Annotated in this window: 452 protein-coding genes, 2 tRNA genes and 3 pseudogenes (2 of these 457 only partly in view); 260 read left to right on the forward strand and 197 right to left on the reverse strand. The window is 71.6% G+C overall.

Annotated elements, in window-relative coordinates; genetic code table 11:
- Positions 1-835: the 3' portion of an amidase gene (locus OG738_RS18780; RefSeq protein WP_329055589.1), read on the forward strand. The gene continues 548 nt to the left of window position 1, outside the view; the window shows 835 of its 1,383 coding nt (coding positions 549-1,383); its start codon lies beyond the left edge, outside the window; it ends in the stop codon at positions 833-835.
- Positions 836-893: 58 nt separating this feature from the next.
- Complete coding sequence (locus OG738_RS18785) at positions 894-1,151, forward strand: hypothetical protein (RefSeq protein ID WP_329055590.1); 258 nt, start codon at positions 894-896, stop codon at positions 1,149-1,151.
- Between the two features lie 100 nt (positions 1,152-1,251).
- Here the strand turns inward: OG738_RS18785 and OG738_RS18790 are convergent, their stop codons facing one another.
- Both OG738_RS18790 and OG738_RS18795 read right to left on the reverse strand, forming a co-directional pair.
- Complete coding sequence (locus tag OG738_RS18790) at positions 1,252-2,496, reverse strand: MFS transporter (protein WP_329055592.1); 1,245 nt, start codon at positions 2,494-2,496, stop codon at positions 1,252-1,254.
- Between the two features lie 152 nt (positions 2,497-2,648).
- Positions 2,649-3,173 carry an ArsR/SmtB family transcription factor gene (locus OG738_RS18795; RefSeq protein WP_329055594.1) on the reverse strand — a complete coding sequence of 175 codons (525 nt, stop codon included), beginning with the start codon at positions 3,171-3,173 and terminating at the stop codon, positions 2,649-2,651.
- Positions 3,174-3,382: 209 nt separating this feature from the next.
- Between OG738_RS18795 and OG738_RS18800 the strand changes: the two genes are divergently transcribed.
- Complete coding sequence (locus OG738_RS18800; RefSeq protein WP_442875945.1) at positions 3,383-4,219, forward strand: aldo/keto reductase; 837 nt, start codon at positions 3,383-3,385, stop codon at positions 4,217-4,219.
- On the opposite strand, the gene pqqB is transcribed toward OG738_RS18800, so the two are convergent.
- The 6 genes from pqqB to OG738_RS18830 all read right to left on the reverse strand — a co-directional run bounded on the left by pqqB (position 4,216) and on the right by OG738_RS18830 (position 8,613).
- Positions 4,216-5,043, reverse strand: a complete 828-nt coding sequence (pqqB, locus tag OG738_RS18805) for a pyrroloquinoline quinone biosynthesis protein PqqB (RefSeq protein ID WP_329055595.1) — start codon at positions 5,041-5,043, stop codon at positions 4,216-4,218. The genes OG738_RS18800 and pqqB overlap by 4 nt on opposite strands.
- Complete coding sequence (gene pqqE, locus OG738_RS18810; RefSeq protein WP_329055597.1) at positions 5,040-6,104, reverse strand: pyrroloquinoline quinone biosynthesis protein PqqE; 1,065 nt, start codon at positions 6,102-6,104, stop codon at positions 5,040-5,042. Before pqqE ends, pqqB begins: the two co-directional genes overlap by 4 nt.
- Positions 6,095-6,361 carry a pyrroloquinoline quinone biosynthesis peptide chaperone PqqD gene (gene pqqD / locus OG738_RS18815; protein WP_329055599.1) on the reverse strand — a complete coding sequence of 89 codons (267 nt, stop codon included), beginning with the start codon at positions 6,359-6,361 and terminating at the stop codon, positions 6,095-6,097. The genes pqqE and pqqD overlap by 10 nt, the downstream gene beginning before the upstream one ends.
- Positions 6,358-7,041: a pyrroloquinoline-quinone synthase PqqC gene (pqqC, locus tag OG738_RS18820; protein WP_329055601.1), complete on the reverse strand. Its 684-nt coding sequence runs from the start codon at positions 7,039-7,041 to the stop codon at positions 6,358-6,360. The genes pqqD and pqqC overlap by 4 nt, the downstream gene beginning before the upstream one ends.
- Positions 7,042-7,044: 3 nt before the next feature.
- On the reverse strand, positions 7,045-7,131 hold the full coding sequence (gene pqqA / locus OG738_RS18825; RefSeq protein WP_086864059.1) for a pyrroloquinoline quinone precursor peptide PqqA: 87 nt from the start codon (positions 7,129-7,131) through the stop codon (positions 7,045-7,047).
- Between the two features lie 117 nt (positions 7,132-7,248).
- Positions 7,249-8,613, reverse strand: coding sequence for a WS/DGAT/MGAT family O-acyltransferase (locus OG738_RS18830; protein ID WP_329055603.1), 1,365 nt, complete (start codon positions 8,611-8,613; stop codon positions 7,249-7,251).
- 80 nt (positions 8,614-8,693) lie between these two features.
- Between OG738_RS18830 and OG738_RS18835 the strand changes: the two genes are divergently transcribed.
- The 7 genes from OG738_RS18835 (at position 8,694) to OG738_RS18865 (ending at position 17,937) form a co-directional block, all read left to right on the forward strand.
- Positions 8,694-9,872 (forward strand): NAD(P)/FAD-dependent oxidoreductase, encoded by a 1,179-nt coding sequence (locus OG738_RS18835; RefSeq protein WP_329055604.1) that lies wholly within the window; start codon positions 8,694-8,696, stop codon positions 9,870-9,872.
- A 71-nt stretch (positions 9,873-9,943) separates the two neighbouring features.
- On the forward strand, positions 9,944-11,539 hold the full coding sequence (locus tag OG738_RS18840; RefSeq protein WP_442875946.1) for a thiamine pyrophosphate-binding protein: 1,596 nt from the start codon (positions 9,944-9,946) through the stop codon (positions 11,537-11,539).
- Entirely contained in the window at positions 11,536-13,557 is a 2,022-nt protein-coding gene (locus OG738_RS18845; protein WP_329055608.1) for a hydantoinase/oxoprolinase family protein, read from the forward strand. Before OG738_RS18840 ends, OG738_RS18845 begins: the two co-directional genes overlap by 4 nt.
- Entirely contained in the window at positions 13,554-15,254 is a 1,701-nt protein-coding gene (locus tag OG738_RS18850) for a hydantoinase B/oxoprolinase family protein (protein ID WP_329055610.1), read from the forward strand. The genes OG738_RS18845 and OG738_RS18850 overlap by 4 nt, the downstream gene beginning before the upstream one ends.
- A gap of 1 nt (position 15,255) precedes the next feature.
- The gene (locus OG738_RS18855; protein WP_329055612.1) at positions 15,256-16,041 is read left to right on the forward strand and encodes an SDR family NAD(P)-dependent oxidoreductase; all 786 of its coding nucleotides are present in this window, start codon (positions 15,256-15,258) and stop codon (positions 16,039-16,041) included.
- Between the two features lie 4 nt (positions 16,042-16,045).
- Positions 16,046-16,738 (forward strand): GntR family transcriptional regulator, encoded by a 693-nt coding sequence (locus OG738_RS18860; protein ID WP_329055613.1) that lies wholly within the window; start codon positions 16,046-16,048, stop codon positions 16,736-16,738.
- Positions 16,739-16,743: 5 nt separating this feature from the next.
- Positions 16,744-17,937 (forward strand): CaiB/BaiF CoA transferase family protein, encoded by a 1,194-nt coding sequence (locus OG738_RS18865; RefSeq protein WP_329055614.1) that lies wholly within the window; start codon positions 16,744-16,746, stop codon positions 17,935-17,937.
- A gap of 3 nt (positions 17,938-17,940) precedes the next feature.
- Here the strand turns inward: OG738_RS18865 and OG738_RS18870 are convergent, their stop codons facing one another.
- Complete coding sequence (locus OG738_RS18870; RefSeq protein ID WP_329055615.1) at positions 17,941-18,549, reverse strand: hypothetical protein; 609 nt, start codon at positions 18,547-18,549, stop codon at positions 17,941-17,943.
- Positions 18,550-18,691: 142 nt separating this feature from the next.
- On the opposite strand from OG738_RS18870, the gene OG738_RS18875 reads away from it, so the two are divergent.
- On the forward strand, positions 18,692-19,960 hold the full coding sequence (locus OG738_RS18875; protein WP_329055616.1) for an aminotransferase family protein: 1,269 nt from the start codon (positions 18,692-18,694) through the stop codon (positions 19,958-19,960).
- A 190-nt stretch (positions 19,961-20,150) separates the two neighbouring features.
- Here the strand turns inward: OG738_RS18875 and OG738_RS18880 are convergent, their stop codons facing one another.
- From OG738_RS18880 to OG738_RS18910, 7 genes are all read right to left on the reverse strand, one after another.
- The gene (locus OG738_RS18880) at positions 20,151-20,588 is read right to left on the reverse strand and encodes a VOC family protein (protein WP_329055617.1); all 438 of its coding nucleotides are present in this window, start codon (positions 20,586-20,588) and stop codon (positions 20,151-20,153) included.
- On the reverse strand, positions 20,567-20,764 hold the full coding sequence (locus OG738_RS18885) for a hypothetical protein (RefSeq protein ID WP_004561810.1): 198 nt from the start codon (positions 20,762-20,764) through the stop codon (positions 20,567-20,569). The genes OG738_RS18880 and OG738_RS18885 overlap by 22 nt, the downstream gene beginning before the upstream one ends.
- 132 nt (positions 20,765-20,896) lie before the next feature.
- Positions 20,897-21,397 carry a GNAT family N-acetyltransferase gene (locus OG738_RS18890; RefSeq protein WP_329055626.1) on the reverse strand — a complete coding sequence of 167 codons (501 nt, stop codon included), beginning with the start codon at positions 21,395-21,397 and terminating at the stop codon, positions 20,897-20,899.
- A gap of 31 nt (positions 21,398-21,428) precedes the next feature.
- The gene (locus tag OG738_RS18895) at positions 21,429-22,214 is read right to left on the reverse strand and encodes an IclR family transcriptional regulator (protein ID WP_329056754.1); all 786 of its coding nucleotides are present in this window, start codon (positions 22,212-22,214) and stop codon (positions 21,429-21,431) included.
- A 132-nt stretch (positions 22,215-22,346) separates the two neighbouring features.
- On the reverse strand, positions 22,347-23,042 hold the full coding sequence (locus OG738_RS18900) for a family 16 glycoside hydrolase (protein WP_329055628.1): 696 nt from the start codon (positions 23,040-23,042) through the stop codon (positions 22,347-22,349).
- 81 nt (positions 23,043-23,123) lie between these two features.
- The gene (locus OG738_RS18905; RefSeq protein ID WP_329056755.1) at positions 23,124-24,581 is read right to left on the reverse strand and encodes a PH domain-containing protein; all 1,458 of its coding nucleotides are present in this window, start codon (positions 24,579-24,581) and stop codon (positions 23,124-23,126) included.
- Between the two features lie 110 nt (positions 24,582-24,691).
- Positions 24,692-25,204 (reverse strand): PH domain-containing protein, encoded by a 513-nt coding sequence (locus OG738_RS18910; protein ID WP_329055629.1) that lies wholly within the window; start codon positions 25,202-25,204, stop codon positions 24,692-24,694.
- Positions 25,205-25,437: 233 nt separating this feature from the next.
- On the opposite strand from OG738_RS18910, the gene OG738_RS18915 reads away from it, so the two are divergent.
- The 3 genes from OG738_RS18915 to OG738_RS18925 all read left to right on the forward strand — a co-directional run bounded on the left by OG738_RS18915 (position 25,438) and on the right by OG738_RS18925 (position 27,927).
- Positions 25,438-26,358: a proteasome assembly chaperone family protein gene (locus OG738_RS18915; RefSeq protein WP_329055631.1), complete on the forward strand. Its 921-nt coding sequence runs from the start codon at positions 25,438-25,440 to the stop codon at positions 26,356-26,358.
- Positions 26,355-27,086: a class I SAM-dependent methyltransferase gene (locus tag OG738_RS18920; protein WP_329055633.1), complete on the forward strand. Its 732-nt coding sequence runs from the start codon at positions 26,355-26,357 to the stop codon at positions 27,084-27,086. Before OG738_RS18915 ends, OG738_RS18920 begins: the two co-directional genes overlap by 4 nt.
- Positions 27,087-27,177: 91 nt before the next feature.
- Positions 27,178-27,927 (forward strand): class I SAM-dependent methyltransferase, encoded by a 750-nt coding sequence (locus OG738_RS18925; RefSeq protein WP_329055635.1) that lies wholly within the window; start codon positions 27,178-27,180, stop codon positions 27,925-27,927.
- Here OG738_RS18925 and OG738_RS18930 read toward each other — a convergent pair.
- From OG738_RS18930 to OG738_RS18940, 3 genes are all read right to left on the reverse strand, one after another.
- Entirely contained in the window at positions 27,914-28,264 is a 351-nt protein-coding gene (locus tag OG738_RS18930) for a YciI family protein (RefSeq protein WP_329055637.1), read from the reverse strand. The two genes, OG738_RS18925 and OG738_RS18930, sit on opposite strands and share 14 nt — an antisense overlap.
- 22 nt (positions 28,265-28,286) lie before the next feature.
- Positions 28,287-29,273: an MCE family protein gene (locus OG738_RS18935; RefSeq protein WP_329055639.1), complete on the reverse strand. Its 987-nt coding sequence runs from the start codon at positions 29,271-29,273 to the stop codon at positions 28,287-28,289.
- A gap of 69 nt (positions 29,274-29,342) precedes the next feature.
- A complete protein-coding gene (locus OG738_RS18940; RefSeq protein ID WP_329055641.1) occupies positions 29,343-30,533 on the reverse strand; it encodes an FAD-dependent monooxygenase in 1,191 nt (396 codons plus the stop codon).
- Positions 30,534-31,035: 502 nt separating this feature from the next.
- Here OG738_RS18940 and OG738_RS18945 point away from each other — a divergent pair.
- Positions 31,036-33,132 carry a tetratricopeptide repeat protein gene (locus OG738_RS18945; protein WP_329055643.1) on the forward strand — a complete coding sequence of 699 codons (2,097 nt, stop codon included), beginning with the start codon at positions 31,036-31,038 and terminating at the stop codon, positions 33,130-33,132.
- A 3-nt stretch (positions 33,133-33,135) separates the two neighbouring features.
- On the opposite strand, the gene OG738_RS18950 is transcribed toward OG738_RS18945, so the two are convergent.
- Positions 33,136-34,686 carry a hypothetical protein gene (locus OG738_RS18950; RefSeq protein ID WP_329055645.1) on the reverse strand — a complete coding sequence of 517 codons (1,551 nt, stop codon included), beginning with the start codon at positions 34,684-34,686 and terminating at the stop codon, positions 33,136-33,138.
- 252 nt (positions 34,687-34,938) lie between these two features.
- Here OG738_RS18950 and OG738_RS18955 point away from each other — a divergent pair, with 252 nt between their 5' ends.
- The 3 genes from OG738_RS18955 to OG738_RS18965 all read left to right on the forward strand — a co-directional run bounded on the left by OG738_RS18955 (position 34,939) and on the right by OG738_RS18965 (position 36,933).
- On the forward strand, positions 34,939-35,775 hold the full coding sequence (locus OG738_RS18955) for a helix-turn-helix domain-containing protein (protein ID WP_329055647.1): 837 nt from the start codon (positions 34,939-34,941) through the stop codon (positions 35,773-35,775).
- Between the two features lie 186 nt (positions 35,776-35,961).
- On the forward strand, positions 35,962-36,150 hold the full coding sequence (locus tag OG738_RS18960; protein WP_329056756.1) for a DUF397 domain-containing protein: 189 nt from the start codon (positions 35,962-35,964) through the stop codon (positions 36,148-36,150).
- A gap of 120 nt (positions 36,151-36,270) precedes the next feature.
- Complete coding sequence (locus tag OG738_RS18965) at positions 36,271-36,933, forward strand: TetR/AcrR family transcriptional regulator (RefSeq protein WP_329055648.1); 663 nt, start codon at positions 36,271-36,273, stop codon at positions 36,931-36,933.
- Here OG738_RS18965 and OG738_RS18970 read toward each other — a convergent pair.
- Both OG738_RS18970 and OG738_RS18975 read right to left on the reverse strand, forming a co-directional pair.
- The gene (locus tag OG738_RS18970; RefSeq protein WP_329055650.1) at positions 36,930-37,205 is read right to left on the reverse strand and encodes a YggT family protein; all 276 of its coding nucleotides are present in this window, start codon (positions 37,203-37,205) and stop codon (positions 36,930-36,932) included. The genes OG738_RS18965 and OG738_RS18970 overlap by 4 nt on opposite strands.
- Before the next feature lie 62 nt (positions 37,206-37,267).
- Complete coding sequence (locus OG738_RS18975; RefSeq protein ID WP_329055652.1) at positions 37,268-38,179, reverse strand: MBL fold metallo-hydrolase; 912 nt, start codon at positions 38,177-38,179, stop codon at positions 37,268-37,270.
- An 88-nt stretch (positions 38,180-38,267) separates the two neighbouring features.
- Between OG738_RS18975 and OG738_RS18980 the strand changes: the two genes are divergently transcribed.
- The 4 genes from OG738_RS18980 to fxsT all read left to right on the forward strand — a co-directional run bounded on the left by OG738_RS18980 (position 38,268) and on the right by fxsT (position 46,243).
- Positions 38,268-39,146, forward strand: a complete 879-nt coding sequence (locus OG738_RS18980; protein WP_329055654.1) for an AraC family transcriptional regulator — start codon at positions 38,268-38,270, stop codon at positions 39,144-39,146.
- Between the two features lie 109 nt (positions 39,147-39,255).
- A complete protein-coding gene (locus OG738_RS18985; protein WP_329055655.1) occupies positions 39,256-40,821 on the forward strand; it encodes a VMAP-C domain-containing protein in 1,566 nt (521 codons plus the stop codon).
- A gap of 218 nt (positions 40,822-41,039) precedes the next feature.
- Positions 41,040-41,855: an AAA family ATPase gene (locus tag OG738_RS18990; protein ID WP_329055657.1), complete on the forward strand. Its 816-nt coding sequence runs from the start codon at positions 41,040-41,042 to the stop codon at positions 41,853-41,855.
- The gene (gene fxsT / locus OG738_RS18995; RefSeq protein WP_329055659.1) at positions 41,852-46,243 is read left to right on the forward strand and encodes an FxSxx-COOH system tetratricopeptide repeat protein; all 4,392 of its coding nucleotides are present in this window, start codon (positions 41,852-41,854) and stop codon (positions 46,241-46,243) included. Before OG738_RS18990 ends, fxsT begins: the two co-directional genes overlap by 4 nt.
- 24 nt (positions 46,244-46,267) lie before the next feature.
- Here fxsT and OG738_RS19000 read toward each other — a convergent pair whose 3' ends face one another.
- On the reverse strand, positions 46,268-48,031 hold the full coding sequence (locus tag OG738_RS19000) for an HEXXH motif domain-containing protein (protein ID WP_329055661.1): 1,764 nt from the start codon (positions 48,029-48,031) through the stop codon (positions 46,268-46,270).
- Positions 48,032-48,503: 472 nt separating this feature from the next.
- A tRNA-Arg gene (locus OG738_RS19005) sits at positions 48,504-48,576 on the reverse strand.
- A 149-nt stretch (positions 48,577-48,725) separates the two neighbouring features.
- Here OG738_RS19005 and OG738_RS19010 point away from each other — a divergent pair.
- The gene (locus OG738_RS19010; protein WP_329055662.1) at positions 48,726-49,826 is read left to right on the forward strand and encodes an epoxide hydrolase family protein; all 1,101 of its coding nucleotides are present in this window, start codon (positions 48,726-48,728) and stop codon (positions 49,824-49,826) included.
- On the opposite strand, the gene OG738_RS19015 is transcribed toward OG738_RS19010, so the two are convergent.
- Positions 49,823-50,653, reverse strand: a complete 831-nt coding sequence (locus OG738_RS19015; RefSeq protein WP_329055664.1) for an SDR family oxidoreductase — start codon at positions 50,651-50,653, stop codon at positions 49,823-49,825. The two genes, OG738_RS19010 and OG738_RS19015, sit on opposite strands and share 4 nt — an antisense overlap.
- A gap of 105 nt (positions 50,654-50,758) precedes the next feature.
- Between OG738_RS19015 and OG738_RS19020 the strand changes: the two genes are divergently transcribed.
- Together OG738_RS19020 and OG738_RS19025 are read left to right on the forward strand one after the other, a co-directional pair.
- On the forward strand, positions 50,759-51,178 hold the full coding sequence (locus OG738_RS19020; RefSeq protein WP_329055665.1) for a MarR family winged helix-turn-helix transcriptional regulator: 420 nt from the start codon (positions 50,759-50,761) through the stop codon (positions 51,176-51,178).
- A 152-nt stretch (positions 51,179-51,330) separates the two neighbouring features.
- Positions 51,331-52,251 (forward strand): cation diffusion facilitator family transporter, encoded by a 921-nt coding sequence (locus tag OG738_RS19025; RefSeq protein WP_329055667.1) that lies wholly within the window; start codon positions 51,331-51,333, stop codon positions 52,249-52,251.
- Between the two features lie 45 nt (positions 52,252-52,296).
- Here the strand turns inward: OG738_RS19025 and OG738_RS19030 are convergent, their stop codons facing one another.
- Both OG738_RS19030 and OG738_RS19035 read right to left on the reverse strand, forming a co-directional pair.
- Positions 52,297-53,013: a DUF305 domain-containing protein gene (locus tag OG738_RS19030; RefSeq protein WP_329055668.1), complete on the reverse strand. Its 717-nt coding sequence runs from the start codon at positions 53,011-53,013 to the stop codon at positions 52,297-52,299.
- Positions 53,010-53,825 (reverse strand): DUF3105 domain-containing protein, encoded by an 816-nt coding sequence (locus tag OG738_RS19035; RefSeq protein WP_329055669.1) that lies wholly within the window; start codon positions 53,823-53,825, stop codon positions 53,010-53,012. Before OG738_RS19035 ends, OG738_RS19030 begins: the two co-directional genes overlap by 4 nt.
- A gap of 195 nt (positions 53,826-54,020) precedes the next feature.
- On the opposite strand from OG738_RS19035, the gene argS reads away from it, so the two are divergent.
- From argS to prfA, 8 genes are all read left to right on the forward strand, one after another.
- On the forward strand, positions 54,021-55,676 hold the full coding sequence (gene argS, locus OG738_RS19040; protein WP_329055670.1) for an arginine--tRNA ligase: 1,656 nt from the start codon (positions 54,021-54,023) through the stop codon (positions 55,674-55,676).
- Positions 55,677-55,679: 3 nt separating this feature from the next.
- Positions 55,680-57,110 carry a diaminopimelate decarboxylase gene (gene lysA / locus OG738_RS19045; RefSeq protein WP_329055671.1) on the forward strand — a complete coding sequence of 477 codons (1,431 nt, stop codon included), beginning with the start codon at positions 55,680-55,682 and terminating at the stop codon, positions 57,108-57,110.
- Positions 57,111-57,115: 5 nt separating this feature from the next.
- Complete coding sequence (locus OG738_RS19050) at positions 57,116-58,429, forward strand: homoserine dehydrogenase (protein ID WP_442875909.1); 1,314 nt, start codon at positions 57,116-57,118, stop codon at positions 58,427-58,429.
- Entirely contained in the window at positions 58,426-59,487 is a 1,062-nt protein-coding gene (gene thrC / locus OG738_RS19055; RefSeq protein WP_329055673.1) for a threonine synthase, read from the forward strand. The genes OG738_RS19050 and thrC overlap by 4 nt, the downstream gene beginning before the upstream one ends.
- Positions 59,484-60,371, forward strand: coding sequence for a homoserine kinase (gene thrB / locus OG738_RS19060; RefSeq protein ID WP_329055675.1), 888 nt, complete (start codon positions 59,484-59,486; stop codon positions 60,369-60,371). The genes thrC and thrB overlap by 4 nt, the downstream gene beginning before the upstream one ends.
- Before the next feature lie 401 nt (positions 60,372-60,772).
- The gene (rho, locus tag OG738_RS19065) at positions 60,773-62,782 is read left to right on the forward strand and encodes a transcription termination factor Rho (RefSeq protein WP_329055677.1); all 2,010 of its coding nucleotides are present in this window, start codon (positions 60,773-60,775) and stop codon (positions 62,780-62,782) included.
- 181 nt (positions 62,783-62,963) lie between these two features.
- Positions 62,964-63,194, forward strand: a complete 231-nt coding sequence (rpmE, locus tag OG738_RS19070; RefSeq protein WP_284744227.1) for a 50S ribosomal protein L31 — start codon at positions 62,964-62,966, stop codon at positions 63,192-63,194.
- A 76-nt stretch (positions 63,195-63,270) separates the two neighbouring features.
- A complete protein-coding gene (gene prfA, locus OG738_RS19075; RefSeq protein WP_329055681.1) occupies positions 63,271-64,341 on the forward strand; it encodes a peptide chain release factor 1 in 1,071 nt (356 codons plus the stop codon).
- Between the two features lie 32 nt (positions 64,342-64,373).
- On the opposite strand, the gene OG738_RS19080 is transcribed toward prfA, so the two are convergent.
- From OG738_RS19080 to OG738_RS19100, 5 genes are all read right to left on the reverse strand, one after another.
- On the reverse strand, positions 64,374-64,814 hold the full coding sequence (locus OG738_RS19080; protein WP_329055682.1) for a hypothetical protein: 441 nt from the start codon (positions 64,812-64,814) through the stop codon (positions 64,374-64,376).
- 85 nt (positions 64,815-64,899) lie between these two features.
- Complete coding sequence (gene wsfD / locus OG738_RS19085; protein ID WP_329055683.1) at positions 64,900-66,357, reverse strand: glycan biosynthesis hexose transferase WsfD; 1,458 nt, start codon at positions 66,355-66,357, stop codon at positions 64,900-64,902.
- 18 nt (positions 66,358-66,375) lie between these two features.
- Complete coding sequence (locus tag OG738_RS19090; protein ID WP_329055684.1) at positions 66,376-66,807, reverse strand: GtrA family protein; 432 nt, start codon at positions 66,805-66,807, stop codon at positions 66,376-66,378.
- Entirely contained in the window at positions 66,804-67,796 is a 993-nt protein-coding gene (locus tag OG738_RS19095) for a glycosyltransferase family 2 protein (protein ID WP_329055685.1), read from the reverse strand. The genes OG738_RS19090 and OG738_RS19095 overlap by 4 nt, the downstream gene beginning before the upstream one ends.
- Positions 67,797-67,828: 32 nt before the next feature.
- Positions 67,829-68,626, reverse strand: a complete 798-nt coding sequence (locus OG738_RS19100; RefSeq protein ID WP_329055686.1) for a TIGR03619 family F420-dependent LLM class oxidoreductase — start codon at positions 68,624-68,626, stop codon at positions 67,829-67,831.
- A gap of 55 nt (positions 68,627-68,681) precedes the next feature.
- Between OG738_RS19100 and OG738_RS19105 the strand changes: the two genes are divergently transcribed.
- From OG738_RS19105 to OG738_RS19115, 3 genes are all read left to right on the forward strand, one after another.
- On the forward strand, positions 68,682-69,029 hold the full coding sequence (locus OG738_RS19105) for a MerR family transcriptional regulator (protein ID WP_329055687.1): 348 nt from the start codon (positions 68,682-68,684) through the stop codon (positions 69,027-69,029).
- Positions 69,030-69,125: 96 nt separating this feature from the next.
- Positions 69,126-69,992 carry a peptide chain release factor N(5)-glutamine methyltransferase gene (gene prmC, locus OG738_RS19110; protein WP_329055688.1) on the forward strand — a complete coding sequence of 289 codons (867 nt, stop codon included), beginning with the start codon at positions 69,126-69,128 and terminating at the stop codon, positions 69,990-69,992.
- A 245-nt stretch (positions 69,993-70,237) separates the two neighbouring features.
- Complete coding sequence (locus OG738_RS19115) at positions 70,238-72,211, forward strand: M6 family metalloprotease domain-containing protein (RefSeq protein WP_329055689.1); 1,974 nt, start codon at positions 70,238-70,240, stop codon at positions 72,209-72,211.
- 38 nt (positions 72,212-72,249) lie between these two features.
- On the opposite strand, the gene OG738_RS19120 is transcribed toward OG738_RS19115, so the two are convergent.
- Positions 72,250-74,751: a hypothetical protein gene (locus OG738_RS19120; RefSeq protein WP_329055690.1), complete on the reverse strand. Its 2,502-nt coding sequence runs from the start codon at positions 74,749-74,751 to the stop codon at positions 72,250-72,252.
- Positions 74,752-74,898: 147 nt separating this feature from the next.
- Here OG738_RS19120 and OG738_RS19125 point away from each other — a divergent pair, with 147 nt between their 5' ends.
- From OG738_RS19125 to aroA, 14 genes are all read left to right on the forward strand, one after another.
- Complete coding sequence (locus tag OG738_RS19125; protein WP_329055692.1) at positions 74,899-75,549, forward strand: L-threonylcarbamoyladenylate synthase; 651 nt, start codon at positions 74,899-74,901, stop codon at positions 75,547-75,549.
- Between the two features lie 74 nt (positions 75,550-75,623).
- Positions 75,624-76,781, forward strand: a complete 1,158-nt coding sequence (locus tag OG738_RS19130; protein ID WP_329055694.1) for a glycosyltransferase family 4 protein — start codon at positions 75,624-75,626, stop codon at positions 76,779-76,781.
- Between the two features lie 49 nt (positions 76,782-76,830).
- Positions 76,831-77,274, forward strand: a complete 444-nt coding sequence (locus OG738_RS19135; RefSeq protein ID WP_329055695.1) for a hypothetical protein — start codon at positions 76,831-76,833, stop codon at positions 77,272-77,274.
- A 543-nt stretch (positions 77,275-77,817) separates the two neighbouring features.
- On the forward strand, positions 77,818-78,618 hold the full coding sequence (gene atpB / locus OG738_RS19140; protein WP_329055697.1) for a F0F1 ATP synthase subunit A: 801 nt from the start codon (positions 77,818-77,820) through the stop codon (positions 78,616-78,618).
- A 56-nt stretch (positions 78,619-78,674) separates the two neighbouring features.
- A complete protein-coding gene (locus tag OG738_RS19145; protein WP_329055699.1) occupies positions 78,675-78,932 on the forward strand; it encodes an ATP F0F1 synthase subunit C in 258 nt (85 codons plus the stop codon).
- Positions 78,933-78,963: 31 nt separating this feature from the next.
- Positions 78,964-79,521, forward strand: coding sequence for a F0F1 ATP synthase subunit B (locus OG738_RS19150; protein WP_329055700.1), 558 nt, complete (start codon positions 78,964-78,966; stop codon positions 79,519-79,521).
- A 6-nt stretch (positions 79,522-79,527) separates the two neighbouring features.
- Complete coding sequence (locus OG738_RS19155; RefSeq protein ID WP_329055702.1) at positions 79,528-80,355, forward strand: F0F1 ATP synthase subunit delta; 828 nt, start codon at positions 79,528-79,530, stop codon at positions 80,353-80,355.
- 57 nt (positions 80,356-80,412) lie between these two features.
- Positions 80,413-82,053: a F0F1 ATP synthase subunit alpha gene (gene atpA, locus OG738_RS19160; protein ID WP_329055704.1), complete on the forward strand. Its 1,641-nt coding sequence runs from the start codon at positions 80,413-80,415 to the stop codon at positions 82,051-82,053.
- Positions 82,054-82,064: 11 nt separating this feature from the next.
- Positions 82,065-83,009 (forward strand): F0F1 ATP synthase subunit gamma, encoded by a 945-nt coding sequence (locus OG738_RS19165; RefSeq protein WP_329055705.1) that lies wholly within the window; start codon positions 82,065-82,067, stop codon positions 83,007-83,009.
- The gene (gene atpD, locus OG738_RS19170; protein WP_329055707.1) at positions 83,009-84,436 is read left to right on the forward strand and encodes a F0F1 ATP synthase subunit beta; all 1,428 of its coding nucleotides are present in this window, start codon (positions 83,009-83,011) and stop codon (positions 84,434-84,436) included. Before OG738_RS19165 ends, atpD begins: the two co-directional genes overlap by 1 nt.
- A gap of 114 nt (positions 84,437-84,550) precedes the next feature.
- Positions 84,551-84,916 carry a F0F1 ATP synthase subunit epsilon gene (locus OG738_RS19175; protein WP_329055708.1) on the forward strand — a complete coding sequence of 122 codons (366 nt, stop codon included), beginning with the start codon at positions 84,551-84,553 and terminating at the stop codon, positions 84,914-84,916.
- A 25-nt stretch (positions 84,917-84,941) separates the two neighbouring features.
- Positions 84,942-85,376 (forward strand): DUF2550 domain-containing protein, encoded by a 435-nt coding sequence (locus OG738_RS19180; RefSeq protein WP_329055709.1) that lies wholly within the window; start codon positions 84,942-84,944, stop codon positions 85,374-85,376.
- A 55-nt stretch (positions 85,377-85,431) separates the two neighbouring features.
- A complete protein-coding gene (locus tag OG738_RS19185) occupies positions 85,432-85,752 on the forward strand; it encodes a putative quinol monooxygenase (RefSeq protein ID WP_329055710.1) in 321 nt (106 codons plus the stop codon).
- Positions 85,753-85,762: 10 nt separating this feature from the next.
- Complete coding sequence (aroA, locus tag OG738_RS19190) at positions 85,763-87,001, forward strand: 3-phosphoshikimate 1-carboxyvinyltransferase (protein WP_329055711.1); 1,239 nt, start codon at positions 85,763-85,765, stop codon at positions 86,999-87,001.
- On the opposite strand, the gene OG738_RS19195 is transcribed toward aroA, so the two are convergent.
- On the reverse strand, positions 86,998-87,573 hold the full coding sequence (locus OG738_RS19195) for a cob(I)yrinic acid a,c-diamide adenosyltransferase (RefSeq protein ID WP_329055713.1): 576 nt from the start codon (positions 87,571-87,573) through the stop codon (positions 86,998-87,000). The two genes, aroA and OG738_RS19195, sit on opposite strands and share 4 nt — an antisense overlap.
- Before the next feature lie 61 nt (positions 87,574-87,634).
- Between OG738_RS19195 and murA the strand changes: the two genes are divergently transcribed.
- On the forward strand, positions 87,635-88,909 hold the full coding sequence (gene murA / locus OG738_RS19200; protein ID WP_329055715.1) for a UDP-N-acetylglucosamine 1-carboxyvinyltransferase: 1,275 nt from the start codon (positions 87,635-87,637) through the stop codon (positions 88,907-88,909).
- Position 88,910: 1 nt separating this feature from the next.
- Here murA and OG738_RS19205 read toward each other — a convergent pair whose 3' ends face one another.
- Positions 88,911-89,504 carry a TetR/AcrR family transcriptional regulator gene (locus tag OG738_RS19205; protein WP_329055716.1) on the reverse strand — a complete coding sequence of 198 codons (594 nt, stop codon included), beginning with the start codon at positions 89,502-89,504 and terminating at the stop codon, positions 88,911-88,913.
- Between the two features lie 93 nt (positions 89,505-89,597).
- Between OG738_RS19205 and OG738_RS19210 the strand changes: the two genes are divergently transcribed.
- Genes OG738_RS19210 through OG738_RS19220 form a run of 3 tightly spaced genes read left to right on the forward strand, consistent with a single transcriptional unit; the run spans position 89,598 to position 92,021 of the window.
- Entirely contained in the window at positions 89,598-90,023 is a 426-nt protein-coding gene (locus tag OG738_RS19210) for a nuclear transport factor 2 family protein (protein WP_442875910.1), read from the forward strand.
- Positions 90,016-90,834, forward strand: a complete 819-nt coding sequence (locus tag OG738_RS19215) for an NmrA family NAD(P)-binding protein (protein WP_329055717.1) — start codon at positions 90,016-90,018, stop codon at positions 90,832-90,834. Before OG738_RS19210 ends, OG738_RS19215 begins: the two co-directional genes overlap by 8 nt.
- A complete protein-coding gene (locus OG738_RS19220) occupies positions 90,831-92,021 on the forward strand; it encodes an alpha/beta hydrolase family protein (protein ID WP_329055719.1) in 1,191 nt (396 codons plus the stop codon). Before OG738_RS19215 ends, OG738_RS19220 begins: the two co-directional genes overlap by 4 nt.
- On the opposite strand, the gene OG738_RS19225 is transcribed toward OG738_RS19220, so the two are convergent.
- Genes OG738_RS19225 through OG738_RS19235 form a run of 3 tightly spaced genes read right to left on the reverse strand, consistent with a single transcriptional unit; the run spans position 92,018 to position 93,933 of the window.
- Entirely contained in the window at positions 92,018-92,632 is a 615-nt protein-coding gene (locus tag OG738_RS19225; protein ID WP_329055721.1) for a LysE family translocator, read from the reverse strand. The two genes, OG738_RS19220 and OG738_RS19225, sit on opposite strands and share 4 nt — an antisense overlap.
- Before the next feature lie 54 nt (positions 92,633-92,686).
- A complete protein-coding gene (locus tag OG738_RS19230) occupies positions 92,687-93,310 on the reverse strand; it encodes a LysE family translocator (protein ID WP_329055722.1) in 624 nt (207 codons plus the stop codon).
- Positions 93,310-93,933, reverse strand: a complete 624-nt coding sequence (locus OG738_RS19235) for a LysE family translocator (protein WP_329055723.1) — start codon at positions 93,931-93,933, stop codon at positions 93,310-93,312. Before OG738_RS19235 ends, OG738_RS19230 begins: the two co-directional genes overlap by 1 nt.
- Before the next feature lie 169 nt (positions 93,934-94,102).
- Between OG738_RS19235 and OG738_RS19240 the strand changes: the two genes are divergently transcribed.
- Together OG738_RS19240 and OG738_RS19245 are read left to right on the forward strand one after the other, a co-directional pair.
- On the forward strand, positions 94,103-94,624 hold the full coding sequence (locus tag OG738_RS19240) for a PH domain-containing protein (RefSeq protein WP_329055724.1): 522 nt from the start codon (positions 94,103-94,105) through the stop codon (positions 94,622-94,624).
- A gap of 92 nt (positions 94,625-94,716) precedes the next feature.
- Positions 94,717-96,732, forward strand: a complete 2,016-nt coding sequence (locus tag OG738_RS19245; protein ID WP_329055726.1) for a protein meaA — start codon at positions 94,717-94,719, stop codon at positions 96,730-96,732.
- On the opposite strand, the gene OG738_RS19250 is transcribed toward OG738_RS19245, so the two are convergent.
- Positions 96,725-97,267, reverse strand: coding sequence for a cysteine hydrolase family protein (locus OG738_RS19250; protein WP_329055727.1), 543 nt, complete (start codon positions 97,265-97,267; stop codon positions 96,725-96,727). The genes OG738_RS19245 and OG738_RS19250 overlap by 8 nt on opposite strands.
- Before the next feature lie 71 nt (positions 97,268-97,338).
- Here OG738_RS19250 and OG738_RS19255 point away from each other — a divergent pair, with 71 nt between their 5' ends.
- The 4 genes from OG738_RS19255 (at position 97,339) to OG738_RS19270 (ending at position 100,095) form a co-directional block, all read left to right on the forward strand.
- Positions 97,339-98,301, forward strand: coding sequence for a GlxA family transcriptional regulator (locus tag OG738_RS19255; RefSeq protein WP_329055729.1), 963 nt, complete (start codon positions 97,339-97,341; stop codon positions 98,299-98,301).
- Positions 98,298-99,071, forward strand: coding sequence for an enoyl-CoA hydratase-related protein (locus OG738_RS19260; RefSeq protein ID WP_329055730.1), 774 nt, complete (start codon positions 98,298-98,300; stop codon positions 99,069-99,071). Before OG738_RS19255 ends, OG738_RS19260 begins: the two co-directional genes overlap by 4 nt.
- A 62-nt stretch (positions 99,072-99,133) precedes the next feature.
- Complete coding sequence (locus tag OG738_RS19265; protein ID WP_329055731.1) at positions 99,134-99,634, forward strand: TetR/AcrR family transcriptional regulator; 501 nt, start codon at positions 99,134-99,136, stop codon at positions 99,632-99,634.
- Complete coding sequence (locus OG738_RS19270; protein WP_329055732.1) at positions 99,631-100,095, forward strand: DUF2867 domain-containing protein; 465 nt, start codon at positions 99,631-99,633, stop codon at positions 100,093-100,095. Before OG738_RS19265 ends, OG738_RS19270 begins: the two co-directional genes overlap by 4 nt.
- Here OG738_RS19270 and OG738_RS19275 read toward each other — a convergent pair.
- The gene (locus OG738_RS19275; RefSeq protein ID WP_329055733.1) at positions 100,067-100,612 is read right to left on the reverse strand and encodes an NUDIX hydrolase; all 546 of its coding nucleotides are present in this window, start codon (positions 100,610-100,612) and stop codon (positions 100,067-100,069) included. The genes OG738_RS19270 and OG738_RS19275 overlap by 29 nt on opposite strands.
- 37 nt (positions 100,613-100,649) lie before the next feature.
- Here OG738_RS19275 and nucS point away from each other — a divergent pair, with 37 nt between their 5' ends.
- The 9 genes from nucS (at position 100,650) to OG738_RS19320 (ending at position 110,038) form a co-directional block, all read left to right on the forward strand.
- Positions 100,650-101,309, forward strand: coding sequence for an endonuclease NucS (nucS, locus tag OG738_RS19280; protein WP_014467679.1), 660 nt, complete (start codon positions 100,650-100,652; stop codon positions 101,307-101,309).
- A 452-nt stretch (positions 101,310-101,761) separates the two neighbouring features.
- Complete coding sequence (locus OG738_RS19285; RefSeq protein ID WP_329055736.1) at positions 101,762-102,538, forward strand: hypothetical protein; 777 nt, start codon at positions 101,762-101,764, stop codon at positions 102,536-102,538.
- A gap of 198 nt (positions 102,539-102,736) precedes the next feature.
- Entirely contained in the window at positions 102,737-104,434 is a 1,698-nt protein-coding gene (locus tag OG738_RS19290) for a sodium:solute symporter family protein (protein WP_329055738.1), read from the forward strand.
- Between the two features lie 9 nt (positions 104,435-104,443).
- Positions 104,444-104,728, forward strand: a complete 285-nt coding sequence (locus OG738_RS19295) for a hypothetical protein (protein ID WP_329055739.1) — start codon at positions 104,444-104,446, stop codon at positions 104,726-104,728.
- 47 nt (positions 104,729-104,775) lie between these two features.
- On the forward strand, positions 104,776-105,780 hold the full coding sequence (locus OG738_RS19300) for a DUF3558 domain-containing protein (RefSeq protein ID WP_329055740.1): 1,005 nt from the start codon (positions 104,776-104,778) through the stop codon (positions 105,778-105,780).
- A gap of 67 nt (positions 105,781-105,847) precedes the next feature.
- Positions 105,848-106,849 (forward strand): dihydroxyacetone kinase subunit DhaK, encoded by a 1,002-nt coding sequence (gene dhaK / locus OG738_RS19305; protein WP_329055742.1) that lies wholly within the window; start codon positions 105,848-105,850, stop codon positions 106,847-106,849.
- A complete protein-coding gene (gene dhaL / locus OG738_RS19310; RefSeq protein ID WP_329055743.1) occupies positions 106,849-107,478 on the forward strand; it encodes a dihydroxyacetone kinase subunit DhaL in 630 nt (209 codons plus the stop codon). Before dhaK ends, dhaL begins: the two co-directional genes overlap by 1 nt.
- A complete protein-coding gene (dhaM, locus tag OG738_RS19315; RefSeq protein WP_329055744.1) occupies positions 107,475-108,149 on the forward strand; it encodes a dihydroxyacetone kinase phosphoryl donor subunit DhaM in 675 nt (224 codons plus the stop codon). The genes dhaL and dhaM overlap by 4 nt, the downstream gene beginning before the upstream one ends.
- A gap of 119 nt (positions 108,150-108,268) precedes the next feature.
- Positions 108,269-110,038 carry a 3-hydroxyacyl-CoA dehydrogenase family protein gene (locus OG738_RS19320; protein WP_329055745.1) on the forward strand — a complete coding sequence of 590 codons (1,770 nt, stop codon included), beginning with the start codon at positions 108,269-108,271 and terminating at the stop codon, positions 110,036-110,038.
- A 141-nt stretch (positions 110,039-110,179) separates the two neighbouring features.
- Here OG738_RS19320 and tsaA read toward each other — a convergent pair whose 3' ends face one another.
- From tsaA to OG738_RS19335, 3 genes are read right to left on the reverse strand one after another with little or no spacing between them, the layout of a single operon-like run.
- Positions 110,180-110,590, reverse strand: coding sequence for a tRNA (N6-threonylcarbamoyladenosine(37)-N6)-methyltransferase TrmO (gene tsaA, locus OG738_RS19325; RefSeq protein ID WP_329055746.1), 411 nt, complete (start codon positions 110,588-110,590; stop codon positions 110,180-110,182).
- Positions 110,587-111,015: a nucleoside deaminase gene (locus tag OG738_RS19330; RefSeq protein ID WP_329055747.1), complete on the reverse strand. Its 429-nt coding sequence runs from the start codon at positions 111,013-111,015 to the stop codon at positions 110,587-110,589. The genes tsaA and OG738_RS19330 overlap by 4 nt, the downstream gene beginning before the upstream one ends.
- A complete protein-coding gene (locus OG738_RS19335; RefSeq protein ID WP_329055749.1) occupies positions 111,012-111,851 on the reverse strand; it encodes an LLM class flavin-dependent oxidoreductase in 840 nt (279 codons plus the stop codon). Before OG738_RS19335 ends, OG738_RS19330 begins: the two co-directional genes overlap by 4 nt.
- Before the next feature lie 93 nt (positions 111,852-111,944).
- On the opposite strand from OG738_RS19335, the gene OG738_RS19340 reads away from it, so the two are divergent.
- Both OG738_RS19340 and OG738_RS19345 read left to right on the forward strand, forming a co-directional pair.
- A complete protein-coding gene (locus tag OG738_RS19340; RefSeq protein WP_329055750.1) occupies positions 111,945-112,409 on the forward strand; it encodes an Lrp/AsnC family transcriptional regulator in 465 nt (154 codons plus the stop codon).
- Entirely contained in the window at positions 112,393-112,917 is a 525-nt protein-coding gene (locus tag OG738_RS19345; RefSeq protein ID WP_329055751.1) for an adenylate kinase, read from the forward strand. Before OG738_RS19340 ends, OG738_RS19345 begins: the two co-directional genes overlap by 17 nt.
- An 18-nt stretch (positions 112,918-112,935) precedes the next feature.
- On the opposite strand, the gene OG738_RS19350 is transcribed toward OG738_RS19345, so the two are convergent.
- Complete coding sequence (locus tag OG738_RS19350; RefSeq protein ID WP_329055752.1) at positions 112,936-113,412, reverse strand: Lrp/AsnC family transcriptional regulator; 477 nt, start codon at positions 113,410-113,412, stop codon at positions 112,936-112,938.
- A 58-nt stretch (positions 113,413-113,470) separates the two neighbouring features.
- Here OG738_RS19350 and OG738_RS19355 point away from each other — a divergent pair, with 58 nt between their 5' ends.
- A complete protein-coding gene (locus OG738_RS19355) occupies positions 113,471-114,589 on the forward strand; it encodes a trans-sulfuration enzyme family protein (protein ID WP_329055754.1) in 1,119 nt (372 codons plus the stop codon).
- On the opposite strand, the gene OG738_RS19360 is transcribed toward OG738_RS19355, so the two are convergent.
- Positions 114,586-114,798: an FmdB family zinc ribbon protein gene (locus OG738_RS19360; protein WP_329055756.1), complete on the reverse strand. Its 213-nt coding sequence runs from the start codon at positions 114,796-114,798 to the stop codon at positions 114,586-114,588. The genes OG738_RS19355 and OG738_RS19360 overlap by 4 nt on opposite strands.
- Positions 114,799-114,843: 45 nt before the next feature.
- Between OG738_RS19360 and OG738_RS19365 the strand changes: the two genes are divergently transcribed.
- Both OG738_RS19365 and OG738_RS19370 read left to right on the forward strand, forming a co-directional pair.
- Entirely contained in the window at positions 114,844-115,968 is a 1,125-nt protein-coding gene (locus OG738_RS19365; RefSeq protein WP_329055757.1) for an alkaline phosphatase family protein, read from the forward strand.
- A gap of 289 nt (positions 115,969-116,257) precedes the next feature.
- Positions 116,258-116,566 (forward strand): hypothetical protein, encoded by a 309-nt coding sequence (locus OG738_RS19370; protein WP_329055759.1) that lies wholly within the window; start codon positions 116,258-116,260, stop codon positions 116,564-116,566.
- A 34-nt stretch (positions 116,567-116,600) separates the two neighbouring features.
- Here the strand turns inward: OG738_RS19370 and OG738_RS19375 are convergent, their stop codons facing one another.
- A complete protein-coding gene (locus OG738_RS19375) occupies positions 116,601-117,140 on the reverse strand; it encodes a GNAT family N-acetyltransferase (protein WP_329055761.1) in 540 nt (179 codons plus the stop codon).
- Here OG738_RS19375 and OG738_RS19380 point away from each other — a divergent pair.
- Positions 117,139-117,912, forward strand: coding sequence for an alpha/beta fold hydrolase (locus tag OG738_RS19380; RefSeq protein WP_329055762.1), 774 nt, complete (start codon positions 117,139-117,141; stop codon positions 117,910-117,912). The genes OG738_RS19375 and OG738_RS19380 overlap by 2 nt on opposite strands.
- Here OG738_RS19380 and OG738_RS19385 read toward each other — a convergent pair.
- Entirely contained in the window at positions 117,900-118,712 is an 813-nt protein-coding gene (locus OG738_RS19385) for a phosphotransferase (protein ID WP_329055764.1), read from the reverse strand. The genes OG738_RS19380 and OG738_RS19385 overlap by 13 nt on opposite strands.
- Positions 118,713-118,847: 135 nt before the next feature.
- On the opposite strand from OG738_RS19385, the gene ctaD reads away from it, so the two are divergent.
- From ctaD to OG738_RS19405, 4 genes are all read left to right on the forward strand, one after another.
- On the forward strand, positions 118,848-120,635 hold the full coding sequence (gene ctaD, locus OG738_RS19390) for an aa3-type cytochrome oxidase subunit I (RefSeq protein ID WP_329055765.1): 1,788 nt from the start codon (positions 118,848-118,850) through the stop codon (positions 120,633-120,635).
- A 116-nt stretch (positions 120,636-120,751) separates the two neighbouring features.
- Positions 120,752-121,981: a phosphoserine phosphatase SerB gene (gene serB / locus OG738_RS19395; RefSeq protein ID WP_329055767.1), complete on the forward strand. Its 1,230-nt coding sequence runs from the start codon at positions 120,752-120,754 to the stop codon at positions 121,979-121,981.
- Positions 121,978-122,757: a peptidyl-tRNA hydrolase gene (locus OG738_RS19400; protein ID WP_329055769.1), complete on the forward strand. Its 780-nt coding sequence runs from the start codon at positions 121,978-121,980 to the stop codon at positions 122,755-122,757. The genes serB and OG738_RS19400 overlap by 4 nt, the downstream gene beginning before the upstream one ends.
- A gap of 16 nt (positions 122,758-122,773) precedes the next feature.
- Complete coding sequence (locus OG738_RS19405; protein ID WP_329055770.1) at positions 122,774-123,175, forward strand: OsmC family protein; 402 nt, start codon at positions 122,774-122,776, stop codon at positions 123,173-123,175.
- On the opposite strand, the gene OG738_RS19410 is transcribed toward OG738_RS19405, so the two are convergent.
- The 3 genes from OG738_RS19410 to OG738_RS19420 form a co-directional block, all read right to left on the reverse strand.
- Complete coding sequence (locus OG738_RS19410; protein ID WP_329055772.1) at positions 123,172-123,513, reverse strand: hypothetical protein; 342 nt, start codon at positions 123,511-123,513, stop codon at positions 123,172-123,174. The genes OG738_RS19405 and OG738_RS19410 overlap by 4 nt on opposite strands.
- Positions 123,514-123,571: 58 nt before the next feature.
- Positions 123,572-125,623: an ATP-dependent DNA helicase gene (locus tag OG738_RS19415; protein ID WP_329055773.1), complete on the reverse strand. Its 2,052-nt coding sequence runs from the start codon at positions 125,621-125,623 to the stop codon at positions 123,572-123,574.
- Positions 125,624-125,744: 121 nt separating this feature from the next.
- Entirely contained in the window at positions 125,745-126,335 is a 591-nt protein-coding gene (locus OG738_RS19420; protein WP_329055774.1) for a biotin transporter BioY, read from the reverse strand.
- 211 nt (positions 126,336-126,546) lie between these two features.
- Between OG738_RS19420 and OG738_RS19425 the strand changes: the two genes are divergently transcribed.
- Complete coding sequence (locus OG738_RS19425) at positions 126,547-127,164, forward strand: choice-of-anchor P family protein (RefSeq protein WP_329056759.1); 618 nt, start codon at positions 126,547-126,549, stop codon at positions 127,162-127,164.
- On the opposite strand, the gene OG738_RS19430 is transcribed toward OG738_RS19425, so the two are convergent.
- From OG738_RS19430 to OG738_RS19440, 3 genes are read right to left on the reverse strand one after another with little or no spacing between them, the layout of a single operon-like run.
- Positions 127,165-127,809: a bifunctional 4-hydroxy-2-oxoglutarate aldolase/2-dehydro-3-deoxy-phosphogluconate aldolase gene (locus tag OG738_RS19430; RefSeq protein WP_329055775.1), complete on the reverse strand. Its 645-nt coding sequence runs from the start codon at positions 127,807-127,809 to the stop codon at positions 127,165-127,167.
- Positions 127,806-128,384: an isochorismatase family protein gene (locus OG738_RS19435; protein WP_329055776.1), complete on the reverse strand. Its 579-nt coding sequence runs from the start codon at positions 128,382-128,384 to the stop codon at positions 127,806-127,808. The genes OG738_RS19430 and OG738_RS19435 overlap by 4 nt, the downstream gene beginning before the upstream one ends.
- Positions 128,385-128,413: 29 nt before the next feature.
- Positions 128,414-129,715, reverse strand: a complete 1,302-nt coding sequence (locus tag OG738_RS19440; protein WP_329055778.1) for a nicotinate phosphoribosyltransferase — start codon at positions 129,713-129,715, stop codon at positions 128,414-128,416.
- 74 nt (positions 129,716-129,789) lie between these two features.
- Here OG738_RS19440 and clpS point away from each other — a divergent pair, with 74 nt between their 5' ends.
- The 6 genes from clpS (at position 129,790) to OG738_RS19470 (ending at position 133,388) form a co-directional block, all read left to right on the forward strand.
- Positions 129,790-130,089, forward strand: a complete 300-nt coding sequence (gene clpS / locus OG738_RS19445; RefSeq protein WP_329055780.1) for an ATP-dependent Clp protease adapter ClpS — start codon at positions 129,790-129,792, stop codon at positions 130,087-130,089.
- Positions 130,086-130,643, forward strand: a complete 558-nt coding sequence (locus OG738_RS19450) for a DUF2017 domain-containing protein (RefSeq protein WP_329055782.1) — start codon at positions 130,086-130,088, stop codon at positions 130,641-130,643. The genes clpS and OG738_RS19450 overlap by 4 nt, the downstream gene beginning before the upstream one ends.
- The gene (locus OG738_RS19455) at positions 130,640-131,623 is read left to right on the forward strand and encodes a P1 family peptidase (RefSeq protein WP_329055784.1); all 984 of its coding nucleotides are present in this window, start codon (positions 130,640-130,642) and stop codon (positions 131,621-131,623) included. The genes OG738_RS19450 and OG738_RS19455 overlap by 4 nt, the downstream gene beginning before the upstream one ends.
- 64 nt (positions 131,624-131,687) lie before the next feature.
- Positions 131,688-132,095 (forward strand): Mov34/MPN/PAD-1 family protein, encoded by a 408-nt coding sequence (locus tag OG738_RS19460; RefSeq protein WP_093948156.1) that lies wholly within the window; start codon positions 131,688-131,690, stop codon positions 132,093-132,095.
- Positions 132,096-132,161: 66 nt separating this feature from the next.
- Positions 132,162-132,434: a MoaD/ThiS family protein gene (locus tag OG738_RS19465; protein ID WP_176175260.1), complete on the forward strand. Its 273-nt coding sequence runs from the start codon at positions 132,162-132,164 to the stop codon at positions 132,432-132,434.
- Between the two features lie 3 nt (positions 132,435-132,437).
- Entirely contained in the window at positions 132,438-133,388 is a 951-nt protein-coding gene (locus OG738_RS19470; protein ID WP_329055789.1) for a PLP-dependent cysteine synthase family protein, read from the forward strand.
- Between the two features lies 1 nt (position 133,389).
- Here OG738_RS19470 and OG738_RS19475 read toward each other — a convergent pair whose 3' ends face one another.
- Positions 133,390-134,217, reverse strand: a complete 828-nt coding sequence (locus OG738_RS19475) for an MBL fold metallo-hydrolase (protein WP_329055791.1) — start codon at positions 134,215-134,217, stop codon at positions 133,390-133,392.
- 9 nt (positions 134,218-134,226) lie between these two features.
- Here OG738_RS19475 and OG738_RS19480 point away from each other — a divergent pair, with 9 nt between their 5' ends.
- Positions 134,227-134,943, forward strand: a complete 717-nt coding sequence (locus OG738_RS19480; protein ID WP_329055792.1) for an aspartate/glutamate racemase family protein — start codon at positions 134,227-134,229, stop codon at positions 134,941-134,943.
- Position 134,944: 1 nt separating this feature from the next.
- On the opposite strand, the gene OG738_RS19485 is transcribed toward OG738_RS19480, so the two are convergent.
- Positions 134,945-135,796: an arylamine N-acetyltransferase family protein gene (locus tag OG738_RS19485; protein WP_329055794.1), complete on the reverse strand. Its 852-nt coding sequence runs from the start codon at positions 135,794-135,796 to the stop codon at positions 134,945-134,947.
- Between the two features lie 92 nt (positions 135,797-135,888).
- On the opposite strand from OG738_RS19485, the gene OG738_RS19490 reads away from it, so the two are divergent.
- From OG738_RS19490 to rdgB, 5 genes are read left to right on the forward strand one after another with little or no spacing between them, the layout of a single operon-like run.
- Positions 135,889-136,533, forward strand: coding sequence for a rhomboid family intramembrane serine protease (locus OG738_RS19490; RefSeq protein WP_329055795.1), 645 nt, complete (start codon positions 135,889-135,891; stop codon positions 136,531-136,533).
- Positions 136,530-137,336, forward strand: coding sequence for a glutamate racemase (murI, locus tag OG738_RS19495; protein WP_329055797.1), 807 nt, complete (start codon positions 136,530-136,532; stop codon positions 137,334-137,336). Before OG738_RS19490 ends, murI begins: the two co-directional genes overlap by 4 nt.
- Before the next feature lie 29 nt (positions 137,337-137,365).
- The gene (locus OG738_RS19500; protein WP_329055798.1) at positions 137,366-138,133 is read left to right on the forward strand and encodes an MBL fold metallo-hydrolase; all 768 of its coding nucleotides are present in this window, start codon (positions 137,366-137,368) and stop codon (positions 138,131-138,133) included.
- Positions 138,134-138,158: 25 nt separating this feature from the next.
- Positions 138,159-138,935, forward strand: coding sequence for a ribonuclease PH (gene rph / locus OG738_RS19505; protein ID WP_329055800.1), 777 nt, complete (start codon positions 138,159-138,161; stop codon positions 138,933-138,935).
- On the forward strand, positions 138,932-139,540 hold the full coding sequence (gene rdgB, locus OG738_RS19510) for an RdgB/HAM1 family non-canonical purine NTP pyrophosphatase (RefSeq protein ID WP_329055802.1): 609 nt from the start codon (positions 138,932-138,934) through the stop codon (positions 139,538-139,540). The genes rph and rdgB overlap by 4 nt, the downstream gene beginning before the upstream one ends.
- Before the next feature lie 4 nt (positions 139,541-139,544).
- Here the strand turns inward: rdgB and bcp are convergent, their stop codons facing one another.
- From bcp to OG738_RS19540, 6 genes are all read right to left on the reverse strand, one after another.
- Positions 139,545-140,018 carry a thioredoxin-dependent thiol peroxidase gene (gene bcp, locus OG738_RS19515; protein WP_329055803.1) on the reverse strand — a complete coding sequence of 158 codons (474 nt, stop codon included), beginning with the start codon at positions 140,016-140,018 and terminating at the stop codon, positions 139,545-139,547.
- 44 nt (positions 140,019-140,062) lie between these two features.
- Positions 140,063-140,602, reverse strand: coding sequence for a hypothetical protein (locus tag OG738_RS19520; protein ID WP_329055805.1), 540 nt, complete (start codon positions 140,600-140,602; stop codon positions 140,063-140,065).
- 190 nt (positions 140,603-140,792) lie between these two features.
- The gene (locus OG738_RS19525) at positions 140,793-140,975 is read right to left on the reverse strand and encodes a hypothetical protein (RefSeq protein ID WP_329055806.1); all 183 of its coding nucleotides are present in this window, start codon (positions 140,973-140,975) and stop codon (positions 140,793-140,795) included.
- A 134-nt stretch (positions 140,976-141,109) separates the two neighbouring features.
- Positions 141,110-141,997, reverse strand: coding sequence for a hypothetical protein (locus tag OG738_RS19530; RefSeq protein WP_329055807.1), 888 nt, complete (start codon positions 141,995-141,997; stop codon positions 141,110-141,112).
- Between the two features lie 141 nt (positions 141,998-142,138).
- Positions 142,139-142,309 (reverse strand): helix-turn-helix domain-containing protein, encoded by a 171-nt coding sequence (locus OG738_RS19535; protein WP_329055809.1) that lies wholly within the window; start codon positions 142,307-142,309, stop codon positions 142,139-142,141.
- Positions 142,310-142,409: 100 nt separating this feature from the next.
- Complete coding sequence (locus OG738_RS19540) at positions 142,410-143,330, reverse strand: helix-turn-helix domain-containing protein (RefSeq protein ID WP_329055811.1); 921 nt, start codon at positions 143,328-143,330, stop codon at positions 142,410-142,412.
- A gap of 70 nt (positions 143,331-143,400) precedes the next feature.
- Between OG738_RS19540 and OG738_RS19545 the strand changes: the two genes are divergently transcribed.
- A complete protein-coding gene (locus OG738_RS19545; protein ID WP_329055813.1) occupies positions 143,401-144,348 on the forward strand; it encodes a saccharopine dehydrogenase NADP-binding domain-containing protein in 948 nt (315 codons plus the stop codon).
- On the opposite strand, the gene OG738_RS19550 is transcribed toward OG738_RS19545, so the two are convergent.
- Positions 144,341-145,267, reverse strand: a complete 927-nt coding sequence (locus OG738_RS19550; RefSeq protein WP_329055814.1) for an AraC family transcriptional regulator — start codon at positions 145,265-145,267, stop codon at positions 144,341-144,343. The two genes, OG738_RS19545 and OG738_RS19550, sit on opposite strands and share 8 nt — an antisense overlap.
- Positions 145,268-145,351: 84 nt before the next feature.
- Between OG738_RS19550 and OG738_RS19555 the strand changes: the two genes are divergently transcribed.
- Entirely contained in the window at positions 145,352-146,203 is an 852-nt protein-coding gene (locus OG738_RS19555; RefSeq protein ID WP_329055816.1) for an NAD(P)H-binding protein, read from the forward strand.
- Between the two features lie 116 nt (positions 146,204-146,319).
- On the opposite strand, the gene OG738_RS19560 is transcribed toward OG738_RS19555, so the two are convergent.
- Positions 146,320-146,393, reverse strand: a tRNA-Leu gene (locus tag OG738_RS19560).
- 98 nt (positions 146,394-146,491) lie between these two features.
- Between OG738_RS19560 and OG738_RS19565 the strand changes: the two genes are divergently transcribed.
- The gene (locus OG738_RS19565; RefSeq protein WP_329055818.1) at positions 146,492-146,713 is read left to right on the forward strand and encodes a DUF3618 domain-containing protein; all 222 of its coding nucleotides are present in this window, start codon (positions 146,492-146,494) and stop codon (positions 146,711-146,713) included.
- A 3-nt stretch (positions 146,714-146,716) separates the two neighbouring features.
- Here the strand turns inward: OG738_RS19565 and OG738_RS19570 are convergent, their stop codons facing one another.
- Together OG738_RS19570 and OG738_RS19575 are read right to left on the reverse strand one after the other, a co-directional pair.
- Positions 146,717-147,172, reverse strand: a complete 456-nt coding sequence (locus OG738_RS19570) for a hypothetical protein (protein ID WP_329056760.1) — start codon at positions 147,170-147,172, stop codon at positions 146,717-146,719.
- Between the two features lie 219 nt (positions 147,173-147,391).
- Positions 147,392-147,991 (reverse strand): TetR/AcrR family transcriptional regulator, encoded by a 600-nt coding sequence (locus OG738_RS19575; RefSeq protein ID WP_329055819.1) that lies wholly within the window; start codon positions 147,989-147,991, stop codon positions 147,392-147,394.
- A gap of 72 nt (positions 147,992-148,063) precedes the next feature.
- On the opposite strand from OG738_RS19575, the gene OG738_RS19580 reads away from it, so the two are divergent.
- Positions 148,064-149,521, forward strand: coding sequence for a flavin-containing monooxygenase (locus OG738_RS19580; RefSeq protein ID WP_329055821.1), 1,458 nt, complete (start codon positions 148,064-148,066; stop codon positions 149,519-149,521).
- A gap of 61 nt (positions 149,522-149,582) precedes the next feature.
- Here OG738_RS19580 and OG738_RS19585 read toward each other — a convergent pair whose 3' ends face one another.
- The 3 genes from OG738_RS19585 to OG738_RS19595 all read right to left on the reverse strand — a co-directional run bounded on the left by OG738_RS19585 (position 149,583) and on the right by OG738_RS19595 (position 154,241).
- Positions 149,583-150,053, reverse strand: a complete 471-nt coding sequence (locus OG738_RS19585) for a helix-turn-helix domain-containing protein (RefSeq protein ID WP_329055823.1) — start codon at positions 150,051-150,053, stop codon at positions 149,583-149,585.
- A 241-nt stretch (positions 150,054-150,294) separates the two neighbouring features.
- Entirely contained in the window at positions 150,295-151,944 is a 1,650-nt protein-coding gene (locus OG738_RS19590; RefSeq protein ID WP_329055825.1) for an LCP family protein, read from the reverse strand.
- A gap of 143 nt (positions 151,945-152,087) precedes the next feature.
- Positions 152,088-154,241 carry a phospholipase A2 gene (locus OG738_RS19595; RefSeq protein WP_329055827.1) on the reverse strand — a complete coding sequence of 718 codons (2,154 nt, stop codon included), beginning with the start codon at positions 154,239-154,241 and terminating at the stop codon, positions 152,088-152,090.
- 162 nt (positions 154,242-154,403) lie between these two features.
- On the opposite strand from OG738_RS19595, the gene OG738_RS19600 reads away from it, so the two are divergent.
- Positions 154,404-155,324, forward strand: coding sequence for a hypothetical protein (locus OG738_RS19600; RefSeq protein WP_329055828.1), 921 nt, complete (start codon positions 154,404-154,406; stop codon positions 155,322-155,324).
- A 152-nt stretch (positions 155,325-155,476) separates the two neighbouring features.
- Here the strand turns inward: OG738_RS19600 and OG738_RS19605 are convergent, their stop codons facing one another.
- Both OG738_RS19605 and OG738_RS19610 read right to left on the reverse strand, forming a co-directional pair.
- The gene (locus OG738_RS19605) at positions 155,477-156,907 is read right to left on the reverse strand and encodes a sensor domain-containing diguanylate cyclase (protein ID WP_329055829.1); all 1,431 of its coding nucleotides are present in this window, start codon (positions 156,905-156,907) and stop codon (positions 155,477-155,479) included.
- Between the two features lie 347 nt (positions 156,908-157,254).
- Positions 157,255-158,469, reverse strand: a complete 1,215-nt coding sequence (locus OG738_RS19610) for an MFS transporter (protein ID WP_329055830.1) — start codon at positions 158,467-158,469, stop codon at positions 157,255-157,257.
- A 372-nt stretch (positions 158,470-158,841) separates the two neighbouring features.
- Here OG738_RS19610 and OG738_RS19615 point away from each other — a divergent pair, with 372 nt between their 5' ends.
- Entirely contained in the window at positions 158,842-159,741 is a 900-nt protein-coding gene (locus tag OG738_RS19615; RefSeq protein WP_329055832.1) for an SDR family NAD(P)-dependent oxidoreductase, read from the forward strand.
- Here OG738_RS19615 and OG738_RS19620 read toward each other — a convergent pair.
- The gene (locus OG738_RS19620) at positions 159,738-161,594 is read right to left on the reverse strand and encodes an AMP-dependent synthetase/ligase (RefSeq protein WP_329055834.1); all 1,857 of its coding nucleotides are present in this window, start codon (positions 161,592-161,594) and stop codon (positions 159,738-159,740) included. The genes OG738_RS19615 and OG738_RS19620 overlap by 4 nt on opposite strands.
- A 193-nt stretch (positions 161,595-161,787) precedes the next feature.
- On the opposite strand from OG738_RS19620, the gene OG738_RS19625 reads away from it, so the two are divergent.
- From OG738_RS19625 to OG738_RS19645, 5 genes are all read left to right on the forward strand, one after another.
- Positions 161,788-162,444, forward strand: coding sequence for a transcriptional regulator (locus tag OG738_RS19625; RefSeq protein ID WP_329055835.1), 657 nt, complete (start codon positions 161,788-161,790; stop codon positions 162,442-162,444).
- A 585-nt stretch (positions 162,445-163,029) separates the two neighbouring features.
- Positions 163,030-165,534: a sensor histidine kinase gene (locus OG738_RS19630; RefSeq protein WP_329055837.1), complete on the forward strand. Its 2,505-nt coding sequence runs from the start codon at positions 163,030-163,032 to the stop codon at positions 165,532-165,534.
- On the forward strand, positions 165,534-165,953 hold the full coding sequence (locus OG738_RS19635; protein WP_284745731.1) for a roadblock/LC7 domain-containing protein: 420 nt from the start codon (positions 165,534-165,536) through the stop codon (positions 165,951-165,953). Before OG738_RS19630 ends, OG738_RS19635 begins: the two co-directional genes overlap by 1 nt.
- On the forward strand, positions 165,950-166,321 hold the full coding sequence (locus OG738_RS19640) for a DUF742 domain-containing protein (RefSeq protein WP_155541361.1): 372 nt from the start codon (positions 165,950-165,952) through the stop codon (positions 166,319-166,321). Before OG738_RS19635 ends, OG738_RS19640 begins: the two co-directional genes overlap by 4 nt.
- Entirely contained in the window at positions 166,302-166,904 is a 603-nt protein-coding gene (locus OG738_RS19645) for a GTP-binding protein (protein ID WP_004561734.1), read from the forward strand. The genes OG738_RS19640 and OG738_RS19645 overlap by 20 nt, the downstream gene beginning before the upstream one ends.
- Positions 166,905-166,932: 28 nt before the next feature.
- On the opposite strand, the gene OG738_RS19650 is transcribed toward OG738_RS19645, so the two are convergent.
- A complete protein-coding gene (locus tag OG738_RS19650) occupies positions 166,933-167,382 on the reverse strand; it encodes a DoxX family protein (RefSeq protein WP_329055850.1) in 450 nt (149 codons plus the stop codon).
- A gap of 112 nt (positions 167,383-167,494) precedes the next feature.
- On the opposite strand from OG738_RS19650, the gene OG738_RS19655 reads away from it, so the two are divergent.
- Positions 167,495-167,962 carry an NUDIX domain-containing protein gene (locus OG738_RS19655; RefSeq protein WP_329055852.1) on the forward strand — a complete coding sequence of 156 codons (468 nt, stop codon included), beginning with the start codon at positions 167,495-167,497 and terminating at the stop codon, positions 167,960-167,962.
- On the opposite strand, the gene OG738_RS19660 is transcribed toward OG738_RS19655, so the two are convergent.
- The 4 genes from OG738_RS19660 to OG738_RS19675 form a co-directional block, all read right to left on the reverse strand.
- Positions 167,952-168,599: an HAD family hydrolase gene (locus OG738_RS19660; RefSeq protein ID WP_329055853.1), complete on the reverse strand. Its 648-nt coding sequence runs from the start codon at positions 168,597-168,599 to the stop codon at positions 167,952-167,954. The genes OG738_RS19655 and OG738_RS19660 overlap by 11 nt on opposite strands.
- A complete protein-coding gene (locus OG738_RS19665) occupies positions 168,485-169,459 on the reverse strand; it encodes an alpha/beta fold hydrolase (RefSeq protein WP_442875911.1) in 975 nt (324 codons plus the stop codon). Before OG738_RS19665 ends, OG738_RS19660 begins: the two co-directional genes overlap by 115 nt.
- On the reverse strand, positions 169,456-170,106 hold the full coding sequence (locus OG738_RS19670) for a DUF998 domain-containing protein (RefSeq protein WP_329055854.1): 651 nt from the start codon (positions 170,104-170,106) through the stop codon (positions 169,456-169,458). The genes OG738_RS19665 and OG738_RS19670 overlap by 4 nt, the downstream gene beginning before the upstream one ends.
- A 120-nt stretch (positions 170,107-170,226) precedes the next feature.
- Entirely contained in the window at positions 170,227-171,348 is a 1,122-nt protein-coding gene (locus OG738_RS19675) for a metallophosphoesterase (protein ID WP_329055855.1), read from the reverse strand.
- A 74-nt stretch (positions 171,349-171,422) separates the two neighbouring features.
- On the opposite strand from OG738_RS19675, the gene OG738_RS19680 reads away from it, so the two are divergent.
- Positions 171,423-171,695, forward strand: coding sequence for a DUF6412 domain-containing protein (locus OG738_RS19680; RefSeq protein ID WP_329055856.1), 273 nt, complete (start codon positions 171,423-171,425; stop codon positions 171,693-171,695).
- A 63-nt stretch (positions 171,696-171,758) separates the two neighbouring features.
- A complete protein-coding gene (locus OG738_RS19685) occupies positions 171,759-172,409 on the forward strand; it encodes a YidC/Oxa1 family membrane protein insertase (protein WP_329055857.1) in 651 nt (216 codons plus the stop codon).
- Here the strand turns inward: OG738_RS19685 and OG738_RS19690 are convergent.
- Positions 172,392-172,805, reverse strand: a complete 414-nt coding sequence (locus tag OG738_RS19690; protein ID WP_329055858.1) for a J-domain-containing protein — start codon at positions 172,803-172,805, stop codon at positions 172,392-172,394. The two genes, OG738_RS19685 and OG738_RS19690, sit on opposite strands and share 18 nt — an antisense overlap.
- Positions 172,806-172,872: 67 nt before the next feature.
- Here OG738_RS19690 and OG738_RS19695 point away from each other — a divergent pair, with 67 nt between their 5' ends.
- The gene (locus tag OG738_RS19695) at positions 172,873-173,661 is read left to right on the forward strand and encodes a TetR/AcrR family transcriptional regulator (RefSeq protein ID WP_329055859.1); all 789 of its coding nucleotides are present in this window, start codon (positions 172,873-172,875) and stop codon (positions 173,659-173,661) included.
- Between the two features lie 307 nt (positions 173,662-173,968).
- On the opposite strand, the gene OG738_RS19700 is transcribed toward OG738_RS19695, so the two are convergent.
- A complete protein-coding gene (locus OG738_RS19700) occupies positions 173,969-174,235 on the reverse strand; it encodes a hypothetical protein (protein WP_329055860.1) in 267 nt (88 codons plus the stop codon).
- Positions 174,232-175,395, reverse strand: a complete 1,164-nt coding sequence (locus tag OG738_RS19705; RefSeq protein WP_329055861.1) for a lytic transglycosylase domain-containing protein — start codon at positions 175,393-175,395, stop codon at positions 174,232-174,234. The genes OG738_RS19700 and OG738_RS19705 overlap by 4 nt, the downstream gene beginning before the upstream one ends.
- Positions 175,396-175,931: 536 nt before the next feature.
- On the opposite strand from OG738_RS19705, the gene OG738_RS19710 reads away from it, so the two are divergent.
- On the forward strand, positions 175,932-176,558 hold the full coding sequence (locus OG738_RS19710; RefSeq protein ID WP_329055862.1) for a hypothetical protein: 627 nt from the start codon (positions 175,932-175,934) through the stop codon (positions 176,556-176,558).
- A gap of 2 nt (positions 176,559-176,560) precedes the next feature.
- Here the strand turns inward: OG738_RS19710 and OG738_RS19715 are convergent, their stop codons facing one another.
- Positions 176,561-177,001 carry a GNAT family N-acetyltransferase gene (locus OG738_RS19715; protein WP_329055863.1) on the reverse strand — a complete coding sequence of 147 codons (441 nt, stop codon included), beginning with the start codon at positions 176,999-177,001 and terminating at the stop codon, positions 176,561-176,563.
- 139 nt (positions 177,002-177,140) lie between these two features.
- On the opposite strand from OG738_RS19715, the gene OG738_RS19720 reads away from it, so the two are divergent.
- The 5 genes from OG738_RS19720 (at position 177,141) to OG738_RS19740 (ending at position 180,394) form a co-directional block, all read left to right on the forward strand.
- Positions 177,141-177,362 carry a hypothetical protein gene (locus OG738_RS19720; RefSeq protein ID WP_329055864.1) on the forward strand — a complete coding sequence of 74 codons (222 nt, stop codon included), beginning with the start codon at positions 177,141-177,143 and terminating at the stop codon, positions 177,360-177,362.
- A 173-nt stretch (positions 177,363-177,535) separates the two neighbouring features.
- The gene (locus tag OG738_RS19725) at positions 177,536-178,417 is read left to right on the forward strand and encodes an SIS domain-containing protein (protein ID WP_329055865.1); all 882 of its coding nucleotides are present in this window, start codon (positions 177,536-177,538) and stop codon (positions 178,415-178,417) included.
- Between the two features lie 7 nt (positions 178,418-178,424).
- Positions 178,425-179,333 (forward strand): 1-phosphofructokinase family hexose kinase, encoded by a 909-nt coding sequence (locus tag OG738_RS19730; protein WP_329055866.1) that lies wholly within the window; start codon positions 178,425-178,427, stop codon positions 179,331-179,333.
- The gene (locus OG738_RS19735; RefSeq protein ID WP_329055867.1) at positions 179,333-180,175 is read left to right on the forward strand and encodes a class II fructose-bisphosphate aldolase; all 843 of its coding nucleotides are present in this window, start codon (positions 179,333-179,335) and stop codon (positions 180,173-180,175) included. The genes OG738_RS19730 and OG738_RS19735 overlap by 1 nt, the downstream gene beginning before the upstream one ends.
- Before the next feature lie 63 nt (positions 180,176-180,238).
- Positions 180,239-180,394: a hypothetical protein gene (locus OG738_RS19740; RefSeq protein WP_329055868.1), complete on the forward strand. Its 156-nt coding sequence runs from the start codon at positions 180,239-180,241 to the stop codon at positions 180,392-180,394.
- Between the two features lie 8 nt (positions 180,395-180,402).
- Here the strand turns inward: OG738_RS19740 and OG738_RS19745 are convergent, their stop codons facing one another.
- The gene (locus OG738_RS19745; protein WP_329055869.1) at positions 180,403-180,969 is read right to left on the reverse strand and encodes a CGNR zinc finger domain-containing protein; all 567 of its coding nucleotides are present in this window, start codon (positions 180,967-180,969) and stop codon (positions 180,403-180,405) included.
- Between the two features lie 81 nt (positions 180,970-181,050).
- Between OG738_RS19745 and OG738_RS19750 the strand changes: the two genes are divergently transcribed.
- Together OG738_RS19750 and OG738_RS19755 are read left to right on the forward strand one after the other, a co-directional pair.
- A complete protein-coding gene (locus OG738_RS19750; protein ID WP_329055870.1) occupies positions 181,051-182,220 on the forward strand; it encodes an epoxide hydrolase family protein in 1,170 nt (389 codons plus the stop codon).
- A 131-nt stretch (positions 182,221-182,351) separates the two neighbouring features.
- On the forward strand, positions 182,352-183,137 hold the full coding sequence (locus tag OG738_RS19755; RefSeq protein ID WP_329055871.1) for a DeoR/GlpR family DNA-binding transcription regulator: 786 nt from the start codon (positions 182,352-182,354) through the stop codon (positions 183,135-183,137).
- A gap of 1 nt (position 183,138) precedes the next feature.
- Here OG738_RS19755 and OG738_RS19760 read toward each other — a convergent pair whose 3' ends face one another.
- The 8 genes from OG738_RS19760 to OG738_RS19795 all read right to left on the reverse strand — a co-directional run bounded on the left by OG738_RS19760 (position 183,139) and on the right by OG738_RS19795 (position 193,145).
- On the reverse strand, positions 183,139-183,951 hold the full coding sequence (locus tag OG738_RS19760; RefSeq protein WP_329055872.1) for an SGNH/GDSL hydrolase family protein: 813 nt from the start codon (positions 183,949-183,951) through the stop codon (positions 183,139-183,141).
- A gap of 72 nt (positions 183,952-184,023) precedes the next feature.
- Positions 184,024-185,520: an alpha/beta hydrolase gene (locus OG738_RS19765; protein WP_329055873.1), complete on the reverse strand. Its 1,497-nt coding sequence runs from the start codon at positions 185,518-185,520 to the stop codon at positions 184,024-184,026.
- 83 nt (positions 185,521-185,603) lie between these two features.
- Positions 185,604-186,965 carry an MDR family MFS transporter gene (locus OG738_RS19770; RefSeq protein ID WP_329055874.1) on the reverse strand — a complete coding sequence of 454 codons (1,362 nt, stop codon included), beginning with the start codon at positions 186,963-186,965 and terminating at the stop codon, positions 185,604-185,606.
- Positions 186,966-187,055: 90 nt separating this feature from the next.
- Positions 187,056-188,462, reverse strand: coding sequence for an L-fucose/L-arabinose isomerase family protein (locus tag OG738_RS19775; RefSeq protein WP_329055875.1), 1,407 nt, complete (start codon positions 188,460-188,462; stop codon positions 187,056-187,058).
- Positions 188,462-189,448: a substrate-binding domain-containing protein gene (locus OG738_RS19780; RefSeq protein ID WP_329055876.1), complete on the reverse strand. Its 987-nt coding sequence runs from the start codon at positions 189,446-189,448 to the stop codon at positions 188,462-188,464. Before OG738_RS19780 ends, OG738_RS19775 begins: the two co-directional genes overlap by 1 nt.
- Positions 189,449-189,461: 13 nt before the next feature.
- Positions 189,462-190,475, reverse strand: a complete 1,014-nt coding sequence (locus OG738_RS19785) for an ABC transporter permease (RefSeq protein WP_329055877.1) — start codon at positions 190,473-190,475, stop codon at positions 189,462-189,464.
- Entirely contained in the window at positions 190,472-192,001 is a 1,530-nt protein-coding gene (locus OG738_RS19790; protein WP_329055878.1) for a sugar ABC transporter ATP-binding protein, read from the reverse strand. The genes OG738_RS19785 and OG738_RS19790 overlap by 4 nt, the downstream gene beginning before the upstream one ends.
- A gap of 148 nt (positions 192,002-192,149) precedes the next feature.
- Complete coding sequence (locus OG738_RS19795) at positions 192,150-193,145, reverse strand: LacI family DNA-binding transcriptional regulator (RefSeq protein WP_329055879.1); 996 nt, start codon at positions 193,143-193,145, stop codon at positions 192,150-192,152.
- A gap of 98 nt (positions 193,146-193,243) precedes the next feature.
- Between OG738_RS19795 and OG738_RS19800 the strand changes: the two genes are divergently transcribed.
- A complete protein-coding gene (locus OG738_RS19800) occupies positions 193,244-194,728 on the forward strand; it encodes an FGGY-family carbohydrate kinase (protein WP_329055880.1) in 1,485 nt (494 codons plus the stop codon).
- Between the two features lie 152 nt (positions 194,729-194,880).
- Here the strand turns inward: OG738_RS19800 and OG738_RS19805 are convergent, their stop codons facing one another.
- Positions 194,881-195,207: a hypothetical protein gene (locus tag OG738_RS19805; RefSeq protein WP_329055881.1), complete on the reverse strand. Its 327-nt coding sequence runs from the start codon at positions 195,205-195,207 to the stop codon at positions 194,881-194,883.
- A gap of 488 nt (positions 195,208-195,695) precedes the next feature.
- On the opposite strand from OG738_RS19805, the gene OG738_RS19810 reads away from it, so the two are divergent.
- On the forward strand, positions 195,696-196,430 hold the full coding sequence (locus OG738_RS19810) for a DUF4968 domain-containing protein (protein WP_329055882.1): 735 nt from the start codon (positions 195,696-195,698) through the stop codon (positions 196,428-196,430).
- A gap of 1,025 nt (positions 196,431-197,455) precedes the next feature.
- Here OG738_RS19810 and OG738_RS19815 read toward each other — a convergent pair.
- A complete protein-coding gene (locus OG738_RS19815; protein ID WP_329055883.1) occupies positions 197,456-198,421 on the reverse strand; it encodes a helix-turn-helix domain-containing protein in 966 nt (321 codons plus the stop codon).
- A 43-nt stretch (positions 198,422-198,464) separates the two neighbouring features.
- Between OG738_RS19815 and OG738_RS19820 the strand changes: the two genes are divergently transcribed.
- The 7 genes from OG738_RS19820 (at position 198,465) to OG738_RS19850 (ending at position 204,471) form a co-directional block, all read left to right on the forward strand.
- A complete protein-coding gene (locus OG738_RS19820) occupies positions 198,465-198,854 on the forward strand; it encodes a cupin domain-containing protein (protein WP_329055884.1) in 390 nt (129 codons plus the stop codon).
- 9 nt (positions 198,855-198,863) lie between these two features.
- The gene (locus OG738_RS19825; protein ID WP_329055885.1) at positions 198,864-199,439 is read left to right on the forward strand and encodes a GNAT family N-acetyltransferase; all 576 of its coding nucleotides are present in this window, start codon (positions 198,864-198,866) and stop codon (positions 199,437-199,439) included.
- Between the two features lie 32 nt (positions 199,440-199,471).
- Complete coding sequence (locus OG738_RS19830; RefSeq protein WP_329055886.1) at positions 199,472-199,975, forward strand: winged helix-turn-helix transcriptional regulator; 504 nt, start codon at positions 199,472-199,474, stop codon at positions 199,973-199,975.
- A gap of 69 nt (positions 199,976-200,044) precedes the next feature.
- Positions 200,045-200,536 (forward strand): SRPBCC family protein, encoded by a 492-nt coding sequence (locus tag OG738_RS19835; protein ID WP_329055887.1) that lies wholly within the window; start codon positions 200,045-200,047, stop codon positions 200,534-200,536.
- Positions 200,533-201,558, forward strand: a complete 1,026-nt coding sequence (locus OG738_RS19840; protein ID WP_329055888.1) for an LLM class flavin-dependent oxidoreductase — start codon at positions 200,533-200,535, stop codon at positions 201,556-201,558. The genes OG738_RS19835 and OG738_RS19840 overlap by 4 nt, the downstream gene beginning before the upstream one ends.
- Positions 201,559-201,626: 68 nt before the next feature.
- Complete coding sequence (locus tag OG738_RS19845; RefSeq protein WP_329055889.1) at positions 201,627-203,897, forward strand: molybdopterin-dependent oxidoreductase; 2,271 nt, start codon at positions 201,627-201,629, stop codon at positions 203,895-203,897.
- A gap of 28 nt (positions 203,898-203,925) precedes the next feature.
- Positions 203,926-204,471 (forward strand): dihydrofolate reductase family protein, encoded by a 546-nt coding sequence (locus tag OG738_RS19850; protein ID WP_329055890.1) that lies wholly within the window; start codon positions 203,926-203,928, stop codon positions 204,469-204,471.
- A 120-nt stretch (positions 204,472-204,591) separates the two neighbouring features.
- On the opposite strand, the gene OG738_RS19855 is transcribed toward OG738_RS19850, so the two are convergent.
- Entirely contained in the window at positions 204,592-206,115 is a 1,524-nt protein-coding gene (locus OG738_RS19855; RefSeq protein WP_329055891.1) for an AMP-binding protein, read from the reverse strand.
- A 61-nt stretch (positions 206,116-206,176) separates the two neighbouring features.
- Between OG738_RS19855 and OG738_RS19860 the strand changes: the two genes are divergently transcribed.
- Positions 206,177-207,013, forward strand: coding sequence for a hypothetical protein (locus tag OG738_RS19860; protein ID WP_329055892.1), 837 nt, complete (start codon positions 206,177-206,179; stop codon positions 207,011-207,013).
- Between the two features lie 166 nt (positions 207,014-207,179).
- The gene (locus OG738_RS19865) at positions 207,180-207,497 is read left to right on the forward strand and encodes a nitroreductase/quinone reductase family protein (protein WP_329055893.1); all 318 of its coding nucleotides are present in this window, start codon (positions 207,180-207,182) and stop codon (positions 207,495-207,497) included.
- Here the strand turns inward: OG738_RS19865 and OG738_RS19870 are convergent, their stop codons facing one another.
- The 4 genes from OG738_RS19870 to OG738_RS19885 form a co-directional block, all read right to left on the reverse strand.
- The gene (locus OG738_RS19870; RefSeq protein ID WP_329055894.1) at positions 207,498-208,349 is read right to left on the reverse strand and encodes a TIGR03620 family F420-dependent LLM class oxidoreductase; all 852 of its coding nucleotides are present in this window, start codon (positions 208,347-208,349) and stop codon (positions 207,498-207,500) included. It abuts the gene before it with no gap.
- A gap of 28 nt (positions 208,350-208,377) precedes the next feature.
- A complete protein-coding gene (locus OG738_RS19875; RefSeq protein WP_329055895.1) occupies positions 208,378-209,067 on the reverse strand; it encodes a TetR/AcrR family transcriptional regulator in 690 nt (229 codons plus the stop codon).
- A 28-nt stretch (positions 209,068-209,095) separates the two neighbouring features.
- On the reverse strand, positions 209,096-210,025 hold the full coding sequence (locus tag OG738_RS19880; RefSeq protein ID WP_329055896.1) for a phosphotransferase enzyme family protein: 930 nt from the start codon (positions 210,023-210,025) through the stop codon (positions 209,096-209,098).
- Between the two features lie 146 nt (positions 210,026-210,171).
- On the reverse strand, positions 210,172-211,080 hold the full coding sequence (locus OG738_RS19885) for a hypothetical protein (RefSeq protein WP_329055897.1): 909 nt from the start codon (positions 211,078-211,080) through the stop codon (positions 210,172-210,174).
- A 213-nt stretch (positions 211,081-211,293) separates the two neighbouring features.
- Between OG738_RS19885 and OG738_RS19890 the strand changes: the two genes are divergently transcribed.
- The 3 genes from OG738_RS19890 (at position 211,294) to OG738_RS19900 (ending at position 213,040) form a co-directional block, all read left to right on the forward strand.
- Positions 211,294-211,593, forward strand: coding sequence for a YciI family protein (locus tag OG738_RS19890; protein WP_329056761.1), 300 nt, complete (start codon positions 211,294-211,296; stop codon positions 211,591-211,593).
- Positions 211,594-211,712: 119 nt separating this feature from the next.
- Positions 211,713-212,306: a dihydropteroate synthase gene (locus OG738_RS19895; RefSeq protein WP_329055898.1), complete on the forward strand. Its 594-nt coding sequence runs from the start codon at positions 211,713-211,715 to the stop codon at positions 212,304-212,306.
- The gene (locus OG738_RS19900; protein WP_329056762.1) at positions 212,303-213,040 is read left to right on the forward strand and encodes a dihydrofolate reductase family protein; all 738 of its coding nucleotides are present in this window, start codon (positions 212,303-212,305) and stop codon (positions 213,038-213,040) included. The genes OG738_RS19895 and OG738_RS19900 overlap by 4 nt, the downstream gene beginning before the upstream one ends.
- A gap of 249 nt (positions 213,041-213,289) precedes the next feature.
- Here OG738_RS19900 and OG738_RS19905 read toward each other — a convergent pair whose 3' ends face one another.
- From OG738_RS19905 to OG738_RS19920, 4 genes are all read right to left on the reverse strand, one after another.
- Complete coding sequence (locus tag OG738_RS19905; protein WP_329055899.1) at positions 213,290-213,679, reverse strand: NUDIX hydrolase; 390 nt, start codon at positions 213,677-213,679, stop codon at positions 213,290-213,292.
- Positions 213,680-213,694: 15 nt separating this feature from the next.
- Positions 213,695-215,365: a hypothetical protein gene (locus OG738_RS19910; RefSeq protein ID WP_329055900.1), complete on the reverse strand. Its 1,671-nt coding sequence runs from the start codon at positions 215,363-215,365 to the stop codon at positions 213,695-213,697.
- Positions 215,366-215,446: 81 nt separating this feature from the next.
- On the reverse strand, positions 215,447-215,809 hold the full coding sequence (locus OG738_RS19915) for a VOC family protein (protein ID WP_329055901.1): 363 nt from the start codon (positions 215,807-215,809) through the stop codon (positions 215,447-215,449).
- 30 nt (positions 215,810-215,839) lie between these two features.
- Complete coding sequence (locus tag OG738_RS19920) at positions 215,840-216,262, reverse strand: hypothetical protein (protein ID WP_329055902.1); 423 nt, start codon at positions 216,260-216,262, stop codon at positions 215,840-215,842.
- A gap of 101 nt (positions 216,263-216,363) precedes the next feature.
- Between OG738_RS19920 and OG738_RS19925 the strand changes: the two genes are divergently transcribed.
- The 3 genes from OG738_RS19925 (at position 216,364) to OG738_RS19935 (ending at position 221,263) form a co-directional block, all read left to right on the forward strand.
- Positions 216,364-217,512 (forward strand): serine hydrolase domain-containing protein, encoded by a 1,149-nt coding sequence (locus tag OG738_RS19925; RefSeq protein ID WP_329055903.1) that lies wholly within the window; start codon positions 216,364-216,366, stop codon positions 217,510-217,512.
- 855 nt (positions 217,513-218,367) lie between these two features.
- Positions 218,368-218,562 (forward strand): hypothetical protein, encoded by a 195-nt coding sequence (locus tag OG738_RS19930; protein WP_329055904.1) that lies wholly within the window; start codon positions 218,368-218,370, stop codon positions 218,560-218,562.
- 91 nt (positions 218,563-218,653) lie between these two features.
- Positions 218,654-221,263, forward strand: coding sequence for a CHAT domain-containing protein (locus OG738_RS19935; protein ID WP_329055905.1), 2,610 nt, complete (start codon positions 218,654-218,656; stop codon positions 221,261-221,263).
- Here the strand turns inward: OG738_RS19935 and OG738_RS19940 are convergent.
- Positions 221,255-221,683 (reverse strand): aldo/keto reductase, encoded by a 429-nt coding sequence (locus tag OG738_RS19940; protein WP_442875912.1) that lies wholly within the window; start codon positions 221,681-221,683, stop codon positions 221,255-221,257. The genes OG738_RS19935 and OG738_RS19940 overlap by 9 nt on opposite strands.
- Positions 221,684-221,783: 100 nt before the next feature.
- On the opposite strand from OG738_RS19940, the pseudogene OG738_RS19945 reads away from it, so the two are divergent.
- A pseudogene (locus OG738_RS19945) lies at positions 221,784-223,940 on the forward strand (beta-ketoacyl synthase N-terminal-like domain-containing protein); the annotation flags it as partial.
- A gap of 192 nt (positions 223,941-224,132) precedes the next feature.
- Complete coding sequence (locus OG738_RS44685) at positions 224,133-224,720, forward strand: helix-turn-helix domain-containing protein (protein WP_442875913.1); 588 nt, start codon at positions 224,133-224,135, stop codon at positions 224,718-224,720.
- 15 nt (positions 224,721-224,735) lie between these two features.
- On the opposite strand, the gene OG738_RS19955 is transcribed toward OG738_RS44685, so the two are convergent.
- Positions 224,736-225,260, reverse strand: coding sequence for a GtrA family protein (locus OG738_RS19955; protein WP_329055906.1), 525 nt, complete (start codon positions 225,258-225,260; stop codon positions 224,736-224,738).
- Between the two features lie 39 nt (positions 225,261-225,299).
- On the opposite strand from OG738_RS19955, the gene OG738_RS19960 reads away from it, so the two are divergent.
- The gene (locus OG738_RS19960) at positions 225,300-225,887 is read left to right on the forward strand and encodes a hypothetical protein (protein WP_329055907.1); all 588 of its coding nucleotides are present in this window, start codon (positions 225,300-225,302) and stop codon (positions 225,885-225,887) included.
- On the opposite strand, the pseudogene OG738_RS19965 reads toward OG738_RS19960, so the two are convergent.
- Positions 225,888-226,238, reverse strand: a pseudogene (locus tag OG738_RS19965) (lipase family protein); the annotation flags it as partial.
- Positions 226,239-226,407: 169 nt separating this feature from the next.
- Here OG738_RS19965 and OG738_RS19970 point away from each other — a divergent pair.
- The 4 genes from OG738_RS19970 (at position 226,408) to OG738_RS19985 (ending at position 228,852) form a co-directional block, all read left to right on the forward strand.
- On the forward strand, positions 226,408-226,959 hold the full coding sequence (locus tag OG738_RS19970; RefSeq protein ID WP_329055908.1) for a DUF6801 domain-containing protein: 552 nt from the start codon (positions 226,408-226,410) through the stop codon (positions 226,957-226,959).
- A complete protein-coding gene (locus tag OG738_RS19975; RefSeq protein ID WP_329055909.1) occupies positions 226,956-227,180 on the forward strand; it encodes a hypothetical protein in 225 nt (74 codons plus the stop codon). Before OG738_RS19970 ends, OG738_RS19975 begins: the two co-directional genes overlap by 4 nt.
- 113 nt (positions 227,181-227,293) lie before the next feature.
- Entirely contained in the window at positions 227,294-227,632 is a 339-nt protein-coding gene (locus tag OG738_RS19980) for a YciI family protein (RefSeq protein ID WP_329055910.1), read from the forward strand.
- Complete coding sequence (locus OG738_RS19985; protein ID WP_329056764.1) at positions 227,629-228,852, forward strand: RNA polymerase sigma factor; 1,224 nt, start codon at positions 227,629-227,631, stop codon at positions 228,850-228,852. The genes OG738_RS19980 and OG738_RS19985 overlap by 4 nt, the downstream gene beginning before the upstream one ends.
- Here the strand turns inward: OG738_RS19985 and OG738_RS19990 are convergent.
- Positions 228,839-229,186: a hypothetical protein gene (locus OG738_RS19990; protein WP_329055911.1), complete on the reverse strand. Its 348-nt coding sequence runs from the start codon at positions 229,184-229,186 to the stop codon at positions 228,839-228,841. The genes OG738_RS19985 and OG738_RS19990 overlap by 14 nt on opposite strands.
- A gap of 196 nt (positions 229,187-229,382) precedes the next feature.
- Here OG738_RS19990 and OG738_RS19995 point away from each other — a divergent pair, with 196 nt between their 5' ends.
- From OG738_RS19995 to OG738_RS20015, 5 genes are read left to right on the forward strand one after another with little or no spacing between them, the layout of a single operon-like run.
- Positions 229,383-230,585 (forward strand): PP2C family protein-serine/threonine phosphatase, encoded by a 1,203-nt coding sequence (locus tag OG738_RS19995; RefSeq protein WP_329055912.1) that lies wholly within the window; start codon positions 229,383-229,385, stop codon positions 230,583-230,585.
- On the forward strand, positions 230,575-232,095 hold the full coding sequence (locus tag OG738_RS20000) for a sensor histidine kinase (protein ID WP_329055913.1): 1,521 nt from the start codon (positions 230,575-230,577) through the stop codon (positions 232,093-232,095). Before OG738_RS19995 ends, OG738_RS20000 begins: the two co-directional genes overlap by 11 nt.
- Entirely contained in the window at positions 232,092-232,532 is a 441-nt protein-coding gene (locus OG738_RS20005) for a response regulator (protein WP_329055914.1), read from the forward strand. Before OG738_RS20000 ends, OG738_RS20005 begins: the two co-directional genes overlap by 4 nt.
- Positions 232,533-232,566: 34 nt before the next feature.
- Positions 232,567-232,926: an STAS domain-containing protein gene (locus OG738_RS20010; protein WP_329055915.1), complete on the forward strand. Its 360-nt coding sequence runs from the start codon at positions 232,567-232,569 to the stop codon at positions 232,924-232,926.
- A gap of 23 nt (positions 232,927-232,949) precedes the next feature.
- On the forward strand, positions 232,950-233,366 hold the full coding sequence (locus OG738_RS20015; protein WP_329055916.1) for an ATP-binding protein: 417 nt from the start codon (positions 232,950-232,952) through the stop codon (positions 233,364-233,366).
- A 175-nt stretch (positions 233,367-233,541) separates the two neighbouring features.
- Here the strand turns inward: OG738_RS20015 and OG738_RS20020 are convergent, their stop codons facing one another.
- The 6 genes from OG738_RS20020 to OG738_RS20045 all read right to left on the reverse strand — a co-directional run bounded on the left by OG738_RS20020 (position 233,542) and on the right by OG738_RS20045 (position 239,321).
- On the reverse strand, positions 233,542-235,164 hold the full coding sequence (locus tag OG738_RS20020) for a phospholipase C (protein WP_329055917.1): 1,623 nt from the start codon (positions 235,162-235,164) through the stop codon (positions 233,542-233,544).
- Between the two features lie 27 nt (positions 235,165-235,191).
- Complete coding sequence (locus OG738_RS20025) at positions 235,192-236,349, reverse strand: Dyp-type peroxidase (RefSeq protein WP_329055918.1); 1,158 nt, start codon at positions 236,347-236,349, stop codon at positions 235,192-235,194.
- An 86-nt stretch (positions 236,350-236,435) separates the two neighbouring features.
- Positions 236,436-236,777, reverse strand: a complete 342-nt coding sequence (locus tag OG738_RS20030; protein WP_329055919.1) for a hypothetical protein — start codon at positions 236,775-236,777, stop codon at positions 236,436-236,438.
- Complete coding sequence (locus OG738_RS20035; RefSeq protein ID WP_329056765.1) at positions 236,774-237,931, reverse strand: EfeM/EfeO family lipoprotein; 1,158 nt, start codon at positions 237,929-237,931, stop codon at positions 236,774-236,776. The genes OG738_RS20030 and OG738_RS20035 overlap by 4 nt, the downstream gene beginning before the upstream one ends.
- Before the next feature lie 204 nt (positions 237,932-238,135).
- Positions 238,136-238,921, reverse strand: a complete 786-nt coding sequence (locus tag OG738_RS20040) for an ArsR/SmtB family transcription factor (RefSeq protein ID WP_329055920.1) — start codon at positions 238,919-238,921, stop codon at positions 238,136-238,138.
- Positions 238,922-239,000: 79 nt separating this feature from the next.
- The gene (locus tag OG738_RS20045; RefSeq protein ID WP_329055921.1) at positions 239,001-239,321 is read right to left on the reverse strand and encodes a hypothetical protein; all 321 of its coding nucleotides are present in this window, start codon (positions 239,319-239,321) and stop codon (positions 239,001-239,003) included.
- A 31-nt stretch (positions 239,322-239,352) separates the two neighbouring features.
- Between OG738_RS20045 and OG738_RS20050 the strand changes: the two genes are divergently transcribed.
- The 4 genes from OG738_RS20050 (at position 239,353) to OG738_RS20065 (ending at position 242,706) form a co-directional block, all read left to right on the forward strand.
- Positions 239,353-239,607, forward strand: a complete 255-nt coding sequence (locus tag OG738_RS20050) for a hypothetical protein (protein WP_329055922.1) — start codon at positions 239,353-239,355, stop codon at positions 239,605-239,607.
- A complete protein-coding gene (locus tag OG738_RS20055; RefSeq protein WP_329055923.1) occupies positions 239,608-239,733 on the forward strand; it encodes a hypothetical protein in 126 nt (41 codons plus the stop codon).
- A gap of 229 nt (positions 239,734-239,962) precedes the next feature.
- Entirely contained in the window at positions 239,963-240,793 is an 831-nt protein-coding gene (locus OG738_RS20060; RefSeq protein WP_329055924.1) for a hypothetical protein, read from the forward strand.
- Positions 240,790-242,706: a serine/threonine-protein kinase gene (locus OG738_RS20065; RefSeq protein WP_329055925.1), complete on the forward strand. Its 1,917-nt coding sequence runs from the start codon at positions 240,790-240,792 to the stop codon at positions 242,704-242,706. The genes OG738_RS20060 and OG738_RS20065 overlap by 4 nt, the downstream gene beginning before the upstream one ends.
- Here the strand turns inward: OG738_RS20065 and OG738_RS20070 are convergent.
- A complete protein-coding gene (locus tag OG738_RS20070; RefSeq protein WP_329055926.1) occupies positions 242,684-243,106 on the reverse strand; it encodes a hypothetical protein in 423 nt (140 codons plus the stop codon). The two genes, OG738_RS20065 and OG738_RS20070, sit on opposite strands and share 23 nt — an antisense overlap.
- A gap of 330 nt (positions 243,107-243,436) precedes the next feature.
- Between OG738_RS20070 and OG738_RS20075 the strand changes: the two genes are divergently transcribed.
- From OG738_RS20075 to OG738_RS20085, 3 genes are all read left to right on the forward strand, one after another.
- Complete coding sequence (locus OG738_RS20075) at positions 243,437-245,203, forward strand: chitinase (RefSeq protein WP_329055927.1); 1,767 nt, start codon at positions 243,437-243,439, stop codon at positions 245,201-245,203.
- 60 nt (positions 245,204-245,263) lie between these two features.
- On the forward strand, positions 245,264-246,007 hold the full coding sequence (locus OG738_RS20080; protein WP_329055928.1) for an IclR family transcriptional regulator: 744 nt from the start codon (positions 245,264-245,266) through the stop codon (positions 246,005-246,007).
- 69 nt (positions 246,008-246,076) lie between these two features.
- Positions 246,077-247,228 (forward strand): 4-hydroxybenzoate 3-monooxygenase, encoded by a 1,152-nt coding sequence (locus tag OG738_RS20085; RefSeq protein WP_329055929.1) that lies wholly within the window; start codon positions 246,077-246,079, stop codon positions 247,226-247,228.
- A 119-nt stretch (positions 247,229-247,347) separates the two neighbouring features.
- Here the strand turns inward: OG738_RS20085 and OG738_RS20090 are convergent, their stop codons facing one another.
- A complete protein-coding gene (locus tag OG738_RS20090; RefSeq protein WP_329055930.1) occupies positions 247,348-249,189 on the reverse strand; it encodes a sensor histidine kinase in 1,842 nt (613 codons plus the stop codon).
- Positions 249,179-249,874 carry a response regulator transcription factor gene (locus OG738_RS20095; protein ID WP_329055931.1) on the reverse strand — a complete coding sequence of 232 codons (696 nt, stop codon included), beginning with the start codon at positions 249,872-249,874 and terminating at the stop codon, positions 249,179-249,181. The genes OG738_RS20090 and OG738_RS20095 overlap by 11 nt, the downstream gene beginning before the upstream one ends.
- A 155-nt stretch (positions 249,875-250,029) precedes the next feature.
- On the opposite strand from OG738_RS20095, the gene OG738_RS20100 reads away from it, so the two are divergent.
- A complete protein-coding gene (locus tag OG738_RS20100; RefSeq protein ID WP_329055932.1) occupies positions 250,030-253,164 on the forward strand; it encodes a GH92 family glycosyl hydrolase in 3,135 nt (1,044 codons plus the stop codon).
- A 120-nt stretch (positions 253,165-253,284) separates the two neighbouring features.
- Here the strand turns inward: OG738_RS20100 and OG738_RS20105 are convergent, their stop codons facing one another.
- On the reverse strand, positions 253,285-254,151 hold the full coding sequence (locus OG738_RS20105; RefSeq protein ID WP_329055933.1) for an esterase/lipase family protein: 867 nt from the start codon (positions 254,149-254,151) through the stop codon (positions 253,285-253,287).
- 114 nt (positions 254,152-254,265) lie between these two features.
- Here OG738_RS20105 and OG738_RS20110 point away from each other — a divergent pair, with 114 nt between their 5' ends.
- The 3 genes from OG738_RS20110 (at position 254,266) to OG738_RS20120 (ending at position 256,407) form a co-directional block, all read left to right on the forward strand.
- A complete protein-coding gene (locus tag OG738_RS20110; protein WP_329055934.1) occupies positions 254,266-255,378 on the forward strand; it encodes a PucR family transcriptional regulator in 1,113 nt (370 codons plus the stop codon).
- Positions 255,379-255,477: 99 nt separating this feature from the next.
- Entirely contained in the window at positions 255,478-255,966 is a 489-nt protein-coding gene (locus OG738_RS20115) for a hypothetical protein (RefSeq protein WP_329055935.1), read from the forward strand.
- Between the two features lie 9 nt (positions 255,967-255,975).
- Entirely contained in the window at positions 255,976-256,407 is a 432-nt protein-coding gene (locus OG738_RS20120; RefSeq protein WP_329055936.1) for a hypothetical protein, read from the forward strand.
- Here the strand turns inward: OG738_RS20120 and OG738_RS20125 are convergent.
- From OG738_RS20125 to OG738_RS20140, 4 genes are all read right to left on the reverse strand, one after another.
- Entirely contained in the window at positions 256,404-256,958 is a 555-nt protein-coding gene (locus OG738_RS20125) for a DUF1062 domain-containing protein (protein WP_329055937.1), read from the reverse strand. The two genes, OG738_RS20120 and OG738_RS20125, sit on opposite strands and share 4 nt — an antisense overlap.
- A gap of 170 nt (positions 256,959-257,128) precedes the next feature.
- A complete protein-coding gene (locus tag OG738_RS20130) occupies positions 257,129-258,754 on the reverse strand; it encodes a DUF885 domain-containing protein (protein ID WP_329055938.1) in 1,626 nt (541 codons plus the stop codon).
- A gap of 111 nt (positions 258,755-258,865) precedes the next feature.
- Entirely contained in the window at positions 258,866-261,457 is a 2,592-nt protein-coding gene (locus OG738_RS20135; protein ID WP_329056766.1) for a glycoside hydrolase family 3 protein, read from the reverse strand.
- A 564-nt stretch (positions 261,458-262,021) separates the two neighbouring features.
- The gene (locus OG738_RS20140; protein ID WP_329056767.1) at positions 262,022-262,498 is read right to left on the reverse strand and encodes an Lrp/AsnC family transcriptional regulator; all 477 of its coding nucleotides are present in this window, start codon (positions 262,496-262,498) and stop codon (positions 262,022-262,024) included.
- A 125-nt stretch (positions 262,499-262,623) separates the two neighbouring features.
- Between OG738_RS20140 and pdhA the strand changes: the two genes are divergently transcribed.
- From pdhA to OG738_RS20165, 5 genes are read left to right on the forward strand one after another with little or no spacing between them, the layout of a single operon-like run.
- Entirely contained in the window at positions 262,624-263,694 is a 1,071-nt protein-coding gene (gene pdhA, locus OG738_RS20145; protein WP_329055939.1) for a pyruvate dehydrogenase (acetyl-transferring) E1 component subunit alpha, read from the forward strand.
- Positions 263,694-264,689: an alpha-ketoacid dehydrogenase subunit beta gene (locus tag OG738_RS20150; protein WP_329055940.1), complete on the forward strand. Its 996-nt coding sequence runs from the start codon at positions 263,694-263,696 to the stop codon at positions 264,687-264,689. The genes pdhA and OG738_RS20150 overlap by 1 nt, the downstream gene beginning before the upstream one ends.
- Complete coding sequence (locus OG738_RS20155) at positions 264,682-265,872, forward strand: dihydrolipoamide acetyltransferase family protein (RefSeq protein WP_329055941.1); 1,191 nt, start codon at positions 264,682-264,684, stop codon at positions 265,870-265,872. The genes OG738_RS20150 and OG738_RS20155 overlap by 8 nt, the downstream gene beginning before the upstream one ends.
- A 55-nt stretch (positions 265,873-265,927) precedes the next feature.
- Positions 265,928-266,476 carry a hypothetical protein gene (locus OG738_RS20160; RefSeq protein ID WP_329055942.1) on the forward strand — a complete coding sequence of 183 codons (549 nt, stop codon included), beginning with the start codon at positions 265,928-265,930 and terminating at the stop codon, positions 266,474-266,476.
- Positions 266,473-267,468: a hypothetical protein gene (locus OG738_RS20165; RefSeq protein WP_329055943.1), complete on the forward strand. Its 996-nt coding sequence runs from the start codon at positions 266,473-266,475 to the stop codon at positions 267,466-267,468. Before OG738_RS20160 ends, OG738_RS20165 begins: the two co-directional genes overlap by 4 nt.
- Positions 267,469-267,631: 163 nt before the next feature.
- Here OG738_RS20165 and OG738_RS20170 read toward each other — a convergent pair whose 3' ends face one another.
- From OG738_RS20170 to OG738_RS20195, 6 genes are all read right to left on the reverse strand, one after another.
- A complete protein-coding gene (locus tag OG738_RS20170) occupies positions 267,632-268,141 on the reverse strand; it encodes a putative immunity protein (RefSeq protein WP_329055944.1) in 510 nt (169 codons plus the stop codon).
- Between the two features lie 38 nt (positions 268,142-268,179).
- Positions 268,180-269,322 carry an NAD(P)/FAD-dependent oxidoreductase gene (locus OG738_RS20175; protein ID WP_329055945.1) on the reverse strand — a complete coding sequence of 381 codons (1,143 nt, stop codon included), beginning with the start codon at positions 269,320-269,322 and terminating at the stop codon, positions 268,180-268,182.
- A complete protein-coding gene (locus tag OG738_RS20180; protein ID WP_329055946.1) occupies positions 269,319-269,639 on the reverse strand; it encodes a bifunctional 3-phenylpropionate/cinnamic acid dioxygenase ferredoxin subunit in 321 nt (106 codons plus the stop codon). Before OG738_RS20180 ends, OG738_RS20175 begins: the two co-directional genes overlap by 4 nt.
- Positions 269,640-269,824: 185 nt before the next feature.
- Entirely contained in the window at positions 269,825-271,477 is a 1,653-nt protein-coding gene (gene betA / locus OG738_RS20185; RefSeq protein ID WP_329055947.1) for a choline dehydrogenase, read from the reverse strand.
- Positions 271,478-271,486: 9 nt separating this feature from the next.
- A complete protein-coding gene (locus tag OG738_RS20190; protein ID WP_329055948.1) occupies positions 271,487-273,055 on the reverse strand; it encodes an amino acid permease in 1,569 nt (522 codons plus the stop codon).
- Between the two features lie 35 nt (positions 273,056-273,090).
- Positions 273,091-274,557: an aldehyde dehydrogenase family protein gene (locus tag OG738_RS20195; protein WP_329055949.1), complete on the reverse strand. Its 1,467-nt coding sequence runs from the start codon at positions 274,555-274,557 to the stop codon at positions 273,091-273,093.
- Between the two features lie 91 nt (positions 274,558-274,648).
- On the opposite strand from OG738_RS20195, the gene OG738_RS20200 reads away from it, so the two are divergent.
- Positions 274,649-275,230, forward strand: coding sequence for a TetR/AcrR family transcriptional regulator (locus OG738_RS20200; RefSeq protein WP_329055950.1), 582 nt, complete (start codon positions 274,649-274,651; stop codon positions 275,228-275,230).
- Between the two features lie 261 nt (positions 275,231-275,491).
- The gene (locus OG738_RS20205) at positions 275,492-276,613 is read left to right on the forward strand and encodes an aromatic ring-hydroxylating oxygenase subunit alpha (RefSeq protein WP_329055951.1); all 1,122 of its coding nucleotides are present in this window, start codon (positions 275,492-275,494) and stop codon (positions 276,611-276,613) included.
- On the opposite strand, the gene OG738_RS20210 is transcribed toward OG738_RS20205, so the two are convergent.
- The gene (locus OG738_RS20210) at positions 276,610-277,257 is read right to left on the reverse strand and encodes a GntR family transcriptional regulator (RefSeq protein WP_329055952.1); all 648 of its coding nucleotides are present in this window, start codon (positions 277,255-277,257) and stop codon (positions 276,610-276,612) included. The two genes, OG738_RS20205 and OG738_RS20210, sit on opposite strands and share 4 nt — an antisense overlap.
- A gap of 57 nt (positions 277,258-277,314) precedes the next feature.
- Between OG738_RS20210 and glyA the strand changes: the two genes are divergently transcribed.
- The 9 genes from glyA to OG738_RS20255 all read left to right on the forward strand — a co-directional run bounded on the left by glyA (position 277,315) and on the right by OG738_RS20255 (position 288,479).
- The gene (gene glyA / locus OG738_RS20215; RefSeq protein ID WP_329055953.1) at positions 277,315-278,586 is read left to right on the forward strand and encodes a serine hydroxymethyltransferase; all 1,272 of its coding nucleotides are present in this window, start codon (positions 277,315-277,317) and stop codon (positions 278,584-278,586) included.
- Positions 278,583-279,812 (forward strand): sarcosine oxidase subunit beta family protein, encoded by a 1,230-nt coding sequence (locus OG738_RS20220; protein ID WP_329055954.1) that lies wholly within the window; start codon positions 278,583-278,585, stop codon positions 279,810-279,812. Before glyA ends, OG738_RS20220 begins: the two co-directional genes overlap by 4 nt.
- A gap of 10 nt (positions 279,813-279,822) precedes the next feature.
- Positions 279,823-280,101, forward strand: a complete 279-nt coding sequence (locus OG738_RS20225; RefSeq protein WP_329055955.1) for a sarcosine oxidase subunit delta — start codon at positions 279,823-279,825, stop codon at positions 280,099-280,101.
- Positions 280,098-282,635 (forward strand): 2Fe-2S iron-sulfur cluster-binding protein, encoded by a 2,538-nt coding sequence (locus tag OG738_RS20230; protein WP_329055956.1) that lies wholly within the window; start codon positions 280,098-280,100, stop codon positions 282,633-282,635. The genes OG738_RS20225 and OG738_RS20230 overlap by 4 nt, the downstream gene beginning before the upstream one ends.
- Entirely contained in the window at positions 282,625-283,095 is a 471-nt protein-coding gene (locus tag OG738_RS20235) for a sarcosine oxidase subunit gamma (RefSeq protein WP_329055957.1), read from the forward strand. The genes OG738_RS20230 and OG738_RS20235 overlap by 11 nt, the downstream gene beginning before the upstream one ends.
- Positions 283,092-283,934, forward strand: a complete 843-nt coding sequence (gene purU / locus OG738_RS20240) for a formyltetrahydrofolate deformylase (protein ID WP_329055958.1) — start codon at positions 283,092-283,094, stop codon at positions 283,932-283,934. The genes OG738_RS20235 and purU overlap by 4 nt, the downstream gene beginning before the upstream one ends.
- A 24-nt stretch (positions 283,935-283,958) precedes the next feature.
- Positions 283,959-286,394: a GcvT family protein gene (locus OG738_RS20245; RefSeq protein ID WP_329055959.1), complete on the forward strand. Its 2,436-nt coding sequence runs from the start codon at positions 283,959-283,961 to the stop codon at positions 286,392-286,394.
- A gap of 3 nt (positions 286,395-286,397) precedes the next feature.
- Positions 286,398-286,916: a formimidoyltetrahydrofolate cyclodeaminase gene (locus OG738_RS20250; protein WP_329055960.1), complete on the forward strand. Its 519-nt coding sequence runs from the start codon at positions 286,398-286,400 to the stop codon at positions 286,914-286,916.
- 189 nt (positions 286,917-287,105) lie between these two features.
- Positions 287,106-288,479, forward strand: coding sequence for a trypsin-like peptidase domain-containing protein (locus OG738_RS20255; protein ID WP_329055961.1), 1,374 nt, complete (start codon positions 287,106-287,108; stop codon positions 288,477-288,479).
- On the opposite strand, the gene OG738_RS20260 is transcribed toward OG738_RS20255, so the two are convergent.
- The gene (locus OG738_RS20260; RefSeq protein WP_329055962.1) at positions 288,480-288,854 is read right to left on the reverse strand and encodes a MarR family winged helix-turn-helix transcriptional regulator; all 375 of its coding nucleotides are present in this window, start codon (positions 288,852-288,854) and stop codon (positions 288,480-288,482) included.
- 86 nt (positions 288,855-288,940) lie between these two features.
- Between OG738_RS20260 and OG738_RS20265 the strand changes: the two genes are divergently transcribed.
- Positions 288,941-290,398: an MFS transporter gene (locus tag OG738_RS20265; RefSeq protein ID WP_329055963.1), complete on the forward strand. Its 1,458-nt coding sequence runs from the start codon at positions 288,941-288,943 to the stop codon at positions 290,396-290,398.
- A 176-nt stretch (positions 290,399-290,574) separates the two neighbouring features.
- Here the strand turns inward: OG738_RS20265 and OG738_RS20270 are convergent, their stop codons facing one another.
- Together OG738_RS20270 and OG738_RS20275 are read right to left on the reverse strand one after the other, a co-directional pair.
- Entirely contained in the window at positions 290,575-290,928 is a 354-nt protein-coding gene (locus OG738_RS20270) for a VOC family protein (protein WP_329055964.1), read from the reverse strand.
- A gap of 18 nt (positions 290,929-290,946) precedes the next feature.
- Positions 290,947-291,747 (reverse strand): hypothetical protein, encoded by an 801-nt coding sequence (locus OG738_RS20275; protein ID WP_329055965.1) that lies wholly within the window; start codon positions 291,745-291,747, stop codon positions 290,947-290,949.
- 260 nt (positions 291,748-292,007) lie between these two features.
- Here OG738_RS20275 and OG738_RS20280 point away from each other — a divergent pair, with 260 nt between their 5' ends.
- Both OG738_RS20280 and OG738_RS20285 read left to right on the forward strand, forming a co-directional pair.
- Positions 292,008-293,582, forward strand: a complete 1,575-nt coding sequence (locus OG738_RS20280; RefSeq protein WP_329055966.1) for a substrate-binding domain-containing protein — start codon at positions 292,008-292,010, stop codon at positions 293,580-293,582.
- An 11-nt stretch (positions 293,583-293,593) separates the two neighbouring features.
- Positions 293,594-295,336, forward strand: coding sequence for a hypothetical protein (locus tag OG738_RS20285; RefSeq protein WP_329056768.1), 1,743 nt, complete (start codon positions 293,594-293,596; stop codon positions 295,334-295,336).
- Here the strand turns inward: OG738_RS20285 and OG738_RS20290 are convergent.
- Positions 295,330-295,980 carry a class I SAM-dependent methyltransferase gene (locus OG738_RS20290; RefSeq protein WP_329055967.1) on the reverse strand — a complete coding sequence of 217 codons (651 nt, stop codon included), beginning with the start codon at positions 295,978-295,980 and terminating at the stop codon, positions 295,330-295,332. The genes OG738_RS20285 and OG738_RS20290 overlap by 7 nt on opposite strands.
- Positions 295,981-296,124: 144 nt before the next feature.
- Here OG738_RS20290 and OG738_RS20295 point away from each other — a divergent pair, with 144 nt between their 5' ends.
- Positions 296,125-300,132 carry an alpha-(1->3)-arabinofuranosyltransferase gene (locus tag OG738_RS20295; protein ID WP_329055968.1) on the forward strand — a complete coding sequence of 1,336 codons (4,008 nt, stop codon included), beginning with the start codon at positions 296,125-296,127 and terminating at the stop codon, positions 300,130-300,132.
- A gap of 141 nt (positions 300,133-300,273) precedes the next feature.
- Here the strand turns inward: OG738_RS20295 and OG738_RS20300 are convergent, their stop codons facing one another.
- Positions 300,274-301,485, reverse strand: coding sequence for a lipopolysaccharide biosynthesis protein (locus OG738_RS20300; RefSeq protein WP_329055969.1), 1,212 nt, complete (start codon positions 301,483-301,485; stop codon positions 300,274-300,276).
- A 70-nt stretch (positions 301,486-301,555) separates the two neighbouring features.
- Here OG738_RS20300 and OG738_RS20305 point away from each other — a divergent pair, with 70 nt between their 5' ends.
- A complete protein-coding gene (locus tag OG738_RS20305; RefSeq protein WP_329055970.1) occupies positions 301,556-303,238 on the forward strand; it encodes a hypothetical protein in 1,683 nt (560 codons plus the stop codon).
- A 3-nt stretch (positions 303,239-303,241) separates the two neighbouring features.
- A complete protein-coding gene (locus tag OG738_RS20310) occupies positions 303,242-303,424 on the forward strand; it encodes a hypothetical protein (protein WP_329055971.1) in 183 nt (60 codons plus the stop codon).
- Between the two features lie 907 nt (positions 303,425-304,331).
- On the opposite strand, the gene OG738_RS20315 is transcribed toward OG738_RS20310, so the two are convergent.
- Positions 304,332-305,564 (reverse strand): glycosyltransferase family 4 protein, encoded by a 1,233-nt coding sequence (locus OG738_RS20315; RefSeq protein ID WP_329056769.1) that lies wholly within the window; start codon positions 305,562-305,564, stop codon positions 304,332-304,334.
- A gap of 151 nt (positions 305,565-305,715) precedes the next feature.
- Between OG738_RS20315 and OG738_RS20320 the strand changes: the two genes are divergently transcribed.
- Positions 305,716-306,411: a class I SAM-dependent methyltransferase gene (locus OG738_RS20320; protein WP_329055972.1), complete on the forward strand. Its 696-nt coding sequence runs from the start codon at positions 305,716-305,718 to the stop codon at positions 306,409-306,411.
- A 44-nt stretch (positions 306,412-306,455) separates the two neighbouring features.
- Here the strand turns inward: OG738_RS20320 and OG738_RS20325 are convergent, their stop codons facing one another.
- On the reverse strand, positions 306,456-307,529 hold the full coding sequence (locus OG738_RS20325) for a DUF3068 domain-containing protein (RefSeq protein WP_329055973.1): 1,074 nt from the start codon (positions 307,527-307,529) through the stop codon (positions 306,456-306,458).
- A gap of 274 nt (positions 307,530-307,803) precedes the next feature.
- Between OG738_RS20325 and OG738_RS20330 the strand changes: the two genes are divergently transcribed.
- Complete coding sequence (locus OG738_RS20330; RefSeq protein ID WP_329055974.1) at positions 307,804-308,319, forward strand: hypothetical protein; 516 nt, start codon at positions 307,804-307,806, stop codon at positions 308,317-308,319.
- A 146-nt stretch (positions 308,320-308,465) separates the two neighbouring features.
- Here the strand turns inward: OG738_RS20330 and OG738_RS20335 are convergent, their stop codons facing one another.
- From OG738_RS20335 to OG738_RS20350, 4 genes are all read right to left on the reverse strand, one after another.
- Complete coding sequence (locus OG738_RS20335; protein WP_155541518.1) at positions 308,466-308,672, reverse strand: helix-turn-helix domain-containing protein; 207 nt, start codon at positions 308,670-308,672, stop codon at positions 308,466-308,468.
- Complete coding sequence (locus tag OG738_RS20340; protein ID WP_329055975.1) at positions 308,672-309,148, reverse strand: DUF2975 domain-containing protein; 477 nt, start codon at positions 309,146-309,148, stop codon at positions 308,672-308,674. Before OG738_RS20340 ends, OG738_RS20335 begins: the two co-directional genes overlap by 1 nt.
- Before the next feature lie 50 nt (positions 309,149-309,198).
- A complete protein-coding gene (locus tag OG738_RS20345) occupies positions 309,199-310,377 on the reverse strand; it encodes a PucR family transcriptional regulator (protein WP_329055976.1) in 1,179 nt (392 codons plus the stop codon).
- 105 nt (positions 310,378-310,482) lie between these two features.
- Positions 310,483-311,112, reverse strand: a complete 630-nt coding sequence (locus OG738_RS20350; RefSeq protein ID WP_329055977.1) for a class I SAM-dependent DNA methyltransferase — start codon at positions 311,110-311,112, stop codon at positions 310,483-310,485.
- Positions 311,113-311,256: 144 nt separating this feature from the next.
- Here OG738_RS20350 and OG738_RS20355 point away from each other — a divergent pair, with 144 nt between their 5' ends.
- Entirely contained in the window at positions 311,257-313,212 is a 1,956-nt protein-coding gene (locus OG738_RS20355; protein ID WP_329055978.1) for a glycosyl hydrolase family 28-related protein, read from the forward strand.
- Between the two features lie 29 nt (positions 313,213-313,241).
- On the forward strand, positions 313,242-313,709 hold the full coding sequence (locus OG738_RS20360) for a nitroreductase family deazaflavin-dependent oxidoreductase (RefSeq protein ID WP_329056770.1): 468 nt from the start codon (positions 313,242-313,244) through the stop codon (positions 313,707-313,709).
- Here the strand turns inward: OG738_RS20360 and OG738_RS20365 are convergent.
- Positions 313,699-314,232, reverse strand: coding sequence for a GNAT family N-acetyltransferase (locus OG738_RS20365; protein ID WP_329055979.1), 534 nt, complete (start codon positions 314,230-314,232; stop codon positions 313,699-313,701). The genes OG738_RS20360 and OG738_RS20365 overlap by 11 nt on opposite strands.
- A gap of 84 nt (positions 314,233-314,316) precedes the next feature.
- On the opposite strand from OG738_RS20365, the gene OG738_RS20370 reads away from it, so the two are divergent.
- Positions 314,317-315,663, forward strand: a complete 1,347-nt coding sequence (locus OG738_RS20370; protein WP_329056771.1) for a pyridoxal phosphate-dependent decarboxylase family protein — start codon at positions 314,317-314,319, stop codon at positions 315,661-315,663.
- Here the strand turns inward: OG738_RS20370 and OG738_RS20375 are convergent.
- Positions 315,657-316,049: a hypothetical protein gene (locus OG738_RS20375; RefSeq protein ID WP_329055980.1), complete on the reverse strand. Its 393-nt coding sequence runs from the start codon at positions 316,047-316,049 to the stop codon at positions 315,657-315,659. The genes OG738_RS20370 and OG738_RS20375 overlap by 7 nt on opposite strands.
- 162 nt (positions 316,050-316,211) lie before the next feature.
- Between OG738_RS20375 and OG738_RS20380 the strand changes: the two genes are divergently transcribed.
- On the forward strand, positions 316,212-317,414 hold the full coding sequence (locus tag OG738_RS20380; protein WP_329055981.1) for a glycoside hydrolase family 18 protein: 1,203 nt from the start codon (positions 316,212-316,214) through the stop codon (positions 317,412-317,414).
- 50 nt (positions 317,415-317,464) lie between these two features.
- Here the strand turns inward: OG738_RS20380 and OG738_RS20385 are convergent, their stop codons facing one another.
- Positions 317,465-318,625 carry an MFS transporter gene (locus OG738_RS20385; protein WP_329055982.1) on the reverse strand — a complete coding sequence of 387 codons (1,161 nt, stop codon included), beginning with the start codon at positions 318,623-318,625 and terminating at the stop codon, positions 317,465-317,467.
- Between the two features lie 54 nt (positions 318,626-318,679).
- Here OG738_RS20385 and OG738_RS20390 point away from each other — a divergent pair, with 54 nt between their 5' ends.
- Positions 318,680-319,048, forward strand: coding sequence for a MerR family transcriptional regulator (locus OG738_RS20390; RefSeq protein ID WP_329055983.1), 369 nt, complete (start codon positions 318,680-318,682; stop codon positions 319,046-319,048).
- On the opposite strand, the gene OG738_RS20395 is transcribed toward OG738_RS20390, so the two are convergent.
- The gene (locus OG738_RS20395) at positions 319,045-319,170 is read right to left on the reverse strand and encodes a hypothetical protein (protein WP_329055984.1); all 126 of its coding nucleotides are present in this window, start codon (positions 319,168-319,170) and stop codon (positions 319,045-319,047) included. The genes OG738_RS20390 and OG738_RS20395 overlap by 4 nt on opposite strands.
- A 215-nt stretch (positions 319,171-319,385) precedes the next feature.
- On the opposite strand from OG738_RS20395, the gene OG738_RS20400 reads away from it, so the two are divergent.
- Positions 319,386-319,553 (forward strand): hypothetical protein, encoded by a 168-nt coding sequence (locus tag OG738_RS20400; RefSeq protein ID WP_329055985.1) that lies wholly within the window; start codon positions 319,386-319,388, stop codon positions 319,551-319,553.
- Between the two features lie 278 nt (positions 319,554-319,831).
- On the opposite strand, the gene OG738_RS20405 is transcribed toward OG738_RS20400, so the two are convergent.
- Together OG738_RS20405 and OG738_RS20410 are read right to left on the reverse strand one after the other, a co-directional pair.
- A complete protein-coding gene (locus OG738_RS20405; protein ID WP_329055986.1) occupies positions 319,832-320,779 on the reverse strand; it encodes a LuxR C-terminal-related transcriptional regulator in 948 nt (315 codons plus the stop codon).
- A 146-nt stretch (positions 320,780-320,925) separates the two neighbouring features.
- Positions 320,926-321,348 carry a DUF5709 domain-containing protein gene (locus OG738_RS20410; RefSeq protein ID WP_329055987.1) on the reverse strand — a complete coding sequence of 141 codons (423 nt, stop codon included), beginning with the start codon at positions 321,346-321,348 and terminating at the stop codon, positions 320,926-320,928.
- A gap of 96 nt (positions 321,349-321,444) precedes the next feature.
- Between OG738_RS20410 and OG738_RS20415 the strand changes: the two genes are divergently transcribed.
- A complete protein-coding gene (locus tag OG738_RS20415; protein WP_329055988.1) occupies positions 321,445-322,263 on the forward strand; it encodes a cyclase family protein in 819 nt (272 codons plus the stop codon).
- Between the two features lie 65 nt (positions 322,264-322,328).
- On the opposite strand, the gene OG738_RS20420 is transcribed toward OG738_RS20415, so the two are convergent.
- The gene (locus OG738_RS20420) at positions 322,329-324,623 is read right to left on the reverse strand and encodes a putative bifunctional diguanylate cyclase/phosphodiesterase (protein WP_329055989.1); all 2,295 of its coding nucleotides are present in this window, start codon (positions 324,621-324,623) and stop codon (positions 322,329-322,331) included.
- A gap of 205 nt (positions 324,624-324,828) precedes the next feature.
- Here OG738_RS20420 and sigJ point away from each other — a divergent pair, with 205 nt between their 5' ends.
- Complete coding sequence (gene sigJ / locus OG738_RS20425; protein WP_329055990.1) at positions 324,829-325,689, forward strand: RNA polymerase sigma factor SigJ; 861 nt, start codon at positions 324,829-324,831, stop codon at positions 325,687-325,689.
- Between the two features lie 3 nt (positions 325,690-325,692).
- Here the strand turns inward: sigJ and OG738_RS20430 are convergent, their stop codons facing one another.
- The gene (locus OG738_RS20430) at positions 325,693-326,445 is read right to left on the reverse strand and encodes an SDR family NAD(P)-dependent oxidoreductase (protein ID WP_329055991.1); all 753 of its coding nucleotides are present in this window, start codon (positions 326,443-326,445) and stop codon (positions 325,693-325,695) included.
- A gap of 77 nt (positions 326,446-326,522) precedes the next feature.
- Between OG738_RS20430 and OG738_RS20435 the strand changes: the two genes are divergently transcribed.
- Positions 326,523-326,879, forward strand: a complete 357-nt coding sequence (locus tag OG738_RS20435; RefSeq protein ID WP_329055992.1) for a hypothetical protein — start codon at positions 326,523-326,525, stop codon at positions 326,877-326,879.
- Here OG738_RS20435 and OG738_RS20440 read toward each other — a convergent pair.
- Entirely contained in the window at positions 326,876-327,043 is a 168-nt protein-coding gene (locus OG738_RS20440; RefSeq protein ID WP_329055993.1) for a hypothetical protein, read from the reverse strand. The two genes, OG738_RS20435 and OG738_RS20440, sit on opposite strands and share 4 nt — an antisense overlap.
- 263 nt (positions 327,044-327,306) lie before the next feature.
- Here OG738_RS20440 and OG738_RS20445 point away from each other — a divergent pair, with 263 nt between their 5' ends.
- Complete coding sequence (locus OG738_RS20445) at positions 327,307-327,987, forward strand: hypothetical protein (protein ID WP_329055994.1); 681 nt, start codon at positions 327,307-327,309, stop codon at positions 327,985-327,987.
- Positions 327,974-328,267 (forward strand): hypothetical protein, encoded by a 294-nt coding sequence (locus OG738_RS20450; RefSeq protein WP_329055995.1) that lies wholly within the window; start codon positions 327,974-327,976, stop codon positions 328,265-328,267. The genes OG738_RS20445 and OG738_RS20450 overlap by 14 nt, the downstream gene beginning before the upstream one ends.
- Before the next feature lie 3 nt (positions 328,268-328,270).
- On the opposite strand, the gene OG738_RS20455 is transcribed toward OG738_RS20450, so the two are convergent.
- Positions 328,271-328,645 carry a hypothetical protein gene (locus OG738_RS20455; protein ID WP_329055996.1) on the reverse strand — a complete coding sequence of 125 codons (375 nt, stop codon included), beginning with the start codon at positions 328,643-328,645 and terminating at the stop codon, positions 328,271-328,273.
- On the opposite strand from OG738_RS20455, the gene OG738_RS20460 reads away from it, so the two are divergent.
- Positions 328,628-328,861 carry a hypothetical protein gene (locus tag OG738_RS20460; RefSeq protein ID WP_329055997.1) on the forward strand — a complete coding sequence of 78 codons (234 nt, stop codon included), beginning with the start codon at positions 328,628-328,630 and terminating at the stop codon, positions 328,859-328,861. The two genes, OG738_RS20455 and OG738_RS20460, sit on opposite strands and share 18 nt — an antisense overlap.
- Positions 328,862-328,905: 44 nt before the next feature.
- Here the strand turns inward: OG738_RS20460 and OG738_RS20465 are convergent, their stop codons facing one another.
- Positions 328,906-330,723, reverse strand: a complete 1,818-nt coding sequence (locus OG738_RS20465; protein WP_329055998.1) for an ATP-binding protein — start codon at positions 330,721-330,723, stop codon at positions 328,906-328,908.
- Positions 330,724-331,085: 362 nt separating this feature from the next.
- On the opposite strand from OG738_RS20465, the gene shbA reads away from it, so the two are divergent.
- The gene (gene shbA / locus OG738_RS20470) at positions 331,086-331,715 is read left to right on the forward strand and encodes an RNA polymerase sigma factor ShbA (protein ID WP_329056772.1); all 630 of its coding nucleotides are present in this window, start codon (positions 331,086-331,088) and stop codon (positions 331,713-331,715) included.
- Between the two features lie 3 nt (positions 331,716-331,718).
- Here the strand turns inward: shbA and OG738_RS20475 are convergent, their stop codons facing one another.
- The gene (locus OG738_RS20475) at positions 331,719-332,021 is read right to left on the reverse strand and encodes a cupin domain-containing protein (protein WP_329055999.1); all 303 of its coding nucleotides are present in this window, start codon (positions 332,019-332,021) and stop codon (positions 331,719-331,721) included.
- Positions 332,022-332,043: 22 nt separating this feature from the next.
- Positions 332,044-332,541, reverse strand: a complete 498-nt coding sequence (locus OG738_RS20480) for a sigma-70 family RNA polymerase sigma factor (RefSeq protein WP_329056000.1) — start codon at positions 332,539-332,541, stop codon at positions 332,044-332,046.
- 160 nt (positions 332,542-332,701) lie between these two features.
- Here OG738_RS20480 and OG738_RS20485 point away from each other — a divergent pair, with 160 nt between their 5' ends.
- Positions 332,702-333,064 carry a VOC family protein gene (locus OG738_RS20485; protein WP_329056001.1) on the forward strand — a complete coding sequence of 121 codons (363 nt, stop codon included), beginning with the start codon at positions 332,702-332,704 and terminating at the stop codon, positions 333,062-333,064.
- 102 nt (positions 333,065-333,166) lie between these two features.
- On the opposite strand, the gene OG738_RS20490 is transcribed toward OG738_RS20485, so the two are convergent.
- Positions 333,167-333,532, reverse strand: coding sequence for an RNA-binding S4 domain-containing protein (locus tag OG738_RS20490; protein WP_329056002.1), 366 nt, complete (start codon positions 333,530-333,532; stop codon positions 333,167-333,169).
- 209 nt (positions 333,533-333,741) lie between these two features.
- Here OG738_RS20490 and OG738_RS20495 point away from each other — a divergent pair, with 209 nt between their 5' ends.
- The gene (locus OG738_RS20495) at positions 333,742-335,292 is read left to right on the forward strand and encodes a GMC oxidoreductase (protein ID WP_329056003.1); all 1,551 of its coding nucleotides are present in this window, start codon (positions 333,742-333,744) and stop codon (positions 335,290-335,292) included.
- A gap of 54 nt (positions 335,293-335,346) precedes the next feature.
- On the opposite strand, the gene OG738_RS20500 is transcribed toward OG738_RS20495, so the two are convergent.
- Complete coding sequence (locus tag OG738_RS20500; protein ID WP_329056004.1) at positions 335,347-335,832, reverse strand: carboxymuconolactone decarboxylase family protein; 486 nt, start codon at positions 335,830-335,832, stop codon at positions 335,347-335,349.
- The gene (locus OG738_RS20505) at positions 335,829-336,905 is read right to left on the reverse strand and encodes an NAD(P)H-dependent amine dehydrogenase family protein (protein ID WP_329056005.1); all 1,077 of its coding nucleotides are present in this window, start codon (positions 336,903-336,905) and stop codon (positions 335,829-335,831) included. The genes OG738_RS20500 and OG738_RS20505 overlap by 4 nt, the downstream gene beginning before the upstream one ends.
- 115 nt (positions 336,906-337,020) lie before the next feature.
- Between OG738_RS20505 and ilvD the strand changes: the two genes are divergently transcribed.
- The gene (ilvD, locus tag OG738_RS20510; protein WP_329056006.1) at positions 337,021-338,712 is read left to right on the forward strand and encodes a dihydroxy-acid dehydratase; all 1,692 of its coding nucleotides are present in this window, start codon (positions 337,021-337,023) and stop codon (positions 338,710-338,712) included.
- Here ilvD and OG738_RS20515 read toward each other — a convergent pair.
- Together OG738_RS20515 and OG738_RS20520 are read right to left on the reverse strand one after the other, a co-directional pair.
- The gene (locus OG738_RS20515) at positions 338,691-340,067 is read right to left on the reverse strand and encodes a class I adenylate-forming enzyme family protein (RefSeq protein ID WP_329056007.1); all 1,377 of its coding nucleotides are present in this window, start codon (positions 340,065-340,067) and stop codon (positions 338,691-338,693) included. The genes ilvD and OG738_RS20515 overlap by 22 nt on opposite strands.
- Before the next feature lie 49 nt (positions 340,068-340,116).
- Complete coding sequence (locus OG738_RS20520) at positions 340,117-340,530, reverse strand: SsgA family sporulation/cell division regulator (RefSeq protein ID WP_329056008.1); 414 nt, start codon at positions 340,528-340,530, stop codon at positions 340,117-340,119.
- A gap of 616 nt (positions 340,531-341,146) precedes the next feature.
- Between OG738_RS20520 and sigK the strand changes: the two genes are divergently transcribed.
- The 4 genes from sigK to OG738_RS20540 all read left to right on the forward strand — a co-directional run bounded on the left by sigK (position 341,147) and on the right by OG738_RS20540 (position 344,773).
- On the forward strand, positions 341,147-341,743 hold the full coding sequence (sigK, locus tag OG738_RS20525) for an ECF RNA polymerase sigma factor SigK (RefSeq protein ID WP_329056009.1): 597 nt from the start codon (positions 341,147-341,149) through the stop codon (positions 341,741-341,743).
- Positions 341,740-342,423: an anti-sigma factor gene (locus OG738_RS20530; protein WP_329056010.1), complete on the forward strand. Its 684-nt coding sequence runs from the start codon at positions 341,740-341,742 to the stop codon at positions 342,421-342,423. Before sigK ends, OG738_RS20530 begins: the two co-directional genes overlap by 4 nt.
- Before the next feature lie 18 nt (positions 342,424-342,441).
- Positions 342,442-344,004, forward strand: a complete 1,563-nt coding sequence (locus OG738_RS20535) for a molybdopterin-dependent oxidoreductase (RefSeq protein ID WP_329056011.1) — start codon at positions 342,442-342,444, stop codon at positions 344,002-344,004.
- A 94-nt stretch (positions 344,005-344,098) separates the two neighbouring features.
- The gene (locus OG738_RS20540; RefSeq protein ID WP_329056012.1) at positions 344,099-344,773 is read left to right on the forward strand and encodes a fasciclin domain-containing protein; all 675 of its coding nucleotides are present in this window, start codon (positions 344,099-344,101) and stop codon (positions 344,771-344,773) included.
- Position 344,774: 1 nt separating this feature from the next.
- Here OG738_RS20540 and OG738_RS20545 read toward each other — a convergent pair whose 3' ends face one another.
- Both OG738_RS20545 and OG738_RS20550 read right to left on the reverse strand, forming a co-directional pair.
- Entirely contained in the window at positions 344,775-345,773 is a 999-nt protein-coding gene (locus tag OG738_RS20545; protein ID WP_329056013.1) for an LLM class flavin-dependent oxidoreductase, read from the reverse strand.
- Positions 345,774-345,827: 54 nt separating this feature from the next.
- On the reverse strand, positions 345,828-346,490 hold the full coding sequence (locus OG738_RS20550) for a TetR/AcrR family transcriptional regulator (RefSeq protein ID WP_329056014.1): 663 nt from the start codon (positions 346,488-346,490) through the stop codon (positions 345,828-345,830).
- A 98-nt stretch (positions 346,491-346,588) separates the two neighbouring features.
- Here OG738_RS20550 and OG738_RS20555 point away from each other — a divergent pair, with 98 nt between their 5' ends.
- The 3 genes from OG738_RS20555 to OG738_RS20565 all read left to right on the forward strand — a co-directional run bounded on the left by OG738_RS20555 (position 346,589) and on the right by OG738_RS20565 (position 348,654).
- Positions 346,589-347,557 (forward strand): NAD(P)-dependent alcohol dehydrogenase, encoded by a 969-nt coding sequence (locus tag OG738_RS20555; protein WP_329056015.1) that lies wholly within the window; start codon positions 346,589-346,591, stop codon positions 347,555-347,557.
- A gap of 231 nt (positions 347,558-347,788) precedes the next feature.
- A complete protein-coding gene (locus OG738_RS20560; protein ID WP_329056016.1) occupies positions 347,789-348,028 on the forward strand; it encodes a hypothetical protein in 240 nt (79 codons plus the stop codon).
- A gap of 2 nt (positions 348,029-348,030) precedes the next feature.
- Entirely contained in the window at positions 348,031-348,654 is a 624-nt protein-coding gene (locus OG738_RS20565) for a DsbA family oxidoreductase (protein WP_329056773.1), read from the forward strand.
- On the opposite strand, the gene OG738_RS20570 is transcribed toward OG738_RS20565, so the two are convergent.
- Together OG738_RS20570 and OG738_RS20575 are read right to left on the reverse strand one after the other, a co-directional pair.
- Entirely contained in the window at positions 348,651-348,836 is a 186-nt protein-coding gene (locus OG738_RS20570; protein ID WP_020640735.1) for a hypothetical protein, read from the reverse strand. The genes OG738_RS20565 and OG738_RS20570 overlap by 4 nt on opposite strands.
- Positions 348,837-349,199: 363 nt before the next feature.
- Positions 349,200-350,189: a LacI family DNA-binding transcriptional regulator gene (locus OG738_RS20575; protein WP_329056017.1), complete on the reverse strand. Its 990-nt coding sequence runs from the start codon at positions 350,187-350,189 to the stop codon at positions 349,200-349,202.
- 130 nt (positions 350,190-350,319) lie between these two features.
- Between OG738_RS20575 and OG738_RS20580 the strand changes: the two genes are divergently transcribed.
- Genes OG738_RS20580 through OG738_RS20605 form a run of 6 tightly spaced genes read left to right on the forward strand, consistent with a single transcriptional unit; the run spans position 350,320 to position 358,759 of the window.
- A complete protein-coding gene (locus OG738_RS20580; RefSeq protein ID WP_329056018.1) occupies positions 350,320-351,249 on the forward strand; it encodes a carbohydrate ABC transporter permease in 930 nt (309 codons plus the stop codon).
- Between the two features lie 16 nt (positions 351,250-351,265).
- Complete coding sequence (locus OG738_RS20585) at positions 351,266-352,129, forward strand: carbohydrate ABC transporter permease (protein ID WP_329056775.1); 864 nt, start codon at positions 351,266-351,268, stop codon at positions 352,127-352,129.
- 31 nt (positions 352,130-352,160) lie between these two features.
- The gene (locus OG738_RS20590; RefSeq protein ID WP_329056019.1) at positions 352,161-353,498 is read left to right on the forward strand and encodes an ABC transporter substrate-binding protein; all 1,338 of its coding nucleotides are present in this window, start codon (positions 352,161-352,163) and stop codon (positions 353,496-353,498) included.
- Positions 353,495-355,030: an alpha-N-arabinofuranosidase gene (locus OG738_RS20595; protein WP_329056020.1), complete on the forward strand. Its 1,536-nt coding sequence runs from the start codon at positions 353,495-353,497 to the stop codon at positions 355,028-355,030. Before OG738_RS20590 ends, OG738_RS20595 begins: the two co-directional genes overlap by 4 nt.
- A complete protein-coding gene (locus tag OG738_RS20600; protein ID WP_329056021.1) occupies positions 355,023-356,771 on the forward strand; it encodes a glycoside hydrolase family 35 protein in 1,749 nt (582 codons plus the stop codon). The genes OG738_RS20595 and OG738_RS20600 overlap by 8 nt, the downstream gene beginning before the upstream one ends.
- A 32-nt stretch (positions 356,772-356,803) precedes the next feature.
- Positions 356,804-358,759: an RICIN domain-containing protein gene (locus tag OG738_RS20605; protein WP_329056022.1), complete on the forward strand. Its 1,956-nt coding sequence runs from the start codon at positions 356,804-356,806 to the stop codon at positions 358,757-358,759.
- A 441-nt stretch (positions 358,760-359,200) separates the two neighbouring features.
- Here the strand turns inward: OG738_RS20605 and OG738_RS20610 are convergent, their stop codons facing one another.
- Complete coding sequence (locus tag OG738_RS20610) at positions 359,201-359,479, reverse strand: hypothetical protein (protein ID WP_329056023.1); 279 nt, start codon at positions 359,477-359,479, stop codon at positions 359,201-359,203.
- Between the two features lie 268 nt (positions 359,480-359,747).
- Between OG738_RS20610 and OG738_RS20615 the strand changes: the two genes are divergently transcribed.
- Positions 359,748-360,464, forward strand: a complete 717-nt coding sequence (locus tag OG738_RS20615) for an ANTAR domain-containing response regulator (protein WP_329056776.1) — start codon at positions 359,748-359,750, stop codon at positions 360,462-360,464.
- A gap of 20 nt (positions 360,465-360,484) precedes the next feature.
- Here OG738_RS20615 and OG738_RS20620 read toward each other — a convergent pair whose 3' ends face one another.
- The 3 genes from OG738_RS20620 to OG738_RS20630 form a co-directional block, all read right to left on the reverse strand.
- Positions 360,485-361,438 carry an RNA polymerase subunit sigma-70 gene (locus OG738_RS20620; RefSeq protein ID WP_329056024.1) on the reverse strand — a complete coding sequence of 318 codons (954 nt, stop codon included), beginning with the start codon at positions 361,436-361,438 and terminating at the stop codon, positions 360,485-360,487.
- Positions 361,439-361,443: 5 nt separating this feature from the next.
- Positions 361,444-362,166: an SDR family oxidoreductase gene (locus OG738_RS20625; RefSeq protein ID WP_329056025.1), complete on the reverse strand. Its 723-nt coding sequence runs from the start codon at positions 362,164-362,166 to the stop codon at positions 361,444-361,446.
- 144 nt (positions 362,167-362,310) lie between these two features.
- Positions 362,311-363,186 (reverse strand): MurR/RpiR family transcriptional regulator, encoded by an 876-nt coding sequence (locus OG738_RS20630; protein ID WP_329056026.1) that lies wholly within the window; start codon positions 363,184-363,186, stop codon positions 362,311-362,313.
- Between the two features lie 129 nt (positions 363,187-363,315).
- Between OG738_RS20630 and OG738_RS20635 the strand changes: the two genes are divergently transcribed.
- Genes OG738_RS20635 through OG738_RS20645 form a run of 3 tightly spaced genes read left to right on the forward strand, consistent with a single transcriptional unit; the run spans position 363,316 to position 366,349 of the window.
- On the forward strand, positions 363,316-364,707 hold the full coding sequence (locus tag OG738_RS20635) for an MFS transporter (protein ID WP_329056027.1): 1,392 nt from the start codon (positions 363,316-363,318) through the stop codon (positions 364,705-364,707).
- On the forward strand, positions 364,704-365,138 hold the full coding sequence (locus tag OG738_RS20640; protein ID WP_329056028.1) for a GAF domain-containing protein: 435 nt from the start codon (positions 364,704-364,706) through the stop codon (positions 365,136-365,138). The genes OG738_RS20635 and OG738_RS20640 overlap by 4 nt, the downstream gene beginning before the upstream one ends.
- A complete protein-coding gene (locus tag OG738_RS20645; protein WP_329056029.1) occupies positions 365,135-366,349 on the forward strand; it encodes a metal-dependent hydrolase family protein in 1,215 nt (404 codons plus the stop codon). The genes OG738_RS20640 and OG738_RS20645 overlap by 4 nt, the downstream gene beginning before the upstream one ends.
- A 3-nt stretch (positions 366,350-366,352) precedes the next feature.
- Here the strand turns inward: OG738_RS20645 and OG738_RS20650 are convergent, their stop codons facing one another.
- Together OG738_RS20650 and OG738_RS20655 are read right to left on the reverse strand one after the other, a co-directional pair.
- Positions 366,353-367,420: an aldo/keto reductase gene (locus tag OG738_RS20650; RefSeq protein WP_329056030.1), complete on the reverse strand. Its 1,068-nt coding sequence runs from the start codon at positions 367,418-367,420 to the stop codon at positions 366,353-366,355.
- Positions 367,421-367,504: 84 nt separating this feature from the next.
- A complete protein-coding gene (locus tag OG738_RS20655; RefSeq protein WP_329056031.1) occupies positions 367,505-369,025 on the reverse strand; it encodes a tannase/feruloyl esterase family alpha/beta hydrolase in 1,521 nt (506 codons plus the stop codon).
- 148 nt (positions 369,026-369,173) lie between these two features.
- On the opposite strand from OG738_RS20655, the gene OG738_RS20660 reads away from it, so the two are divergent.
- Both OG738_RS20660 and OG738_RS20665 read left to right on the forward strand, forming a co-directional pair.
- Positions 369,174-372,008 (forward strand): AAA family ATPase, encoded by a 2,835-nt coding sequence (locus OG738_RS20660; RefSeq protein ID WP_329056032.1) that lies wholly within the window; start codon positions 369,174-369,176, stop codon positions 372,006-372,008.
- A 92-nt stretch (positions 372,009-372,100) separates the two neighbouring features.
- Positions 372,101-373,129: an alpha/beta fold hydrolase gene (locus OG738_RS20665; protein WP_329056033.1), complete on the forward strand. Its 1,029-nt coding sequence runs from the start codon at positions 372,101-372,103 to the stop codon at positions 373,127-373,129.
- Between the two features lie 100 nt (positions 373,130-373,229).
- Here OG738_RS20665 and OG738_RS20670 read toward each other — a convergent pair whose 3' ends face one another.
- The 3 genes from OG738_RS20670 to larB are packed head-to-tail and all read right to left on the reverse strand — an operon-like array spanning position 373,230 to position 375,630.
- Positions 373,230-373,700: a DUF4383 domain-containing protein gene (locus tag OG738_RS20670; protein ID WP_329056034.1), complete on the reverse strand. Its 471-nt coding sequence runs from the start codon at positions 373,698-373,700 to the stop codon at positions 373,230-373,232.
- Between the two features lie 56 nt (positions 373,701-373,756).
- Entirely contained in the window at positions 373,757-374,941 is a 1,185-nt protein-coding gene (gene larC / locus OG738_RS20675; RefSeq protein ID WP_329056035.1) for a nickel pincer cofactor biosynthesis protein LarC, read from the reverse strand.
- The gene (gene larB, locus OG738_RS20680; protein ID WP_329056036.1) at positions 374,938-375,630 is read right to left on the reverse strand and encodes a nickel pincer cofactor biosynthesis protein LarB; all 693 of its coding nucleotides are present in this window, start codon (positions 375,628-375,630) and stop codon (positions 374,938-374,940) included. Before larB ends, larC begins: the two co-directional genes overlap by 4 nt.
- A gap of 185 nt (positions 375,631-375,815) precedes the next feature.
- Here larB and OG738_RS20685 point away from each other — a divergent pair, with 185 nt between their 5' ends.
- Together OG738_RS20685 and OG738_RS20690 are read left to right on the forward strand one after the other, a co-directional pair.
- On the forward strand, positions 375,816-376,670 hold the full coding sequence (locus OG738_RS20685) for an asparagine synthase-related protein (RefSeq protein ID WP_329056037.1): 855 nt from the start codon (positions 375,816-375,818) through the stop codon (positions 376,668-376,670).
- A gap of 193 nt (positions 376,671-376,863) precedes the next feature.
- Positions 376,864-378,678 (forward strand): AfsR/SARP family transcriptional regulator, encoded by a 1,815-nt coding sequence (locus tag OG738_RS20690; protein WP_329056038.1) that lies wholly within the window; start codon positions 376,864-376,866, stop codon positions 378,676-378,678.
- A gap of 43 nt (positions 378,679-378,721) precedes the next feature.
- Here OG738_RS20690 and OG738_RS20695 read toward each other — a convergent pair whose 3' ends face one another.
- Complete coding sequence (locus tag OG738_RS20695) at positions 378,722-379,168, reverse strand: MarR family winged helix-turn-helix transcriptional regulator (RefSeq protein WP_329056039.1); 447 nt, start codon at positions 379,166-379,168, stop codon at positions 378,722-378,724.
- Positions 379,169-379,418: 250 nt separating this feature from the next.
- On the opposite strand from OG738_RS20695, the gene OG738_RS20700 reads away from it, so the two are divergent.
- The 16 genes from OG738_RS20700 (at position 379,419) to OG738_RS20775 (ending at position 398,039) form a co-directional block, all read left to right on the forward strand.
- A complete protein-coding gene (locus OG738_RS20700) occupies positions 379,419-380,681 on the forward strand; it encodes an IS110 family transposase (protein ID WP_329056577.1) in 1,263 nt (420 codons plus the stop codon).
- 114 nt (positions 380,682-380,795) lie between these two features.
- On the forward strand, positions 380,796-381,164 hold the full coding sequence (locus OG738_RS20705) for a VOC family protein (protein WP_329056040.1): 369 nt from the start codon (positions 380,796-380,798) through the stop codon (positions 381,162-381,164).
- A 205-nt stretch (positions 381,165-381,369) separates the two neighbouring features.
- Complete coding sequence (locus tag OG738_RS20710; protein ID WP_329056041.1) at positions 381,370-383,034, forward strand: class I adenylate-forming enzyme family protein; 1,665 nt, start codon at positions 381,370-381,372, stop codon at positions 383,032-383,034.
- Entirely contained in the window at positions 383,031-384,095 is a 1,065-nt protein-coding gene (gene aroF, locus OG738_RS20715) for a 3-deoxy-7-phosphoheptulonate synthase (protein WP_329056042.1), read from the forward strand. The genes OG738_RS20710 and aroF overlap by 4 nt, the downstream gene beginning before the upstream one ends.
- A gap of 68 nt (positions 384,096-384,163) precedes the next feature.
- Complete coding sequence (locus OG738_RS20720; protein WP_329056043.1) at positions 384,164-386,095, forward strand: FAD/NAD(P)-binding protein; 1,932 nt, start codon at positions 384,164-384,166, stop codon at positions 386,093-386,095.
- Entirely contained in the window at positions 386,092-387,402 is a 1,311-nt protein-coding gene (locus OG738_RS20725) for a class-II fumarase/aspartase family protein (protein ID WP_329056044.1), read from the forward strand. Before OG738_RS20720 ends, OG738_RS20725 begins: the two co-directional genes overlap by 4 nt.
- Positions 387,399-388,490 carry a branched-chain amino acid aminotransferase gene (locus OG738_RS20730; protein ID WP_329056045.1) on the forward strand — a complete coding sequence of 364 codons (1,092 nt, stop codon included), beginning with the start codon at positions 387,399-387,401 and terminating at the stop codon, positions 388,488-388,490. Before OG738_RS20725 ends, OG738_RS20730 begins: the two co-directional genes overlap by 4 nt.
- A 54-nt stretch (positions 388,491-388,544) precedes the next feature.
- Positions 388,545-389,141, forward strand: a complete 597-nt coding sequence (locus tag OG738_RS20735) for a mycothiol-dependent nitroreductase Rv2466c family protein (protein WP_329056046.1) — start codon at positions 388,545-388,547, stop codon at positions 389,139-389,141.
- A gap of 10 nt (positions 389,142-389,151) precedes the next feature.
- Positions 389,152-390,420, forward strand: a complete 1,269-nt coding sequence (locus tag OG738_RS20740; protein WP_329056047.1) for an ATP-grasp domain-containing protein — start codon at positions 389,152-389,154, stop codon at positions 390,418-390,420.
- A gap of 52 nt (positions 390,421-390,472) precedes the next feature.
- Positions 390,473-391,690, forward strand: coding sequence for an ATP-grasp domain-containing protein (locus OG738_RS20745; protein WP_329056048.1), 1,218 nt, complete (start codon positions 390,473-390,475; stop codon positions 391,688-391,690).
- The gene (locus OG738_RS20750) at positions 391,687-392,928 is read left to right on the forward strand and encodes an MFS transporter (protein ID WP_329056049.1); all 1,242 of its coding nucleotides are present in this window, start codon (positions 391,687-391,689) and stop codon (positions 392,926-392,928) included. The genes OG738_RS20745 and OG738_RS20750 overlap by 4 nt, the downstream gene beginning before the upstream one ends.
- An 18-nt stretch (positions 392,929-392,946) precedes the next feature.
- Positions 392,947-394,281, forward strand: coding sequence for a hypothetical protein (locus OG738_RS20755; protein WP_329056050.1), 1,335 nt, complete (start codon positions 392,947-392,949; stop codon positions 394,279-394,281).
- 15 nt (positions 394,282-394,296) lie between these two features.
- Positions 394,297-394,971, forward strand: a complete 675-nt coding sequence (locus tag OG738_RS20760) for a cyclase family protein (protein WP_329056051.1) — start codon at positions 394,297-394,299, stop codon at positions 394,969-394,971.
- Positions 394,964-396,121 carry a DUF362 domain-containing protein gene (locus tag OG738_RS20765; protein ID WP_329056052.1) on the forward strand — a complete coding sequence of 386 codons (1,158 nt, stop codon included), beginning with the start codon at positions 394,964-394,966 and terminating at the stop codon, positions 396,119-396,121. The genes OG738_RS20760 and OG738_RS20765 overlap by 8 nt, the downstream gene beginning before the upstream one ends.
- On the forward strand, positions 396,118-397,458 hold the full coding sequence (locus tag OG738_RS20770; RefSeq protein WP_329056053.1) for an anthranilate synthase component I family protein: 1,341 nt from the start codon (positions 396,118-396,120) through the stop codon (positions 397,456-397,458). The genes OG738_RS20765 and OG738_RS20770 overlap by 4 nt, the downstream gene beginning before the upstream one ends.
- On the forward strand, positions 397,455-398,039 hold the full coding sequence (locus OG738_RS20775; protein ID WP_329056054.1) for an anthranilate synthase component II: 585 nt from the start codon (positions 397,455-397,457) through the stop codon (positions 398,037-398,039). Before OG738_RS20770 ends, OG738_RS20775 begins: the two co-directional genes overlap by 4 nt.
- Positions 398,040-398,048: 9 nt before the next feature.
- On the opposite strand, the gene OG738_RS20780 is transcribed toward OG738_RS20775, so the two are convergent.
- On the reverse strand, positions 398,049-398,318 hold the full coding sequence (locus OG738_RS20780) for a hypothetical protein (protein ID WP_329056055.1): 270 nt from the start codon (positions 398,316-398,318) through the stop codon (positions 398,049-398,051).
- A 241-nt stretch (positions 398,319-398,559) separates the two neighbouring features.
- Complete coding sequence (locus tag OG738_RS20785) at positions 398,560-399,519, reverse strand: ArsR/SmtB family transcription factor (protein ID WP_329056056.1); 960 nt, start codon at positions 399,517-399,519, stop codon at positions 398,560-398,562.
- 519 nt (positions 399,520-400,038) lie between these two features.
- Between OG738_RS20785 and OG738_RS20790 the strand changes: the two genes are divergently transcribed.
- The 5 genes from OG738_RS20790 to OG738_RS20810 are packed head-to-tail and all read left to right on the forward strand — an operon-like array spanning position 400,039 to position 404,481.
- Entirely contained in the window at positions 400,039-402,255 is a 2,217-nt protein-coding gene (locus OG738_RS20790) for a HAMP domain-containing sensor histidine kinase (protein WP_329056057.1), read from the forward strand.
- Complete coding sequence (locus OG738_RS20795; RefSeq protein ID WP_329056058.1) at positions 402,252-402,698, forward strand: roadblock/LC7 domain-containing protein; 447 nt, start codon at positions 402,252-402,254, stop codon at positions 402,696-402,698. Before OG738_RS20790 ends, OG738_RS20795 begins: the two co-directional genes overlap by 4 nt.
- Positions 402,695-403,072, forward strand: coding sequence for a DUF742 domain-containing protein (locus OG738_RS20800; protein ID WP_329056059.1), 378 nt, complete (start codon positions 402,695-402,697; stop codon positions 403,070-403,072). The genes OG738_RS20795 and OG738_RS20800 overlap by 4 nt, the downstream gene beginning before the upstream one ends.
- Positions 403,053-403,679 (forward strand): GTP-binding protein, encoded by a 627-nt coding sequence (locus tag OG738_RS20805; RefSeq protein WP_329056060.1) that lies wholly within the window; start codon positions 403,053-403,055, stop codon positions 403,677-403,679. Before OG738_RS20800 ends, OG738_RS20805 begins: the two co-directional genes overlap by 20 nt.
- Positions 403,680-403,722: 43 nt before the next feature.
- On the forward strand, positions 403,723-404,481 hold the full coding sequence (locus tag OG738_RS20810; RefSeq protein ID WP_329056777.1) for an MHYT domain-containing protein: 759 nt from the start codon (positions 403,723-403,725) through the stop codon (positions 404,479-404,481).
- A gap of 41 nt (positions 404,482-404,522) precedes the next feature.
- Here the strand turns inward: OG738_RS20810 and OG738_RS20815 are convergent, their stop codons facing one another.
- Together OG738_RS20815 and OG738_RS20820 are read right to left on the reverse strand one after the other, a co-directional pair.
- On the reverse strand, positions 404,523-405,158 hold the full coding sequence (locus OG738_RS20815; protein ID WP_329056061.1) for a PaaI family thioesterase: 636 nt from the start codon (positions 405,156-405,158) through the stop codon (positions 404,523-404,525).
- Between the two features lie 38 nt (positions 405,159-405,196).
- Positions 405,197-405,946, reverse strand: coding sequence for an SDR family NAD(P)-dependent oxidoreductase (locus tag OG738_RS20820; protein WP_329056778.1), 750 nt, complete (start codon positions 405,944-405,946; stop codon positions 405,197-405,199).
- A gap of 57 nt (positions 405,947-406,003) precedes the next feature.
- Between OG738_RS20820 and OG738_RS20825 the strand changes: the two genes are divergently transcribed.
- Positions 406,004-406,546 (forward strand): ferritin, encoded by a 543-nt coding sequence (locus OG738_RS20825; RefSeq protein WP_329056062.1) that lies wholly within the window; start codon positions 406,004-406,006, stop codon positions 406,544-406,546.
- 186 nt (positions 406,547-406,732) lie between these two features.
- Here the strand turns inward: OG738_RS20825 and OG738_RS20830 are convergent, their stop codons facing one another.
- From OG738_RS20830 to OG738_RS20845, 4 genes are read right to left on the reverse strand one after another with little or no spacing between them, the layout of a single operon-like run.
- Positions 406,733-407,845, reverse strand: a complete 1,113-nt coding sequence (locus OG738_RS20830; protein ID WP_329056063.1) for an alpha/beta hydrolase family protein — start codon at positions 407,843-407,845, stop codon at positions 406,733-406,735.
- A gap of 19 nt (positions 407,846-407,864) precedes the next feature.
- Positions 407,865-408,848, reverse strand: coding sequence for a transporter (locus OG738_RS20835; RefSeq protein ID WP_329056064.1), 984 nt, complete (start codon positions 408,846-408,848; stop codon positions 407,865-407,867).
- Positions 408,845-409,726 carry an ABC transporter ATP-binding protein gene (locus OG738_RS20840; protein ID WP_329056065.1) on the reverse strand — a complete coding sequence of 294 codons (882 nt, stop codon included), beginning with the start codon at positions 409,724-409,726 and terminating at the stop codon, positions 408,845-408,847. Before OG738_RS20840 ends, OG738_RS20835 begins: the two co-directional genes overlap by 4 nt.
- Positions 409,723-410,118, reverse strand: a complete 396-nt coding sequence (locus OG738_RS20845) for a GntR family transcriptional regulator (protein ID WP_329056066.1) — start codon at positions 410,116-410,118, stop codon at positions 409,723-409,725. The genes OG738_RS20840 and OG738_RS20845 overlap by 4 nt, the downstream gene beginning before the upstream one ends.
- Positions 410,119-410,313: 195 nt before the next feature.
- Between OG738_RS20845 and OG738_RS20850 the strand changes: the two genes are divergently transcribed.
- From OG738_RS20850 to OG738_RS20870, 5 genes are all read left to right on the forward strand, one after another.
- Positions 410,314-411,819 (forward strand): alpha/beta hydrolase, encoded by a 1,506-nt coding sequence (locus tag OG738_RS20850; protein WP_329056067.1) that lies wholly within the window; start codon positions 410,314-410,316, stop codon positions 411,817-411,819.
- A gap of 403 nt (positions 411,820-412,222) precedes the next feature.
- Positions 412,223-412,894: a hypothetical protein gene (locus tag OG738_RS20855; RefSeq protein WP_329056068.1), complete on the forward strand. Its 672-nt coding sequence runs from the start codon at positions 412,223-412,225 to the stop codon at positions 412,892-412,894.
- Positions 412,895-413,233: 339 nt separating this feature from the next.
- On the forward strand, positions 413,234-414,799 hold the full coding sequence (locus OG738_RS20860) for a DNA polymerase Y family protein (RefSeq protein WP_329056069.1): 1,566 nt from the start codon (positions 413,234-413,236) through the stop codon (positions 414,797-414,799).
- A gap of 137 nt (positions 414,800-414,936) precedes the next feature.
- Positions 414,937-418,248 (forward strand): error-prone DNA polymerase, encoded by a 3,312-nt coding sequence (locus tag OG738_RS20865; RefSeq protein WP_329056070.1) that lies wholly within the window; start codon positions 414,937-414,939, stop codon positions 418,246-418,248.
- Positions 418,249-418,328: 80 nt separating this feature from the next.
- The gene (locus OG738_RS20870; RefSeq protein WP_329056071.1) at positions 418,329-420,302 is read left to right on the forward strand and encodes a cellulose binding domain-containing protein; all 1,974 of its coding nucleotides are present in this window, start codon (positions 418,329-418,331) and stop codon (positions 420,300-420,302) included.
- 50 nt (positions 420,303-420,352) lie between these two features.
- Here OG738_RS20870 and OG738_RS20875 read toward each other — a convergent pair whose 3' ends face one another.
- Positions 420,353-420,763, reverse strand: coding sequence for a MarR family winged helix-turn-helix transcriptional regulator (locus tag OG738_RS20875; RefSeq protein ID WP_329056072.1), 411 nt, complete (start codon positions 420,761-420,763; stop codon positions 420,353-420,355).
- A 53-nt stretch (positions 420,764-420,816) separates the two neighbouring features.
- Between OG738_RS20875 and OG738_RS20880 the strand changes: the two genes are divergently transcribed.
- Together OG738_RS20880 and OG738_RS20885 are read left to right on the forward strand one after the other, a co-directional pair.
- Positions 420,817-421,221 (forward strand): SRPBCC family protein, encoded by a 405-nt coding sequence (locus OG738_RS20880; protein ID WP_329056073.1) that lies wholly within the window; start codon positions 420,817-420,819, stop codon positions 421,219-421,221.
- The gene (locus OG738_RS20885; protein ID WP_329056074.1) at positions 421,218-421,463 is read left to right on the forward strand and encodes a class I SAM-dependent methyltransferase; all 246 of its coding nucleotides are present in this window, start codon (positions 421,218-421,220) and stop codon (positions 421,461-421,463) included. The genes OG738_RS20880 and OG738_RS20885 overlap by 4 nt, the downstream gene beginning before the upstream one ends.
- On the opposite strand, the gene OG738_RS20890 is transcribed toward OG738_RS20885, so the two are convergent.
- Positions 421,434-423,461 (reverse strand): glycogen debranching N-terminal domain-containing protein, encoded by a 2,028-nt coding sequence (locus OG738_RS20890; protein WP_329056075.1) that lies wholly within the window; start codon positions 423,459-423,461, stop codon positions 421,434-421,436. The genes OG738_RS20885 and OG738_RS20890 overlap by 30 nt on opposite strands.
- Before the next feature lie 128 nt (positions 423,462-423,589).
- On the opposite strand from OG738_RS20890, the gene OG738_RS20895 reads away from it, so the two are divergent.
- The 4 genes from OG738_RS20895 to OG738_RS20910 are packed head-to-tail and all read left to right on the forward strand — an operon-like array spanning position 423,590 to position 427,835.
- Positions 423,590-424,702, forward strand: coding sequence for a LacI family DNA-binding transcriptional regulator (locus OG738_RS20895; RefSeq protein WP_329056076.1), 1,113 nt, complete (start codon positions 423,590-423,592; stop codon positions 424,700-424,702).
- A gap of 25 nt (positions 424,703-424,727) precedes the next feature.
- A complete protein-coding gene (locus tag OG738_RS20900) occupies positions 424,728-425,963 on the forward strand; it encodes a sugar ABC transporter substrate-binding protein (RefSeq protein WP_329056077.1) in 1,236 nt (411 codons plus the stop codon).
- 4 nt (positions 425,964-425,967) lie between these two features.
- Entirely contained in the window at positions 425,968-427,023 is a 1,056-nt protein-coding gene (locus OG738_RS20905) for a carbohydrate ABC transporter permease (RefSeq protein ID WP_329056078.1), read from the forward strand.
- Positions 427,020-427,835 (forward strand): carbohydrate ABC transporter permease, encoded by an 816-nt coding sequence (locus OG738_RS20910; protein WP_329056079.1) that lies wholly within the window; start codon positions 427,020-427,022, stop codon positions 427,833-427,835. Before OG738_RS20905 ends, OG738_RS20910 begins: the two co-directional genes overlap by 4 nt.
- A gap of 1 nt (position 427,836) precedes the next feature.
- Here the strand turns inward: OG738_RS20910 and OG738_RS20915 are convergent, their stop codons facing one another.
- Both OG738_RS20915 and OG738_RS20920 read right to left on the reverse strand, forming a co-directional pair.
- Positions 427,837-428,691 (reverse strand): LLM class flavin-dependent oxidoreductase, encoded by an 855-nt coding sequence (locus tag OG738_RS20915; RefSeq protein ID WP_329056080.1) that lies wholly within the window; start codon positions 428,689-428,691, stop codon positions 427,837-427,839.
- Positions 428,691-429,710 (reverse strand): aldo/keto reductase, encoded by a 1,020-nt coding sequence (locus tag OG738_RS20920; protein WP_329056081.1) that lies wholly within the window; start codon positions 429,708-429,710, stop codon positions 428,691-428,693. The genes OG738_RS20915 and OG738_RS20920 overlap by 1 nt, the downstream gene beginning before the upstream one ends.
- A 92-nt stretch (positions 429,711-429,802) precedes the next feature.
- On the opposite strand from OG738_RS20920, the gene OG738_RS20925 reads away from it, so the two are divergent.
- From OG738_RS20925 to OG738_RS20955, 7 genes are all read left to right on the forward strand, one after another.
- Positions 429,803-430,342, forward strand: coding sequence for a TetR/AcrR family transcriptional regulator (locus OG738_RS20925; protein ID WP_329056082.1), 540 nt, complete (start codon positions 429,803-429,805; stop codon positions 430,340-430,342).
- Positions 430,339-431,481 (forward strand): cytochrome P450, encoded by a 1,143-nt coding sequence (locus tag OG738_RS20930; RefSeq protein WP_329056083.1) that lies wholly within the window; start codon positions 430,339-430,341, stop codon positions 431,479-431,481. Before OG738_RS20925 ends, OG738_RS20930 begins: the two co-directional genes overlap by 4 nt.
- Positions 431,465-431,896, forward strand: a complete 432-nt coding sequence (locus OG738_RS20935) for a pyridoxamine 5'-phosphate oxidase family protein (RefSeq protein ID WP_329056084.1) — start codon at positions 431,465-431,467, stop codon at positions 431,894-431,896. Before OG738_RS20930 ends, OG738_RS20935 begins: the two co-directional genes overlap by 17 nt.
- A 119-nt stretch (positions 431,897-432,015) precedes the next feature.
- Positions 432,016-433,215: a cytochrome P450 gene (locus OG738_RS20940; RefSeq protein WP_329056085.1), complete on the forward strand. Its 1,200-nt coding sequence runs from the start codon at positions 432,016-432,018 to the stop codon at positions 433,213-433,215.
- Positions 433,209-433,862: a TetR/AcrR family transcriptional regulator gene (locus OG738_RS20945; RefSeq protein ID WP_442875947.1), complete on the forward strand. Its 654-nt coding sequence runs from the start codon at positions 433,209-433,211 to the stop codon at positions 433,860-433,862. The genes OG738_RS20940 and OG738_RS20945 overlap by 7 nt, the downstream gene beginning before the upstream one ends.
- Entirely contained in the window at positions 433,859-434,059 is a 201-nt protein-coding gene (locus tag OG738_RS20950; protein ID WP_329056087.1) for a ferredoxin, read from the forward strand. Before OG738_RS20945 ends, OG738_RS20950 begins: the two co-directional genes overlap by 4 nt.
- Entirely contained in the window at positions 434,056-435,231 is a 1,176-nt protein-coding gene (locus OG738_RS20955; protein WP_329056088.1) for an NAD(P)/FAD-dependent oxidoreductase, read from the forward strand. The genes OG738_RS20950 and OG738_RS20955 overlap by 4 nt, the downstream gene beginning before the upstream one ends.
- Here OG738_RS20955 and glmS read toward each other — a convergent pair.
- The 3 genes from glmS to dapA are packed head-to-tail and all read right to left on the reverse strand — an operon-like array spanning position 435,180 to position 438,184.
- On the reverse strand, positions 435,180-437,003 hold the full coding sequence (gene glmS, locus OG738_RS20960; protein ID WP_329056089.1) for a glutamine--fructose-6-phosphate transaminase (isomerizing): 1,824 nt from the start codon (positions 437,001-437,003) through the stop codon (positions 435,180-435,182). The two genes, OG738_RS20955 and glmS, sit on opposite strands and share 52 nt — an antisense overlap.
- Before the next feature lie 24 nt (positions 437,004-437,027).
- The gene (locus OG738_RS20965; protein ID WP_329056090.1) at positions 437,028-437,300 is read right to left on the reverse strand and encodes a hypothetical protein; all 273 of its coding nucleotides are present in this window, start codon (positions 437,298-437,300) and stop codon (positions 437,028-437,030) included.
- Positions 437,297-438,184, reverse strand: coding sequence for a 4-hydroxy-tetrahydrodipicolinate synthase (gene dapA / locus OG738_RS20970; protein ID WP_329056091.1), 888 nt, complete (start codon positions 438,182-438,184; stop codon positions 437,297-437,299). Before dapA ends, OG738_RS20965 begins: the two co-directional genes overlap by 4 nt.
- A gap of 73 nt (positions 438,185-438,257) precedes the next feature.
- Here dapA and OG738_RS20975 point away from each other — a divergent pair, with 73 nt between their 5' ends.
- Complete coding sequence (locus OG738_RS20975; protein WP_329056092.1) at positions 438,258-439,145, forward strand: LysR family transcriptional regulator; 888 nt, start codon at positions 438,258-438,260, stop codon at positions 439,143-439,145.
- A 68-nt stretch (positions 439,146-439,213) separates the two neighbouring features.
- Here OG738_RS20975 and infA read toward each other — a convergent pair whose 3' ends face one another.
- The 3 genes from infA to OG738_RS20990 form a co-directional block, all read right to left on the reverse strand.
- Entirely contained in the window at positions 439,214-439,438 is a 225-nt protein-coding gene (gene infA / locus OG738_RS20980) for a translation initiation factor IF-1 (protein ID WP_329056093.1), read from the reverse strand.
- Positions 439,428-440,222, reverse strand: coding sequence for a GNAT family N-acetyltransferase (locus OG738_RS20985; protein ID WP_329056094.1), 795 nt, complete (start codon positions 440,220-440,222; stop codon positions 439,428-439,430). The genes infA and OG738_RS20985 overlap by 11 nt, the downstream gene beginning before the upstream one ends.
- A 171-nt stretch (positions 440,223-440,393) precedes the next feature.
- Positions 440,394-441,008 carry a TMEM175 family protein gene (locus OG738_RS20990; RefSeq protein ID WP_329056095.1) on the reverse strand — a complete coding sequence of 205 codons (615 nt, stop codon included), beginning with the start codon at positions 441,006-441,008 and terminating at the stop codon, positions 440,394-440,396.
- Positions 441,009-441,038: 30 nt separating this feature from the next.
- On the opposite strand from OG738_RS20990, the gene OG738_RS20995 reads away from it, so the two are divergent.
- Positions 441,039-441,449, forward strand: a complete 411-nt coding sequence (locus tag OG738_RS20995) for a hypothetical protein (protein WP_329056096.1) — start codon at positions 441,039-441,041, stop codon at positions 441,447-441,449.
- A gap of 1 nt (position 441,450) precedes the next feature.
- On the opposite strand, the gene OG738_RS21000 is transcribed toward OG738_RS20995, so the two are convergent.
- The 7 genes and pseudogenes from OG738_RS21000 to OG738_RS21030 form a co-directional block, all read right to left on the reverse strand.
- Positions 441,451-442,953: a phosphodiester glycosidase family protein gene (locus tag OG738_RS21000; protein ID WP_329056097.1), complete on the reverse strand. Its 1,503-nt coding sequence runs from the start codon at positions 442,951-442,953 to the stop codon at positions 441,451-441,453.
- A 98-nt stretch (positions 442,954-443,051) separates the two neighbouring features.
- Positions 443,052-443,660 carry a DUF3618 domain-containing protein gene (locus tag OG738_RS21005; protein WP_329056098.1) on the reverse strand — a complete coding sequence of 203 codons (609 nt, stop codon included), beginning with the start codon at positions 443,658-443,660 and terminating at the stop codon, positions 443,052-443,054.
- Positions 443,657-444,085: a phage holin family protein gene (locus tag OG738_RS21010; RefSeq protein WP_329056099.1), complete on the reverse strand. Its 429-nt coding sequence runs from the start codon at positions 444,083-444,085 to the stop codon at positions 443,657-443,659. Before OG738_RS21010 ends, OG738_RS21005 begins: the two co-directional genes overlap by 4 nt.
- Positions 444,085-444,867, reverse strand: a complete 783-nt coding sequence (locus tag OG738_RS21015; RefSeq protein WP_329056100.1) for a hypothetical protein — start codon at positions 444,865-444,867, stop codon at positions 444,085-444,087. Before OG738_RS21015 ends, OG738_RS21010 begins: the two co-directional genes overlap by 1 nt.
- 146 nt (positions 444,868-445,013) lie before the next feature.
- Positions 445,014-446,996, reverse strand: coding sequence for an amino acid transporter (locus tag OG738_RS21020; protein WP_329056101.1), 1,983 nt, complete (start codon positions 446,994-446,996; stop codon positions 445,014-445,016).
- 31 nt (positions 446,997-447,027) lie between these two features.
- A complete protein-coding gene (locus OG738_RS21025) occupies positions 447,028-447,870 on the reverse strand; it encodes a MerR family transcriptional regulator (RefSeq protein WP_329056102.1) in 843 nt (280 codons plus the stop codon).
- A 3-nt stretch (positions 447,871-447,873) separates the two neighbouring features.
- Positions 447,874-448,107, reverse strand: a pseudogene (locus OG738_RS21030) (hypothetical protein); the annotation flags it as partial.
- A gap of 116 nt (positions 448,108-448,223) precedes the next feature.
- On the opposite strand from OG738_RS21030, the gene OG738_RS21035 reads away from it, so the two are divergent.
- The gene (locus OG738_RS21035; RefSeq protein WP_329056103.1) at positions 448,224-448,595 is read left to right on the forward strand and encodes an STAS domain-containing protein; all 372 of its coding nucleotides are present in this window, start codon (positions 448,224-448,226) and stop codon (positions 448,593-448,595) included.
- Positions 448,596-448,639: 44 nt separating this feature from the next.
- On the opposite strand, the gene OG738_RS21040 is transcribed toward OG738_RS21035, so the two are convergent.
- From OG738_RS21040 to OG738_RS21055, 4 genes are all read right to left on the reverse strand, one after another.
- Positions 448,640-448,918 (reverse strand): hypothetical protein, encoded by a 279-nt coding sequence (locus OG738_RS21040; protein WP_329056104.1) that lies wholly within the window; start codon positions 448,916-448,918, stop codon positions 448,640-448,642.
- A gap of 67 nt (positions 448,919-448,985) precedes the next feature.
- Positions 448,986-449,423 (reverse strand): Hsp20/alpha crystallin family protein, encoded by a 438-nt coding sequence (locus tag OG738_RS21045; protein WP_329056105.1) that lies wholly within the window; start codon positions 449,421-449,423, stop codon positions 448,986-448,988.
- A gap of 96 nt (positions 449,424-449,519) precedes the next feature.
- Positions 449,520-450,302, reverse strand: a complete 783-nt coding sequence (locus OG738_RS21050; protein ID WP_329056106.1) for a GAF and ANTAR domain-containing protein — start codon at positions 450,300-450,302, stop codon at positions 449,520-449,522.
- The gene (locus OG738_RS21055; RefSeq protein WP_329056107.1) at positions 450,292-450,681 is read right to left on the reverse strand and encodes an STAS domain-containing protein; all 390 of its coding nucleotides are present in this window, start codon (positions 450,679-450,681) and stop codon (positions 450,292-450,294) included. Before OG738_RS21055 ends, OG738_RS21050 begins: the two co-directional genes overlap by 11 nt.
- Before the next feature lie 167 nt (positions 450,682-450,848).
- On the opposite strand from OG738_RS21055, the gene OG738_RS21060 reads away from it, so the two are divergent.
- Positions 450,849-451,248 carry the 5' portion of a class I SAM-dependent methyltransferase gene (locus OG738_RS21060; protein WP_329056108.1) on the forward strand. The gene runs 371 nt beyond the window's last position, so 400 of the gene's 771 nt are visible here — the first part of the coding sequence; its start codon is at positions 450,849-450,851; its stop codon lies off the right edge, out of view.

Consider the following 451,248-nt stretch of genomic DNA (forward strand, 5'->3'; position numbering starts at 1 on the left):
GGCGTCGTTCTGCGGGATCGTCGGGCTGAAGCCGACCCACGGCCGGATCCCGCTGTTCCCGGCGAGCCCGTTCGGCCCGCTCTCGCACGCCGGCCCGATGGCGCGTTCGGTGGACGACACCGCACTGCTGCTGGACGTCCTGTCGATGCCCGACCACCGCGACCCGGCCGCCCTGGCGCCGCCGGTGGGGTCGTTCCGCGAGGCCGTCCGCCGGGACGTCCGCGGCCTGATCGCGGCGTTCTCGCCGACGCTCGGCTACGTCGACGTCGACCCGGAGATCGCGGCGATCGTCGCGGCGGCGGTGCGCGCACTCGGTGACGCGGGCCTGCACATCGAGGAGACCGACCCGGGGTTCGCCGATCCCAAGCCGGCGTTCGACATCCTGTGGTCGTCGGGGGCGGCGAAGCTGCTCGACACGTTCCCGCCGGGCTCCGAGGAGCGGACGGACCCGGGCCTGCGCAAGGTGTGGGAGCTCGGCAAGACGTGGAGCGCGAGCGACTACCTCGACGCGACGGCCGAGCGCGCCGCGCTGGGCATCCTGATGGGCGAGTTCCACACGCGCTACGACGTGCTGATCACCCCGACCGTCCCGATCGCGGCGTTCGAGGCGGGGCACGACGTGCCGCCGGGCAGCGGGCTGAGCGAGTGGCCGGAGTGGACGCCGTTCACGTACCCGTTCAACATGACCCAGCAGCCGGCGATCAGCGTCCCGGCCGGCCGGACGTCGGCGGGGTTGCCGGTGGGCCTGCAGATCGTCGGGCCGCGGCACTCGGACGACCTCGTGCTGGCGGTGGCGAAGCTCCTGGAGGAAGTCCGGCCGTGGACGCCGGCCTGACCACACGTGAGGGTGAACCCGGGGCCGAGGTGGCGGAAGCTGTGCCACTGTCGGCCCCGTGAACGCTGAAGGCTGGCGGTACGAGCGCGCCATTCCGACCGTCGACGACGCGGGCGAGCCGACCCGGGTGGTGGTGGGCTTGGTCGAGCAGGGCGACCGCTTGACCGCGGCACTCCGCGTGGACGACGGCAAGGCAGCGCTGGTCTCCCTGGAGACGGGCGGTGAGCTGCTGAAGGCGCTCCGGGAGACGCTGGAGAGCTGGTGGCGGCTGGACGGCCACCGCGACCGGACCCCGGAACCCCGCGCGGGTCGCTAGCTGTACTGGGGGACGCGGCTGCGGAGGGTCCACATGCGACCGAGGGCGGGGACGACTGCGCCGCACCAGGCGGCTTGCCTGGGTCAGGAGGGCAAGGTCGTCAGCGTGGGCCTGCCGGATCTGCTCCTGGCGTGACCGGTGCGCGGCGGACCAGTCCGCGCACCTGCGGGTTGAGCAGCACGACCGCTGTCGCGCCGATGACCAGGGCCGCGCCGCCGAAGAGCGTTGCCGGACGGCCGGCGTGCTCGGCCAGGGGGCCCGCGGCGATCTGGCCGAGCGGCATCGCGACGAACGAGCCGAGCATGTCGTAGGAATACACGCGCGCGAGCTTCTCGGGCGGGATGTTCTCCTGCAGTGACACGTCCCAGGCGACCCCGAACTGCTCGATCGCGACTCCGGAAAGGAACATCGCGAGCAGCAGCGGCAGCAGGGAGGGGGTCTTGCCGAGGGCGAGCATCGGCAGCGCGTCGACCGCCACGAGGGCGACCCCGATCAGCAGCATCCGCCGTGGCTGCCAGTGCGCGGCGAGGACCCCGCCGAGCAGCGCGCCGGTGGTCTGCACCGCCAGCGCGAGGCCCCAGCCGGTGCGGCCGAAGGTGTCGTCGGCGACCAGGGGGCCGATCACGAGCAGCGCGCCCGCGTTCACCGCGTTGACGATCATGAACTGCAGCACCACCAGCCACACCCACGACCGCGCGCGGAACTCCCGCCAGCCTTCGGCGAGCTCCGCAATCGGACGGCTGCCGGGAATGCGTTCGCCGCCGGGCAGCTTGATCCGGCGGTAGGAGAAGGCGGCGGCGAGGAACAGGACGGCGTTCCCGGCGAGTGCCCACCCGGACCCGGCGAACGCGACGAGGATCCCCGCGAGGCCGGCCCCGGCGATGCGGCCGGCGTTGGAGAGCAGCCGGACCAGCGCGTTCGCCTGGGCGAGCAGCGGCGTGGGCACGGTCAACGGGGTGAGCGACGCGGCCGCGGGCAGCGAGATGGCGGAGACGGCGCCGTTGACCAGGCTGAGCCCGACCAGCAGCGGGACCGAGGCGAACCCGCAGAGGACGCTCGCGGCGATGGCGGCCTGCGTGAGCGCGGCGGCGGTCTCGGTGCCCTGCAGGATCACCGACCGCGGCAGCCGGTCGGCCAGCATCCCGCCGAAGAGCACGAGCAGCACGTTGGCGATCGACCGAGCCCCGACGACGATCCCGAGATCCACCGCCGACCCGGTCAGGTCGACGACGGCGAAGGCCAGCGCGAAGGGCGCGACGGCGTTGGCGAAGTCGGCGAAGGTCCGCCCGGTGACGAGAGCCCGGAAGCGAGGTTCACGCAGCGGCGCGAGGAGCGGAGTGGTCATGGGAGCGGCTCCGGCGGAGTAGGCAAGGCGGGGACCATGGGTTCAGCGGGCGGCCGCGGTGCGGAAGCCGGGCGCACCTCGTGGGGCGATCCGGGCTGGGATGGCGGGGAAGTTTGCGCGGCGGGGCGAGCCGAGCGTTCGGCTGATCTTCCTCACGGAGTCTCCTCCGAACCAGCCTCCAACAGCTCGAACAGCGCCACGCTCGCGCTGACCCGCACCGTCCCCGGGGTGCGTGGTGGCTGGGCCGCCGCGTGCAGGTCGTGGCTCAGTTCCGATGCCTGCTCCAGCACGCGCGCCCAGAGTGCGGGGTCCACCCACAGCTCCGCGTCCGTCAGGGACGCTCGACGGCCCGGGGCTCGCTGGGACGCGCGCCGGAGGAGTTCGCCTGCTATCGCCTTGGTCAGCAGCTGCTCCTCCGCCGGGTCGCGGGTTGTCAGGCGGCGGCCTGAGTCCGGGTCGTGGCGATAGCGCTTCGCGCGGCCGCCGCGGATCGTGACTTCCTCTGCGACCTCCAACAGGCCCGCCTCGTGCAGGCGGCGCAGGTGGTAGCTGATGTTCGCCTGCGTGTCGCCCAGCTCGCGCGCCGCCTCGGCGGCGCTCATCGCCGTTCCCGTCAGGAGGGACAGGATCCGCATGCGAAGCGGGTGCGCCAGGACGCGCAGGTTGTCGTGCGGCATAGCGCCAGTCTGGCACTACCGTCAAAGAGTTATTTGGGGGTTTCGTTGGACGGGAAGATCGCCCCAGTGGTCCGACGTCTGTGCTGTGCTGAAGTCATGCGTATGACGATCTTGGGCCGCAGCGGCCTGGAAGTGTCGAAGATCGCCTTCGGCACTGGCAGCTCGGCGGCGACTGGGGCACGTTCGACGAGGACACCGCCATCGCGGCCATCCACCACGCCCGCGACCTCGGCGTGAACTTCTTCGACACCGCGCAGGCCTACGGCCGCGGCCGGTCCGAGGTGCTGCTGGGGCGCGCCCTCAAGAACCGCCAGGACGTCGTCATCGCCACCAAGGGTGGCATCAACCCGCGTGCCGAACGGCCGCGCGACTCCCGCCGCGCCTGGCTCACCCAGGGGCTCGAGCAGAGCCTGCGCAACCTGGACGTCGACCACATCGACCTCTACCAGGTGCACTGGCCCGACCCGGACACGCCGGCCGCCGACGTCGCCGGGCTGCTGCGGGAGTTCGTCGACGCCGGGAAGGTCCGGCACGTCGGCGTCTCGAACTACACCGCGCGACAGCTGGCGGACCTCGGCGTGGCGGAGACGCTCCAGCCGCCCTACCACCTCTTCCGCCGCGGCATCGAGACCGACCCGCTGCCCTACGCCCGCGAGCACGACATCGGCGTCTTCGTCTACAGCCCGCTCGGCAGCGGCCTGCTCACCGGCGCGCTCACCCCGGACACGACGTTCGAACCCGCCGACTGGCGCTCGAAGTCGAGCGCCTTCCAAGGCGACAACCTGCGCCGGAACCTCAAGATCGTCGACGAGCTCAAGGCGTTCGCCGCCCGCCGCGGCCTCGAGGTCGGCCAGCTCGCCATCGCCTGGACGCTCGCCCGGCCCGGGGTGCACGCCGCCATCGTCGGCGCGCGCCGGCCGAAGCACATCGAAGCGAGCATCGCCGCCGCCGATGTCGAGCTGACATCCGATGACTTGGCCGAAATCGACCGCATCACCGCCGACGCCGTCCAGGTCGCCGGGGCTGCGCCGGAAGGGATCGCCTAGAGCGAAAACTCAGCGCCGTCCGCCGGGAGCAGAGTACCGGCGGACAGGACCATCGCGTGCTCGGACGACGCCGGGTCCAGCACCGGGTTCGTGTTGTTGAGGTGCGTGAACGCCCAGCGTCCGGGCCGACCGGCGAGCCGGGCCAGGCTCGCGGTGATCGGCAGGTGTCCCATCGCGAGCTGGTCCGGGCCGCCGACGCCGGCCATCTCGTCCGGCGCGTAGAACGTTCCGTCCAGGAGCACCAGAGAGGCACCCTCCACGAAGGAGTCGAACCCCGAAGGCCAGCTCTTCAAGCACGGCGCGTACACCAGCACGCCGCCGGTCGACAGATCTATGATCCGGTAGGCGACCACCCACGGTCCGTCCTCCGTGGACGAAACGTACTTCGGCTTCTTGTCGCTCACCGGAAGCAGGTCGACCCGCAGTCCGGGAAGGTCCACAAGGGACGTCCAGCCGCCGTAGCCGTCGACGATCGCGCGAAACGGAGACAGCGCGCTCAGCACCGCGTCCGGCGCGGACACCGGGAGCCCACCGGCCTCGCGCAGCATCAGCAGGCCCAGCGAGTGGTCGAGTTCCGCGTCGGTCAGCAGCACTCCGCGCAGCGGGCTCTCGCGCGGTCCGGGCCCTGCCCGCAGCGCAGGCGTGGAAAGGATCTGGACGCGGATGTCCGGCGAGCAGTTGAGCAGGTACCAGCCGACGCCGTCCGCGCTGACCGCGACGCAGTCCTGCGTGCGCGGCGGCAGTCCGGCCGTGCACAGGCGGCACGCGCAGTTCCACTGTGGACATCCGCCGCCCGCCGCGGTGCCGAGCAGGATCACCTTCACCGGCGCATGACCAGGTCGGAAGCCGGAGGCCGGGCGAGAACGAGATCGACGACGGACCGCTGCGGCGACCGCGAGCACACCGGGTCGGTGGCCGCGGCGTCGCCGGTGAGCAGGAACGCCTGGCAGCGGCAGCCGCCGAAGTCGACGCCGCGGCGGTCGCACGTCCGGCAGGGTTCGGACATCCAGTCTTCGCCGCGGTAGGCGTTGAACGACGAGGAGCGGTACCAGATGTCGGCGAGCGGTGTGTCGCGGACGTTGGACAGCGAGAGCGTCGAAATCGCCGACGCCGCCGGGCACGGCAGCACCGTCCCGTCCGGCGCGACAGTCAGCTGCCGCGCGCCCCACCCGTACATGCACGGCTTCGGGTACGGCTCGTAGTAGTCGGCGACGACGTAGACGATCTCCATCGTGTCCCGCAAACGGGACACGGCCGCGCGCACCACCGGCTCGGCGGCGGCGAGCTGCGCCGGAGTCGGCATCAGCGCCTCCCGGTTGCGCAACGCCCAGCCGTAGTACTGCGTGTTGGCCAGTTCGAGGCGGTCGGCGCCCATCCGCTCCGCCAGCTCGATGATCCCGGCCAGCTGGTCGTGGTTCCGGCGGTGCAGCACCACGTTCAGCGACAGCGGCAGCCCGGACTCCTTCACCAGAGCGGCCGCGGCGAGCTTGTGGTCGAACGCTCGTGCGCCGGCCAGCAGGTCGGACCGTTCCCGCGTCGCGCCCTGCGCCGACAGCTGGACGTGCGCGAGCCCGCGCGAGAGCAGGTCGTCGAGCCGCGCGGACGTCAAGCCGAGCCCGGAGGTGACGAGGTTGACGTAGCACCCGAGCGAACTCGCGTGCGCCACCAGCTCGGGCAGGTCCGGTCGCGCCAGGGGCTCACCGCCCGATAGGTGCACCTGCAGCACGCCCAGCTCACGCGCTTGCGAAAGCACGGACGTCCAGTCCGAAGTGGACAGCTGGGCGGCGCGCGAGACGAGTTCGACCGGGTTCGAGCAGTAAGGACAGTGCAGCGGGCAGCGGTGGGTCAGCTCGGCCAGCAGGCCGAGCGGCGGGGTCACGTCCACGCGACGACCCGCCGTTCGCCCAGCCGGGACAGCACGTCGAGGACGTCCTGCTCCCGGACGCCGGTGAAGCGCTTTCCCAAGACCGCCGTGATGTCGGTGACGGTCCGGGTGCCGTCGCAGAGTTCGAGCACCGCGGCCGCGGTGGTGTTCGGGACGAGCACGCCTTCGGGGAACAGCAGGACGTGCGTCTCCCGGACGTGGTCGAAGGACAGCCGCACTCCGCGGCGCAGCTCGGGAACGGAGTCGACGGCGATCATGCGCGCTCGATCGCGTCGAGCATCGACCACAGGACGTCGCACTTGAACGACAGCGCGGCGATCGCGCGGTCCTGCTGCTCCCGCGTGACGCAGTGGCGGACCACGATGTCGAGCGTGTCCTTGCCCTCGCCGGAGACCTTGTCGATGCGGTTGGTGAAGTAGGCGAGGTCTTCGCGCGCGATCCACGAATAGTGCGCGAGCATGTCCGCGACGCGCTGCTGCATCAGATGTCCGGCGAACATCTCCGTGAGTCCCGAAGCGACGGCCTCCCACCAGGGCTTCGTCCGCGCGAAAGTCACGTAGGCGTCGACGGCGAACCGGACGCCCGGAGCGACGTGCCGCTCGTCGAGAACCTCGTCCCGGTCCAGGCCGACCGCCTCGCAGAGCCGCAGCCAGCGCTCGATCCCGCCGGTGCCGGCGTGCGGGCCGTCGTGGTAGACGATCCGGTCGAGCCACTGGCGCCGGATCTCCGGCAGCGGGCAGTTGCTGATGATCGCGGCGTCCTTCTGCGGCAGCCGGCACTGGTAGTACCAGCGGTTGGCCGCCCAGATCCGCAGCCGGTGCTCGTCGAGCTCACCCGCGTGCAGCCGGCGGTGGAACGGGTGCGTGCCCCAGTACCGGTGCGAAAGACCGCGCAGGGCCTCGATGAATGCGCTTTCCGCGAGTGGCTCGACGGGCATCGGTCAGTCCGCCATGCGGGCCGCGTAAGCGGTGACCTCCATGGGCGTTTCGTACTCGACGAAGTCGGGGGTCGTCCACACCTCGGTCATGTCCTCCTCCTCTCCGGGGAACTGATCGCCGTCACGGTAAGAGCGAGACGAGCAGCCTGGCCAGAGCAGTTCGGAAAGTTTCCTTCCGATGGCGCAGTGGGGTGCCGGTCAGCGGGGCTACCTGACCGCGGCTTCCAGCTCCACCAACGCCGTGTCGAGGTGGGTCAGGATCCGCTGCAGGTGCGGCACGCTGCGGCGGCAGCCCGTGACACCGAAGTCGAGGTGGTCGCCGTTGCTGGTCAGCGTGATGTTCACGGCTTGGCCGTCGAGCAGCACCGACGCCGGGTAGATGCCGTCGAGCTGCGCGCCGTTCCAGTACATCTGCTTGCGCGGCCCCGGCACGTTCGAGATCACCAGGTTGAACGGCGGCCGCGTGTTGTTGACGACGCCCGGGATCGGCGAGACGCCCAGCTGCGCGACGTTAACCGCGGATAACAACAGCGTCTGCAACGGCGTCAGCTCCGAGAACAGCCGCTTGCCGTTGCGCATCGACTGGTGGATGGTGACGAGCCGCTTGCCCGCGTCGGGCAGGTCGGTGGCCAGGTTGCACAGCAGCGCGCCGATGTTGTTGCCCGCCGCCTCACCCGGGTCGTTCTGGCGGCGCAGCGACACCGGCACCATCGCGACCAGCGGCGCGTCCGGGAGCGCGCGCTGCTCGATGAGGTAGTCCCGCAGCGCGCCCGAGCACATCGCGAGCACGACGTCGTTGCGCGACACCCCGGCCGCCGTGGCCACCTGACGGACTCGGTCCAGCGACCACGACTGCGCCGCGAACCGCCGCGCGCCGCCGATGGGCACGTTGAACATCGTCCGCGGCGCCTGCCCCGGCAGGGTCACGGTGTGCTCGCCGAACGCCTCGCGCGCCACCTTCACCGCGGCCGGCGCCAGCCCGGCGAGCTGGTTGACCGTCTTGCCCGCGGTCTCCAGGAACGACCGCGGGCTCTTGACGCGGCCTTCGCTCGGTTTACGCCGGCTGCCCCACCACGGCGGGCACTCGAGGTCCGCGGGGTCGTCCGACAGCGTGCCCTGCAGCTGGCGCAGCGCCGAGACGCCGTCCATCAACGCGTGGTGCACCTTGGTGTAGACGGCGAACCGGCCGTCGGCAAGACCCTCGACGAGGTGCGTCTCCCACAGCGGGCGGTGCCTGTCGAGCAGGGTGCTGTGCCAGCGTGACGTCAGCTCCAGCAGTTCGCGGACGCGGCCCGGCTGCGGCAGCGCGGAGTGCCGGAAGTGGTAGTCCAGCTCGAGCTCGGCGTCGGTCGTCCAGGCCACGTGCCCGAGCGTGTTCACCGGCCGGGCCGGGCGGCGCCGGAACACCGAGCGCATGTTGTCGGACTCCAGCAGCGATCGGCGGATGTCGCGCAGGTACTCCGGCCCGGCGCCGTCCGGCTTCTTGAACAACTGCAGGCCGCCCACGTGCATCGGATGCTCGCGCGTTTCGACGAGGAGGAACATCGAGTCGGTCACGGGCATCATCGCCATGGGACATCACCTTCCGCACTCGGCACGCCGACTCTACGCGCTCGGCGGCCGCGGGTGGATCACGTTCTACTCTGGCGAGTATGACCGTCCGCGGCGCACGGGAAACGTCGGTGCCACCGATGGCCGAGTGCGTGGTGATCGGCGGCGGTGTGATCGGCGTGAGCTGCGCGTTCCACTTGGCGGAGGCCGGCGTCGACGTCCTGCTGCTGGAGCGCGGCGGCCTTGGCGGGGGCTCGACGGCGAGGGCCGCGGGCGGCATCCGGTCGTCGTTCACCAGCCGCGTCAACGTCGAGCTGGGCCTGCGCGGGCTCGCGGCGTACAGCACTTTCTCGGAGCGCTTCGGCGTCGAGATCGACTTCCGCCGCGACGGCTACCTGTACCTGCTCACCGACCCCGCGGAGGTGACTGCAATCGGACATTGCGCGGAGCTGCAGCGGGCGTACGGAGTGCGCAGCCACCTGCTGACTCCCGCGGAAGCGAAGGGTGTCCTCCCGGTGCTCGAGATGGACGGGATCGTCGCCGCGCTGTGGTCGCCGGACGACGCGAAGGCGACTCCGGACGCGGTAGTCCAGGGTTATGCGAAGGCGGCGAGAGCATGCGGCGCGACGCTCCGGACCGGCGTCGAGGTCACCGGGATCCAGCGTGACGGCGACAGGTTAACCGGCGTTAACACGGCGGCGGGGTTCGTTCGGGCCGGCGCGGTGGTGTGCGCGGCGGGCGCGTGGTCGGGACGGGTCGGCGAGCTGGCCGGCCTCGATCTCCCGGTGCGCCCGTTCCGGCGCCAGGTCGTGTTCACCGGGCCGGTGCCCGGGCTCCCGGACAAGGTGCCGCTGACCATCGAGATGCCGTCGGCGTTCTACTTCCACCGCGAGGGTCCTGGCCTGGCCATGTCGTTCAGCGAGGACGACGGCTTCCCGGGGTTCGGCACCCACTACGAAGCGGGCGAGTGGCTGCCGCGGCTGGCCGAGCTGGCGGGCCGTCGCGTCCCGGCCGTGCTCGACGCCGGGATCCGCACGGCCTGGGCCGGGTTGTACGAAGTGACGCCCGACCGCAACCAGATCGTGGGGGAAAGCGTCCTGCTGTCGCGGTTCTTCTACGCGACCGGCTTCTCCGGGCACGGGTTCCAGATGGGCCCGGCGACCGGCGAGCTGATCCGGGACCTCTACCTGGGCAGACCGCCGGTCGTGGACATCGCGGAACTGGACGTCCGGCGCTTCGAAAGCGCCGATACCGCACCGGCGGAGCACAACATCGTCTAGGGGCCGATTGCCAGATCGTTGAACGATCTGGCAGTATCCGCGCCGTGGCTGTGAGTGGTGCTCGGGAGTTGGTGGACGCGCTCGAAGGGCTGGGGACGGAGATCGTTTTCGGCCTTCCGGGGGTGCACAACCTGCCGTTGTGGGAGGCGCTCGCCGAGACCCGCATCAAGCTCGTCGGGGTCCGTCACGAACAGACCGCCGGGTACGCGGCCGACGGCTACGCGCGTGCGACCGGCAAGCTCGGCGTCGCCCTCGTCACCACCGGGCCGGGCGCGGCGAACACCCTCGGCGCGGTCGGCGAAGCCATGGCGTCCGCGGCTCCGGTGCTGGTCATCGCCACCGACATCCCCTCGACACTGCGGCGCCCCGGCGTCGTGCGCGGAGTGCTGCACGAGACGTCCGACCAGCAGGCGATGTTCGCGCCGGTGACCAAGGGCGGCTTCACCGTGCGGGCCGCCGACCAGATCGGCACCACCGTGCACCGCGCGGCCCGGCTCGCGGTGCAGCCGCAGAGCGGGCCGGTCTACCTCGGCGTCCCGACCGACTACCTGCGCGAGACCGTGCCGCACCGGCGCCCGCCCGCGCCGCACCGCAAGCCCGACGGCGACGTCCCGGACCTCGCGCGGGCCGAGGCGATGCTCTCCGACGCGGAGCACCCGCTGATCTGGGCCGGCGGCGGCGCGCTGCGGTCGGGCGCGGGTGACGCCATCGGCGCGCTCGCCGAGAAGATCGCCGCGCCGGTCATCACGACGTTCGGCGCCCGCGGCCTGCTCCCGCTCGACCACCCGTGCCTCGCGCCCAACCCCGTGCACACGCCCGAGGTCGGCGAGCTGTGGGACGAGGCCGACGTCGTGCTCGCCATCGGCACCGACTTCGACGGCCTGATGACGCAGAACTGGCGGATGCCGAAGCCGCGGAAGCTCGTCGCGGTCAACGTCGACGCCGACGACGCCGCCAAGAACTACCCGCCCGACCTGACGCTGGTCGGCGACGCACGCGCGATCGTCGAACGGCTGCTGCCAAAAGAACGGCCGGGCCTGGACGACATCACGCTGCGGCTGGCCGGCATCGGCCGGCGCGTGCGCCAGCGGATCCGCGACGAAGAGCCGCAGGCCTACGACTTCCTGTCCACTTTGGACGAAGTACTGCCGACGGACGCCGTGCTGGTGTCCGACATGTGCGTCGCCGGTTACTGGGTCGGTGGCTTCCACCGGGTGCGGGCGCCGCGCAAGCTCGCCTACCCGATGGGCTGGGGCACCCTCGGCTACGGCTTCCCCGCGTCGCTCGGCGCCGCCGCGGCGGGTGTCGGGCGCGCCATCTGCATCACCGGCGACGGCGGGTTCCTCTACGGCTGCGGCGATCTGGCGACGCTCGCGCAGGAACAGCTGCCGGTGACGGTCGTCCTGGTCGACGACGGCGGCTACGGGATGCTGCGCTACGACCAGGACCGCGAGGGCCTGCCGCACCGCGGCGTCGACTGGGACAGCCCGGACTTCGTCGGTTTGGCCCGCTCCTTCGGCGTGCACGCGGACCGCGTGTCCGGCTTCGGGCGCGCGTTCCGGCGGCTGCTCGGCGAGTTCGTCGAATCGGACGAGCCGAACGTCCTGGTCGTGAAGGCCAGGCTGAAGCCACCGCTGAACACTTCGCCCCGGTGGTACCGCACATGAGGATCGGCGTCGACATCGGTGGCACGTTCACCGACCTCTGCGCGGTGGACGAGACCGGGATCGTCGCGGTCGGCAAGGTCCTGACCACCCACGACGAGCCCGCGCGGGCGGTCGAGGAGGGCCTGGCCGCGCTGCTCACGGACCCGGGGGTCGTCGAGCAGGTCGTGCACGGGACGACGCTGGTGACGAACGCGCTGATCGAGCGCAAGGGGTCGCGGACGGCGCTGCTCGCGACGGCGGGCTTCCGCGACGTCCTGGAGATGCGCCGCGAGCACCGGTACGAGCTGTACGACCTGCACCTCGAGCTGCCCGCGCCGCTGGTCCCACGGCACCTGCGCTTCGACGTCCCCGAGCGGATCCTCGCCGACGGCTCCGTCCACATCGGACTCGACGAGGAGTACGTCGCCCGGCTCGGTCGTGAGCTGGCGGGACGCGGCGTCGAAGCCGTCGCGGTCTGCTTCCTGCACGCGTTCACCAACCCGGCGCACGAGTGGCGCGTCGCCGAGATCCTGGCCGAGGTGGCACCCGGGCTGCGCGTCGCGCTGTCCTCCGACGTCGTCCCCGAGATCCGCGAATTCGAACGCGCGTCGACCACGGTCGCGAACGTCTACGTCCAGGACCTGACCGAACGCTACCTGCGCGACCTCGAACACCGGCTGCGACGGCTCGGCATCACCGGCGCGCCGCACATCATGCTGTCCAACGGCGGTCTGGCCACTGTGGACACCGCGGCCCGGCACCCGATCCGCATCCTCGAGTCCGGGCCGGCCGGTGGCGCGCTGGCCGCCGCGTCGATCGGGCCGCCGGACCTGCTGGCCTTCGACATGGGCGGTACCACGGCGAAGCTGTGCCTGATCGCCGGCGGCGCGCCGCTCGTCACGCACCAGTTCGAAGTGGACCGCAAGTACCGCCTGCTGCCCGGCTCCGGGCTGCCGGTGCAGGTGCCCGTGACGGACATGATCGAGATCGGCGTCGGCGGCGGGTCGATCGCCCGGATCGACGCGCTCGGCCTGCTGACCGTCGGGCCCGACTCGGCCGGATCCGAGCCCGGGCCGGTCTGCTACGGCCGCGGCGGCACCGAGCCGACGGTGACCGACGCCGACCTCGTGCTCGGCTACCTGGACCCGGCCTACTTCCTCGGCGGGGGAATGAAACTCGATGCCGAGGCCGCGAGGGCCGTCCTGCGCGAAAAGATCGCCGAGCCGCTCGGCATGAGCGTCGAAGAGGCCGCGTGGGGCATCCACACGAGCGTCAACGAGGACATGGCCAACGCCGCCCGCGTGCACGCCGTCGAGCGTGGGCAGGATCCCGCGAAGCTGCCGATGTACACGTTCGGCGGCGCGGGCCCGGTGCACGGCGTCGGCGTCGCGCGGGCGCTCGGAGCGCCGTCGGTCGTCGCGCCGCCCGCCGCGGGAGTGCTGAGCGCGGCGGGGTTCCTCACCGCGCCGTTGGCGTTCGACTTCGTCCGGTCGGCCCGCGCGGCCGTGCACGACCTCGCCTGGGAGCAGGTCGACGCGTTGTTCGCCGAGATGGAAGCCGAGGGCGCGGCGCTGCTCGCGAAGTCCGGAGTGGACAAAGTGACGCACCGGCGCATCGCCGAGATGCGCTACGCCGGGCAGGGCTACGAGATCCGCGTCCCGGTCCGCGGCGGCCGCTGGCCGGACACCCTGATCGACGAGTTCACCCGCACCTACCGGACGCTCTACCGGCGGAGCGGTCCCGAGGTCGGCGTCGAGGTCTTGAATTGGCGCGTCGTCTCCAGCGGGCCGGCGCCGGACGTCACGTTGCGGCTGAAACCGCAGGTCACCGGCGGTGCCGCGCGCAAGGGAATGCGCAGGGCCTACTTCCCGTCGGCCGGTGGATTCGTCGACACGGCGGTCTTCGACCGGTACCTCCTCACCCCGGGTGAGCGCGTCGACGGGCCGTCCATCGTGGAGGAACGCGAGTCCACAGTGGTCGTCCCGCCGGGTGCGCACTGCGTCGTCCGCGACGACGCCGCGCTGGAGGTGACGGTGTGAGCGTCGACCCGATCCTCGTCGGCCTGTTCGGCAACCGGCTGCACTCGATCCTCGCCGAGCAGCAGAACGCGCTGGTCAACACGGCCTTCTCCGCGGTCGTCCGCGAATCGCTCGACCTGGCCTGCGCGGTGTTCGACTCGCGTGGGGAGATGATCGGCCAGTCCGTCGGCGGCACACCCGGCCACATCAACGCGATGGCCACCGGCATGCACCACTTCGCCGCCGCGTACCCGCCGGAGCGGCTCGAACCCGGGGACGTCCTGCTCACCAACGACCCGTGGCAGACCGCCGGGCAGATCAACGACATCACCGTCGCGACGCCGGTGTTCCTGCGCGGCAAGCTCGTCGCGTGGTTCGCGTCCTGCTGCCACGCGCCGGACATCGGCGGCCGGCTCGTCTCCGCCGAGGCGCACGAGGTCTTCGAAGAAGGCCTGCGGCTGCCCATCCTGAAGTTCCTGCGCGCGGGGGAAGTCAACGCCGAGCTGGAACGGCTGGTCCGGGCCAACGTGCGGACGCCGGAGGAGACCATCGGCGACCTGTACGCGCAGGTCACCGGCAACGAGGTCGGCGCGGCGAGCCTGCTGCGCCTCCTGGACGAGTTCGGGCTCGACTCCCTCGACGACGTCGCCGCCGAGATCATGAACCGTTCCGAGAAGGCCCTGCGCGACGCGCTGCGGGAACTGCCCGACGGCGTCTACACCAACGAAATCGTCACCGACGGCTTCGACGACGAAGAGATCGTGCTGCGCGTCACGGCCACTGTGGACGGTGACGAAATCCACCTCGACTTCGCGGGTTCGTCGCCGCAGAGCCGTCGCGGCATCAACGTCGTGCTCAACTACACGCGGGCGTACGCGTCGTTCGCGGTCAAGGCGGCGATCTCGCCGGAGGTGCCGCACAACGCGGGGTCGTTCCGGCCGGTGCACGTCACCGCGCCCGAAGGCTCGGTGCTGAACTGCCTGCCACCCGCGCCGGTCGCGTCCCGGCACCTGATCGGCCACTTCCTGCCGTCGCTGCTGATCGGCGCGTTGCCGGGCGTCGCGATCGCGCCGAGCGCGGACGCGCTGTGGATGACCATCTGGCGCGGCCCCGGGTTCATGCTCAACGTCTTCCAGACCGGCGGCATGGGCGCGCGGTCGGACCAGGACGGGCTGAACACCACGGGATTCCCGAGTGGACTGCGATCCACGCCGACCGAGGTCATCGAGACGATGGCACCGCTGGTCCAGCGTTCCCGCGAGTTGCGAGTGGACTCCGGCGGCGCCGGACGGTGGCGCGGCGGTCTCGGACAGGTGACCACGATGGCGGCTCGCGACGTGAGTTCGTGGAGCGTCAACGGGAACGTCGACCGCGTGCGCGCCGCAGCGTCCGGTGTGGACGGTGGCGGGCCCGGTGCGGCCGGTCGTTTCGGGCTGCGCGACGGAGACGACCTGCCCGCGAAGAGCCGGGTGCCGCTGGCGCGTGAGTCCGTTGTGGACGTCACCCTTCCCGGTGGCGGGGGCTACGGGCCGCCGTTCGCACGGCCGGTGGCGGCGGTGCTCACCGACGTCGTCGAGGGGTACGTCTCGGTGGAAGCGGCGCGCGCGATCTACGGCGTCGAGGTGCGGTACCTCGGTGACCCGGCCGCGCTCGTCCGGCTTCCGGAGGACTACGCGGTGGACGAAGAGCAGACAGCACGACTGAGAGCGGGTAAGTGACATGAGTCGGTTGGCCGGCAAGGTGGCGGTCGTCTTCGGCGGCGCGCGGGGCATCGGCCTCGCGACGGTGAAGGAGTTCCTCGCCGAGGGCGCGACGGTGTTCGCTTCCGACATCCGCGAGCCCGCGGAGTCCGTCGACGGCTACCGGCACTCCATAGTGGACGCCACCGACGAAGACGCCGTGGCGGCGTTCGTCGACGGCGTGCTCGCCGAGGCCGGCCACATCGACGTCCTGGTCAACAACGTCGGCATCCACCTCGGCAAGCCTCTCGCGGACACGACGCTGGCCGAGTTCGACAACATCTTCGCGCTCAACGTGCGCGCCGCCTTCCTCGGCACGCGCGCCGTGCTGCCGCACATGATCGAGCGCAAGGCCGGCAGCATCGTGACGACGTCGTCGAACGGCGGCGTGATGGGCCGTCCCGGCGATCCGGTCTACAACGCCACCAAGCACGCGCTGGTCGGGCTGACGAAGTCGATCGCCGTCGCGCACGCGCACCAGGGCATCCGCGCCAACACGGTGAACCCCGGCGCGATCGACACGGACATGCTGCGCAGCACGCTGAACTCGCCCGAGGAGTTCGAGACCAAGCAGCACCAGCTGGTCGCGAGCACCCCCGCGGCGCGCGTCGGCGAGGCGTGGGAGGTCGCGAAGGCCATCGTGTTCCTGGCCAGCGACGAGTCGCGGTTCGTCAACGGCGTCGTGCTGCCGATCGACGGCGCGAAGGCCGCGGGTGCGATGCCGGGCAACCGCTACAGCCTCGACTTCGAGCTCGGCGTCAGGTAGCGCCATGTCCGTCGATGCCTCGGGGCTGGAGAGCGAGCGGCACCTGCTCGAGCGCAGCGGCACCGCCGAGCGGGTCGCCGCGATCCTGCGCCAGTACATCACCGACGGCGTCTTCGCCCCCGGTGAGCGGCTTTCCGAGCCGGTGATCAGCTCGGCGCTCGGCGTCTCGCGCAACACACTGCGCGAGTCGTTCCAGCTGCTGGCGCACGAGCGGCTGGCGGTGCACGAGCTGAACCGCGGCGTGTTCGTCCGCGAACTGACCACAGAGGACATCGAAGACCTCTACGTCGTCCGCCGTGCCACCGAATGCGGCGCCCTGCGGCGCGCGGCCGAGTTGTCCACTGTGGACCTGATGCCGGTCGAGCAGGCCCTGCGCGACGGCCGCACGGCGACGGCCGCCGAGGACTGGCCGGCGGTCGGCACCGCCAACATCCACTTCCACCAGGCCCTCGTGGACCTCGCGGGCAGCGAGCGCATCTCCGCGACGATGCGCCAGGTGCTCGCCGAGACGCGGTTGTTCTTCGTCCTCAACGAGAACACGCGCGAGTTCTACGAGCCGTTCCTGGACTGCCACGAGCAGATCCTGCGTGACCTGCGTGGCGGCCGGTTCGACGTCGCGGAAGCCGCGCTGGACCGCTACCTCCGCGACGCCGAGGCGTTGCTGCTGGCGCTCAGCGGCCGTGCGGAAGGCCGGTGACTCCGATGCCCGCTGACCACGCCGGATTCCGCCCGCTGGACGGGATCAAGGTCGTCGACCTGTCCCGCATCCTCGCCGGGCCGTACTGCACGCAGTACCTCGGCGAGATGGGCGCGGACGTGGTGAAGGTCGAGCCGCCCGGGCACGGCGACGACACCCGCGGCTGGGGACCGCCGTTCGTCGGCGAGACCGACGAAGCCGTGTACTACCTGGCGGCGAATCGGAACAAGCGCGGCATCGTGCTCGACCTCAAGAGCGACCGCGGCCGCGAAGCCCTTCGCCGTCTGGTGGCCGATGCGGACGTGCTCGTCGAGAACTTCCGTCCGGGGACGCTGGAGAAGTGGGGGCTCGGGTACGCGGCTTTGGCGGAGCTGAACCCACGCCTGATCCACGTGTCGATCACCGGGTTCGGGCAGACGGGCCCCTACCGCGATCGCGCGGGCTACGACCTGGTGGCGCAGGCGCTCGGCGGCGTGATGTCGCTGACCGGCGAGCCCGACGGCGCGCCGGCGAAGGTCGGGCTGCCGGTGGCGGACCTGAACGCGGGGACGTGGGCGATCATCGCGGTGCTGATGGCGCTGCAGGCCCGCCACACGACCGGTCGCGGCCAGTACCTCGACGTGTCCCTTTTGGACAGTCAGCTGGCCTGGCACGTGTACGCCGCGGGCGCGCACTTCTACGACGCGCCCCGGCCGCGCCGGATGGGGTCGGCGCACCCGAGCATCGTCCCGTACCAGGCCTACCACGTCGCGGACGGCTGGCTGATCATCGCGGTCGGCAGCGAAAAGCTGTGGCACGCGTTCTGCGGCGTGCTCGGCCTGGACATCGCCGCGGACCCGCGGTTTTCGTCGAACGCTCTTCGCGCCGCCCACCGCGACGAGCTGAACGCGGTGCTCGAGCCGGTGCTGCTGACGCGCACGGCGGCGGACTGGCTGAAGTCCTTCGACGAGGCGGGCATCCCGGCGGCCCCGATCAACGAGATCGATGACGTCTACGCGGACCCGTGGACCGCCGCCCGCGACCAGGTGGTCCGGCTGCCGCACCCGACGGTGGGAACGTACCTGGGGACGGGGTTCCCGGTGAAGGCGTCGGACACGCCGGCGCGTCCGACGTCGGCGCCGCCCACCCTGGGGCAGCACACGGCGGAGGTGCTGGCGGAGCTGGGCTACTCGGCGGAGGAGATCGCGGAGTTCCTCTGAGGCTCAGCCCGCCGCGGGTTTCCAGTGCAGGTAGTCGGTGACCGTCCGCCGTTTCGCGGCGAGCCGGATCAGGCGGAGGCTCAACAGCGTCAGGACGACGCCCGCTGCCCAGGCCGCCAGCCCTGGCGCGACCGCTGGGTCGGACCACGCGCGGCCGGAGAGCAGGAACCACCACGCGACGGTGCCGAGAGCGAGCGTCGCGAGCGCCGGGAAGGCGAGCACCGTCGGGCTGGTCTGTGCCTGGCGGAGCATCCGGCGCACGCCCGGCGGTTCGGGGGTGGTCTTGCGGAGCCACTTCTCGTAGCCGATCCCGCCCGGGACGTGGGGGTCGAACTCGGAGCGGATGTACAGCGAGACCCGCTCGACGAGGTGCTGGCAGAGGACCCAGCGGGCGGCGAGGATGTTGCTGCTGAACGGGACGATCAGCAGCAGGGGCATCCGCCCGGCCGAGGTGAACGCGAAGCCGAACACGGCGCCGCTCGTGGTGATCAGGAAGGCGGTCACCTTCCACTGCTGGTCCATCAGGTGGATGATCTCGGCGCGCAGCGCGGTGTACTCCGCGAGCGGGCCGAGGTGGTGGTCGTCGTTTCGCCGGCCGCGGGTGATGCGCACCCCCAGGAGGTCGGCCGGGCGCCGCCGGTGTTACAGGTTGCGGCGCCGTTCCGGCCAGTCCGGCGCCGTCAAGTGTGCACGATGGAGTGTTCGCGCTCGCGGCTTCGCCCTGGTAGGGATGGGGGAGGACTGAGGAGGACCGATGTCAGCACAGCACGCCCTTTGGCACCCGTTCGCCGACATGGGCGCGGTCGACGGCGACCGGATGGTCATCACGCGCGGTGAGGGCTCCTACGTCTGGGACGACGCCGGCCGCCGCTACTTCGACGCCACCGCGTCGCTCTGGTACGCGAACTTCGGCCACGGGCGCCCCGAGATCACCGAGGCCGTCACCAAGCAACTCCAGACGCTCGACTCGTACAACCTGTTCGGCTACAACGCCAACGAACCGGCGATCGAGCTGGCCGACCGCGTCGCCGCGCTGGCGCCGACGCCGGGGTCGAAGGTCTTCTTCGGCTCGGGCGGTGGGGACGTCATCGACACTGCCGTGAAGCTCGCGCGGGCGTACTTCGCGCAGACCGGGCGGCCGGAGAAGGCGCACGTCATCGGCCGCGCGCAGGGCTACCACGGCACGCACGGCTTCGGCACGGCCGTCGGCGGCATCCCGGCCAACGCGGCCGGCGTCGGGCCGCAGCCGCCGGAGTTCTCGCACGTCCCGTTCGACAGCGCTCCGGCGCTGGAAGCCGAGATCGAGCGGGTGGGCGCTTCGCGGGTGGCGGCCTTCTTCTGCGAGCCGGTGATCGGCGCGGGCGGCGTACTGCTGCCGCCGGACGGCTACCTCGAGGAAGTGGCCGCGATCTGCCGCCGCCACGACGTGCTGTTCGTCGCGGACTGCGTGATCGCCGCGTGGGGCCGGCTCGGGACGTGGTTCGGCATCGACCGCTGGGCGGTGCGACCGGACATGATCACGACGGCCAAGGGCATCACCGGCGGCACGATCCCGCTGGGCGCGCTGGTCGTGGCGCCGCGGGTGGCGGAGCCGTTCTTCACGGGCGCGCCGGGCGCGCCGATCTTCCGCCACGGCGCGACGTACGCGGGCCACCCGGTGGCGTGCGCGGCGGGCTTGGCGACGCTGGACATCTACGAGCGCGACGGTCTCATTCCCCGCGGCCGCGAGCTGGAGAAACCCCTGGCCGACGCGGTGTCCGGGGTGACCGGGCACCCGCTGGTGGCGGAGGTCCGGGCGGGGCTGGGCTTCCTCGCGGCGGTCGAGCTGACGGCAGAGGTCATGGACGCCGACCCGGGCGCACCGGTGAAGCTGCAGCGCGCGTGCCGGGACGAGGGCGTGATCGTGCGGAACCTCGGGCGCGGTGTCGCGGTGTCGCCGCCGCTGGTCGCGGGGGAGCCGGAGCTGGACCTGCTGGCCTCGGCACTGCCGAAGGCGCTGGACCGGCTGGCGGCGCAGAGCTGAGACCTGCTGTCGTTTGCCCGGCTCACGCCGAGGTCGTGAACGACTCTTTCCTGTCCTCCGACGGCAGGAAAGAGTCGTTCACCACGTTCGAGCGCCCCGGCTCGCGTGACCGAGCCCGGAACTCGCGTGATCGAAACCGGAACTCGCGTGATCAGCGGCGGAACTCGCGGCTGAGCAATCTCGCCCGTCCTCACGAGACGCAGAACTCGTTGCCCTCCGGGTCCGCCATCGTCACCCAGCTGTGCGGTCCCTGACGCCCGCGCCACAGGAACTTCGCCCCGCGCGCCGTCAGCTTCTCCAGCGTCGCTTCAACGTTATCCGCGCCGACCCAGACGTCGATGTGGAGGCGGTTCTTCACGGTCTTCGGTTCCGGAACCTCCTGGAACAAGATCCGCCGGGGTGGACCTTCGGGTGGGGAGTCCGGGTGGCGGATCGCCGCGCCCGTCCGCCAGACCAGGGCGCCGCGGTAGGTCCGGGTTTCCTCCTCCTTCGCGTACCCCTTCGCGATCATCTCGCGGACGAAGTCCTCGTCGGTCGGTTCCACCGGCCAGCCGAGCGTCTCGGCCCACCAGTCGGCGAGCACGTGCGGGTCGGCCGTATCCACCACTACCTGGAAGTCATGCGCCATACCGGCACGTTAACGACCGAGTCCGACATTTTCCGGAGCATCGGGTCCTCGGGCACGACCGTGAAGCGCCACTTGTCGACGCCGCCGCCCATGATCTCGGCGTAGCGGCGGGCGCCGTCGGCGTTGGCGAACCGCACCTGCTGGCCGTTCGTCAGGTGGGTGATCTTGACCGCCATGACAACCTCCCGAAGTCTGTGGGCCGGCCCAGGAGCTTCCCCCTCCGAGGCCGGCGAGCACAGTAGAACACATGTTCGACCGGTCGCGCCAGTGCATCCCCCAGCCAGGGGAGGAAAAGGCAAAGCCGCAGGTCAGAGTGGTCGGATCATCGCCACGCGCGGCCAGGCGTCCAAGCCGCGCGCCGCTTCCGCGCGGCGGATCGCCCGCAGCTCGTCGCCGATTTCCGCGTCGGCCAGGACGCGGAACCGCAGCCGCTCGTAGTACGGCGCGTTCCACGGCACGGCGGCGAACGTCGTGAGCGTGAGTGCAGGCAACCCGCGAGAAACGGCCCACTCGGCGAGCGTCTCGATCAACGCGCTGCCGAGCCCGCGCCGTGCGTGCGAGGGCCGCACGGAGACCTGCTCGACGTGGGCGCACCCGTCGACGACCTCGGCGATGAGGTACGCCACGGGCCGGTCGTCGGCCACGCTCACCCAGGCGCGGCCGTCGGCCTGGTACACCGCCAGTTCCGCCACCGAACCCGGGTCGTCGTCGGCGATCGCGGCCATGTCGAGCGCGCGGAACAAGTCGCCTGCCTCGCGTTCGATGTCGACCAACGCGGGCAGGTCGCCGGGGTGCGCGAGGCGGATCACGAAGCCCTTCGTACGCGCCGGTCCGGGATTTTCACAGCGAATAAGACGAAATCGTGCGCTGGATGCGGGTCGCGTACCCGCGCAGGGCGGTGATCGCCGTGTGCCGGGCTTCTTCGGTAATCCGCGCGGCCGGGCCGGCCATGGTCAGCACCGTCGGCCGCCGCCCGTAGGTGGGCACCGGCACCGAACACGCCCAAACGCCTTCGTCGATTTCGCCGGAGCTGACCGAATACTGGTTCTCCAGCGCGTGCTTGAGCTCGTCGCGCACGGCCGTGCCGCGCAGCTCGGCGATCGGCGCCAGCCGCCGGTCGCGCTCGATCTCGGGCAGCAGCGCGAGCAGCATCTTGCCGGACGCGCCGACGCCGAGCGGCAGCGAATGCCCCGGCTCGAACGTGAACCGCATGGCCCGGTCGCACTCGACGCGGTCCGTGCACACGGCGGCGTCGCCGAACTGCTGGAAGAGCATCACCGTCTCGCCGAGCTCCCGCGCGGCTTCTTCCATGGACGGCTTCGCCAGCCGCACGAGGTCGTTCGCCAGCTGCGCGGCGCGCGCGAGCGGCATCACCTGGCTGGTGAGGTGGTAGTGCCCCGCCCTGCCCTCTTCGAGCAGTTGCAGCTCCTTCAGCAGCGCCACGTAGCGGTACGTCGTCGCGACCGGGGTGCCGATCGTCGCGGCGAGCTCGGCGACGCTGGCCTCCCAGCGTCTTTCGGAAAAGGCGAGGAGCAGCTGCAGGACCTTCCGGGAACTGCTGGCGCCGGGGGTGCGGCGCGGGGCGGTGGTGGCGGAACCGTCGACGGCACTGACGGCAGGCGTCATCATGACCTCTCGGTAAGACAAAAACGACCTTCGCTATCACCCGGGGTGAACAAATTAGCACGTTGTGTTAAACGAAGGCCAGCATTCCGGCGGCGGCTCACCAATGGGGGAAAGCCGCCGCCGGAGACGGCGTCACATGGTGAGGAACTCGCCCGGTTTCGTCACCACCGGTGACTCGACGTAGAGCCCGCGGTACTCGTCCTGGATCCCGGAGTTGTGCACCTGCAGCGCGAGCGGGCCGACGCGCCCGGCGGTCTTGTCGGTGAACCGCAGCACTTCGACGCCCTTGCAGGTCACGGCCGTCCCGGTGAGCGGGCAGCACGCCATCCGGGCCACGCCGGTCGTCAGGTCGCCGATCAGCTCGCACTGCGCCCACTTCTTGATGTCGATCGTCGTGTGCGCCAGCTGCTGGAACAGCTTGCCGCCGCCGTCGTTGTGGCCGGGCCGGTAGTCCCAGTGCCCGCCGTTCGGCGGCTGGAACTGGATGGCGCTCAGCGCGTCGCGGATCGGGTCGGTGGTGCCCCAGATCAGCACGGTCGGTTTGTGGTTGCCCTTGACCTGCCGGACATTGAATATCCACCGAAACGTGCCGACCTGCTGTTTGTTGTAGTACAACCAGCCGCGCGCGGTGCCATTGCCGTGGACGACGCCGTTCTTCACCGACCACAGGCCGGCTTTCGACGACGTCCAGGCGCTCAGGTCACTGCCGTCGAACATCGAGATCAGGTTCGGGTCGCCGTAAGGGTTTTCGGCGGCCGCCGCGACCGGCGCCAGTGCCGAACCCACGACGATCCCCGCGGCCAGCACGCCAAGGAGCTTGCGGAACATCCTGCCGTCCTCTCGTGAACGCGAACTGCGGTCGAGTTGTCGGACGGCGGATTTCACGCTACGAGCCGCGCGGGTGGAGCGTCAACCTCGGTCCCGCTGACCGGTCAGGAACGGCGTCAGCAAGCCGGGGACGGCCTGGTCGGCCAGCGCGAGCCCGGCGGCCTCGCCGACGTCGAGCACGCGGTAGTGCCCCTTGCCCGCGGCGACCGGCGCGATCACCGTGACCAGCCCGGCCCGGCGCTGGAAGTACGAGCGCTCGACGACGACGCCGGTCATGCCGTCGCAGCGGACCGCCGCGGTGCCGCGGTCCAGCGAACCCGAGCGCGTCACCAGGTAGCGGCCGGTGAGCGCGTGCCCGAGGCCGCGGTAGCGGTCCCAGCCGACGAGCGCGGCGAACGGCACGAGCACGAGCGCGACCTGCCACGGCCAGTCCGGCCAGTCGCCCAGCCACGCCAGGGCGTAGAGCGCCGCCGCGAGCAGCAGCACGCCGAAGACGGCCCGGGAGAGCCGCCGGTACAGCGCCCGGCGCGGGTGGCGTGTCAGCGGCGTCGCGGCCGGGTCCTCGCCGAGCACCTCCGCGACGACTTCGTGCGCTTTCGCAAGCGGTGCGGGCGGGAGCAGCAGGCCGCCGCTCTTGTCCGCGCCCTTCCCTTCGCGCAGGCCGCCGGCGATGGCGACGCACCGGGCGCCGCCGGCCAGCCGCAGCGGCAGCGGCTCGCGGATCTCCACGCCGCGCAGGCGGTCCTCCTCGATCGACACCGAGCGCGTCGTGATCAGCCCGCGCCGGATGTGCAGCGTGCCGGCGGGTTCGCGGGTGAGCCGGAAGTTCCAGAACGACAGCACGTACCCGCCGATCGACAGCAGCGAGACGAGCACCAGCAGCCCGGCGGCGGCGAGCACCAGGCTCACCCAGGTCGGCGTGTCCGCGAAGTGTCCGACCACGGTCTGGACCAGCGAAAACCGGACCGGATCGAAGTGCAGCTCGTGCGCGAAGTGGTAGACGGTGCCGACGGCGGCGCCGACCACCGCGATGCCCGACAGCGTGAACGGCGCGTACCGCAGCCACTTCTTGTCGACGACGGCGATCACCTGCTCGGGCGGCGCGGCCTCCGCCGCCGTCTCGACGGCCTTGCGGTGCAGGAGGAGCGTCCGCAGCCGCTGGGCTTCGGCGACCGTGACGGCGTCGAGGACGAGCTCGTCCTTGCCCGGCCCCTTGCCGTGCGAGTGCCGCCCGGTGCCGATCCGCGCGGCCGCCAGCGAGAACAGCCGGTGCTTCGGTTCGGAAGTGACGTCGACCGTGCGGATCCGGTCGCGGGGGATGGCTCGCTGCTTGCGCAGCAGCAGCCCGGTGTGCCACTCGACCTGCGTCTCGGTGATCCGGTAGCGCGAGGTCAGCACGTGCGAGACGCCGGTGCACACGGCCACCGCGGTGAAGGCGAGGCCGACCCACTGCCACGGCTCGCCGTGGCCGACGAGCAGCGCGCCCAGCAGCACCGGCAGGGACCGCGCCAGGTCCAGCACCGGCCGGATGAGCAGCATGCGCCGGTCGAGCCGGTGCCACGGCGCGTCCTGGGTGCCTTCGGCCGGGAGCGTCACGACGGCTTCGGTGCTCGCTGCCGCCTCCGCGGGGGAGAGCGCGTCGGCGGGGCTCACGTCGCGTCCCCTCGGAGCGCCTGGGTCGTCTTGGTCAGCTCGTCGGCCAGCGCGAGCGCGCGGTCGTGCGCCAGGCCCGAGATGCGCAGCGGGCCCGCCGCGGACGCCGTCGTCACGGTGATCTTGGCCAGCCCGAACAGCTGCTCACCGGGATCGCGCTCGATGTCGACGGTCTGGATCCGGGAGATCGGCGCGATCCGCCACTCCTGCTTCAGCCAGCCGGACTGCGTGTAGACGGCCTCGTCGGTGACCTCCCAGCGGTGCACGCGGTAGCGCCACTGCGGCATCACGATCAGGTGCAGCGGACCCACCACGCAGGCGACCACGAGTGCCACCGTGAGGAACGCCGGCGGATCGTCGCTGGTCACCACGATGGCCGTCAGGATCCCGATGACGACGATCCAGGAGATCGACGCCATCGCGGTCCAGTAGCCGATGGCCCGCCGGCTGACCCGGTGCGCCGGCGGTCGTAGCCGCAACGCCGCTGTGTTCGTGGTGTGTTCGGTCACGGGTCAAGCGTGCCCGATCGGCGCCTTGCGTGCCCACGACATGTGTCACGATGCCGATCCGGTCCGGCTTCGATCGCGTGGCGTTACGATCGGCCACACCGTCGGAGGAATGGATTCGCCGTCGGGGTGTGTTGTGCTGGAAGGATTGACGGTGACAACCGGGGCCTCCGCCCCGGGCTGGGGGCTCCGCCACCCGGAACCCCCGAAAGAAGAAGAGGCGAGCAGGAGGACCCGTGGGACTCGATCCCGACGACCTGTACGAGGTGGACTCGGACGTCCCCGACCTGACCGGGGCGGTGCTGATGCACCACTTCGAAGGGTTCATGGACGCCGGTTCGGCGGGCCGCCTGCTGGCCGAGCACCTGCTCGGCGGCGAGCACCGGGTGGTCGCGCGCTTCGACGTCGACCGGCTCATCGACTACCGCTCGCGCCGCCCGACGATGACCTACGCCGTGGACCACTGGGAGGACTACGACGCGCCGGAGCTGGTCGTCCACCTGCTGCACGACACCGACGGGACGCCGTTCCTGCTGCTGTCCGGCCCCGAACCCGACCACGACTGGGAGCGGTTCTGCGCCGCGGTCCGCAACCTCGTCGAGCGCTGGGGCGTCCGGCTGACCGCGGGCTTCCACGGCATCCCGATGGGCGCGCCGCACACCCGCCCGCTCGGCGTCACCGCGCACGCGACCCGCAAGGACCTGGTCGGCGAGCACCAGCCGCTGCCGAACCGGCTGCAGGTGCCGGGCAGCCTGGCCGCGCTGCTGGAGTACCGCCTCGGCGAGTGGGGCCACGACGCCATCGGCTTCGCCGCGCACGTGCCGCACTACCTGGCGCAGTCGACGTACCCGGCGTCGTCTCTCATCGTGCTCGACGCGCTGGGCCGCTCGACCGGGCTGAACCTGGCCGAGGGCGAGCTGCGCGCGGCGGCGGAGCTCGCCGACGCCGAGATCAACCGCCAGGTCGCGGAGTCCGACGAAGTCGCCGAGGTCGTCCGCGCGCTGGAGCGGCAGTACGACACGTTCGTCGAGGCTTCCGAGCGCGGATCGCTGCTCGCGGAATCGGTCGAGCACATGCCGACCGCGGAGGAGCTGGGCTCCCAGTTCGAGCGGTTCCTGGCCGAGCAGAACGGTGGCGACGGCCCCGAGCGCGGATGACCCGCTACGACGAGATCGGCGTCGGCTACGCGCTGGGGAGGCGGACCGACCCGCGGTGGCTCGCGCCGGTGCTCGCCGCGGTGGGCTCCGCGGTCACCATGCTCGACGTCGGTTCGGGAACCGGGTCGTACGAGCCGCCGTCCCGGCGCGTCGTCGCGGTCGAGCCGTCGGCGGAGATGATCCGGCAACGCCCGCCCGGCGCCGCGCCCGTCGTGCGCGCGATCGCGGAGGCGCTGCCGTTCCCCGACCGTGCGTTCGACGCGGCCTTGGCGGTGCTGACCGTGCACCACTGGGGTGACTGGCGCCGCGGTCTCGACGAGCTGCGCCGGGTGTCGTCTCGTCAGGTCGTCTTGGCCTACGACACCGCGCTGCACAACGACTTCTGGCTCGTGCGCGAGTACGTGCCGGAGGTCGCCGAGCTTGAACGGTCGCGTCCTTCGGCGCCGGAGATCGCGGATTTCCTGGACGCGTCTTCGGTGATTTCACTGCCCGTGCCGTGGGACTTCGCCGACGGCGTCTTCCCGGCACACTGGCGCCGTCCGGAGGCCTATCTGGACCCGGCCGTCCGGCGGTCTTGCTCGGCGCTCGCGCAGACGTCGCCCGCGGCGGTCGAGCGGGGGATGACGCGGCTGCGGGAGGACCTGGAGTCGGGCCGGTGGCACGAGGAGCACGCGGACCTGCTGGACCTGCCCGAGTGGGACGCGGGGTTCCGGCTCGTCGTGAACTGAGCCGGGGTACCGTCCCGGGATGAACGACACGGAAAACCGGTCGCCCGCAACGAAAACCCTGAGGCGCACCCTGGGCAGACTGTTGTTCCGGATGGCCTCGAAAGTGCACGACCCGTACACCGATCAGCTGAACCGGATGGCCGCGGAACTGCGCGAGGAGGTCGTCCGTCAGGGTGACCGGGTCCTCGATCGAGTGGTGGAGTTCGAGATCCGCAGCCGCCGGGACATCGTCTACGCCGGCGATCAGGACGCCGCGCTGGAGAGCAACGTCTTCGCCCGCGAGAACCTGGTCGGCGCCCGGCACTTCGGCCGTCCGAAGGAGACACTCGAATACGCGCTTTCCCTGGCGCCGCAAGGAGGGATGGCGCTGGAGTTCGGCGTCGCGTCCGGCAACACGCTGCGGACGATCGCCCGCGCCCGCGGTGGGCGCGAGGTCTACGGCTTCGACTCCTTCGACGGGCTGCCCGAGGCGTGGCTCAACGGCATGCCCGCCGGCGCCTTCGCCCGCGACGACCTGCCGGACGTCCCCGGCGCCGAGCTGGTCGTCGGCCTGTTCGCCGACAGCCTCCCCGGCTTCCTCGAAAACCACCCGGGCCACATCGACTTCCTGCACGTCGACGGCGACCTCTACAGCTCCGCCAAGACCGTGCTCGACCTGTGCGGGCCACGGCTGCGCGCGGGCAGCATCGTGCACTTCGACGAGTTCTTCAACTTCCCCGGCTGGCAGCGGCACGAGTACCGCGCCTGGACGGAGTACGTCGAGCGCACCGGCGTCGAGTTCGAGTACGTCGCCTACACCTACAGCGACAACCAGGTGACGGTGAAGATCACGAAGCCGTAGGCGGCCCGTCGAGGATTTCGCGCAGCTCGAGCGTGCCGACCTCGGCCCACGGGTGCCGGGACGCCACGTCGATCGCCGTCGACCGGTCGTCGCACTCGAGGATGTTGTAGCCGCCGACCTGCTCCTTGGTCTCGGCGAACGGGCCGTCGGTCAGCAGCACTTCGCCGTCGCGCACCCGGATCGTCTTCGCCTCGGCCGGCGGGCGGAGACCCGTGCCGGCCTGCCGGACACCGCGTCGTTCGGCGTCGGCGGCCCATGCGTGGCAGCGCCGCGCCATCTCCGGGCCGGCGGCCGCGCTCGCGGACTCGTCACCGCACAGCAGGAGCAGATATCGCACGGCGTCAGCATGCCACGCGGGCTCAGCCGTGGCAGCCCTCCTCGTTGAGCGGGCCCATCGACGGCAGGACGAGCCCGCACAGGTAGCCGTCGATGAACCGGCCGCTCCCGGAGATGTTGGTCCCGAGCCGGACCAGGGGCGCGAAACCCCTGATGCCGGCGGCGAGCGAGTCCTGGTTGCGCTGCAGCATCGACGTCAGCTGGTCGAGCTGGGTGAGCAGCGGGTCGACTTGCTTGTCGTTGTCGTCGATCAGCCCGGAGAGCTGGGTGGCGAGCTGCCGCGAGCCGTCGAGCAGGGAGCTGATCGCCTGCTCGCGGTCGCTCACCTCGGAAAGCAGCTGGTTCCCGTCGGCCAAGAGTCGTTGTACGGCGGCGTCGCGATCGACGAGCGTCTGGGACACAACCCGCGTGTTGCCCAGCAGGGTGGCGAGCTGCTGGTCGCGCGAGGCGAGCGTGTCCGAAAGCCGCGACAGCCCGGTGAGCGCGGCGCGGACGCTCTGCGGCGTGTTCGCCAGCGTCGCCGACAGCGTGTCGAAGCTCTTCGCCAGCTGGACGGTGTCGATATTGTCCACAGTGGACGACAGCTTCCCGAACGCCGCGAGGACGTCGTAGGGAACGCTGGTGCGCGACCGCGGGATCGGCTTCGCGGGATCGAGCGTCCCTTCGCCCTGCGGGTCGAGCGCGAGGTACTTCTGCCCGAGCACGGTCTTCAGCCGGATCGACGCGCCCGTCGCGTCGCCCAGCCACGCGCCCTTCACCCGGAACGAGATGAGCACGTGGTCGCCGCGCAGCTCGACGTCCGAAACCCGGCCGACCTCGACGCCGGCGACGCGGACGTCGTTGCCCTGGAACACGCCGGCCGCTTCGCTGAACTCGGCGGCGTACGTCGTGCCGTCACCGATCACGGGCAGGGAGCGCGCGTTGAGCGCCGTGAGCACGCCCAGTGCCAGCGCGGCCAGCCCGGCGAGCGCCGTCCGGACCGGGGTGTCGGCGGCCCGGCGTATTGACATGGCGTCAAGAGTGACGCACGCCACGCCGAGCCGCCAGCCGAGTCCCCCGATGAGACGAAGATCGTCGCTTCAGGCGGACGTCAGCTCGGGGTACTCGCGATATTCGACCGCGTTGGCCGCCCGATCGGTCATCCAGGTGAACACCTTGCCGAACAACCGCGTGCTCAGCATCCGGTAGGCGCGGTTGCGGCTGCGGATCTTCGCGGCGGTGCGCGGCGCGAGGAAGTTGCCCGAGCCCTTGCCGTTCTTCTGCCCGACGGTGGCCGGCTTGCGGAGGCGCTCCTCGTACTTCGCGAACGCCGTCCCGTGGTCGCCGCCGGCCGCCGCCAGTTCGCCGGCCAGCACCTGGGCACCCATCATGGCGAGCCCGGTGCCGGAGCCGCCCGGCCCGGCGCACCAGGCGGCGTCGCCGAGCAGCACGACCCGGCCCTTCGACCAGCGGTCGAGGTGGATCTGGCTGATCGAGTCGACGTACAGGTCGTCCGCCCCGGGCAGCGCCTGGAGCAGCCGTGGCGTCTCCCAGCCGGTGTCGGCGAAGAGCTGCGCGACCAGGGCGCGCTGCTCGTCCGGAGTCCGGCGGCGGAACTCGACGCCGTCGGCGGCGAAGACCAGGCTGACGTGCAGCCGGCCCGGCAGCCGGTGGCTCCCCACGGTCAGGCCGCGGCCGGGCTCGTTGTACATGACGCTGGCGTGGTCGAGGCCGAGGTGGTTGGGCGCGGTGAACCCGGCGATCCCGAAGCCGAGGTCGCGCCGGAAGTCCTGCTCGGGCCCGAACGCGGCGGTCCGCACCCCGGAGTGCACGCCGTCGGCCCCGACGACGAGGTCGAACGTCCGCGGCGCGCCGTGGCGGAAGGTGACGTCGACGCCGCCGGCGGTCTCGGTGAGGCTGGTGACGCGGTCGCCGAAGACGTATTCGGTGTAGTCCTTGGTGTGCTCGTACAGGATCCGCGCGAGGTCACCACGCAGGATCTCGACCTCCCCGCTCCAGGCGGCGCCGGGCACGGTCAGCTGCGGCCGCGCGTCGAGGCCGAGCACGGTCTGGTCGCCCATCGCGGTCTCGAGCCGCCGGACGTCGTCGAGGATGCCCATGGCCTTCAGCAGCTTCACCTGCTCGCCCCGGAAGTCGACGGCCTGCCCGCCGGGCCGCAGCGCGGGCGCGGCCTCGACGACGGTCACGCGGTAGCCGTGGCGGCGCAGCCAGTAGGCCGCGGACGGGCCGGCGATGCTGGCCCCGGACACGAGCACGGTCTTGGCAGTCATCGGAGGTTCCTCTCGGGTCGGTTGTCGATGACCCGAGACTGCGCGGACGCGCTGACGGTCCGCGCACGATCCGCTGACCGTTCGGCCGGAACACCGTGCTCACGGATTGCTCCGGTGGGAATTCCTCGATTCAGCGTCACCCGTTGGAGATTCGCTGTCCCGACTTTGCGACACCCATGATGACACCCGATCGGGATGAGTCATAAGGTGCACGCACACTTACGGCGCGTGCCAATGCAGATGCGTCGGCACGTGCATGTAACAGCGGTGTGTGCTGGTTCGAACCCCATAGGGACGTGTCAATGCGAAAGTCGGGTAGTTGTCCGAAAGGCGGGTTCGATGCCGGGTGGGCTGGCATAGTTGCCGTGCACCCAAGGGGTGACTACCTCCTCAGCGGCTTCGGATGTCGCTCCGGGATGGAATACTTGCGGGGATTGCGACGGTCTGTGGATGTCGGTGCCGTATTCGACGGTCTCGGATCCACAAGCCGGGGAGCGAGCTGATGAGCGCTGACGGGAGACAGGACGCCGCGCTGGCCACCGGCAGTTCTGGCGCCACGTGGTTCCCGGCCGACGATGTCGATTCCGCGGCGCTCGGTCCGGACGTACCCCGGCAATTGCCACCGCCGCCCCCGGTGTTCGTCAACCGGTTGCGGGAACTCGAGCACCTGACCGAACGGCTGCGAGATCCGGCCAGCCGGACGAGGGCGCCGATCGTGGTCTTCAGCGGCCTCGCCGGCGTCGGCAAGAGCGCGATTGCGCTGACCTGGGCCCATCGCCATCGCGATCTCTTCCCGGACGGTCAGCTGTACGCCGACCTGACCGCGTACCGCCGGCCCGGCGGCGTGGAAATGACCGAGGTGCTCGGAGCCTTCCTCCGCGCACTTGGTGTGCGTGAGGAATTCATCCCCCTTTCGTATCCGGAGCGCTCCGCACTGTTCCGCAGCCGCACACGCGGCCGGAAAGTGTTGGTGATGCTGGACAACTCGGACGCGGCGGCCCAGGTGCGACCGGTGATCCCGGGTTCCCCGGACAGCGCGCTCCTCGTGACGAGCAGGCGCCGGCTGGGTGGTCTAGTCATGGACGGGGCGGACTTCGTGGAACTGCCGCCCTTGTCGATCGCGGACGGCACTTCACTCGTGCGGACGATCCTCCCCGGCGTACCCGACGCGGACGACGAAAAAGCGATCGGCGCGCTCACGGAATTGTGCGGCGGTCTGCCGATCGCGTTGTGCATAGCCGGCGCCCGCCTGGCCGAACGACGAAGCTGGACGGTGGCCCGCCTGGTGCGGTACCTGTCCGACGACCGGCTCGGTCGCCTTACGGTGGAAGGGGACGGCGCTGTGGGTCGGGTTTTCGATGCCGCGTACGAAGATCTTCCCGAGCCGGCGCGCCGGCTCTACCGCAGGCTCGGTCTGTTGCCGGGCGCCGAGTTCGAGCTGGGTGCGGCGGCCGCCGTCGCCTCGCTGACGCTTCCGGAAGCCGACGACCTGACGGGAACACTGGCCACTTCGTCGCTGCTGGAGGAACTCGAGCCGGAGCGCTTCCGGTTCCATGAACTCGTCCGGTTGCACGCCAGGAAAATGGCGGAGAAGGACGACAGCGCGGCCGAACGTGACAAGGCGACCCGGGCTTTCGCCGACTGGTATCTGCTGGGCGCGGCGGCGGCGGATCACGCGGTATTGGGCGAAGGTCGCTGGCGGATCGCGCGCCTGCCCGTGGAACGGTGGTCCCGGCCGTTCGATTCCGCGTCGGCCCTGCGCTGGCTGGAACGAGAGCGGACGAACCTGCTCGTCGTGGTGCGCACCGCGTGGCAGGCCGAATGGTACGAAACCGTTTGGCAGTTGTGCGAAGCGTTGTGGGCGCTCTACCACAGCCACAAGAATCACGTGGACTGGCTGGCCGCGCACCAACTCGGCCGCGCTGCCGCGCAGAGGTGCGGGGATCGTCAGGCCGAAGTGCGGATGTGCAACCAAAGTGCGCGGGCACACATCGAGCTGGGGGAATTCGCCGCCGCGGCAGATCTCTTGGAATCCGCGGCGGAGATCGCGGAGGGTGACGCCCGGTCCGAGGCGGTGCTCGCCGAGTCCTTCGGTCTGCTGCACCGGGAACAACGTCGCTACGCCGAGGCGGAGCAGATGCTGCGGCGGGCGCGCGACCTCAACCGGGCGGCGGGCAGTGCCCGCGGCGTCGCGCTCCAGAGCTACCAGCTCGGGGATGTCCTCGTGCTGGCGGGACGGACCGAGGACGGGCTCAAGGAACTGACCGGCGCGCTGGCCGCGGCGGGGGAGATCGACGACGAACTCACCGCCGCGCGGGTGCGCATCGCGCTCGGTCGGGCCTACGACGAGCTGCGCCGCGATCGGGACGCGATCGACGTGCTCGACGCGGCGGTCGAGATCACGCGACGGCGTGGTCAGCCGGTCAAAGAGGCGCAGGCACTGGAAGTCCTCGTCCGGATAGCCCGGCGGGACAACGATGTCGAGCGGTTCCGGGTATCGGCGGGCCGGCTGGCGCGGCTCTACGACGAGGCGGGCAGCCCGCGCGGCACGACGATCCGCGACTGGCTGAACGGCCGCACGGACGCCGCGGACGACTGACGGTCAGCCTCGTCGCCGGATCAGGATCCGCTCGCTGAGCCGGCCGCCGACGTCGGTCCTGAGCCGGAGTGCACCGGGCACTGGCTGTTGTGCGCGCCGCCACGCGAAAGCGGCGATCGACGTGGTCGACACGTCTTCGTCCGCTGTGGACAGCTCAACGCCGTCGTGGAACCGCAGGATGCAGCCGTCCGAAGTCCGGACGGCGACCAGCGCGGCACCCGGGGAGTACGCGTTGACGTCGGCGAACCAAGCGCCGAGGTCTTCGGGGACCTCCTCGCCGATCACGATTTCAGCGTCGCTGTAGGTGTCCGGGTCCACCTCGAGGTCCGTGACGACGTAGAACAGCGGGTCCGTGCTCCGCCGGTCCGTCGGCAGGAGCGGGTACCGCCGGACGGCGACCGTGCCGCAGGTCGTCTCCGCCTCGACCAGGTCGGCCGAGACAGCGAACGCCGTCGGCGGCGTCCCGGGGAGCGGCCGCGGACTGTCGATCGCCCTCAAGCGGGGAGCCGCGTCGGGCGGTCGGCGGCCCATCGCCTCGTAGAGTACGCGTTGCAGAGTTTTGCGCGCCTGGCCGCGGTTGGCGAACATCAGGTCGACCACGGGCCGCAGCAGCGCGGGATCGTAGTGCTCGATTGCGCGCACCACCTGCGGCTCCATGGGGGCGTCCAGGTCCAGGGGGACAGCCTTCGCGCACAGTTCGGCGGTCGGCGACCCCGGGATGAGCTCTTGCCGGCCGTCGGCGGCGAGCAGGAACGGGACATCGAGCGTGGCGCCGTAGAACGACACCGAGCCATGGTCGCCGAGCACGACGTCGGCGGCCATGATGACCGCCTCCCAGCTGCTCTGGTGCGGGACCAGGAGGAGCCCGCTGCCGAGTTCGTCGCGTAGGCAGTGCTCAACGGCGAAGGGGCTTTCGCCGCGCCAGATGTTCGGGTGCAGCACCAACGCGACGCGGTACTCGTCCATAGGCAGGGAGCCGAGCAGCCGGCGGGCGAGGCCGCCGTGCCGGCCCCAAAGCGAGTACGGGCCCCAGGTCGAGGAAACGACGACCAGGCGCTGACCGCAGGACAGGCCGAGCTCCCGCCGGAACTTCTCGCGCCAACGCCGGCCGCCGCACATCCGGTCGAGCACCGGATCGCCGAGCACCACGCCCAGGTGAGCGACCTCCGGGCACGTCCGGCGGAGCCACTCCAACTGCGCCGGGTGGGACAGCAGGACCCGGGCGACGGCCGGCCGTCCGTCGGCTCCCAGCAGCTGGCTCCGCGCCAGCCCGGTGGGGACCGAGTCCCCGACCCCGGTGATCCGGTGCAAGTCCCGGTTGTGCCCGGCGCCGTGAGGCATCACGACCGCGGGGCCACGCAGCTCCGCGAACCGCGCGCTGGCATGCGCAGCGAGGATCACGTCGAACTCGATCTCGAGGGCTTCGTCCCAGCCGATCACTGTCGCGCCGCGGTCGGTGAGGTCCTCGATCAGCCCGTCGGCCCACTGCGAGCCGGGCTCCATCACGAACACGATCTCCACCGTGTCGGTGCCGAGGTCCTGGAGGACCCTCAACAGCCGGTTTGCCGCCGCGAAGCTGCGCACCGGCGCGCCGAGCCGGAAATCCGCACGTCTCGTGCGTTTGGGTGGCACTTCACCCGACCAGGGCGGCTCACGCCTACGTTCTGTCACTCTTGTGGCTGCCGATCCTGCCTGCCTGCCGTTTGATACCGAGCAGTAGGTGCGGTATCAATAGTCAGTGGCAGAACGCCACGTGGCAGATCGTACCTCGCTGATCGGGACATGGCGAGGAGTGAGGACGGCGTCATGGCCACCGAGCAGAACCCGCTCGCCCAGCAGAGACGGTTGCGCGGCGAGCTACGCCAGGCGCGGGCGCACGCCGGCCTCACCCAGCGGAGTGTCGCCGAGCAACTCGACTGGTCGACGTCGAAGGTGATCAGGATCGAGACCGGCGCTGTCGGAGTGTCCACCACAGACCTGCGCGCGCTGCTCCAGCTGTACGGGGTGATCGATCCGGGCCGGGTCGCGGAGCTGGTCGAAGTGGCCAAGGCCGCGCGTCGGAAAGCCTGGTGGGACGACTACCGCGACGAGTTCAACGCCAAGCTCGTCAACTTTGTCGCCAGCGAGGCCGGTGCGTCCGGCATCCGGCACTTCCAGTCACTGATCGTTCCCGGTGCGCTCCAGATCGCCGACTACGCCAGGGCAGTCCTGACGGCATTCCGGTCCGATCCCGACCGCATCGACCGGGCCGTCCGGATGCGGCTGACGCGGCAGGAGGGGATCGTCGCCGACGGCGGTCCGTCGGCTACGTTCCTGCTCGACGAATCGGTCCTCCGCCGCCAGGTGGGCACCCCGCAGATCATGCGGGCCCAGCTCGAGCACCTCCGGGACCTGGACCGGCTGGGTCACGTCTCGATCAAGGTGGTGCCCTTCGCCGCGGGCGTCCGCGACGGGATGCAGGTGTCGTTCACGATCTTCGAGTTCGACGACGGTCCGGAGCACATCGTCTACCTGAACCAGCCGGGTGAGCTGGTCATCGTCAAAAACGACCCCGACGAGGTCTGCCACTACATCGAATTGTTCGCCGAACTCGACGAACGTGCATCTGCACTGGCAGAATTCCCGGGAGCTGAACCACAATGAGCTGGTAAGAGGTTGTCATCTTCTCGTCCCGTCATCTTGTCGGCCCAATGACGGGCTACTCTGTGTGTTGTTGACCGGAAATTGTCCACTTTTCTTCGCCGGAGCCGGGTGCGCGGGTCCGCTATCCTCGATCTGTTCGCGGAACCTGAGGGGGTTGCGGTGCAACGAAGCACGGCTCGGCCTGCGGTGGTCGACGATCATGGTCGCGGGTGGCGGAAGAGTTCGCGGTGCGATGACCAGCACATCGACTGTGTGGAACTGGCGGTCGGCGAAGAATCGGTGCACCTCCGGGAAACGGGAAATCGAACCGGGGGTGAGCTGATCATTTCCGGTCGTTCCTGGTGTGCCTTTGTCGCCCAGCAGAAGGAACTTTAATTCCTTGGGCGCGAGAATGGTGTAGAAAAGGCATCGACGATGGGGGCCGGCCGGCGGCGGTCGTCGCTCGGCAGGCCGTTTTCACCGCTCGGCCGGTGGTGTCCGGTTCGAGTGGCTAGCATGACGCGCGTGGACCGCTCCACCGCAGACCGGATCCCGCAAGACGGCGAAGACGCCGCCGTCGAGGCGCGCATCCTCAACGCCGCCGCGCACCTCATCGCCGACGAGGGGTTCGGCAGGCTGAAGATCGGGGCCGTCTGCGCCCGGTCCGGCTACGCGCGGTCCGTCGTCTTCCAGCACTTCGGCGACAAGGACGGGCTCGGGCAGCGGCTGGTCGAGTACGCCGTCGAGGAGTTCACCACCGCCTACAGCGAGGCCGTCGCGGCCCGGACCGGCGGGGCCACCGCGACGCCGATGGACATGCTGCGCGCGCTGCTCGACATCATCTTCGAGCTGATCCGCACGATGCCGACGCTCAACCACGCCTTCCTGGCGCTCTGGGGCGACGCCGCGGCGGAGTACTCGGCGCTGCGCGGCGCGCTGACCGAGGCCGACCGCCGGTTCCGGTTCGCCATCGCCCAGACCCTGGCCAGCGGCGTCGCGGACGGCTCGATCACCGGCGTCCGTGACGCGGACGCGTACGCGGGGGCGTTGCTGGCGCAGCTGCGCGGGATCTCGATGCAGGCCCTGATCGACCCCGACGGCGTCGACCTGCGCGGGATCCGCACGGAGCTGGAGCGCGGCATCGACCGGCTCTCGTCGAGCTTCCGCGGCGGCCTTTAGAGTGCGTAGACGATTCCGCGCAGGACGATCACCCCGATGAAGACCAGCGTGAAGGCGAGATCGAGCGAAATCCCGCCGATCCGCACCGGCCGCACGACCCGCCGCACCGGTCCGATCACCGGCTCGGTGGCCGCGTAGGCCAGGCCCCGCGCCCGCCGCGCCCACGGCGGGCTGTCGGCCAGCATGCCGACCCAGTCCAGCACCATCCGCGCGATCAGCACGAGCAGGTACAGGCTCAGCGCGAAGCCGAGCAGCGTCCCCAAGGCACCCATGGTTCCTCCTCCGTCCCCCTGAGAACGCGCCGGTGGGGCGGGAAGTGCCAGTTCTGTCCGGTTCACAGGATTTCGACAGGATCGGCCCAGCGGCGGATGGCGAACCGGCTGCCGTCGCGCTGGACTTCGACGGCGCCGGGGCCGCCGAAGTGCGCGGGCACGAAGAGTTCGTGTTCGTCCGCGGCGCGCTCGAGCACGCGGCGCCGGGTGACGGCGGCCTGCTTCTCGTCTTCGCAGAAACAGCTGCTGTGCTGCGGTGCGAGGATCTGGACCGGACTGTGCAGCAGGTCCCCGACGAACACGGCGCGGTCGCCGCCGGAGGCCAGGCGGACGACGGACGAGCCGGGGGTGTGGCCGGGAGCGGGCTCCAGGGTCAGGTTACGGTCGATGCGGTGGCTGCCCTCCCACAGCACGGCCTTCCCCAGCACGGGCGCGATGCTGTCGGCGTAGACGAGCAGGCTGCCTTCCCGGCGCAGCTGGTCGTGCTCGGTGCGCGGAGTGGGTCGCCGGTGGGCGTTGCGCGGGTCGAAGTACGTCTGGTCGGCGCGGGGGATCAGGTAGGTGGCGTTGGGGAACGTCGGCACCCATTCACCGTTGCGCAGCACGGTGTTCCAGCCGACGTGGTCGTAGTGGACGTGGGTGTTGACGACGACGTCGACGTCTTCGGGCCGCACGCCGGCGTCGGCGAGCCGGTCGAGGAAGCTCGTGGACAGGTGGTCGAACAGCGGGATCTGCGGACGGTCCCGGTCGTTGCCGACCCCGGTGTCGACGAGGACGACCCGGCCTTCGCTGCGGAGCACCCAGGTCTGGACCGTGCCGCGGTAGCCGCCGGTCTCGGGGTTCCAGTGGTCGGGCGCGAGCCAGCCGGCGTTGTCCTGCCAGACCTCGGGCGGGCTGGGGACGATGGTCCGCGCGGGAGCGATCTCACCCTGCCACTCGAGGACCTTCACGACTTCGACGTCACCGATGTGCATGCCTCCACTCTGACGGTCACAGCTGAGCATTTCCATGCGCGAAGTTCTCTTTCCGATGCGTGAGCGTCTCATTGTCTACAGTCGTGGTGTGGACCTGCTGAGTGACGCGATCGCCGCGGTGCGGATCGGGCAGCCGACGTCGAACCGGCTGCGCGCGGGCGCGGAGTGGTGCTACCGCTTCGCGCCGTACGAGGGCGCCGGCTTCCACGTGCTGTTGAGAGGCACCGGCTGGCTGATCCCGTCCGCGGGCGAGCCGGTACCCCTGGGCGCGGGCGACGCGGTCCTGGTCCCGCACGGCAGCGCGCACACGCTGTCGTCCCGGCCGGACGCGTCCGGCGCGGTGCCGTTCGAGACGGCGACAGCCGACCCGGACGGCCGCACGGAGTTCCTGTGCGGCAAGTACCGCCTGTCCCGGGCGCGTCGCCACCCGGTGCTGGCGAGCCTCCCGGAGGTGGTGCACATTCCCGCCCAGGTCGGCGGCGCATCGGAACTCCGGTCGGCGATCGACCTCCTGGGCACGGAGGTGACCACGCGCCGCCCGGGCTCGTCGACGGTCCTCACCGGATTGCTGGACTTGCTGCTGGTGTACCTGCTCCGGGCGTGGCTGGCGGGAAACCCGGGCACGGGCTGGCCCGAGGCGTTGCGCGACCCGCCGATCGCGGCGGCGCTGGAGGCTCTGCACGCGAACCCCGAGGCACCGTGGCGCATCGAGGACCTGGCCTCCCGGGTGGGCTTGTCCCGGGCCACGCTGTCCCGCAGGTTCACGGCATTGACCGGCCACTCACCGATGGCGTACCTGACGTGGTGGCGCCTGACGACGGCGGCGAGGTTGCTGCAGGACACCGACCTCCCACTGCCCGCGATCGCCACCAAGGTCGGTTACGGCTCACCGTTCGCGTTCTCCCACGCGTTCAAGCGCCAGTTCGCCGTCGCCCCGGGCACCTACCGCGGCGGCGGTCCTCGCTGACACGATCCGTTTTCGCAGCTTGCCGACTTGTCCGCAGCCGAAGAAATGATCTACGTGGTTGCTTCTATCGTGCGCAAACAACTGTTCTAGTGATTCGACTGGAAGGTTAGTGCGACTTCGTGACCTGACATCGCTACCATGGTCGGTCTGTCCCCATAGTGAGGCGGAGGGGCTTGCCATGGCGGGTGAGACACCGGACGGTGGCGTCCTGTGGCCACTCGTCGAGGCTTTGCGCCGGGTGTCGTGCCTGGTCGATCTGAACAGCAGGCAGCTGGTGCTCCAGGGTCTTTCCGACAAACTGGGTTATTCGTTGTCCGTTACCGAATACCCGCAGACGAACATGCATTTGTTCGCCATCGTCGAGGCTTGCCGTCAGCGGCCGGGCGGGCTCAACGCCCTGCTGGACGTGCTGGAACAGTTCGAGCCGGGAACCATCGCGATGACCGCGGTCCGCGGGATCATCGTCGACATGACGACCTTGGACACCTGGTCGCCCGAAGAACGGCGGCAGCTGTTCGGCCTGCTGTCCGGGGTGACCGTTCCGAACGTCGCCGAGATCTACGGCCTGGTCGGCGGCGACGGTGCGCCGCGACTGCCGCCCGAAGCCTCGCTGGAGGACGCTTTCCTCTTGCTGGACACGATGAACTCGGGTTCGGACGGTCTGCCCAAGAGCCTGATGTTCGTCGAGCGCGTCGCGGCCCGGCTGCGGTTCGACCTGGCGGCGGAGGTCCGCAAGTGGGTCAAGGACATGGCCGCCCGGATGAACCTGACCGCGGAGATGGAAGCTTTCTGCGACCGGATCAAGGGTGTAGCCCGACCGGTCGAATCGCCGGCGCTGCGGTCCGAGGCCTACCTCGTGTTCCTCTTGCAGCCCGAGGGGCCGACCGGCGACCGGTACCGCTTGTCCCACTGGCGCCAGCTCGACGTTTCCGAAGGCTGGTACCCGGAACACGGGCAGGACTACGTCGGCGGTTTCGAAGAGATCAAGTACGAGGTGGCCGTGCTGGCCGAGAAGGTGGAAAGCGACTGGGCGCCTTACGAGCCCGACATCCGCCTCGACTTCATCCTCAGCCGTGACCTGCTCCACCTGGACGTCGACCAGTGGCAGTGGGAAGTGGAGACACCGGTGCCGGAGCCACTCGGCTGTCACTTCCCCCTGGGGGTACGCAGCCTCGAGCGGATGAAGCTGCGGAAGTGGCATCGCGCCTGGTTCGTCCGCTGGAAGGAACTGAAGGCCCAGGCCGGCGACGGTGGCCCCATCGCGCCGGAATCCGGGTTCTGGAGCATCGACGACGAGACGCGGAGCCTCCGCGAGCTGACGTCCCGGTTCGAAGCCCGGCCGGAACTCGTGGCCTTCGTGCTGAGCGCGCCTCCCCACGCGTTCACGGCGGAAAGCGACGAGATCGCGGTCGGCCTCCGCGCGGGATTCCCGATCATGGTCTGGCACCGAGAAAACTGTCGTTCGGAGGAATTTTCCCACACCGTGAAAGAACTACTGCACGCCGAGGACTCGCACCACCTGCTGGAGCGCCTGCGGCTCATCAGGCTGTCCGCTTTCGCCGAGGGACCGGAAGGAACGCACGTCGGCAGCCGGCTCGCGTTGCTGTACGACGATCCGGAACGGATCGTCCTGCCGCAGCGCCCGGGAGCCCCGGAGGCGGTGCCCACCGCATGACGGACACCGGATCGGGCAACCACACCCCGGACTGGCGGGTCTACCGCGGAACGGGGATTCCCGACGACGCCCCGGACGCTCTGCCGAGCCCGCCGCCCTGGCGGCAGTTCAACGGCGAAGGCACGGCCCGGTACCCGAAGGACGACGACGGCGAAGGGAGCCGCAGGATCGGTCGGCTGCGCTCGCAGCCGCGGGTTCCCGGCCCGCGCGAAGTGGCCATGGTCAACGCGGCCATCTACCTGCGCCGTCCGCTGCTGGTGACCGGTCGCCCGGGCACGGGAAAATCGAGCCTGGCCTATCTGGTGGCGACCGAGCTCGGTCTCGGCCCGGTGCTGAAATGGCCGGTTTCCAGCCGGACGACCCTCAAGGACGGGCTTTATCTCTACGACGCCATCGGCCGCGTGCAAGCGGCGCGCGCGAACGGCGAAGAACAGCCCGACATCGGCGACTACATCCGGCTCGGCCCGCTCGGAACCGCATTGCTGCCATTCGAAAAACCGCGCGTGCTGCTCATCGACGAGCTCGACAAGAGCGACATCGACCTGCCGAACGACCTGCTCAACGTCTTCGAGGACGGCGATTACGAAATCGACGAGCTCGTCCGGATCGCCCAGCAACGGCCGGAAGTGCCGGTGCTCACGAACGACCGCGGCGGGTCGGCCGTCGTCAAGGACGGCCGGGTCCGGCCGCGGGCTTTCCCGATCGTCATCATCACGAGCAATGGTGAACGAGAATTCCCGCCCGCATTCCTGCGAAGGTGCTTGCTGCTGGAAATGCGACCGCCGACTTCCGAACAGCTCGGGCAGATGGTGGCGGCGCAGTTCGGGGAAACCGACCAGGTGGACGTTCAGCGGCTCATCCGTCAGTTCCTCGAGACCAGCGGACGCGTCGGCGGCCTGGCCGCCGACCAGTTGCTCAACGCCGTGCACCTCGCCGCGGAACTCGCGACGTCCGGCGCTTACCAGACTGACGCCGAGTGGAAGGAACTCCGCGAGGCGATCTGGCACCCGCTGTCGTCCCTGGAGGCGGAATGACCGCCGACGAGACGCCGCCCCCGGACACCCCGCCGCCGTCCCTGAAACGCGGGGAGCTGACCTGGCGGGAAGTCCGCGACGCCGTCTGGCTGGCCAGGCGGTTCGGTGCGGAGTGGTTGCCGGGAGAGCCCGGTCGGCCGGTCGAGCCGGAACCGGTACGCCCGGCGGAAACCGCGGAACGGACGTCGCCTGAGCCGGAAGATCCTCTTCCGCCGGCCGAGGAACCGGAGGGGGTCCCGTCGCGGCGGGAACGGAAACCGGCGGGCCTCGACCAGCCGGCTCCGTGGGCCCAGGAGATCTTCGAACCCGGTGAGCGCGGGTTCCTCCGCGCCACCGGCGTCATCGCCGACGACGGCCAGGAAACCGCGCCGCTGCTCACGTCGATCGGTCCGGCACTGGACACCCGGGGCGTCTCCCGGGCTCTGCGTCCGCTCATGCGTGCTTCGCCATCGCCGTGGGCCACGGTCCTGGACGAGGAGGCCACGGCGACCCGGGCCGCCGACGACGGGATGTGGCTGCCGGTGTGGCAGCCCGGCCTGTGGCACAAGTTCGAGCTGTCGCTCGTGGTGGACACCGCTCCCTCGATGGAGATCTGGCAGAACACGGTCCGGGAGTTCCGGAACCTGGCCCGCCGTCAGGGAGCGTTCCGCGACGTGCGGGTGCACCTGATGGACAGCTCCGAACCGTCGCCCGGCGATCCGGTGCTGCGTGCGGAAGGGCCCGGCGGAGCGCGCTACCGCGCCCGGGACCTCGCCGACCCCACCGGACGCCGGCTCATCCTGGTGGTGACGGACGCGATCGGCTCCACCTGGCACGACGGCGTGGCGCACGAGATGCTGGCCCGGTGGTCCGAGCAGATGCCGGTGGCCGTCGCACACGTGCTGCCCCAACGGCTTTGGACGTGGGGCGGCCTTTCGCCGAGCCGGCTCCGCCTGTCCGCGGCGGCTCCCGGGGTGCCCAACCGGCGGCTGCGGGTGCGGCCCCGCGAACCGGTGCCCGGCGACGCGCCGGCGGCGGCCAAGGGCGCGGTCGCCGTGCCGGTGCTCAACCTGTCCGAGGCGTGGCTGGGCGATTGGGCGAAGCTGGTCTCGACGGCGACCACGATCGAAACGACGGCCGTCCTCGCACACCGCGACCACCGCAAGCGGCTGGCCGCCGGTCCGCCCGCCGAGCCACCGGAAGAGCTGACGCCGCGCACTCGCGTCCTCCGTTTCCGGACCTACGCTTCCGCGCAGGCTTTCCAGCTCGCCGGCCTCCTGGCCGCGGCGCCGTTGAACCTGCCGTTGATGCGGCTGGTCCAACGCGTACTGCTGCCGAGTTCGGGGTTGCCGGCCCTGGCCGAAGTGCTTCTCGGGGATTTGATCCAGCGGATCTCCCGCTCCGCCACGCCGTCGGATCCGTCGGAAGTGACGTTCGAATTCCGCGACGGAGTGCGCGCGGAGCTTCTATCGGGTGAAAGGCGCGATACGACCGTCCGGGTAGCCCGCGTGCTGGGGCAGTACGCAGGGGCGCGGATCGCGGCACTGCGCAACTACCGCGACGCCGTGGACGACCCCGACAAGACGTCACGACTCGAAGCGTCCCCGGAGAATGTCCCGTACCTGCGCGTTCAAGAAGCGGTCTTCCGCGCTTTGTCCGGAAGGTACGCCCGCCGTGCGAAGAAACTGAGCGAGGAGCTGCTACCTCGGACCGGTGAGCTGGTGGGCGGCCCGGCGCCCGGATCCCCTACTGTGGGGCGTAACACCGATTCTGTATCAATTCAGAAGGATCTGATCTTGACCACGACCGACACCCTGGAGTCCGCGGGTGCCACCACCCCTTCCGGAGGAGACGACGCCGTGACCACTCCCGCATCGACCGTCTCGGGCGCAGGTTCGCGGGCAACCCGGACAGGCCCGCACATCTGGGGGACCGTCCCGCTGCGCAACCCCGACTTCGTCGGCCGAGCCGAGTTGCTGGACCAGCTCAGGGAGCGGCTCTTCCAAGCCGGCGGGGCGACCGCGGTTCTCCCCGAGGCACTGCACGGCATGGGTGGTGTGGGCAAGTCCCAGACGGTGGTCGAATACATTTATCGACATGCCAATGAATATGACGTGATTTGGTGGATACCCGCCGAGCAGCCGTCGCAGATCTCAAGGAGTCTCGTCGAGCTCGCCAAACGCCTCGGCTTGCAAGTACCGGGTACGGCGGACGCGGCGGTGCCGGGCGTGCTGGAAGCACTGCGGCGAGGCGAACCGTATTCACGCTGGTTGCTGGTGTTCGACAATGCAGATCGGCCCGACGTGGTCAGTCCGTTCTTCCCGGCGATTTCTGGTGACACCGGGCACATTGTCGTCACTTCTCGCAACTCGCAATGGTCAGGCGTGGCTCGCACCGTCGAGGTCGACCTCTTCACCCGGAAAGAAAGCAAGGAGCTGCTCCGAAAAGCCGGCGGAGAGATCACGGACGCGGACGCCGACGTGCTCGCGGAAGCGCTGGGCGACCTGCCCCTGGCCGTCGAGCAAGCGGCGGCGTGGCGGGCGCAGACCGGCATGCCGGTCGGGGAATACCTGCAGCTGCTGGACCAGAACCTCGCCGAGCTGACGACGGAGTTCGAGACCGGTGACTACCAGCGTTCCGTCGCCGCGGCCTGGAACGTCCCGCTGGCGAAGCTCCGAGCGTCGCACCCGGCCGCTTTGCAGCTACTCCAGGTGTGCGCCTTCTTCGGCCCGGAACCGATTTCCCGTAACCTCTTCACCGCGGTGCGGAACGCGCCGGTACCCGACGCGCTTGGTGACGCCCTCAGTCAGCCGATCAAGCTCAACCTGGCGATCCGAGAGATCAGCCGCTACAGCCTGGCGCGACTGGATCATCGCAACAACACCCTCCAGCTGCACCGGTTGGTGCAGACGGTGCTGAAGAATCAGCTGTCTGAAGCCGACCGGGACGAGATGCGGCACGCGGTGCACGTGTTGCTGGTGCATGGCGACCCCAACGATCCGGAGAACTCGGCCAATTGGAAAACCTATTCCGAGCTCCTTCCGCATGCAATGGTGTCGCGGATGATGGAGTGCCGGTCCGACGCCTGGGTGCGCCGGATGATGGTCAACCTGGTTCGCTACCTCGTCAGTTACGGAGACTACGAAGGTGCGCGCGAGACATCTCGTGAGGCGCTCGAGAAGTGGCGGGAAATGTTCGGCGAGAGCGACCCCGACACGCTGTCGATGGCCCGGCTCCAAGGGGTCTCGCTGTGGCGGCTCGGCCGCATGGAAGAGGCTCGAAACCTCAACAGCCGCACTTATGAACTGGTGAAGGAGACGATGGGGGAGGAGAACGAGCTCTTTCTCAGTGTCGCCAACACGGTGCGGCAGGACATGCGGTCGCTGGGGCGCTTCGACCGAGAGCTGGGAATGGGCGAGGAGATCTTCGAACAGTCCAGGCGCGTTCTCGGCGAAGACGACCCGGGAACACTGGCCGCGGGCAACAACCTCGCCGGCACACTTCGCCTCATGGGAAAGTTCTTCGAAGCGCGCGATCTCGACGAATACGTCTGGCGGCGCAAGAAGATCGTGCTCGGGGAGGAGCACGTCGACACGTTCTTGACGCTGAACGCGTTCGCCATGGACCTACGGGAATGCGGCAGGTACGTCGAGGCGTGCGAACTCCAGGAACAAACGCTGAACCGGCAGCGGGAGGTCGTCGGCGTCGACCACCCGCGGACGATCGGTGCGATGCGCAATCTCGCCGTTGCCCGGCGCAAGGCGGGTGATCACGATGGCGCTTATGAGTTGTCGAAGGAGTGCGTGCAGCGCTATCGACGCCGGCTCGGTGATCGGCATCTCGACACCATCACATCCGAGATGTGCATGGCCGCCGACCTGCGGCACCGGGGTGACTTGGCGGGGGCGCTGGACCTCGGTGAGTCGAGCCATCAGCTGTTCATCGAAACCTATGGTTCGGAACACCCCTTCACCCTGGTTGCGGCCATAAATCTCGGCGTCACCCTTCGGTTGATCGGCAGTCTCGAACGCGCCCACCGGCTCGATGAACAGACGGCCACGTCGTTGCGGCAGGTCTTCGGGGACGACCACCCCTCGACGTTGGTCTGCGTCACCAATTTGGCGAGTGACCTGGCGGCGCTGGGCCGGATCCAGGAAGCGCACGACCTCGACGTCGCCAACCTGGAGCGATCGGCCCGCGTACTCGGTCCGGACCACCCCGCAACATTGGCGATTGCGGTCAACCTGTCGATCGACCTGCGCGCCATGGGCCGCGACGACGAAGCCACCATCCTGCACGGGAACACTCTCGAACGGCTCCGGACCGCGCTCGGCGAGGGGCACCCGGCCGTCGCCGCCGCGGTCAAGTCCGAGCGGGCCAACTGCGACACCGATACCATGCAACTCTGAACCGGGCGTGGCCACACCCGCCGGTCAACCGGCGGGTGCGGCCGTGATCAGCCACTCAACCAGCTCGACTGGCAGGTCACCCGGGTCTTCGCGGCTGAGCAGCCGATCCCGGATCCCGAGTACCAGGTGGGGTGCGGTGAGCAACGCGGTCCGCTGGCCGGCCGCTGCCATGGTGAGACCAAGGCCGAGCCACGCTTGGTCGTCTTGGGGAGTCGTCCGGATCGTCGCCGCGTAAGTACTTCGCGCTGTGCTGAGATCGCCGTTCACGTAGGCCAGATCCGCCGCCGAAAGGTTTCGGCGACGCGCGGTTTGCCCAAGGAAGTGCAGCCTGAGCAGGTCCATGCGCGGTGACCGGGGCACGGACCGGTGCCACGGCGTCACTTCGCCGGGGCCGACCGGTGGCCGTGGTGGCTCGGTGCGTGCTGCCCAGGCGTCGGTAGCCTCGATTACCCAGCTTTCGTCGGGGCGGAGATGGCGAAGGCGCCAGGTGGCCTGCTCCTCGTTTGCCACGCGAGTCACTGTTTCATCGAGTTCGCTCGGGACGGCGGCAGGGTCGACCGAGTCCAGCCGGTCGGACAGGGACGCCACGAACTGCCGACCGAGCTCAGTCAGGGCATCGGAAGCCAACAGCACATCGATCGTCTGTCGCACCTGGTGCCTTCGGTAGGCGTAGCTGAACCAGGCATGCCGTCCGGCGGTTTCGTCTTGCCTGAGCTGCACTCGCCAGAACTCCACGGCGGTCAGGAACGCGAAGATCCCGTGCAGAAGTCCGCTCGCGGGGCGGGGATCGTCACGCCACGGCGCGTACAGGAGCTTGCCGAAATCCGGGTCGACCAGGTCGACGAGTTCCAGGAGCGCGTTCATCTTGGAATGCTGGAGTTCGTGGACGAGCGTTTCGGCCAAATCGACAGCGGAATACTTCGCTGTCATGGCGATCGCGCCGAAGGCGTTTGAGGAAGAGGCGCCGGTGAAGAAGTTTTCGCTTTCAAGCGGAACGAGAGTGGACATTCCGTGGGCCAACTCATCCGCGAATCCAGCGTAGTGCGAGGTGAGGATCTGCCACGCCTCACCGAGAAGCTTGGTCCATTCGGAGTATTCCGGCGGGTCCAGTGGGTCGGGCGGGACCGGCGCCGAAAAGACCCGGTACGGGCCGCGGTCGTCGATCTCCACGGAAAGTCGGGCTCCGTGCGATTCGACCGTGTGGCGACGAGCCGGGAAGAAACCGGGACCGGGCAGCGGGGGGTCGAATTCGACGGAGACGCCGGTGAGTGTGCGCAGGGAGCCCGAGCCGTCCGCGGCTGTCTCGAGAATCGCCTTACCAGCCGGGAACGCCAACGGAAGCTCGAGCTGACCGACTGTCGGCAGCGTAACGACACCGTGCACGACCGGGACATCGATGGTGCAGGGGATGCCGCATCGCAGTGCCGCGGCACCGGCGAGTGACGCGAGGTAGTCCAGATCTGTCCGGAGCGGTGTGCTGTCGAGGGGCGCTCCGGAAAGCTTCCGAAGCGATCGGGTGAGCCAGACGCCGACAGACGGGTGCAGCAACAGCTCGTCGACGATTTCGGAATTGCGGCGTTCCGCAGCGACGAGGATGGGCCACGCATATGTCGATACGGCGCGCTTTTCCGTGGCTTCGAGCAGCTCGATCAGCGCCCTCAGCTGGAGTTTTCGCCGGCTGAGCTGACTGGCTCGCAGCTGGTTAATGACGAGCTTTCCCGCCGGTCCGGCGGAAAGCTGGGTGAACGACGACCGCGGCAGCTGGTGCCGTGGCAGCTCGACCGGCATCCGGTTTGTCTCCTTTTCGCCGGTTCACCTGAAGTGAATCGCGGAGCTCCCAGGTGCGGATCAGAGCTTGATCTGTCCTTGCTCCTGAATCTCGTCGACGTCGACGTGTTTCGCGTTCTCGAAGACCTTCCTGATCGCCGAGTCGAGCGACGGCGTGCGGATGGTGCGCAGTTCCACGAGGGAAACCCTGGTGAGATCGAGCAATTCCGTGCGTACGTCCGAATCGGTTGACCCCACGCCGACCAGCCTCCCTATCGCGACCGCGTTGTCCCATTATGCCTGACGGACGGGTCGGCGGAAACCGTCCGACAGTCGGATCCGCGCAAGCCGTGTCTGGGTTCCCGCCCGAACCGGCACACGGTGGGGGTCCGGGGGCTCGCCCCCGGCGGGGGCCTGGGGGCTCGGCCCCCAGAAAACACAAAACCCGAGACAAGGTCCGCGAGTTCCGCGGACACAGCTCGGGCATCTCGGGTGCCCTCGGCAGGATTCGAACCTGCGACACCTGCCTCCGGAGGGCAGTGCTCTATCCCCTGAGCTACGAGGGCCCATCGCTGGGCGACTCCGAAAGCTTAGCGTATCCCGCCGACCCCTTGCGCGCAGGTGGGCTCATGGGCGAAGTGGCTGGTCAGCGTCGCAAAGTTGATCCACTGACCCGGACGTCGCTAGCGTGGGAAGCCCACCTGAAGGAGACGAGATGGTCAAGCCGTTCCAGGTGTCTCTCGATGAAGCCGATGTCGCCGACCTGCGGGAGCGGCTGCGGCGGACTCGGTGGCCCGAGGCCGAGACCGTCGGGGACTGGTCGCAGGGTGTTCCGCTGTCCTATGTCCGGGAGCTCTGCCGGGACTGGGGTGAGGAGTACGACTTCGGGTTCGCCTCGCGGCTCAACGCCTTTCCGCAGTTCCGGGCCGACGTCGATGGCGTCGGCCTGCACTTCGTGCACCTGCGGTCGCCTGAGCCCGATGCCTTGCCGCTCGTGCTGACCCATGGGTGGCCCGGGTCCGTCGTCGAGTTCCTCGATGTCTTCGGGCCGCTCAGCGATCCCGCGAAGTACGGCGGCGATCCCGGGGACGCCTTCCACGTCGTCGCGCCGTCGCTGCCCGGGTTCGGGTGGAGTGACAAGCCCGCGCTGAAGATCCCGCGGGTCGCGGAACTCTTCGACCGGCTCATGCGCGAACTCGGCTACGACCGCTACGGCGCCCAGGGCGGCGACTGGGGTGCCGCCATCAGCAACGCTCTCGCGCAGTCGGGGCGGGTCGCCGGGGTGCACGTCAACTTCGCGCTCGTGCAGATGACCCAGGACGATCCGACGCCGCAGGAGCGCCGGGCGCTCGCCGACCTGCAGGAGTTCCGGCGGACCGGCAGCGGGTACTCCGGCCAGCAGGGCACCCGGCCGCAGACGCTCGGCTACGGCCTGACCGATTCGCCCGCCGGCCAGGCCGCCTGGATCGCCGAGAAGTTCTGGGCCTGGACCGACAACAAGGGGCACCCGGAGGACGCCGTCGACCGGCAGAAGATGCTCGACGACATCTCCGTCTACTGGTTCACCGCGACGGCGGCGTCGTCGGCGCGGATGTACTGGGAGAACAACGAACGGGACCTGTCCACAGTGGACGTTCCGGCCGGGGTTTCGGTGTTCCCCAAGGAGATCGTGCGGCCGTCGCGGCGGCAGGCCGAGCAGCGCTACACCGACCTGCGGTGGTTCGAAGAGCTGCCCGTCGGTGGGCACTTCGCCGCGCTGGAGCAGCCCGAACTGTTCGTCGAGCAGGTCCGGGGCTTCTTCCGGCTGGTGCGCTAGGCGAGCCAGCCGGTCGTCAGGCGCTGGACGGCCGAGCCGTCGCGGTCGGCGAACTTGAGGCCGGTGAACTCCTCGGCCTGCTTCGACGTCTGGATGCGGAACGCCGGTGCGTCGGCCGTCATCGCGTCCAGGATCACCTCGGCGACCTCGTCGGCCGGCTGGGCACCGTCGAACGACCGCGTCACGTTGGCGATGTACTTCTGCAGGGACTCGGCGTACGGGCCGGCCTCGGCGAAGAGCCGCTCGTCGACGCCGATGTTGTTGACGAACTCCGTCGCGACCGCGCCCGGCTCGACGACGCACACCGTGACGCCCTGGGCCGCCGCGACCGGCGCGAGCGACTCCATCAAGCCTTCGACGGCGAACTTCGCCGCGCAGTACGCCTCGTTGAACGGCTGGCCGACCGCGCCGCCGATGCTGGTCACCGTGATCACGCGGCCGCCGCTCGCGCGCAACGCCGGCATCGCGGCCTTCGTCGCTTCGACGACGCCGAAGAAGTTGACCTCCATGGTCTCGCGCACCGCCGAGACCGGCTCCTGCTCGATCGTGCCGACGTGCCCCGCGCCGGCGTTGTTCACCAGCACGTCGAGCCGGCCGTAGTCGGCGAGGACGCCGTCGAACGCCGCGCGGACGGATGCCGCGTCGGTGACGTCGAGCGCGCGGATGTCCAGCTCGGCGTCGCCGGCCGCTTCCCGCAGCCGATCGGCGCGGGCGGGGTCGCGCAGGGTGGCGACCGTCCGGAAGCCCGCCCGGGCCGCCCGGACCGCTGTGGCGAGGCCGATCCCGGTGGACGTGCCGGTGATCAGGGCGACGCGGTCGTTGCTCATCTCGAACCTCGATGTGCTTCAGGAGGATGATGGTTAATGTAGTGAACTAAAACGACTATAGGCATGGATGGTTCACGTAGTCAACTATCGGCCTACACTCGCCTGATGAGCGCTGACCCGATCACCGACGACGTCGTGGCCCTGCTCGCGCGGATCGTCGACCGGTTCGTCGGCTCCTACGAATCCGCGGCGGCCGCGCAGGGACTGACGACGGTGCAGGCCAAGGTGCTCGGCGCGCTCGGGGAGCCGCTGCCGATGCACCGGATCGCCGAGAAGCTGAACTCCGAGCGTTCCAACGTGACGGGGATCATCGACCGGCTCGAGGCGCGGGGCCTGGTCGAGCGCCGTCCCGACGACCGCGACCGGCGGATCAAGAACATCGTGGCGACGCCCGCGGGAGCCGTCCTGGCGCGCAACTTCCGGCGTTCGCTGGGCTTCGCGGCCGAACCGCTGGCCGCGCTCGACCCCGAGGACCGTGTCCGATTGCGCGACCTGCTGCGGCGGATGGTCGACGTCGAAGCGTGACGAGTCCGCCCGGCGGGAACCCCGCCTGGTGGATTGGTCGCCGCGGGCCTGCGGGGTAGCTTTCGGATGGGTGAACTTAGGCTGCCCTCCGTTGCATATATGCGCATTCGACTATATGTTTGCCCCGACGAGGAACCGGGAACGGAGGCGGAATGGGACACGGCCACGGCCACGGGCAGTCGGTCGCGCCGGCGAGCGCGTCGGGCCGGTACGTGCGGAGCCTGACCATCGCCCTGTGCGTCGGCGCCGGCTTCATGGTGCTCGAGTTCGTCGTCGGCTTCACCACCGGCTCGCTGGCCCTGATCTCCGACGCGGCGCACATGTTCACCGACGTCCTCGGGGTCGGCATGGCGCTCACGGCGATCATCCTGGCGCGCCGCACCGGCCCCACGGTCAGCCGCACGTTCGGGCTGTACCGCGCGGAGGTGCTGGCCGCGCTGGCCAACGCCGTCCTGCTCTTCGGCGTCGCGGGCTACGTCCTCGTCGAGGCGATCGGCCGGATCGGCGACCCGCCCGCGGTGCCCGGCCTGCCGGTGCTGCTGGCCGCGACGGCCGGTCTCGCGGCCAACCTCGTGTCGTTCGCCGTGCTGCGTTCGGGTGCGAAGGAAAGCCTCAACGTCCGCGGCGCGTACCTCGAGGTGCTGGCTGACCTGATCGGCTCGGTCGGCGTGCTGGTCAGCGGCGCGCTGACGCTGCTGACGGGCTGGCGCTACGCCGACCCGATCATCGGCGTCGCGATCGGGCTGTTCGTGCTGCCGCGCACGTGGACGCTGGCCCGCCGCGCGTTGCGCATCCTCTTCCAGCACGCGCCCCAGGGCGTCGACGTCGGCGCGATCAACGCCGAGCTGGCCGCGCTGCCGGGCGTCGCGGACGTGCACGACCTGCACGTCTGGACGCTGACGTCGGGCATGGAGGTGGCGTCGGCGCACCTGACGCTCGCACCGCCCGCGCAGCAATCGGACGTGCTGACCGAGGCGCAGAACCTGCTGGCTTCGCGCTATGCGATCGAGCACGCGACACTGCAGGTCGAGGGGCCGCAGTGCGCGCGGCGGTGCCAGGAACTCTCCTGGTAGCCGGCCGAAGAGCGGCAGGAAAAAGGGTGGCCAGGAAAAGGGTGGCTAGGAGAAGGGCAGCGGCTGGGCGCCCCGGCCGGAGAGCATCAGCTTCATCTGGTCCACTTCCGCGCCCTGCGACGTGAGGATGCTGTTCACCAGGGCCTTCAACGCCGGCAGGGACGAATGCGCCGCCGCGTACTGGGCCATCGCCGCGCCGCCCTGGTGGTGGCGGAGCATCAGCTGCAGGAAGTAGACGTCGAACGCGCGGCCGGACAACGAGCGCAGCTTGGTCAGCTCGGTGTCGGTCGCCATGCCCGGCATCAGCGCGCCGCCGGCCGGGTTGACCGACGACGGCGCCATCGACATGCCGTCGTGCCCCGACATCGGTTCCGTCATCCACTGCATCGGCGCGCCGATCGCCTGCTCGGGCTGGTCCCAGAGCATGAGCCAGCCCTTCATCCGGCCGACCTGCTCGAGCTGCGTGCGTTCGATGTCGAACGCGAGCTGCTTGATCTCCGGGTCGGTCGTGCGGTCGCGGGCGATGCCCGCCATCGTGACCGCCTGCAGGTGGTGCGTCGACATGTCCTGGGCGAAGCCGACCTCGACCGAGCCGGCGGCCGGCGTGGCGGCCGCCGGCTCGTCGACCGCTCGGGTCACGAACATGCCCGCGACCCCGCCGATCAGCAGGACCGCGAGCAGCGTGCCGCCGATGATCACCCAGCGCGACCAGGTCGGCTGCTCGGTGACCTCGTCGGGTTCGAGGTCGGCTTCGGTGCTCACTTGGTCGTCGTCGGCGAGGCGGGAGCGGACGGGACCGGGGCGGACGGCTGGTTCATGCCGCCCTGCTCGGGCTGCGCGGCCGTGCTGCCCTTGTAGTTCATGGGCTTCGCGTCGGGGCCCGGCTTCGACGGGTCGAACGGCGGCGGGTTGTCCGGGTCGAACTGGCCCGGGACCGCGTCGCAGGACGCGCCGACCTCGGGGTAGACGCCGTTGGGGTTGCTCCGCAGGGCCGCGATGAACTCGTCGATCCGCGCGTCGTTGGCGTCGTCCAGCTTCAGCTGGTGGCCCCACGACTGCAGCGAGATCGGCTTGTCGAGGCCGGGGTAGGGCGACAGCATCGTGAACGGCTTGTCCTTGACGCGGACGCTCAGCAGGTTCAGCGCGTCGCCGCTGATTTGCTGCGGGTTGTAGGCGATCCAGACCGAGCCGTGCTCCAGCGCGTGCACCATGTTCTCGGTGCGGACCGCGGTCGGGTACACGATGCCGGTGCAGGTGGCCCACGTCTGGTCGTGCGGGCCGCCGAACGGCGGGGAGTGGTCGTAGGCGACGCGCTCGGTCGGGAGGACGTGCACGCTGCCGGTGTAGGTGGCCGTCACCACGCCCGGGATGCGCTTCGAGGGATCCGGGTCCTGCGCGCTCGGCGCGAACGCAGCGGCGGCGGCCTCGCGGTCGGCCTGCTCGCGCTTCGGCGCGGACTTCACCATGTAGTACGTGATCACGGCACCGAGCAGGGCGACGATCGCCACGACGGCGATGATCGTGCCCCAGGGCGTGCCCTTCTTGCTCACGACGGAACCGCGGGCCGCCTTCACCGCCGACCCCTTTTTCCGAGTTGTCCCGTTCGCCATGGCTCCCGCGTTCTCCCTCTGTGGCTGCGGACGGATTCCCGCCCGGGCCAGTGTAGAGACCGGCCGTCTGATCACCGTTAACGCCTCACGCACCCACGGGCCGTGATGTGGCCGAGACCGATGCGAGCGTCCCACCAGGGCACACCTAGAATTCGCGGAGTGACTCCCGCCGCTCTCGCCGACCTGGTCCGCAGCTCCGCCGTGCAGGTGCTCGCCGCACGCGGCATCGACGACGCCGTCCTGCCGGAGCAGGTGACCATCGAACGCCCGCGCAACCCCGACCACGGCGACTACGCGACGAACCTGGCCCTCCAGGTGGCCAAGAAGGCCGGCCTGAAGCCCCGCGAATTCGCCGAGGCGCTCGCCGAAGCCGTCTCGGCGGACGACGGCGTCTCCTCGGCCGAGGTCGCGGGTCCCGGTTTCCTCAACTTCCGGCTCGCGGCGGCCGCGCAGGGCGACATCGTGCGCCAGGTGCTCGACGCCGGCGCCGCGTTCGGCCGCGGGGACGCGCTGGCCGGGACCAAGATCAACCTCGAGTTCGTCTCGGCGAACCCGACCGGCCCGATCCACCTCGGCGGCACCCGCTGGGCCGCGGTCGGCGACGCGCTCGGCCGGGTCCTGGCCGCGCAGGGCGGCGACGTCACCCGCGAGTACTACTTCAACGACGCCGGCGCCCAGATCGACCGGTTCGTCCGGTCCCTGATCGCCGCCGCGAAGGGCGAGCCCGCGCCGGAGGACGGCTACGCGGGCGGCTACATCAACGACATCGCCGCCGAGGTCATCAAGGCCGAGCCGAGCGCGCTGTCGCTGCCCGAGGCCGAGCGGCACGAGACGTTCCGCCGGATCGGCATCAACCTGATGTTCTCCGAGATCAGGCAGAGCCTGCACGAGTTCGGCACCGACTTCGACGTCTACTTCCACGAGAACTCGCTGCACGAGTCGGGCGCGGTCGAGGCCGCCGTCCAGCAGCTGAAGGACTCCGGGAACCTCTACTTCGACGACGGTGCCTGGTGGCTGAAGTCGTCGGAGTACGGCGACGACAAGGACCGCGTCGTCATCAAGCAGGACGGCAACCCGGCCTACATCGCCGGCGACCTGGCCTACTTCAAGGACAAGCGCAACCGCGGCTTCGACCTCTGCATCTACATGCTCGGCGCGGACCACCACGGCTACATCGCCCGGCTGAAGGCCGCGGCCGCCGCGTTCGGCGACGACCCGGCGACGGTCGAGGTGCTGATCGGCCAGATGGTCAACCTGGTCAGCGACGGCAAGCCGGTGCGGATGTCCAAGCGCGCGGGCACCGTGATCACCATGGAGGACCTCGTCGAGGCCGTCGGCGTCGACCCGGCCCGCTACGAGCTGATCCGCTACTCCGTGGACTCCACTTTGGACGTCGACCTGGACCTGCTGCGCAAGCACTCCAACGACAACCCGGTCTACTACGTCCAGTACGCCCACTCCCGGATCCGCTCGATCGAGCGCTCGGCCGACGACCTCGGCCTCGAGTCCACTTCGGACGTCGACTACGGACTCCTCACCTCCGCCGCCGAGGGCGACCTGATCCGCACCATCGGCGAGTTCCCGGAAACCGTGCGCCGCGCCGCCGACATGCGGGAGCCGCACCGGATCGCGCGCTACCTCGAAGAACTCGCGGGCGCCTTCCACAAGTCCTACAACTCGAGCCGGGTGCTGCCGCAGGGCGACGAAGAGGCGACTCCGCTGACGTACGCGCGGCTCGCGCTGTACGGGGCGGCGCGCCAGGTGCTCGCCAACGGCCTCGCGCTCCTCGGTGTCACCGCTCCGGAACGGATGTAAGAAATGGCTCACCCCGCGGGCCCCAGGCACGCCGACGTCTACCCCCACGCCGACACCTCCGGGCTCCAGCCGTCGGGAGTCGAGGAGCTCGACAAGCTCCCCGCGAAGGTGTGGCCCCGCAACACCTTCCGCGCCGGCGACGGCGTCGTGCGGATCGCCGGGGTCGACGTCCGCGAGCTCGCCGAGAAGCACGGCACGCCCCTGTTCGTGGTCGACGAGGCCGACTTCAAGTCCCGCTGCGCGGACTACGCCGAAGCGTTCGACGACCCGTCGCTGGTGCACTACGCGTCGAAGGCGTTCCTGTCCATCGAGGTCGCCCGCTGGGTGGCCGAGCAGGGGCTGAGCCTCGACGTCTGCAGCGGCGGCGAGCTCGCCGTGGCGCAGCGCGCGGACTTCCCGGCCGAGCGGATCACCTTCCACGGCAACAACAAGTCGCCCGCGGAGCTCGAGGCCGCCATCGTCGCCGGGGTGGGCACGATCGTGCTCGACTCGTACTTCGAGATCGCCCGGCTGGCCGACATCGCCGCTCGCCACGACGTCGTGCAGGCGGTGCTCATCCGGGTCACCGTCGGCGTCGAGGCGCACACCCACGAGTTCATCGCGACCGCCCACGAGGACCAGAAGTTCGGGTTCTCGCTGGCTTCCGGCGACGCCGCCGAGGCGGTGCGCCGGGTGCTCAACGCGCGGTCGCTCAAGCTCGTCGGCCTGCACAGCCACATCGGCTCGCAGATCTTCGACGCCGACGGCTTCGAGGTCGCCGCCCGCCGCGTCGTCGGACTGCTCGCCGACCTCGCCAAGGAGCACGGCCCCGAACTGCTCGACCAGCTGAGCCTGGTCGACCTCGGCGGCGGGTTCGGCATCGCCTACACCGAGAAGGACAACCCGCCGCCGCCGGCGCAGATGATCACGCAGATCCGCGAGATCGTCCGCAAGGAGTGCGCGTACGCGGGCCTGCCGGTGCCGCGCATCGCGGGCGAGCCCGGCCGCGCCATCGCCGGTCCCGGCACGGTCACGCTGTACGAGGTCGGCACCATCAAGGACGTCTCGCTCGGCGACGACCTCTCGCGCCGGTACGTCAGTGTCGACGGCGGCATGAGCGACAACATCCGGACCGCGCTCTACGACGCGGTGTACGACGTCCGGGTGGTTTCCCGCTCCGCGGGCGACAACGAGCAGCCGGTGCAGGCCGTGCTGTCCCGGGTCGTGGGAAAACACTGTGAGTCCGGCGACATCGTCGTACGAGACTGCTGGCTGCCCGACACGCTGGCTCCCGGCGACCTGCTGGCGGTCGCGGCGACCGGTGCCTACTGCTACTCGATGGCGAGCACGTACAACCGGCAGCCGCGCCCGGCCGTGGTCGCCGTGCGCAACGGCGGCTCCCGGCTGCTGCTGCGGCGCGAGACGACCGACGACATGCTGCGCCTGGAGGTCTGAACACAGTGGCTGCCCCAGAGGAAAGGCGCGCCGTCAAGGTCGCCCTGCTCGGTTGCGGGACCGTCGGCGGCGAGGTCGCCCGGCTGCTCACCGAGCAGGCCGGTGAGCTGGCCGCGCGGGCCGGCGTGCCGGTCGAGCTGGCCGGCATCGCCGTCCGCCGCCCGGACAAGCACCCCGAGCTGCCGCCGGAGCTGCTGACCGCCGACGCCGAGAAGCTGGTGACCAGCGACGACGTCGACGTCGTGGTCGAGCTGGTCGGCGGCATCGAGCCGGTGCGCGGCTGGCTGCTGGCCGCGCTGAAGGCCGGGAAGTCGGTCGTCACGGCGAACAAGGCCCTGCTGGCCGAGCACTCCGCCGACCTGTTCGAGGCGGCCGACGCCGCGGGTGCCGACCTCTACTTCGAGGCCGCGGTCGCCGGGGCCATCCCGCTGCTGCGCCCGCTGCGCGAATCCCTGGCCGGCGACCGGATCACGCGCGTGATGGGCATCGTCAACGGGACCACGAACTTCATCCTGTCCGCGATGGACTCCACCGGCGCCGGCTACGCGGAGACGCTCGACGAGGCCAGCCGCCTCGGGTACGCCGAGGCCGACCCGACCGCCGACGTCGACGGCTACGACGCCGCGTCGAAGGCCGCGATCCTCGCGTCGCTCGCGTTCCACACCCGGGTGACGGCGTCGGACGTGCACCGCGAGGGCATCGCCGACGTCACCGCCGCGGACCTCGCCGCGGCCCGGATGCTCGGCCGCACGGTCAAGCTCCTGGCGATCTGCGAACGCGTGACCGACGACGACGGCGTCGAGTCGGTTTCCGCCCGCGTGCACCCGGTGATGATCCCGCGCAGCCACCAGCTGGCCGGGGTGGGCGGCGCGTTCAACGCCGTCTACGTCGAGGCCGACGCCGCCGGCGAGCTGATGTTCTACGGCCAGGGCGCGGGCGGCGCGCCGACCGCGAGCGCGGTGCTCGGCGACCTCGTCGCGGTGGCCCGCAACCTGGTCGCCGGCGGCCGCGGCCCGCGCGAGTCCGCGCACGCGGCGTTGCCGGTGCGGCCGATGGGCCAGACGCCGACCCGGTACCACGTAAGCCTTTCCGTCGCTGACCGCGCCGGCGTGCTCGCCCAGGTGGCGCAGGCGTTCGCCGGGCACGGCGTGAGCATCGCGGCCGTGCGGCAGAGCGACGTCGGCGACCGCGCGAGCCTCGTCGTCGTGACGCACCAAGCCCCGGACGCCGCCCTTCAGTCCACTGTGGACGAGATCGCGAAGCTCGATGTCGTCCACGAAGTCGTCAGCGTGATGCGGGTGGAAGGCGAGGACCAGTGATCAGGCATCCCTGGCCGGGAATCATCGAGGCGTACCGGGACCGCGTCCCGGTCCCGGACGGGGCGCAGGTCGTCACGCTCGGGGAAGGCAACACGCCGCTGCTGCCCGCGCGCCACCTGTCCGAGCTGACCGGCTGCGAGGTCCACCTCAAGGTCGAGGGCGCCAACCCGACCGGGTCGTTCAAGGACCGCGGGATGACCGTGGCCATCACGCACGCGCTCGCCAGCGGGCTCAAGGCGGTGATCTGCGCGTCGACCGGCAACACGTCCGCCTCGGCCGCCGCCTACGCCGCCCGCGCCGGCCTCACCTGCGCCGTGCTGGTGCCCCAAGGCAAGATCGCCATGGGCAAGCTCGCCCAGGCCGTGCTGCACGGCGCGCGGATCCTGCAGGTCGACGGCAACTTCGACGACTGCCTGGAGCTGGCCCGCAAGACCGCGGCCGACTACCCGGTCACCCTGGTCAACTCGGTCAACCCGGTGCGCATCGCCGGCCAGAAGACCGCGGCGTTCGAGATCTGCGACGTCCTCGGCGAAGCGCCGGACATCCACTGCCTCCCGGTCGGCAACGCGGGCAACATCACCGCCTACTGGGCCGGCTATTCCGAGTACGCGGCCGACGGTGTGGTGAAGAACACGCCGAGGATGTTCGGCTTCCAGGCGGCCGGCGCGGCGCCGCTGGTGCACGGCGAGCCGGTGCGCGACCCGGACACGATCGCCACCGCGATCCGGATCGGCAGCCCGGCCTCGTGGACCGCCGCGGTGAAGGCGAAGGACGCGTCGGAAGGGCTCTTCGAGGCCGTGACCGACGAGAAGATCCTCGAGGCCTACCGGCTGCTGGCCGGGCGCGAAGGCGTGTTCGTCGAGCCGGCCTCGGCCACCAGCGTGGCCGGCCTGCTGGCCACAGCCGCCGACGGCCGGCTCCCGAAGGGGTCCCGCGTGGTGTGCACGGTCACCGGGCACGGCCTCAAGGACCCGCAGACGGCCCTGGCCGGCAACGTCGAGGTCGAGCCGCTGGCGGTGGACCCCTCGGCGGTCGCGGCGGCGCTGGACCTGCGGTGACCAGCGGGTTCACGGTCACCGTCCCGGCGTCGACGGCGAACCTCGGGCCGGGCTTCGACGCGTTCGGCATGGCACTGGGCCTGCACGACGTCGTCGAGGTGCGGGTCACCGACGCCGGCCTCAAGGTCGAGGTGGTCGACGCCGGCGCGGGCGGGGTCGAGGACGTCCCGACCGACGAGACCCACCTCGTCGTGCGCGCCATCCGCCGGACGTGCGCGCACCTCGGCGTCGAACTTCCCGGCCTGCACCTGCGCTGCTCCAACGCGATCCCGCACGCGCGCGGGCTCGGCTCGTCGGCGGCCGCGGTGGTGTCCGGCGTCGCCGCCGGGTACGCGCTGGCGGGCCGGGAGCTCGACGCGTTCGAGGCGCTGCAGCTGGCCGCCGGCTTCGAAGGCCACGCCGACAACGCCGCGGCGAGCCTGTTCGGCGGCCTCGTGCTGGCCTGGTGCGAAGGCGCGGAGTTCCACGCCGAGCGGTTCGCGCCGCACCCGGCGATCCGGCCGGTCGTCGCGGTGCCGTCGGTGCGCTCGGCCACCGCGACCACGCGCGGCCTGCTGCCGGCGACCGTGCCGCACGCGGACGCCGCGCACAACGCCGGCCGCGCCGCCCTCGCCGTCCACGCGCTCACGGCGAAGCCGGAGCTGCTGCTCGCGGCCACCGAAGACCGCCTGCACCAGCACTACCGGGCCCCCGCGTACCCGGCGAGCGGCGAGCTGGTGACGACGCTGCGTGCACACGGGGTCGCCGCCGCCATCTCCGGCGCGGGCCCCACGGTGCTCGCTTTGACCACGACGGGAATACTGCCGCCAGGGGTCGACGTTGAAGGCTTCGACGTCTTCGAGCTGCCCGTGGATCTCGCGGGTGTGCAGGTTGCGGCTCAGTAAAGGCTGGGTCACGTGCCTGCGGCCCGTCCCGCCACGCGGGGGGTGGTTGTTGCACCCGGCACCCGCGCGGTCTACCCTCGGGGGCGTTCGATCACCGTGCGTTTCCGCACCCGATGCCGGTCCTCTGGGATCGCATCCTTCGTTGATCCGCCGAATCCGCACCGCCTGGCGAGCGGGGTAACGCGGAGGAACGCAGGCGGGTTTCCGGTTTCGGCGGTGCCGAATTCCGTGTCCTCCGAATGGAGGACGCAAACCCCTGTGGTGGAGGCGCTCCAGCTGTGTTTCGCACGGCCGAAGAGCTCATCTCCCGTATCGGGGGGCAGTTACGCCGGTTCGCGATCAGAAGCGAGCGGCAGTCCGCTGATCCACCTGGAGGCGTGGATCGGTCAGGAAGGACATGTGTGAGCAACACCGATCTTTTGAGCGACGTGGGTAGCAGCGCCGCGGAGTCGAACGGCACCACCACCGCTCCCAGGAAGACGGTCGGCGGGTTGACCGGGAAGACCGTGGCGGAACTGCGTTCGCTGGCTGGGGAGCTCGGCGTCGGCGAGACGACGGGCATGCGCAAGGGCGACCTGATCGCCGCGATCCGTGAGCGTCAGGGCAAGTCGCGCAAGCGCCCGGCCGCCGAGACGCTGCCCCTCGAGGGCGTCGGCGAGCCGGCCAAGGCGTCGGCCCCGAAGGCCGAGCCCAAGGCCGAGGCGCCCGCCGCCCCGGTCGAGACCAAGCCGGAGCCGAAGGCCGCCGCGCCTGCCGCCGAGGTCCCCGCGGACACCCAGCCGCAGGCCGAGCGCCCGCAGCAGGACAAGCAGGACGGCCAACAGGGCCAGGACGGCCAGCCCGAGGAGGGCGGCCGCGGCCGGCGTCGCCGCGGTTCCAACCGCGCCGCCGGGTCGCCCGACGGCCAGGTCGGGGGCGACCGCCAGCAGGGCGGCGACCGTCAGCAGGGTGACCGCCAGGGCGGCGACCGTCAGCAGGGCGGTGACCGTCAGCAGGGCGGTGACCGCCAGCAGGGCGGCGGCAACCGTGACCAGCAGCGCCAGGGCGGCGGCCGGGGCGACAACCGCCAGGACGGCAACCGCCAGCGCAACCAGCAGGACAGCGGCAACCGCGGCGGCGGCCAGGACAACCGCGACAACCGCGCCCAGCAGCAGGACGACGACGAGGAAGGCGGCCGTCGCGGCCGTCGCTTCCGCGACCGTCGTCGCCGGGGCAGCGGCGGCGGCCAGCGTGACGGCGGTTCGCCGGACACCGAGATCCGCGAGGACGACGTCCTGCTGCCCGTGGCGGGCATCCTGGACGTGCTCGACAACTACGCGTTCGTGCGCACGTCCGGCTACCTCGCCGGCCCGAACGACGTGTACGTCTCGCTGTCGCTGGTCCGCAAGTACGGCCTGCGTCGCGGTGACGCCATCACCGGCGTCGTGCGCCAGCCGCGTGACGGCGAGCAGCAGCGGCAGAAGTTCAACCCGCTGGTGCGCGTCGACTCGATCAACGGCCTGGAGCCGGACGAGGCCAAGCGGCGGCCGGACTTCACCAAGCTGACCCCGCTGTACCCGAACGAGCGGCTGCGCCTCGAGACCGAGTCGCACAAGCTCACGACCCGCGTGATCGACCTGATCATGCCGGTCGGCAAGGGGCAGCGCGCCCTGATCGTGTCGCCGCCGAAGGCCGGTAAGACCACGATCATGCAGGACATCGCGAACGCGATCTCCACGAACAACCCCGAGTGCCACCTGATGGTCGTCCTGGTCGACGAGCGTCCGGAAGAGGTCACCGACATGCAGCGCTCGGTGAAGGGCGAGGTCATCGCCTCGACCTTCGACCGGCCGCCGGCGGACCACACCTCGGTCGCGGAGCTGTCGATCGAGCGGGCCAAGCGCCTGGTCGAGATGGGCCACGACGTCGTCGTGCTGCTCGACTCGATCACCCGGCTCGGCCGCGCGTACAACCTGGCGGCTCCGGCGTCCGGCCGGATCCTGTCCGGTGGTGTCGACTCGACCGCGCTCTACCCGCCGAAGCGGTTCCTCGGCGCGGCGCGCAACATCGAGAACGGCGGCTCGCTGACCATCTTCGCCACGGCGATGGTGGAGACCGGGTCGACGATGGACACGGTCATCTTCGAAGAGTTCAAGGGCACCGGTAACGCGGAGCTCAAGCTCGACCGCAAGATCGCCGAGCGCCGCGTGTTCCCGGCCGTCGACGTCAACCCGTCCGGTACTCGCAAGGACGAGCTGCTGCTGAATCCGGACGAGCTGGCCGTGACCGTGAAGCTGAGCCGGGTGCTGCACGCGCTCGACTCGCAGCAGGCCATCGACCTGCTGATCTCGCGGCTGCGCAAGACGAAGACGAACACCGAGTTCCTCATGCAGGTCTCGAAGACCGCCCTCGGCGGCGGCGAGGACGACTGAGCGTGCTCATCGGAGGCCTCCCCGCTCGGCCGCGGGGAGGCCTCCGGCACGTTCGGAATACCAGGTCAGCGGGGTGCGTTCCAGTGAGCGTCTGCCCGTCTGGCAGAATCATCCGCTGAAGTCCGGCGCCGGTTCACCCCGCGGAACGACTGGGGACCCGGAGCCAACGAGAGAGGACACCATGAAGAGCGGTATTCACCCCGAGTACGTGGTCACGAACGTGAACTGCGACTGCGGAAACAGCTTCACCACGCGCAGCACCAAGACCAGCGGCGACATCCACGTCGAGATCTGCTCGAACTGCCACCCGTTCTACACGGGCAAGCAGAAGATCATGGACACCGGTGGCCGGGTCGCGCGCTTCGAGGCTCGCTACGGCAAGCGGCAGAAGAAGGACGCCGACGCCAAGTAGCTTTTTCCACGGCGCCCACCCGCACGCGCGGGTGGGCGCCGTTGTCTTGGATGGACCGGGCTGAGAGGTGGCAGAGGTGGATTCGAGCTCGCTCAAGGGGCTGCTCGCCGAACACGCGGAGCTGGAGCAGCAGCTCGCGGACCCGGCGGTGCACGCCGACCAGGCGCGCGCCCGCAAGCTCGGCCGCCGCTACGCCGAGCTGACGCCGGTCGTGCGTGCCGTCCACGAGCTGGACACCACCCGCGACGACCTCACGGCCGCGCGCGAGATGGCTTCGGAGGACGCGGAGTTCGCCGCCGAGGCCGAGGAGCTGAGCGCGCGGATCCCCGACCTCGAGTCGAAGCTCACCGAGCTGCTGCTGCCGCGCGACCCGTACGACGGCTCCGACGTCGTGATGGAGATCAAGTCCGGCGAGGGCGGCGAGGAGTCGGCGCTGTTCGCCGGCGACCTGCTGCGGATGTACCTGCGCTACGCCGAGCGCCACGGCTGGAAGGCCGAGGTCCTCGACTCGGTGGACTCCGATCTGGGCGGCTTCAAGGACGTCACGCTGTCGATCAAGACCAAGGCGGCCGACGTCGACGGCGTCTGGTCCCGCCTGAAGTTCGAGGGCGGCGTCCACCGCGTCCAGCGCGTGCCGGCGACGGAGTCCCAGGGCCGCATCCACACGTCGGCGTCCGGGGTGCTCATCTACCCGGAGCCGGAGGAGGTCGAGGTCGAGATCGACCCGAACGACCTGCGCATCGACGTGTTCCGCTCCTCGGGCCCGGGCGGCCAGAGCGTGAACACCACCGACTCGGCGGTCCGGATCACCCACCTGCCGACGGGCATCGTGGTGTCGTGCCAGAACGAGAAGTCCCAGATCCAGAACCGCGCGCGGGCCCTGCAGGTGCTGCAGGCCCGGCTGCAGGCGATCGCGGAGGAGGAGGCGGCGGCGAAGGCGTCCGACGCCCGCAAGTCCCAGATCCGCACGGTCGACCGCTCGGAGCGGATCCGGACGTACAACTTCCCGGAGAACCGCATCTCGGACCACCGTGTGAACTACAAGGCGTACAACCTGGACCAGGTCCTCGACGGCGACCTCGACGGCGTGCTCGACGCACTGGCGACGGCGGACCGCGAAGAGCGCCTGGCCGCCTCGGCGGGCTGAGCCGCTCCACGGCGGCCCAGCCCTGAGGGGGATCAGCCGCAGGCGACCGGGCCGGCCGAGGCGCGGAACTGGTTGACCGAGCCGCTGCCCAGCGACAGACTGCCGGACACGTAGATGCACTTGCCGTCGGTCCCGGTCACCACCACTCCGCCCGCGTAGGTGGCGAACGTGCCCGAGTCGGTCACCGGAGTGGACTGGTCCGACCGGCGGATGCTGACCGACATCGAGTGCGACCCGGACGCGTCGTCGTAGACCTTCGCGCAGTTGGTGCCGCCGTTCGCGCCGGAGTACCAGAGGTGCAGCGAGCCGGCCAGGTCCCCGAGCTGGTTCTTCAGGGACTTCGGGAACCCGGAGACCTCACTGCCCGGACAGGTCGCCACCGTCGCGGCCTGGGCTTGCGCGACGGGCGCCACGACGACCCCCGCCACGACGACCCCGGCGACGACCGCGAACTTCCGTACGAGTGACCGCATCCTTGCCTCCACAGGTAGCGGTGCCCCGGGCCGTTCCCGGACCACCGCCGTCCCCACGTCCGGGAGGCCGGACCGGTTTAGCCAATCAGCGGACGGCGGGCTCCTCCGGCTCGCGGAACGCGTCGAAGACCTCCGTCACGGGCTCGGCGTCTTCTTCGGGCTCAGGCTCGGGCCGGGCCGGCCGCGGGAAGAAGCTCAGCACCGCGAACGCGAACGCGAGGAAGGTCGGGAACAGCGTCAGCAGCTGGTGCTTCACGCCCTCGACGCCCTCACCCAACGCCGACAGCCCGAACTGGCCGATCGCGAACAGCAGCAGGAAGAACACCACGACGCCGTACTCGCGCGCGCGGCGGCGGAACGCCCGGACTCCGGCCCAGCCGATCAGCAGCCAGAACGGCACCAGCACGAGCAGCCCCAGCGGCGCCGCCAGTGCCGACAGCCCCGAGAACACCGGCACGCGGTACTCCTTCGCCATCTGCGGGAACCCGGCCGACTCGGCGAAGCTGCCCAGCCGGGACGGGCGCGCGGTCAGGGTGTCGACCGCGCCCTGCTGGAGGATCTGCAGCGTGCGCGTCGGGTGGGAGGCGTAGTACTGGACCACGTTGCGGCGGCTGATCTTGTCGCGGAAGCCGGTGTAGTCCGCGTCCGTCCACGGGTGCGCCGCCCACCAGCCCGTGCCGATGAACTTCTTGGCGCTCTGCGGCAGGCCCAGCGCCGCCAGGTCGGCGTCCGTGTCGTGCTTGCCGTCGACGATGCTGTCGAACACCACGTGGTACATGTTCGCTTCGCGGTACTCGGCGTTGGCCGGGTCGCCGTGGGACTGGACCGCCGCCGTTCCCGCGCCCACGATCACCAGCACGCCCAGTGGCAGCAGCCACCGCGCGCGCCCCTTCGCGCCGAGCGGCCGGATCAGCGCCAGCGCCACCACGAACAGCGGGATCAGCAGCAGCGTCTGCGACTTCGCGTTGATGCCGATCAGCGCACCCACCACGGTGAGCGCCGCGCCCCAGTAGCGCCACGCGCCCGTGCGGTTCATCAGCAGCAGGCCACCGGCCATCAGCAGCATCCCGACGAACCCGGCGCCCTCGCTCAGCACCGACGCGAAGTAGCCGAAGAACGCCGAGTCGGCCATCACGAGCAGCAGCAGCACCGTGGCGATGACGCGGTTGCGGCGGCTCAGCTCCAGGCCGAGGACCGTCGCCGCGATGCCCACCGCGACGAGCACGCACGTGATCGCGCCGAGCACCAGCAGGTTGAGCTGCGCCGACGAGCCGAGCACCTTCCCCAGCTTGCTCGCGACCCAGTCGAGCCACGCCTGGCTCGAGATGTAGTCGCTCTTGCAGGCCGAACCCGGCCCGTAGCTGAAGTGCACGTAGAACTCGGAACTGAGCTCCGGGTGCCGGCCGCCGAGGTCGCACAGCAGGCGCCAGCCGTCGCCGTTGTCGGCCATCCCGACCGGCCGCGGCACGAGGAACCGGACCAGCAGGACGCCCAGGGAAAGGACGAAGACACCCAAGCCGAAGCGCAGTTCACGGAATCGCACTCGGAACAGCGTACGAGATCACGCAGAGTCGACGGGTGCCGCACCGGGAACGGGCGAAACGGGCCGGTCCCGGAACACGACGTAGTGGTAGAGCAGGTAGTTCCAGAACAGCCCGACGACGATCGCCGCGCCCTTCGGCACCAGCAGGTTGACGCCCGGGAAGAGGTGGCTCACCAGGGTGATGACCCCGAACTGGACCACCCAGAGCCCGAACGCCGTCACGCCGAAGAACAGCAGCGCCTGCCGCCGGATGTCGCCGTCCTTCGCGCGGAACGTGAAGTTCCGGTTCAGCGTGAACGACAGCAGCATGCCCGCCGTCGTCGAGAGGAAGTTGGCGACGAACGTCGGGACGCCCACCGTCGCCAGCAGCGCGTAGCCCAGTGCGTCGACGAGCGTGTTGCCGATCCCGACGATCCCGAAGCGCACCTGCGTGGCCGTGACGAACCTCATCGGGCGGCGCTCCTGGTCTGTTCGGCGGACTCCGGGACGCCGGTGCGCACCGACGCCACCGTGTACAGCGGCCGGTTCTGGACCTGCGAGTACGTGCGGCCGATGTAGCTGCCGAGCACGCCCAGCATGATGATCTGGATGCCGCCGAGGAAGAACATCGCGATGGTGATGAACGCCCAGCCGGGCACCGCGGTCTCCGGCGCGAACAGCTTGACGCCGACGACGTAGAGCACGCCGAGGAAGCTCAGCAGCGAGATCAGGTACCCCATCCGCGTGATCATCCGCAGCGGCGTGGTCGAGAACCCGAGGATGCCGTCGGCGGCGAAGCGCAGCATCTTCGTCAGCGGGTAGCCGGTGACGCCGGCGTTGCGCTTGTCGCGGTCGAACAGCACCGCCGTCTGCTTGAACCCGACGTAGCTGACGAGCCCGCGCAGGAACCGGTCGCGCTCGCGGTACTTGCGCAGCTCGTCGACGACCTTGCGGTCGACCAGCCGGAAGTCGCCGGTGTTCTTCGGGATCTCGACCGCGGCCATCTTCTGGAGGAACCAGTAGAACGCGGTCGCGGTGAACCGCTTGAACGGCGGGTCCCGGCGCGACCGGCGCTGCGCGTAGACGACCTCGTAGCCCTCTTCCCACTTCTCGAGCAGCTCGAGGGCCACCCGCGGCGGGTCCTGCAGGTCGCTGTCCATGATGATCGTGGCGTCGGCGTCCACCAGGTCGAGCCCGGCGGTGACGGCCATCTGGTGGCCGAAGTTGCGGGACAGCTCCACGACCGTGACGCGGGCGTCGCGCGCGCCCAGCTCGGTGAGCCGGTCCAGGGAGGCGTCCCGGCTGCCGTCGTCGACGTAGATGAAGCTGAAGTCGTACCGCCCGGCCAGCGGCGCGATCACCTCGTCGACCGTGCGGTGCAGCAGGTCGATGTTCGCTTCCTCGTTGTAGATGGGGAAGATGAACGCGACCCGGCGGCGCGTGGTCGGCTCGATCGGCACTGGCGCTCCCGGGGGTCGGCGTCACGGGCATCCTAGAGATCGGCGACGCCCTCGGCGAACACGGCCATCCGCTGTCCGTAGTCCTCGGCCGGGCCGAAGTGGACGGCCACCGCGTCCGCCCCGGCCAGGATATACGCCCGGAATCGCGCGATGGCGGCCTCGAGATCGACGCCGTTCCATTCCATTCTGGCGGTGACCCGTGTTTCGCGGCCGTTTGTCATGCCAGTGAGCTTTCCGGCGCGCTCGCCGACCCCGGCGGGAGACAGGCCGGCGCTCATCCAGCCCGCGCCGATCCGCGCGGCCCGGCGCAGCGCCGCGTCCGAGTTGCCGCCGACGGTGATCGGCACCGGCCCGGCCGGCCGCGGCTCGAAGTACCCGCCCCCGGGGCCGCGTCCGGCGCGGAACAGCTCGGCGAGCAGGTCGAGGGTGGCGTCGGTCCGCTTGCCGCGCGTCCGGAAATCCGCACCGACCTCGGCGAACTCGGGCTCGTTCCAGCCGGTGCCGACGCCGAGGTCGAACCGGTGCCCGGAGAGCCGGTCGAGCGTCGCGACCTGCTTGGCCAGCGCGAACGGCTCCCGCAGCGGCACGATCAGCACCGACGTCCCGAGCCGGATCCGCTCGGTCCTGGCGGCGACGTGGGCGAGCGTGACGAGCGGCTCGTAGACGCCGCCGAAGACGTCCCCGAAGGCGCCGGGCGGGATGAGGTGGTCGGGCAGCCAGGCGGCGTGGTAGCCGAGGTCCTCGGCCAGGCGGGCCAGCTCGGCGGGACGCGCGGGGTCGAGGTCCGGCTGCTCGTTCGGGAGCACGACTTCCAGGAAATGTTCGGTCATGCCGGCGACGTTAGATCTTCACATCGGTGTGAAGGTCAACTTGCCAGGGGGGTAAATGCGGATCGGCGAGCTCGCGGGACGCACCGGTGTCAGCACCCGGCTGCTGCGCTACTACGGGGAACAGGGGCTGCTGACGGCTTCGCGCGACGGCAACGGCTACCGGACCTACGACGAGGACGCCGTCGTGCGCGTGCGGCAGATCCGGCGGCTGCTGGCCGCGGGGCTCACCACCGAGGTCATCGCTTCGGCGCTGCAGTGCGCTCGAGGTGAGGAGGCCCACCTCGACCTGTGCCCGGAGCTGGCCGGCTTGCTGCACCGCGAACTGACCGCGATGGACGACCGGATCGGCGTGCTGCAGCGGCGCCGGAGCACGCTGGCCGGGTACTTGTCCGCCGACGGCTGACGGCGTCTCGATACGCTGGACGGCGCGGGACCGGCGCGTGTCCTGACGGGGGAGTTCCGCCTGGTGTGCCAGGCTTGACGAGGTGAAGGACGACGAGTGAACCGGCAGCCGCTGCGCCTGGCCATCATCGAGGCCACCCGCATTCTCGAACGCGCCGGCGTCGCTTCGCCGCGGTTCGACGCCGAGGTGATCGCGGCGCACGTGCTCGGGGTCGACCGCGGGCGGCTGCCGATGGTGCCGCTGGTCGATCCGCCGGTCGTCGAGGCCATCGGGCAGCTCGTCCAGCAGCGCGCGAAGCGGATCCCGCTGCAGTACCTGACCGGCTGGGCCGCGCTGGGGGAGATCAGCGTCGCGGTCGGCGCGGGGGTGTTCGTGCCGCGGCCGGAGACCGAGCTGCTGCTCGAGTGGGGCGTGAAGTTCCTGCAGGGCCGCGAGTTCCCGGTCGTGGTGGACCTGTGCACCGGCTCCGGCGCGCTCGCGCTGGCGGTGGCGCACGCCCGCCCGGACGCGGTGGTGTACGCGGTGGACGTCGACCCGCAGGCACTGGCCTGGGCCCGGCACAACGCGGACGTCCACGCGGACGCGGGCAACACCCCGATCCGCCTGTATTCGGGCGACATCGGCGACCCGACGATGTTCGCCGAGCTGGACGGCCTGGTCGACCTGGTGCTGTGCAACCCGCCGTACGTCCCGGAGGGCACCCCGGTGCCGCCGGAGGTCGCGGAGCACGACCCGCCGCGCGCGGTGTTCGCGGAGGAGAGCGGGCTGGCGGTGATCCGCCACGCGATCGCGGCGGGCGCCCGGCTGCTGCGGCCCGGAGGCGGACTGGCGATCGAGCACGACGACACGCACGGCTCGGCCGTTCCGGCGCTGGTGCGGGCCCGGCGGGTGCTGACGGGGGTCGAGGACCACGCGGACCTGACCGGGCGGGCCCGGTTCGTCACGGCTCGAAGGCTGGGCTGAGCAGCCCTGCTCGGGACCCGCCCTCTGGGGCGTGCCCTTGTCCGGCGTGTCGAGACCCCGGGCGAAAGGCGGGGAAAGCCAACGCCACGGCCTCGTTGTCCACATCACGGCCCGCCTGTGGACAAGACTTTCGTTGTGCGGCAAGCGGGTAAACCTCCTGCCGCGGCAGAATTCCGGCACGGCGGCTCAATACGGTCGATCACCGGGAACCACCTCCCCGTGGGTTCCCAGTGAAGGAGCCGCAGATGCGCCCCAGCACCCCGAAAGCGCTCGCCCTGCTCGCCGCGGTCACCGTCCTCAGCGGGCTCGGCGCCGGCACCGCCGCCGCCGAGCCGCTCACCCGTGGCTGGCCCGCCCCGATCGACGCCGCCCACTGGGAGAACCAGGACCACATGACCTGGTCCGACTACACGAAGGTGCCCGGGACGAACTGGGCCGACCCGAGCGTCAAGCCGACCCAGCGGACCTTCCAGGGCGCGGTCGTCCTCGCCGACTACCCGGACGAGGACTTCGTCGTCACGAAGCCGGCGAACTCGACGGTGTTCGGCAACCCCGCGCCGACCGCCGCGAACATCCCGCGGGCGAACGTCGCGCAGTACTACCAGGACTTCCTCAACAAGCCCGAGGCGCTCAACAACGGGCACACCATCAACGAGTACTGGATGGAGGACTCCGGCGGCCGCTTCGGCGTGCAGCTGACGGCGTTCGGGCCGTACCGGATGCCCGGGCAGTCCTACGAGTACGGCATGGAGTTCCAGCCGAGCGCGTGCCCGCCGGGTGCGAACTGCACCCGCGACATCCGCAAGGACGCCGGTGCCGCCTGGCGCGCCGACGTCGGTGACGCCGCGAACCGGTTCGACTTCGTCTTCTACCTCTCCGCGGGCCAGGACGAGAGCTCGACCTGGCAGGAGTTCGGCGAGATGAAGTTCGGCACCAAGGAGAACGTGCCTGACGCGTTCGGGCCGCCGAACCACGACCTGCCCAACTACGCGGCGACGCGGTACGTGCCGTGGACGTCGTGGAAGTCGGCCGCCGGCATCTGGCCGAACGCCGCGGACGGCAGCTCGGTGCAGGCCGAAAGCTCGGGCCAGTCGACCTACGCCCACGAGTTCAGCCACATCCTGGGCATCGGCGACAACTACAACAACCCGTTCGGCGTCCCGCCTTCGCGCAGCTACAGCGGGCCGTGGGACATGCTGTCGCGCGGGACGTTCAACGGGCCCGGCGGCCCGCACACGCGCTGGCAGATCCCGGCGACGCAGGGCAGCTCGATGGGCGCCCAGCACCAGCTGCGCAACAAGCTGAAGCTCGGCATCGTCGACCCGGCGGACGTGCTGCAGCTCGACCGGAACGACCTGGCGAAGACCGGCCCGGTGACGGCGCGCATCACCGCGCGCGAAACCGAGGCGCAGCCCGGCGCGTTCACCGGCCTGAACATCAAGCTCACCGGCGGCGACAAGAGCCCGAAGTGCGACCGCGCCAAGGACCCCTTCTGCGACGGCGGCGGCTACGACAACTACACCGTCGAGGTCGTCGACCGGATGGGTTCGGACTCCTTCGCCCCCGACTCCGGGGTCCTGATCACCAAGACGAAGAACCAGGACAACGCCCCCTTCGACTGGGTGATCGACGCGAACCCGCAGGACATCGGCATCACCGACTACACCAAGCCGGACGGCACGCCGGTCAAGATCACCGTCGGCGACTACCGGCAGCTCGACGACGCCCTCTTCAAGGCGGGCACCGAGGCGGCGAGCCCGTACGAGTACACCGACGAGGTGAACCGGCTGAAGTTCCTGATCACGGACCTGGCCCGGGACCGCACGGGCATCCTGTCGTACACGGTGACGGTGGCCTCGCTGGACGGCTCGGGCAGCCAGGCACGCGGCGCCGCGCTGACCCCGGCGCTGCCCGCGTTCGCCCGCGGCGGGCTCGCGACCTGCGACTTCGGCCTGCTCAACACGGGCTCGGCGAAGGGCGCGCAGGCGCCGTACGACAGCGACACCTACCGGCTGAGCGTCTCGACCGACGCGAAGGGCTGGGAGGTCCGGCTGCCGAACGAGCTGGCGACGGCGAAGTTCGGCGGCCACGTGAAGGTGCCGGCGTACGCGAAGCGCGGCGCGGGCGGTGACCTCGCGGCGCGAGTGAAGCTGACGGCGACGTCGGTGAGCGACCCATCGAAGACCGCGACGGCGAGCTGCGCGGCGTTCGGCTTCTGACCGTGTCCGGCCGGGCCGCCTCGGCGGGGCCCGGCCGGTCACGGCGGCTCGTGCACGGCGGACGTCGGCGCCCCACCTCCGGGCGGGGTCGTCGAGTCCGCGGGAGTCGGCTTCAACAGGACGCCGACCGCCGCGCCCGCCACCGCCGTGGCGATCGTCGTCGCGGCGGCCACGGCGATGGTCGTCACCGGAGTGATCAGGGAAGCGAAGCTGCGGAAGTCCCGGACGTGACCCCACTGCAGCCCGGCCGCGAGCGCCAGCCGGCGTTCCCAAAGCAGGCCGAGGCCGATCGACAGCACGGTCACCTGCCCGGTCCGGATGGCCAGGGCCACCCACACCGTCTGCGCCGGCGAGTACGGCGCGGTCGCCATCGCCAGCAGTTCCGACGGCAGCAGCGCCAGCAGCAGGAAACCGGCCTTCACCGTCGGCCGATCGCCTCGCACGACCGGGTAGAACAGGCCGAACAGCCCGCCGTACGCCACCCAGCGCAGCAGCCGGACGAGCTGCTGCACCTGGGTCGCCGTCGTCATCCGGCCGAGTTCCACGTCGGCGCCGAAGAAGATCAGCCAGCCCTCGTAGGTCATCACCGGCAGCGCCAGCACGGCCGCCGCGGCGGCGCCGAAGAGCAGGTTCCGCCTCGGCGAGAATCCGCCCCCGGACCCGAACGCCTCGGTTCCCGGCGAAACCTCCGGCGGCGATGGCGACCGGCCCACCGTTTCGTCCCACACGGCCCTCAGGCTTGCGGACGAGGTCGCCTCCTTGGCCGCCCGTTCCGGCGCGGCGCGGACGATCGCCACGCCGATTCGGTCGACGAAGCGCTGCCACAGCACGCTCCGCACGAGATCGCGGTGCTCGGCCACCGAGATCCCGGCCAGGCGCATGCCCGGCGCGGTCCGGGACCGCGGGACGAGCCACTGCAGCGTCACCACCAGCGACAGCGCCGCCACCGCCGGGCCGAGCAGCGTCAGGTAAGCCGGGATCGCCGCGATCACCGCGACCGCGATCCCGGCCGCCCGGGTCAGCGGCTCGGCGTAGAGGCCCGGGTCCGCCGAGAGCCGGTACAGCTGGACGATCAGCAGCACGAGCAGGGTCAGCAGCAGCACCGTCGCGGCACCGACGCCGATGCTCATCGGCTGGCCGAGGGCGGGGACGCTCATCAGGCCGCGTGGCGGATCGCGAAGCAGCGTCACGAGCGGCGCGATCAGGAGCACGCCGAGGACCACAGCCCCCGCGTACCCGAGTTTGCGGTGCCGCGGGAACAGCAGCGGCACCAGCGCGACCGGCACCGGGGTCAGCAGCAGGCCGATGCCGAGCGCTGCCACCGTGCCGTAGTCCAGCTGCGCCTGCTCGAACAGGAAGTCCAGGACGACCGCGCCGGGGACGAGCGAGAAGCCGAGCAGCGCGGCGAGGACGTCCAGGTCACGACGCCGGACCAGGCGCGCCGCCGGTGCCAGGAGCAGGCCCGCGACCACCGCCCCGCCGAGCATCGGCAGCGCGCCGTACCACGTCGGCCGCGCGACCGCGATGCCCGCGGCGGTCAGCACCACCGCGAGCACCGGCAGGTAGCGGCGGAGGCCACCGGCGAACGCGGGCTTGCCGGTCGTCCACCGGCACCAGCCGGCGGTGAGCACCGGCGCGACGACGACGACCAGGGCGAGCACCACGTCCCGCAGCGCCCGGCGGACGTCCGGCACCGCAGCCGACTGCTGGGTCCACAACAGCACCGACGCCAGGACCGGCACCGCCGTGAGGTACAGCGCCGCGCCCCGCCGCAGCGGGCGCCGCAACGGATGCTCTGAGCGAGCGCCCGCCACCAGGAGGATCAGCCAGGGCACCGCCATCGCGACGTGCCAGAGGACCGGCCCGCGCGTCAGCGACAGCACGTTCGTCGCCTCGGACGCCTCCGCCGCCGACGGGTCGACGCCGACCGAGACGTACAGCGCGTCCTGCACGCGGCCGGTGAACGTCAGTGCTTGGCGGTTCACCATCGTCGGTTCGTCGCCGCCGGAGCGCACCTGGGTGATCGCGACGCCGTCCGCGCGCACGTTCAGCGTCCGGAGTGCGACCTGGCCGGTCCGGTCGTGATCCGACTTCTCGACCAGCACCTGGGCGCGCACCTGCACCGGACGGCTCGACACGAGCAGTCGCGCGTTGAGCCCGGTGGGGCCGTACTCGACGACCGGCGCGGCGTAGGTGCCGTCCGCCGGGCCACCGGCCACCATGTGGGCCAGTGCCGCACCGCCGACGACGCCGCTGCCGACGGCCGCGACGAGCGGATCGGTCCGGGGGACCGTGATGACGTAGTCGGTGTGCGCTTCGATGCCCCGCAGGCTGGTGCGGAAGGTCACGGTCACGTCCGCGACGCGGGACAGCGACGCTCCGGCCGCGATAGCGGCGTCCTGCGCGGTGGAGTACGGGGTCAGCGGCGGAAGGACGACCTGCCGGGTGGGCTGCAGGGTCCCGGACACGACCGCGATGACCACCGGTGCCGCGGCGAGCAGCCCGGCCAGCGCGTACCGGATCGGTCTCGGCAGCCTCATCGGCCCAAGGTAGGTCGGTGCCCGGGGGAAACCGGTGTCCGTCGATCAAGTTCGCCGGGACGGCTCAACCGGGTGCCCGGTTCGTGGGCAAGCCGTGACCTCCCGGGTGTAACGGGGGCCTCGCACGGGCGGCGCTAGGCTCACCCCATGAGCGTGGTCTACGACTGCAGCAAGCGGGAGTCCCGGGCCGACGGACTGGCGGCGGCCGCGGGCGCGGTCCGGTCGAGCAGGCTGGTCGTCCTGCCGACCGACACGGTCTACGGCATCGGCGCCGACGCGTTCGACGCGGGCGCCGTCCAGGCGCTGCTGCGCGCGAAGAACCGCGGCCCCGACATGCCGGTCGGCGTGCTCGTCGGCTCGTGGTCCACTGTGGACGGCCTGGTGCTCGGCGTGCCCCCGCAGGCGCGCGCGCTCATCGAAGCCTTCTGGCCGGGCGACCTGTCCATCGTGCTCCCGCACGCGCCGAGCCTGCAGTGGAACCTCGGCGACGCCCGCGGCACGGTGATGCTGCGGATGCCGCTGCACCCGGTGGCCCTGGAGCTGCTGCGCGACGTCGGCCCGATGGCCGTGTCGAGCGCGAACGTCTCGGGCCGGCCGCCGGCCAGCACCGCGCAGGAGGCGCAGGAACAGCTCGGCGACTCGGTCGCGGTGTACCTCGACGGCGGGTCGAGCGGCGAGCCCGTCGCGTCGAGCATCGTCGACCTCACCGGCACCGAGCCGGTGGTGCTGCGGGAAGGCGCCGTGGGCAAGGAAGCCATCGCGGAGGTGCTCGGTGTGCCCGCGGAATCGTTGGCCTGAAGCCGGATCACCTCGACGACCGCGGCACGATAGCGTGTCGCGGGTGACCCCGACCCCGCGAGCGTGACGCACCCGTGCCGCCCACATCCGGTCTTCTCCCCATCCGGGAATACATCCTCGTCGCGCTGACCGCGACGGCCGTGACGTACCTCCTCACCGGCGTCGTGCGCCGGATCGCGATCCGCGTCGGCGCGATCGCCAACCCGCGGGCGCGCGACGTCCACGTCGCCCCGATCCCGCGGATGGGCGGGATCGGCATCTTCCTCGGCGTCGCCGGCGCGATGGGCCTGGCCCACCAGCTGCCCGCGCTGTCGCACGGCTTCGACGCGTCGTTCGACTCGGTCGGCGTGCTGCTCGCGGCCGGGGTGATCTCGCTGATCGGCGCGCTCGACGACCGGTTCGAGCTGGACGCCTGGACGAAGCTGGCCGGCCAGGTCATGTGCGCCGGGATCCTGGTCATCTTCGGCGTGCAGTGGGTCTCGTTCTGGGTGCCGTGGGGCGGCAGCGGCGACTCGTTCGGCTCGGTGCTGGTGCTCGACAAGAACCAGGGCGCGCTGCTCACCGTCGTGATGGTCGTGGTGATGGTCAACGCGATGAACTTCGTCGACGGCCTCGACGGCTTGGCCGGCGGCCTCGGCTTCATCGCGGCGGCGGCGACGTGCGCGTTCTCGCTCGGTCTGCTGGACAGCTCCGGCGGCGACGTCGGCACCTACCCGCCGGCGCTGATCGCGGCGACGCTCGCCGGCGCGTGCCTGGGGTTCCTGCCGTACAACTTCCAGCCCGCGAAGATCTTCATGGGCGACTCGGGCTCGATGATGATCGGCCTGATGCTCGCGGGCGCCACGACGTCGGCGTCCGGGCGCGTGCCGTACCCGCAGTTCAGCGGCAAGGACGCGATCGCGCTGCTGTCGCCGCTGGTCGTCGTGGCGGCGGTGCTGTTCGTGCCGCTGCTGGACCTGATCATGGCGGTCGTCCGCCGCACCCGCCGCGGCGAAAGCCCGTTCGCGGCCGACAAGATGCACCTGCACCACCGGCTGCTGGAGATCGGCCATTCCCAGCGCCGCGCGGTGCTGCTGATCTACTTGTGGGCGGGGATCCTGGCGTTCGGAGCGGTCTCGGTGACCCTGTTCGACGACGCCGCGGCGCTGTGGATCATCGGGGTCGGCCTGGTGTTCGCGGTGGTGGTCTCGATCGTCCCGCGGCTGCGCTCGCGCAACCAGCCGGGAACCTGACCGGCCGCGTTCTCTACACTCGGGTGCTGAACCGAGCAGGGAGCCAGCCGTGAGCGAGACCGAAACCGAAGCGCAGGAGAACCCGCACGCCAAGGTGGTGCTGCAGGCCGCCCGCGCGATGACGAAGGCTTCGCTGCTCGTCACGCCGCCCGCGGTGATCGTCTGCATCGTGCTCTTCAGCATCCTGAAGGGCATGCCCGGCTTCCTCGGCTCGCTCGTCGGCGGCGTGCTCGCCATGCTGGCGTCGCTGTCCACGCTCGGCCTGATGAAGTTCAGCGCCGGCCAGGACCCGATGTTCGTCATGGTCATCGCGCTCGGCGGGTACGTCGTGAAGGTCGTCCTGCTGTTCGGGGCCCTGACGCTGCTGAAGGGCGTCACCGCGCTGCACCCGCTTTCGCTCGGCATCACGATGATCGTCGCCATCCTGCTGGCCGCCGCGGCCGAGTTCGCCGCCTTCCGCAAGACCAAGATCCCGACGATCATCCCTTCCTGAGGCCTCCTGACGCCGGTCCGTTTTGCCGGGGACTTCCGTTACTCACGGTGAGCTCGGCTGCGGCCGCCCGAGTGTGACCGGTGCCACAAAAGTGCGCCTTCGTGCGCCCGCGGAAACCTGCCCGGGACCCGTCGCCTGCACCGTTGCCGAGCCGGTCCCGCCCGGGTCCGGACCTGGGTCCCTAGAGGACCCGGGACTTAGGTCCTGGGCTGATCGGTGGGTATGGAGTACGCGTGTACGGCACTGATTGACCTGCTGGTATGGTCCGCGTCAAGGGTGGCGGCCTCGGCCGCACGCTCCCTAAGACGAACCGCGATCAGCAGTGTGGCGACCGTGTAGTTCCGCCTCTCCGCCGCTGGTCCGAAGTAGACCGCAGGGCAGTGTTCACGCGAGACAACCCCGTGTGCAGAACGTGAAGGTGTGTTCTGCGAACTGTGGGGTAGCCGCCTCCGGCGTCCCGATACGTATCGGGTACGTTAAGTCCAGATCGTGACGATTCCCCCGGCGGAGTGAACGCCGGCCGGGAGAACCGGAAGGAGCCCAGTGGGCGCGCTGGTACTGACCGAGGGTGGCACTTTCACGCCCCCCGGTGTGGCGGACTTCAACCTGCCGCCTCTTTTCGGCTCCGGGTACTGGGGCAGCTTCACCAAGCCGATGCTGCTCGTGGTGATCTCCGTGGTCATCATCGTCGCCTACTTCATGCTGGCGACCCGGAAGCTGAAGGTCGTCCCCGGCAAGGGACAGTTCGTCGCCGAGTCGATCTACAACTTCGGCCGCAACAACATCGCGCGGGAACAGATCGGTTCGAAGGACTTCAAGCCGTTCATCCCGCTGATCCTCGGCCTGTTCGTCTTCGTGCTGGTGAACAACCTGTTCGGGATCATCCCGTTCTTCCAGTTCCCGACGATGGCGCGGATCGGGTTCCCGCTGGCGCTGTCCGTCCTGGTCGTTTACCCGGTGTACCACTACGTCGGGATCAAGCGCCACGGCTTCGGGCACTACCTGAAGAAGGAACTGGCGCCGCCGGGCATCCCCGGTTTCGTGCTGCCGCTCTACTCGAGCATCGAGTTCGCGCAGAAGTTCTTCATCGCGCCGGCCACGCTCGCCATTCGTGTCTTCGCCGCGATGTTCGCCGGGCACCTCATCATCATGGTGTTCACGCTCGGCGGCAGCTTCCTGCTGACGGAGACCAACGGCTTCGGGCTGAAGCTGGTTTCGCCGGTGGCGTTCCTCTTCGCCATCCTGATGACCTTCCTCGAGGCCTTCATCCAGGTGCTGCAGGCCTTCATCTTCGCCCTGCTGTCGGCCGGGTACATCGGCGCCGCGCTGGCGTCGGAGCACTGAGAAACACAAGCCCCCGATCCACGCGAGCGCGTGGACCGAAGTGAAGGGAAACGCACGTGAGCAACATCGTTCTGGCCGAGGCCGCCGCGCAGGCTGTCAACATCAACCCGGGTCTCGCCGCCATCGGTTACGGCCTCGGTGCGATCGGCCCCGGTATCGGTGTGGGTCTGATCTTCGCCGCCGTCATCAACGGCACCGCGCGTCAGCCGGAGGCGCAGGGCAAGCTGCAGGGCATCGGCTTCTCGACCTTCGTCCTGACCGAGGTGCTCGCCCTGATCGGCATCGTCATCTACTTCATCGCCTCCGCCGCCTGAGTTCGGTTAGCTCATCGCTTAAGGAGACGTTGTGCTGAAGACGGACCTGGTGTTGGCCGCCGAAGCGGCGCCCAACCCGATCATCCCGCACATTCCCGAGGTCATCCTCGGGCTCGTGTCCTTCCTCATCCTGCTGCTCGTCCTCAGGAAGTACGTCGTTCCGCGGTTCGAAGCGGCGTACGAAGAGCGTGCCCAGATGATCGAAGGCGGCATCGAGAAGGCGGAAAAGGCCCAGGCCGAGGCCGAGGACGCGCTCGCCAAGTACCGGGCGCAGCTTCAGGAGGCCCGTACCGAGGCCGCGAAGATCCGCGACGACGCCCGGCTCGAAGCCGAGCAGATCAAGGCGGAACTGCGGGCCGAGGCGGAGGCCGAGTCCCAGCGCATCGTCGCCCAGGGGCAGGCCCAGCTGCAGGCGCAGAAGGCGCAGATCATCGCCGAGCTGCGGGCCGACATGGGCCGCAACGCCGTGGAGCTGGCCAGCCGCATCGTCGGTGAGTCGCTCGAAGACGAGGCGCGCCGTCGTGGCACCGTCGACCGGTTCCTCGCGGAGCTGGAGACCGCCGGTGCCGCTGGTGGAGCGGGGAAGTAGACCCAGATGACGCTGCATGCTGCGAGCCGTGAAGCGCTCAGCCTCGCCGAGGAACGCCTCGGCGAGGTTCTGGCCGACGCCGACGCGACAGTGTCCTCCTCGGTCGGCGACGAGCTGCTCTCGGTCGTCGACCTGCTGGACCGCGAGATCGGCCTGCGCCGGGCGGTGAGCGACGCTTCGGCGACGCCGGAGGCGCGCACCGAGCTGGTGCGCCGGCTGTTCGACGGCAAGCTCTCCGAGCCGGCCCTCAAGGTGCTCGACGCCGTGGCGGGCAGCCGCTGGTCCAGCCCCCGCGAGCTGACCGACGGGCTCGAGGAGCTCGGCCGGTCGGCGCTGCTCACCGCGGCCGAGAAGACCGGGAACGTCGACACCGTCGAGTCCCAGCTCTTCCAGGTCGCGCGGATCGTGGCCGGCGCCCCGGAGCTGGAGACCGCGCTCTCCGACCTGGCCGGTCCCGCCGACGCCAAGCGCACCCTCGTGCGCGGGCTGTTCGCCGACAAGGTGGACGTGGTCACCGAGACCCTCGTCGAGCAGGTCGTGCGCCGGGCCAAGGGCCGCGGCGTCGGCATCGGGCTCGACAAGCTGGTCAAGCTGGCCGCGGAACGCCGTGAACGCTCGGTCGCCTACGTGACCAGCGCGAACGCCCTGACCGACGAGCAGACCGCCCAGCTGGGCGCGAAGCTCGACGACCTCTACGGGCGGCCGATCGCGCTGCACGTCGAGGTCGACCCGCGGCTCGGCGGCGGCCTCGTCGTCCGCGTCGGTGACGAGGTCATCGACGGGAGCGCGGCGGGTCAGCTGGCGGCGCTGCGCAGGCGGCTGGCCCGGGCATAGCCCCCGGTCACACAAGACTTTGCATACTGGCAAGAACGAAGCGAGAGCGGGAAAGACATGGCCGAGCTGACGATCTCCTCGGATGAGATCCGTAGCGCGATCGAGAACTACGTCTCGAGTTACGCCCCGGACGTGAGCCGGGAAGAAGTTGGCACCGTGGTGGACGCCGGTGACGGCATCGCCCACGTCGAGGGCCTGCCCTCGGCCATGGCCAACGAGCTGCTCGAGTTCCCCGGCGGCATCCTGGGTGTCGCACTGAACCTGGACGCGCGGTCCATCGGTGTCGCGATCCTCGGCGACTTCGAGACCATCGAAGAAGGCCAGCAGGTCAAGCGCACCGGCCAGGTCCTCTCGGTGCCGGTCGGCGACGGCTACCTCGGCCGCGTCGTCAACCCGCTGGGCCAGGCCATCGACGGCCTCGGCGACATCGAGACCTCCGACCGCCGCGCGCTGGAGCTGAAGGCCGCTTCGGTCGTCGAGCGCCAGCCGGTGTCGGAGCCGCTGCAGACCGGCATCACCGCCATCGACGCGATGACCCCGATCGGCCGCGGCCAGCGCCAGCTGATCATCGGTGACCGCAAGACGGGCAAGACCGCCGTCGCCGTGGACACGATCATCAACCAGAAGGCCAACTGGGAGACCGGCGACCCGCAGAAGCAGGTCCGCTGCATCTACGTCGCGATCGGCCAGAAGGGCTCCACGATCGCCGCGGTCAAGAAGTCCCTCGAGGACTCGGGCGCGATGGAGTACACCACCATCGTCGCCGCCCCGGCGTCGGACTCCGCCGGCTTCAAGTGGATCGCGCCGTACACCGGCTCGGCCATCGGCCAGCACTGGATGTACGAGGGCAAGCACGTCCTCATCGTGTTCGACGACCTGACCAAGCAGGCCGACGCCTACCGCGCGATCTCGCTGCTGCTGCGCCGCCCGCCGGGCCGCGAGGCGTTCCCCGGCGACGTCTTCTACTTGCACTCCCGCCTGCTGGAGCGCTGCGCGAAGCTGTCGGACGAGCTGGGTGCCGGCTCGCTGACCGGGCTGCCGATCATCGAGACGAAGGCCAACGACGTGTCGGCCTACATCCCGACGAACGTCATCTCGATCACCGACGGCCAGTGCTTCTTCCAGTCGGACCTGTTCAACGCCGGCCAGCGCCCGGCCATCGACGTGGGCATCTCGGTGTCCCGCGTGGGTGGTGCCGCGCAGGTCAAGGCGATGAAGGACGTCGCGGGCTCGCTCCGGATCGACCTTTCGCAGTACCGCGAGCTGGAGGCGTTCGCCGCCTTCGCCTCGGACCTCGACGACGCCTCGAAGGCGCAGCTCGAGCGCGGTGCCCGGCTGTACGAGGTGCTCAAGCAGCCGCAGTACTCGCCGATCCCGGTCGAGGAGCAGGTGCTCACCGTGTACCTGGGCACGAACGGCCACTACGACTCGGTCCCGACCGAGGACGTCCGCCGCTTCAACCACGAGTTCCTCGACTCGGCCCGCCGCAAGCACGCGGACCTGCTCGACGGCATCCGCGAGTCGGGCAAGTTCCCGCAGGAGACCCGCGAAGCCGTCGTCGACGCGGTGAACGAGTTCAAGAAGGAGTTCACCACGGCCGAGGGCAAGCCCCTGGTCGAGGCGGACGCCGACGCGATGGACGCCGACAAGGTCGGGCACGAGACCGTCAAGGTCAACAAGCCCGCCCCGAAGAAGTGAGCTGATAGCTCATGGCCGCACAACTCCGGGAACTCCGGTCGCGCATCAAGGCGACCAAGTCGATCGGCAAGATCACCAAGGCGATGGAGCTCATCGCCACCGCGCGCATCACCAAGGCGCGGGCGAAGGTCGCCGCTTCCCGGCCGTACGCCGACGAGATCACCAAGGTGCTCTCGGCGCTGGCCGGTGCGGCGGCCAACCTCGACCACCCCATGCTGGTCGAGCGCCCGAACCCGACGCGGGCCGCCGTCCTGGTCGTGACCAGTGACAAGGGCCAGTGCGGTGGCTACAACTCCAACGTGCTGCGCGCGACCGAAGAGCTGCTCGCCCTCCTCCGTTCGGAGGGCAAGGAGCCCGAGGTCTACGTCACCGGCAACAAGGGGCTGAACTACTACCGGTTCCGCGACCGCGACGTCGTCGACAGCTGGACGGGCTTCTCCGACCAGCCGGCCTACGCCAACGCGGTCGCCGCCGGCGAGGCGCTGGTCGAGTCGTTCATGCGGGGCGCGGACGACGCGCATGGCAACGCCGACGGCCTCACGGGTGTCGACGAGATCCACATCGTCTACACCGAGTTCGTGTCGATGCTGACCCAGCGGCCGGTCGCCAAGCGCGTCGCGCCGCTGGAGGTCGAGTACACCGACGGCGAGGAGGAGCAGAAGCCCGCGGGCGAGCTGCTCCCCAGCTACGAGTTCGAGCCGAGTGCCGACAAGCTGCTGGACGCCCTCCTGCCGAAGTACATCAACACGCGGCTCTACGCGGCGCTGCTCGAGTCCGCGGCGTCCGAGCTGGCCGCCCGCCGGACGGCGATGAAGGCCGCGTCGGACAACGCGAACGAGCTGGTCGGCAACCTGACCCGGGAGATGAACCAGGCCCGCCAGGCGCAGATCACCCAGGAGATCTCCGAAATCGTCGGTGGCGCGAACGCGCTCACCGCAGCAGGAAGTGATGATTGATGACCAGTACTGAAGCCCCGCGCGCCAAGGGGCGCATCGTGTCGGTGACCGGTCCGGTCGTCGACGTCGAGTTCCCGCGCGGTTCCGTGCCCGACCAGTTCAACGCGCTCAAGGTCGACATCGAGTTCGAGCAGCTGCGCAAGACGGTGACCCTCGAGGTCGCCAGCCACCTGGGCGACAACCTCGTCCGCACCATTTCGCTGCAGCCGCAGGACGGTCTCGTCCGGGGCGCCGAGGTCACCGACACCGGCGGCCCGATCACCGTGCCGGTGGGCGACAAGGTCAAGGGCCACGTCTACAACGCGCTCGGCGAGTGCCTCGACGAGCCCGGCTACGGCGACGACCTCGAGCGCTGGGGCATCCACCGCAACCCGCCGTCCTTCGACCAGCTCGAGGGCAAGACGGAGATGCTGGAGACCGGCCTGAAGGTCGTCGACCTGCTCACCCCGTACGTCCAGGGTGGCAAGATCGGCCTGTTCGGCGGGGCCGGCGTGGGCAAGACGGTGCTCATCAAGGAGATGATCACCCGCGTCGCCCGGAACTTCGGTGGTACGTCGGTGTTCGCCGGGGTCGGCGAGCGCACCCGTGAGGGCAACGACCTCTTCCTGGAGATGAGCGAAGACGGCGTCATCAACGACACCGCCCTCGTGTTCGGCCAGATGGACGAGCCGCCGGGCACGCGGATGCGCGTCGCGCTGTCCGCGCTGACCATGGCGGAGTACTTCCGCGACGTCCAGAACCAGGACGTGCTGCTGTTCATCGACAACATCTTCCGGTTCACCCAGGCCGGTTCCGAGGTGTCGACCCTGCTGGGCCGCATGCCCTCGGCCGTGGGCTACCAGCCGACGCTGGCCGACGAGATGGGCCAGCTGCAGGAGCGGATCACCTCGACCCGAGGCCGGTCGATCACCTCGATGCAGGCGATCTACGTCCCCGCGGACGACTACACCGACCCGGCCCCCGCCGCGACGTTCGCCCACCTGGACGCCACCACCGAGCTCTCGCGTGGTGTCTTCCAGAAGGGCATCTTCCCGGCGGTGGACCCGCTGGCGTCGACGTCGACGATCCTCGACCCGGCCATCGTCGGCGAGGACCACTACCGCGTCGCGTCCGAGGTCATCCGGATCCTGCAGAAGTACAAGGAACTGCAGGACATCATCGCGATCCTCGGCATGGACGAGCTCTCGGAAGAGGACAAGCTCACCGTTCAGCGCGCGCGCCGCATCGAGCGGTTCCTGTCGCAGAACATGCTGGTCGCCGAGGCGTTCACGCAGATCCCGGGCTCGACGGTGCCGCTGTCGGAGACCATCGAGTCGTTCGACCGCATCGCCAAGGGTGACTTCGACCACTACCCGGAGCAGGCGTTCCTGGGTATCGGTGGCCTCGAGGACCTCGAGAAGAAGTACAAGGAAATCACCAAGAAGTGAGTTCCCGAAGGCGGCGGGGGCGGTGTCCATTGTGGACTCGAGCCCCCGCCGTTCTCGTAGCTCGAGTCAGACCTATTACACTCGGTGGTAACACCCCGAGCGAAGGAGTGCTACGTGGCTGAGATGTCCGTGGAGCTGGTGGCCGTCGAGCGCCGTCTCTGGTCGGGTACCGCCACTTTCGTGGTGGCCCAGACCACCGAGGGCGAGATCGGCATCATGGCCGGCCACGAACCCGTGCTCGGGCAGCTCGTCGAGGGTGGTGTGGTCAAGGTGACGACCACCGAGGGCGAGACGGTCTGCGCGGCCGTACACGGCGGATTCCTCTCCGTGACCGGCACCGGGGTGAGCATCCTCGCCGAGAGCGCCGAGCTGTCCGACGAAATCGACGTCGACGCGGCCAAGGCGGCACTCAGCGCCGATGACGAGACCGAGCGGACGAGGGCCACGGCCCAGCTCCGCGCGGCAGGTCAGTCGGCCTGAGCGAGAGACGGGCAGGAGCCGGGCCGTGGAGATCACCGTGGTGGTAGCAGGGCTCCTGATCGTGCTCGCGGTGCTGGTCGCCTGGTACGGCCAGCGGTGGATCCGGATGCGCCGCGGCGGCGGCGTGAGCGTCGCGCTGCGGTGGCGTCCGGACGCCGCGCGGTCCAGCTGGCACCTCGGGCTGGGTCGCTACGAGGGCGACGAGTTCGTCTGGTACCGCGTGTGGAGCCTGCGGACCGGCCCGGACCGCGTCTTCCAGCGCGAAAGCATGCAGATCGCCGACCGGCGCGACCCGTCCGGGACCGAGGCCTACGCCGTTCCCGAGGGCTCGACCGTGCTGCGCTGCGAGTCGGAGACCCAGGAAGCGATCGAGATCGCGATGGGTCCGGGTGCGCTCACGGGCTTTCTTTCGTGGCTCGAGTCCGCCCCGCCCGGGCGACGCCTCCCGCGCGCGTCCTGACGGCTGTCTCATTCCGAGACGTCCGGCGGCGCTTCGCGGGCTTACTGTGGAGGCCATGATTCTCATCGTGGTCAAGTGGCCGGTGAAGCCGGAGTACGCGGACTCGTGGCCGGACATCGTCGCGGACTTCACGAAGGGCACCCGGGGCGAAGCGGGCAACAAGTTCTTCGAGTGGTCCCGCAGCATCGACGACAAGAACACGTACGTGCTGGTCGAGGGCTTCGAGGGCCAGGACGCGGCCGTCGCGCACGTCAGTTCCGAGCACTTCAAGACAGCCGTCGCGACGCTCGGCGAGTACATCTCCGACAACCCGCGGATCATCAACGTCCAGGACGCCGCCGACTGGGGCCCGATGGCCGAGATCGCGCCGCACTAAACTCGCGGGGGTGACCCTCGTCGAGATCCCCGGCTCCAAGTCCGTCACCGCCCGAGGCCTGTTCCTGGCCGCCGCCGCGCGCGGCACCACGACCCTCGGCCGTCCCCTGCATTCGGACGACACCGAGGGCTTCGCCGAGGGCCTCGTCAAGCTCGGCTACCGCGTCGACCGGCAGCCGGGCGCGTGGACGATCGAGGGCCGCCCGTCGGGCCCGGGCGTCTCCGAAGCGGACGTGTTCTGCCGGGACGGCGCCACGACGGCCCGCTTCCTGCCCGCGCTCGCCGCGGCCGGCACCGGGACGTTCCGCTTCGACGCCTCCGCCCAGATGCGCCGCCGCCCGCTCGGCCCGCTGACCGACGCGCTGCAGGAGCTGGGCGTCGACCTGAGCTTCGAGGGTGAGCCGGGCCACCACCCCCTCACGGTCCGCGCGAACGGCATCAAGGGCGGTTCGCTGACCCTGGACGCGGGGTTGTCGTCGCAGTTCCTGACGGCGTTGCTGCTGGTCGGGCCGCTGACCGCGGAGGGGCTGCGGATCACGGTGACGGACCTCGTGTCGGTGCCGTACGTCGAGATCACGCTGGAGATGATGCGGCGCTTCGGCGTCGACGTCCGCCGCGAAGGCCAGACGTTTGTGGTCCCGCCCCAGCCATACCAGGCGTGCGAATACCCGGTGGAGCCGGACGCGTCGACGGCGAGCTACTTCCTGGCCGCGGCGGCGGTCACCGGCCGCACGGTGACCATCCCGGGCCTGGGTTCGGCCGCCCTCCAGGGCGACGTGCGCTTCGCCGACGTGCTGGAGCGGATGGGCGCGCACGTCGAGCTGACCGAGGATTCGGTGACGGTCGCGGGGCCCTCGGACGGCCTGCGCGGGGTCACGGTGAACATGCGCGACATCTCCGACACGGTCCCGACGCTGGCGGCGATCGCGCCGTTCGCCTCGGGCCCGGTGCGCATCGAGGACGTCTACAACACGCGCATCAAGGAGTGCGACCGCCTCGACGCGTGCGAAGAGAACCTGCGCGCCCTCGGTGTCGCGGTCGAGACCGGCCGCGACTGGATCGAGATCCGACCGGGCACGCCGACCGGTGCGCTGGTCAAGTGCCGCCGCGACCACCGGATCGCGATGGCGTTCAGCATCACGGGTCTGCTGACTCCGGGGATCACGCTCGACGACCCGGAGTGCGTGAAGAAGACGTTCCCCGGCTTCCACCAGGCGCTGGGGGCGCTGCGGGAGAGCTGGGGGATCTAGGAGGGCTGCCCGCCCGGCTGCCACAGCACGTCACCCTCGGGGTTGGCCAGCCGGGCGAGGATGAACAGCAGGTCCGACAGCCGGTTCAGGTACTTCAGTGCCACCGGGTTCGTCGTCTCCGGCTCGGCTTCGTACAGGGCCCAGGCGCTTCGCTCGGCGCGCCGCGACACCGTCCTGGCCTGGTGCAGGAAGGCCGCTCCCGGCGTTCCGCCCGGCAGGATGAACGACGTCAGCTTCGGCAGGCGCTCGTTGAACTCGTCGCACCAGCCCTCGAGCCGTTCGACGTACTTTTCCGTGATCCGCAGCGGCGGGTACGGCGGGTCGTCGGAAATGGGCAGGCACAGGTCGGCGCCGACGTCGAAGAGGTCGTTCTGCACCACACGCAGCACGTCCGCGATTTCGGCCGGCAGTCCGCCCATCGCGATCGCCAGGCCCAGCACCGAGTTCGTCTCGTCGGTGTCCGCGTACGCGCCCAGGCGCGGGGACGTCTTCGGCACGCGGGACCCGTCGCCGAGCGCGGTCGTGCCGTTGTCGCCGACCTTCGTGTAGACGCGGTTGATGCGAACGACCATGAACCCACCATAGCGGCCCCCGCCCGGGCCGAATCCGGGCGAGAGGGCATGATTGGCGGCCATGAGCGAGCACTTCGACGTGCATGGCGGAGCCCGGCTGGTCGGCGAGGTCGACGTGGTCGGCGCCAAGAACAGCGTGCTGAAGCTGATGGCCGCGGCCCTGCTGGCCGAGGGCACCACGACCATCACGAACTGCCCGCAGATCCTGGACGTCCCGCTGATGGGCGACGTGCTGCGGAGCGTCGGCTGCGAGGTCGTCATCGAGGGCGACACCGCCACCATCACGACGCCCGCCGAGCTGTCGCACCGCGCGGACTCGGCGGCGATGGGCAAGCTGCGCGCGTCCGTCTGCGTGCTGGGGCCGCTGGTCGGGCGGCTGAAGCAGGCCGTCGTGGCGCTGCCGGGCGGCGACGCGATCGGCTCGCGCCCGCTGGACATGCACCAGAACGGCCTGCGCAAGCTGGGCGCGACGAGCACGATCGAGCACGGCTGCGTCGTCGCGAAGGCCGAGACGCTGGTCGGCGCGCAGATCTGGCTGGACTTCCCGAGCGTCGGCGCGACCGAGAACATCCTGATGGCGGCCGTCCTCGCCGAGGGCACCACGGTCATCGACAACTGCGCGCGCGAGCCCGAGATCGTCGACATCTGCACGATGCTCACCGAGATGGGCGCGAAGATCGACGGCGCCGGGACGTCGACGCTGACCGTGCACGGCGTGGAGCAGCTGCACCCGACCCAGCACAGCGTGATCGGCGACCGGATCGTCGGCGCGACCTGGGCGTTCGCGGCGTCGATGACCCGCGGCGACATCACCGTCCGCGGCGTCAACCCGCACCACCTCGACCTGGTGCTGAACAAGCTGCAGCTGGCCGGCGCGGACGTCGAGACGTTCGGCGACAAGGGCTTCCGCGTGGTCCAGCCGGAACGCCCGAAGGCGGTCGACTGGGTCACGCTGCCGTACCCCGGTTTCGCGACCGACCTGCAGCCGTTCGCGGTGGCACTTTCCGCCGTGTCCGAAGGCACGTCGATGATCACCGAAAACGTCTACGAGGCGCGGTTCCGGTTCATCGAGGAGATGATCCGACTGTCCGGCGACGCGCGCACGGACGGTCACCACGCGGTGGTCCGCGGCGTCGAGAGGCTGTCGAGCGCGCCGGTCTGGGCGTCCGACATCCGCGCGGGCGCCGGCCTGGTGCTGGCGGGACTGTGCGCGGACGGCGTCACCGAGGTCTGGGACGTCTTCCACATCGACCGCGGCTACCCGCACTTCGTCGAGAACCTCAACCGCCTGGGCGCGAACATCAAGCGCGTCGCCGGCGAGCCCGACCGGGCGTGACTCAGGCGCCCTGCGCGCCGAGCGCGCGCAGGGCGTACTCCACCAGCCGGTCGACGTAGTCCGGCTCCGCCGGGGCCATGCGGACCACCAGGCGCCAGTAGATCGGCGCCGCCAGGACGTCGAGCGCCAGTTCCATGTCCAGGTCCTCCGGTAGCTCGCCGCGGGTCATCGCGCGGCGCAGCATCACCTCGCCGACCTCGCGGCGGGGGCCGCCGATGGCCTCGCGCAAGCCGCGGCCGTGGTCCGGATTGCGCGCGTCCTCCGCGACCAGGTCGGGCAGGATGCGCGAGAACAGCGGGTGCGTGAGCCAGTCGATCAGGGCCTGCATCGTTTCGCGCAGGTCTCCGCGCAGGGAGCCGGTGTCGGCCGCCGCCGCGCGGGTCACGCTGAAGTCCGTCACCACGGACGCGATCATGTGGTCCTTCGACGCCCACCGCCGGTACAGGGCGCTCTTGCCGACGCCGGCGCGTTTCGCCACGGCTTCCATCGACAGCCGCCCGTAGCCCTGTTCGGCGAGTTCCCACATGACGGCTTCGGTGATCGCCTGCGTGACCTCGGGCTGGAGGACCGCGGCGCCGGTCGGGGTGCGTGCCATGGGCGCAGTCTAGCGGGTGGACGAGACGGTACCGTCCCGTCTATCCTGACGTCGGGACGGTACCGTATCGTCCAAACGTTCAAGGAGGCTCCGATGGGGCTGCGAGACTTCGTCGATCAGGGGATCGACCTGCTGATGAAGCACGACATGGCCGGGTTCGCCGGGCTCTGGGCCGAGGACGGCGTCCTCGAGTTCCCGTTCGCCGGCCCGGGCTACCCGAAGCGCGTCGAAGGGCGCGACGCGATCACCGAGTACCTGCGCGACTACCCGAACCTGCTGGACATCCGCGAGGTCGTCGCCAAGACCGTGCACGAGACGACCGATCCGGCCGTGGTCGTCGCCGAGTTCACGGTCGCCGGGATCGTGGTGGCTTCGGGGAAGCCGTACGAGCTGTCGTACATCGCGGTGATCACCGTCGAGGACGGCGAAATCCGCCACTACCGCGACTACTGGAGCCCGCTCGCCGCGGCCGAGATCCTCGGCGGCGTCGAAGAGCTGACGGCGGCCTTCGGTGGGTGACGTCCTGGTCCTCGGCGGTACCGGCACCACCGGACGCCGGGTCGTCGCGGGCCTGCGTGAGGCCGGAGTGCCGGTGCGGGCGGCCACGCGCAAGCCGGGCGAGCCCGGTCAGGTCCGGTTCGACTGGACCGACCGGTCTACTTACGCCGGTGCGCTGCACGACGTCTCCGCGATGTACCTGCTGCCGCCCATCGGCGAAGTCTCGCCCGCGCGGCTGGTCGAGCCCTTCCTGGACGACGCGCTGGCCGCGGGTGTCCGGCGGGTCGTCCTGCTCAGCTCGTCGGCCGTCACGGCGGACACGCCCGGGCTCGGTGACCTGCAGCGGCTGGTGCGCGCGGCGCCGGAGTGGGCCGTGTTGAAGCCGTCGTGGTTCATGCAGAACTTCACCGGCGAGCACCTGGTCGCCCAGGGGGTCCGGGACGGCGAGATCGTCACCGCCACCGGGGACGCGCGAGTCGCGTTCGTCGACGCCGGTGACATCGCGGCGGTCGCCGTCCGCGCGCTGACCGATCCCGGACCGCACAACACCGAACACGTTCTGACCGGCCCGTCGGCCTTGAGCTACGCCGAAGCCGCGTCGATCGTCGCCGCCCGCACCGGCCGTCCGGTAAGGCACCGCGCGGTGAGCACTGCCGAGTTCGCCGCGTGGCTGACCGCGTCCGGCATCCCCGAGTCCTTCGCCGCGGTGCTCGCCGCGCTCGACGAGGACATCCGGCGCGGCGCCGAAGACCGCGTCACCCCGGCCGTCGAAGAGGTCACCGGCCGGCCGGCCCGCTCGTTCCGCACGTTCGCCGAGGAGGAAGTCCGATGAAGCAGATCATGTTCCCCGAGGACCCGCAGTTCTGGTTCGAGACGCTGCGCCTGTTCGGCCACGCGTCCTACGGCGGCTCGGACTTCGGCGAGGTGCTCGCCGCCGCGTCGACCGTGACGGCCGGCGACTACGACAGCTGGCACGACGCCTACCGCGCGCTGGCCGACCGGCTCTACGCCGAAGCCGCCGACGCGGGCCCGGTCACCGCGCGGGACCTGCTGCTGCGCGCGTCGACGTACTACTTCTCGTCGGAGTTCTTCCTCCACGGCGACCCGGCGGACCCGCGCATCGCGTCGGCGTACGATCGCAGCGTCGAGTGCTTTCGGCGCGCGGGCATCGCGGAACCGGTCGAAATCCCCTACGAGGGAACAGTTCTGCAGGGCTACCTCTACCGCGCGCCGGGCGATGGCCCGAAGCCGTTGCTGATCATGCACAACGGGTTCGACGGCAGTGCCGAGGAATGCCACTACCTGGGCGCGGCGGGCGGCGCCGAGCGCGGCTACCACGTGCTGACGTTCGACGGCCCGGGCCAGCCCAGCGCGGTCCGGCGCGAGAAGCTCGTGTTCCGGCCGGACTGGGAGCACGTCGTGACGCCGGTGGTGGACTTCGCGCTGGGGCTCGACGGCGTGGACCCGGCGCGCGTGGCGCTGCTCGGCGTCAGTCTCGGCGGCATGCTGGCCCCGCGCGCGGCGGCGTTCGAGCCGCGCCTGGCGGCGGTGGTCGCGGTCGACGGAGTGTACGACGCGGGATCTGCCGTGACGTCGATGCTGCCGTGGCCGCGCGAAGAGATCGTCCGCCGCGCGAATGCCGCGGAAGACCCGGAGTTCGACGCGATCCTCGCGGCCGGCCGCGAGGCCAGTCCGACGCTGCGCTGGGCGTGCGATCACGGCCGATACGTGCTGGGCGCGTCGACGGACCGCGAATTCGTCGCGAAGTACCTCGAGTACACGCTCGAAGACGGCGTCGCCGAGAAGATCACGTGCCCGGTCCTGGTCTGCGAAGCGGCGGACGACCTGTTCTTCGGCGGCGACGCGGAAACCGAGCCTCGCCGGCTGTACGCGCACCTGACCGGGCCCAAGACGCTGCTGACGTTCACGGCGGAGGAGGGCGCCGACGCGCACTGCCACGTCGGCGCCCAGCGGCTCGCGTCGGGCCGGATCTACGACTGGCTGGACCGGACGCTCTAAGCGTCGAGGGCCAGCGCCGCCCCGAAGCCGAGCAGCGCGGTGCCGGTGACGCCGTCCAGAGTCCGGCGGACCCGGCGCCGTCGCAGCCAGCCGCGAATGCGGTGCACGCCGGCGACGATGACGAGCTGCCAGAGCGTGGCGAGCACCCCGACGGTTGCGGCGAGCAGCAGCGACTCGGCGAGTGTCGAGTCGCGGGTCAGGAACTGCGGCAGCATCGAGAGGTAGAAGACGAGGACCTTCGGGTTGGTGAGGTTGCCGAGGAAGCCTTCACGCCAGCGCCGTCCGCCGCCCGGGTTCGCCGTCGAGAGCGCGGCGTAGTCCCCGCGTTTCGCGGCGACCAGCGCTTTGACGCCGAGATAGCCGAGGTAGGCGGCCCCGGCCCAGCGCAGGGTGAGGAAGACGGGTTCGGACCGCACGATGACGGCGCTGAGCCCGAGCGCGGCGGCGACGCCCTGGACGAGGTTCCCGGACCCGATGCCGAGGGCGGTCAGGACCCCGCCGCGCCGGCCGCCGGCAAGAGAGTTCTTGAGCACCAGGGCGGTGTCCGGCCCCGGCACGATGAGCACGAGCAGCACGAAGAGCACGTAGGTGCCGTACGTTCCCCAGGTCATCGGCCCAGGCTAGGACGGCGGCACGGGCAGCTGCCGCGAGTTCCGGATGGTGGATCAGCCTTCGAGGGCCAACGCCGCGCCGAAGCCGAGCAGCGCGGTGCCGGTGACGCCGTCCAGCGTACGGCGCACCCGGCGGCGGCCCAGCCAGCCGCGGACCCGGTGCACGAACAGCAGCAGCACCACCTGCCACACCACCCCGAGCGCCGCGACCGTGTACGCCAGCAGGAGCGAGTCGCCGAGGGTCGACGACGGCGTGAGGAACTGCGGCAGCACCGACAGGTACAGCACGATCACCTTGGGGTTGGTGATGTTCGACAGGAACCCTTCACGGAACCGGCGTCCCCGCGACGCCCGAGCGCGGCGGACGTCGTCGAGCGCTTCGTAGTCGCCGCGCCACGCGCCACGCAAAGCCTGGATCCCCAGGAAAACCAGGTAAGCCGCGCCCAGCCACTTCACCGTCTCGAACAGCGGCTGGTAGCGCGTGATCACCGCACCGAGGCCGAGCGCGGCCGCCGTGCCCTGGAGGAAGTTCGCGACGCTGATGCCCGCGCACGCCCAGCCCCCGCCGCGCGCGCCGCCCGTCAGGGCGTTCTTCAGCACGACCATCGTGTCCGGACCGGGCATCATCGCCAGGAACGCCATCATCCCGGCGAACCCCAGGTAGGTGCTCCACGTCATCAGGACTCGCACGCGAGGGCGGCGCCGAACCCGAGCAGCGCGGTGCCGGTGACGCCGTCCAGCGTGCGGCGCACCCGGCGACGGCCCAGCCACGCGCGGACGCGGTGCACGAACACCAGCAGCACCAGCAGCCACAGCCCGCCGAGCACCGCGACGGTGTAGGCCAGCACCAGCGAGTCCCCGATGCTCGACGCCGGCGTCAGGAACTGCGGCAGCACGGACAGGTACAGCACCAGCACCTTCGGGTTCGTGATGTTGGAGAGGAGCCCTTCGCGGAAGCGCCGGAACCCGCCGCCGCGGCGGCGCTGGACCTGCTCGACGACGTCGTAGTTCCCGCGGAACGCCCCGCGCAGCGCCTGGAAGCCGAGGAAGCCGAGGTAGGCCGCGCCGACCCACTTCAGCGCGAGGAACACCGGCTGCGACCGGGCGATGAGGACGCCGAGCCCGAGCGCCGCGGCGCTGCCCTGGACGGCGTTGCCGGTGAAGATGCCCAGCGAGGCGAGCAGCCCGCCGCGGAACCCGCCGGAGAGCGCGTTCTTCAGCATCACCATCGTGTCCGGGCCCGGTGCGAGCACGATCAGGACCACGATGACCAGGTAACTCCCGTAAGCACTCCACGTCACGGCTGTCCACGCTAATCGACGCACACCCGCGCGGTCTCGCGGATTTCGGTCACACAGTTGGCAGCCCGATCTCGTGCTCCGCGCGATCGATCACGCACAGAGGGTGTACGAGCACGTGCGGCGCGCGCGGAACTCGGCGGGAGAGGCCACGGCAGAGTAGTGTTCGGCCATGTCAGCAGGGGAAATCGAGCTTCTACCCGGTGAGCGCGTGCTCTGGGCGGGAGAGCCGGTCCAGCGCCCGTGGTACGTCGCCGCGGACGGGGTGATCGCCCCTGCCGGACTCGTCCTCGCCGCCGCCGCGCTCTGGTTCCTGCTGGTGAAGCAGCCCAGCGGGGGCGCCATGGCCGGGATCGTCGTGGTGCTGGTGATCGGGCTGTACGGCGCCGTCGGCCGTTCCGTCGTCCGGTACCTCGCGCTCGGGCGCACGACGTACGCCGTGACCGACAGCCGGATCATCGCGCGTTCCGGGCTGTTCCGGCAGAAGGAGCGCGCCAGCGAGCTGGCCGGGCTGTCGGCACCGGTCCTCAAGCCGGGCCCGTCGCGCACCGGCACCCTCTCGTTCGCCGGACCCGGGACCGTGACGCTGATCGGCGTCGGCGAGCCGAAGCGCGTCCGCGACCTGCTCACCAAGGCCATCGACGAGGCGAAGTCGCGCCAGGCCCCGCCGGAGCCGGACAGCTCCGCCGCCTGAGGGCAACCGTCACCCGGACGTGTCCGATTGCACTGCCACCCCAAGTTACCGGTCGGTACACTCGACGAAACGTCCACCGCCGGAGGTGCCCAGTGCCGTACCCAACGGACCACGAGCGAGACCGACCGTGGGTGATGCGGACCTACGCGGGGCACTCTTCCGCGGCCGCGTCGAACGAGCTCTACCGCCGCAACCTCGCGAAGGGGCAGACCGGCCTTTCCGTCGCCTTCGACCTGCCCACCCAGACCGGCTACGACCCGGACCACCAGCTTTCGCGCGGCGAGGTCGGCAAGGTCGGCGTGCCGGTGTCGCACATCGGCGACATGCGGCGGCTCTTCGACGGCATCCCGCTGGCCGAGGCGAACACGTCGATGACGATCAACGCGCCGGCCATGTGGCTGCTCGCGCTGTACGTCTCCGTGGCGCGCGAGCAGGCCGAAGCCGAAGGCCGGGACGTCGACGAAGTGCTCGCGAAGCTCACCGGCACCACGCAGAACGACATCATCAAGGAATACCTGTCCCGCGGGACCTACATCTTCCCGCCGGGGCCGAGCCTGCGGCTGATCACCGACATGATCGCGTGGACCGTGCACCACGTGCCGAAGTGGAACCCGATCAACATCTGCAGCTACCACCTGCAGGAAGCCGGCGCGACGCCGACGCAGGAGGTCGCCTACGCGCTGTGCACCGCGATCGCCGTGCTCGACGCCGTCCGCGACTCCGGGCAGGTCGACGCGGCCGACATGGCCAAGGTCGTCGCGCGGATCTCGTTCTTCGTCAACGCCGGCGTCCGGTTCGTCGAAGAGATGGCCAAGATGCGCGCGTTCACCGCGCTCTGGGACGAGCTCACGCGGGATCGTTACGGCGTAACGGATCCCAAGGCGCGTCGGCTCCGCTACGGCGTCCAGGTCAACTCGCTCGGGCTCACCGAAGCCCAGCCGGAGAACAACGTCCAGCGGATCGTGCTGGAGATGCTGGCCGTGTCGCTCAGCCGCGGCGCCCGCGCCCGCGCGATCCAGCTGCCCGCCTGGAACGAGGCGCTCGGCCTGCCCCGGCCGTGGGACCAGCAGTGGGCGCTGCGGATGCAGCAGGTGCTCGCGTTCGAGACGGACCTGCTGGAGTACGAGGACATCTTCGACGGCTCGCACGTCATCCAGGCCAAGGTCGACGAGATCATGACCGGCGCGCGTGCAGAAATCGCCCGCGTGCAGGACCTCGGCGGTGCGGTCGCCGCCGTCGAGAGCGGCTACATGAAGTCGCAGCTCGTCGGGTCGCTCGCCGAATACCGCCGCGGGATGGAGAACGGCGAGCGGATCCTGGTCGGCGTCAACAAGTTCGAGACGACCGAGCCGTCGCCGTTGCAGGCCGAGGGCGCGAAGGCGATCGAGACGATCGACCCCGCCGTCGAGAAGGCCGCCGTCACCGCGATCGAAGAATGGCGTACCCACCGCGACAACGACGCCGTCGAACGAACCCTGACGGCCTTGAAGGAACGCGCGCGGACCACGGAAAACCTCTTCGAGTCCACTGTGGACTGCGCGCGGGCCGGCGTGACCACCGGCGAATGGGCCGGTGCGCTGCGCGAGGTGTTCGGTGAATACCGGGCACCCACCGGGGTTTCCGCGGCCCCGGGCGGCAGCGGCGACCCCGAGATCGAACGCGTTCGCGCCCGAGTCCGGGAAACCGAAGCCGAACTCGGCGAGCGGCTGCGGATCCTGGTCGGCAAGCCGGGGCTCGACGGCCACTCCAACGGCGCCGAGCAGGTCGCCGTCCGCGCCCGCGACGTCGGCTTCGAGGTCGTCTACCAGGGCATCCGGCTGACGCCCGAGCAGATCGTCGCGGCCGCCGTGCAGGAGGGCGTGCACGTCGTCGGGCTGTCCGTGCTCTCCGGCTCGCACCTCGAGGTCGTCCCGAACGTCGTCGACGGCCTGCGCGCCGCCGGCGCCGGGGACGTGCCGGTGATCGTCGGCGGCATCATCCCGCCGGACGACGCCGCGCTGCTGACCGAACGCGGCATCGCCCGGGTGTTCACGCCCAAGGACTACGAGCTGACCGGGATCATGGACGGCATCGTCTCGCTGGTCCGGGAGCGCAACGGGCTCAGCTGAGCCCGGCCAGGACGTCCTTCGTGGACTTCACGGTGGCGAACTGGTTCGCCAGGTTCGCCGCCGTGACGCGGTACAGCTCGTCGGCGGTCACCTCCGGGAGGTCGAACGTGAACGTCGCGTCGAGGGCGAAAGTGACGTCGTAGCCGAGGTTCCCGCCCATCCGCGCGGTGGTCTCGCAGCAGAAGTTCGTCTGGATGCCGGCCAGGACGAAGCTTGTGATGCCGCGCTTGCGCAACCACGCGTCGAGGTCGACGTCGCCGATGAAGGCCGAGTTGACCTGCTTCCCGAACACCAGGTCCGGGCGCGCGCCGTCGAGTTCGGGCTTGAAGTCGTTGCCCGGCTGCCCGGGCCGCAGCGGCGAGTCCGGCTTGACGGAGTCGTGGTGCACGAGGACCACCGGGAGCCGTCGCTCCTGCCACGCGTCGAGCAGGGCCTTCATGTTCGCTTCGGCGCCGGGGTTGTTGCGCGGGCCCCAGAAGGCCGCGTCGTCGAACCCGCGCTGGACGTCGATCAGGATGAGTGCCGTTTCGGTCATGACGTCGAGTTTCGCGGGCCTCGTGCCCGCAGGGGAGTGGCAGAAGACGCGCGATGCGGTACTTTCCTGCCATGCGCACCATCGGCGTTCTGCTCCTGCCGGGCACCCGGATGTTCGACCTCGCGGTGATCGGCGAGGTCTGGGGCCAGGACCGCACCGACAGCGGGATCGGCCCGTTCACCGTGCGGCTGTGCAGCCCAGGCCGGGTGCGCACGGCCGTCTCGCCGTTCGGCGACGTCGCGGCCACGCACGGGCTCGCCGGGCTCGACGGCTGCGACCTCGTCCTAGCGCCCGGCCGCGACGACCCGCTGGCGCCCGTGCCGGCCGCCGCGGTCGCCGCGTTGCGCCGCGCCCACCGGGACGGGCGCACGGTCGCGGGGCTGTGCTCCGGCGCGTTCACGCTGGCCGCCGCCGGCCTGCTCGACGGCCGCCCGGCGACCACGCACTGGCGCGACTTCGACGCCCTGACCCGCGTCGCGCCGCGGGCGGACCTCCAGCGCGACGTGCTCTACACCGACGACGGCGGCGTCCTGACCTCGGCGGGCGTCGTCGGCGGCCTCGACCTCTGCCTGTACCTGGTCCGCCGCGACCACGGCGCGGACGTCGCCGCCGCCCTCGCGCGGCGGCTGGTGATGCCCCCGGCGCGGGAAGGCGGGCAGCGGCAGTACGTCGACAACCCGTTGCCTCCGGCGGCTTCCCAGCCCGGCGTGGCGTCCACAATGGACTGGGCGCTGGCGCGGCTCGGGGACGGCATCGGCGTCGAGGACCTCGTCGGGCACGCACGGATGAGCGAGCGAACGTTCCACCGCGAGTTCGCCGCGGCCACCGGCGTCACGCCGGGGCGCTGGCTGCGCGTCCAGCGCGTCCGGCTCGCGCAACAGCTCCTGGAGACGACGTCGTTGCCGGTCGACCGCGTGGCCGAGCGGTCCGGGCTGGGTACGGCCGCGAACCTGCGACGCCGGATGCACGCCGAAGTCGGCGTCGGCCCGGACAGCTATCGGCGCACATTCCGAAGGGTTACCGTCGAGGCATGACCGAGTACGAACACATCCTGGTCAAGCGGGACGGCGACACCGTCACGATCACCATGAACCGCGCGGCGCGGCGCAACTCGCTCTCCGCGGACCACCTGGCCGAGCTGCTCGCGGCGGTCCGCGAGGCGGGGACGTCCGACGCGACCGGCATCGTGCTGGCCGGCGCCGGGCCCGTGTTCTCCGCCGGGCACGACTTCGGCGACGTCGCCGCGCGCGACCTGATGGGCGTGCGCGAGCTGCTCACGTTGTGCACGGACCTGATGAAGACGATGCAGTCGGTGCCGCAGGTGGTCATCGCGCGGGTGCACGGCCTGGCGACCGCCGCGGGGTGCCAGCTCGTGGCGTCGTGCGACCTCGCGATCGCGGCCGAATCGGCCGGCTTCGCGCTGCCCGGCGGCAAGGGCGGCTGGTTCTGCCACACGCCGGCGGTCCCGGTGGCGCGCTCGATCGGCCGCAAGCGCCTGATGGAACTGGCGCTGACCGGCGACGTCATCGACGCGCCCACCGCTTTGGAATGGGGGCTGGTCAACCGCGTCGTCCCCGACGAGCAGCTCGACGACGCCGTCGCCGAGCTGCTGGGGCGGGCGACGCGCGGCAGCAGGGCCAGCAAGTCGATGGGCAAGGTCACGCTGTACGCCCAGCTCGACCGGCCCGAGACCGACGCCTACGCGATCGCGCTGGAGGTCATGGCTTCGGCGTCGCAGCTGCCCGGCGCCCGCGAAGGCATGGCGGCGTTCCTGGAGAAGCGCAAGCCCTCCTGGCCTGACTGATCCCGCCGCTGCCCGGCGAGTTCGTCGTGGCCGCCGACCGTACCATACGGTATGGTATGGCCATGGCGAGCAAGCGGGACTGGCTGGACGCGGGGTTGGTGCTGCTGGCGGAGCGGGGCGCGCCGTCGGTGACCATCGAGCGGCTGACCGAGCGGCTCGGCCTGTCGAAAGGCTCCTTCTACCACCACTTCAAGGGCATGGGCGGCTACCGGACCGCCTTGCTGGAGCACTTCGAAGCCGAACGCACGACCCGGTTCGTGGAGCAGGCCGAGGCGGCGGAGGGTGACCGGCTGGGCGCGTTGCTGAAGCTCGTCCTCGCGCCGGGGCCCGGGCCGGAACTGGAGATCGCCATCCGGGCGTGGGCCCTGCAGGACGCCGAAGCGCGGGCGGTGCAGGAGCGCGTCGACCGCACCCGGGTGGCCTACCTGACCGAGATCAGCGGCGATGCCGGCCTCGCGCAGGCGCTGTACCTGATCGTCGTCGGCGCCGGGCAGGTCGTCCCGCCGCTGTCCGGGCGGCAGCTCAAGAGTGCGTTGGAACTCGTGCTGGGGAGACGGAAATGACCGAACCTTTTGCCGACGGCGCGGATTACGTCGAGTTCAAGGAGATCGAGAGCGAGAACAGCCTGCGCGAATTCGTCGCGGGCGTCTTCGGCTGGTCGCCCGCCTGGGTGAAGGCCCTGTTCGGCGTCCGGTACCTGCTCGCCAAGGCGCTGCGGCTGGACACCGCGTCCGTGCCGCGGTCCGGCCGGCTACGACCCGAAGACGTCGGGTTCGCCCCCGGCGACCGGGTCGCGTTCTTCACCGTCCGGGCCGGTGATCCGGACCGCTACCTGGTCGCGGGCGTGGACGACAGTCACCTGACCGGGTACCTGACGGTCGAAGCCGTGCCCCGCGGCTTCCGGCTCGGCACGCTCGTGCACTTCCACAACCGCGTCGGCCCGGCCTACTTCGCGCTCATCAAGCCGTTCCACCACCTGGTGATCCGGGGGATGCTCAAGGCCGGTGCCGCTCGACCAGCATGAGCTGCGCCCACGCGGCGATCGACTGCGCGTCGGTGATCTCCCCGGCCAGGATCATCTTCTCGAGATCGGCACGCGCGAACCACGCGCTGCGCATGTCCTGCTCCTCGTGCTCGCGTTCCGGCTCGCCTTCGGTGATGTCCGTGGCGAGGAACACCCAGCCGCGCTGGCTGCTCATGCCGGCGGCGACGTCGAGCTTGCCGAGCGGGGTCATCGAGCCGGCGCGCAGGCCCGTCTCCTCGCGCAGTTCGCGCGCGGCCAGCTCGGCGGGCGGCACGTCGGCCAGGCCGGGCGCCGTGCCCTGCGGGAACTCCCAACGCCGTTCGCCGAGCGGGTAGCGGAACTGCTCGACCAGCCGGAACCGGTCGCCGTCCTGGGCGATGACGAGCGCGTAGTCCGGCTTGTCGATCACGCCGTAGACACCGGCCGAGCCGTCCGGGCGGCGGATGTCGTCCTCCCGCACGGTCATCCAGTTGTTCCGGTACACCTCGCGGGACGCGACACGCTGAATGGGGTCCACGCACCCAGTATCACCGACCCTGTCCTACCCTCCTCGGGTGCGTCTCGTGATCGCGCGGTGCCAGGTCGACTACGCCGGCCGGCTCACCGCCCACCTGCCGATGGCCACCCGCCTGTTGCTCGTGAAGTCCGACGGGTCGGTGTCGGTCCACTCCGACGACCGCGCGTACAAGCCGTTGAACTGGATGAGCCCGCCCTGCTGGCTGATCGAGGACGGCAAGCTCTGGATCGTCGAGAACAAGCAGGGCGAGAAGCTGGTGATCTCCATCGAGGAGGTCTTCCACGACTACTCCCAGGCGCTGGGCGCGGAGCCGGGCCTGCAGAAGGACGGCGTCGAGGCGCACCTGCAGGAGCTGCTGGCCGAGCACATCAAGACCCTGGGCGACGGCTACACCCTGGTCCGCCGCGAGTTCCCGACGGCGATCGGCCCGGTGGACATCATGGCCCGCGACGCCGACGGCAAGTCGGTGGCGGTGGAGATCAAGCGCCGCGGCGAGATCGACGGCGTCGAGCAGCTGACGCGGTATTTGGAGCTGCTGAACCGCGACCCGCTGCTGGCGCCGGTCCAGGGCGTGTTCGCGGCGCAGATCATCAAGCCGCAGGCGCGGACGCTGGCCGAGGACCGCGGGATCCGGTGTCTGACGCTGGACTACGACGAGCTGCGTGGCATCGAGTCCGACGAGTTCCGGCTGTTCTGACGTGCTTCCCGGGCGTTACGTCCACTACGAGGGCGGCGAGTACGAGGTGCTGGGGGTCGGGTGAGCGACCGAGGTGCACGGCAGTTCGACGGTCGCGCCCGCGTTCGCTGTTGCCGAAACACCGAGACCGAATCGATGCCTCATTGCGGTATCTGATTCCTCGCTCGATTACTCCGCAAGGAAATTGTTGACCCGATAGGCGGCCGAGAAGTGACCAGCTCTTTTCCGGCCTGCTTTCCTGCGCTGTTCGGGTGAGTTCGGGATCCCTGTGCGCGGACCCGTGGGACACTCGGATTTGAGGGGTTCCGCCGGTGCGTCCGGCGTGGCCGGAGGGTGGTGCGCTCGGCCGTCTTTCGTTGTCGTGCCAACGTTTCAGTCCGCCTTCGAAGCTCGGTGTGCGCATGTCGTCCGGCCGGCGTGCGCGCGTTTTCGCCCGCACGGAGGAGGAAGTCATGCGTTATCGTCCACTCGGTTCCGATCCGGCCGATCCGCGTCTGGGCCGGTTCGTTCCGGACGACTGGGAGCACGTGGAAAGGTATCCGCTCAGCGCGCTGCCCGAAGACAGCCGGCCCACCCGCCGGCCGGTGGTGATCGGGGTCAACTGGTACTCCGCGTTCGACACCCCGAAGAAGGACGACACCTCCGGCGAGTACTTCATCGCCCAGGACGGCGTCGCCAACCTCGGCCACCTCCGCGGCGGCCACTGCGTCTGCCTCGAGCCCGGCGGCACGCCGGACACCGACGCCTATTACGCGTTCTACGACCAGGGCAAGGAAGGCGCGTGCGTCGGCTTCGGCTGGTCGCGGTGCATGTCGCTCTTCAACCAGAAGGAGTACTCCGCCCGCTGGCTCTGGGACGCGGCCAAGAAGCGCGACGGGTGGCCCGAGACCAACCCCGGCGACGACAACGGCACGTCGGTGCGCGCCGCGGCCCAGGTGCTCAAGGCGCTCGGCGACGTCGTGTGGGACCCCTCCTACGCCAACGACGACTGGCACGCGCGCGAGGCGTACAAGCCCGACCTCGCCGAAGGCATCAAGGCGTTCCGCTGGGCCAAATCGGTCGACGACGTGCATTCGGTGCTCGCCAACCCGCGCGCCGACGAGCTCGGCGCCGTGCCGCTGCTCAACTCGTGGGGCCCGGGCTACCCGCACCGCACCTACCTGCCCGACGCGGTGCTCGCCAAGCTGATCGGCGAAGAAGGCGAGATCGCGGTCCCGACCGATCGGTGATCGACAGCCGCTCCCGCGGCGTGTGAAAGAGGGCGCGTTTCCCCAGGTCAAACCCGGGGAAACGCGCCCTTCTTTCCACTTTGGACAGGTCAGCGTGCCGACCCTGAATCCATGCAGTACTGTCCGGATCCGACAGGGCAGTGGTGATTCCTGTGGGTTGTTGTCCGGTTTGAAAACTTACTGCAGGAGGTGGGTCGGGTGCTCGTCCTAGCCGATGCGAACCTGCGACTCGACGCGAGCGCGATCGACTACATCGAGTTGGCGTTTTACTTCGTGCTGGTACTCGGCATCGGGTACCTGGCGCGGCGGCAGGTGTCGAGCAGTCTCGACTTCTTCCTGTCCGGCCGCTCGCTGCCGGCCTGGGTCACCGGCCTGGCGTTCATCTCGGCGAACCTCGGCGCGGTCGAGGTCATGGGCATGTCGGCCAACGGCGCCCAGTACGGCCTGCCGACCGTCCACTACTTCTGGATCGGCGCGATCCCGGCGATGCTGTTCCTGGGCATCGTGATGATGCCGTTCTACTACGGCTCCAAGGTCCGCAGCGTTCCCGAGTTCATGCGCCGGCGCTTCGGCAAGCCGGCCCACCTCGTCAACGGCATCAGCTTCGCCGCCGCTCAGATCCTGATCGCGGGCGCGAACCTGTTCCTGCTGGCCAGCGTGGTGAACCTGCTGCTCGGCTGGCCGCTGTGGGTGTCGATCATCGTCGCCGCCGCGATCGTGCTCTCCTACACCGCGCTCGGTGGTCTCTCCGCGGCGATCTACAACGAGGTCCTGCAGTTCTTCGTGATCGTCATCGCGCTGGTCCCGCTGACCATCATCGGCCTGGTCAAGGTCGGCGGCTGGCAGGGCCTGGTCGACAAGGTCACCAACAGCCCCGGCGGTACCGCGCAACTGCACTCGTGGCCCGGTGACAACCTGACCGGCTTCGGCAACAACCTCCTGTCGATCCTCGGCATCGTCTTCGGCCTCGGCTTCGTCCTGTCCTTCGGTTACTGGACGACGAACTTCGTCGAGGTCCAGCGCGCGATGGCGTCGAAGAGCATGTCCGCCGCGCGCCGCACGCCGATCATCGGCGCGTTCCCGAAGATGCTCGTGCCGTTCATCGTGATCATCCCCGGCATGATCGCCGCGGTCAGCGTGTCCGAGTACGTCAAGGACAAGCAGATCCTGCTCGACGGCGGCAAGGCGCCCAGCGGCGTGACGTTCAACAACGCGCTGCTGCTGCTGATGCGCGACCTGCTGCCCAACGGCATGCTCGGCATCGCCATCGCCGGCCTGCTCGCGTCGTTCATGGCCGGCATGGCGGCGAACCTGAGCTCGTTCAACACGGTCTTCACGTACGACATCTGGCAGACCTACATCAGGAAGGACCGGCCGGACGGCTACTACCTGCGCCTCGGGCGCGTGGTGACGTCGGTCGGCACGATCCTCGCCATCGGCACCGCGTTCATCGCGTCGAACTCCGGCAACATCCTGAACTACCTGCAGGACCTGTTCTCGTTCTTCAACGCGCCGCTGTTCGCGACGTTCATCCTCGGCATGTTCTGGAAGCGGATGACGCCGCACGCCGGCTGGAGCGGACTGGTGCTCGGCACGGCGTCCGCGATCACGATCTGGGCCCTGTCGCAGAAGGGCGTTCTCGGCCTGCACGGTCAGGGCACCAGTTTCGTCGCCGCGGGTGTCGCCTTCGTCGTCGACATCGTGGTGAGCGTCGTGGTGTCGCTGGCCACCAAGCCGAAGCCGGACGAAGAGCTGGTCGGGCTCGTCTACTCGCTGACGCCGAAGGAAACGCGGCAGCACGACGTCACCGGCGAGAACGCGGGCTGGTACCGCAGGCCGGGCCTGCTCGCGGGCATCGTGCTCGTCCTGACCATCGCCCTCAACGCCATCTTCTAGGAGGTCGTCATGGCTACCGAGTCCGGCGCGCGCCCGCACAAGGCCGGCGCCTTCGACATCCGGCTGATCATCGCCCTGCTGATCGGCGTCTACGGCGTCATCCTGACGGTGATGGGCATCGGCTTCACCTCCGACGAGGAGATCGCGAAGGCCGCCGGCGTCAACATCAACCTGTGGGCCGGCATCGGCATGCTGGTGGTCGCCGCGCTCTTCGTCGTCTGGGCCCTGGTCCGGCCGCTCGTCGTGCCGGCCGCGCCCGAGAGCGCCGACCCCCCGGCCGCCCCGGCCGAATAGCCGGGTTGTCCGGACAGGGGCACGCGTTTCCCGCTACCGTGCACCGCGTGCTCCTCCACGTTCGGCGCCGCCGTCTCCCGAAGCTGTTCCTGCTGGTCACCGCCCTCGCACTGCCGCTGACCGCGTGCGGGCAGGACCTCGGCAAGTCCAACTTCGCGCGGACGACGGTGCCCGCGGCGAGCGGCACCGGCCAGGCCACCGACGGCCCGATCACCGACGCCGCCGTGGCGGCCGACGTGCTGCGCACGATCAAGCCGTGCCAGTTCCTGACCAAGGACGCCCTCGGCGCGCTCGGGCTCGGTACGGTCGAGGAGGACCCGACGCCGTCGTCGATCGCCTTCGACAACTGCAGCAACAAGGTGAAGGACCCCGGCGGCAAGGAGATCCGGCTCGAGTTCGAGATCGGCAACACCCTGCTGCCCCACGCGGACAAGACGACCGGGCAGGCCGGCGGGCTGCCGCTGCGCGTCGACAAGACCGACGACTCCAGCTGCACCGTCGCGACGATGACGGCGTTGAACCCGGACATGGCCCTGACGGTTTCGGTCACCTACCCCGGCGACCCGTGCCGCCCCGGGCAGACACTGATGGACGCCATCGTGCAGAAGGTGCACGGCTCGCCGGAGAAGTACTCGACCCCGGCGGGCACCCTGGTGACCGCCGACCCGTGCACGATGGCCGACACCGCCGCGGTGACGCCGGTCGTGCCGTCGGCGAAGGTGGCGCCGTCCGGCCTGCACTCGTGCGAGTGGCAGAGCAACGGCACGGACCCGACGGTGACGGTCGAGTTCCGGCCCGGCCTCCCGCCGCTCGAGGGCGACGGTTACTCCAAGGTGGACCTCGGCGGCGGGGTCACCGCCCTCCAGAAGAAGGGGACCGCGAGCTCGTCGCAGTGCGAGGTCGAGTGGCAGCACCGGCCGTGGCAGGGCGACGACGTCGAACTGGCCCAAGTGGACTACCGGAGCTACACCGCCCAACCGGACAAGGACGACCCCTGCGGCAAGGCGGTCACCGTCGCGAAGAACGTGGTCACGAAGCTCCCGAAGCCCTGACCTGGCGGCGGGCCGCGCGGAGAGGTAGGAAGGGGACACCCCACCCGCCGATGTGCCGGAGGCTGCCGTGAAGAAGATCATCAACGATCCGGCGAACGTCGTCGCGGAGTCGCTGCGGGGCCTCGCCGCCGCGCACGCGGACATCCTGCGCGTCGAGTCCGATCCGGACGTCGTGGTCCGGGCCGACGCGCCGGTCGCGGGCAAGGTCGCCGTCATCTCCGGTGGCGGCTCCGGGCACGAGCCGCTGCACGGCGGGTTCGTCGGCCGGGGGATGCTCGCCGCCGCCGTGCCGGGCGCGGTGTTCACTTCGCCGACGCCGGACGCCGTGCAGGCCGCCGTCACCGCGACCACCGGTGAGGCGGGCGCCCTGCTCATCGTGAAGAACTACACCGGCGACGTGCTGAACTTCGAGACGGCCGCCGAGCTGGCCGCCGCCGAGGGCCTCGAGGTGCGCAGCGTGGTGATCGACGACGACGTCGCGGTCAAGGACTCGACGTACACCGCGGGCCGCCGCGGGGTCGGCGGCACGGTGCTGCTGGAGAAGATCACCGGCGCGGCCGCCGAGCGCGGCGACTCGCTCGACGCCGTGACGGCGCTGGCGCAGAAGGTGATCGGCCAGGTGCGCTCGATCGGCGTAGCGCTGACCGCGCCGACCGTGCCGCACGCCGGCACCCCGAGCTTCGACCTCGGCGACGGCGAGATCGAGTTCGGCATCGGCATCCACGGCGAGCCCGGCCGCGAGCGGATCCCGCTCGAACCGGCTGACGCGCTGGTGGCGCGGATGGTTGATGCCGTTCGGGAGGATCTGCCGTTCTCCTCCGGCGACCGGGTGCTGCTGTTCACCAACTCGATGGGCGGCACCCCGCTCGTCGAGCTGTACCTGGCGCACGGCATCGCCGAGCGGCTGCTGGCCGAGCGTGGGATCGTGGTCGAACGCCGGCTGGTCGGCCCGTACATCACCAGCCTCGAGATGCAGGGGATGAGTCTGACGTTGCTCAAACTGGACGACGAGCTGACCGAGCTCTGGGACGCCCCGGTCAACACCGCGGCGCTGCGGTGGGGGCTCTGATGACCTGCAAGGCCGACGGGGTCGCGGCGGCCGTGCGCGCCGCGGCGGCCGTGGTCGCCGAGCACCGGGTCGAGCTGATCGACCTCGACCGCGCGATCGGCGACGGTGACCACGGCGAAAACCTGAACCGCGGGTTCACCGCCGTCGTCGCGGCCCTCGACGCGGCCGTGCCCGACACGCCGGGCGCGGTACTGAAGCTCGTCGCGACGACGTTGATCTCGAAGGTCGGCGGGGCCGCGGGACCGTTGTACGGCACGGCTTTCCTGCGTGCCTCGGCCAAGCTGGGCACCGCCGAGGACCTCGACGTCCCGGCGCTGCTGGAGGCGTTGCGCGCCGGGCTCGAAGGCGTTCAGGCCCGCGGCAAGGCCGTGGGCGGCGACGCGACCATGGTCGACGCCCTGATCCCGGCGGTGTCGGCCGCGGAGAAGGCGGCCGAGGACGGCGGGGACGTCGCCGCGGTGCTGACCGCGGCGGCCGACGCGGCCGACCGCGGCGCGGAGTCCACAGTGGACTTGGTGCCGCGCAAGGGCCGCGCGTCCTATCTGGGCGAGCGCGCGGTGGGGCACCTGGATCCCGGTGCGCGGTCGTCGGCGCTGCTGCTGCGCGCGTTCGCGGAGGCCGCCCGGTGAGCGTCGGCATCGTACTCGTTTCGCACAGCTCGAAGCTCGCCGAAGGCCTGGCCGAGCTGGCCGCCCAGATGGCACCGGACGTCACCATCCGGCCGGCCGGTGGCCTCTCCGACGGCTCGATCGGCACGGACTACGACGAGGTCGTCGCCGCCACCCAGCGCGCCGATTCCGGCGACGGCGTCGTGCTGCTGTACGACCTGGGCAGCGCGCAGATGACCGCCGAGCTCGCCGTCGAGTCGCTGGCCGACCCCTCGGCCGCCGTCGTCGCGGACGGTCCGCTGGTCGAAGGCGCGATCGCGGCGGCGGTCGCGGCGCAGGCGGGCAAGGACCGCAAGGCGGTGGCGGAGGCCGCGGCGGCGGCTGGGATGCCCGAGGACCTCTCGCCCGCCGAACCTGCCGCCGACGGCGAAGACGAGGTCGAGCTGGTGCTGCACAACGAGGTCGGGCTGCACGCGCGCCCGGCCGCGGTGCTGGTGCGCGCGCTGAGCGCGTTCGACGCGGAGGTCACGATTCGACTCGGCGAGCAGGAGGCCGACGGCCACAGCGTGCTGGCGCTCATGTCGCTCGGCGCGCGCCAGGGCGACCGGATCCGCCTGCGGGCGCGCGGCCCGCAGGCCGCCGCCGCGCTGGACAAGGCGAAAGAGCTGGTGGACGGCAATTTCGGCGAGTGAACCCTGGTCGCCGACCGGGTGACTTGCGCGGTACTGACTCGATTCCGTCTGGGCTTCCGGCGGTGCGGTGTGGCAGAGTCGGGGCCAATTACCAGCGAGTAACATCTCTGGAGGCCTCGATGGCGCGGGACATCTCGACGGTCGGAGTGGTCGGCCTGGGCACGATGGGGGCCGGGATCGCCGAAGTGCTCGCGCGCAGCGGGCTCGACGTCGTCACGGTCGAGCTCGACGAGACCGGCGTCGCCCGGGGCCGCGGGCACATCGAGCACTCGACCGAGCGCGCTCTGTCCGGTGGCAAGCTCGACCCGGCCGGGCGCGAGGCCCTGCTGGGGCGGATCCGGTACCGCACTTCGTTGCCGGATCTGTCCGAAGTGGACCTCGTGATCGAGGCGATCCCGGAGAGCCTCGAGCTGAAGGCCGACGTGTTCACCGCGCTGGACAAGATCACCCGGCCGGACGTCGTCTTCGCGTCGAACACGTCGTCGCTGTCGATCACCGAGATCGGCGTGCACACCACGCGGCCCGGCAAGGTCGTCGGCATGCACTTCTTCAACCCGGCGCCCGTGCAGAAGCTCGTCGAGATCGTGAAGACCGTCGTGACCGAGCCGGAAGTGGTCACCGAAGTGGTCGCGTTCGCCGAGAGGCTCGGCAAGGTGCCGGTGGTGATCGGCGACCGGGCCGGGTTCATCGCGAACGCGCTGCTGTTCGGCTACCTCAACCACGCCGTGCGGATGTACGAGCAGCGCTACGCCACGCGCGAGGACCTCGACGCCGCCATGCGCTTCGGCTGCGGCTACCCGATGGGGCCGCTCGCGCTGCTCGACCTGATCGGGCTCGACACCGCGTACGAAATCCTCGACACGATGTACCACCAGTCCCGCAACCGGCTGCACGCGCCGGCGCCGCTGCTCAAGCAGATGATCACGGCGGGCCAGCTGGGCCGCAAGACCGGCCGCGGCTTCTACGCCTACGACGCGCCGGACTCGCCCAACGTCGTCTCGGACGTTGCCGCTGCGTCCACTGTGGAGGGTGTGCCGCCGCGGCCGGTGGGCCGGGTCGGCGTGGTCGGTACCGGGACGATGGCCACCGGCATCGCGGAGGTGTTCGCGAAACGCGGCCTCGACGTCGTGCTGCGCGCGCGGAGCCTGGAGAAGGCGCAGGCGTCGGTGGCGAAGGTGAAGAAGTCGCTCGACAAGGCCGTGGTCAAGGGCAAGCTGTCCGAAGAGGACGCTGCTTCGGCCCTGGCGCGGATCACCCCGGTCACCGAGTTCGAGGCGCTGGCCGACGTCGACCTGGTCGTCGAGGCGGTGGCCGAGGAGCTGTCGGTGAAGCAGGCGGTGTTCGCGGCGCTGGACGAGGTCGTCCGCCCGGGCGCGGTGCTGGCGACGACGACGTCCTCGCTGCCGGTGATCGAGTGCGCGGCGGCGACCTCCCGGCCGTCCGACGTGATCGGCCTCCACTTCTTCAACCCGGCCCCGGTGATGAAGCTGGTGGAGGTGGTCTCGACGATCGCCACCGCCCCGGACGTGGTCGCGACCGCGAGCGCGGTGTGTGCCGCGGTGGGCAAGCACGCGGTCCACTGTGGAGACCGGGCGGGCTTCATCGTCAACGCGCTGTTGTTCCCGTACCTCAACGACGCGGTGAAGATGCTGGAAGCCCACTACGCGGGGGCGAACGACATCGACACGGCGATGAAGGTGGGCTGCGGCCTGCCGATGGGCCCGTTCGAGCTGCTGGACGTGGTCGGACTGGACGTCTCCCTGGCCATCCAGCGGACGCTGTACAACGAGTTCCGCGAGGAGGGCTTCGCGCCGGCGCCGCTGCTGGAGCACCTCGTGACGGCCGGGCGGCTGGGCCGGAAGACCGGGAAGGGCTTCAAGGACTACTGATCGGCTTTTCTTTGCCGCCCGCAACCTCGCCGGTGGGCGGGTGCGTCGGACCGGCGACGTCGGGTTCGACGCTCACTAGGGCCGCGCCGGCGTCGCGGACCAGGTGCCGGAAAATCCTCGTGGTTCGCACCGGCGATCGGCTCAGCGGTCGGCCACCTCGCCCAGGACCGGCTTCACGTCCAGGACCGGCGTGCCGTCGATCGCTTCCAGGCCCGTCACCGTGAGCGTGCCGTTCTCCGCCGCCGTCACCGTGACCGGGTGGAGGCCGATCGGGTTGGGGCGGTCCGGGGAGCGCGTCGAGAACACGCCTTCGCGGGGGCGGTCCGGGTCGCCGCGGGGGTGGACCGCCTGGACCTCGCGGTCGGCCTCGTGCAGCCACGTCAGCAGGACCAGGCGGTCGCCCGGGCGGACGTCGGCCGCCGCCGGGTGGTACTCCGGGGCGAACACCACGCGGGCCGGTGGCGCGCCCTCGTCGCCCTGTCTCGGAGCCGCCGCGCGGTCCGTCAGGGACGATTCGATGTGCGCCACCGGGCGCACCTCGTAGCCCGTCACCGGTAGTACCCCTCGACCGGCACGCGGGCTTCGTCGAAGAGCGCCGGGCCGTCGAGCTGGTGGCCGCCGAACGTGACCGGCGGGCGCAGCGTCAGGAACTGCTCCGTGGACAGCGCGTAGACGACGCGGCCGAGCCCGGACCGTTCAATCGCGCCGGTGCACATCCCGCACGGCTGGGTGCTGGTGAACATCGTGGTTGCCGCGGCGGTCTCGGGGTCCAGATGCTGCGCCGCCCAGCGGGCGAGCTTCAGCTCCGGGTGCGCGGTGATGTCGTTGTCGGTCACCGAGGTGTTGCGGTCCTCGGCGAGGACGTTCCCGTCGGCGTCGGCCAGCAGCGAGCCGAACGGCGGGTTGCCGTGGTCCTCGCGCGCTTCGCGGGCGAGCTCGATCGCCCGCCGCAGCAGGGTTTCTTCGATGTTCTTCACCGGTTCTCCTTCCAGGACGCGGCCACCGCCGCGAGGTCCCGCCACGCGACCTCCGGCTGGAGGGTCTCGGCGGGGTCCGCATCGAACGGGTCGAGCACGACGGTCTCTGCACCCATCGCCCGCAGCTGCGCCAGGTCGTCGAGGACCTGGCCGAGGGTGCCTTCGCCGGCGCGCCGGTCCGGCCCGGTCACCGCGGTTTCGGTCACCCGCAAGAGGATCCGCGGCGCGAACGACGGCACCGGCCGCTCGCCGGCCAGGGTGTTCAGGCGTGCCAAGCCATCCCGGAATCCGGACATCGTCATCCGCAGCGGGTGCCACGCGTCGCCGAACTCCACCGCGCGGCGCAGCCCCGCGTCGCTGTGGCCGCCCAGCCAGAGCGGGATCGCGCCGGCGCGGTAGTCGTCGTGGTCGGCCCAGGCCGCGCGAATCGTCCGCAGGTACTCGCTGGTGAGCTTCCCGCGCTGCTCGAACGGCACGCCGAGCGCCTCGAACTCCTGCTTCGCCCAGCCGATGCCCGCGCCGAGCACCAGCCGCCCGCCGCTGAGGGCGTCGAGGTTCGCCGCCATCCGGGCCACCAGCAGGGGATGCCGGTACGGCACGACGAGCACGGTGGTGCCGAGCCGCACCCGTTCGGTGACGCCGGCGAGCCACGACAGCGTCGTGAACGACTCGTAGAACGGCGCCGGGTACTGACCGGCGACGTCGGGCGTGATCGCGACGTGGTCGGACACCATCAGCAGGTCGAAGCCGAGACCTTCCACGGTCCGCGCCCAAGCTCGCAAGACGCCCGGGTCGGTGCCGGGGCCGAAGTTGGGGACGTTCACGCCGATCTTCACGAGGAAAGGCTATCGAGGTCAAAGCCGTGATCGGAAGGGAATGATCACGGCGTTCGGCGGCTCCGGCCGTGGATCTCGCGGTACATTCGCCTCATGACCGAGAGTCTTGATCCGACGGACTGGGCCATCCTGGTCGAGCTCCAGCAGGACGCCCGGCTGCCGCTCACCGAGCTGGGCCGCCGGGTGAACCTCAGCGCGTCGGCCACGACCGAACGGCTCCGGCGCCTCGAAGCGGCGGGCGTGATCACCGGTTACCGCGCCGATGTCGACCTCGGCAAGGTCGGCTACCCGGTGCTCGCGGTCGTCCGGCTCAAGTACCCGGGCAGCCGCCACGAGGCCCTGCACAAGCTGCTCGGCGAGCGCCTCGAGATCCTGGAATGCCTGCGCACCACCGGCGACGACTGCTACACGCTCAAGGTCGCCGCGGCCTCGATGGCCCACCTCGAGCACACCATGGACGAGCTGGCCCAGTTCGGCAGCACGACCACGAACGTCGTCTACAGCCAGACGCTGCCCTACCGCGGACCGCGGGAGCCCGCGCGTGACCTCGACGCCTGAGCGCATCGTCGTCTACGGCGTGACCGGCTCGGGCAAGTCGACGCTCGCGGCCCGGATCGCCGAGCGCACCGGCCTGCCCCACGTCTCCGCGGACGACCTCAGCTGGCTGCCGGGCTGGGTCGCGGTGCCCGACGACGAACAGCGCCGCCGCATCGCCGAGGTGTGCGCGGGGGAGCGCTGGGTTCTCGACGCCGCGTACGGCAAGTGGCGGGACCTCGTGCTGGCCCGCACGCAGCTCGTCGTCGGCCTCGACTATCCGCGCTGGCTTTCGCTGGGGCGCCTGCTGCGCCGGACCGCCGCGCGCTCGCTGACCCGTCGGCGGATCTGCAACGGGAACGTCGAGTCGGTCCGCCAGATGTTCTCGGCGGACTCGATCATCCGCTGGCACTTCACGTCGTTCTCGACCAAGCGGAAGCGCATCCGGGCCTGGGCCGCGGAGTCGCCGGGGCCGGAGATCGTCCGGCTGACGTCCCCGCGTGCGACCCGCCGCTGGCTGGAAACGCTCTGACCTCTGACCTCTTTGACCTCAGGCGTCCGGCGGAAGCAGCGGCCCGCCGCTCCAGTGCTGGAAGACGAGGTTCGTGTGCACGCGGGCGACCTCGTCCCGGGCGGTCAGCTCGTCCAGCACCAGGCGCTGCAGCTCGCCGGCGGAGCTGGTGGCGACGTGCGCGAGGAAGTCGTCCGGCCCGGTCAGGTGGTAGACCGCGCGCACCTCGGGCAGGGACAGCAGATGCTCGACGAACGGGTCCACCAGTGGCCGCCGGTGCGGGCGGACCTGGACGAACAGGAACGCCTCCAGCGGACGGCCCAGCTTCGCCGCGTCGACCGACGCGTGCTGCCCGGTGATCACCCCGGTCTCCCGCAGCCGCGCGACGCGGTCCAGGCACGTCGACGGCGCGATGCCGACCGCGGCCGCCAGGTCCTTGTTCGTGATCCGGGCATCGTTCTGCAGGAGACGCAGAATCGCGAGATCGACCGGACTCAGTTCGACGGAATCGGGCATCGGCGAATGATATCCGAGGCTGTTGCCTGCGATCCGGGGAAAGCTCGACCATGCTGGCATGACCTCCTCGCTGCGCACGCGCGCCGTCCACGCCGGCCGTGACGACCTCACGGACCTCGGCGTGCACGCCGCCCCGCTCGACCTGTCGACGACCTACCCCTCCCGCGACAGTGCCGCCGAAGCCGCCCGGATCGACGACTTCGCCGCCGGCGGCGAACTCGACGGGCCGCCGATCTACGGCCGGGTGGGCAACCCGACCGTGGAGCGGTTCGAGCGGGCGCTCGCCGAACTGGAGGGCTTCGAGCACGGCGTGGCGTTCGCCAGCGGCATGGCCGCCGTCTCGGCCTGCCTGCTTTCCGCGGTGGCGCAAGGGAAACGGCACGTCGTCGCCGTGCGCCCGCTGTACGGTTGCAGCGACCACCTGCTCGAGTCCGGGCTGCTCGGCACCGAGGTCACGTGGGCCGCGCCGGACGCCGTCGCCGCCGCGCTGCGGCCCGACACCGGGCTGGTGTTCGTCGAGACGCCCGCGAACCCGACGCTCGCCGAGGCCGACATCGCCGCGCTGGCTCGTGCGTGCGGGGACGTGCCTTTGCTGGTGGACAACACTTTCGCGACGCCGGTGCTTCAGCGCCCCGGTCTCCACGGAGCGCGGATCGTGCTGCACAGCGCGACGAAGTTCCTCGGCGGCCACGGCGACGTGATGGGCGGGGTCGTCGCGTGTGACGCCTCGGAAGCCGCGCGGTTGCGGCAGATTCGCTTCGCCACCGGTGGCGTGCTGCACCCGCTCGCCGGATACCTGTTGCTGCGCGGGCTTTCCACGCTGCCGCTGCGCGTCGGCGCCGCGGCCGCCACCGCCGCGACGCTGGCCTCACGGCTCGGGGAGCACCCGGCCGTGACCGCCGTCCACTACCCGCGGATCGGCGGGCCGCTGGTGGCGTTCGAGGTCGACGGCGACCCGCACGCCCTGATCGGCGCGGTCCGGCTGATCACGCCGGCCGTCAGCCTCGGCAGCGTCGACACGCTGATCCAGCACCCGGGGTCGATCAGCCACCGGATCGTCGACGCGGGCGACCGGCACGACGCGGGCGTGTCCGACCAGCTGATCCGGCTCTCGGCCGGGCTCGAGGACGTCGAGGACCTCTGGGCCGACCTCGAGCAGGCGCTCAAGGCGCTTTAGCCGCAGCAGCCGCCACCACAGCAGCCACCGCCACCGCCGGCCGGGACCGCGGGTCCGCTCGCGGCCCCGGTCAGGGCGACCGTGGTGAGCAGCTTGACGGTGTCGCGGTGGCCTTCCGGGCAGGCCGCCGGCGCGCCGGATTCGCTCATCGGGCGCAGGAGCTCGAAGGTCTCGGTGCACTCGCGGCAGCGGTAGGCGTAGGTCGGCATGCCGCGATTATCGCCGGAGGACCCCGTGGATGGGAAGCTGGGCGCGTGCAGCCGCCCTCGCTCGCCGACGTCCCGCACCTCGGCCAGGTCGTCCCGTCCCTGCTCGCCGCGCTCGGGGTGCCCGGCTGCGGGAACACGCTGACGCTGCCGGAGGCGCGCAGTGCCGCCGTGCTGCTCCTCGACGGGCTCGGCTGGGAGCTGCTCGCCGAGCACGCCGCGGACGCGCCGGTGCTGGCCGAGCTCGCCCAGGAGTCGCTGCGCGTGGGCTTCCCGTCGACGACGGCCGCCGGCGTGGCCGCGATCGGCACCGGGCTCGCGTCCGGTGAGCACGGCATGGTCGGCTACACGTTCGAGATGCCGGGCACCGGTGTGCTCAACGCGTTGCGCTGGTGCAGCCACGAAGACGGCAGTGACCTGCGCGGCGCCCTCCCGCCGCGCGAGGTCCAGCCACTGCAGACGACCTTCGAGCGGGCCGCCGCGGCGGGCATCGACGCGGCCGTCGTGTCGTCCGCCAAGTTCCGCGACACGGCCCTAACCCTGGCCACCCAAGGCGGAGCGCGGTACGCCGGGGTGCACGCGCTGGGCGACCTCGCCGCGCGCACGTTGTCGGCGCTCGAGGGCCGGGCGTTCTGCTACGCCTACCACAGCGAACTCGACCTCCTCGGGCACGTTTACGGGCCCGGCTCGGTCGCGTGGCGGATGCAGCTGCGGCAGCTCGACCGGCTCGTGGAGTCCCTTGTGGACGGTCTGCCGGCCGGTGCCCTGCTCGCGGTGGTGGCCGACCACGGGATGGTCACCGTCGACGACAAGCTCGACCTCGAAGACGTCCCGGAGCTGCTCGCGGGCGTCCGGACGTTCGGCGGTGAGGTGCGGGCCCGGCACGTCTACACCGAGCCGGGCGCGGCCGCGGACGTCCTCGCGGCCTGGCGCGCGGTGCTGGGCGAGCGGGCGTGGGTGCGCTCGCGGGAGGAGGCCGTCGCCGAAGGGTGGTTCGGCCACACGGTCAGCGACCGGGTGCTGCCCCGGATCGGCGACGTCGTCGCGGCGGCCCGGGGACGGTTCGGGATGGTGCGGGGACTCGCCGAGGCCGTCGAGACGTCGCTCATCGGGCAGCACGGCTCGCTCACCACGGCCGAACAGCTGGTGCCGCTGGCGCTCGCGCAGGGGTGAGCGCCCCGGAAGGGTCCGGTTTCCGGGCACTTTCCCGGTGATGTCCTGACCTGTCCACTGCGTACCCGAGTGACGGGAGTGGGCCGCTGCGGGAGGGCCGGGGGTGTGGGCCGCCGGCCTGAGATCCGACCGGCATCTCGCGTGATCGGGGAGGCATCACGCGTGATTGAGGGGGCATCACGGGTGATTGGAGGGGCATCACGGGTGATTGGCGGGTCGACACGTGCTTGCGTGCTTGGGGGACGACACGGGTGGTGGGCGAGTCGTGGGGCGCGGATACCGTTCGGGGGTGCCTCGACGCAACCGTCCCGGCCGCCGCGCGGACGGCGGGCCGCCCGAACGCGACCTGGGTGCCGCGACCGGGTGGGCGCGTGCCGAGTCCGGGTCCGACGGTGACTGGCTCGTGCGGACCGTGCCCGGCTCGCAGTCGGCCAAGACCTACCGCTGCCCCGGCTGTGACCACGAGATCCGGCCGGGCACGCCGCACCTCGTCGTCTGGCCCGCCGACGAGACCGGCTCGGTCGCCGACCGGCGGCACTGGCACCGGGCCTGCTGGGACGCCCGGGCCCGGCGGCGGCCGCAGCGCCGCCGCTGGTGACGTTTCGCTCTGGAGTTGTCAAAGATCGCCCGGCTCAGCGCCGGTAGTGCCGCGACGAAGCGCCGTCGTACCTCTCCTCCGTGTAGTCGGTGAAGCCGAGCCGCTCCGCCACTCGCAGCGACGGCTTGTTGTCGACGCTCACGCTCGCCAGCACCGGGAGCGACGGCAGGTCGCGGGCACACCAGTCGAGGACCGCCAGCCCGGCCTCCACCGCGTACCCCTTGCCCCACGCCGACGGCCGGAACCGGTAGCCGAGGTTCAGCACCTTCTCGCCGTGGAACTCCCGCAGCCGCACCCCGCACACGCCGATCACCTCGGTGCCCCCGCGTTCGAGCACCGCGGGGTAGCCGAAGCCGTGCTCGGCCCAGTGCGCGAGCCAGGCCGAGAACATCTCCGACGCGCGCGGGACGTCCGGCGGGTCGGGGTGGAAGCGGTTGGTGCGCGGGTCGGTGTGGATGTCGACCATCGCCTGCCGGTCCGCCTCGTGGAGCGGACGCAGCAGCAGCCGGTCGGTTTCGATGTCGGTGAACACAGCGGCGAAGCTAGCGCGGGGGTCCGACAAAATGGCCCGCATGACCGAACTGCCGCTGGTCCTCCTCCACGCCTTTCCCCTGGACGCCCGCATGTGGAACGCGGTGCGCGAGCCCCTCGCTTCACGCCTTCGGGTGATCACTGTCGACCAGCGCGGGCTCGGCCGCTCGCCGCTGCCGGAGTCCGATCGCGACCCGAGCCTCGAGGACGCCGCGCGCGACGTCGTAGCCCTGCTGGACCGGCTGGAACTGGACCGCGTCGTGCTCGGCGGCTGCTCGATGGGCGGTTACCTCGCGATGGCCGTGCTGCGGCTGGCGCCGGAGCGGGTCGGCGGCCTCGTGCTCATCGACACGAAGGCGACGCCGGACACGCCCGAGGCCGCGCAGACGCGGCTCGAAGTCGCCAAGCGCGTCGAAGACGAGGGCATCACGGGTTGGCTCGTCGAGGCCAACCTGCCGAACCTGCTGGCCGAATCGACGCGGAAGCAGCGTCCGGACGTCGTCGCGACCGTCCGGGAGATCATCGAATCGCAGCCGCCGGCCGGGATCTCGTGGACTGCGCTCGCGCTGCGCACGCGCCCGGACTCACTCGACCTGCTGCGCGACTCGCACGTCCCCGCGCTGGTCGTCGTCGGCGAGGAGGACCCGATCACGCCGGTGGCGGCGGCGAGCGAGATGGTCGAAGCGCTGGACGGCGCGACGCTCGTCGTGCTCCCGCGTGCCGGGCACCTGACCCCGCTGGAGGACCCGGCGGGCGTGGTCGAGGCGATCCTGTCCTGGTACCCCGCGACGCACGAGCAGCCTCACGAGAAGTAGGCGGCGAGCGCGGAACGGGCCTCGGGGAGGCGGTGCGGGAACCGGATCGCGATGACGAACCGCCACACGACCGAATACAGCTCTCGCAGCCGCGTACAGACGCGAAGGGCGTCTTCGTCCACTTCGCCCGGGTACGCGGCGAGGTACTCCGGGCCGCCCTGCCGGCCGAGGATCGCGAGGTCCCAGGCCAGCGAGCCGCGCCAGGTGTCCTCGAAGTCCAGCCAACAGGGGCCCGCGGGAGTGTCGATCAGGTTGCCGGGGTGCGCGTCGCCGTGCAGCGCCTGCACGGCGACCTCCGGCAGCGCCGGCGCGAGGCGGGCGGCCTCCTCGCGCAACCGGGGCTCGAGGTCGTGCCGGCCGAAGATGCGTTCCAGGTCGTCGAGCGGGCCGCGCCGGGGCAGTTCGCCCGGGTATTCGCGCAGCGCCGCGTGCACCTCGGCGAGGGAGCGCGCGACGACGTCCGGTGCGTACCGGTGGTCCGGATCGTGCGGGGTGTGGTGCCAGAGCGTGACCGGCAGGCCGTCGGCGAAATGGGGTCCGGCCGGGGGATCCGTGGCCGGTGAGACGACGAGCACACCACGTTCGGTGAGGTACCGGGAGACGGCCACGTCCCGCTCCTGCCAGGCGGGCCCGGGCCGCGCCAGGCGGATCGTCCCCGGCACCCGCGCCACCAGCGGACCCAGCTTCACCAGCACGTTCGAGCGTTCGTGGAGCACCGCCGGCTCGTGCTCGCGCAGGCCCAGCCGGGAGGTCACGGTGAGTGCCGCGCGCACCGCGGCGCGCGTGTAATCGTCGGGCACGGCCCGATCTTGCCAGCCGGTGCGCGCGACTGTCGGTAGCGAGGGCTACGATCCCCATGACCGCCGGAACCGGGCCCCGCCCGCGCCCGGCGGCCGGACGATGACCACCCCGAGGTTTGAGTGTTGGAGGCAGGAGTGACGGCCGTAGCCCCCAAGCCGATCGCGACGCGCCCGTACCCCGCGCGCGAGTCGGTCAAGGGTTCGTACCTGCTGCGGTTGTTCCGCACGACGGACCACAAGCAGATCGGGATCATGTACCTGGTCACGTCGTTCGCCTTCTTCATGGCGGGCGGCGCGATGGCCATGCTCATCCGCACCGAGCTGGCGCGGCCCGGGCAGCAGTTCCTGTCGCAGGAGCAGTACAACCAGCTGTTCACCATGCACGGCACGGTGATGCTGCTGCTGTACGCGACCCCGATCCTCTTCGGCTTCGCGAACTTCGTGCTCCCGCTGCAGATCGGCTCGCCGGACGTCGCGTTCCCGCGGTTGAACGCGTTCTCGTACTGGCTGTACCTCTTCGGCGGCCTGATCGTGCTGTCCGGCTTCCTGACCCCGGGTGGCGCCGCCGACTTCGGCTGGTTCGCCTACACCCCGCTGTCGGACGCGATCCACTCGCCGGGCGTCGGCGCGGACCTGTGGATCTCCGGCCTGGTGGTCTCCGGTCTCGGCACCATCCTCGGCGCGGTCAACATGGTCACCACCGTGGTCTGCCTGCGCGCGCCCGGCATGACGATGTACCGGATGCCGATCTTCACCTGGAACATCCTGGTGACGTCGATCCTGATCCTGCTCGCCTTCCCGATCCTGACCGCGGCCCTGATGGGCCTGCTGGCGGACCGGCACCTCGGGGCGCACGTGTTCGACCCCGAAAACGGCGGGGTGATCCTCTGGCAGCACCTGTTCTGGTTCTTCGGCCATCCCGAGGTCTACATCGTCGCGCTGCCGTTCTTCGGCATCGTCTCGGAGATCTTCCCGGTCTTCAGCCGCAAGCCGCTGTTCGGCTACAAGAGCCTGGTCTGGGCGACGCTGGCGATCGCGGCCCTCTCGGTCGCGGTGTGGGCGCACCACATGTACGCCACCGGCGCCGTGCTGCTGCCGTTCTTCTCCTTCATGACGTTCCTGATCGCCGTCCCGACCGGCATCAAGTTCTTCAACTGGATCGGCACGATGTGGAAGGGCCAGCTGTCCTTCGAGACGCCGATGATCTTCTCGATGGGCTTCATCGTCACGTTCCTCTTCGGCGGCCTGACCGGCATCATGCTGGCCGCGCCGGCGATCGACTTCCACGTGTCGGACAGCTACTTCGTCGTCGCGCACTTCCACTACGTGCTCTACGGCACGATCGTGTTCGCCACCTTCGCCGGCATCTACTTCTGGTTCCCGAAGATCACCGGCCGGATGATGGACGAGAAGCTCGGCAAGTGGCACTTCTGGACCACGTTCATCGGCTTCCACGGCACGTTCCTCGTCCAGCACTGGCTGGGCGCCGAGGGCATGCCGCGCCGGTACGCGGACTACCTGACCAGTGACGGCTTCACCACGCTGAACACGATCTCCACGATCGGCGCGTACATCCTCGGTGCCTCGACGCTGCCGTTCATCTGGAACGTCTTCAAGAGCTACCGGTACGGCGAGATCGTCACGGTGGACGACCCGTGGGGCTACGGCAACTCCCTCGAGTGGGCAACGTCGTGCCCGCCGCCGCGGCACAACTTCACCGAGCTGCCCCGGATCCGCTCCGAGCGGCCCGCGTTCGAGCTGCACTACCCGCACATGATCGAGCGCATCCACAACGAGGGCGAGATCGGCTTCTTCGGGAAGCAGCGGGTCAACAGCCACGCGGCCCCGTCGCAGGTGCTCACCGAAGCGGTGATCCCGGGAGACCACTCCGGGGACAACGCCAGCGAGCAAGGCGACAGGTAGCACCCTGATCGAGTGAGCGCGTGCCCGGCTTTTGTGAAGCCGGGCACGCGCTCTACTTATGTCCGCGCCCGGACCGGCAGACTGATCGTGCAGCGTTGCCGAACGAGGGATGACCAGTGACCCAGACCCCCGTCCTGATCACGACGACCGGCCCCGACAAGCCGGGTGTCTCGTCCGTGCTGTTCGCGGTGCTGACCCGCCACGACGTCGACGTGCTCGACGTCGAGCAGGTCGTCATCCGCGGGCAGCTCGTGCTCGGCGTGCTCGCCGGCGTGTATCGCGACCCGGAGGGCCTGCAGGAGTCCGTCGAGCAGGCGATGGCGTCCGTCGGCATGACGGTCGACGTCAAGATCGGCTCGGCCATCGGCGAGGACCCGTTCGCGCTCGGCCGCCGCGACTCCACCCACGTGCTGGTCGTGCTGGGCCGCCCGGTGACCGCGCGGGGCTTCTCGGAGGTCGCGCGCCGGCTCGCGTCGCTCGGCGCCAACATCGACGCGATCCGCAGCGTCGCCGACTACCCGGTGACCGGCCTGGAGCTGTACGTCTCGGTCGACCAGGACACCCCCGAGGCCGACGCCGCCCTGCGGCTGGAGCTCGCCGACGCGGCGGTCGAGGCGAGCGTTGACATCGCGGTGGAGCGGGCCGGGATCACGCGCCGGGCGAAGCGGCTGGTCGTCTTCGACGTCGACTCGACGCTCATCCAGGGCGAGGTCATCGAGATGCTGGGTGCGCACGCCGGGGTGGAGCCGGAGATCCGCGAGATCACCGAGGCGGCCATGCGTGGCGAGCTCAACTTCAGCGAGTCGCTGGAACGGCGGGTCGCGTTGCTGGAGGGCCTGTCCGCCACCGCGATCGACGAGGTCGCGGCGTCGATCGAGCTGACGCCGGGCGCCCGCACGACGATCCGCACGCTCAAGCGGATGGGGTTCAAGACCGGCGTCGTGTCCGGCGGGTTCACGCAGGTCATCGGCGGGCTGGTGGAAGAGCTGGGCCTGGACTTCGCGGCGGCGAACGAGCTCGAGATCGTGGACGGCAAGCTGACCGGCAAGGTCGTCGGCGAGGTGGTCGACCGGGCGGGCAAGGCGAAGGTGCTTCGCCGCTTCGCCGACGAGTACGACGTCCCGCTGGAGCAGTGCGTCGCGGTCGGGGACGGCGCCAACGACATCGACATGCTGTCGGCGGCCGGCATGGGCGTCGCGTTCAACGCCAAGCCCGCGCTGCGTGAAGTGGCCGACACCGCGCTCTCGCACCCGTACCTCGACGCCGTGCTGTTCGTGCTCGGCCTGACCCGCGGTGAGGTCGAGGCGGCCGATGCCGCCGACGGGCTCGAGCTGATGCGTCCGTGAGCAGCGTTCTCGACCCCCTGGGCGCCCGCTACGCCTACTGGCTGGGGCTCCCGGCCGAAGACACGTCGGACACCTCCGACGAGCTCCCGGAGGAAGTCCGGGCGATGCCGGTGATCCTGCGCATCGAACGGGCCGAGCCGCCCCGCCGCACACCGCTGCTGGAGGCCGCGGCGGCCGCCGCGCTGGCGGTCTGCCTCGACGAGCGCGCCGAGCCCGGCGGCGAGTGGGCCGAGCCGGTGCACGCGTGGCTGGACAACCGGATCCGCAAGGTCGCGCGGCGGGCGCGGGGCGCGCACTGGGCGGCCGTCCAGGACCTGCCGGGCATCACCGTCGAGATCGACGGTGCCGAGGCCCGGGCCCTGGTCCCGGGCTTGGTCGCCGAGGCGCCCAAGGAGGTCTCACGGCTGCAGATCTCGGGCAGCGAGCTGCCGCCGGACGAGCCGGGCCCGATCCCGGACGGCGTCCCGCTGCTCCTGCTCAACCCGCACGCGCCGATGACCGTCGGCAAGGCCGCCGCCCAGGTCGGGCACGCCACGATGATCCTCGCGGCGCTGCTGGACGACGCCGCGCTGTCGCGGTGGGCCGCACAGGGCTACCGGAGCGCCGTGCGCACGGCGAGCGTCGCGCGGTGGAAGGAACTGCACCCCGGGGACGACCCCGAGGGCGCGTGGCGGCGCGACCGCGTCGTCGCCGTCCGGGACGCCGGGTTCACCGAGGTCGATCCGGGCACCATCACGGTTCTTGCCCAGTGGGAGCCGGAACAAGCGCTTTCCTGAGCGGGTTGGAGCGGGCATGGGACTCGAAGTACAGCGCGACGGCAAGCACTCCTTCGTCGGCCGCAACGACCGTGGCGCGGAGGTCCGGCTGGGCCGCACCGGCGCGGAAGGGGCGTTCTCGCCCGCGGAGCTGCTGCAGATCGCGACCGCGGGCTGCAGCGCGGTGACCGCCGAGGAGCTGATCACGCGGCGGGTGGGCGAAGACGCGACGTTCCGCGTGACCGTCGGCGCCGATCGGCGTGAAGGTGCCTCGGAGCTGGACGCCGTGCACGTCGCTTTCGATGTCGACGTGTCGACTTTGGCGGCGGATCAGCGGGAAGCGCTGGCCGGTGCCGTGGACCGTGCGATCGAGCGGCTCTGCACCGTGAGCCGGACGCTCAAGAAGGGAATCCCGGTGACGGAAGAGTTCCCGGTCTAGTTCTCGCTGGATTCCCAGACCACGTAGGCCTGGTCGGCGTCGGTCGTCATGGCCTCGATGAACTTCTCGTTGTCGAAGCCGGGCAGGGCCTGCAGGCGCTCGATCAGCGCGTCGGCCGCCGGGTCGCCGCTCGGCACCGCCGTGCCGCGGCCGTCCGTGCCCACCAGCATGAAGAACACGTCTTCGTTCCACGGCCCGTCGGGGATCACGCGGACCATCACCGACGACAGGCCGGCCCACGTGACAGCTTCTTCGCTGCCGTCCGCGAGCCGCCGCCGCACGCCGGTGTCGTCGACACTGACGGTCCGGGACTGTGCGCTGGACGAATCCTGGGTCAACCGGTGCTCCCTTGCTGCGTCGGTGGGTTCACCGTACCGGGCGGTGTTGTGGACCGCGTCACGCGGGCGCGGCTGCGTCCAGCCGGCGCAGCGCGTCGCGGGCCACCTTCGGGTCCATCGTCGGCCAGAACGGCGGCAGCGAAGCACGGAGGAATCCGCCGTAGCGGGCGTTCGCCAGTCGCGAATCCAGCACCGCGACCACGCCGCGGTCGGTGACCGACCGGTGCAGCCGCCCGGTGCCCTGCGCCAGCAGGAGCGCCGCGTGCGTGGCCGCCACGGTGAGGAACCCGTTGCCGCCGCGGGCTTCCACCGCACGCTGCCGCGCCGAGGACACCGGGTCGTCCGGGCGCGGGAACGGGATCCGGTCGACCACCACGAGCTGCAGCGACGGCCCGGGGACGTCCACGCCCTGCCACAGGGACAGCGTGCCGAACAGGCACGTGCGGACGTCCTCGGAGAACTTCTGGACCAGCAGCGACGTCGCGTCTTCGCCCTGGCAGAGGATCGGGAAGTCGAGCCGCTCGCGCATCTCCTCGGCCGCCTGCTTGGCTGCCCGCATCGAGGAGAACAGCCCCAGTGTGCGCCCGCCTGCGGCCTCGACCAGCTCGGCCAGTTCGTCCATTGTGGACGAGGCGAGCCCGTCGCGGCCCGGCGGCGGCAGGTGCTTGGCCAGGTAGAGGATGCCGTTGCGCTGGTGGTCGAACGGCGAGCCGACGTCCAGCCCGGTCCACTTCGGGCCGGAGTCGGTGTCGGACGGCGCTTCCTTGTCCGTCGCCGCGCCCGGCGCCTTCTCGACGCGGGCCGAGCCCGGCGGGAGCCCCCACTGGCGCGCCATGGTGTCGAACGTGCCGCCCAGCGTCAGCGTCGCCGAAGTCAGGACCGTGGTGTGCAGGTTGAAGACGCGCTCGCGCAGCAGCCCGGCGACGCCCAGCGGCGCCACCTTCAGCGCCGGCGGCCGCGGGTTCGAGGAGTACTTGTCGCCGGAGAGCCAGACGACGTCGCGCTGGTGCGCCTGGTCGTCGTCGAACGCCTCCAGGAGCCGGACCGCGGTGTCGTGCACCTCGTCGAGCAGCGAGCGCGCCAGCTTGCGCGCGGTGGCGCCCTCGACGTCCTCCTTGCGGTCGGAGCCCAGCGCGGTGATGCACGCGTGCGCGGCGTCGCGGATCGCCGGGATCGCGCCCTTCAGCGGCCTCGGCAGCTCGTCCATCCGGCCCGGCGGCAGGTCGTCGACGATCAGGGCCAGGCCGTCACCCGCTTCCAGCAGGCCGTCGGCGACGTCGGCGTCGATCAGCTTGCCGCAGCGGCGGGCGGCCGACGCGCACATCGCGCTGGTCAGCTCGCCGGTGGCGACCGAGGTGACGCGGTCGACGAGGTCGTGCGCCTCGTCGATGATCACCACGTCGTGGTCCGGCAGGACCTGGTAGCCCTGCAGGGCGTCGATCGCCAGCAGCGCGTGGTTGGTGACGATGATGTCGGCGCGGCCGGCCTCGGCGCGGGCTTTCTCGGCGAAGCAGTCCGTGCCGATCGGACAGCGCGAAGCGCCGAGACATTCCTTCGCCGTCACGGACACCTGGCGCCACGCCTGGTCGGTGACCCCCGGGACGAGCTCGTCGCGGTCGCCGGTTTCGGTGTCCGACGCCCACTCCCGCAGCCGCGTGACCTCCTTGCCCAGCCGTGACACCGCGAACGGGTCGAAGAGCTGGGCGTCCTCCGGCTCGTCCGGCGCGCCGGAGTCCAGGCGGTGCAGGCACATGTAGTTGCGGCGGCCCTTGAGGATCGCGAAGGTCGGTTCGCGGCCCAGCGGCTTCTTCAGCGCCTTCGCCAGGCGCGGGAGGTCGCGGTCGACGAGCTGGCGCTGCAGCGCGATCGTCGCCGTGGAGACCACGACGGTGGCCTCCTTCTCGACGGCGTGGCGGATCGCGGGAACGAGGTAGGCCAAGGACTTGCCGGTGCCGGTGCCGGCTTGCACGGCCAGGTGCTCGCCGGTGCGGATCGCGCGGCCGACGGCCTGGGCCATCTCGACCTGCCCTGGGCGTTCGGCACCCCCGACGGACTCCACCGCGTGGGTGAGGAGCTCGAGGACGCCGGGGAAATCAGTTCGGGCGGGCACAGCGACACATTAGCCGCCGGGGCCGACAGGATCGGTGATCCGTCGCGAACGGGCCACTCGCGCCGGGTGCCGGGAACGCCGAAGGGGACCTCACGAGCGTGAAGTCCCCTTCGGCGAACCGTCAGTCTTCGGAACGGCGGCCCGAGACCAGTTTCCAGGTCAGCGGCAGCAGCCCGGCGGCCACGACGATCTTGACCGCGTCGCCGACCAGGAACGGCGTCACGCCCTTGGCGAACGCCGTCGACAGGTCGAAGCCGGTCGAGGCCATCAGCCACGGCACGCCGAACGCGTAGATCACCAGGTTGCCGAGCACCATGGTGCCCGCGGTGCGCACCGGTGTGCGGTCGCCGCCGCGGCCGGCGAGGGCGCCGACGAGCGCGCCGGCGAACACGAAGCCGACGATGTAGCCCGCGCTCGCGCCGGACAGGCCCGCGGTGCCGTGCTGGAACCACGGCACGCCGACCGCGCCGACCAGCAGGTACACCAGCATCGACGCGGCACCGCGCGACATGCCGAGCGAAGCGCCGACGAGCAGCGCGGCGAACGTCTGGCCGGTCATCGGCACCGGGCTGCCCGGCACCGGGATCGTCAGCTGCGCGGCGGCGCCGGTGAGCACGGCACCGCCGGCGACCAGCGCGATGTCCCGGACGAGGGAACCGGGTACGAGGTCGGCCAGCACGGGCCGCTTGCCGGCGAAGGACAGCGAAGACACGAAACCTCCCTGGGTGAACGGGCGACGCCCTGACGTTAACGCTCGTTACCCCGGGAAAACCCCGGAAGTTGCGTTCCTCACCGGCCACCCGTCCGGGTGGACCCGATCAGGGACGGCACCGGGCCTGCCGATGACGAAGAGGGTAACTGCGAACTGTCACGACAACCGTGGAGGCCGGTGCATGCGAACCGCCAGGAAGAGGACATTCCGGTTGCTGGCGGTGACGACGCTGGCCGCCCCGCTCCTGGTGGCCGCCGCGCCGGTCACGTCCACCGGATGGGCGTCTTCCGGCTCGGTCGACGTGACCGTCGACAACGAGCACGTCGTGACCGGCGAACTGGCGAAGTGCACCGTCGACGGCCCCTACAGCGCGCAGACGCAGGGCGGCGCGACCGGCGACATCGCGGTGTTCGGGTTCGGCGAGACCGGCTGCGGGCGCTCGGACGCGGTGTCCGTCGCGCAGGCGTCCGGGCACCGGTTCGAAGCCACCGTGCTCAAGCGCTACGGCGGCCCGGCGCTGTCGGTGCGCACCTACTCGGCGAAGTGCGCCACGACGGCCACCGGGAGCCTCGGCGAGGTCTCGATCGGCACGGTCGAGGGGATCACCGTGCCCCCGCAGATCCCGCCGAACGACCGGATCGTCATCCCGGGCGGCCCCGCGGGCACCGCGCTCGCGACGGTGATCCTCAACGAGACCGTGACGCCGCAGCCGCCGGACGGCAGCCTGGTGACGCACGCGGTGCACATCGAGCTGTTCCCGCAGGGCGGCCCGGCGAGCGGGGACGTCTACCTGGGCACGGCAGCCTGCGACCCGTTCGGGAAGAAGTAGCTACGCCGTCGTGAAGCGGGCAGCCGCCGCGACGAACTCGCCGGCCCGGGTCGCCAGGTCCGGCAGGCTGCCGCTCGGCGCGAGCGCGTCGCCCAGCAACGGCGTCGCCGCGGCGACCGCGATCGCGCCCGCGCGCAGGTAGCCCTCGACGTCGGCCAGGTGGACGCCGCCGGTCGGGACCAGCGGGACGTCCGGCAGCGGGGCCCGGACCGCGCGCAGGTAGGCGACCCCGCCCACGGCGGCGACCGGGAACACCTTCACCGCGGCCGCGCCGAGGCGCCACGCCTGGTCGATCTCGGTCGGCGTCAGCGCGCCGCAGATCACCGGGGTCTCCAGCTCGGCGGCGCGTTCGAGGACCGCCGGGTTGACCGTCGGCGTGATCAGGTACGCGGCGCCGGCGTCGACCGCGGTGTCCACATCGGACGGTTCGCGGACGCTGCCGGCGCCGATCAGCGCGTCCCCGCCGAGCGCCAGGCGCAGCGCGGTGATGGCCGCGGGCGCGCCCGGCGTCGTCAGCGTCGCTTCGAGCAGGCGGATGCCCGCCGCGTGCAGCACCATCGCCGCGTCGGCGAACCGCGACGCGTCCGAGGCCCGCAGGATCGCGACGAGCCGGTGTTCGGCCAGCGAAGCCTGCAGGTCCTTCACCCCGCGGACCCGACGAACGCCGTCCCGGAGTAGGTGACGCCCGCCTTGTCGAAGTCCTCGATCGTCGCGTCCACCGTCGGCTGCGAGCCGCCGACCGTCAGATCCAGCAGGACGCGCACGCCGAAGCCCGCCTTCGCCGCGTCGAGCGCCGTCGCGCGGACGCAGAAGTCCGTTGCGATGCCGACGACGTCGACGTCGGTGACGTCGTGCTCGCGCAGCCACGCCTCCAGGGACTTCCCGTCGCGCGACGCGCCTTCGAAACCGGAGTACGCGGCGCTGTACTCGCCCTTGGAGAACACTTCGACGATCGGGACGACGTCGAGCGCGGGGTGGAACGACGCGCCCGGCGTGCCGGCGACGCAGTGCACCGGCCAGCTGTCCTTGAAGTCGGGCGTCTCGCTGAAGTGGGCGCCCGGGTCGATGTGGTTGTCCCGGGTGGCCACGACGTGGCTGTACCCGCCTTCGGCTGCCTGCTTCGAGATGGCGGCGGCCGCGGCGGCCCCGCCCGGCAGGCCGAGCGAACCCCCTTCGCAGAAGTCGTTCTGCACGTCCACCACGATCAGCGCGGTTCCCATACCGGACTCCGTTTCAGAGACAGCGTCGTTCAGAAAAACTGCGTCGGGATAGCGGGCTCGCCGTGCGAGAGCTTGAGGCCCTCCCACGGCAGGCTGACCAGGCCGCGGCGCAGCCGTTGCCTGGCGTCGTCGAGCGTAGGCAGGTCCGCCTCCGCGCGGCCAGCGCGGATCAGCGGGATCTGCAGCAGCCGGTCGTTCTCCTCCGGCTCGGGCGCGGCGCCGGCCGCGGTCCAGACGACCTCTTCGACCGCCGTGCCGGTGCCGCGGTGGCGCCGCAGCGCGGACTTGCGGCCGCCGCGGGACTCCTTGTGCGCGCTGCGCTTGGCGACCGGCTTGCCGTCCACCTCGACCAGCTTGTAGACCATCCCGGCGGTCGGCGCGCCGGACCCGGTGACGACCGACGTCCCGACGCCGTACGCGTCCACGGGCTCCGCGCGCAGCGCCGCGATGGCGTGCTCGTCGAGGTCGCCGGAGACGACGATCCGGGTGTCCTTCGCCCCGAGGGAGTCCAGCTGCTCGCGGGCGCGGCGGGCGAGCGGGCCGACGTCGCCCGAGTCGATCCGGATCGCGCCCAGCTCCGGGCCGGCGACGCGGACCGCGGTCTCGATGCCGGCGGTGATGTCGTAGGTGTCGACCAGCAGCGTCGTGTCCGCGCCCATCTTCTGGACCTGCGCGCGGAACGCCGCTTCTTCGCTGTCGTGCAGCAACATGAAGGCGTGCGCGACGGTGCCGCGGGTCGGGATGCCGTAGCGGCGCCCGGCTTCGAGGTTGGACGTCGTCGCGAAGCCGGCCAGATAGGCGGCGCGGGCCGCGGCGACGGCCGCGTACTCGTGCGTGCGGCGCCCGCCCATCTCGATGATCGGCCGGCCGTGCGCGGCGCCGGACATCCGGGCCGCCGCGGACGCGATCGCGCTGTCGTGGTTGAGGATCGACAGCACCAGCGTCTCCAGCAGCACGCACTCGCCGAACGTGCCGGTGACCGTGAGCAGCGGCGAGCCCGGGAAGTACAGCTCGCCCTCGGGGTAGCCGTCGACGTCACCGGAGAACTCGTAGTCGGCGAGCCAGGACAGCGTCGCGTCGTCGACGACCGCGGTGGCCTCCAGCTGCGCCAGCTCGGCGTCGGTGAAGCGGAAGTCCGCGATCGCGTCCAGGACGCGGGCGGTCCCCGCGACGACGCCGTAGCGGCGTCCGTCCGGCAGGCGCCGGGCAAACACCTCGAACACGCAGGGCCGCTCCGCCGTCCCGTCGGCGAGCGCGCTGCCCAGCATGGTCAGCTCGTAGTGGTCGGTGAGCAGCGCAGTGCTGGCCGTGGCCGGCTCCGGTGAACCCATGGGGTAAGCCTATTCACCCACATGGCCGGACCTGGCGCGGCGTACCCCGTGCGCCCCGTGACACCATGGGGTGCATGTCCACGCCTGTCGCAGCCGAGCAGACGCAGGTCGAGCCGGTCGGGGCCGAGGTCGCCGAGTCGGACACCCCCTGGCGGACCGTGGTCTGGAACGACCCGGTGAACCTGATGTCGTACGTCACGTACGTCTTCCAGAAGCTGTTCGGCTACAGCCGCGACCACGCCACCAAGCTGATGCTGGACGTGCACCAGAAGGGCAAGGCGATCGTGTCGTCCGGCAGCAAGGAGAAGGTGGAGACGGACGTGGCGAAACTCCACGCGGCGGGCCTGTGGGCCACCATGGAGCAGCCCTCGTGAACGGTTGGCGGCGCAAGGGCGCGGTGATCCACGCGGGCTTCGAGCAGCAGGAAGCGGCCGTGCTGCGCGGTCTCGTCAGCCAGCTCGAGGACATGCTCACCGCGCGCGCCGAAGAGGCGCCGCAGGACGAGCTCGCCGAGCTGACCGGCATCCGGACCGGCCCGTCGGAGTCCCCGGACGACCCGGTGCTGTCCCGGCTGCTCCCGGACTTCCACCGGCTCGACCCGGACAACCCGACCCGCGAGGACCTCGACTCAGCCGCGGCCATGCGCTCGCTGCACGAGCCGGAGCTGCTGGACCTCAAGGTCGGCGTGGCCAAGATCGTGCTCGACACGCTGCCCCGCGACGGCGGCCACGTCCGGCTCACCGAGGAGCAGGCCGACGCCTGGCTGGGCGCGCTCAACGACGTCCGGCTGGCGCTCGGCACCGCGCTCGACGTCACCGAGGACATGCCCGACGAGCTGCCGGAAGACGACCCGCGGGCCCCGCACCTCGGCGTCTACCACTGGCTGACCTGGGTGCAGGAGACGCTGATCCAGGCGCTGACCGGATGATCACCGACGTATCCGGTGTCCTCGTCGGGCACCACGAGCGGGTCGGCGACGGCTGGGCCACCGGGACGACGGTGGTCCTGGTGCCCGACGGCGCGGTCGGCGCGGTCGACCAGCGCGGTGGCGCGCCCGGCACGCGGGAGACGAACCTGCTGGAGCCGGAGAACCTGGTGCAGCGGGTCAACGCGATCTGCCTGTCGGGCGGAAGCGCGTACGGGCTGGCCGCGGCCGACGGCGTCATGCGGTGGCTCGCCGAGCGGAACCTGGGGTTCCCGGTCGGCAGGCAGCCCCACGAGGTGGTGCCGATCGTGCCCGCGGCCGTGCTGTTCGACCTGCCGCGCAGCGAGTGGGGCAACCGGCCCGACGCGTCCTTCGGTTATGCGGCCTGCGACGCGGCTTCCCCGGGCCCCGTCACGCAGGGCACGGTCGGGGCGGGCGCGGGTGCGGCCGTCGGGTCCCTGAAGGGCGGCATCGGCACGGCGAGCGAGGTCGTCGGCGAGTACACGGTCGGGGCACTGGCGGCGGTCAACGCGGCCGGTGAGGCCGTGGATTTGACGACCGGCCGGGCGTACGCGGCCGACCACGGCGACTTCGGCGTGACGTGGCCTTCGCGAGCCGCCTCGCTGCCTTCTCGCCCGACCGACCTGAACACGACGATCGGCGTGGTCGCGGTGGACGCGGCGCTGTCGAAGGCCGAGGCGCGACGGCTGGCGGTGGCGGCCCAGGACGGGCTGGCGCGCGCGGTCCGCCCGGCCCACACGATGTTCGACGGCGACACGGTGTTCGCGCTGGCCACGGGGGCTCGCGAGCTGCCGGACGCGAGCGGCCCGTTCGGCGCGGCGGCGCGTCCGGCGGCGTTGGACGCACTCTGCTCGGCGGCGGCGCGGGTGTTCGCGCGGGCGATGGTGCACGGTCTCCTGGCGGCGACCACGGCCGGCGGGGTGCCGGCCTACCGCGACGTCTGGCCGGAAGCGTTCGGCTGAATTCCCTGGTGAGCAGTACGTCTCATCATCTGGACAGCTTGTGTCCACCACCTAAGATGTCGGTGTGCTCCGGATCCGCCGTGAACTCGTCGACGAGATCGTCGCCCATGCCCGCCGTGACCACCCCGACGAGGCGTGCGGCGTCATCGCCGGGCCCGAAGGGTCCGACTCGCCCGAGCGGTTCATCCCGATGCTGAACGCCGCCCGGTCGCCGACGTTCTACGAGTTCGACTCCGGCGACCTGCTGAAGCTCTACCGCGAGATGGCCGCCAACGACGAGGTGCCCGTGGTGATCTACCACTCGCACACCGCGACCGAGGCCTACCCGTCGCGGACCGACGCGAACATCGCGGCCGAGCCGGACGCGCACTACGTGCTCGTCTCCACCCGCGACCCCGAAGTGCACGAGTTCCGGTCCTACCGGATCGTGGACGCCGAGATCACCGAGGAGCCGGTCGAGATCGTCGGCTGAGCCCGCTCGGAACAAACCGCGCGCCGAAGGCGTCTGCGTCTAGGAAACCACCGGAGGTAAGAACCCATGGCCGTGACCGTCTCCATCCCGACGATCCTGCGCACCCACACCGGCGGCGAGAAGTCCGTCGAGGCGAAGGGCGCGACCGTCCTCGAGGTCATCGACGACGTCGAGTCGCGGCACGCCGGCCTCAAGGCGCGCCTGGTGAAGGAGGAGAAGCTGCACCGCTTCATCAACGTCTACGTCAACGACGAGGACGTGCGCTTCGCCGGCGGGCTCGAGGCCGAGGTCAAGGACGGCGACACCCTGACCATCCTCCCCGCCGTGGCCGGTGGCTGATCGATGGCTCGCTTCGAGTCCCTGCTCGACGCGCTCGGCGGCACCCCGCTGGTCGGGCTGCCCCGGCTCTCGCCGACGCACGACGTGCGCCTCTGGGCGAAGCTGGAGGACCGCAACCCGACCGGCTCGATCAAGGACCGCCCCGCGCTGGCCATGATCGAAGCCGCCGAGCGTGAAGGCAAGCTGCGGCGCGGCTCCACGATCCTGGAGCCGACGTCGGGCAACACCGGCATCTCGCTGGCCATGGCCGCCAAGCTCAAGGGCTACGGGCTGGTCTGCGTCATGCCCGAGAACACCTCCACCGAGCGCAAGCAGCTGCTGCAGGCCTACGGCGCGCGGATCGTGTTCTCCCCGGCCGCGGGCGGCTCGAACGAGGCCGTCCGGCGGGCCAAGGAGCTGTCCGAGGCCAACCCGGACTGGGTGATGCTCTACCAGTACGGCAACCCGGCCAACGCCGAGGCGCACTACCGCGGCACCGGGCCCGAGCTGCTCAAGGACCTGCCGACGCTGACGCACTTCGTCGGCGGCCTCGGCACGACCGGGACGCTGGTCGGCGTCGGCCGGTACCTGCACGAGGCGAAGCCGGACGTCCAGGTCATCGCGGCCGAGCCCCGCTACGGCGAGTTGGTGTACGGGCTGCGCAACCTCGACGAGGGGTTCGTCCCGGAGTTGTACGACCCGTCGGTGCTCAACGGCCGGTTCTCGGTCGGTGCGTACGACGCCTTGCGGCGGACTCGAGAGCTGCTGGAGCACGAAGGCATCTTCGCCGGGATTTCGACGGGCGCGGTGCTGCACGCGGCCTTGGCGGTGGCCGAGAAGGCCGCGGCCCGGGGTGAGACCGCCGACGTGGCTTTCGTCGTCGCGGACGCCGGGTGGAAGTACCTGTCGACCGGGGCTTACGCCGGGTCGCTCGACGAGGCCGCCGAACGGCTCGACGGGCAGCTCTGGGCCTGAGTCACTCGGCTTTCCAGAGTTCGGGGAGGGCGAGGTCGACGCCGTCGGCCTCGGCCAGCCGCTCGAAGGTGGCCATCGTCGCTCCCAGGTCGTCGAACATCTTCGGCAGCAGCTTCAGCGGCTTGGACAGCGGGCGCCAGAAGGCGTCCCAGTGGATCGGGCGGACGATTTGCGGGTGGAGCGCGCCGACCGTCTCCCGCCAGTACTGCTCCCGCCACTCCTCGGTCTGCTTGCCGGCTTCTCCCACGCCGAGGTAGACGACGTCCGCGGAGTAACCGGCGAGCGCTCCGGGCACGAAGTTCGCCGATGCGTGGACCACGACGCTGCCCGCCGCGTGCGCAATGTGGAACGAGTAGCACCGCCCGGTCTTGAAATCCTTCGCCTTGGCCGGCAGCCGCACCGGCTCGGTGATCTCACCCGGCACCCGGTCGCCGGCGCTGTGCTCGGTCTCGACCGGCGTCACCGTGAAGGCGCCGAACTCCACCGGCCGGCCGGGCACCAGCTCTTGGAACGGTTCGGCGGCCAGGCCGTAGCCCTCCTGGACCTTCCGGGTCGACGGCGAACCGGCCAGCGTCGCACCGGTCAGCTCGGCGACGACCGGCGCGTCGAGCACGTGGTCCACGTGCGAATGCGCCACCAGGACGGCATCGAGCTTCGCTACGCCGAGCCGACGCAAGGCCTCGTCGATCCGGCCGCGGTCCGGCGCCACGCGCGTCGCCATCTTCAGCAGGGACGGCCGCGAGAAGAAACCGTCGACCAGGACCGCCGAGTTCCCGTCGGTGACCAGGACGTTCGACACCCCGGCGAAAGCCGTGCGCAGTTCGGGCATGCTGACATCATGAAGGTCATCGGGCTGCTGGGCGGGATGAGCTGGGAATCGTCGATCGAGTACTACCGGCTCGTCAACGAACGGGTGAAAACCCTGCTCGGTGGCTTCCACTCCGCCCACTCCGTGCTCTACTCCGTCGACTTCGCCGCCATCGAGCGGATGCAGGCCGAGGGGCGCTGGGACGACGCCGGCGCGGAGCTCAACCGCGCCGCTCGCGCGCTGGAAGCCGCCGGCGCCGACTTCGTCGTGCTCTGCACCAACACCATGCACAAGGTCGCCGACCGGCTCGAGGACGGCCTCGGCATCCCGCTGCTGCACCTCGGCGACGCCACCGCCGCGGCCATCAAGGCCGCCGGCATCCGGCGGGTCGGGCTGCTGGGCACCGGGTTCACCATGGGACAGCCGTTCTACCGCGACCGGCTCGCCGCGCATGGGCTCGACGTGCTCGTGCCCGGCGAAGAAGACCGTGACCTGGTGCACCGGGTCATCTACGACGAACTGGTGCTCGGTGTCGTCAAGCCCGAGTCCCGCGAGGCCTACCGCGGCGTGATCGGGCGGCTCGTCGAGGCGGGCGCCGAGGGCGTGATCTACGGCTGCACCGAGATCGAGCTGCTCGTCGGCCCGGAGGACGCGCCGGTGCCGACGTTCCCCACGACCCGCCTGCACGCCGACGCCGCCGTCGACTTCGCGCTGGGCAAGACCCCGCTGCCCGCGCCGCCCGCCTGAGTCACACGGCGACCACCGGCCCGCCGCTCGCGTGGGCCTCGTGCTGCGCCACGACCTGCCGCCACAGCCGCTCGCGCTCCTCGGCCGTGAACAGGTCCGGGGTGACGCCGAAGACGTCCGCCGCGGCCGTCCACCACTCCGACGGCGACTCGACGACCTCCTTGGTGCCGTGGCGGTTCAGCGTCCGCGCGCGCAGCGTGTCGACGCCCGCCGCGTCCCGGCGCTGCAGCACGCAGACCCGCACGAACCCGGACTCCGGCGACGTCGACAGCCACGCGTGCTTCGCCGCGAAGTCGCCCATCTCCGCCGCGCCCGGCGCGAAGTCGAAGCCGGCGAAGCTGCCCGACGGGTCGTGGTCGAACCGCCAGCCGCCCGGCGCCACCTCCGACGGCCGCAGCCGGTAGGTGTGCGGGCCCTGGGTGTACGAGCCTTCCCGTAGGGGGAGCGGCTGGTGGATGCCGTCGCCGAGGCCCGCGTCCACCAGCCACGTCGTCTCCGGGTCGTCCGGCAGGCCGGAGACGGTCAGCGCCAGGTGGTTGCGGTCGATGTTCGGCACGTCGCCCGGACCGCCCTGCACCCCGCCGAGGTGGCGCGTGACCTGGTAACCGAGCTCGCGCAGCAAGGCCGAAAAGGCGCCGTTCAAGTGGTAGCAGTACCCGCCGCGGCCGCGCAGGATCCGCGCGAGCGACGCCGACGGCTCCAGCGGCGTCGGCCGCCCGAGCTGGATCTCCAGCGCCTCGTACGGCACGCGCTCGACCTGCGCCGCGTGCAGGCGCCGCAACGCGGCGACGCTCGGCGGCTCCGCGTCGAGGCCGAGCCGCTCCAGGTATCCGTCAACGTCGAAGTTCCCCATGCCGCAGACGTTAGCGGCAGGCACCGACAAAAGCCCGGGATCAGGGATTTCACCCGAGGTGGAGCCGCTGGTCCGGACGTAGCCTCGAAGACGTGAGCACTTTGCACCCGGCCCCGGAAGCTGACGAAGCCAAGCGTGTGCTGCCACCGAAACCGAAGGCAGCCGCGCTCGTCGCGCTCTCGTTCACCCTGCTGCTCTACCTGGTCGAGCTGGTGGACGTGCTCCTGCCCGGCGACCTGGACCAGGGCGGCATCCACTCGCGGGTGCTGTCCGGCCTGGACGGCGTGCTGTTCGCGCCGCTGCTGCACGCCGGCTGGTCGCACCTGTTCGCGAACACCGTGCCGGTGCTCGTGCTCTCCTTCCTCGCCATGGCCGCCGGGATCGGGCGGTTCGCCCTGGTCACGGCCATCATCTGGGTGGTGTCCGGGCTGGGGGTGTGGCTGATCGGGCCGGCGAACACGGTCACCGTCGGCGCGTCCGGGCTGGTCTTCGGCTGGCTCGCCTACCTGCTGGTGCGCGGCATCTTCAACCGCGCGGCCGGGCAGATCCTGGTCGCCGTCGTCCTGCTCGGCGTGTGGAGCGGCATGCTCGCCGGCCTGCTGCCGGGCAACCCCGGGGTCTCCTGGCAGGGACACGTCTTCGGCGCGCTGGCCGGCGTCCTCGCGGCGTGGCTGACCAGCCGCACCGGCAAGTCGCGCAAAGCCGTGCCCGCGGCCCCGGGTAACCTCGAAGGGTGACCTCTTCGCCCGCTGATGCCCCGATCGGCGTGTTCGATTCCGGCGTCGGCGGGCTGACGGTCGCGAGGGCGCTCCTCGAGCAGCTGCCCGCCGAGCAGCTCCGCTACGTCGGCGACACCGCGCACAACCCGTACGGCCCGCTCCCGATCGCCACCGCCCGCAGCTACGCGCTCGCGGCGCTCGACGAGATCGTCGAAAGCGGCGTGAAGGCGCTGGTCATCGCGTGCAACACGGCGTCTGCGGCCTGCCTGCGCGACGCGCGCGAGCGCTACGACGTGCCGGTGATCGAGGTCGTCCTGCCTGCCGCGCGCCGCGCCGTCGTGGCCACGCACACCGGCCGGGTCGGCGTGATCGGCACCGAAGGCACCGTGCGCTCGCGCGCCTACGAGGACGCGTTCGCCGCCGCGCCGGGCATCACGCTCACCAGCGTCGCCTGCCCGCGGTTCGTCGACTTCGTCGAGCGCGGCATCACCTCCGGCAGGCAGGTGCTCGGGCTCGCGCAGGGCTACCTGCAGCCGCTGCTCGACGCCGAAGTCGACACGCTCGTGCTCGGCTGCACGCACTACCCGCTCCTGCAGGGCGTGCTGCAGATCGTGATGGGCCAGGAAGTCACCCTGGTTTCCAGCGCCGACGAGACCGCGAAGGACGTCGTCCGCGTGCTCACCGAGCGGGACCTGCTGACGACCCGGGAGACGCCGCCGCGGCACGAGTTCCTGGCCACCGGCTCGGCCGAGCCGTTCACCCGGCTCGCCGCGCGGTTCATGGGGTTCGCCCCGGGTGTCCTCGCTCCCACCACCGCGTGATCAGGCGTTCGGGCGCTTAGGGTGGCGAAGTGCGACTGACCATCCTCGGGTGCTCCGGCAGCATCCCCGGGCCGAACACCGCCGCGTCCGGCTACCTGGTCGAGGCCGAAGGCTTCCTGCTCGGCCTCGAACTCGGCAACGGCACGCTGGCGCAGCTGCAGGCCGTGGCCGATCCGTTCGACCTGGACGCCCTGGTGCTCACGCACCTGCACCCCGACCACTGCGCCGACGTCAGCGCGCTCACCGTCCTGCGCCGCTACCACCCGGCGCCGCCGTACCCGGCACGCCCGCGCCTGCTGCCGCTGTACGCTCCGCACGACGCGCCGCTGCGGCTCGCGAACGCGTACGCGCCCAACGAGACCGAGCGGGCCGTCACCGACCTCACCGACGTCTACGACTTCCGCCCGCTGCGGCCGGAGCCGTTCCGCATCGGCCCGTTCGAGGTCGTCGCGGTCGAGGTCGACCACCCGACCCCGGCGTACGGCCTGCGCATCTCCTACGGCGGCCGGATCCTCGCCTTCACCGGCGACACCGGGCCGTGCGCGGCGCTGAACGAGCTCGCCGACGGCGTCGACCTGCTGCTCGCCGAGGCCTCGTGGACGGACTCGGCCGAGCGGCCGGCCGGCGTGCACCTGTCCGGGAAACAGGCCGGCGAACTGGCGCGCGACGCCGCCGTCGGGCGGCTGCTGCTGACGCACATCGCGCCGTGGACCGACGCGGGCGCGGTTCTCGCCGAGGCGTCGGCGGAGTTCCCGGGGGCCGAGGTCGTCAAGCAGGGTGCCGTCTACGACGTCTGAGCGGTGCGGTCCTAGAGTGCTCTCCGTGGCTCGAAAAGACGGCAGGAACGACGACCAGCTCCGTGACATCAAGATCACCCGGGGATTCCAGCAGTGGCCGGCGGGGTCGGTGCTGATCGAATTCGGCAACACGCGGGTGCTGTGCGCCGCGAGCGTCACCGAAGGCGTGCCGCGCTGGCGGGCCGGGTCGGGGCTCGGGTGGGTGACCGCCGAGTACGCGATGCTGCCGTCCGCCACCAACACGCGCGGTGACCGCGAATCGGTGAAGGGCCGGATCGGCGGGCGCACGCACGAGATCTCGCGGCTGATCGGCCGCTCGCTGCGCGCCTGCATCGACCTGGCCGCGCTGGGCGAGAACACGATCGTCATCGACTGCGACGTCATCCAGGCCGACGGCGGCACCCGCACGGCCGCGGTGACCGGCGGCTACGTCGCGCTGGCCGACGCGATCACCTGGCTGGGTGCGGCGAACCGGCTCAACGACCCGCAGCCGCTGTCGTCGTCGGTGGCCGCGGTGAGCGTCGGCGTGGTCGACGGCCGCGTGCGGCTCGACCTGCCGTACGAAGAGGACTCGCGCGCCGAGGTGGACATGAACGTCGTCGCCACCGACGCGGGCACGCTGATCGAGGTGCAGGGCACCGGCGAGGGCGCGACCTTCGCCCGGTCCACTTTGGACAAGATGCTGGACCTGGCGCAGGCCGGCTGCGAGGAGCTGACCCGGCTGCAGAACGAGGCGCTGGCGCTGCCGTACCCGGGCGAGCTGCCGGAGCCGCGCCCGGACAGGAAGAAGGGCTCGAAGTGACGAAGCTGCTTCTGGCCACGCGCAACGCGAAGAAGCTCGGCGAGCTGCGGCGAATCCTTGCCGCCGAAGGCATTTCCGGCATCGAGGTCCTCGGGCTCGCAGACGTCCCCTCGTTCCCGGAAGCGCCGGAGACCGCGCCGGACTTCGAGGGCAACGCGGTGGCGAAGGCGCGTGACGCCGTGGCGGCCTGTGGGCTGCCCGCCATCGCCGACGATTCGGGCATCGCGATCGACGCGCTGAACGGCATGCCGGGCGTGCTGTCGGCGCGCTGGTCGGGCCAGCACGGCGATGACGAGGCGAACCTGAACCTGGTGCTGGGCCAGCTCGGCGACGTCCCGGACGAGCGCCGCGGCGCCCAGTTCGTCTGCGCGGCGGCGCTGGTGCTGCCGTCCGGCGAGGAGACGGTGGTCCGCGGCGAGTGGCGCGGCACGATGGTCCGGGACCGGCGCGGTACCCACGGCTTCGGCTACGACCCGATCTTCCGGCCGGACGGCGAAACCCGGACGTCGGCGGAGCTGGAGCCGTCCGAAAAGGACGCCGTCTCGCACCGGGGCAGGGCGTTGCGGGCCCTGCTCCCGGCGCTGCGGGAGCTCGCGGAAGGCTGACGCCTCAGGAAGCCAGGCCGAGGTCGCGGATCAGCTTCGCCACGTGCCCGCTCGCGCGGACGTTGTACCAGGCGTTGGCGATCTTGCCGTCGGCGTCGACGACGAACGTCGACCGGATGACGCCCAGGTAGGTCTTCCCGTAGTTCTTCTTCTCACCGTACGCGCCCCAGGCTTCGATCACCTTCTTGTCCGGGTCGCCCACGAGCGGGAACGTCAGCTTCTCGTTCTCGACGAACTTGGCGAGTTTCGCCTGCGTGTCCGGCGAGACGCCGATGACCTGGTAGCCGGCGTCGTTCAGCTCGGCGAGGTTGTCGCGGAAGTCGCAGGCCTGCTTGGTACAGCCCGGCGTGCTCGCGGCCGGGTAGAAGTACACGACGACGGACTTGCCGCGGAAATCGCGCAGCGAGACGTCCTTGCCCTCGCTGTCGGGCAGGGTGAAGTCCGGGGCTTCGTCGCCCGGGGAAAGTCGCTCGGTCATGGCCCGAGCCTACTGCGCCTGGTGGTGCCGATCCGACGGCGATGTCAGGCCGGGCCGCAGTAGGTGACCGCGGCGGCCTCGGTCGCGCTCGGCCGGATCTGCAGCCGCAGCTGCGTCTGCTCCTGCGGCACCGCGAAGGCCAGCGTGACGTGCACCGAGCGGCCGGGCAGCACGTCCTTGCCCGCGTCGGCGATGCCGGTGAACCCCTGAGGCGTGTCCACGACCTGCTTGACCACGCTGCCCGCCGAGGTGGCGGTGACGGTGAGGCCGGAGAGCTTGTACGTCGTCGCGCCGTCGTTCGTCAGCTCGACGTCGAAGGCCGCGCCGCGCGGGGTGCGCGGGTACGCCGACGCGCTGGGCTGGAACGACTGGGGCGAGCCGACCGAGATGATGACGCCGCTGGCGAAGCGGTGGTCGGCGCCGAACTTGAGGTCGTTGCCCGCCTGCGCCGCGCTGGCGCCCGCCTGGCCGCCGCCCGCGCCGAGGGCCGCGGTGCCGCCCTGCGTCGAAGGGACCCCGCACGCCACCGCCAGGGAAAGCAGTCCTGTGGTGAAGATGATCTTGCACGTGCGCGCGAGCGCCATCGCGGGTACTCCAGTCGGCGGGTCGGGGGTGCCGTTCGGCATCGGTGTGCCGGGCGAACCCGCTCCACTCTGGCCGTGATCGCGCGTGGTTACGAGGCGCCACGAGGGGTTGTCGCGCACCTGGTGCCGCGCCGTGGCCAATCCGTGACCGGAACGGCACGGGTGGTGACAATCACCCCCGACATGCCACTTAAACCGCGAGCGCGAACAGCAGGATGAAGATCGCCACGCCGGCCACCCAGGAGGCCATCAACCAGCCGAAATCGCGGACGGGATCGACCGCGCGGCTCTCCTCGCCGGGCACGTAGACGCCGCGTTCCTCGAACCAGTCGGCCCAGCGGGTGAACCAGCTCAACGGGTTGCGCGACGACATGCTTCACCTCCGGGCACCGGCTTCCCCGTCACAGTACGGGTACGGCCGCGCACACCGGAAGCCGCGTGACCGCTCACCGCCCGTGACCGGACGTGCCACGGGCGAGTGGACGTCGATGGCGCTCGTGTAGATCGTCAGAGCACTCCGTTGCGCTGCAGGATCGAGACCGCGCGGACCGTCGCGTAGCCCCGCCACTCGAGCTCCGCCGCGGGCGAACAGCTCGCGAAGTCGACCCGCCAGCCGCCGTCGTCCTGCTGCTCGCCGGCGAGCCGCCGCAGCTCAGCGTCGATCACGGCGCCGGTGAACAACGCGCGGGCCGGGCGGTCCGGCAGCGGTGCGAAGTCCAGTGCGCGCAGGGTTTCCCCTTCCGCACCGCCGGCCACCGGGACCAGGCCGTCAGGGGAGACGAAGGCGGCCAGCCGGTCCAGCAGCGCCGCCGCCTCCGCGTGGAAGTCGTGCGCCGCGTCGACGACGCCCACCGCGAACGCCAGCGCGATCGCGTGCGGCGCTTCGCAAAGCTCGCGGATCTCGCGGAAGCAGTACTCCGTCGCCGCGGCGAGCCAGGGGTGTTCGCGCACCGCGCGGTCGTGGCGGGCGACGCGCAGGGCGACACCGGCGGCGAACGCCGTGCTCTGCAGCGCAGCCTGCTTCGGGTCGGCTTGGACCCAGAACGGGGCGCAGCCCGCCGGGTCGGCCACCGGCAGGGCGAACGGCAGGCCGCCGTCCGGCGTGGAAACCGAGGCGAGCCAGTCGCACAGGCGGGCCGCGTGCGGGGAGGTGGCCGGCGCGGCGTCTTCGAACACCTCGAGGGCGTGGAGCGCGCCGCCGGGCTGGCTCTCCGGCGCCCGCAGGTCGGGTTCGAGACCCCAGCCGTAGCCGCCGTCGGGATTGCGGTAGCCGTCGACGGCGGCCAGCACGGCGTCGGCGCCGATCTCGCCGCGGAGCAGCTCGAAACGGCGTCGGTCCAGGAGCCGGGCGTGCGTCGCCAGGAACGACGCCGCCGCGGAAAGGTTCACAGCCATGCCGTCAGCGTCGCACCGGCGCGGCTGCGGGTCTTGAACGGATCGGACCGCACGGCAGCTGCGGGCCCGCCGCGCCGCGTCCTGGCCGGGCGGGGCGCCGAACAGGCGGCGGTACTCGCGGTTGAACTGCGACGGGCTGTCCTAGCCGTCCAGGTGCGCGACGCCCGCGTTGGCCAGCAGCAGCGACCGCGCCTCCTGCAGGCGGATGCGCTTCCGGAACTGCAGCGGGCTCAGTGCCGTGATCGCGCGGAAGTGCCGGTGGAACGCGGACACGCTCAGCCCGCTCGGATTCGCCGGCTCCTCGACCCGCATCGGCTCGGCGTGGCGTGGCTGCGTTCCCGCCCGGGCACGGTGGTCCCGATCGTCGGTGAACCGTCCACTGTGTACCGCCGCTGCTGCAGAGCGACGTGCGCTACTGACCGCGGAACGTGCGCCGGTAGGTGTCCGGGGGCACGCCGACCGTGCGGTTGAAGTGCCTCCGCAACGTCGTCGCCGTGCCCATGCCGACCGCCGCCGCGATCGTGTCCACGCCCGCGTCCGTCTTCTCCAGCAGCTCCTGGGCACGGCGGATCCGCTGCGTCACCAGCCACTGCAACGGCGTCGTGCCCGTTGCCGCGTGGAAGTGGCGGGTCAGGTGGCGGGTGCTGACCTTCGCCTGCCGGGCCAGATCTTCCACGGTCAGCGGCCGGTCGAGGCGGGCAGTGATCCACGGGAGCAGCGCCGTCAGCGGGTGGTCGTCGCGGGCGGGGACCGGCGTCGTCACGTACTGGGCCTGGCCGCCCGCGCGGTGCGGGGGCACCACCAGCCGGCGGGCGACCGCGTTGGCCGCCGCCGGGCCGTGGTCGGCGCGGACCAGGTGCAGGCACAGGTCCATCGCCGCGGCCTTGCCCGCCGACGTCAGCACGCTGCCGTTGTCCACGTACAGCACGTCCGGGTCCACCGTCACCCGCGGGAACCGGGCCGCGAGGACGCCGGTGTGCGCCCAGTGCGTCGTCGCGCGGAGGCCGTCCAGCAGCCCGGCCGCGGCCAGCACGAACGCGCCCGTGCAGAGCGACGCCACCCGAGCGCCGGCCGCGTGCGCCGCCTGCACCGCCTCGACCAGGTCCGCCGGCGGATCCGCGTCGACGTCGGCCCAGCCGGGCACGATCACCGTCCCGGCGCGCGCGAGCCGGTCGAGGCCGTGGTCGGGGTCCAGGACGAAGCGGCCGACCCGCACCGGGCCGGAGCCGCAGACGGCGAAGGCGTACCGCGGGTCCTCGCCGAACACCTCGGACGCGATCGTCAGCTCGAAGGGCAGCATCCCGTCGGTGGCGGCGAGCGCGACAGCGTGCATGTCCGAAAGTGTACGCAGCACGTCGTTACGGACACTGTCGTCGGCGAACCGTCGTCGCCAGGATGGCTTCATGACTTCGGTACTCGTATACGGCGCCTACGGGCACACCGGCCGTTTCGTGGTGGCTGAGCTGCGCAGACGTGGCTTCGAACCCATCCTTTCCGGCCGTGACGCGGCCAAGCTGCGGGGCGGACGCCCGGCCTCGGTCGACGACCCGGCGTCGCTCGACCGCGCTTTCGACGGCGTCGCGGCCGTGATCAACTGCGCGGGCCCGTTCGCCGTGACGGCCCTCCCGGTGATCGAGGCGGCGGCGCGCGCGGGTGTCCCGTACGTGGACGTCGCCGCCGAGATCGAGGCCAACCTCGACACGTTCGCGCTGGACGTGGACACCGTGGTGGTGCCCGCGATGGCGTTCTTCGGCGGCCTGGGCGACCTGCTGGCGACGGCGGCGATGGGCGACCGGACGACGGCCGACGAGGTCCACGTCGCCTACGGCCTCAGCGGCTGGCACCCCACACCCGGGACCCTCGCGGCCGGCCGGGTGTCCCGGGAACGCCGTGGCAGCAAGCGCATCCGGTTCGCGGGCGGCCGGCTGGAGCACCGCGACGACGCCCTCCCGACGCTCGAGTGGACGTTCCCCGAGCCGCTCGGCACCCGGCCGGTGCTCGGCGAGTTCTCGATGGCCGACATCGTGACGATCCCGCGGCACCTGAACGTTCGCGACGTCACCAGCTACCTGACGGTCGACGCGGCGCAGGGCCTGGCGGCGGCCGGCGAGCGCGACTCAGCCGAGAGCTTCGTCGTCGACGTCGTCGTCCGTTTCGGCGGCGTGGAGCGCCGGGCCGTCGCCCGCGGGCAGGACATCTACGCGGTCAGCGCGCCGCTCGCCGTCGAAGCGGTGGCGCGGATCCTGAGTGGACGGACGAAGGCGAAGGGCGTCGCCGCGGCGGGGGAGATCTTCGACGCGCCGGACTTCCTGCGCGCGCTGGCGCCGCACGTCACGGTCGAGTTCAGCTGAGCGCGGTGGCGCGGTAGCCGCCCGGGGTCGTCGCGTACTCGCGCCGGAAGGCTTTGGCGAAGGCGAACGCCGACCCGTACCCGACGGCCGAAGCCACCTGCGCCAGCGGCTTGTCGGTGTCGCGCAGGAGCCGCGCGGCCGTCGTCATCCGCCAGCGGGTGAGGTACGTCAGCGGCGGCTCGCCCACCAGGGTGGTGAACCGCCGGGCGAACGCGGCCCGGGACAGCCCGGCCGCGGCGCCGAGCTGCTCGACGGTCCACGCCCGGGCCGGCTCGCCGTGGATCGCGGCCAGTGCGCGTGCCGTCACCGGGTCGGCGAGTGCGCCCGACCACCCGGGTGCCCCGGCCTTCTCGCCCAGCCACGCGCGGAGCATGTAGACCAGCAGGGCGTCGACCAGCGAGGGCGCCACCACGGCGGCTCCGGGCGGGTGTGCCGCGAGCTCGTCGCCGAGGAGCCGGACCATCGTGCGCAGCCCCGGGTGGTGTCCCGGCGCGGCGGGCAGGTGCATGACCTCGGGCAGGTCCCGCAGGAGCGGGTGCGGCCGGTGCCGCTGCAACCGGTACGCGCCGCAGAGGATCGTCGCGCGGGCGCCGGGCCCGGGGAGCGAGACGCGTCCGAAGGGCGTGGCCGGCGATGGGCGTGTGGGCCGGAAGTCGACGAGAGCCGTGCCGGGCGCGGATGTCATCGCGTGCGGGACACCGCGGCCGAGCAGGGCGACGTCCCCCTGGCCGAGCTCGACCGGCTCGAACGCCGGGCCCCCGGGCAGCGGGGTCAGCCAGGACGTGCCCGCCAGCACGACGTGGAAGGCGGCGCCGGTGGTGTGGTCGAAGCGCAGGCCCCACGGCGCGTGCGCCTCGGTGTGGGCGGCGACCGGCGTGCCGGCGCGCAGGGCCCCGAGCACATCCGCGAGCACGTCCATCGGCCCACCATAGCGAGACGCTGGGACAACACAACGCGCTTTTCAGCCATTCTCCGTCTCGTCGATCGTGCCTAACTTGAAGAGATGACGGTGTGGATCGAAGGTGCGACAGGCAAGGCCGGACGCCGCGTGGTGGACGCTCTGACGGCGGCGGGCCTGCCGGTCCGGGCGGCGAGCCGCCACCCCGGCGAACCGAACGGGTCCGTGACGCCGGTGCGGTTCGACTGGTACGACGAAACGACGTGGGCGCCGGCGCTCGGTGACGCCGACGCGGTGTTCCTCAAGGGACTCGACAGCGACGACCAGGCGGCCACGATCATCACGCGCTTCCTCGGCGCGGCACCGGCGGTGCGGCGCGTGGTGCTGATGTCCGCGGTGGGTGTCGACCGCACGTCGGACGACGCGCCGCGAAGGGCCGTCGAGCTGGCGGTGCAGAACTCCGGCAAGCGCTGGACAATCTTGCGGCCGAGCTGGTTCCTGCAGAACTTCGACGAGGACGAGTGGGTCTTCGCGAGGGCGCTGCGCGAGACGGGCGAGCTGTACGCGGGCAGCGGCGAGAGCCGGGCCGCGTTCACCGACACGCGCGACCTCGCAGGCGCCGCGGTCGCGGTCATGACCGAAGAAGGGCACGACGGCCGCGGCTACACGATCACGGGACCGGAGTCGCTGACGTTCGGCGAGGTGGCGGAGCTGCTGGCGAAGGTGTCGGGCCGCCCGATCGTCCACGTGGACGCAACCCCGGAGGAGCACCGAAAGCACTTCGAGGAGTCCGGTCGCCCCAAGGAGTGGGTGGACCACATGCTGCACCTGTTCAAGCTGGTCCGGGCGGGAGTATTCGCCCCGGTAACCCACGACTTCGAGCACCTGACAGGCAAGGCGCCCCGCACGCCACAGGCGTACGCGGAGGAAACCTGGCGGCCGACGAACCCAACGTGACCACGGCGGGGGTCCGGGGGCGAAGCCCGCCGGGCGGGGTCTGGGGGTTGCACCCCCAGAAGACACGCCGAAGCGAAGCTCAGTGCAGGCGCGAAGCGCCGAGTAGAAGCGGAACGTGGGCCCGGAGAGACTCGAACTCTCACTGGCATGGACCTAAACCATGTGCCTCTGCCAATTGGGCTACGGGCCCCAGCCAGTCGGAAGCGTAGCGTGCGGCGTGGCCCGTGCGGCGGCGGTGGGGCGGTCGACTAAGTTGGGGCCCGGAAGTCCCTGCGGCGAGGAGGACACGTGGCCCGCGATCCCGAGACGATCGAGCGTGAGATCGAGCAGGCGAGGACGGCCCTGGCCGCGACGCTCGACCAGCTGACCGTCAAGGCCGACCCGAAGAAGCTCGCGGAGTCGGCGAAGGACGGCGTGCGCGCCAAGCTGGACAATCCCAAGGTCAAGTACCCGCTGATCGGGGGCGGGATCCTCGTGCTCGTCCTGCTGGTGCGGAAGCTGCTCAAGTAGCGCTCAGGCGCGCGCCTCGGCGGCCTTCTCGGTTGCCGGGGGCTCGGCCGCCGCCGGCTTGCTCTCCTCGACCGCCTTGGGGAGCTGCTTGCCCGGCGGCAGCGCGGGCTTCTTTTCCGCCGGAGCCGGCGGGGCTGGGGCCACGACCGCGTCCGGGGCCTTCTCGGTGGTCTGCTGCTTCGGCACGCTGCCGGGCGGCGGGACCTCGAGCGGCGGCAGCTTCGGGAGCGTCAGCCGGGCGGTCATGTACGCGCTGGTGAAATCCAGCGCACTGCCGTTGAGCAGGTGCACGACGGTGGTCTTGCCCTCGCCGCCGAGTTCCTCCACCAGCTGGTCGGCCCGGTCGCGCGCGGCGATGATGCCGGGTGCGCGGGCGGTCAGCTCCTTGCCTTGGCCGCTGACCGTGATCGCCCAGTCGGCGTCCTCTTGGACGTACGTCGCCGTGATCGCTTCCACCATCTGCCTCACGCCCCTCTCCCTCACCACCATGCTTTACACAACCGTGACGCGGCTACCGCATTCCCATGACGCAGCTTTCGGGGAGATGCGGGACGCGCCCCCTCTCGGCCGTGAAAGTCCAGCACACTTTCTACCGTGTCTTGAGTACCGTAGAGCAACTCTGTGTCACACGACACGACAGCGCTGAGTAGCGACCAAATGGCCTAATGCACTTGCAAACTACCGTGCACGGTGCTGCAGGCCGCTCCACAGCACGTCCATGGCGTATTCGGTGGCGGTTTCCGGGCTCACTTCGTCGTGCCGCTCGCACCAGATCGCGAGCCGTTCGCAGGCGCCGACGACGAATTCCGCGGCCGCTTCGGCTCGAAGGTCGTCGCCGCTGTCGAAGTAGCCGCTCATCAGTGCGGCGATCAGGTCGGTCTGCTGGCGCCGGGTCTCCTCGACCTCGTCGGCGGCCGGGGTGCCGATCAACGCCATCTCGTGGCGCAGCAGCGACCACGCCTCGCGGCGCTCGCGGATGAAGACGAAGAACGCCAGCAGGCCGCGGCGCAGGGCTTCTTCGGCCGTGGCCGCGCCGACCGTGGCCTGCTCGGTGACCTCGCGCAGCACCGACCGCGACTCGCGGATGCACGCCAGCAGCAGGCCTTCCTTCGAGTTGAAGTACTCGTAGAGCATCGGCTTCGAGACGCCCACCAGCTCGGCGATCTCGTCCATGGACGCCGCCGCGTAGCCGCGCGCCGAAAACACCTGCTCGGCGACCTCGACCATCTGCCGCATCCGCTCGGCTCGGGGCATGCGCTTGCGCTTCGCGGTGGTCACGGGCGACACTCTACCGGTAGTAACCTACTCTGAGTAAGCTGGACGACGAGTAACAGGCAACCGGGAGGCGCGATGGGCAACCGCACGGAGACCGGGGTCGTCATCGTCGGGACCGGGTTCTCCGGTCTCGGCATGGCGATCCAGCTGCGCAAAGAGGGGCGGGACGACTTCGTCATCCTCGAAAAGGCGCACGACGTCGGCGGCACGTGGCGGGACAACAGCTACCCCGGGTGCGCCTGCGACATCCCGTCGCACATGTACTCGTTCTCCTTCGCGCAGAACCCGGGCTGGTCGCGGGCGTACTCGCCGCAGCCGGAGATCTGGCGCTACCTGCGCGAGGTCGCCGACCAGCACGACCTGCGGAAGTTCATCCGCTTCGGCCAGGAGATGACCGGCGCCCGCTGGGACGCCGACGAGAACCGCTGGCACGTCGCCACGAGGGGCGGCGACGAGTTCGCCGGGACCGCGCTGGTCGCCGGGGTCGGCGCGCTGCACCTGCCGATGATCCCGGACCTCCCCGGTATCGAGAGCTTCGGAGGCCCGGCCTACCACTCCGCCCGGTGGCGCCACGACGTCGACCTCAAGGGCAAGAAGGTCGCCGTCATCGGCACCGGCGCCAGCGCGGTCCAGTTCGTGCCGAAGATCGCGCCCGAGGTCGAAGAGCTGACGCTGTTCCAGCGCACGCCGCCGTGGATCATGCCGAAGGCCGACCACGAGATGTCCGGGCGCACGCGGGCGCTGTTCAAGGCGTTCCCGCCGGCCCAACGCGCCTACCGGAACGCGCTCTACTGGCTGCTCGAAGCGCGCGCCATCGGCTTCAACGGCCAGTCGTGGGTGATGAAGATCGGCCAGCGCCTGGCCAAGCGCACCATCGATGGCGCGATCAAGGACCCGGTGCTGCGGCACAAGGTCACCCCGGACTACACCATGGGCTGCAAGCGCGTGCTGATCTCCAACGACTACTACCCGGCGCTGGCGCGGGACAACGTCGACGTCGTCACCGACGGCGTGAAGGAGGTCCGGGCGCACAGCGTCGTGGACGCCGCGGGTGTCGAGCACGAGGCCGACGTGATCATCTACGGCACCGGCTTCCACGTCACCGACGCCTTCGACGACCTGGAGATCGTCGGCCGTGACGGGCGGAACCTCGGCAAGGAGTGGGCGACCGAGGGGATGCGGACGCACCTCGGGATCACCGTCGCCGGCTTCCCGAACCTGTTCTTCCTGCTCGGCCCGAACACCGGCCTCGGCCACAACTCCGTCGTGTTCATGATCGAGGCGCAGATCTCCTACGTCGCCGAGGCGCTGCGGCTGGCCCGCGGCAAGGCCATCGAGCCGAAGCCCGAGGTGCAGGAGCGGTTCAACACGCGGATCCAGCGCAAGCTGGCGAAGGGCATCTGGACGCGCGGGGGCTGCAAGAGCTGGTACCTGGACGCGAAGGGCGTCAACCGGACGATCTGGCCGGGCTTCACCTGGCGGTACTGGCTGGACACGCGGAAGGTGCGGCGCGAGGACTTCCTGGTCGGCTGACCGAGGGTCGTGAGTGGGAAACGGTGTTCTAACCCTGTTTCCCACTCACGACCGGGCGGGATCAGCGGGAGACGTAGCGGCGGAGGCGGGCGATCAGGTCGACGGTCGGCAGCCCGCACAGCTCGGCCATGCGCTCGAGCGCCGGCAGGTCGAGCGCGACCTCGGCGGCGCCGTGCTCGCCGCCCTGGCGCAGCCGGTCCTCGGCCCAGCGGCGCAACGGCAGCAGGTCGGCGGAGGCGTCGGCGACGACCTTGCGCAGGTCGACGCGGACCCGGCCCGGCTCGTCGACGAACACCCGGCGGTGCACCTTGGCCAGCAGGTCCTGGGGCAGCTCGTCCATCGCGACGCACAGCTCCACCAGGCGCACCACGGAACACTGTCTGGTGCCCAGTTCGTAGGTGGCCAGCGTCTGCAGCGAAATCTCGCTCTGCAGGTGCTGGTTCAGCTCCTTGCGCGTCCAGCCTCGGCTGCGCCTGAGCTTGCGGAGCTCGTCCCCGAGTATCCGCTGGTAGTCCTCGGCGTCGATCAGCACATCAATGTCCCCTACCGTGCTCTCCCGCGGCATCCGCACGGTGGTGACAAGTTTCCCGTGCAGGTGCACCCTCACGTGTATGTAAGTGCGCGGGAGCCCGGCCCTTACGCGGTTTCGGGCATGTCTTTGATACCGATTACGCGAGTTAGGCCTAACGGGTTAACGACAGGTAGCTGGGTGTGCAAATTGCAGTTTGCAGGCTTCGGAACCATCGATTGCGCCGCTGGTGAGGTGCCTGCCCTCAGTTGACGCAGGGGACGCCTTCGGCCGTGATCGGCTGGTCGTCGGCGGCCGGCGGCGGGGCGGGGGCCTGCGACGTCGCGCCGGAGGCGGCACCCGAACCGGTGCTCGCGTCGGTGGCCGGCCCCTGGTAGTCCGAGCCGAGGAACACCATCACGTGCCCGGCCGAGACGCTCTTGTCCTCCTGGATCGTCGGCGAGCCGCCGAGGGCGTCGGCGACCGCCTGGCCCTTGTCCTTGCCGCCCTTGGGCACCCAGATCACCGTCGTCTTGCGCGCGGTCGAGTTCGCCGTGTCGCCGGAGGTGAAGCCCTTGCTCTCGAGGGTCTTCGCGACGCTCGCGGCCAGCCCGGTCTTGCCGGAGGCGTTGCGGACGTCGACCGTGGTCGCCTTGTTCGCGGGGTCGGCCTGCTGCGCGGGCGGCGCCGTCTGGCCCGGCTGCGGCCCGGCGAGCCCCTGCACGAACTGCTTCACCTCGGCCGGGTCGACCTGGATGGCGACGCCGTCCTCGGGCGTCTTGTACTCGACGTTCTTCACCGGGATGGTGCGGAACTCGAGCTGCCCGCCGGTCAGGCCCTTCATCTGCTGGGCGAACCCGAAGATGTCCCAGTTCTGGTTGAGCACGACCGACTTCTTGATGGCGTCGATCAGGTCGTTGAGCTTGGCCGGGTTGGTCAGCGTGCCGGCCGAGAGCACCTTGCGCGCCATGCCGGCCATGAACACCTGCTGCCGGACGACCCGGTCGAGGTCGCCGTTGGGCAGGCCGTGGCGCTGCCGGACGAACTCGAGCGCCTGGACGCCGGAGATCGTGTGCTGGCCCTTGGTGAAGTCCGCGCCGGAGTACTCGTCCTTGACGTTGTTCTTCAGGCAGACGTCGACGCCGCCGATGGCCGTCGTGATGTCGCTGAAGCCGAGCAGGTTGACCGCGGCGTAGTTGTCGATGGTCGACCCGGTGAGCTTCTCGATGGTCTCGATCAGCTTCTTCGCGCCGGCCTGGTTGGCCTGGACGTCGAGCTGCTTCGGGTCCGTGACGCCCTGCTTCTGCAGGTCCTTGCGAGCCTGCAGCATCGCTCGGGCGTACGCGGAGTTGATCTTGTGCTTGCCGTAGCCGGGGATGTCGACGTAGGAGTCGCGCGGCAGCGACATCGCGACGGCCTTGCTGCCGTCGTTCGGGATGTGCACGAAGATCAGCGAGTCGGTGTTGAGCTCGCCGTTGGAGTCGCCGGCGCGCAGCTGGTCGAGCACCTCACGCGGCAGCGGGTTGCCTTGGGCGTCGGTGCGGCTGTCGAGACCGACGAGCAGGATGTCGCGGGCGCCGTCGGCGGGCTTGTCGCCCCCGCCGCCGTCGCTGATCACGTTCGCGTAGTTCAGCCCGTTGACCAGGCCCTGCATGGCGGCCCACGCGTACCCGGTCAGGCCCATCACCAGCAGCGACACGACGGTCAGCGCGATCTTCGCGCCGCGGAAGGAGTTGTGGCGGGCGCGCGGGGCCGGCCGCGGCTGGGGACGGCCCGGCGGCGGCGTGCGGCGCGCGTCCACCGGCTCGCGGCGGGGCGACGGGCGCCGCGGTGGTGGCGTGCGCCGGCCTGGCTCGTCCTGCCGGGGCCGGGCGGGGCGGCGGTCGCCTTGCCCGTTCCGAGGCGGGTGATCCACGCGGGCGACTCCTCACTGCTTCGATCGGCGGTCCTGGGCTTGGGACGCATGGTGCCCGCACCTGGTTGCCGTAGCGTTACACATCCCCTGGTCAATGTGGCACGCACCACCCAGTTTCCCGCATCCGCGTGGGTTACGCCTGGTCAGGACGTCGCATTTGCCGCTTCGCGGGCCGGCAGCAGGGTGCCGGCGGCCGCGAGCAGGGCGAACCCGGCGGTCGCCGCGTGCAGCGTGACGCCGAGGAGCTCGGACGTGCCGCCGCCGTCGGCGAACAGGAGCGAAGGTGCGCAGGCCAGCGCGGTTGCGAGCCAGGTGCCGGTCGCCGCGCCGGCGCCGAGCCGGATCGTGTGCAGCAGGAACACCCCGAGCAGCAGGTGCACCAGGCTCTGGATCGGGTCGAGCCGCAGGCCCAGCAGGTCGGCGTCGGCGGCCACCCCGCCGAAGCGGGTCAGCGCGAAGCCGAACACGCCGAGCGTCGCGTAGCCGATGCCGAACCCGGCCGCGGCCCTGGTCAGCAGCACCGACCGGCGGCCGGGGAGCTCGGCCGCGCGGGGCCGCCGGACGCCGTGTCCGTGCCGTTCGAACCACCAGAAGACCAGCGTCGCGGGCACCGCCAGCAGCCCGACGGCGACCAGCGTCCGCGGCCGGACCAGCCAGCTCAGCCCGTCGGCGATCCGGCCGGGGAGGTAGACGAGCGCGACCAGCAGCAGCATCCCGGCGAGGAACGCCAGGTAGAGGCTCATCGGCGCGCGCACCACAAACCGGCAGGCGGCGGTGACGCGCGGGTGATCGCCTAGACGCGCCAGCGGGTCGGCCAGCAGCCCCAGCACGCCGAGCTGGGCCAACCCGAGCAGCAGCACGCCCCACGGCGGCGCCGAGAACGCCGCCGGGGCGCCCGGACTGCCGAGCAGGACGGGTGGCCCGCCTCGCAGGACACTCGCCACGGCGAGGCCCGCGACCCCGGTCGCGGCGGCCAGGGCAAGCAGGCGTCGTGACGGGCGTACGCCGTCAGCGTGCGGGAAGGCGAGTTGCTGGGCGAGGAGCGCGAGGGCGAACGTCGCCGCGTAGCGCGGGAGCGGCGAGCCGGTCACGTCCGCGGCCAGCTCCCCGGCGACGACCAGCGCGAGCAGCCCGGCGGCCGCGGGCACGGGAGCCCGGCGGTGCAGCGCGAGCAGCGGCGGCGCGCAGACGATCGTCAGCAGGTAGACCCCGAGCAGCCACAACGGGTGCAGCGCGATGCGCATGACCGTCGCGTTCGTCCCCGCCGGGATGCCGAGCAGTTCGAGCGCCAACGGCGTCAGCAGCGCGACGACCGCGAAGATCAACGCCGGGCGCAGCAGCGGGCTGGAGCGCTCGGCCAGGTAGTGGCGGTAGCCGCCGCCCGCGTCCAGTTCGGCGCGCCAGCCGGCCGCGTTGGCGTGGCCGCCGGCGAAGTAGATCAGCGGGACGAGCTGGGTGAGCCACGTCAGCGGCCACAGCGCCGTTTCGGGGGCACCGGCCCAGTCCGCGAGCGCCGTCACCGACTCGCCGAGGAGCAGGAGGACGACCCCGCCCGCGCCGAGCAGCGCCCACCGGCTGACCGGCGCCGGGGCTGCCGCGGGCACCGGCACCCGCGGCTCACGGCGGGCACGCAGCCAGCCGCGCAGCCGGAACACCAGCAGGCAGCCGATCACGAGCACGCCGGCGACCATCGGGCCGATCGGGTCGCCGACCGGCGGGCCCCAGCGCTGGTGCCACGAGTTGACGACCAGGCCGGCCGAGTAGAGCGACGCGACGACCCGGCAGGTGCCCGCGGAGTTCATCGGGTTGAGGTCGCAGGCGTGGTGCATGTCGTGCGACAGCTGGTTGTCCAGCGCTTCGCGGACCTCCGGGCCGAGCGGGTGGCCCTTGCGATCGGCATAGCGCAGCAGGTCGTAGCCGAGGTCGTGGGCCTTGCACGGCACCGCGTAGTCCCACTTCGTGTTGTCGTCGCCCCACGGTGTCGAGCAGCCGCCGTCGACGTGGACGGCGCGGACCGTGCCGTCGCGGGCCGGCATCGCACCCGGGGTGACGCCGCTTAGCGCGGTGAAGTCCTTCGGCAGCAGCGCGAGCGCGTCGGGGTGCGGACCCGGGTGGACCAGCGCCTCGATCGCGTTCTGCGCGGCGAGCACGTCGCCGGTGGGCGGCCCCTGGTCCGGCGGGGCGGGCGGGCGCGAGGAGATCAGGCCGAAGCCGAAGACGACCAGCAGGACCAGCAGCAGCCAGCCGGACGTCGACCAGGGTCGGCGGACACGGGACGGCTCGGTCGGGACTGGCATGGTCCCAGGGTGCCAGCACCGTCACGGCGGCGACATGGGGACAGCCCCCAGGCCGGTGCTGCCCGATCGGGTGGCGCGCGGGTCTGCCCCTTCTTACGTTCCGCGCTCGCCCCGCCTCGGCGAGACTGGCCGTGGGGGTGCGGCGGACCAGGAGGGCGTGCGGTGGGCTCGACCGATCCCGGCGGCACGCGGCCCGCCGTGCCCGTGGCGGACATGGTGCGTGCGTTGCGCCGGCTCGCTCCGGGTGCGGCCCTGCGGCCGGTTTCTCCTCAGCTGGCCGTGCTGGCGTCCGCGCTGCGGCACCATTCGCCCGCGGAACTGGCCCTTCGTTGTCCTTCGACGGTCGTGCAGGTGGTGCTGGCCGCGCAGGTGCGCGCGCTCGACCGGGCGATGACGGGGTGGTTCGGCTCGGGCGTCCCGGAGGCGGCGCGGCTGGTCCGCGCGGCCCGGTTCAGCGGAAGGTGTCGGACGGGCGCGCTGCCGGCCCGGCTTCGCGCCGAGCCGGGACTGCGGGCGGCGGCGCTGGACTGGGCGGAGGCCGGCGGCGGGCGGCTCCTCGCGGACGAGCTGCGCGGAGTGCCGCTGGTCCCGGACGGCGAGGACGGCCGCCGGGCGGCGGAGCTGGTGGTGGCCGCGTTGCTGCCGCGGGCGGAAGTCGGCGCGGGGGATCGGGAGGTGCTGGTGCCGCGGATCACGGCGGTCCGGGACGGGACCGGGTTCCTCGAGGTCCGCTCGGTGCGCGTGGGCGAGCGCGGGTTCCGGGTCGACGTCCGGGCCGATCCACCGGTGGACTTCGTGCGCGAGAGCCTCGCCCTGCGCGCGCTGTGGTGGAACGGCCTCGGCCGGGTGACCGACGACCTCGGCCACGAGTACCTCGTCCTGCGCAAGGACCCGGACGGCACCGGGATCGTGCGTCACTGGTGCCACCCCCGCCCGGCGCCCGGGGCCCGGGTGCTGCGCCTGGAGTCGGCGGGTTACCGCGGCGAACTGCTCCGCCTCGACACGGCGGCGCCGGGGACGTCGGCCGAGGTGCTGGTGAAGCGGGAACTGACGGTCCGGCTGGGGTGTGAGCGGCTGGAGTAGGCCGGCGCGGGGCCACGCGGCGTGGATTCCGCAGCGGTCAGCCTGCTCTTGTTGGGAGCCCTGCCGGGGTGTCATGAGCGGCCGGTGCCGCTCGCACTCGGGAAGCGGACGGCTGCTCGCGGCTGAAGCGTGACAGGCCGGGCCCGGTGAACTCAGGCCTCGCTCGGAGCCGGAAGCCCGCCGCCCGGGGTGTCCGGGGCGAAGCAGACCTGGTCGCGGCCGTTCTCCTTCGCCAGGTACACCGCCGCGTCGGCCGACTGCAGCAACCGCTCCAGCGTGTCCCCGTGCCGCGGGTGGCGCGCCACCCCGATCGACGTGGTCCGGTCCGCGATCGTCGCCGGGTCGCCACGCTTGTCCGTCGTCACGATATGCAACTTGGCAATCGCAATCCGTATGCGCTCGGCCGCGTCCCAGGTGGACTCTTCGTCGATGTCCGGGAGCAGAATGAGGAATTCCTCACCCCCGAAACGGCCGACCAAGTCGCTCGGCCGAGTCACTTCGTCGAGGGTTTGCGCAACCGTGCGGAGGACGTCGTCGCCCGCCGGATGGCCATAGGTGTCGTTAATCCACTTGAAGTGGTCGAGATCGACCATCAGCAGCGCCAGTTGATCACCCGATCGGGCGGTCCGTTCCAGTGCCCGCTCGGCCGACTCCGACCAGCCGCGCATGTTGAGAATCCCGGTTTTCGGGTCGGTCCGGACGTCGTTCTGCAGCTGATCGAGTTCGGCGAGGCGATTGAAGACCACGGTGACCACAGCCATCACCGCCACCATCGGCGGCACGGCGGCGAGCAGGATCGCGGTCACCGCGCCCAGGCCGATGGTGATCGCCTCCAGGGTGTTGTCGGCGGGGCTGCCGAGCACGTTACGAACCGTGCGCCCGGCGGGGGATCCGAGCAGCAGGACCCCGCCCACGTACACGATCTGGATGGCTTCGTAGATGGCCCCGGTGAGCACGATCGTGCCGAACTCGCGGAGGAAGCCGCTCCAGTCCGGCGGCCCCAGCAGGTGCGGTCCGAGCGCCGTGTAGGTGACGTGCGCGAGCGTGGCCGCGAGGCCGTGCGTGATCGACGAGAAAATGAAGTTGTGGGCCGGCCGGCGCGCGATGAACCAGTGCTGCAACCGGATGACCGCGATGACGAACAGAATGAGCGGCACCGGCAGGATCATCGCCGCGGAAAACGTCCAGACGGCGGTGAGGTCGATCAGCACCGTTTTCGTCCGGTTCCGCCGTCGTTCTTCCTGACGCTGCGTCAGCTGAATGTGCACGGTGGCACCCGCCGCCAGAATCGCGAAATTGATCCAGTCGTTTCCGGACGGAATCGGCGAGCGCGCGAACGCGACGACGAGAATCGCGACCGCCACGGCTTCGGCCGCGAGCATGAACGCGACCTGCACCGGCCGGCGGCGCCACAGCGCCCAGTTGCGCGGCCGGTAGGCGTGGCCGGTGCGGACGGTCGCGACCGGACCACCGGTCGTGGCCGGTGACCCGTCCGTGGTCACGCCCTGTTCCGCCGCGGTTCCCCGCTGCGCCGGCGCCGGTCCGCCCCGCTCGCCCGGGTCGCCGTCCGGTCCTGGATGCAATTGGTCACCTCCTTTCCAGCCTAGTCGCCGCCTTGAGTAATCTCATCGGTACCTGGCAGAGTGTTCACGCATTCCGCGGCCGGGTACCATCCCACAGCAACGGACCTGCCAAGGCCCCGGCGGAACTGCCGGGAACGCGGCGCAAAAGGTTCTGCGAGACTCTTCCCGCACGGAGGTGGCCCCCATGAGCAACCGCGACTTCTGAACCACCCGCGAATTGTCGCCCGCGACGCCCGCGAATGCCATTCATGATCTTGCTCGCCCAGCGTCACAGAGAACGGGGAGGTGGCACCCGATGGCCAACCGTGACTTCTGATCCGTCCCGCCCGGGAGACGTCGTTCCCCGCTCATGACGGCCGTGGCCCCGGCTCCGCCCCGCCGACCCGGCGCCAGGACAGCGCGACCGGGACGGCCAGCAGCAGCCCCACCGCCCCCGCGAGCGCGATCGCCGCGTTCGCGGAACCGGCCCACTGGGCCACCAGCCCGCCGATGCCGACGCCCACGCCCTGGGCCACCCGCAGCCCCGTCCGGTAGAGCCCGCCGGCGCTGCCCCGGATGTCGTTGGGCACCCACGTGATGAACGTGGCCGACACCGTGATCACGTACGCGCCCGTCGCGCCGGCCAGCGCGAGCAGGACCAGCGCGACCGCCAGGTTCGGCCGCAGCGCGAACGCCGCCAGCGCGGCCAGCGGCAGCGCGGCCAGCACCCCCAGCAGCCGGCGCCGGTGCTCCGTCGAGACGAACCGCGACAGCAGGAACGCCCCGACGACGAAGCCCAGCGGATCGGCCGCCAGCAGCCAGCCCACCGCCTCGTCGCCCGCGCCCAGCTGTGCGGCGAGCGGCGCGGCGAGGCCCTCCGGGATCACCGCGAGGCCGACGAGCCAGGACAGGTAGAGCAGCACGCGGAGCCGTTCGTCGCCGAAAACCTGCCGGACGGCGCCGAACCAGGGGGCGCCGTCGTCCCCCGCGGCCGGTCGCCGCAGCACCGCCAGCCGCACGGCGACGGCCGCGACCAGGAACGTCAGCGCGTCGATCGCCAGCGCCCACGACGTGCCGATGCCGGTCACCAGCAGGCCGCCGGCGGCGAGGCCGGCCAGCATCGCGGCGTTGTTCGTGATGCCGCGCAGGTCCTGGCTCTGCAGGTAGACGTCGTCGTCGGTGAAGATCTCGCGGCCGAGCGCGTTCTGCGCCGCGTTGCCCGGCGCGTTCGCCAGCCGGGCGAAGACGAACAGGACGAACAGCCAGCCCATCGGCGTCCCGGGCACGGCCATCAGCCCGATCAGCACGGCCTGCGCCAGTGAGCCGGTCACCAGCACCGCCCGCCGCGGGAACCGGTCCGCGAGCTGGGACAACCCGAGCCCGCCCGCCAGCGCGGGCAGGAACGTCAGCGAGTAGACGACGGCCGAGAGCAGCGGCGACCCGGTCCGGTCGAAGACCAGGATGGCCAGCGCGACGATGGTGAGCTGGTCGCCGAGCATCGACTGCGTCTCGGCGAACCAGAGCGCGCGGAACTCGCGGTTGGCCAGGACGGCCCGGAGCCGCGGTGTCGCGCGCGTCGTCACCTCGTCACCACCGCCCCCGATCGAGTGAATATGGGCCGTCCGCATTGTGCCTCGCCAGTGACGACCCCATCCGGGGGAGTCACGGCTGACCACCCGGAGGCACTGACAGTATGCCGCCGGTTACGCGCCGGTGTCCCCGGAACGCGCATCCCCGCGCCGATCGGGTTACCCCGCCGCCGAGGGGCCGGGATTGGCCGTGACCGGCGCGCGGGTACCTCCGGGCTGATCGAACCGGATTCGCTCGGCGCAGGGCGACGGCCGCTCGTCGTCGCGGCGATGCCCCGTTGGTCCGGATGGGCCAAGACTGGACGCAGAGCCGGCCCGGGGTGGACGGACCGCGCCGCCGCCGGCGCGCAAAGCGGGGAGATGACGATGGACGGGTTGATGCAGGGCAAGGCGGTCGTGGTGACCGGCGCCGGCCGGGGCCTTGGCGAGGCGTTCGCGGTGCACGTCGCGCGCGCGGGCGGGTCGGTGGTCGTCAACGACATCGACGTGGAGCTGGCCGAGCGCACGGCGGAGAACATCCGCGCGCACGGCGGCCGCGCCGTGGCCAGCGGGCACAGCGTGGCCGAGGCCGGGGAGGCGCAGGAGATCGTCGACCTGTGCGTCAAGGAGTTCGGCGGGATCGACGGGCTGGTCAACAACGCCGGCCTGAACTACGAGGCGCTGCCCTGGGAGGACGACGCCGAGCAGGCGCGTGAGCTCGTCCAGGTCAACGTGATGGGCGTGGTGAACACCGGCCTGGCCGCGATCAAGGCGATGGTCGGCGCCGGCACCGGCGGCTCGATCGTCAACATCTCTTCGGGAGCTTCGCTCGGGCAGCGCAAGCTCGGCGTGTATGCGGCGAGCAAGGGCGCGGTCGCGTCACTGACCTACTCCTGGGCGCTCGACCTCGAGGACGCCGGGATCCGCGTCAACGCCGTCTGCCCGCTCGCGCACACGCGGATGGTGTGGAAGTCCGAACGCTCGCTGCGCGCCTGCCCGCCGGACCGGACGCCGTCGCGGATCGCGCCGGTCGTGCTGTTCCTGCTCGGCGACGGCTCGCACGGCATCACCGGCCAGATGATCCGGTGCAACGGCCCGCAGCTGCACGTCATGGGCCAGCCGTTCCTCAAGCAGCCGATCCTCGAGCGCCCGGTGTGGGACACCGAGACCGTGCAGAAGGCGTTCGACGAGGTCTTTTCCGCCCACCTGGAGAACTACGGCCTGGAGAAGCGCGTCCCGCCGCGGCTGCGCAAGTGGACGGAGACGACCTCGCCCCGGACCGCCTAGGAACCTGCCGCGGGCTCCGGGTCCCGGGCCGCCGCGTACAGCGCTTCGATGTCGGTCGAGTAGCGGTCGTTGATGACCCGGCGCTTGAGCTTGAGCGTCGGGGTCAGCTCGCCGGATTCGGGCGTCCACGTCTTCGGCAGCACGTGGTAGCGCTTGATCTGCTCGATCCGGGCCAGCCTGCTGTTGGCCGACTCGACCGCGCGCTCCAGCTCGGCCCGCACGGCCGGGTGGTCGGCGAGCTCGTCCGGCGACGCCTCGACGCCGTTCGCCGCGGCCCAGCCGGGCGCGATCTCGTCGTCGAGCACGATCAGCGCGGTCACGTACGGCCGGTCGTCGCCGATCGCGACCGCCTGGCCGATCAGCGGGTGCTCCTTGAGCAGGCCCTCGATCCGCGTCGGCGCGATGTTCTTGCCGCTCGAGGTGATGATCAGTTCCTTCTTGCGGTCGGTGATCGTCACGAAGCCGTCTTCGTCGATCGTGCCGATGTCGCCGGTCGCGTACCAGCCGTCGGCGTCGGTGGCGTCCTGGATCGTCCCGTCCTCCTGCAGGTAGCCGAGGAAGACGATCGGGCCGCGCACCAGCAGCTCGCCGTCTTCGGCGACCTTCACCTCGATGTCGGCGAGCGGCTTGCCGACGGTGCCCGCGCGGAACGCCTCGCCGGAGTTCGACGTCGCCGCGCCGGTCGTCTCCGACAGGCCCCAGACCTCGCAGATCTCGATGCCGAGGCCGGCCAGGAAGTAGATGATCTCCACCGGCAGGGCGGCCGCGCCGCTGGAGGCGACCAGCACCTTGTCGAGCCCGAGCAGTGCGCGGATCGGGGCGAGCGCGGCCTCGTCGGTCTGCTTGATCTTCTCGGCCAGTTCTTCGGGCACGGGCTGCCCGGCGCTGCGCAGCTTGTAGCCCTGCTGCAGCAGTTCGTTCGCCTGCAGCAACGCCGTGCGCCGGTCCTCGGGCACGCCGCCGAGCATGTTCTTCAGCCCGGCGACCATCTTCTCCCAGACGCGCGGGACGCCGAAGAAGCTCTCCGGGTGCACCTGGCCGAGCGCGCCGACGACGCCGGACGGGTCGGCGAGCGTGTGCACGTGGCCCGCCCACACGATGGGCAGGTAGATCGACAGCTCGCGCTCGGCGATGTGCGCGAGCGGCAGGTACGCGATGTTCGTCGCGTGCATCGGCGGGTGGTGCAGTTCCGTCACCGCGTACGCCTGGTGGATCGCGTTGCGGTGCGAAAGCACGACGCCCTTGGGGTCGCCGGTGGTGCCGGAGGTGTAGATCATCGACAGCGGGTCGTCCGGCTTGATCTCCTGCCAGGAAGCTTCGAACGAGCCCGGGTCGGCGGCAAGCGCTTCCCGGCCCTGCTCCCGCAACGTGGCGAAGGAGCGGAAGCGGTCGTCGCCCGCCGGGATCGCGGTCTCGTCCATGACGACGATGTGGCGCAGCGCCGGGAGCTCGGCGAGCACTGGCAGCCAACGCGTCAGCTCGTTCTCCCCGCCGAGCACCACGACCGGCGCCGCGCTGTGCCGCGCGACGAACCGGATCTGGTCCGGGCTGAGCGTGGCGTAGGCGGTGCACGGGATCGCGGACAGGTGCGTCGCGGCGAGGTCGGCGACCATGTGGTCCGGGCAGCCGGGCGCCATGATCAGCATGCGGTCGCCCTTGGCGAGCCCCAGCCCGGCGAGGCCGCGGGACACCTCCGCGATCGCGGTGCGGAACTCCAGCCAGCTGAGCGTCGGCTTGCCTTCGAGGTCGAGCGAGGTGATCGCCGGCAGGTCCGGGTACTCGGCCGCGTTGCGCTGCAGCAGCCGCGGGATCGTCAGGCCTTCGGTCTGCTCGGCGACGGACGGGGTGGTCAACGCTGGCCTCCTCGGTGCTGAAGATGGCCACACTGTATTGGCTCCCGGCGCAGGTGGATAGAGAATCGCGGCCACGTCAAACGCCCCCTTCACCCGGCCTCGCGCGGTCAGCTCCCCACGACCGTCCACAGTGCACACGGGCGTCCCCGCGCGAACCGCGCTTCAATGGGGTGAGGACTTCGAGGGGGAAGCGATGACCCGATCGGCACGGGAACTGCTCGACGAGATCCAGAAGGAGCTCGCGCCGCGCGACGACGACAACCGGCTCGTCCCGCTGATCACCGCCGGCCGCGCGCCGCGCGCGGTGTTCGCCGCGCTCGCCGCGGAGGAGAAGCGGATCACGCTCAGCGACTGGCGCAGCTTCCACGCGCTCGCCGCCCGCGCCGACGAACCGAACGCGCGCACCTTCTTCGGCGGCCTCGCACCCGGCGAGCAGCAGGCGAACGGGATGCTCGACGCGTTGATCGAGGCCGCTGGTCCGGACCACGGCAAGGAACGGCCGCGCGCGGGCTGCCAGGCCTACCCGGCGTACGTCGCGTGGCTCGCGCTGAACGGCGAATCGTCGGCGACCGCGGCCGGGATCTTCGCGAACTTCGCCGCCTTCGGCCGGTACTGCAAGGACGTCGCCGCCGGCATGCGCGCGCACTACGGCTTCGGCGACGACGCGTGCGCGTTCTTCGACTTCTTCGCTGCGAATGTCCCGGAAATTGAAGAACAAGCGCTCGCCGCGATCCAGGCCGGCATCGACGCGCACCGGCTCGACGCCCGCGAAGCCCACCTCTACGCCCGGCTCTTCCAGAGCTACGAGCTGCAGTTCTGGAACACCCTCGCCGATGAGTTCCCGGGCTGACCCCGTGGAACCGGTTACGGCACCACGCGGAGTGGCCGAGCCGGTGGGTTCGCGGAATAGGTGGAATTCCGGCGCCGTCTCCGGGGAATCCGCGGTGGAGAGCGGGAATCCGGTGCATTTCCGCTTTGTGCGGGGCGTCCGTCCCGGACGAAGCGGGAGTGCGGTCCGGCCACGGCGAACCCGTGACCTTTCTCACCGAACCGTCCGGCCCTCGCGTACGTAGGGGCCCCGCCGGGGGCCGGCGGCTCGACCGGCACCGGAATCAGCGTGCATCCCTGCGGCGGAACGGAAGTAGTGCTGGGACGAACGTCACGACTTTCGGTGGTGGACTTTCCAAGCGCAGGCAACAAGTGTGGACGGGTCACCGTTCCAAGATCACGTTATCGCCACGGACTTGACGTGCCTTGAAGGGCTGCCTAACGTCGTCGCGGGCGAAGCAGACCACGGTGATGTTGATCCGGCTGGTCGGAATCCGGGTGTTGACCGCCTCGGGCGACCCGAAACCATGTACTGCCGGAAGGAAAACGGACCCAGGTGAAGCAGATTTCTCTTCGACGCAACCGGGGATCCTCGATTCGGAAGCGCGTGCTCACGATCGCGCTCATCCCCAGTGTGGCCTTGCTCCTGGTCGGCGTGGCGCTCGCCGGCTACCTCATCTACGACGCGGTCACGGCCCGCGACTACACGACCAAGATCCGGAACTCGGAAGCCCCGGCGATCCCGTTCTTCGCCGCGCTGCAGCAGGAGCGCCAGGCGACGCTGAGCCTGCTCGCCGGCCAGGGCAACCAGCGTGCCGTGCTCGCGGCCGTCCGCCCGAAGGTGGACGCGACCGCCGCGAAGGAGATCGAGAACCTCAAGGACAACTTCGCCGACTACGACGGGACGCCGCCCAGCGTCCAGAAGAACATCGCCACGTTCTTCGGGCTGTTCCAGCAGCTGCCGCAGACCCGCCAGGCGGTCGACGGCGGCCAGATGCAGATGCTCCAGGCCTTCGGCTACTACAACAAGATCATCGACCAGTTCACCGACGGTGTCGCGGGGCTGGCGCAGAACGCGCGCGGCGCGCAGAACGCGTTCGACCGGCTGACCGCCATCCCGCTGTTCACCGCGGCCGACGAGATGCAGCGTAGTGACGCGCTCGCCGCGGCCGGGCTGGCCGCGGGCGGCCTCGGCAACGACGAGTTCCGCGCGTACGTCGGCCAGGTCGGTGCCTACCACGCCCAGCTCGACGCGTCGGCGCCGAAGATGATCCCCGAGGTCAAGGCGAAGTACGACCAGCTGCTGGCCAGCCAGCCGTGGCAGGTCGTGACCCAGGTCGAAACCGCTTTCCTGCGCGGTGACCTGTCGAAGCTGCCGGTGGCGCAGGACCAGTGGCGCACCGCCGCCCGCCAGGTCGGCGACGCCCTGATGGGCATCTTCGTCGCGCAGAGCTCGAACGCCAGCCAGGCCGCGATCGACGACGCCGACTCGACGTTCACCGAGTCGCTGATCGCCGGCGTGATCGCGGTCCTGTTCGCGGTCTTCGTGGTGTTCGTCGCCGTCCGGCTGTCGAACCGGCTCATCGGCCGGCTGCACCGGCTGCGCGAGGACACCCTCGACGCGGCCGAGGTCCGGCTGCCCGAGCTGGTCGCCCGGGTCCAGGCGGGCGAGCCCGTCGACCTCGAAGAAGGCGGGCACTTCCTCGACCACGGCACCGACGAGATCGGCCAGGTCGCCGACGCGTTCAACAAGGCGCAGCAGACCGCCATCGCGGCCGCCATCGACGAGGCGAAGACCAAGGAGGGCACCAAGGCGGTGTTCCTCAACATCGCCCACCGCAGCCAGGTCATCGTGCACCGGCAGCTCAAGGTGCTCGACCAGGCCGAGCGCAAGCAGGAGGACCCGGAGCAGCTGGACACGCTGTTCCAGCTCGACCACCTCTCCACCCGCGCCCGCCGCAACGCCGAGAACCTGATCATCCTCGGCGGCGGGCAGCCGGGCCGGCAGTGGCGCAACCCGGTCGGGCTGGCCGAGCTGGTCCGCGGCGCGTCCGCCGAGACCGAGGACTTCGCCCGGGTCAAGACGGCCGCGCTGCCGCAGATCGCGATCCGCGGCCCGGTCGTCGGCGACCTCGTGCACCTGCTCGCCGAGCTGATCGACAACGCGACGTCGTTCTCGCCGCCGCAGTCGCGGGTCGAGGTGCGCGGCAACGTGGTCGGCAAGGGCGTCGTGATCGAGGTCGAGGACCAGGGCCTCGGGCTCGAGCCGGACCAGACCGAAGAGATCAACGCGATGCTGGCCGCCCCGCCGGACTTCGGGATCATGGCGCTGTCCGACGAACCGCGCCTCGGCCTGTTCGTGGTCGCGCGGCTGGCCGCGCGCCACGGCATCCAGGTGCACCTGCGGGAGTCGGCCTACGGCGGCACCCGGGCCATCGTGCTGGTGCGCACCGACCTGCTCGCCCCGCTCGCCGAGTCCGAGCCGGAGCAGCCGATCACCCCGCCGAAGCCGGAGCTCGTGCCGAACCCGGTCGACCCGGAGCCGGTGGACGACGAGGTCGCGCCGCTGCGGCGGCCGGTCCGCCGCCCGGCCCGCCACCGCACCGAGCCGCCGCTGCCGGTGGCCCAGCCCGACCTGGACCCGCCCGCCCCCCCGCCGATGCCGATGCCGGTCCCGCCGCAGCCGCCGTCCGCGCCGACGCCGGTCCCCGTCGGGGCCGTCTCGGAGCCGGTCAGCCAGCCGACGCAGGCGCAGCCGATCGCCCCGGTGCGCCCGCCGGCGCCGCCCGCGAGGACGTCGCGCCCGGCCCGCCCGGCCGCGCAGCAGCCGGTGTGGCCGCCGTCGGAGCCGCGCTCCTCGGTGCCCGACGGCCGCCCGCAGCAGCCGCGTCGCCCGGAGGCCCCCGGCCGCCCGCCGCTGCCGCAACGGCGACGTCAGCAGAGCCTCGTGCCCCAGTTGCGGGAAGATAGGCCCGCACAGGAACGCGAAGAGGTCAGGCTGGACTCGCCGGAAGCCGCCCGCAGCCGGCTGTCCGCTTTCCAGCAGGGCACCCGCCGGGCCCGTGACGAAGAACCGGCTGAGAACGACGACAGGTACGGAGAGCGCGAGTAATGGCCAACTCAGGCGTCAGTGAGCTCGACTGGCTGCTGGACGACCTCGTCAAGCGGGTCGCCGGGGCGGACCGCGCGGTGGTCCTGTCCTCGGACGGCCTGCTCATCGGGCGGTCGGGGAACCTTTCGGAGGAGGACGCCGAACACCTGTCGGCGGTCGCCTCGGCGTTCCAGAGCCTGGCGCGCGGCACCGGACGGCACTTCGGCGGCGGCAACGTCCGCCAGACGATGGTCGAGATGGACCACGCCTTCCTGTTCGTGACGGCGGCCGGCCGGGGCGCCTGCCTCGCCCTGCTGGCCCGCGAAGACGCGGACATGGGGCTGGTCGCGTACGAGATGAACCTGATGGTGAAGCGGGTCGGCCAGGTGCTCACCTCGGCCCCGCGGACCGGTGCCGGCGTCCTGCCCACGTCGCCATGAGCGGACGGCACGAAGCGTGGTTCGACGACGAGGCCGGCCCCCTGGTCCGGTCCTACGCGGTCACGGGCGGCCGCACCCGGTCGGACACGCTCGGGCTCGACCTCATCACGCTCGTGGTCGCGCTGCGCACCGCGCACGAAGCGGGCATGCTCGAACCGGAGTACGCGCGCATCATCGCCTTGTGCCAGCGGCCGGTCTCGGTGGCCGAGGTGGCCGCGCGGGTCGACCTGCCGCTGCCCGTGGTCAAGGTGATGCTCAGCGACCTCATCGAGCAGAACCTGGTGCTGTTCCGTACCGCGGCACCGGCTCAGGAATCCCCCAACCGACACGTATTGCAGGCGGTCCTTGATGGCATCCGGAAACTCTGACCCCCGGCGGAACCTGACCGCGACCGCGGTCAAGGTACTCATCGCCGGCGGGTTCGGGGTCGGCAAGACCACGATGGTCGGCTCGGTGAGCGAAGTGCCGCCGCTGCGGACCGAAGAGGTCATCACGACCGCGTCCGAGGGCGTCGACGACCTCTCGGGAGTCGAGCAGAAGACCACCACGACGGTCGCGCTCGACTTCGGCCGCATCACGATCAACCCGGACCTGATCCTGTACCTGTTCGGCACCCCCGGGCAGGACCGGTTCTGGTTCATGTGGGACGAGCTGGCCGAGGGCGCGCTCGGCGCCGTCGTGCTGGCCGACACCCGCCGGCTGGACAGCTGCTTCGCGGCGGTGGACTTCTTCGAGCGGCGGAACCTGCCGTTCGTCGTCGGCGTGAACTGCTTCGACGGCGCGTACCGCTACGGCACCGAGGAGGTCCGGCAGGCGCTCGACGTCGGCATGGACGTCCCGCTGCTGCTGTGCGACGCCCGCGAGCGGGAGTCGACGAAGCAGGTGCTGACCAGCCTGATGGAACACGTGATGGCGCGGTCCGACCTGGCAGCCGCCCAGGGCGGCTACTGATCGGACCGCGCGGGTCCCGGCGTCTTCGTCAGCGGCGGTGGCGCTTGATCAGCGTGTCGACGGCGAAGCGGCCGGGGCCGATCGCGGCGAACAGCAGGAAGATCCACGAGTAGACCGCGGCGGGCTCGCCCATGTTCTGCAGCGGCAGCAGGCCCACCGGGGCGTGCACGGTGAAGTAGGCGTAGGCCATCACGCCCGACAGCAGGATCGCGACGGGCCTGCTGGCGAGCCCGACGAGCAGCAGCAGGGCGCCCACCAGCTCGATCACGCTGGCCCACCAGCCGGGGAACGAGCCGAACGGGACGCCGCCGCCTTGACCGTCGATGCCACCGAAGAAGCCGAATCCCTGCAGGCCGTGGAAGCTGAACAGGAACGAGATCACGATCCTGCTCGCGGAGACGACCAGGCCGGTGACCGGGCTCTTGGTCTCGGTGCGGGTGGCGGCGGTCTGGGTCCGGGGGGCGATCGTGGTGGTCATCGGGGTTCCTTCCGTGGGTTGTTCCTTGCCTTCTGCCTACGCGTCGAGTGAGTTCTCCCCGGATCGACAACCCCGCGGAAAAAACTTGGAGGAGTTTCGGCAGACTGTGCCGATGGCGGGCAAACGCAGTGCCGGGCTCCTGCTCCACCGCGGGCGGGGCGACGACGTCGAAGTGCTGCTCGGGCACATGGGCGGCCCGTTCTGGGCGAAGAAGGACGCGGCGGCGTGGTCGCTGCCGAAGGGCGAGCTGGACCCGGACGAGCCGCCGGAGCAGGCGGCGCGGCGCGAGTTCGAGGAGGAGCTGGGCCTGCCCGCGCCGGACGGTGAGTACGTCCCGCTCGGCGAAGTGAAGCAGTCGGGCGGCAAGGTCGTCACGGCGTGGGTGGTCGAAGCCGACCTCGACCCGGCGGCGGTGGTTCCCGGGACGTTCTCCCTGGAGTGGCCGCCGCGCTCGGGCAAGCAGCAGGAGTTCCCCGAGGTGGACCGGGTCGAGTGGTTCTCGCTCGACGTCGCGCGCGAGAAGCTGGTGAAGGGCCAGCTGCCGTTCCTGGACCGGCTGCTGGCGCTGGTCAGCGGCTGAGCAGGGCTTCGAGGGGCTTGGCGGTGAACGACGGCAGCACGACGTCCGCCTGCCCGAAGTCGAGGGTCTCGGTGATGGCGTTCGGCACGGCGACGCAGGTCAGCCCGGCGGCCTTGGCGGAGGTGACGCCGTGGGGCGTGTCCTCGAAGGCGATGGTCTCGCTCGCCCGTGTCCGAAGGGCATCGAGGGCCGCGAGGTAGAGGTCCGGATCGGGCTTGGCCTGGTGCCGGTCCCCGGTGAGGACGGCGTCGAAGTAGCGCGCGATGCCCAGCCGTTCGAGGTGCGGGTTCACCCAGGCTCCGCCGGAGCTGGAGGCGACCGCCAGCTTGAGGCCGTGCTCCTTGGCGGTCTCGAGGTAGGCTTCGACGCCTTCGCGCGGGCCGAGCTTTTCGAGGAGTTCGAAGACCCGGGCCTTGGTCTTGGGGCGCAGCGCTTCGGTGTCGATCCCGGGGACGTGCTCGGCGAGCAGAGCGAACATCGCGGCGGTGGTGTGCTGCGTGCCGATGACGGCGTACCAGGCCGTCATCGGCAGTTCGACCCCGTGCTCGCGGAAGACCTCCCGCCACGACCGCAGGACGGCGGACTCGGTGTCGGCGAGCGTGCCGTCGAAGTCGAAGACCAGGGCGCGGGTGGGCACGCCTGCACCCTGCCCGGCCGGTGATCGTTCCGGCAAGGGAGTTGTGACGAGGGCGGCCGACTGGCTAGCTCAGGTAGAACTCCGCCAGGACCGGCGCCAGCGCCGCGGCCTTCACGATGTGCGTCTGCCCCGGCAGCGTCCGGTACTCCGCCGACGGCAGGACCTTCGCCAGCGACGACACGCCGTTGCGCATCCAGGCCGGGCTGCGGCCGCCGTCCACGGCCAGCGTCGGGACCTTCACCTCCGGCCAAGCGCCGGCCGGCAGCGGGGTTCCGGCCTGGTGCTCGACGACGAAAGAAGTGTCGTACGGGATCGTGTGGGCCACGCGCTTGAGCTTCGCCCAGAACGGCATGATCCGCATCAGCCCCACCGTCACCGCGCTCAGGCCGACGCCCTCGGTCATGAACATCTTCACCGCGGTGCCGCGCTTCCCCGCGGCCAACTTCCGCGTCGAGGCGCGCCGGGTAGTCGGCCGGGACGCGGGCGCGGGTGTCGTCGACGACGAACGGGGGCTCGTACAGCGCCAGCTTCGGCACGGGGAGACTGCGCGCTGCTTCGAGCGCCAGCGCGGCGCCCGACGAGATGCCGAACAGGAACGCTTCCCCGCCCGCCTCCTTGACCAGCGCGGCGATGTCCTCGACCTCGCGCTCTACCGCGTACGGACCGGTGTCGGCGCTCTCGCCCCGGCCGCGGCGGTCGTACGTGTACACGGTGAAGCGCGCGGCCAGTTCCTTCGCGAGCGCGTCGTTGGGGGACGAGCCGCGGTAGCACATCGCGCCGTCGACGAGGACGAGCGCGGGGCCGGACCCGGTGCGGGTGTAGGCGATCTTCGTGCCGTCGGCGGAAACCGTCGTGCTCATCGGGACTCTCCTCGCGACAGCAGGTAGGTGGACGTGGTGGCGAGCCACGCGAAGGCGATCACCACGGCCGCCCAGAAGCCGAGGGTGACGACCGGGCTCGTCGATCCGGACGCTACGCCCGCGAAGCCCGCCAGGAACAGCAACCCGCTGATCCGCGAATACCACGCCCGCGCGGGCGTGAGGTGCGCACCGATCGCGAAGCAGGCCGCGACCAGGGCCGCGAAACCGAGGCTACCGCAGACGAAGTGCAGCATCCCGTGCCAGCTGACCGACGACGGCGGCCCGGCGGGCGTGCCGACCGGGAAGCCGTCCTGCGGGTCGGCGCGGAAGACGCCCGCGCACAGCAGGCCGATCCCGTATCCGGTCAACAGTCTCGGCCCCCACCGGCCGGGCAGCACCCGCCGGATCCCGGCCGCGGCTGCGATCGTCAGCAGGCCGGTGACCAGGAAGTTCGTGATCTGGACGAAGCCGAGCGAGCCGTTGGACAGGATGCTCGCGGGGTGCCGCGTGAAGTCGAACCCGGCGCGGGTCAGGCCCTGGACGACGCCGGTGACGACGAAGACGGGACCGGCCAGGATCCCGCAGGTCAGCAGCCAGCGGGTGGTCGAGGGGACGAGGGCTTGGGGGCGGATCGCGGTGGTGGTCATGCCGGACAGCCTGGCATCCGATTGACAAAACTGTCAAGACAAAAAAACTTGTCGGTAGCGGAGTCGGCTACCGCGAGGGGCACCTTCACGGACTCAAGGTGCCCCTCATGGAGCGGGGAGTCAGGCCGAGCGCAGGGTGAGGAGCGTGATCTCGCTGGGCGCGAAGATCCGGAACGGCGGACCCCAGAACCCGGTGCCCCGGCTGTTGTACAGCTGGGTCGGGCCGTGCCGGGTCAGGCCCGACAGCGTCGGCTGGTCGAGCCGCACCAGCAGGTGGAACGGCCAGATCTGGCCGCCGTGCGTGTGCCCGGAGATCTGCAGGTCGACGTCGGCCGCGCGGGCCTCGCGGACCTGCTTCGGCTGGTGTGCGAGCAACACCACCGGGACGTCGGCGGGCCGGTCGGCCAAGGCGGCGGCCAGATCCGGGCCGTGGCCGGGCAGGCCGGACGACGCGCCCGTCGGGTCGTCGATGCCGGCGAACAGGACGCGGTCGCCGTCGCGCTCCAGGAGCGTCGAGCGGTTGTGCAGGGTGTCCCAGCCGAGGCTTTCCATGTGGTCGAGCCAGGCCTGGGCCTCGCCGAAGTACTCGTGGTTGCCGGTGATGTAGAACCGCCCGAGCGCGGCCTGGACGCCGCCGAGCGGGTCGACCTGCTTGCGGCGCTTCGCCACCGCGCCGTCGGCGAGGTCGCCGGCGTGACAGACGACGTCGGCTTCCAGGGCGTTGACCGCCGCGACGACCTTCTCCGACCACTTCGTCCGGTCGATCGGGCCGAAGTGGGTGTCGGTCAGCACGGCGACGCGCAGGCCGTCGAGGCCCGGACCGAGCCGCGGGATCACGACGTCGGTCGCCTTGACCGGCGGCACCCGCATGGCGACGCGGTTGCCGTGCACGAGCAGCCCGGCCGCCACCACGAAGGCCGCGCCCGCGACGATCCGTGACCGCAGCGGGTCGTCGACGCCGAGCAGCGCGACCCGCAGCACCAGGCTCAGGACGCACCAGCTGAACAGCACCCAGATCACGGCCAGGAGCGAGTCGCCGAGGCGCGCGGCGCCGTCCTGCTGCCGCCGCCCGTGGCCGCGGGCCATCGCGAGCGGCATCGTGACCAGGCCCAGCGCCAGCACCGCGGTGCCGGCGATCAGGCCGGCCGGGCCCCACTCGGGCGCGAGGACGAGCGTCCACCACGGCACGCCGAACAGCAGGAGCATGGCCAGGATCGGCACGACGACGAGTTGCCCTCTCATCGAACCAGATTACAGCCCGTCGGGCTGTTAGCGTTTTCGCTACCCTGGGGAGCGGAGGAAGGGGGACGGCCGCCGTGACCACGTTGCTGGAGCTCGCGTTCCCCGTCGTGACCAGCCCGACGGCGCTGGTCGCCTTCGCCTCCCTCGCCGCCGCGAGCCTGCTGGTCGTGCTGCTGGTCGGCAGCACCCACCGCAGCGAGCTCACCCTCTGGTCGGCGCCGGTGCGCAGCCGCGCCACGGCCCTGCGCCGCCGGGCCCGGCGCGCCGAGTTCATCCGGCTCCGCGACCCCGGTGCGTCCGGGCGTCGCAGGCCACGAGCACCCGGTTCCCGCAGCACGGCTGCGTAGGTTCCCTTACCGCGCAGCCATTCCGCACCCCCACACCCCTTCCACTCATGCGGAGTGCTGCCCATGTTCGGCTTTCTCGACGTGCCCGTCGCCGGCGCGTACCACCTGATCCACGCGTTCACCGGCCCGCTCTCGACGGCGCCGGCCATCGTCCTGTTCACCCTCTGCGTGCGGCTGCTGCTGCACCCGCTCGCCCGGTCGGCGGCCCGCGGCGAGCGCGCCCGGGCCGCGTTGATGCCGGAAATGCAGGCCCTGCGGGCCAAGCACGGCAAGGACCGCGAGCGCCTGGCCGCGGAGCTGACGAAGCTGCAGCAGAAGTCCGGGGCCTCGCTGTTCACCGGCTGCCTGCCGATGCTGCTGCAGCTGCCGTTCTTCATGGTGCTGTACCGGCTCTTCACGACCCCGGCGATCGGCGGCGAACCCAACTCGCTGCTCGGCGCAACCTTGCTCGGGACGCCGCTGGGCGCGCACGGCCTGGCCGGCGGCCCGCTCGTGTTCGTGATCGCGGCCGGGCTCGCCGTCGTCGCCTGGGTTTCGATCCGCCTGCAGAACCGCGGCGCCGCGGCCGACGTCCCGGGCGGCAAGCTCCTGCGGCTGCTGCCCTACGGCACGGTCCTCGCGACGCTGGTCGTGCCGCAGGCCGCCGGGATCTACCTGCTCACCACCACGGCGTGGACCGCGGCGGAACGGGCGCTGCTACGACGCGGCTCGTGAGCGCCGCCAGTCCTCGACGGCTTCCTCGACGTCCACCAGCGCCACCGTGAGCGGCGGGCCGGTGTGGTGGTTGAGGTAGGCCTGCCGGATCCGCTCGTTGAGGTCGTCGACGACCGCCCGCACCTGCTGTTCGGTCCGCTCGGCGGCGAGCCGCTGCGGCAGGTCCTGCACCTCGCGCTTGAGGGCGAGTGCGGGCGGCAGCAACGCCCTGGTGTCGTGGCCGCCTTTGCGGACCTCGCGCAACACCCAGTCGGTCGCCGCGTCGTTGCCGGTGGGCTTCGGCAGCGGCTTCCCGGTGCCGGGGAGGTCGTCGAAGTCGCCGCGCTCGCGGGCCTCGCCGATCTGCCGGTCGACCCACCAGCGGAAGGAGACCTTGGGCGGCTTGCGTCCGGTCATGCGTCCAGAATGCCAGGTCGGGCGGCCGGCCCGGGTAAGATCTCCGGCGGGGGAGCGAGGGGAGCGCATGACCGCCGAACGCACTGGCGCCGACGACGTGGACCGGACGCTGGCGCTGCTCTGGCGCGCCCGCGGCGGGGCCACCGAGCCGACCCGGGGCCGCCGCCCCACGTTGACGATCGAGCGGATCGTCGCCGCCGCGGTCGCGGTCGCGGACGCCGACGGGCTGGCCGCCGCGTCGATGCACCGCGTGGCCAAGGAACTCGGCGCCGGCACGATGACGCTCTACACCTACGTGCCCGGCAAGGCCGAGCTGGTGGACCTGATGGTCGACGACGTGCTCGTCGGGCGGCGGCTGCCCGGGCCGGGCGAGCCGCGGCCGGCGGACTGGCGCGAGCAGGTGGCGCTCTACGCGCAGCGAACGCGCGAGGCGTACCGCGCGCACCCGTGGCTGTGCGAGGTGTCCCGCGTCCGGCCGCCGCTCGGGCCCGGTCAGCTGGCCGGGCAGGAGTACCTGCTGTCCATCATGGACGAGCTGGGCCTGCCGCCGCGGCAGGCCGCCGCGGCGGCCAACGGGATCGGCACGTACGTCGACGCGAACGCGGCGCTCGGCGCGGAGAACACCCGCCTCGAGCGCAGCACCGGCCAGTCGACGGAGGCCTGGTGGCACCAGCGCTCGACGTTCTGGGAGAACTACTTCGTGGTCGACGCGCACCCGGCGATGAACCGCATCTGGCTCGGCGGCGGCTTCGACGCGAGCGCGAAGGCCCAGGGCGACCAGGCGTACGAGTTCGGCCTCGACCGCATGCTCGACGGCATCCAGGCTCTCGTGAGCGGTGACCCGGACGGCCGCTAGCGGCGGGTGCGCGGTCGGTTCGAGCTGCGCAGCCCGCCGGGGCGAAGCGGCAACTGGCCGCTGTTCTTTTCGGACGCGCTCTGGCTGCGGGTGCGTCTTTCGCGGTCCGTGCTTGCCGGTGCGGGCCGGTTGCCGGTCGCTGGTCTTGGCCTGACGCGGGTGACCTGCGGGTGTGCCTCGGTCATCGGCGCGTCCGGCGCCACTTGTCCGCGAACTCGGCGTCGCCGCGGACGCGGCCGGGCCGGGTGCGAGCATCGGTGATCGGGCGGTGCGCTCACCGGTGCGGGCGGCAGCGTTCCAGCATGCGCTAGCGGCGGGTGCGCCACCTGGAGCGGCGCCGTTCCTGCCGGGGCACCGTCGGTTCGGCGGGGACGTCGCCGCGCAGGACGTCGCGGCAGACGGGGTCGAACCGGCCGGGTGCCTCGATCATCGGTGCCGCCAGCACCACGTGCCCGCACACCGCCAGGAACCGCCCGTCGCGGCGGCCGGCCGCGAACTCGTCCTCGGTGACGGCATGGGTGTAGCCGTCGGTGTCGCAGCGGATGTGCACCAGGAACGGCTCCACCGGGCTCATCCCGTCGGGCTCGTCGTGGTGGTGGTCGTTTCGGTGGCCGTGCCCGCCGAGTCGGCCGGAGTGGTGGCCGGCGGCGGGGTGGTGGTGGCCGTGGTCGACGGCGGCGGCGTGGTGGCCGGCGGGGTGGTGGACGCCGGCGGGGTCTTCGTCGGATCGGTGGTGGGGCTGCCCGGCGTGGTGGTCGGCGTGGACGACGTCGGCGACGTGGTGGTCGGCGGCGTCGACGTGCCCGGCAGCGAGCCCGGCGGCTGGGCGGTCACCGGGGGCGCCGGCGGGGCGGGGATGCCGGCCGGGCTGCCCGCGGCGGCGGAGTCCGGGGCGTTGGGCGTGCCGATCGGCACCTGGCTGTCGGGGAGCTGGGCGACGCCGCCGCGGTAGGCCGCGGCCCACGCCAGCACAGTGTCCACATAGGACTGCGAGTTGTTGTAGCGGCGGACGGCCAAGCGCTGTCCGGCGTCCGTCGACAGGTCCAGACCACCTGAGCACAGGTAGCGCGCGGTGGCCAAGGTTTCGTCGTAGATGTTGTTCGGGTTCGACACGCCGTCGCCGTTGCCGTCGGAGGCGTAGCCCTGCCACGTGGAGGGGATGAACTGCGTCGGGCCGACCGCGCGGTCCCAGACCGGGTCGCCGTCGTACTTGCCGCCGTCGGTGTCCGGGATCGCGGCGAATGCACCCGCGCCGTTGAGCACCGGGCCGAGGATCGGCTCCAGCGTGTCGCCGTTGGCGTTGACGTACCCGCCGCGCGCGTGGTTCGACTCGATCCGGCCGATGCTCGCGATCAGCGCCCAGTCGAGGTGGCAGCCAGGCTGTTCCTTCGCCAGGATTTCGGCGGCGTTCTGGTACGCCTTGAGCATGCTCGCCGGGATGCCGAGCGGCCCGGAAATGCCCGCCGAGCCGGCACGCCCGCCGGGCACGACCAGCGGGGTGGGCAGCGGCGGCTGGGGCAGGCTGCCGTCGACGGCGACGGGCGGCATGACGATGTTCGGCTGCTGGATCGGGGCGGCCTGGTCCGGCAGGGTCTCCCCGGCACCGGCGATGACCACCGGCGTCGGCAGGCCCGTGGTCAGCGTCGGCAGCACGACGAGCGCGCCGCCGGCGAGCGCGGCCGCGGTCCTGCGGACCCCGCGCGAGCCCTTGCGCCGTGGCCGGTGCTTCGGCATGGTGCGTCCCCGCTTCCCTCGATCTTCGCTGATCGCCTCACCGATCGGCCCTCACCCACCGGTACTGACCGGTAGGAGCAAGCTATCCGATGGAACCAAACTTTGGCGAATGGCACAGCGAAATCGGGGCGGCGACGAGAAGTTCGTCCTGATGGCACAAAACCTTCGTAGGGAATCTGTCACATTCACCGGGACTTAACGGGTTCCTGAGGAGGGTTTGCGGAGCCCCCGGCCGCCGCCGCGAGCTGCGCCGCCGTCGCTGCCGCTTCGTCCGCATCACCGCGTCGAGCGCGGTTCCGTGCCGCGCCGGTGTTCGCGCCGCATTCGCCGGGCGTGCGCCACGGGGACATCACCGCCGCGACCCTGCCGGTGCCGGCGAATCCTGTTCGTCACCGGCAGCGTGCCGCAGGTGGACGGCGGCGGCAGGCTCGGCCGAAAACTCAGGGTGAGCGAGCCTTTACAGCGACCTGAACCATTCCTATGATCGGCCGACCGGACGCAGTGTGGCGTCCGGTCGGCCCAGGGAGGAGGGGTTGATGGCACGCAGGGTTCCGCGCCGCGAGGCGGTCACGGTCGCCGAACTGCTGGTCCGGTCCGAGGTGGCGCCCGACCGGTACCGCGTGGCGGGCACGAGTGCGCGGCACCGGGAGAAACCGCCGGTCCTGCGCTCGCTCGCCCGGCTCCGGGTGTTCTCCGTGGTCGCCGGCGCGCTGGCGCTGACCGGCGGGGTCGCCACGGCGGTGTCGATGCCGGTCGAGCGGAGCGCGGGCGCGGCCTGGCCGCCGGTCGGCCTGGAACCGCCGTCGGCCGCGTTGGTGCCGTTCGCCGCGGACGTCGTGGTGCCGCCCGCGAAGCCCGCTCCGAAATCCGTGCCGCCGCCCGCCGAAACGGCCGGTATCGTTCCGGCCGCCGGGGTTTCGAAGCCGGATTCCGGACCCACGCCGGCCCATCGCGGAAATCTCGCGAAGGCCGTCAAGATCATCGACAAGGTCAAGCTACCGGGGAAACCGGCGAAACCGTCGAAGGCGCAGAGCCCGCCGAAGCAGGCGGCTTCGGTGCGGCACGAGATTCCGGACTTCTCGCAGTGGTGGCGCGACTGGGCCGGGCAGCAGACTCCGTCGCCCGGTCAGCACGGCTGTGGCGGCGGCCACCACCGCCGGTGAGATCAGGAATCCAGCGGGATCTGGTACTGCATGAACCCCTTGTCGAGCGCGACCTGGTCGTAAAGCCGGCGAGCGGTCGTGTTCGACGTCTGCGTGTGCCAGTAGACGCGCACGCAGCGCCGCTCCCGAGCCCAGTCCGCGACGGCTTCGATCAGGGCCCGGCCGACCCCGTGCCCGCGGGCTTCCGGGGCGGTGAACAGGTCCTGCAGGTAGCAGACGTCGGCGGAGGTCGTGCTGGCGTGCGGGAAGAAGTGGACGATGCCGACCAGCTCGCCGTCGAGCCGCGCGCCGAGCGCGTGCATCCGCTCGCCGGTGCCGAACTCGCGCCACGCGCGGTCCATCAGCTCGGGCGCGAGTGTCCTGCCGTAGAACGTGTTGTAGCCGGCGAACAGGTTTTCCCAAGCCTGGCGGTCTTCCGCGGCGAGGCGCCCGATAGTGATCATGCGCCGAGGCTAACGCCCCGGTTGACCGGTTCGATGAACACACCGGACACAACTGGTGAGTAAGGTGACGAACCCGAATGCGATTCATAGAATCGGCAGCCACCAGGTCCCGGCAGGTCCGATTCAGCGGAGGTTCCCGATGACGCGCACGGCGCACCGTGCCAGTCGCAAGCCCGTCACGGTCGGGGAGCTGATGCTCCGGCCGGACGTCCACGGCAGACGCCGCCCGGAAGACCTCGAGGTGCTCGAGCTCGCCTACCGGATGCGCCGTCGCGTCGGTCCCGAGCCGGTCGTCGCCCGGACGCCGCGTTCCCGCGCACTGGCCGTGGTCATCGGCCTCTGGCGGCGCAAGCCGCGCTAGCCCCGCCGCGCTCTCCTGCAGGCCACCCTCGTCGAGGGTGGCCTTTTTGGTGTCCCCGGGTGCACGTGCGTGCGCAGGCCATGTGTGAAGTTGCTCGATACGACGATTGACGATGCACAAAACTGCACCTACCGTGACAGCTGTTGCGCACGACCGGCACGGACGGGGAGTTTATGAGCGGAACCTTCATGGCGGCGGAGGTCGCCAGCCAGCCCGGCTGCTGGCTCGAGGCGGGCGCGTTCGCCGCGGCGAACAGCGGCTGGCTGCCCGCACCGGGCGCCCGGGTGGCGATCGTCGGCTGCGGCACGTCGTGGTTCGTCGGTCAGGCCTACGCGGTGCTGCGCGAAACCGCCGGACTCGGGGAGACCGACGCCTTCGCCGCGTCCGAATTCCCTTCCGGGCGCGCCTACGACCACGTGCTCGCGCTGAGCCGCTCGGGCACCACCACCGAGGTGCACACCCTGCTCGCGAAGCTGCGCGGCCGCACGAAGACCACGGCGATCACCGGCGTGCCCGCCGCGATCGCGCACGCCGCCGACGCCGTCGTCGACCTGTCCGTGGTGGACGAACGCTCGGTCGTGCAGACCCGCTTCGCCACCACCGCGCTCGCGATGCTGCGTGCGCACCTGGGCGAGGACCTGACCGACGTCGTCGCGCAGGCCGAGCGCGTGCTGGCGGAGCCGCTGCCGGCCCCGCTGGTCGAGGCGGAACAGCTCAGCTTCCTCGGCACCGGCTGGTCGGTCGGGATCGCGAACGAGGCCGCGCTCAAGTTCCGCGAAGCGTGCCTGCTGTGGACGGAGTCCTACCCGGCGTGGGACTACCGGCACGGCCCGATCAGCATCAGCGAGCCGGGCCGGGTGACGTGGATGTTCGGCCGCGCACCGGACGGGCTCGCCGACGACGTCCGCCGCGCGGGCGGCACCTTCGTCGAGAGCGGCCTCGACCCGCTCGCCGACCTCGTCCGCGCCCAGCTCGTGGCCGGGGCGATCGCCCGGCGCAAGGGCCTCGACCCGGACCACCCGCGCGGCCTCACGCGATCCGTCGTCCTCGCATGAGCCCGCGGTGATCGTCACCGTGACGCCGAACGCCGCGCTCGACGTCACCTACACCGTGGACAGCCTGGTGCCGGACGCCGTGCACCGGGCCCGCGACGTGCGGCAGCGGGCGGGCGGCAAGGGCGTGAACGTCGCCCGGGTGCTGCACGCGCTCGGCGTCGACGTCCGGGCCGTCACCACCGCGGGCGGCGCCACCGGGGCCGAGTTCGCGGCCGACCTCGGTGCGGCCGGGCTGCCCGCGGACCTGGTGCCGATCGGCGGCGAGACGCGCCGGACCACCACCGTACTGTCCACAGTGGATGGATCGGTCACCCTGCTCGCCGAGCCGGGGCCCGAGCTGACCGCGGCCGAATGGGCGCTGCTGGCCGAGCGCGTCCGGCATCGTGCACCCGAGGTGCTGGTGTGCTCCGGCAGCCTGCCGCCGGGGGCGCCGCCGGACGGCTACGCGCGGCTGCTCGCCGGCACGACGTCCGTCTTGGACACTTCGGGCCCGGCGCTGCTGGCCGGGCTGGCCGGCCGGCCGACCGTGGTCAAGCCCAACCTCGAAGAGCTTCGCGAGGTCACCGGCATCGACGACCCCGTCGCCGCGGCCGCCGAGCTGCGCACGGCCGGGGCCGGCGCGGTCGTCGTCTCGCTCGGCGCCGACGGCCTGCTCGCGGTGACGGCCGCGGGTGTCTGGCACGCGACGCCGTCGAGCGTGCTCACCGGCAACAGCACCGGCGCGGGCGACGCCGTGGTCGCGGCGCTCGCGCTCGGGCTCTGCCGCCGCGAGCCGTGGCCGGAGATCCTGCGCCGGGCCGTCGCGCTGTCCGGCGCGGCCGTGCTCGGGCCGCTCGCCGGCGACGTCGACCTCGCGCACTACCACCGGGAACGGGAGCTGGTCGCCGTGCGCGCCCGGCCGGAACGGGAGTCCTGATGCCTCTGGTGGCCACCGGGGAGATCGTCGCGGAGGCCGCCTCGGCCCGGCGGGGCTGCGGCGCCTTCAACGCGATCCAGCTGGAACACATCACGGCGATCGTCGAAGGCGCGGCGCTGGCGGACGCGCCGGTGATCGTGCAGCTCAGCCAGAACGCCGTGCGCTACCACGGCGCGCTGGCGCCGATCGGCGGCGCGGCACTGGCCGCTGCCCGCGTGGCCGAAGCGCGGGTCGCCGTGCACCTCGACCACGCCGAGTCCCGCGAGCTGGTGCGCGAAGCCGTCGCGCTCGGGTTCGGTTCGGTCATGTTCGACGCGTCCGGACTGGACTACGCCGACAACGTGCGCGAAACCCGCGAGGTGGTCGCGTTCTGCCACGACCACGGCGTCTGGGTGGAGGCCGAGCTCGGCGAGATCGGCGGCAAGGACGGCGTGCACGCGCCGGGTGCGCGCACCGATCCCGGTGAGGCAGCGGAGTTCGCCGCGGCCACCGGGGTCGACGCGCTCGCGGTGGCGGTCGGCAGTTCGCACGCGATGCTGACCCGGGACGCCACTTTGGACTTCGACCTCATCGCGCGGCTGCGCGAGCGCGTGCAGGTGCCGTTGGTGCTGCACGGCTCGTCCGGCGTTTCCGACCGGGGGCTCACCGATGCCGTGCGCGCGGGGATGACGAAGGTCAACATCGCGACGCAGCTCAACAAGGTGTTCACCGCGGCCGCCGCGGACGACTGGCGGGCCCACCCCGAGCGCGTCGACCCGCGGAAGTACCTGGGTGCGGGACGTGCCGCCGTCACGGCCGAAGTGCGGCGATTGTTGCACCTGCTCGTGTTGACAGATGCTTGAAAGACCATAAAACTGCGCACCAACGCGCAGTGCGACACCCTGATCGCGCTGTTCGCGCGCCCGGTGAACCAGTACCTGTACTGCCGGGCCGGGTCGGAGGTGCTGACGGTCCGCGCGCCGGGAATGGCGCCTTGGCAGCGCGGCGAGCGGATCGAGCTGGAGCCGAAGCGGGAGTCAGTGCACCTGTTCGACGCGGCGACGGGTGCTCGGCTGCCGTGAAGTGACGATCACTCGGTTTTCTTGCGCTGATTGGCGTTGAAGCGCGCCTTCTTCTGGCGATTCCCGCACGTGTTCATGTCACACCACCTGCGGGTGCGGCTTTGGCTGGTGTCGAAGAAGGCGGCCTGGCAGGTCGGTGATGCGCACAGGGCCAGCCTTCCGTCTCGTTCGCCGGAAACGATGCTGATCGCGTCGGCGGCGATCACGCCGAGGGCGTCTTCCACGCGGGAAGCCGAGCTGAGCTGCCAGCGCCGCTTGCCCTCGGGCGTCAGGACAGCCGAGGCCCGACCCTGAGCGCTGCGGTCGTTGATGACGCGGACAGCAGGCGCGGGCAGAGGGTCCTGGAGCGCGGCCGCGGTCGCGGCGGCGTGGATCGACTCCCTCAACTCCCGGGCGAGGTCAAGCTGGGCGGTGGTGCAGGAGTCCACGGCGAGGCCGGTCACGGCCAGCCAGTCGACGAGCCGCTGCGGCGTCGGAATGCGCTCCACGGCGTCGCCACGACGCTCCGTCAGTGTCGCCGTGAAGCTGGTCGCCAGCACGCTGCCGAGGCGGAAGTCGGGGAACTCGGCACGCATGGAACCACCTTAGCAGGTTGCACTTTGGGGTGAGCGGCTGCTAGAACCGTCTAAGCCGGTTCGCGACAGCTAGGAGGTCCCATGTCCCGTTCGACCACCGCCGTGCAAGCATTCGAAGCCCACGCACCCGAAGCCGATCTCGACGATCTGCGCGCGCGACTGGCCGCCGCGCGGCTCCCGGAAGCCGAGACGGTCCGCGCCGCACCCGGCTCTCGCCGATGGGATCAGGGCGTTCCGCTCGCCGACCTCGCCGAGGTGGTGGACTACTGGCGCACCGGGTACGACTGGCGGGCGTTCGAAGACCGCCTCAACCGGATCGGCCAGTTCCGCACGACCGTCGACGGCTTGGGAATCCACTTCCTGCACCGCCGATCCGCGCGCGCGGATGCCACGCCGCTGATCTTGACCCACGGGTGGCCCGGCAGCATCGCCGAATTCGTCGACGTCGTGGACGAGCTGGCGGATCCGCAAGAGGCGGCCCCGCCGGCGTTCCACGTCGTGGTGCCCTCGCTGCCCGGCTTCGGCTACAGCGACAAGCCGGCGACCACCGGGTGGGGCACCGAAAAGATCGCGGGCGCCTGGGTGGACCTGATGGGCAGGCTCGGCTACGGCCGGTTCCTGGCCCACGGAGGTGACTGGGGAGGCAACATCACCACGGTTCTCGGCGGCCGGTTCCCGGCGCACGTGCTCGGCATCCACACGACGTTCGCGGAGGGACCGCCCGGGCTGCCGACCGACGGGCTGACGGCGCTCGAGCGCCGGTGGACCGAGGAAACCCGCGACTTCTGGCACCACCGCGCGGCGTACGCGAAGCAGCAGGCGACCCGGCCGCAGACCATCGGCTATTCGCTCGTGGACTCACCGGTCGGGCTGCTTGCCTGGATCCTCGACAAGTTCGCCGAGTGGTCGGACACCGAAGACAGCCCGTTCGAGACGATTTCCCGAGACCGGATCCTCGACGACGTCACCCTGTACTGGCTGACGCGAACCGGCGCATCAGCGGCCCGCATCTACTACGAAAGCCACAACTCGCTGGATCCCGAACTCCGGGTCGACGTCCCGTCGGCGATCAGCATGTATCCCCGCGACATCGAGAAGTGCCCGCGTCCGTGGGCGCGGGAGCGGTACCGGCAGATCGTCCGATGGCGGTCGCCCGAAACCGGGGGACACTTCCCGTCGCTGGAGGTGCCCGGGTACTTCGTCGAGGATCTGCGAGAGGGCCTCGCGGCAGTGCTGGCCGCCGGCCGGTGACCACGAGCGGCCCGACCGGCGTGCCGCGGTGCAAGGGCCACCCCCAATGCAGCATACTGCTCGAAACGGCGGTCTACAGCGCAACCTCATGCGCGATCGACCGCCGAGGGGCAAGCTAGGGAGTACCGCCGATGGCCCGGCACGAACGGTTGAGCGCCCTGCTGGACATGCTGGGACAGCGGGAAAAGATCGACGTCGAGGACGTCGCCGGGGAGTTGGCCGTCTCGGCCGCCACCATCCGGCGGGATCTTGACCACCTCGCCGAGCAGCAGCTGCTGACGCGCACTCGCGGGGGTGCCGTCGCCAATGATCTCGCCTATGACCTGCCGCTGCGCTACAAGACCGCGCGGCACGTGCCGGAGAAGCAGCGGATCAGTGCCGCCGCGGCCGCGTTCGCCGCGAAGGGGATGGTCGTCGGCCTCAACGGGGGGACGACCACCGCGGGGGTCGCGAGGGCGCTCGCCATCCGGTCCGACCTGGCCGGACGCGGGGACGCGCCGGGGATCACCGTCGTCACGAACGCACTCAACATCGCGCACGAGCTGGCCGTGCGGCCGAACGTGAAGATCGTCGTCACCGGCGGGGTCGCGCGGCCGCAGTCGTTCGAGCTGAGCGGGCCCCTGGCGACGAGGGTGCTCAGCGAGCTCACCATCGATCTGCTCTTCCTCGGCGTCGACGCCTTCGACCCGGAAGCCGGCGCGTTCGCCCACCACGAGGGCGAGGCCAGCATCAACCGGCTGATGGTGGAACGCGCCGAACGCGTCGTCGCCGTCGCGGACGGGTCGAAGCTGAGCCGGCGCGCCTTCGCCCGGATCTGTGAAACGACGCAGGTGCACGCCCTCGTCACGGACACCGACGCCGACCCGGAGGCGGTGCGGGCCTTCGAAGCCGCCGGGGTCGAAGTCCGGGCTGTCTGACTCAGCGCGCGAACACCAGTGCCGCGGTCAGGGCCCGGTGCCCGGCCGCGGACGGGTGGACGTCGCAGCCGCCGGTCGGCAGCTTGACCAGCAGCCCCGCCGCGCACGGGTCGCCGCCCGTGCGCAGGGACGCCAGGCGGAACGCCGTGAAGCCGTCCGCGATCTTGCCGTGGTAGCGGCGGGTCACCTGCGTCAACGCCGCGTCGATCGCCTTGACCTGTGCCACCTGCGTCGCGTCGCGGTAGTCGAGGGAGTAGTACGACACCAGCACGAGGTCACCGCGGTAGTGGGCGCGCACCGCGGCGAGGATCGCCGCGAGATTGCGGCTCGCCTGGCTCAACGCGGCCTGGAAGTCCGGCCCCGTGCAGTGGTCGGGTGTCGTGTTCTGGCACCGGAACATGTCGTTCGCGCCGATGGTCAGCGTGACGAGCCGGGTGTCCCGGTGGTTCCGCAGGTACTGCACCGCGTAGTCGATCTGCGCGCCCGGATACGCGACGTGCAGCGGGTACGCCAGCCGGTAGCCGTTCTCGCAGCCGTTGCTCGGCGCTGCGACGTTCAGCATGCTTCCGGTCGTCTCGCCGGGACAGGACGCGTTCGCGAGCCGAAGCCCGCGCAGGGACGCGTACTTCTCCGCGTAGCCGCTGAAGTTGGCCGCGTTCAGGTATGCCGCGCCTGCGTTGGGCCGGTAGCCGAACGCGACGGAATCGCCGAGCGCGAGGTACTCGCCGTGGCGTGGAGACGCGTCCGCCGGCGCCGCGAGGAGGGAACTCGCCGCGACGACCGCCGCGGCCATGACGAAGAATCGACGAAGCATTCTCGGCTCCCTTCCCCGCACCGCTGCGTGGCCGGAACGATTGTGCCTCGTCCCGGCCACGCGACGGAAGCGTCAGAAGCCGATCGTCGACGGCGGTTTCGGCCCGGCGATCCGGGCTTCGGCCGTCCCCGGCTCGACTGCCGCACAGTGCGTGCCGCGCGCCGGGAGCTTTCCGCTGATCAGGTAGTCGTCGGTCGCCTTGATGACGCAGGGGCTGTTCTTGAAGTACGCGCCGTGGCCCCAGCCGTCGTAGGTGAGCAGTGTGCTGCCGCTCTGGCGGGCCGCGGCCTGCGACCACGCGTACGGCGTGGCCGGGTCGTACTTGCTGCTCACCATCAGCAGCGGCGGCGCGCCGTGCACCTGCAGCGGATGCTGCGGGTTGCTGGTCCGGTTGGGCCAGCCGATGCAACCGGTGACCGCTTGCCACCCCAGCGAGTTGACCTTGACGTCCGGGGCGAGCGCAGCGGCCGTCCGGCGGTAGGCCTCGAGCTCGGCGTAGTTGTGCACCGGGAGCTTCCAGTCGTCGCAGAACACGCTCTGGAACACGGTGTTGACCGGGGTGTCCTCCTTGAGCCGCGCCGACGCGGCCGGCTTGGTGCCGTCCGCGTACGACTTCAGCATCGTCGCCAGCCGATCCCACTCCGGGCCGTAGAAAGAGCCCTGGAATATCCCGGCGAGCGTGAGCGGGGTGACGACCTCGCCGCTCTCCGGGTCCTTCAGGTCTCCGCGCGCGGCTTTGTCCTGCAGGTCGCGTGTCACCTTCGAGACGTCCTGGCCGTGCAACGCGCAGCTCGGCGTGCGGCCGCACCATGCCACGAACTCGCCGAACTCCGCTTGCACCGACTGCGTTTCGCTGGTGAGGAAGTCCCACGCCGTGTACTGCGAATGGTCCATGTTGCTGTCGAGCACGAGCGCGCGGACCTTGTCCGGGAACAGTTCGGCGTACTGCTGGCCCATCAGCGTGCCGTACGAAACGCCGTAGTACGTCAGCTTCTTCTCGCCGAGCGCGGCGCGGATGACGTCCATGTCCCGCGCGACGCTCTCGGTGTCGCCGAACTGGCCCAGCGGGCCGGAAAGCCGGTCGCAGCTTTCGCCGAGCTTCCGGTTGTGCGCCGCGAGCTGGTCGAATTCGGCCTGGTTGCGCGGTACCCGCGGGTAGTCGGCGATGAACTCGTCGAGCCCGCACTTGATCTGGGTGCTGCCGCCGACGCCGCGCGGGTCGAAGCCGACGGTGTCGAAGCGCTTGGTGATCTCCGGCGAGAGCGTCCAGCCGTCCTTGACCTCACCCGCGCCCGACCCGCCGGGGCCGCCCGGGTCCATCAGGATCGACCCGATGCGCGCCTGCGGGTCGGTGGCCTTGCGCCGGGCGAGCGCGATGCTCGCCGTGCCCCGGTCCGGGTGCGCCCAGTCGATCGGCACGGTGACCGCGCCGCACTCCACGCCCGGCGCGTCCGCGCACGGTTTCCAGTCGATCGACGGGGTGGCCGACGCCGGCGTCGCCGCCAGCAAGCTCCCCAGTACCGCCGTTGCTGCCGCGGCCGTGACCAGCCGCTTCGAGACCCCCGACATCGCCAGTCCTTCCCCCTACCGACAGTGGTTGATCGGCTCCAGGAAATCACCAATCCGGGCAGCGCGCCAGGTTCCCAGGTGAATCACGTCGTTCTGTCCACTGTGGACGGACGCTCGGCGCGCCGGAGCCAGGCCGTGGCGACCGTGCCGAGCGCGCACAACGCTCCGAGTACCCCGAACGCCCGGCCGAAGCCCGTCGCAGGGTCGACGGCGAGGCCGCGCGCCAGCACGATCACGCACAACGCGCCCCCGGCCGCGCCGCCCACGCGCAGCACGATGTTCACCAACGCGGTCGCGTGGCCGAGTTCGCTCGCCTCGACCGACGCGTAGGCCGCGGTCGACGCGGGCATGATCGACAGCCCGAGGCCCGCGCCGCGGACCACCAGCAGCCCCTGGACGAGCCACATCGGGGCGTCCGGGCCGAGCCACGGTAGCGGGACGGTGCTCGCCAGCACCACCACCGATCCGGTGAGCGAGACGGTCCCGCCGCCGTAGCGGTCGGTCAGCCGTCCGGCCACCAGCACGAACACCGTCGTGGCCAGGCCCATCGGCGCGAGCAGGACACCGGCCTCGGCCGGCCCGGCACCCAGCCGGACCTGGAACCACAGTGGCAGCAGCAAGACCGCTCCGAACATCCCGGCGCCGGCGAGCAGGACGGACGCCAGCGCCGAGCCCATGACGGGCCGCGCGGCGAGCCGCAGGTCCAGCACCGGGTGACGCACGCGCAGCGAACGCCACCCGAACACCGCGAGCGCGACGGCACCGACGGCCGCGAACAGCGCGTCGCGCTCGGTGAGCGTGTAGACCAGCAGGGGCAGGCCGAGCGAGATCAAGGCCAGGCCCGGCCAGTCGAGCTTCGGCGGCTGCCCGCGGTCGCCGCGCGGCACGTACCGCAGCGCCAGGCCGAACGCGAGCAGCCCGATGGGCAGGTTGAGCCAGAACAGCACCGGCCACGAGAAGTGCGCGAGCAGGAACCCGCCGACGCTCGGCCCGACGACCGGTGCCAGCCCGACGACGAGGCCGAGCGTGCCCATCGTGCGGCCGAGCCGCTCCGGCCCGACGGCCAGCCCGATCACCGTCTGCCCGGCGGTGACCATGACGCCGGTGGCCATGCCCTGCAGCGCGCGGAAGGCGATCAGGGTGATCGCGTCCGGCGCGAGCGCGCAGGCCACCGACGTCAGGAGGAACGCGGCCAGCGCCCACAGCCAGAGCCGTCCGGCGCCGAGCCGCTTGACCAGCCACGGCGTCAGCGGCAGCGCGGCCGAGAGGCCGAGCAGGAACGCCGTCGCGACCCATTGGACGGCGATGAGGCTGACCCCCAGGTGCAGCCTCATCGACTCCAGCCCGACCGCGACGATCGAGCCGTCCATGTTGCCCAGGAAGCCACCGAGGGCCATGACACCGGAGGCGATCCAGACGGTGCGGGGAAGGGGAGGAGCGGTCATGGTGCCGACGGTAAAAGCTGAAGCAAGGGTGAAGTCAAGGACCGAGCAGCCCCCGGTTTCCACGTTAGCGGAGGGCACCGACAGTTCCGGTCACCCGCGCGTGAACTCGTCCAGATTCATCCCCACCAGCTCGCACACCGCCCGCAACTCCGCCCGGTGGTCACCCGGCACCGCGTGGATGTGGTTGGCGCCGAACCGCGAGAGAAACGTCGACGCCGGTGCGTCGAGCCGGGCGAACGCGTGCGGCCACTCCGGGGTCGACTGGGCCGCCAACGCGGAAGTCGTTGCGGCGTCGTAGTCTTCGAACGAGCCCAGCATCAGCTGCAGCCGGTAGCGGCCGTCGAGCCGGGTGAGTCGGGCCAGCGTCATCTGCCCGGGCGCCGCGATGTGGTGCACCGACGCGCCGCCCGCCGGGAAGAAGAACACCGCCGGGTGCAGCGTCACGCGGGCGAGGTTCTCCGCCGGGTCGTCGCTGCGCGCGGCGAACCACGTCGCGTGCTGGCCGGAGTTGCAGAGGTCCCAGATGTCGCGGTCGGCGTGGTAGTGGCGGACGTCGGCGAACAGCACCGGCGTGCCCGACAGGTGCTTCATCAGCTGCATCGTGAGCGCGCCGTCCATGTCGGCCTCGGTCGCGCAGACGTGCGTCTCCTTGGGCCCGTTCCAGTCGTACGGGTCGTTCAGGAACGCCTCGGCGACGTCCATCGTCGCGAAGTGCTGCGTCAACTCGGGCTGGCCCTTGATCCCGGTGAAGTCCAGGCTTCCCTCGTCGATCAGCGACCGCATCGCGACGTACGACCCGGCCTGCCGTTCCAGCAGCTCCGGCGTCAGCTTGACGCCGTCGTAGCGCACGGTCGCGTGCCGCTCCAGCCACTCCCGCGCCCCGCGCTTCTCCACCGGATCCGCCGCTTCGGCGCGCCGGACGATCTCCCACTGGTCGATCTCCTCGACGTCGATGCCGAACTGCCGCTGCCACTGGTCGGTGTTGGCGACGGCGGTGTTCATCCCCATCGGCCGGCCGCCGATCCGGCCGAACGTGCTGCCGCGCAGCTTCGCCACCGCGGCCGCGGCCCGGGCCCGCGTCCCGATCACGGCGACGACGTCCGAAGGATCGCCCCAGAGCCGGGTGTGCGGCCGCCCGATCTGGTCGAGCGCGCCGCCCGCGGCGAGCATCCCGACCATGCCGGGCTGCACCGGGTCGAGGTTCGCGACCAGCACCAGCGGCCCGCTGAGCGCGCCCGCGGCGAGCATCGTGAAGTGCGGGAACGCCCAGACGCAGTAGTGCAGCACGGTCAGGTCCACCCCGGCCGCCTCGACCTCGCGCGCGACCGACGTGGCCACCGTGTTGGCCGACACCGGTGCCGACGCCCGGACGACGTCGTGGCCCGCTTCGGCGAGCGCGGCGACCAGGCGGTCCTCGGTGCCGCGGACGAACCCCGCGATTCCACTGTGGACGTAGTCGCGGCCGTCGGAGAGGGAGATGACGCCGACGCGGGCCATCAGCCGTTGCCCTTCGCGTACACCTCGGCGGCGTTCGCCGGCGTGACGAGCTGGGTCGGCAGCAGCTGCGTCTTCGCCGGCTTGGCGCAGTCCACGAGGATGCTCTTCGCGGACGCGACGGCCTCGCGCCCGCCCGTCGGGTAGACGAACGTCGCCGCGAGGCGCCCGGCTTCCACCGCCTTGATCCCGCCGGACGGGATGGGCAGGCCGTCGATGCCGATGAACTTGATCTTCCGATCCAGCCCGGCGGCCTTCGCGGCGAGGTACGCGCCTTCGGCCATCGGGTCGTTCTGGGCGTAGACGGCCTGGATTTCCGGGTGCGCCTTGAACACCGCGTCCGCCTGCTGCTGGCCCTTTTCCCGCAGCCAGTCACCGTCCACAGTGGTCACGATGTCGATGCCGCGGCCTTCGATGCCCTTCGCGAAGCCGTCCTGACGCTCCTTCGCCGGAGTCGACCCGGCGAGCCCGCGGATCTCGGCGATCTTGCCGCCCTGGGGCAGGATCCTGTCGGCCAGGTACTGCCCGGCCTGCCGGCCGATGTCGACGTTGTCGGCGCCGATCCACTGCGTGTACGCGGCGCCGTCGACCTTGCGGTCCAGCACCAGCACCGGGATGCCCTTGTCGTAGGCCTTCTTGACCACCGCGGTCAGCGGCGTGGCTTCGTTGGGGCTGATGATCAGCAGGTCGATCCGCTGCGTCAGGAAGTTCTCGACGTCGGCGACCTGCTTGGCGTTGTCCTGCTGCGCGTCGGCGAAGGTGACGGTGAACTGCGGGTACTGCTTCGCCGCGCGGGCGATGTCGTCGTCCATCTGCTTGCGGTACGGCTCGGCGACGTTGGCCTGGCTGACCCCGATGGTGTACTTCCCCGCGGCGCCCTTGCAGGCCGCGGCCGCCGTCGTCGCCCCTGGCCCGGAGTTCTCGTGCGTGGTGCCGCAGGCGGCCAGGACGAGGACGAGCGCGGGTATCAAGAAGTGCTTTCCGGACATCTCTTCTTCCCCTCTACGGTGTGGGCCGCAGCCGCTGCAGGCCCGCGGCGACCACGATGACCAGGCCTTTGATCAGGAGCTGCACGTTCGGGTCGACGCTGTTGAGCGCCAGGATGTTGTTGAGCACGCCCAGCAGCAGCGCGCCGGCGATGGTCCCGGACACCGAGCCGCGCCCGCCCGAGAGCGCCGTGCCGCCGATCACGACCGCGGCGATCGCGTCGAGTTCGTAGCCGCTGCCGTCGTTGGGACTGCCCTGGTTCAGCTGGCCGGCGTGGATGATCCCGGCCAGCGCGGCTAGCAGCCCGCTCAGGCCGTATACCAGCACCTTGACCCGGGTGACGGCGACCCCGGACAGGCGGGCGGCCTGCTCGTTGCCGCCGATCGCGTAGACGTGGCGGGCGAACGCGCTGGTGCGCAGGAACACGACGGCGAGCACGGCGACCACCGCGAAGATCACCGCGGGAACGGGCACCAGCCCGTCGAACGTCCGCTCTCCGAGCAGCGAGAACGCGACGGGCGCTTCCCCGGGGCCGTCGCCGTAGGAGATCTGCACGCCTTGGCCGCCGGACCAGATCCGGGCGAGCCCGCGCGCGACCTGCAGCCCGGCGAGGGTGACGATGAACGCCTGGATGCCGAACACCGCCGACGCGACGCCCTGCAGCAGCCCGAAGAGCAGGCCCGCGGCGAGCACCACGAGCACGGCGGGCAGCACCCCGAGACCGTTCTGGACGAGCAGCACGGCCGAGCCGACCGCGGCGAGCCCGAGCACGGCCCCGACCGAGAGGTCGATCCCGCCGATCAGGATCACGAACGTCATGCCGATGGCGATGATGCCGATTTCCGAGATGGCGCGGACGACGTTGAACAGGTTCTCGCTGTCGAGGAAGAGCAGGTCGCCGTCGTGGGACGGCGAGAACACGACCGCCGCGACGAGCACCAGCGCGAGGCCGAACAAGCTCTGGAAGCGGAACAGCGTGTCGACGGCGGCGGCGGCGCGCCGCGTCGGGAGGAACTCGGCCGTGGTCATCGCGTTTCCCCCATCGCCGCGGCCAGCAGCTCGGCTTCGCCCGCGTCGTGCGTGTCGAGTTCTCGGCTGCTCCGGCCGTCGTGCAGGACGACGACGCGGTCGCACAGCCCGACCAGCTCGGCGGGCTCGGACGAGGCGAGCAGGACGCCGATGCCGCGGGCGGCCGCGGCGGCGAGCAGCTGGTAGATCTCCGCCTTCGCGCCGACGTCGACGCCGCGGGTCGGCTCGTCGAGCAGGAGCAGCTTCGGCTCGGTGAGCAACGCCCGGCCCAGCACGACCTTCTGCTGGTTGCCGCCCGAGAGCGTGCCGACGAGGTCGGCGAGGCCGCCCTTCACCTTCAGCTCGGTGAGCACCTTCGCCACGACGTCGTTCTCGCGCCGGCGGGTGAGGAACCCCGCCGTGGCCAGTCTGTCCACAACGGACAGTGCGGTGTTGGCGCGGACGGAATGGGGGAGGGCCAACCCGGCGACGCGGCGATCCTCCGGCACGAGTGCGAGTCCGAGCTTGACGGCGTGGCGCGGGCTCCTCGGGCGGATTTCCCGGCCGTGCAAGGACATGCGCCCGTACCACCGCCCCCGCGTCCCGGCGCCGAAGAGCGTCTCCAGGAGTTCCGTGCGGCCCGAGCCGAGCAGACCACCCAGGCCGACGATCTCGCCCGCGCGGACGGTCAGCGAGACCCCGGCGGGCTCCCGGCGGCCGGGCCGGTGGCGTCGCGGGCGCAGCGCGAAGTCGTCGAGGCGGAGCAGCTCGCCGCCGGTTTCGCCGTGCTTGACCCGGAACAGCGCCTGGACCGGCCGGCCGATCATCGCCTCGGTGACCTGTTCGGCGGTCAGGTCGCGGGCGGTGAACCGGGCGGCGACGCGGCCGTTGCGCAGGACGGTGGCGCGGTCGGCGATCCGGCCGATCTCCTCGAGCCGGTGGGAGATGTAGACGATGCCGGCGCCCGCGTCGCGGAGCTCGTCGATCACCTTCACCATCCGCTCGACCTCGGCGCCGGTGAGCGCGGACGTCGGCTCGTCCATGACCAGCACGCGCGCGTCGAGCGCAAGCGCCTTGGCGATGGCGACGAGCTGCTGCTCACCGGTGCGCAGCTCGCCGACCGCGCGCTTCGGGTCGAGCGCGATCCCGGTGCGGGCCAGCAGTTCCCGCGTCTCGCGGTGCATCTTCTGCCGCGCGATCGTGCCGGCTTTCGTGCGCAGCTCGCGGCCGAGGAAGATGTTGGCGGCGACCGAAAGCCCGGGCACGAGGTCGAGTTCCTGCGGGATCATCGCGATCCCGCGTCCGCGGGCGTCGGCGGGGCTGCCGAAGGCGGCGGGCTCGCCGTCGATCTCGATGACGCCGCGGTCGCCGGTGACGTCGCCGCAGAGGATCCGCACGAGCGTCGACTTCCCGGCACCGTTTTCCCCGAGCAGTGCGTGCACTTCGCCGCGGCGCACGGTGAAATCGACGTGGTCACAGGCGAGCGTGCCGCCGTAGGCCTTGCTGACGCCGGTCATCGCGACCAGCGGAGTACCCGGCTCTTCCATGACACCCCTCGCGTCGGCGGAAGATGGGAGTAATCGATTACTTGACGCTAGGGGTGGCGCGGAGGTGTGTCAAGCGTCACTTCGGGCGGACTCGGGGGCAGTCGAAGAACGCCGTGGGACGACGTACCGGAGTCGAGCCGACGGGACGTCAGCGGGTGGAGCTGCCTCGGACGACGAGCTGCGCGGTCAGCATCGTCGTGGTCGCCGCGCGGGAGCCGCCGTCGGCGATGCGGTCGAGCAGGAGGCGTGCCGCCAGCTGGCCCATCGCGTGCGCGGGCTGGGCGACGACCGTCAGCGCCGGGGAGATCAGCGTCGCCCAGGGTGCGTCGTCGAACGAGACGATGCCGACGTCGCGGCCGGATCGCCGGCCCAGCTCCGCCAGCACCTGCAGCACGCCGACCGACATCGTGCTGCTGGACACGAGGAGCGCGTCCGGCGGGTCGGGCCTGGTCAGCAGCTGTGTCGCCGCTTCACGGCCGCCGGTTTCCCGGAATTCGCAGCGCCGCACCAGTTTCGCCGAGTATTTCCGGCCCGCCTCGCGGAGTCCGTCGCGGTAACCGTCGAGCCGGTCGTCGGCCGTGGTGACGCCGGGCGGGCCCGCGATGCAGCCGATCCGCTGGTACCCCTGCGCGACCAGGTGCCGCACGGCTTCCTGGGCCGCGGCGCGAGAATCGAGGAGCACGGCGTCGCAGTCCGCCGAGGCGAGGCGCCGGTCGACCGTCACGATCGGGGTCCGGTGGGTGGTCAGGGCCCGGACGTCGCTGTCGCCGGTGGTCGGCGACATGATCACGCCCGCGAGCCGTTCCTGCGCCGCGACCTCGAGGTACCGGCGTTCCTTGGCCGTGTTCTCGTCGGAGTTGCACAGCATCACCGAGTACCCGGCGGCCTGCGCCGCGTCCTCGACGCCGCGCGCGATCGCCGTGAAGAACGGGTTTTCGACGTCGGAGATGATCAGCGCCAGCACCGCGGTCTCGCGGCGGCGCAGGCTGCGCGCGAGGCCGTTCGGCGTGTAGCCGAGCTCTTCCACGGCCCTGGCCACGCGCTCGGCCAGCACCGGGTCCACAGTGGACTTGCCGTTGAGCGCCCTCGACACGGTCGCGGTCGAGACGCCGGCCAGCGCCGCCACGTCGGAGATCGTCGCCACCCGCGTCCTCGCCTCGGTCCGGTTCGTTGACAGTGCTTCCGGCACACCATAGCGTGGTGGTAATCGATTTCCCGCAGGGTGAGTCCGTGGAGGGGCGGATGACGGGACTGCTGCTCGGCGTGGACATCGGCACCGCAGGCTCGAAGGGCGTGCTGGTGGACGCCGGCGGCGCGGTGCTCGCCCGGTCCGTCCGCGAGCACGCCGTCTCGACGCCGCGTCCCGGCTGGTTCGAGCACGACGCCGAAGCGGTCTGGTGGGCGGACTTCACCGCGATCGTCGCCGACCTGCTGCGCGCGGCCGAGGGGCGGCCGCTCGCCGGTCTCGGGATCAGCGGCCTCGGGCCGTGCCTCCTGCCGGCGTCCGAGGCGGGCGAGCCGTTGCGGCCGGCCATCCTCTACGGCGTCGACACCCGGGCGGGCGCGGAGATCGCGGCACTCAACGACGAACTCGGCGCGGACGAGATCCTGGCGCGCGGCGGCTCACCGCTGACGAGCCAGGCGGTCGGGCCGAAGGTGCGCTGGCTGGCCCGGCACGAGCCGGACGTCTACGCGCGCACGAAGAAGCTGCTGATGGCGAGCTCGTTCCTGGTGCACCGGCTGACCGGCCGGTACGTCCTGGACCACCACTCGGCGAGCCAGTGCACGCCGATGTACGACCTCGCGGCCGCCGGCTGGGCCGAGGACTGGGCTTCCCGCGTCGCGCCGGGGCTGCCGTTGCCGGAGCTGCTGTGGCCGACGGAGGTCGCGGGCGAGGTCACGGCGGCGGCGGCCGCGCTGACGGGGTTGCCCGCGGGACTGCCGGTGACGGCGGGGACGGTCGACGCCTGGGCCGAGGCGGCGAGCGTCGGCGTCCGCGAGCCGGGTGACGTGATGGTCATGTACGGCACGACGATGTTCCTCGTCCAGGTGCTGGGGGAACCGCGTCCGCATCCCGGTCTGTGGGGCACGCGCGGCGTCGATCCGGGCAATTTCACGCTGGCGGCGGGCATGGCGACGTCCGGCGCGGTGACCGGCTGGCTGCGGAAGCTGGTCGGGGGGTCGTACGCGGAGCTGGTCGAAGAAGCGGCTTCGGTTCCGCCGGGCAGCCGCGGTTTGCTGCTGCTGCCGTACTTCGCGGGCGAACGGACCCCACTGTTCGACCCGGACGCGCGGGGCGTGCTGGCCGGGCTGACCACGACGCACGGCCGGGCCGAGCTCTACCGCGCGACGCTGGAGGGGATCGCGTACGGCGTGCGGCACAACCTGGAGGCGATGGCGTCCGCGGGTGGCGCGGCGGGCCGGCTGGTCGCGGTCGGCGGCGGGACGAAGGGTGGGTTGTGGACGCGGATCGTCTCGGACGTCACCGGGCTGCCGCAGCAGATTCCGGCGGAGACGATCGGGGCGTGCTTGGGTGACGCACTGCTCGCGGCGGAGGCGGTGGGGCTGGACCCGCCACGCGGCAGCCCGATCGCCGCGACGGTGCCGCCGGACCCGGCCAATCGAGCGCGGTACGAGGAGTTCTATCGGCACTACCGGTCGCTGTACGAGGCGACGGCGGAGACGGCCCACTTCCTGGCCGGCCAACAGCGAGCGGCGACGCCCTGACCTGCGTCGTGAGTGAGAAACAGGGTTAGAACACTGTTTCTCACTCACGACCCTTGCGGCCGGGGTCAGCCTCAGCGGGACCGACTTTGGCCGCTGGATCGTGCGCTGAGCCGCGCTCAGATCGCCGGCCTGCTCGGCGATCCGCGCTCGGGTCACTCGGCTGACCGGCGGCTTCGCCACCGGCGTCCCGCGACCATCTCGCGGTAGTGCTCCAGCGCCGCCACGGACTGCGTGACCTGCTCGAAGCTCGGCAGCGCGTGCACGTTGGCCACCAGCGTCATGTCCTTGCGCGGGATCTCCACGAAGCACACCTCGACGCCGGACTCGGCGGCGTGCGCGGCCACCTGCTCGCGCCAGGTGGCGAGCTCGTGCTCGTCGCCGAGCCATTCGTGCAGGTAGACGCACCACTTGCCGCGCAGCAGCTCGCCCGCGATGGCCTCTTGCGCGACCACGTACGGCTCGGTCACGCGGTCGTCCACGACCGCTCCCGGATACCCCAAGGCACTGCTTCCCTCCTGCTCCCCGGTGGTGACCCGACCACCGGAAAGCGCTATCTCGGCGGCCGCCTCCCCGCGGCAGCCGAGCAGCGCGAACCCCGACGACCAATGCCGGCCCACGGGGACGGCGTCAACATACCGGCGGATTTGTTCCACAGCAACCATTTCCCCGCCTGTCCGGGTTCGCGACGGCGAGCGTGCACCGCTCGCGTGCGGATGCACGTGCCGATCATCGGGTGCGCATTTGAATATTCATCGAAATGGGAGGGAATTCGCGCGCGAGAAATCAGTGGAACATCTTCACCCGCGATGTGCACTGTGGACGCTCAGCCGGTGACCGCGCGGGCGCGCAGCGTGAGACCGACGGAAGTCGCGAGTCCGGCTTCTGGACCGGTTCGGCGGGTGACAGTGCGCGAAACGTGCGCTATACAGAGTCTGTTGTGCGTATTAATGCGCGAAATATGTCGGGAATGAGCAGAGTTGCGCAGTCGTTCGACTGTTTGGCCGCTGCCGCCGCCCTCGGACTGGCGCCCACCGCGGCGTACGCCGAACCGGCCGCGGCGCCCTCCGGGCAGCTCGGGGACCTGACCGGGATCTCGGCCGACGGCCCGACGGTGACGCTGGAGTCCGGAGCCGCGGCCGTGCGCGTGAGCTTCCCGGCCGAAGGTGCCGTCCGGGTCTGGCTGGCGCCCGACGGGACCTTCACCGACCCGGCCGGCGGGAAGATCGTCCTGCCGAAGACCACCGCCCCGGTGCCGCCGAAGCGCGTCGACAAGGGCGCCTACTGGGCCGTTTCGACGCCCAAGGCGACCCTGCGGGCGTACAAGCACCCGCTGAAGTTCGCCCTCTACGACGGCGCCGACCGCAAGCAGCTCTGGGCGGAGGCCGCCCCGCTGTCCTGGACCGGCACCACGACCACGCAGAGCCTGACCAGGAGCGCGACCGAGCAGTTCGTCGGCGGCGGCGAGCAGAACGGCCGGTTCAGCCACCGCGACCAGACGATCCGGATCGACGGGGGCGGCAGCAGCTTCCGCGCCGACGGACTCGCCGACGCGGGCCTCGAGCCGGGAACGGCGTTCACGGCCGACACGGTGCCGTACCGGGTGTTCGCGAACTCCGTCCCGCTGACCGCGGGCAAGGAGGTCGTGACGGTGACGCTGCCGTCGAACTCGGCGTTGCACGTGTTCGCGGTCAGCGTCGCCTGAAGGAGGTTCGGCGAGCCGCCGAAGTAGGCGCCGTCCGTGACGTACAGCCGGTCGCCGCGGACGGCGACCGCGGTCGGGTTCGCCAGTCCGTCCGAGGTGGACAGAATGGTCCGGGCACCGTCGTGGTCGACCGCGACCACGCGGTTCTCCTGGTTGATCGCCGCGACGACGGTGCCGCCGTGGAACGCGAAGTCGTCGACCGGTCCGAGACCCGTCACGGCGACCCGGCCGGGCCCACCGGTGAGCGGGAACCGGACCAGCGTGCCGCGGTCCAGGTTGGACACCCAGACCGCGCCGTCGTGGACCTTGATCCCGTTGGCGCCGAAGCCGCTCACCGGGGCGAGCAGCTCGCCGGTGGCGAAGGCGGTGACGCGCCCCCGGGAGACCCGCCAGACCGTGGCGCCGAACGAGTCGGCGACGAACAGGTCGCCGGTGGCCGGGTCGCGCGCGACGCCGTTCTGGAACCCGGCCGGCGGCAGCGCGGCCACCTGGACCGGCGTGCCGCCTGGCCGGACCCGGTAGAGGCCGGTCGCCGCGGTGCCGGTCGAGACGGCGACGTACAGGTCGCCACCGGGTGCGCGGACGATGCCGCCGAGGAACAGCCTCTTGTGGACGACCGGGACGTCGCCGTCGTCCGGCACCGGGATGCGGGCGACGATCCGCACCTGGCCATCGGGCGTGACCAGGCCGATCTCGCCGGTGTAGGCGAAGGTGAGGTCCGCGGAGCCGTCGGGCTCCAGGGCGATGTTCTCGGGCTGCTGCCCGGAGGCGGCGTCGAGAGGGATGATCCTCGACGCCGCCTCCGCGGGCACGCCGAGTGACGCGAAGACGACGGCCGCGGCCAGCACGGCGCCGATCTGCTTGATGCGCAAGGAAGACTCCGGTTTCGTGAACGGAACGGCGAAAAGAACCCCAGATCGCCGTGCCGTCGACGGTAGGCCCGGTGCGCCCCCGGCCACCAATAGCTCGAGCTGGGGCGGCCATCGGAAATCCGATCACAGGTCGCGGGAAGTCCGGCCGGCGTCCTAAGCGGCGGGACCGAAGCGGCGGCGGTAGGCGCTCGGGCTCAACCCGGTGTGGCGGCGCAGCTGCAGGCGCAGGTTCGCCGCCGTCCCGAAGCCGCTCGCCTCGGCCACCCGGTCCAGGCGCAGCTCGCCACGCTCGATCAGGCGGCAGGCCAGCGTCACGCGTTCCGTCGTCAGCCACGCCAGCGGGGTGGTGCCCAGCTCCGCGCGGAACTTCCGGTGCAGCGTCGCCGGGCTGATCGCCGCCCGCGTCGCCAGGTCGTTCACCGTCAAGGGGCGGTCCAGGCGGCCCAGCGCCCACGCCAGCACCGGGGCCAGCGAGGTGTCCGGCACCTCCGGCACCGGCCGTGCGATGAACTGCTGCTGCCCGCCGTCGCGGTGGCCGGTGAAGACCAGGCGGCGGCTGACCGCGTTGACGACTTCGGCGCCGTGGTCGCGCCGGATCAGGTGGAGCCCGAGGTCGAGGGAGGCCGCGCTGCCCGCCGCCGTGAGGACGGTGCCCTCGTCGACGAACAAGACGTCCGGCTCCCAGCGCACCTTGGGGAACCGCGAAGCGAACTCGGCGGCCCACTGCCAGTGGGTGGTCGCCCGCTTGCCGTCCAGGACGCCTGCTTCGGCCAGTGCGAACGCGCCCGTGCAGAAGCTGACCAGCCGGGCGCCCCGGTCCGCGGCCCGGCGGATCGCCGCGATGACCGCGGGGTCCGTCGGCACGCCGGTGTCCGGCCGGGCGGGCGCGATCAGCGTGTCCGCGGTGTCGGCCGCCTCGATCCCGGCGACGCCGGTGAGCGTGAACATGCCGAGGTTCATCCGCACGTCCGGGGTCGCCGAACAGAGCGTGAAGTCGTACCAGGGCCGGTCCAGCTCGGGCCGCCGGAGCCCGAACAGCTCGGTCGCGACGCCCAGCTCGAAGGGGTTCGACTCCGCGGTCACGATCGCCACGACCCGGTGCGAGAATTCTTGCGGCATGTGCGATTCCTAGCACTCGCGTCGCCGGAACACCAGGTCGACGATGGTGCGCATGAACCCGATCGACCTGACCGAAGTCCTGGCGAGCTTCGACGCCGTCTGGAGCCCGCGGATCGTCACCCGCGTCAACGACTACGACATCCGCCTCGCGCGCTTCGACGGCGAGCACGTCTGGCACGTCCACGAGGACACCGACGAGTTCTTCCTCGTCCTCGACGGCGAGATCGAGATCGGCGTGCGCGACCCGGACGAGCGGGTGGTGACGCTGTCCCGGGGCCAGGTGTTCGTGGTGCCGAAGGGGACGTTCCACAAGCCGTCGTCGAAGACGGGCGCGAGCGTGCTGCTGGTGGAGCCGGCCGGGACGCTGTCGGTCGGCGACGAGCACGACGAGGTCCCCGACCACGTCGACGTCACGACCGGCCACCTGGTCTAGCGTCGGGGAATGCTGACTGTCGTACCGGCTGACCACGCGTCCTGGGCGGACCTCGAGGCGATCTTCGGCGACCGCGGCGACCCGGCCCGCTGCCGGTGCCAGTACTTCAAACAGACGCCCGCGCAGTGGCGGTCGGGCACCGCCGAGGAGCGCGCCGAGCGGTTCCGCGCCCAGACCGCCGAGCACGCGACCGGGCTCGTCGCCTTCCTCGACGGCGAGCCCGCCGGCTGGTGCGCGGTCGAGCCGCGCACGGCCTACCGGCGGCTCCTGCGCAGCCGGCTGGTCTGGGACGGGCGTGACGAAGACCAGGACGACGACGGCGTCTGGTCGGTGACCTGCTTCGTCACCCGCAAGGGGTTCCGGCGGCGCGGGGTGAGCGCCGCGTTGGCGAAGGCGGCGGGGGACTTCGCCCGGGAGCGGGGTGCCCGCGCGGTCGAGGGGTACCCGATCGTCGTCGAGCCCGGGCAGAAGGTCGCCTGGCCCGCCGAACTGTTCGTCGGCACCACCGGTGTCTTCGCCGCCGCGGGGTTCACCGAAGTCAGCCGCCCGACCGCGCGGCGCGTCGTCATGCGGCTGACCTGCTGAGTCCTTCTGGAAAACCGGGTATCCTCGGCCGCATGAAACGGACCTCGTTCGCGCAGTGGCCGTGCTCGATCGCACGCACCATGGACCTGCTCGGCGACTGGTGGACCCCGCTGGTGCTGCGGGACGCCTTCTACGGCGTCCGCCGCTTCGACGAGTTCCAGCAGGCGCTCGGCATCGCGCGCAACACCCTCGCCGACCGGCTCAAGCGGCTCGTCGAGGAGGGGCTGCTGGAGAAGGTCGCCTACCAGGTCGAGCCGGTGCGCTACGACTACGTCCTCACCGAAAAGGGCCGCGACTTCTACCCCGTGCTGCTCGCGATGACGCGCTGGGGCGACAAGTGGCTCGCCGCGGAAGCCGGCCCGCCCATCACGGTGCACCACACCGCGTGCGGGCACGACACGCACGCCGAGATCGTCTGCGCCGAGTGCGGCGAGCCGATGACGCCGGACGACACGCGGATGCGCCGCGGCCCCGGCTTCCCGCCACGGCTGGCGCGGCGCCCGGACGTCGAAGCGCGGTTCGCGCGGCAGGAGTGACGTTGACAGGCTAGGTCTATCTACGCAACTATCGTGGTCAGAGGCTCACCGAGAGGAGTGGCGACCACGATGGAGTGGACCGGCGTGCGCTACGCGGACAAGCCGACGGCCGAGGTCTCGACCTGGATCGACGCCGCCCCCGAGGACGTCTGGCGGTTCGTTTCGGACATCGCGCTGATGCCCGAGCTGAGCCCGGAGCTCCAGTCCGTCGAGTGGTGCGAAGAAGGCCGCAAGTTCCTCGGCCGGAGCAAGCACGACGCGTTCGGCGAGTGGGAGACGACGTCGTACGTCCTCGAGTGCGAGGCCCCGCGCGTGTTCTCCTGGGCTGTCGCGGACCCGGCCGAGCCGAGCGCGATCTGGAAGTTCACCCTCGAGCCCGACAACGGCGGCACGCGGCTGTCGCAATGGATGCAGATGGGCCCGGGCCGGTCCGGGCTGTCGTTCGCCATCGACCGGATGCCCGACAAGGAGCAGAAGATCGTCTTCGTGCGACTGCGGGAGTTCGAAACCGCGATGACCGGCAACCTCGCCGCGATCAAGGACCGGGTGGAAAACCGGTGAGGACCGCGACGACCGTCGAGTTCTCCAAGGACACGCGCACGACGCTGGACTTCGTGCTGGAGGCCGAAAAGCTCGGCCTCGACGTCTGCTGGGTCGCCGAGGCCTGGGGCTCGGACGCGCCGTCCGCGCTCGGCTACCTCGCCGCCCGCACCGACCGCATCCAGCTCGGCTCCGGGATCATCCAGCTCGGCACGCGCACGCCGGTCGCGATCGCGCAGGCCGCGCTGACGCTGGCCGACCTGTCCGGCGGCCGGTTCGCGCTGGGGCTGGGGCCATCCGGGCCGCAGGTGATCGAAGGGCTGCACGGCGTCCCGTTCGCGAAGCCGCTGACGCGGATGCGCGAGACCGTCGCAATCATCCGCCAGGCCTTCGCGGGCGAGAAGATTTCGTTCTCCGGCAAGGCGTTCGAGGTCCCGCTGCCCGGCGAGGGCCGGCCGATGCGGCTGTCCACCTCGCCGAACCCGGACATCCCGATCTACCTCGCGACGCTGTCACCGAAGCTCCTGGAGCTGACCGGCGAGGTCGCCGACGGCTGGCTCGGCACCAGCTTCGTCCCCGAAGGCGCCGACGCGTACTTCAGCCACCTCGACGCCGGGCTCGCGAAGTCGGGTCGCACGCGCGCGGACATCGACGTCTGCCAGGGCGCCGAAGTCGCCTTCGCGGAGAACGAGGACGAGCTGCGCGTCATGGTCGGCAGCCGCAAGAAGGAGCTGGCCTTCAGCCTCGGCGGGATGGGCTCGGCCACCACGAACTTCTACAACGACGCCTACAGCCGCCAGGGCTGGGCGGACGTGGCCGCCGAGGTCCGCGAGCGCTGGCAGGCCGGCGACCGCGACGGCGCGACCGCGCTCGTCACCGACGAGATGGTGCTCGGCACGACGTTGATCGGCACCGAAGAGATGGTCCGCGCCCGGCTGCGCGTCTGGCGCGACGCCGGGATCGACACGGTCCGGCTCTACCCGGCCGGCGAAACGCTCGAAGCGCGCCTCACGACGCTCGGTCGCGCGTTGGACCTGCTGTGAAGGGAACGCCATGAGCGAGTGGTACCGCACCGCGTGCAGCCTCTGCTACCTCAACTGGCGGCCTGGAGGTGCAGCTCGACGGGCGGAAGATCACCCGCGTCCGCGGCGACAAGGCGCACCCGCGCTCGGGTGGGTACCTGTGCCAGAAGGCGCAGCGCCTGACCTGGTACGGCGACCACGAAGACCGGCTGACGACACCGCTGCGCCGTCGCCCCGACGGTACTCACGAGCCCATCGACTGGGACACCGCGCTGACCGAGATCGCCGCGAAGCTGCACGCGATCCGGGACGCCGACACCGCGGCCGGTCGCCCGGGCTCGTTCGCCTACGTCGGCGGAGGCGGCCAGGGCAACCACTCCGGCGGCGCGTACGGCGCGTCGCTGCTGAAGTGGATGAACTCGACGCGCCACTTCAACGCGCTCTCACAGGAGAAGACCGGCGACTTCTGGGTCAACGGGCAGCTGTTCGGCTCGACGCTGGTGCACACCGCCGAGGACGTCGAGCACTGCGACCTGCTGCTCGTGCTCGGCTGCAACCCCTGGCAGGCGCACGGGTTCAGCAACGCGCGGCACGCGCTGAACACGATCAAGAACGACCCCACGCGCAGGATGATCGTCATCGACCCGCGGCGCACCGAGACCGCGGAGATCGCCGACCTGCACCTGCCGCTGCGCCCGGGCACCGACGCCTACCTGCTGGGCGCGATCCTGGCACTGGTACTGGAACGCGGCGGCGCGGACGCGGAGTTCCTGGCCGCGCGCACCGAAGGCTTCGACGAGGTCGCGGCGGTGCTGGCGAAGATCCCGGTGGACGCGTGGATCGCGCACGCCGAAGTGTCCCGTGTGGACGTCGAGAAGGCGGTCGACCTGATCCTGGCGGCCCGCGCCATGACCGTGCGCGTCGAGCTGGGCATCCAGCAGGGCCGGCACTCGACGCTCAACAGCTACCTCGAGAAGCTGGTGTACCTGGTCACCGGGCACTTCGGCCGGCGGGGGACCAACAACCTGCACTCGTGGCTGCTGCCGCTGTGGGGCTCGGGCGGTGGCCAGCGCTCGGAGGTCACCGGGTTCGAGTACATCGGCGGCCTGCTGCCGGCGAACACCCTGGCCGAGGAGATCCTCACCGACCACCCGAACCGCGTCCGCGCGCTCTGGGTGGAGTCGTCCAACCCGGCCAACACCTTCGCGGGCACGCGGGAGGTCGAACGCGCGATCCGGGCGACCGAGCTGTCGGTCGTGGTCGACGTGGCGTACACCGAGACGGCCGCGCTGGCGGAGTACGTGCTGCCCGCGGCGTCGCAGCACGAGAAGTGGGAGTTCACGCTCTTCACCTTCGAGTGGCCGACGAACTACTTCCAGCTGCGGCGGCCGTTGCTGGACCCGCTGCCGGGCACGCTGGTCGAAGCCGAGATCTACACGCGGCTGTTCGACGCGCTGGGCGTGCTGCCGCCGTCCGAGGTCCTGGCTTCGCTGGCCGCCGGGCCGCGCGCCGAGCTGCAGGCGGGGCTCGGCGCGCTGGTCCAGGCGATGCCGGAGCGCGCGGCGATCCTGCCGGTGCTCCTCTACCGGACGCTGGGCGCGTCGCTGCCCGACGGCGCGGCGTCGATCGCACCGCTGTGGGCCGGTTGTCATCGGGCGGCGAAGACGATGCCCGTGCCGGTGCAACGTGCGTTGGGCAGCTCCGCTTCCGGCCCGGAACTCGGCGAGGAGCTGTTCGCGCGCATCCTCGCCGGTCCGACGCCGTTCTCGGTCCACGAGCAGGACGAGGTGTGGAGCCTGCTGCGCCGCCCGCGCGTCCAGCTGGCGGTGCCGGAGCTGCTGGACTGGCTCTCGTCGCTCGACCCGGCTGCGGAGCGGCCCGATCCGGCGTTCCCGTTTTCGCTGCTCAACGGCCAGCGCCGCGCGCACAACGCGAACCAGATCCTGCGCGACCCGCGCTGGCGCCGCACGGACCCGGACGGCGCCCTGCGCGCGCGTCCCGAAGAGCTGGCGTCCATCGGCGCCTCGGCGGGTGACTGGGTGGCGGTCGTGACACCGGCCGGGCGCGTGGTCGTCCGCGCCGAGACGGACCCGGGGCTGCGGCCGGGGCAGCTGGCGTTGCCGCACGGCTACGGCATGGCCCACCCCGACGCGCACGGCAGGCGCGTGGTCAGCGGCCCCCGCATCAACCTCCTGACCGACGCGCTCGACCGCGACCCGATCGCGGGCACCCCGCACCACAAGGACGTCCCGGCCCGCCTGGAGCCCGCGACGGAGGAGGAACGCGCCCGCGCGGAGGCGGACAGCGCGCGCGTGCGCGAGACCGTCGCGAGTGGACGGTCCGGACGTTTCGCCCGTTAAGGTGGGACCCCTCAACCGAAGGGTGCCCATGCGCAAGATCGTTTCGAACCTGTTCATCTCGCTCGACGGCGTGGTCGAAGCGCCCGACAAGTGGTCGCTCCGGTACTGGAGCGACGAAATCGGCCAGGCCGTCGGCGGCGGGATGGCGGCCGCCGACGCGATGCTGCTCGGGCGCGTCACCTACGAAGGGTTCGCCGAGGCGTGGCCCGGCCGGACCGTCGAGGAGGACGAAGGCGCCGAGTTCATGAACAACGTGCGCAAGTACGTGCTGTCGTCGACGTTGTCCGAAGTCCGCTGGAACAACTCCACGTTGCTGACCGGTGACCCGGTCGCGGCCGTCCGCGCGCTGAAGACCGAGCCGGGCGGCGACATCATGACCAGCGGCAGCACGACGGCGGTGCGCTGGCTGCTGTCCGAAGGCCTGGTCGACGAGCTGAACCTGCTGCTGTACCCGGTCGTCGTCGGCGAGGGCAGGCGGCTGTTCCCCGCCGAGGGGCCGTCGTTCCCGCTGGTGCTCAAGAAGTCGGCCACGTTCGGCAACGGCGTCGTCCAGCTGACCTACGTCCTGGCGTGAGCACGCCGTTCCGGACTCGTTTCGTGCACGTGCGCTCGGCTCGTTCCTGGAGTTCACCAAGGTGATTTCGTTCGCACGCCGGTGAGCCACGCGCACCGTGCCTCGCGTCGAAGAAGAACCTCAGTTGACCTGACGGGACTGGCCCTGCCAAAACGGCTCCCGCAGCTTGAACTTCTGGATCTTCCCCGTCGCCGTCCGTGGCAGCTCCTCCAGGAACTCCACGCGCTTCGGGCACTTGTACCCGGCCAGGTGGTCCCGGCAGTGCTTGATCAGCTCCTCGGCCGTCACCGCCGACGAAGTGACCACCAAAGCCGTCACCAGCTCGCCCCACTTCTCGTCCGGGATGCCGATCACCGCGGCCTCGCGGACCGCCGGGTGCGAGTTCAGCGCGTCCTCCACCTCGATCGACGACACGTTCTCGCCGCCCGAGATGATCACGTCCTTCTTGCGGTCCGCGATCGTCAGGTACCCGTCTTCGAACGATCCGCCGTCGCCCGTGTGGAACCAGTTGCCTTCCTGCACTCGCGCGGTCTCGGCGGGATTTTCCCAGTAGCCGTCCAGGTTGTGGTTGGACTGCGCGAGCACCTCGCCGTCCGTGTCGACGGCGATCCGGACGCCCAGCGCCGGCGTCCCCGCGCGGCCCAGCAGGCGAGCCTGCTCGTGCGGGTCCAGGTCCGCCCACTCGCTGCGCATCCGGTTCACCGTCAGCAGCGGCGCCGTCTCGGTGAGCCCGTAGATCTGGATGAACTCCCAGCCCAGCTCGGCCCGCACGCCCTCGATCGTGCGCGTCGGCGGCGGTGCGCCGGCCACGACGATCCGGACGCGGTCGCGGCCCGGGATCTCGCCGTCCCAGGTCGCCGCGCCGTCCAGCGCCGCCGTGACCACCGCGGGCGCCGCGCACAGGATCGTCACGCCGTGCTCGTCGATCCGCCGCAGGATCTCGGTGCCGTCGACCTTCCGCAGCACGATGTGCCGCCCGCCCAGGCCGGTTACGGCGTACGGCATGCCCCAGCCGTTGCAGTGGAACATCGGCAGCGTGTGCAGCAGGACGTCGTTGTCGCTCAACGTCGTGTGCAGGCCGAAGACGGCGGCGTTCAGCCAGATGTTGCGCTGGGTGAGCTGCACGCCCTTCGGCCGTGCCGTCGTGCCCGAGGTGTAGTTGATGGTCGCGGTCGCCGACTCGTCGCCCGCCCAGGGCCGCGGTGTCCCGTCGCCGCCCCAGATCGCCTCGTCGTCGCGGCCGAGGACGAAGACGTGCTTGGCCGTCACCGTGTCCAGCAGGTGCGCCAGCTCGGGGTCGACGATCAGCACCTCGGCCCCGGAGTGCTCCACGATGTACTTGACCTCGGCCGGCGCGAGCCGGAAGTTCACCGGCACCAGGACGCGGCCCCAGCCGGACACGCCGAAGAACGACACGAGCAGCCGCGCGGCGTTGTGCGAAACCATCGCGACGCGCCCGCCCACCGGCACGCCCAGCGCGTCGAGGTTCGCGGCCTGCGCGCGGGCCCGGCGCGCCACTTCGGCGTAGGTGAGCGAACCCCAGCTCGGCGCGGGCTGGTCCGGCTCGTCCACCACCGCGACGCGGTCCGGGTACACCGTTTCCGCGCGGTCGAGGAAGTCCCGGACACCCAGATCGAAGAACATGCCCCCGATGATGACCCTTCGCAGGTGCTCGCACCAGTCCGATGTGGTTCGCTGGAGCACGATGGACTTCGACACGGTGGCCGGCGAGCTCTACGGGGGTGACCTCGCGGAGTTCGTCAGCGCGCGCAACGCGGCGGCGAAGGCCGCGAAGGCCGAGGGGGACGCCGAGCTCGCGGCGAAGATCCGCGAGCTGCGGAAGCCGACCACGGCGGCGGCGATCGTCAACCGCCTGGCTCGCGAAGACCCCGCTGAGCTGCGCGAACTGGCCGAACTGGGCGACGAGCTGCGTGCCGCGCACACGCGCTTGGCCGGCGACGACCTGCGGGCCCTGACCCGGCGCCGCGGCGAGCTGGTCCGGCGGATCGCCCACGGGCTGCCGTCGATGAGCGACACCGTCTCCCGCGAGGTCGAGGCGACGCTCGAAGCCGTCGCGGCCGACCCGGGCACCGCGGAACTCGCCGTCGCCGGGCGCCTGACGTCGGTGGCGCACCAGGACACCGACCAGTGGTTCACCCTCGCCGCGACCGCCGCCCCGCCGTCCACCGGCAAACGATCCCCGAAGCTGGTGGAAAAATCCGAACCGGCGAAGCCCAAAAAGGACCGCCGGCGCGAGGAGGAGGACCGCAAGGAACGCGAACGCGCCCGCGCCGAGCGCGAGCGCCTGCGCAAGGAGGCAGCGGAGCTCGCCAAGGAGCGCGCGGTCGCCGAGCGCGACCTGGTCCGCACCGAACGCGCGGCCGAGCAGGCAACGGCCCGTGTCGACGACCTGCGCACCCGCTTGGCCGAAGCCGAAGAACGCGCCGAGCGCGCGACGGCGGAGTTCGAGAAGGCGAAGGAAACCTACGAGCAGGCCGACGGTGCCGCCGAAGAAGCGCGGAAAGCCGCCGAAGCGCGCTGATCCCGTGCTACCGTGGCGATGCGCCCCGGATGGGCCTACGCACGGAGGTAGTGGCTACTCAGCCCCCTTGAATCGACACGTTCTGCTGTCTCCGGCAGACGTGTGCCCTCCGCGCGCTCGTGTCGGTTCACGGCCTCCGGTGATCACTTCATCGGAAAGGACCAGCTTGATCCAGCTCACCACGACCGGTGCCCGCACCGGCCGGAAGCACCGCGTTCCCTTGGGCGCCTTGGACATCGACGGCCGGCTGGTCGTCGTCGCGTCGGCGATGGGTTCGCCGAAGCACCCCGACTGGTACCACAACATCCGCCACAACCCGTTGGTGACCGTGGAAACCGACGGCGAGACGTTCGAGGCGACGGCCGTGCTCCCGCCGGACCGCGACGCGCTGTTCGCCGAGATCGTCGCGCGGGAACCGGGGTTCGCGGCCTACCAGGCGCGAACGTCCCGGCTCCTGCCCGTCGTCGAACTGCGCCGGACCTGATCAGAGCAGGACTTCGGCCAGCCGGCGGTGGTTCTCCGCCTCCACCTCGGGCGACCGGCCGATCACCTGCACGGCCACGTGGTCGGCACCGGCGTCCACATGGGACCGCAGCCGCTTCGCGATGTCCTCCGGTGTCCCGTGCAGCGCGAGGTCGTCGATCAGCCGGTCGCTGCCGCCGCCCGCGACGTCCGCTTCGGTGTACCCGTGGCGCAGCAGGTTGTTGACGTAGTTGCGCAGCCCGAGGTAGGGCTCGCGGATGAAGGCGCGGCCGACTTCGCGAGCCTCCTCGGGGGCGCCGACGACGACTTTCTGTTCCGGGGCCAGGATCTTCCCCGCGCCCAGGACCGATCGGGCGTGCCGCGTGTGCGCGACCGGCACGAGGTACGGGTGCGCGCCCGCGGTGCGCTCGGCGGCCAGCTTCAGCACCCGGTCGCCGAGCGCGGCGAGCACCCGGGCCTCGGCCGGCACGCCGGCCGCGTCGAGCCGGTCGAGGAAGCCGACGAGCGTGTCGTACGGGCTGTGGTAGCCGGTGACCGACTCGGGGTGGCCGACGCCGATCCCCAGCAGCAAGCGCTTTCCGTACCGGCCCGCGAGCCGGTGGTACGACTCGGCCAGCTTCTCCGGCTCGTCGGCCCAGACGTTCACGATCGCGGTCGCCACGGTGATCCGCTCGGTCGAGGCCAGCAGGTCTTCGACGAACGCGAGGTCGCTGATCGAGGCTCGCCCGGTGCCGAGCCAGGCCGTGCCGTAGCCGAGCTCGTCCGCCGCGATCGCGTGCTGCTTGCGGGTCGCGTCGTCGCGGTGCGGGGACAGGAACACGCCGTACGTGCCCAGGTTCACTACACTTGTCATAGGGATCAATGTAGCAAATGTAGCGCACTCAGTTCGAGAGGCGGTGCAGCCACTCCCGCAGCAGGTGCCGCTCGGTCGTGGTCAGCGCGTCGACGTCGTCCGCGAGCGCGGTCGACAAAGCGACGGCGAGCGCGCCCACCGACGAGTCCTCGGCCGGCCGCTCGGCGAGCAGCCCGGCCAGGACGGCCTCCCTGACCTGCGTGGACATCGCCAGGTCGCGGCTCTCTTCGGGCTGCGCGATCAGGCTGAGCGTGACACCGCTGTTCGCCGCCGCGAACTGCCGCGCGGCCTCCTCCGCTTCGACGCGCAGCCGGCCGTCGCGTGCCAGCGGCGTGAACAGCTCCAGCAACATCGCTTCGGCGCTCGAGGTGAGGTTGCACGGCACGCCCGGCTCGATCTGGCCGTAGAGCAGCACGTAGAACTGCGGGTTCTCCAGCCCGTACGCGACATGCCGGTCCCAGCCCGCGCGGATCCGGTCGACCGGATCACCGTTCGGCGCGGGGGCCTGAACGTACTGCGTGAAGCCGTAGTTCACGACGGCGTCGAGCAGGCCCTGCTTGCTGCCGAAGTGGTGGTACAGCGTGGGAGCCTGGACGCCGGCGCGTTCGCAGATCGCGCGCGTCGACACCGGGCCGCCCTGCGCCTCGTGCAGGAGCTGCCCGGCCGCCAGCAGCAGGCGGTCGCGGGTGCTGGTGGCGCTGCTCGATCGTCCGGCCATGTAGCAATTGTAACGTTGACGTGTAACGTCAGGCCCGGAGCCGCAGCTGTACCCGGCGCAGCCCGGCAAAGGCGTTCAACACCGCCGGATCGGTCGTCGCCGCGTCGGGGCGCACGGACCGGTACCCGTCCAGGAGCGCCTCCCGCAGCTCGTCCCGCTGCGGCAGGTGCTTGAGCTCGTCGAGCGCGACCGCGAGGTCGTAGGCGTAGTGCCCGTACCCGCAGTCGTCGAAGTCGATCGCCCGGACCCGGCTGCGGTGGAACAGGTAGTTCTCCTGGCGCAGGTCGCCGTGGACCAGGCCGAAGACGTCGGCGCCGCACCCGAGCCCGGCCCGCACCGCGCGGACCCGCTCGAGGGCGGCGCGGACCCGTTCGTCCCCGCCGGCGACCGCGACCGCCCGGTCGAGCACGGCGTCGGAGAAGCCGTCGACCTGCGCGCGGCCGAACTCGGCGAGGTCGTCGACGCGGCCGCGGTCGAGGCCGTTCATCCGCGCGCCGTGCAGGTGCAGCCGCGCGGTGAACTCGCCCACGGCGTACAGCTGCGGGGCGCTGAGCCGTTCGTCGACGAACCGGCCGTCGACCCAGTGGCACAGCACGCAGGTACGCGGCTCCGGCACCGCAGGGTCGGCGACGACGGTGATCAGCTCCCGCGCCCGCGTCGGGACCGGCCGCGGGGCGACGAGGTCGGTTTCGCGGCCCAGCGCGGCGAGCCAGGCCATCTCGGCCCGCACCTGCGCCGCGCTCGGGCCGTCCGCGCGCTGCACGCGCAGCACGTACCGGTGGCCGTCCGCGCCGTCGACGCGGAACGTCGTGTTGAGCCCGCGGCCGAGCGGCGTCAGCCGGGCCACCGGCACGTCGTAGGCGGTCAGGGCGGCTTCGGCGAGCCGGCGCAGGCGTCGGGTGCGGCCGGATCGGTCGAGGTCGGCGAACGGCCGGTCGTTCGCGCCCGCGCCGGCCATGGCCCACGTGCTCAGCTGATCGACCGTTCGCGCACGAACTGGCCGGCCATGCCGACGGAGAAGAACGCCGGGCTGTGGGCGGTGTCCTGCCGGAAAAGGCCGCTGGTGGTCATGCCGTGCCGCACGCGTGGTCTCCGTCCGCCGCTTCACCGGCCCCTTGCCTTCCCGCTGGGGACACGTGCGAATCGGACGGCCGGTTCAACACCGGTCACGGCGTAGACCCCGGTGCCGGCCAGCGCGGCCAGGCCCAGCGCGGATAGCCCCATGAGCGGAAGCGGCGCGGCGAGCGGGTCGATGCCGGCGAACGACTCGACGCCGATCACGGCGGTGAGCAGGGCGTCGGCGACGATCGCCGTGATCACGACGCGCATCCGGTGCGCTTCGGGCCAGCGGGTGAAGCGCAGGATCCACGCCAGCGCGGGGAGCACGAGGATCGCGTGCATCGCGACCGCGTGCAGCGGCTTGAGCGAGCCCGCGGTCGTGTAGGCCAGCTGCGGGTCGCCGCCGCGGGCCGTCACCACCCCGCGGCCGATCATCACCGCGCCGGTCGCCAGCGCGACGAGCAGCACGACCAGCCCCGCGCGGATGGCCAGGCGCAGGCTCGGCGCGTCCGGGCCGGGTTCGACCAGCGCCGCGGCCGTGAAGCCGATGACCGTCAGGACGAGCACGCCGCCACCCGCGGCGAGCGTCATCGACACGGCGCTGTCGAACGGCGTCTCGAAGTCGAAGTGCGACGGGACCCCGCGCCAGGCCTGCATGCTGACCAGCACGACCTCGGCGACGCTCGCGATCGTGAACGCGCCGAGCAGGGCGGTGCGCAACCGCGGGCGGACGGTGAGGAACGACGTCGCCCAGGCGACCGAGGCGAGCGTCAGCCCGAACGACAGGCCGAACGTGACGGCCTTGCGCATCGACAGCGGGCCCAGCCACGAGCCGCCGGTGGCGATGAGCACGATCGCGTGCACGACGCCGCTCAGGAACAGCGCCGCGCCGACGGCGTAGGCGACGCGTTCGGCTCGCCTTCCGTCGTGCCAGATCCGGGTCAGTGCGTTCATGGCACCGAGTGTCGCGCCCGGAGGCCGGCACCGCGTCGGCCCGGTGGCGGCACCACGGCGTACGACGACGGGCGTACGGCAATCGGGGAGAAGGTTGCGAAAGTGAGCGTAAAGAATTCGTATGAGTCCTTGACCGGAATATTGCCGGATTACGTGCCCCGCGACACTCGCGAGGCGGATGCGTTGTCGCCGAAAGAGTTCTACCATCGAGTCATGTACATAGCCCTGCTGACCTACACGGCGCCCGAAACGGAAGTCGACTATGCGCTCCCGGATCATTCCGACTGGTTGCGTAAACAATTCACGAAGGGGGTCTTCCTCGTTTCCGGAAAGGGGAACGGCGTGGCCGACCACGTGATCATCACGCGGTCGGTGCTGCGCGGCAAGCTGGACGCGGTCCTCGCCAGCGACCCGTTCGTCATCCGGCGGCTCGCCCGCTACGAAGTCATCGAGTTCACCGCCACGCGCACCGCGCAGGAGCTGCTGGCGATCAACGAGGCCATCGCCTCCTGAGGAGTTCCGCCACGGTCGGGTGGCTCGGCGACGACGCCCCGCCACCTGCCGGCGAAGAGTGCTCACCTGCCGATCTCGCTTATGATCGCGACGCACGGGCGTCGAGCAGGGAGAGTGCGATGAAGACCCCCGACCTCGTCTTCCGGGGCCGCCGGTTGAGCAGTGACCGCGCGCTGGTGCTGGCCGCGGTCCAGGTGCTCCCGGAGCCCGACGGGGCGCGGGAAGCGGTCTTGAGCGCTGTCGAGGACGGCGCCGATCTCGTGGGCTTCGCCGGAACCGGCGTCGAGCCCGTGGTCGCGTGGGCGCGCTCGAAGTTCCCGGATCTCTGCCTGGCGGTCGACACCGCGGACGCGTCGGTGGCCGCGGCGTGCTGTGCAGCCGGAGCCGACCTGATCCTCGCGCGGACCGATCTCGTCGGGGTCGCCGAGCGGTTCGGGGCCGGTTACGCCGGTTCTGCGGTGGTCGATGTGCCCGGTTTCGTCCTGGACGCCGGGGTGCTGCGAGCGGTGCGTTCGCTGCCGGAGGACGTGCCGGTGCTGCTTTCGGTGGCCGGCGACGGCACCCCGGGTGGCCTGGCGCTGGCGGCGCTCGCGGCGTCGGCCGGGGCGGCGATCATCCGGACCCGGCACGTGCGCGCGACCCGGCAGGTGGCCGAGATGGCGGCGAGCATCGCGGGCACCCGTCCGCCGGCGAAGGCGGTCCGGTGGGCGTGATCCGGCAGATCTGGCCGGTCGAGCGCGGCCTCGACGACCACGACCTGGAGCAGCTGTACCGGTACCCGGCCGGCCCCCGGTGGGTCGCGGTCAACTTCGTGTCCAGCACGGACGGCGCGATCACGGTCGAGGGCCGCTCGGCGAGCCTGTCGACCCCGGCCGACCGGATCGTCTACCGGCTGGGCAACGACCTGGCCGACGTGGTGCTGGTGGGCGCGGGCACGGCGATGGCGGAGGGCTTCGAGGGCATGCGCCCCGACGAGCGCACGGCCGAGCGCCGCCGCCGGTTCGGGCTGGCCCCGATCGCCCCGGTCGCGGTGGTGACGACGGGCCGCTCCCTGCCACCGAACGCCCCGGTGATCACGAAGGCGGCGGTCCCGACCTTGGTGTTCACCTCGTCGGCCGCGCCTTCGGCGTTGCGTGACGAATGGACGGCGAACGGGGCCCGCGTGTTCGTCGTGGGCGCGGCGGTCGTGTCGGCTGCCGAGGTGGTCTCGACGTTGGCGGCGGAGGGGTTGGGCCGCATCGACTGCGAGGGCGGGCCGCGGTTGTTCGGGTCGCTGATCGAGGCGGGAGTGGTCGACGAGTTCCGCTTGACGGTGGCGCCGTTCCTGGTGGCGGGAGCGTCGAGCCGGGCAGCGGTGGGCGGGGCGATCGACCCGGCTTCGCTGGAGTTGGCTTCGGTGCTGACCGATGGAAGCAGTGTGCTGCTGAGGTATCTGGTTCCCCGGTAGGGCTTTTTGTCGGTGCCTTCGGGTAACGTGAAATCCGGGGTTCCCCCGGGCCGTTTTGTCGGTGCCTTCCGGTAGTGTGGAAATCGGGGGCTGCCTACGGCCGTTTCCCTTGTGTCGCAACGGAAATTTCCGTGGTGCTCCCTCGCCCGGGTTTCACCCGATTCAGCGATGATCTTCGCACGTGTGTTCGGTAACGTCAGTGGCATGACCAATCCCCGCCTTCGAAGACCGGCGCCGCGCCCGCGGCGATCACAGCAGCCGGCGAAAGTGCTCCGCCATTTCGAGACGCTCGGCTTCCCGCGACGCGAGCCAGGCGAAGTCGTCGTGCTCTTCCGGGTTGAGCACGACGTCTCCGGCGCCGTCTTCTTCCACCGTGTAAACGAAAGCGTGGATCTCCAACGCGCGCCCGGCGACGTCCGGCCAGGAATCGCGCGCGAGTTCGCCCGTGACCCGGACCGTCAATTCCGTCTCTTCGGCCACTTCCCGGACCGCGGTGGCTTCGAAAGGCTCGTCCGGCTCCGCCGTCCCGCCGGGCAGTTCCCAGTGCCCGGCGAGGAAAACGCCGGGCACTCGCCGGAGGAACAGCACCCGGTCGCCGCGGGCGATCCAGCAGTAGGCCAGGTCCTTTCGCGCGATCATGCGCCCGATTCTCGCTCAGTTGGTCTTCGAGGTCGGCAGGTGGGCGCCGAGGTACCCGACGTACACCGTGCCCGTGCGGTCCGTGTCATCGAGGAAGTGCAGCCGCGGTGCCGGCGACTTGAACCGCTCCAAGGCGATGTGGGCACCGAAGTAGTCGCGTCCCGCCGGGTTCGTCCGCGGATCGACGCGGAAGGTCCGCGCCTGGCGGAGCCGTTCGTTCGTGGTCACCGTGTCCGACTCGGCCAGGGCGATGATGTTGGCGCTGATCAACGAACCCGGCTGGCCGGTCCGGGCGAACGCGAGCACGTCCGACAGCTCGGGCCCGGGGTCCTGGCCCGCGTCGAGCAACGTCATGCGCGCGCACGCGTACGCGTCGAGGGTGCGGAGCGCGTCCCACGCCTTCCGCCGCCAGGCGCCGGCTTTCGGGTGGTGGTCGAGGATCGCGGCCGGGGCCGGGTCGGCCGTGATCGCAAGGTGCTTGAGCGTCGCCGTCGCGGCGCCGATCAGCTCGGCGAAGCTGGGGAACTCCTCCGGCGGCCGCTCGGTGGCGGCGACCTCGTCGTCGGCGCCGTGGTACCGGGCCAGCGTGCCCGCCAGGAGCCCGTTCACGCGCCTGAGTTCGTCGCGCTCGGCCTCCGTCTCCTCGAACGCGCGCGCGTAGTCGTCCACCGCTCCCTGAAGCTGCGCGAGCTGCGTCCGCAGGCACGCGACGTCGGCCGCGGAGAGGTCCTCGAGCCGGCGGCGGAGCAGTTTCATCTCGCCGGCGTGCCGGTCCCGCTCTTCGGCGTCGGCCTTCGACTTCTTGCGCAGGATCGTGATCACGCCCCGCGCCTCGGCCAGCTCGCGCTCGGCGCGGTCCAGCTTCTCCGTCAGCTCGGCGTCCGGTTCCCGTTCGGGCGCGTCGAACGGATCCGTGGCGTACCAGGCTTTCACGCTCGGCACCTCCGCCCACTCCTCGGGCAGCGGCGTCCGGCCGCGCGTCTGAAGCAGCCGCGTGATGGCGCCCTGGAGCGCTTCGCCGGACACCGGGCTGGCGGTCTCGACGAAGTCCGGGAGCTGGTCGCACAGCGGCGCGTACAGCCGCGCGCCCTGCGGCACCTCGTAGCCGAGGGGCACGTTCTGGTTGAGCGTGCGGCGGAAGCGGTCGTCGACGTCGAAGACGTTCACCAGCCCGGGCCAGCCGTCCACCGGCACGGTCGGCGGCTCGGTGAGGATCAGCACCGCCGACGTCCGCCACGGCGCCACCAGCGCCTCGCCCAGCAGTTCCGCGACGCGGTCGCACTCCTTGCGAGACCAGCCGCGCATAGCGAGAACCGGCGCTTCGATGGGAATCTCGTCACTCCCGCTCGCGCCGAGCTCTTCCAGTCCGATCCGCTGCGCCGGCGCTTCGTGGCAGCTGCGCCACGGCCGCGTGCACGCGGCGGCCAGCAACCACGCCACCCGGTCCTCGCCGGCGCGGTAGCACAGCGAAAGCAATACCTGAACGGAGTAGCGCCCTTCCCCGCCGGTCCACCCGAACTTGAGGTCGCAGCGGCGCGAACCGCCGTCGTCGGAGGAGCCGAGATCGGCGACCGTGTAGTCGTCGTGCTGCCGCTGGCGGGCGATCAGCCTGCTGCGCAGGGCGTCCAGGGGGCGTTTCCCCTCGGTGGAGACCAGTCCGTGGTGCCAGATCCGGTGCACCCCCACAGGACTCAACTCCGTTCGCCGGAAACAGGACCTCAAGCGAACATAGCGGATCCTGTGACCGGACGAACGCGGGGCGTCACCTCATTCACGCGTCCAGAGGCAGAAAGGGTGCCCGGCCGGATCGAAGCAGACGCGGACGTCCTCCTGCGGCTGGAAGTCCGCGACCACGGCGCCGGCGGCGGTCGCCTCGGCCGTCGCCGTCTCGAGGTCGTCGACCTCGATGTCCAGGTGCAGCTGCATCTGCTGGGCGCCATCGGCGGGCGGCCACACCGGCCGGATGTGCTCGGTCTCGAGCTGGAACGACAACCCGGCGCCGCCGTCGTCCGGGCGCAGCGTCACCCACTCCGGCTCGTCGGTCTTGATCGGCCAACCGAGCAATTTGGCGTAAAACTCGGCGAGCGCACGCGGTTCCGGGGCACCGAGCACGGTGGAGGTCAGCTTCATGATCCGGTGGTACCCGCTCGCGCGGGACTCCTACCGGGCCTGTCCGGTCTGGGTGTCGAAGTAGGCGACGGGCGGGCCGACGGTCCGCCACGACGTCGTCGCGAACACGGCGGCCCCCGCCAGCGCGAGCAGCGCGGTGACGACGCCGAGCGTGGCGCCGATCCGGCTCGGGCCGGGCCGGGTGCGCGCGCCGGCGTGCACGCCGAAGACCAGTGCCAGCACGCTGATCGGCAGCAGCGCGAACCACAGCGCGCCGAGGACCAGCACGAACGCCTGCGCGACCCAGGAGTACGCCCAGGCAGCCACGACCGGCGGCCGGACGATCAGCCAGGCGGCCCAGGTGGCGACCGCCAGCGTGAGCCCGGACGCGCCGATCGCGAGCGACGCGATGGCGAGGCCGCGGCCGGGGCGGCTGCTTTCGGTCGTTTCGGTTTCGGACTCCGGTTCCCCCATGCCCGGAACATCCCGGTGGAACGTCCCGGCGTTACGCGGAATACCCCGTCGCCGCGCGAGTTGACTCCAGGCGCAGGCGAAAGATCACTGAGGGAGCTGCCATGTCGTCCGAGCACATCCAGGGGACCGTCGCCGACGGGTTCGAGTCCGTCCGCGAGGAGTTCGCGTCCGTCGCGTTCGACCAGGGCGGCGATTACGCCGCTCAGCTCGTCGCGCACGTCGACGGCGAGCGCGTCGTCGACCTGTGGACCGGTCCCGAGATCACCGCCGACTCGCTGACCGGCGTGTTCTCCTCGACGAAGGGTGCGGCGCACCTGGTGGTGGCACTGCTCGTCCAGGACGGCGTGCTCGACCTCGACCAGCGGGTCAGCCACTACTGGCCGGAGTTCGGCGCCGCGGGCAAGGCCGCGATCACCCTGCGGGAGCTGCTCGCGCACCGGGCCGGCGTCGTGGGCGCGGACGCCGGGTTCACGGCCGAGGAGATCGCCGACGACCGCGTGATCGCCGAGCGGCTCGCCCCGCAGCGGCCGTACTGGCGCCCCGGCACGGCGTTCGGCTACCACGCGCTGGTGATCGGCGCGCTGACCGGCGAGGTCGTCCGGCGCGTGACCGGCCGCAGCATCCAGGAGCACTACGAGGAGCGGATCCGGAAGCCGTTCGGCCTGGACTTCTACCTGGGGCTGCCGGAGGAGCTGGAGCCGCGGTTCCTGACGACCCAGCCGATGCTGCCGACGCCGGAGCAGCTGGCGGAGCTGCAGGCCGCCGCGACGGGGCCGGACAGCCTCACGGGGATCGCGTTCAACCGCAACCACCCGAAGGCACCGGAGCTGTGGGACCTCCCCAACCTCGAGGTGGTCCGACGGCTGAGCCCGGCCTCGGTGGGCGGCGTGGCCTCGGCGCGCGGCCTGGCCGGAATGTACGCGGCGGCGATCAGCGGCCCCGAGCGCCTGCTGCACCCGGAGACGGCGGCCGAGTTCGCCCAGATCCATTCGATCGGCGACGACTTGTCCACCCGCAACCACAACGCGTTCGGCCTCGGCTTCGCGATCGTCTCGGACGACTACCCGGCCCTGGGCCAGGGAGCATTCGGCCACAGCGGCGCAGCGGGCTCCCAGGCATTCGCAGACCCCCGCAGCGGCTTGGCCTACGGCTACAACCGCCGCCGCTTCGCCTTCCCCGGCGGCGCGGCCCCGGAGAACGCAAGGCTGGTAAGCGCGATCCACAAGGCGGTGACGGAAAAGCGGGCTTGACGAACGAGCAGTCCACAAAGGACTCCCCTGGCCGGGCGGCCCGAGCCCACCCGGCCAACAGGGCAGCGCGAGCACGCTCGAAGCGGGCCGAGGTTGGGGGGCTGCTCCGGCGGATTGCGCAGGCGCGGCCCGCGCGGTTCGGGCTTGGTGAGCGGACCACATCGCCGCCACCGGCCCGCTGGCGTTGCGCCCCGGCTCGGCGAGCGATCGGCTGGCCGGTGTCGCGGATCGGCTCGGCGAGCGGTCGGTCCGACGCCGGTCGGCCTGGCTGTTGTTGCGCGCTGGCTCGGTCGAGCCATCGTCCGTTCGGCTGGCGAGCGGTTGCCCCGGCCGCTGGCCGGCCGATGCGGCGGCAGTCGGCGTCGCCGACGCCAGGCTTGTGAGCCAGAGGCTTCAGGCTGAGTTCGGAGCGGTCGACACCTCCATCAGTCCGGGTCACGCCCTGGATGGGGCCGTCGCGCCACCGGCGCAGCCGAGGACCGAGCACTCCGGCAGGCACCGGATCACCCGCTCCGAAGCCGCCCCCTCGGCACCAAGCCCGTCGCCGAGTGCTCGAGATGGCAGCCCGCACCCGGAGCAACACCTGGCCCCGGACGGCCCAGGCCTCCGCTCCGCCACCCGGCGGGGATGCACGTCCGCAATGGACGTCGTTACAGGATTCACCCGTTAGGACGTTCCGGCCGGGACGTTTCGCCTGATCACCCGGCTCGATCTGACTTTCCGTAGCTAAAACCCTCCCGATCATTGCTCCGTTGTGGAACTATTGGGCCGTTCGCGGGGAGAGGGCCCCGCGAGGGGGACTCACCGTTACGGTCAGCGTCCCCATGCAGATCCCCAGGGGAGAGGAGATCGACCATGTCGACGCCCACGGACACCAAGCCCGAAGAAACCCCGGAGCCGGTCGAGAAGGCCGGCCCGGTGGTCCCGCACCCCGAGCCCGACGAGCACGGCTGGGTGCACCTGGGCCACGGCCCGCTGGTCACCCAGAAGTCGGACGGCCCGGTCGTCACGCCGAACTGCGCGCCGCCCTGCTACCAGGTGGCTCGCTGAGCTTGACCAAGCTGTAACCGCCCGCCTGCCGATCTTCGACCGGTAGGCGGGCTCCGTTCTGCCAACGCTGTGCTGTCATAGGAGAGTGCCTGTGACAAAGCTGGACCCGTCCGAAGTCATCGACAGGGTCCGCAAACTCCAGCAGACCGCGTCGGACGTATCGTGCCTCGGGCGTTTCCACGAGGGCGTTCGCCTGCTGCGCAAGGGCATGGGCCTGCTGGACGGGATGTATCCGGTCGAACGCGAGTTCCGCACCGACTGGATGGTCACGCGGATCAGGCTCTCCAGCACGCTCGTGGCGCTGAACTCGGAGATCTCCGGGGACATCAAGGCCGGCCTGGCCGGGCTGGACGACGTCCGCCTGCTGATCAACGGCGTCGACGACCCGGTCGTGCGCGCCGAGCTGAGCGCGGCGCTCGAGCACAACTACGGGGCCCGGCTGATGAGCGTCGGCCGGAACGAAGACAGTCTCGGCTACTTCGGGACGTCGATGGAGTACCGGCGCTACTGGCTCGACCACACCACGGAACCCGAGCCCCGCATGGTCGGTCTCGTCCAGACCCTGGCCGCCCGCGGCTGGGTGCACACGAAGCTGGGCAACGTCGGCCAGGCGCGTGAGGACCTCAACCGCGCGATCGAGCTGGCCGAAAAGTTCGAGCTGCGCGCCGACGCGGCGGACGGGAGGCGCTTCCTCGGGACCTTGGCGCTGCGGACCGGGGACGTGCCGGAGGCCCTCCGCCTGTACGAGGTCAGTGAGCGCTCCTACCGGGCCCTGGACCTCGACGTTCCGTCGCAGCTGCGGCTGGAGCAGGCCGAGGCGCTGCTGGCCGCGGGCCTGGCCGGTGAGGCGGGGGAGCACCTCGACGACCTGATGGAGTCGATGCGCTCCCTGCCGAGCGTCACCCGCGAGCTCGCCTACATCGAGCTGCACCGCGCCGAGGCCGCGCTGCGGGCGGACGACCTCGCCCTGGCGAGGCAGATGGCCGGATCCGCCCGCCGGCGGATGCTGAAGGTCGGCTGCCAGACCTGTGCCGGGAACGCGAAGATCATCGGGCTGCAGGCCGACGTCCTGGAAGCGCTGCGCTCCGGGGAAATCCCGGCGTCCCTGCCCTACCGGGCGATCCGGACCGCGGAGACCTTGCCGCTGCCGAGGCTGACCGACCAGGCCGCCACCGCGCGCATGCTCGCCGTCCGGTTGGACATTCGGCGCGGCAACCTGAAACGCGCCGTCGAGACCCTTCACAAGGTCCCGCGGCCCGGGCAGCTCACCCCCATCGACTACCGGATGCTGCGCCGCCTCTGCCGGGCCGAGCTGGCCGTGGCTCAGGGGAACCGGGCCAAGGCGCTCACCGAGATCCGGTCCGGGCTCACCGAACTGGACGCCGTCCGGGACCGGATGGGTGGGCTGGATCTCGTCTCCGGGACCGCTCTGCACGGCCAGGAGCTCGCCGATCTCGCCGTGAAGCTCGTGCTCGAACGCAGTGATGCGCGGCGGCTGTTCGTCTGGCTCGAACGGACCCGGGCCCAGACCTACCGCTACGAACCGCTCTCCGCCGGGACCGATCCCGAACTCGCCGCGCGCGTGGCCGAGGTGCGGGGCCTCGGCCAGGCCATCCAGGAAGCCCAGCACGACGGCCACCCCAGCGCCGGCCTGCGGGCGAAGTACAACGAACGCCTCCGCGAGGCCCAGCGGCTCGGGTGGCACACCGGGCGCTGGGGACGGCCGCGGCCGGTCGCCGGGTTGGGCGAGGTCGTCGCGCGGCTCGGCGAACGGGCCATGGTCAGCTTCGCCGCTTCCGGGAACGAGCTCGTCGCCGTCGTCGTGGCCGGGGGTGAGTGCCGGCTCGTGCGGCTCGGGTCCGCCGAGTCGGCCGCCGAGTCCGCGCGCGTGCTCAACGTCGACCTCGACGCCCTCGCGCCCGACAACCTGCCCGAACGGCTGGCCGAGGTCGTCATGGCGTCGGCGCGCAAGCAGGCCGACAAGCTCGACGCGCAGCTCATCCAGCCGTTGGCGGACACCATCGGCGACCGCGAGCTGGTCATCGTCCCCACCGGGCCGCTCTACGCCGTGCCGTGGGGCGTCCTGCCGGGGCTCCGGGGACGGCCCACTGTCGTCGCGCCGTCGGCGACCGCCTGGCTCGCTGCCGAGCTGACGAAGTCGCCGCGTGCCCGCAAGATCGTGCTCGTCCGCGGGCCGGGGCTCGCCGGCGCCCGCGGTGAGCTGGAGAAGCTGACCACGCACTACCGCACCGCGACGACCATGACGGGCGCCAAGGCCACCGTGAAGTCCGTGCTGCGCGCGATGGACGGCGCCAAGCTCGCCCACTTCGCCGCCCACGGCGCGCACGAGCCGGAGAACGCGCTGTTCTCCCGGCTCGAGCTCGCCGACGGCGCGCTGTTCGGGCACGAGATGGCCGGGCTGCGGCAGCCGCCGCGCCAGGTCGTCTTCGCCGCGTGCGAACTCGCGCTCAACCGGATCCGGCCGGGCGACGAAGCCCTCGGCTTCGCCAGCGCCCTGCTCGCCAGCGGGTCCCGCACGGTGATCGCGCCGCTGTCGCGCGTCGGCGACCTGGCCTCGGCGGCCGCGATGGACGACTACTACCGCGCGCTGGCCGTCCGGGACAGGCCCGCGCTGGCGCTGGCCGACGCGATCGCCGTCGACCCGTTCCGCCGGCCGTTCGTCTGCCTCGGCTCAGGCTGAAGACGCTGAAAACGCGGAGAACGCCGGCGGCGACCACACCAGCCGCGGATCCGGCTGGACGAAGCTGCCGAGCAGGTGGTCGATGCGCGTCAGCACGTCGAGGTCGAGCCGGACGCCGGCGGCCTTCGCGTTTTCCGTGACTTGCTCCGGCGTGCTCGCCCCCACCACGGCGGACGCGACGGATTGATGCTGCAGCGTCCACGCCAGCGCGAGCTGTGCCATCGTCAGGCCCGCGTCGTCCGCGACGCCGCGCAGCAGCTCCACCCGCTCCAGCAGCTCCGGCATCAGCAACGGCCGCGCGTGCGCCGGGCCGGCCCCGCGTGAGCCCGCCGGGACGCGCCCGTCGCGGTACTTGCCGGTCAGCACGCCCTGCGCGAGCGGCACCGACGCGAACTGCCCGACCCCGATCCGCTCGCCCACCGGCATCACCTGCGCCTCCGGAACACAGCATCGAGTAGTGCGGCTGGTTGGCGATCAGCGGGACGTCGTACCGCGAGGCCGCTTCGTGCGCCTGCAGCAGCTGCTCGGCCTGTTCCAGGAGCGCGTGATCGCCGCCGAGGCGACCGTCACGCTCGAGACCGCGCCCGGTCACCGGACGCGGTGCCTGCCGAGCCCGTACACGGCCGAGTTCGAGCTGGTCAAGGCCGGTCTGCGGGACGTGCCCGCGCAGGAGGCGTGGCAGCGGCTGGAGGAGCTGAACACCGGACGGCTGCGGGTCGCGAGCAAGGGGGCCCGCCACGGTGGCGAGCGGCTCGACGAAGAAACCCAGCTCACCGAGGGGATGTTCATGGCGGGCCAGGTCGCGGTACTGCGGGAGCGCCGGACGACGATCGCCGAGCTGCACGCCGACGTGACTTCCGGGAAAGCCTTTGCCCGTCCGGCCGATCCGGTGCCGGCGTCGGAGACCAAGGACATCGCCGTCATCGGCATGGCCTGCACCTTTCCCGGTGCTCCCGACCTCGACGCGTTCTGGTCGACCGTCTTGCGCGGCGAGGACGCGGTCACCGAGGTCCCGCCGGCCCGGTGGGACCCGGCTGTCTACTTCGGACAGTCGACGTCGAAGTGGGGCGGGTTCCTGCCGCCGCTCGACGTCGACCCACTGGACCACGGCATTCCGCCGTCCGCGATGAGCAGCATCGATCCCGCTCAGCTCGTGTCGCTGGAGACCGCGCGCCGGGCATTGGCCGACGCGGGCTACGGCGAGCGCGACTTCGATCGCGAGCACACGAGCGTCGTGTTCGGCGCGGAGGCGGGCGGCGACCTCGCGAACGCGGGCACGCTGTGGTCACTGCTCGACGGCTACCTCGACGAGGTGCCGCCCGAGCTGCTCGCGCAGCTGCCCGAACCCACCGAGGACACCTTCCCCGGCACGCTCGCCAACGCCATCTCCGGCCGGATCGCCAACCGCCTCGACCTCGGCGGCGCGAACTACACCGTCGACGCCGCGTGCGGCTCGTCGCTGGCAGCGTTCGACCTCGCCGCGAAGGAGCTGCGTGCCGGGACCAGCTCGCTGGTGCTGTGCGGTGCGGTCGACCTGCACAACGGCATCCACGACTACCTGATGTTCACCTCGGCGGGCGCGCTCTCGCCGACGGGCCGCTGCCGCCCGTTCGACGCGGCGGCCGACGGCATCGCGCTCGGCGAGGGCGTCGCGTGCCTGGTGCTCAAGCGCCTGTCCGACGCCGAACGCGACGGTGACCGGATCTACCCGGTGGTCAAGGGCGTGGGCGCGGCGAGCGACGGCAAGGCGCTCGGGCTGACCGCGCCGCGTCCGGAAGGCCAGCGCCGGGCACTGGACCGGGCTTACCGCGACGCCGGAGTGTCCCCTGTGGACGTCGGGCTGGTGGAGGCCCACGGGACCGGGACGGTGGTCGGCGACGCGACCGAGCTGCGGACGTTGACGGACTTCTTCGCTTCCTCGGGCGCGGCACCGGGGAGGTGCGTGCTCGGGTCGGTGAAGAGCCAGATCGGCCACACGAAGTGCGCGGCCGGGCTGGCCGGGCTGATCAAGGCGGCGCTGGCGCTGTGGCACGAGGTCGTGCCGCCGACGCTGCACTTGACGAGGCCGAACGCGGCCTGGGACCCGGCGGCGAGCCCGTTGACGTTCACGACGGCGGCGCGGCCGTGGGCGGATCCGGCCCGGTTGGCGGGGGTGAGCGCGTTCGGCTTCGGCGGGACGAACTTCCACGCGGTCCTCGGCGCGGGCCCGGTGGCCCCGGACCGGCGGCACGGCCTGCGGGACTGGTCCGCCGACGCCGAGGAGATCCTCCGCAGCGTCCGGAAGACCGACGCGGACCCGGGCCAGATCGCTTTCCTCTTCCCCGGCCAAGGCAGTCAGCGCACCGGCATGCTCGCCGAGCTCTTCGTGCACTTCCCCGAACTCGCCGACCTCCTCCGGCTCGCCCCCGACGTCGCCGGGAAAGCGTTTCCCCCCAAGGCTTTCAACGCCGGCACCGCCCAAGCGCGCGAACAAGCCCTCACCGACACCCGCGTGGCGCAGCCCGCGCTGGGACTGGTCGAGACCGCTGTGGCAACGCTGCTCCGGCAGGTCGGCGTCCGGCCGGACTTCCTCGCCGGGCACAGCTACGGCGAACTCGTCGCGCTGTCGGTCGCCGGTGCCTTCGACACCGAAACCCTGCTCAGGCTGAGCCGAGCGCGTGCGAACGCCATCGCCGACGTCGCCCGGCCCGGCGCGCCGTCATGGCGGCGAAGGATCTCCTGACGCCCACCCTGATCGGCCCCGACGTCGTGGTCGCCAACCACAACGCGCCCGAGCAGGTCGTCCTGTCGGGACCGGTGGCCGCGGTGGAACGGGCGATCCGGCGGCTGCGCGAAACCGGCGTCACCGCCCAGCGGATCCCGGTCGCCTGTGCCTTTCACAGTCCGCTCGCCCCGGGAGTTCCCGCCGGGCCTGCTGCCCGAGCACGTCCCGGCCGACCCGCTGGGAAATCCGCCCGCGGCGCTGACCCCGGCTCCCGACACGGACCTGGCGGGGTTGACGGCGTTGCCGGCCGGCTGGACGGCGGCGGTCGGCCCCCTGGTCGCGCCGGCGGCGGCCGCGGAGTCGTTCCGGATCGCCCGCCGCGCGCTGGACCTGGCGGCGCGGGGCCTGCTGGAGGCGCCCGGCCCGGTGTTCTGGTGCCGCGACCACCTGACGACGCTGCTGCTCCTGGTGGACGAGTTCCTGGTCGCCCAGCTGGCAACGACGACGTTGACGCCGCTGGCCGGGTTGTCCGGCCGACGGCGGGAGCAGCTGGCGGAGACGTTGCTGGCGCTGGTCCAGACCCGCGGAAGCGCCCCCGAGCTGGGCCGGCTGCTGGACCTGCACCCGCAGACGATCCGGGCGCGGCTCAAGAAGCTGGGCGAGCTGTTCGGGGCGCGGTTGGCCGACCCGGGGGAGCGGCTGCGGCTGGAGCTGGCGTTGCTGGCGGAGCGGGCACTTCCGGGCGAGGAGTGATCCGGGCACGGCGTCCTACGGCATTTCGAGGACCGTCCCGGCACGCGGTCCGGCGAGCCGCTCCGCGACAGGTTCACCGTTCTGGGGGACACCACCTGGTGGCGCTGACGGTGCTGCTTTCGGGAACACCCACCGCCGGTAGCCGTACCAGCGGACAGCGGTTCCGGACAAAGTGCCCAGCACCATCCCCGCCACGAAGTCCGCGACCTCCTGCGCCAGGTGGCTCACGTGCGGGACCGACAGGTGCAGCGCGTACCGCGAGACCAGCGCCGGCACCAGGTTCACCGCCACCGCACCCGCGTTGACCACGAAGAACAGCGCCGCCTCGCGCAGTCGCCGGTGCCCTCCTCGGCCGGCGAACGACCAGCGTCGCGACAACAGGTACGCGAACGCCGTGGAGGTCACCGTCGCGAGGAAGAGGGCCGTCACCGGCTTCTCGGACAACACGGTGAGCTTCAGGCTGTAGTCGCCCAGTAGGGTGACCCCGTACGCGGCCAGGCCGACGACGGCGAAGCGGAGCAGCTCTCGCGGCTCGGCCATGGTTCCTCCAGGTGACGCCGACAGGGTGGAGGTCTTTCGATGGCACGCACGGGCGGTGAGGGTGAGCTCCCCTCGGTCGCCGAGCTGGTGAACCTTTCGCAGACGAAACCGCTGGTGATCCGCGGTGACCTCGACGCGATGCTCGCCGAGGAACCGGCTCCCGAACCGAAGCCCGATCCGCTGGCCATCCTCGACGCCGAGCTCGCGGCTCCGGAGCCCGAGGACGAGCGCCCGCTCGAAGCCCCGCCCGCGGAGTCCCGGCGGACGAAGCCGTTCGTGCTCGCCGCGGGTGCGGCCGTCGCGCTCGGGCTGGCCGCCGTCGTGCTGCTCCAGCCGCAGCAGGTCGGCGGGACGGCCACGTCGCCGCCGGGCGCCACCGCCCCCGCCGCGCCGCCGACCTCGAGCGACGCGGTGGAGACGATGAGCGCTTCGGCGGCCGCGCCCCCGCTCACCGCCGAGGTGCACGACTCGCCGGTCCGGACCACGAACCAGCCGGCCGCCGCGGGGCGCAAGCCGGCGCACCCCACGACGACGGCGCCGCCGCCGGCCGAGGACCAGTGGCAGCAGTACGTGAGCTCGGTGATCAGCTCGTGGCAGCAGCGCCCGCACGGCGGGCGGAACCACTGATCAGCAGGCCGCCGTCGCCGGCTTCCCGGCGATCCGGTCCTTGACGAACGCCCGGACGTCGGCGTTGCCGGTGTAGACGAGCGTGATGTGGTCGGTGTCGTAGGTCTTCCACGTCTCCGCCACGCCCGCCGCGCAGTACGTCTTGTGCACGGCGTCGGCCTGCGCGAACTGCACCAGCTGGTCGCCGGTGGCGTGGTAGAGGAACACCGGGACGTGCGGCGGGCTGCCGCCGAGCTTGTTCTCGGTCAGCCGCGCGACCCACGCGGGCTTGATGTAGCCCGGGCCGGTCGTGTAGTCCGCGATCTTCTGGTTCGCGTACGTCGTGAGCAGCTCGAACGTGCACGCGCACCTACTCGCTGTCCGCGCTGCAGAACTGCGGCCCCTTCAACGACTACATCAGCGCGTTCGCCAAGAGCGACGGCAACTCGCTGGACCTGAACCTCGTCAAGAAGTGACCCGAGCTGCCGGCCCCCGTCGCGCCGCGGCGGGGGCCGGTGCCACGCCCAGGAAGGGAGCGCCTGTGCGGAAAGCCCGGTGGTTGCTCGCGGCGGGCCTCGCCTGCCTGACCGTTTCCGCCCTGCCGGTCCCGTCCGCGCAGGCGTCGACGCCGATCGACAAGGAGCTGAACTTCAGCTGCCCGTTCCCGTTGATCGGCCGGCAGAAGCTGGACGTCGAGGTCAAGGCGTCCTTCGAGGTGCCGTCGGCACCTGGTGGCACCTTCACGACGTCGGACCTGTCGGTCGCGGTGAGCGTGCCGGACAAGTCTGCCCGCGGCCTGGCGCTGGTCGGCGCGGCGAGCATCGAAGGGACGGCGTCCGCAGGGGTGACGCTGACCGACGGTTCGCTGACGCTGCCGCTGAACCTGCCGTTGACCGTGGCGAAAACGCCGGTGCCGCCGTCGGGCACGTTCACCACGCAGGCGTCCGGTTCGGTGCCGCCGGTGCAAGGTCTTCGGGATCGTGCCCGCGACGGCCCACCTGCAGTTCAGCCCGGACGGGCCTGCAGACCGGCGAACTCACCGGCAGCGGGTTCGTCGCGCACGCGCACCTCGCGCTGGCGGTACCGCAGGTGACGCTGTTCGGGCTGCCGGTCGCCGACGCGGGCTGCCGGGCGAGCGCGCCGATCCCGGTCGACCTGAAGACGGGTACCGGGTTCGCGCTCGCGTCGGGCGGTCCGGTGAGCGGGGAGTACACGATCCCGCCGCTGACCGGCTGCGGCGCGTTCACGGCGTACCTGAGTTCGCTGGTCCACAGTGACGGCAACACGTTCGCTGTCACGTTGACCGCCCGCTGAGCGGGATTCACCTCCACCCGGTAGCTGTGCCGGACGACCGTTGTCGTGAACTGTCGATTTCGCGCCCTCTCGCGTGACGGAGTAGGAAAGGACACGACCGAGAGGAAACGGACATGGCGCAGTACGCGGTGCTGATCTACGAGCGGGTGCCCGCCGAAGACCTGCCGAAGGAGATCATGGACCGGCACCTGGGCTTGCCGGACCTGATCGCTTCGAAGGGCGGCAAGGTGACCGCGGGCCTGGCCCTGCAGCCCAACGAGACGGCCACCGCGATCCGCGGCGACCTGGTGACCGACGGGCCGTTCGTGGAGACCAAGGAGGTGCTGGCCGGGGTGTACGTCCTGGAGGCCCGCGACCTCGACCACGCGCTGGCCTGCGCGAAGCTGACGCCGGTCGTCGAAGGCGGCGTCGAGGTCCGGCCGCTCGTCGGCTTCCAGGTGGTGCCGGGCTGACGTCCGTCACCGACGCCGTCGCCGAAGCGCACCGTCGCGAGTGGGCCTACGTGCTCGCCGCGACGGTGCGGGTCACCCGCGACCTCGACGAGGCCGAAGAGGCCGTCCAGGACGCCTACCTCCAGGCGCTGACGCGGTGGGCGGCCGACGGCGTCCCGGACCGGCCGGGCGCCTGGCTGACCACGGTCGCGCGCCGGAGTGCGCTCAACGGCGTCCGGCACCGGGAAGTGCTGCGGCGCAAGCTGCCGCTGCTGGTCGAGCCGGACGTCGAGGAGCCACCGGAGCCGGCCGGGCCGATCCCGGACGACCGGCTCCGGCTCGTCTTCACCTGCTGCCACCCGGCGCTCGCGCAGGCGGCCCAGATCGCGTTGACGCTCCGGCTGGTGTGCGGGGTCGCGACCGCCGACATCGCGCACGCGTTCCTGGTGCCCGAGCCGACGATGGCCGCCCGGCTCACCCGCGCCAAGAAGAAGATCGCGGCTGCGCGGATCCCGTACGCGGTGCCCGCGGCCGAGGAGCTGCCCTCGCGCGTGTCCGTCGTGCTGACCGTGCTGCACCTGCTCTATTCGGCCGGGCACACCGCGCCGTCGGGGGACGACCTGGTGCGCGACGAGCTGACCGGCCGCGCGCTGGACCTCGCGCGGATGCTGCGGGCCCTGCTGCCCGCCGACACCGAGGTCGCCGGGCTGCTGGCGCTCCTGCTGGTCCACCAGGCCCGGCGGGCGACCCGGACCGACGACGCCGGACGGCTGCTGCGGCTGGCAGACCAGGACCGCTCGCGCTGGGACACTGCGATGATCGCCGAGGCCGACCGGCTCGTCGTCGAGGCGCTCGAGGGCGGCCCGCCCGGGCGGTTCGGCGTCCAGGCCGCGATCGCCGCCCTGCACGCCCAAGCGCCCGGCTACGCCGAGACGGACTGGCCGCAGATCCTCACCCTCTACGACGTGCTGCTGCGCCTGTGGCCCTCGCCGGTCGTGGCGCTCAACCGCGCGGTCGCGCTGGCCATGGTCGACGGCCCGGCGGCCGCCCTCGGCGAGATCGCCCGGCTGGAGGCGGACGGCAGGCTGGCCGGCTACCGCTACCTGCCCGCCACCAAGGCCGACCTGCTGCACCGCCTCGGCCGCGACGCCGAAGCGGCCGACGCCTACCGGGCCGCGCTCGCGCTGAGCGACAACGCCGTCGAGCAGGAGTTCCTCGCCGCCCGGCTCAGCGGCGGTTGAGCAGCAGGACGAACCCGGCGGCCGAAAGGAGCAGCGCCGCCAGGAAGAACGCGCCGTGCAGCACAGCGCCCATGGCGACGTCCCCGAACAGCTGCACCACCAGGTCCACGATGCCGAGCGAGCCGACGATCGCCAGCGCGGCGCGCGTTCCCTTGACTCCGCGGTACCCGCCGTAGACGAGCAGCGCCCACAGGCCGGCGCCGACGACGTACGCGAGGATCGCGACCGGGAGCGGGACCGCGGCCTCGACGGCGGACCGGCGGCCGCCCAGCAGCGAGCCGAGGAACCAGCACGCCGTGGCGCCCCACCAGGCGAAAGCGGCGCGCGGGGACATCTCCGCAGGGTAGAACCGGACCGTCCGGTTCCGGCACGGTCACGACCCGAACCGTTACCCGCCCGGTGGCACGCCGGGGTGCTATAAAGCGCTACCTCCGGGGGACCGGTTTCACGGCCGTAGGCGGCCGCCGCCGGTGCCGCTAGGGTGATCGTCTGGATGTGCTGGCTCGAGGGCAGCCGAACGGGAGACGCCGGTGACCGCCGCGCACGACTCATCGTGGGACTCCGGCACCCGCTTGCGCGTGCTGCTGGTCGAAGACGACGACGGTGACGCGCTGCTGGTCGAGGAAATGCTCACGGACACGTCCGTGCCGTTCTCGCTCGAACGCGTCGAAACGCTGGCCGCCGCGCTGGCCGGCCCGCTCACCGCCGACTGCGTCGTGCTCGACCTCCAGCTGCCCGACGCGATGGGCCTGAGCGGCCTGACCAAGCTCGGCCAGCACGCGCCCGGCGTCGCGGTCGTCGTCCTGACCGGCGGCCACGACCAGGCCACCGGGGTCGCCGCGGTCGCCGCCGGCGCGCAGGACTACCTCGTCAAGGACCAGGTCGACGGGCCGCTGCTGGTTAAGGCGCTGCGCTTCGCCCGCGAACGCAAGCGCGCCGAGCAGGTCGAGCAGCAGTTCCTGCAGCAGCAGCTGCTCGCCAGGGAGAACGCGCGGCTCGAACGCGGCCTGCTGCCCGTGCCGCTGCTGCGCGACCCGCACCTCGAACTGGCCTCCCGCTACCGCCCGGGCCGCAACGGTTCCCTGCTGGGCGGCGACTTCTACGACGCGATCGAGCTCGCCGACGGCGCCGTGCACATGATGATCGGCGACGTCTGCGGGCACGGCCCGGACGAGGCCGCGCTCGGCGTCGCGCTGCGGATCGCGTGGCGCTCGCTCGTGATGGCCGGCCTGCCGATGGCCGACGTGCTGAGCATGGTCGAGCGGGTACTGGTGCACGAGCGGATCGAGCCGCTGTTCGCCACCGTCTGCATGGTCGTCGTCGCGCCGGACCGAAGATCCCTGCGCCTGTCGCTGGCCGGGCACCTGCCGCCGCTGCTGCTCACCCCCGGCGACGGGCACCTGCTCTCCGGCGAACGCCTCGGCGTCCCGCTCGGGATCGTCGACGGCTCGAAGTGGGAGGCGCTCGACGTGCCGCTGGAACCGGGCTGGTCGTTGCTGCTCTACACCGACGGCGTGTTCGAGGGCCGCGTCGGCGCCGGGTCGGAACGGCTCGGCCACGAGCGGATGGCCGCCATCGTCCTCGAGATCCAGCACCGGACCGGGTTGACCGGCACCGACCTGCTCGACGAGCTGATCGCCCGCGCCGAGCGGCTCAACTCCGGGCCGCTCGACGACGACGTCGCCCTCGCCCTGCTCAGCCACGACCCGGAGGCCCCGGCTGATGAGCACTGAAGCACGCGGCTGGCCGATCGGCCGCTGGCTGACCCTGTTCGCCGTCGCCGAAGCCGTGCTGCTGCTCGCCGCGCTGGTCGGCGGCGCGGTCGCGCTCGGCAACCTCACCACGGCCCGCAACACGCTCCTCGACGTCATCGCGCCGCAGCGGCTGGCCGCGTCGCAGCTGTCCACCGCGCTGCTGAACCAGGAGACCGGCGTCCGCGGCTACCAGCTCGGCCGGAAGCCGGACTTCCTGACGCCCTACACCGACGGCGTCCGCTCGCAGGCCGACGCGGTCGCGCAGCTGCGGCAGCTCGGCGCGGTACCCGGCACGCAGATCGGCGACGACCTGGACACCGTCCTGCGCGCGGCCGCCACCTGGCAGGCCTCGGCCGCGCCGACCATCGCGCCCGGGGCCGCCCCGGTGACCGCGGCGCAGGTCGAGCGCGGCCGGACGCAGTTCGACGCGGTCCGCCGCGCCCTGGACGCCCAGCTCGCCCACCTCGGCGCGGTCCGCGACGCCGGCCGCGTCGACCTCGACGGCGCGGCGACCTTCCTGACGTCCATGCTCGTCGCGGTCGCGGTGCTGGTCGTGCTGTTGTTCGTGGTGCTGTTCCTCGGCCTGCGGCAGGTCATCACCCGGCCGATCCTGCGGCTGGCGGGTGAGGTCCGCCACGTCGCCGACCAGGACGTCCGCCGTCCGGTGAACGGGAGCGGGCCGCGCGAGATCGCCCAGCTCGGCGCCGACGTCGAGGCCATGCGGCTGCGCATCCTCGACGAGGTCGCCGAACTCGAACAGGCGCACGCGATGCTCGACCGGCGCACGCGCGAGCTGGAGCGGTCGAACGCCGACCTGGAACAGTTCGCCTACGTCGCTTCGCACGACCTGCAGGAGCCGCTGCGGAAGGTGGCGAGCTTCTGCCAGCTGCTCCAGCGCCGCTACCAGGGCCTGCTCGACGAGCGCGGCGAGCAGTACATCGAGTACGCCGTCGACGGCGCGAAGCGGATGCAGGGCCTGATCAACGACCTCCTGGCGTTCTCGCGGGTCGGCCGGAACCCGGGCGAGCACGTCGTGGTCGAGACGGGCAGGCTGGTCGACGACGCGCTCGCGAACCTGGAGGTCGCGCTTTCGCTGAGCGGCGGCAAGGTCGAGCGCGGCGAGCTGCCCGAGGTGCGCGTCGAGCCGGCGCTGATGACGGCGGTGTTCCAGAACCTGATCGGCAACGCCCTGAAGTTCAACGGCGAGACACCGCCGGAGGTGCGCGTCACCGCGGAGCGCGACGGCGACGACTGGGTGTTTTCGGTGTCGGACAACGGGATCGGCATCGACCCGGAGTACGCCGAACGGATCTTCGCGCTGTTCCAGCGGCTGCACACCCGCAACGCCTACCCGGGCACCGGGATCGGGTTGGCCCTGTGCCGCCGGATCGTCGAGTACCACGGTGGCCGGATCTGGCTCGACACCGAAGCCGAGGACACCACGTTCCGCTTCACCCTGCCGGCCACCGAGGAGAGTGGGGGCGCATGACGCCGTCGCCGGTCCCGATCGACATCCTGCTCGTCGAGGACGACCCCGGTGACGTGCTGATGACCCGGGAAGCCTTCGAGCACCACAAGATCCGCAACGCCCTGCACGTCGCGAGCGACGGCGTCGAGGCCCTCGAGTTCCTCAACCGCGAGGGCCGGTTCGCGGCGGCGCCGCGGCCGGGGCTGATCCTGCTGGACCTCAACCTGCCCCGCAAGGACGGCCGGGAGCTGCTCGGCGAGATCAAGCAGGACCCGGAGCTGCGCACCATCCCCGTGGTCGTGCTGACGACGTCCGAAGCGGAGGAGGACATCGTGCGCAGCTACGACCTGCACGCCAACGCCTACGTCACCAAGCCGGTCGACTTCGAGAAGTTCGTCGAGGTGGTCCGGAAGATCGACGAGTTCTGGGTCACCGTGGTCCAGCTGCCGCATCGGTAGCGGCCATCGTCGGCGTGGGGCACGATAAGGGGCTGTGACCTCTTCATCCCGGGATCTTCCCGCCGTCGAGCTGGCGGTCACGCTCGACTGGCGGGACACGGCCGCGGTGCTGCGCGTGGCGGGGGAGATCGACCTGGTGAGCGCGCCGGAGTTCGAGGAGGTCGTCGACGTCGTGCTGGCCGACGGGCCGCGGACGCTGGTGGTCGACCTGCGCGCGGTGACGTTCTTCTGCTCGGCGGGCCTGCAGGTGCTCGCGGCGGCGCACCGCAGGCTGCCCGAGGGCGCGCTGCGGGTGGTGAGCGATTCGCCGGTGACGTCAGGGCCGCTCAAGACCACCGGCCTCGACACGTGGATCGGCATCCACGCGACGGTCGACGAGGCGCTCCGCCGGTGACGGCCCAGGAAGGCGACCCCCCGATGGACGAACCCCCGGGACCGTTCCGCTGCCACGGCGTACAGGCCGTGCCCCAGGCCCTGCGGCGCCTCCGGCACGACCTGACGGCGTGGGTCCTCTCGGCCGGCGTCGAAGCGGGGCGGGCGCAGGACATCGTGCTGGCGAGCTACGAGGCGCTGGCGAACGTGGCGGACCACGCGTACGACAGCGCGGGTTCCGGCGTGGTCGACGTCGACGCGGCGGTGCACCCGGACCGGATCGAGGTGGTCATCAGCGACCACGGGAAGTGGCGGACGCCGGTGGTCGACCCGCGGCCGATTTCGGTGCGGGGCCGGGGGTTGCTGCTGCTGCGGGCGAGCGCCGACCGGGCGGACATCGCGTCGGGCGAGTCGGGGACCGTGGTGACGCTGGCATGGGACCTGGCGCCGGTCCGTCCTTGATCGGTTCGCCTGATCGTGTGATGAACTGCTGTTCGAACGCCGCTACCTTGGAGAGATGGACAGCATCTCGATCCCGGCGGACGCGGTCGGCCGTAGGCCAGGAAATCGTTGTGCCGTAAGGAAAAGAAGCGGGCCCGCGGCCGGATTCGCCGCGGGCCCGCCCTTCGCCCGATTTCTAGCTGTGCGTCACGGCGCCCGTCTTCGGGTCGAGCGTGACCTTCTTCGCCTGCGGCCACCAGAAGTTGAACATGCCGTTGAGCGACCCGGCCCGGGAGTCGAACGACGAGTCACCGATCCGGCCGGCGAACCAGTTGTCCTCGATGAACTTCAGCACCGAGGTCTGGTCCGTCTGCGTGTGGTCGACGTGGTTCACCTTGCTGTACGGCGAAATCACCAGCAGCGGCAGCCGCGGGCCGTAGCCGCAGCGGTCCGCGTAGGCGCCCACCTTCGTCGGCTTGGCCGTGCACACCGCCTGGTCCTGCGCCGCGTCGTGCGAGCCGTTGACGATCTGCGACGCCGTGTGGTCGTACCAGCCGTCCGAGTCGTCGTAGGCCAGGACGATGGCCGTCGACTTCCAGTCCGGCGACTGCTGGATCTTGTTGACCTCGCTGACCACGAACTGCTGCTCGTCCAGCGGGTCCGAGTAGCCCGCGTGGCCGTCCTGGTACTCCGGGGCCTTCAGGAAGCTCACCGCGGGCATCGAGCCGGCGTTCAGCGAGGCGTCGAAGTCCGAGATGTCGTACTGGTGGTTGGCGCGGTCGGTCTGGCCGATCGCCTGCACCGACGACGGCGCGAGGTGCTTCGGGTTCGCCGTCGAGGGGTAGTACTGGAACGGTTCGTGGTGCGGGCTGTAGTCGACGACCGCGTTGCCGCCCACGTTCGTGTGCTTCTGGCCGCAGACCGCGAAGCCGTTGGCCGAGCCGGTCGGGCGGAAGCCGCCCTGGAACCAGCCCCACGTCACGTGCCGCTGGTTCAGCAGGTCACCGACGTTCTTGCCGCTCAGCGACGCCAGGTTGTCCGTGCTCGTGTGGTTCTTGTCCGAGCAGTCGTCCCACGCCGGGTCCGGGTCGTTGATGACCGTGCCGACGCCCTTCGCGTCCGGCGAAACGACCGCGTAGGAGTCGGTGGTCGGCTCGTGCGTGACCGAGGTGACCGCCTGGGCACCGTGGGTCTGGCCCGAGATCAGGTTCAGCGCACCCGGGGTCGACGGGCCGAAGACCGTGTTGAACGAGTTGTCGTTCAGCGCGTAGTGCTGCGCGTAGTTCCACATGCCGGTGACGGTGTTGCCGTCGTAGTAGTCCATCACCAGGCCGGGCTCGCCGAACAGCACCGGCTGGCCGGTGCACTTGTCCGTCTCGGTCTTCTCGACGAACTTGTCCATCTTGCCGCCGTCGAAGGCGGCCTGCTCGGCGCCGTAGTTGTGGTTCTGGTCGCAGGTCAGCGCCTGCTCGTGCGTCAGCCGCTTCGGGTCGTACGCGTTCGGGTTGTCCGTCAGCAGCTTCTTGTCGAGGCCGTTGACCTTCGGGGTGTCGCGCGCGGCCTTGAACGGGGTGCCGTCTGTGTTGGCCGCGTTCGGGTAGGTGCCGAAGTAGTGGTCGAACGAGATGTTCTCGCCGAAGATGACCACGACGTGCTTGATCGGCGTCGAGGTCGGGATCCACTGCGCCGGGAAGGTGTGCAGCGGCTGGGCCTCGGCGGTGCTCGCCGTGGAGCCGGTGGCGGCGGCCAGCACCGCCACCGAGGCGAGTGCCCCGGCGCCGAGCAGGCTGCGCCGTCGCCGGCGGATTCTCTTGTCCACAGTGGATTCCTTTCGTGGGGGATTCGCTCAGGCGAGCAAAGAGCGGCCGAAGTGGTCGTCCGGCCCGGTGACGCCCGGCAGCGCGAAGAAGTAGCCGCCGCCGAACGGGGAGATGTAGTCGGTCAGGGGTTCGTCGGCCAGCCGCTTCTGGACCGCCTCGAACTGGCGCTCGAGGTCCTGCTGGTAGCAGACGAAGATGAGGCCCATGTCGAGGTTGCCGTTGCTGTCGACGCCGCGGTCGTAGTTCACCGCGCGGCGCAGGATCCGGCTGGCGTCGGTCTCCGGCGTGCGCGGGTTGGCCTTCCGGATGTGGCTGGTCAGCGGGATCACCGTGCCGATCGGGTCGTCGGCGTACCGGGGGACGTCGGTCTCGTCGGTGCCGTCGAGCGGCGCGCCGGTGTCGCGGCGGCGGCCGAACATGTTCTCCTGCTCGGCCAGCGAAACCCGGTCCCAGAACTCGACCAGCATCCGGATCAGCCGGACGACCTGGTAGCTGCCGCCCGCGGTCCACGCGGGTTCGCCCGGCGCGGACGTCCACACGAGACGGTCGAAGTCGGCTTCCTCCGGGTTGGCGGTGCCGTCCTTGAAGCCCATCAGGTTCCGCGGCGTCCCGGCCGGCCGCGGCGGGGAGCTGAAGCCGTTGAGCTTCCAGCGCAGCTGCATGCCGCCGCGGGTCGCGCGGGCGATGTCGCGCAGCGCGTGCAGCACGGTGTCGGTGGAGTTCGCGGACAGCGTGAGGCTGAGGTCGCCGTGGCACTGCGCGGGGTCGAGGGCGTCGTTCGGGAACGTCGTCATCGGCTTGAGCTTGGCGGGCTTGAGCTTCCCGAGGCCGTACCGGTCGTCGAACAGCGACGCACCGACCCCGAGCACCACCCCGAGGTCGCCCCCCGGCACAACGGGCCCGAGCACCCCGGAGTCGGCGGGCGGCGCGGTGATCCCGAGAGCGGCGGGCGCGCCACCACCGGTGAGAAAACGAGCCCGCTCGGTGACGGCGCGGAACAGATCGGTGAGTTCGGCTTTCGACGCGGCAACGACATCAAAGGAGGCAACGATCGTCTGGGTCGGCGGCTTCCGCAGGATGGCGGCTTGGTTCTTGCCGTGAAAGGCAACGGGCGCGGTGCTGTCGGTAACGGCACCGGAGGCCCCCAGCCCCGCCCCGGCGGCAACAGTAAGACCGGCGCCCACAGCGGCCCGCCGCAGGAAGGACCGCCGAGGCAGCCCAGCGGCGGGCGGCGGGGCCGGATGCGGAACGGGGCAACGAGGCTGATCGCTCACGAAGCCCTCCCCGGCCGGCCAGCGACGGCATGCGCGGCTGCCGCGGCGGCGCCGAGCGGTGCGGTCCGACCAACGCGGCGGGCGGCGGCGGGCCGGTCGACTGCGGCGCTGCGCGGCGCGACCTGGTGGGCCAGGCGCGTGGCTGCGGCGTGGCTGGCTGCGGCGCTGCGCGGCGCGGTCCAACCAGCGCGGCGAGCAGCGGTGGGCTGGTCGACAACGGTGGCGAGCTGCGCGGCCAGGCAAGCGTCATCGGCGTGGCCGGCGGCCAGCTCGCGCGGCCCCATCTGGCAAGCGAGGCTGACGCCGAGCGGCGCGGACTCGCGGGGCTGGTCCGTCACGACACCCTCCGCGGCTCGGCGATCGCGGCGATCGGGGCCAGCAGCTCCGTCAGCTCGCTCACGTCGGCGTTCAGCTTCTGCCTCTCCTTCTGCGGCAGCTGGGCCAGCGGCGTCCAGGTGCCGTCCGGCCGGTGGGCCGCGTCCAAAGTGGTCTGGGTGCGCGTCAGCCAGCTGTCCACCTTGGACAGATCCGGGTAGCGCGGCGCCAGCAGTGGGCGGAGCACGTCCAGCACCGCGCGGGTGCCGTCGAGGTTGGCGCGGGCCGTGGCGAGGTTGGTGCCGCTGCCGTAGTCCGTGCGGCCCGTCAGTTCGAACTGCAGCGTGTTCTCCATGATCTCGTGCGCGCGCAGGCCGAGGTCGTTGCCGTCGACCTGGCTTTTGGCGAAGGACGTCTGCAGCGCGCGGGCGTCCGTGTCCAGCTGGTCGGCCACCGCGCCGAGCGCGGCCAGGTCCTCGTTGTGCCAGAGGCCCTGCTCGAGGCGGTGGAAGCCGGTGAAACCCGGGTCGGACGTGCCGTTCGGGAGGCCGTCGGTGGTGCCATTGAGCGCGCCGTCGGAGTCGCCGAACGCGTCGTACGCCGCACCCAGCCGCTCGTACGTCAGGTGGGCCGTCAGCCACGCCGCCTCGCTCGCCGCGCGGTCGCCGCCGTGGACGGCGTTCTTCAGCGCGCCCGTGTTCGCGACCAGCTCGCCGAGGCCCGTGGTGACGTGCTGTTGGTAAGCCTTCAGCGGCCCGAGCAGGTCGTTGTGCGTCACAGGCGCGACGCCCGGGCCGGTCCGCTCGGCTCCGCCGCTGACCTGCACCGCCGGCCCGACGATCGCGCTCGCGTCCTCGGGCAGGCAGCGGAACGCGTAGCTGCCGTTGCCGAGGTTGACCTGCAGCGGCCGGGTGGTCGCCGGGCCGAGGCCCTCGACCTCGCCGTAGATCACGTCGGTCGCCGGGTCGATCAGGTCGACCTCGGCGGTCACCGATCCCGTGTTGTGCAGGCGGAACGTCTGCGGCCCCGGCTTGGGGTCCGACCAGCCGGTGCCGCACGCCGAGCGCGACACCGCGATCTCGGGGTCGACGGCGGACGCGCTGTCCGGCCAGAACGCCACGACGGCTCCCGCGGCGGCGGCCACGACCACGACCGCCACGATCCAGCGGGAACGCACTGACCCCGGCACGCACACTCTCCCGTCACTCGATCGGACCATCACCGGTCACGGATTATGCGAGCCTATCGCCCGAAAATCCGCACTGGATGCCGTCGAGAGGAGGGAATTCACCGGGACTTCAGCCCGGCGCCCACGAAAAGGGGAGAAACCAGACGATTGCCTGTGCCGAATATGTCCGGTTGAGGCGGTTGGTCCGGTTGGTTACGCCGTCGGCAGCGGCGAGCCGGTCTCGAGCAGCGTCTTCAGGCTCGAGAGCAGCGGGGGCCAGCCCTGGCTGCACATCGCCATGACCGTGCTGCCGGGTTCGAAACCGTCGTGCAGGACCGTCAGCTTCACGGTTTCCCCGTGCGGTTCGAGCGTGAAAGTGACCTTCGAACGGTTTTCGGCCTGCAGTTTCACCAATGTCTCCGTCGCGTCGATTCCGTTTTCCTTCGCCCATTCCTCGGTGAACGTGTGCCAGGTGTAGGAAAGGCGGCGATACGGATCCGCTTCGAGGACGACCTGCTCGGGGTCGCTCGTTTTCGCACCGTTTTCCGTCCAGACCATCGGCGAGCCCTTCTGCCAGTCGGTTTCGAAGGCGACGCCCCAGTACTGGCGCGTGAAAGCGGGATCGGTAAGCGCTTGCCAGAGCTTTTCCGGGGTCGTGCTGATGTAGGTGGTGTACGCGAATTCGTTCATGGGCGCAGCCTCCAAGGCTCGTTTCAAATCGGCCAGCGCGCCGGCCCGCCGCCGGTCGTAGCGGGTCATCCAGCGTTCGGCGATCGCGTTGATCGGCGCGGCGTCGAGGTAGTGCAGCTTTTCGCGGCCGCGCCAGGTCGTGGTGACCAGCCCGGCCGCCTCGAGCACGGCCAAGTGCTTGCTCACCGACTGGCGGGCCATGTCCAGCCCCGCGCACAGCTCGCGCAGGGTCTGGCCGTTGCGCTCGTTGAGCACGTCCAGCAGCTGACGGCGGCTGGGATCGGCCAGTGCCTTGAACACCTCGTCCATCGCGCCTTCCCGGCAGACATGCAGCCTTCCGGCTGCCTATGCACGATAGGCAGCCGGAAGGCTGCATGTCAACCAGGGGTCAGCGGAAGCGGATCGCCGTGATGCCCGCGAGCACGAAGAACACGAGGACGACCAGCGTGCCGGTCTGCCCGCCGGACGACCGTGTCACGACCTGGTCGACGGTTCCGGTCAGCCGCACCCCGCACTCGGCGACGACGGTGTGCCGTCCCGCCTCGATCCGGGTGAACTGGACCGGCGCGGTGAAGGCGCCGGTCGCGTCGGTGTAGGCGGAGCCGACTTCGGAGCCGTCGGAGGTCAGCGTGACCAGCTGGCTCGGCTGGCAGCCCTTCCCGGACGCCGACAGCTCGTCGCCGGGCTGGACGCTCGGCCGGTCGAGCACCAGCTCACCCGGCTTCGGCTCGGTGCTGCCGGTGGTCGGGGTACCCGACGTGGTCGGCGGGGTGGACGACGGAGGCGTGGTCGTGGTCGGCGGCGGGGCGCTGGTCGTGGTCGGAGGCGGGGTCGTGGTGGTACCGGGCTTCGATGGCCGCGTGGTCACCGGTGGCGCCGGGGTCGTGGTCGGTGGCGGCGGGGTCGTCGTGGGCGTGGCGGTGACGGTGAACCGGCTGCTCGCGATGAGCGGCTGCCTGGTCCGGGCGTTGGTGCACGTGCCGGTGACCGGGTAGGTGCCGGGCTGGGCACCGGCGGGCACGGTGGCCGCGACCGTGCCGCTGGTCTGCTGGAGGGTGGCGTTCGCCGTCCACATCGGCGTGCCGTTCCAGGAAAAGGTGACCGCGGTGCCGCACGGGTAGAAATTCCAGGAAATGGTGAAGGAACTGCCCGCCTCGCCGCTCGACGGTTTCAAACCAACCGACGACGTGTATTGTGCGTTGGCGTTGCCCGCGAACGCGAGCAAGAGCACCGTTCCGACCAAGGCGCCGAAAACCAGCCGAACCACGAATCGCATTGGGACGTCCCTCCCCGGTGTGTGCTCGCTGTAGCATTCCGGACCAGTCGGATTACGCAAGTAGGGGATGCCCAATGGGACGTGTCATCGCGGCGGGGGTTGCGTTGGGTTTGTGCGGGGTGCTGCTCGGCGCGCCACCCGCGTCGGCCGGTTCAGCCCGGTCCGGTTCAGTCCAGTCCGGTTCAGCACAGTCCGGTTCGCTCGGTGTGCAGGCGTCGATCGACGGACGGCCGATCGCGGACGCCACGGTCCCGATCGACCCGGCCAAGCAGGTCGAGCTGCAGGTCGTGGCCACCAACTCCGGCACTGCCCCGGTGAAGGTCCGCAGCGTGCGGCTCTCCGGCGTCGCGCTCGCCCTCACGTTCTTCGCCTACGACACGACAGCGCCGTTCGAAGTGCCCGCCCGGGGCTCGATCACCCGGACGTTCGTGCTCGACCTCGGCGACCTCACCGGACAGTCGACCGGGCTGCTGCCGTCGTCGGTCGAGTTGCTCGACGCCCAGCGCGCCACGCTTGGCGAGGCGACGACGGTCGCCGACGTCCGAGGCTCGTTCTGGTCGGTCTACGGCGTCTTCGGCCTGGCGATGCTCGTGCTGACCGTCCTGGCGTGGCTGGCCGCGCTGCTCGCGCTGGCCCGGCACCGGCTGGCGCCCAACCGCTGGCGCCGCGGCCTGCGGTTCCTGCCCGCCGGGTTCGGCACCGGCCTGGTCGCGGTGATCACGCTGTCGGTGCTGCGGCTGGTCCCGCCGGAGCCGGCGGTCGAGATCCCGGTGGTGCTCGGCGCGGCGGCGATCGCGTTCCTGCTCGGCTACCTGACGCCGCACCCGGCACCGCCGCGTGCGGTGACCGACAGTGACACCACGGTCCGGCTGGCGGTCCCGCCCGCCCAGGAATTCACCCGATGAGCGCACCGGCCGAGCTGGTCGCCGCGCTGCCGCAGTACGACATCGGGGCGGAAATCGGCGAAGGCGGCATGGGGGTCGTGTTCGCCGGCACGCACCGGACGCTGGGGCGCAGCGTCGCGATCAAGCAACTGCCCTGGGACGTGCTCAACCACGCGGCGAGCAGCGAGCTGTTCGATCGCGAGGCCCGCGTGCTGGCCAGCCTCGACCACCCGCACATCGTGCCGGTGTACGACTACGTCCGCACCGGCCGCGAGCACCTGCTGGTGATGGAACGGCTCGACGGCGGCACCGTGCACAGCCGCTTCCACGGCGGCGGCGTCACCGGCGAGCAGGCGTGTGCGATCGGGCTGGCGATGCTCGCCGGGCTGCACGCGGCGCACCGGGCCGGCGTGCTGCACCTCGACGTCAAGCCGCGGAACCTGCTGTTCAACCTGCAGGGCGTGGTGAAGGTGGCCGACTTCGGCATCGCGCGGGTGATCAGCGAAGGCGCCACGCTCGTCACGCACGGGGGCGAGATCCTCGGCACCCCGGCGTACATCGCGCCGGAGCAGGCGATGGGCAACGCGCTGAGCCCGGCGGCCGACGTCTACGCGGCCGGCACGGTGCTCTACGAGCTGCTGTCGCGGCAGCTGCCGTTCGACAACACGCGCGGCGCGATCAGCATGATGCGCCAGCACATGTTCACCGACCCGCGGCCGATCGCGGGCGTCCCGATGCCGATCGCCGGCGTGATCATGCGCAGCCTCGCGCGCGAGTTGGATTCGCGTTATCGCGAAGCGGAATCCTTCGCGGCCGACCTGGCCGGGGCCGCGACCGCCGTCTACGGCTCCGGCTGGCTGGAGCGGTCCGGGGTGCCGGTGCTGCACCTGACGCCGCGGGTGATCGCCGGGCTCAACTCGGCCACCGCACCGGCCGGGGAGGCGTCGACGCGCCCGGTGCGGCGCCCGACGGGACCGAACGCGACACTGGCCGCGACGAACGGCTCGCTGGACGCCGGACCCGGCCTGGCCAGTGGCCCGGACGCCGGTTCGGCGGGTGGTGGCGCGGCGGGCGGCTCGGACTCGAGGTGGGCCGGCGGCCGCTCGGTTGCCGGTTCGGCAGGTGGTCCGGATTCCGGCTGGGCCGGCGGCGGTTCGGCAGGTGGTCTGGACGCCGGTTCGGCGGGTGGTGCCCCAGGGTCCGGCGCGCTGGACCCCGCGTCGAACTCCGTCAGCGCGTCGGCCGCAGTGCTGTGGCTGCGGCTGGCCGCGGTGGCGGCCGCGATCGTGCTGGTCGTCCTCGCGCTGCTCAACCCGGACCGGCTGCCGCACCAGGCGTCCCCGACACTGCAGCTCGGCACCCAGCCCGTCACCGCGCCGGTCGAGGTGGACCTCAGCAAGCCGCTGACGCTGACCGGCACCGGCAACCCGGGCCGCGTCGCGCTCACGCTGTCCGCGGCCGGGATCCCGCTCGGCTCGGCCGAAACCCAGGCGAAAGCGGCGGGCAACGGCTTCACCGCGCAGCTCACCCTGCCGGCGATCGCGCGGTGGGTCGTCGGCGGCGCGGTGACGGCGACGGTGCAGACCGGGCCCGTCACGCAGACGTTCACGCTGCTCACCAGCCAGCACCCGCTGGCGAGCGCGATGGGCGCGGGCAGCCTCATCCTGGCGCTGTTCGCGCTCGCCTACCTCGAGTCCGGGCTGCGGACGATCCGCAACGGCCACCGCTGGCGCGGCGCGGTGGTCGGCGGGCCGGTGCTGGGGCTGCTGTTCGGCGCGGTGGCGTGGCTGTGCGTTTCGGTGCTGCGGGTGCACGAACCGTCGCCCGGGTACGGCGCCGGGTGCGCGGTGGCGGGTGCGGTCGCGGCCGGGCTCGTGGTCGCGGCGGCGCGGCGCCGGGCGTCCACAGTGGTCAGTCGACCATCCGGACGGTGACGTGCGGGCTGTAGCTCTTGCGCCGGCTCCACCCGGATTCGGCGCACAGGCTCAGCTGGATCGCGCGGTCGGCCGGCGCCCAGTAGCCGGTGCGGACGAAGTAGCCCTCCATGGTGGTGAGCGCGCCGAGGCGCTTGCGGGCCGAGCACATCTCCCAGCCCCACTGCCGCCCGGACTTCTCGACGCCGTTGCGCCGCACGGACAGGCACGGGTTCCCGACGGCGCGGATGTCGTCGTCACCCTCGGTGACGTAGACGACGCCGTCGATCTTGTAGAACCGGTTGTTGTCGAGCAGGGAGACCTGCCCGGAGAGCGCCACCCCGACCCGGCCGCCTTCGTCGCCCGAGAGCGTCCACTCGAGGCAGAATTCCTGGACCGGGAGTTCCAGCGACTGGGTCATGTCGAGTTCCCCTGTTCTAGCCGTGCGTCCCCTTCAGAAGATAAGGAAAATCCGGCCGCCGGGAAGGGGTGCGGACGATCTTCACCCAAAGCGGTTCCGGGTGTCGGATGCCTTGCGTCGCATGGGTTTTCAGGCGAACAGGTGACGCCGGGCACGCGAGGTGACATCGGCGCGTCTCTCCGGGTGGTGTGGGCCGTACGGTCGGGTCTGTTCCTCTGTCGGTCACCCTCCGTGAATAAGGTAAAAACAGCGTTACTCACCCTCAGTTGGTCTGGACATTTTACATATTGGTCTAGACAATAACGGGTATCTCTGTGACTGGAGGACCCGATGAGGCGTTCCAGACTGTCCGCAACCCTCGCCGCCGTCGTGCTGGCGCTCTCCGGTCTCGCGGCCGGGCCCGCCGAGGCGGCCAACCTGCTCACCAACCCCGGCTTCGAAGCCGGCTCGCTCTCCGGCTGGACCTGCGCCAACGCGACCACCGTCACCACCCCCGTGCACGGAGGTGGCTACGCCCTCGCCGGCACGCCCGTCGGCGCTGACTACGCCCAGTGCTCGCAGACCGTGTCCGTGCAGCCGAACACCACCTACACCGTCTCCGCGTGGGTGCGCGGGAACCCCGTCTACCTCGGCATCACCGGCGGCGCATCGACGTGGTCCGGCAACGGAAGCGCCTACAACCAGCTGTCCCTCACCTTCACCACCGGCAATCAGACCTCCGCCCAGCTCTACCTCCACGGCTGGTACGGCGCCGGCACCTACTACGCCGACGACGTCGTCCTCGACGGCCCCGGTGGCAGCACCCCCGGGACGCCCGGCGCACCCGGCACACCGCAAATCGGCGCCGTCACGGCGAATTCCATCGCCTTGAGCTGGGGCGCCGCCGCCGGGACCGTCACCGGATACCGCGTCTACGAAGGCGCCACCGTCGTCGCCACCGTCAGCGGGACCAGTGCCACCGTCTCCGGCCTGAAAGCCTGCGAAACCCACAGCTACGCGGTTGCCGCCTACAACAGCGCCGGTGAATCGGCGAAAAGCGCCACCGCCACCGCGAGCACCACCGGCTGCGTCGACACCGGCCTGCCGAAGCACGCGCTCATCGGCTACCTGCACTCCAGCTTCGCCAACGGCTCCGGCTACGTCCGGATGGCCGACGTCCCCGCCGCCTGGGACATCATCGATCTCGCGTTCGGCGAGCCGACGTCCGTCACCTCCGGCGACATCCGCTTCACCCGGTGCTCGGTCAGCGAATGCCCGAACGTCGAGAGCGACGCCGACTTCGTCGCCGCGATCAAGGCCAAGCAGGCGCAGGGCAAGAAGGTCCTGATCTCCATCGGCGGCCAGAACGGCCAGGTCCAGCTGACCACGACCGCCGCACGCGACGCCTTCGTCAGCTCCGTCTCGGCGATCATCGACAAGTACGGCCTCAACGGTCTCGACGTCGACTTCGAGGGCCACTCCCTCTCGCTCAACGCCGGGGACACCGACTTCCGCAACCCGACGACGCCGGCGATCGTCAACCTGATCTCCGCGCTGAAGTCGCTCCGGGCCAAGTACGGCTCGGGCTTCGTCCTGACGATGGCGCCGGAGACGTTCTTCGTGCAGGTCGGCTACCAGTTCTACGGCGGCTCGGGCACCGGTGACGCGCGCACCGGCGCGTACCTGCCGGTGATCAACGCGCTGCGGGACTCGCTCACCGTGCTGCACGTCCAGGACTACAACTCCGGCCCGGCCATGGGCCTGGACAACCAGTACCACAACATGGGCGGCGCCGAGTTCCACATCGCGATGACCGACATGCTCAAGGCCGGCTTCAGCGTGGCGAACACCGGGCAGTTCTTCCCCGGGCTGCGGCCCGATCAGATCGCGATCGGGCTGCCGGCCGCGGTCAGCGCGGGCAACGGCTACACGTCGCCCGCGGAGGTCCAGACGGCGGTGAACTGCCTGGTCAAGGGCAGTGGCTGCGGCTCGTACACGCTGCGCGGCGGGACGTCGCCGGCGCTGCGCGGGCTGATGACGTGGTCGATCAACTGGGACAAGTACTACAACTGGGAGTTCCAGAACAGCCACGAGCCGTTCCTGAACTCGCTGCCGTGACGCCGGGCAGTGTGCCCCGCTCGGCTGGGGCACACTGCCTGACATGGTGCTGGTGACATCTTGAAGCGTGCGCAGGGCGAGTCCGTGCTCTCGCGCGTCGTCCGCATCTTCGAGTCCTTCGGGCCGGACACCCCGGCGCTGCGGGTCACCGACCTCGCGCGGCGGGCCGGCCTGCACGTCGCGACCGCGTCGCGGCTCGTCGACGAGCTGGTCGGCCACGGCTGGCTGCACCGCGACCCCGATCGGAGGATCCGCGTGGGCGTTCGACTGTGGGAGCTGGCATCGCGCGCGTCGCCGACGCTCGGGCTGCGCGAAGCGGCGATGCCGTTCATGGAGGACCTGCACGCCGTCGTCGGGCACCACACCCAGCTCGCGGTCCTGGAGGACCGCGAGGTGCTGTTCGTCGAGCGGCTTTCGGCGCCCGGCGCGGTCGTCAACGTGACGCGGGTGGCCGGGCGGTTGCCGCTGCACGCGTCGTCGTCCGGGCTGGTGCTGCTCGCGCACGCGCCCGCCGACCTGCAGGAACAGGTGCTGGCGGGTCCGCTGGGCGCGTTCCGGCGCACGACGTTGACCGAGCCGGCGCGGCTGCGGCGGTTCCTCGCCGACGTCCGGCGGGACGGCTACGCGTTCTGCGCGGGCTTCATCGACGAGGAGACGACCGGGATCGCCGTGCCGCTGCGGGGGCCGGGCGGGGACGTCGTCGCGGCGCTGTCGGTGATCGTGCCCAACGACCGGAACGCACGGGCGCAGATCCCCGCGTTGCGGGCGGCGGCGCGTGGCATCTCGCGGATGCTCTCTCACTGAATGAGAATGACGTAGTGGGCGCGGGCCGCGCCGGGAGATGCTCGGGCTCTCCGCTGAAAGGACGTTCCCGTGCGCACCCAGGTCGTCATCGTCGGCGCCGGCCCGGCCGGGCTGCTGCTGTCCCACCTGCTCGGGCTCGACGGCGTCGACTCGGTGCTGCTCGAACGGCAGACCGCCGAGTACGTCCAGGCGCGCATCCGCGCGGGCATTCTCGAGGCGGGCACGGTCGAGCTGCTGCGCTCGGCCGGTCTCGGCGACCGGCTCGACGTCGAGGGTATGGAACATCGCGGGATCCACCTGCAGTGGCCTGGCGAGCGGCACCACGTCGACTTCGTCGACCTGATCGGCCGGTCGGTGACGGTGTACGGGCAGACGGAGGTCACCAAGGACCTGATGGCGGCGCGGGAAAAGGCCGGACGTCCGGCGTACTACTCGGCTTCGGACGTCGCCGTGCACGACGTCACCGGTAAGCCGTGCGTGACCTTTGTGGACAGTGACGGTACCGCGCGGCGGGTCGACGCGGACGTCGTCGTCGGCTGCGACGGGTTCCACGGGCCGAGCCGCGCGTCGATTCCGGAGCCGCGAGTGTGGGAGCGGACGTACCCGTTCGCTTGGCTGGGTGTGCTGGCCGACGTCGCGCCGTCGACGGACGAGCTGATCTACGCCTGGCATCCCGACGGCTTCGCGATGCACAGCATGCGGTCGCCGCGGGTGAGCCGGTTCTACCTGCAGGTGGCGCCGGACGAGGACATCGCCGAGTGGAGCGACGACCGGATCTGGACGGCTTTGTCGGCGCGGCTGGGTGTGCCGGGGTGGACGTTGCGGACCGGGCCGATCACCGAGAAGAGCGTGCTGCCGATGCGGAGCTTCGTGTCGACGCCGATGTGGCACGGAAACCTCTACCTGGCTGGAGATGCCGCGCACATCGTGCCGCCGACCGGGGCGAAGGGGCTGAACCTCGCGGTGGCCGACGTGGCGCTGCTGGCGCGCGCGGTGACGGCGTCGCTCCGCGGCGACGACCGGCTCGCCGACGCGTACTCGGAGACGGCGTTGCGGCGAGTCTGGCGCTGCACGCACTTCTCGTGGTGGATGACGTCGATGCTGCACCGCCACGGCGACGACTTCGACGCCCAGCTCCAGCTGTCGCAGCTCCACCGCACGGTGAGTTCGGTGTCCGCGGCGACGGAGCTGGCTGACAACTACGCGGGCCTGCCCCGGTAACCCCGTGCGGGAAGGGGCACCACACGTGATCAGCCGGGCATCACCTGTGTCTGGGGAGGCATCACTCGTGATGGGAGGGGCATCGGCGCGATGCCCCTCCCATCACGCTTGATGCCCGCTCAGTCACGCGTGATGCCTTTCTGGTCACGCGGCTGGTTCTGGCCCTTGACGTGTGGATCCTGCGCGTCCCGCACCCCGGCACCCTCACCACGGAGATCCGTCTTCGGTAGCCGGACGGTGAACGTCGACCCGGTGTCCACTTCGGACTTCGCGGTCACCGTGCCGCCGTGTGCCCGCACGAGGTGCCGCACGATGGCGAGGCCGAGCCCGCTGCCGCCGGTCTGGCGGCTGCGCGACTTCTCGGCCCGCCAGAACCGCTCGAACACGTGCGGGAGGTCCTCGGCCGCGATCCCGGCGCCGGTGTCCGCCACGGCGATCACCACTTCGTCCACAGTGGACGAAACGTGGATCGTCACGAGGCCGCCGGGCGGCGTGTGCCGGACCGCGTTGGTCACCAGGTTGGAGACGACCTGGCGCAGCCGCACTGGATCGGCCGTCAGCCCGGTGTCGCCGTGCGCCGAGACGGTGAGCGTGACGCCGGCCGCGGCCGCGCGGTCGGCGTGCGCGGCAGCGACGTGGCCGGCCAGCTCGGCCGCGTCCACCGGCTCCGGGTGCAGCCGCAGCCGCCCGGCGTCGGCCGCGGCGAGGTCCTGCAGGTCCTCGACGATGTGCTGCAGCAGCACGGTTTCCTCGAGCAGCGACGTCGTCAGCGCACGGTCGAACGGCAGATGGCCGTCCTCGGCGGCTTCGAGCCGGCCGCGGATGACGTTGAGCGGGTTGCGCAGCTCGTGGGCGATGTCGCTGACCATCGCCTTGCGCTGCTCCTCGATGCGTTCGCGGCGGGCGGTGAGGTCGTTGAACGCGGCGGCCAGGTAGCCGACCTCGTCGCGGGACTTCACCGGCGCCGGCCGGTCCTGCTGCGCCGCCTCGGTCAGCGCGCGCAGCGGCCGGGACAGCCGCCGCGCGACCAGCACGGTGATCGCCGCGGCCAGCACCAGCACGCCGCCGGTCACCGCGAGGATCCGCGTCAGGTTCTCCTTCGACAGCGTGAACGTCGGCAGCTGCGACCCGCCGGGACCGAGCGTGAAGAGCAACGCGGGCGGCGCGACGTACGGCGTCAGCTGCGCGCGGCGCGCGGAATCGACGCAGCCCTGGCTGCGGCGCTGGTCCGTCTCGCCGAGCGCTTCGAAGTCGAGCCCCAGCTGCACCGGCGGCTGCTTCTGGGCCTCGAGGCAGCTGTTCACGGCGTCGTTGAGCTTGGCCAGCGCGGCGGCCTCGGTCGGCGTGGCCTCGGCGAGGTCGTAGACCCCGCACTTGGCCGCGAAGTAGCGCGCGGCCAGCGGGTCGAGGCCGGTGAGCTGCGGACGCCCGCTCGCCGCGTCCCGCACCTGGCTGGGGAAGCCGAGGTCGGTCAGGCAGGAGGCGACCTTCCGGGCGAGGCCGTCGAGGTCGCTGTGCTCGGCCGCGGGCAGCCGGTACGGGCCGACCGCGCGCGGGTCGATGCCGCTGGTCCCGGCCTGGGGCAGCAGCACCGGGTCGACGTGCAGCGGGTCGACCGACGCGGTCGCCTTCACCGGCAGCGTGACCGGCGCGCCGCCGGAGTCGCCGAGGACGCGGCGGTCGAGCGTGGTCAGCACGATCCGCCGTCCGGTCTGGTCCGACAGCGCCTTCAGCTTCGGCCCGACCTGGTCCCAGGTGTGGTTGGCCGCGGCGAACCCGAGCACCTCGGTGTAGATCGTCGCGTCGCCGGAGAGCGCCTGGCCCTGCTCCTGCTGGATCGCGCGGGTGGTGGTCTGCACGGCCAGCCACGCGGTCGCGGCGATCGAACCCAGCGCGATCAGCAGGGAGACCGCCGTCAACCGGACGACGAGACTGCGCCGGAGGGGGAAGCTACGCGTCATTTTCCGCCGTCAGCTTGTACCCCACGCCGAACACGGTCCGCAGGTAGACGGGCTTCTGCGGATCGGGCTCGAGCTTCTTGCGCAGGTTGAGCACGTGGACGTCGATGATCCGGGTGCTGACGAAGCGGTCGTCGTCGCGGGTGAGCTCCAGCAGCTGACGGCGGGTGAACACCCGGCCCGGCTGCCGGATCAGGGTCTCCAGCAGCTGGAACTCACCCGGCGTGGTCTCCACCGGGCGGCCGCCGATCGACACCTCGTGCCGCACCGGATCGAGCCGCAGCGCGCCCGAGTGCAACGCCGTGTCCGGCGGTTCGCCGCGCGAGGCCGTCCGCCGCAGCAGCGTCCGGACGCGGGCCATCAGCTCGCGCGGGCTGTAGGGCTTGGTCAGGTAGTCGTCGGCGCCGAGGTCGAGGCCGAGCAGCAGGTCGTCCTCGGTCGCACGGGCGGTGAGCATCAGCACCGCGACGTCGGACTCGCCGCGCAGGATCCGGCAGACGTCGAGGCCGTCGACCTTGGGCATCATCACGTCGAGGACCAGCAGGTCGGGGCGTTCGCGGCGGGCTTCGTCGAGCGCCGCCCGGCCGTCCGGGGCCAGCACGACGGTGTGGCCCTCGCTTTCGAGGTAGAGCCGGAGGACCTCGGCCTGCTTCTCGTCGTCCTCGGCGACCAGTACACGTGCGCACACGGCGTCGAGGTTAGGCGTCCTGACACCGTTGCCACCCGATCCTGACCGGATCTTCATACCTCCGGGCACGAGCCAGGTCTTTGTCAAAGTGTTGACCCCGCCTCCCGGGCAGGTAAAGGTCGGATGACAGGGCTGTCGGCTTCGGGAGGCACCGGGTGCGATTCAGGTTCATGGCGGCGATGGTCGCAGCGGCGGTGATCGGGGCGCCCGCCGTCGCCTCAGCGGCTCCGACAACGTTGTCACCGCTGGTAGGAGACCCGTCGGCCTACGTCGACCCGCTGATCGGCACCGGCCGGGGCGGCAGCTCGGTCGGCGAAATCAACAACTTTCCGGGCCCGGCGGTGCCGTTCGGGATGATGCAGTTCTCGCCGGACACGCAGGGCGCGTACGCCGGCTACCAGTACCACTCCGACCAGATCCGAGGTTTCAGCCTCGACCACGCGTCGGTCGGCTGCAACGCGTTCGGCGACGTGCCGATCCTGCCGGTCACCGGCGACGTCGGCAGCGCGCCCTGGGACCGCGTCGAGCACTTCGCGCACGACGACGAGCAGGCCGAGCCGGGCTACTACGCCGTGACGCTCGCCGACTCGAAGGTCCGGGCCGAGCTGACCGCGACCACGCGCACCGGGCTCGCGACGTTCACCTACCCGGCGGGCTCGACGCCGCAGGTGCTCGTCAAGGGCGGTGCGAGCCTCGCCGGGAACTCGAAGGCCGATCTGAAGGTCACCGGTGACCGCGAGGTCAGCGGTTCGGCCACGACCGGCAACTTCTGCGGCAAGGGCAACAAGTACACGGTCTACTACGCCATCACGTTCGACCAGCCGTTCACCGCGCACGGCACCTGGGACGGCTCGTCCGTCAAGCCCGGCACCGACAGCGTCGACTCGCCACGGGCGGGCGCGTACCTGACCTTCGGCTCGGAAACCGTGCACGCCAAGGTGTCGATGTCCTTCGTGGGCGTCGACGGCGCGAAGGCGAACATGGCCGCGGAAGTCCCCGGCTGGGACTTCGCCGCCCTGCGCACGGCCACCAGGGACCAGTGGACGCAGACGCTGGGCAAGATCCGGGTCGCGGGCAAGGACACCGCGCAGCTCAAGACGTTCTACACCGCGCTGTACCACTCGCTGATGCACCCCAACACCTTCGACGACGCCGACGGGCGCTACATCGGCTTCGACAACCAGATCCGGACGTTGCCGAAGGGCCACCACCAGTACGCGAACTTCTCGGACTGGGACACCTACCGCTCGCTCGCGCCGCTGCACGCCATGCTCTTCCCGAAGGAAGCCAGCGACATGGCGCAGTCGCTCACGAACGACGCCGTGCAGGGCGGCTGGTGGCCGCGGTGGCCGATGGCGAACGGCTACACCGGCCAGATGACCGGCGACAGTTCGGTCGCGCTGATCTCGAACCTCTACGCGTTCGGCGCCCGCGACTTCGACGTCAAGACCGCGTTGAAGTACCTCGTGAAGGGGGCGACTTCGGTCGACAACACGCCCGGCGCGTACCAGGAACGCCGCGGCATCGAGGATTACGTCGCTCGCGGGTACCTGCCGAACAACGACGCCTCGCGCGGCGACCACGCCCGGGTCGGCGCGTCGATCACGCTGGAGTGGGCGATCGACGACTTCGCCATCGCCCAGTTCGCGCAGGGCATCGGCGACCGCGACGTCGCGCGCGAGTTCACCAAACGCGGCCAGAACTGGCAGAACATCTTCAACCCCTTGACGGACTACCTGCAGCCGCGCGCGCAGGACGGCCGCTTCCCGGACGGCCCGGCGTACGTCCCGCCGCCACCCGGCAAGTTCGGCCAGGACGGCTTCGACGAGGGCAACGCCGCGCAGTACACCTGGCTAGTCCCGCAGGACCCGGCCGGGCTGGTGACGGCGATGGGCGGCCCCGCGGCCGTGTCACAGCGGCTGGACACCTTCTTCCAGAAGCTGAACGTCGGCCCGAACGAGCCGAACATGTGGGCCGGCAACGAGCCCGACTTCGGCGTCCCGTTCCTGTACAACCACGTCGGGCAGCCGTGGAAGACCCAGCAGGTAGTCCGCGAGATCGCCACGACGCTGTTCAGCGCGACCCCGGACGGCGAACCGGGCAACGACGACCTCGGCGCGCAGTCGTCGTGGTACGTCTGGGCCGCGCTCGGCATCTACCCGGCGACCCCCGGTACGCCGGACCTGGTCGTCGCCAGCCCGCTGTTCGAGCGGGCGGTGTTGTCCCTCCCGAATGGACGGACGATCGACATCCACGCCCCGAAGGCCCCGGCGGCGTACGTCCACGACCTGTCGCTGAACGGCCACGACTGGGACCGGACGTACCTGCCCGCGAACACCGCGCGCGACGGCGGACGGCTGGACTTCTCGCTCGCGTCCACTCCGGACCGGCACTGGGCGGCGGACGCGGCCCCACCGTCCTATCGCGACGGTGAGCGGCCGTTCCTGGCGTCGGCGACCAACCAGGTCGTCGTCGAACCGGGCACCAGCGGCGAGGTCACGGTGAGCGGGCAGCGGCTCTCCGGCCACGACCGGGCCCTGGACGTGGCCACGCGGGCTCCGGCCGGGATCACGGTCACCGGCCCGCGGCAGCTGAAGCTCGACGACCGGACCGGCAGCGGGACCGCGAAGCTGGGTGTCTCGGTCGCCGCCGGGACACCCGAGGGCTACTACCAGGTGCCGGTGACCGTCCGCGGCGGCTCGACGTCGGTGCCCGGCTCGGTCATCGTGCTGGTCGCGCCGAAGGGCGGTCTGGCGGCGGCGTACTCGAACGTCGGCATCTCGGACGACGGCGACACCGGTTCGGCGGACATCGACGGCGCCGGGAACAGCCTCTCCCGGCAGGCACTGGCCGCGGCCGGCCTGGTCGGCGGGACGCCGGCCCAGGCGGTGGGCACGACGTTCACCTGGCCCGCTGCGCCGGCGGGACGGCCGGACAACGTCGTCCCGGCCGGGCAGACCGTCCAGGTGTCCGGGACCCGGTTGTCGTTCATCGGCACCGCGTCCAACGGCGACCACCAGGCGAAGGCGACGGTCACCTTCACCGACGGCACGACGGCGCTCGCCGACCTGTCGTTCGGCGACTGGGTGTTCCCGGGCGGCGGCACGGACCCGGTGTTCGGCAACACGCTGGCGGCCCGCACCGGCCACCGCAACCAGCCGGGCGGCCAGGGCGGCGGGGCGTCGGTCTACGCGACGACGCCGTTCGACGCCCCGGCCGGGAAGCGGATCGCCTCGGTGACCCTGCCGTCGGAGGCGAACCTGCACGTGTTCGCGATCGGCCTCGCCTGACCGGTCGTGAGTGAGAAACAGTGTTAGAACACTGTTTCTCACTCACGACCCCCAGCGCCAGCGGAAGCGGGACGGCCTCGATCGCCGCGAGGTCTTCGGGGCCGTCGTAGCAGCGCCAGGTCATCCGGGCGAGCCCACCGCACAGACCTCGATCGGCGTGGCGTGCGCCGGGTCGAGGGCGTTGCGCACCAGCTGCCACACGTTCAGGTCGTAGGCCTCGCCGATGTGGCCGACCGGGTCGAACGGGCACGAGTCCTGGACGTAGACGTTGTGCACGCCCGGTTCGCGGACGAACGACGTCTCGGTCGGGGTCACCAGCTCGTCGTAGCGGGACGTGATGATCGTGTAGTCGATGCCCGGCTGGGCGACCGGGCCGGTGTTGAGCGCGACGATCGCGGCGCCGCCGTCCAGCTCGTCGGCGAAGATCGGCAGGCCGATCGTCTTGACGATGGTGTCCCAGGTGGACTTGCCGAGCACGGTGTAGGCCAGCGTCAGCAGCCCGGACGCGTTGGCGCCGTGCGTCGGCGGGGCGATCGCGACCACCTTGCCGATCTCGCTCTGGATGCCCTGCATCTTGGCCAGGTAGAGCGACTGCAGGCCGCCTTCGGAGTGCCCGACGACGTCGACCTTCGCCGCGCCGGTGGCCGCGCGGACCTTTTCGACGTAGTTCTTGATCTCCAGCGACGACTCCGCGACCGGCTTGAGGCCGCCGACGAAGGGGAACTGCGGGTAGGCGCCGTAGGTCAGGGAGAACGTGCAGTAGCCGCGCGCGGCCAGGTCGGCCTGGAGGAAGTTGAGGTCCTCGTAATAGGTCGCGAAGGTGCCGTGGAGCAGCACCACCGGGTTCGGGTGGGCCGCGCTCGGGTGGCAGCCGAAGTCGTTGTTGCCGCCCTCCGGCGTCGCGGCCTGGACCGGGGCCGCCACGCTCAGCGCGAGCGCGCCCGCCAGGCCGATCGCGGCCAGCCATCGTTTCGTTCCTCGCGCCATTGCGAGTCCTTTCGTCTGGGTGCTGTGCACAGCATGCGCCGCTTGATCAACGCTGTCTGCTGGCAGAACGCGCAGAAACTTGCCGTCGGCGTTTGTGCATGATGACAATGTGGCATGGACGCGGTCGGCGAGCTGTTCCCTCGATCGGGTGAGATCGCGGCCGCCATGATCGCCCGGTGCGCGGCCGAGATCCCGGCGTACCGGCTGCTCCCGGCGACCGTGCTGGCCGGTGACCTGGTCGCCAACGCGACGGCCGTGTTCGAGCTGTTCCTCACCACGGTCGCCGAGGACCGGCGGCCGACCGAGGACGAGCTGGCCCTGCCGATCGCGTGGGGTGCCGAGCGGGCTCGCGACGGCCTGCCGCTGGAAGCCGTCCTGAAGATCTACCCGCTGGCCGCGAGCGTCGCCTGGGAGACGCTCACCGGCGACCGGGCGCTGCTCGGCGCGCGGATGCTGGACTTCCTCGGCGAGGTGATGCCGCGCGTGGCCGAGGCGTACCTGCGCGAGCGCGACGACCTCGACTGGGAACAGCGGGAGGACCGGCAGAACCTCGCCGCGAGCCTGCTCGCCGGCCGGCCGGTGCGCCGCCGCGAGCTGGCCGAGAGCCACGACGTCGTGGTGTTCCACCTGCCGTCGCTGCCCGCGTCCGCGGGATCCCGCGCGGCGACGGACCTCTTCCGCGCGGTCCGGTCCGGTGTGGACAGTCAGGTGCTGGTGACCTTCAAGGGTGACGGCGGGGTGCTGCTCGTCCCGGACGGCGTCGCGGCCGACGCCGTGGCGGCCCGGGTCGACGAGATCTGCGGCCGTCGCTGCACCGCCGCGGCGTCGCGCGCCGGGACGCACGCCGACATCCCCGCCGCGCACTCCGAAGCCGTGGAAATCCTTGCCCTGGCGGAGAACCTGCGCCGGCCACCCCGGCTCTACCGGCTCGCCGACCTGGCCATCGAATACCAGATCGCGCAGCCGAGCCCGGCGCGGGAAGCGCTCGCTCTCGTGCTCGCCCCGCTCGAGGACCACCCCCACCTGATCGACGCCCTGCGCGCGTTCGTGACGGCGGACTACAACCGCGGCGAAGCGGCCACGGCGTTGAACATCCACCGCAACACGCTGACCTATCGGTTGGGCCGGGTCCAGCTGATCACCGGCTACGACGCGACGCGGCCCGAGGACGCGCGCCACCTGGCCGCCGCGATGACGGCTTACGACATCGTCCGGCAGAACGGCTGAATCTTACGGAATAACGCTTGAGTCGCGTTTTCGCGGATCCGTTGCGGATCCGCGCGGGCGGCCGATTCCAGGGGGCGGACACGGAAGAAGGTGATTCCCGTGAAAGCCACCGGAATTCTCGTCACCGCCCTGGTCGCGATGTGCGCTGCCGCCTGCGGAACCCCGGTGGTCGGCGTGCCCGTGCCGATCGCCGTGACGCAGCCGCCCACCACGAGCACCGCCGTGGTCGCCGTGCCCGCGGCGCCGCAGACGGTGTACGTGCAGCAACCGCCCGCGTACGTCGCACCGGGCGACACGGCGGAGGCGCGCACGGTCGTCGCGTACTACGACGCGATCAACCGGCGCGACTTCGCGACGGCGTGGTCGCTGGGCGGCAGCCGCATCGCCGGAGGTGGCGGGTTCGCCAAGTACGTCGACGGTTTCGCGACGACGTCGTGGGACACGGTGACCGTCACGGACGTCCGGGGGAGCACGGTTTCGGTGGTGCTGTCCGCCGTCCAGACCGACGGCAGCACCCGGACTTTTTCCGGCACCTACACCGTTTCCGGCGGCGTTCTCGCCGGCAGCCACATGACCCGGACGAAATGAGCCAGTCCCATGCGACTTCTCCGCGCCACCGCGGCCCTGTCCGCCGTGCTCGCCATCGCCGCGTGCGGGGTGCCGATCAAGGGGATCGCCATCCCCGCCGCGAGCACGGTGGTGACGACGATCCCGAGCACGCCGACCATCATCGTGGCGCCGACCTCGACGGTCGTCGTGCAACCGCCGGTGCCGACGCCCATCGCGCCCCCGCCGAGGACGTACGTGCCCGCGTCCAGCCAGTGGTACGCCCAGTCCGGCTGGATCTACGCCCAGCCGTGGGTCACCATCACCAACTCGGGCAGCCAGACGCCGTGCCAGTGGCTCTACGCGCAGGGCTACGACTACCCGCACGCCTACGCGGCCTGGGCGCAGAACGGCTACCCCGCGAACTGGTCGGCCACCGGCGACGGCTACCCGTGCCAGAAGTCCTACGGTATGCAGCACTAGGGCAGGCGCTTGAGCGTGAAGGTGAAGCCGCCGGAGAGCTTGCCGCCCAGCCGGACCGCCGACACGAGCCTCCCTTCGATGATCAGCCGCTCCACCTCGGCTCGCGAAAGCCCGCACCCTTCGGCGATCAGCCGCACCGGCCGGACCGGGATCGGTGCGGCGAAGCGGACCGCGACGTCGAGCACCGCGCGGTCCCGGTGGTCCGCGCCGCCGGTGTCGAGGCGCCACGCGCCGTCCCAGTCGAGCGCGACGCGGTTGCGGCGCAGCAGGAGCGGGTCCCGCAGCAGTTCGGCCAGCAGGCCGGAATCGTTGTCGCGCAACCCGTCCAGCAGTTCGGGTCGGACGGTGCGCACGTTCGCCCGGTCGAAGACCGTGAGCTTGGCCGTTTCCCCGCACCCGGTGCAGAGCACGAGGAGCCAGGCGTCGAGGAGCTTGTGGTGGGCGTTGACGCGGAACCTGCCGCTAGCCCGGAACCGCTCCGACGCGCAGGTGTGGCACCGGCGGCGGACGAGGGGCAGGCAGTTGGGCACGACGGCCCAGGTTTCGAGCATGGGGGTACACCGGTCTTTGTGAGAAATCCGCAGCAGAAAGAAGCGCGGCGCACCAGCGCGGCGCTTCAGCGTTCGGGATGCTCACAGGATGTACAACGGCAGGTCCTCACCCAGACGACTCGGTCGGGCAGCAGGGTAAGGCCACCGGGCGGCGCCGTTCCACCGAATTTCTAGCCGGCCCAGGCGCGGACGACCTCGTCGAGCACCTTCAACGGCAGCGGGCCGCCGCCGAGGACGACGTCGTGGAAGTCCTTGATGTCGAACGCGTCACCGAGCTTCTCTTCGGCGAACCGGCGCAGCCGCAGGATTTCCAGCCGTCCGGTCATGTAGGCCAGTGCCTGGCCGGGGCACTCGATGTAGCGGTCCGTCTCGGACTGGACCTCGACCTCGCTCAGCACCGTGCGCGCACGCAGGAACTCGACGCACTGCTCGCGCGTCCAGCGCAGGGCGTGCAGGCCGGTGTCGACCACCAGCCGCGCGGCGCGCACCGAGTCCTCGGCGACCATGCCGAGCCGCATGACGTCGCTGGAGAACAGGCCCATCTCGTCGGCGAGGCGCTCGGTGTAGAGGCCCCAGCCCTCGCCGTACGCGGTCACCGGCGCGATCCGCCGCAGCAGCGGCAGGTCCGTCAGGCCCAGTGCGAGCGTCGTCTCGAAGTGGTGGCCGGGCACGGCTTCGTGGAACGCCACGGTCTCGGCGATGAACCGGTCACGCGTGCGCACCTCGTGGGTGTTGGTGAAGTAGATGCCGGGGCGCGAGCCGTCGAGGGCAGGCGGCAGGTAGTACGCCGGGGCGGCGACCGGCGCCTCGGACTCGGGGACGGCCCGGACGACGCACTCGGCGTCCGGCATGCGGTGGAACCAGTCCGGCGCCGCGGCGGTCGCGCGGGCGACGGCGGCGCGCGCGGTCTCGAGCATCTCCTCGGCGTCGCGCCAGCGCAGGCTCTCGTCGGTCCGCAGCCGGCGGCGCACCTGGGCCGGGTCGGTCAGCCCGAACTCCCGGCCGCCGATCTCGGCGTACTCGGCCTCGAGCCCGGCGAGCACGTCGAGGCCCAGCCGGTGCAGCTCTTCCGGCGTGTGGTCGGTCGTCGTGTGCATGCGCGCCAGCGCCGCGTAGTGCGCTTCGCCGTCTTCGAGCCAGCAGAGCCCGGGCCGGTCGTCGGGCCGGCCGCGTCCGGCGACGTCGGTCGCGAGGAACTCGCGGTAGCGCCTCAGGGCGGGCCGGACGACGTCGGCCACCAGCCGGTCACGGCGTTCGCCGCGGTCGCCGGTCAGCGGCTGGGTGAACAGCCCGTCCTGCGCGAGGTACCGGTCGAGGAACGCGACCGCGTTGTGCGCCATGCGATCCACCGGCGTCCGGCCCGCGCGCAGGCCGTCGCGGTGCCGCTGCGCCAGCGCGTCGTAGAACGCGGGGAGCGCGGCCAGCCGGGCGAGGTAGTCCTCCTCGGCCCGCTCGCCGGACGGCGTGAGCTGCGGCAGGAAGGCGAGGTGGCTGATCCCGGTCGCGAACATCGGGTCGGCGAGGGTGAACTCGACGAGCCGGGCGTCGAGCTGGGTGACCACGGCCTCGGCCTGCTGGACGACGACACCGAGCGTCACCCGGTCGGCGTCCGCCGAAGCCCGCGCCCGCTCGAGGATGCCGGCGGCCCGCTCGCGAAACTCGTGTTGGGCAGCCTCGCCGGGGTCGGTCAGCTCGGCGTCGTGGCCGGGGATGCCGACCAAGGTCGCTTCGAGCGGCACCCAGGCGCCGAGCACGTCCAGCAGTTCGTCGGCGAGCGCGGTCGCTTCGGCGGTCATCGTCCCATTCTGTCGGCGCGATCAAGCCCGATCCAGGGAATGGCGCGCCGGGGCTTCGCCCGGTGAAAGCAACCGGGCCGGGAGCGGAGTCCGCTCCCGGCCCGGCCGGTGTCAGGTCAAGCTCGAACAAGGTCTCGCATCAGGATCCTTCGCCGCTTGCGGCACCCACCGCACGTTCGCGAACGACGCCTGGAACGGACCGTCGGTGTACACCAGGAACGGTGTGTTGATGTGCTCGAAGTCCAGCCCGTTGTTGAAGCAGGACAACGGGATCTTGACCGTTGTCTTGCCCTGGCCCTGGAGGTCCGTGAACAGCTTCGTCGCGTTCACCTCGGAGAAGCACGGGTAGACGCAGTGCATGCTGACCACCGTCCGGTTGGTCGGGGCCTGCTGCACGATCGTGTCGAACTCCAGTGCTCCGTCGGCGTTCAGGTAGCTGCGCAGGTCGTTCGTGCCCGCCGGGTTCTGGAGGTAGAGCTGGGCCGCGCCCGTGCCGGTCCAGGTCGTCTTCAGGCCGTCGCCCTGCACGTTGACGTCCGTCGGGACGGTGTTGATCTCCGGGTGGTCGGCCGTGCCGTCCGGGCCGATCTCCGTGCCGCCCCAGTTGGAAGCCGAGCCGATGAAGCTCTTGTACGGCGCGACGTCGGTGCGGTCGAAGATCGGCAGGTCCTCGGTCGCGGTCCCGCCGCCACCGGTGGACCCGCAGGTCGCCGGGCCGGGGGTCTCGTCCAGCTGGCCGATCGTGACGCGCTGGCCGCTCTTCAGGCCGTAGCCCAGCTTGAACAGCGGGTCGTAGTCCGGCGACCACGGGTTGAGCGGCGTCTGGCACGCGCTCTTCGGCCACGAGTACGACAGCGTGCCCTGGTAGCCGTTGCCGTCCTTGCCCTTGACCAGCATGTCGGCGACGCCGCCGCCCTCGGTGCCGGGCAGCCAGGCCGCGACGAACGCGTCCGAGCGGTTGATTTCGTGGTTCATGTACAGCGGGCGGCCGCCGACGTACACGGTGACGACCGGGGTGCCCTTGCCGCTGACCTTGTCCAGCAGGGCCGCGTCCTCGGGGTAGAGCTTCGAGGCCTCCAGCGTCTTGCGGGTCAGGTCGCCGACGCCCTCGGCGTACGGCGTCTCGCCGATGACGGCGATGACGGCGTCGTAGCCCTTCGGGTCGACGGTTCCGGTGGGGTCGAAGGTGACGTTCGCGTCGCCGAGGTCCTGCTTGATGCCGGCCAGGATCGAGGTGGCGTTCGGGAAGTCGGCGTTGGTGTTGCCGGTGCCCTGCCAGGTCAGCGTCCAGCCGCCGGTCTGGTTCGAGATGTTGTCGGCGCTCTTGCCGACCACCAGGACCTTGGACTTCGGCTTGAGCGGCAGCACGTTGCCGTTGTTCTTCAGCAGCGTCTGCGACTCGCGGGCCGCGTCACGGGCCAGCCAGTTGTCCTTCAGCGCGTCGCCGGAGTTGGCATAGGAGCGGTCCGACGGCTTCTGCGACTCGAACAGGCCGTCACGCAGCTTGACGCGCAGGATGCGGGTCACCGCGTCGTCGATCCGCGACATCGGGATCTGGCCGCTCTGCACCTGGGCGACGGTGTTGGTGATGAACGCCTTCCAGTCGGCGGGCACCATCACGACGTCGATGCCGGCGTTGATCGCCTGCGGGCAGGAGGAGTTGGTGCAGCCGGGGACCTGGCCGATGGCGTTCCAGTCGGACACGAGCAGGCCGTCGAAGCCGATCTTGCCCTTGAGGATCTGGTTCATGACCTTGTCGCTGCCGGTCACCTTGCCCTCGTTGATGCCGAGGTCCGGGTTGGTCCAGCTGTTGAACGAGATCATCACGGTCTGGGCGCCGGCGGCGAGCGCGCCGTAGTAGCCCTGGCCGTGGATGTTGATCATGTCGGCCTCGGACGACGGGTTGACGCCCTGGTCCTGGCCCTTCGCGGTGCCGCCGTCGCCGATGAAGTGCTTGGCGGTGGCGATCACGCCGTTGTAGGTGATGCGCTGCGAGGCGCCGTCCTGGAGGCCGTTGATGGCCTCGTAGCCGTACGCGCGGGTGATGCGCGGGTCCTCGGAGAAGCCCTCGTAGGTGCGGCCCCAGCGGTCGTCCTGCGGGACGGCGAGGGTCGGCGCGAACGCCCAGTCCTGGCCGGTGGCGCGGATCTGGCGCGCGGTCGCGTTCTCGACGTCGCGGACCAGGCAGGGGTCGTGGGCCGCGCCGAGCGCGATGTTCTGCGGGAAGACGGTGGCGCCGTAGACGTTGTTGTTGCCGTGCACCGCGTCGATGCCCCAGATGACGGGGATCTTCGTGCGGCTGGTCTTGGAGGCGTTCCAGTAGGCGTCGGCGAGGTTCAGCCAGTCCTGCTGGGTGGCGTGCTTGTTCGCGCCCGGCCACGCGCCGCCGCCGTTGAGGACGGTGCCGATGGCGTACTGGCGGACCTCGTCGGGGGTGATCGAGGTGATCTCGGGCTGCGTCATCTGCCCGACCTTCTCCTCGAGGGTCATGCCCTTGAGGATCTGGGCGATGCGCGCCTCGTCACCGGCCTTGCCCTTGAGCTGGCTGTCGACCTTGGGCCAGTCGGCCAGGGTGGGCAGGCTGTTCTCGATCTTGGCGCAGCCGTCCTTGTCCTTGGCCGGCTGGCCGATGACGGGCTGGGCCGGTGCGTCTGCCTGGGCCGGCGTCGCCTGCGCGACCCCGCCCAGCAGGCTCAGGCTCATCAAGGTGACGAGCGAACTTCGGCGCGCACGGGACCACGCGCGGGATCTTCTGGCCATGGTCTGGTCCATTCTGCGGTGAACGGCGGCGGACCGGCCGATCCTCACCGGGGCGCAGGGGTCGCGTCAATAGTTTCGGGCCGTTGGTGGGGAAGTTAATTCTCGACATAAAATAAGAGTCGCCGGGAGGCTGGCCACGCATAGCGCGTGGCCCGGTGAAGGTCAAGAGCACTGCGGGGCACGGGTTCTGCCCGACGGTCGCGTCGATGCGTCCGTGCGGGTGATTTCCGGTGGACGTTCGGTCGGTGCGGCACCGAGTCGACCCTCCCATCACGCGAGTCGACTCCCTGATCACGCGAGTCGACCCTCCAGCTATGCGAACCGACCCTCCTCGCGCCGGGCGAGTGTGCCCCGGCTGCGTGGTCGAAGCCGTGACTCGCGTGCTTGGAGCCGTGACTCGCGTGATTGAAGGCGGAACTCACGTGATCGGAGGGGCATCTCGTGTGATTGGCGGGGCATCACGCGTGATTGGCGAGGCATCACGGGTGATTGGCGGGTCGACACGGGTCAGTGCAGTACCGAGCCTGGCAGCTCCTCGAAGATCAGCCACGTTCGCGTCGACCGGACCCCCTCCAAGGCCTGCAGCCGCTCCAGGACCACGTCGCGCAAGGTCGTGTTGTCCGGCGTGCGGACCAGCAGCAGGATGTCGAAGTCGCCGCCCACCAAGGCGACGTGGTCGACGTACGGGATCTCGTGCAGGTCCGTCGCCATCGTGCGCCAGGACGTCTGCTCCACCGTCACCATGATGTACGCCGACGTGCCCAGTCCGGCCCGGCGCGGGTCGATGCGCGCGCCGAAGCCCGTGATCACTCCCTCCGCCATCAGGCGCTCCAACCGCGTGTACGCGTTCGTGCGCGAGATGTGCAGCTTCTCCGCCAGGGCCCGGACCGCCAGGCGGCCGTCCGCGGACAGCTCCGCCAGCATCGCCCGGTCGACCTCGTCCAGGGCCGGGACCGTTCGTCCCGGAAGCACCCCGTGCGTCAGCACGTCGATGGACGTTTGGTCCCCGAACAGCACCGGCTCGGACCGTTTGTCGCTCATTTCGCCGAACCCTTGAACACAAGACCACCGAGAACCACCATTCGAGCATCATATGTCTGCGAGAGGTGGTGTCCGTGGAAACCCTGCTCCCCTCCGCGTCGCCGGTGCGGTTCGTCGCTGAGGACGGGACGCACGTCGACCAGCACGGCGACTACGCCGAGCCCGCGAAGGACCGCTTGAAGGCCGCCTACCGGCTGATGGTCCTGGGCCGCCGGTTCGACGTCCAGGCGACCGCCCTCACCAAGCAGGGCCGCCTCGCCGTCTACCCCTCCAGCGCCGGCCAGGAGGCCTGCCAGGTCGCCGCCGCGCTCGCGCTCCAGGACAGCGACTGGCTCTTCCCCACCTACCGCGACTCGGTCGCCCTCGTCGCGCGCGGCTTGAAGCCCGGCGAAGTCCTGACGCTGCTTCGCGGCGACGCGCACTGCGGCTACAACCCCGTCGAGACGCGCGTAGCGCCCCAGTGCACTCCGCTCGCGACGCAGACTCTGCACGCCGCGGGTCTCGCGCACGCGATGCAGCGACGCGGCGAAGACGCTGTCGCGCTCGCGCTCATCGGAGACGGCGCCACCAGCGAAGGCGACTTCCACGAAGCGCTCAACTTCGCCGCCGTCTTCAAGGCGCCTGTGGTGTTCTTCGTGCAGAACAACCGCTACGCGATCTCAGTGCCCTTCGAGAAGCAGAGCGCCGCGCCCGCGTTGGCGTACAAGGGCGTCGGCTACGGCATGCGCTCGGAGCAGGTCGACGGCAACGACGCCGTCGCGGTGCTCGCCGTCCTCGACGACGCCGTGAAGCACGCCCGCGAAGGCAAGGGCCCGGTCCTCGTCGAGGCCCACACCTACCGCATCGACGCCCACACCAACGCCGACGACGCCACCCGCTACCGCGACGCGGGCGAAGTCGCGAAGTGGCGCGAAGCGGACCCGCTCAAGCGGCTCGAGACCTACCTCGGCGACTCGCTGAGCCACCGCGAAATCGAGCTCTGCCACGCCGAAGCCGAGGAGTTCGCCCAGTCCGTCCGCGACACCCTGAACGCCGACGCCGAACTCGATCCGATGTCGCTGTTCGACCACGTCTACGCCGAGCCGACTCGCCTGCTGCAGCGCCAGCGGGCGATGGTCGCGGCCGAACTGGAGGCCTGATGACGACCACGATGGCGCAGGCGCTCAACGCGGCCCTGCGGGACGCGCTCAAGGATGACGACCGGGTGCTCGTGTTCGGCGAGGACGTCGGCACGCTCGGCGGCGTCTTCCGGGTCACCGACGGCATCACCGCCGACTTCGGCGAGGACCGCTGCTTCGACACGCCGCTGGCCGAGTCCGGCATCGTCGGGTTCGCCGTCGGGATGGCGATGGGCGGCTTCCGCCCGGTCGTCGAGATGCAGTTCGACGCGTTCGCCTACCCGGCGTTCGAGCAGATCACCTCGCACGTCGCGAAGCTGCGCAACCGCACCCGCGGTGCGTTGTCGCTGCCGATGGTCATCCGCGTTCCCTACGCCGGCGGCATCGGCGGCGTGGAGCACCACTGCGACTCCAGCGAGGCCTACTACACGCACACGCCGGGCCTGCGCGTCGTCACGCCGGGCACCGCGCAGGACGCCTACGACTTGCTGCGCGACGCCATCGAGTCGCCGGACCCGGTCGTCTTCCTCGAGCCGAAGGCCCGTTACTGGTCCGGCGAAGAGGTGAGCTTCACGCGCACCGGCCCCGCCATGGACAAGGCCGTGGTGCGCCGAGAGGGCAAGGACGTCACGCTCATCGCGTACGGCCCGATGGTCGCCACCGCGATGGAGACCGCCGAAGCCGCGAAGGACGAAGGCTGGGACGTCGAGGTCGTCGACCTGCGCTCGCTGGCGCCGTTCGACGACGAGACCGTCACGGCGTCCGTGCGCCGCACCGGCCGGGCCGTCGTAGTCCACGAGGCCGCGGGCTTCGGCGGCTACGGCGCCGAGGTCGTCGCTCGCGTCACGGAGCAGTGCTTCCACCAGCTGCACGCGCCGGTGCTGCGCGTGACCGGGCTCGACATCCCGTACCCGGCGCCGAAGCTCGAGCGCCACATGCTGCCCGACGTCGACCGGATCCTCGACACGATCGCGCGCCTGCAGTGGGCCGACACCCCGGTGGTGGCCGGTGCCTGACTTCCTGCTGCCGGACCTCGGCGAAGGCCTGACCGAGGCGGCGATCCTGAACTGGCACGTGAACGTCGGCGACACGGTGAAGGTCGACCAGATCGTCGTCGAGGTCGAGACGGCCAAGGCGGCGGTCGAGGTGCCCGTGCCGTTCGCCGGCGTGGTGTCCGCGCTGCACGGCGAACCGGGGCAGCTGCTGCCGGTCGGCGCGCCGCTGCTGTCCGTCGGCGGGTTCGCCGAACCCGGTGTCACGACGTCTTCGGGCAGTGGCAACGTCCTCATCGGCTACGGCACCGCGCCCTCGACGCGCCGCAAGCGCGTCCGCCGCGTCGACGCTCCCGCCCCGAAGGCCAAGGCGCCCGGCGTGATCTCGCCGTTCGTGCGGAAACTGGCTGCCGACAACGGGATCGATCTCGCGAAGGTGACCGCGACCGGCCCGGACGGCATCATCCGCCGCGCCGATGTCGAGGCGGCCCTGAAGAATTCGGCGCTGAAGAAGCCGGTCGCGAAGGGCACGCGGATCCCGCTGACCGGCGTCCGCAAGGCCGTCGCGGACAAGCTCACGACGTCCCGGCGGGAGATCCCCGAGGCCACGGTCTGGGTGGACGTCGACGCGACCGAACTGGTCGCCGCGCGGACGGCCCTGAACGCCAAGACGGACCGGCCGGTCAGCCTGCTCGGGCTGATCGCGCGGTTCGCCGTCGCGGGGCTGCGCAAGTACCCCGAGCTGAACTCGTGCGTCGAGGGCGACGAGATCGTCGTGCTGGACGAGATCCACCTCGGGTTCGCCGCGCAGACCGACCGCGGCCTGGTCGTGCCGGTCGTGCGGGACGCGGGGGAGCTGTCGACCCGGGACCTCTCGGCGGCGATCGGCGACCGCGCCCGCACCGCGCGCGACGGCAAGCTCGCGCCCGCGGACCTCACCGGCGGCACGTTCACCGTCAACAACTACGGCGTCTTCGGCGTCGACGGCTCGGCCGCGATCATCAACCACCCCGAGGCCGCGATCCTCGGCATCGGCCGGATCATCGACCGGCCGTGGGTCGTCGACGGCGCGCTGGGCGTGCGCAAGGTCTGCGAGCTGACGCTGGCGTTCGACCACCGCGTCTGCGACGGCGGCACGGCGGGCGGGTTCCTGCGGTTCGTCGCGGACTGCGTCGAAGCGCCGGTCACGGCCTTGGGCGACCTCTAGCGACTCACCGCGCGCATTGGCCGGTGGTGACGGTCGTGGCACTTAAAGTGTTCGCGTGACGACTCCAGCCCAGCACGACCGGGACCAGGCGGAAGCCCGCGTGGCCCGGCTCAAGCAGGACCTGCGCGGCGGGCTGGCGACCCCGCCCGCCGACGTCGAGGCGATGGACGAGCTCGTCGCGACGGCCCACCGCCTGCTCGACGCCGAGGTGGCGTTCGAGGAGGCGCGGCACCGGCTCGCCAACGCCGAGCTGGAGTCGCGGCACGCGGCGACGCAGCGCGCGGTCGTGTACTTCGCGGCCGCGCCGGTGCTGGTGCCGCTCGTCGCCGCGGCGCTGGTGCTGTTCGACGTGCTGTCGCCGGTGTGGCTGCTGGCCCTCGTCCCGCTGTTCGCGGCCGGCCTGTGGATCGGCTTCGGCCCGGTCCGGCGGGTCGGCGACGTCATCCGCGAGCGGACGCGGGCGGCGTGGGCGGGCAGCGGCACGGCCGGGGTGCTGGTGTGCGCGCTGGTGCCGTGGTCCGGAGCCGTCGTCTGCACGATCCTGACGGCGCTGGGCGTCGCGGGCACGTGCGGGCTGCTGTGGCGGGAAAGCCGGATCCCGTGAGCCACGGCTACGCGACCTACGGCGACGATCCCGAGTTCTCGGCCGACTACGAAGAGCCCGTCGACTCGACGCGGCGAGACCTCGACGAGCTGTTCGCGGCGGTCGACGGGCTGCGTGCGGCCGTCGAAGAGGCCGACGACCGCGATCGCGGGCTGCGGGCCGACTTCGCCGACCTGGCCGACCGGCTCGAGCGCGGCGGCGGGCACCGGCAGGAGGACCGGATCGACCGGCTCGGCCGGCAGCTGGACCGGCTGCAGCAGCAGGTGCAGGCCATGGAGCGCGCGGTCCGCGTGGCCGACGGCGTGCCCCAGGTGAACCTCGACGACGTCGGCGCGGAGACCCGGGCGCTCGCGGCGGAGGCGGCGCGCTGGGACGACCTGCACAAGGAGCTCGTCACGAAGGAGCAGCGCGCCCGGTACGAGGAGGAGATCGCCCGCCTGTCTTCCGTGCACGACGCGCACGCGCGGTGCGACCGCGAGCTGCTGGCCGTGATCGAGGTCCTGGCTTCGACCGACCGCGCCTCCCGGGCCCGAGGAGACGCGGAATCGTCGTTGCGGGCGTTGTCGACGCGGCGCCGGACGCTGCTGGACGAGGAGATCCCGGCGGCGATTTCGGCGGCGGACCAGGCCCGGCTGGCGTTGCGCGAGGCGGACGCGGTGGAGGCGCGGGTGGTGCCGCAGCTGGAGCGCGCCGAGCGCGCGTGGCACGACCTGCAGGTGCGGCTGCGGACGCGGATCACGGACGCGCTGGGCTCGAGCGCGCTGCTGCCGACGTGGTTCGGGCACGCGTTGGGCGTGGCCCCGCCGGCGGGTGCTTCGGGAGACGCGTGGATCCGCACGGCGGCGTCGGTGCTGGCGTACCGGGTGACGTTCGGGATCGCCGACCCGGCCCTGCCGCTGGGCCCCCCGGCCGGCGAGGACGCGGACACGACCGAGCGCCGCTGGACCTGGCGGGCGAGGCTGGAGTCCGACCTGAACGAGTTGTCGCTGTAGCCGCGGCAGACTGCGGACCTCGCGTGATCAGAAGGGCATCACGCGTGATTGGGGAGGCATCACGCGTGATGGGGGAGGCATCTCGCGTGATTGGGCGGGCATCAGCGCGATGCCCGCTCAATCACGGCTGATGCCCCTTCAGACACGGGTGATGCCCAGGCAATCACGCTTGATGCCTGCGGAGGGCCGTTTCCAGGTGGCGGTGCAGCTCGCCGAGGCGGGATTTGGCGGGTTTGCCCGGTGGGGAGCGGCGGAGGATGTCGGGCACCGTGGGTGGTGCGTGGTCGAGTGCCCAGCGGATCTCGGCTTCCGCGTCGCCGCCGGCGAGTTCGCATGCCCAAGCTGCCTGCTGCGCGGGGCCGACGATGTGCTTCACCTGGTGCGGCGACTCCAGCGGGTGCAGGTAAGCCGCCCCGGCGGCGGCGACCGCCGCGCGGGCGGCGGCGGAGGCGATCGGGTCGGGGGCCGAGCCGGCTGCCGCGAGAGCCGCCCAAGCCGCCGTGCGCAATGCCTGAGTGCGCGGAGCGCCCGAAGCGAACTCCCGCGCCGCCGAGACGGCCGAGGCCGGACGAGGATCGCCGGGGACCCGGGACTCGTACAACGGCAGTGCCCGCGAAGCGCAGTCGGCCGCCCAACCCGTCAATGCCCTTAACTCGTCCTGAGTCAGCTCCATGCGGGTGAAGCGTATCTTTGAAACGCCGGTTGAGACTTTCAGACGGCCGCTGGAAGGCGAAGCGGCCGTCGCAGGCGGTTGAACAGCTTCGCGTTGTTCAACGCGAACACGCCGACGGTGGAACCGTCGCGCTCCCAGACGGCCACGAACGACGAGGACGACGGATCGCCGTCGACGAACGAAAGCGCGTCGCCCGGGCGCGGGTGCCCGGCCAGCTGCAGCCGCCCCGAATACTGGTCCGACCAGACGTACCCGCTGGGCGTGTACGTGCGCGAAGTCCGCCCGGCCAGCAGGTTGGCCACCGCGACCGGCGCCTGCTCCGATGCGTTCGTCCAGTGCTCGTGCCGCCGTCCGACGCCGTCCGCGTGGTACCGCGCCACATCGCCCACGGCGACCACCTGAGGCAGTTCCGTGACCAGGCCCGCGTCGACGCAGACCCCATTGCCGACCGTCAACCCGGACCCGGCCAGCCAGTCCGTCGCCGGGGTCATCCCGACGCCCGTCACGACCACATCGGCCGGTACCAGCGAACCGTCGGCCAGGCGGACGCCGGCCGCGTCCATGCCGGCCACCGACACTCCGCACCGCAGGTCCGTGCCGTGCTCGGCGTGCAACCGGGCGCACACCGCGGCCAGCTCGGGCCCGAGCACCGGTGCCAGCGGCAAGGGCAAAGCCTCCAGGACGACCACGTCGAGACCCAGCGAACGGCACGTCGAGGCCACCTCGGCCCCGATGAACCCGGCGCCGACGATCGCCACCCGCGCCCCGGGCACCAAAGCCGCGCGCAAGGAGAGAGCGTCGTCGACCGTCCGCAGCGTGTGGGCGCGTTCGAAGCCCGGCAACGTGCGCGCCCGGCCGCCGGTCGCGATGACGACGCCGTCCGCGTGAACCGACCCGCCGTCCGACAGCAGCACCCGGCGCGCCGCGGGCTCCAGGGCCGTGGCCCGCACGCCGAGCCGGAAGTCCAAGGCCAGCGACGCGAGGTCGCCCGCGTCGAGCAGCTCCAGCGACTCGCGCGACGCCGTCCCGGCGAGGAACGCCTTGGACAGCGGCGGCCGGTCGTAGGGCACGTGCTGCTCGTCGCCGATCAGCACGATCCCGCCGTCGTAGCCCTGCGCGCGCAGCTCCTGCGCGGCGCGGACCCCGGCGAGCGACGCGCCGACGACCGCGATCCGCTTCACGCGGCGTCCTCGCGAGCGGTGCCTTCCACGTAGATGACCCCCTCGTCGACGACCACCGCGTACGTGCGCACCGGGTCCTTCGCCGGCAGGCAGCTCGGCATGCCCGTGCGCAGGTCGAACAGCGCCGCGTGCAGCGGGCACTCGACGAAACAGCCCTCGAGCCAGCCGTCGGCCAGGGAGGCGTCCTGGTGGGTGCACGTGTCGTCGATGGCGTACAGCTCCCCGTCCTCGGTGCGGAACACCGCGACGGCGGGTGACCCCGGGATCCGGACGGACTCACCCGGGGGCAGCTCGTCCACCGTGCACGCGCGAATCATGACGCCTCCGAGATCTCTGTTGCGCATTGGGGAACATGGACTGCGATTCGCAACAAAGTCTGAATCCCCAGGAAGGCGCCGTCAAGGGGGTACGCCCCGGTAGTTTTCGTTACCGGGTAACGGATAACCCGGGCACGCCGAAGGCCCGTACCGGGGATGGCGGTACGGGCGCTACGACGTCCGGGCTAGTTCTCCCCGTGCCGGTAGAACGGCGTCTTGATCGGGGCCAGCGGCGTGTTGCCGAGAATGAGGTCGGCCGCCTTCTCGGCGGTCATCATCACCGGCGCGTAGATGTTGCCGTTGGGGATGTAGGGCATGACCGACGCGTCGACGACGCGCAGGCCCTCGGTGCCGTGCACCCGCATGGTCTGCGGGTCGACGACGGACTGCTCGTCCACGCCCATCTTGGCCGTGCACGACGGGTGCAGCGCGGTCTCGGCGTCCTTGGCCACCCAGTCGAGGATCTCCTCGTCCGTGTCGACCGACGGTCCCGGCGAGATCTCCCCGCCGTTGTACGGCTCGAGCGCGGACTGGTTGAGGATCTTCCGCGCCACCCGCACGGCCTCGACCCATTCGCGACGGTCGTTCTCCGTGGACAGGTAGTTGAACTTGAGCGCGGGGTGCTGCCGCGGATCGGTCGAGGTGATCTTCACCGTGCCGCGGGTGTCGGCGTACATCGGGCCGACGTGCACCTGGTAGCCGTGGCCTTCCGTGGGCGCCGAACCGTCGTAGCGGATCGCCACCGGCAGGAAGTGGAACATCAGGTTCGGGTACTTCACCTCGTCGTTGGACCGGACGAACCCGCCGCCCTCGAAGTGGTTGGTGGCGGCCGGCCCGGAGCGCAGGAACAGCCACTGCGCGCCGATGTAGGGCCGCTTCCACTTCGCCAGCGACGGCTGCATCGACACCGGCTGCTTGCAGGCGTACTGGATGTACACCTCCAGGTGGTCCTGCAGGTTCTCGCCGACCCCCGGCAGGTCCTTGACGACGTCGATGCCGAGCTTCTCCAGCTCCGCCGCGTTGCCGACGCCGGAGAGCTGCAGCAGCTGCGGGCTGTTGATCGCGCCGCCGCAGAGGATGATCTCCTTGCCGTACACCTCACCCGGCACGCCGCGGCCCTGCGCGTACTCGACGCCGACCGCGCGCGTGCCGTCGAAGAGGATCTGCGACACGAACGCGTGCGTCTTCACCGTGAGGTTGGCGCGGTTCTCCACCGGGTGGAGGTACGCGCCCGCCGCGGACAGCCTCCGTCCTTTCCGGACGTTGCGGTCGAAGGCGGCGAAGCCTTCCTGCCGGTAGCCGTTGACGTCGTCGGTGCGCGGGTAACCCGCTTGCTCGGCGGCGTCGAAGAAGGCCTGGAACAACGGGTTCGACGCCGGGCCGCGTTCGAGTTCGAGCGGTCCGTCGTGGCCGCGCCACTGGCCGTCCGGTGCATCGGCCAGGCAGTTCTCCATGCGCTGGAAGTACGGCAGGCAGTGCGCGTAGTCCCAAGTGGACATTCCGGCGTCGGCCGCCCAGCGCTCGTAGTCCATCGGGTTGCCGCGCTGGAAGATCATCCCGTTGATGCTGGACGACCCGCCGAGCACCTTGCCGCGCGCGTGGTAGATGCGGCGCCGGTTCATGTGCGGCTCGGGCTCGCTGCGGTAGCCCCAGTCGTAGAACTTCGACCCGATCGGGAAGGTCAGCGCGGCCGGCATGTGGATGAAGACGTCCCACTTGTAGTCGGACCGCCCGGCTTCCAGGACCAGGACGTTGTTGGACGGGTCCGCGGAAAGCCGGTTCGCCAGCGCGCAGCCCGCCGAGCCACCGCCGACGATGATGAAGTCGTAGGAACTCATGCGTCCTCCTCAGCCGGGCAGAGTGTCCGGGGCGTTGTCGGGCATGTGCTCGGGGCTCGTGTGCGACGAACCCCAGGTGTGGCGCCGGACGTACAGCATGATCGCACCGACGATCACGATCAGCCCGGTGACGATCACCGCGCCCCACTGGAAGTACCAGTGGTCGTCGCCGTAGACCTCGGGCCGCGGCCAGATCAGGTTGACCGTCATCGCGGCGCCGTAGAGCACCGCGACCAGGTTCACCAGCGTGCCCCAGCGGCCCAGCTTGAAGTACGGGCCGTGCTCCGGGCGCGGCCAGCCGCCACGCAGGCGCCGGACGAGCATCGGGCCGGTGACCATCAGGTAGGGGATGTAGAACAGGATGATCGCGGTCGAGGTCAGGATGAAGAACGCCCGCTGGTTGCCCAGGTTGATCAGCAGCACCACGACGGTGAGGCCGCCGGTGAGCAGCGCGGGCAGCACCGGCACCTTGGATCGCGGCGACACCTTCGCCATCGCGCCGCTGAACGGGAGGCGGCCGTCGCGGGCCATCGCCCACGTCATCCGGATGGCCGCGGTCTGCACGGCGAGGCAGCAGACGGTGATCGCGATCGCCGAGCAGATCAGGAAAGCGTCGCCGAGGCCTTCGCCGAGGGTGCTCTTCAGCAGGTACGGCATGCCGGACGTGCTCAGCTCCTTGGCGCTCAGGTCGCCGACGGCCATCATGCCGAACAGCATGATCAGGCCGCCGACGATGAACGCCGCGGTGATCGCCCGGAGGATCGCGCGGGGCGCGTGCCGCCGCGGCTGCGTCGTCTCTTCGGCGAGCGAACCCGCGGTGTCGAAGCCGTAGAAGACGTACGCGCTCATGAGGGACGCCACGAGGAACGCGCCGAGGTACCCGAACGAGTGACCCTCGCCGGTGCCCGCGGTGTCGAAGACCAGGCCGGGGCCGCGCTTGATGTGGATCGCCAGCGCGATCACGAGCAGGACGCTCGCGCCCAGCTCCACCGCGACGCCGAAGTTGTTGATCTTGGCCATCAGCTTGACGCCGATGATGTTCACGATCGTCGCGAACACGACGAGGATCACGGCCAGGATGATGGCGTTCTGCGCGCCGCCCGGCGTCGACGTCAGGCCGGCGTCGGCGTCGCTGCCGACGATCTGGAACGCGGTCGAGACCTGCGGCAGGATGATCTGGTAGGCCACCGCGACGGCCGCCGCCGTCACGATCGCGCCGATGATCATGATCCAGCCCGCCAGCCACGACGTCGCGGGCTTCGCGATCTGCTTGGCCCACTGGTAAACGGACCCGGCGAGCGGGAACTGGCCGGCCAGCTCGGCGAAGCACAGGGCGACCGCCGCCTGGCCGACGAAGACCAGTGGCCAGGTCCAGATGAACGCCGGCCCGCCCGAGCCGAAGCCGAAGAAGAACAGCTGGAACACGCCGGTCAGGATGGAGATGTAGCTGAACCCGGCGGCGAAGCTGGAGAACGACCCGAGCGAGCGCTCGAGCTCCTGGCGGTAGCCGAACTTTTCCAGTTCGGAAGAGTCGTCCGGAGCAGGCCCCCCGCCCGCCGGCTTTTCCTGGGTGGTCATGGCAACGTCCTCACGTGGTGGGGTGGGGGTGAGATTCAGCCTTTGAACCAGTGCTGCGGAACGGGATCGATGTTCTGGTAGACGTGCTTGCTCTCCTGGTACTCCGCGAGCCCGGACGGTCCGAGCTCGCGGCCGATGCCGGATCGGCCGAACCCGCCCCACTCCGCCTGCGGCAGGTAGGGGTGGTAGTCGTTGATCCACACGGTGCCGTGACGCAGGGCCCCGGCGACGCGCTGGGCGCGGGACGCGTCCGACGTCCACACGGCTCCGGCGAGCCCGTACTCGGTGTCGTTGGCCAGCGCGATCGCGTCCCCCTCTTCGGTGAAGCGTTCCACGGTGACGACCGGGCCGAAGACCTCTTCCCGGACGATCGCCATGTCCCTGGTGCAGCCGGAGAACACGGTCGGCCGCAGGAAGAAACCGCTTTCGTACGCCGGTCCTTCGGGCCGCTTGCCGCCCGCCCGGAGCGTGGCGCCCGCTTCGAGTGCGCCCTGGATGTAGCCCTCGACCTTGGCGCGGTGCTGCGCCGAGACGAGCGGGCCCGTCTCGGTCTCGGGATCGAGGCCGTCGCCGACCCGGATCCGGTCGGCGCGCGCGGCGAGGTCCGCGACGAACCGGTCATGGATCTCATCCTGGACGATCAAGCGAGCGCCCGCTGAGCAGACCTGTCCCGAATGGACGAACGCGGCCATCAGCGCGTAGTCGAGCGCGGTGTCGTAGTCGGCGTCGGCGAAGACCACGTTCGGGTTCTTGCCGCCCAGTTCCAGCGCGACGCGGCGGACGCCCTTCGCGGCGGCGGTCATGATCTTCTCGCCGGTCGCGTAGCCGCCGGTGAAGGAGACCAGGTCGACGCCCGGGTGTTCGACCATCGCGGCGCCGACGTGGCCCGGCCCGAGCAGCAGGTTGACGACGCCGTGCGGCGCGCCGGCCTCCTCGAGGAGTGCGACCAGCTTGATCGTCGTGAGCGGCGTGACCTCGCTGGGCTTGAGCACGATCGTGTTGCCCGCGGCCAGCGCGGGCGCGACCTTCCAGGACATCTGGAGCAACGGGTAGTTCCACGGCGCGATGAGCGCGCAGACGCCGACCGGCTCGTGCACGATCCGGCTGACGACGGTCGCGCTGCCCGCGTCGACCAGGCGTCCGGCGTCCTTGTCGGCCAGGTCGGCGTAGTAGCGGAAGACGTTCGTCACGTCGTCGATGTCGATGCGGCCTTCGCCCAGCGTCTTGCCGGTGTCGAGGCTCTCGGTGCGGGCCAGTTCCTCGCGGTCGCGGACCAGGAGGTCGGCCGTCTTCCGCAGGAGCCGACCGCGCTCGCCGGCGGTGGTGCGGCGCCACGGGCCGTCGTCGAAGGCCCTTCTCGCGGCTCTGACGGCGGCGTCGACCTCCTCGCGGCCCGCTTCGGCGACGGTCTCGATGACTTCGCCGGTGGCGGGGTTCAGCACGTCGGAGTGGGTTCCGGCGGACGCGTCCGCCCAGATGCCGTCGATGTGGAGGTCCTTCATGCGGCCCTTCCCGGATCGGTAGTGGCTGCTCGGTGCCTGGAGTGCGTACATTTGTACGCGAAGCGTGTACAGATGTCCACAAGGGGGCTCGATGGCGAAGAGCGAACCCGGCGCGACGCGGCGCCGCGGTCCGAACGACCCCGAGCGGCGCGCGCGGATCGCCAAGGCGGCGATCGAGGTCGTCGCGCAGCGGGGAATCGACGGGGTCACGCACCGGTCGGTGGCGGCGGCGGCGGGTGTCCCGCTCGGCTCGACGACCTACCACTTCGCGACCCTGGACGACCTGCTCGAAGTGGCGTTGCACGGGGCGGCCGAGAAGAACGTCCACGCGCTGAAGGAGTGGGAGTCGGCGCTCCCGCCGGACGCCGACTTCGCCGCGGCGCTCGCCGACCTGGTCATGGGCTACATCAACGAGCAGTACCGCGACACGGTCGTCGAGTACGACCTGTACGTCGCGGCCCTGCACCGGCCGGCGCTCCGCAAGGCGAGCGCGGCGTGGGACGAAGCGCTCATCGCGTTCTTCGGCTCCCGCACCGACCCGCTCACCGGCCGTCTCCTCGCGGGGTTGTTCTGCGGCCTGCTGATGCAGGCGGCCCTGGCCGACCCCCGCCCGACCCGCGACGAGATCGAAACCCTCTTCCGCCGCGCCATCCACGGCCCCGCCAACCCGTAACTCGCGTGACTGAGCACGGAATTCGCGTGATTGGAGCCGTAACTCGCCAGTTCCGGCCTCAATCACGCGAGTGCGGGTTCTGATCACGCGAGTGACGGGTCCAGTCACGCGAGTTACGGCTGAAACGTACCGGAAATCTTTGGCGGGCGTTGAAAAACTCGTCTTGACATCGGTCCTGGGCGGCAGTCACTCTGTTCCGAAGTGAGCAACAAGACGCGTTCTGCGCAACTCCCGAACTGATCCGCGGAGAGGACCACGCCGGTGACCACTACCGATCTGCCGCCGAGCCTGCTGGCCACGCTGCCGGGCTCGTCCTACACCGATCCGGCGGTCTTCGCGCTGGAGCAGGCGAAGATCTTCGAGGCCGGCTGGTTCTGCGCCGTGCGCAGCGCCGACCTCGCCGGGCCTGGGGCGTTCGAGACCGTCCAGATCGGCAAGGAGAGCGTCCTCGTCTCGCGGGGGCGGGACGGGAAGCTGAACGCGTTCCTCAACGTCTGCCGCCACCGCGGCGCCCGGCTGTGCACGGCCGAATCCGGCACCGTGAAGCGGGCTTTCCAGTGCCCGTACCACGCCTGGACGTACGGCCTCGACGGCAAGCTCGTCGCCGCGCCCAACCTCACCGGCATGCCGGACGTCGACCGCACCGAGTTCGGCCTCACCAAGCTCCACCTGCGCGAGTGGCTCGGCTACGCCTGGGTCTGCCTGGCCGACGAGCCGCCGTCGTTCGAGGAGACCGTCGTCGGCGCCGTCACCGAACGGCTCGGGAGTGCCGAAGTGATCGACGCCTACGGCATCGACGGCCTCGCGCTGGGCAAGCGCATCGAATACGACGTGAAGGCGAACTGGAAGCAGATCATCGAGAACTTCATGGAGTGCTACCACTGCGCGACGATCCACCCGGAGCTGACCGAGGTCCTCCCGGAGTTCGCCGACGGGTACGCCGCGCAGTACTACGTCGGCCACGGCGCCGAGTTCGGCGGCGAGGTCAAGGGCTTCACCATCGACGGCTCCGAGGGAGTCGACCGCCTGCCTGGTGTCACCGAGGCGCAGGATCGCAAGTACTACGCCATCACCATCAAGCCGCAGGTCTTCGTCAACCTCGTGCCGGACCACGTGATCTTCCACCGGATGTTCCCGCTGGCCCCGGACCGGACGCTGGTGCGCTGCGACTGGCTCTACCTGCCCGACGTCGTCGAGTCCGGTAAGGACCTCTCCCGGTCGGTCGAGCTGTTCCACCGCGTCAACCTGCAGGACTTCGAGGCCTGCGAACGCTGCCAGCTCGCCATGGACTCGCGCTCGTACGCCCACGGCGGCGTGCTCGTGCCCAGCGAGCACCACATCGGCGCGTTCCACGACTGGGTCCGCGCCCGGCTGGCCGGCTAAATCAACGCCCGGATGGCGGCCTCGAAGCCGGTGACGTGCTCCAACGTGAGCGCGGCCGCCTTCTCGGCGTCGCCCTCGATGATCGCGGTGAGGAGCGGGACGTGCTCGTCGACGTGGCCGGCCATCCCGGACAACCGGGGCACGAACACGCACCAGATCCGGGTCGCGAGGTTGTCGTACCGGATCAGCGTGTCCTCGAGGAACGGGTTGTGCACGCACCGGTAGATCGCCCGGTGCAGGGCGAGGTCGGTGCGCAGCAGCTCGGCGTTGTCGCCGGCCGGGACGCCCGCGTCGAGCTGCGCGCGCAGCTCGGCCAGGGTGGCCCGGTCGGCCGCGGTCGCGCGGTCGGCCGCGGCGGCCGTGGCCATCGGCTCCAGCGTGCGCCGCACCTCGGAGATGTGCGCGAGGTCGGAGATGTTGACGTCGGTGGCGAACGTCCCGCGTCGCGGGTAGGCGACGACCAGCCGCTCGGACTCGAGGCGCTTCAGCGCTTCGCGGATCGGCGTGCGGCCCATGCCGAGCGTGCTGCCGAGCCACTCCTCGTTGATGGGGTCGCCGGGGCGGATGTCGAGCATGACGAGCTGGTCGCGGATGAAGCGGTACGCCTGTTCCGCCAGCGATGGGGGATTGACCTGGGGATGCACGCCGCTTAGCCTACATCGACGATTGATATATCAGAAGTCGACCACGGAAGGTTCGCGATGACCGCGACGATCGAACCAGTGCTCAACCGCTCCCTGGCCGACTACGACCCCGCGGTGGCCGAGGCGATCGGCGCCGAGCTGCGTCGGCAGCAGTCGACGCTGGAGATGATCGCGTCCGAGAACTTCGCGCCGGTGTCCGTGTTGCAGGCCCAGGGCTCGGTGCTCACCAACAAGTACGCCGAGGGCTACCCCGGGCGCCGCTACTACGGCGGCTGCGAGCACGTCGACGTCCTCGAACAGCTCGCCATCGACCGCGTCAAGGCGCTGTTCGGCGCGGGGTTCGCCAACGTCCAGCCGCACTCGGGCGCCCAGGCGAACGCCGCCGCGATGGCCGCGCTCATCAAGCCCGGCGACAAGATCCTCGGCCTCTCGCTGGCCCACGGCGGCCACCTGACCCACGGCATGCGGATCAACTTCTCCGGCCTGCTCTACGACGTCGCGGCGTACGAAGTGTCCGAAAAGGACTACCGCGTCGACATGGCCGAGGTCGAGCGGCTGGCGAAGGAGCACCGGCCGAAGCTGATCATCGCCGGGTGGTCGGCCTACCCGCGGCAGCTCGACTTCGCCCGGTTCCGCGAGATCGCCGACGAGGTCGGCGCGTACCTGATGGTCGACATGGCCCACTTCGCCGGGCTGGTCGCCGCGGGGCTGCACCCGTCGCCGGTGCCGCACGCGCACGTCACGACGACCACCACGCACAAGACCCTCGGCGGCCCGCGCGGCGGCGTCGTGCTCACCGATGACCCGGCGCTCGCCAAGAAGGTCAATTCCGCGGTCTTCCCCGGTCAGCAGGGCGGTCCGCTCGAGCACGTCATCGCCGCCAAGGCCGTCGCGTTCAAGATGGCCGCCGAGCCCGAGTTCGTCGAACGCCAGCAACACACTCTGCGTGGCGCGAAGCTCCTCGCCGAACGGCTGCTGGTCGAGGAGGACATCTCCGTCCTGACCGGCGGCACCGACGTCCACCTCGTGCTCGCCGACCTGCGCGATTCCCAGCTGGACGGCAAGCAGGCCGAGGACCGGCTGCACGAGGTCGGCATCACCGTCAACCGCAACGCCGTCCCGTTCGACCCGCGGCCGCCGATGGTGACGTCCGGCCTGCGGATCGGCACGCCCGCCCTGGCCACCCGCGGCTTCGGCGACGCCGAGTTCCGCGAGGCCGCCGACGTCATCGCCGAAGCGTTGAAGCCGGGCTTCGACGTCGAGAAGCTGCGCGCTCGCGTCACCGCGCTGGCCGAGGCGTTCCCGCTGTACCCGAAGGAGGGCGCATGACCCGCACGCCCGGCGCCGACCTGCCGGACCACCCCGGCTTCCTCTGGAATGACCCCGAGCCGCGCAAAACCTACGACGTCATCGTGGTCGGGGGCGGCGGGCACGGCCTGGCCACCGCCTACTACCTGGCCAAGGTGCACGGCATCACGAACGTCGCCGTGCTGGAGAAGGGCTGGCTCGCGGGCGGCAATATGGCCCGCAACACCACGATCATCCGCTCCAACTACCTCTGGGACGAGAGTTCCGGCATCTACGAGCATTCCCTCAAGCTGTGGGAGGGGCTCGAAGAGGACCTCGGCTACCCGATCCTGTTCAGCCAGCGCGGGGTGCTGAACCTCGCGCACAGCCTGCAGGACGTCCGCGACAGCGTCCGCCGCGTCGAGGCCAACAAGCTCAACGGCATCGACGCCGAGTGGGTGGACGCCGACGGCGTCAAGGAGATCTGCCCGATCGTCAACACTTCCCCGGACGTCCGCTACCCGGTGCTCGGCGCGACCTTCCAGCCGCGCGCGGGCATCGCGAAGCACGACTACGTCGCTTGGGGCTTCGCCCGCGCCGCGCACGAGATGGGGGTCGACCTCATCCAGAACTGCGAGGTCACCGGTATTTCCACCGTGGACGGCCGAGTGACGGCCGTCGAAACGAGCAGGGGCCGGATCGCCGCGGGCAAGGTGGCGCTGTGCGCCGCCGGGCATTCGTCGGTGCTCGCGAAGATGGTCGGCCTGGACCTGCCGCTCGTCTCGCACCCGTTGCAGGCACTGGTGTCCGAGCTGCTGGAGCCGATCCACCCGACGGTCGTCATGTCGAACGCCGTGCACGTCTACGTTTCCCAGGCGCACAAGGGCGAACTCGTGATGGGCGCAGGGATCGACAGCTACAACGGCTACGGCCAGCGCGGCTCGTTCCACATCATCGAGCAGCAGATGGCCGCCGCGCTGGAGCTGTTCCCGGTGTTCGCGCGGGCGCACCTGCTGCGGACGTGGGCGGGGATCGTCGACGTCAGCCCGGACGCGTCGCCGATCATCGGCCTCACGCCGGTCGAGAACCTGTTCCTCAACTGCGGCTGGGGCACCGGCGGCTTCAAGGCCACGCCCGGCGTCGGCGACGTCTTCGCGGCCACCGTCGCGCGCGGCAAGCCGCACGAGTACGCCGAGCCCTTCGCCCTCGACCGGTTCACCACCGGTGCCCTCGTCGACGAGCACGGCGCCGCCGCCGTCGCGCACTAGGAGCGTCCACATGCACCTCATTCCCTGCCCGTGGTGCGGGCCACGCGAGGAAGCCGAGTTCCACTACGGCGGCCAGGCGCACGTCGCCTACCCCGAGGACCCGGCCGCACTGTCCGATGAGGACTGGGCGAAGTTCGTCTTCTTCCGCGCCAACCCGAGCGGCCCGCTCGCCGAGCGGTGGAGCCACTCCGCGGGCTGCCGCCGGTGGTTCAACGCCGTCCGCGACACCCGCACCCACGACCTCCTGGCGGTCTACCGCCTCGACGAACCCCGGCCGGTGATCTCATGACCCGACTGTCCGGCGTCCCGCTCAAGTTCACCTTCGACGGCCGCGAGCTGACCGGTTTCCTCGGCGACACCCTCGCTTCCGCGTTGCTGGCCAACGGCATTCACCAGGTCGCGACCAGCATCAAGTACGGCCGCCCGCGCGGCATCGTCGGCGCCGGCGTCGAGGACTCCAACGCGTTGGTGCAGATCGAAAAGCCGTTCCCGGAGCCGATGCTGTCGGCCACCACCGTCGAGCTGTACGACGGCCTGGCCGCCCGCGGCCTGTCCGGCCAAGGGCGCCTGTCCACCGAACCGGACCCCGCGCGGTACGACGCCAAGCACGCCCACTGCGACGTCCTGGTCATCGGTGCCGGACCCGCCGGTCGCGCCGCCGCTGCTGCCGCGTCGGGCCGGGTCCTGCTGGTCGACGACCAGCCTGACGGCGAGGCGCCCGAGGGAGTCCGGTTCCTTTCGCGCACCACGGCGTTCGGCGTCTACGACGACGGGTTCGTGCTGGCGCTGGAACGCCGGGGCGAACCCGCGGCCCCCGAACGCATCTCGCGGCAGCGGGTCTGGCGGATCCGAGCGAAGCGGATCGTCATCGCGACCGGCGCCCACGAACGGCCGATCGTGTTCCCGGACAACGACCGCCCAGGCATCATGCTCGCTTCGGCGGCGCGCACGTACCTGAACCGCTACGGCGTCTTGGCCGGGCAGCGCGTGGTCGTGTTCACCACCAACGACTCCGCGTACGAGGCGGCCTCCGATTTGGCGGGAGCCGGGGCGGAGATCGTGCGGATCGTCGATGCCCGCGAGGGATACGGAGTCATCGGAACCGATGGCGACCCCCACGTCGCGGCCGCCCACGTCGCTCCGTTGGGCTCGCTGGAGGGGGAGCGGGTGCCGTGCGACCTGCTGCTCGTGTCCGGCGGCTGGAACCCGGCCGTGCACCTCTACAGCCAGGCACGCGGCACCTTGCGCTACTCCCCGGAACTCGGCTCCTACGTCCCGGCCGGTGACCTGCCGAACGTGAGCGTCGTGGGCGCGGCCGCGGGCGAAGGGCTGCCGGCGACGAAGGTGCTCTGGCAGGTGCCCGCCCCGGAGTCCGAAGTGGACACCCGGTTCGTGGACCAGCAGCGCGACGCGACCGTGTCCGACGTCCTGCGCGCCACCGGCGCCGGGCTGCGGTCGCTGGAGCACATCAAGCGCTACACGACCATCGGCACCGCGCACGACCAGGGCAAGACGTCCGGCATGCTCGCCGCGGGCATCACCGCCGAAGCGCTCGGCATCGACTTGTCGACTCAACGGCCGACGACGTTCCGGCCGCCGTACACGCCGGTTTCGTTCGCGGCGCTGGCCGGACGGAACCGCGGCGCGCTGCACGATCCCGTGCGCGTCACCACGATCCACCCGTGGCACGTCGAGCACGGCGCCGAATTCGAGAACGTCGGCCAGTGGAAGCGGCCGTGGTACTACCCGCGGCCCGGCGAGTCGATGCCCGACGCCGTCCGGCGCGAGTGCCGCGCGGCGCGCACCGATGTCGCGGTGATGGACGGGTCCACGCTCGGCAAGATCAACGTCCAGGGCCCGGACGCCGGCTGGTTCCTCGACATGCTCTACACGAACATGATGAGCACCCTGCGCGTCGGCCGGATCCGGTACGGCGTGATGTGCGGCGTCGACGGCATGGTGATCGACGACGGCACGGTCATCCGCGTCGCCGAGGACCGCTTCCTCGTCACCACCACGACCGGCAACGCGGCCATGGTCCTCGAGTGGATGGAGGAGTGGCTGCAGACGGAATGGCCGCACCTGGACGTCTTTGCCACTTCGGTGACCGAGCACTGGGCCACGATTCCCCTGGTCGGGCCGCGCTCGCGGGAAGTCCTCGGCCGCCTGGCGCCGGGCCTCGACGTCTCGAACGAGGCCTTCGGGTTCATGACGTGGCAGGACGCCGAGGTCGCCGGGATCGCCGCCCGCGTCTGCCGGATCAGCTTCTCCGGCGAGCTGGCCTACGAGATCAACGTCCCGTCGTGGCACGGCCTCGCGCTCTGGCAGTCCATAGTGGACGAGGGCGCTACGCCGTACGGCACGGAAACCATGCACGTCCTGCGGGCCGAGAAGGGCTACCCGATCATCGGCCAGGACACCGACGGCACGGTCACCCCGCAGGACCTCGGCATGTCCTGGGCGGTGTCGAAGAAGAAGGCCGACTTCATCGGCAAACGCTCCTTCGCCCGCGCCGAGAACAACCGCCCCGACCGCAAGCACCTGGTCGGCCTGCTGCCGATGGATCCGTCGGTGCTGCTGCCCGAGGGCTCGCAGATCATCGAATCCGAGACGTTGCCCGAGCCTCCCGTGCGGATGCTCGGCCACGTCACCTCCAGCTACGACAGCGCCGCGCTCGGCCGGACCTTCGCGCTCGCCCTGGTGCGCTCGGGCCGGGAGCGGATCGGCGAGACGCTGTACGTCCCGGTCGGCGGCCAGGTCGTGCCGGTGACCGTGACCGAATCCGTGCTCTTCGACAGGGAAGGAGCCCGCCGTGACGGTTGACGCGGTCGAAGAACCGTTCCGCACCCAGCTCACCGTGCGCCTCCGGGAGGGCAACGCCTTGCTCGGCGTCGAGCTGCCCGGCGCGTGCCGGTTCACCGGCGGCAACGGCGTCGAGATCCTCTGGATGGGCCCGGACGAGTACCTCGTACTCGCCGAACCGGGCCGCCAGGAAGAGCTGGAAACCGCGCTCCGGGACGAGGGCGCGGCGGCCGTCGTCGACGTCTCGGCGCAGCGGACCACGGTGCGGCTCACCGGTGAGCACGCGCGGGACGTCCTGGCGCACGGCTGCGCCATCGACCTGGAAGCTTCCCCGCCCGGCTCGTGCGTCCAGACGCTGTTCGCGCGCACCGGGATCGTGCTGATGGTCCGGGAAGCGGGCTTCACGATCCTCGTGCGCCAGTCGTTCGCGAACTACTTCACCGCGTGGCTGGCCGACGCGAGCCTGGAGTACGTCCCGTGACCTTCACCTTGACGCTCAAGTGCCCCGAACGCTCGGGCATCGTGCACGCCGTCACGACGTTCCTCGTCGGGCAGGGCTGCGACATCGTCGAGCACCAGCAGTTCGACGACGACGTCCGCGGCTCGCTGTTCCTGCGCACGTCGTTCACCTGCGCCGGAGAGACCACGGTGGACGACCTGACCCGCGCGTTCGCGCCGGTGGCAAGGGACTTCGGCATGGAGTTCGGGTTCTCGGACGGCACCCCACCGCGGATCCTGGTGATGGTGTCGAAGTTCGGGCACTGCCTCAACGACCTGCTCTTCCGCTGGCGCGCGGGCGGCCTCGGCGCGGAGATCGCCGTCGTCGTGTCCAACCACGAGGACCTGCGGGCGATGGCCGAGGCGGCCGGCGTCCCGTTCGTGCACGTGCCGGTCACGCCGGAGACCAAGCCGGAAGCCGAGCAGCGGCTGCTCGACCTGGTCGGTGAGTACGAAGCGGACTTGATCGTGCTCGCGCGGTACATGCAGGTGCTGTCCAACGAGCTGTGCCAGAAGCTCGAAGGCCGCGCGATCAACATCCACCACTCGTTCCTGCCCGGCTTCAAGGGCGCCAAGCCCTACCACCAGGCCTACGACCGGGGCGTGAAGTTCGTCGGCGCGACCGCGCACTACGTCACGCCCGACCTCGACGAGGGCCCGATCATCGAGCAGGAGGTCCAGCGCGTCGACCACACGTACTCGCCGCGTGAACTGGTGACCGTCGGCCGTGACGCCGAAGCCCTCGCCCTTTCCCGCGCCGTCCGCTGGCACTGCGAACGCCGCGTCCTGCTCAACGGCAACAGCACTGTTGTCTTCAGGTAAGCCGTCTTCCGTTAGGAGTCCGCCATGACCGCACCGCGAGTCGTGATCATCGGCGCCGGCATCGTCGGCGCGAACCTCGCCGACGAGCTGACCGCCCGCGGCTGGACCGACGTCACCGTGCTCGACCGGGGCCCGCTGCCGCGCACCGGCGGGTCGACGTCGCACGCGCCCGGCCTGGTGTTCCAGACCAACGCCTCCAAGGCGATGACGGAGTTCGCGAAGTACACCGTCTCGAAGTTCCTGACCTTGGACTGCTTCCTCCAGGTCGGCGGCATGGAGGTGGCGACCACCCCGGCGCGCTGGGAGGATCTCAAGCGCAAGCACGGCTGGGCGCAGTCGTGGGGCGTCGAGGGTTCGCTGATCGACGCCGAGGAGTGCGTCCGCCGGTGGCCGCTCCTGGCCGGGTCGCAGGTGCTCGGCGCGCTGCACACGCCGACCGACGGGCTCGCGCGGGCCGCCAAGGCCGTCGAAGTGCTGGCCGCGCGGGCGGGTTCGCGCGGTGCCCGGTTCGTCGGCTCGACGCGCGTCACCGACGTCCTGCAGGAAGGCGGGCGCGTCACCGGCGTCCGGACCAACCAGGGCGACTTCCCGGCCGACGTCGTCGTGTCGTGCGCCGGGTTCTGGGGCCGCGAGATCGGCGCGATGGTCGGCATGGACGTCCCGCTGCTGCCGCTGGCCCACCAGTACGTCAAGACCGGCCAGGTGGCGGAACTCGTCGGGCGCAACACCGAAGAGGTCGAGGCCAGCCTGCCGATCCTGCGGCACCAGGACCAGGACCTGTACTTCCGCGAGCACGTCGACCGGATCGGCATCGGCTCCTACGCGCACCGGCCGATGCCGGTCGACGAGTCCACCTTGGACCCAGCAGTGACCGAGACGGCCATGCCGTCGATGCTGCCCTTCACCGAAGACGACTTCGCGCCGTCGTGGGAGGAGAGCAAGCTGCTGCTGCCCGCGCTGCGGCAGACCAAGGTCGAGGAGGGGTTCAACGGGATCTTCTCGTTCACCCCGGACGGCCAGTCGCTGGTCGGCGAGTCGGCCGACGTCCGCGGGTTCTGGCTCGCCGAGGCGGTGTGGGTGACGCACTCCGCGGGCATCGCCAAGGCCGTCGCCGAGCTGCTGGTCGACGGGCACGCCGAGACCGACCTGCACGAGGTCGACGTCCACCGCTTCGAGGACGTCCAGCTCGCACGGTCCTATGTGGACGAGACCGCGCAGCAGAGCTTCGTCGAGGTCTACGACATCCTGCACCCGTTGCAGCCCAAGCTTTCCCCGCGGGACCTGCGGGTGACGCCGTTCCACGCGCGGCAGCGCGAGCTGGGCGCGGTGTTCCTGGAGGCGGGCGGCTGGGAGCGGCCGCACTGGTTCGAGGCCAACGCGCCGCTGCTGAAGAAGCTGCCGCACGACGCGCTGCCGCCCGCGCGGGACGCGTGGTCGGCGCAGTTCCACTCGCCGATCGCGGCGGCCGAAGCGTGGCAGACGCGCAACGGCGTCGCGCTGTACGACATGACACCGCTGAAGCGCGTGGAGATCAGCGGGCCGGGGTCGCTGGAGTTCCTGCAGTCGCTGACCACGAACCAGCTCGACAAGTCGGTCGGGTCGGTCACCTACACGCTGATGCTGGACGACGCCGGGGGCGTCCGCAGCGACGTCACGGTGGCGCGGCTCGGGCCGGAGCTGTTCCAGGTCGGCATCAACGGGAACATCGACGTCGACCACTTCGTCAAGCACGCGCCCGCCGGTGTCCAGGTCCGGGACATCACCGGCGGCACGTGCTGCGTCGGCGTCTGGGGCCCGCTGGCGCGGGACCTCGTGCAGCCGTTGAGCCGGGAGGACTTCTCGCACCCGGCGTTGAAGTACTTCCGGGCACGGAGGGCGCGGATCGCCGGGGTGCCGGTCGTCGCGATGCGACTGTCCTATGTGGGCGAACTCGGCTGGGAGATCTACACGAGCGCGGACAACGGCCTGCGGCTGTGGGACGCGCTGTGGGCGGCCGGGCAGCCGCTGGGCGTCATCGCGGCCGGGCGGGCGGCATTCAACAGCCTGCGGCTGGAGAAGGGCTACCGGCTGTGGGGCACCGACATGACCACCGAGCACGACCCGTACGAAGCCGGCTTGGGGTTCGCCGTGCGTCCGGCGAAGGGGCCGTTCGCGGGCCGGGACGCCATCGAGGGGCGCAGCGAGGAAACCGCGTCACGTCGGCTGCGGTGCCTGACGGTCGACGACGGCCGGACGGTCGTGCTGGGCAAGGAACCGGTGTTCGTCGACGGCGTCGCGGCGGGTTACGTCACGAGCGCGGCCTACGGCTACACGATCGGACGGCCGATCGCGTACGCGTGGCTGCCGGCGTCCGCGGACATCGGGAGCAGCGTGGAGATCGAGTACTTCGGCCGGCGGGTCGCGGCCACCGTGGCCGCCGAGCCACTGGTCGACCCCGGCATGGAACGGATCCGGCGGTGAGCCATGCGTGACCAGATCATGACCGACTTCCTCAAGGCCCTCGCGTCCGACGCGTCCCCGGGCGGCGGGGCGACGGCGGCGCTGCACGTCGCACAGGCCGCGGCCCTGGTCGGCCGGGCATCGGCCGACGGGCGCGCGGCCGGGGCGCTGAGCATGCACGCGTTGCGGCTGGCCGAGAAGGACGCGCACGCGGCGGCCACCCTCACCCGGGCACGCCGGCAGCCGCCGGGCGACGCGCGGGAGCTCGCGGTGGCCGAAGCGCGCCGGCGCGCGTGCGCACCGGCGGCGGAGGTGATCACCGCCGCGACGGCGGTGCTGGACCTGGCCGAGCGGGTGCCGCCGGACGCGCTGGTGGCCACCGACCTGGCGGCGGTGGCCGAGGCAGTGCGCGCGGCGGCCGTGACGGCCGGGCTGAGCATCGAGATCCACTCCGGCGCTGCCGCCCCGCCCGAGGTGGCGGCGGTGGAGGAGCGTGCCGACCGCCTGACGGCCTCGATCCGGGCGGTGGTGGTACCGGCGTAACGTCGATCACGTCGGCATGCCGGCCGGAAGTGGCGGGTACCTCCACCTTCCTCCCCTCCACCACCCTCAACGGAGGCGCTTCGCGCCGCTGCGATATTCATAGCAACTCCACAAAACCGGGCCAGGTATTTCTCAGGAAAGTGGCGTTTCCTGGAACGGCCGGAGGCTTGTCGAGGGCTGGAGCTGTGCATGAGCGAGTACGACCGAGGACCGCAGGGCGGCGGCGAGTACCCGTACGGCTACGGCCAGGGCGACCAGGGCTACTACCAGCAGCCCTACGGTCAGCAGCCGTACGGCGGCCACTACGACCAGCAGCCCTACGACCACCAGTACGGCCAGGCCCGTGACCAGTGGGGGCGCCCGTACCCGCCGCAGTACACCCAGCCGCAGGGCCACTACGGCCAGCAGGGTCCCCCGCACGGCTACGGCTACCCCCCGCCCGTGCCGCCGCCGCCGCGCAGGCGGCCGCTTCGCGCGCTGACCGTCGCCGTCGTCGCGGTCGGGCTCGCCGTCGTCGCCGGGCTCGGGATCGGGCACCTCATCTCCGCCTCGAACAGCCCCACCGCGAGCAGCAACCAGAACTTCGGCTTCTCCGGGCAGCCCAGCGCGTCCACCACGACACTCGATGCCAACGCCGTGGCCGCGAAGGTCGACCCGGCCATCGTCAACGTCAACACCGAGCTCGGCCTGCAGGGCGCGGCCGCGGCCGGCACCGGCATCGTGCTCACCGCGGACGGCGAAGTGCTGACGAACAACCACGTCGTCGCCGGGGCGACCAGCATCAAGGTCACCAGCATCGGCACCGGCGACACCTACCAGGCGCACGTGGTGGGCTACGACCGCAGCGAGGACATCGCGGTCATCCAGCTGGAAGACGCGTCCGGGCTGCCCACCGCGAGCATCGGCGACTCCTCCGCGGTCAAGGTCGGCGACCAGATCCTCGGCCTCGGCAACGCCGGCGGCAAGGGCGGCGACCCGGTGCCGGCGCCCGGCACGGTGGCGGCGCTGGACCAGTCGATCACCGCCTCCGACGAGTCCAGCGGCTCGTCCGAGCAGCTCACCGGCCTGATCCAGGTCCGCGCGAACATCGAGTCCGGCGACTCCGGCGGCCCGCTCGTCAACGCGAACGCGCAGGTCATCGGTGTCGACACCGCGGCATCCACCGGCTACCAGCTCAACGGCCGCCGCAGCAGCGCCGGCGGCCAGGGCTTCGCGATCCCGATCAACCAGGCCGTCGACATCGCGCACCGGATCATCGCGGGTACCGCGTCCGACAAGGTCCACATCGGCAAGACGGCGTTCATCGGCGTCTCGGTGGCGGACGCGCAGGGGCAGGGCGCCCAGGTCCGCGAGGTGGTCCCGCGCGGCCCGGCGCAGCAGGCGGGCCTGGCGGCGGGTGCGGTGATCACCGCGATCGACGGCAAGGCGATCGACTCGGCGACGACGTTGACGAACGTGATGGACACCCACCACCCGGGCGACCAGCTGACGCTGACGGTCTCCGACGCTTCCGGCGCCCAGCACCAGCTCCAGGTGACGGCCGCCGAAGGACCGGTCGGCTAGTCAGCGCAGCGTTTCGTTCAGTACCTCGCGGTGGGTCCGCTTGGCCGCGAGGTACTTTTCCCGGCCCGCGTCGGTGATGGTGACGAAGATGCCGCGCCGGTCCAGTTCGCACAGCGCGCGCTCGACCAGGCCCTCCTTCTCGAGGCGGGCGACCAGGCGGGACGTCGCGCTCTGGCTGAGGTGGATGGCGCCGGTGAGATCGGCCGAGCGGCACTTGAAGTCGCAGGTCGCGAGCCGTTCCAGGGCCTCGAACTCGTGCGCGCCGATTCCGTGGCGCTCCTGCAGGCGGCACTCGAGCGCGGTGAACACGGCCGAGTAGCGGGCCAGCAGCTCGTGCCACTCCTGCACCAGGCCTTGCTCAGCGACATCGCTCACGGCCGTCAACTTACCATGCACGAGCATCAGATGCAAACACATTAAATGCATCGACATTAGATGCGCGTGCATGTAGTGTCGCCGCCATGAGTTCTTCCGCGTACCTGTCCACCACCTCCACCCGGTGGGACGCGCGCCTCTGGGGTGTCCTGCTCACCGTTTCGATCGTCATCGGTCTCGACGCGCTCGACGTGTCGATGGTCGGGGTCGCGCTGCCCGCCATCCAGGCCGACCTCGGCCTGTCCACCAGCGCGCTGCAATGGGTCGTCAGCGGCTACGTCCTCGGCTACGGCGGCCTGCTGCTGCTCGGCGGGCGCACCGCCGACCTGCTCGGGCGCCGCCGCGTGTTCCTCGTGGCCGTCACCGTGTTCGCGCTGGCCTCGCTGCTCGGCGGCCTCGTCGACGACGGCGCGCTGCTCATCGCCAGCCGCTTCATCAAGGGCCTGGCGGCCGCGTTCACGGCGCCGGCCGCGCTGTCCATCATCACCACGACGTTCCAGGAGGGCCCGGCCCGCAACAAGGCGATCAGCATCTTCGCCGTGTTCGGCGCGAGCGGGTACTCCGCCGGGCTCGTGTTCTCCGGCCTGCTGACCGAGGTCGGCTGGCGCTGGACGTTCCTGCTGCCCGCGCCGATCGCCCTGGTCGCGCTGGTCGCGGCGTGGAAGCTGATCCCGTCGTACCAGCGGGAAGAAGGCCGCGGCTACGACTTCCCGGGCGCCATCACCGGCGCCGCGGGCTCGCTGCTGCTGGTGTTCGGCGTCGTCGAGGCGCCGGAGGTCGGCTGGGCCGCGCCGCGCACGCTGATCACGTTCGTCGTGGCGGCCGCGCTGCTGGTGACGTTCGTCCTCATCGAGAAGCGCAGCAGCCACCCGCTGCTGCGGCTGGGAATCCTGAAGTCCGGGCCGCTGGCCCGCGCGAACCTCGGCGGCGCGCTGTTCTTCGGCGCGTACATCGGGTTCCAGTTCGTCGTGATGCTGTACCTGCAGCGGGTGCTGGGCTGGTCCGCGCTGCAGACCGCGCTGGGCTTCCTGCCGGCGGCGCTGATCGTCGCGTTCGGCTCGCCGCGCATCGAGCCGCTGATCGACCGCGTCGGCACGCCGCGCACCATCTTCGCGGGCGTGGTCGCGCACGTCCTCGGCTACGCGCTGTTCCTGCGGGTGGACGAGCACTCGGGGTACGCGGCGTTCGTGCTGCCCAGCATGATCCTGCTCGGCATCGGCTTCACGCTGGCGTTCTCGTCGCTCAACATCCAGGGCACGGCCGGGATCTCGGACAGCGAGCAGGGCCTGGCCGGCGGCCTGCTGAACACGTCGTTGCAGGTCGGCGGCGCGATCGGACTCGCGGTGGTGACGGCGGTCCTGACCGCCAACGGCGGCCGTGAGGCCTCACCGGCCGCCCTGCTCACCGGTCTGACCCCGGCGCTGACCGTGGTCACCGGGATCGCGGTGCTGGGCCTGCTGGTCGCGATCAGCGGCCTGGTCGCCCGGAAGCGGGTCGTCGAAGAGGTCGTGGAGCCGGAGGACCTGCTGGCCCTCGCGGACTGAGCACCGGGAAGAGCCACCATCGCGGGGGATGGTGGCTCTTCCGCTTTCGTTCGCGCAACGGGTCATGCCGCCCGCTCGCCCGTGCCGGGCACCTTCGCCGAACTGGCGGCGTGGGCATGGACGGCGTCGGTGGTATCCACAATGGACGGGCTGCGTCGCCCGCCGGGCGCCTGCTCCTAAGCGGCCTGCCACAGCTCGACGCGGTTGCCTTCGGGATCGGTGACCCAGCCGAACCGGCCGACGCCGTCCATGTCCTGGATCTCCTCGGCCACGTCGGCGCCTTTCTCGCGCAGCTGGGCGAGCATGGCGTCGAGGTCGCGGACCCGGAAGTTCAGCATCGTCTGCTGCGACTTCGAACCGAAGTAGTCCGTCGAGGCCTCGAACGGCGCGAAGACCGTCGGGCCCGGCTCCTGCCGCCACAGGCCGTGTTCGTCGGCGTCGAGGCCGAGGCAGTCCCGGTACCAGGCGCCCAGCGCCTCCGGGTCCGCCGCGCGGACGAAGTACCCACCGATGCCGAGCACGCGTTCCATGCCGTGATCCTGCCTGCGCTACCCGACGATGTCGATCTCGAACGGGTCGGCCGCGCTGTAGTTGATGTCGGCCCACACCGCGCCCGGCAGGTCGTAGCGCCGGTGCGAGGTCAGCCTGTTGTCGTAGCCGGCGACCTGCGTCGGGTTGTGGCCGACGCCCTGGTGGTCGTTGCCCCAGGCGAAGATGTCGCCGACCCACATGGGCTTCGAGAAGCCGTCACCGCCGAGGCGCGGCCGGACGACGACCGCGGCGCCGGGACTGCCGGACAGGAACACCCGCACCGTGTTCTGCTCGGCGTTCGGCGGGGTGACGGTGATGCGCTCCATGATCTCCACTCCAGTCGAGGCGGATCCGTTTCCGTCCACTCCGGGCCAGTAGTCGGCGACCGACGAGACGTCGTAGCCCGGGGCGACGTTCCCGCGGTACTGCTTGGCGATCGCACCGTCGGGGATCGCGGGATCGCCGTTGTAGTGCGCGATCCAGTAGTGCGGCTCGGCGACGCCGGCCGACGAGAACGCCGACCGGACCGCGGGCCAGGCCGAGAGGCTGCAGTAGACGGTCGGGTCCGCGCCGGCCGCGCGGCGCATCCGGACCCAGCCCGGCGCCTCTTCCGGGCCGGCGTCGCCCGGCTCGACGTCCAGGACGTGGCCGTCGTTCGTGCTCGCCTTCTTGACGATGGTGACCTTGACCGCGCCGGGGAAGCGCGCCCAGTCGGCGGCCGACCACGGTTCCAGCTTGATCCGGTCGATGTATCCCGCGACCATCTGCGCGCCGGCGGGGATGTTCGCGGCCGTGACCGCGTCGTACATCGTGCGCACGGGTTTGCGTCTCCGTTCGGTGCCGTTCGCCGTTTCGGGGACGGCGAAATCGTCTCCGCGATCCGCCATCGTGCTGTTACCCATGTGGGACGGGCGTCAAGCGACAATGGTACGCAGTTCCGCTGCGTCACCAATACGGCCGCACCGCGCAATTCCTTAACCACGGGCTCACGCGCCGACGGTGACTTTCCGCTATCGGTACTGGCTTCCCGCTCACCCGGCTGGCAAGCTGCCAGGACTCCACGACGGAAGGTACGTGCATGGCGGCACCGCGGTCCCGGCGCGTCGACGCGCGGGTCGTCGTCCTGAGCGTGCTGCTCGTGGCCGCCCTGCTCGCCTGGGCCGGCGTCGACTACCTGCGCGACCGCCTCGCCGGCGGCGGCTGCGTCACCACGACCCCGGTGCACATCACGGCGGCGCCGGACGTCGCGCCGGTGCTCACGACGCTGGCCCGGGCGGTGCCGGGGCCGGACTGCTACACCGTCGAGGTCACCGCGTCCGCGTCGACGGCCACCGCGGCGGCGCTCGAGGCCAACGGCGCGAACGGCCCCGACGTCTGGGTGCCCGAGTCGAGCAGTTGGCTGCTGCAGGCCCGCGACGGCGGCGCGTGGAACCTGCCCGAGTCAGGGCAGTCGGTGGCAAGCTCGCCGGTCGTGCTGGCCCTGACCGACGACGTCGCGAAGCGGGCCGGGTGGCCGGGGAAGTCGCCGTCCTGGTCGGACGTCCTCGCGGGCAGCCCGGTCGGGCTGCCCGACCCGGGCCGCGACCCGGCCGGGATCGCCGCGCTGATCGGCCTGCAGCAGCTGACCAAGGACGCGCCCGACCCCGCCGCCGCGTTCACCGAGGAGATCCGCAAGCTGTCGGCGGTGAAGGAGCCGTTCACGGCGTCGCCGGCATCGGAGCAGTCCGTGCTCGCGCGCAAGCTCGTCGCCGCGTACCCCACGGTCGGCGTGCCGAGCTTCGACTACCCGTACGTCGTGCTGCCGCGCGCGTCGGAGGCTTCACGGTCGGCGGCCGAACGGTTCCTGCGGCTGCTGCTCGACCAGACCGCCACGAAGACGTTCGCCGACGCCGGGTTCCGCACGCCGTCGGGGCAGCTGCTCGGCGACCGGCCGCGAGACACGCGCACGGACGCCGCGCCGCGCCCGGCCGGCCCGCCCGCCCCCGACGCGATGTACGGCGTGCTGCAGGCGTGGGCCGGGGCGAACCTCAGCGCCCGCGTCCAGGTGCTGCTCGACATCTCCGGCTCGATGGCCGCCACCGTCCCCGGCACCGGCCGCAGCCGGATGGCGCTCACCCTGGAAGCCGCGACGCAGGGCCTCGGGCTGTTCAAGCCGACGACGGAAATCGGCCTGTGGCTGTTCTCGACCAAGCTCGACGGCGACAAGGACTACAAGGAACTGCTGCCGATGCGAACGATTTCCGAGCAACTCGCCGCGGGCGGGGTGGCGACGCTGCAGGCGGTCAAGCCCAAGGCCGGCGGCGCGACCGGGCTGTACGACTCGATCCTCGCCGCGTACCAGAACGCCCGCCAGAACTGGCAGCTCGGCCGGATCAACGTCGTCGTCGTGCTCACCGACGGCCGCAACGAGGACAGCGACTCGGTCGGGCTGCCGGGTCTGCTGGCCGAACTGGGCCGGCTGCAGGACCCGCGGAAGCCGTTGCCGGTGATCGGGATCGGCATCGGCCCGGACATCGACGCGAGCGAGCTGCGGCAGGTCTCGGCCGCCACCGGCGGCGAGTCGTTCACCACGCCGGACCCGCGCAAGATCTCCGACGTCTTCTACCAGGCGCTGAGCAAGCTCATGTGCCAGCCGCCCGCCTGCAAGAATTGAGGACGCCCGTGTTGGTGCAGCTGGAAAAGCCCGTGTCGCGGACCCAGTGGAGACCCACGGCGCTGGTGCTGGCGGCCTTCGTCGCGGGCGTGGTCCCGTTCGCGTTCCACGCCTGGGCGGCACTGCACGGGAACTTCGCGCAGGACGACTTCGTCATGACGCACCGGGCCGCCGTGGCCGGGCCGTTCGACCTCGGCTACCTCTTCCAGGACTACCACGGGCACCTGACGCCCGGCGGGTTCTTCCTCGCCGCGGTGATGACGTGGTGGGCGCCGCTGAACTTCCCGCTCATGGTGCTGCCGCTGCTGCTGATGCGGGCCGTCGCGACGGTGCTGTTCTGGTGCCTGCTCGTGCGCTGCTTCGGCCGCCGCTGGGCGATCCTCGTGCCGTTCACCGTGTTCACGGCGTCGACGCTGCTGCTGGTCCCGACGCTGTGGTGGGCGTACGGCGTCCAGATCGTCCCGGTGGTGCTCGCCGCCGCGGGGGCCTCGTACTGGCACGTCCGCTACCTGCGCGACGGCGGCCGGTGGTGGATCGGCACGTTCGCGTGGACGTTCTTCGGGCTCGCGTTCTACGAGAAGGCCGCCGTGCTCCCACTGTTGCTGGCCGGGCTGACCGTCCTGCTCGGACAGTCCTTCCGGGACCGGTGGCGCTACTGGGCGGGGCACGCGGTGCTGCTCGCGGCGTTCGTCGGGGGCTACCTCGCGCTGACGTCGAGCCAGGTGACCGCGGGCAGCACGCCGCTGACCGCCGGGACCGTCGCCGACCTGACCGGCCGGATGCTCGGCGACACCCTGCTGCCGGGCCTGGCCGGCGGGCCGTGGTCCGGGCCAGGTCCGGGCGCGACCTGGGCGCCGTCGCCGTTCGCGGTGGTCGTCGTGCTGTTCGCCGCGGCACTCGCGCTGCTGGTCGCCGGCGTCCGCACGGGCGGCCGCCGCGCCGGGGCGGCGTGGGCCCTGTTCGGGATCTTGTTCGTGGTGGACGTCGGCCTGCTGGCGTCGACGCGGTTGCGGGAAGTCGGGCCGGCCGCCGGTGACGACCCGAGGTACCTCGCCGAGCTGGCGTTCGCGGCCGCCCTTTGTGGCGCGTTCGCGTTTCTGCCGCCGGGAAGAATTGCGCCGTCCGGCGGAAAGCGGGAACGGCCGATCGCGCTAACGGCCTGCCTGCTCTTGCTCGTCAGTTCCGCGGTGGGATTTTCGCGCCTGGCCCCGGCTTTGCGGTTCGAGCACTCGGGCCAGTACGTCGCCCATGTGCGGGCGGCCGTCGCCGAAGACCCGGATCTGGTCTTCTACGACACATTCGTGCCGTCCGATGTGGTCCACGAGTGGTTCGGCGACGACTCCCGCGCGTCCCGGGTGGTCGGCCTGGTTCCCGGCACGCACTTCGACCAGCCGACGAACCGGATGCACCTGCTCGACGCCACCGGCACGCCGCACGTGATCACCGGGGTGGACGCGGTGTCCCGCGGCGTGGTGGGCCCGGTGCCGAACTGCGGGTACACGGTCGGTGAGACCCTGGTGAGCGTCCCGCTCGACGCGCCGGTGCTGGGCAGGCACCTGCTGAAGATCGACTACTTCACCTCCGACGGCGGCGAAGGCCTGGTGGACCGCACGCCGGTGTGGTTCCAGGCCGGACTGCACTCGCTGTACCTGCCGGTGGACGGCCTCTTCGACCACATCGGCGTGCGGCTGTCGAGCCCGGGCGCGCCGGTGTGCGTCGCGAAGGTCGAGATCGGGAAACCGGTGATTCAGTAAGGGTCGTACGGGCTGTGGTGGCCGAGCAGGCGGGCCGCCGGCCGCAGCCGCAGGCGCAGCAGCACCTTGAGCACGACGTTGCGCAGGAACCACGGCAGCTGCGCCAGCACGCGCACGCGGTCCGCCGTGGACGGTGGCGCCAGCTTGAACCGCGCCAGCGACGTCGCCCGGTCCAGATAGGTGTAGCGGCGTCCGAAGAGGACCTTCGCGATCGTGCCGAGCGTGACGCCGATCGAGGAAAAGCAGTCGTGGACCAGGATTTCCGCGCCCGGCGGCAGGTGCGCCGACCAGCGCAGGTCGTCGGTGTAGGTCCAGTAGTCGTGCTTGCCGTCGATGTAAAGCAGCTGTATGGCGCGGTCCCAGTCAGGGCGCAGTTCCGTGCTGTAACCGGCGACGAGCTCGACGACGTCGTCCAGCCCGGCGTGGCGGATGTTGCGCTCGAACAGCTGCCGCGTCGACGATCCGCCGAAGAGCCGGCCGTCGACGAAGGGGTCGACGGCGATCACCGTGGCGCCGACGGTGCGCGCGGCCGCGCCGAGGACGATCGTGGATCTGCCCTGGTGGCTGCCGATTTCCAGGACGACGTCGCCCTTTTCGAGGCGGCTCGCGGCGTTCCACAGCGCTTCGCCTTGCGCGCGCGTCATCCAGCCCTTGACCGGCTCGGCCAGAGCCCAGGCATCTTCGAACGAGATGGCGCACCTGCCAGGAGTTCGGGGGGGACTCGGGAACTCTGCCTTCAACAAAACTGTCGGCACATGGTAGCCAGGTTTCGGCCTAGTATCTACCGGATGGTAACCAGCACCCGCGAACGGACCCGGGACGACGCTCCGCCTTCGGAGCGCGACCGGAAGTTCTCGCTCGGCGGGTTCTTCCGCCGGCCGAGCACGTGGATCGTGCTGGCGCTGACCACGTTGTCGTTCCTGCAGATGCCGGGAAAGACGACGTTCGACACGAAGCTGGACCTCGCCGTCGACCCGCTCGCCTTCCTCGGCCGCGCGCTGCACCTGTGGAACCCGCAGGCCACGGCGGGGGAGCTGCAGAACCAGGCGTACGGCTACCTCTTCCCGATGGGCCCGTTCTTCGCGCTGTGCCAGGCCGTCGGCCTGCCGGCGTGGATCGCGCAGCGGCTGTGGGGCGCGGTCCTGCTCTCGGCCGCGTTCGGGGGCGCCCTGCTGCTGGCGCGGGCGATGAAGCTCGGAACCGAACGCACCCGGCTCATCGGCGCGCTCGGGTACGCGCTCGCGCCGCGCATGCTGACCGAAATCGGCGGTCTGTCCGCGGAAATGCTGCCCGCCGTGCTCCTGCCGTGGGTGCTGGTGCCGCTGGTGCGGGCCGGGACGATCGGTTCGCCACGCCGCGCCGCGGGGTTGTCCGCGATCGCCGTGCTGTGCATGGGCGGCGTCAACGGCGCGATGGTCGTGATGGCGCTCGTCCTGCCCGGACTGTGGCTGCTGACGCGCAAGTGGACGCGCCACCACGTCGAACTGGTCCTGTGGTGGTTCGTCTTCGTCGTCGGCGCGACGCTGTGGTGGATCCTGCCGCTGCTGCTGCTCGGCGAGTACAGCCTGCCGTTCCTGGACTACATCGAGTCCGCGACGAACACCACCGCGCCCATGTCGCTGTTCGAGGTGCTGCGCGGGACCAACCAGTGGGTCGCCTACGTCGTGCAGGGCACGCCGTGGTGGCCCGGCGGCTGGTCGCTGATCGACAACCCCGTGCTGATGCTCGCGACCGGGCTCGTCGCCGGCGTCGGCCTGCTCGGGCTGACCCGGCGCGGCCTGCCGGAACGCCGGTTCCTGGTGCTGGGCGTCGTCACCGGCCTGACGCTGCTGACCATCGGGTACGTCGGCACGCTCGACAGCCCGCTCGCCGAGCAGGTCCGGCACCTGCTCGACGGGCCGCTCGCGCCGCTGCGCAACGTGCACAAGTTCGAGCCGGTGCTGCGGTTGCCGCTGATGCTGGCGTTCGTGCACGGCATCTCGAGCCCGGTTCGCCTGACGTCGCCGCGCCGGTTCCTGCGGCCGGCGCTCGGGCTGCTGCTCGTGCTGGTGATGGCCGCGCCGGCGTGGCTGCTGAACCTGCGGTCCGGGCCGGGCTGGGACGAGGTGCCCGGCTACTGGTACGACGCGATGGGCTACGTCGCGAAGGCCGACCCGAACGCGCGGACGCTGCTGCTGCCGGCCACCGGCTTCGGCGAGTACGACTGGGGCCGCACGGTCGACGAGCCCGCGCAGGCGATCGCGAAGAGCCCGTGGGCGGTCCGCAACCAGGTGCCGTTGGGGTCCGAAGGAAACACCCGGCTGATGGACTCGGTCGACGCGGCCCTCGCCGACGGCCGCGGCGATCCCGGGCTCGCCGCGTTGCTGGCGCGGTCCGGCTACCGGTTCTTGGTGCTGCGCAACGACATCGACCGGGAACGGACCAACGCGCCGCCGATCGCCACCCTGCGAGCGGGGTTGGCGGGCTCGCCCGGCATCGGCAAGGTGAAGGAGTTCGGGCCCCTCGAGATCTACGAGGTGCGCCAACCGGTGCCGCTCGCCACGGCGACGTCCACAACGGACGTCCCGACGGTCAGCGGCGGCCCGGAGAACCTGCTGCCGCTCATCGACTCCGGCCAGCTCGACCCGGCGACGCCGACCGTGCTGACCGGCGACGGGGGATCGCCCGGCGGACCACGGCTGGTGACCGACGGCCTGCGCCGCGCCGAACGGAACGTCGGTGGCGTGCGCGACAACCTCAGTCAGACCCTCACCGCCGGGGAGGCGTTCCGCCAGCAGCGCGCCGCGGGTGACGTGCTGCCGTTCCCGGGCGAGGAGCACCAGACCGTGGCCGCCTACCGGGGCATCCGCGCGGTGACGGCGTCGACGGCCGCGTCGTTCGCCGACGCGTTCGGCGGGTCCGACCCGGGGCACCAGCCCTTCGCGGCGATCGACGGCGACCCGCGCACGGCGTGGCACTCGTCGTCGTTCACCGGGCCGGTCGGCCAGTGGCTCGAGGTGGAGCTCGACACCCCGCGGCTGGTGACGTCGGTGGACCTGCAGCTGGTCGACGACATCCGCGTCGGCTGGCCGCCGACCCGGATCCGGATCACCACCGACAACGGCTCGGTCGACCAGCAGGTGATCCGCGGCGCGGGGTCGCACAACTACACCGTCGCGCCCGGCGTCACGCGCAAGGTGCGGATCACGCTGCTGTCGCTGGTGGTCGGGCGGCAGGACGGGAACGTCGGCATCGCGGAGCTGAAGATCCCCGGCACCGAACCGCAGCGCGCGCTGGAAGTCCCCGCCGACCTGCCGGCCGGGCCCGCGCCCGGGTTCTCGTTCACCCGCGGCGCCCAGCCGCGCTACGCGTGCCTGCCCGCCGACGGCGCGGTGCGCTGCGACGCCTCGGCCGCCCGCGACGGCGAGGAGCCCGACGGCATCCACCGGCTCTTCAGCACCCCGGCCGAGCAGACGTTCCTGGTCGGCGGCTCGGTGCTGCCCGCGGGCGGCGGCAAGAACCCGGTCACGCTGCCGGGCGTCACGGTCGCGTCGACGTCGCAGCTGGCCGGCGACCCGGCGGCGGGCGGGTTCGCGGCGGTGGACGGCGACGCGGGCACGACGTGGCGCCCCGACGTCACCGACCTGCGCCCCGCGCTCACCCTGGGCTGGCCCGCCGCGAAGCGGATTTCCGGGCTGCACATCGGGGTTTCGCCGTCGAGCGGCGCCCGGGTCCCCCGGCAGGTGGAGCTGGTCGGCAGGGCCGGGACGCGCACGGTGCAGCTCGACGCGGGCGGGTCGGCGTCGTTCGAGCCGCTGGACACCGACCAGCTGCAGATCGTGCTGCCCGGCGACGACGACGATCCCGCCGCGCGCGCGACGGTCGGCATCGGGAGCCTGGAGCTGTCCGGCACCGACGGGCTCCTGCCCGGGCCGGACCCGGCGTTCACGGTGCCGTGCGGGTCCGGGCCGAACGTCCACCTCGACGGGCTCGACTACCGGACGTCGGTGCAGGGCACGCTGTCCGACATCACCGCGCACCGGCCGCTGGCCCTGCGGATGTGCCGGGATTCGGAGGGCGGGATCTCGCTGCCGTCCGGCGGGCACGAGCTGCGGACCGACCGGTCGGACTCGTTCGTCGTCCAGGACCTGTGGCTGCGTCCGTCCGTGGCGGCCACGCCGCCGGTGCACCGCGCGGTGCAGGTGGGGACCTGGGACGCGGCGTCGCGGTCGGTGACGGTCGGGCCGGGCGCGGAGGCGGTGCTGGCGATCCCGGAGAACGCGAACGCGGGCTGGGTGGCCACTGTGGACGGACGCGAGCTGGCCCGCACCCGCGTCGACGGCTGGCAGCAGGCCTGGATCGTCCCGGCCGGCGCGGGCGGGGTCGTGTCGCTGTCGTTCACCCCGGACCACGCGTACGGGACGTCGTTGCTGATCGGCGCGTTCGCGGTGGTGCTGCTGCTGTCCGGCGTGTTCTGGCCGGCCCGGCGGCGGTCGTTCCCGGTGGTAGCGGGCGGTTCCCTGGTGCCGGTGGCGCTGATCGGGCTGCTGGTGGCGCTGGGCGGGATGCTGCCGGTGGTGCTGCTGATCGCGTGCCTGCTGGCGCGTCAGTTCTGGGACCGCGCCCCGCGCTACCTGGCGTTCGGCGGCATGGCCGTGGCGGCCGCGGTGTCGGTGACGGGCCGGATCCTGGGCCACGGCCAGGAGTGGGCGTACGGCCCGGTGACCCAGGCGGCCCTGCTCCTGGCGGCGGCCGCGATGGTGGCGACCTGCGTGGACTGGTTCACCCGCAAGGAGAACCCCACCGAGCCGGCGTAGGTGAGCAGACCCGTAACTCGCGTGCTGGGGAACGTAACTCCCGTGATTGAGGCCGGAACTCGCGAGTTACGGCCTCAATCACGCGAAATCCGGCTCCAGTCACGCGAAATCCGGCTCCAGTCACGCGAGTCACGGCTCGGATCACGGGTGCTCGGCGGTGCGGCGGGCGCGCAGCTCCAGCACGAACCCGGCCACGGCCAGGCCGCCGGCGCAGCAGGCGGCCACCGTCACCACCTGGGTCGCCGACGCGTGCAGCCACGCCGTGATCAGCAGCGCCTCCACGGCCACCGCCGCCCACATCAGCACCGCCGCCCGGCGGTCGCCGTCCGCCAGGCGCGCGTACAGCAGGATCTGCACCAGCGCCAGCATCGACCCGGCCAGCGCGAACGGCCACACCGGCATCGTGCTCCCGGCGTACTTCGCCCCGCCGATCAGCGCCAGCAACGACGGCCCCAGCAGCACCGAAGCCAGCAGGACGAAAGCGTCCAGGAAAGCGCACACCGCCAACGCCACCGGCAGCACGCGACGACGTCCGGAGGCCGCGGCGAACCGGGGGAGCACCAGCACGCCCACCGCCTGCGGCAGCCAGTACGCGATCTTCGTGACGATCGCCCCGAGCGCGTACTCGCCCGCGGAACCGGCGGGCAGCGTGTGCCGGGCCAGCACCAGGTCCAGGTTCACCAGCAGCACCAGCGCCAGCATCGCTTGCGCCGTATGGAGTACTTCGACGCCGTGGCGGTCGGCCCAGCGCGGACGCGGGCGGCCGCAGATCTGCCAGCCCGTCACGACCACCGCCAGCGACCCGATCGCCGTCCCGGCCAGTGCCCCGGTGGGAGAGCCCGTCACCACGAGACCCACCACGGACCCGCCGACCTTGCCGAGCCCCTCCAGCGCGATCAGGCCGGCCAGCACCGCGAACCGATGGCCGCCCTGCAGCAGCCCGTGGAACATGCCCAGCAGCGTCAACGGCCCGAGCGCGGCCGTCACCAGCAGCGCCGGCGTCAGCGACCCCAAGTGCAGCAGGAGCACCAGCAACGGGCTGAGCGTCAGCCCCGCCGTCGCGACGATCCCGCTCGTCACCAGCCCCAGTGCGAACAGCGATCCCCGGGACAACGACGGCGAGCGCGCGACCCGCAGCGCCACCACCGTCTGCAGCCCCATCGCCGGGACGACGCCGATCACCAGCACCGCCAGCAGCGAGCTCAGCTCCCCGAACGCGCCGGGCGCGAGGATCCGCGCGGCCGCGAGGCTCAGCACGTAGCTGCCCGCGTTGTTGCCCGCGAGCGCGAGCGAGACGAGGATCGCCGCGACCCGGTTGCCGGTCCGGGCCGGCACTTCGGTGTCTACGCTCAACGGCGGGCTCCCATTACCGGCGGGTAATGACCAGGGACCCTAACCGCGTGGGCAACGGAAAGGAAGGGCAGTGGACGCACCGAGCAGGCGGCTCGCGCTGCCCGTCGTGTCCGCCCTGCTGGCCTTCGCCGTCTGCGCGCCGTTGCTGGGCCGCGGGTTCGTCCTGTCCTACGACATGGTGTTCGCGCCCCGGCAGTACTTCGTGCCGGACGCCTTCGGGATCGGCAGCACACTCCCGCGGTCCGTCCCGGCCGACGCCGCCGTCGCGCTGGCGACCACCCTGCTGCCCGGCGACATCGTCCAGAAGATCGTCCTGCTGCTGGCCGTTTTCGGGGCCGCACTGGGCGCCGGACGGCTGGTCCCGACCGAGCACCTGGGCACGCGGCTCGTCGCCGCGACCGCGTACGCGTGGACGCCGTACGTCGCGGAGCGGCTCTTCATCGGGCACTGGCCGCTGCTGCTGACCTACGCCTGCCTGCCGTGGATCGTCCAAGCGGGGCTCGCCGCGCGCGAGCACGAGCCGAACGCGCTGCCGAAGCTGGTGATCGCGTGCGCCCCGGCCGTCCTGACGCCGCCGGGTGGGGTGCTCGCCGCCGCCGTCATGGCCGTGGCCGGCGGTTCCCGCCGCCTCGGGCAGACGCTGGCCATCGCGATCGTGCTCAACCTGCCGTGGCTGGTCCCGACGTTCCTCAACACCGATGGCACGTTCTCCGACCCGGCCGGCGTCACGGCGTTCAGCGCCCGCGCCGAAAGCTGGGGTCCCGCGCTGCTCAGCGTGCTCGGCCTGGGCGGCATCTGGAACGCCGAAACGGTGCCCGGCAGCCGGTCCATGCCGCTCATCCCGGTGCTGACGCTCGTCGTCGTCGCGATCGCGGTGGCCGGGCTCCGGCCGCTCACGAAGAGGTGGGGGAAGGCGCCCGCCCGCTCGCTGTTCGCCCTCGGTGTCGCGGGCGTGCTCCTCGCTTCGCTGGCGACCTTGCCGGGCGGCGACGCGCTGCTGACCGCGGCCACGCGGCACCTGCCCGGCGCCGGACTCCTGCGGGACGCCCAGAAGTGGGTCGCGTGGTGGGCGCTGCCGCTCGCGCTGGGCTTCGCGCTGGGGATCGAGGCCGCCGCGGCGAAGCTGAAGACCGAGCGCGGCCGCGTCGCGCTCGTGACGGCGGCGGCCGTCTTCCCCCTGCTCACCCTGCCGGACCTGGCCTGGGGCGGCTGGGGACGGCTCGGCACCGCGCAGTACCCGGCCGACTGGCAGGCCGTGTCCGAAGTGCTCGATGACCGCCCCGGCGACGTGCTGACGCTGCCGCTCTCGGCGTTCCGCGGGTTCGCCTGGAACGCCGACCGCACGCAGCTCGACCCGGCCCCGCGCGTCCTCCCGAAACCCGTGCTGATGGACGACACCCTGCAGGTGGGGGCCGACCGGATCGCCGGGGAGGACCCGCGCATCGGCGACGTCCGCGCCGCGACGTCCGCGCAGGAGCTCACCGACGCGGGCATCGGCTGGATCCTCGTCGAACACGGGACACCCGGCGACGTCGACCCGCGGTTGCTCGCCGGCGCGACCCGGGTGTGGTCCGGTGACTGGCTGACGCTGTACCGGACCCCGGGTGTGCCGGTGGTGAAAGCGATCTCGTGGGCGCCTGCCTTGGTGGCGAACGGAGTAGCGCTCACGTCGCTGTGCGTCGCACTGTTGTGCCGCATGTTACCGATGCGTACATTGGGCCGCGGCAGGAATTCCCCGCCGCGGAAGGAGTGACACGTGGGCACGGTCATCGGCGTGGTCGCCGCCGTCGTCATCGGAGGCGGTCTCGCGACCGGAGCCGGGTTCGCCCTCACCCAGGGCGCCGACCCGGACAGCTCCGCCCAGGTGCAGCAACAGCTCAACGCGCAGGTGAAGTACAACCCCGCCGACCACCCGAACAAGATCTACGGGAACCGCTGACGCGGTGACCTGGCTCGCCTCCGACCACGCGCACCGCGTCGTCGGGCTCTACGGCGACCCCACCGTTTCGTGGAGCATCCTCCTCGAAGCGGACCTCGGCACGGCCGCTCCCGAACCGGAGAAGCTCCGGGCCCGGCTTGCGGCCGCCGTCCAGCAGTACCCGCACCTCGGTGCCGTGCCGGACATCGAGCGGGCCACCGACCTGCCGGCCACGCGCGACCGCTTCGCTTCGGCGCCTTACGAACGCGGTGCGCCGCTCCTGCGCGTCGCGGTCGGCGAACCCACTCTCCTCATCGCCGCGCACCACGGCGCCCTCGACGGTCTCGGTCTGCTCTCGCTGCTCGGCATCCTGCTCGACGTCCCGGTTTCCTCGGCGGCGACCGGGATCGGCGAGCGCGCCGGCGGCAAGCCCTTCGCCCTTTCGGCCGTCCAGCGGCTCGCTGAGGCGCTTTTCGCGCCCCCGGGCCGGATCGCACCCGACCGGCGGACCGAAGCCGGGGGAGACGTCTTCGCGGCCCGGCACGAGCCACGGCTGCGGCTGGGGGCCGCCGGGTTCGTCGCGGCCGCCGCCCGCGCCACCGAAGGCTGGAACCGCGCCCACGGCGCCCGCACCGCTCGCGTGGTGGCCGCGCTGGGCGCGTCGTGGCGGTCGGGAGCCGCGCCGGAACCGGTGCACGACAGCGCGTTCTTCCGGCTGCGGCTGCGCCCCGGCGCGGACGTCACGGCCGTCCTGGCGGCCCAGCCGCCGGAACCGGACTTCCCGGCCCGCAGCAGCCGGCTCGCCCGGCTGGGCACGCGGCTGCTGGCGAGCCGGCTCGGGTCGACGTTCCTGGTGTCCAACCTCGGCGTGGTGTCCACCGGGGACACCGTGCGCTCGCTGGCGTTCTACCCCGCCGCGAGCGGCCGCTCAGGCGTGGCGTTCGGCGCGGCGACCACCGGGGACACCACCACGGTCACCGTGCGGGCCCGCCGCAAGGACTTCGACGCGGCCGCCGCCGCGCGGCTGCTGGACGAGTTCCGGGACGCGGTACGGGACCAGCCGCCGCGGCCGGGGCGCCGGGCGTCCGGAGACGTCCCGGACCAGTGACGCGAACTGCCCGACGCTCGCGTCCCAGCTGAACTGCCCGGCCCGCTCGGCGCCGGCCAGGCCCATCTCCGCGCGGCGCAGCCCGTCGGCGAGCAGGCCGTCGACCTGGGCGGTGAAGTCGTCGAAGTCCTCGGCCAGCAGGCCGGTGCGACCCTCCACGATGGACTCGGCGACACCGCCCGCCGCGCGGTAGGCGACCGACGGGACGCCGTGCGCCGCGGCCTCCATGATGACGATGCCCCAACCCTCCTTGACCGACGGGCACAGGTGCAGCCACGACCGCGCGAGGATCTCGTGCTTGGCGTGCTCGTCGACCCAGCCGTGCAGGACGACGCGGTCCGCCACCCCGCGCGAAGCCGCGTGCGCGCGCAGGACCTCGTCCCACGGCCCCTGGCCGACGACCTCGAGCTTCAGGTCCGGCCAGCGCCGCGCCAGCCGCGCGACGACGTCGATGGCGTGCTCGATCCGCTTGTGCGGCACCAGCCTGCTCACCGCGACCAGCGTCGGCGTGGCGTCGCGCTCGGCCGCGCACTCCGGCGGCGCGTCGAGCCCGTTCGGCACCACGGTGACGCGCTCGCGCTCGACCCCGAGGCCCGCCAGCTCCGCCTTGGTGACCTCGGAAACCGTGGCGTAGCGGCACTCGCGGAACAGCCACGGCGCCAGCCGCGACTCGATCCACCAGCCGACCCGGCCCAGCGTCTCGCCGAGCGCGCTGATCCACTGTTCCTTGTGGACGTGGTGCACGAGCACCAGCACCGGACAGCCGGCGACCAGCCGGGCGAAGAACGGCATCCCGTTCTGCACGTCGACCACCAGGTCGGCGCCGGCCCGGCGGATGGCGCGCAGCGCGTGCGCGTACACGCCGAACTTGTTGCCGCGCCGCCGGTAGCGGACGCCGTCGCGCCACTCGCCGTTGGTCGCGCCCGGGTAGGCCGCGCACTGGATTTCGACCCGGTACCCGGCTCTCGCGAGCCCTTCGGCCATCCGCTCGACGTATCGCTCCGACCCGCCGCCTTCGGGGTGGCCGGTGTCGCGCCAGTTGACGAGGAGCACTCGAGGTCGTTCCATCGGGTTATCCAAACTGTAGCGACGATGCTAGGTTACCGGTGCGTACACAGTAGAGGAACGTATTCGGGAAAGCGACGGTTCAATGGTAGGTAATCCGGTTCTCGACCGACCTCATCGAGCCACGCTGGCGCGTTCCGTGACGCTGTTCCGCACGTTCCTCACCGAGCAGACCGACCCGGACGGCTTCTATTCCGCGCTGGCCGCCGACTCGGTCCGGCAATTGGCGGCACACGCTCCGCTGTCCGGGCGCACGGTCCTCGACGTCGGCGGCGGCCCCGGCTACTTCTCCGACGCGTTCCGCGCGGCCGGCGCCGTCTACCTCGGCCTCGACCCGGACGTCGGCGAGCTGTCCGCGCGGGGCGAGCCCGGCGAGAACATGATCCGCGCCAGCGGCACGGAACTGCCCGTGCGCACCGGGTCCGTCGACGTCTGCTACTCGTCGAACGTGCTCGAGCACGTCAGCGAGCCGTGGGTGATGCTCGACGAGATGTGCCGGGTCACCAAACCCGGCGGCACGGTCTTCGCGTCCTTCACGCCGTGGTACTCGCCGTGGGGCGGCCACGAGACCGCGCCGTGGCATTTCTTCGGCGGGCACTACGCCCGGCGGCGGTATTTCCGGAAACTCGGTAAGCAGCCGAAGAACAAATTCGGCGAAAGCCTGTTCCCGGTTTCGGTCGGCGCCGCGCTCCGCTGGGCGCAGGCGACGCCGCTGGCCGATTTGGTGGCCGGGTACCCGCGTTATCACCCGGGCTGGGCGATGTGGATCGTGCGGGTTCCCGGCCTCCGCGAAATCGCTTCCTGGAATCTGGTCCTGGTCCTGCGTCGACGGTGACAACCGGGGCTCCGGCCACCCGGGACCCCCTCGAGATGTGGGGGTCAGCGGTCCGCGCCGACCGGCACCCGGTGCCGCCGCTGCGGCGGGGCGGGCGGTTCGGCGGGCCGCCGCCGGATCAGCAGGACGATCGCGACGATGATCAGCACGCCACCGCCGATGCCGAGCCAGAGCGGGCCGGTGCTCGAGAGGAACTCCAGCTTGCCCTTGTTCTGGTTGATCTGGTCGACCATCTGCGAGATGGTCTTCCCGCTGTAGGCGAGTGTCCCGTCGAACACGACCGTCGAGCTGCCGCTGGTGCCGACGCGCAGCTCCTGGTGCTGCTGTTGCTGCTGGTTGACCTCGACGCCGGTGACCGGCTCCACCCACATCGTGGTGACGCCGCGGTAGTAGAGGTCGGCGTCCACGGTGGACTGGTCGGAGCCGACCAGCGAGCCGGGCACCTTCTTCGAGTCGAGCTTCGTGTCGGGGATGTCCTGGACGAACTTGTAGGTCTCGATCCCGTTCACCGTCTCGGTGCCGGTGTAGCGGGCGGTGACGGCCGTGCCGGTGTTGTCGTCGTAGACCTTGTAGTCCTTCTGCTCGGTGCCGAAGGGGAACTTGAAGTTCAGGCCGGGCTGCGCCTTGTCGATGGTCGTCTCGGGCGGCTTCTGGCCGTCCTTGTCGGCCTTGTCCTGCAACTGGGTGACGTAGCTGCTGTGGGCGTCGCACTGCGGGTCCGTGACGCCGTGCGGGTCGTAGCCCTCACCGGTGCGCCGGTCGAAACAGACCTGCCGCTTGCTCGCGCTGAGCACCGTGCCGTCGGCGTCGTCGGTGACCTGCACCGCGAGCAGCCAGACCGCGTAGTCGGTGTCCTGGTGCATCTCCGGCGCGCTGAAGTTCGCCTGCACGTGCGCCGTGGCGGTCAGCTTCGCGTTGTCGCGGATCTGCGAGACCGGGCCGGACCCGTTGTCGGTCACGGCGAGGACCTTGCTCGCGGTGCCCTCGAGCACCGACGTGGAGTCCTGGTCCAGGGGCACCTTGGCGAGCTTGGGGTAGACGTAGGTGGGGAGGAGCACCGCTCCCGCGACCGCGAAAACGCCCAATGCCAGCAAGATCAGGCCGAAAGCACGTCGCAACGGTCCTCCTGGGTCGTCTTCGTCGACACGCAAATTACCCGACGGTAATCAGGTGCTGCGGATAGTGGCCCGCGCCACGCCGCGCGTCAAAGTGTGACCGGCGGTCACAGACACGCGGTGCCACCGGAAGGTCGCATGGGGACGGCCGTTCGGACCAAGCGACCAAACATGTTTGTTCCCGGGCACAACGGGCACGGGCTCACCATCGGACGATCCTCCCGCCCGCCGCGCCGTACCGCAAAGGAGAACATCCCTTTTGCTCCAGGACCCTTCGATGGTCGCCATCGCGGCGACCGCGCGCTGGCGGGCCCGGATCGTGGCGGCGGCCGCGAGCGCCGGAATCACGCTCACCGATCCGCTGGCCGGCGTGCCCGGCATCCGGGTGCTCGCCTGCACTCCGGGCGACCTCGGCGTGATCGTGCCGAAGCTCGGCGGCGAGCCGTCCCGGGCGGCGATCGGCGCGCACTCGGACTCGATCGCCGACCGCGAGCTGCGCGACGCCGTTGCCGACGTCGCGGCGCTGCTTTCCCTGCACGGCAACGTGGTGCTCGACCTCGACGCCGGCGGCCGCCGTCGCCCGGCGCCCCGGCCGGACGTGGTCGTCTCGGCGGGTGTGGACCGTCCCCAGTGGACGGAGCCGGCGGTGACGCTCCCGGTGGGCACGGACCGGCGCGGGGATCCGCTCACGGTGGCGCTCACCGCCGGTCCCGGCTTCGAGGGCACGCTGCTGGAATTGGCCCGCCTGGTCCAGGCGGACGCGGCTCAGCCGGTCTGCCGCGGCCGGTCGTGAGTGAGAAACAGGGTTAGTACACTGTTTCCCACTCACGACTCCGGTGCTCGGTGATCAGGACTTCGTCCGCCCGTAGGTCATGTGCGGATCGCTGCCGCCGCAGCAGGTTCCGGCCTTCGCCGTCCGGAACCACCCGGGGGCCGGCCCTAGTCGTCGACCCACTCCAGGAGGTCGCCGGGCTGGCAGCCGAGCACGCGGCACATGGCTTCGAGGGTGCTGAAGCGCACCGCCTTCGCGCGGCCGTTCTTCAGCACCGCCACGTTGGCCGGGGTCAGCCCGACCTTCTCGGCGAACTCCCCGACGCTCAGCTTGCGCTTGGCCAGCTCGACGTCGATGCGCACGACGATCGCCATCAGATGACCGCTTCCAGGTCGGAGCGCAGGGTGGTGGCCTGCCGCAGCAGGGCGCGCATGACCACCATCAGCAGCCCGAGCACGGTGATGCCGACGGTCACCAGGGTCAGCACCATCGGCATCCCGGGGTCGTCGGCGTTGAAGCCGACGAAGACCAGCATGCCGACGACCACCCAGGCCGCGGCCACGGCCCAGACGATCGCGTCGACCCACTTCAGGGACGCGGTGGTGAAGATGCGGTCCTTCTTGACCAACGTCAGCAGCTTCCAGGTCGCGACGAGCACCACCTGGACGCACAGCACCAGGAACACCGCGATGGCGGTCAGCGGCCAGCGCAGGTTCGCGTCGTGCGGGTTCTGGCTCGTCGAGTAGGCGATCCCGCCCGGCAGCGAGAGCGTCTGGAACACGAGGAGGACGCCGAACAGCACGACCAGGAAGACCCGGAGCGCGGCAACGGCGCGTCTTTCGGTGAGCATGCGACGACTATCGCCGCTGATCTATCGAAAGTCAATCGGTAGTTGTCGATCTACGATGGTTCCGGGTCCAGCCGTACCGATTCGAGTGCGACGTACAGCTCGCCGATGTCCACCGGGTCGGTCAGGTCGCGCTTGGTCAGGTCCTGCACGCGGCGCAGCCGGTAGCGGACCGTGTTGGGGTGCACGAACAAGCGGTCCGCGGCCTCCTTCGCCGAGCCGTGGCCGGCGAACCACGCGAGCAGCGTGTCGAGCAGGACCTTGCGCTCGGCGCCGGGCAGGGCGAGCACGCCGGCCAGCGCCGCCCGCACGACGTCGCGGGCCATCCCCGGCGCGGCGGCGACCAGCGTCGTCACCGGCGAGTCGCCGAACACCACCACACCCGCCGTCCCCGATGGCAGCGAGCGGCGGGCGATCCGGGCCCGGTGCAGCGCGTCCGGGACGTCGGGGAAGCCGCTGAACGGCTTGCTCATCCCGGCCGCCACGGGCAGCGAGCCGAGCACTTCGCGCAGCCGCCGGACGTCCTCGATGCGGTCGATCGCGACCAGGCCCGCCTCGCCGCCGGGCCGCCAGGCCGAGCGCCAGCGGCGGGCACGCAGCAGCGCCTCGACGGTGTCGTGCTCGTCCGGCTCGACGCGTTCGGTGACCACCACGACGAACATGCCCGCGGTCGGCAGGCCCAGCTCCCGGGCGGCGGCCTCCATGTCGGCCTGGCTGGGGAGCCGGCCGCGGAGCAGGTCGTCCAGCCGTCGCGCGTCGGCGTGCGACGGCTCGGCCGCGACCTCCTCGTACGCCGTGGTCAGCGCGTCGGAGTAGAGGTCGATCGCCTTCCAGACGTAGGAGTTGATCTCGATCGTCCGGGTGGGGTTGAGGAACTCCGGGCCGGCCAGCTCGAGCAGGGCCTCGTAGACGAAGGTGCCGCCGATCCGGAAGGCGCGCAGCACGGCGGGCAGCGGGATGCCCCGCCGCGCCTGGACGAGCCCGGTCTTGCGGGCGGCGTCGAGGGCGAGGCCGCGGCCCTCGGCCAGCGCGGTGAGCGCGCGTTCGAGGTTGGCGTGGCAGACCTGCCGCAGCTCGTCGGGCGCGGCGTGGTCGACCTGCCGGTAGAACTCGTCTTCCGCGCTGAGGAGCCGGGCGAGCCGGTCGGCGAACTCGGGCAGCCTGGACAGCATCTCGCGCACCAGCTCGCGGTGTTCGCGAGGTACCGGCCTGGCCAGAGCTTCGATGCCCATTCCTCACTTTAGCTCGGGTCCGCGGCCCGGGACACGCACGAACTTGAGCAAAATTCATGTCCATTGAGTGGTCGGCCCCGGTGAGGGGTTGACGCGACGATCGACTCACCAAGGCTTGCACGCGGCGAGGTAGAACTGCTCTTCCGGTCGGGCCTCGGGGTGGCTCGGCACGTAGCGCACCACTTCCCGGTAGGCGATCTCCAGCCCGGCTCCTTCGAGCCGCGCGACGAAGGTCTCCGGCGGGTAGCTGCTGGTCCGGACCGGGTGCCCGAGGAAGCGGAAGTCGCGCTCTTCCACGTCCGCCGCGATCGTGCCGAGCACGAAGCAGCCGCCGGGAGCGAGCCAGGAAGCCGCTTTCTCCAGCGCGGCATCGAGTTCGGCGCGGGTCAGCTGCAGCAGCGAGAAGAACGCCGCGACCACGTCCAGGCTCCCGGGCGGCTGTGTCAGTGCGCGGAGATCGGCCTGCTCGAACCGGGCGGCCGGGACCTCGGCCCGCGCGATCTCCACCATCCGCGCGGAAACGTCGTAGCCGGTGACGGCGTGCCCGGCGGCCGAAAGGGTCTGCGCGACCGGCCGGCCGGTGCCCGAGCCGAGGTCGACGACCGTGGCGCGGGCGGGGAGGCGGTCGAGCAGCCAGGCGAGCACCGCGTGCTGTCCCGGCTGGTCGGGGAAGGCGCGTTCGTAGTCCTTGCCGAGCGCGTCGAAGACTTCGGCGGCGGTTTCGGGGCGCGTCACGGGTCCAACCCTGCCAGACGTTCGGTTGCGCAACTTCCGTACCGATATGCGCAACTATCGAGTAAGTTCCAGCAAAACCTTGTGTGAGAGGCCGGCCGCGACCTAATCTGCCGCGGCACTCCACTCGAGAATCGAGGTCCCGCGATGGCGCGACGCACCTTCGGAACCGTGCTCGCCGTGGTCGTCACCCTGCTTTCGGTGGCCACGCCCGCGTCGGCCGCCGCCCGGCCGGTCGTGACGCGGGCCGCGCTCGATCCGGCCCTGGTCGCCGGGCGCGGCGCGAACGTCGGCTTCCTCGAGCAGGAGGCGGAGAACGCCCGCACCGACGGCGTCGTGATCGGCCCGGACCGCTCGGCCTACACGCTCCCGTCCGAAGCGTCCGGTCGCCGGGCGGTCCGGCTGGCGCCAGGGCAGTACGTCGAGTTCACGCTGCCCGCGGCGGCGAACGCGATCACCGTCCGGTACAGCATCCCGGACGCGCCGCACGGCGGCGGGATCACCGCGCCGCTCGACGTCACCGTGAACGGCGCGCAGCGGCAGCGGATGACGCTGACCTCGCAGTACTCCTGGCTGTACAACCAGTACCCGTTCACCAACGACCCGGACGCGGAAATGCTGCACCCGGACTGGTGGATCACCGAGTGCTCGTGCGTCCCCGCGGCGACCACGCCGCCGCCGGTGATCACCAAACCGTTCCGCCCCAGCCACTTCTACGACGAGCAGCGGCTCCTGCTCGGCTCGACCCACCGGGCGGGCGACAAGGTGCGCCTGACCGCGTCGGCCGGTGCCGCGTGGACGGTCGTCGACCTGCTCGACTCCGAACTCGTCGCGCCGCCGCGCGTGGACCGCTTGGCGGCCAACGTGCTCCTCTTCGGCGCCGACCCGACCGGCCACCGCGACTCGGCCGACGCGCTCGACCGCGCCATCGCCTTCGCCCGGCGCGCGCACCTCAAGGTGTACCTGCCGCCGGGGACCTACCAGGTCAACCGGCACATCCTCGTCGACGACGTCACGATCGAAGGCGCCGGCAGCTGGTACACGATCGTCAAGGGACACGAGGTGGCACTGAGCACCCCGGCGCCCGACGGTTCGGTGCACACCGGAGTCGGCTTCTACGGCGACAACGCGTCGAACGTCCACCTTTCGGGGTTCGCGATCGAGGGTGACGTCCGGGAGCGCGTCGACACCGACCAGGTCAACGCGATCGGCGGCGCGCTCAGCGATTCCACTGTGGACGGTCTGTACCTGCACCACACCAAGGTCGGCATGTGGTTCGACGGGCCGATGCGGAACACGCGGATCACCGGCAACGTCATCGCCGACCAGGTCGCCGACGGGCTGAACTTCCACACGGGCGTGACGGATTCGGTGGTGGCGAACAACTTCGTCCGCAACACCGGCGACGACGGCCTGGCCATGTGGTCGGAGAAGACCCAGGATGCGCGGAACACGTTCGACCACAACACCGTCCAGACACCGGTGCTGGCCAACGGCATCGCTCTGTACGGCGGCGCGGACAACACCGTGTCGGGCAACCTGGTCGCCGATCCGATCCGCGAAGGCAGTGCGATCCAGGTCGGCTCGCGGTTCGGCGCGGAAGCATTCGCGGGGACGCTGCGGATCGCGGACAACACGACGGTCCGGGCGGGGACGTTCGAGCTGAACTGGAAGATCGGGCTCGGCGCGATCTGGTTCTACGCGCTGGAGAAGGACATCGCCGCGGACATCTCGGTGACCGGCGATCACTTCCTCGACACCACCTACAACGCGATCATGCTGGTCAGCGACTTCCCGGTGAAGGACAAGTACACGATCAGCGGGCTCCGGTTCGCGGACCTGCGGGTCGACGGCACCGGGACGTCGGTCCTCAGCGCCCGGTCGGCGGGGTCGGCGTCGTTCCGGAACGTCGACGCGCGCAACGTCGGTGCCGTGGCGGTGAACAACTGCGGGTCGTTCAACTTCCCGGCCACGGGATCGGAGTTCTCGCTGACGGACCTGGGCGGCAACGAGAGCTGGCTGGCGCCCTGGCTGCTCCCGAACACGATCACCTGTGACGACCGGCCGCCGGTCGTCCCGCCTCCGCCGCCGGCCGGCTGGTGAGCGCCCGCTAGGGTCACGCCGTGGCTGGTTTGCGGGGTGTCTTCGCCGGGTTCGGGAAGAGCAGGGCGTTCGCGGTGCTCGGGCGGGCGCTCGTGCCCGCCGATCGGCTGCTGCTGCGGATCAGCGGTGGCCGGGTCGGCGTCGGCGCGGCCGTCGGACTGAAGACTCTCCTGCTCACCACGATCGGCCGCCGCAGTGGGGAACCCCGGCAGGTGCCGCTGCTCTACGTCGAGCGCGCGGGTGGTTACGTCGTCATCGGCTCCAACTGGGGCGGCGAGGCGCATCCCGCGTGGTCGGCGAACCTGCTGGCCCAGCCGAAGGCGACGGTCGCCGTCGGCGGCCGGACCGGCGAGGTCACCGGGCGGCTCCTGACCGGCGACGAGCGGCAGGAGATGTGGGACGCCGTCGCGGCGTACTGGCCCGCCTACGACCGCTACGCCGTGCGGGCCGAGCACCGCGAAATCCGCGTCTTCCTGCTGGAGCCCGTCAGCCGATGAGGTCGGTCTGACGGATCCGGTACACCTGCAGCCGCAAGTTGTAGTACTTCTCCGTCTCGCCGACCCACTGCATGCCGAGCCGCTTCGCGACGGCGATCGCACGCGTGTTGTTCGGCCGCGCGACGGCGAACAGCTCCTCGGTGTCCTGGGTGAACGCCCACTCGATCAACGCCGTCGCCGCCTCGGACGCGTAGCCCTGGCCCCAGACGCCGGGGCTGAGCTGCCAGCTGAGCTCGAGGTCCTCTTCGAACGGCGGCAGCAGCCGGATGCCGAGGCCGCCGATCACCACGCCGTCCTCCTTGCGCTCGACGGCCCAGCGCCCCCGCGGCGGCGGCAGGTTCGGCTGCGTTTCCTGCCACGCGTGCAGCACCGAGCGCATCGCCGCGATGTCGCCGACGCGCTCCATGGCCGGGGTCAGCCAGTGCGTCACGTCCTCCGCGCCGTAGATCTCGAACGCGGCTTCGGCGTCGTCCACCGTCCAGTCCCGGATCACGAGCCGGTCGGTGCTCAGCGGGATCTCCATACCAGGACGCTACGCCGGGCGACCCCCGATTGTTCCCGGTTCGGACGGAGGTCACTCCGGGCCTAGAGTCAGCCCGTGGACGATCTGCGTGACCTCCTGGCCCGCGCCGCCGAGCTGGCCGCCGACCACCGGGAAAGCCTCGCCGGGCGCCCCGTCGCCCGGGCCGTCGACCCCGCCGCCCTGCGCGACGCCTTCGGCGGTCCGCTTCCGAAAGACCCCACCGCACCCGAAGCCGTCCTGGAAGAACTGGCGCGCGTGGCCGAGCCCGGCCTCGTCGCCACCGCCGGACCGCGGTTCTTCGGCTTCGTCGTCGGCGGCGCGCTCCCCGCCGCCACGGCTGCCGACGTCCTCGCCACCGGCTGGGACCAGAACGGCTTCAACGCCGTGCTCTCCCCGGCCGCGGCCGCCGCCGAAGAGGCCGCCGGAGCGTGGCTGAAGGACCTGCTCGGCCTCCCCGCCACCGCTTCCGCCGGCTTCGTCACCGGCGGGCAGGCCGCGAACACCGTCGGGCTGGCCGCCGCCCGCCACCACGTGCTCGCCGAAGCCGGCTGGGACGTCGAGCGCGACGGGCTCGGCGGCGCCCCGCGCGTCCGCGTCGTCGCGAGCGAGGAGCGGCACGCCACCGTCGACCGCGCTCTGCGGCTGCTCGGCTTCGGCACGCGGGCCGTCGAACCGGTCGAAGCCGGGCCGCAAGGCGCCATCGACATCGACGACCTCGCGCGGAAAACCGGCGACGGTCCCACGATCGTCTGCCTGCAGGCCGGGAACGTGAACACCGGCGCCTGCGACGACCTCCGGGCGGCCCGCGCGGTCGCGAAGGACGCCTGGATCCACGTCGACGGCGCCTTCGGCCTCTGGGCCGCCGCCAACCCCAGTACGGCGCCGCTGCTCGACGGCGTCGAACTGGCCGACTCCTGGGCCTGCGACGGGCACAAGTGGCTGAACGTCCCCTACGACTCGGGGTTCGTCTTCTGCGCGCGCCCCGGGGTCCACGCCGAGACGATCGCCTACCGCGCCGCCTACCTGACCGGCGCCGGCGAGGTGTCCGGCATGGGCGACCTGACGCTGGAGTCGTCGTGCCGCGCCCGCGGCTTCGCGGTCTGGGCGGCGCTGCGCGAACTGGGCCGTGACGGCGTCGCCGAACTGGTCGACCGCTGCTGCCGGCTGGCGCGCCGCTTCGCGGAAGCCCTCGCCGACGGCGGCGCCGAGATCGCCAACGACGTCGTCCTCAACCAGGTCCCGGCTTCCTTCGGTGCCGACGCGCGCACCGACGCGGTCATCCGGAAGGTCCAGGACGACGGCACCTGCTGGCTCGGTGGCACCACCTGGCGCGGCCGCCGCTACCTGCGGATCTCCGTGTCGAACTGGACGACGACGGAGGCGGACGTCGACCGCTCGGCCGCGGCGATCCTCCGGCTGGCCGCTCAGTAGCCTCCGCGCACCGAGAGGGTGTCGCGCCGCCAGGCGATCCGCTTTTCCTTGCCGGTCGGCCAGCTCGACGAGAGCCGCCGCCGGACGCTGCCGAGCGCGCCCAGCCGCACGAGGTCGACGCGGGGTCCCTGCGTGGACAACGCGCTCACCTCGGCCGCGGTGAGCGGGACGTAGTCGAAGTACTGCGCGTCCTCGCCGCCGGTCCCGTCGGTGAACTCCGTGAAGATCGCGGCGAATGCCTGCCCGCATTCCGGACATTCGCGCAGTGCGATGGAGAAATGCGACTGCTCGACCAGGCGGTGGGTCTCACGCAAGCGCGTCGTGCAGAACGCCATCGCGGTCAGGGCGTCTTCGCCGGAGCAGCGCGCGCAGCCGAACTCGGTCATCGGCCGATCATCGCACGCCGTGAATCCGCACCCGGCTGCGGGGGTACCGGGAAACCCTTTGACCGCAACGATTCACTCTGGTCCGCAGTGGTCTGGACCTGTTAGCCTCAGCGCGTCCGCCGGCCGGCTCGCCGAAGGGCTGTGACCCTGAAGGGAAATCCCATGCTCCGCATGAGAAAAAGCATCGCCGCCGCCGCACTGGCGCTGGCCGGTGCCGCCGTCGTCGCGCCACCCGCGGAAGCCGGGCCGGCTCAGGGCAAGGTGATGGCCTACTTCGCCGACTGGGACGTCTACGCCCGCAATTACCACGTCAAGGACATCGAAACGTCCGGTTCGGCCGCGAAGCTGACCCACGTCAACTACGCGTTCGGCAACGTCTCCAACGGCCAGTGCGCCGTCGGCGACCCCTGGGCCGACCACGACATGCCCTACGACGCGGCCACGAGCGTCAACGGCCAGGCCGACAGCACCGACCCCGGCGCGCTGCACGGCAGCTTCAACCAGCTCCTGGAGCTGAAGAAGCTGCACCCGAAGCTCAAGGTGATCTGGTCGTTCGGCGGCTGGACCTGGTCGAGCGGCTTCACCGAGGCGGCGAAGAACCCGGCCGCGTTCGCCGCGTCCTGCTACAACCTCGTCAACGACCCGCGCTGGGCGGGCCTCTTCGACGGCATCGACATCGACTGGGAATACCCGAACGCCTGCGGCAACACCTGCGACACCAGCGGGCCGAAGGCCTTCACGGGCCTGGTCGAGGCGCTGCGCGCGAAGTTCGGGCACCAGCTCGTCACGGCCGCGATCACCGCGGACGGCTCGAAGAACGGCAAGATCGACGCGACCGACTACGCCGGGGCGAGCCGCTACCTCGACTGGTACAACGTGATGACCTACGACTACTTCGTCGCCGGCGCCAGCCCGACCGGGCCCACCGCGCCGCACTCGCCGCTGCGCGCCTACCCCGGCATCCCGACCGCCGGGTTCTACGCCGACGCGGCGATCCAGAAGCTGCGCCACCAGGGCGTGCCGTCGTCGAAGATGCTGCTGGGTCTCGGGTTCTACGGCCGAGGCTGGGACGGCGTGACGCAGAAGCAGCCGGGCGGCACCGCCACCGGCCCGGCGCCGGGCACGTACGAAGCGGGCGTCGAGGACTACAAGGTGCTCAAGACGACCTGCCCGGCGAACGGCAAGATCGCCGGTACGGCGTACGCGAAGTGCGGCTCGCAGTGGTGGAGCTACGACACGCCCGAGACGGCGTCGGCCAAGGCCGGCTACGCGAAGTCGCAGGGGCTGGGCGGCGTGTTCGCCTGGGAGCTGTCGGGTGACACCGCCACTGCGGAACTGCTGCGAGCCATCGCCGGCCGCTGCTGAAACAGAAGCTGGAGGGCCCGGGCGCGAACCCGCCCGGGCCCTTCGTCCATTCAGGATCGCTTCGGGAAGCCGCTGCGCCGCGCGCCGAGCACCACGGCGAGCACCGGCAGCAGCAGCCCGAGCAGCGTCCACGGGAACGACGCCGGCCCGGCGGCGTCGAGCAGGACGCCGCCGAGCACGCCGCCCGCGGCCATCGCCGCGTTCCACAGCGTGACGAGCATGGCCTGCGCGTTGTCCGCCGCGTCGCCGCCCGCGTTCCCGGCGGCGGTCTGCAGCAGCGTCGGGACGCCGCCCCAGCCGAGGCCCCACAGCGCGACGGCGGCGTAGACCGGTGCCGGGCTGCTCGCCGCGGTCGCCAGGATGGTCGCGGCCACCGCCACGAGGATCGTGCTGAGGACGGTCAGCGTGCGCAGCGCGCGGTCGATCCGCGCGCCGACGACCCAGATCCCGGCCATCGACGCGACGCCGAACACCAGCAGCACGACGTCCACCGCGTCGCCCATCCCGGCGTGGCCGAGGAACGCGGCGACGTAGGTGTAGAGCACCGTGTGGGCCAGCACGAACACGAGCGTCACGGCCAGGACGGGCACGACGCCCGGCACGGCGAGCGTGCGCAGGACCGGCACCCGGCCGCTCGTGCGCCCCGGCTGGTTCGGGACCGCGGCGGCGATCCAGGCCAGCAGCACGACCGCGATCGCCGACATGACGCCGAACGCCGAGCGCCAGCCGAGCAGGCCGCCGAGGAACGTCCCGGCCGGGATGCCCAGCGACAGCGCCAGCGGGATGCCCGCCATCACGATCGCGATGGCCCGGCCCTGGCTTTCCGGGGGTGCGAGCCGGCGCGCGTACCCGGCCAGCAGCGCCCAGACGACGCCCGCGGCCACCCCGGCGACGAACCGGGCGACCATGGTGAGCGGGTAGGCGGCAGACAGCGCCGTGACCGTGTTGGCGACGGCGAACCCGGCCACCCCGGCCAGCAGCAGGCGCTTGCGCGGCCAGCGTGCGGTGGCCGCGGCGAGGGGGATCGCGGTGAGGGCCGTGCCGAGGGCGTAGACCGTCACGGCCTGGCCCGCCGCGGACTCGCCGACGCCGAGGCCGGCGCTCATGCCGGGCAGCACGCCGGCGGGCAGCGCCTCGGTGAGCACGGTGACGAACGCGGCGGTGGTGAGGGCGAGGAGGGCGGTGCGGACCGGGCGTGCGGTGGTCGTCATGCCGCTATGCTCGAACCATCACACAGATGTGAAGGTCTACGTGAGGTGGCGCACATGCGGATCGGCGAGCTCGCGGAGCGCACCGGCACGTCGCGGCGGCTGCTGCGGTACTACGAGGAGCAGGGCCTGATCGTCGCGTCGCGCGGCGCGAACGGCTACCGCGACTACGACGAGGCGACGGTCGACCGGGTGATCCAGGTCCGCGGTCTGCTCGACGCCGGGCTGCCCACCCGGATCATCAAACAGATCCTGCCCTGCCTGGACAAGCCCCGCGCGATCTACTTCCCCGACGCGACGCCGGAGATGATCGCGACCCTGGAGGGCGAGCGTGACCGGATGGCGCGGCGCGCGGAGTGCCTGCTGCGCAACCGCGACGCGATTTCCGAGTACCTCGACGCGGTCCGCGAGTACAACCGCGTCTAGCCGTCGTCGTCCGGACGGCGGACCCAGTGCAGCGTGTCGGGCTCCGGCCACCAGCCCGGCGGCTCCGGACGGGGACCGGCGCCCTCTTCGGCCCACCAGCGCGGGGGCGGCTCGTCACCCATGCCCTGACGGTAGGCAGGGCGAGGGTGGCGCACACCGGTCGAGGGCGGCCAACGTCCGGTTCCGGCCGGTTCGGGCGGACCGCGGCCGTGCCCGGGGTTCCGGTCGCCGGGTGCGGCCGGTGGCCGGAAGCGGACAGTGGCCGAATCCGCCCCTGCCGGTGCGCGGTGCCCCGCTTTAGATTGGCGGAGGAAGATCACTTCGCGGGAGGACGAACATGATCAAGCGAGCTCTGGCCGGCCTGGCCGCGGCGGCGGCGATCGGCACGCTGGCCGCGCCGGCGGCGTCCGCGGCCGGCGGCAACGGCGACCCGGCGGTCCGTCCCCCGGGAGTGTGCGTCTGGATCTGGACCGACGGCCCGCCGCAGTGCCGGAAGCTGGAATAGCCCTGGGGCGCGGCCGACAGGGAGGCCGGCCGCACCCCAGCCTTCGGGAGCCGTGCGTCGTAGGCGGCGCCCGGCCTGGCGAAGGGGAGGCGCCGGCGGCCCGGCGGGGCCGCGGTGGTTCTGCGCCGGTCAAGCCGGATCGCGGGCATGACCGGCGCGCGGGTCGGCCCAGCCGGGGTCGTCGGCCAAGCCTGATCGCGAACCGGCCGCAGTGGGCTCGCCTGGCCCGATCGCGTCGCGGGGCAGCCGGCCGGGTCGCCGTGAAGACCGCAGCGTCCTCAGCCCAGCCAGCCCCTCCGGGTCGCCGCGAAGACCGCCGCTACCCGGTTGTCCGCCTGCAGCGCCTCCAGCAGGCCCTGCACGTGCCGCCGGACCGTCCGCTCGCTCACGTCCAGGTGCCGCGCGATCGCGCCGTCCGTCATGCCCGTCGCCAGCAGGTCCAGGACCTTCGCCTGGGTCGGCGTCAGCCCGTGGCGGGGCGGGCCGTGTACCGGGACCGCCTGGGCCCAGACCAGCTCGAACAGCATCCGCAGCGCCGCCACGATCGTCGGGCTGCGGACGAACAGCGCGCCCTCCATGCCGCTCGGGTCGAGGGGGACCAGCGCCGAATGGCGGTCGGCGACCACCATCTTCATCGGCAGCTCCGGCGCCACCCGCATGGTCCAGCCGGCCTCGACGCTCGCGTCGACGACCTCCTTCGCGCCCTCGAACTCCAGGGCCGCGCGCTCGTACACGTTGCGCAGCACGACCCCGCGCTCGGTCACCGCGCCCGGCAGGCGCATCACCGTGCCCGCGTCCGGCTTGCGCTTGAAGTGGCGCGTGGTGAACGTCAGGAACTCCTCGCGCGCGGAGAGGCACAGCTCCAGCGACAGCGAGCCGATGCGCCGCGGGTCGGTCAGCACCTCGACGGCCGCGTCGCCGTCCGAGCCGTTCGCCGCCCGGTAGACCGCCTGCAGCACGTCGAGCTGCTGGCGCGCGGCGACGATCTGCCGCTGCTGCTCCAGCAGCTGCTGCTGCGCGCCCAGGATGGCGTGGTCGACCGCGCGCACCGGCTCCATCGGCGCGATCACCGGGTCTTCGCGGTAGTCGCGGCGCACGAACCCGCGGTCGAACAGTTCCCGCATCTCCGGGCTCTCGGCCCGCGGGTCGTCCAGCGGTAGCGGCCCGGTGCGCACCAGCGTGTCGTACAGCGCGCCCGCGCCGGGTGTCAGCAGCCCCTCGAGCATCCGTGTCCCCTTCCGGCAGTGCGGGCGGGCCCGGCCGGATCCGGACACTGACCGCTCTGCCGCCTACCCCACGCGCCGGTCGGGGGAAAGGATTAGGCCACTCGCGAAATCGGGGCCGGACCCGTCGAGGGGGCGGGTCCGGCTCGTCACCACCGCCGCGACGGGTCGATGACGTGGACGGCCGCTTCCTCCGCCGAAGCGGCGCCGCCGTCGATGCCCTCGTCGGACGCGTACAGCTCTTCGTCGGTGTCGGCGCCGAAGCCCTCGTTCGTGGCCACCAGCCGGCCCGCGCGGACGTCGCCGACCTCGTCGTCGATCAGCTCGCCGTCGGTGTCTTCGCTGTCGCCGAGGCCGTCACCCTCGTCGGCGGCCAGGTCCGGGACCTCGCGGGCCAGCCGGCCTGCCCAGCTTTCGCCCTCCGCGGTCTCGCGCGCGGTCGTGCCCCAATCCTCCGTTTCCCGCGGCCGTTCCGGCGGTGAATACCCCTCCGCCAGCTCGTCGCGGTCGTCCAAAGTGTCCTCGGGGTCGAGGATGCCTTCGTCGGCGTGGTCTTCGATGTCGTCGTCCATGCGTCCATCCTCGCGCAACTCCTTGGCCCCGCGCGGCTCGGGTGATATCACCGTGCAGGCCGCCGCACGGGCGGTGTTCCGGTGAAAGGTGATGCCATGCCGATGAGACGCAGGGTGCTGGCCGCGGGGCTGGCCGGGGTGTTCGGCGCCGCGCTGTCCGGACGGACGGCCCAGGCCGCCACGGCGCCGCCCGTCCGGCTGGACCAGCTGAACCTGGTCAACCTCTCGCACGTCAACGACCCCGCCACGACCAACGTGTTCCCCGGCGATCCGGCCTTCTCGCTGGAAACCATCGCCACGATCCCGGACGACGGTTACTACCTGCAGTTCGTCCGCGAGGGCGAGCACACCGGGACGCACTGGGGAGCGCCCGGCCACTTCAACACCGGCCAGCCGCTCGCCGACGAGATGGACCCCGCGGATCTATTCCGGCCCGCGGTCAAGATCGACGTGAGAGCGAAGGCCGCGGGCAACCCGGACTACGCCGTGACGATCGACGACCTGAAGGCGTGGGAGAACCGGCACGGCCGGATCCCCGACGAGTCCGTCGTGGTGCTCTGGACCGGCTGGGACGCGAAGTGGGGCACCCCGGCCTACCCGAACACCGGCGCGGACGGCGTGCTCCACCAGCCCGGCTTCTCCATCCCGGCGGTGAAGTGGCTGATCGACACCGGGCGCCTCGGCCGCCGGGGCGGGACGGGCACCGACACGTTCAGCCCGGACGTCGGCACCGACGAGACGTACACGGTGTCGAAGCTCGTGTACCAGCGGCACCGGATCAGCCTGGAGATCCTGGCGAACCTGAAGGCCCTGCCGACGACGGGCGCGTGGGTGCTGGTCGGCGGTCCGATCAACCGCAAGGGCGCGGGCTCGACGGCGACGGTCTACGGCGTGCTCCCGCCGGGCGTGGGCTGACGCGGTCGTGAGTGAGAAACAGTGTGCTAACCCTGTTTCTCACTCACGACAGCCGCGGCAGGCTCTCAACCGGCGGAGATCGCCGACGAGCGCAGCGCGGACAGCGGGGCCGGGCGGCCGTACAGGTAGCCCTGGGCGGTCGTGCAGCCTGCCCGGGTCACCAGGGACGCCTGCTCGGCCGTCTCGATCCCCTCGGCGACCACGTCCAGCTCGAGGTCCGCGCACAGCCCGACCAGCGATCGGCACAGCGCCGCTTCGCGCTCCGGCTGCACCCCGGTCGTCAAGGCCCGGTCCAGCTTGATCAGGTCGACGGGCAGTGCGTGCAGCACGGTCAGCGAGCTGTACCCCGCCCCGAAGTCGTCCAGCGCCACCCGCACGCCCAGCTCCTGCAACCGCCGGATCGCCGCCGCGCCGGCCGCCAGGTCCGGCACCGGCACCGTCTCGGTGATCTCGACGACGAGCCGGGACGCGGGCAGCCGGTAGCGCTCCAGCGCCGAAGCGACGCTCCGCTCCAGCGCGGCCGCGCCGAGGCGGCTCGCGCACACGTTCACGTGCACGGTCAGGTCCAGCGCGGCCGCCGCGATCTCGCGGCACGCCAGGTCCAGCACCAGCGCGTCCAGCTCGGCGCCCAGCCCGGCACCTTCGGCCGCGCGGACGAACGTCTCCGGCGACACCACCGTCCCGTCGCGCGTGCTCCAGCGGGCCAGCGCCTCGACCGCCACCGGGACCTCGTCGGCCAGCCGGACGATCGGCTGGAACACCAGCCCGAAGCCCTCCGGGATGCCACCCGACGCCCGGCGCAACGCCGACGGGAAGTCCGGCGGCCCGTCCTGCGACGGGCGGTAGACGACCGTGGTGTCCTTGCCCAGCCGCTTGCCCGCGTACATCGACGTGTCCGCGCGCCCCAGCAGCACGTCGGACGTCACCAGCGGCTCGGCCGGGTCCGGCACGACCAGGCCCATGCTCGCCCGGACCGAGACGAGCGTGCCGTGCACCGCGAACGGCCGCCGCAGCGCGCCCTGGATCCGGTCGGCGACCACCTGCGGCGCGTCCAGTTCGCCGTCCAGCAGGATCGCGAACTCGTCGCCGCCCAGGCGCGCCACGGTGTCGGTGGAGCGCACGCAGCTCAGCAGCCGCTGGGCGACCGCGTGCAGCAGGACGTCGCCGCCCGCGTGGCCGAACCGGTCGTTGACCTCCTTGAAGTCGTCGAGGTCGACGAAGATCAGCACGAGCGGCCGGTCGGTGGCCTCGACAGCCCGGTCCAGCCGGTCGGCGAACAGCGCGCGGTTGGCCAGGCCGGTCAGCGGGTCGTGGTAGGCCTGGTGGGTCAGCTGCTGCTGTCCTTCGTAGACCCGGCGCAGCAACAACCTGTTGTCCAGCAAGGAAAGCAGCTGCCGGGCGAGCACGAGGAACACGACCAGCACGCCGACGAACACCTCGACGCCGTCCGGGCCCGCGCCGGCCAGCAGCTGCACGGTGATCAGCAGCGCGACGGCGGTGACCGGGACGTACGGCAGGGCGAGCTGCCACCAGTCGACGCCGGCCGCCGGGCCCGCTTCGTCGCGCCGCCGCTGACCGGGCGTCACCAGCAGGGCGAAGGCGATGAACAGCGGCCCGAGCACGAACCCGCCGTCCGACCACGGCTTCATGCTTTCCGCGCCGATGCTGACGAGGTAGGCGAACACGCTGTCGGAGCAGGCCAGCGCCACGATCCCGACCGCGGCCAGCAGCAGGTTCACCCGGTACGGGCGGTCGACGCGGTCGAACACGACCAGCAGCACGGCGACGACCACGATCACCAGGTCCGACAGCGGGTAGGAGATGGCGACGGCCCAGGTCAGCTTGTCCGGCGCGGTGGCCCGGACCAGCTGCCCGAGCGCCGCGGTCCAGGTGAGGATGAACAGCGATCCGGTGACGATCAGGCCGTCGAGCACCACGGCGACGCCGAAGTGCGCTGTCCACTGCGCGGGCCGCCAGCGTTCGCGGTCGGGCCGGACCCGCGCCCGGGCCAGCACGAACAAGGCGGCGAGCGCGAACACCGGGAAGCTCAGGTAGCCGATGTCGGCAGGCGACGGCGACGGCAGCCCGCGCCCGTCGACCAGCTGGTACCACGACCAGACGCACTGGCCCACCGACCAGCCGGCCATCCCGATCGCCACCAGCACCCGCCACCAGCGCTGGTGCCCGCGGACCCGGCGCGCGACCAGGACACCGCAGACGACCGCGCCGACTCCGGCGCCCAGCTGCATGGCGTCGTCGACCCACAGGGCGAAGGTGTCGCCCCAGAACGCGAAGCCGTTGACCACGACCATGGCCAGCGTGAGGAAGACGAGCAGGGCCGCGACTGGGTACCGCCGCACTGTCATGGCACCTCACGTGGGTCACCCGCCGGTCGGACCGGCAAACACTACACCGCGCGCACGGCCGCACCGGGTCACCGCACCGGTGGCCGGTATCCCCGCATCAGGCGATGTCGCAGGCCGGGCCCTCGATCAGCGCGCCGACGCGGTCGAGGCGGCCGGGCAACCGGTGTCACAGATCGCCGCCGCCACTCGTCATGGCCGTGTGAGCGAGAACGACGTGCTGACCGAGCGGCCGCGGCTGCTCGGCATCGCCTACCGGCTGCTGGGTTCCCTGAGCGACGCCGAGGACGTCGTCCAGGAGGCGTACGGCCGGTGGTACGCCCTGCCCGAGCCGCGGCGGAACGCGATCGAAAGGCCCGGCGCGTGGCTGACGACGGTCGCGAGCCGCGTCTGCCTGGACGTCCTGGGCTCGGCGCGGGTCCGGCGGGAACGGTACGCGGGCGAATGGATCCCGGAGCCGCTGCCGTCGGACCGCCTCACGGACCCGGCCGAGCTGCTGCTGCTCGACGAGTCGATCACGATGGCGTTCCTCGTCGTCTGCGAGGCGATGACGCCGGCGGAGCGGGTGGCGTTCGTCCTGCACGACGTCTTCGGCTACCCGTTCGCGGAGGTGGCTTCGATCCTGGGGCGCTCCCCGGCGGCGTGCCGCCAGCTCGCGACGTCGGCCCGGCGCCGCGTCCGGCCGGCTCCGGCGCTGTCGCCCGCGAGGAGCGCCGAAGTCGTCCGCGCGTTCAAGACGGCGTGGGCGGCCGGGGACATCCCGGGCCTGATCGGCCTGCTGGACCCGTCGGTCGTCACGGTCGCGGACGGCGGCGGTCTCGTCGGCACGGTGGCGCGCCCGGTCGTGGGCGGGGAGCGCGTGGCGCGGTACGCCGTCGGGATCATCGGCCGGATCCCGGCGATGACGCTGCGGGAGCGGGTGGTCAACGGCCGGCCCGGGCTGGACGCGGAGCGCGGCGGCGTGGTCGAGACGGTGTTCGCCTTCGACGTCGCGGCCGGGGTGATCAGGCGGATCTGGGCGGTGCGCAACCCGGAGAAGCTCCGGCCCTGGCGGGCGGCGTAGGGGTCACGTGGTCAGGCCGGCGTCGGCGGGCAGGCCGGCGCCGGTGACGAACCGGGCGGCGTCGGAAGCCAGGAACACGACGGCGTCGGCCACGCCGCCGACCTCGCGCACCAGGCCGGGGTAGACGCAGTTGACGCGCACGTCGTAGCCGAGCTTCCCGGCCTCCGCGGCAGCCACGCGGGTCAGCCGGTCGACCGCGGACTTCGTCGCGGCGTAGCCGGCGATACCGGGGAAGGCGACCGTCGCGGCGACCGACGCGATGTTGACGACCGTGCCGCCCTGGCCCGCCGGGCCGCCGGGGCGCATCGCGCGGAACGCGTGCTTGAGGCCGAGCGCGGTGCCGAGGACGTTGACCTCCAGCATCCGCCGGACGTCGGCCGGGTCGAGGTCGGCGATCAGGCCGGAGATCTCGACGCCGGCGTTGTTGACCACGACGTCCAGGCCGCCGAGCTCGGCGATCGTTTCGGCGACGGCCTGCTCCCAGCTCGCGTCGTCGGTGACGTCGAGCCGGACGAACGCGGCGACCGCGCCGCGCCGCCGGAGCGCGTCCGCGGTCGCGCGGCCCAGGTCCGCCCGGATGTCGGCGACCACCACCGCGGCGCCGGCCTCGGCCAGCGCTTCGGCCATGCCGGCTCCCAGGCCGCGCGCGCCACCGGTGACCAGCACGGCGCGGCCGGACAGGTCGTGTCGGCGCACGGACACCTCCTCCTCGAGCCGGTCGGCGCCCAGCATCGCCAAGGTCTGGACAGTCGTCAAGGGTCTCTTGGACACTTGTCAAGGGAAAGCTGGTCAAGCGGTCGATAGACTGGCGCGCAACCACGGAGTGACGGACGGTGCAGGTGACGGAGGCCAAGGAGCGGACCCGGGACCGGATCTCGCGCCGCCAGGTGGACAAGTTCGCCGACCGGCGGGCCCAGCTGGCGGAGTCGGCGCAGAGCCTGTTCGAGGACTCCTTCCGCGCCGACGTGCTCGAGATCGACCGGCACCGCGAGGAGATGATCCACCACGTCGTCGTGCGCTACGCCGAACTGGCGTCCGCGCCGGCCGGGGTGCCGCAGGCCGTCGCGTACGCGATGCTCGACGGCCTGTTCCAGCAGGCCCTGCTCCGGCACCTGGCCGGCGAGGACGGCGCGGCGGCCGGGCTCGAACGGGCCGTACCGGCCGTGCTGGCGCGCATCGTCGCCGCCTAGGGACCCAGGCGTTCGTGCGGGGTCCGCGGCGCGGGCACGACGAAGGCGATCGCCGTCGCGACCACGCCGACGAACAGCGACAGGTGTGCCGCGGCCGGCACGGCGCCGATCAGGAACAGCCGCAGCGACCCCGAGATCAGCAGGCGCCACATCTTCGGGTTCATGATCAACAAGTACCCCGGTCCCCGCACGGCCACGCCAGGATCACCCGCCGGAGTGGCGGACGCCGCTTCGACACGTTCGACACGACCGCGCGCAGGGGGCGGCGGGCGGCCACCTCGGGTTCCGGTGATTTCCCGCGCGAAATCGATCTCGCCCGTCAAGAATGCGGCGGATAACGATCCGTTTGCCGCGTCATGATCGACTGGACATCGGCGTCGGCACTGACGAATATTGATGCCCGTGCGGGAACGGTGAGGGAGGAACGGTGGGCCTCAATGCGGCGGACGTGGTCGGCGAGCTTAAGGTCCTGCGCAAAGGGAGGGGAATTTTCACCACACCGCTCGCGGATCGCGTCGGACCTGCTTTGCGCGCCACCTGTGGCATTTTGGAAGATGACGACTCGGTGGTGGTGCGGCGTAAACTCACGGACCGATTGTGGCCACTCGTCGAGTCGTTGCCCGATGACCTGAAGATCGCGCTACGGGCCGCGTTCGCGCTGGACGAGCGCGCGCGAAAGCCGTTCTACCAGGAACGGGTGCACTGGGCGGCGATCACGCTCGACCGTGACGACCGGACGGTGCGGCGGCGGATCGACGAAGGAATCGAGCAGGTCGCGGCAATGGCCGTCGCGACCGGTGTCCCGGATCCGCGGCCGCGCTATCCGAGCCGGAGTTGGCACACCGAAGAACTGCGCGTCACGCTCGCACTCGACCAGCCGGTGGCCGAGGCGTTCGAATTCCGGCGGGTCGTCGCCGATGCCGACGAAATCGTCGAGCTGGACCTGGCACTGACGCTCACCGCGGCCGGCGAATCCGGCCATTCGGTGCGCGAGTCGGATCTGGTCGTCGACGTGTTCCACGGTGGTCTGCTCACCGGCCGGGCGATGGAGTCGAGCGACCCGGGTCGGGCTGGCGTTGCGGTTGCCGGGATCGTTGCGGCGCGGTGAGCGGCACGACGTCGGACTGCGCGTCCGGGCGAACATGCGGGAACCGCACTACATCTGCGTGCCGCGGCACCCGTGCGACCTGTTCGACCTCCACGTCCGGTTCGGCGACCGCGTCCCGGACCGGATAGTCGTTCTGGAAAAGGCTTTCCAGAACGACACGCGCTTCCCGCGCGGAGCGGTGCTGGAGACCGACGACGCGGGCGAGGTGCACGTCCGGTTCCGGCATCTCGCGCCCGGCTTCGCGTACGGGATCCGGTGGCAGCCGGCCGGCCTGGGGTGAGGGTCAGGGCCAGACGAGCCGTTCGAGGGCGTGCAGCGCGGACACGAACGGTTCCGGCAGCCGGACGACCTGCTTGGCGGCCCGCGCCTTGGCGGCCAGCGCGGCGCTGACACCGGACGCGGTTTCGGCGTCGCGGGCGGCGTCGTCGACGAGTTTCGTCGCCCGGCCGAGCGGGCCGCGGCCGCTGAGGGCGAGCGCGAGCCCAAGGTCGAGGCGCGTTTCGAGAGTCTCCGGGTGACTCCGGCCCAGGACGCGGATCTGCGGCCCTCGAATGCTTTCGAGCAGGTCGGCCTGCCGGTCGAACGCGCGGAGCCGGGCGTGCGCGAGGCCCATGGCGTGGCGGACCCGGCAGTGCAGCGGGTGGTCGTCGCCGAGCACCCGGCGGACGATCGGTTCGAGATCGCCCAGGGTGGCCAGCGCCTGCCGCGGTTGGCCGACCGCCAGCAACGCCCGCGCGGCGTGGACCGACGCCGTCAGGGCCGCGGGGCTTTCGGCGTACTCGAGGTCGGCCGGTTCGTTGTCGGCGAGGGCGGCGTCGGCCCGGATCGCCTCGGCGTCCGGGCCTTCGATCCCGGTGGCGACCTCGCGCGCTAGCTTCGGCTGCCCGGCTTGGAGGAGGTTCCTCGCGTACTCGAGGTTCAGCGCTTCCCGGATCGGGCCGGGGTCGGCGAGCGCGGGTTCGAGAAGGGCGATGGCGTCTTGCGGGCGCCCGCGGAGCCTGCGGGCTTTCGCGGCGAGGTATCGCTGTTCGGTGGTGGCGGGGAGGTGGGTGAGCCAGAAGGCGCGGTCGGCTTCGGCGTAGTCGCCTTGGCTGTCGAGGGCCTGGGCCGCGACGAGGGCGGCTTCGGGAGCGTCGCCGGCGAGGGCGAGTGCTTGCCGCGCATGCCCGACGGCTTCGGCATCCAGCCCGCAGGCGAGGTCGACCCGGGGGCCGCGGTGAAGTCGGCGGAGGTCGCTTCGCCGGTCGCGAGAATGGCGGCGTGGATTTCCCCGGCGGTGACGGGATCCCCGTGCGCTTCGTGCGCGGCCGCGACGGGCCGAAGCAGAGCAACCCGATGGGCGGGGCAGTGCTCGGCGAGCACGCGGGCGTGCTGAAGCAGGAGGAAGTGCCGTTCACCGGCGGCCGTCCCGAGAAACGGTGGCGGGCTGTCACCACCGGCAACGGCTTCCGCCGGCCCGCAACTGACCGCCGGTTCGACCGTGCTCGCGTGGTCGGGCGCAGCGCTGCCGTTCGGGGGTTCGCCGGATGCCGCTCCGGCCGCATGGTCCGGCACCGCCTGCGCGTGGCCAGGTGGAACCCCGCCGTTCGCGAGCCCCCTGAGCACCGCTTCCGCCGCCCCCTCCGGAGCCGATGCCCCGAACTCGCCGCACGCCACCTCGACCGCGAGAGCCTGCAGCCGGACGTCCGCACCCACCCAGGTCGCGAACCCCTGCTCGACCAGCTCCGCCACCGCCGCCTCGAACACGTCGCCGGCCATCTCGCCCCGCGCCACCTCCGGTGGGATCGGCGCCGGTGCCAGCACGCCGCCCAGCCGCAGCACCGCGCGAGCCGCCGGGTCGAGCCGGACCACTACGTCGCGGATCGCCTGGGGTGCCGTGTCCGGCAGGCCGTCCGACGACGAACCGGGTCGCTCGCGCAAGGTGGACGCCGTGGCCCGCAGCGTCATCGGGTGGCCGTCGCAGCGGGCGACGAAACCGGCGTCCGGTGATCCGAGGAGCCGCAGGCCCTCCTCGAGCGGGAGGCCCGGCACGTCCACCTCCGCGGCGGTCCACCGGGCACAGCGGCTGGTCAGCAGCGTGCGGACCCAGGCCGACGGCAGCACCACCCGGTCGAGCACACCCGGCGGCACTCCGGCCGGGACGTCGTCCACCAGCAGCAGCACCGGCGAGCCCGCCGCGTCGATCCGGGCCGCGAGCGACGTGCGCAACCGGTCGAAGCCGACACCGGACGTGCCCGCCGCCGTCGCGAGGGCGAGGTGGAATTGGGGGAGGAAGTCGTCCGGGTCGAGGTGACCGAACGGGCCCATCCGCAGCACCCGGCCGCCGAACCGGCCGAACAGCCACGCGCACTGCTCGGCCAGCGTCGTCTTGCCGACGCCCGCGGGCCCGCGCACCAAAACCGTCCGCCGCGCGGCGAGTGCACTGTGGACAGTCGACGGCAACGGAAGTCCCGGGCCCACGGCGACCGCGGACAGAACCCGCCGGAGGAGATCCCGCAGCGATTCCCCGGGAATGATCGTGAGCACGCGAGAAGCCGACGGGCCGGGCGGATCGGCGAGCAGCACGCGGGACGCCGCCAGTTCCGGCGCGATCTTGTCGAAATCGTCGAACGGATGGGCTCGGAAAACGCGCAGCCCACCGGCCCGCAATGCTTCTTCGGCCCGGTCGGCCGCCGCGGAACAGAGGAACACGTCGAACCGGTCGGCGACCGGTACGGGGGCTGCGGCGGCGTTCAATGGGTGATCATGGCTTCGGTTCCTGACGGTCGGTTCCACCTCACGCGCCAAGGATCGGAACGGAACCCGAATTCGCTACCGGACACCCCGCCGCGGCAGGATCTGTCCACTATTTGACCCGCCCGGCGGGGATGACCGCCGGGTAAGCCCGATGGGCCGTTTCCGGTTAACGGACAATATCTGGACAAGAACCACACCACTGCAACGTTGCTGGTCAGCGGCTCGATTACTCCGGATGTCGGACCGGGAAATCGTGGGAAGCGACAGGAGAATCGTCCGAGGACCAGTGTGGTCGATGGTGGGCGACGGGTTACCCGATGGCGGTCCGGTGGACGATGCGAGGAGGGAAACCCGTGGACACCATGACGGCGGAGACGGCGGTCGAAGGCTACGTCGTGCTCGACGAGCTGCCGCGTCCGGACGGCAAGCTGACGAAGGAGCAGCTCGACCCGGTCGTGGCGGCGGCCCGCACCGGCGACCCGGACGCGGTCCAGGCGCTGCTGCGGCTGATCAAGCCGACGGTCGTGCGCTACTGCCGCGCCCGGATCGGCGGGCGCGACCTTTCGTACCTCTCGGCCGACGACGTCGCGCAGGAGGTCTGCCTGGCCGTGCTGAAGGTGCTGCCCGGCTACCAGGACCGCGGCGGCTCGTTCCTGTACCTCGTGCGGGCGATCGCCGCGAACAAGGTCGCCGACGCGTTCCGCTCGGTGGCGCGCGACCGGTCGAAGCCCGTGCCGGAGCTGCCGGACCGGCCGCTGGGTGGCAACGAGCCGGAGAACCACGTGCTGGACCTCGATCTCGGCGCCCGGCTGGGCCGGCTGATGGCGACGCTGCCGCCGCTGCACCAGGAGATCCTGACGCTGCGGATCGTCGTCGGCCTGTCGGCCAACGAGACGGCGGACGCGCTCGGCATCTCCGCCGGCAACGTCCGGATCACGCAGTACCGCGCGCTGACGAAGCTGCGCGCCATGATCCCCGAGGGCGGGTTCTGAGCGTCACTCCAGCCATTCGGTGATGAAGTGGTCGCTCTCGTGGATGTGCACGGCTTCATAGACACCAGGGCCGAGCACGGCGAACTTGTGCGGGATGCCGGCGGGGACGACCAGCACGTCCCCGGCGCCCCCGTCGCGCTCCTCGGCGCCGACGGTGAACCGGGCCCGTCCCCGGATGATGACGAACGTCTCGGTGTACGGGTGCCGGTGCAGCCGCGGCCCGGAGCCGACGACGTCGCTGCTTTCGCGGATGACGGAGATCCCGGACCCGACGTCGCGTCCTTCGAAGTTCTCGCTGTCGCTCACCAGGCCAGCGTAGCGCCGGGCATCAGCCGCCGACGACCTTCCGCAGCTGGCTGAGCGCCCGGTGCTGGGCGACGCGGACCGCGCCGGGCGTCGACCCGACCACCTCCGCCGTCTCCTCCGCCGACATGCCGACCGCCACGCGCAGGACGAGGATCTCCCGCTGCTTCTCCGGCAGCACCTGCAGCAGCTTCGCCATCCGCTCGCCCAGCTCGCGGCGCAGCGCGTGGCGCTCCGGGTCCAGCGAGGCGTCGACCTCGTCGGGCAGCTCGGCCACCGGCTCGTCCCACTGCTTCGCCGCGGCCTTGCGGGCGGCCGCGACCTTGTGCCGGGCGATGCCGCACACGAAGTTCGGGAACGGCCGGTCCGGCGGCCGCCCGGGCAGCGCCTTGAACAGCGCCACGCACACGTCCTGCGCGACGTCGTCGGCCGAGTCCGCGCCGAGGCGGGCGCGGCAGTAGCGCACCACCAGCGGCCGCGCCGCGGCCAGCAAGCGATCCGGGGCTTCTTCTACCGTGGTCATGGGTCCCCTCCGAGCGGTCCGGCAGGGGACTACCCGTTTTCCCCCGGAACCGACCCGGCCCCGGCGAAGTCCCCGCTATTTCCAGGAAATCCGCGAGCGGGGCGTCGATCCCGAGGTCAACGCACGCGATGACCATCGGCCGGCGTGGCAGGCTGGGGGCATGACCTTCGGCCTGCACCACGTCCAGCTGGCCATCGAGCCGGGCAGCGAGGACCGCTGCCGCGCGTTCTACGTCGGCGTGCTCGGCCTGACCGAGGTCCCGAAGCCGCCCGCGCTCGCCGGGCGCGGCGGGCTCTGGCTGCGGACCGGCGGCCTCGAACTCCACCTCGGCGCCGAACCGGGCTTCCGGCCGGCCCGCAAGGCCCACCCGGGCATCCTCGCCGACGACCTCGACGCGCTGGCGGCCCGCCTCGAAGGCCACGGCGCCGACGTCGAATGGGACGACGGCTTCCCGGGCCACCGCCGCTTCTACACCCACGACTGTCTCGGCAACCGGCTGGAGTTCCTCAGCTCCGATCGGTAGCCGGAGAATCCCGGGGCGATTCGGGAACGTCCGGAAGCCGCATTCGCGGAAACGCGGTGGTGTGGCGATCGACCCCTTTCCGAATGGGTCGATCGCATCACCTCAGAGGTCCCCCTGCCGGAACGCGTCCAGCACGCGACGCTCCCTTTTGGTCGGCCGGCCCGCGCCGCGGTCGCGCCGGGCGACCGGGATCACGGTCTCCGGCGGCGGCTTCGGCGTCCGGTCCACGAAGCACGTGGCCGCGTCCGCCGCGCCGACGCGTTTCTGGATCACCCGTACCACGTCGAGGATCCTGGTCGTCCCGGCAACGCGCAGGCGCACTTCGTCGCCGGGCACGACGGTCGTCGCGGGCTTCGCCGGCTTGTCGTTGACGCGCACGTGCCCGCCCCGGCACGCCGCCGCGGCGTCCGGACGGGTCTTCGTCAGCCGGACCGCCCAGAGCCAGCGGTCCACTCGGGTCGACTCCACAGTCGTCCATCATGGCCCATTCAGCGGAATCCTCGCGCGGCCCGGGGAGGTTACTCGCGGGTATATGTCGACTTGTCTGCACCACTGAGTTATAACCTGTTCTAATATACCTCAACGGTGAGGACCATCACATGCGTGACGAACCCGTGTGGAGAACAGCTTCTGGCACAGTTTCCCGCCGTCTTTTCATCGCTGGAACTGGTTCTATCTTGGCCGCCGCGGCAGTGGGGAGCCGGGCCGCCGCCGCTACCTCGTCCGCCACCATCGCCGACGCCGCGCACGTACCCGCGCTGGTGATCGGCTCCGGCTACGGCGGCTCCGTCGCCGCGCTGCGGCTGGCCCAGGCCGGCGTCGACGTGCAGCTGGTCGAGATGGGCATGGCCTGGGACACGCCCGGTTCCGACGGCAAGATCTTCGCCAACACGACCAGCCCCGACCAGCGCTCGTACTGGTTGCGCACCAGGACGAAGCAGCCGCTGTCCAACTTCCTCGGGTTCCCGATCGACAAGGACATCCCCAAGTACACCGGCATCCTCGACGCCGAGGAGTTCAGCGGGATCACCGTGTACCAGGGCCGCGGCGTCGGCGGCGGCTCGCTCGTCAACGGCGGCATGGCCGTCACGCCCAAGCGGGAGAACTTCGGCGCGATCCTCCCGACGGTCAGCGCCGACGAGATGTACAACACCTACTACCCGCGCGCCAACGCCGGTCTCGGCGTCGGCCTCGTCGACCCGGCGTGGTTCGACACCGCCGACTGCTACCAGTTCGCGCGGGTCGGCCGGAAGCAGGCGCAGCGGTCCGGGTTCCCGTTCGTCTTCGTCCCGGACGTCTACGACTGGAACTACATGGAACAGGAGCAGGCGAACACGGTGCCGCGGTCGGCGCTGGCCGGGGAAATCCTGTACGGCAACAACTACGGCAAGAAGTCCCTGCAGAAGACCTACCTCCCGCAGATCCGGGCGACCGGCCGGGTCACCATCTCACCGCTGCACCGCGTGTCGTCGGTGACGCCCGCGTCCGGCGGCGGCTACACGGTGACGCTGGAGCAGCTCGACACCACGGGCGGGGTGATCGCGACCAAGAGCGTGACCGCCGACAAGGTGTTCTTCGCCGCGGGCAGCGTCGGCACGAGCAAGCTGCTCGTGAAGCTGAAGGCCACCGGCGCGCTGCCCGGCCTGAACGGCGAGGTCGGCAAGAACTGGGGCGACAACGGGAACGTGATGGTCGGGCGCGCCAACCAGATCTGGGACCCGACCGGCAGCCTCCAGTCGTCCATCCCCTGCGGCGGCATCGACAACTGGACGGCGGGCGGCGCGTTCGCCGAGGTGGCGCCGCTGCCGACCGGGATCGAGACATGGGCGTCGTTCTACCTGTCGATCACGAAGAACCCGAACCGCGCGCAGTTCTCGTGGAACCCGGCGACGCAGAGCGTCGACCTGAACTGGCAGACGGCGTGGAAGCAGCCCGCGATCGACATGGCGAAGACCATCTTCGACAAGATCAACGCCAAGGAGGGGACGATCTACCGGACCGACCTCTTCGGCGTGTACAAGACCTGGGGCGACGGGCTCACCTACCACCCCCTCGGCGGCGCGGTGCTCGGCAAGGCGACCGACAACTACGGCCGGCTGGCCGGGTACCAGGGCCTGTACGCCATCGACGGCTCCCTGATCCCGGGCAACACCAGCGTGAACCCGTTCGTGACGATCACGGCACTGGCCGAACGCAACATCGAGAAGATCATCGCGACCGACTTCTAGGGTCTCCCGCGGCTCGTCGTGAGTGAGAAACAGTGTTCTAACACTGTTTCCCACTCACGACCGGTGGGACGGCAGGACGCAGACGGTGTCCAGTCCCAGGACGTGGTTGAGCCGCCCGAAGGCCAGCCACGCGCCCAGGCTCATGCTCAGCTCGACGATCTCCCGCTGCGTGTATTGCGCGGACATCCGCTTCCAGAACTCGTCGTCCAGGTTGTGGTGGTCCAGTGTGTACCGCTCGGCGTACTCGGCCGCCAGGCGCGTGCGCTCGTCGAAGAGTTCGGTGGTGCGCCATTCCGAGACGGCGTCCGCGAACTCCGGCTCGACCTTCACGCCGTCGCGTTCGGTGCGCCAGTCGAGGCAGAAGATACATCCGTTGATCTGCGCGATCCGCAGGCGCGCGGCCTCGAATTCCCGCAGCCCCAACGTCGTGTGCGCGTACACCGCGAGCGAGAACTGCGAAGCGGCGATCCCGATGCCGGGCACCATTTCGCCCCACACGTACCCGATCGGGTCCTTGCCCTCGGGGATGTCGATGTTCACGAGCGCCTCCTTCCGAGCTTGCCGGCTGCCGGGCGCAGCGGGACGTCGAGTGCGTCGTACAGGCCGGGTTCCGCCTCGGCCAGCCAGTCGATCGCGCCGACGAGCCGGCCGACGGCGGTGGCATTGCCGCCCGCGGAACGGTTTTCGCCCTCGTCGCTCGCTTCGACGCTGACCTCGATGCGCGGCCGGCCTTCGATGATCACGCGGTGGGCGCCGTCGCCGCTGGGCGGCGTCGGCCAGTCCGGCGCGCACGACGGGTGGATCCGCGTCACGTGCTCGATGACGATCCGCGGCTCGCCGTCGACGATGCCCTGCACCTCGAACCGCACCGCGCCCTGCGTGCCCTGCTCGAACTCGCCCATGGTCCGCGTGGAGACGGTTTCCTCGAGCGGACGTCGTTGCAGCGTCTCGCGGAGTTCGTCAATCTCGACGCCGAGACCGCGCGCGATCAGCCGGACCTGGCCGCCCCACACCATCGACGGCACGCCGGCCATCAGCATCGGCGGGTCGTAGTCCATCGGCTGGCCCATGCCGACCAGGTACCGGACGGAGTCGGGCTGCTCGTAGGTCGAGTAGTCGAAGATCTCCTGGCAGCGGATGACGTCGACGTCCGTGCCGAGCCCGCTGATCAGCAGCGGCAGCACGTCGTTGCCCCAGCCGGGGTCGACGCCGGAGACGAACAGCGAGCCACCGCCCTCCTTGATCGCCGCGAGCACCGGATCGCGCAGCTCGGGCGGCGCGTTGCGCTGGTCGTAGAGCGGGTAGAGCGCCGGTGTCACGACCACCGCGCCCGTCCCGACCGCGCGCACGATGTCGGCGAGCGCGTCGTCGAACCGGACGTCACCCGACGCGGCGTAGACGACGGCTCGCGGCCGCGCGCCGAGGACGGCGTCGACGTCGTCGGTCGCGGCGACGCCGAGATCCCCGACGCCCGCGAGCGCGCCCGCGTCCTTGCCGACCTTGGCGGGGTCGTGGACGAGCACCGCGGTCAGCTCCAGCGCCGGATGGGCGTCGACGGCCCGGATTGCCGCACGGCCGACGTTGCCCGTGCCCCACACCACCGTGGCGATCATTTCGCCGAGTTTCCGCCGGTTCGCCCGGGTCCGGAAAGCGACTCGTTCCGGCCAGCGGACCGCGCGGACGCGGGTAGCATGCAGTGCGTCCGAACGTCGTACCGGAGGGCCCGCGATGACGATCGATCCGAAACCCCGCAGCCGCACGGTGACCGACGGGATCGAGGCCGCGCCCGCCCGCGGCATGCTCCGCGCCGTCGGGATGGGGGACGGCGACTGGCACAAGCCGATCATCGGCGTCGCCAGCTCGTGGAACGAGATCACGCCGTGCAACCTGTCCCTCGACCGGCTGGCGCAGGCGGCCAAGGAGGGCGTGCACGCGGCCGGCGGCTACCCGCTGCAGTTCGGCACGATCTCGGTGTCCGACGGCATCTCCATGGGCCACGACGGGATGCACTTCTCGCTCGTGTCGCGGGAGGTCATCGCCGACTCCGTCGAGACTGTCATGCAGGCCGAACGCCTCGACGGCTCGATCCTGCTGGCCGGCTGCGACAAGTCGCTGCCGGGCATGCTGATGGCGGCCGCGCGCCTCGACCTGGCGTCGGTGTTCCTCTACGCGGGCACGATCGCCCCCGGCTGGGTGAAGCTCACCGACGGCACCGAGAAGGACGTCACGCTGATCGACGCCTTCGAAGCCGTCGGCGCGTGCCGGGCCGGCCGCCTGAAGACCGACGACCTCGACCGCATCGAACGCGCCATCTGCCCTGGTGAAGGCGCCTGCGGGGGCATGTACACGGCGAACACGATGGCGTCGGCGGCCGAGGCGATGGGGATGAGCATGCCGGGGTCGGCCGCGCCGCCGTCCGCGGACCGCCGCCGCGACCACTACGCGCACCTTTCCGGGGAAGCCGTGGTGGGGCTGCTCGAACGCGGTATCACGGCGCGCGACATCTTGACGCGCGAGGCGTTCGAGAACGCGATCACCGTCGTCATGGCCCTCGGCGGCTCGACCAACGCCGTGCTGCACCTGCTGGCCATCGCGCACGAGGCGAAGGTCGAGCTGACCCTCGACGACTTCAACCGCGTCGGCGACCGCGTCCCGCACCTGGGCGACCTCAAGCCGTTCGGCAAGTACGTCATGAACGACATCGACCGCCACGGCGGCATCCCGGTGCTGATGAAGGCGCTCCTAGACGAGGGCTTGATCCACGGCGACGCGCTGACCGTCACCGGGCGGACGGTCGCGGAGAACTTGGCCGAGCTGGCTCCCGAACCCATCGACGGCGAGGTCCTGCGGCGGCTGGACAACCCGCTGCACCCGACCGGCGGCATCACCATCCTGCGCGGCTCGCTCGCGCCCGACGGCGCCGTCGTGAAGTCCGCGGGCTTCGACACCGCCAACTTCGAAGGCCCGGCGCGCGTGTTCGAGCGCGAGCAGGAGGCGATGGCGGCGCTGAACGAAGGCCGCATCTCGGCCGGCGACGTCGTCGTCATCCGCTACGAAGGCCCGAAGGGCGGCCCGGGCATGCGCGAGATGCTCGCCATCACCGCGGCGATCAAGGGCGCCGGGCTGGGCCGCGACGTCCTGCTGCTGACCGATGGGCGGTTCTCCGGCGGCACCACCGGCCTGTGCATCGGCCACGTCGCGCCCGAGGCGGTCGACGGCGGCCCGATCGCGTTCGTCCGCACCGGCGACCGGATCGCCGTCGACATCAAGGGCCGCAGCATCGACCTGCTGGTCGACGCGGCCGAGCTGGCTCGCCGTCGCGAGGGCTGGGAGCCGCTGCCGAACAAGTTCCCGGAAGGGGTGCTCGGGAAGTACGCGAAGCTGGTGCGGTCGTCGTCCTACGGTGCCGTCACGAGCTGAACGAGCGCGCGCTTGTCGACCTTGCCGACCTCGGTGAGCGGCAGCGCGTCGGCGAAGTCCACCTTCACCGGGACGTAGTGCTCCTGGCCGAAGGCTTCTCGCGCGTGGGCTTTCAGGTCGTCTTCGGTCACTTCGCTCGTCGTGACGACGACGGCGTGCAGCAGTTGGCCGTCTTCGCCCGGCAGGCCGAAGACGGCCGCGCTCCGGACCGCCGGGTGGGTCGCGAGGGCGTGTTCGACGACGGTCGTGGGGACCTTCGTGCCGTGCTCGCCGACCACGACGACGTCGTCCGCGCGGTCGAGCAGGTAGAGGTAGCCGTCGTCGTCGAAGCGGCCGAGGTCGCCGGTGCGCAGCCAGCCGGCGCCGACCGCCGGGCCGCCGAGGTAACCGTCCATCATGGACAGTCCGCGGACCTCGACCTCGCCGTCTTCGGTGATCCGGGCTTCCATGCCGGGCACGATCCGGCCGACCGAGCTGTGCCGTTCGGGGCGCGCGATCAGTTCGGCGGCGGAGATGCTCGCGATCATCGGGGCTTCGGTGAGGCCGTAGCCCTGCCCGACGACCGGGCCGAAGACGTCGAGGGCCTGCGCGAGCCGGTGCGGCGGCAGCGGCGCGGCGCCGAGGGAGAGCGAGCGGACGCTGCCGAGGTCGGTGCTCTTGCGCGCCGGATGGTCCAGTACCGCGGCCAGGCGTGGCGGTGTCAGGGAGAGCGTGTCGATCCGGTGCTCCTGGATCGCGTCGAGGACCGCGCCTGCGTCGAAACCATCCTGGAGCACCACGGTGTCGCGGCGCAGGAGCGCGCCTAGCACGGTGGCGTTGCCGGTCATGTGCGTCATCGGCGCGACCAGCAGCGTGCGGCCGGGGCCGTCCGGGTTCGGCGTGAAGATGTGCGCCATGCCGTCGTAGATGCCGCTGTGGCGGATGAGCTTCGGGGTGCCGGTGGTGCCGCCGGTGGGGAACAGCAGGCTGACGGTTTCGGGCGGGTCCAGCGGCTCGGGCTCGCCGTCCAGGTCGTCGAGGGTTTTCGTGGTGGCGCCAGGCCAGTCGTGCGGCCGGTCGGTGACGACGGTGGTGACCCCGGCGGCTTCGATGGCGGCCAGCCGGTCCCGCGCCGGTGCCGAGGCCGGGACCAGGAGCACGGTCGCGCCGCGCAGGAGGGCGGCCAGCTGGACGAGGAGCGTCTCGGGCCGGTTGCGCAGGTCGACGGCGACGGTGCCGGTTCGTCCGAGGCCGCCGTGCAGCCGGCGGAGGCGCTCGCGGGCCTGGTGGTAGGTGGTGACGCCGCCGGAGTGGAACAGGGGGCGATCGCCGCCGTCGTCGAGCGCGGCGAGCACCTTCGTCAGGAAGAAGCTCACCGGGCGACGGTACTCAACGAGGCCAGTCCGGCCGAGGTCCGCGCCGACATCAATCCTGGTAGGAGAGCTTCGCGAGTTCCTCGTCGAAGTCGAACCAGTCGGTCTCGGTCCCGGCGGGGATGACGTCGTAGGTGCGGTCGAGGAAGGCGGCGATCTCCTTGGCGGGCGCCTCTAGCACGGCGGCGCCGTCGGGCGAGTTCAGCTCGACGACGACCAGGGCGGGGTCCCCGGCGGGCCCGACGCGCACGTCGCCGTCGCCGCAGCAGGCGAGCAGGCCGTCGGCGAGCAGGTCGCGCCCGAAGAGCCACCGGACGGCGCTCGGGCCGGCGTGCAGCACCACGGCGACCGCGTACGGGTCGCGGGTGTCGTACTCCAGCTCGGCCGGCACCGGACGCGGCCCCGCCCCGAAGGTGCGCAGGGCGAAGTCGAAGCTGGCGCTGGTCACGCTGTGCGGGTCGGCCATGGGGGGACCGCCTTTGCTACTCGTCGGTTAACTTCGTCTGGTTCCAGGGATAACCCATAGTGAGTTGAACGCCCAGCGTTCCGAAAAACTTTCACACTCTGGGGTGATCAAGAAGTGTCCGACGTCACCATCGGCGTGGCCGAACGGGCAAATTCCTTACGCAGGGTGAGGCGACGTTCCGGAGCCGCTACATAAGTGCAGTCGCTACACCTTCGGCATCGTTACGGCTTCGGGGTCGGTGCGCTTTCCGACTCCGTAACGCTATCGACTCCATGGCCGGAGTCACTCCATGACTGAAGTGACTCCACTTTCGGAGCCGCTCCGCAACTGGAGCCACTCCCACATCTGAGCCGCTGCACCCCAGGCACGCGGAGGGCCCCCGGCACGCGGAAGCACTCCGGCACGGGGAGCGCCCAGTGCGCGAAACAGCCCCAAGCGCCCGGCGAGACCCGTCGTCCAGAACTCGACGCCAGGCTTTCGGAACCACCCCGCCCCCGGATGGGTCCCGCCACCGGAGTTGCACCGTCCGGGTGGGAAGGGCCACCGCACACCAGTCCGCGCGGCCGTCCGGCCGCGAACGCCTCCCACAAGCAGGGTGAGGTGGAGGGTGCCGGGCATGGGTGAGCGTGGGCGGCTGCGGCTGCATCCGGACGACGCGCCGGGGGCCGCGGCGAGCGCCGAGGAGCTGCTGCGGCGGGTCGCGGCGGGGGACGAACCGGCCTTCACGGCGTTGTACGACCTCGTCGCCGGGCCGGTGCTCGGGCTGGTGACGCGTGTGCTGCGCAACCACGCCCAGGCCGAGGAAGTGGCGCAGGAGGTGCTGGTGGAGGTGTGGCGCAAGGCCACGAGGTACGTCCCGGAACGCGGCAGCGCGCTGTCGTGGGTGCTGACGATCGCCCACCGCCGGGCCGTGGACCGCGTGCGCTCGCACCAGGCCGTGCTCGACCGCGAAGAGCGGGCGGCCCGGATGGACGTGCGGCGGCCGTTCGATGAGGTCAGTGAGTCCACTTTGGCCACGCTCGACCAGCAGCGCGTGCGGCAGTGCCTCGCCGAGCTGACCGATCTCCAGCGCGAGTCGATCGTGCTGGCCTACTACAACGGCTACACCTATCCCGAGGTCGCCGAGGTGCTGAAGGTGGCGCCGGGGACTGTGAAAACCCGCATCCGGGACGGTCTGATCCGGTTGCGTGACTGCCTGGGGGTGGATCGATGACCGCCGAGCTGCACACGCTGACCGGGGCCTTCGCGCTGGACGCGGTGTCCGATGTGGAGCGTGCCGGGTTCGAACGGCACCTCGGGGAGTGCGCCGCGTGCCGCCAGGAGGTGGCGGAGCTGCGCTCGACCGGCGCCCGGCTGGGGGCGGCCGAGACCGTCGCGCCACCGCCGGAGCTGAAGGCGCGGGTGCTCGCCGGCGTGGCCCGCACCCGTCAGCTGCCGCCGAGGATCCCGGCGCCGCGCCGGGAGAAACCTCGCCGTGGCAAAGCTTTTCAGCTGCGCGTCGCGCTGTGCGGGGCCGCCGCGGCCGCCGTCGTCGCGGTCGGGATCGGACTCGTCACGACTTCCGCCCCGCCGGCTCCCGTCGACTCGGTGCTGTCCGCGCCGGACGCTTCCGCGATCCAGGGCAGCGGCGAGGGGCACGCCATCCTGGTCGTCTCGCGCAGCCGGAACCAGGCCGTGCTGCTCGCCTCGGACCTGCCCGCGCTCGACGACGGCCACGTCTACCAGGTGTGGCTGATCCGTGCCGGCGAAGCGCATTCGGCCGGGCTCCTGCAGCCGCGGATGCTGATGTCCGACATCCCGCCGGGCACCGACCGGATCGGGATCACCGTGGAGCCCGCGGGCGGGTCCGCCGGCCCCACGACCCCGGCCGTCACCCGGATCTCCCTTACCTGACTATTCGACGGGAATGCGATGACCACCTCAACGGCCGAGCAGGCCTCCCCGGCGCCCGGCGTCCCCGCACCCAGGCTGCGCCGCTGGGTGGCCGCCCTCCTCGGCGTCCTGGCGCTCGCGGCGGCCTTGGCGGCGGGCCACCTCGTCGCCGGGTTCGTCGGCGTCAACGCGTCGCCGTACCTGGCGGTCGGCAACGGCGCCATCGACCTCACGCCGGTGCAGCTCAAGGACTTCGCCGTCCGCACCTTCGGCACCCACGACAAGCTCGTGCTGCTCTCCGGCATGGCCGTGGTGATGGTGCTCGCCGCGGCCGTGGCGGGACTCGCGTCTCGTCGTTCGCGGTGGCCGGGGCTCGTCGTGGTCGCCGGGTTCGGGCTCGTCGGCCTGGTCGCCGTGGCCGCCCGCCCCGACCTCGACGCGCTCGCGCTGCTGGCCCCGCTGGCGAGCCTGGCCGCCGGCGTCGGTGCGTTCGCCTTCCTGCACCGGTGGGCGCGGCGCGACCTCGCGCCGGACTCGTCACGGCGGACGGTGTTGCTGGCCGGGGCCGGCGTCTTCGTCGGCGCCGGGTTGGCCGCCGCCGGGGGACAGCTCTTGGCCGGCAGCCGCGACGCAGCGTCGTCGCGCGCGGCGGTCGGGCGGCTGGTGCCGGTCCGGACCGCGCCGGCGATCCCGGCGGACGCCGACTTCGCGAAGCTGGGCACGCCGACGTTCGTGACGCGCAACGCCGACTTCTACCGCGTGGACACCGCGCTGTCCGTCCCGCAGGTGCGGACCGAGGACTGGAGCCTGCGGCTGCACGGCATGGTGGACCGCGAGATCCGGTACGGCTACGGCGACATCCGCAACCGGCCGCTCGTCGAACGCACGATCACCATGACCTGCGTCTCCAACGAGGTCGGCGGCACTTACGTGTCCACGGCGAACTTCATCGGCGTCGACCTCGCGGACCTGCTCGAAGAGGCCGGCGTGCGCCCTGGCGCCGAGCAGCTCTTCTCGTCCAGTGTGGACGGCTGGACGTCCGGCAGCCCGGTCGCCGCGGCGATGGACCGCGGGCGCGGCGCCATGCTCGCCATCGGCATGAACGGCGAACCGCTGCCGATCGAACACGGTTTTCCGGCGCGCCTGGTGATTCCCGGGTTGTACGGTTACGTGTCGGCCACGAAATGGGTCACCGATCTCGAAGTCACCACCTGGCGGGACCGTCAGGCGTATTGGCTGAAACGCGGGTGGAGCCGGGAAGCGCCGATCAAGACGGAATCGCGGATCGACACGCCGAAGGGGTTCGAGACCGTGCCTTCCGGAAAGGTGCGTGTCGCCGGGATCGCGTGGGCGCAGCACACCGGCGTCGACCGCGTCGAGGTGCGGATCGACGACGGCCCGTGGCGCGAAGCCATGCTGTCCCAGCAGGTAAACCTCACCACCTGGCGCATGTGGTGGATCGAGTTCGACGCCGTTCCCGGCGGCCACCAGGTCGTCTGCCGGGCGACCGACAAAAGCGGGTACACGCAGACCGATATGCGCGCCGGCACCGTTCCCGACGGTGCGACCGGATGGCACAGTATCGCTTTCACCGCCCGGTGAGCTGAATCACCCGATCGGGGGCAATCCGTTTTCGGGACAGCCTCGAAACACCCGCAAGAAGAAAGTTCACAGCCGCTTTATTGGAGTGATTTTCGTGACCAAGCTTCGTGTCGCCGGAATCGGTTTCGCCGCCGTGGCCGCGCTTTCGCTGACCGCGTGCAGCGGCAGCGACACCGCTTCCTCCGGGAGCTCCGGCAGCTCGATGGCGCCGTCGTCGTCGATGGCCGCGCCGTCGTCTTCCGCCGACTCCGCCGCGTCCAACGGCGTGACCACCAACGCCGACGTCTTCGGCCCGGCCTGTTCGCAGCTGCCCCAGGGCTCCGCGCCCGGCTCGCTCGACTCGATGGGCCCGCAGCCGGTCGCGTCGGCCGCGTCGACGAACCCGCTGCTGACCAAGCTGGTGGCGGCCGTCAAGGCCACCAACCTGGTCGACACCCTCAACAGCCAGCCGGCCATCACGGTGTTCGCGCCGGCCGACCCGGCCTTCGCCGCGCTGGGCGACGCGAAGTTCGCCGAGCTGGCGGGCAAGCCGGCCGAGCTGGCGCCGATCCTGCAGTACCACGTCGTCGGCAAGCGCTACGACGCCAAGGGCCTCGCGGCCGCGGGTTCGCTGGAGTCGCTGAACACCGCGGGCGGGCCGCTGAAGATCGAGGGCTCGGGCGAGAACATGACCGTCAACGGCGCGAAGATCCTGTGCGGCAACATCCCCACGAAGAACGCCACCGTCTTCGTGATCGGCAAGGTGCTGACCCCGGGCACCAACCAATAGGTCAGGACTTCCGGCCGAGCTCCGGGCCCAGGCGTTCCGCGATGTCGGTGAGGATCTGCACGTAGTCTTCGTGCTCGAAGGTGAACGGCAGGGCGAAAGCCACCTCGTCGATCTCGCGGAACGCCTGGTGCGCGTGCAGCCGCTCGGCGATCTCGGCCGAGCTGCCGACGAAGTCGGGGGAGAAGAGCAGCCGCGCCGGGCCCTGCGGTTCCGCGGTGCGCGGCAGCCGTTTCGCGGCGTACGCCTCGTACTTCGCGCGCTGCTCCGGCGTCGCGCTGTCGGTCGGGATCACGACCAGGCCCTGCGAGACGCGGCCTTCCGGGTGGCGCTTGCGAAAGGCCCGGATGTGCGACAGCTGGATCTCGGCGAAGTCTGTGCTCTCGCCTTCGGTCTTGACCACGCTGCTGGTCAGGAAGTTCATCGCGTGCTCGCCCGCCCACTCGGCCGAGCGCAGGCTGGCGCCGCCGTACCACAGGCGGTCGCCGAGCCCGGGCGCCTGCGGCTGGACCCGGTCGGAGAACACCTCGAAACCCTCGGTGCCGCTGAACCCCGTCGCGGGCTCGCCGCGCACGAAGTCCAGCAGCCGCCGCATGCGGTCGTAGGAGAAGTCCTCGGCGTCGGCGGTGTCCGGGTAGAGGGCCCGCTTGACCTCGTCGTACCGCATCGGCGGCCCGACGCTGAGCCCCGGGTTGAGCCGGCCGCCGGAGAGCAGGTCGACGGTGGCCAGGTCTTCGGCCAGCCGCAGCGGGTTTTCCCAGCCGAGCGGGATGACGGCGGTCCCGAGGTCGATCCGGCTGGTGCGCTGGGACGCGGCGGCCAGCACGGCGACCGGCGAGGAGATGCCGTGCTGCAGGTGCCGGTGCCGCACCCAGGCGCTGTCGAACCCGAGCTGTTCGCCCAGCTCGATGATCCCGAGCGTCGACTCGTGCCCCCGCCGCGGGTCGGCGGGGTCGAACAGGCCGATGGTCAGGAAGCCGAGCTTCCGCAGTGGTTGCGACACGGGTCAATTCTGCCTCCGGCGTGCGGGTCGCCGCGGGAGTTCCACCAGCTGGGCTCAGGCCCGGTCCTTCAGCCGCTCCAGTCCGTCGAGGATGACGTCGAGCCCGAACTCGAACTCCTTCTGGTCATCGCACCAGCCGAGCGTCGAGTCCTGGTCGTCGTGGGCGATCTCGCTCAGCATCCCGACCAGGTTCGGCAGCTGCCAGGCCAGGTCCACCGGCACGTCCGCCGACGCGCCGGCGTTGGGGTCGAACAGTTCCTGGCTGAACCCGAGCGCGCGGCTGCCGAGGGCGTGCAGCGAGTGGTGGACCAGGTCGTAGCTGAACCCGGCGGCGCGCAGCTGCCCGACGAGCGCGTCGTAATAGCGCAGCACCGGGGTGCTGTTCGACGACCTCGTCTCGAACAGCTCGGGCGCCCAGCGGTGCCGCAGGAACACCTCCCGCGCGGCCAGGATCCGCTGCCGCACGGCGGCCTTCCACTCCGGCGACGGCTCGACGCGGCCGACGGCGTCGTTGATCTCCTCCGCCACGACGTCGACGATCCCGTCGAGCACGTCTTCCTTCTTGGCCACGTGGTAGTAGAGCGACATCGCCTCGGCGCCGAGCTCGTCGGCGAGGCGGCGCATGGTCAGCGCGCGCAGCCCGTGTGCGTCGGCGAGCTCGACCGCCGCGCGCAGCACGCGTTCGCGGCTGAGGGGAATCCGCGCGTCGGTCGTCACCCACATGATCGTACAAGGTAAGGCGGCATTGACGGCCTTACGTTGTACGGCGTACCTTACCAAGTACGACTTACGGCGTAAGAATCGCGGGAGGCGACATGAAAGCCCTGGTCCAGCACGTGTACGGCGCACCGTCCGACTTGATCTTCGAAGAGGTTCCCGATCCGGTGCCCGCGCCCGGCGAGGTGCTGGTCCAGGTGCGGGCGACGTCGGTCAACCCGTACGACTGGCACTTCATGAGAGGCCAGCCGTACGTCGCCCGGCTGATGCAGGGCGGCTTCGGCCTGCGCCGCCCCAGGCCCGGCGTCCTCGGCTGCGACCTGGCCGGCCGGGTCGAGACGGCCGGCGCGACCTTCCGGCTGGGCGACGACGTCTTCGCGTTGCTGCCGAGCGGCGCCTACGCCGAGTACGTCTGCGTATCCGAGGACCTCCTGGCACCCATGCCGGCGGGCCTGACCCACGAGCAGGCGGCGGCGATGCCGATGGCGGCCGTCACCGCGCTGCTCGCGCTGCGCGGGGTGGAAGCCGGGCAGCGCGTGCTGGTCAACGGCGCTTCCGGCGGCGTCGGCACCTTCGCCGTCCAGCTGGCGAAGGCGCTCGGGGCGCGGGTCGACGCCGTCTGCGGCACGGCGAACGTCGAACTGGCCCGTTCGCTCGGCGCGGAGCAGGTCGTCGACTACCGCGCGGAGGACTTCACGCGCAGTGGGCGGCGCTACGACTTCGTGCTGGACGTCGCGGGCAGCCGGTCGCTCCCCGCCTGCCGCCGGGTGGTGGACCGGACGGGCACGTTCGTGGTCGTCGGCGGCCCGGCCGGGCGCTGGCTGCAACCGGCCGGGCACGCGTTCGGGGCGCTGGCCGCCGGTCCGTTCGCACGGCGACGGGCCGTGCTGGCGGACGCGGTGGGCTGCCGGGACAAGAAGGCGGTCCTGGGCGAGCTGGCCGCGCTGGTGGAGCGGGGCGCGGTCACGCCGGTGATCGACCGGAGCTACCCGTTCGACGACCTGCGCGCCGCGATCGCGTACCAGGAAACCGGGCACGCGAAGGGAAAGGTGGTCGTGACGCTGTGAGCGGTCCCCGGGAGGCGTTGCTCCCGGAGGCCGGGGTTCAGCCGTGGTGCGGGCAGGTGCCGCGGTAGTCCGAGATGGGCACGCTGGTGCTCGGGATGGGGCAGAGAAACGGCTCGTAGCTCCACGTGCGCGTCGACCAGGGCCGGCTGGACCGCGCCGCGGAGGTCGGTCAACACCCGCAACGCCACCGTCAACTCCGCCTCGATCAGCTTGCGCATCCCCTCGTTGCCCGTGACCGCGGTTGCCGACGCGGCGGAAGAACGTCGTGCGCGAACTCCCCAGCTCCGCCGCCATCCGGCCGAGGTCGAGGCGGGTTCCGGCGATGAACAGCGTGGCGGCGTGCCGGACGATGTCGTCGGTCGAGACGATCACCGGACCACCCTGGCTTTGGAGAGTGCGGCTCAGCAGGTCGGCGACGGTTACCTTGAAGTGCGTGTCACCGCCTGGGTTAGCGTGGCGTCGTGCGCGTAGACATCTGGTCCGATCTCGTCTGTCCCTGGTGCTATCTCGGCAAACGCCGCTTCGAGCGGGCGGTCGCCGAGCTCGGGGCCGACGTCGAGGTCGTGCATCACTCGTTCCAGCTCGACCCGTCGTTCCCGCGCGGGACGTCCCGGCCGACGCGCGAGGTCCTCTCCGAAAAGTACGGCCGGACGCTCGAAGAAGCCGACGCGATGGAAGCGCAGATGGAGCAGCGCGCGGCCGCCGACGGTCTCGAGTACCACCTTGACGGCGTCCACATGGGAAACACCGTCGACGGCCACCGTCTGGTGCACCTCGCTGCCGAGCGCGGGCTGGCCGACACCGTCGTCGACCGGTTCTACCGCGCGCACTTCACCGAACGGCGGTCGCTGTTCGACCGCGACTCGCTGGTGGAGCTGGCGGCCGAAGCCGGGCTCGACGCGGCCGAAGCCCGCGCGGTGCTCGAGTCCGACGCCTACGAAGCCGAAGTCGCGGCGGACGGCGAACAGGCGCGGGCGCTCGGCGCGACCGGGGTGCCGTTCTTCGTGGTGGACCAGCGGTTCGGTGTCGCCGGCGCCCAGTCGCCCGAGGTGTTCGCCCAGGTCCTGCGGCGCGCGCTCGAGCCGGCGGCGGGCTAGCGACGGCGGCGGCTCCGGGTGAACCGCGACCGGTCGGTCGCGACGCCGGCCAGGTGCAGCGCGACGCACAGCAGCCCGGCGGTGGTGAGCGTCCCGGTGGTGATGATCGGGCCCAGCCCGAACCCGGCCAGCTCCATCAGCAGGGCGAGCCCGAAGAGCACGGCGGCGAGGATGGCGAGCATGACGCCTCGTTTCTGCTGCGGTGCGCCCGAATGGTCCACACCACTGCGACGTTCGCGGTACCGGGGGATCCGGCTTGGTGGCCAGTAATGCCCCCGCTTCCGCGCGGCGAAACGAGTTTCGCGTATTTGCACGGCCGGCTCGCGCACCCGGACGGCCGGCACGGCTACTCGCGCGGCCGGTTCGCGTGCCCAAAGCGGCCGCGCGCGTACTCGGACAGTCGGTTCGCGTGCCCAGACGGTCGGCTCGCGTCCGAGCAAACACCTTCGCCGGGACTCGCCGCGGGGGCGCCCCCCGTTTTCCACTCTACCGGCAGGCACCGACAGTTTCGTCGCGCTCGGGCGGTGCACACGCCCGGCCGGGACTCAACCCGCCGGTGGTGGCGCGGTGCTCGACCGGACCACCAGCTCCGTCGGCACCGTCACCGGCTCGCCCGCCTCCGCGCCCGTCTCGATCTCCGCCAGCAGCGCCGAAACCGCGTGGCGGCCGACCGCCTCGAACGACTGGCGGATCGTCGTCAGCGGGGGCCAGAAGTGGGCCGACTCCTCCATGTCGTCGAACCCGACCACGCTCACCTCGCCCGGTACCGACCGGCCCGATTCGTGCAACGCGCGCAGCAATCCCAGTGCCATCTGGTCGTTCGCCACGAACACCGCGGTCACCGCGGGGTCGGCCGCCAGTGTCAAGCCCGCCTGGTAGCCCGACGACGGAGACCAGTCGCCGACGAGAACCGGGGGGACGGAACAGCCCGCCAGCTCCAAGGTGGCCCGCCATGACTTGCGGCGCCGCTCGGCCGAATAGGACTGTGGCGGGCCCGCGATGTGCCACACCGTCTCGTGGCCCAGCTCCAGCAGGTGCCGGGTCGCGGTCGCCGCGCCGTCGGCCTGGTCCGTGTCGACCACCGGGTAGTCGTAGCGGGCGCTCGAATCGATCACCACCACCGGGAGCCCGTGCGGCAGCTCGATTTCGCTCTGGTCGAGCTGGTGCTGCTCGATCAGGATGATGACGCCGTCGACGGCCTGCTCGTTCAGCTTGCTGAACGCCCCGCTCACCTCACCCTGCGTCGGGCGCGTCACCGGCATCAGGATGATCGAGAACCCCTCGGGGACGACCGCCGCCGCGATGGCGTCGAGCGTGCGGCTGTTGCCGAACGTCGGCAGGGCCGAGATGATCACGCCGATGCTGCGGAACTTGCCGTTGCGCAACGCCCGCGCGGCGCTGTTCGGCCGGTAACCGATCCGGCGCATCGCGGCGAGGACGCGCTCGCGGGTCGCGTCGTCCACGTTGGTCTTGCCGTTCGCTACGCGCGACACCGTCTGGCCGGACACGCCCGCCTCGCGGGCCACGTCCGCCATCGACGGTCCTCGACGCGGGGCTGCAGCCGGCACGAATACTCCTCAGAGGGTGTCCTGGACATGTTTACGTCAACACGTTACCCTCCGACCGTCCATGTTGACGTAAACATCTGCAACACCGGAGAAGACGATGACGTCCACAGCGGCACCGCCCGTCCCGGTTCCGGCGCGCCCGGCACCGACGGCCCGCCGGCCGCGGCGGAAATGGCGAGGCTGGCTCTTCGTCGCCCCGTTCATGCTGGTGTTCGCGCTGACCTTCATCGCGCCGGTCGGGTACGCGTTCGTGCTCAGCCTCTTCCGCGACCAGGCCTTCTTCGGCGGCACGGTGTTCGTCGGCGCCGACAACTACGCGCAGGTGCTCGGCGACCCGAAGTTCTGGGAGTCCTTCCGGCGGGTCCTGGTGTTCCTCGCCGTGCAGGTGCCGATCATGCTGCTGCTCGCGCTGGTCGCGGCGCTGGCGATCGACAGCGCCCGGCTGCACGCCGCCGGGTTCTTCCGGATCGTGATCTTCCTGCCCTACGCCGTGCCCGCCGTGGTCGCCACCCTGATGTGGGGCTTCATCTACGGCGACCACTTCGGACTCGCCGCGGACCTCAACCACCTGCTCGGCACCGACGTGGTGAAGCCGCTGTCGCAGAACTGGCTGCTCACCTCGATCGGCAACGTCGTGACGTGGGAGTTCGTCGGCTACAACATGCTGATCTTCTACTCCGCGCTGAAGGTGATCCCCACGGAGCTGTTCGAGGCGGCCGCGATCGACGGCGCCGGCACGTTCCGCGTGATCCGGTCCGTCAAGCTCCCCGCGATCCGCGGCGCCATCGTGATCGCGACGATCTTCTCGATCATCGGCAGCTTCCAGCTCTTCAACGAGCCGAACATCATGCGCAACCTGGTGCCGAACATCATCGGCACCTTCTACACACCCAACATGTACGCCTACAACCTCTCCTTCGCCGGCCAGCAGTACAACTACTCCGCCACGGTCGCGATCGTGATGGGCGTGATCACCGCGGTCATCGCCTACGTCGTGCAGCTGCGCGGCTCCCGGAAGGAGATGTGACGTGGCGACTGCTTCGATGAAAACGCAGTCGGTGACGCGGCCGCGCAAGTCGCGCACGCTCACGGCCGTCATGGCGCTCTACCTGGTCTACACCCTGGTTCCGCTGGTGTGGCTGGTGATCAACGCGGCCAAGACCCAGCCGGCGCTGTTCTCGACGTCGGGCCTGTCCTTCGGCGGCACGTTCGCCCTCTTCGACAACATCGGCCAGACGTTCACCTACAACAACGGGATCTTCTTCCGCTGGCTCGGGAACACCGTGCTGTACGTCGTGGTCGGCGCCGGCGGCGCGACGATCCTCGCCACGGCGGCGGGGTACGGCCTGGCCAAGTACCGCTTCCCCGGCCGCCGCGCGGTGTTCGCGATCGTCCTCGGCGCCGTGGCGGTTCCGACGACGGCGCTCGCCGTGCCGACGTTCCTGATGTTCAGCAAGCTCGGGCTGACCAACACGCCGCTGGCCGTCATCATCCCGTCGCTGATCAGCCCGTTCGGCCTGTACCTGATCTGGGTGTACGCCGCCGACGCGATCCCCGACGAGCTCCTGGAGGCGGCGCGGATCGACGGCGCGGGGGAGCTCCGGATCTTCGTCACCGTGACCCTGCGCCAGCTGGTGCCCGGGATCGTCACGGTCGCGCTGTTCACGATGGTGCAGACCTGGAACAACTACTTCCTGCCGCTGATCATGCTCAGCGAGCCGAAGTGGTACCCGCTCACCGTCGGCCTCAACCAGTGGAGCGCGCAGGCGAACGGCGCCGGCGCGCAGCCCATCTTCAACCTGGTGCTCACCGGGTCCCTGCTCACCATCATCCCCCTGGTCGTCGCTTTCCTGCTCATGCAACGGTTCTGGCAATCGGGCCTGAGCGCGGGCAGCGTCAAGCAATAGCCGCCGTCACACTGTCGTGAAGGGACATTCGATGTCACGTACCCGCAGTCGCGCCAAGGCGTTCGCCGCCGTGGCGCTCGCCGCCGCTCTCGCGGTCGGCTGCTCCTCCGGGGGCTCGTCCGGGCCCGCGGCCGCCACCGGCACCCAGGACTCCGTCGACGCCGCGCTCAAGGCCGGCGGGACGATCACCTACTGGAGCTGGACACCCTCGGCCAAGGACCAGGTCGCCGCGTTCGAGAAGGAATACCCGAACGTCAAGGTGAACTACGTCAACGCCGGGACGAACAAGGACGAGTACACCAAGCTCCAGAACGCGATCAAGGCCGGCAACGGCGCGCCGGACGTCGCGCAGATCGAGTACTACGCGCTGCCGCAGTTCGCGCTGACCGATTCGCTGGTCGACCTGGATCACTACGGCTTCGGCTCGTTCGAAAAGGACTACAGCGCCTCGACCTGGGCCCAGGTGAAGAACAGCACCGGGCTCTACGGCCTGCCGCAGGACTCCGGGCCGATGGCCCTGTTCTACAACAAGGAAGTCTTCGACAAGAACGGCATCGCCGTGCCGAAGACGTGGGCCGAGTACGTCGACGCGGCCAAGAAGCTGCACGCGGCCGACCCGACGAAGTACCTGACCTCGGACACCGGAGACCCCGGGTTCGCGCTGAGCATGATCTGGCAGGCGGGCGGGCGCCCGTTCAGCGTCGACGGCAAGAACGTGAAGATCAACTTCGCGGACCCGGGCGTCAAGAAGTGGACCGCGAACTGGGACCAGCTGATCCAGGGCAAGCTGCTCGCCCCGGTCAAGGAGTGGTCCGACGACTGGTTCCGCGCCCTCGGTGACGGCACCATCTCGTCCCTGGTCACCGGCGCCTGGATGCCGGGCAACTTCATGTCCTCGGTGCCCGGCGGCAGCGGGAAGTGGGCGGTGGCACCGATGCCGACCTACGACGGGCAGCCGGTCACCGCGGAGAACGGCGGCAGCACCCAGTCCGTCGTCAAGCAGAGCGGCAACCCGGCGCTGGCCGCGGCGTTCGTGCGCTGGCTCAACCACGGCAACGGCGTCCAGCCGTTCATCAAGAGCGGCGGCTTCCCGTCCACGACGGCCGATCTGACCTCGCCCGCGTTCGTCGACGAGGCCGTCCCGTACTTCGGCGGCCAGAAGATCAACCAGGTGCTGACCCAGGCGTCGAAGGACGTCGCGAAGGGCTGGACCTACCTGCCGTACCAGACCTACGCCAACAGCGTCTTCAGCGACACCGTCGGCAAGGCCTACCTCAACGGCACCGGGCTCGACGCCGGGCTGGCGGCCTGGCAGCAGGCCCTCGTCGACTACGGCAACCAGCAGGGCTTCACGGTCAGCGCGGGATGAGCGTCCGGATCGAAGGTGACGTGGGCAACCCGGCCGAGGTCATCGGCCGGGTCCCGCGCCGCCTGTTCGGCTCGTTCGTCGAGCACCTGGGACGTTCGGTGTACACCGGCATCTTCGAGCCCGGACACTCCACTTCGGACGGACGCGGCTTCCGCGGCGACGTCCTCGAGCTGGTCCGGGAGCTGGGCCCGACCGTGGTCCGCTACCCGGGCGGCAACTTCGTCTCCGCGTACCGCTGGGAGGACGGCGTCGGACCGGATCGGCCGGTCCGGCTCGACCCCGCCTGGCACAGCGTGGAGTCCAACCGCTTCGGCCTGCACGAATTCGCCGCGTGGGCCGAAGCCGCGGGTGCCGAGGTGATGTACGCCGTCAACCTCGGCACCCGCGGCATCCAGGAAGCCGCCGACGTCTTGGAGTACTGCAACCACGCGAGTGGCACGGACCTGAGCGAGCGGCGGCGCGCGAACGGCGCCGACCGCCCGTTCGGCTTCAAGGTGTGGTGCCTCGGCAACGAGATGGACGGGCCGTGGCAGGTCGGCCACAAGACGGCCGACGAGTACGGCCGCCTGGCCGCGGAGACCGCCCGCGTGCTGCGGATGATCGACCCGGACGTCGAGCTGGTCGTGGCGGGCAGCTCCAACGCCGAGATGCCGACGTTCGGCGAGTGGGAACGCACCGTGCTGCGCCACACCGCGGGCCTGGTCGACCACATCTCGCTGCACGCCTACTACCAGGAGCTGCACGGCGACACCGACAGCTACCTCGCCAGCGGTGCCGCGCTCGACCGCTACATCCGCGCGGTGGCCGGGATCATCGACGAGCAGGGGCTCGGCGGCCGCGTCGGGATCAGCGTCGACGAGTGGAACGTCTGGGACCAGCGCCGCTGGAACGAGACCGACCAGGCGCGGCTCGCCGAAGAGGGCTGGCGCGAACATCCGCGGATCATCGAAGACACCTACACCGTCACCGACGCGGTCGTCGTCGGCTCGCTGCTCGGTTCCCTGCTGCGCAACGTCGACCGCGTCACGATGGCGAACCAGGCGCAGCTGGTGAACGTCATCGCGCCGATCCGCACCGAGCCCGGCGGCCCGGCGTGGCGGCAGCCGACGTTCCACCCGTTCCGGCAGGTCGCCGCGCTGGCGAGCGGGGTGAGCCTGCGCCTGAACGTCGAGGGCGAGCGCCTCCGCACCGCGCAGCACGGCGAAGTCGACCTCGTCGACGTCGCCGCGACGGCCGGGGATTCGGGGCGCGGCGCGGTGTTCCTCACCAACCGCTCGACGGCGTCGCCGACCGAGGTCCGGCTGCGCCTGCGCGGCGCGCGGTACGGCGTGTACGCCGCCGAAACCCTGGCCGCACCCGACGGCGAGACGCGCCACGCCGTCAACACCGCCGACTCACAACCGGTCCGGCCGGTGCCGCTGCCCGGCACCGCCGTGACGTCCGACCCCGGGGGGACGACCATCACCGTGACACTGCCACCCTTGTCCTGGACCGTGCTCCAGCTGTGCCCGGAGGCGGGCGGCCATGCCTGAGTTCGCGATCGGGGAGACCGACTTCCTGCTCGACGGCCGGCCGTTCCGGATCCTGTCCGGTGCCCTGCACTACTTCCGCGTGCACCCGGACCTGTGGGCCGACCGGATCGACAAGGCCCGGCGGATGGGCCTCAACACCATCGAGACGTACGTCCCGTGGAACGCGCACGCGCCCGAGCCGGGCACGTTCGACCTGTCCGGCGGGCTCGACCTCGACCGGTTCCTGCGGCTCGTCGCCGACGCCGGGATGTACGCGATCGTGCGGCCCGGGCCGTACATCTGCGCCGAGTGGGACAACGGCGGCCTGCCGGCGTGGCTGTTCCGCGACCCGTCGGTCGGGGTCCGCCGGTACGAGCCGAAGTACCTCGCGGCCGTGCGCGAATACCTCACGCGCGTCTACGAAGTCGTGGTGCCGCACCAGGTCGACCGCGACGGGCCGGTGCTGCTGGTCCAGGTCGAGAACGAGTACGGCGCGTTCGGCGACGACAAGCGCTACCTGAAAGCGCTCACCGAGCACACGCGTGCGTCCGGCATCACGGTGCCACTGACCACAGTCGACCAGCCGACGCCGGAGATGCTGGCGGCGGGCAGCCTCGACGGGCTGCACCGCACCGCGTCCTTCGGTTCGGGCACCGAGGCGCGCCTGGCGATCCTGCGGGCCCACCAGCCGACCGGGCCGCTGATGTGCAGCGAGTTCTGGAACGGCTGGTTCGACAACTGGGGCGCGCACCACCACACGACGCCGGCCGCGGACTCGGCGGCCGAACTCGACGCGCTGCTCGCCGCGGGCGCGTCGGTCAACCTGTACATGTTCCACGGCGGCACCAACTTCGGGCTCACCAGCGGGGCGAACGACAAGGGCGTCTACCAGCCGATCGTCACTTCCTACGACTACGACGCGCCGCTGGACGAAGCCGGTGACCCGACGCCGAAGTACCACGCCTTCCGCGACGTGATCGCGCGCTACCACAAGGTGCCGGACTCGGTCCCGCCGCCCGCCCGGCCCGCGCCGGAACTTTCCGCGATCCTCCGTGACCCGGTCCGGCTCCTCGACGCGCCGGAACGCTGGGGCACCTGGGAGTTCCACGAGGAGCTGCCCGCGTTCGACGATCTCACGTCGATGCCGCGGCTCGCGCTGCTGCGCTGCTCCGTCGCGGGTGACCGGCCGGGGGTGCTGACGTTCGGTGAGGTCCGCGACCGCGCGACGGTGTTCTTCGACGGCGCTCAGGTGGGCACGCTGCTGCGGGAGCACCACGACCGGGCGATCGCGCTGCCGCGGGCGAGCGGCGAGCTGCTGGTGCTGGTCGAGGACCAGGGGCGCGTCGACTACGGCCCCCGGATCGGCGAGGCGAAGGGCATCATCGGCGGCGCGACGCTGCACGGCGAACCGCTGGCCGGGTGGGAGGTGCTGCCGCTCGACCTGTCCGCGCTGCCGAGTCCACTCGCGACGTCCGATGTGGACGGACCGGTGGCCGGACCCGTGCTGCTGCGCGGGTCGTTCGAGATCGAGGCGGCCGCCGACCTGTTCCTCGACACCGGGGAATGGGGCAAGGGCCTCGCGTGGCTCAACGGGTTCCCGCTCGGCCGGTACTGGCGGCGCGGGCCGCAGCGGACGCTGTACGTGCCGCGCCCGGTCGTCCGGGCGGGCGCCAACGACCTCGCCGTGCTCGAACTGGACACGATGCTCGACCCGGCGGCCCGGTTCGTGCCGCGGCCGCTGCTGGGACACACCGAGGCCTGAGAAGTTCCCCCGCACCGAAGGGCAGTTCGACGATGAACCGATTGCTCACCGTCCTTTGTGTACCGCTGGTCGCGGCCGGCGTGCTGGCGGCACCGGCGGCCGCGGCCACCGCGGTGACCGTGAAACTCGATCCGACGTACCGGCAGCAGCCGTTCGAAGGCTGGGGTTCGAGCCTGGCGTGGATGGCCGAGGCGACCGGCGGCTACCCCGACCCGGTCCGGACCAAGCTGGCCGACCTCGTCTTCGGCGCCGACGGGCTGAACCTGAACATCGCGCGGTTCAACATCGGCGGCGGCAACGCGCCGGACGTCCCGGCGTACCTGCGTCCGGGCGGCGCGGTGCCGGGCTGGTGGCAGGCGCCGGCCGGCACGACCCGCGCCGACAAGGACTGGTGGACACCCGGCGACCCCGCCGAGTTCGACGCCGCCGCGGACCCGAACCAGCGCTGGTGGGTGGACAAGATCAAGAAGCGCGTCACGAAGTGGGAGGCGTTCAGCAACTCGCCGCCGTACTTCCAGACCGTGTCGGGGTACGTCTCGGGCGGCTTCACCGCCACCGACGAGCAGCTGCGTCCCGACAAGATCGGCGACTTCACGGCGTACCTGGCGCAGGTCGTGCGGACGCTGGAACGCGCGCACGGCATCAAGTTCTCGTCGGTGGACCCGCTCAACGAGCCCAACACGAACTACTGGAAGACGACCCTCGGCGCCGACGGGAACCCGACCGGCGGGCGGCAGGAGGGCGCGCACATCGGGCCGGCGGTCCAGTCGCAGCTGATCCCGGCGATGGCCGCGGCGCTTCCCGGCACGGTGGTTTCCGCGCCCGACGAAACCAATCCGGACATCTTCGCCGCGGACTGGAACGGCTGGTCTTCGGCCGCTCGCTCGGCGGCCGGCCGGCTGAACGTCCACACCTACGGCACCGGCAACCGGCCGATCCCGCGCGACATCGCGAAGGGCGCGTCGAAGCCGTTGTGGATGAGCGAGGTCGGTGGCAGCTGGCTCGACCGGCAGGACTTCACCAGCATGGACCCGGGGCTCGGCCTGGCCGGGCAGATCACCGACGACCTGCGGCTGCTCGAACCGAGCGCGTGGGTGAGCTGGCAGCCGATCGAGGACTACGACAACATGAAGCCCGGCGGGGAGAGCGCGGCCGGGATGAACTGGGGCGAGATCCAGGTTCCGTTCACCTGCACGACTTCCGACTGTCCGATCCGGACCAACACGAAGTTCGACACGATGCGGAACTTCACCCACTACATCCGGCCGGGTGACCGGCTGATCGCGTCCGGCGACACCGCGTCGACGGCCGCGATGCGCGGGGAGAACCTGTCGTCCGTGGTCCACGTCAACTCCGGGACGGCCGACCAGGACGTGACGCTGGACCTGTCCGGGTTCGGGTGCGTCCGGCCGGGCGCCTCGGTGACGCCGGTCGTCACGGACGTCACGGGTGCCTTGAAGCGCGGCAAGCCGGTCCGGGTGACCTCGGCCCACGCGACGCTGCGGGTCCCGGCGCGGTCGGTGACGACATTCCTGGTCGACGGCGTCTCGTCGACGGCCGCGGGCACCGGGCTGGGCGCGGGCAAGCCGGTGACGTTCACCGGCGTGCAGAGCGGCAAGTCGCTCGCGGCGGAGAACGGCTCCCTGGTCCAGCGCACGACGGACGCGTCGGCGGCCGCGCAGCGCTGGACGCTGACCGACCGCACGGGCCGCTACGGCAGCCGCGACCGGTTCACCATCGCTTCGGAGGCGACGGGCCAGGTGCTCGGTACCGCGGGTGGCGCGGTCACGCTGCTGCCGAAGGGAACGACGGACGCGACGGCGCATTGGACGCTGTCGACCACGGGCGACGGGACGTGGACGTTCGTCAACGCGGCGAGCGGGCAGCTGCTGGACGTCACCGGCGAGTCCCGCGCCGACGGGGCGAGCATCGGGCTGTACCGGCCGACGAACGGGCCGAACCAGCGCTGGCAGGCGGTGGCGCGGTAGCCGCACGCGGGCTTGGTGCGAGATCGCTGCCAGATACAGGTGTGGCCGGGGGAGCGCTGTTGGGTGCGGACCCGGGATCGCCGGGCGCGGGCCGGTCGGAGAAGTGCCGCCGGGCGCGGGGCCTGGTGGGAGAAGCCACCGCCGCATCAGGGCCCGGCCGGGGAAGGGGACTGTCGGACAAGGCCCGGCCGACGATGCGGTCGCCGGTCTGCGCGCTGTGGGCAAAGCGGACCGCCGGCACGGCCGAGATGTGGCCGCCAGCCTCGGCGCTGCGGGCGAGCCGCTACCGGACAAGGCCGGGAGCGGCCGCCCGGCCCGAGCTGTGGACAACCGGCCGCCCGCTCGCGTGCTGTGGACAACCCGGGCAGCTCCGCGCGGAAGGCACCGAATCCGTCGGTGCCTTCCGCTAGCGTGGAAACCGGGGGCTGCTCGGCCCGGGCCTCAGTCCGCCGACCCGTACGGGCGCTGCGACGCGCCCTTGTGGGCCGCCGCCTCGCGGTCGTCGTCCGCCGCGATCTCCTCGGCTCCCTTGCCGCGGCTGTCACCCGCTCCGTGCGGGGACTCCGGCTCCGTGTCCGTCGGGGACAGGGACCCTTCCGATGCAATTCCGGAACCGCTCGACCCGCTCGCCGCGTGGGCCTTGTCGGCGGCTTCGGCCGCGGTCGGGTCGTCGGCCGCCGCATCCGGGGCCCAGCCGTGGTGGTTTTCCTGTTCGGCCATGACGGCCTCCTCACCTGCCGCCTCCCGGGTACTTCCGGGGGGCGTGCCCGGCGGCATACCCGCGGGGCACCGCGGCAAACGCCGTGGCGAACCGCCGTGGACCGGCCCGGCGCGGCCGACGTCGGACCGGTGCGCCCGGCCGGTAGAGTTCTCGCGGACCCGTTGAAACGCCAGCGGTGGTCTCTGTTGACGCTGCTGGCGAGCTCTTCCCGATGCTCGCCGCTGGACGCATGGGAGGGGTGGGGCTTTGGCGACCACTGGCGACGCCATGGCGGAACGGGTCGACGAGCTGAACGCCGTCCTGGCCGATCTCGTCGGGGTCCTCGAATCGGTGTCCGACACGCCCGGGCTGCTCGACGCGGTCTGCGGCGAGGCGGTCCGGGTGGTGCCCGACGCGGACCTGGCGAGCATCGTCGTCGTCCGCGACGGCGTGACGCAGACCGCGGCCTTCACCGACGAGCGCGCCCGGCGCATCGACGACGTGCAGTACGCCGCGGGCGACGGCCCCGGCCTGCTCGCGGCGCTGACCGGCGAGGTCGTGCGGGTCGCGGTCGGCGACACCGGCGAGCGGTGGCCCGAGTTCGTCGCCGCGGCCAGGGAACTCGGGGTGGGCAGCTACCTGGCGGTGCCGCTGCGCGTGGACGACACGCTCGTCGGCGCGATCACCCTGTTTGGCTTCGGCGCCCACGGCTACCACGAGTTCGACACGAAGGTGCTGCGGCTGTTCACGTTGTGCGTGGAGACGGTGCTGCGGCTGACCCGCCGCTACCGCGAGGCCCGCCGGCTCGCCGACGAGCTCCGGAACGCGATGGAGACGCGCGCGGTGATCGAGCAGGCCAAGGGCATGCTCATGCTGATCCACCGGGTGAGCGCGGACTCGGCGATGCAGCGGCTGATCGTGGAGTCGCAGCACACGAACACGAAGCTGCGTGACGTCGCGGCGCGTTTCACCCAGCGGATGAGCTCGGCGGGCGGGCGGCAGTAGGGCCGGCCGTCCGGCGGCGGTCAAGGCTGTCGTCGGGCCGGCCCCGTCACAGCGGGCGCGCCGAAGACCGGGACCAGGGAGGCGTCGTTGAACGCCGTGATCCGGGCGATCCTGCGGCCGATCAGCGTCAGGACCTGGACACCGTGGGCTTCGAACCGGCCGTCACCGGCGGCCGCGTACTCCAGCAGCGCCGGCTGGCCGTTCGCGCGGGTCGGGACCAGGCGCCACGCCCCCGGGCGCAGCACGCGGCGGCCCAGGAACCCGGCGACCGCGTCCCGGCCGGTGAACCACGTCGGGATCGGCGGCATCTCCAGCTCGACGTCGGCACGCAGCAACGTCACCAGCGCGCCCGGGTCGGCGCGGACGAACGCGTCGACGTACCGGTCGAGCAGGGCGCCCTGCCCGGCCGGCTCGGCGAGATCCGCCGCCACCGGGCCCGCTTCGGCGAGCCGGCCGCGGGCCCGGCGCAGCGCGCTGTCGACCGCCGCCGGCGTGGTGCCGAGCATCTCGGCGACCTCGCCGGTGCGGAACGCCAGCACGTCGCGCAGGGTCAGCACGGCCCGCTGCCGGGCGGGCAGGAGCTGCAGCGCCGCGACGAACGCCAGCCGGACCCCGGCGCGGCCGGCCACGACCGCGGCCGGATCGAGGAGCGCGTCGGGGATCGGCTGGAGCCACGCCACCGCCGGGTCCGCCGCCGCGACGGCCACCCGGTGGTCGTCGGACGGCGCGCCCAGCCCCGACGGCAGCGGCCGCCGGGCCCGGGTTTCCAGCGCCGTCAGGCAGGCGGTCGTCGCGATCTTGTACAGCCAGCGCCGCACCGAAGACCGGCCCTCGAACCCGCCGAAGCCGCGCCACGCCCGCAGGTACGTCTCCTGCACGAGGTCCTCGGCGTCGTGGATCGACCCGAGCAGGCGGTAGCAGTGCGCGAGCAGCTCCGGCCGGAACGGCGCGGTTTCGGTGGTGAAGTCGGCCATGACAGTCAGATCGTACGCAGCCCGGTGCCGCTGACCTGGTATTCCGCGCCATCGCCGTCGACGATCTCGAGGACGGCCTTGGCGACCTGCTCCGGCGTCAGGACCGACTCCATGTTCTTGACGAACGTGTCGCGGTCGACGCCGTTTCGCGCGGCGTAGCCCTCGACGCCTTTCGTGCCGAGGCCGGTGAGCGGGGTCAGCTGCGGCAGGAGCGTGGCGAACCGGAGGCCGAGCCCGGCGCGTTCGGACTCGTCGGCGGCGTACGCGCGCAGGTACCGGATCGCGGCCTTCGCGCTGGCGTACCCACCGCTGAGCGGCGACCCGCCGATGGCCGCCCCGCTCGACATCGAGACGACGACACTGCCCGCGTCGAGGGGCTGCCGCAGCGCGGCGCGCGTCCAGGCGAAGACGTGCCGGGTGTCGACGTGCCAGTTGCGGCTGAAGGTCTCCCAGGTCTGCTCGTGCACGGGCGCCATGTGCGGCACGGCCCCGGCGTTGAGGACGAGCAGGCCGGGCCGGTGCTCGCGGAGCACGCTCTCGGCAAGGGCGTCGTCGGTCGCGTCGGCGGCGACGGGCACGAAGCTCGCGCCGAGGTCTTCGCGGACGGCGTCGAGTTCCGGCGCGCTGCGGGCGATGCCGACGACGGTGCGCCCCTCGGCGACGAGCGCGGCGGCGATGGCACGCCCGAAGCCGCGCCCGGCTCCGGTCACGACGGCGGTGGTGGACATGGGAACTCCCCGGTGGTCGATGCGGTGTGGACCGGATCCAGACCAGCGGGGAAGGGGAAAACCGGCGCCAAGTGACGCAGGTCACACGGGTGAGGTGCGGTGCGGGTCGTGAGTGAGAACCAGTGTTCTAACACTGTTTCTCACTCACGACGGGGTGGACGGGCGGCGGTGCAGCAGGTCGAACCGCGACCACATCGCCTCCGCGGCCTCGATCGACTCGCTCGTCCGTGCCGGGTCGACCGCCGCCAGCTGGGCCACGATCGCCTGGACCAGTGCCATGCCCGCGGTCAGCGACGGGAAGAACGTCACGCCCTCCGCCGGCACCATCAGCACCTGCTCCACCGCGCCCGCCAGTGCCGGGCTGGCCGCGTCCGTCACGGCGAACACCCGCGCGCCGCGGCTCTTCGCCTCGCTCGCCGCCAGGACCGTGCTCTCGTACAGGCGCCAGAAGCTGATCGCGACCAGCACGTCGTCCGAGGTCAGCTTCGCCGTCTGGTTCGCGAGTTCCGCATCGCCCGCCGTGACCGCGTGGACGTCGTAGCCCGCGAGACGCGCGTTGTGCGCGAAGGCGATGCCGACCGCCGCGTAGCTGCCGTCGGCGATCACGAGTGTCCGGCGAGCCGCGGCGATCGCGCGGGCCACCTCGCGGAGGACCTCTTCGTCGAACCGCCGGTTCAGCAGGGCGAGGCTGTCGAGGTCCCGGCGCAGCGACGCCGAACCCGGCGAGTCGACGCCGCGGTGTTCTTCGGCGACCTGCGGCGCGCTCAGCGACGACATGTACCGGGCCCGCAGCTCCTGCTGCAACGCCGGCCAGCCGGCGAAGCCCAGTGCCTGCGCCGTGCGCGTCACGGTCGCGACGTTGACGCCGGCCAGCTGCGCCAGTTCGGCCGTCGAGCCGAACGACGCCCGCCGCGGCTGGGAGACCAGCACCTCCAGCACCGCGGCCGACTTCGGCCGCAGCCCGCGCTCGGGCAGCCGGTCGCGCAGCCACGCCTCGAAGCCGTCGTCGGTTTCCGCCACTTCGTCCCTCCCTCGGATCGCGTAGACCGTAACGCAGGGATGTCGCCTTGCAATGAACGTTGCAAAACTGCGAAAACGCAGTATACGTTGTCCGCACTCCCCGGCGCCCGACACGGAAGGCGTTCCCCCATGACCCTGCCGGCACGACTGGATCGGCTCCCGCTGAGCCGGCCCCACTACAAGCTGCTGTTCATCGGCGGGCTCGGCTACACGTTCGACGGCATGGACTCGGCGGTCGTCGCCTTCCTGCTGCCCAGCGCCAAGGCGGCGTGGGGTCTCGACAACGGCCAGCTCGGGCTGATCGGCTCCGCGACGCCGTTCGGCTTCCTCTTCGGCGCGATCGCCGCGGGCCTGCTCGGCGACCGCATCGGCCGCAAGAAGGTCATGATGTACGCGCTGGCCTTCTACGCGCTGTTCTCCGTCATCGCGTCGTTCTCGCCCGGCTACGAGATCTTCCTCGGCGCCCGCGTGCTCGCCGGGGCGGGCGCGGGCGCGGAAAGCGCCATCATCGCGCCGTTCCTGGCCGAGTTCGTGCCCGCCAAGCGGCGCGGCTGGTTCGTCGGCGCGCTGGCCGGGTTCTTCTCCTTCGGCTTTGTCGCGGCCGCGTTGATCGGCCGGTTCGTCGTGCCGTCGTTCGACGAAGGCTGGCGGGTCGCCCAGCTCGTCACCGCGTTGCCGATCGTGATGCTGCTGTGGTGGCGGCGATCCCTGCCCGAGTCGCCGCGGTTCCTGCTCGCCCAAGGCCGAACGGCCGAGGCCGAGAACGTCGTCGCGAAGCTGGAACGCGACGTCGAGAAGGCCACCGGTACGACGCTCCCGCCGGTACCGCCCGCCGACGCCCAGCCCGCCACCGAGACCCCGAAGGTCAACCTCTTCAGTGCGTTGAAGTTCCTGTGGAGCCCCGTGATGCGGCGCCGGACGGCGGTGATCTGGACCGTCTGGTTCGTGATCACGTTCTCCTACTACGGCTTCTTCTCGTGGATCCCGACGCTGCTGGTGGAACGCGGCATCACGGTGACGAAGAGCTTCGAGTTCTCGATCATCATCTACCTGGCCCAGGTGCCCGGGTACTTCTCCGCCGCGTGGCTGTCCGAACGGCTCGACCGCAAGCACACCATCGCGCTGTACCTAGCGGGCTCGGCCGTGAGCGCGTTCTGGCTGAGCCAGACGAGCGCGCCGTGGTCGATCACCCTGGCGGGCGCGGTGCTGTCGTTCTTCCTCAACGGCACCTACGCCGGCGTGTACTCCTACACACCCGAAGTGTTCCCGACCTGGATCCGCGCCAGCGGTACCGGCCTGTCCAGCGCGTTCGGCCGGGTCGGCAGCATCCTCGCGCCGACGATCATCGGCCTGTCCTCGGCGAGTCTCGGGTTCGCCGGCGTCTTCGGCATGACGACGGCCGTGCTCGCGGCGGGCGTGCTCTGCGTGCTCGTCTTCGGCCTGTCCACCGCGGGCCGGTCCCTGGAAGAACTGACCGAACACGGCGCGCCGAAGGCCGCCGCGAAGGAGATGACGAAGTGACACTGTCCACTGTGGAGGAACGGGTGCGCGACGCGATCGGCGTGCGGCTGTTCACCGTGCTCGCCTGGGTGCCGGAGCGTCGCGCGTTGAAGCGGGTGCACAGCAGCCACCCCGCGGAGTACCCGGTGGGCGGGGAGAAGACCGTCGAAGTCGCCGCCGGCTGGCTCGAGAAGTGCATCACCGCGCAGGAGCCGTACTTCGGGCCGGACCGTGCGGCGGTGCGGGAGATCTTCGCCGACCACGACCTGATCGAGGGCCTCGGCTGCGGCTCGATCATCAACGTGCCCGTCATCGCCGACGGCCGGACGCTCGGGGTGCTCAACATCCTCGACGCGGAAGGCAGCTACGACGACGATGCGGTGGTGGTGGCCGAGTCGCTCGCGCCGCTGGCCGTGTCCGCTCTGCTCGACCTGGAGAAGGAGAATCGGTGACCGGATCCCTGCTGCTGCGCAACGCCCGCCTGCTCGACCCGCTGTCCGGCGCATACACCGAAGGCGACCTGCGTGCCGCCGACGGCCGGATCGTGGAGGTGGGGCCGGGTCTCGCCGCGGCCGACGTGCCCACGGTGGACGTGCGGGGCGCGGTCGTGCTGCCCGGGCTGGTCGACGCGCACGTGCACGTCACGGCGTCGACGGCGGACCTGGGCTCGCTGCCGTCGTCGTCACCGTCCTATGTGGCCGCGCAGGCGGCGCGCACGATGAGCCGGATGCTCGACCGCGGGTTCACCACGGTCCGCGACGCGTCGGGCGCCGACTACGGCCTCGCGGACGCCCAGGCGGACGGCCTGTTCCGCGGGCCGCGGTTGCTGTTCTGCGGCCGCGCGCTGAGCCAGACCGGCGGCCACGGCGACAGCCGCACCCGCGGCACGCACGCGAAGGACGACCACCCGTGCTGCGCGGGGCTGGGCCGGGTGGCCGACGGCGTCGACGCGGTCCGCGCGGCCGCCCGCGACGAACTCCGCAAGGGGGCCCACCACATCAAGGTGATGGCGTCGGGCGGCGTCGCGTCCCCGACCGACCGCATCGACTCGACGCAGTACTCGGCGGAGGAATTGAGCGCGATCGTCGAGGAAGCGGAAGCGGCGAACCGGTACGTGGCCGCGCACGCGTACACGGCGCGAGCGGTGAACCGGGCGCTGGAACTGGGCGTCCGCTCGATCGAGCACGGCAACCTGCTGGACGACCGGAGTGTTTCGCTGTTCCTGTCCCAGGACGCTTACCTGGTCCCGACGCTGGTGACGTACTGGGCGCTGAAGGAGGAGGGGCGCGAGCACGGGTTGCCGGAGGCGAGCTGGCGCAAGGTCGACGAGGTCCTGGGCGCGGGCATGGCGGCCCTGGAGCGCGCGGCCCGCGGCGGCGTCAAGCTGGTCTACGGAACCGACCTGCTGGGCGGCATGCACCGCCACCAGAACCACGAGTTCCGCCTGCGGGGGGAAGTCCAGACACCGTTGGCGGTCATCCGTTCGGCAACGTCGACAGCGGCGGAACTGCTGAACCTGACGGGGGAGATCGGGACCCTGGCCGTGGGCGCGCACGCGGACCTGCTGGTGGTCGACGGAGACCCCTTGGAGGATGTGGCGATCTTGGCGGAGACCAAGAACTTCCGCCACATCGTCCAGGGCGGCGAGGTGGTCGCGGGCTGACGGCTACCAGTTCCGCACGGCGGGTGCGTAGCCGTCCGGCTTGTCGCCGACCTTCGTGCCCGGCGTGACGATCCAGTTCTGGTACTGCGGCGTGAACATCCGGTACACCGACGCCGGGGGCGTCGCGCTCGCCTCGTCGAGGGTGGCGCGCAGCTCGGCGGGGATCTCGAAGTCCAGCGCGGCCATGCCGGCGCCCAGCTGCCCGGCGCTGCTCGCCCCGACGATCGCCGATGCGATGCCCGGCTGGGTCGCCACCCAGTTGATCGCCACCTGGGCCATCGTGACGCCCAGCTTGCCCGCGACCTCTTCGAGGGGCTTCAGCAGCTGCCAGTCGCGCTCGGTCCAGGTCTGCGCGTCGCCGAGCCGGCCTTCGGTGCCGCCGTCGCGGTACTTGCCGGTGAGGAAACCGCCGGCCAGGGGGCTCCACGCCGTGACGCCCATCCCCAGATTCTGTCCCATCGGGATGTGCTCGGTCTCGATCTGCCGCTGCACCAAGGAATACGGCAGCTGCAGGTTGATCAACGGAGTGAGCGCGTGCGCCTCGGCGATGCTCTGGGCGCGCGCGGCGTACCACGCGGGCACGTCGGACAGGCCCGCGTAGCGGATCTTGCCCGCGCGGACGAGGTCGTCGAGCGTGCGCACGACCTCCTCGACCGGGGTGAGCCGGTCCCACGTGTGCAGCAGGAAGAGGTCGACGTAGTCGGTGCCCAGCCGGCGCAGCGACGCCTCGAGCGCGCGGACCAGGTGCTTGCGGCCGTTGCCGCCCGCGTTGGGGTCACCGGGGTCGACGCTGTTGGTGAACTTGGTGGTGAGCACCACGCGGTCACGCGCGTTCGCTTCGGTGATGAGCCTGCCGAGGATGGTCTCGCTCTCGCCCGCGGTGTAGAAGTCCGCTGTGTCGACGAAGTTGCCGCCCTGGTCGAGGTACTCGCGGAAGATCGGCCGGGCCTCGTCTTCGGTCTTCCCGTAGGCGGCGTGGAACCCGCCGGTGCCGAAGTTCATGGTGCCGAGCGCGAGCCGGCTGACGCGCAGCCCCGAACGGCCGAGGAGGTAGTACTGATCGAGTGCCATGACTTCAGCGTGCCGAGCAGATTTTGGACCCGCAAGTCCAGACGCGGTGGGCGCCGGAGAGAGGCCGGCGCCCACCGCGTGGACTCAGCGGCAGCGGTAGCTCGACGCCACCGCCGGGTCACCGTGGCCGTCGTAGCGCGAAACCGACGGCAGCGGGCACAGGTCGCGGGTCTTGCCGTCGGCGGACGCCGCCGTCAGCGTGGCCGGCGCCTTGCCGTGCTCGACCCAGTCGACCAGCTGGCCCAGCTCGTTCGTCGGCTCCGGGCCGCCACCGCCGAAGCAGTGCTCGACACCCGGCGCCGAAAACAGCCGGTAGAAGTCGTTCACGCGCTGCGCCCCGCCCATCGTGCGCTCGACCTGCGCGCGGTAGGACAGCGTGCCACCCGGCGGGATCAGCTGGTCGTTCGCACCGACGAACGTGATCAGCTTGCCGCCGGCGCGGCGGAAGGCCGACAGGTCCGGGTCGGACGTGCCGATGACGTCGTCGTACTCCCGCACCGACTGGCGGAACAGGTCGGCGAACTGGCCGTACGTCAGCTTCGCCGTGTCGAAATCGGCCTGCTTCTCCAGGAACGACTGGACCCACTTGACGGCCACCGGGAAGCCCGGCGCGTAGAGCGTGCCGTCGGGACCCGGCTGGGTGCCGGCCAGCCAGGTGAAGTCCGCGCCCTGGGGCAGGCCGGACCACAGCTTGCGGCCGCGCTCGTCGGTCGGGCCGGCCCAGATCTTGCGCACGACCTCGGCGTCGGCGGCCGTGACGGTGAACTCGTGGCCGTCGCAGACCACCTTCGTGCCGATCAGGCTGCGCGGGTCGTAGCCGCACTCGTCCGGCCGGTCGACGATGCCGTTGGTGACGCCGTCACGCGCGTCGCACGCCTGGACCGCGGCCGTCCGGAACGCCGAAAGCACGCAGGTGCTGGGGAAGTCGTGACTCTGGTTCATCACGACCTGCGGCCACAGCGTCGCGACGGCGAACTGCGTCCAGTCGACGGCCGGTGCGTTGGCGAGGATGCCGTCGAAGTCGTCGGCGTGGTTCTGGGCCTCGGAGTAGCCCTGGCGGCCGCCGGTCGAGCAGCCGGTCCAGTACGCGTACGTCACCGGGCGGTGGTAGTACCGCTGCGTGACGGCTTTGCCGATCAGGGCCTCTTCGTGCACCGATCGGGTGGCGAAGTTGGTCAGGAGCGTCCGGTCGACCTGGCCCGGCGTGGTCAGCGCCCACGACGTGTCGAGCCCGTCGAGGGACACGCCCGCGTCGGTCGTCACGCCGGTGTAGCCGTCCTTGACGGCCTGGGCGAGCCCGTCGAAGTTGCCGGCGGCGTACGCGCTGCCGCCGAGGGCCTGCAGCCGCCCGGTCCAGCCGGTGTCGGGCAGGGCCACGGCGACCTGGACGTGGTCCTCCCGGCCGGAGTGGGTCAGGGTGACGGTGAGCTGGCAGTACGCGGTCTCGTGCTCGGCCTGGACCGACTCGATCTTCGCGCCGGCCGGCGCTGGGACCGGCACCGCGGCGCACGCGGGGGTCGCGGCCGACGCGGTAGGCGCGAGGGGCACCAGGCCGGTCAGCAGGAGCGGCACGGCGGCCGCCAGGAGCTGGGGAATGCGTCTCATCGGTTCCTCTGGTCGCGTTCGTCCGATGTGGACATGACGCTGCCGAAGCTAGGCGGCGGGGCGGGCGGCCGCGCCCGTCGGATGACGCTGCCGGTGTACGTCACTCGGCCCTGAGCTGCGGAAACGTCCGTTGGGTAAGGTCGGTCCCATGGTGCTGCGCGGGCGGGAAGCCGAGCTGAAGGAGCTGGGCGAGCTCGTCGACGGTCCGGAAGACCGCGGCGGCGTCGTCATCCGCGGCGAGGCCGGCATCGGCAAGTCGGCACTCGTGGCCGAGACGGCGGCCGCGGCGTCGGTCGCCGGGCTGCGCGTGCTGCGGACGACCGGGGCCGAGGCCGAGCGGGACCTCGCGTACGCCGGGCTGCACCAGCTGCTCCACCCCGTCCGGGCGGGGGTGGCGCAGCTGCCCGCACCGCAGCGGGACGCGCTGCGGACCGCGCTGGGCCTGGCGGACGGCGCCTCGCCGAGTGCATACCTGGTGGGGCTGGCGGCGTTGACGCTGCTGGCCGAGGAGGCGGCCGCGAAGCCGTTGCTGCTGGTGGCGGAGGACGTGCACTGGCTGGACCGCGCCAGCGCGGACGTCCTGGCGTTCGTGGCGCGGCGGATCGAGACCGAGCCGATCGTCCTGCTCGCAACGCTCCGGGACGGCGCTTCGTCCCCGCTGCTCGACGCCGGCCTGGCGTCGATGGTCCTGGAGCGCTTGGGCGCGGACGACGCGGCGGACCTGCTCGACGCGGTCGCCCCCGGCCTGGCCCCGGCGGTCCGCACCCGCCTGCTGACGGAGGCGGCGGGACATCCGCTGGCACTGACGGAGCTGCCATCGGCACTGGCCGACCTCGACGGCCTCGACCCGGTGCTGCCACTGACGGAGCGCCTGGAGCGCACGTTCACGGCGCGGGTCGCCGGCCTGCCGGAACCGACCCGGACGGCGCTGCTGGTGGCGGCGCTGAACGAGACGACATCGCTGGCGGAGACCCTGGCGGCGACGGGCGCGCTCCTCGGAACGGTCGAGGGACGTGCTGGGGGCGGTGGTGCCGGGCGGGTCGCGTCGGCCTTGCCGGGTGGGGAGCTTGCGTCGCACGGCCTCGCGCGGACGTCCGGTGCCGCAGCCGCGACCGCCGGTCACCTGGCCACCGCGCGTTTTCCCCGTGTCGAGCCGGAAATCCTGGCTCCCGCCGTCGAAGCGCGGCTTGTCGAACTCTCGGCCGGTTCCGTCACCTTCCGGCATCCGCTCATGCGGTCGGCCATTCCCGCGGCCGCCACGCCGGCCAGCCGGCGGCGGGCCCATCTCGCCCTCGCCGAAGCTCTTCGCGACCAGCCTGACCGGTGGGCCTGGCACCAAGCCGCCGCGACCGTAGGGCCCGACGAAACCGTTGCCGTCGAACTCGAGCGGACCGCCGAACGGGCTCGCTACCGAGGTGGAGCCGCCGCCGCCATCGCCGCGCTCGAACAGGCCGCACGGCTCAGTGAACAACCCGAAACGAAGGCCGATCGGCTGCTGAAGGCCGCCGAGCTGGCCGTCGACTCCGGGCGCCGGGAGACCGCCGAACGGCTGGTGCACGCCGCGAAACCGGCGGGCACCCGCCAGCGCGCCACCGCGAGCCGGCTGCTCAGCGAGTTCGAAGACGGCGTTCGCGAAGACCCCGCGCGCGTCGCGGAACTCGCCGTCACCGCCGAGGCCGTCGCCGCCGACGGGGAAACCGACGCCGCCCTGCGGATTCTCTGGAGCGCCGCCATGCGGTGCTTCTGGACCGAGCCCGGCGACGCGGCCCGGAAGGCCCTGCTCGACGTCGCCGACCGGCTGCCGATCGCCGACGACGACCCGCGCGTCGTGGCCGTCACCGCTTATGTCGCGCCGTTCGAACGGGGGCAGGCCGTCCTGGAGAACCTGCGGAAGCTGGCCGGGGCGACCGGCGCCGATCCCGAGGTCGACCGGTACCTCGGCAGCGCGGCCATGCAGGTCGGCGCGTTCGACCTGGCCGCGCGGTTCTCCGCGGCCGCCGCGCCGGGGCTGCGCGCGCAGGGACGGCTCGGGTTGCTGCCCCGCGCGCTGGCCGTCCAGGCGTGGAGCCGCGTCCGGCTCGGCGACCTCGCCGCGGCGGTGCCGGCCGCCGCCGAAGCCGCCCGGTTCGCGCGGGAGACCGGGCAGCCGTTCATGTACGGCCTGGCCACGGCCGTCCAGGCCGAGATCGCCGCCCTGCGCGGTGACCACAAGCAGGCGAAGACGCTGGCCGACGAGGCCGAACGCGCCGGGCTCGCCGCGGGCGCCCGGCCGGTGCTCGCGACCGTCCAGCTCACGCGCGGGCTGATCGACCTGAGCGAGGGCCGCTTCGACGACGCCTTCGCCGACCTGCGGCGGATGCTCGACCCGGCCGACCCCGCTTACCAGCTCGCCCTGCGCGCGTACTGCGTCGCCGAGCTGACCGAGGCCGCCGTCCGGGCCGGGCAGGCCGACGCCCTGCGCGACATCCTCGCCGAGCTGGCCGCCCTGGAAACGCCGTCACCCGCCCTGCAGATCGGGCTGCGGTACGCGCGGGCCGTGCTCGACCCGAGCGACGAGCGGTTCGCCGAAGCGCTGCGCGCCGACCTGACCGGCTGGCCCGCCGAACGCGGCCGCGTCCACCTGGCCTTCGGCGAGTGGCTGCGACGGCAGCGGCGGGTCGTCGAATCGCGGACGCACCTGCGTACCGCCCGCGAGACGTTCGACGCCCTCGGCATGACGGCCTGGGGCGAGCGGGCCCGGCGCGAGCTGCGCGGCGCGGGCGAGTCGAGCCCGAACCGCGGCCCGGACGCGCGCGACAAGCTGACCCCGCACGAGCTGAGCATCGCGCAGCTGGCCGCCGAAGGACTGACCAACCGGGAGATCGGGCAGCGGCTGTACCTCTCGCACCGGACCGTCGGCACTCACCTGCACCGGATCTTCCCCAAGCTCGGCGTGACCTCCCGCGCCGACCTCGCGGCGACGCTGAAGGCCCTCGACGGGTGACTTACACCGGCTGCGTCACCTGACGGGCGCGAGGATCACCGGATCGGCTCTAACGTCGTGAAAGTCCCACGGTCTTTCGCACAGGAGCCAAGATGATCAGCAGGAGAAGGTTCGGGCAGGCGTTCGCGGCGGGACTGGCGGCCACCTCCTTGGCGGCCTGCTCGTCGAACGCCCCCGCGCCGGCAGCGTCCACGCCTCCCGACCCGCGGGCCGGGTCCGGCGAGCACACCTCGCTCGGCGAGGTCAAGCACGCCGACGCCGGGGTGCTCGACATGGCGTACTACGAGTCCGGGCCGGCGACCGGGCAGCCGGTCGTGCTGCTGCACGGCTGGCCGTACGACCCGTACAGCTACGTCGACGTCGCGCCGATCCTGGCCGCGGCCGGGTACCGGGTGATCGTCCCGTTCCTGCGCGGCTACGGCCCGACGAGGTTCAAGTCGGCGCAGACCGTCCGCAACGGGCAGCAGGCGGCGGTCGCGCTCGACGTCGTCGCGCTGATGGACGCGCTCAAGATCGGCAAGGCCGTCCTCGGCGGGTACGACTGGGGTTCGCGGACCGTCGACATCATCGCCGCGCTCTTCCCGGAGCGCTGCAAGGCCGTCGTCGCGGTGAGCGGCTACCTCGTCACGAACCTGGTCGCGAACCAGAAGCCGCTGGCCCCGCAGGCCGAACTCGGCTGGTGGTACCAGTACTACTTCGCGACCGAGCGCGGCCGCGCCGGCTACGCGGCCAACCGCCACGACTTCAACAAGCTGATCTGGAAGACGGCGTCCCCGGCGTGGCACTTCGACGACGCGACGTACGACCGCAGCGCGGCGGCGTTCGACAACCCGGACCACGTCGACATCGTCGTCCACAACTACCGCTGGCGCCTGAGCCTCGCGCCGGGCGAGCCGCAGTACGAGGCGTACGAACGGAAACTGGCGGCGGGCCCGGTCATCCCGGTCCCGGCGATCACGATCGCCAGCGACTTCGACGGCGCGGCCAAGGACGGCACGGCCTACCGCGCGAAGTACACCGGCAAGTACGAACACCGGATCCTGGACGGCATCGGCCACAACGTGCCGCAGGAGGCGCCGCGGCCGTTCGCCCAGGCCGTGGTGGACGCCGACCGGATGTGAGCGGTCGTGAGTGAGAAACAGTGTACTAACCCTGTTTCTCACTCACGACGGTCAGGCGACGGTGGCGTCGAGGGTGACCTCGATGGTGCCGCGGCCCGGCTCAGTGTCCCTGGATCTCCGGCTCCGGGTAGCGGCCCCGCGCCCGGTCGAGCGCCGTCGTCGCGATGCCCGCCGCGATCATCGCGACGCCGAGGGCCAGGTGCAGCCAGTCGTCGGCGTTGTCTAGCGGGATGAAGTTCGCCGGGGTGTCGTGGTTCATCGCCAGGCCGAACACCCACAACAGTACGTAGATCCCGCCGCCGATCATCAAGAACGCCCGCGAACCACCGCTGCCGCGCGCGGCGACCAGGCCGGCCACGCCGAACGCCAGGTGGACCAGGTTGTGCAGCACCGAAACCGTGAACACGCCGAACAGGCGCGCGCCCGACTCGTGCCCGGCGAAGTGCAGGTCCGCGTACCCCGCCGTGATCCCCGGGACGAACCCGAGCACGCCCACCACCAGGAACGCGACCCCGAACAGCACGGCCGCGCCCCGGGCCGCGCTCCGCCGTGACCGGCCTTCCGTCGTCATGACACCTCCGCTTGGCTCGAGCCGCTCGGCTACCCGGCCCGGGCGCGGACAAACGGTCAGGTTCCGGCGGCCGCGCGCACCTCGTCGAGCACCCGGCGCAGCGGCTGCCCGGTCGCTTCCGCCGCGGCCTTGGCCTCCTCGTACTCCGGCTGCGCCGTCACGACGACCCCGTTCAGGAACCCGCGCTTCACGCTCACCGCCCGCCCGCGGTAGTCCACCGTGACGCGGTCGCGCGGCAGCGATCGCCGCTCGACCGGGGACAGCCGCACCCCCAGCGTCGACGTGTGGGCGAACACCGCCGCGCAGACGCCGTCGACGCGGTCGTCCGCCGCGAGGGCCGTCAGGACCATGCCCGGCCGGCCCTTCGGTGCGGTCACCGGCGCGCACCACGCGTCGGCCGCGCCCGCGCCGCGCAACGCCGTCAGGACTTCCGGCCACAGCCGGGGATCGAGGTCGTCCACGGTGGTCTCGACGACCGTCATCCGCGCGCGCACCCACGTCCGGTCCGGCTCCGCAGCCGAGCCGACGACCACGCGGACGACGTTCGCGTGCCCGGGCGGGTCGGCCGTGCCCGCGCCGACACCGACCTTGACCGGTACGCAGGCCGGCATCGGGCCGTACGCGTCGGCCAGCGTGACGAGCAGCGCGGCACCCGTCGGGGTGCACAGTTCCCGCGCGGCGGGGTGCGCGGCGATCGGTGCGCCCGCGCCGGTGAGCAGCGCGAGCACCGCGGGCGGCGGCACGGTCAGCCTGCCGTGCGCCGCGGTCACCGTGCCGCCGCCGACGGCGATCGGCGAGACCGTCACGGTCGCGTCCAGCAGGCCCAGCGCCGCCAGGCCGAGCCCGCAGCCCACGATGTCGACGATCGCGTCCAGCGCGCCGACTTCGTGGAAGTGCACGCGGTCGCGCTCGATGCCGTGCACGGCGGCTTCGGCGTCGGCCAGCGTGTCGAACACCTTGGTGGCGAAGCGTTCCGCGGCCGCGGGCAGTGCCGCGGACCTGATCACGTCGAGGATCTCCGGGAGGTGCCGGGCGTGCCGCGTCTCGGGCGCCTCGACGACGACGTGGCGCGCCCGCAAGCCGTGGCGCCGCACGACCTGCTCGGTCAGCCGGACGTCGTCGACGCGCAGCCGCGCGAGTCCCGCGCGGACGCCGTCGAAGTCCGCGCCCGCGTCGACCAGTGCGGCCAGCAGCATGTCGCCGGCGCAGCCGTTGCCGGCGTCGATCCACGCGACCGTCACGGCGCCACCGACTGCCGGGCGACGCGGGCCGCGGCGACGCCCGCGCCGAAGCCGTTGTCGATGTTGACCGTCACGACGCCGGGCGCGCAGCTGTTCAGCATGGTCAGGAACGCGGTCAGGCCGTCGAGGTGCCAGCCGTAGCCGACGCTCGTCGGCACGGCGATCAGCGGCGTGCCGCACAGTCCACCGAGGACGGTTGGCAGCGCGGCCTCCATGCCGGCGATCGCCACGACGGCGTCCGCGCCGGCGATCCGGTCGCGTTCGGCCAGCAGCCGGTGCAGCCCGGCCACGCCGACGTCGACGACGAGGTCCGGCTCCGCGCCGAAGACCGCCACCGTCGTCGCGCACTCGCGGGCGACGGGCAGGTCCGAGGTCCCCGCGCACACGACGGCGACCCGGCCGCGCGGCGGCGGCACGGTGCCCAGCGTCACCGTCCGGCCGGCTTCGTCGACGTCCGCGCCGGGCAGGCGTTCCCGGCACCGCGCCCGCGCTTCGCCGCCGACCCGCGTGGCGAGCACCGCGCGGCCGGGATGGGCCTCGTGCAGCCGCGCCAGCGCGGCGGTGATCTGCTCGGGCGTCTTTCCCGCGCCGAACACCACTTCCGGATCCCCGGTGCGGGCGGCGCGGTCGAGGTCCAATCGCGCGAATCCCAAGTCGGCGGTCGCCGCCGTTACCCCAGTCGATGCCACCTCCGACACGTTAGCCTTCCGGCGCGTCGTATGTAAACTGTTGCGGGGGATGCCGCACGAATACGGCAATGGGTTGACTGGCTGGACCAGCCGCGATCGACTTATCACACGAAAGAAGCCTCGAGCGGAGGGCAAGTGCTGTTCTTTTGCCGAAATGTGACCGCGCGACCAGCGGGGGCGGCGTGATGGAGACCGGAATCGAAGAGCGGCTGCTGACGCGGGTCCGGGCGCTCGGGAGCGTGGCCGTCGCGTTCTCCGGCGGCGTCGACTCGGCGGTCGTGCTGGCCGCGGCCGCGCGGGCGCTGCCCGCCGGGCGCGTGCTGGCGGCGATCGCCGACTCGCCCAGCCTCGCGCGGGCGGAACTCGCTGCCGCACGGGCGATCGCGGCCGGTCTCGGGGTCGAGCTGGCCGAGGTCCCGACCGCCGAGCTGGCCGTTCCCGGGTACCGGGACAACGCCGGCGACCGCTGCTACTTCTGCAAGCAGGCCGTCCTCGGCGCGATCGGCGGGCTCGCGGTGCGACGCGGGTTCGCCCACGTCGCGACCGGGACGCACGCCGACGACCACCGCGCGCTGCACCGCCCTGGCCTGCGTGCGGCCCGTGAGCTGCGCGTCGTCGAGCCGCTGGCCGAAGCCGGGCTGGGCAAGCACGACGTCCGGGCGCTGGCCACGGCGTGGGCGCTGCCCGTCGCCGGGAAGCCGTCGACACCTTGCCTCGCGTCACGTATCTCCGTGGGCGTGCCCGTCTCTTTGGGGAGGTTGGGGTTGGTGGAACGCGCCGAGATCGCGGTGGGCGCGCGGCTGGCGGAGGCGGGGATCCGCCCTCGCGACCTGCGTGTCCGCTTGCTCGGCCAGGGATTCCGGGTGGAGGTGGATGGCCCTTCGCACACGGCCGTCGAAGCGCGGCCGGGGCTCGCCGCCGCCGTGGTGGGCGAGCTCGCCGATCTCGGCCTGAGTGGACCGGGAGTGGTCGCGGCCTATCGCGCGCCCGCACTCGCCCCGCCACCCCAGGCTTATTCTCGCGCGCGTTCGCCGTGGTGAATTATGCCGCCACCGGACGGGCTATGAAAAAACCACACACCGAACCTGCGAGTTTCTTGCCTGATTTGTTCGCCGGTCAAATGGTGACGATTCGTGCACGGTCCGCGTCGATCATTGTGCGACGCCGTGCCTAATACACCGTGTTGGTTGTTCCGGCTCGTCGAGCGCGTTTTCCGGCGGTGGGGAGGATCGGATGTACTTCGAGTTGCTCGGCACCGTGCGGGTCCGGCGGGACGGGGAGCGCGTGGACCTCGGCGGGCTCCGCCAGCAGCGGCTGCTCGTGCTGCTGCTGCTCAGCGCGAACCGGGTGGTCGGCGCCGACCGGCTGCTGGAGGCCATGTGGGACGGTGAGCCGCCGGTGACCGCGCGAAGACAGCTGCACAACGCCGTCGCCGCGCTGAGACGCAGCTTCGGCCCGGCCAAGCACCTCGTCGTCAAGGACGGTCCCGGCTACCGCATCACCGTCGACCCGCAGGACGTCGACGCGCACCGGTTCACCGCGATGGTCGCGTCGGCCGCCGCCGCGGCGGCCGACGGACGTGCCGCCGCGGCCGTCGAAGCACTGGAGGGGGCGCTCGCCCTGTGGAACGGGCCGGCGCTGTCGGGGCTGCACAACCCGGTGTTCGAGATCGCCGCCGCGCGGCTCGAGGAGAACCGGCTGACCGCGACCGAACGGCTCGTCGGGCTGCGCCTGGACGGCGGCGAGGCGGCGGCGCTGGTGCCGCAGCTGGGCGAGCTCGTCTCGCGGCACCCGCTGCGGGAGGAGACGCGGAAGCTGCTGATGCTGGCGCTGCACCGGTGCGGCCGCACGGCCGACGCGCTCAACGCGTACGAACAGGGCCGCCGGATGCTGCGCGACGAGCTCGGCGTCGACCCCGGCGCGAGCATCCGCGAGCTGTACGAACGGATCCTGCGCGACGACCGGCCGAAGCGGCGGCCCGAGCCCGCGCCGGGCCGGTCGTTCCTGCCGTACGACACCGCGCACTTCACCGGCCGCGCCGAAGACCTGCGGTTCCTGTCGGTGAGCCGGTCGGCGGGGACCGCGCTGAGCATCCTGGCGATCGACGGCATGGCCGGTGCCGGCAAGACGACGCTGGCCGTCCGGCTCGCCCACCAGCTGGCGCACCGGTTTCCCGAAGGGCACCTCTACATCGACCTGCACGGGCACACGACGGGCCAGGAGCCGCTCGAGCCGGACGCGGCGCTGGAGCGGCTGCTGCTCGACTTCGGGCTCGCGCCGGACCGGATCCCGAGGGACAGCAGGCAGCGCGCGGCGCGCTGGCGCGCGGAGGTCGCCGAGCGGCGGGTGCTCGTGGTGCTGGACAACGCCCTCGACGCGCGGCAGGTCCGGCCGCTGCTGCCGGGCACGGGCAAGGCGCAGGTGATCATCACGAGCCGGCGTCGCCTGGTGGGTCTCGACGGGGTGACGTCCCGGTCGCTGGACGTGTTCCCGCCGGCGGACGCGGCGGCGTTGTTCGCCCGGATCGCGGGAACGGACCGCACGGCGGCGCGGCCGGACGCGGTCGCGGAGGTCGTGGCGCTCTGCGGGCACCTGCCCCTGGCGGTCGCGATCGCGGCGTGCCGGTTCCACAACCGGCCGGCGTGGTCGCTCGACGACCTGGTGTTCCGGCTGCGCGACCGCGTCACGCGGCTCGCCGAGCTGAGCCTGGACGACCGCAGCGTGGAGGCCCGGTTCGAGGTGTCCTACGAGCGGTTGTCCGCCGGGCAGCGCCGGCTGTTCCGCGCGCTGGGCGCGTTCGCCGGCGAGGAGCTCGACGCGGCCGACGCGGCACGGCTGCTGGGCCAGCCGGTGCCGGAGGCCGAGCGGTTGCTGGAGGAGCTGGTCGACGCCCACGTGCTGCGCCAGCGGGCCGCGGGGCGCTACCACTTCCACGACCTGGTCCGCGAGCACGCGCGGGCGAAGGCGCGGGAGCACGAGGTGCTGCTGTCGAGCTTCGGCCGCACCACGCTGCCGTCCGTCGGGGAGCTGGAGTGCAGCCTCGGCTGAACTCGCTGGGGCGCACCGGCATCCGTCCGCGAGGAGACGGGCGCTAGGCGCCGCTGTCGCGCAGGGAACCGATCATGCTCCGCAGGATCCGGAACGCGGCCGACCGCTCGTCCTCGGTCAGGCCGGCCAGCATCCGGACCTCGACGGACCGGACCGCCGCGCTCGCCTTCTCCAGGCTCCGCCTGCCGCGAGGCGTGAGCCGCGTGGGCAGCGCCTTCCCGACCGGTGCCGCCGCGGGCCTGGTCACGTAGCCGTCTCGTTCCAGGGCCTGGAGCAGCACGTTCATCGACTGCCGGGTCACGAACGCGCCCCGCGCGAGCTCGGAGTTCGACAGGCCCGGCCGTTGGGCCAGCAGCTCGAGGCAGGAGTAGTGCGTCACGCTCATCCCGAGCGGCCGCAGCACCTCCTCCATGGCCACGCGCAGGGCGCTCGACGCCTCCTTCAGCAGGTAGCCCAGTGACGTCTTCAGGTCGACACCGTCTTGACTCATGTCAGAAGCTCCCGTCTGTTTCGCAGGCTTCACGGGGCTGGGAAGATGGGGTGGGCCGCTCGGTAAGCCGGTTGGACTGTGATGCGGTGAGAGCTCGAATGTCAGAATGGTGATGGAGGTCCGCTCCGGGACTACGGTTTGTGCCAGACCGGCGGTGCGCCGCCGCACGAGCACGTGTGTCAGTTTCGCTGCTTCCCGGGACCTCTCCGAGCGGCCCACCCAGGACGACAGGACCGATGGGTGGTACATCATGACAAAATCGTCGGCGCGGGACGAGGTGCTGTACCTGCGCGCTGCGGGTGTGGATGTCGGCAAACGGTTCGTGATGGCATGCGTACGCACCCCGGACCCGCGCCGGGCAGGCCGATGGCTGCTGGAGACCGAACGGTTCGACACCACCGCCGGGGCCATCCGGGACCTGCGTGACTGGCTGACCGAACACGCAGTCGAAATCGTTGCCCTGGAAGCCACCTCGGACTACTGGCGTGCGGTGTATTACCCGCTGCAGGACGCCGGGCTGAACCTGATGCTGGTCAACCCCGCCCACCTGCGCGGGATCAAGGGCCGCAAGACCGACCCATCGGATGCGGCGTTCCTGGCCCGCGCCGCCGCCTCGGGAATGGTGCTGGCCTCCTTCGTACCCGACCGCGCGATCCGCGAACTGCGGGAACTGACCCGCCGCCGCACCGAAATCCGCGCCGACCGCGGCCGCGAAATCCAACGACTGGAAAAAGAACTCGAGGACAGCGGCCTCAAACTGACCAGCGTCCTGACCGACGTCACCGGAGTCAGCTCGCGGCGGATCCTGGCCGCATTGATCGACGGCGAACGCGACCCCGCCACACTGGCCGAGCTGGCCCTCAGCCACGCCCGCGCCAAGATCCCCGCCCTCACCGTGGCGCTGGAGGGCACGTTCACCGACCACCACGCTTTCATGTGCCGGCACTTCCTCACCCAGATCGACCACCTCGCCGAACTGGTCACCGAACTGGACATGCGGATCGCCGACCTGATGCGCGACCGCGACCGGGACCTGAACAACCTCGACACCATCCCCGGCATCGGGCGCACCGCCGCCGAGATCATCATCAGCGAGACCGGTGGAGACATGGCCCCGTTCGCCACCGCCGCGCACCTGGCCTCCTGGATCGGCGTCTGCCCCGGCCTCAACGAATCGGCCGGGGTGAACAAATCCGGCCACACCCGCCACGGCAACGCCAACCTCAAACGCATCCTCGGTACCGCCGCCATGGCCGCGATCAAGCAAAAGAACTCCTACTACGCCGTCTACTACCGGCGCCTCGCCGCCCGCCGCGGCCGGCAACGAGCCCTGGTCGCCGTCATGCACAAACTCACCATCGCGATCTGGCACATCCTGACCGACAAGGTCACCCACCACGACCTGGGCGCCGACTACTTCACCCGCCGCGACCCCCAGCGCACCATGCACCAGATCGTCAAGCAGGCCAACGCCCTGGGCATGACCGTCCGCTTCGACCCGATCCCAGCCTGACGCAGGACCCCAACAACCACACACCGACCAGCGAATCGCACTCATCTTCGTGTCAGTATTCTGACATAAGTTGGGCCGTGTCAGAAGACTGACACGAAAAGAAGGAGCACTGCCATGCCCGCCACCGGCCCCGACTTCCTCTCGCTCCAAGCGCGCGACCTCGACGCTTCGCAGGCGTTCTACGAGCAGTACCTCGGCCTCGTCCGCTCGCCGGCCGGACCGCCGCACGCCGTCGTCTTCGAGACGAAGCCGATCGCGTTCGCACTCCGCGACGTCCTTCCCGGCACCGATCTCGGCTCCGTCGCCCAGCCCGGCATCGGTGCCGCGATCTGGCTCCACGCCACCGACGTCCAGGCCATTCACGACGCGCTCGTCGCCGACGGTCACCGGATCGTCTCCGCGCCGATCGACGGCCCCTTCGGCCGGACGTTCACCTTCGCCGACCCCGACGGCTACCACGTCACGCTCCACGACCGCGCCTGACCGGCCGGATGTCACGGAGGTCTTCCGGCGATGCGGATCCCGCACCGCTCATCCGGAAGACCTCGACGTGCGTGCCGTCCCCCGGACATCCGTGGCACCGCACCGCTCTCTGTGCCGATGCAGGACCGATGCGCCGGCAAGGCACCGCTGATGGCCGCGCCCGGCAAGCTCGCCGGTGGAGTCGACCGCAGCAGAAAGTGGTGCCATGGAGTTCACCCACAAGACCGTCCTGAGCCCGCACCTGCGCGCCCGGGTGCTCGCCGATCCGGCCATCGGCGGCGGGAACCTGCTGCCCGCCATGCTGAAGCTCAACCCCGTCCCGGACGAGCCCTTCATCCACTCGCTCACGCCGATCCCGGACACCGACGGCGGGACGAGGCACTGGTTCAGCCTGCGGGACCTCGACCACCTCGTGCAGAGCTGGTCGGTCTGGTACCTCGAGCGGGGCGTGCGGCCGCGCGACCGGGTCGCCGTCTTCCCGCCGGACTCCATCCAGTACTTCCTGCACCTCTCGGCGCTCGCGCAGATCGGCGCCATCTCGATGCTGATCAACAGCAACGCGAAGCGGGACAGCGCCGTCGCCCTGATCGAGCGCAGCGGGGCCATCGGCCTCTACACCGACCAGGAGCGCCTCGACCGGATCGCCCCGGACCTCGACCGCCTGAACCTGAAGTGGGTCCACACCGGCCAGGACGGGCCGCCGTCGGCCGTGCTGCCCGACGCCGACCGGTTCCGGCACCACCCGGACGACCCCGTCGGCCTCATGCACTCCTCCGGCACGACCGGCCTGCCGAAGCCCGTCATCCACACCCACAAGACCATTGTGGACGGTCCGAAGTGGCGGGCGGTCAACTACCAGGAGCAGCCCGACGCGCTCATCCTGAACGCGCTTCCCCAGTCACACCAGGGTTGCGTGTCGTTCAACGCCTACGCCGTGCTGGGCGGCCAGCCGATGGTCGTCCACCGGGACGTCTCCGGTGCCGAGCTCGCCGAGGCCGTCGAGACGCACCGGCCGACCATGGTGATGGCGTTCGGGCACGCCTACCCGGAGCTCGCCGCCATCGAGACGCCGAGGGGCGCGCTCGACTCGGTGAACATCTGGGTGTCCATGGCGGACGCCATCCACGAGCGGCACCTGAAGAACATCCTCGGCCGCCGGTCGGCGGAACGCCCGCCCGCCGCGTTCCTCGACCGGCTCGGCACCACCGAGCTGGGCTGGGGCGTGCTCATGCAGCCGCGGACCCTGGCGACCGAGCGCAACGACCGCTGCGTCGGCAAGTCGGTCGGGTTCGCCGAGGTCGCGATCGTGCGGGAGAACGGCACGCTCGCCGAACCCTACGAATACGGCTTCCTGGGCGCGAAGCCGCCGTCGATGACCGTCGGGTACTGGGGCAACCAGGACACCTACTACCGCAGCAAGCTCGCCGGCTACTGGCTGACCGGGGACGTCGCCTACCGGGACGAAGAAGGCAACTTCTACCAGGTCGACCGCGCGGTCGACGTCGTCGACACGGCCGCCGGGCCCGGTTACTCGGTGCTGATGGAGGAACTGATCCTCAACGAGGTCGCCGGCGTCGAGGACTGCACCGTCGTGGCCGGCGGCTACCGCGGCGAGAAGGTCGCCGTGGCCGTCGTGACCGGCCGGGACGTCGACGCCGAGAAGGTGCTGTTCGCGGCCAACGAAGCCCTGCGGGCCCACGGGAAGCCCGAGCTGTCCGTCGTCGAGGTCGCCTCCGGTGCCGACGACTTCCCGCTCGGGGTCACCGGCAAGTCGCTCAAGCGCTTCCTCCGGGACAAGTACAAGGACCTCGCCGTCCACGTCCGTGACCGCCGGGGCAAGAACCTCGCGACGAGCGACGCGCTCGCGTGACCTCCCGAGAAGAGACGATCGCCGTGACGCACCAAGACCTCCTGCTCGTGTTCGACGAGACCGTGACCCGCGCCCGGGTCGACGGCTGGCTGCGGTACCTGGAGTCCGCCGGTACGCCGACGCAGGCGTACCGCCTCGGCGCGAGCCACGTCCTGCCCGTGTCCGGAGTGGACGACGCCGACCTGCTCGCCGCGGCGGCGGGCCTGCCGTCGCCGACCCGGCGCGTGCCGCGGGGCGGCGAGGCGTGGCTGGGCCGCCGCGAGCTGCGCCCGGCCGGGACCGAGGTCACCCTCGGCCCGACGACGATCGGCGACGGCTCGGTCGCGGTGATCGCCGGCCCGTGCGCGGTCGAGACGTCCGAGCAGATGCTCGCCACGGCGGAGCTGGTGGCCGAGCACGGCGCCGTCGCGCTGCGGGGCGGGGTCTTCAAGCCGCGGACGTCACCGCATTCGTTCCAGGGGCTCGGGTTCGGCGGTCTGGAGCTGCTCGTCGAGGCGCGGAAGCGGACCGGCTTGCCGTTCGTCACCGAGGTCGTCGACGCGGAGCACGTCAAGCGGCTGGCCGAGGTCGTCGACGGCTTCCAGATCGGCGCGCGGAACATGCAGAACTTCGCGCTGCTGAGCGCGGTGGGCCAGAGCGGCCTGCCGGTCGTGCTCAAGCGCGGGTTCGGCTGCACCGTCGAGGAGACGCTCGCCGCCGGGGAGTACCTGCTGCTCGAAGGCAACGACCAGGTCGTGCTGTGCGAACGCGGCATCCGCACGTTCGAGCCGTCGGCGCGGTTCACGCTCGACCTGACGGCGGTGGCGCTGTGGAAGCAGCGCACCCACCTGCCGGTGATCGTCGACCCGAGCCACTCGGGTGGCCGGCCGGAGCTGGTGGAGCCGCTGTCGCTCGCCGCGGTCGCGGCCGGGGCGGACGCGCTGCTGATCGACGTGCACGTCCGGCCGGAAGAGGCCCTGTGCGACGCGAAGCAGGCGTTGCGGCCGGAGCAGTTCGCCGGGCTGATGACCCGGCTCGCCGGCGCCGCCGCCGGGCTGGGCCGGACCCTGCAGAAGCGCTGACGCCAAGACGTCGTGAGTGAGAAACAGGGTTAGCACACTGTTTCTCACTCACGACCACCAGTACGGGAGTGGGAGACGTGTTCGGGGAGACGTCGGAGATCGCCGTGGTCGGGCTCGGCCCGCGCGGACTGTCGGTCGCGGAACGGCTGAGCGCCAACGCGCACGCGCTCGTGCCGCGCGGCCGGCGCCTCGTGGTGCACCTCGTCGACCCGCGGCTGGCCGACGGCGGCCAGGTGTGGCGCAGTACGCAGGACCGCTTGCTGCTGATGAACACCGTCGCTTCGCAGGTGACGATGTTCGTCGACGAGACCGTCGACTGCGCGGGCCCGGTCGTGCGCGGCCCGAGCCTGTACGAGTGGGCGCGCTCGATCGCCCTGCTCGGCAGCCCGGACGTGCCCGACGCCGTCCGCGCCGAAGCCGGGGCGCTGGGCCCGGACGACTACCCGTCGCGGGCGTTCTACGGCAGCTACCTGCGCTGGACGCGGCGGCGGATCACCCGGACCGAGCCGTCGGTGCGGTTCGTGGCCCACCAGGCGCGGGCCGTCGACGTCCGGGACGCCCGCGACGGCCGGCAGGACGTCCGGCTGGACGACGGCACGACCGTCGGCGGGCTGGCCGCCGTCGTGCTCGCGCTGGGGCACCAGCCGCACGAGCTCACCCCGGCCGAAGCGGAGCTGAGCCGGTACGCCGAGCGGCACGGCCTGCGGTACGTGCCGCCGGGCAACCCGGCCGACGAGCCGACCGGCGACGTGCCCGCGGGGGAGCCGGTGCTCCTGCGCGGGATGGGGCTGAACTTCTTCGACCACCTGGCCCTGTTCACGCTCGGGCGCGGCGGCGAGTTCACCCGCGGGCCGGGCGGCGCGCTGACGTACGTGCCGTCCGGCCGGGAGCCGCGGCTGGTCGCCGGGTCGCGCCGCGGGGTCCCGTACCAGGCCCGGGCCCGCAACGAGAAGGGCGCGTCCGGCCGGCACGAGCCGCGGTTCCTCACCGGCGAGGTGATCGCGCGGCTGCCGCACGGCGCCGACTTCCGCCGGGACGTCTGGCCGCTGATCGACCAGGAGGTCCGCACGGTCTTCCACGCGGCCCAGGTGCGGGAGCGGGGGTGCGACGCCGGGGAGTTCACCGAGGCGTTCGCCGCGGCCGGCCCCGCCGACGTGCCGCTCGACGGCGACCCCTTGGCGGTGCGGGAAACCGAGGCCCAGCGGATCATCCTGGCCAAGTTCGGGCTCGACCGGAGCTGGGACTGGCGGCACGTCGCCGCGCCCTACTCGGCCGCCGACCTCGCCTCGACGGCGGCCTTCCGCGCGTGGCTGCGGTCCTCTGTGGACACCGAGCTGGCGGAGGCGCGCAAGGGCAACGTGACCGGCCCGCTCAAGGCGGCCACGGACGTCCTGCGGGACCTGCGCAACGAGATCCGGCTGGCCGTCGACCACGGGGGCATCTCCGGCGCGTCCTACCGCGACGACCTGCGGCGCTGGTACATGCCGCTCAACGCGTACCTGTCGATCGGGCCGCCCGCCGAACGGGTCGAGCAGTTCGGCGCGCTGCTGGACGCGGGCGTGCTCGAAGTGCTCGGCCCGGACCTGCGGATCGGGGGCGTGGACGGCCGGTTCGCCGCGCGGTCGGCCGCGTGCCCCGACGTCGTCGTCCGGGCGAAGACGCTGATCGAGGCCCGGCTGCCGGACACCGACCTGCGGCGCACGACGGACCCGCTGCTGCGCGCGCTGCTCGCCCGCGGGGAGTGCCGTCCGTACCGCATCGGGGAGTTCGAGACCGGCGGCCTGGCGGTCACGCGGCGGCCGTACCACGTGCTGGACGCCCGCGACCGGCCCCACCCGCGGCGGTTCGCGTTCGGCGTGCCGACGGAGGCCGTGCACTGGGTGACGGCGGCGGGCATCCGGCCCGGCGTCAACTCGGTGATCCTCGGCGACGCGGACGCCATCGCGCGCTCGTGCCTGCGGATCGCCGTGGCTCGGGACGACCTGGAGAGGACCGCATGAGCGAGCTGCTCGCCCCCGCGTGGGCCGCGACCGGTGCCGGCGCACTCGTCGACGACCACGCGCTGCTGACCGCGATGCTCGACACCGAGGTCGCCCTCGCCGAGGCACAAGCCGAGCTGGGCGTGATCCCCGAGACCGCCGCCAAGGCCATCCGGGCCGTCACCGTCGCCGATCTCGACGCCGAGGCCATCGCCGCCGGGGTGCGCGAGACGGCGAACCCGGTGGTGGCGTTCGTCGCCGGGCTCACCGCCGCGGTCGACCCGGCCGCCGCCGAGTACGTGCACCGCGGCAGCACCAGCCAGGACATCCTGGACACGGCGTTGATGCTGCTCTGCGCGGCCACCCTCGACCGCGTCGAGCGGGACCTCCTGGTGACCGCCGGGCACCTCGCCGGGCACGTCCGGGCGCACCGGGACACGCCCATGGCCGGGCGCACGCTGACCCAGCACGCCGTGCCGGTGACGTTCGGGCTCAAGGCGGCGACCTGGCTGCACCTGGTGCTCGACGCCGTCGACCGCGTGCGGCGGGCGCGGGCGGACCTGCCGGTGTCGCTCGGTGGTGCGGCCGGGACGCTCGCCGCCTACGAGGAATACGGCCCCGGCTCGCTGGTGCTGCCGGACCTGGTCGCGCGCCGGCTCGGCCTCGCCCTGCAAACCCTGCCCTGGCACGGGATCCGCACGCCGATCGCGGACGTCGCGGCCGCACTGCTCGTCACCGCGGGTGCGCTCGGCAAGATCGCCGCGGACGTCCTCGTGCTGTCGCGCACCGAGATCGGCGAGGTCGCCGAGGAGCGGGCGCCGGGGCGCGGGGCGTCTTCGGCCATGCCGCAGAAGCACAACCCGGTCTTCGCGACGCTGGTGGCGACTGCGGCCCGGCAGCTGCCGCCGCTCGCCGTCGTGCTGTTCGGCTCGATGACGGCCGAGGACGAACGCTCGTCGGGCGGCTGGCACGCGGAGTGGCAGCCACTGCGGGAGGCCTTGCGCAGCACGGCCGGTGCTGCCGCGAACGCCGTCCGGCTGGCCGAGACGGTGCGGGTGCGGCCCGAGGCGATGGCGGCGAACCTGCGGCTCACCCGGGGCGCAATCGTCTCCGAGCGCGTCAACGCCGTGCTGGCCCCGAAACTCGGCAAGGCGGCGGCCAAGCGCCTGCTGACCGAAGCCACCGCCGAAGCCGAGCGCACCGGCGCGGACCTGGCCGACCTGCTCGACGTTTCCCCCGGCCTGCTGGACCCGGCGGCCTACACCGGGCTCGCCGGCCCCCTGGCCGACCGGGCCCTGGCCCGCTTCGAACGCGAGGAGCGACGATGACGACCCTGGAGTTCGCCCGCGAGCGGGCCGAGCCGATGCCCGCCGAGCAGCGCGAGGAGCTGCTGCGCATGCCCGGCTTCGGCTCGCTCTACTCCGACCACATGGTCACCGCCCGGTGGACCGCCGAGCGCGGCTGGCACGACGCCCGGACCCAGCCGCTGGCGGAGTTCTCGCTGCACCCCGCCACCATGGCGTTCCACTATGGACAGACGATCTTCGAGGGACTGAAGGCGTTCTGGCGCCCGGCCGGGCAGCACGTCCTGTTCCGGCCACGCGACCACGCCGCCCGGTTCGCCCGCTCCGCCCGCCGGATGGCCATGCCCGAGCTGCCGGAAGCGGACTTCCTCGCGGCCGTGGAGGCGGTCCTGCGCGTCGACGCCGCCTGGGTGCCGCCGGCCCGCGGCCACAGCTTCTACCTGCGGCCGTTCATGATCGCGGCCGAGACGCACCTGTCGAACCGGCCCGCCGAAGAGTACCTGTTCGCCGTCATCGGCAGCCCCGCGCGGCCCGCCGCGGCCGAACCCGCGCCGATCAGGCTGTGGGCGTCGCCCGAGTACGTCCGCGCGGCCGACGGCGGCACCGGCACCATCAAGTGCGGCGGCAACTACGGCGGGTCCTACGTCGCGCAGCGGGAGGCCGCCGAGCGCGGCTGCCACCAGGTCGCCTGGCTCGACCCCCGCGAACGCCGGTACGTCGAAGAGGCCGGCGGGTCCAACCTGTTCTTCGTCGAGGGCGACCGCCTCGTCACGCCGCCGTTGAGCGGCACGCTGCTGGCCGGTGTCACCCGCGACTCGATCCTGCGGCTCGCCGGGCGGCTCGGCCTGACCGTCGCCGAAGAGCCGGTCGCGCTCGAGGACTGGGAACGCGGGTGCCGGGAGGGGCGGATCACCGAGACGTTCGCGTGCGGCACGGCCCGGGCGCTGGCCCCGGTCGGGCACGCCGTCACCCCCGACCGCGAATGGGCGATCGGCGACGGCACCACCGGCCCGGTCACCCGCCGCCTGCTGACCGCGCTGCTGGACGTCCAGTACGGCGACGCGCCCGACGAGTTCGGCTGGCTGCACGCCGTCACCCCGCGTCGTGAGTGAGAAACAGTGTTCTAACCCTGTTTCTCACTCACGACCCTGTTCCGAGAGGCGCCCATGAACGTCGACTTCTACTTCGACCCGGCCTGCCCGTTCGCCTGGATCACCTCGCGGTGGATCCTGGAGGTCGACCGGCAGCGCGAGCTCACCCTGCGGTTCCGGGTGATGAGCCTCGGCGTGCTCAACGAGGAGCGCGAGATCGAGCCGTGGTACCGCGAGTTCTGCGACCGCTCGTGGGGCCCGGTCCGCGTCTGCGTCGCCGCCGCGCAGCACCACGGCGAGGGCGTGCTGCGTGACCTCTACACCGCACTCGGCCAGCGGATCCACAATGGACGCAACAAGGACTTCCCCGACGTCGTCGCGCAGGCGCTGGCCGAAGTCGGCCTGCCCGCGGGGCTCATCGACGCGATGGAAAGCACCGACTACGACGAGGCCCTGCGCAAGAGCCACGCGGAGGCGCTGGCACCGGTCGGCGCGGACCTCGGCACGCCGGCGATCCACGTCGACGGCACCGGCTTCTTCGGCCCGGTGCTCAACGCCATCCCGCGCGGCGAGGAAGCGGCGGACCTCTTCGACGGCGTGGTGGCGCTGGCGCGCAACCCGCACTTCTTCGAGCTGAAGCGCGCCCGCACGCCGGGCCTGGACTACGAGTGAGGGAACGGACATGAGACGCATCGGGTTCGTCGAGTCGAACCGGTCCGGATCCGGGTTCGACGCCCTCCGGGCGGCGCGCGGGCTGGGCCTGCACGTCACCTTCTTCAGCTGCGGCCTGGACCGCTACCACGCGACGCCGGGCGGCACCGAGGTGCTCGAAACGTGCGTCGACGAGGTCGTGGCGTGCCCGACCCACGAGCTGGAACCGCTGCTGGAGGCGGTGAAGGCGGTCGACGCCGCGAAGCCGCTCGACGCGCTGCTCTCGGTGGCCGAGTACGAGGTCATCCAGGCGGCCGAGGTGGCCCGTCAGCTCGGCCTGCCCGGCCCCGACCCGGCCGCCATCCGGATCGCCCGCGACAAGGCCGCGCAGCGGCGGCGGTGGGCCGAACGCGGCGTGCCCGTCCCGGAGTTCCGCGTCGTCACGACGGCCGAGCAGGCCGTGCGCGCGGCGGACGAGATCGGGTTGCCGTGCGTGGTGAAGGCGGTCGACGAGACCAGCGGCGCGCACGTCGTCCGCTGCACGACCCCGGCCGAGGTGACCGCGACGTTCACCGCGATCCGGTCCGCCACCACGAACCGCCGTGGTCAGGCCCGCTCGCCCGAGGTGCTCGTCGAAGAGTGCCTCGTCGGGTTCGAGGTCAGCGTCGAGATCCTGGCCGAGGCGGGGCGCGTGCGCGTGCTCGGCGTGACCGACAAGATCCTCGGCGGCCGCAACCGGTTCGTCGAGCTGGGGCACAGCTTCCCGACGGCGTTGCCCGGCGACGTCCGGCTCGAGCTGGAGTCGGCCGCGGTGGCCGCCACCGAGGCCGTCGGGTTCGACCTCGGCATCGCGCACGTCGAAATCAAGTACACCGGCGCGGGCCCGAAGCTGATCGAGATCAACCCGCGCCCAGCAGGCGACCGGATCACCGAGCTGATGGACGCCAGCTTCGGGCTGTCCACCATGGAGCTGCTGCTGCGCCAGTACCTCGGCGAGTCCGTCGGCGACGTCGTCACCGAGCCGAAGGGCGGCGCGGCGATCCGGTACCTCACCGCCGACCCCGGGGTGGTGACGGCGGTGAGCGGGCTGGACATCGCCGCCGCGCTGCCCGGGGTCCGCGAGGCCGGGGTGTCCGTCGGGCCGGGCGGGCGGGTCGATCCGTTGCGGGTGAACGAAGACCGCGTCGGCCACGTCCTCGCGACGGCGGCCGACGCCTACCTGGCGGGCCGGATCGCCGAGGCCGCCGCCCAGCAGATCGTGGTGGACACCCGCGCCGATGCGCCGCCGATGGTCCGCTGATGGCCGCGTCGGCGAGGCTGGGGCGACCGATGCCCGGACAGGAGAAGACGACATGCCGAACCTCGTGATGGTGATGCCGTACCAGGCATACCTCGCCAAGGCACGGGCGGAGGGCTTCCGGATCACGGCGATCTGGGACCCGGCCGAGGCCGGGCGGCTGTTCGGCGCGGACGCCCCGGCCTACCTGAAGGAAGTCGAGGCGCACGCAGACGGCCTCCGGCTGGTCGACTTCACCGACCGCGTCGCGTACGAAGGCGCGATCCGTGACGCCGTCCGGGAGACCGGCGCCGAGCACGTCTGGCACGTCGGCAGCGAGGAGAGCATGCAGCTCGCGTACGAGGTCGCCGACGACCTCGGCAAGGCCGTCAACTCGCCGCGTGCGGTCTTCCTGCTCAACGACAAGCTCGCGATGCGCACCTTGTTGCGCGACAAGGGCATCTCGACCGTGAAGTTCGCCGTCGCGGACCACTGGCGGGACGTCGAGCGGCTGCTCGGCGGCTTCACGCTGCCGGTCGTGGTGAAGCCGGCCGCGCTGTCGGCCAGCCGGGGCACGCTGCTGCTCACCGATCCCGCCGGCCTGCCCGCCTGGGGCGACGAGCTGGCCGCCTTGGCCTACTCCGGGCCGCTGCTGGTCGAGGAGTACCTGCGCGGCCCGGAGTTCAGCGTCGAGACGATGACCGTGCGCGGGGAGCACCACGTGCTCGGCGTGACGCGCAAGCTGCTCGGCCCGCTGCCGCACTTCGTCGAGCGCGGCCACCTCTTCGGCGAGCCGGAGACGGCCGAGACGCGGCAGGCGGGCGCCCTCGCGGTCGAGTTGCTCGACGCCGTCGGCTACCAGTGCGGCCCGGCGCACACCGAGGTGATCGTCACCGCGGACGGGCCGCGGATCGTGGAGTCGCAGGCGAGGCTGGGCGGCGACAAGATCCCGAACCTCATCGAGCACGCCCGCGGCTTCGACGTCAAGCGCGCGATGTTCGCCGCCCTCGCCGGGCGGACGGCCCTCCCGGAACCCCGCGGGCTCGTCGGGCACATCGCCTACTTCACTTTCCCCACGGGAGTTCTGCAGTCGGTGAAAGGTCTCGAGGAGGCCCGCGCACTGGACTACGTCGACACCCTGAGCTTCCCGTTCGCGCCCGGCGACGTCCTGCCGGAGACGGTCAGCTCGAAGACCCGGCACGGGTTCGTCATCCTCACCGGCTCCGCGGACGCGGCGGCGGCCCTGGCCCGCGCGGACGCCGTCCGTGCCCTGATCGAGGTGGAAGTCCGATGAGGAGCTTCTTCGCCCTGCACCGCAACGTCCGGCTGCGCGTCGGGCTCGCGTTCGTGCACAAGCTGATCGACGCGATGATCCTGACGTTCATCGCGATCTACCTCGCGGCGCACGTGGGCGTCGCGGTCGCCGGCGCGCTGATCCTGGTGTTCGCCGCCTTCGCGGTGGTCGGCATGCTCGTCGGCGGGCACCTGTCCGAACGCCGGGGACGCCGTCCGGTGCTGATCGTCGGCGATCTCGTCGGCACCGGCTTCCTCGCGCTGATGGCCGTCGCGTACTACTCCGGCTGGGGCGCCCTCGCCGTCTACTTCTGCTACGCCATCGTGAAGTTCGGGACGAACCTCGCGCTGCCCGCCAACGACGCGACGATCATCGACGTCACCCCGCCGGAGCAGCGCAAGTTCGTCTACACGGTCAACTACTGGGTGATCAACCTCGCGCTCGGCACCGGCGCGCTGCTCGGCGCTTTCCTGTACAGCGCCCACTTCGGCGCGGTGATCCTCGCCGGCGCGATCGGGATGGCGTTCGCCCTCACGATCACGGTGACGATGGTCGCCGAGACCAAGCCGGACGTCCCTCGCCCGGCCGCGAAGCTCACCGGCGTCGCGCAGTTCGTCCAGGGCTACCAGGTGGTGCTCGCCGACGCGACGTTCCGCAGGCTGATCATCGCCGCCACGCTGATCCTGACGCTCGAAGGGCAGCTGAGCACCGCGATCGGGATCCGGCTGTCGACGGGCTTCCCCACGCAGGAAGTGGTCCCGTTCGGCGCGGTGACCGGCGTGGAGATGCTCGGCGTGCTCAAGGCGGTCAACACGGTCCTGGTCGTCGTGTTCGCCCTCGTCGTCAACACGCTGCTGAAGCGGATGCCCGACCGCGCCCGGCTCTACGCGGGCATCACGCTGTACGCGGGCGGGTTCGCGGTGCTGGCCGTCACCGACGACGCCTGGCTGCTGCTCGTCGCCGTCGTCGTGCTGACCGTCGGCGAGCTGATGAACCTGCCGGTGCAGCAGGCGCTGCTGGCCGAGCTGGCCCCGGACGACGGCCGGCCGCGCTACCTCGCCGCGTACTACCTGCACATCCGGTTCGGCCAGATCGTCAACTCGATCCTGGTCAGCCTGAGCGCGGTGCTCAGCATGCAGGGCATGGCCGGGATCTACCTGGCCTTCGGTGCCGTGATCATCCTGCAGTACCGGGCGATCCTGGCCCGTCGCGAGACCCGCGTCGCGGTCTCCGCCTGACTCACTGGGAAGGTAACCATGTCGGCACGGTCCGAACGGATCACCAAGGCCTACCTCGCCGGGTGCGAGGAGGCGGACAGCCCGCTGCGCCACGCACGCGCGAGCCTGGAGCTGTCGGAGACCAAGCGCCTGTCCTGGCCCCGGCTGCTGCCGCGGCCGATCATGGTCGACGAGGCGGAGTACCGCGCGTTCGGCCGGGACCTCGTCACGGTCTACGAGCTGGTCGGCACCTTGCCGCGGCGGCTCTTCGACGGCGACTTCACGCGGTTCCGCACCGCGCTCGGCATCGACGACCGGCACGCCGCGCTGATGACGCGGCTGCTCGGCGAGGGACCGCCGCCGCTGTACGGCCGCGCCGACGTCTACTACGACGGCTCGGCGTTCAAGCTGCTGGAGTACAACATCGGCAGCGCGCTCGGCGGCCTGGACATGGTGGGCACGCTGCCCAAGGCGTACCTGCGCGTCCCGGCCGTCGCCGAGTTCGCCGCGGAGCACGGCCTCGGCTTCCTCGACATGGGCTCCGACCTCGCCGAGGCGCTGCGCAACGCGGGCAAGGCGATCGGCGCCGGCGAGCCGGTGGTCGCGATCGTCGAAGGTCCCGGCGGGATGACGACCTACGGCCACCAGCGGCGCGCGATCGCGGAACTGCTGGCGGAGAACGACGTCGAGTGCCGCGCCGGCGAGATCGGCGACCTGGAGTTCCGCGCCGGGAAGCCGTACCTCGACGGCACCGCGGTCGACGTCATCCTGCGGTACTACGGCCTCGAGGAGATGCTCGAGCACCCGGACTGCGACGCGCTGCTGGAGCCGGTCTTCCGCGCCCACGAAGCCGGCCAGGTCGTCGTCTGGACGCCGACGAACGTGTTCAGCAACAAGGGCACGCTCGCGATGCTGTCGGAGTTCGCCTCGCTCTTCTCGCCGGACGAGCAGGCCGTGATCGAGCGGGTGCTGCCGTGGTGCCGGATGCTCGGGCGCCCCGGCGCCGGCCCGGACGCCGGGCGCATCGAAGAGTGCGTGCGGCGTCAGGACCAGCTGGTGTTCAAGCCGACCGGGCTCTACGGCGGCCAGGGCGTCGTCATCGGCCAGGAGGTCGACGCCGGAACCTGGCGGGAGACGCTCGAAGCCGGTTCGCGGACCGGCTCGCTCGTCCAGGAGATCGTGCGGCCGAACCTGGAGACGGTGATCGACCCCGAAACCGGCGCGCGCTCCGAGTGGTACGCGCTGTGGGCGGCGTTCATGACCCCGGCCGGCCTCTCCGGCGGCGGCGTGCGCGCGATCCCGCCCGGCGGCACCACCGTCATCACCATGATCAACAACCCCGACGTCCGCAACACCTGCCTCTTCACCTGCTGAGCAAGGAGAACCCCGGTGCCCCGACTCGTCGACCTCACCCACGGCTTCTACGACGGAATGCCGTCCTACCCCGCCGACTGGTTCCCGAAGTTCGCCAGCGAACGCTCGATGACGCCGGAGACCGACCCGTACGGCACCAAGCGCACGTTCTCCTACTTGCACGTGTTCCCGCACAACGGGACGCACATGGAGTACAAGCTGCACTTCTACCCGGGCACCGAAGGCATCGACGAGGTCCCGCTCGGCACGCTGATCGGCCGCGCCTGCGTCGCCGACCTGTCGCACAAGGGCGAGCTGGACGAGGTCACCGGCGACGACCTGGAGAAGACGCTGCGGCCGGTGTGGCGGCCCGGTGACCGGCTGCTCATCCGCACGGACTACCTGCGGCACAACTGGGGCCGGCCCGACTACTGGGACCGCCCGCCGTACCTGACGCCGTCGGCCGCGCAGTGGGCCATCGACAACGACGCGTGCCTGATCGGCTTCGACTGCCTCACCGAACGGCCGGGCGACGCCGCGTCCCCGGTGCACCACGCGCTCCTCGCCGCCGGGATCCCGCTGCTGGAGTACGTCACCAACATGCACGAGCTGACCAAGCAGGTCGTCCAGCTGATCGCGCTGCCGACCAAGGTCGCCGGCGCCGAGGCCGCTCCGGCGCGCGTCATCGCGGTGGAGGACACCGATGACTGATCAGGTCGCGCTCACGGCCGTCGGTGGCGACGCCGACGTGCCGGACGGCCTGGCCCGGCTGCTCGGCCTGCTCGGCGACCCGCTGTCCGCGCTGCCGGCCGGCGCCGAGGTGCTGATCAAGCCGAACCTGTTCCAGACCGCACCCGGGTTCCACGTGCGGCCGGCGCTGCTGGCCGCGATCGCGCGCGTCGTCGCCGAGCACGGGGCTCGCCCGGTGATCGCCGAGCGCACGCACGCGATCTACGAGATCCTGCGCGACCACGAAGCCGGGAAGTACGCCCGCGTCGTCAGCTTCGACGATCTGCCGCTGCGCATCACCGGCATCCCGGGCGCGACGTCGCTGCGGGTGCCGATCGCCGTCCCGGAGCTGATCCTGGACTGCGACTACTTCATCGGCGTCCCGCAGCTGCGCACGCACGCGAGCGTCGTCTACTCGAACGCGATGAAGAACCTGGTGGGGCTGCTGCCCGGGTACACGACCCGGATCGTGCACATGGCGGGTGTCGACGAGTCCACCGTGGACCTGAACCTGATGCGGCCGCAGGACCTGGTGGTGTGCGACGGGACCACGGTGATCGAGGGCAACTACCCGATGGACGGGCAGGCCCGCGACGTCGGGTTCCTGGCCGCGAGCCGCAACGCCGTCGCGCTCGACGTCGCCGTCGGGACGCTCGCGGGCTTCGACCCGGACAGCGTCGCGTACCTGCGTGACGCGCACTCGCGCGGGATGGGCCCGCTGTCCCTCGACGACATCGAGCTGCTCGGGACACCTCTCGACGAGCTGGCGTTCGACATGGTGAAGGCGCCGGTCGAGATCGTCGTGCCGCGCGAGGGGATCCACGTCTACGCCGACAATGCGTGCCCGGCGTGCAGCCGGTTCGTCGCCGGGGCGATGCGGGCGCTGGCCGGGGAGCTGTGCGAATGGGACGGGGAGATGACGGTCATTTCCGGGCCTCAGGTCGAGGTGCCGCCCCTGCGTGGCGAGGTCGTGCTCGTCGGCAACTGCCTGTACGAGAGCCGGGACCTGGGCATCTTCGTCGAAGGCTGCCCGCCGCGGGCGATCCAGCTCGCCGCGTTCCGCTACGCCATGGGCAAGCCCGTCGGCGACCACGAGCGGACGCAGTTCCGGGTGCCGGCGGTCGCGCGATGATCACGTCCGCGCCGGCGCCGGGCGCCCGGCTGCACCGCCACGTCGTCCGGCTGGCCACGACGGTCGACCCGGTGGCGGCGGCCGCGGCCCTGCGCCCGGCCGGGCGCGTCATGCTCACCGCCGGACCGGGCGGCCGGGACGCCGTGCTGGCCGTGGGGGAGCTGGCCGTCCTCGCGCACCCCGGTGGCGACGGCCCCGCGCCGGTCACGGCCGCGGTGGACCTGCTGGCCGGGCTGGACCTCCCGCCGGACAGCACCGACGCCGAGGCGGCCTGGTTCGGGTTCCTCGCCTACGACGCCGCCCGCGACTTCGAGCGGCTGCCCGGCCGCCACCCGGCGGGCGGGCGTCCGGTGTACGAGTTCTTCCTGCCCGAGGTGCTGGTCGCCGAGGGCCGGGTGATCGGCCGGGGCACGACCCCCGCGGCCGCGCGCAAGGCGGCCACCCAGGTCGCCCGCACGCTCGACGGGCTCGCCGTCACGTCGCTGGGGGTCGTCGCGGTCGGCGCCGGGACGTTCGGCTTCGGGTACGACGAGTACGTCGACGCGCTTCGGCGCGCGCAGCGGCACATCCTGGACGGCGACGTCTTCCAGCTCGTGCTGTCCAACGCCTGGACCGCACCGGCCACTGTGGACGGACTGCGCGTCTACCGGAGACTGACCGAGATCAACCCGTCGCCGTACCACTTCTGGTACGGCGGCCCGGCTTTCGAGGCGGTCGGGGCGTCGCCCGAGCCGTGCCTAACGCTGTCGGGCGGCCGGGCGCTGATCCGCCCGCTCGCCGGCACCCGGCCGCGGGGCCGTGACGGCCGCGCCGACCGGCTCGCCGAGGACGACCTGCGTTCTTCGGTGAAGGAGCTGGCCGAGCACCGGATGCTGGTCGACCTGGCCCGCAACGACCTCGGCCGGGTGTGCCGCCCCGGGACCGTGTCGGTGGAGCGGCTGCTGGCCGTCGAGCGGTATTCGCACGTCATGCACCTGACGTCCGACGTGTGGGGCGAGCCGTCGGCCGGGCGCGGCACCGCCGAGCTGATCCGGGCGACGTTCCCGGCCGGCACCATGACCGGGACGCCGAAGGTGCGCGCGATGGAGATCATCGACAGCCTGGAGCCGTCGCGGCGCTGGCTGTACTCGGGCGCGGTCGGCTCGTTCGGGGTGTCCCATGTGGACTTGTACCTGACGATCCGCAGCATGGTCTGGTGCGACGGCGAAATCCGGCTGCAGGCCGGCGGCGGCATCGTCCACGACTCCGACCCGGCCGAGGAGTACGCGGAGTGCCTGGCGAAGCTCGCGTCCGGGGCCCGCGCCCTCGGCGTGACCGTGGAAGGGGTGGCCGCGTGATCTGCGTGCTCGACAACTACGACTCGTTCGTCTACAACCTGGTGCAGTACCTGGGAAACCTCGGCGCTTCGTGTCAGGTCTACCGCAACGACGAGATCTCGGTGGCCGATGTCGAGGCGCTCGGCCCGGAGCTGGTGCTGATCTCGCCGGGCCCCGGCGACCCGGCGGACGCGGGCATCTCGGTCGAGCTGGTCCGCCGGCTGGCCGGGCGCGTGCCGATCTTCGGGGTGTGCCTGGGCCACCAGGCGATCGGCGCGGCGTTCGGCGCCCGCGTCGTGCACGCGGCCGAGCCGATGCACGGCAAGTGCTCCCCGCTCGCCCACGACGGCCACGGTGTCTTCGCGGGCCTGCGCAACCCGCTGACGGTGGCGCGCTACCACTCCCTGGTCCTGGACCCGGCTTCGCTGCCGGCCGACCTGGTCGTCACGGCGTGGTCGTCGACGGGGGAGGTGATGGGCGTCCGGCACCGCAAGCTGCCGATCGAGGGGGTCCAGTTCCACCCGGAGTCGCTGTTCACCGAGGAGGGCGTGGCGATGGTGGCGAACGCGATGCGCTCGCGGACCCTGGTGCGCAGTTACTGATCCGGCCAGCTAGGCGAGTTCGGCCGAAACGACCGACGGCAGCTCGCGCAGCCGGGTCAGCAGCGGCTCGGTCTCCTCGGCCGCCAGCAGGACGGCGCAGACCATGCTGCTCTCGCGGACGCCGTCCTTGATGTCGACGGACAGCTCGTGGACGAGGTGGCCGGCCAGGGCGCTGACCAGCGCCGGGATCTGTTCGGCGCCGCCGACGAAGTACGTGGCGATGCGGCGGCGCAGCAGCATCGCCGAACGGGCGGCGGGAACGGCGAAGGAAGTGGACATGGCGGATCTCCCGGATCGACGAGGATGAGATCGGGGCCAGGTCCCGGAGAAAGGGCGATCGACGGCGCTGCGCGCCGGCGACCTGGGTTCAGCCGGCGCGCCGGGTTACGAGTCGCGAGGACGTCATGAGGCGCTGCACGGCGACAGGCTAACACGATCACCGCGCACCGGGCCAACACCGGTCGAGCAGGCCGGTGACCGTGTCGACCCTCCCATCACGCGTGTCGTCCGGCCAGGTACCTCAGCCGGCCCGGATGACGCCCAGGCCGAGCGGGGTGATCTCGTGGATCTGCGACTTCCCGGACCGCGCGCTGGTGATCAGCCCACTGGCCCGCAGCACCGACGCGTGCTGGCTCGCCGTGGCCAGTGCGACGCCCGTCAGCTCGGCCAGCTCGCTCGTGTTGCAGCGGGTGACCGCGACCGTCATCAGCACCCGCGCCCGCGTCTGGCCGAGCAGCGCCGCCAGCGACGGGCCGGGCTCCGCGTCGCTGTCGAAGCGGGGGTTGCCGATCGAGTAGACCAGGACCGGCGGGCGGCCCGGGTCCTTGTACGTCGTCGGCATGCCGTGCGCGAAGAACGCCGGGATCAGGTGGAGGCCGCGGCCGTCGAGGTGGAGCTCCTGCTCGATCGGGAACCGCACACGCAGCACCGGCGGCGACCAGGTGATGTCCGGGTGCAGCGTCGAGAGCAGCAGCTGCGGGCCGCCGCGGTCCAGGCCGGCCTGCAGCCGGCGGCGGTCGCGGGCGACCACGCGGCGGACCGTGGCCCAGTCCGGGGCCACGCACTGGCGGTGGTAGTCGTGCAGGGCGGTGCCGAGGCGGCGCAGCTCGCGGGGCTCGCCGTCGGCCAGCCGGCGCAGCCACGGCGGGACGCGCGAGCCCTGCGCCGCCAGCTCGGCGATGTCGGCGGCCAGGGCCGCCGGGGGTGTTTCGAGCACCGCCGAGACGCCGTCGCCGATCGTGGCGTGCCCGGCCGGGGTGAGGAAGTCCGGGCAGTACCCGTACGGCGGGACGGCCGACATCAGCAGCCGGCCGGACTCGGGCACCGCGGACCGCGACCCCTTCCGCCACCGGCCGAAGAACGGCTCGCCCTCCGGCCGCCGGATCCGGTAGCTGCTCATGAGCAGCTCCCACATCGGATCGGCGTCCCCGGCGATGGTCACGTTCGCCAGGTCCGCCTCCGTGAAGTGGATCTTCAGCATCGACGCACCGCCCTTTCCCGGACGAGAATAGCCACCGGTCGGGCGGGGTTTCGCGGCCGTGGGTGCGGCGACGTTTCGAGCAGGCCCGAAACGTCCCGGGGCCGGTTGACGCCGCCGTCGCGCCGCTGGCACGTTCTGGCCGTACCCCGGCGACGGGGTGGTGCGGGCCGGCTGGGGGTCGGCCTGGCCGTCTGGTCCGAAGTAGACGGTCCGGACCCGGGCGACCACGGTCCGCGCACGGCCCGCCGGCGGCCGGGGCGCTGCCCGGCCCGGCGGCACGGGCGGAAATTCACGGACACCACAGGGTTTTCCGGCCGATCTTGAGGGCACGCTCACCCTCCGCGAAGGTAAAGAGCCGGGCTGTCGAAGCTCACCCTGCGTAGCTGGTGCGTACGGGGGAACCGCCCGGCATTCCTTGACAGCGCCGTGGTGGCCGGAGTTATGTCTGCGTTCTGAATTCCGGGGAAAGTTCCAGGAAATCGTTCTCGGGCCACCGGTACGAATCGAGCCACGCCACCGATGAAAGAAGACGAACCGCTTCGCCGTCGTTCCACCGCGTCGTGGAAACCCGGCACCTGGCGGCTGCGCACGAAGATCTCCGTCGTGCTGTTGCTGCCCGTCCTCGTCGCGCTGCTGCTGGCGGGCGGGCGGGTGCAGGCCGAACTCGCCCAGGCGGGCGCGCTCAGTGCGGTACGGGACCAAATGCCCGTCGTGCAAGGGATCGCCGAGCTCACCGGGCTCGTCGACGACGAGCTGATCCACGACGCCGCGGCCGCGCAGACCGCCGCGGTCGACGCGAAAGCCGCCGCCATCCGCCACGACGCCGAATTCGCGCAGCTCGACCCGGCGCTTTCCCGAGCGCTGGATGATCAATTGGGTAAATTGGCCGGCCTGCGCCAGCAGGACGGTTCCGCCGGTCAGAAAACTCCCGCCTACCACGACTTCGTCGTCAGCCTCAGTGAAATGATCCCCGGCATCGTCGCCCAGGCCGGGAATGCCGATCTCGACGCTTCGGCCGACAGCGTGAAAGCATTGACGCAGCTGAGGGCGACGCTGGCCGGGCAGGAGGTCCCCGACGGACGGTCGGCGGACGCGCTCGCGGCGGCCGTCGCCGAGGAATCGGTGCTCACCGGGCAGATCCGCCGCGCCCTGCCCGCCGGTGCGGTGGCCGCGCGGTTCGCCGCCGCGACCATCCCCGGCGCCGGCGGGCCCGCGGCCAAGCGCGCGGCGCTCGAGGCCATCCTGGCCGACCAGGTGAAAACGCTTTCGGACGCGGTCGGCGCGCGGACCAACGTCACCCGGTCCGACGCGCTGCGCGACACCGCGCTGGTGATCGCGTCGCTGCTCGGTGCCCTCGCCATCGCGCTCGCCGTGGCCCGCTCGGTGGTCGTCCCGATCCGGCGGCTGCACGCGGCCGCGGTCGACACCGCGCGCCGCCGGCTGCCCGGCACCATCGAGCGGATCCGGGAGGGCGAGGACGTCGACTGGCAGGCGACCGAGCGGCTCCCGATCGACTCCGAGGAGGAGATCGGCCAGCTGGCCCGCGCCTTCGACGACATGCACCGGCAGGCGGTGCGGCTGGCCGTCGGCGAGCAGGCCGAGATGCGGATCCAGGTCAGCGAGATGTTCATGACGCTGTCGCGGCGCAGCCAGTCGCTGGTGGAGCTGCAGCTGTCGGTGATCGAGGACCTCGAAACCGACGAACAGGACCCGCAGCGGCTGGCCGAGCTGTTCCAGATCGACCACATCGCCACCCGGCTCCGGCGCAACGGCGAGAACCTGCAGGTCCTGGCGGGTGGACGACCGGTGCGCCGCGACATCGGGCCGGTCGCGACGGTCGAACTGCTGCGGGCCGCGACGTCGGAGGTCAAGGACTACCAGCGGGTCACGCTCGGCAACGCGCCGCGCGGGTCGGTGCAGTCCGAGGCCGCGGCCGACGTCGTGCACATCCTCGCCGAGCTGCTGGAGAACGCGATCCGGTCGTCCCCGCCGGACGAGCCGGTCGTGCTCACCGCCGACCGCGGCTTCGACGGCGGCGTGCTGATCGAGGTCGTCGACGTCGGCCTCGGCATGACCCGCGAAGACCTCGAGGCGGCGAACGCGCGGCTGGCCGCCGGCGCGTCGGTGAGCCCGGAGACCACCCGCCGGATGGGCTTGTTCGTGGTGAGCAGGCTCGCCGCCTCCCACGGGATCACCGTGCGGCTGCGGCCCACGACCACGCGGACCGCGAGCGCCGGCATCACCGCCAGCGTGCACGTCCCCGGCGTGCTGATCCTGGTGGACCTGCCGTCGCGGTCCGCGCTGCCCCCGGCGGTCAACGGCACCGCCCGGCACGAGCTGGAACCCCGGTGGCCGGTCGAGGAGCCGCCCGCCGTCGCGGCGGACACGCCGATGCCCACGCCGATCTTCGACCAGATGCTGTCGCACTGGTTCGCCGAGACGCCCGCGAAACCGGCGCGGCCCGGCGAGTGGGCGACCCCGGCCGACGACGTCCGGCAGGCCGCCGAAGCCGCGGTCGGCACGCTCGACGACCTCGAGCTCACCGATTCGGGCCTGCCGACCCGGCAGCCGGGCGCGCAGCTCGCGCCGGGCTCGGTCGCCCCGCGGCAGCCGCAGCAGCCCGCCGACCCGTCGTTCCGGGACCCGGCCGCGGTGCGGAACAACCTTTCCCGGCACTACAGCGGTATGCGCGCGGCCCGCCACCGGGTCGCGGCCGACCCGAAGGGCCCGTCATGAGCACGCGGCAGGGAGGAGCGGAAGTGGCCGAGGGGTCCCGGAACTGGCTGGTCTCGTCGTTCACGCAGGAGGTGCCCGGCGTCGCGCACGCCGCGCTCGTCTCGGCGGACGGCCTGCTCGTGGCGGCGAACGACACGATGCCGCGCGACCGGGCCGACCAGCTCTCGGCGATCGCGTCCGGCCTCTCGAGCCTCGCGCTCGGCACGGCCGACCTGTTCACCGCGGGCCGGGTCGTGCAGTCGGTCATCGAGATGGAGCAGGGCTTCCTGATGCTGATGAACGTCGGCGACGGCTCGAACCTGGTGGTGCTGGCCAACCCGGGCTGCGACATCGGCCTGGTCGGCTACGAGATGACGCTGCTGGTCGACCGGGTCGGGAAGATGGTCGAGACACCGGCGCGGCCCAGTCTGCACTCCCCGGCCGCCCCGGGGGCGAGCCGGTGACCGAAGGCCGGCGACGCGAAGGCGGGCGGCACGCGGCTTCGCTGGCCCGCCCGTACGCGTGGACCGCCGGCCGCACCCGGCCGACGGTCGACCTGGCGGTGGAAGCCCTCGTCGAGACGACGCCGGAGGGGCGGACGGCGCCCTTCAGCCCGACCAACCCGCTGGCCGCGGTGACGCAGCTGTGCCTGCACCAGCGCTCGGTGGCGGAGGTCGCGGTGCACCTGGGCGTGCCGCTGGGCGTGGCCCGGGTGCTCATCGGCGACCTGCTGGTCGCCGGCCAGGTGTCGATCCGCGACACGCTCACCGCGGACGCCTCCTTCGACGAACGCAACGACCTGCTCGAAAGGGTCCTCAGTGGACTACGTGCACTCTGACAAGCGGATCACCTCGGCCAAGATCGTCGTGGCTGGCGGGTTCGGGGCGGGCAAGACGACGTTCGTCGGCGCCGTCTCCGAGATCGACCCGCTGCGCACCGAAGCCGTGATGACGGCCGCGGCCGTCGGCGTCGACCGGACCGAGGCGGTGCCGGGGAAGTTCGCCACGACGGTGGCGATGGACTTCGGCAGGCTCACCCTCGCCGACGACCTGATCCTCTACGTGTTCGGCACGCCGGGCCAGCACCGGTTCTGGTTCATGTGGGACGACCTGGTCTGCGGCGCGGTGGCGGCGATCGTCCTGGTCGACACGCGCCGGCTGGCGGACTGCTTCGCGTCCATCGACTTCTTCGAGTCGCGCGGGCTGCCGTTCCTGGTCGCGGTCAACGAGTTCCAGGACACCCGCCAGCACCCGCCCGAGCAGGTGCGCGAAGCCCTCAAGATCCCGGCGGAGGTCCAGGTGATCACCTGCGACGCGCGGTCGCCGGAGTCGACGAAGCGGACCCTCATCGCCGCGGCCGAGTACGCGTTGGCCGCGTTGCACGCGCCACGCCTGCTTTCGGGGGGCCCAGGGGGGCTCGTTCCCCGGCCGGGGTCCGGGGTTTGACCCCGGCCGACACAGAAAGCCTGACAGGAGCACGGAAATGACGATGGACCACGACGACTTCGCGATGGGCCACTGGCTCGTCGTGCTGGCCTACCTGACTTCGGTGGTGGGCTGCGCGCTCGGGCTCGCCTGCACGCTGCAGGCGCGGACCACGGACAACGCGCGCACCCGGCTGACCTGGCTCGGACTCGCGGCGCTGTCGATCGGCGGTGTCGGCATCTGGGTCATGCACTTCATCGCGATGCTCGGGTTCTCGACGCCCGGGCTGCCGGTGCGCTACGACATCCTGCGCACGGCGCTGTCGGCGATCCTGTCGGTGGTGGCGGTGTTCTGCGGCCTGCTGGTGTTCGGCGTCCGCAACCGGTTCGCCTGGAAGCGGCTGCTGCTCGGCGGGCTGCTGACCGGGCTCGCGGTGAACGTCATGCACTACACCGGGATGTGGGCGGTCCAGGTCAAGGGCACGATCAGTTACGACCCGACCTTGGTGGCCCTGTCGGTGGTGATCGCGGTCGTCGCGGCGACGGCGGCGCTGTGGTTCACGGTCGGCCTGGACAAGCTCCTGCCCCGCCTGGCAGCCGGCCTGGTGATGGGCGCGGCGGTGACTGGCATGCACTACACGGGCATGGCGGCGGTCCGGCTGCACCTGGACCCGGCGGCGCCGGACCCGTCGGGCGCGGAGGTGTTCTCGTTCCTGTTCCCGGTGTTCGTCCTGGCGGCACTGGCGATGGCGGTCCCGATCTGCGCGGTGTTGATGGCGTCGTCGAGTTCGGAGTCTCCGCGGCACACGACCTTGGTGCCGTGAGGGAGAAACACTGTTCCCCACCCACGACCGGGCCGGTGCCGTCAGTCCGATGTGGACACCGGCACCGGGAAGCGGTCGGCGCTGAAGTGCACCAGGAGGGCCTTCGCCGTCGCGCAGATCTCGTCGCCCGCGCGGAGGGTGGCCGTTGCGTGGAGCTTGCGGCCGTCGCGGTGGTCCAGGCGGCCTACGACGGTCAGCGGGACCGCGTACGGCGTTCCGCGGTGGTAGTCGACCGTCAGCGAGGCCGTCATGCCCGGGAAGCCCGCCGCCGCGGTCGCGCGGCCCAGGACGTGGTCGAGGACCGCCGCCACCCAGCCGCCGTGGACCCGGCCCGGGGGTCCCTCGTGCGCCGGGCCGAGGAGCACCTCGGCCCGGACCTCCGCAGGTCCGATGTGCACCCAGGACAGCGGCGGCGCCAACGGGTTCCCCGGTCCCTCGAGCGGGTTGTTGATGCTCAGGTGGCCGCCGCCTTCGAGCGCGGCCAGCAGCAACGGCGGCGACCCGCCCGCGGCGCGCAGGGCGGTGGTGACCGCTTCGATCCGGCCGGCCGCGGCGGCCAGGCCGGCGTCGTCGGCCACGCACACCGACGCTGCGATCAGCTCGCGGATCCGGTCGGCGAGCAGCGCGCGCCCGGGCGGCACGCCGTCGACGACCGGGAAAGCCGGGCTTTCGGACATTGCGCCCCCAGCACCCTGAAACTAGAACACGTTCCAGTCTACCAGGTCGGCCGGGCCGTGACGCCGCCGTCGACGACGAGGTCGTGCCCGGTGATCCAGGACGCCAGCGGCGACGCCAGGAAGACGCACGCGTTGCCGACGTCGGCCGGCGTCCCCAGCCGGCCCAGCGGGGCGGCTCGCCGCCACCGCTCGACGCCGTCGGGCCAGTCCCGGTCCAGCCCGGCCCGCGAGATCAGCCCGGGCGACACCGTGTTGACGCGGATCCCGCGCGGTCCGTACTCCAGCGCGGCGCCGCGGGCGTGCATCACCAGTGCGGCTTTGGCCGCGCTGTAGTGGACGTGCCCGGGCGCGGGCTGCCGGGCCTCGATCGACGCGACGTGCGTGACGCTGCCGCCGTCGCGCAGCAGCCGAGCGGCTGCTTGGGTGCAGGAGAACGCGCTGGTCAGGGTGCTGTCCAGCATCGCCCGCCAGCGTCGCGCCGACAGGTCCGCGAGGGCTTCGACCGGTTGGACGCCGGCGTTGTTCACGAGCGCGTCGAGCCGCCCGCCCCAGTCCGCGACGGCTTCGAGCAGGGCGTCACAGGCGTCGTCGTCGGTGAGTTCGGCGGCGAACGCGCGCGCCCGGCCGCCCCCGGCCTCGATCGCCGCGACGACGTCGTCGCCCGCACCGGGACGCCGGTGGTGCACGGCCACCGCGCTGCCCGCTTCGGCGAACCGCAGCGCGATCCCGCGGCCGACGGTGCCGCTCGCGCCGGTGACGCAGGTGACCGTGCCGGAGAGGTCGGGCAGGGCCGTTCGGAGGCTCGTCACGCGCAGATCCTAGAGTGCGCCGCTACCTTGTGAGGCATGGCCGACACCCAGCGTTCGAAGTTCTCCGAGCTCCTGCAGGCCCAGATCCGGCACGAGTTCACCGCCGCGCAGCAGTACGTCGCCCTCGCCGTCTGGTTCGACGCGCGCGACCTGCCGAGGCTGGCGAAACGCTTCTACCGCCAGTCGCTCGAGGAGCGCAACCACGCGCTGGCGATGGTCCAGTACCTGCTCGACCGGGGCCAGCCGGTGGCGATCCCGGGCAGCGGCGACGTCCGGAACGACTTCTCGAGCGCGCACGAGGCCATCGAGCTGGCGCTGGAGCAGGAACGGGCGGTGACCGCCGACATCGAGGCGATGGCGCGGGCCGCACGGGCGGAGGAGGACTACCTCGGCGAGCAGTTCGTGGCCTGGTTCCTCAAGGAGCAGGTCGAGGAGGTCTCGCAGATGTCCACGCTGCTCACGGTCGTCGAGCGCGCCGCGGACAACCTCTTCGAGGTCGAGAACCACCTGTACCGCGAGGCGGCCACGGGCGTCGAGGACGCGCCGGACATGCCGCCGGTCGCGGGCGGGAAGCTCTGACGCCGCTCAGCGCGTGAGGTCCGCCCCGAGCTGCCGGGCGGCGACGGCGTGGGCGTGCAGCTCCACCAGCGGCGGAACGAGACTTCCGGACAGCCCCGCACCGACGGCACCCACGGGTCGGGCCGTGAGGTGTCCTTCAGGTACACCGGCCGGTCGGCGCCGGGAGCGCGAGTGTCGGTGTCGTCCTCATCCGATGAACGTCACTTCGGGGTAGGCGCGCGAAGGGGCCGCCAGCAGCGGCTGGGGCCGGCACCGCAGCTCCTGGTCGAAGAAAGCGCTCACGTAGTTCCGCGTGATCGCCAGCGCGCGGCCGGCGTCGATGTGCGCGCCGATGTCGACGCCCAGCTGCGCGGCGAGCACGCCGAGGTCGGTGAACGAGCTGTGCACCGTGCCGGACACCATGAGCCAGCGCTTCCACCCGGTGAGGTGCGTCCAGTCCGTCTCCCAGTCGTCGTACGGGCCCGGCGCGCCCGGGGTGTACTCGTCCATGCTGCCCAGGAACAGGAACGGCCGGGCCAGCCCGGACGCCGGGAGCGGGACGTGGATGCTGCCGTCGATGTCGGCCCCGGCCCGGATGCGCGGGTCGGCCAGCATCGCCTGCGTCGTGACGGCGCCGCCCGCGGAGTGCCCGGTCATGCCGATCCGCGCCGGGTCGATCAGCGCGCCCCACTTCTTCGAGCGCAGCAGCGAGTCGAGCACGAACGACGTGTCCTTCGACCGCACCTGCGCGACCTTCTCCCAGATGCCCGGCTGGTCGTCGACTTCGCAGGCGGCGCAGCCGGTGACGTGGCCGTCGGGGAACGTGGTGGCGCGGTTCTCGTAGGTGTGGTCGATCGCCGCGACGGCGTAACCGCGGCTGGCGAGGTCCTCGGCCAGCGCCGTCAGCGTGGCGCGCGGCTCCGTCCAGCCCGGCGACAGCACGACCAGGGGCAGGCCGTGCCACCGCCCGGCCGGTTTCGCGTCGACGACGGCGTTCGTCCGGACGGTGCTCAGGACGTCCAAGGGCAGCCCCGGGATGTTGTCCCGTTCGAGGTTGCGCTCGGACTCCAGCGGCGTCATGTACTGCTTCTTGGGCCCGTTCGCCGAGGTCGCCGGGTAGAAGACGGAGACCATCAGCTCCCGGTAGGGCACCGACGGCACCCACGGGTCGGGCCGCGAACTGTCCACAAGGGACACTGAGGTGACGCCGACGGGCTCGTGGCCGGTCGGACGGGGCAGGGAGGGCGTCGTGGCCGCCGAAACGGCGGGCGACGCGGACAGGGCGAGGGTCAGAGCGGTGGCGACCGCGAGAGTGCGCATGATTCCCCCAGGAATCGAGTCAGGAAAGGTGCCGGAGGCGGCGGAAGCAGAACCAGGTGAGCAGGGCGGTCATCGCGAGGTAGAGCGCGAGTTCGAGCCACTGCAGCGGCCAGAACCGCGAGCCGGGCTGGTAGGTCAGGCGCTGCTGGTAGCCGTGCGCGCCCAGCTGCCCCATGCACTGCTCGAGGGAGCCGCGTGCCGGCGGCCCGCCGCCCGGCCTCGGCAGGCAGTTCTGCACGAAGTTCGGCAGCGGGGAGGCCACGTTCCCGTTCGGGTCGACGGTTTCGTTCGCCAGCACCCACGCGCCGGCCGGGTTCCGCACCCCGATCTCCTGCACGGTGCCGGTTCCGTCGCCGGTGATGTTCGTGATGTCCTTGCTGACGATCGGGATCGTCGTCTGCACCGGCGGCAGCAGGTACGGCCGCACGAAGTCCGGCACCAGGAGCAGCACGGCGGCGAGCACGACGAGCGTGACGGCCATGGCGGCCACCGTCCGCTTCAGCAGCATCCCGACCGCGACGCCGAGCGCGAGGGCGAAGGCCGCGTAGCCGATCGGGACGATGCCGCGCGCGCCGAACACCACCGGGGCGATGCGCGAGAGCATCCCGCGATCGGTCTGCTGCGCCGCGAGCGCGTCGATCGGGCTCGCCCACCACGACACCGCCCAGCCGAGCAGGCCGGCCGCGACCATCGCGGCCGGCAGGCCGAACCCGAGCTTGGTGGTGAGCCACCGCTTGCGGGTGACGGTCTGGTTCCACACCAGGCTGTGCGTGCCGCTCTCCAGCTCGCGCGTGATCATCGGGACGCCCCAGAACACGCCGATCGCCGCGGGCAGCAGGTAGAGCACCAGGATCGTCCCGCCGAAGAGGGTGTCCTGGTCGGAGAAGTCCGTGCGCCCGACCAGCTCCGGCCCGGTGATCGCGAGCACGACGCCGATCACGACCAGCGCGGCGAACACGGACAACGCGGGAATGCGGAACTGGCGCCAAGTCAGCCAGGTCATCTCAGGACCTCCAGGGCGGGGCGGGCGGCGGCGGGGTTGCTCATGTACTCGAGGACGAGGTCCTCGAGGCCGATCTGCGCGACCGTCCACGCGGGATCGAGGATGGGCGCCTCGGTGCGGACGAGCACGGTGGTCTGCCGGTCGGTGTGCGTCGCGGAGACGACGTGCTGCTCAGAAGGCAGCGAATCGAGCTCGCGGCGCGGCCCGGAGAGCCGGTGGTGCGTGGCGAGCAGCTCTTCGACGTCGCCCATCACCCGGACCTGGGAGTCCACCAGCACGACGAGGTGGTCACAGACCCGTTCGAGGTCGTTGACCAGGTGCGAGGACATCACCACGGACAGCCCGTGCTCGGCGACGGCCTCCATCAGGTCCTGCAGGAACTCCCGGCGCGCCAACGGGTCCAGCGCGGCGACCGGCTCGTCGAGCAGCAGCAGCTCGGGGCGCTTGGCGATGCCGAGGGTGAGCGCGAGCTGCGCGCGCTGGCCGCCGGACAGCTTCCCGGCGTGCTGCTTCGGGTCGAGCCCCAGCCGTTCGACGCGCTTGGTGGCGAGCGAGTCGTCCCACCGCGGGTTGAGGTGCGCGCCGAGCCGCAGGTGCTCTTCGATGGTGAGGCCGGTGTAGACGGGCGTGCTCTGGGCGACGTAGCCGACCTTCGCCAGCTGGTCCGGGCCGCTGCCCGGCACCCCGCCGCAGACCTCGATGCTGCCGGTCGTCGGCTCCAGCATGCCGGAGGCGATGTTCAGCAGCGTGGACTTGCCGGCGCCGTTGGGGCCGACGAGCCCGGTCACGTGGCCGGCCTCGATTTCGAGCGTGCAGCCGGTCAGCGCCCACTTGCGCTGGTACTTCTTGCCCAGTCCCTGGGCACGCAGGACGGTCACGCTATGTCCTCTCTGGCGGAGTCGCGAAACGTGGACATCAGCAGGGCCTCGATGCTCTCTTCGTCGAGGCCGGCCTGGCGCGCCTTGCCGAGCCAGCGGCGCAGGTCCTGCCGCAGCGGCCCGAGCACGGCGAAGGAGGCGGCGCCGTTCAGCGTCGCGGTCACGAAGGTGCCGACGCCGGGCCGCGCCGAGACGAGGCCGTCGTGCTCCAGTTCGCGGTAGGCCTTGAGCACGGTGTTCGGGTTGATCGCGAGGGCGGCGACCACGTCCTTGACCTTCGGGAGCTGGTCTCCCTTTTCGAGCAGGCCCAGCCGGAGGGCGTGCCGTACCTGCTGGACCAGCTGCTGGTACGGCGACAGCCCGGACCGGGCGTCGAGGTGGAACTCGATCATCGGCAACTCCATTTATCTAGTTACCTATCACTATAGCTAAAAGGGAGAACTCAGCGCCAGAGATCTTTTCGGGAACCTTCCGCGGTCGTTCCGCGAAGGACGGGTGGAACCTCGGCGGCCGCCCCGCGTCTGCAGAGGTGATCGTTTTCCTCGACGAAAGGGTTCTTCGTGCGTCGATTTCCTGGGGGAGGCATCGTGCGTGGCGTGGTCGTCGCGCTCGGCGTCTCGCTGGCCGTCGTGGCCGGGCCGGCCGTGGCTTCGGCCTCCATCGACAGCGTGCCGGCACCGAAGCTCGGCTGGACCGACTGTGCCGACGGCTTCCAATGCGCCACCGCCTCGGTGCCGCTGGACTACGACCGGCCGTCCGGCGCGAAGATCGACCTCGCGCTGATCAAGCTGCCCGCCACCGATCCCGCCCGCAAGATCGGGACGCTGTTCGTCAACTTCGGCGGCCCGGGCGCGTCCGGCCTGCAACGGCTGCGAGAGCGCGGGAAGTGGCCGTGGCTGTTCTCCGACGAGCTGCGCGCGCGGTTCGACGTCGTCTCGTGGGACCCGCGCGGGATCGGGAACAGCGCCGCCGTCCGGTGCTTCGATTCGCTGGCCGAGCAGGAGTCCTTCTTCGGCTCGTTCCCGGAGATGCCCGGCGACCCGAGCGGCAACGCGGCCTTCTACGCGAAGTCCAAGGAGCTGGCCGACCGGTGCTCGGCGAAGGCCGGCCCGATCCTCGAGCACGTCTCGACGGCCAACACCGCGCGGGACCTGGAGCTGCTGCGCCGCGCCGTCGGTGACGCGAAGCTGACCTACCACGGCATTTCCTACGGGACGCAGCTCGGCGCCACGTACGCCAACCTGTTCCCGGACCGCATCCGCGCCATGGTGTTCGACGGCACGATGGACTTCGCCGGCAACGCCACCGGCCACGACGGCAGCGGCAAGAGCGTCCCGCTGGACACCCGGCAGGACGTCGCCACCGGCATCTCGCAGACGTTCGACCAGTTCCTGCGCCTGTGCACGGAAGCCGGGCCGAAGTGCGCGTTCTCCTCGGGCGACCCGAAGGCGAAGTGGGCTTCGATCACGGCGCGGGCCAAGCAGGCGCCGATCACCGTGGACGGCGAGACGTGGACGTACTCCGGGATCATCAACGCGGCGGGCGACCTGTCCGACTCGCGGGGCTGGCCGGACATCGCTTCGCTGCTGCAGCGCCTGTACGACGCTCCGCCGGTTTCGGCTTTCGCGGCCGCTTCGGAGCCGTACACGTCCAACCGCACCGAAGCCTTCAACGCGATCCAGTGCAGTGACAGCGACGTCCCGACCGACCCGGCGATCTACAGCCGGTACGCGGAATCCGAGGACCAGCGGGTCCCGTACTTCGGCCGGATCGCGGTGCTGGACATGATGAGCTGCGCGTTCTGGCAGGCGAAGGACACGGATCGCTACACGGGCCCGTGGAACCGCCCGACGTCGGCGGAGATCCTGGTGCTGAACAACCGCCTCGACCCGTCGACCCCGCTGCCCGGCGCCCGCGACGGCGCGGCGGAGCTGGCCCGGGCGCGCGTGTTCGTCACCGAGGGGTACGGGCACTCGTCGATGTACGTGCCGAGCACGTGCACGGAGCAGGTGAAGCGCGACTACCTGATCTCCGGGACGTTCCCGGCGGCGGGCAAGACCTGCGCGATCGACGCGAGCCCGTTCGCGGGCTGAGACCGGCGGCCCGAGGCGGCACTTTCCCGGGAAAGTGCCGCCTCGGCGGGCTTTCACGGGCCTCGCCCGGCTGACCAGGATTCGGCCGTTGGCCCCAGGTCACCGACGGGCCCGGCGGTACCCGGCTCGCTCCAGGAGTGCTGCGAAACCCTCGTCCGGTGGCCCGCACACCGCGCTTCGGCGCCCGAGTTCCCGCGGGTGCCACCGTCGGCGCGTTCGTGCGGGTCACGGCGTCCACTGTGCCGGAACGGCCCTGCCCCGCCAGGGTGACCCCCGACTTGACAGGCGGGCCGCTCGTCTCGCACTATGCGAACAAGTGTTCGATAACTTTCTCCTGGGTTCGCCCGCGCTTCGCGGCGTGGGTGTCTCCGGTGCGAGTACGTGGTGCTGGAGGTGAGCGGTGGTGGCGGTGCCGGAGGCGCTGGCCGGGCTCACGGCGATCCCGGGCGTCCGCACGGCCGCGGAGCTGAGCTCGGATTCGGTGCTGGCGGTGCTGCCGCCGTTGGCGCGGTTGCTGCCGGAGGGCGGGTTGCGCCGGGGCAGCACGATCGCGGTGGGCGGCGCGACATCACTGGTGCTGGCCCTGCTGGCGGCGGCCACCCGCGACGGCTCGTGGGCGGCGGTGGCGGCCCTGCCGGAGCTGGGCCTGGCCGCGGCGGCGGAGTTCGGCGTCGACCTGGACCGGATCGCGCTGGTGCCGCACCCGGGCGCGGAGCTGCCGGGCGTGCTGTCGGCCCTGGTGGACGGCTTCGACCTGGTGGTGCTCGGCCCGGTCGCGGTCGAGCCGCAGCTGGCTCGGAGGCTGGCGGGCCGGGTGCGCAACCGGGGCACGGTGCTGCTGACGGTGGGCCCGTGGCCGGGCGCGGACGTGGAGTTACGGGTGTCGGGACGTCGCTGGCGCGGCTTGACGGCGGATGGGCACGGCCACCTCCGAGCGCGCGACGTGGTGGCGACGAGCCGAGGCCGCGGAGCGGCGGCGAGGCCGTTGTCGGTGCAGCTGCAGCTGCCAGGACCGGGCGGGAGCTTGGCACCGGGTGAGCCACCGGAGCGGCGGTTGGCCGGGGTGGCCGGGTGAGCTTCGGTGCCGCGGGGGCCAGGGTTCACGTGGTGGCCGGGGTGTCGGGGTTTGTTCTTGCCGGCCGGGTGTTTTGCTGGCTGCGCGAGGAATCGTGGTTGTCGCGCCGCCCGCGTGATGACCGGCGACCGGCTGGGCTGCCCGGACGAGTGACGCTCGAGAGTTGTGCGAGCTTGCCGTGTGTTCTGCCGTGATCGCGCGCGCGGCCGGCCCGTGTTCTGCTGTGACTCATCCGGGGCCGCGCGATGAGCGGGCACCGAAGGCCGTCGATCCCGGGCCGGTGCTTTGCCGTGGCCGCACCATGAACCGGTCCCTCGAGCCGCTGGTCACGGCTGCGGGATGAGCGGTTCACCACGGCTGCTCGTGCTGTGGTGCCCGGACTGGCCGGTCGTCGCCGCCGGGGCCGTGGCCGGCACTTCGCCGCTTGCTGCCGCTGCCGTCTTCTCCGGCAACCGCGTCGTCGCCTGCTCTGCCGAAGCGCGCCGCAACGGGGTCGGGCGGGGGATGCGGCGGCGCGACGCTCAGTCCCGGTGCCCGGAACTCGTTGTGCACCAGCACGATCCGGACCGCGACGCCCGGCTCTTCGAACCCGTCGCCGCCGCGGTCGAAGCGCAGGCCGTCGGGGTCGAGGTCGTGCGGCCCGGGATCGTCGCCGTGCCCGTCACCGGGGCCGCCGGGTACTTCGGCGGCGAAGAAGCCCTCGGCGAGCTGCTCGTCAACGAGGTCGAAGCCCAAGCCGGCGTCGAATGCCAGGTCGGGATCGCCGACGGCCTCTTCGCCGCGACCCTCGCCGCCCGCCGCTCGGCCTTCGTCCCGCCCGGCGGCACCCCGGCCTTCCTCGCGCCCCTTTCGATCGCCGAGCTGAACCAGCCCGGCGACGACCGCGGCGAGCTCGTCGACACGCTCCGCCGCCTCGGCCTGCGCACCCTCGGCGCGTTCGCCGGCCTGGCCGAACGCGACGTCGCCGGCCGCTTCCCGAAGGACGCCGTCACCGCCCACCGCCTCGCCCGCGGCCTCGCCGAACGGCCGCCGCTGCGCCGCGCCCTCCCGCCGGACCTGGCCGTCACCGAAGAGTTCGACGATCCTCTCAAGAGAGTCGACGAAGCCGCGTTCGTCGCGAAGACCCTCGGCGAACGCTTCTTCGCCGGCCTCGCCCACCACGGCCTCGCCTGCACGCGGCTGGCCATCGTCGCCGTCACCGAAGCGGGCGAAGAACGCGTGCGCGTCTGGCGTTGCGCCGAACCCCTGACCGCCCGCGCGACGGCGGACCGCGTGCGCTGGCAGTGCGAAGGCTGGCTCACCACCCGGGACCGGCCCACCGCCGGGATCGTCCGGCTGCGCCTCGACCCCGAGGAGGTCGTCGGCGGGCAGGCGCTGCAGCTGCAGCTCGGATCGATGGGCCGCGACGCCGACGCCGCCGAGCGTGCCGGCCGTGCCCTGGTCCGCATCCAGGGCCTCCTCGGGCCCGACGCCGTGGTCACGCCGCTGCTCGACGGCGGCCGCGGGCCGGCCGAGCGCGTCCGCCTGGTCCCGTGGGGCGAGCCGCGGCGCCCGGCGGTCGAGGACCGGCCGTGGCCCGGGCGCCTGCCCGCACCGTCGCCGGCCCGGGTGGCACCCCGTCCACCGGCGGCCCTGGTGCTCGACGCGCTGGGCGACGAGGTCCGCTGCACCGAACGCGGCGAGCTCACCTACCCACCGGCGACGGTCGCGGTCGACGGCGGCCCGTCCCGCCGGGTCCTCGGCGCGGCGGGGCCGTGGGTCGTGCATTCGCCGTCGCCCGCGAAGCGCGGGGCGAGGGCGCGGATCCAGGTGGTGCTGGAAGGCGAGCACGACGATCTCGCGTTGCTGCTCCGGGTCACCGTCGGACTGGATCCACAGTGGACGGTCGAGGGCGTCTACGACTGACCGTCCTTTGTGATCGAGGTGACTCCGAGTTGACACCGGGCGCTGCCCGGCTCAGGATCGACCCAGGTACTCGCACGTGTGTTCGAACAGTAGTCGCTGGCTTCCCCACAGCGAACTTCCTTGTGGGGAGCGGAGTCTTGGCGTTCAACAATCCGGGTGTGCCGTGGTCCGAAGTGGAGCGGATCGCCTCCGGGCGGCCGCCCGTGCCCGGCGACGGCAACGATGCCCCGGCGTGGTCGCGCAAGCGCGAAGGGTATGCCGGGGCGCCGGAAGACCTCCGCGACCGCAAGAGCCGGGACGACGGCGGCGACCGGATCCGTGCCCCCTACGCCGAGCTGCACGTCCACTCCAACTTCAGCTTCCTCGACGGCGCGAGCCACCCCGAGACGCTCGTCGAGGAGGCCGCGCGGCTCGAGCTGGACGCTCTCGTCCTCACCGACCACGACGGCCTCTACGGCGCGGTCCGGTTCAACGACGCCGCCCGGGAACTCGGCGTCCGCGTCGGGTTCGGGGCCGAGCTTTCGCTCGACCTGCCCGCGCCGCAGGCCGGCGAACCCGACCCGGACGGGACGCACCTGCTGGTGCTCGCCCGGCAGCAGGAGGGCTACCACCGGCTCTGCAAGGTCATCTCCCACGCGCAGATCGCCGGTGGCGAGAAGGGTCGTCCGGTCTACGACCTCGAGGAACTGGTCGACGAGCTGGCCGGGCACGTCGTCGTGCTCACCGGCTGCCGGAAGGGGCCCGTCCGGCGGGCGCTCGCCGAGCACGGGCCCGCCGCCGCGCGGGCCGAGCTCGGGCGGCTCGCCGACTGGTTCGGGCACCGGCACGTGGCCGTCGAGCTGATCGACCACCGCCTGCCCCTCGACGACGCGGCCAACGACCACCTCGCCGAAATGGCGGGGGAGCTGCGCCTGCCGACCGTCGTCTCGAACAACGCGCACTACGCCCGGCCGGAGGACGCCGTCGTCGCGGACATGGTCGCCGCCGTCCGGGCGCGGCGCTCGGCCGAGGACCTGGAGGGCTGGCGGCCGCCGTCGGGGCAGGCGTTCCTGCGGTCCGGGATGGAGCAGCGGCGCCGCTTCGAGCGTCGCTACCCCGGCGCCGTCGGACGGGCCGCCGTCCTCGGCGTCGAGGTCGCGTTCGACCTGAAGCTCGTCGCCCCCGACCTCCCGCCGTTCCCGGTGCCGCCCGGCCACGACGAAATGTCGTTCCTCAGCGAGCTGACCTGGCGCGGCGCCGCGAAACGCTACGGCTCGCGCGAGGAGAACCCGAAGGCCTACGCCCAGCTCGACCACGAGCTCGCCATCGTCGAGAAGCTCCATTTTCCCGGCTACTTCCTGGTGGTGTGGGACATCGTCCGGTTCTGCAAGGAGGCGGACATCCTCTGCCAGGGCCGCGGCTCCGCGGCGAACTCCGCGGTCTGCTACGCCCTGGAAATCTGCCACGCCGACCCGGTGAAGTGGAACCTGCTGTTCGAGCGCTTCCTCGCCCCGGAACGCGACGGGCCGCCGGACATCGACATCGACATCGAGTCCGACCGCCGCGAGGAGGCCATCCAGTACGTCTACGAAAAGCACGGCCGCTTCCACGCCGCGCAGGTCGCCAACGTGATCACCTACCGGGCGCCGTCCGCGATCCGCGACGCCGCGAAAGCCCTCGGTCACAGTCCGGGGCAGCAGGACGCCTACAGCAAGCTCGTGGATCGTTGGGGTGGCGGCACGAAACAGCAGACGGCCGGCGACATCCCCGCCGACGTCCTCGACCTGGCCGGCCGGATCGAGGACTTCCCGCGCCACCTCGGCATCCACTCCGGTGGCATGGTCATCTCGAAGCAACCGGTGTCCGAAGTGGTCCCGGTCGAGTGGGCGACGATGGCCGACCGCAGCGTCCTGCAGTGGGACAAGGACGACTGCGCGACCGTCGGCCTGGTCAAGTTCGACCTGCTGGGCCTGGGCATGCTGTCCGCGCTGCACTACATGATCGACCTCGTCGCCGAACACCACGACGCCGTCGTCGACATCGGAAAACTCGACCTCGCCGACCCCAAGGTCTACGACATGCTCTGCGAAGCCGACGCGGTCGGGGTGTTCCAGGTCGAGTCCCGCGCGCAGCTCGCCACGCTGCCGCGGCTGCGCCCGCGGGAGTTCTACGACCTCGTCGTCGAAGTCGCGCTGATCCGGCCCGGCCCGATCCAGGGCGGCTCGGTGCACCCCTACATCCGGCGGCGCCGCAAAGAAGAGAAATGGCAGCACGCCCACCCGCTGCTGGCGTCCAGTTTGGACCGGACGCTCGGCGTGCCGCTGTTCCAGGAGCAGGTGATGCAGATGGCCGTCGACGTCGCGAGCTTCACCCCGGCCGAAGCCGACCAGCTGCGCCGCGCCATGGGCGCCAAGCGGTCCAGCGCGAAGATGCAGGCGCTGATGGCGCGGTTCTTCGCCGGCTGCGAAGCCAACGGCCTCGACCGCGAGCTGGCGACGCGGATCTTCGAGCAGATCCACGCCTTCTCCGGCTACGGCTTCCCCGAAGCGCACTCGATGTCGTTCGCGCTGCTCGTCTACGCGTCGGCGTGGTTCAAGCGCTACTACCCGGCCGCGTTCTGCGCCGGCCTGTTGCGCGCGCAGCCGATGGGCTTCTACAGCCCGCAGTCCCTGGTCGCCGACGCCCGCCGCCACGGCGTCCGCGTCCGCGAACCCGACATCAACGCGAGCCTCGCGCACGCCACCCTCGAACCCGACGCCGAAAGCACCGGCGGTGTCGCGCTCCGCCTGGGCCTCGCCGGGGTCCGGCACCTCGGCGACGACACCGCGGCGACGATCGTCGCCGAGCGCGACGCGAACGGTCCGTACGCGGGCGTCGGCGACCTCACCCGCCGCGTCCAGCTGAAGAAGAACGCCGTCGAAGCGCTGGCCACCGCGGGCGCGTTCGGCGGCGACCGGCGCCAGGACCTGTGGGCCGCCGGAGCCGCGGCGGCCACCCGGCCCGGGCACCTGCCCGGCCTGGCCCCGGGCCTCGACGCGCCCGCGCTGCCGGGCATGACGCGGCTGGAGGTCACCGCCGCGGACCTGTGGGCCACCGGCGTCTCGCCGGACAGCCACCCCGTCGAGTACCTGCGTGCGCTGCTCACCGCGCGCGGCGCGATCACCACGGCCGAGCTGGCGCGGGTCGAAGACGGGACGCGGGTGTGGGTCGGCGGCGCGGTCACCCACCGGCAGCGCCCGGCCACCGCCGGCGGGATCACGTTCCTCAACCTCGAGGACGAGACCGGCATGGCGAACGTCCTCGTCTCGCCCGGCCTGTGGCAGCGGCAGCGCCTGGTCGCCCGCACCAGCGCCGCGCTGTTGATCCGCGGGCAGGTGCAGGCCGCCGAGGGCGTCGTCACGCTCGTCGCGGACCGCCTCGAACGCCTCGACCTGTCCATGCGGCCGGGGCCGTCGCGGGACTTCCGTTGACTTCCGGGCCGCGCACTGGTTCTCTGCTCTGAGAGCGCTCTCAGCCATCCGTACGTCTCGACGAGTGAGGATGGACATCCATGACAGCTCGACGTCTGCGCTGGGTCGCGTGGCCGGTGGCCGCGGTGCTCGCGGCGGCCGTACCGGCGGCCGCGGCGGCGACCCCGCCCGAAGCGACCGTGACGGTCAACGCGCGAGCGGGGCTGGCCACCGTGCCGGACACCGCCCTCGGCGTCAACCACGCGGTGTGGGACAGCCAGCTCGGCACCGATGCCGTGGCCGACCTGTACGGTGCCGCCGGGGTCCGCACGATGCGCTACCCCGGCGGCTCCTACGGCGACATCTACCACTGGAAGGACAACACCGCGCCCGGTGGCTACGTGGCGCCCGGCACGGACTTCGACACGTTCATGGGCGGCGTCCGGCGGGCCGGCGCGCAGCCGATCGTCATCGCCAACTACGGCACCGGGACACCGCAGGAAGCCGCCGACTGGGTGCGGTACGCGAACGTCACGAAGGGCTACGGCGTCAAGTACTGGGAGATCGGCAACGAGCTGTACGGCAACGGCCACTACGGCGCGAACTGGGAGGCCGACAACCACGCGGACAAGAGCCCGGCCGCGTACGCCGCGGGCGTCGTCGCCTACGCCGACGCGATGAAGGCCGTCGACCCGTCGGTGAAGATCGGCGTGGTGCTCACGACGCCGGCGAACTGGCCGGACGGCATCGTGGCCGCCGGCGACACCGGCACGTGGAACCAGACGGTCCTGTCGATCGCGGGCCCGCACGTCGACTTCGCCGTGCTGCACTGGTACCCGAGCGCGGCGACGGCGGCGGACGCGCTCACGAAGACCGAGCAGGTGGACGACATGATCTACCTTGCCCGCGACCAGATCACGCGGTACGCGGGCCGGCCGCTCGGCATCGCACTGACCGAGACGAACACGCCGGTCGGCATGGACACCCAGCCCGGCGCGCTGTTCGCGGCGGAGGCGTACGCGTCCCTGCTGGAGAACGGCGTCTTCACGGTCGACTGGTGGGACACGCACAACGGCGGGACCGCACTGTCCACAGTGGCCGGATACCCGGACTACGGCGACTCCGGCCTGCTGTCCAGCGCGACCTGTCTCGACGGCGGGTGCGAGCCCGCGCTCAACACGCCGTTCGCGCCTTACTACGGGCTGAAGATGCTGAGCACGTTCGCGCGGCCGGGCGACCAGTTCGTCCGGGCCGGTGCGGACGATCCGCTGCTGGACGTGCACGCGGTCCGCCGTCCGGACGGCGATCTCGCGGTGCTGCTGGTCAACAAGGACCCCGTGCGGGCCCGGCTGGTGAACCTGGACTACCCGGCGTCGGCCGTTTCCGACGTCTTCACGTTCACGAACGGCGCGACGTCGATCACCCACGCGTCTTCGTGGGACCGGACGGTGCCGCCGTACTCACTGACGACGGTGGTGCTGCATCCTGCCGTCGCTTCGGTTGCTTTGAGCGCACCCGGACAGCCGACCGCGACGACGACCGACACGACGGCGACGATCAGCTGGCCCCCGTCGGCGCCCGGCGTGAAGTACGAGGTGTACCGGCAGGCGGGCGTGGTCAGCGAAGAGTGGGGCGAGACGGCGGGAACGTCGCTGACCGTCGGGAACCTGGTCCCGGGAACGCGGTACACGGTGAACGTGCTGGCGCGGGACGCGACGGGGAACCTGTCCTGGGCCTCGCCGCCGCTGACCCTCACCACGGGCGCGCCTTCGTCCAGCAGCTGCACGGTCCGGATGACGGACGTCAACGACTGGGCGAGCGGGTTCGTCGGCGGCATCCACGTGGTGTCCCCCGTGGCCGGCGACTGGACGTTGACGTTCACGTGGCCGACCGCGCGCCAGCACGTCACGAGCGGCTGGAACGGGACGTGGACGCAGGAGGGAACGGCGGTGAAGGTGACGTCGTCGGCGCCGCTGGCGTCCGGAGCGGATGTCGGGTTCGTGGCGGACTACGGCGGCCCGAACATCCTGCCGACGGCGTTCCGGCTGAACGGGACTCTCTGCTCGGTGGGCTGACGGCTCGGTGGAGTGACGGCGAGCGGGTGGCGGGCGAACCCCGCCACCCGTCAGCCCGAGTGAGCCAGATGAGCCAACCCCGCCCGCAGCGCCCGCCGCTCCTCGGGGCGCAACCCCGTCAGCAGCCGCTCCTCCACCGCCCGGATCGCGTCGCGCACCGCGGCGTGGCGCTGGGCGCCGAGGTCCGTCAGCCGCACCACCCGGGCCCGGCGGTCCGAAGGGTCCGGTGAACGGCTCACCAGACCCGCCGCGACCAGGGCGTCCAGCAGCGCGATCAACCGCGTCTTGTCGTAGTGGATCTGCTGGGCCAGCGCCAGCTGGCTCGGCGCCGCGCCCGGGGACAGTGCCGAGAGCACCACGTACTGCCACATCGAGAGCCCGTGCGCCTCCAGCACCGGGCGCTCGGCCTCGGCCAGCGCGCGAGCCGCGCCGGCGCACAACGCTCCGAGATCCTGGTTCACCGGCCAGATCTTACGCGTGGACAAATCATACGCACCTGCGTATCGTTTGCCTCATGACAGCATCCGAGCCAGGGCGGGCCGAGACGCGCACGATCTCCGTTTCCGCGCCGCCCGCAACGGTTTTCGACTACCTCTCCGACGGGCGCCACCTGCCCGAATGGGCACCCGGCTTCGCGCCCGCCATCGAACACGAACACGGCGACGTCTGGCGCATCCCCGGCGAAGGCGAACCGCGGCGGGTCGTCGTGCGCACCGCGAAAGACCACGGCGTCGTCGACTTCGTCAGCGCCGACGCCCCGAACCGCGGCCTCTTCACGCGCGTGGTGCCCAACCTGACCGGCGCCGAGCTGATCTTCAGCCTCTTCTTCCCCGGCGGAGCCGACCCGGCGGCGGTCGACGCGCAGATGGCCGTCGTCGACGAGGAGCTCGAGGCCGTGCGCGAGCACGTCGAGCGGTGAACCGCGACATCCGGTCGGTCGCGGGCGGCCGCGCGCTGGAGCTGGGCTGCGGGCCGGGCCGCAACACACGAAGGCTCGCCGAAGTCGGCTACGAGGTCGACGCAGTAGACCGGTCGTCTACCGCGATCGCGGCACCGGCTTCCACCAGCCGAACGTCTTCGCCATGGACCTGCCGCAGGAAACCGGACACCGGCCTCTTCGGCATGCCGCTCCTACTGGCCGGGCTGTTCCGCAAGGACTGAGAACCCCGGCGGCAGCCGCAGCCCGGTGACCTCGCCGGACGCGTCGACGGTCACGTCGAGGGTGCCGCCCGCCAGTGGCAGCCCGGTCACCCGCAGCGCGCCGACCGGGCTGGGCCGGGGCGGGGTCAAGGTCACCGTCCCGGCCGGGACGTCGACCTCCAGGCCGAGGAACGCCACGAGCAGGCTCACCGCGGCCGCCGCCGACCACGCCTGGGGGCGGCACGACGCCGGGTAGGGGAGGGGTGACGACGTCTCTTCGGCGCTGTGGCCGGAGAACAGCTCCGGCAGCCGGTAATCGAACGCCGGAGCGGCCGACAGCAGCTGGCTCGCCAAGGTGGCGGCAAGGGCACCCTGCCCCGAGCGCTGCAGGCCCCGGATGACGATCGCCGTGTCGTGCGGCCAGACCGAGCCGCAGTGGTAGCTCAACGGCGAGTAGCCGCCCGCGGACGCGCTCATCGTGCGCAGGCCGAACCCCGATGCCAGTGCGGGATCCACCAGGAGCGCCCCGATCGACGCGCTCTCGGCGTCGGACAACAGCCCGGTGCCGAGGAGGTGGCCGATGTTGCTCGTCAGGGCGTCCACCGGCCGCTTGGCGCCGTCCAGGGCCAACGCCGGGTAGTGACCGTCCGAAGTGGACACCCAGAACCGGTCGCGGAAGCGGGCCCGCAAGGCCGACGCCCAGTCCGCCAGCCCGTCGGCGGGCTCCCCCAAAGCCGTCAACAGCGCGGCCGCGCGCACGACCGCTTCGTGCTGGTACGCCTGGACCTCGGCCAGCGCGATCGGCGGGTTCGCCTGCTCGCCGTCGTGGAAGCGGACGGCGTCGCCGGAGTCCTTCCACCCCTGGTTGGCCAGGCCGTGGCCACTTTCGTCGCGGTACTCGGCGAACCCGTCGCCGTCCGAGTCCGCCGCGCCGGTGATCCAGGACAACGCGAACCGCAGCGTCGGCAGCAAGTCGCGGACCTCGTCCTCGGGCAGGCCCCAGCGCCAGGCGTCGTGCAGCAGGCACACCCACAACGCCGTCGCGTCGACCGTCCCGTAGTACTCGGCGGGCAGCGAGGCGCCGTCGATCGTCTCGAAGGTGTCCCGGCGCCGCTCGTGCAGGATCTTGCCCGGCGCCTCGCCGGTCGCCGGGTCGTGCCGGGTGCCCTGGGCGCGGGCGAGTGTCCGGAGCGTGCCGCCCGCGAGATCGACCGACAGCGGCAACGCGAGCCGCGCGGCCCAGAGGCTGTCGCGGCCGAACAGCGTCAGGAACCAGGGCGCGCCCGCGCCGGCGAACGCGTCGGCGGGGTGGTCGGGCTCGGCGAGCAGGAGGCCGTCGAGGTCGTCGAGGGCGCGGTCGAGCAGCGCGGTGAACCGGCGGTCGTCGGCGTGCACCGCCGGCCGCGGCAGTCGAGTGCCGGCCGGGACGAACCGGGCCCGCTCGTCGGAAACCCGCAGTGACCAGCGCACCGTGGCCGGTCCGTCGATCGTCCAGCGCAGCCGGAGCCGGGGCCCGTCGGCGACGACTTCGGCGCCCTCGGCCGTCACCTCGGAGACCGCGTCGTCGGTGGCCCACCGCGAGCCGGCCGGCGTCACCGGTGCGCGGCGGCCGCCGGACTTGATCTCGTCGATCGGCGCGAAGTCGGCCGCCAGCACCACTTCCACGACGCAGCGTCGGCGCACCCCGTCCGTCGAGACGAGCGAAAGCTCCTCGGTCATCCCGGCCGCCGTGACGCGGCGGTCGCGCCGCAGCCACACCGTCGGATCGGGGCCGGGGCTGCCGAGCGGGCGCAGCAGCCCGGTGAACCGCGCGCGGTCGGCGCCCGGCTCGTCGCCGCCGATGGGCTCCGGCTCGTGGCCGTCGACCGTCACGACGGCTTCGCTGAGCAGGCGCAGGTCCCCGTGCAGGAGACCCTGCGTCCCGCCGCCGCGGATCTGCCCGTCGCGGCCGGAGAGGACGACGGTCGGCGCGTGCAGGGCGATCGCGAGGTCGTGGAGCAGGGGCTGGAGGTCGGCCATGCCTACGATTGGATCGATCAAACGAAAGAATGTCAACTGACTTCGAAGTCTTGACAGCTCAGCGTCGCGGGTTCAGAGTGACCGGCAGTTGAACGTTCAAACCAGTGCTTACTCGGGCGGAGGCGTGCATGGGACGGCCCACGCTGAACTCGGTGGCCGAAGCGGCCGCGGTGTCGCGGCAGACCGTGTCCAACGTGATCAACTCGCCCGAGGTGGTCAGCCCCGAGACGCGCGAACGCGTCCTGGCCGCGATCGAGCGGCTGGGCTACCGGCCGAACACCGCGGCGCGGCAGATGCGCACCACGCGGTCGCAGATCATCGGGCTGTGCATCCCGCCGTCGGGCAACGGCGTCAGCGGCGTCGTGCTCGACCAGTTCCTGCACTCGCTCACCGCGACCGCCGAGCGCTACGACCACCGGATCATGCTGTTCACCGCGGCCGACGACGAGGCCGAGACCCGCGCGTACGCGGATTTGATCGCCTCGGTCGGCATCGACGGCTTCGTGCTGACCAACACCCACCACGACGACCTGCGCACCCGCTGGCTGCTGGAGCGCGAGCTGCCGTTCGTCACGTTCGGGCGCCCGTGGGGTGCCGAGGACACGCACCCGTGGGTCGACGTCGACGGCGCCGCGGGCACCCGGCTGGCCACCGACCACCTGGTGCGGCAGGGCCACCGCCGGATCGCGTTCGTCGGCTGGCCCGAGGGCTCCGGCAGCGGCGACGACCGCCGCGCGGGCTGGGCGGCGGGGCTGGCCGCCGCGGGGTTGGGCGAAGGCCCGCAGGTCGCGGTGTTCGACGGGGTGGAGGGCGGCCGGTCGGCCGCCGCCCGGCTGCTGGACGCCACCGGAAGCGCCGCGAACTCGCCCGGCGGAGGGCTGGCCGGGGGTGGTGAGGCCGGCCGGGTTGCCCACTCACCCGGCGGGGCAGCCGACAGCCGCGAAGGCGCCCATCCCGCAGCCGGCGCGCCCACCGCGTTCGTCTGTGCCAGTGACTCGCTCGCCCTCGGCGTCACCGCCGAACTGCGGGACCGCGGCATCCGCCCGGGCGCCGATGCTTCCGTGATCGGCTTCGACGACACCCCCACCGCGTCCGTGCTCGGGCTGAGCAGCGTCGCGCAGCCCATCGCCGACGTCGCCGCCGAGTGCGTGCGGCAGCTGCGCGCCATCCTGCGCGGCGAAGCCCCTTCCGAGCCCGTGACCACCCTCTTCACCCCGCACCTCGTGCTCCGCACCACCTGAGTCCCCGCGCGATCAAGGAGGATCGATGCTTCCCCGCCGAACTGTGGCCGCCTTCGCGGCGGCCGGCCTGCTGCTCCCGCTTTCCGCCTGCGGCAGTGGTTTCGACGATTCGTCCCAGCCGGCCACCCAGCAGGCCGGGCCCGCCACGCTCAAGGTGATGATCGCCGCGAGCGGCGGCGCCGAGCTGAAGGCCATGCAGGACGCCGCCGCCGCGTGGAGCACGGCCAGCGGCGGCTCCAAAGCCGAGGTCGTGAGTGCCAACGACCTCGCCCAGCAGCTCAGCCAGGGCTTCGCCGCGGGCAGCCCGCCGGACGTCTTCGCCGTCGACGCGACGAAGTTCCAGGGTTACGCCGCCGAAATGCTCCCGTACGGCGACGGGCTGTCCTACAAGGACGACATCTACCCGACCCTGCGCACGACGTTCACCCAAGGCGGCAAGCTCTACTGCGCCCCCAAGGACTTCTCGACGCTCGCGCTCGCGATCAACACCGACGACTGGGCCGCGGCCGGCCTCACCGACGCCGACTTCCCCAAGACGTGGGACCAGCTCAAGGCCGTGGCGCAGAAGCTCACCACCGGCGGCCGCACCGGGCTCGTCTTCAACGACACCCGCGACCGGATCGGCTCCTTCCTGGTGCAGGCCGGCGGCTGGGTGGTCGACGCCGACCAGAAGAAGGCCACCGCGGACACCCCGCAGAACCTCCAGGCCCTGACCTACGTCCACGACCTGCTCGCGTCCGGCGTCGCGAAGTACCCGAAGCAGATCGGGGCCGGCGACTCCGGCGAGGCGTTCGGCCAGCACAAGGCGTCGATGAGCATCGACGGCAACTGGATGGTCGGCGGCATGAAGAAGGACTACCCGAACGTCAAGTACCGCGTCGTCGCGCTGCCCGCCGGGCCGGCCGGGCCCGGGACGCTGTCGTTCACGCAGTGCTGGGGCATCGCCGCCAAGAGCAAGTTCCAGGAGCAGGCCAAACAGCTCGTCGACTCGTTCATGCAGCCGCAGCAGGAGCTCGCGTTCGCCGAGGCGTTCGGCGTGATCCCGTCGCGGCAGTCCGTGCGGGCGCAGTACGAGCAGAAGTTCCCCGCGCAGGCCGCGTTCGTCGCCGGCGCCGACCACGCGCACGGGCCCGTCACGCTGACCAAGATGGACCCCGTGCTGACCGACTTCGACGCCCAGCTGCAGCAGCTGCCGGGCGCCGACCCGAAGCGGATCCTGCAGCAGCTGCAGCAGAACACCGCGGCCGCGCTGGGGCAGTGACGCCGTGAGCACCGTCCTCACCGCTCCGGCCGCCGCGCCCGCGCGCGGTGGCCGGAGCCGTCGCCCCCTCCGGCGCGAGGGCCGGGCCGGCTGGCTGTTCCTCGCCCCGACGCTGATCGTGCTCGGGCTGTTCATGGTGCTGCCGATCCTGATGGCGCTCTGGGTGAGCGTCAGCGACTGGACCGGCAACGGCAGCCCGTTCTCCTCCCGCGTGCACTTCGTCGGCGGGGACAACTACGCCGCGCTGCTCGCCGAACCCGGGCTGACCCGGCAGAACTTCGCCACCAGCGTCCGGAACAACGGCTATTTCGTGCTGTTCGTCGTGCCGCTGCAGACGACGCTGGCGCTGTTCCTCGCGCTGCTGCTGCACCGGAAGAAGCTGAAGGGCCGCCAGTTCTTCCGGACCGCCTTCTACTTCCCGACCGTGACCAGCTCGGTCGCGATCTCGGTGGTGTTCCTGTTCCTGTTTTCCAGCACCGGCACGGTGAACGCCGCGCTGAAGCTGTTCGGAGTGGACGGACCCAGCTGGTTCGCCGACCCGCGCGGCCTCTTCCACCTCGCGCTCGGCGACCCCGCCGATCCGCCGTCCGCCCTGGCCGGCCACGGTTTCCTGGGACTGTCCTGGTGGGACTGGCTGGCCGGCCCGAGCGTGGCGATGTGCTCGATCATCGTGCTCGTCGTCTGGACCTCCACCGGCGGCTTCATGCTGATGTTCTACGCGGCGCTGCAGAACCTGCCGCCGTCCGTCGACGAAGCCGCGCTCATCGACGGCGCGACGACGTGGCAGCGCTTCTGGCGCGTCACGCTGCCGCAGCTGCGCCCGACGCTGTTCCTCGTGCTGACACTCGGCTTGATCGGCACCTGGCAGGTCTTCGACCAGGTGTACGTGCTCAGCCGCGGCAACCCGGCCAACACCACGCTGACCCCGGCGTACCTGTCCTACTCGACGTCGTTCATCGGCCACCAGTGGGGCCAGGGGGCGGCGATCGCGTTCCTCCTCTTCCTCGTGATCGTGGCCTTCACGCTGGTGCAGCGCTGGGCCCTGCGGGAGCGCCGATGAAGAAACGCTGGCTCGGGTACGCGGTCCTGATCCTGGTCGCGGCGCTGTACATCTACCCCTTCCTCATCCAGCTCGCGACGGCGTTCAAGACCGACGCCGACGCCACCGCGCACCCGCTCCTGCCCTGGCCCCGGCAGTGGTCGGTGACTGTCTTCCGGACGCTCGCCGAGCAGGACTTCCCGCGCTGGGCGGCGAACTCGGTGTTCGTCTCGGTGACGATCACCGTCGGCCGGGTCGTGTTCGACTCGCTCGCGGGGTACGCCCTGTCCCGGCTGCGCTTCCGCGGCCGGAACGCGGTCTTTGGGGCCGTCCTGGCGGTCATCGCGGTCCCCAGCGTGGTGCTGCTGATCCCGAAGTTCCTGGTGCTCAACCAGCTCGGCATGTACGACAGCTACTCGGGGATGATCATCCCGCTGCTGGTCGACGGCGCCGGGGTGTTCATCATGAAGCAGTTCTTCGACACCGTCCCGGTGAGCGTCGAGGAGGCCGCGCGCATCGACGGCGCCGGCCCGCTGCGCACGTTCTGGTCGGTGGTGCTGCCGATGTCGAAACCCGCGCTGATCACCGTGACCATCCTGTCGTTCCAGGGCTCCTGGAACGAGCTGCCGCACTTCATCGTGTCCCGCCAGGACCCGGCGCTGAACACGTTGACCTCCGGGGTGGCGACCCTGGTGTCCGGCCAGCTGGGCCAGGGCAACCAGTTCCCGCTGAAGCTCGCCGCGGCCCTGCTGATGACGGTGCCGGTGGCGATCGTGTACTTCGTGTTCTCGCGCCGGTTCACCCAGGGCACCTACGAAGGGGTCGACAAGTAGGTCAGCGGATCAGTTCGTCGGCGACCCACCGCACGACACCGTCCGGGTACGGGTTCCCCAGGCCGAGCACGACGTGCCCGAAGCCCGCACCGACGGCCTCGTCGATCTTCTCGCGCGTGGCGGCGGGCTTGTCGTAGTCCACCGGGAGGAAGATCGAGCGGGTGATCGACGCGGGGTCGCGGCCGATCTCGGCGCAGTAGCGGTCGAGCAGCCTGCTGCGGCCGGCGAGGTCGTCGATGTCGCCGCCGCCGGGGATGTTCCACAGGTCGGCGTGCTCGGCGACCACGCGCAGCGTCGCGCTCGCGCGGCCGCCGATCATGATCGGCGGGTGCGCCTGGACCGGCTTCGGGTTGCCGAACGCGCCCTTGAGCTGGACGTGCTCGCCGTCGAAGTCGAACGGTGCATTCTCTGTCCACAAGCGACGGATGACCGTGCAGGCTTCGGCCAGCGCGGCCACGGCGTCGTCCTGGCTGTGGTAAGGCAGGCCGTGGCCGTCGTACTCGCGCCGGGCCAGGGGATGGCTCGGGCGGGAGCCCGCGCCGATGCCGAAGTCGAGGCGTCCGCCGGACACGATGTCCACGGTGGTCGCGATCTTCGCCAGCACCGCCGGCGGGCGGAAGCGGTTGCTGGTGACCAGGAGGCCGAGGCGCAGCCGCTCGGTCTGCGCGGCCAGCGCCGAAAGCAGCGTCCAGCCTTCGAAGATCGGGCCGTCCGGGTCGCCGCCGATCGGCATGAGGTGGTCGAACAGCCACGCGTGCTCGATCTCGGGGACGGTGTCGGCCTCGCGCCAGACGCGCCGGATGTCGTCGTAGCCGACGTTCATCGGTGCGGTCAGGATGCCGAAACGGGGTGTCATCAACGCCTCCGGAGGGACGGGTCGAGCAGGGCGGGCGGGGTGTCGAACTTTTCGTGGGCGGCCAGGTCGACGCCGGGGGCGACGATCGTGTCGATCTCGTCGAGCACGTCGGCGGGCAGCACGGTGTCGGCGGCCGCCAGTTGCGACTCGAGGTGGCCGAGCGTGCGCGGGCCGATGAGCGCGCTGGTCACGCCCGGGTGCGCGGTGACGAACCCGAGGGCGAGCTGGATCAGCGTGAGCCCGGCCTGCTCGGCGAGCTTGGCGAGCTTCTCGACGGCGTCGAGCCGGGCCTGGTTGGCCGGGTCGGTGAGGTCGAAGCGCTGGGGCACGACCTGCGAGCGGTTGGTGGTGATCTCGCGCCCGGCGCGGACCGCGCCGGAGAGCCAGCCCGAGGCCAGCGGGCTCCAGGCCAGCACGCCGAGCCCGTATTCCTGCGTCACCGGGAGCACGTGGGCCTCGATGCCGCGCTGCAGCATCGAGTAGCTGGGCTGCTCGGTGACGTACCGGCCGAGGTGGTGCTCGCGCGCGGCCCACTGGGCCTGGACGATCCGGTACGCGGGGAACGTCGACGAGCCGAAGTAGCGGATCTTGCCGGCGCGCTGGAGGTCGGTCAGCGCGGAAAGCGCTTCCTCGTCGCTCGTGGCGGGGTCCCAGCGGTGCATCTGGTAGAGGTCGACGTGGTCGACGTCGAGCCGGCGCAGGCTGTCGTCCAGTGCCTTGAAGATCCAGCGGCGCGAGGTGCCGCGGTGGTTGCGCTCCTCGCCCATCGGCATGGCGGCCTTGGTCGCGAGCACGAGGTCGTCGCGGCGGTTCTTGATCGCCTTGCCGACCATCACCTCCGATTCGCCCTGGCCGTACATGTCGGCGGTGTCGACGAGGTTGATCCCGCCTTCGAGGGCGGCGTCGACGATGGCGGTGGCCTCGTCCTGGGTGGTGCGGCCGATGGCGCCGAAGTTCATCGCGCCGAGCGCGAGGCTGCTGACCTGGACGCCGGTGCGGCCCAAGGTGCGGTACTGCATGGGAAGGTCCTCCGTATGACATCATGGGCAAGCGGAACGTTGCTCCGTTAAACATGCGGAGCATTGTTCCGGTTAGCAACCCGGGAGGTGTGATGAGCAAGCCCAAGCGCGCGGACGCCCGGCGCAACGAGAAGACGTTGCTCGACGCGGCGGCCGCGGTCTTCGTCGCGTCGGGGGTGGACGCGCCGGTGCGGGACATCGCGGCGAAGGCCGGCGTCGGGATGGGCACGATCTACCGCCACTTCCCGACGCGGGCCGACCTGATCGTCGCGGTCTACCGGCACCAGGTGGAGGCGTGCGCCGCCGCGGGTCCCGCGCTGCTGGAGACGGCGTCCTCGCCGCACGCGGCGCTGGCCGAGTGGATCGACCTGTTCGTCGACTTCCTGGTGACCAAGCACGGGCTCGCGGGGGTCCTGCAGGGCGACGGCTTCGCCTCGCTGCACGCGTACTTCCTCGATCGCCTGGTCCCGGTGTGCGGCCGGCTGCTCGAAGCCGCCGAGCTGACCGCGAAGGTGCGGCCGCTGGAGCTGATGCGCGGGGTGGGCAACCTGTGCGTCGGCGCCGAGGACAACAACCCGGACTACGACGCGCGTCGCCTGGTCGGGCTGCTCATCGCGGGGCTGCGAGCGTGACGATCGAGCAGCTCACGACCGACCCGTACCCGCTGCTGGCCCGGCTCCGGGCGACCGAGCCGGTGGCCTGGCTCCCGGAGCTGAACGGCTGGCTGGTCACCCGGCACGACCTGGCGCTGCGGGTGCTGCGCGACGCGGCGACCTTCACCGTGGACGACCCCCGCTTCTCGACGGCCCGGGTCGTCGGCCCGTCGATGCTTTCGCTCGACTCCGGCGAGCACACCCGGCACCGGACGCCGTTCGCCCGGCACTTCCGGCCTCGCGAGATCGAGGCCCGGTTCGCCGGGTTCGTCCGCGCCGAGTGCGCCCGGCTGGTCGACGGGTTCGCCGCGGCCGGTCAGGCGGAGCTGCGGCGCGCGTTGGCCGGGCCACTCGCGGTCGCCGTGGTGGCCGAAGCGCTGGGCCTGGCCGACACCGACGCCGTGCGGGTGCTGGCCTGGTACGACGCGATAGTGTCCACAGTGGACGACATCTCGGCCGGGCGTGAGCCGGGAGACCGCGGCGCGGAGGCGTTCGGCGAGCTGCGCGCGCACATCGAGGGCACGGTGGGGCGGCCCTCGCTGCTCACCGAGGCGGCGACCGCGTTGGAGCTGCCGGAGGTGGTGTCGAACGCGGCGGTGCTGATGTTCGGCGGCATCGAGACGACCGAGGGCATGATCGCCAACCTCCTGCTGCACCTGCTGCGCGACCCGGCGCGGCTCGAAGCGGTGCGCGCGGACCGCGCGCTCGCCCCGGCCGCGATCGAAGAGTCGCTGCGCCTCGAACCCGCGGCGGCGGTGGTCGACCGGTACGCGACGAGCGACGTCGAGCTGGCCGGGGCGTCGATCGCGCGGGGCGACCTCGTGACGGTCTCGCTCACGGCCGCCAACCGCGATCCGGCGGTGTTCGCGAACCCGGACGTCTTCGACCCGGGCCGTCCGGACCTGGGCAAACAGCTGGCGTTCGCGCACGGCCCGCACTTCTGCCTCGGCGCGGACCTGGCCCGGCTGGAGACGCGGATCGCCGTGGAGACCGTGCTCGACCGGCTGCCCGGCATCGCGCTGGCGGAGCCGGCCGCGCCGTCGGGGCTGGTGTTCCGCAAACCCGTCGCCGTCCCCGCGCGGTGGCTGCCATCATGGCCGGATGACGGCGTGGCGTGAGTTCGAGGCGGCGGAACCGGAGTTCGCTCAGCACGTGCGGACGTTGTTCGACGCGCGCAGGCACCAGACGATGGCGACCCTCCGGGCCGACGGTTCGCCCCGGATCTCGGGCATCGAAATGAAGTTCGACGACGGCGAGCTGACGTTCGGGTCGATGCCGAACGCGCGCAAGGGCGCCGACCTGCGGCGGGACCCGCGGGTGGCGCTGCACAGCGCGACGATCGACCCGGTCGACGGCGAAGAGGCGAAGTGGCCGGGAGAGGCGAAGATCTCCGGCCGGGCCGTCGACGACGGCGAGCGGTTCCGCGTGGACGTCGCCGAGGTGGTCCACACCCACTTGAACGAGGCGGCGACGCTGCTGGTCGTCGAGTGGTGGACGCCCGAGGGCGGCCTGCGCAAGGTCGAGCGCGAGTAGCCCGGCCGAAGCGTCCGGGTGGATCCCGGCATCACCGGCGTTTAAGTCAAGCGCTTGACGTAATCGGGTTTCGTGGTCATGCTGCGTCGTAGGGGTCATTCACCAACGAGGAGACCGCCATGACGCAAAGCCACACCGAGCTGCCGCGCTTCCCGTTCGTCGCCGAAACCGCGCTGGCGCCGCCGGCCGAGTGGGCGGAGTTCCGTGCGAAGTGCCCCGTCGCGCACGTGCAGCTGGCCAGCGGGGACGAAGCCGCCCTGATCACCCGCTACGCCGACGTCAAGAACGTCCTCTCGGACCCGCGGTGGACGCGGCCCACGCCGGCCGACAACGCCGCCCGGGTCGCCGACACCGAGTCCGGCGGGGTCTTCAACAGCGAGATGGCGACCGTCCTCCCGCAGCACGGCGAAGCCCACCTCACCTGGCGCCGCACGCTCGGGAAGTGGTTCACCGCCAAGCGGATGAACGCGCTGCGCCCCGGCATGGCGGCGATGGCCGAGCAGCTCATCGACGACCTCGTCGCCAAGGGCGCGCCCGGGGACCTCAAGGCCGGGCTCGCCTTCCCGCTGCCCGTCTGGGTCATCTGCGACATGCTCGGCGTGCCGGACTCCGACCGCGACCGGTTCGCGCACTGGTCGGACGTCATGCTCAGCATGACCCGCTACACGCAGGCCGAGTTCGACGCCGCGCAGCAGGACTTCGGCCGCTACATGGGCGGCCTCATCGCCGCCAAGCGCGCCGAGCCCGGCGAGGACATCCTCAGCGCGCTGCTGCCCGAGGACTGGTCCGACGCCATGCTGATCGCCACCGGCATCGGCCTGCTGGTCGCCGGCCACGAGACCACCGCGAACATGATCGCCAAGATGGTCGCGATGCTGCTCGCCGACCGGAGCCGGTGGGAGCGGCTGCTGGCCGAGCCGGCGCTGGTGCGCACCGCCGTCGAGGAGTCGCTGCGGCTGGACGCCAACGCGGGCGTCGGGATGATGCGCTACTTCACCGACGACTTCGAGGTCGGCGGCACCGTGCTACCCGGCGGCACCACCGCGATGTGCAGCATGGCCGCGGCCAACCGCGACGACAGCGCGTTCGAGAACGCCGCCGAGATGGACCTGGGCCGCAGCCCGAACCCGCACCTGGCGTTCGGCGCCGGCGCGCACGCGTGCCTCGGGCAGCCGCTGGCCCGCACCGAGCTGCAGGTCGTCCTGGAGGTCCTGCTGCGCAAGCTGCCCTCGCTCGAGCTCGCCGTCCCGGCGGACGAGCTGCGCCGGGTCGAGGGGCTCGCCGTCGGCGGCCTGCGGGAACTCCCCGTGCGCTGGTGACCACCGTGGACCGGGCCTCCGCGACGCGCGAGGCGATCCTCACGGCGGCCGAGCGGCTCTACGCCGAGCACGGCGTGCTCGCCGTGTCGAACCGGCAGATCAGCGAGGCCGCCGGGCAGGGCAACAACACCGCCGTCGGCTACCACTTCGGCACCCGGGTCGACCTCGTCCGGGCCATCGCCCGGCGGCGTTCCGCGGCCGTCGAAGAGCTGCGCGGACGCATGCTCGCCGAGGTCGGGGCCGACGCGGGCCTGCGCGACTGGGTCCGCTGCCTGGTCCACCCGTCCACCGAGTACCTGGCCGCGGCGGGCCGGCCGAGCTGGTTCGCCCGGTTCACCGCGCAGGTGATGACCGAGCCGTCGCTGCGGCCGGCCGTCGCCGTGGAGACGCTCTCGTCGCCGTCGCTGGCGCGGACCGTCGAAGGGCTCAGCCGGTGCCTGCCGCAGCTGCCCGCCGAAGTCCGCGCCGAACGCAGCGCCATGACCCGCCTGCTGCTGATCCACACGATGGCCGAGCGAGAACGCGCGTTGGCCGAAGGCGGCGACACCCCGCGAGCCAGCTGGCGTGCGGCCGCCACCGGCCTGACCGACGCACTGATCGGCCTGTGGCTCGCACCCGTTACCCACCAAGGAGAGGAACGACAATGAAGGTCACTGTGGACGAAGGCAAGTGCTGCGGCGCCGGCACCTGCGTGATGCTCGCGCCGGACGTGTTCGACCAGCGCGACGACGACGGCATCGTGATCCTGCTCGACGAGACGCCGGGTGCGGCGCTCCACGCGACGGTCCGGGAGGCGGCGAGCGTGTGCCCGGGTGTCGCGATCTCGGTGAGCGAGGACGCGTGACGGTCCTGGTCGTCGGTGCGTCGGCCGCCGGGCTCGCCACGGTGGAAGCGTTGCGCCGCAAGGGTTACCAGGAGCGCGTGACCGTGCTGGGCGCCGAAGCGCACCTGCCGTACGACCGGCCGCCGCTGTCCAAGCAGGTCCTCGCCGGGAGCTGGGCGCCGGACCAGGCCAGGCTCCGCACACCGGAAGCCCTGGCTGCCTTGGACGCCGAGTTCGTGCTCGGCGACCCGGCGGCTCGACTGGACGCCCGCGCGCTCTCGGTGCACACGCGGAGCGGGCGTACCCTGACCGCGGACGCGATCGTGCTCGCCACCGGCCTGCGGCCGCGCACCCTGCCGGGCCAGGACGGCCTGGCGGGCGTCCACGTGCTGCGCACGCTCGACGACACGCTGGCCCTGCGCGCGGAACTGGCGCCGGACAAGAACGTGGTCGTCGTCGGCGACGGCGTCCTCGGCGCCGAGATCGCGGCGACCGTGTGCGGCCTGGGCGTGCCGGTCACGCTGGCCGGGCCGCAGCCCGCGCCGCTCGCGTACCAGTTCGGGCCGTTGGCCGCGGGACTGCTCGCGTCGCTGCACGCCGACCGCGGTGTCCACTTGCGACTCGGCGCGGCGGTCACCGGACTGTCCTCTTCGGACGGACGCGTCGACGGAGTGTGCTTGGAGACGGGCGAAGTGCTGCCCGCCGACGTCGTCGTGGTGGCGTTCGGTGCCGCCCCGGCGACGGAGTGGCTGGCGGGCAGCGGGGTGCTGTGCGACAACGGCGTCGTGTGCGACTCCCGGTGCCGCGCGGCGGACGGGATCTACGCTGCCGGGGACGTCGCCCGCTGGCACCACGAAGGCCTGGACGTGCTGCTGCGCCTGGAGAACCGGACCAACGCGACTGAGCAGGCGGTCGCCGTCGCGGGCAACATCCTCGGCGACGACCGGCCGTACACGCCGGTGCCGTACTTCTGGACCCACCAGTTCGACGCGCGGATCCACGTGCACGGGACGCTCTCCGGGGCCGCCGAAGTATCCATTGTGGAGGGTGACGTGCGGGCCGGCCGGTTCGTGGCCGAGTACCGCGAGGAGGGCCGCGTGACCGGGGTGCTGGGGTGGAACATGCCCAAGCAGGCCCGGGTTCACTCCACCGTGACGGACTTGGCCAGGTTGCGCGGCTTGTCGATGTCGTAGCCCAGGGTCAGCGCGGCGTGGTAGGCGAGCAGCTGCAGCGGGATGGTCAGCAGGATCGGGTCGAGCTCCGGCTCGGTCCGCGGGACGACGATCCGCGGGACGTCGAGGTCGCCGAAGTCGACGTCGTCGTGCGTGACCGCGAGGACCGCGCCGCCGCGGGCGCGGATCTGCTGCATCGCGGCCAGGTTGCGGTCGGCCAGCTCGTCGGCGGGCACGATCGCGACCGTCGGGAGCGACTCGTCGATCAGCGCGAGCGGACCGTGCTTCAGCTCGGACGTCTGGTACGCCTCGGCGTGGCGGTAGGAGATCTCCTTGAACTTCTGCGCGCCTTCGCGGGCCACCGGGAAGCCTCGGACGCGGCCGATGAAGAACAGGCTGTTCGCGGCCGCGGCGGTCTTCGCGTGCTCGGCGATCCGGGCCTCGGCGGCCAGGACCGTCCGGATCTGGTCCGGCAGCGCGCGGATCGCGTCGATGATCCGCTGTCCGTCCGCATTGGACAGATCGCGGACCCGGCCGAGGGACAGCGCGATCAGCGCGAACCCGACGGCCATGTTCGTCAGCGCCTTCGTCGAGGCGACCGCGATCTCCGGGCCGGCGTGCAGGTAGACGCCGCCGTCGCAGGCACGGGCGATGGTCGAGCCGACGACGTTGACCAGGCCGGCGACCCGGCCGCCCTTGCGCTTGATCTCCTCGACGGCGAACGCGGTGTCGATCGTCTCGCCGGACTGGCTGACCGCGATGTAGAGCGTGTCCGCCTCGATGATCGGGTTGCGGTAGCGGAACTCCGACGCGGCTTCGGCGTCGGCCGGGATCCGCGCCAGCTCCTCGATCATCGTTGCGCCGATCTGGCCGACGTAGTACGCCGAGCCGCAGCCGAGGATCTTCACCCGGCTGAACCCGCGCAGTTCCCGGGGCGTCAGGTTGAGCCCGTCGAGGCGGGCGACGCCGAACCGGCGGTCCAGCCGGCCGCGGATCATCCGCTCGACGGACTCGGGCTGCTCCTGGATCTCCTTGGCCATGTAGTGCGGGAACCCGCCGAGGTCGAGGTCTTCCGCGGCGATGTCGATCTCGGTGGCCGGCTTGGTGGTGTCGCTCTCGTCGACGGTGAAGGTGCGGTAGCCGGTCGCGAAGACCGTCGCGAACTCGCCGTCGTCGAGGTGCGCGACCTGCGAGGTGTGCCGGACGAGCGCGGCGAGGTCGCTGGCGACGAACATCTCGCGCTCGCCGACGCCGATGATCAGCGGCGAGCCGTTGCGCGCGATGACCAGCCGGTCCGGGTGCGCCGAGTCGGTGACGGCGATCGCGTACGTGCCGGTGATCCGCGAAACCGCCTCGACGACGGCGTCTTCGAGCGTGTCGGCGGCCGAGCGCGCGATCAGGTGGGCGAGGACCTCGGTGTCGGTCTCGGAAGTGAGCTCGACGCCGGCGTCGGCGAGCTGGGCGCGCAGCGCGTCGGCGTTGTCGATGATGCCGTTGTGGACCACGGAGATCCGGCCGTCTTCCGAGGTGTGCGGGTGCGCGTTGGCCTCCGACGCCGGCCCGTGCGTGGCCCACCGCGTGTGGCCGATGCCGACCTTCCCGTTCAGGCGCTTGGGCAGCGCGGCGGCGAGGTTGCGGACCCGGCCGACGACGCGGTGGACCCGCGCGGTGTCCTTCGGGCCGAGGACGGCGATGCCCGCGGAGTCGTACCCGCGGTACTCGAGGCGGGTCAGGCCCTCGAGCAGGATGGGGGCGGCGTTCTGGCCGCCGATGTAACCGACGATCCCGCACATGGCGGACCTCTTTTCGTGGCTGGGTCAGCCGTAGACGATGCGGCGCAGCTGCCGTTCGGACAGGTCGGGCGCGGCCACCAGGCGCCCCCGGAGCTCGGCGGCGATCAGCGGGAAGATCTCGGGGTTCTTCCGGCCCTCGGCCTGCAGCTCGCTGTGCCTGCGCCGGACGTACTGCTCGGTGGGTGTCCGGTAGAAGGCGAGGACGTCGTCGACGACGCGCGCGGCCACGCCCGGCGGCAAGCCGGTGGACGCGGCCACGTGTTCGACGATGTCGGTGTCCTCCACGCCGGACATCATGCACTGCGGGCCGCGCGAACTTCAAACTCTTGCCCGAAATCGGGCAAGTTTGTCGGGGTGGTCTCGACCAGGGGTAGCCGCACCGTCGCGTGCGGGATGACTCCCAGCTCCGCCAGCACGGCCTTGGCCATCGTCACGCCGGGGCCCGAGCGCATGATCGCGTCCGTCAGCGGAAGCAGCGAAGCCTGGATCTCGCGAGCCCTCCCCAGGTCACTGCGGTGGACGGCCTCGATGAGGGCCGCGGTGCGGTCGGCCGCCACGTTGGCCACGACGCTCACGAGGCCCGCCGCGCCGCACGCCAGGTACGGCAGGTTCAGCTCGTCGATGCCGCAGTAGTACGCCAGTCCCGTGCGGGTCATGACCGTCATCGCCTCGAACAGGTCGCCCTTGGCGTCCTTGACCGCCCGGATCCGGGGGTGGGCGGCCAGCTCGACCAGCGTTTCCGGCGTCATCGCGAGGCCCGCCCGCGCCGGGACGTCGTAGAGCATCACCGGCAGCTCGGTCGCGTCGGCCACCGCGAGGCAGTGGGCGATCACCCCGGCCTGCGTCGGCCGGGAGTAGTAGGGGCAGACCAGCAGCAGCCCGTCGGCGCCGGCCGCCTCGGCGGCACGGGCCCGGCGGATGCTCGCGGCCGTGTCGTAGGTGCCGACGCCGGCGAGCACGCGGGCCCGGCTCCCGGCCTGGGCGACGACGCTCCGGACGAGCCCGGCGGCTTCGCGTTCGGTCAGGGTGGGGGACTCGCCGGTGGTCCCGCCGACGACGAGGCCGTCGCACCCGGTGGCCAGCAGGTGGTCGAGGAGGCCCGCGAGGCCGGGTTCGCTGAGCGTCCCGCCGGGCTGCATGGGGGTCACCATCGCGACGAGGTTGGTGCCGAAGTCGGTCATGGCGTCGACCCTGCCCGCCGCGACTGGTGCGGTCCAGCGACGCTTTCTTGCCGATACTGCGTAATCTGGCTTCATGATCGAGGTCGGTGCGCTGCGGGCGTTGCGGTCGGTGGCGGCGCTCGGGACCCTGGCCCGGGCGGCCGAGGAGCTGGGGTTCACGGCGTCGGCGGTGTCGCAGCAGATCAAGCGGCTGGAACGCCAGGTCGGGGTGCCGGTGCTCGCGCCGGCGGGCCGCGGCGTCGTGCTGACACCGGCCGGGCAGGCCATCGCCGACTCGGCGCCGGACGTGTTCCAGGCGCTCGAACGCTGTGCCGAAGCGGCCCAGTCGGTCTCGGAGGGTGCGCCGCGCGGCACGCTCCGGGTAGTGGCGTTTTCGACCGCCATCCGCGGCCTGCTCGCGCCGGTGCTGCGCGGATTGTCCGTGCGCTGTCCCGACTTGCGCGTCCAGATCACCGAACAGGATCCTGCGGAAGCGTTGCGGGGTGTCGACGCGGGGACCGCCGACCTCGCTCTCGTCCACGACGCCGACGGGCTGCCCGCCGCACAGCCGCCGTCGCTGACGCGGCGGCTGGTGCACACCGACGTCGGTGACGTGGTGCTGAGCCGGGCGCACCCGCTCGCGTCGGCCGCCGAACCGCTCGGCCGCCTCGATCTCGCCGGGCACGCGTGGGTGACCAGCCCGCCGGGAACCGTGTGCCACCAATGGTTCCGGCGCCTGTTGGCGGACGCGCCGGAGGAGCCGGACGTGCGTCACCTGGTCGACGACTTCGCGACGCAGCTGTCGCTGGTCGCGTCCGGCGAGGTGATCGCGCTGATCCCGCGCCTGGCCCGGCCGCCGCTGGGCGACGACCTGATCGCGCGTCCGCTGCGACGGCAGCCGAAGCGCGAAGTTCACGCGGCGTGGCGGCGCAGCGCGGACGCGAGCCCGGCGATCCGGGCACTGCTCGCGGAACTCGGCTAGAGGGGAGCCGCCGGTCGTGAGTGAGAAACCGTGTTCTAGCACTGTTTCTCACTCACGACCGGCGGTGGTCAGGTGCGGTAGCGGAACAGGATCCGGCCTCGGGCGAGGTCGTACGGGCTCAGCTCCACCAGGACCCGGTCGTACGGCAGGATCTTGATGTAGTTCTTCCGGATCTTGCCGCTGATGTGCGCGAGGACCTGGTGCCCGTTCGGCAGCTCCACCTTGAACGTGGCGTTGCGCAGGCACTCCAGCACGGTGCCCTCGACTTCGATGCCACCCGCCTTATTCGCCATGGCGCACCAGTTCCAGGGTGCTGGCCGTGCGCCGCGCGCCGACGCCCTCGAACAACGCCGTCGCCGCCGGGTTGGCTTCGTTCACTTCGGCCGACGCCGCCGGGATTCCCGCGTAGTGGAGGGCGCCCAGCACCTGCGCCAGCAGTGCGCGGGCGACGCCCCGGCGCCGGCGGTCGGCGCGGACCGCGATCAGGCCGATGCGGGGCAGCCGGGTCACCTGGACCACCCGGACCAGACCCACGTACTCGCCCGCTTCGGCCGCGACCGCGTACTTGGCCGGGTCGACCACGGTGTCCCCGTCCCGCCCGGCCAGCAGCTCGGCCGGCATCTCCGGCCAGCCGACGGTCGCCTCGACCTCCGCGCGGATCACGCGGTCCAGCGCACGCAGCGGGCCTTCTTCAGCCGCGCCCAGGGGCACGACCGTGACGCCCGGCGGCGGTACCGCGCCGAGCCCCGTGACCGCCGGATCGGTGGGCACGGCGTACTCCCACTCGCGGCGCCGGGCCGTGAAGCCGGCTCGTTCCCAGCCGGCCGTCAGCTCGACGTCGGCCTCGTCGACGATCGTGTGGAGCGGGGCCGGGAGATCCGCCAGCATCGCGGCGGCGAGCCGGTCGAAGACCGAGCGGTGCCAGGCATCCACGCTGAGGAAGGTCCGGCCGTCGGGCCGGGTCGAGGTTTCGCCGCGGCCGACCACCCGGTCGTCCTCCAGCGCGTGCCAGAGCCGGTCCGCCGCCCGCGTGATCACCACCGCGGGCTCACCGGACGTGAAATGCGTAGTATTCATGGGCTCGTACCTTTCGGGAGTGCTCGAAGCGCTCCCGGCGACCCCTACGTCAGTCGCCCGACCGTGACGACGAGGGGAGCACCCACATCGAAACAGCGTTCATGGGGCTCACCTCCCGGCGTCGAGTCACGGTCTCCGGCACGATAGCGGCCCGGCACCCCCGCGCCCAACTCATTTGACGGCGGCGCGGCGCGCCAGCAGCCAGCCGGCGATCCTGGCCGGGAACAGCAGCAACAGCAGCACGTAGTAGGCGAGGCTGGGCTTGACGAGCGCCACCACGACCGCGAGCGCGAACACGCCCGCGCTCAGCACGTGGGTCCAGAACGTCTCGTCCGACACGGGTTCGGCGTCCGCGCGGATCTCCGGGTCGCGGCGGATGATGAACACCATCGTGGTGTGGCACAGGCTGCTGGCCAGCAGCGTCCCCAGGTAGAACAAGACGGTGAAGCGCTCGGTCTGGTACGCGCCGATCAGCTCGGTGGGGAAGGGCAGCAAGGCGATCGTCAGCAGCCAGAGGAAGTTCACGTACACGAGCGCGGTGCTGTACCTCCGCACGTGCTCGAAGATGGCGTGGTGCACGGACCAGAACCGGCCGATGACGGCGAAGCTCAGCACGAAGCTGAAGATCTTCGACCAGTTGGCCGTCACCGCCTCCACCGCGGGCCGGTGCTCCACGACCAGCTCGGGCACGAGGTCGGTGAGCGGCAGGACCAGCAACGTCAGGGCGATCGCGACCACGGCGTCGGTGAAGAACACCAGCCGCTCGGACGACTTCTTCTGCTCCACGCGAACATCAAACACTAGACTCCGGAGGTCATGACCGTTGCCGCCGCGATCACCTTCACCTGGCTGGGCATGGTGCTGGCCATCTCGTTCCTGGAAGCACCGCTGAAGTTCCGCGTTCCCGGGGTCACCCTGCCGCTGGGGCTCGGCATCGGCCGCGCGGTGTTCGCCGCGCTCAACAAGGTCGAGGCGGTGCTCGCGGCCGGGCTGGTCGTGAGCCTGGCCGTCGGCACCCGGACGACCCTGGCGGTCGTCTTCGCGGCCGTCGTGGTGCTGGCCCTGCTCGTCCAGCTCGTCGCGGTGCGTCCCGCGCTGACGCGCCGCTCCGACCGCGTGCTGGCGGGCGAAGAGGGGCCCCGCAGCCACGCCCACCTCGGTTACGTCGGGCTCGAGGTGCTCAAGGTGGCCGGGCTGCTCGCGTTCGGTGTCGCCGCGCTGGCCTGAGTCACCGCCGCGGCAGCACGAGCAGCGCGTCGCCGACCGGGCGCTCGCCCGTCGCGTCCGAAGGGGAGCTGACGAGCTTGCCGTCGATCGCCATCGCCGTCGAGCCGCCGCCGTCGAGGTTGATCGCGGTCACCGCGCCCAGCCGCGCCATCAGCCGCGCGCCCTCGAGCAGCGAAAGCCCTTCGGCGAAGCCCGGCTGACGGCCGTCGGCGGTGACGATCAGCAGCCGCCCCTGGCGGTCCAGGCCGACCATCGTGCGCGGATTCCGCTTGACACCCCAGCCGTACACGTACGACGGGTCGCCGGGGTGCACGACGCCGTCGGCGGCCGCGTCCACCGAGATCCGGCCGTCGCGGACCAGCCACGGGCCGCCGTTGACGACGCCGGCGGGGTGGACCGGCCGGCCGGATTCGAAGATCCGCGTGCCGACCGGCAGCCTGGTGCCCGGCCGCACGTGCGCGGTCAGCCAGGTCGCCGCCGCGCCGATACCCTGCACGGTGTGCCCGCCCGCGGGCACGTCGCCGCCCGCGGGACGCACCGCGGTGACGACGTCGCGGGCGTCCAGGACGGCCTCGACGCCGTCGCCGGCCGGGGTCGGCGTGCCGAGCTGCGGGGTGAACAGCACCAGGTCGTCGGGGTGGGTGCAGGTGGTGTCGTGCAGCGGCCGATCCGTCGGGACGTCGCCGGGCTCACCGCAGTTGCGGACGAGACCGGGCTTGCGGTCGACGCCGTCGACCTCGTGCCCGCCGACGGTGAGCGCGGTCCGCGGCACGCCGATCGACGGCCGGTCCCCGAGCAGCAGCGCGGGCCGCCCGGCGGTCGCTTCGCTCTGCAGGAGGCCCTGGTAGACGCCGATACCGGCCGGTTCGCCGGGAATGCCGTCGCGCGGGTCGATGACGAAGAAGCCGCCGTTGGTCCCGACGAGCGCCCCGGCGGCGGCCGACAGGGCCGACGTCGTGCGCCGCCCCGCCACCGACTCGCCGTGGGAAGCGACGACGCTCCCGCGGAACCGCCGCGGATCGACGACGGCGACGCGGATGCGCTGCGGCCCCTGCGCCTCGGGCCCGTCCTGGCCGGTCCACTCGACGGAGCCGGTGAAGCCGTTCGCGCTCATGGCGCTCGCGGTGGCGGCGGCCTGCGCGCGGTCCGCGAAGGCGCCGACGCGCACCCGCCAGCCGAGGGCGCCGCGCGGCGTGTCGGCGAACGCGGGCCAGTCGACCTGCTCGGCGCGCGCGTCGAAACCCTTGCCGCGCAAGGAAGTCACGAGCGTACCGGCGTGCTCACGGCTGCCGAGCGCGGCCGGCGGCGCGTCCGGATCGGGGCTGGACCCGCCGGGCACGAGCGCGGTGACGGTCCAGAAGCCGGTCCCGGTCCCCTCGCCGGTCACCGTGGTGGTGACGGTCAGGCCCGGCGCGAGCTCGGCACCGGCGGCCGAGGCCGGGGTGCCGAGCGCGAACGTGAGCGCGGCGGACAGGGCCAGTGCGAGCGGCATCCTCGTCTTCACGCGGAGCAAGCTACCCCGCCGGGGTGGACCGCGCGTGGGTTCCGGTTGAACTCCCGGAGCGCGGCGCGACCCCTCGGACGCGCCGCGCCGGTGGGGTCTCACGACGAGCGGACGTTCCGCTGGGCCTCCTGCGCGCGGTCGGTGACGTCGCCGGTCGCCGAGCGCGCCTCCTCCTGGACCGTGGACGCGCTTTCGGCGGCTTCGGACCGCACCGACTCGGCGGCCTGCCGCACCGGCTCGCGCAGGTTCTCCTGGACCTCTTCGGCCGCGTGCTTGGCCGCCGGGGCCAGCTGCTCGCGCGCCAGGTCCGTCGCCTGGCCCGCCAGCTTGCGTTCGGGCTCGCTCGCCGGCAGCAGGGACGAGACCAGCCAGCCGGCGCCGAACGCGATCAGGCCGGCCGCCAGGGGGTTGCCCTGCGTGCCGCGGCGGATCGACTCCGGGGCGTCGGAGACGGTGTCGGCCGCGGCGCTCACCTTGTCCTGCGCGGTGGCGGCGACCGAGCCGACCTTGTCGCCCGCCGCCGACGCGTGGTCGTTCGCGGTGCCCATCACGCGGTCCTTCGCGCTGCCGAACGCCGTGCGCAGCCGGCCGACCCGGCGTTCGACGATGCGGCCCGGACTCACCTTCTCGGTCAGCGCGTCGACGTCCGTGCTGAGATTGCGCTGCGTGCCTTCGATCTCCCGGCGGATCCGGTCGGGTTCGGTCATGATCGCTCGCCTTTCAGTGCGTCCGGAACCCGTTGCAGGGTTTCGACGGTGCGTTCGGGTTTCGGGTTGATCCGGCGGAATTCGCTGCGCCCGGTGGCGTACAGGACCGCGCCGACGACCAGCCAGAGGGCCGCGACGATCAGCGCGGCCCAGCCGCCGTCCAGCACGTTCTCCAGGCCCTGCCACAGCGCGACGGACAGGAACAGCACGACCATGTAGCCGGCGAACCCGGCGCCCCCGACCATGCCCGCGCCCTTGGCCGCCTTGGCCGCCTCGGCCTTCGTTTCCGCCTTGGCCAGCTCGACTTCCTGCCGCAGCAGCGTCGAGACGTCCTTCATGACGTTGGACATCAGCTCGCCGACCGAGGAGCCGGCGACGTCGGCCGGCGGGTCCGCCTGCGGTGCGGGGCCGGGTGGCTGCGTCATCACGGCACCTGCCCCGGGGTCGTGTGGCGGCTCGGCTGGGGCAGGGGCTCCGGCGGGGCGGCGTACTCGCCCGGCTGCGGTGCGGTGAAGCCGGTGGGCGTGGTCGGGGGCGCGACACCGCCGGGGCCGGGCTGCGGCGCAGTGTAGCCGCCCGGAGCGACCGGAGGCGGATAGCCCGTCCCGCCCGGCCCGGGAGCCGGTGGCACGGGCGGGATCCCGGCCGGTCCCGGGTGCGACGGCGGGACGGCCGCGGCCGCCTGGCCGTTCGGCGAGCTGCCCGAGCTCTTCTCCTGCTGCTGCGCGACGACACCCCGGGTCAGCCGTCCGACCACCGCGCCGGCCACGGCCGCGCCCACCAGGAACGTGCCCGGGCGGCGGCGGGCGAAGCGCCGCACTTCGTCGAGCAGGTCGCCGGGTTCGCGGTGCTCCAGCCAGTCCGCGACCGACCGGGTCCGGTCCGACACCTGCCGCGCGACGTCCCCGGCGACACCCGGGGAGTCGGCCTGCTCGGCCATCCGGTCCAGCTGGCCGGCCAGCTCGTGGAGGCTCCGCGCCGCCTTCCGCTGGCCGTCGCGGGCCTGCGCCTCCAGCTGCTCCCGGCCTTCGCGGAGCAGGTCGCCCGCTTCCCGCTGGGCGTGCTCCGCGACGTGCTTCGCTTCCTGTGCCGCGGTCTGCGCGACCTCGCCGCCGCGGTCGGCGGCCGTCGTGGCCACCTCGCGGGCTTCGTCCTTGGCCGTTTCCGTCGTCGACGGCGGCGACTGGCCGCCGGATCCCTGTGTCATCGCGTCCTCCTTGCGGGCGAGGCACTTCCCGTGCCCTCGGTGGGCGGCGGGCTACCCGGGCGGTCCGGGGATAAACCGGTCACCGCGGGCGTGCGTACCCGGCGCCGGAGGGGGTAGCCCCGGACGCGGAGGAGGTGAGCGGGCGGTCAGCCGCCGACGTGGATGCCCGGGCGGCGGGCGGGGTCCTTTTCCGTGCTGCGGATGATTTCCCGGACCACCGGGGCCGTGTCGCCGCGGCCCAGGATCAGGTAGCGGAACAGGTGCCCGAGCGGGTTTCCTTCGGACCACTCGAAGTGGCACTGCGGCTTGACGCCCGTCACGTCGCGCAGGGCCAGCAGGATCGCCGCGATCGCGTTCGGCGCCGCGGGGCTGTCCGCCCGCAGGATCCGGTAGCCGTCGACCTCGACGCCGCGCACCTCGAGCACGTTGGCGAACGCCGACGGGTCCACCACGTCGATCTCGAGGAACAGGATGTCGGCGGCGCCCGGAACCGGGTTCATCGTGCGCTGTTCGGCTTCCTTGGCCGAGTACTCGGCTTCGTCACCGCCCTGGCGCTTGTTGGCGATGATGTGCAGCGCGCCGTCGTTGGCCAGGGAGTCGGCGATGAACCGGCGGGCTTCGTCGTCGAACTCGATGCGCTCGGCCCGCAGCTCGGTCGTCCGCGAAACCCGCGAAACGAGCGAGACGACGATGATCCCGAGGATGAACAGGCCGGAAATGGCGATGCCGTCCGGCTTTTCGATGACGTTCTCGACGAGCGCGTACAGCAGGACGAGTGTCAGGACGAGGAACCCGATCGCCGCGCCGCGCCGGCGGCGCCGGATCGCCGAGATGCTCACCGCGACCGCGCCCGAGACCATCATCGCCAGGATCCCGGTCGCGTAGGCGCCGGCCTGCGCGTTGACGTCGGCACCGAACGCGACGGTGATGAGGATGCTGATCACGGTGTAGACGAGCACGACCGGCCGCACCGCGCGGCCCCACTCCGGCGCCATGCCGTAGGAGGGCAGGTAGCGCGGGACGATGTTGATCAGCCCGGCCATCGCCGACGCGCCGGCGAACCACAGGATCAGGACGCTGCTGATGTCGTAGCCGGTGCCGAAGATCTCGCCCAGCTCGTGGTGCGCGAGGTACGCCATCGCCCGGCCGTTGGCTTCGCCGCCGTCCTTGAACGCGTCCGCCGGGATCAGGACGGTGGTGATGAAGCTCGTCGCGATCAGGAACACGGACATGATCAGCGCGGCGGCCGTCAGCAGCTTGCGCGTGTTGCGGATCCGCGACTCCAGCCGCTCCTCGGCGGTCTTCCCCTGCGCGGCCACCAGCGGCATCATGCTGACCCCGGTTTCGAAGCCCGAGAGCCCCAGCACCAGCAGCGGGAACGCGACGACGGCCGGCCCGACGACGCCGGTGAACCCGCCGCCGCCCGCGGTCAGCGCGTCGGTCCAGCGGGAGAAGTCCGCGGAGTCGCCGAGCAGGTCGATCACGCTGACGACCGTGACCACGGCGTTGAGCAGCAGGAAGACCGCGACGAGCGGGATCGCGACGCCGACCGCCTCGCTGAAGCCCAAGAGGAAGACGCCGCCGAGGATCAGCAGCAGCACGACGGTGATGAGCACGGCGTGGCCGTGCAGGAAGCCCGGTAGGTACGGGTTCTCCAGCATGTGCACGGTGGCGTCCGCCGACGACAGCGTGATCGTGATGATCCACGACGTCGCGACGAAGCCGAGGAGCGTGAGGACGAACAGCTTCCCGCGCCAGAACGGCAGCAGGTCCTCCAGCATCGCCACCGAGCCCTGCCCGTGCGGGCTTTCGCGGGCGACGCGGCGGTACATCGGCAGCATGCCGAGCAACGTCAGCGCGACGATCAGCAAGGTCGCCACCGGCGAGAGCGCCCCGGCGGCGAGCGCGGCGATTCCGGGCAGGTAGGAGAGGGTGGAGAAGTAGTCGACGCCGGTCAGGCACATGACCTTCCACCAGGCCTGCGGTGTGCCGTGGTCCTCGCCGCCCTGGCGGCCGACCGGGGCCACCCGGTGCTCCAGCAGCCAGCGGGCGACTCCGGAGGCCGGCGGTTTCGGCGGTACCGGGCTCTCGACGCTCGCCGGCACGGTCACCTCGGCTGAAGCACCCATCTTCGTCCCCTCGTCCCTGGACACAGCGGGTCTAAGGATGCCGGACGCCGGTGGGAGGCGCGCTCCAGGTGGGCCGGTCGCCTCCGGTCAGCAGCGCGACGGCTTCGGCGAGCGTCGCCGGGCGCGCGGCCCGTCCGGTCCGGCGTGGCCAGCCGGGTCCGGCGAGCACGAGCCGGGGCGCGGGCACCCGGCGCGGCGGAACCGCCGGGCGGCTGCTCCACAGGACCACCGCGGCGGGGTCGGTGCGGGCGACGGCGGCGCGCAGCGCGGTGTCCGGAATGGACCCGCCGAGGAACAAGGCCGCGCGGCTGTGTTCGGCCAGCGCCGCGCGGAGCGCCTCCATCGGCAGGGTGTGCCGTTCGCCCTCGGGACAGGCCAGCAGCACCGGCCGGGCGGCGCTGCGGGGCGCCGGGACGCGGTGCAGGGCCGCGGCGATCGCCCACGAAAGGCCGTGCACGAGGTCGACGCAGCGGTCGGCGTCCGCCAGCGCGGCCAGCGCGGGCCGGCACAGGCGTTCCCAGGTGCCGACGACGTCGTGGTCGACGAGGTGGGCGTCCAGGAGCGCGGTGGCGGTGTCGATCTTGAGGTCGCGGACCGCGGTCAGCAGCGTCGCGACATCGGTGCCGCCACCGTCGTGGAACGCGCGTGCCGCCGCGGTCTCCGTGCCGAGCCCCTGCTCGATCAGGTGTTTCATGCGGAGCAACGCGTCGACGTCGGCGCGGCCGTAGCGGCGGTGGCTGCCGGTCTGGGGCGCCGACAACGGGAGGCCGTACCGGCGGTGCCACGCGCGCAGCGTCGACGGCGGCAGGTCGAGCATCCGGGCGACCGCCCCCGCCGTCCAGGTGACGGCGGGGGCGGTGGCCGGTGGGTCCATCGCTCAATCATGGACCCGGGTGGCCCGCGCCGCTCGGCTCCCGGGCCGCTCGACGTCGCCCCGCCACGCGCCGGTCTCGCGCCCGCCGCGCTCCTCGACGAAGGTCTTGGACCGGCCCAGGTCGCCCTTGCCGCGGCGGTCGTGGCCGCCGAGCTCGTCGGCCACGTTCTCGACGAAGCCCTCGGAGTCGATGTCCAGCTGCGCGGTGACCCGCGTGTGCGTGTCGTCGAGCCGGCGGATCTCGTCGGCACCTTCGATGAAGTCCTGATGGGTCCCGTCCCGGTTACCCCGCGAATCGATGACAAAACGATGCGGGACGCTTAAAGTCGGGCACCGGCGGGAGGAGGAACGCGATGACCGGCGAGCGGACGCTGACGGTGCGGGTGCGCACGGTGCCCGAAGCCGTCGTGGTCGCGGCCATCGGCGACCTCGACCTGGGGACGGCCCCGATGCTGCTGGCCCGGGCCGGAGCGGTGCTGGCCGGCCGGCCGGGGGCGCTCATCGTCGACCTGGACGGGATCGGGTTCTGCGGCTCGGCTGGCCTGCAGGTGCTGGCGCAGCTCGTCGCGCGGACCTCGGCGGGCGGCGTCCCGCTCGCCGTCGTCGCGAACCGCCACGCGGTGCTGCGCGTGGTGCGCCTGACCCGGCTGGACGAGGTGTTCACCCTGCACGCCACGGTCGACGACGCGTGCGCGTGGGTGCGGCGACAGCGGGGGAGTGATTGACCGGTCTACTGTGGACAGTGTGTCCGTCCACTGTGGACCGGCGTTCAGGCGGCCGGTTCGGAGCGGTGGTGCCGGGCGGCACCGGTGACCGCGGCGACCACGGCGTCCGCGTCCAGGGCCGGGTCCCACAGCGCGCAGCCGACGACGTGGGCGAGCCGGCGCCGGGGGTGCGGCCCGGAGTCGGTGAGCGCGACGTCGGTCGGGCGGCCGTTCTTGACCGCGTGGACCGCGCGGGTGACCAGGACCGCCTCCTGGCGGGTGGTGCCGAGTTCGGCGGCCGCGGCGAAGATCTTCTCCGCCGCGGCGCGGGCGGGATCGTCCATCGCTTTCGTCCCTCGAAGGCGCCGCCGCGGCGGACCGGCCGGCGCCGGTCCGCCGCGGACGGGAGCGTCAGGCCTTGAGCTGCTTCCGGTCGGACTCCGCGCCGGCGATCTCGATGCGGCGCGGCTTGGCCTTCTCGGCGATCGGGATGCGCAAGGTCAGCACGCCGGCCTCGTAGTCGGCCGCGATGTGGTCGGTGTCGAGGGTGTCGCCGAGGAACAGCTGCCGGGAGAAGACGCCGAGGGGGCGTTCGGAGACCTGCATCTGCACGTCGTCGCCGCCGGGACGGGGCCGTCGTTCGGCCTTGACGGTCAGGACGTTGCGTTCGAGGTCGAGGTCGATGGCGTCCTTGGTGACGCCGGGCAGGTCGAAGCAGACGACGAACTCGTCGCCGGCGCGGTAGGCGTCCATCGGCATCGCGGCCGGCTTGGACCAGGTGCCGGGGCTGCCGAAGACCTGCTGGGTGAACCGGTCCAGCTCGCGGAACGGGTCGGTGCGCATCAACATCGTGTCCTCCTGTTCGACGATCGGGCGTCAACACGCACCACCGTTCTAACATGTCGTCGAAAGGATGACAAGAGTGCTGTCGTCGATATGATGACGTCAGCCGGGGAGGTCGATCTCCGCGTGCCGCTCGGTGAGCGTGCGGGCCAGCTCGGCCAGCTTCACGTTCAGGTCCTGCGACGTGCGCCGCAGGACGTCGAACGCCTCCTCCGCCGACACGCCCCGGCGGGCCATGATGATGCCCTTCGCCTGGCCGATCACGTCCCGGCTGTCGATCGCCTTGCGCAGGTGCGCGGCCTGCAGCTCGCTGCGCGTCACGGCATCGGTGGCCGCGACGGCCAGTGATGCGTGCGTGGCCAGCAGCAGCAGGACGTCGCGGTCGGCTTCGTCCAGGCCGTTCGGGGAGCGCGAGTAGACGTTGAGCGCGCCGACCGACCGGCCGGTCGGCGCGCCGGGGATGAGCGCGGTGGAGAGGACGGCGCGCACGCCGAGCCCGCAGGCGGCCGGCGCCCACTGCGGCCAGCGCGGTTCCGCGGCCAGGTCCGGCGCGATCGCCACGGCCGGGCCGGCCGGCTCGGCGGCCTCGACGCACGGCCCTTCGCGGAAGCGGTACTGCAGCCGGTCCAGCTCGACGGCGACCTCGCCGGTCTCCGCCGGCGTGTGGAAGTGTCCGTCGGTGTCGATCAGCGTGAAGCTGGCCAGGTCGGCGGAAGGCACCATGAGCGTGGTGGCCTCGAGGACACGCTCCAGGACGTCCTCGACGCGGGGGGCGGTGAGCAGCCGGGCCGTCAGCCGCGCGAACTCCGCGGCCAGCGGCCCCGGCCGGTCCGCGCCGGAGACGAAGATCTCCTTGTCGCGCCGCCACTCCTGCTCACTGGTCATGGTGGCCGCCCAGCCAGTCCTCCGCCTCGGCGAGCGTGCGGAACAGCGGCAGCACGTCCTCGAGCTCCAATGCTTCGACCGGGCGCAGCACCGCCCGGCCGTCGGCGACGACGGCCACCGGGATGTCCGCGGCCACCGCGTCCAGCAGGACGCCCAGCCCGCGGGCCGAGCAGAACGTGAGGTCGCTCAGGTCGATGACCAGCGCGCGCGGCGCGAGATCGAGCTCTTCGCCGAGCCGGGCCGCGAGGCGGCCGGTCACCGCCAGGTCCAGCTCGCCGGTGACGGCCACGACCGTGCGTTCGGCCGTCGCGGTGATCGTGATCCGGGGTGGTGCGCCCAGCAGCAGGGCGACGCCCGGCCGGATGGTGGTGTCGTGCATGACTTCCTCACCTCGGTGAGGCGGGCCGAGCCCGCCGTCCCGGCCGGCGCGCGGCGCGCTCGGCGGATGGGTGCCAGGGGGCGGCTGCTCTGCTCAACCGCAGCGAGCCTGACAGTACCCCGCGCGCCACCCCGAGTCACCACGCCCGCGCCGGTACCTTGGCCCGCGTGGGTGACGACACGTGGGCCGCGCTGGCCGGCCAGTTCGCCGACGGCGCCTACGCGTCGGTGAAGGGCCGGGTGCGCACCTACGTGCTGCACCGGCAGCTGCTGGCGCACCTGCCGCCCCCGCCGGCGACCGTGCTCGACGTCGGCGGCGGGGCGGGCCACCAGTCCTTCCCGCTGGCCGCGGCCGGTTACGACGTCACCCTGCTGGACTCGTCACCGGCGATGCTGGACAAGGCGCGGGACCGGCTGACGCCCGAGCTCCGGGACCGCGTGACGTTCGTGCGGGCCGACGGCGAACACGCCGAAGAGGCGGTCGGCGGGCGGCGCTTCGACGCCGTCCTGTGCCACGGCGTCCTCGGGTACCTCGAGCGGCCGGAGCCGCTGGCCGACCAGCTGTGCC

It is taken from the genome of Amycolatopsis sp. NBC_01488 (assembly GCF_036227105.1).
Classification (GTDB): domain Bacteria; phylum Actinomycetota; class Actinomycetes; order Mycobacteriales; family Pseudonocardiaceae; genus Amycolatopsis.

Bases quoted from the DNA above. Each gene is read 5' to 3' on its own strand.
- OG738_RS19210 (WP_442875910.1), top strand. From the start codon at position 89,598: ATGGGGCTGCGAGACTTCGTCGATCAGGGGATCGACCTGCTGATGAAG.
- OG738_RS19725 (WP_329055865.1), top strand. From the start codon at position 177,536: ATGAGCGGAACCTTCATGGCGGCGGAGGTCGCCAGCCAGCCCGGCTGC.
- OG738_RS20180 (WP_329055946.1), bottom strand. From the start codon at position 269,639: ATGATTCGCGCGTGCACGGTGGACGAGCTGCCCCCGGGTGAGTCCGTC.
- OG738_RS21045 (WP_329056105.1), bottom strand. From the start codon at position 449,423: ATGTTGATGCGCACCGACCCGTTCCGCGAGCTGGACCGGTTCACCCAG.
- OG738_RS20150 (WP_329055940.1), top strand. From the start codon at position 263,694: ATGACGACCACGATGGCGCAGGCGCTCAACGCGGCCCTGCGGGACGCG.
- OG738_RS19475 (WP_329055791.1), bottom strand. From the start codon at position 134,217: ATGCCCGAACTGCGCACGGCTTTCGCCGGGGTGTCGAACGTCCTGGTC.
- OG738_RS18900 (WP_329055628.1), bottom strand. From the start codon at position 23,042: ATGTTCCGCAAGCTCCTTGGCGTGCTGGCCGCGGGGATCGTCGTGGGT.
- OG738_RS19375 (WP_329055761.1), bottom strand. From the start codon at position 117,140: ATGCGGGCCATTTTGTCGGACCCCCGCGCTAGCTTCGCCGCTGTGTTC.
- OG738_RS20985 (WP_329056094.1), bottom strand. From the start codon at position 440,222: ATGAATACTACGCATTTCACGTCCGGTGAGCCCGCGGTGGTGATCACG.
- murA (WP_329055715.1), top strand. From the start codon at position 87,635: ATGAGCGAGCACTTCGACGTGCATGGCGGAGCCCGGCTGGTCGGCGAG.
- OG738_RS20280 (WP_329055966.1), top strand. From the start codon at position 292,008: ATGGCGGCACCGCGGTCCCGGCGCGTCGACGCGCGGGTCGTCGTCCTG.
- OG738_RS21005 (WP_329056098.1), bottom strand. From the start codon at position 443,660: ATGACCGAACCCGACCGGATCCGCCGGGAGATCGAAGGCACGCAGCGC.
- OG738_RS19340 (WP_329055750.1), top strand. From the start codon at position 111,945: ATGACCGAGAGTCTTGATCCGACGGACTGGGCCATCCTGGTCGAGCTC.
- sigK (WP_329056009.1), top strand. From the start codon at position 341,147: ATGGGTGAGCGTGGGCGGCTGCGGCTGCATCCGGACGACGCGCCGGGG.
- OG738_RS19875 (WP_329055895.1), bottom strand. From the start codon at position 209,067: ATGGCCGGACGATCGAGCAGCGCCACCAGCACCCGCGACCGCCTGCTG.
- OG738_RS20125 (WP_329055937.1), bottom strand. From the start codon at position 256,958: ATGCTCGAAACCTGGGCCGTCGTGCCCAACTGCCTGCCCCTCGTCCGC.
- OG738_RS20795 (WP_329056058.1), top strand. From the start codon at position 402,252: ATGAGCACGCGGCAGGGAGGAGCGGAAGTGGCCGAGGGGTCCCGGAAC.
- OG738_RS20605 (WP_329056022.1), top strand. From the start codon at position 356,804: ATGAACCGATTGCTCACCGTCCTTTGTGTACCGCTGGTCGCGGCCGGC.
- dapA (WP_329056091.1), bottom strand. From the start codon at position 438,184: ATGACCGACTTCGGCACCAACCTCGTCGCGATGGTGACCCCCATGCAG.
- OG738_RS19270 (WP_329055732.1), top strand. From the start codon at position 99,631: ATGACCGAACCTTTTGCCGACGGCGCGGATTACGTCGAGTTCAAGGAG.
- OG738_RS18835 (WP_329055604.1), top strand. From the start codon at position 8,694: ATGACCGTCCGCGGCGCACGGGAAACGTCGGTGCCACCGATGGCCGAG.
- OG738_RS21015 (WP_329056100.1), bottom strand. From the start codon at position 444,867: ATGACACAGGGATCCGGCGGCCAGTCGCCGCCGTCGACGACGGAAACG.
- OG738_RS20740 (WP_329056047.1), top strand. From the start codon at position 389,152: ATGAGACGCATCGGGTTCGTCGAGTCGAACCGGTCCGGATCCGGGTTC.
- OG738_RS20575 (WP_329056017.1), bottom strand. From the start codon at position 350,189: ATGGCGGACGTGGCCCGCGAGGCGGGCGTGTCCGGCCAGACGGTGTCG.
- OG738_RS19020 (WP_329055665.1), top strand. From the start codon at position 50,759: ATGAGCGCTGACCCGATCACCGACGACGTCGTGGCCCTGCTCGCGCGG.
- pqqD (WP_329055599.1), bottom strand. From the start codon at position 6,361: ATGATCGCCGTCGACTCCGTTCCCGAGCTGCGCCGCGGAGTGCGGCTG.
- OG738_RS20530 (WP_329056010.1), top strand. From the start codon at position 341,740: ATGACCGCCGAGCTGCACACGCTGACCGGGGCCTTCGCGCTGGACGCG.
- OG738_RS19595 (WP_329055827.1), bottom strand. From the start codon at position 154,241: ATGCCAGTCCCGACCGAGCCGTCCCGTGTCCGCCGACCCTGGTCGACG.
- OG738_RS20665 (WP_329056033.1), top strand. From the start codon at position 372,101: ATGATCAGCAGGAGAAGGTTCGGGCAGGCGTTCGCGGCGGGACTGGCG.
- OG738_RS20355 (WP_329055978.1), top strand. From the start codon at position 311,257: ATGGCGCGACGCACCTTCGGAACCGTGCTCGCCGTGGTCGTCACCCTG.
- OG738_RS19670 (WP_329055854.1), bottom strand. From the start codon at position 170,106: ATGACCACCACCGCGATCCGCCCCCAAGCCCTCGTCCCCTCGACCACC.
- OG738_RS18885 (WP_004561810.1), bottom strand. From the start codon at position 20,764: ATGGCGGTCAAGATCACCCACCTGACGAACGGCCAGCAGGTGCGGTTC.
- OG738_RS20770 (WP_329056053.1), top strand. From the start codon at position 396,118: ATGATCACGTCCGCGCCGGCGCCGGGCGCCCGGCTGCACCGCCACGTC.
- OG738_RS19000 (WP_329055661.1), bottom strand. From the start codon at position 48,031: ATGCCGGTCGAGCTGCCACGGCACCAGCTGCCGCGGTCGTCGTTCACC.
- OG738_RS18945 (WP_329055643.1), top strand. From the start codon at position 31,036: ATGAGCGCTGACGGGAGACAGGACGCCGCGCTGGCCACCGGCAGTTCT.
- OG738_RS19580 (WP_329055821.1), top strand. From the start codon at position 148,064: ATGGGCAACCGCACGGAGACCGGGGTCGTCATCGTCGGGACCGGGTTC.
- OG738_RS19895 (WP_329055898.1), top strand. From the start codon at position 211,713: ATGAAGACCCCCGACCTCGTCTTCCGGGGCCGCCGGTTGAGCAGTGAC.
- OG738_RS18905 (WP_329056755.1), bottom strand. From the start codon at position 24,581: ATGCTGCTCATCCGGCCGGTGCTGGACCTGGCGCGGTCCCTGCCGGTG.
- OG738_RS19405 (WP_329055770.1), top strand. From the start codon at position 122,774: ATGGGACTCGAAGTACAGCGCGACGGCAAGCACTCCTTCGTCGGCCGC.
- atpD (WP_329055707.1), top strand. From the start codon at position 83,009: ATGACCAGTACTGAAGCCCCGCGCGCCAAGGGGCGCATCGTGTCGGTG.
- OG738_RS20440 (WP_329055993.1), bottom strand. From the start codon at position 327,043: ATGAACCCGAAGATGTGGCGCCTGCTGATCTCGGGGTCGCTGCGGCTG.
- OG738_RS20655 (WP_329056031.1), bottom strand. From the start codon at position 369,025: ATGAGACGCATTCCCCAGCTCCTGGCGGCCGCCGTGCCGCTCCTGCTG.
- OG738_RS19155 (WP_329055702.1), top strand. From the start codon at position 79,528: ATGACGCTGCATGCTGCGAGCCGTGAAGCGCTCAGCCTCGCCGAGGAA.
- OG738_RS19225 (WP_329055721.1), bottom strand. From the start codon at position 92,632: ATGACCTGGGGAACGTACGGCACCTACGTGCTCTTCGTGCTGCTCGTG.
- OG738_RS19125 (WP_329055692.1), top strand. From the start codon at position 74,899: ATGAGCGTGGTCTACGACTGCAGCAAGCGGGAGTCCCGGGCCGACGGA.
- OG738_RS21025 (WP_329056102.1), bottom strand. From the start codon at position 447,870: ATGGACCCACCGGCCACCGCCCCCGCCGTCACCTGGACGGCGGGGGCG.
- OG738_RS19625 (WP_329055835.1), top strand. From the start codon at position 161,788: ATGACCCGATCGGCACGGGAACTGCTCGACGAGATCCAGAAGGAGCTC.
- OG738_RS20485 (WP_329056001.1), top strand. From the start codon at position 332,702: ATGACCTTCGGCCTGCACCACGTCCAGCTGGCCATCGAGCCGGGCAGC.
- OG738_RS19435 (WP_329055776.1), bottom strand. From the start codon at position 128,384: ATGGGAACCGCGCTGATCGTGGTGGACGTGCAGAACGACTTCTGCGAA.
- OG738_RS20270 (WP_329055964.1), bottom strand. From the start codon at position 290,928: ATGGAACGCGTGCTCGGCATCGGTGGGTACTTCGTCCGCGCGGCGGAC.
- OG738_RS20690 (WP_329056038.1), top strand. From the start codon at position 376,864: ATGTACTTCGAGTTGCTCGGCACCGTGCGGGTCCGGCGGGACGGGGAG.
- OG738_RS19780 (WP_329055876.1), bottom strand. From the start codon at position 189,448: ATGTCCGGAAAGCACTTCTTGATACCCGCGCTCGTCCTCGTCCTGGCC.
- OG738_RS18855 (WP_329055612.1), top strand. From the start codon at position 15,256: ATGAGTCGGTTGGCCGGCAAGGTGGCGGTCGTCTTCGGCGGCGCGCGG.
- OG738_RS18880 (WP_329055617.1), bottom strand. From the start codon at position 20,588: ATGGCGCATGACTTCCAGGTAGTGGTGGATACGGCCGACCCGCACGTG.
- OG738_RS19360 (WP_329055756.1), bottom strand. From the start codon at position 114,798: ATGCCGACCTACGCCTACCGCTGCCGCGAGTGCACCGAGACCTTCGAG.
- OG738_RS21020 (WP_329056101.1), bottom strand. From the start codon at position 446,996: ATGGGTGCTTCAGCCGAGGTGACCGTGCCGGCGAGCGTCGAGAGCCCG.
- OG738_RS20705 (WP_329056040.1), top strand. From the start codon at position 380,796: ATGCCCGCCACCGGCCCCGACTTCCTCTCGCTCCAAGCGCGCGACCTC.
- OG738_RS19710 (WP_329055862.1), top strand. From the start codon at position 175,932: ATGGCACGCAGGGTTCCGCGCCGCGAGGCGGTCACGGTCGCCGAACTG.
- OG738_RS19980 (WP_329055910.1), top strand. From the start codon at position 227,294: ATGGCGCAGTACGCGGTGCTGATCTACGAGCGGGTGCCCGCCGAAGAC.
- OG738_RS20345 (WP_329055976.1), bottom strand. From the start codon at position 310,377: ATGGGCATCGAAGCTCTGGCCAGGCCGGTACCTCGCGAACACCGCGAG.
- OG738_RS20015 (WP_329055916.1), top strand. From the start codon at position 232,950: ATGGACGAACCCCCGGGACCGTTCCGCTGCCACGGCGTACAGGCCGTG.
- OG738_RS19100 (WP_329055686.1), bottom strand. From the start codon at position 68,626: ATGACCGAACATTTCCTGGAAGTCGTGCTCCCGAACGAGCAGCCGGAC.
- OG738_RS20600 (WP_329056021.1), top strand. From the start codon at position 355,023: ATGCCTGAGTTCGCGATCGGGGAGACCGACTTCCTGCTCGACGGCCGG.
- atpA (WP_329055704.1), top strand. From the start codon at position 80,413: ATGGCCGAGCTGACGATCTCCTCGGATGAGATCCGTAGCGCGATCGAG.
- OG738_RS19675 (WP_329055855.1), bottom strand. From the start codon at position 171,348: ATGAGAGGGCAACTCGTCGTCGTGCCGATCCTGGCCATGCTCCTGCTG.
- OG738_RS19530 (WP_329055807.1), bottom strand. From the start codon at position 141,997: ATGGCTGTGAACCTTTCCGCGGCGGCGTCGTTCCTGGCGACGCACGCC.
- OG738_RS19535 (WP_329055809.1), bottom strand. From the start codon at position 142,309: ATGCGGGTCGAGGAGCCGGCGAATCCGAGCGGGCTGAGCGTGTCCGCG.
- OG738_RS19230 (WP_329055722.1), bottom strand. From the start codon at position 93,310: ATGACGTGGAGCACCTACCTGGGGTTCGCCGGGATGATGGCGTTCCTG.
- OG738_RS20570 (WP_020640735.1), bottom strand. From the start codon at position 348,836: ATGCTCGCCATCCTCGCCGCCGTGCTCTTCGGGCTCGCCCTGCTGATG.
- OG738_RS20735 (WP_329056046.1), top strand. From the start codon at position 388,545: ATGAACGTCGACTTCTACTTCGACCCGGCCTGCCCGTTCGCCTGGATC.
- OG738_RS19735 (WP_329055867.1), top strand. From the start codon at position 179,333: ATGCCTCTGGTGGCCACCGGGGAGATCGTCGCGGAGGCCGCCTCGGCC.
- OG738_RS19615 (WP_329055832.1), top strand. From the start codon at position 158,842: ATGGACGGGTTGATGCAGGGCAAGGCGGTCGTGGTGACCGGCGCCGGC.
- OG738_RS19380 (WP_329055762.1), top strand. From the start codon at position 117,139: ATGACCGAACTGCCGCTGGTCCTCCTCCACGCCTTTCCCCTGGACGCC.
- OG738_RS19465 (WP_176175260.1), top strand. From the start codon at position 132,162: ATGGCCGTGACCGTCTCCATCCCGACGATCCTGCGCACCCACACCGGC.
- OG738_RS19520 (WP_329055805.1), bottom strand. From the start codon at position 140,602: ATGGCGCTCGCGCGCACGTGCAAGATCATCTTCACCACAGGACTGCTT.
- OG738_RS19295 (WP_329055739.1), top strand. From the start codon at position 104,444: ATGGCTACCGAGTCCGGCGCGCGCCCGCACAAGGCCGGCGCCTTCGAC.
- OG738_RS18830 (WP_329055603.1), bottom strand. From the start codon at position 8,613: ATGGCGATGATGCCCGTGACCGACTCGATGTTCCTCCTCGTCGAAACG.
- OG738_RS19665 (WP_442875911.1), bottom strand. From the start codon at position 169,459: ATGAGCACGACGGTTTCCGCCGACGGCACGAAGATCGCCTACACCCGC.
- OG738_RS18845 (WP_329055608.1), top strand. From the start codon at position 11,536: ATGAGGATCGGCGTCGACATCGGTGGCACGTTCACCGACCTCTGCGCG.
- OG738_RS20745 (WP_329056048.1), top strand. From the start codon at position 390,473: ATGCCGAACCTCGTGATGGTGATGCCGTACCAGGCATACCTCGCCAAG.
- OG738_RS19090 (WP_329055684.1), bottom strand. From the start codon at position 66,807: ATGAGGTTCGTCACGGCCACGCAGGTGCGCTTCGGGATCGTCGGGATC.
- rpmE (WP_284744227.1), top strand. From the start codon at position 62,964: ATGAAGAGCGGTATTCACCCCGAGTACGTGGTCACGAACGTGAACTGC.
- OG738_RS20065 (WP_329055925.1), top strand. From the start codon at position 240,790: ATGAGCGCACCGGCCGAGCTGGTCGCCGCGCTGCCGCAGTACGACATC.
- OG738_RS20135 (WP_329056766.1), bottom strand. From the start codon at position 261,457: ATGAGCCTGAGCCTGCTGGGCGGGGTCGCGCAGGCGACGCCGGCCCAG.
- OG738_RS20725 (WP_329056044.1), top strand. From the start codon at position 386,092: ATGAGCGAGCTGCTCGCCCCCGCGTGGGCCGCGACCGGTGCCGGCGCA.
- OG738_RS19195 (WP_329055713.1), bottom strand. From the start codon at position 87,573: ATGGTCGTTCGCATCAACCGCGTCTACACGAAGGTCGGCGACAACGGC.
- OG738_RS19285 (WP_329055736.1), top strand. From the start codon at position 101,762: ATGCGTTATCGTCCACTCGGTTCCGATCCGGCCGATCCGCGTCTGGGC.
- OG738_RS20415 (WP_329055988.1), top strand. From the start codon at position 321,445: ATGCCGATGAGACGCAGGGTGCTGGCCGCGGGGCTGGCCGGGGTGTTC.
- OG738_RS20335 (WP_155541518.1), bottom strand. From the start codon at position 308,672: ATGGCGATCGTCGTGCGCATCGACGTCGAGCTGGCCAAGCGCAAGCTG.
- OG738_RS19015 (WP_329055664.1), bottom strand. From the start codon at position 50,653: ATGAGCAACGACCGCGTCGCCCTGATCACCGGCACGTCCACCGGGATC.
- OG738_RS18990 (WP_329055657.1), top strand. From the start codon at position 41,040: ATGGTCAACGCGGCCATCTACCTGCGCCGTCCGCTGCTGGTGACCGGT.
- OG738_RS20950 (WP_329056087.1), top strand. From the start codon at position 433,859: ATGAAGGTCACTGTGGACGAAGGCAAGTGCTGCGGCGCCGGCACCTGC.
- OG738_RS19860 (WP_329055892.1), top strand. From the start codon at position 206,177: ATGGACTTCGACACGGTGGCCGGCGAGCTCTACGGGGGTGACCTCGCG.
- OG738_RS19115 (WP_329055689.1), top strand. From the start codon at position 70,238: ATGCGCCCCAGCACCCCGAAAGCGCTCGCCCTGCTCGCCGCGGTCACC.
- OG738_RS19255 (WP_329055729.1), top strand. From the start codon at position 97,339: ATGCGCACCATCGGCGTTCTGCTCCTGCCGGGCACCCGGATGTTCGAC.
- OG738_RS20295 (WP_329055968.1), top strand. From the start codon at position 296,125: ATGGTAACCAGCACCCGCGAACGGACCCGGGACGACGCTCCGCCTTCG.
- OG738_RS21035 (WP_329056103.1), top strand. From the start codon at position 448,224: ATGACCGGCGAGCGGACGCTGACGGTGCGGGTGCGCACGGTGCCCGAA.
- OG738_RS19915 (WP_329055901.1), bottom strand. From the start codon at position 215,809: ATGAAGCTGACCTCCACCGTGCTCGGTGCCCCGGAACCGCGTGCGCTC.
- OG738_RS20535 (WP_329056011.1), top strand. From the start codon at position 342,442: ATGACCACCTCAACGGCCGAGCAGGCCTCCCCGGCGCCCGGCGTCCCC.
- OG738_RS18875 (WP_329055616.1), top strand. From the start codon at position 18,692: ATGTCAGCACAGCACGCCCTTTGGCACCCGTTCGCCGACATGGGCGCG.
- OG738_RS19925 (WP_329055903.1), top strand. From the start codon at position 216,364: ATGTCGTCCGAGCACATCCAGGGGACCGTCGCCGACGGGTTCGAGTCC.
- OG738_RS19165 (WP_329055705.1), top strand. From the start codon at position 82,065: ATGGCCGCACAACTCCGGGAACTCCGGTCGCGCATCAAGGCGACCAAG.
- OG738_RS20845 (WP_329056066.1), bottom strand. From the start codon at position 410,118: ATGATCGAGTTCCACCTCGACGCCCGGTCCGGGCTGTCGCCGTACCAG.
- OG738_RS19455 (WP_329055784.1), top strand. From the start codon at position 130,640: ATGATCACCGACGTATCCGGTGTCCTCGTCGGGCACCACGAGCGGGTC.
- OG738_RS20220 (WP_329055954.1), top strand. From the start codon at position 278,583: ATGACCCGCACGCCCGGCGCCGACCTGCCGGACCACCCCGGCTTCCTC.
- OG738_RS18895 (WP_329056754.1), bottom strand. From the start codon at position 22,214: ATGACGCCTGCCGTCAGTGCCGTCGACGGTTCCGCCACCACCGCCCCG.
- OG738_RS20555 (WP_329056015.1), top strand. From the start codon at position 346,589: ATGAAAGCCCTGGTCCAGCACGTGTACGGCGCACCGTCCGACTTGATC.
- OG738_RS20900 (WP_329056077.1), top strand. From the start codon at position 424,728: ATGCTTCCCCGCCGAACTGTGGCCGCCTTCGCGGCGGCCGGCCTGCTG.
- OG738_RS20635 (WP_329056027.1), top strand. From the start codon at position 363,316: ATGACCCTGCCGGCACGACTGGATCGGCTCCCGCTGAGCCGGCCCCAC.
- clpS (WP_329055780.1), top strand. From the start codon at position 129,790: ATGTCCACGCCTGTCGCAGCCGAGCAGACGCAGGTCGAGCCGGTCGGG.
- OG738_RS20965 (WP_329056090.1), bottom strand. From the start codon at position 437,300: ATGATGTCCGGCGTGGAGGACACCGACATCGTCGAACACGTGGCCGCG.
- OG738_RS20105 (WP_329055933.1), bottom strand. From the start codon at position 254,151: ATGGCGCGAGGAACGAAACGATGGCTGGCCGCGATCGGCCTGGCGGGC.
- OG738_RS21010 (WP_329056099.1), bottom strand. From the start codon at position 444,085: ATGACGCAGCCACCCGGCCCCGCACCGCAGGCGGACCCGCCGGCCGAC.
- OG738_RS19685 (WP_329055857.1), top strand. From the start codon at position 171,759: ATGTTCGGCTTTCTCGACGTGCCCGTCGCCGGCGCGTACCACCTGATC.
- OG738_RS18920 (WP_329055633.1), top strand. From the start codon at position 26,355: ATGACCCGCTACGACGAGATCGGCGTCGGCTACGCGCTGGGGAGGCGG.
- OG738_RS19785 (WP_329055877.1), bottom strand. From the start codon at position 190,475: ATGACCACGGCCGAGTTCCTCCCGACGCGGCGCGCCGCCGCCGCCGTC.
- OG738_RS19850 (WP_329055890.1), top strand. From the start codon at position 203,926: ATGCGCAAGATCGTTTCGAACCTGTTCATCTCGCTCGACGGCGTGGTC.
- OG738_RS20670 (WP_329056034.1), bottom strand. From the start codon at position 373,700: ATGACGACGGAAGGCCGGTCACGGCGGAGCGCGGCCCGGGGCGCGGCC.
- pqqC (WP_329055601.1), bottom strand. From the start codon at position 7,041: ATGCCCGTCGAGCCACTCGCGGAAAGCGCATTCATCGAGGCCCTGCGC.
- OG738_RS19920 (WP_329055902.1), bottom strand. From the start codon at position 216,262: ATGGGGGAACCGGAGTCCGAAACCGAAACGACCGAAAGCAGCCGCCCC.
- OG738_RS19955 (WP_329055906.1), bottom strand. From the start codon at position 225,260: ATGGCCGAGCCGCGAGAGCTGCTCCGCTTCGCCGTCGTCGGCCTGGCC.
- OG738_RS19545 (WP_329055813.1), top strand. From the start codon at position 143,401: ATGACTTCGGTACTCGTATACGGCGCCTACGGGCACACCGGCCGTTTC.
- OG738_RS20625 (WP_329056025.1), bottom strand. From the start codon at position 362,166: ATGTCCACCACCGCCGTCGTGACCGGAGCCGGGCGCGGCTTCGGGCGT.
- OG738_RS20590 (WP_329056019.1), top strand. From the start codon at position 352,161: ATGTCACGTACCCGCAGTCGCGCCAAGGCGTTCGCCGCCGTGGCGCTC.
- OG738_RS19265 (WP_329055731.1), top strand. From the start codon at position 99,134: ATGGCGAGCAAGCGGGACTGGCTGGACGCGGGGTTGGTGCTGCTGGCG.
- OG738_RS20790 (WP_329056057.1), top strand. From the start codon at position 400,039: ATGAAAGAAGACGAACCGCTTCGCCGTCGTTCCACCGCGTCGTGGAAA.
- OG738_RS19790 (WP_329055878.1), bottom strand. From the start codon at position 192,001: ATGGAAGAGCCGGGTACTCCGCTGGTCGCGATGACCGGCGTCAGCAAG.
- OG738_RS20395 (WP_329055984.1), bottom strand. From the start codon at position 319,170: ATGGGTGACGAGCCGCCCCCGCGCTGGTGGGCCGAAGAGGGCGCCGGT.
- OG738_RS19820 (WP_329055884.1), top strand. From the start codon at position 198,465: ATGGTGCGCATGAACCCGATCGACCTGACCGAAGTCCTGGCGAGCTTC.
- OG738_RS19890 (WP_329056761.1), top strand. From the start codon at position 211,294: ATGTACATAGCCCTGCTGACCTACACGGCGCCCGAAACGGAAGTCGAC.
- OG738_RS19025 (WP_329055667.1), top strand. From the start codon at position 51,331: ATGGGACACGGCCACGGCCACGGGCAGTCGGTCGCGCCGGCGAGCGCG.
- OG738_RS20000 (WP_329055913.1), top strand. From the start codon at position 230,575: ATGAGCACTGAAGCACGCGGCTGGCCGATCGGCCGCTGGCTGACCCTG.
- OG738_RS20365 (WP_329055979.1), bottom strand. From the start codon at position 314,232: ATGGAGATCCCGCTGAGCACCGACCGGCTCGTGATCCGGGACTGGACG.
- OG738_RS20130 (WP_329055938.1), bottom strand. From the start codon at position 258,754: ATGACCGCCGAAGCGACCGCGCTCGCCGACGAACTGCTGGACGTGCTC.
- OG738_RS21055 (WP_329056107.1), bottom strand. From the start codon at position 450,681: ATGCACGACACCACCATCCGGCCGGGCGTCGCCCTGCTGCTGGGCGCA.
- OG738_RS19220 (WP_329055719.1), top strand. From the start codon at position 90,831: ATGAAGCAGATCATGTTCCCCGAGGACCCGCAGTTCTGGTTCGAGACG.
- OG738_RS19930 (WP_329055904.1), top strand. From the start codon at position 218,368: ATGTCGACGCCCACGGACACCAAGCCCGAAGAAACCCCGGAGCCGGTC.
- OG738_RS19885 (WP_329055897.1), bottom strand. From the start codon at position 211,080: ATGAACGCACTGACCCGGATCTGGCACGACGGAAGGCGAGCCGAACGC.
- OG738_RS19690 (WP_329055858.1), bottom strand. From the start codon at position 172,805: ATGACCGGACGCAAGCCGCCCAAGGTCTCCTTCCGCTGGTGGGTCGAC.
- OG738_RS19880 (WP_329055896.1), bottom strand. From the start codon at position 210,025: ATGGCCGGCGCGGGCGCGAACGACCGGCCGTTCGCCGACCTCGACCGA.
- OG738_RS19525 (WP_329055806.1), bottom strand. From the start codon at position 140,975: ATGTCGTCGCGCAACCCGTTGAGCTGGTTCACCCGCTGGGCCGACTGG.
- OG738_RS20810 (WP_329056777.1), top strand. From the start codon at position 403,723: ATGGACCACGACGACTTCGCGATGGGCCACTGGCTCGTCGTGCTGGCC.
- OG738_RS20380 (WP_329055981.1), top strand. From the start codon at position 316,212: ATGCTCCGCATGAGAAAAAGCATCGCCGCCGCCGCACTGGCGCTGGCC.
- bcp (WP_329055803.1), bottom strand. From the start codon at position 140,018: ATGACCGAGCGACTTTCCCCGGGCGACGAAGCCCCGGACTTCACCCTG.
- OG738_RS20230 (WP_329055956.1), top strand. From the start codon at position 280,098: ATGACCCGACTGTCCGGCGTCCCGCTCAAGTTCACCTTCGACGGCCGC.
- OG738_RS20120 (WP_329055936.1), top strand. From the start codon at position 255,976: ATGCGACTTCTCCGCGCCACCGCGGCCCTGTCCGCCGTGCTCGCCATC.
- OG738_RS20585 (WP_329056775.1), top strand. From the start codon at position 351,266: ATGAAAACGCAGTCGGTGACGCGGCCGCGCAAGTCGCGCACGCTCACG.
- OG738_RS20245 (WP_329055959.1), top strand. From the start codon at position 283,959: ATGACCGCACCGCGAGTCGTGATCATCGGCGCCGGCATCGTCGGCGCG.
- OG738_RS20410 (WP_329055987.1), bottom strand. From the start codon at position 321,348: ATGGACGACGACATCGAAGACCACGCCGACGAAGGCATCCTCGACCCC.
- OG738_RS20250 (WP_329055960.1), top strand. From the start codon at position 286,398: ATGCGTGACCAGATCATGACCGACTTCCTCAAGGCCCTCGCGTCCGAC.
- OG738_RS21050 (WP_329056106.1), bottom strand. From the start codon at position 450,302: ATGACCAGTGAGCAGGAGTGGCGGCGCGACAAGGAGATCTTCGTCTCC.
- OG738_RS20005 (WP_329055914.1), top strand. From the start codon at position 232,092: ATGACGCCGTCGCCGGTCCCGATCGACATCCTGCTCGTCGAGGACGAC.
- OG738_RS19570 (WP_329056760.1), bottom strand. From the start codon at position 147,172: ATGGTGGAAGCGATCACGGCGACGTACGTCCAAGAGGACGCCGACTGG.
- OG738_RS18965 (WP_329055648.1), top strand. From the start codon at position 36,271: ATGACGCGCGTGGACCGCTCCACCGCAGACCGGATCCCGCAAGACGGC.
- OG738_RS20615 (WP_329056776.1), top strand. From the start codon at position 359,748: ATGGCGGAACGGGTCGACGAGCTGAACGCCGTCCTGGCCGATCTCGTC.
- OG738_RS18795 (WP_329055594.1), bottom strand. From the start codon at position 3,173: ATGCCGCACGACAACCTGCGCGTCCTGGCGCACCCGCTTCGCATGCGG.
- OG738_RS20920 (WP_329056081.1), bottom strand. From the start codon at position 429,710: ATGCAGTACCGCACCTTGGGCCGCACCGGCGTCCAGGTCAGCAGCCTC.
- OG738_RS19650 (WP_329055850.1), bottom strand. From the start codon at position 167,382: ATGACCACCACGATCGCCCCCCGGACCCAGACCGCCGCCACCCGCACC.
- OG738_RS20290 (WP_329055967.1), bottom strand. From the start codon at position 295,980: ATGACGCGCGCGCAAGGCGAAGCGCTGTGGAACGCCGCGAGCCGCCTC.
- OG738_RS20935 (WP_329056084.1), top strand. From the start codon at position 431,465: ATGACGGCGTGGCGTGAGTTCGAGGCGGCGGAACCGGAGTTCGCTCAG.
- OG738_RS20995 (WP_329056096.1), top strand. From the start codon at position 441,039: ATGACCGTTGCCGCCGCGATCACCTTCACCTGGCTGGGCATGGTGCTG.
- OG738_RS20340 (WP_329055975.1), bottom strand. From the start codon at position 309,148: ATGCTCACCGAAAGACGCGCCGTTGCCGCGCTCCGGGTCTTCCTGGTC.
- OG738_RS18865 (WP_329055614.1), top strand. From the start codon at position 16,744: ATGCCCGCTGACCACGCCGGATTCCGCCCGCTGGACGGGATCAAGGTC.
- OG738_RS19010 (WP_329055662.1), top strand. From the start codon at position 48,726: ATGGTCAAGCCGTTCCAGGTGTCTCTCGATGAAGCCGATGTCGCCGAC.
- OG738_RS20835 (WP_329056064.1), bottom strand. From the start codon at position 408,848: ATGACCTGGCTGACTTGGCGCCAGTTCCGCATTCCCGCGTTGTCCGTG.
- OG738_RS20255 (WP_329055961.1), top strand. From the start codon at position 287,106: ATGAGCGAGTACGACCGAGGACCGCAGGGCGGCGGCGAGTACCCGTAC.
- OG738_RS20620 (WP_329056024.1), bottom strand. From the start codon at position 361,438: ATGGCCGACTTCACCACCGAAACCGCGCCGTTCCGGCCGGAGCTGCTC.
- OG738_RS19540 (WP_329055811.1), bottom strand. From the start codon at position 143,330: ATGCACGCTGTCGCGCTCGCCGCCACCGACGGGATGCTGCCCTTCGAG.
- OG738_RS20070 (WP_329055926.1), bottom strand. From the start codon at position 243,106: ATGACCCAGTCGCTGGAACTCCCGGTCCAGGAATTCTGCCTCGAGTGG.
- OG738_RS20915 (WP_329056080.1), bottom strand. From the start codon at position 428,691: ATGACACCCCGTTTCGGCATCCTGACCGCACCGATGAACGTCGGCTAC.
- OG738_RS20400 (WP_329055985.1), top strand. From the start codon at position 319,386: ATGATCAAGCGAGCTCTGGCCGGCCTGGCCGCGGCGGCGGCGATCGGC.
- OG738_RS19640 (WP_155541361.1), top strand. From the start codon at position 165,950: ATGAGCGGACGGCACGAAGCGTGGTTCGACGACGAGGCCGGCCCCCTG.
- OG738_RS20190 (WP_329055948.1), bottom strand. From the start codon at position 273,055: ATGACCACCCAGGAAAAGCCGGCGGGCGGGGGGCCTGCTCCGGACGAC.
- OG738_RS20695 (WP_329056039.1), bottom strand. From the start codon at position 379,168: ATGAGTCAAGACGGTGTCGACCTGAAGACGTCACTGGGCTACCTGCTG.
- OG738_RS20650 (WP_329056030.1), bottom strand. From the start codon at position 367,420: ATGGCACTCGATCAGTACTACCTCCTCGGCCGTTCGGGGCTGCGCGTC.
- OG738_RS20040 (WP_329055920.1), bottom strand. From the start codon at position 238,921: ATGGACGAGGTGTTCAAGGCACTGGCCGATCCCAGCCGCCGTCAGCTG.
- OG738_RS20940 (WP_329056085.1), top strand. From the start codon at position 432,016: ATGACGCAAAGCCACACCGAGCTGCCGCGCTTCCCGTTCGTCGCCGAA.
- OG738_RS19720 (WP_329055864.1), top strand. From the start codon at position 177,141: ATGACGCGCACGGCGCACCGTGCCAGTCGCAAGCCCGTCACGGTCGGG.
- OG738_RS20265 (WP_329055963.1), top strand. From the start codon at position 288,941: ATGAGTTCTTCCGCGTACCTGTCCACCACCTCCACCCGGTGGGACGCG.
- OG738_RS20520 (WP_329056008.1), bottom strand. From the start codon at position 340,530: ATGGCCGACCCGCACAGCGTGACCAGCGCCAGCTTCGACTTCGCCCTG.
- OG738_RS20405 (WP_329055986.1), bottom strand. From the start codon at position 320,779: ATGCTCGAGGGGCTGCTGACACCCGGCGCGGGCGCGCTGTACGACACG.
- OG738_RS20780 (WP_329056055.1), bottom strand. From the start codon at position 398,318: ATGTCCACTTCCTTCGCCGTTCCCGCCGCCCGTTCGGCGATGCTGCTG.
- OG738_RS19810 (WP_329055882.1), top strand. From the start codon at position 195,696: ATGAGCAGAGTTGCGCAGTCGTTCGACTGTTTGGCCGCTGCCGCCGCC.
- OG738_RS18935 (WP_329055639.1), bottom strand. From the start codon at position 29,273: ATGTCAATACGCCGGGCCGCCGACACCCCGGTCCGGACGGCGCTCGCC.
- OG738_RS19715 (WP_329055863.1), bottom strand. From the start codon at position 177,001: ATGATCACTATCGGGCGCCTCGCCGCGGAAGACCGCCAGGCTTGGGAA.
- OG738_RS19835 (WP_329055887.1), top strand. From the start codon at position 200,045: ATGGAGTGGACCGGCGTGCGCTACGCGGACAAGCCGACGGCCGAGGTC.
- OG738_RS19205 (WP_329055716.1), bottom strand. From the start codon at position 89,504: ATGGCACGCACCCCGACCGGCGCCGCGGTCCTCCAGCCCGAGGTCACG.
- OG738_RS20765 (WP_329056052.1), top strand. From the start codon at position 394,964: ATGACTGATCAGGTCGCGCTCACGGCCGTCGGTGGCGACGCCGACGTG.
- pqqA (WP_086864059.1), bottom strand. From the start codon at position 7,131: ATGACCGAGGTGTGGACGACCCCCGACTTCGTCGAGTACGAAACGCCC.
- OG738_RS20385 (WP_329055982.1), bottom strand. From the start codon at position 318,625: ATGACGACCACCGCACGCCCGGTCCGCACCGCCCTCCTCGCCCTCACC.
- OG738_RS20910 (WP_329056079.1), top strand. From the start codon at position 427,020: ATGAAGAAACGCTGGCTCGGGTACGCGGTCCTGATCCTGGTCGCGGCG.
- OG738_RS20685 (WP_329056037.1), top strand. From the start codon at position 375,816: ATGGAGACCGGAATCGAAGAGCGGCTGCTGACGCGGGTCCGGGCGCTC.
- OG738_RS20710 (WP_329056041.1), top strand. From the start codon at position 381,370: ATGGAGTTCACCCACAAGACCGTCCTGAGCCCGCACCTGCGCGCCCGG.
- OG738_RS20225 (WP_329055955.1), top strand. From the start codon at position 279,823: ATGCACCTCATTCCCTGCCCGTGGTGCGGGCCACGCGAGGAAGCCGAG.
- OG738_RS20880 (WP_329056073.1), top strand. From the start codon at position 420,817: ATGACAGCATCCGAGCCAGGGCGGGCCGAGACGCGCACGATCTCCGTT.
- OG738_RS19485 (WP_329055794.1), bottom strand. From the start codon at position 135,796: ATGGGGAACTTCGACGTTGACGGATACCTGGAGCGGCTCGGCCTCGAC.
- OG738_RS19765 (WP_329055873.1), bottom strand. From the start codon at position 185,520: ATGTCGGGGGTCTCGAAGCGGCTGGTCACGGCCGCGGCAGCAACGGCG.
- OG738_RS18860 (WP_329055613.1), top strand. From the start codon at position 16,046: ATGTCCGTCGATGCCTCGGGGCTGGAGAGCGAGCGGCACCTGCTCGAG.
- OG738_RS19260 (WP_329055730.1), top strand. From the start codon at position 98,298: ATGACCGAGTACGAACACATCCTGGTCAAGCGGGACGGCGACACCGTC.
- OG738_RS20170 (WP_329055944.1), bottom strand. From the start codon at position 268,141: ATGGAGCTGACTCAGGACGAGTTAAGGGCATTGACGGGTTGGGCGGCC.
- OG738_RS20975 (WP_329056092.1), top strand. From the start codon at position 438,258: ATGATCGAGGTCGGTGCGCTGCGGGCGTTGCGGTCGGTGGCGGCGCTC.
- betA (WP_329055947.1), bottom strand. From the start codon at position 271,477: ATGAGTTCCTACGACTTCATCATCGTCGGCGGTGGCTCGGCGGGCTGC.
- fxsT (WP_329055659.1), top strand. From the start codon at position 41,852: ATGACCGCCGACGAGACGCCGCCCCCGGACACCCCGCCGCCGTCCCTG.
- OG738_RS19635 (WP_284745731.1), top strand. From the start codon at position 165,534: ATGGCCAACTCAGGCGTCAGTGAGCTCGACTGGCTGCTGGACGACCTC.
- OG738_RS20375 (WP_329055980.1), bottom strand. From the start codon at position 316,049: ATGACCGAGTTCGGCTGCGCGCGCTGCTCCGGCGAAGACGCCCTGACC.
- OG738_RS20890 (WP_329056075.1), bottom strand. From the start codon at position 423,461: ATGGCCGACCTCCAGCCCCTGCTCCACGACCTCGCGATCGCCCTGCAC.
- OG738_RS19655 (WP_329055852.1), top strand. From the start codon at position 167,495: ATGGCGGGCAAACGCAGTGCCGGGCTCCTGCTCCACCGCGGGCGGGGC.
- OG738_RS19870 (WP_329055894.1), bottom strand. From the start codon at position 208,349: ATGACAAGTGTAGTGAACCTGGGCACGTACGGCGTGTTCCTGTCCCCG.
- OG738_RS20595 (WP_329056020.1), top strand. From the start codon at position 353,495: ATGAGCGTCCGGATCGAAGGTGACGTGGGCAACCCGGCCGAGGTCATC.
- ilvD (WP_329056006.1), top strand. From the start codon at position 337,021: ATGACGATCGATCCGAAACCCCGCAGCCGCACGGTGACCGACGGGATC.
- OG738_RS20755 (WP_329056050.1), top strand. From the start codon at position 392,947: ATGTCGGCACGGTCCGAACGGATCACCAAGGCCTACCTCGCCGGGTGC.
- OG738_RS20195 (WP_329055949.1), bottom strand. From the start codon at position 274,557: ATGAAGGACCTCCACATCGACGGCATCTGGGCGGACGCGTCCGCCGGA.
- infA (WP_329056093.1), bottom strand. From the start codon at position 439,438: ATGGCGAATAAGGCGGGTGGCATCGAAGTCGAGGGCACCGTGCTGGAG.
- glmS (WP_329056089.1), bottom strand. From the start codon at position 437,003: ATGTGCGGGATCGTCGGTTACATCGGCGGCCAGAACGCCGCCCCCATC.
- OG738_RS18925 (WP_329055635.1), top strand. From the start codon at position 27,178: ATGGCCTCGAAAGTGCACGACCCGTACACCGATCAGCTGAACCGGATG.
- OG738_RS19355 (WP_329055754.1), top strand. From the start codon at position 113,471: ATGACCTCCTCGCTGCGCACGCGCGCCGTCCACGCCGGCCGTGACGAC.
- OG738_RS21040 (WP_329056104.1), bottom strand. From the start codon at position 448,918: ATGGACGATCCCGCCCGCGCCGCGGCGGAGAAGATCTTCGCCGCGGCC.
- OG738_RS20830 (WP_329056063.1), bottom strand. From the start codon at position 407,845: ATGCGCACTCTCGCGGTCGCCACCGCTCTGACCCTCGCCCTGTCCGCG.
- OG738_RS20785 (WP_329056056.1), bottom strand. From the start codon at position 399,519: ATGCTGAAGATCCACTTCACGGAGGCGGACCTGGCGAACGTGACCATC.
- OG738_RS20895 (WP_329056076.1), top strand. From the start codon at position 423,590: ATGGGACGGCCCACGCTGAACTCGGTGGCCGAAGCGGCCGCGGTGTCG.
- OG738_RS19815 (WP_329055883.1), bottom strand. From the start codon at position 198,421: ATGCCGCAAGAATTCTCGCACCGGGTCGTGGCGATCGTGACCGCGGAG.
- OG738_RS20825 (WP_329056062.1), top strand. From the start codon at position 406,004: ATGGCCGACACCCAGCGTTCGAAGTTCTCCGAGCTCCTGCAGGCCCAG.
- OG738_RS20610 (WP_329056023.1), bottom strand. From the start codon at position 359,479: ATGGCCGAACAGGAAAACCACCACGGCTGGGCCCCGGATGCGGCGGCC.
- OG738_RS18975 (WP_329055652.1), bottom strand. From the start codon at position 38,179: ATGCACATCGGTGACGTCGAAGTCGTGAAGGTCCTCGAGTGGCAGGGT.
- OG738_RS20815 (WP_329056061.1), bottom strand. From the start codon at position 405,158: ATGTCCGAAAGCCCGGCTTTCCCGGTCGTCGACGGCGTGCCGCCCGGG.
- OG738_RS18970 (WP_329055650.1), bottom strand. From the start codon at position 37,205: ATGGGTGCCTTGGGGACGCTGCTCGGCTTCGCGCTGAGCCTGTACCTG.
- OG738_RS18955 (WP_329055647.1), top strand. From the start codon at position 34,939: ATGGCCACCGAGCAGAACCCGCTCGCCCAGCAGAGACGGTTGCGCGGC.
- OG738_RS19440 (WP_329055778.1), bottom strand. From the start codon at position 129,715: ATGGGTTCACCGGAGCCGGCCACGGCCAGCACTGCGCTGCTCACCGAC.
- OG738_RS19185 (WP_329055710.1), top strand. From the start codon at position 85,432: ATGATTCTCATCGTGGTCAAGTGGCCGGTGAAGCCGGAGTACGCGGAC.
- OG738_RS20090 (WP_329055930.1), bottom strand. From the start codon at position 249,189: ATGACGCGTAGCTTCCCCCTCCGGCGCAGTCTCGTCGTCCGGTTGACG.
- OG738_RS20200 (WP_329055950.1), top strand. From the start codon at position 274,649: ATGGCGAAGAGCGAACCCGGCGCGACGCGGCGCCGCGGTCCGAACGAC.
- OG738_RS18940 (WP_329055641.1), bottom strand. From the start codon at position 30,533: ATGACTGCCAAGACCGTGCTCGTGTCCGGGGCCAGCATCGCCGGCCCG.
- OG738_RS20660 (WP_329056032.1), top strand. From the start codon at position 369,174: ATGGTGCTGCGCGGGCGGGAAGCCGAGCTGAAGGAGCTGGGCGAGCTC.
- OG738_RS18790 (WP_329055592.1), bottom strand. From the start codon at position 2,496: ATGACCACTCCGCTCCTCGCGCCGCTGCGTGAACCTCGCTTCCGGGCT.
- OG738_RS19705 (WP_329055861.1), bottom strand. From the start codon at position 175,395: ATGCCGAAGCACCGGCCACGGCGCAAGGGCTCGCGCGGGGTCCGCAGG.
- OG738_RS20870 (WP_329056071.1), top strand. From the start codon at position 418,329: ATGACAGCTCGACGTCTGCGCTGGGTCGCGTGGCCGGTGGCCGCGGTG.
- OG738_RS19700 (WP_329055860.1), bottom strand. From the start codon at position 174,235: ATGAGCCCGGTGGAGCCGTTCCTGGTGCACATCCGCTGCGACACCGAC.
- OG738_RS19755 (WP_329055871.1), top strand. From the start codon at position 182,352: ATGGCCCGGCACGAACGGTTGAGCGCCCTGCTGGACATGCTGGGACAG.
- shbA (WP_329056772.1), top strand. From the start codon at position 331,086: ATGACGGCGGAGACGGCGGTCGAAGGCTACGTCGTGCTCGACGAGCTG.
- OG738_RS19080 (WP_329055682.1), bottom strand. From the start codon at position 64,814: ATGCGGTCACTCGTACGGAAGTTCGCGGTCGTCGCCGGGGTCGTCGTG.
- OG738_RS19770 (WP_329055874.1), bottom strand. From the start codon at position 186,965: ATGACCGCTCCTCCCCTTCCCCGCACCGTCTGGATCGCCTCCGGTGTC.
- glyA (WP_329055953.1), top strand. From the start codon at position 277,315: ATGACCGCGACGATCGAACCAGTGCTCAACCGCTCCCTGGCCGACTAC.
- OG738_RS20060 (WP_329055924.1), top strand. From the start codon at position 239,963: ATGGGACGTGTCATCGCGGCGGGGGTTGCGTTGGGTTTGTGCGGGGTG.
- OG738_RS19695 (WP_329055859.1), top strand. From the start codon at position 172,873: ATGACCGCCGAACGCACTGGCGCCGACGACGTGGACCGGACGCTGGCG.
- OG738_RS20505 (WP_329056005.1), bottom strand. From the start codon at position 336,905: ATGATCGCCACGGTGGTGTGGGGCACGGGCAACGTCGGCCGTGCGGCA.
- OG738_RS19775 (WP_329055875.1), bottom strand. From the start codon at position 188,462: ATGGCCCGCGTCGGCGTCATCTCCCTCTCCGACGGCCGCGACTACGTC.
- OG738_RS19905 (WP_329055899.1), bottom strand. From the start codon at position 213,679: ATGATCGCGCGAAAGGACCTGGCCTACTGCTGGATCGCCCGCGGCGAC.
- OG738_RS20075 (WP_329055927.1), top strand. From the start codon at position 243,437: ATGAGGCGTTCCAGACTGTCCGCAACCCTCGCCGCCGTCGTGCTGGCG.
- OG738_RS19550 (WP_329055814.1), bottom strand. From the start codon at position 145,267: ATGGACGTGCTCGCGGATGTGCTCGGGGCCCTGCGCGCCGGCACGCCG.
- OG738_RS19830 (WP_329055886.1), top strand. From the start codon at position 199,472: ATGAAACGGACCTCGTTCGCGCAGTGGCCGTGCTCGATCGCACGCACC.
- OG738_RS20480 (WP_329056000.1), bottom strand. From the start codon at position 332,541: ATGACCACGGTAGAAGAAGCCCCGGATCGCTTGCTGGCCGCGGCGCGG.
- dhaL (WP_329055743.1), top strand. From the start codon at position 106,849: ATGACCTGCAAGGCCGACGGGGTCGCGGCGGCCGTGCGCGCCGCGGCG.
- OG738_RS20110 (WP_329055934.1), top strand. From the start codon at position 254,266: ATGGACGCGGTCGGCGAGCTGTTCCCTCGATCGGGTGAGATCGCGGCC.
- OG738_RS19990 (WP_329055911.1), bottom strand. From the start codon at position 229,186: ATGTCCCCGCGCGCCGCTTTCGCCTGGTGGGGCGCCACGGCGTGCTGG.
- OG738_RS19800 (WP_329055880.1), top strand. From the start codon at position 193,244: ATGACGGGACTGCTGCTCGGCGTGGACATCGGCACCGCAGGCTCGAAG.
- OG738_RS20390 (WP_329055983.1), top strand. From the start codon at position 318,680: ATGCGGATCGGCGAGCTCGCGGAGCGCACCGGCACGTCGCGGCGGCTG.
- OG738_RS19350 (WP_329055752.1), bottom strand. From the start codon at position 113,412: ATGCCCGATTCCGTCGAACTGAGTCCGGTCGATCTCGCGATTCTGCGT.
- OG738_RS20580 (WP_329056018.1), top strand. From the start codon at position 350,320: ATGACGTCCACAGCGGCACCGCCCGTCCCGGTTCCGGCGCGCCCGGCA.
- OG738_RS19555 (WP_329055816.1), top strand. From the start codon at position 145,352: ATGACGGTGTGGATCGAAGGTGCGACAGGCAAGGCCGGACGCCGCGTG.
- OG738_RS20730 (WP_329056045.1), top strand. From the start codon at position 387,399: ATGACGACCCTGGAGTTCGCCCGCGAGCGGGCCGAGCCGATGCCCGCC.
- lysA (WP_329055671.1), top strand. From the start codon at position 55,680: ATGGCTCACCCCGCGGGCCCCAGGCACGCCGACGTCTACCCCCACGCC.
- OG738_RS19960 (WP_329055907.1), top strand. From the start codon at position 225,300: ATGGCACGCACGGGCGGTGAGGGTGAGCTCCCCTCGGTCGCCGAGCTG.
- OG738_RS19105 (WP_329055687.1), top strand. From the start codon at position 68,682: ATGCGGATCGGCGAGCTCGCGGGACGCACCGGTGTCAGCACCCGGCTG.
- OG738_RS19320 (WP_329055745.1), top strand. From the start codon at position 108,269: ATGGCGCGGGACATCTCGACGGTCGGAGTGGTCGGCCTGGGCACGATG.
- OG738_RS19250 (WP_329055727.1), bottom strand. From the start codon at position 97,267: ATGACCGAAACGGCACTCATCCTGATCGACGTCCAGCGCGGGTTCGAC.
- OG738_RS19825 (WP_329055885.1), top strand. From the start codon at position 198,864: ATGCTGACTGTCGTACCGGCTGACCACGCGTCCTGGGCGGACCTCGAG.
- OG738_RS19645 (WP_004561734.1), top strand. From the start codon at position 166,302: ATGGCATCCGGAAACTCTGACCCCCGGCGGAACCTGACCGCGACCGCG.
- OG738_RS20700 (WP_329056577.1), top strand. From the start codon at position 379,419: ATGACAAAATCGTCGGCGCGGGACGAGGTGCTGTACCTGCGCGCTGCG.
- OG738_RS19480 (WP_329055792.1), top strand. From the start codon at position 134,227: ATGAAGGTCATCGGGCTGCTGGGCGGGATGAGCTGGGAATCGTCGATC.
- OG738_RS20330 (WP_329055974.1), top strand. From the start codon at position 307,804: ATGGTCGCCATCGCGGCGACCGCGCGCTGGCGGGCCCGGATCGTGGCG.
- OG738_RS19750 (WP_329055870.1), top strand. From the start codon at position 181,051: ATGTCCCGTTCGACCACCGCCGTGCAAGCATTCGAAGCCCACGCACCC.
- OG738_RS19760 (WP_329055872.1), bottom strand. From the start codon at position 183,951: ATGCTTCGTCGATTCTTCGTCATGGCCGCGGCGGTCGTCGCGGCGAGT.
- OG738_RS20925 (WP_329056082.1), top strand. From the start codon at position 429,803: ATGAGCAAGCCCAAGCGCGCGGACGCCCGGCGCAACGAGAAGACGTTG.
- OG738_RS19120 (WP_329055690.1), bottom strand. From the start codon at position 74,751: ATGAGGCTGCCGAGACCGATCCGGTACGCGCTGGCCGGGCTGCTCGCC.
- OG738_RS20750 (WP_329056049.1), top strand. From the start codon at position 391,687: ATGAGGAGCTTCTTCGCCCTGCACCGCAACGTCCGGCTGCGCGTCGGG.
- OG738_RS19240 (WP_329055724.1), top strand. From the start codon at position 94,103: ATGTCAGCAGGGGAAATCGAGCTTCTACCCGGTGAGCGCGTGCTCTGG.
- OG738_RS19470 (WP_329055789.1), top strand. From the start codon at position 132,438: ATGGCTCGCTTCGAGTCCCTGCTCGACGCGCTCGGCGGCACCCCGCTG.
- OG738_RS19855 (WP_329055891.1), bottom strand. From the start codon at position 206,115: ATGTTCTTCGATCTGGGTGTCCGGGACTTCCTCGACCGCGCGGAAACG.
- OG738_RS19745 (WP_329055869.1), bottom strand. From the start codon at position 180,969: ATGCGTGCCGAGTTCCCCGACTTCCGCCTCGGCAGCGTGCTGGCGACC.
- OG738_RS20860 (WP_329056069.1), top strand. From the start codon at position 413,234: ATGAGCGGTTCACCACGGCTGCTCGTGCTGTGGTGCCCGGACTGGCCG.